Below are 351,864 nucleotides of genomic sequence, written 5' to 3' on the forward strand. Positions count from 1 at the left end.
CAGGCAGGTTACCCACGTGTTACTCACCCGTCCGCCGCTAATCATCAGGGAGCAAGCTCCCATCTGATTCGCTCGACTTGCATGTATTAGGCACGCCGCCAGCGTTCGTCCTGAGCCAGGATCAAACTCTCCAAAAAAGTGTTTGATTAGCTCATAAAAAATTTAAAACATTGACGTTTTGTTCTGTTTAGTTTTCAAAGATCAATTGTTTTTAACGACTCTAATATAATACCATGTGTTAAATGTTTTGTCAACCACTTTTATTATAATAAAGACTATATTTACATTGATTAGTTAAATCATTTTTAAACCAACGAGTATTATTCTACTAAAATTTCTAAACGAATGCAATACTTTTTTATAAGGTAATATTTAAATCCAAGCTAATATTTTCCCTTCCTATAAAAGCATCGAAAGGAGATGTCTAAATAATCTCCTTGATACTTAAGTCTCTAGCTTTTTCTAAATCTACAATTTCACCATTATCCACAATTTTTACTAATGGTCTAGTTAATGCTGATTGTTTCGTAAACATTATTTCTGCTATTTCATTATTAGATAATTTTATTTTAGTTCCTATGACTAAATTAGTTGAAATCATATTAAGTAAAATATTGATCACAGATATATCAAATTGACCAAAACAGTCCGAGTTTAAAATTTCAATTGCTTGAAAAGCAGAAACCTTTTTATGGTAAGGACGGTCGCTTATCAATGCATGAAATACATCAGCAACCGAAACTATTCTTGAAAGAGGGTAGATTTTGTCCCCTTTCAACTTCATCGGATAGCCGGAACCATCCAACCGCTCATGATGTTGGAAAATTGCTAGCTTTGTTTCAGGCTTGAGCAGCGAGATATTTTGAATCATTTTAAGACTTTGGCCAACATGTTCTTGGACTTCGTTCATTTCCCCTAAAACGAGGCTTCCTTCTTTTTTTATTATGTTCGGAGACACCTTTGACATCCCTACGTTCGCTAAACATCCTGCCAATGCTGCCTGTAAATATTGTCCCTTGGAATAATTCATTTTTTTAGCTATCAAGCTACTTAAAAGACCTACTGCAATTGAATGGTGATATATGTATTCATCTTTATTGGAATAGTTATGAATAGAAAGAAGCTGCTTACTACCGTCTTCTATACTCTCGAGTAACGGGTATAAATAATCTCTAACACTCGCAATATTGATCATTGCTCCCGATTGCCAATTTTTAAAATCTGATTTATACCTTTGAACTGCATTGTTATATTGCTTTTCAAATGATGAGGTCTCCAATTTATTATCAACTTTTACTTCCTTCGGTATATTTTGCTCATTGCCTTCTACCTTTAAGAAGCTTCCATCCGCCATTTTATTTTCAATACTAACTTCGTCTATATTAAAAGCTTTTAAAACTTTAATATAACTTTTATCAATAATAGTGTTTTTAGGAATAATAGGAGAGCCTGTCATTCCCATAACATCATCTTCTAAAATACAACCCTCTTTAAGATTTCCCACCCTAATTTTCATACCTTCACCCCAGTGTAAGTGTCAAAGCAGTTTCCTTTTTATATATTTTACCAAAAAAAAGACATCAAAACGATGTCTCTTTAAAATTATTCATTAATATTTTCATCCTGATCTTCTTCAAGATCAACTGTTTCTTCCTCGGAATCCTTTTCTACTTTTGCAACCGTCGCAACATACTCATCTTCTGCAAGTTTTATTAACTTAACACCTTGTGTATTTCTGCCGAGTAGTGAAATATCGCTCACAGCCATTCTAATTAATACTCCACCGCCAGTGATTAACATTAAGTCCTCTTCACCAGTCACTGTTTTAACAGCAATTAGGGATCCATTTTTCTCTGTAATATTACATGTTTTAATCCCTTTTCCGCCACGGCTTTGAAGACGATATTCTGCAGCAGGAGTGCGTTTTCCATAGCCATTGATAGTTACTATTAAAACTTCATTGTTCTCATCAAGTATTTCCATTCCAACTACATCATCATTATTTGAAAGGGTAATCCCTTTTACACCAGTTGCTGTTCTTCCCATTGATCTTACATCTGTTTCAGGAAAACGTATAAGCATACCATTTTTTGTTCCAATGATGATATCCTTATTCCCATCTGTAAGCTTAACAGAAATCAATTCGTCTTCTTCTCTTAAATGAATAGAAATTAGCCCGTTTGTCCTAATATTAGCGAATTCAGATAGTGGTGTACGCTTTGATATTCCCTTTTTCGTTGTAAAGAACAAGAAAGAGTCTTCTACGAATTCTTCCACTCGGATAATGGTATTAATCCATTCATCTTTTTCAATTCCTAATAAGTTTATAATTGGCAGGCCTTTCGCAGTACGGCTATATTCAGGTATTTCATAACCCTTTGCCCTATATACTTTCCCCTTGTTGGTAAAGAATAATATAGTATCATGCGTGGAAGTGGTTAAAAGATGCTCTACAAAATCATCTTCATTTGTTCCCATTCCTTGGACTCCTCGTCCCCCACGTTTTTGGCTGCGATAAGTTGAAATTGGCAGGCGCTTAATGTATCCATTATGAGTCAAGGTTACCACGATATTTTCTTGTGGAATTAAATCTTCATCCTCAATATGTTCAAGTCCACCTGAAACAATTTCTGTTCTTCGGGTATCGTTAAAGCGTTCTTTAATTTCTAGCAATTCCTCGCGAATGATATGCAGAACCTTTTCTTCATCCGCTAAAATTGCCTTTAATTCAGCAATTAATTTAATTAATTCTTGATACTCTTCTTCAATTTTTTCTCTTTCCAAACCTGTTAATCTTTGAAGACGCATATCAAGAATAGCCTGAGCTTGCTTCTCAGATAAAGAAAATTGTTCCATCAAGCCAGTTCTAGCAATATCCGTTGTTTGAGATGAGCGAATTAAGCTAATAATTGCATCTATATGATCTAATGCAATTCTTAATCCCTCCAAAATATGGGCACGAGCTTCCGCTTTTCTTAATTCGAACTCCGTTCTGCGGCGAATAATAACTTTTTGATGCTCTAAGTAATGGTATAAGCATTGCTTTAGATTTAATACCTTTGGTTGTCCATTTACTAGGGCTAAGATATTAATACCAAAAGTAGTTTGTAAAGCAGTATGCTTATATAAATTATTAAGCAGTACATTTGCGTTTGCATCTCTGCGAACTTCGATGACAACCCTCATACCAGTGCGGTCAGATTCATCGCGTAAGTCTGTAATCCCGTCAATCTTTTTATCTCTTACTAACTCAGCAATTCTTTCTACTAACTTCGCTTTATTTACTTGATAAGGAATTTCCTTAATAATAATCATTTCTTTTCCATTTGCCTTTTGCTCAATTTCCACACGAGCTCTTAAGGTAATGGAACCTTTTCCTGTTTCATAGGCTCTACGTATTCCACTTCTTCCGACAATTAATCCCGCGGTAGGAAAATCTGGACCTGGAATATACTCCATTAATTCTTGAAGTGTTATGTCTGGTTCCTTACTTAAAGCAAGAACTCCATCAATTACTTCACCGAGTTGATGTGGGGGAATATTCGTTGCCATCCCGACCGCGATTCCCGAGGTACCATTTACTAATAAATTAGGAAATCTCGATGGTAAAACTACAGGTTCTTTTTCAGAACCATCATAGTTATCTTGATAATCTATCGTATCTTTATTTATATCACGAAGCATTTCCATCGATATTTTTGACATACGTGCTTCCGTATAACGCATAGCAGCTGCAGAATCTCCATCCACAGAACCAAAGTTTCCATGTCCATCTACAAGCATATAGCGATAGCTAAAATCCTGTGCCATACGTACCATTGTTTCATAGACAGCTGAATCTCCATGGGGGTGATACTTACCGATTACCTCCCCAACGATACGGGCGGACTTTTTATATGCTTTATCCGAAGTCATTCCCAAATCGTTCATTGCATAAAGTATTCTACGGTGAACAGGCTTTAAACCATCCCGTACGTCTGGTAGTGCACGAGAAACGATAACACTCATTGCATAATCAAGGAAGGAAGTACGCATTTCCTTGCTTAAATTTACTTCTTTAATACTTTGATTCGGCGTTTCAGCCATTCTGACAACCTCCTTTTAAGAGAAGCAAGCAACCAGCGATAACTGATTGCTTTTGAAATCACATTAAATATCTAGATTCTTAACATAAACAGCATTTTCTTCAATGAAATTACGACGTGGTTCTACTTTATCGCCCATAAGCATTTCAAATGTTTCATCCGCTTCGATTGCATCATCTAGATTTACTTGAAGCAATGTACGATTAGCAGGATCCATTGTTGTCTCCCAAAGCTGTTCCGGATTCATTTCTCCGAGACCTTTATATCGTTGAATCCCTGGTTTTGGCTGCTGTGGCATATTGTTTAGAGCTTCCTCTAATTCGCGATCGCTGTATACATAGTCAACCTTTTTCCCTTGTGAAATTTTATAAAGAGGTGGTTGGGCAATATATACATATCCAGCTTCAACAATTTGTCTCATATAACGGTAAAAGAAGGTAAGCAGCAATGTTCTAATATGTGCCCCATCTACATCGGCATCCGTCATAATAACAACTTTATGATAACGAGCTTTTGAAATTTCAAAATCATCGCTGATTCCTGTACCAAGCGCTGTTATAATAGTTCGAATTTCATTATTGGTGAGTATTTTATCCAAGCGAGCCTTTTCAACATTAAGAATTTTACCCCTAAGTGGCAAAATTGCTTGAAAATGTCTGTCCCTGCCTTGTTTTGCAGATCCACCTGCAGAATCTCCCTCTACAATAAATAATTCACTTATTTGAGGATCTTTAGATGAACAATCTGCTAATTTACCAGGTAGACTGGAAACCTCTAACGCACTTTTACGGCGTGTAAGTTCACGAGCTTTCTTAGCTGCCAAGCGAGCACGGGCAGCCATTAATCCTTTTTCAACAATTTTCTTTGCGACTGCAGGATTTTCCAACATGAATTTCTCAAAGTGCTCCGAGAAAACAGCATCTGTAATTGTTCTCGCCTCGGAATTACCTAGCTTAGTTTTCGTTTGACCTTCAAATTGCGGGTCCGGATGTTTGATAGAAACAATTGCGGTTAGCCCTTCACGGACATCTTCCCCAGAAAGATTGGAATCGTTGTCTTTAATTAATCCGTTCTTTCTAGCATAATCATTAATTACCCGTGTTAAAGCGGTCTTAAATCCGAATTCATGAGTACCGCCCTCATAGGTATGAATATTATTGGTGAAGGAGTATATATTGCTCGTAAATCCATCATTGTATTGCAAGGAAACTTCTACTACAATTCCTTCTTTTTCACCATCAACATAAATTGGCTCTTCGTGTAAAACTTCTTTCGTGCGGTTTAAATGCTCAACGTAAGATTTAATTCCGCCTTCGTAATGATATTCATTTTTTTTAGGCTCTTCCCGTTGATCTTCAATGGTAATTTTGATTCCTCGATTTAAAAAGGCAAGTTCCCGAATCCGAGTTGCCAATATATCATATTCATATACGGTGGTTTCCGTAAAAATTTCAGAATCTGGTTTAAAACGAGTTGTTGTACCTGTTTTATCGGTGTCTCCAATCACTTTCAAATCGAAACACGGTACACCTCGTTCGTATTTTTGATAATGAATTTTGCCATCACGATGGACGAATACCTCAAACTCACTAGAAAGAGCATTAACTACTGATGCCCCTACCCCATGTAATCCTCCGGAAACCTTATATCCACCACCGCCAAATTTACCGCCCGCATGGAGAACAGTATGGATAACCTCTACTGCTGGACGGCCCATTTTTTCATGAATCCCAACAGGAATACCGCGTCCGTTATCTATAACTTTGATGCTATTATCTTTTTCAATAATGACATCTATTTGATCGCAAAAGCCTGCCAAGGCCTCATCAATACTGTTATCTACAATTTCCCAAACAAGATGATGAAGTCCTCTTGAACTTGTAGAGCCAATATACATTCCCGGGCGTTTTCTAACCGCCTCAAGTCCTTCAAGAACCTGAATCTGATTTTCATCATATGACTGATTTTGTAATTGTTCTTGTTCCATTGGCAATGAAATTCACCTACACTTCCTAATAAATAAATTCTTGAAAGCATGAATAAAAAAATCGAATCCGTACAAGGTATAAAAAGGCTGTTTTCGCATAGCGATAAGGACGTTTATAAAGATTCAATTAATTTTAGTAACATGGTTAAGAAAAGTGACTTTAAGAATAATACAATTATTTAAAAGAAATCTGCTGACTTCCGTATTTTGTTCTTTTATTAAGCGTATTTGAGGCTAATGGTGAGAGATAAACTTGATGTTTGGTAATGATTATTGATTTATATTCTCCCTTTGATAAATTGATTATCTCATGGTTTCTTATCTGGAAAAATTCCAGCATAATTGGTGAATCGTGAACGGATCCTTTGTCGAGAATTGCAATAATATCATTACTTTGTACCAATACATCTTCACCTACATGAACATACACGTTTCCACCTCATTTTCCGCGGGAAATGCATCCTCCTGAAACAATAAAGGTGGATGCTTCTTTTAACGTTTGGTGATCAATTCCTTCGATACTAGTCGTTGTAACAAATGTCTGAACCTTACCTTGAATTGTGTTTAACAAATGGGACTGACGATAATCATCTAATTCTGACAAAACATCATCTAGAAGCAGAATGGGATACTCACCAATTTCAGAATGAATTAGCTCTATTTCAGCCAATTTCAAAGATAAGGCAGTAGTGCGTTGCTGACCTTGTGAGCCAAAAGTTTGAACATCACGGTCATTTACATTGAAAGCCATATCATCCCTGTGAGGCCCTACCAAAGTTACACCACGTTCGATTTCCCTGTTTCGAATGGAGGCAAATTTCTCCTCATATATCTTTATCATGTTTGACGAATCCAGTTCTTCTGATACATCTAACGAGGGTTTATATACTATTTTTAAGGATTCAAGCCCTCTTGATATTCCTTTATGGATAGGACTTGCCCATTCTTGCAGCATTTTAATAAAATCAAATCTTTTCATATTGATTTTTACTGCACTTTGAATGAATTGATCTGTCAAAACATCTAAAATAGTTTCATCCTTTTGTTTCTTAACTTGAAGCTGCTTCAAATAATGATTCCGTTGCTGCAAGATTTTTTGATATTGACCAATATCATGTAAATAAACAGGGGAAACTTGCCCTAACTCCATATCAATAAAACGTCGCCTTACTTGTGGACTCCCTTTAACGAGATTTAAGTCTTCGGGAGCAAACATGACGACATTCATATTTCCTATATATTGGCTTAGCTTTCGTTGTTCAATATGATTAAATTTAGCCTTTTTTCCTTTTTTAGATATTATTAATTCTAAGGGGAAAGAACCGCTTCCTTTTTTTATCCTCCCATTTATTTTAGCATATTCTTTATCCCAACGTATCAAATCTTTATCATTTGTTGTACGGTGAGACTTTGCCATTGCTAAAACATAGAGGGATTCCATCACATTTGTTTTACCCTGTGCATTTTCCCCAAGAATAACATTCACTTTATTTTCAAATGAAATGGATAGCTTTTCATAGTTGCGGTAATTAATTAAATCCAGCTCTTCAATATACATTTCGTTACATCCTTTACTCCAAGACAGACCTAAATTACTCCAGTAGTTAATTAGTTACAACAAACTGGCCAATTCCAGGTATATCTACTTTGTCACCCGCAACAAGCTTTTTCCCTCTTCTTTGGTCAAGTGCCCCATTTATATAGACCTCATATTCACTCAAAAACCACTTTGCCATGCCACCGCTCTGAATAACATCAGCCAATTTTAGAAATTGACCTAAAGTAATATACTCGGTTTCAATCTTTACATTTTTATCCAATATCTTCAGCATCCTCTTTTTTTTGTATCTAATATATAATTTTACTAAATATTTTCAATGAATACAAAGTATCTTTCAAAGAAGAGGGGACTCTTATGTTTTTAACGCTATTCGTTATCCACATGTTAATAACTTTTTTAGCTTAGGACTTTTCCTATTACCTGCAGACAATTTTTTGGTAAAAAAATAAATCGGTGTATTAAATAAACACCGATTTATCTATTTTCTTAATACGTTCTTACTGGCAAGATAAGTTGAATAATCGATTCATCATTCATTGGATGAATAATAAATGGTCTCATTGCACCAGTAAAATTAATTTTAATTTCTAGACCTTCTAGTGCTTTAAGAGCATCCATCATATATTTTGCACTAAAAGAAATTTTTAGATCCTCACCCTCAACAGAATGGCTTTGCACCTGCTCAATTACTTTCCCAACCTCTGGAGTATTGGATGATATTTCAATAACACCGGAAGATAGTGTGGAAAGTTTAACTACATTTGGATTACGTCCCTCTTTGGCCAGTAATGATGCACGGTCGATTGCCTGTAAAAAGTCCTTTGTATTAATAATGAGCTCTGTTTTGCTTTCATTAGGAATAAGGCGAGAAGTATCTGGATAATTTCCTTCTAATAATCTGGAAAAGAATAAAAGATGCTTTGCTTTAAATAATATTTGATTCTGAGTAATGACTATTTCCACTGGTTCATTTGTATCATCTAATATTTTACTTAATTCATTTAAGCTTTTCCCAGGTATTACGATATTGTATTGAGAATCACCAGTGATTTCAATTTCTGCAGTTCTTTTTGCCAATCGATGACTATCTGTAGCAATACATGATAATTTGTTCATTTCCAGCTGCCAGTTTACACCTGTTAAAATTGGTCGTGTTTCGGAAGCGGACACTGCAAAGACTGTTTGTCTTATAACATTTTTTAATATATCCGTAGGGATTCTAATAATGTTTTCTTCTGAGATCTGCGGTAAATGTGGATATTCTTCTGGATCCAAACCATTTAAGTTAAATTCTGCCTTACCTGATCTAATTACTGTTTGAAATTGGTTAATTACTTCAATTTCAACGGTATCCATCGGTAACTTTTTAACAATTTCTCCAAAAAACTTTGCTTGTAGCACAATTCCACCAGTAGAATGGATCTCTACTAGTTCATCACCATCTTCTTCCTTAGGAATGAAGGATTCAATGGATACATCTGAATCACTTCCTGTTAATGTTACACCTTCGCTTGATGCAACCATTTTTATTCCTGTCAGAATAGGTATGGTAGTTCTTGTACTAATTGCTTTCATTACATCTTGAACGCTTTGAATTAAACGTTCACGCTGAATGGAAAATTTCATGATTTAGCCCCCGGTTAATATTAATATTTCTTTTAAAAAATCGTAGTAATAGTAATAGGCGTTGTGAATTTGTGGATAACTCAAAATAGTAAAGGAAATACAGTCTATCCACATGTGGATAGACTGTGTATAGGTATAAGCATGTTATTCACAATATCCCCTAATAAAAATATTTAGCTTTTAAGGATACTCCGAATTTCCTCAATTTTTTTCTGTAATTGTGCATCACTTTGAATCATTTTTGATATTTTTTCATGTGCATGGATTACAGTTGTATGGTCACGACCACCAAATTCCTCTCCTATTTTAGGAAGAGAAAAATCAGTTAGCTCCCTGGCAAGAAACATTGCAATTTGTCGTGGAAATGCTACAGATTGCGTACGTTTTTTCGCCTTGAAATCCTCAAGCTTCACATTGTATTGCTCGCCAACCTTCTTTTGAATATCTAGAATGGTAATAACTTTTGGCTTGGAGCTTGGAATAATGTCCTTTAACGCCTCTGCCGCTAAATCTGCATTAATATCCTTATTAATTAATGAGGAGTAAGCAACAACTCGAATTAATGCCCCCTCCAACTCGCGAATGTTGGAATCAATTTGATTTGCAATATATAACATTACTTCATTTGGGATATCCAGTCCATCAGCCTTAGCTTTTTTGCGAAGAATGGCAATTCTTGTTTCTAAATCAGGCGGAGTTATATCTGTTATTAATCCCCACTCGAACCGTGAGCGCAGGCGATCCTCTAATGTAGGAATTTCCTTCGGTGGTCTATCACTGGAAATTACAATTTGCTTGCTTTCTTCATGTAATGCATTAAATGTATGGAAAAATTCCTCTTGAGTTGATTCTTTTCCTGCTAGGAATTGAATATCATCTATTAGAAGAATGTCGACATTTCGATATTTATTTCGAAAATATTCGGCTTTATTATCCCGGATAGAGTTAATAAATTCATTTGTGAATTTTTCCGATGAAAGATATACAACCTTTGCTGTTGGATTATGTTCAATTACATAATGACCAATTGCATGCATTAAGTGGGTCTTTCCTAATCCTACTCCTCCATAAATAAAGAATGGATTATATGCTTTTGCCGGTGCTTCAGCTACAGCTAATGAAGCCGCGTGAGCAAAGCGATTTCCAGAGCCAATAACAAAGGTATCGAATGTATATTTTGGATTCAGCATATTTTGATTCAGTTCAGCAGGCTCATCATTATTTAACTTTTTTTGCTTAGAAACAGGTATTTGTAAATCCTGATCCTCCTGGTTTTGTGGAATGATAAATTTCACAGAAAGCTCTTCGCCTGTGATGTCATAAAGGACACCTGAAATAAGCTGAACATATCTTCCTTCAAGCCAGTCTCTTGCAAAGTCATTTGGTACGGAGACGATAAATGTATCGCCTTTTAATGAATGAGCTTTAGTTGACTTTAGCCACGTTTCAAAGCTGGGCTTACTGATCTTTTTTTCTATTATAGATAGGGCTTTGTTCCAAAGATCAGTTATATTTTCCAATACCATACCCTCCTTTAACCATTATTTGTGCAATTACAAAGCTTGAAAAGTTTGTCAGAGCAGTAAATCTATTTTTCTTTATATCCTTGTGTAACATTGTTATGCAAAAAAATAATAGATTAATAAATATACATTAGTATTCATGTGGAAAAACATATAATAAGGAAAGAAAAGCAGATTTCGACATTATTCACTGTTTGTGGACAATTTTATTCAAGCGTTGTATATAAACTATCCACAAGTTATTCACATCTGTGGATAAATACATTATGAAAATAGATATATTCAGAGTGAAAACACATTTATCATATCAAATAATGATTGAAGGCGCAATGATATTTGTAAATTATCCACAAGACTAAGTCTATGTGGAAAAAAGTAATTAACAAGTAAATAATTTGTTCAAAACTTGTCAATAAATGTTGTGGATAATGGAAAATGTCGAAAAATTTATCCACATTATTTATTTTGCGCAGCTTTAAGATAAATTTTGGTAAGTATATTCTCGAGTTGACAAGTTCTCTAGTTCATCTTTATAATTGAAAGGACTGTCTTTTACTTAGGCTGTTTTTATAAAAGTTGTTGCTTTTCGTCATTTGTTTTAAAATCTAATACAGACATAGTTCGGGCATCTTTTCATAGAGAAAAATTATTATTACCTATATACGATGTCTATAAGATTTTCGTTTACAAAAGCAACAAAGTTTAAGAAAAGAGCCTTAACTGAAATAATTGTTATCCTCGAAGGAGGTGTCATAGAAATGAAAAGAACTTATCAACCAAACACACGTAAAAGAAGCAAAGTTCACGGATTCCGTGCACGAATGAGCTCAAAGAATGGACGTAAAGTCTTAGCTAGCCGTCGTCGTAAAGGAAGAAAAGTATTATCAGCTTAAGACCACTGAAACGTCTCAGTGGTTTTTTTTTAAATAAAATTAGAAAAGCGGAAGTGCCTTGTTCATCGACGATGTCCTATTGAAATTTGAAGTGCCAATTTCACTTATAAAGAGCATTCCCGAAAGGGCACTAGTCGATGGCCACTTTTGCTAGACAAGACGAATCAGTCAATTTGCTTTGAAAAGCAGGTGATCATAATGAATAAAGCGCATCGTATTAAGAAAAATACCGAATTTCAAAATGTGTTTAATAATGGAAAATCTTATGCGAATAGACAATTTGTTGTTTATTTATTAAAGAAGGAAAACCAGAAAAACTTTCGAATTGGTTTATCTGTTAGTAAAAAAATTGGGAAGGCAGTAAAAAGAAACGAAATTAAACGATACATTCGCCAGGCATTTCATGAAATGTATTCCTATATTGATAGGGAATATGACTATGTAATCATCGCTAGGAAACCAGCGGCCGAAATGAATTTCCATCAAGTAAAAAAGAGCTTGGAGCATGTACTAAAAATAGCAAAAATTCTAAAGAAGGATTATTTTAAGGGAAATAGGGAGGAAATATTGGATTGAAGAAAAAAATAGGCCTAGTAGTTTTACTCATTGTATTGATTTCTGTATTAGCCGGGTGCACAGAATTTAATAAGGATATTACACCGGAAAGCAAAGGGGTTTGGAATGAATTTATTGTTTATCCATTATCCTTATTAATTATTAAAGTTGCACAAATCTTTGGAAATAGCTTTGGAATATCCATCATCGTTGTTACTATTCTAATTCGCCTTGTTATCTTGCCTCTAATGATTAAACAAACAAAAAGCACGAAAGCAATGCAAATTCTTCAGCCGGAAATGTTGGAATTACGAAAGAAGTACAGCTCGAAGGATGCTAAAACACAGCAACAGCTGCAGCAGGAAATGATGAAGTTATATCAAAAATACAATATTAATCCTCTTGCAGGATGTTTGCCTTTAGTCATACAAATGCCTATTCTATATGGATTTTATCATGCGATTAATCGAACACCGGATATAAGGGATTCTTCATTTTTATGGTTTGATTTAGGCTCACATGATTATATTTTAGCTATTGTTGCCGGCATTACTACCTTTATTCAACAAAAGATTATGATGTCCGGTCCACAAGGTCAAAATCCGCAAATGGCGATTATGCTATGGGTAATGCCAATAATGATTATCGTAGTAGCTTGGAATCTTCCAGCAGCATTACCGTTGTATTGGATTGTCGGAAATATATTTATGATAATTCAAACATATTTTATTAAAGGTCCTGAAATGAAAAAGGAAATAGCTATTACAGGGAAATCGGGGGGAGCTAAAAGGTGAAAGAAGTAACTGCTAAAGGACAAAGTGTCGAAGAAGCAGTCGAGTCAGCTCTTAGAAATTTAAACACAACAAAGGATCGCATAAATGTCCGCGTTATTGATGAAGGGAAAAAAGGATTGTTCGGATTATTTGGTTCAAGGCCGGCCGTTGTTCATGTGCAAGTTAAACCAGATCCAATTGAAGAGGCAAAAAAATATTTGGTAGACGTTACAAAAGAACTCGGAATTGAATTGGAAATAGAAATTGTACAAAATGGCAGATTAGTTGAATTCAAACTTTCTGGTGAAAAAATGGCGTTACTTATTGGAAAAAGGGGACAAACCTTAAATGCACTCCAGTATCTAACCCAGCTTGTATCTAATCGATACACAAATCATTATTTTACGATCACGTTAAATGTTGAGGATTATCGTGAAAGGCGGGAACAGGCATTAATACAATTAGCGGATAGACTTTCAGACAAAGCACTGCGAACGAAAAGCCTGGTTAAATTAGAACCGATGCCGTCTTTTGAAAGAAAAATAATTCATAGTCACTTAGCAAATAATAATCGGATTGAAACCCATTCAGAAGGTATTGAACCTAATCGTTATTTGGTTATCACTCCAAAATAATAAAACTCTTTGCTGCATGTCAGCTTAGAGTTTTTTCTATGTCTTCAAAATGGTTCTTTTTCATTGGGAAGTATCAATTTTTAAACTACCGGCCACGGTTGGTTTTATTTCAGGAGCAGTCAACGGAGGTGAAATTTGTATTCCTAATTTTTACGTATCCGTAGTCCGATAAGCAAGTCTCTTTCGCTTTTCCTAATTTATTGTTATTCACATGTGGATAAGTTAAAATAGAAATCATTGAATTCTTTAAATGTGGATAAAAGTGAGTTATTACTCTTTCTTTTTATTATAGATAATAATTTTTGTGAAATGAGGTGAAGCTAGATGGAGTTTGATACAATTGCTGCTATATCAACTCCTATGGGAGAAGGCGCGATTGCCATAGTTCGTTTAAGTGGTGATGATGCAATCACCATTGCAGATAAAGTATTTAGAGGTGTTCATGGAAAAAGGCTAAAGGATGTCTCTTCTCATACGATTCATTACGGCCATATATTTGATTCAGAAAAAAATGAAATTATCGAAGAAGTAATGGTTAGTGTAATGCGGGCGCCTAAAACCTTTACTAGGGAAAATATAGTCGAGATTAATTGTCATGGTGGACTAGTTTCAGTAAATAGGGTACTACAATTAATATTAAATTCTGGTGCAAGGCTTGCGGAACCAGGTGAATTTACAAAAAGAGCGTTTTTAAATGGCCGTATAGATTTATCGCAGGCAGAGGCGGTTATTGATTTAATTAGAGCAAAAACGGATCGAGCAATGAATGTCGCGATTGGCCAAATGGAAGGAAGATTATCACGGTTAATCAAAAAGCTTCGTCAAGAAATTTTAGAGGTAGTTGCACATGTTGAGGTCAATATCGATTATCCGGAGTATGATGATGTAGAAGAAATGACCCATAGATTATTAAAGGAAAAGGCAATCTATATACGAACGGAGCTGACAAAGCTTCTAGAAACTTCCCATCAGGGCAAAATATTGCGTGAAGGTATTTCTACTGTTATCATTGGTAGGCCAAACGTGGGAAAGTCATCCTTATTAAATAGTTTTGTTCAAGAAAATAAGGCTATTGTCACAGATATTCCAGGCACTACACGTGACGTAATTGAAGAATACGTAAATGTGCGCGGTGTCCCATTGCGTCTTATTGATACGGCTGGTATTCGTGAAACAGAAGATATTGTAGAAAGAATTGGTGTAGAGCGATCCAGAAAGGTATTAAAAGAAGCAGATTTAATTTTGCTTGTACTAAATTATGCCGATGAGCTGACAAAAGAAGATGAGCAATTATTTGAAGCTATTAAGGGAATGGATGTAATAGTTATTATTAATAAGACGGACTTACCGAAAAAAATAAATATGGATAGGGTTAAAGAGCTTGCAAAGGATCATAACATTGTCACCACTTCATTGTTGGAAGATAAGGGTGTGGACCAATTAGAGGAAGCAATTGCTTCTCTTTATTTTCAAGGTTCGATAGAAGCACAGGATATAACCTATTTATCTAACAGTCGTCATATTGCTTTAATAAGTCAGGCATTACAAGCAATTAAAGAAGTAATAAATGGAATTGAGATGGGAACGCCAATCGATATTATCCAAATTGATTTAACTCGTACATGGGAATTGCTTGGAGAAGTAATTGGAGATAGTGTTCAGGAAGGTTTAATTAATCAATTGTTTTCACAATTTTGTCTAGGGAAATAGAAGTAAATTTGTAAGGAGGCAAATCATTATGCCATATGAAGCAGGACAATTCGATGTAATTGTCGTTGGCGCTGGACATGCTGGTTGCGAGGCTGGATTAGCAGCTGCTAGAATGGGTGCCAAAACATTAATGATTACCATTAATCTTGATATGATTGCATATATGCCATGTAATCCATCAATTGGCGGCCCTGCAAAAGGGGTTGTAGTAAGGGAAATTGATGCACTTGGCGGAGAAATGGGTAGAAATATCGATAAAACCTATATTCAAATGAGAATGTTGAATACAGGAAAAGGGCCAGCAGTTCAAGCATTACGGGCTCAGGCAGATAAACATCAATACCAACAGGAAATGAAGAAGACTCTGGAAAATGAGCCTAATTTAACATTGATGCAAGGAATGGTAGAAGAATTAGTAGTAGAAAAGGGCGATTGCAAAGGAGTTATCACGCAAACAGGTGCAATATATCGTTCTAATACTGTCGTGCTAACTACAGGAACATTCCTCCGTGGTGAGATTATTATCGGTGATCTGAAATATTCTAGTGGTCCAAACAACCAACAGCCATCAATTAAATTATCGGAAAATCTAGAAAAGCTAGGATTTGACCTTGTTCGTTTTAAGACAGGTACACCTCCAAGAGTGAATAGTCATACGATTGATTATAGTAAAACAGAGATTCAGCCTGGTGACGATGAGCCTCGTGCTTTCAGTTATGAAACGACGAAATATATAACTGATCAATTACCATGCTGGCTAACCTATACAAATGAGCATACACATCAAATTATTGATGCGAATCTTCATCGCTCACCAATGTTTTCAGGAATGGTGAAAGGTACTGGTGCACGCTATTGTCCATCCATCGAAGATAAGGTTGTTCGTTTTAGTGATAAACCAAGACATCAAATATTCTTAGAACCGGAAGGACGTAATACAGAAGAAGTATACGTTCAGGGTTTGTCAACCAGTTTACCGGAGGAAGTTCAACATAAAATCTTAGGAACTGTTCCAGGGCTTGAAAATGCACAAATGATGAGAGCGGGATATGCCATTGAGTATGATGCAGTTGTGCCATCACAATTATGGCCGACATTAGAAACAAAGGCTGTTCCTAACCTTTTTACTGCTGGCCAGATTAATGGTACTTCAGGGTATGAGGAAGCAGCTGGTCAAGGAATAATGGCTGGTATTAATGCTGCAAGAAAGGCATTAGGAAAAGAAGGTATTATTTTAAGCAGGTCAGATGCCTATATCGGAGTGTTATTAGATGATTTAGTGACAAAAGGTACGAATGAACCGTATCGTTTATTAACATCGCGAGCAGAATATCGGTTATTGCTTCGCCATGATAATGCCGATTTGCGTCTAACTCAGATTGGCTATGAAATTGGCCTCATTTCAGAAGAAAGATATAATAAATTTATAGCGAAAAAAGAGGCAATTGAAGAAGAAAAAGAACGTCTTCGCTCTATTATTATTAAACCAAATGAACAAACACAAAGCATTATTCGTGAGGTAGGCGGCAGTGAATTAAAAGACGGAATACGTGCATCTGATCTATTAAAACGCCCAGAAATGAATTACCAGCATATAAAAATACTAGTTCCTTCAGAAAAAGAGTTAATGAAAGAAGTTGAGGAACAAGTAGAAATTCAAATAAAATATGAAGGTTATATTGATAAGTCGTTGCAGCAAGTAGATAGATTAAAGAAATTAGAGGATAAGAAAATACCTGAGAACATTGATTATGACGATATTAATGGTATTGCTACCGAAGCACGTCAAAAACTAAATAAGATTCGCCCAATATCCATCGCACAAGCATCCAGAATATCTGGGGTAAATCCATCTGATATATCCATTTTGTTGGTTTATATTGAACAAGGGCGAATTGCCAAGGTATCTGGAGATAACGGATAAGGAATGATATATAGATGAAAGTAGAGCAATTTGTTCAGTTATTAGAGGAGAAGGGTATTGCCCTTTCCTCAAATCAAATTCAACAATTTGAACGTTATTTTGAGCTATTAGTTGAATGGAATGAAAAAATGAATTTGACAGCTATAACGCAAAAAGAGGATGTATATTTAAAGCATTTTTTTGATTCCATCTCAGCTTCTTTTTTTGTGGATTTCAATCAGCAGCTTCATATTTGTGATGTTGGAGCGGGAGCGGGATTTCCAAGTATTCCTTTGAAAATTTGCTTTCCGGAAATAAAAATATCGATAGTTGATTCTCTTCAAAAGCGTATTTCCTTTTTAGAGCATCTTGCAAAAGAGCTAAAGCTGGACCAAGCCTATTTTTATCATGATCGTGCTGAAACCTTTGCGAAAAATAAAGAGCACAGAGAAAAATATGATATAGTAACTGCTAGAGCTGTTGCAAGAATGTCTGTTCTTAATGAATTATGCCTTCCCTTAGTCAAAATAGGAGGGGCATTTGTTGCGATGAAAGCAGCTAATGCTAAAGAGGAATTAGAAGCTGCTCAAAAAGGCATAAAAATTCTTGGTGGTAAAATACAAGAGGTATACTCGTTCACTTTGCCATTTGAAGAGAGTGAACGAAATATTATCGTCATAAAAAAAGATAAATCGACACCTGCAAAATATCCGCGAAAACCAGGGACACCAAATAAAATGCCTTTGGAATAGGTCTATAGCCTATTAGAAAATTCGCTTTATGTAGGAAAAACTCGAAAAATATCCCACGAAAATGCAGGAACTTGTCTTATAATAGAGAATATGTAGCTAGGGAGTTTCTAAAAGGTGGTGGAGGAAAATGAAGCATCCTTTTTCTCGTTTTTTTGGTGTGGGCGAAAAGGAAGAAGATTTAGAAATAGAAATCGAGACGGATATCGATAAAGAGGAAATTCGTAAAATTCCTATCTCTAATATTGTTCCTAATCGATTCCAGCCAAGGACGATTTTTAACGAGGAAAAAATTCAAGAATTGGCACGTACTATTCATACACATGGAATTATTCAACCAATAGTAGTACGTGAATATCAGCCGGATCAATTTGAAATTATCGCGGGCGAACGAAGATTTAGAGCGGTACAATTGCTTGAATGGGACACTGTTCCAGCAATCATAAAAAATTTAAATGATACCGAAACCGCTTCCGTTGCTTTAATTGAAAATTTACAACGTGAGGAACTTTCTCCGATAGAAGAGGCAATAGCATATGGAAAGCTATTGGATCTTCATAATTTAACACAAGAGGCATTGGCACAAAGGCTTGGCAAAGGTCAATCTACCGTTGCGAATAAGCTACGTCTGCTTAAGCTTCCGCAGGAAATTCAAGATGCATTATTACAAAAGTTAATTACAGAAAGACACGCAAGAGCACTTATTCCATTAAAGGATCCGGAAACGCAAATTCGGATATTAAATGATATTATAGCTAGAAATCTTAATGTGAAACAAACCGAGGAATTAGTAGTCAGGTTAATGAATAAAACGGAGAAAAAACCAAAGCCTCGCAGACAAGCCTTCAGTAAGGATATGAGAATTGCTGTGAATACAATCCGTCAATCACTAACTATGGTTACGGATAATGGAATAAATTTAGATTCCGAAGAAGAAGACTTCGATGATTTTTATCAAATTACGATACGAATTCCGAAAGGTAATAAATAGTTTGGTAGAAGCTTAGGTAATAAGCTTCTTTTTTCTTTTTTTTTTGGATTTTTTTCGGAAAAAAAACTATAAAATAAAAAAATATTAATTTGGAAATATATTTTTTTCGTGAAAAACGAACTATTAGAGGAAATTTTGTTAAAATAGATAATATGATTGCAATTTAATAGGAGAAGTTGAAGGTAGGTGACAACCGTTGGGCAAAATTATTTCCATTGCCAACCAAAAAGGTGGTGTTGGTAAGACGACTACCTCTGTCAACCTAGGAGCCTGCTTAGCACATATCGGAAAAAAAGTATTACTTGTAGATACAGATCCGCAAGGTAATGCAACGAGTGGTGCAGGTATCGATAAGGGTGATGTCCAGCAATGTATTTATGATGTTCTTGTAGATGATGTTGATATAAAAGAAGTAGTAAAGCCAACTGCGGTGGAAGGGCTTTTTTCTGTTCCTGCCACCATTCAATTAGCTGGTGCAGAAATTGAATTGGTTCCTACTATTTCAAGAGAAGTACGTTTAAAACGAGCATTGGCAGAGATAAAAGATGAGTATGACTTCATAATAATTGATTGCCCTCCGTCTCTTGGGCTATTAACAATTAATGCTTTAACAGCTTCGGACACTGTTTTAATTCCTGTCCAATGCGAATATTATGCATTGGAAGGTTTAAGCCAACTATTAAGCACTATCCGTCTAGTACAAAAACATTTAAATAATGACCTCATGATTGAGGGGGTGCTTCTGACGATGCTAGATGCCAGAACCAATTTAGGACTTCAAGTCATTGAAGAAGTCAAAAAGTATTTTCAAGATAAGGTTTATCGTACAATTGTCCCGCGCAATGTTCGATTAAGTGAAGCACCAAGCCATGGTGAACCAATTATTGTGTATGACCCTAAATCAAGGGGAGCGGAAGTCTACTTAGATTTGGCAAAGGAAGTGGCGATGAATGGCTAAAGGACTTGGAAAGGGAATTAATGCATTATTTGCGAATGTCAATGTGGAAAATGATGATGCAGTCCAAGAGGTTAAACTGAAAGAGCTTAGGCCGAATCCTTATCAGCCCCGAAAAATTTTTCAAGCAGAAGCCATTGAAGAATTGAAGGAATCTATTCTTCAACATGGAATTTTACAGCCAATCATTGTGCGTAAAAGCATAAAGGGGTATGAAATTGTAGTAGGTGAAAGGCGTTACCGTGCTGCTAAAGAGGCGAAACTTGAGAAGGTTCCAGTTGTTGTACGAGAGCTGGATGAACAGCAAATGATGGAGCTTGCTGTTTTGGAGAATTTGCAGCGTGAGGACTTAACTCCGATCGAAGAAGCAAATGCCTATCAAACACTTATGGAGCGTTTAAATTTAACACAGGAGCAACTAGCAAAACGTCTCGGTAAAAGCAGGCCGCATATAGCTAATCATTTAAGACTGTTAGTTCTTCCAAAAAAGATACAAGAACTTATATCTAATGGTGATATTTCAATGGGTCATGGCCGTGCTCTTTTGGGATTAAAGAAAAAGGACAAGCTCATGGCTGTAGTTGAAGAAGTAATGAAAAATGGACTAAATGTCCGGCAGTTGGAAAAATTAGTGCAACAAATGAACGAAAATGTTTCACGTGAAACAAAGAAACCGAAAGTGGAAAAAAATATTTTTATTCGGGAGCAAGAAACTGTTTTGCGAGAAAAATTTGGAACAACTGTGACGATTAAACAATCGAAGAAAAAGGGAAAAATCGAAATAGAATTCTTTTCACCAGAAGATTTGCAAAGAATTCTGGAGTTACTGGAAAGCTCAAATGAGAGGGAAACCATCTAAGGATGGTTTCTTTCTGTATAAGAGAGGTGTGTAGTATTTGGTTTTGTTAGGGACAATTGTTAATGGTGTTTGCATAATTATCGGCTCAATACTGGGGAAATTATTAAATAGAATCCCTGAAAAATTAAAGGGCACCGTGATGCATGCAATAGGTTTGGCAGTAATGGTATTAGGATTGCAAATGGGATTTAAGAGTAATAACTTTCTAATTGTTATTCTAAGCCTTGTATTTGGTGCGGTTATAGGTGAGTTATTGGCCCTAGAGGATAAATTAAATCTTTTGGGAAATTGGCTAGAAAAGAAGATAGGTTCAAGTAATCAAGGAAGCATTGCAGAGGGATTTGTATCAGCAACCTTAATATTTGTTATTGGTGCAATGGCAATTATTGGTGCGCTGGACAGTGGAATACGTGGAGACCATAATGTTTTATATACTAAGGCGGTTATCGATGGCTTCACTGCTCTTATACTAACAACGACATTAGGAATAGGAGTTATTTTTTCCGTTTTTCCAGTTGTTATATATGAAGGAATCATTGCTCTTTTTGCAACTCAAATAGATCACTTTGTTCCGAAGGAAATAATGGATTCATTTATTACCGAAATGACTGCAGCTGGTGGAATAATGATTTGTGCAATCGGATTAAATATAACAGGGATTACCAAAATTCGTGTAGCAAACTTATTGCCTGGGATTGTTGTGACTGCAATTATTGTAACTATTATTCATTTCATTCATTAATTTATTAAAGGGGAGATTGTATCTCCCCTTTAGTTTAATTCTAGATTTCAATTTATTATGACTGTGATATTTTAGGAAATAGTATTTTCCTGATTTTCTCTCCAATTTAAATTTAGTAAGGAATGTTGATATTTATAAGAAAGACCAGCCCGATAAATACCGTCTGCAATCGTTTTAGCCATGTTTAAGACTAAGTGTAAACGGGTATTTTGTAGTACAAAAAACTCCATAAAACCACTTACATTCACAATGCCGGTTATATGCATATTTCCGACAAATGGCAATTCCTTTTTGACACCTGCTCCGGGTTTAACGGGACCATCACCAATCTGAATCATGCCAACACTTTTTAGTTTTCCTAAACAGGCATCAATCCCAATAATAAAAGGGTGATCATATGTATTTTGAATAGCTTGTAGCTTTTCTTCAAGATTAACGGCATGAATAGGATCTTCAAGGGTTCCATATATATGAAAAGGGGATTTTCCTTTTTCTTTAAGAAAGGTTCCAATAAGGGGTCCTAATGAATCACCTGTTGAACGATCTGTTCCGATGCAAACGATAATAATAGGAATATTCGTATCATCGGGCAACATGGTTAAGAGATGCCTGGAAACTGCTCCCTTAGCGGAGATATCATCAAATGGAATTTTTAATTCTTCGTCTTTGCGATCAAATATACCTTTGCCAATCTTCATACTGTCCACCCCTTATTAATGGTATTAACAGTATACGGAGGAAAGTATTTTTCTATACATAGAGTAGGGAAAATTTAGAAAAATAATATATTTATCGAAATATATACTTACATACAAAAACGTATGGAATGCTGATAAAATAGATACTACTTTATGTGTGACGGGAGGTTAGTGATTACTTGAATTATATAGAGAAAATATTAAATAGAGTTGCTAATAAATGGTTAAATGAGGAAACTTGGATTCACATTGGGGAAACCGTTCTGAAAATAATTATGGTATTTGTAGTAGCGTCCATAGTGATTAAAGTTGGCAAAGCAGCGATACGAAATATTTTTAAGGTACGTTCAAAATCACTACTTCGTATTTCCGAAAGACGTGAAAATACATTATTAAAATTACTAGAAAACATCCTGACATATGTTGTTTATTTCGTAGCATTAATTACCATTCTCTCATTACTATCCATTGACGTAAAAGGTCTTCTTGCTGGAGCAGGTATCGTTGGACTTGCAGTAGGGTTTGGGGCACAAAGTCTTGTTCGTGATGTAATTTCTGGATTTTTTATTATTTTTGAAGATCAATTTTCTGTAGGGGATTATGTTGGTATAGGTAATTATATTGGAACTGTCGAGGAAATTGGGCTTCGAATAACGAAGATTAAAAGTTGGACTGGTGAGTTACATATCTTTCCGAATGGTAGGATAACAGAGGTGACTAACTACTCCATACATAATAGTATCGCAGTAGTTGATATAAATATCCCTTATGATGGAAATATTGTAAAGGCTGAGAAAGTTATAGAGGAATTATTGCCGAGAGTGTCAAATAAATATGAAGAAATTGTTAATCATCCCGAATTGCTAGGAGTTCAGCAATTAGGAACTTCTGATGTAACTTTAAGAGTCATTGCAGAAACAAAGCCGATGAGTCATTGGCATATTGCCCGTTGTTTACGGAAGGAAATAAAAATGGTATTAGACGATAATGGAATAAAAGCACCGTTTCCGAAACTTGTTATGTATTCTCGAAATGAAGAAGCGGACTTTCATAATCATCATATTCGTAGGGGGGAGTAGAAAATGGAACCAAAAGAATTTGCACTAAATGATATTGTTGAAATGAAGAAACAACACCCATGTGGAACGAACCGTTGGAAAATAATACGGATGGGAATGGATATCCGAATCAAATGTGAGGGATGCGGTCATAGCGTAATGATACCTCGCAAGGAATTTGCAAGGAAAATGAAGAAGGTTTTAGTGAAGCATGAAGAATAACATTCATGCTTCATTTTATGCAACATAACTAATTAGACTATAGAACAGTTGCTGAAAGTACCATGAATTTTTTATTGGAATTTAAATCTAATAAATAATTGAAGCGCTTGCGCTTTTCTGTGATAATCCATATAATTGTGAAAGGTTTAAATTTAGAAAGCAAGTAGATTAATTATATAAATAGTTTTTTAGGGGAGTGACCAATTATGGCGCTTACAGCCGGTATTGTAGGGTTGCCGAATGTAGGTAAATCTACATTATTTAATGCTATAACAAAAGCTGGTGCAGAATCAGCAAACTATCCATTTTGTACAATTGATCCAAACGTTGGAATCGTGGAAGTTCCAGATGAACGTTTAAATAAATTAACAGAACTTGTACAGCCTAAGAAAACAGTACCCACTGCATTTGAGTTCACTGATATTGCCGGTATTGTCAAAGGTGCAAGCAAAGGGGAAGGCTTGGGAAATAAATTTCTTTCTCATATTCGCCAAGTCGATGCCATTTGCCATGTAGTACGTTGTTTTGCCGATGGAAATATTACTCATGTTTCAGGAAAAGTTGACCCAATCGATGATATTACAACCATTAATCTTGAATTGATTCTAGCAGATCTTGAATCAGTAGAGAAACGAATTGGCCGTGTAGAAAAGCTTGCAAAGCAAAAAGATAAGGATGCTGTAGCAGAATATGAAGTATTAGCAAAACTTAAAGAGGCATTTGAGGCCGATAAGCCGGCACGATCTGTAGAATTTACCGAAGAACAATTAAAGCTTGTGAAAGGATTGCATCTACTAACCAGTAAGCCAGTTTTATATGTGGCTAATGTTGGAGAAGATGAGGTTGCTGATCCATCCGATAATGAATATGTCCAAAGGGTACGTGAATTTGCTAAGAATGAGGATGCAGAAGTAATTGTTATTTGTGCAAAGATTGAAGAAGAAATTGCTGAGCTGGAAGATGACGAGAAGGTAATGTTTTTGGCAGAACTGGGCATTAAAGAATCTGGTCTTGATCAACTAATTAAAGCTGCTTATAGTTTACTTGGACTAGCTACTTATTTTACTGCAGGCGTACAAGAAGTTCGCGCATGGACATTTAGAAAAGGAATGAAAGCTCCTCAATGTGCAGGTATCATTCATTCAGACTTTGAAAAAGGATTTATCCGTGCGGAGACTGTTTCGTATAATGATTTAATGACTGCCGGCTCTATGAACGCAGCCAAAGAAGCGGGCAAGGTTCGTCTTGAAGGAAAGGAATATCTTGTTCAAGATGGAGACGTAATGCATTTTAGATTTAATGTTTGACGCAAAGTACTTTGTATACTAAATAGAGACTGGCAGTGCATAGCACTGTCTTTTTCATTTCATGATTGTTGGGATTTATCTCAAAACAACTTTACAAGAACAAATGTTTGTACTATTATGAAAATAAGCTTGTAAAATTATTAAGGATGCAATAAGTGTAACAGCAACAAGCATTGCAATTAGATGATTGTTGTGTTATACTTTGTACTTGTGAGTAATGAGCGTATATATACATTGCTCCTTGCCCTTATTAAAGGGCCGTATAGTCCATAAGGAGGTGACAGAAAGATGAGAAAGTACGAAATTATGTACATTATCCGTCCAAATATTGAGGATGAAGCTAAAAAAGCATTAGTTGAGCGTTTTGATAACGTATTAACAACTCAAGGTGCGGAAATCATCGAATCTAAAGACTGGGGCAAGCGTCGTCTTGCGTATGAAATTGAGGACTTCCGTGACGGTTATTACCGTTTAGTGAAAGTTTCTTCAAACCCAGAAGCGGTTCAAGAATTTGACCGTCTTGCAAAGATTAGCGGAGACATTATCCGTCACATTGTCGTTAAAGAAGAAGAATAATATTATAGATATTTTTTGTGTTTCACGTGAAACATAAGCTAAGGGAAGGGGTTGATTCTGATGATGAACCGTGTTGTTTTAGTTGGTCGATTAACGAAAGACCCGGAATTGCGTTATACTCCGAGCGGGGTAGCGGTTGCTACATTTACACTTGCTGTAAATCGTACTTATACGAATCAGCAAGGGGAAAGAGAAGCTGACTTTATTAATTGTGTAATATGGCGAAAACCAGCAGAAAACGTAGCTAATTTCCTGAAAAAGGGAAGCTTAGCTGGTGTTGATGGTCGTTTGCAAACTCGTAATTATGAGGGACAAGATGGTAGACGTGTGTATGTTACAGAAGTTGTGGCAGAAAGTGTTCAATTCTTAGAGCCTAGAAGTTCAGCTCCTGATCGAAATAACAGCAATGATTTTCATGGCGGTGGTCAGAGAAATCAAAACAATCCATTCAGTCAAAATCAGAATCAACAACGAAACCAAGGCTATACTCGTGTAGATGAAGATCCATTTTCTAATGATGGTCAACCGATTGACATATCTGATGATGATCTTCCGTTTTAATACAAATTTTGAATAGAAGGAGGGAAACAAAATGGCAGCAGGTGGACGTAGAGGCGGACGTAAACGCCGTAAAGTGTGTTTTTTCACAGCAAACGGAATTACACACATCGATTATAAAGATGTAGATTTACTTAAAAAATTCATCTCTGAGCGCGGGAAAATCCTTCCTCGCCGTGTAACAGGTACAAGCGCAAAATACCAACGTAAATTAACGATTGCTATTAAGCGTGCTCGTACAATGGCATTACTACCATATGTTTCTGGTGAATAATATAAAAAAGCTATTGGTCAATGGCCAATAGCTTTTTATATATGTTTTTTATTTTACATATAGTCCATAAGTGTGTCATACCATCCTCCTGCACTCTTTTCATCAATACTATATCTTATGGTAAAATATAGCTAGGATTATTTGTTTATGGGTATTTAGAAAGGGGTAAGTGGTGAAATAGTGAAAAGTGTGAAAGTAATTACTGAAGGGGCATTGTTGCTTACCATTTATATTGTTTTATTATTAGCTTTTTTATATATTCCGGTCATCTATGTAATAGCAGCGATGTTTCTTGTTCTTCCATTTCTTCTATATAGTGCAAAGCATCCTTTAAAATATTCTTTTGTTTTTTTCGTTACCAGTATACTTATTTCCGCTTTGCTGGGAACAGTGCTATCTATTCCAGCTACATTCATTTTTGGAACTACAGGAATGGTAATGGGATATTGCGTACAAATGAAGAAATCGAAAGCTACTATTTTCGTTGCTTCCAGCTTAACCTTTTTAATTGATTTGGTCCTCGGATATGTTATTGCGGCAAGGTTTTTCCATTTTAATATTTTGCAGCAAATGGTCAAATATCTTCGGACATCTTTCGAACAAACTGCCGAAATATTAAAGGCGATAGGGCAGGAACAAAATAATCAAGCATTAGAGCGGTTAAACGAAATCATTACCATAATTCAAACCTTATTCCCAGCTTTATTAGTAATCATGTCTTTTATGTTTGTTTGGCTATTTATTGTTATTAATTTCCCTATTGCCAAACGTCTGCGAGTTCAAGTACCAAAATGGCAGCCTTTTCATAAATTACAGCTGCCGAAAAGTTTATTGTGGTATTATTTAATTACAATGTTATTAACCTTTTTTATTCATCCAAAAACAGGAAGCTTTTTAGCAGCTGCATTATTAAATCTATCATCTTTATTGCAAATCTTAATGCTTCTTCAAGGCTTTTCTTTAATAGCTTATTTTGGAAACATCAAAAAGTGGCCAAAAAGTCTTTTTATATTAATCATTTGTGTAGCTTTCTTATTTCCTCCATCGATGTTTATTATTTTGATGTTAGGTATAATGGATGTAGGTATGGATATACGAAAAAAACTAATGGGAAAATAATTTTTTTGATTAAACTTTTCACTTAAAGGAGCTGAAAAAATGCCTTCTTATTTTAGTAAGCGGATGGTTCGATATCCGTTGTATGGTTTGATCGCGGTTTCGTTAGCCCTTTTAGGTGTTGTTGCGATTTTTTATTGGTGGATTTCTGCAATTGCAATTATTTTATTAGGAGTCTTATTTTATTTCGCATTTGTATTTGAAAAAAAAGAACATTTAGAGGTAGAGGAATATATTTCTACCCTTTCCTACCGTGTTAAACGTGTCGGAGAAGAGGCATTAATGGAAATGCCAATTGGGATAATGCTGATTAATGATGATTATTTTATTGAATGGACAAATCAATTTATGGCCTCCTGTTTTGATGAGGATACCCTAGTAGGAAGATCATTGTATGATGTTGCAGAAAATTTGGTGCCAATGATTAAGCAGGAAATAGATTCCGAGACAGTAACAATAAATAGTCGTAATTATCGGGTGATATTGAAATCGGAGGAACGCCTTCTCTACTTTTTTGATGTCACAGAACAAATGGAAATTGAAAAACTCTATTTAGAAGAACGCCCTGTTATTTCTATTATCTTTTTAGATAATTATGATGAACTGACCCAAGGAATGGAAGACCAGACGCGAAGCAGCCTCAATAATTTAGTTACATCCATCCTTAATAAATGGGCAACTGAATATGGGATTTTTATGAAGAGAATATCTTCCGAACGTTTTTTAACCATTTTTAATGAAAAAATATTATGGGATCTCGAAAAAGATAAGTTCTCTATTCTAGATGAAGTAAGGGAAACGACGGCAAAGCAAAATGTGCCATTAACTTTAAGTATTGGAGTTGGTGCAGGGATATCTGCATTACCTGATCTTGGTTCTCTTGCGCAATCTAGCTTGGATATTGCACTCGGTCGCGGTGGAGACCAAGTTGCTATGAAACAGTTAAACGGAAAAGTAAAATTTTATGGCGGTAAAACGAATCCTGTTGAAAAAAGAACACGGGTAAGAGCCCGAGTTATTTCACATGCATTAAGAGAATTAATGCTTGAAAGTGATAAAGTTATCGTAATGGGCCATAAGTATCCGGATATGGATGCGATTGGTGCGGCAATAGGAATTCGTAAAGTAGCGCAAATGAATCAAAAGGAAGCTTATATTGTAATTAATACTTCAGAAATTGATACGGGGGTAACTCGATTAATAGAAGAAGTAAAGCAGCAGCATCCTGAAATGCATGCTCGCTTTATTTCGCCAGATGATGCCTTAGAAATGGCAACTGAGGATTCACTATTGGTCATTGTAGATACTCATAAGCCATCCTTTGTCATAGAGGAAAGACTTATTAAAAAAATTGATAATGTAGTGGTAATTGATCATCATCGCAGAAGTGAGGATTTTATAAAAAACCCTCTTTTGGTCTATATGGAGCCATATGCATCTTCAACCTCCGAACTAGTCACGGAATTACTTGAATATCAACCGAAAAATGAAAAAATAAACATGCTGGAAGCAACAGCTTTATTGGCTGGGATTATAGTTGATACAAAAAGCTTTACATTAAGAACCGGTTCTAGAACTTTCGATGCAGCATCCTACTTACGAACTCTCGGTGCAGATACGATCTTAGTCCAAAAGTTCTTAAAAGAGGATATTAATACCTATGTAAATAGAGCAAAGCTTATCGAGGGAGTACGTATTTATGCAAATGGTATTGCGATTGCAAAGGGCGATGATGAAAGGAAAACCGATCCTGTAGTTACAGCACAGGCAGCAGACACATTATTGACAATGGATGGTATTAACGCATCCTTTGTGATAACCAAACGATCCGAAAACGAAATAGGAATCAGTGCACGTTCCTTGGGAAAAGTAAATGTTCAAGTTATAATGGAAGCATTAGGAGGAGGCGGGCATTTATCAAATGCAGCAGCCCAATTAAAAGATGTGACTATAAATCAAGCTGAACAAAAACTAATACAGGCAATTGATGAATATTTGGAAGGGAGCACGAAATCATGAAAGTGATCTTTTTGAAAGATGTAAAAGGGAAAGGAAAAAAAGGAGAAACAAAAAATGTAGCTGATGGTTATGCTCATAATTTCCTTTTAAAACAAGGATTAGCAGTAGAAGCAACCCAAGCTAATTTAAAAGGTCTAGAAGCGCAAAAGAAAAAAGAGCAGCAGCTAGCCCAAGAAGAATTGGAAGACGCAAAAAAATTAAAGGAAGTCATTGAAAAGATTACGGTTGAGCTTAAAGCAAAATCCGGAAATGGTGGAAGATTATTTGGCTCCATTACTAGTAAGCAAATATCTGAGGAGCTTAAGAAAAAGCATAATATTCAAATTGATAAACGTAAAATGGAGTTAAATGACGCGATACGTTCTTTAGGCTATACAAAAGTTCCTGTAAAATTACATTCTGATGTAACAGCAACTTTGAATGTGCATGTAACAGAAGAAAGTTAAAATTGCCAGCTTCATAAACGATTAGAACGTGTTAAAATGTTATAGTAGAATGATTGATTGGATGTTTATTCTACATCCAAAATATTAATGTGGTCTTTCCTTTGATCACATTTTTTTGTTTAAAGTGTAGTAAAAATGATAATGTTACTATGAATACCACGTTTGGTGGGTCATTCTTATTAATATTGGTTCGAAATGAACGAGTCATACATTAGAGTATTTTATTATTTACATTAACCACTTTTTCACGAGGTTGATTAGGGGGTATGGATAAATGAGTGATTTATTTGCAGATCGTATGCCTCCGCAAAACATTGAGGCAGAGCAAGCTGTATTAGGGGCCGTATTCCTTGAACCTTCTTCCCTAATTACGGCATCCGAGGTTCTGATTCCGGAGGATTTCTATCGAAACTCACATCAGTTGATTTTTCGTGTATTTTTGAAGCTAAATGACAGCGGAAAAGCTGTTGATTTAGTCACCGTAGCAGAGGAATTAGCAGCTTCAAAGCAGCTCGAGGATGTAGGAGGCATTAGTTATTTAAGTGAACTGGCAGGTTCCGTTCCAACAGCTGCAAATATTGAATATTATGCTAGAATCGTTGAGGAGAAGTCTTTACTTAGAAGACTGATTCGTACAGCTACGACCATTGCAACAGACGGTTATTCGAGAGAAGATGAGGTTGATGAACTTCTTAGTGAAGCTGAAAGAAGTATTATGGAGGTTGCAAATCGCAAAAATGCCGGGGCATTCCATGATATTAAGGATGTTCTTGTACGTACCTATGATAATATTGAGCTGCTTCACAATCGAGTAGGGGACATAACAGGTATTCCGACTGGTTTTGCCGAGCTTGATAGAATGACAGCAGGCTTTCAACGGAATGACTTGATTATTGTAGCAGCCCGTCCATCGGTAGGGAAAACAGCCTTTGCGCTAAATATTGCTCAAAACGTAGGAACTAAGGCCGGAGAAAATGTAGCTATTTTTAGTCTTGAGATGGGTGCGGAACAGCTCGTTATGCGTATGCTTTGTGCGGAAGGTAATATTAATGCGCAAAATTTAAGGACTGGTTCCTTAACTGATGAGGATTGGAGAAAACTAACCATGGCAATGGGGAGTTTATCAAACTCAGGTATTTTTATTGATGATACACCAGGTATTCGAATTAATGAAATTCGTTCCAAATGCCGAAGATTGAAGCAAGAACATGGACTTGGCATGATTTTAATAGATTATTTGCAATTGATTCAGGGTAGCGGCAGATCAAACGAAAACCGTCAGCAAGAGGTTTCAGAAATATCTCGTTCGTTAAAAGCATTAGCTCGTGAGCTACAGGTTCCAGTTATTGCTTTATCACAGTTATCCCGTGGGGTAGAACAGCGCCAGGATAAACGACCAATGATGTCGGATATCCGTGAATCAGGAAGTATTGAGCAGGATGCGGATATTGTTGCCTTCTTATATCGTGATGATTATTATGACAAGGAAACAGAGAATAAAAATATCATCGAAATTATTATCGCAAAACAACGTAATGGCCCAGTTGGAACTGTGTCTTTAGCCTTTGTAAAGGAATATAATAAGTTTGTGAATTTGGAAAGAAGATTTGACGAATCCGGAATCCCAGCCGGAGCATAGATGAAAAGAGAAATTGGTATTAAGCCAGTTTCTCTTTTTTTTGGTTCTTCTAAAACTATGTTGTTATTAGAAGGTGAATCTTTTTAATAGATAGAAATAAATTAATTACGAATAAATATATAATAATAATCTTATAATGTTCGTGTTTTGGTTGACTTTTTCATTGTAATTGGTAAAATAGGTATGTTGAAAAACGAAGACCGTGAATAATTAAAAATCTCGGAGGTGCTTTAAATTGTCTTCAGTAGTTGTAGTTGGAAGTCAATGGGGAGATGAAGGAAAAGGAAAGATTACAGATTTTCTTTCTGAAAATGCAGAAGTAATTGCCCGCTATCAAGGTGGAAATAATGCCGGACATACAATTCGCTTTGATGGTGAAACATATAAACTTCATCTGATTCCGTCCGGAATTTTTTATAAAGATAAAATAAGTGTTATTGGAAATGGGATGGTTGTTGATCCAAAGGCACTTGTCGAAGAGTTAAAGTACCTTCATGATAAGGGTGTTAAAACGGATAATCTCCGTATAAGTAATCGCGCACATGTCATTCTTCCTTATCATTTAAAAATAGATGAGGTTGAAGAAGAGAGAAAAGGCGCAAATAAAATTGGTACAACGAAAAAAGGGATTGGCCCAGCTTATATGGATAAGGCTGCGCGAATTGGTATCCGTATTGCTGATTTATTAGACCGCGAAGTATTTGAAGAAAAGCTGGCTCGTAATTTAGAAGAAAAGAATCGATTACTAGAGCGAATCTATGAAACAGAGGGCTTTAAATTAGAGGATATTTTGGATGAATATTATGAGTATGGCCAACAATTCAAACATTATGTTTGTGATACCTCTGTAGTGTTAAATGATGCGCTGGATGAGGCGAAAAGAGTTTTATTTGAAGGTGCTCAAGGTGTAATGTTAGATATTGATCAAGGGACATATCCTTTTGTTACCTCATCTAATCCAATTGCAGGAGGCGTAACGATTGGATCTGGTGTTGGACCAACCAAGATTAATCATGTTGTTGGGGTTGCAAAGGCTTATACATCACGAGTAGGCGACGGACCATTTCCTACTGAATTGAAGGATGAGATCGGTGATCGAATCCGTGAAGTTGGCCGTGAATATGGAACTACAACTGGAAGACCTCGCCGCGTAGGCTGGTTTGATAGCGTTGTTGTCCGTCATGCTAGAAGAGTAAGCGGCCTAACAGATTTGTCACTGAACTCCATCGATGTTTTAACAGGAATTGATACAGTAAAGATTTGTGTAGCATATAAGTATAATGGGCAGATTATCGAAGAATTCCCTGCAAGCTTAAAGATTTTAGAACAATGTGAGCCAGTATATGAGGAACTTCCTGGCTGGAAAGAAGATATTACAGGATGTAAATCATTAGATGAACTCCCTGCAAACGCACGCCATTATTTAGAACGTGTTTCTCAGCTAACAGGAATTCCACTTTCTATTTTTTCTGTTGGTCCAGATCGTTCACAAACGAATGTTATATACAGTGTTTGGAGATAGCAATAACAAGCTGATTTCATGCATGAAATCAGCTTGTTTATTTTTTTTGTAGAAAATTGCTGAAATATGTTGCCAAATTCAAAAATAGTATGCTAATATAGAACATGTTGTTGCGATAAAAGAAAACGATCCATTAGCTCAGTTGGTAGAGCACGATGACTACGCTTCAAAGGGATACATCCAGCGTACAGCTTGAACTGCTGCTTGATTAAGCTTACTAAAAGCTGGACGTCGTAGATGCAAACAATGTAAAAAAGTCAGCAACAATAGTATTACTTAAAATTATATTTCGAGCCATTAGCTCAGTCGGTAGAGCATCTGACTTTTAATCAGAGGGTCGAAGGTTCGAGTCCTTCATGGCTCACCATTTTAATTGTTTACAAAACAGACTTGAAAAAATTTGGTCCGGTAGTTCAGCTGGTTAGAATGCCTGCCTGTCACGCAGGAGGTCGCGGGTTCGAGTCCCGTCCGGACCGCCATTTTTATTTAAGAGACCATTACATATGACACGGTAGCTCAGTCGGTAGAGCACGATTGAATACGCTGCGAAGCAAGGCATCAGCGTACCAGTCGAACTGCTGCTTGAATAGTTCTTCTGAGACTGGGACGAAGGTAATAATAATCAAATTTTAGGAACTATATACTAATATGGCTCGGTAGCTCAGTCGGTAGAGCACGATCGAATACGCTGCAAAGCAAAGGGCATCAGCGTACCAGTCGAACTGCTGCTTGAATAGTCTTTTGAAGACTGGGACGAAGGTAACAATAATCAAATTTTAGGAACTATATACTTAATATGGCTCGGTAGCTCAGTCGGTAGAGCAAAGGACTGAAAATCCTTGTGTCGGCGGTTCGATTCCGTCCCGAGCCATCTCCAAAAAGCACTGCGATGACCAAGACTCTCGCAGTGCTTTTTTATAAATCATTATTTTGTAATGTGTCTGTAATATTTTGGGTAAATATTACCATTTCTAACCCAAATAATAAGAACAGACTTACAGTAGAAAAATCCTTTTTTTCTTTGATATTTATGGATTCTTTCGACAAAAATGGTTATAACACTGTATTTCTCGAAAAATAAAAAGGCTAATTTTGTAACTATTTATACAATTATGTTACATTACCATAAAATCCCCCTATTGAACTATAATTTTATGTTATCGTATAAAAGTGTAAAATTATTTGAATATTTATACCTAGTATAAAAGAACTGAATGGTATTAGGGGGATTTATAATGAATTGGAAAAGGATAAATCTGAGATTTGCTTCCAATTTCCAAAAACTTAATAACACAAAGACTATGAATTTATTAAAGGTAACTGCGATTGCAACTCTAGTTTTCTCAACCCTAACCTTCACTAACATTTCTACTAATGCAGAAACAGGAATTAAAACTGTTTATCATGTCTATATAAATCAACAATATATTGGTACCGTTTCGGATAAAGAAATAATTGAAAAGCTGGCTAATGAAAAAATAAATAATGCTCAAAATCAATTTGAAAATGATCAAATTAACATAGAAAATGAAATTACATATATACCAGAACAAGTCTTCCGTCCACAAACAAATGATGATGAAGCAGTGCAAAAAGCTTCTGAGCTGTTTACGGTAAAATCAGATGCAACAGCTATTGTCATTGATGGCAAGCCGACCGCGTATGTCCGAGATGAACAAGAGGCAAACGAGGTTATAGAAAATATAAAGCTACATTATGTATCAAAAAAAGACCTTGCTGCCATTCAAGAGCAAAAGGAACTACAGCAACCTTTACCGCCATTGAAAAAGAAACAGTCTCGTATATTAGACGTTAATCTTGATGAAAAAGTTTCAATTCAAAAGGATGAAGTTGCTCCTAATCAAATTTTATCGGTGGATCAAGCGGTTGACTATTTGTTAAAGGGAACCTTAAAGGAAAAAAAATATACCGTTAAAGATGGTGATGTTTTAGGGCAGATCGCTATAGACCATCATTTGAAGCAAAAGCAGATCTTAGAAATGAATCCTGGCATTAAAGAGGATTCACTAAAAATTGGACAGGAACTAAAAGTTACTGCATATGTGCCTTTAGTTCATGTAATAGTACAGAGAGAAACATACAAAGTAGAGAAGGTACCATATAAAAAGGAAATCATCGAAGATAAAACAATGTTTAAAGGTGATTCAAAAGTAAGACAAAAGGGTCAAAATGGAAAAAGTGAGATTACGTATATTGTGACAGAGGAAAATGGAACGGTCACAAAGAAAGATATACAAAAGGAAAAGGTTATTAAAAAGCCTGTAAAATATATAGTAGTACAAGGAACAAAGGTTATTCCTTCAAGGGGATCTGGTTCATTATCATGGCCAACAAATGGCGGATACGTTTCTAGCAGAATGGGGTACCGTTGGGGAAAACTTCATAAAGGAATTGATATTGCAAGGCCAAGTGACCGGACGATCAAAGCAGCCGATAATGGAGTTGTTGTCGAAGCAGGATGGGATAGCGGCGGTTATGGAAATATGATAAAAATTGACCATCGAAATGGATACGTTACAATTTATGGTCATTTAAGCTCGATTAATGTATCTGTTGGACAAACGGTTTCTAAAGGTTCCAGCATTGGCATTATGGGAGATACAGGAGATTCGACAGGAATTCATCTTCACTTTGAACTTCATGTAAATGGTAGTCTGAAAAACCCTCTTGATTATTTACGATAAATGTTTCAATGAATACCTCTAGGTTAGCTAGAGGTATTTAATTTTGTATTTTACCAATGGTGAAGGTACAGGTTGCATACCTTATCCAAGTGATGGGTTAATTGGAAAGAGCATTTACCGCAAAATAGATGAATTAAAGATGATAAAATGATACATTAAAATAGAGGAATTGTAGCAAAAATATAGAAAGAATATTGTTAATGTTAGTAGGTACAGTTTGCTTCCTCTAAAGATATAGACCACAAGGTGTTATACCGCATAAATATAGATTAGATTTATTATTTTATTTCGAGGAGAGTACGAAAATGGATAAGAAAATTTTAGTTGTAGATGATGAAAAGCCAATTGCAGATATACTCCAATTTAATCTTCAAAAGGAAGGTTATACGGTTTATTGTGCTTATGACGGTGAAGAAGCTCTAAAGATGGTAGAAGAAGTCCAACCAGACCTTTTAATACTAGATATTATGATTCCAAAACGTGATGGTATGGAAGTTTGCCGAGAAGTTAGAAAGAAATATGAAATGCCGATTATTATGTTAACGGCGAAGGATTCTGAAATTGATAAAGTTTTGGGACTAGAGCTCGGTGCTGATGATTATGTAACAAAACCTTTCAGTACGCGTGAACTAATTGCACGTGCCAAAGCAAATTTAAGACGCCACCAAGCTGTTGCTACATCCGAGGAAGAGGAAGAAAACAGCGAAATCACCATTGGATCGCTTGTTATTCATCCCGATGCCTATGTAGTATCCAAGCGTGGCGAAACAATTGAATTGACTCATCGTGAATTTGAACTTCTTTACTATTTAGCGAAGCATATTGGACAGGTAATGACACGTGAACACTTGCTACAAACTGTTTGGGGCTATGATTATTATGGCGATGTAAGAACAGTGGATGTAACGGTTAGACGTCTTCGAGAGAAAGTAGAGGATAATCCAAGCCATCCAGCGTGGATCGTAACAAGAAGGGGAGTAGGTTACTACTTGCGGAATCCTGAACAGGAGTAATGTAATGAAAAAAGTTGGTTTTTTGCAATCTATTCATTTGAAGTTTGTATTAATTTATATTTTATTAATCTTGTTTGCCATGGAGATCATTGGTGTTTACTTTGTAAATAAGCTAGAGGATAAGCTTGTAAAAAACTTTAAAGACTCCATTGAACTGCGAGCAGATACAATGAAATACAGCCTTTCGGAGGTATTGAAGGATAAGGAAGATCAAGATTCTTCCACCAAGATTAAAAAGATATTATCCGGAAATATTGGCTCCGATATTGCAGAAGTAAGAGTGATAAATAATCGAAGTGTAATTTTAGGTACTTCTGATTCCGATAATCAAGGATTGGTTGGGCAGAAGACGACGGACACTTTAGTCAAATTAGCTATAAGCACAGAAGAGAAACAGGATAAAATTTATTTTGACAGTTCCTCTAGAAAAAGGATTTGGGTACTGACATCTCCTATTACATCTAACGGGAAAATATACGGATATATATATTTAGTGACAAAAATTGAATCTGTATATAATCAGTTAGATGAAATCAACAACATTTTTACAACAGGTACTGCGATTGCAGTTGTGTTAACAGCTATTTTAGGGATTGTATTAGCTCAAACCATCACAAGACCGATAGCCGATATGAGAAGGCAAGCAATGGCGATGGCAAAAGGGAACTTCTCCCGGAAGGTTAAGATATACGGGAATGATGAAATAGGACAGCTCGCCTCTTCCTTTAACCACATGACCAAAAAGCTTCAAGAGGCTCAAGCAACAACAGAGGGTGAACGAAGGAAATTAACTTCTGTATTATCTTATATGACAGATGGTGTGATAGCCACAGATCGCAGAGGGAGAGTTATCCTTATTAATGATGCTGCAACTGAAATGATAGATGTTTCACGTGAAACAGTTCTTTCTCAAAACTTAGTTGATGTACTGGGAATAAAAGATGATCACAATTTTGAGGATTTGCTGCATGAACAAGAGTCTATTATTTTGGACTTTAGCACAGAAGAAGAACCATATATTTTAAGAGGAAATATTTCTGTTATACAAAGCGAAACAGGCTTTGTAAGTGGTCTTATCATTGTGCTTCATGATATTACGGAGCAAGAAAAAATTGATATGGAACGCAGGGAATTCGTAGCAAATGTATCCCATGAATTGCGGACACCGTTAACAACAATGAGAAGCTATTTGGAAGCATTAGCGGATGGTGTATGGCAGGACAAGGAAATAGCTCCGCGCTTTTTAAGCGTCACACAAAATGAAACAGAGCGTATGATTCGTATGGTAAATGATTTATTTAAGCTATCCAAGATGGATAGAGAGGATGATCCATTAAATAAAGATTGGATAAACTTTATCGAATTCTTTCATCATATCATTGACCGTTTTGAAATGACCAAACCGGAACATATTACTCTTAAACGAAAGCTTCCGAATGAAGCATTATTTGTAGAGTTAGATGAAGATAAAATGACACAGATTCTAGATAATATCATTTCGAATGCGATTAAATACTCACCAGAAGGTGGGCAAATAACGTTTAGAGTAAAGGCACAGGAAGAAACTATCGATATAAGTATTTCTGATCAAGGTTTAGGGATACCAAAGGATAAGCTTAAGAAAATTTTTGAACGGTTTTATCGTGTGGACAAGGCACGTACACGTCAAATGGGCGGAACTGGCCTGGGACTCGCCATTGCCAAGGAAATGGTGGAAGCACATGGTGGTACGATTTCTGCAAAAAGTGTTGAAGGAAAAGGGACAACTATCACGATATCCCTTCCATTCGACCGTTCATTAGAGGATGATTGGTCATGAAATTTGAAACAGTAAAAACCATTATTTTGTCCTTATTGGTTGCTGGAAGCATATATTTAACTTGGTCTATTTGGACATACAAGCCAGGTTATGATCCGATTAGTAAGGATGTTATCAATACCCCGATTTCAGATGTAAAAAAAATTCAGGATATCATTAAACCTAATAAAATTTTGCTGCATCAAAATCATACTCATCTAGGTACGGTAGATGATACGGAAATAGAGCGTGTTATTAAGGAGCTTCAGAAGTGGCATTTCTTTGATATTGGAAATCAAAAAACATTCAGTGAAACGGAGCTTCGTTATTTTATTCAAGAGGATAATCATATGGAAATTGACTTTCCAAATCGTATCCCGTTTGAAGTCTATAAGGCAATTCTTCAAATTAATAAAAAACAAACATCCAATGTATATTTTGACCGCATTGTTATCGATTTTGAAAAGGGCACTCAAAAAGAACGGAATGTTTATTTTATCGATACGGAAAACCGGAAAATTGCAAGCTCATCCATTAGTATTAATGAGATTCAATCGTTTTGGAATAAAACAAAACAGAAACAAAGCGAATATCAGCCATATGAATCGATTGAGCTTGGAAGAAATCACTATACATTTGTGCCGAAGTCCCAGACACAAATGTGGAGCTATAAATTTTCGGTGAAGGATAAGGATGAACTAGAAAGCTTTAAGAAAAGATTATTTAGCGACCCTAATTCTGTTCAAAAAAGTGAGTCAACAGATAAAATAGAATATATTAATAGCACTAGCTTGATGAAAGCCGATTTGAAAAATAATATGCTATACTTTGTAAATCCTTCATCGGAGAATCTTTCCTATACATCTGATCCAAGAATTCTTTTAAAACAAAGCATCGACTTTGTTAATGATCATGGCGGTTGGACAGATGAATACCGATATTTTGATTTAGATAATAGTAATCATGAGGTTATTTTCCGATTGTATATGGACGGGTATCCTGTTTTCAATTCGGAGGATATGGCGGAGATTCAGCAATTTTGGGGAGATAACGATATTTTTCAGTATCAGCGACCATATGTATCTCTTCTTGACGTTCCGGTAAATACTCCGTCTAAAAAGTATCTTGAATCCGGGAAGACAGTTTTAAAGGATCTATTAGCTAATTCAAATGTCCGGAAAGATGACATTCAGGATCTTGCTATAGGCTATCAATTACAGAAGGATCCAAAAACATCAGATGTCCTTTCCTTTGAACCAAAGTGGTATTGCCTTTATCAAGGTACTTGGTCCCCAGCCTCTGAGATAGGGAGGGTTCAAAATGGAATGGAGTAAAACAAAAACAATGTTTATTATTGTTTTCTTAATACTTGATCTCTTTTTGGCAACCCAGTTGTTTAATAAGTATTCAAAAAGTCAATACGATGTCATTCAAAACGCTTCGGATGAAGATCGATTAAAAGCGGATGAAATAACATATGATAGACTTCCAACAGACAAGATAAGAAGCCAATATTTAAGGGCTAAATCAAAAATATTTACGAGTAAAGATATCAAAAGGCTCGTAAATCAATCCGCCTTAATTACAAAGGATGGAACAGATATTACTTCATATTTTAATAAACCTATTGCCATTTCCGGAAAAATAGATAAGACTTCGATAGACAAGGTCTTGAAGGATAAGAATATCTTATATAATGACCAGTATACCTTTTGGAAATATGATAAAGACATGAAGCAAATAAATTACATTCAAACTTATAAGGACATGCCAATTTTTAAAAATATAAGTGGTCATATCATTTTTTATCTGAACGATAAAAATGAAATTGTTTCTTATGAGCAAACATTGTTGAACATAGAGGATGAGGTAAAGGAAGGGGATGTTTGGGCAGCCATTAAAGCCATTGATACCCTCCATAATAAAGGGATGCTAAAACGGAAAAGCAAGATTCTAGAGCCTGAATTAGGTTACTATACGCGGATACAATCATCAGAGCTACAATTACTAGTTCCTACATGGTATTTTGCGGTAGTAAATGACGGCAAAACAGAGGACTTTTTCGTTGATGCATTTGAAGGACAAGTCTTCGAAATGAATGATAACGGTAATTTAGATGATCCGAATTCTAATGATGGTACACAGTTAAAGGAGAAGCCAAATATAAAAGGCGACCTTAAGGCTAAACAAAATGAACCAGGAGATTATTAATACAGGAGTGAAATAGATGAGCCTGCATTTTAGTGTGCTTGCCAGTGGAAGCACAGGAAATGCGACATATGTTGAAACAAATGAACACGCTTTTTTGGTTGATGCCGGCTTCAGCGGGAAGCAAATGGAAGCTTTGTTTCAAAAAATTGATCGCAAACTTGAGAATCTGAACGGAATACTTGTTACACATGAACATAGTGACCATATTAAAGGCGTGGGCGTTCTAGCCAGGAAATATAAGCTGCCAGTGTATGCAAATCAGAAAACATGGGCTGCAATGGATGGATTAATAGGCGATATTCCAGTAGATCAAAAATTTACATTTGATATGGAGGATGTAAAATCATTTGGTGGCTTAAGTATAGAATCATTTGGTGTTTCACACGATGCTGCGGAACCGATGTTTTACATCTTTCATGAAGGAGATAAAAAAATAGTATTAATTACGGATACTGGCTATGTAAGCGACCGAATGAAAGGCATTATCTCCAATGCAAATGTCTATATATTTGAAAGTAATCACGATGTTCAAATGCTCCGGATGGGAAAATATCCTTGGAATATAAAAAGGCGTATTTTAAGTGATGTTGGCCATGTTTCGAATGAGGATGCAGCTATTGCCATGAGCGATGTTATTGGAGATAAAACGAGGCGCATATATTTATCCCATTTGAGCTTGGACAATAATCTAAAAGATTTAGCAAGAATGAGTGTAACACAAACATTGCAATCAAGGGGCCTGATTGTGGGGGAATCCTTCGATCTATTTGATACAGATCCAAAAATTCCAACCCCATTAACAGCGGTTTAAATAATTTTTCATAGATAAATAGTTTTGGGACTTAAACAATGTTGCTCTTGTGAAAAACAATCCGATGCTTTTGTTGAGTATAAATAAAAGATCCTCCGAATCTAAGGCTATATTAGAATTAATACATTATACGAAAACAGCTATTGGAAATGATAAGGTGGAGAGGTTAATCCGTTTGGTTTGCTCTCCGCCTTTTTTATTTATTTCTAAAAATATAAATTGGTAATTCTTAAGCTGTTTTAATTAATTTTTAATAAATGCTGATTATAATATTAGCATATATAGGTAAAATAATATGAGCCGATCTTTGGAGAAAGGAATGATTGATATGGGTTATTATGATCAGGACGACCACGGACAAAGCCGTTATAGAAACGAAAAAGGCAATAAAGGCGGATACTTAATTTCCAGCTTAATTGGAGTTATTATAGGTGCCCTTATTGTACTGCTTGTTTTCCCTAATTTCGGTGGAAAGACCAATCAAAACACTCAAGAGGAGTCAACAACCGCTTTTACCAACAAAAATAATGTTCAAGGGAAGAATGTATCTCTTAATGTTACAACCGATATTACAAAAGCTGTCGGCATAGCAGAAAAGGCTGTAGTTGGAATCTCTAATATTCAATCACAGGGCTTTTGGAGTCAAGACAACGGAATGAGTGGTGGCAAAAAGTCTACCCAACAAGAGGCAGGTTCCGGATCAGGTGTGATTTATAAAAAAGCAAATGGAAAAGCCTACATCGTAACAAATAACCACGTTGTAGAAGGGGCTGATCAGCTTGAAGTGACACTATCGGATGGAACAAAGCTACCTGCAAAGTTATTAGGTAGTGATGTTTGGACAGACTTAGCTGTAGTCGAAGTAGATGGTTCAAAAGTATCTACAATCGCTCAATTTGGAGATTCTGATAAATTAAAGCTTGGGGAGCCGGTTATTGCTATTGGTAACCCACTAGGGGAACAATTTGCGGGATCCGTTACACAAGGAATTGTTTCCGGTATTAATCGTACAGTGCCGGTGGATATTAATAATGATGGTGTTGAGGATTGGTCGTCAGAAGTTATTCAAACAGATGCTGCTATCAACCCGGGAAATAGCGGTGGAGCACTCATTAATGTTGCAGGCCAAGTAGTTGGAATTAACTCAATGAAAATCGCGCAGGAAGCGGTGGAAGGTATCGGATTCTCTATACCAATTAATTATGCCGAGCCAATCATTACAAAGCTTGAGAGGTTTGGAAAGATCACTAGACCTTCTATTGGAGTACAGTTACAGGATGTCAGTGATATTCCGGCTTATCACCAACAAGAAACATTGCATCTACCAAAGAATGTTACCGATGGAATTATGATTGAATCAGTTGTCCCTCATTCTCCTGCTGCTGCTGCAGGTTTAAGAGAACTCGACGTAATTACGGAATTAGATGGTCATAAAGTACGTAATACTCTAGAGTTAAGAAAATATTTATACGATAAAAAGCAACCAGGAGATACAATGATTATTAAGTTCTATAGAAGCGGAAAATTACAAGAAGTAACCGTTAAATTATCAAATGAATCAAGAATGTAATCGGTTGTGGATAAATACAGGAGATAATATCTCCTGTATTTTTTTTGTGGATGAATCATTTGTGTTATTATTGGTGTGATATTAAGGGAAAATTTCATTTTTAGGTAAAAAGGGTGAGATTTTGTCCAAAATTCAATAAATATTAAAGTGAAACTGGGACTATATTACTTATCCACAGCTGTGTATAGGTTAATATATATTGTGGAGAACAAATATTCCTACACAAAATGTGGATAGAAATTGTGGATATGTGGATAAGTTCTGTGGATATCTTGTTTGTAATCTGTTTGTAAAGTGGGGATTAATTGTGAATATCTCAATAATTGCAGTTGGAAAACTGAAAGAAAAGTATTTAAAACAAGGAATTGATGAATATTTAAAAAGATTAACAGCATATGCAAAAGTGGAAATTATCGAGGTTCCAGACGAAAAAGCGCCCGAAGTCTTAAGCGAAATCGAAATGGAGCAAGTGAAACAAAAAGAAGGAGAGCGAATCCTGTCCAAAATTACCCAAGATACTTATGTAATTGCCTTGGCGATACAGGGGAAAATGAAAAGTTCCGAGGAATTGGCTGACGATTTGGACAAGCTCGCAACATATGGGAAGAGCAAAATAGCATTTGTGATTGGTGGATCACTAGGACTAAGTTCGGAGGTCTTGTCACGGTCTAATGAGCGTTTATCTTTTTCGAAGATGACACTTCCACACCAGCTGATGCGGTTGGTGCTGGTGGAGCAAGTGTATCGGGCGTTTCGGATTAATAGGGGGGAACCGTATCATAAATAGAGGCAAAAAAATTGGAAGATAAGGCGGCAGTTTTTCCTTTGAATCAAAATTTGAAGAGGAATTTACTTCTGAACAAAAAACAAAGCAAAAAGTAATTGTAGATTTAGAAGATTATGGTGAAGAAGATTACTTTTAGGTCCGCAAATAGTACAAATTGACGGTGTACCTATTTGCCTTGGTGCCAATTTCCGCATCCATATTTATCACCTTTACACAGTCTGCTCTTATCGCTTTAGGGAAGAATCATGCAACATACTTATTGAAACATAGAGTTTTGATTAGTTGTAGGAATCGATTGTCTGTTAAGAATTGTCTTTTATTTAACTATTTATGGAAACAGGAAATTCGATAATCAAGATAATATTATGAACAACAATAGATCTAAATCCTTTGTAGTTATTTCTTTGGTTCTTAATATTCACTGACGGAAAGAAAAAGAGCGATCATTAAATGAAAATTAAAGCTATGACAGACAAGTAGAGGTAACCTGAATTAAAATAGAAATTACTTAAAATGAACACATGTATAGATAACAGTGTGTTCATTTTTTGTGTTATTTAAAAATGGAAAGCTTTATAAAATTATTTTTAAAACTTTAAAACTATTTCATTTGAAAAATCGTTAATGTATGCAGAGAGGTGAAAATATGATGACAGATCAAGAACTAGTTGATGACATTATAAATGGATCCCAATCGGCTATGGAGGTACTAGTAAAACGACACTATTCTCTTGTTTATGCTTATATGTATCGAAAGACGAATAATAAAGATACGGCTTATGATTTAACTCAAGAGATTTTCATTAAAATGTTATCTAAAATCAAGTTGTATTCGAGCTCAGGCGAGTTTGCGCACTGGCTTTTAAAAATCGCGACAAATCATTTCCGTGACTATATAAAAAGCCGTTCCTTCGTTTCCTCCCAAATGGAAAGTGAATATGAGGATACACATACCAATCACCAAACCAATGTTACCTATCTATATGAAAAGAACCAGGAACGGGAGGAAATTAGCCAAGCCTTAAACCAACTGTCGGTAGTTCAAAAAGAGGCAATATTACTCAAGTACTTTCACGATTTAAAAATCAAAGAAATTGCTGAGATAACCTCTGCAAATGAATCAACCGTAAAATCACGGTTGAAGCAGGGGCTTCAAAAATTAAGCATCCTACTAAGGAGGGAACAGAATGAAACGAATTCCAAACGATTATGAAATGGATGATCATGAGATTTCAGATCTCTTAAAAAACTTCACGATTGAAACTCCAACAGAACATGAAATATCTAAAACGATTGAAGAATTGCGTTTTTATGTTCCAAAAAGAAGAAAAACAATTCAATCCTACTTATCGCAAACGTGGAATATGCTTTTTTACAGCTTCAATCCCGTTTTTATTTTTCTTTCACTAGTTGTTTATATAATTGGAATTGGTGTCAACTTAAATTCGAATTATAGCCCTTATTTTACGTTATTGGTGATTTCACCCACACCGTTTCTATTTGGCTTATTTGAGCTAGTGAAAGGAAGGGAACTAAAAATGTGGGAACTGGAACAAGCTTGTAAATATTCTGCTAAACAGCTTTTGTTAGCAAAGCTAACCTTGATCAGCGGGGTAAATATTGGGTTTAATATTCTTTTTTGCATACTGGCAGAGGTCACATCGGCTAACCTCGTCTTTTGGAAATTAACCGTTTTTTGGATTATTCCACTTTGTTTCGTTTCATCCATTTCATTGTTGTTATCGCTTAAATTCAGAGGGTGGAGTTCACTAGTGGTTCTTCCGGTTCTTTGGTTCGGAATTTCTTTTATGTTACAACAAATTCCTGGGGTTATGACTTTCTTTGAATCGGTGCATTGGACAGTTTATGCCTGTTTAATCCTATTCTCTGTTAGCATTTTTAATTGGCAAATAAGATTAATCAAAAGGGGAATTCACATTGAAGCTAACTATTCATAATTTATCAAAGGTATTTGGGGAAAAAATAGCTGTAAATCAAATCAATACAGAATTAACACCAGGAGTTTATGGTATTTTGGGTGCAAATGGTTGCGGAAAAACAACATTGATGAGGATGCTTGCTGGTATTTTACGTCCATCTTCGGGGGAAATATTATTTAACGGAACAAATATTCAGGTATTAGATGAACGATACCGTGACATTTTAGGCTACCACCCTCAGCATATAGGCTATTATCAAAATATTTCCGCCGAAAAACTATTGCTTTATATAGCAGCTCTTAAAGGTTTAGAGAAAACACAGGCGAAGAAGAAAGTGGAGGAACTATTAGGCTTGGTCAATTTACTGGAGCATCGTAATGTGAAAGTTGGGAAATTCTCTGGTGGTATGAAGCAACGTGTAGGTATCGCCCAGGCACTATTAAATGATCCCAAGGTATTAATTGTAGACGAGCCAACGGCGGGTTTAGATCCAAAAGAGCGAATTCGCTTCCGCAATTTATTATCACAAATTGCCTATGACCGAATTGTTCTCTTGTCAACACATATTGTTTCAGATATTGAATATATCGCTAAAGAGGTTTTGATATTGAAAAATGGCGAACTTATTCAAAAAAGTACTCCGCAAATGCTTTTGGCGGGGTTACGAGGAAAAGTTTGGAATGTTCAAAGCGAAGAAAGCAAAGTGCTTCATTTTCAAGAACATTACAAAGTAGGGAATATGGTTAAAAACATGGATGGTGTATCACTCAGAATTATTTCAGATGAGAAACCGTCTGCGAACGCGACTAAGGAAGTGCCAAATTTAGAAGATTTATATTTATATTATTTTGATGAAGAGGTAACCCGCTATGGAGTTAGTTAAATTTGAACTATATAAATTGTGTAAGCAAAAAATGAATTGGGTGGGTTTATTGCTTCTTTTCATTTTTCTGGGATTATCTATTTATTTAAATACAAATGGGGAAGCAGCCAAGGATTATGCCCTATATAAGGGTTACGAGGGAAAAATTAACCCACAGCTTGTTACAAAAAAACAACAGGAATTAACAGAAATGTTGAACGAAAATACAGATGGAATTTCAAAAAATGATTTGCAGAAAATACATGTTTTATCCGATTTTACACAAGCAGGGAACATGTTAGCAAACTATCATGAAGAAAAAAGCAACTTGGAAAAACAAATGAAAACTCTCAGTAAATCAAGCTATGAATATAGGGAAGCAAAATATAATTTAGAAAACCTAATTAAAATGGGAGAACCGCAGTTCTATTACATGAAGGCATGGGAGAATGTCACAAGTTATACCGACTTTATTGGAACATTGATCATATCAGTCATGATTCTGATTGGAATTTCCTCTATTTTTTCAAAGGAATACTCTACTGGAATGTATCAGTTTATATTAAGTTCTAAAAATGGTAGGAAAAAGATTGTAACAGCTAAACTAGTGGTTTCGTTTCTATATGTCATTATATTGACCTCTCTGTTTTTCTTAGCTTGTATAGTGATGAATCTATTGTTCTATGGGGACTATGGATATAACCATGCCATACGCAACCTTTCTGGATTTAATGGAACTTTATTAACGCTTAAAGTTTGGCAATACATTTTAATCGAATACTTCATTTATTTGTTTGGAGCTTTAGCTTTTTCCACCTTAGTCATGTTTATATCGTCCAAAAGCAAAAGTTCATTGTCAGGAATCATTTGGGGTGCAGCCATATTAGGATTACCTAATATACTAATACAGGTAACTTACGGTCAGTTTCATTGGCTCATGAACGCTTTGAACTTTTCCTACTCAGCGTTAATGTCGGTCATAACACTATTTTATACAGGTAATTTATATAATGTATTTGGACATCCCGTTCCTCTTGTCTACTTATCTGTACCGTTATTTGCCGTACTATCCATTCTCTTTATATACGGGACGTTCCATACCATTAGGAAAAAACAATTTATTTAATGAAGAGTGACAGGAAGAAAATTTTCTTTTGAAAGCAATTTAGAGCTGAAAATCTTTTGATTTCAGCTTTTTTTATCGAAAAAATACAGCGGGAAAATAACCACTAAAGGAATATATCTGCATTACAAAGAACCAAATTTTGAATACGTATATTCTTTGGAATTACTGCGCTAATAGAGTGTAAATGTTCTTTTTTTGTACACTGGAAATTATACTTTTCTGTTTAAAAAATCGAAAGCTTTATTTACTTTATGGTCAAAAACCGAAAGTTTAAACGTTATTGAAAAATTTTCGCTTATGTTCGCCATTCAAAAAAGACCCGCTTATCATAAGGAGTAAGGAGGAATTTAACATGTATAATGTCCTATCAAAACCTAGAAAACGCAGAGCAGTTGGATATTTGAGGGTAGATCTAAGGAACCAATCTTATCCGAAAAATCATCAGATAAGTTTAGTCAAACTATGATGAATAATTGAATGCAACTTTAAAACAATTTTTAGAATCTAAATATAATTATCAAAGTCTTTCGAATGTTCATCGCGTTATTAAGGAAGAGATTAAAAACAATAATAGATAGTAATAGGTAAGCTGGGAAATGAACAAACTTAACTCAACTTTAGCTCAATATTAAACGTTAAGTATGGAGGCTGTAATAGCTCAGGAGATAAAATGTAGATTATTGAAGAGATAATATTATAATGAGTAGCAAATGGATCGTGTTTTATATACTTTTATTGCCTAACGATTTTTCTTACTCATTAGAAACTCTTTACTGATATCAAAATATGGGTGTACCTCAGTTAAATTATTTTTTTAAATGGTATAAAAGTTGCGTAGTTTTTTGTATAATCATAATGAAATTTGAAGGATGCTAATGCATTTTCCTTTTACCATAAGTGGTTTTTTAGCCTAGAATGCAAAGTTCAAATATTTATATAAAGTGGGGTGCAAATTAAATGTCAGAAGTAATCAATAAATTAAAAACTGTTGTGTTAAACCAGGTTTCATCGGAAATCATAGAAAGCAATCCGCCATTTGTTGAACCAATTGTTTCTTCCGTTGTCTATATATTAACTGCACCTTTTGATCTTAAAGATGCGTATGAACATGCTACATATGATTATACTAATGATGAATTTGAAGTGGAAACCGTCCAGGTTATGAATGAAAGATTGCAGCAGATCATGGATACGCTGGAGACTACTCCCAGCAGTAAACTCGGAAAGTTTATTATTAAGCTTTACTTGAATAGTTTAAGTGAACTTGCAAGCATATCTGAAAGTTGGAAACATCTTTATAACGAAGTTACAAAGTGTTTGCAAGTTTAGAAAATAAGTCATGAAAAGTAGCAGGTGCCCCTTGAGGCACCTTTTTAAACCTCACATAGATACATTACCGAGAATCGTATCATAAGTAAATGAAGTTTCTAGTGGAGATATTGAATTGCTATGTAATCGATGCTTTAGAACTTGAAAATGCTACCGCCAATTTAAAAAATTAAATTTTTGTTTTTAACATAAAGATGTTAGTAAATATCTCAATTATCGGAGTTTGATTGACTCGGCCCAATAATGATAAACAATGGCCAGTATTAAAGAATTACAAAGATAAAAAATAGGGCCGCTAATGCAATTCGGTAATAAGCAAAAATGCTTAAACCAACCTTTGCTAGTATTTTAAGGAACAATACCACTACTAACATGGCTACAACAAATGCAGTTATAAAACCGATAGCGAACAAAGGAATGTCGCTTGTATGTAAAAAATGAAAGCTTTTAATAAAATCCAAGCCTGTAGCACCTACCATAATAGGAAGTGCAACCAAAAAGGAAAACTCTGCAGCTGTTTTGTGATTTGCCCCAACTAGTAACCCTCCTGATATGGTAGATCCAGCGCGAGAAAAACCAGGGATTACTGCTAAGCATTGGAATAGTCCTATGGTGAAAGCTTGTTTATAACTCAATTCATCAACTGTGTTAGAGGTGAACTTTCTATGTTTTTTTTCGGCAAATAACATCAATATTGCTCCCGCTATAAGGCTAAATACTACAACATTAGGGGAAAAAAGTTGGTTTTTAATGAAGTCATGTAGCAATAGCCCTGCTATTGCAGCAGGAATGACTCCTAATATGATGTGAATGGCATCTAATTTCTTTTCTGGTTTTCCAATTGAGCTGAAATTTAAGAGGGAAAGGTATCTTTTCCAATATAAAACTAAAATAGCTAGCATAGAACCAAGTTGAATAATTACTTCAAAAGTATTTGCCTTATCCCCCTTGAACCCTAATAGACTACCTACTAAAATCAAATGACCAGTAGATGATACTGGCAAAAATTCAGTGAACCCTTCTACGATGCCTAATATAAAAGCTATGAAATGTTCATGCATGTTTTCCTCAATCCTCTCATTTGTTGTTACTTAATGTATGTGAAGTAGATATATAGATTTTGTTGATTCCAGCTTTTTTGTCAGAGCATAGTCCATTGCGTCACTCTATATATTTCGGTGGAATGTATCTTTGAAAAATGCAATTTTCATATGAATCCACTCCTATGAAATAATGGTTCCAACAATCAATATCATCTAAAACGTTAAGGTATTCCCCATCCAAACCCTACAAATAGTAAATTCTCTTTTATTGTATTAAGAAATCTGTTGTTTCTGCTTAAGCTAAGGTAAAGGATTTGTAAAGATTATGTAATTTTAAAGCACTAAGGAAAATTGAAAGTGCGAATTCCTATTCTTTGTTGAATAATGTAAGGTCCAGGTTCTAATGTAATAATCATTCCGGCCTCAAGCTTCATATAAAAACTGACAGAATCATGTGGATTATGAGATTATAATAATTGGAAAACGTTTCAACTATGGGAAATGTGTAGATTTTTGTATATTATTAGGTATAATGTACATGTAATTATTAATTATTATTTTTGTAGGTTTATCATATTATTAACAAAAAGGATTCCAAATAATGTAATTTTCTTTTGTTAACAAGAAATTTTTGAAAAGGAGGTTAAAGAAATATGGATATACAAAAAAACAATAATGAAAATCAGCAAAATACTACAAGTGGTAGTTCTATTACAGCTCTAGTATTAGGTATATTATCTTTGGTTATTCCGTATGTAGGGTTAATTTTGGGTATTGTGGGAATAGTTTTTTCCAAAAAAGCCTTTAGAGAAATAGAACAATACAAATACAACGGAAAAGGTATGGCCGTAGCTGGTTTGGTTACTAGTATTGTTGGATGTGCAATATATGGCATTATCATATTAATCTTAATAATAATAGGTATCTTTGCTGGGGTATCTTCAAATTTCTAAGAACTATTAAAAGAATAATATATAAGTATTAGATATTGAAACTAAAACCTCCTTTTGATGTATTAAGGTTCACCGTAATACATCAAAAGGAGGTATTTATTTTTTAACGCAGAAATATCATTCCTAAAATTTATCTTCAAATATATTAATTTTAACTTATCCTATAATCCTTTACAGAGAGCCGACTGTACTAAAAAACGGAAATTAGTGCTTGTTATGACTCGCATTTTGTTGAATAAATCGACATTATCGGGGATGAACAGGCTTTTTCATTTCCATAATTGCCCCTAATAACCAAATTTTAAAGGAACAATAATATACAATTACAAAAAATTAATATTATATTAACAATTATTAGGTTTAATGGAATTAGAATTTGCAAATCTACTAGGAGGGATTATTAGATGATTAATAGGAAACTTGTGAAAAAAGGAGTTACCTTTGCCCTTGCTTTAGCTATTACTGTTCCAGCATTAACACCGGTAAAAGCGGCTACTCAGAAAAATATTAAAATCGAATCTGTTCAATTTAATGGAATGAAAGCCCCAGCTACAATTGATGAAATGGTAAAGACTTATACAAATGCAACCGTTGAAGTGAAATATAACAATGGAAAAGTAAAAACATTTCCACTGTCTTACAAATACCTATTTAAATCGGAAGATAAGGTAGCAACAGTAAAAGGGGGGAAAATCCCTGCAGGAACACCAATTGATGTAAAAGGAAATCCAATTAAGGATCCTAGCAGCACAACCGGAGGATACTTTGTCTCCGATGCTCCAGATTCAAACAGCTTATTGATGCCTATTAACGGCAAACTGTATATGATTACACATTATGAATATCAAACTATTGATGCTGCTAGTAAATCAGCATACGGTTTAGTTCCAGCATCTATGTCTTTAACTGAGATGAAACAGGACAAAAAAACAGGAGAGCTTACTCCTGCAAAAGTCGAAAAAATTGATTTTTCAGCAGTAAATGGACTTTGGATTCCTTGTAACGGATCATTATCTCCATGGAATACACACTTAGGTTCTGAAGAGTACGAACCAGATGCACGTTTATTCTTAGACTCAACTTCAAAGGTAAGAAGTCAAGTTGAGACATTTGCTAAATTCTATTTTGGAGATGAAGCAAAGGCAAATCCGTATTTCTATGGCTTCACTCCTGAAATTAAAGTAGATAAGAACGGAAAAGCATCAGTTGTAAAACATTACAGTACAGGACGATTCTCTCATGAGTTAGCGAAAGTAATGCCTGATAACAAAACTGTTTTTTACGGGGATGATGGTGGCAATACAGGAATGTTTATGTATGTAGCCGACAAAGAAAAAGATCTATCATCTGGCACATTATATGCAGCTACATTTAAACAAACAGGTACTGAAAACGGTGGTTCAGGAGATTTACAATGGATTAATTTAGGGCATGCAACGGATAAAGAAGTGAAAGATATTATTGATAGTGGGATTACATTCAATGATATTTTTGAAACCTCAGATGTTCCTAAAGAAGGTTTCACGGCTATAAAAACATACTCAAATGAAGGGAAAATAGAGTACCTAAAACTTAAACCTGGCAAAGAAAAAGCAGCAGCCTTCCTTGAATCCCGCCGTTATGCTGCTATGCTAGGTGCGACTACAGAATTTAACAAAATGGAAGGTGTTACACTAAACGAAAAGGATAAGAAAGTATATATTGCCATTTCTGATCAAAGTAAGTCTATGGAAAAGGATTCAACAGGAAAAGATCCAGCAGATCATATTCAATTACCAAAAATCAAAGCTGGTGTTACTTATCAATTAGATTTGCAAGGCAGTCAAAAGGATAGTGAAGGGCGGGCTATTAATAGCTCTTATGTAGGATTGTCGATGTCTGGATTAGTTGTTGGTGAAGATTTGAAAGAAGCTGATTCATTTGGAAATACTGCGAATGTAGATAAAGTAGCTAATCCAGATAACTTAAGTTACTCTGAAGCAATGAGAACACTATTTATTGGGGAGGATAGTGGTGCCCATACAAATAACTATGTTTGGGCTTATAACGTAGATACGAAAAAATTAGATCGTATTTTATCTGTCCCTGCAGGAGCGGAAGCAACTGGATTATTTGCTGCAGACGACCGTAATGGATTCTCATACATTTTCAGTAATTTCCAACATCCTGGAGATGAAGTAGATGGCAAGTCCATTACAGCTGTAGATAAACAAGAGCTACTTAAAGCTATCGACAAGCAAATTGGTATTAACAAAACAGGTGGTATTGGTTATATCTCTGGTCTGCCATCTTTAACAAAAATGCCAGATTTCACTGCACCAGGTGCTCCATCCATTAACAAGGTAAATGATGCTGCAAGATCAATCACTGGTAAAGCAGAAGCTAATTCAGTAGTGAAATTGTATGTGAATGGAAAATATAAGCAAGTGAAATTTGAAATGCAATTTCACCAGCAGACAACAGCTGATAAAAATGGAAACTATAAATTTAAAATAGCAAAGCTAAGTGCAGGTACAAAAATTAAGGTGACAGCTACTGATGAAGCAGGCAATGTAAGTGTTGCAAGTACGACTACTGTAATCGATAAAACCGCTCCAAATGCTCCAAAAGTAAATAAAGTAACAATAAAATCTAAATCAGTAACGGGTACAACTGAAAAAGATGCTATTGTACAAGTTTACAATAAGAAAAAATTATTGGGGGAAGCAAAAGCAAACTCAAAAGGAAAATTTAACGTGAAAATTAAAGCCCAAAAAACAGGCACAAGCCTAACCATTGTGGCTAAAGACAAAGCCGGAAACAAAAGTAAATCTAAAGTAATAAAAATTGCTTCAAAATAATAAATAAATTCTTTTATTGTATCAATTAAACGGAAAAGGGCAGTCGTAAAGGATTCAAAAATATCTTTTATGGCAGCCCTTCTTCGTTTCAGGTGGGTTTGAATCTGGACCACTAAATCACTCTCTTTAACACTGGATTGACTTTTTATAAGTCTGTTTCAAATCTAAATTAATTATCGAGCCTACACTTTATTTCTTTCTATAAAGCTTAGAATTTCACAAAGGGATTGATTGTGTTTCTCTGTTGTTAGCGGTTTAAACAAATCTCCCTTTTCGTCTACCCTTCTTTTTATATTTAAAATTGTAAATTCTGTAGGTTGTATACCTCCTTCTAGTTCAGACCAGGTCAGCGGGGTCGCAACAGTTGCACATCGTTTGGCTCGAGGCGAATATACGACTGGCATGGTTCTCCCTCTCCATAGCTGCAAGTAATCAAAATACAGTTTGTTTCCTCTTTTTGAAACTACCCTTTCAAGAGTAATCTGATTCGGCATTTGTTCCTGAAAATAATTTGCGATAAAAGTAGTTATTCTTCTTGTTTGTTCGAATGTATAGATAGGCTCAATTGGTATAAATACTTGAAGCCCTGATGAACCAGATGTTCTTGGTACAGATAGAAGACCGAGGGATTGAAGAAGTTCCCCCAGTTTCAACGACACCTCTATTACCAAATGAAAGCTTGTATCATCTGGAGGATCTAAATCAAATACCATTTCCATAGGGAAATCAGGCTTATCATAGCGATCAAATGGAACGTGAAATTCAATCGCACCGTAGTTTGCTGCCCAAACGAGTGTAGCAGTGTCATTTAATAGGATTCTCTCCTTGTTTTTATAGAAAGTACGGCTGATCCATTCTGGTGCGGACTCAGGAACTGACCTTTTTTCGATTTTCTTGCCAGCTATTCCATGGGGATAAAGCCACACCATTAATAGTCTGTCTTTTGCATGTTCGATCAGATAGTGCGACATATTTATTAAATAGTGTAGATAGTCGATCTTTGTTATCCTTTGCGGCTCCCATATGATATTGTCAGGGTGTGTAATTTCAATTCTTTTGCCATCCACTACAATTTCCTCCACCAGATAACCTCCTGTTTTTTCTCTATATTTTCAATCGACTTTGTTAAAACTATGTATTATCTAAAGGCTCTTTTCTTAAACTTTGTTGCTTATGGTGACGAAAACCTAATATCCATCTTTACTATGGTGAAAAATCCATAATCATCTTAAGAAAAGACGCCACGAAACCAAGTCTATATTAGGATGGAGAGCCATATACGAAAAGCAACAATATGTGTGAAAACAGCTTATCTTAAAATTGGAGTGATAAATCTGGAGCCTATTTTACCGATGGAGCCGGTTCCTAGTGTTACCATCCCAACTGGAGAAGAATGGATTGCACAAGTGAAATGGGATGGCGTGCGGGTTCTTACATATGCAGATAGTAGTGAAGTACGGCTTTATAATCGCAAAAGGAATGAACGGACTATGCACTATCCGGAGATTACAACCATTAGTGAATATTGCAGCTGCAGATCCATGATATTAGATGGTGAGGTAATTTCTTTAGGTGAAAATGGTAAGCCTTCTTTTCGACAAGTCATGAGGAGAGATGGTTTAAGAAATATTGATCGTGTAAGAAGCGCAGCAGAGTCTGTACCGATTATTTATATGATTTTCGACATTGTCTACTTGAATGGAGTTTGGATCAATGACAAGCCATTTCATGAAAGAAACGAACTGCTGTCTAATATCATCATACCTAATAAACATATACAGCTGGTTCCGTCTGTCAGCCAGACCCAAGAATTATTTGAAGCGGTTAAGGAACAAGAGATGGAGGGCATTGTGCTAAAAAAGATAAATTCCCCCTATGTATTTGGGAAGAAAAGGGACGATTGGCTGAAGGTGAAAAACTTCCAGGATATCATCGCAGTCATTGGGGGTTTTACTTTAAGACATAATACCGTTAATTCCATTTTGCTTGGGTTATACGATTCTAAAGGAAGACTGTATTATGTGGGTCACACCGGAACGGGAAAAATGACAATGAATGACTGGAAGGAGCTAACGAAAGATTTACAAGAAATAGTAACCGACCATCTCCCTTTCGATAGAATGCCGCAACGCCATACGGATGCCATCTGGGTACGGCCGAAAAAGACAGTAAAGATTAAATTTGCCGAGTGGACAGAAGGTGGAGCACTGAGGCAGCCAAGTATTGAGGGGTTCATTGATTTTCCACCAGAAGAGTGTTTACTTGAATGAATCCAATTAGGAACGATCAATGAAAAAGAATATCCTAATCGAAAAAGAAGAAAATAAAAATGGAAAGGAGGAGACACAGATGAAGAGCCAACGAATTCCGGAACATAAACTTAATACTACAACTACCGCAGGACAGGTTATTGAGGATTCATCTAACTCATTACTATGATAATTTAGAAGCCATACATCCCCAACGCCAAAACTATCAGCCTTGCCATCACCCTTACCAGGAACCAAATAATACCCTTCACCTGTTAATTTATTCGAAATTAGCCATTTTCTATTATGAAAAGTGTCACGCGTTCTTTTGATTTCATAATTCATTGTTCGAAAAATAGATGTTCCAGTACTAATTTGGTCGTTAATCTCTTGTATAAAGTTATTATTCGCTTCTCGAATATCAAAATCAAATCTCCAATATACATGGTGAAAATGTGGATTGCATGTACAAGAATTGGCTACTGCACTAAAACCAAAACGAGGACGGATAGTACCATCGTTGTGGAAACGCCATTCACTGATATATCGATACCATCCAGCTTCCAATTCACTTACTAATACCAATTCTTCTCCTTCTGTATAGATTCCTACACCAAGAAAGTTCCCGGCATCAGTTCCATTATCAAGGATGGTTCGTGCCGGGGTGGAGCACATGCGAAATCCGGGAGCAATATCTGTTCCAATTGCTTCAATCCGCCCTTCCTGCCACTGCCAATCACGGTAAGGACCACAAATATCATTCACATAACGAACATTCAATATTGGTACATGAGCACGGGACAATACTTTTTTCCCTCGATACAGCACATCTCGAAGTTCAATCCCTGAACCAACTATACCGGAAGATGCAGCCGGTCTCACTGCAAGGAAATTCCAAACTTCCTTACCACCTTGCGACACTGTTATTTTGGCCTGACCAGCTGTTCCTCTTCTTACTGTAGGTTGGTTCGCATCAGGCGGTGGTTTACAAATATGAAGACTTGCAATGGAAGATGGCGGAGCACCCTTTGCATAAATAATTACTTCGCGTCTGATCATATTAACTCCGACAATCTGATGTAAGAGCCCCCTGTTCCCTTCTTGAATATCTTTAATAGGGAGAAGTCCAACCGCAAGAGTCCTTTCAATGCGACCATTTCGAGCCTCTGTATCGATAATAGCTGGCATTGCTCTGTAAGGACGTATAAGATTTTCTTGAATGAAGCGGCCAAGCTCAGGATGCTCTCGAACAATATTGACCGCCAACTCGAATTCCTCCGCACTAGGCAAAGGCTGCGCATCTAATTGAGAGGCTTCGAGTAGTTCTGGACAATGAATTGGTCCAGTGGCTATTACTGTTCGATTGTTAGTATAGTCATAGTATGTGGCTTGAAAATTACTGGGGGGTCTAAGTTGAGGATCTTTCGAACTACTTATTAATGGATTCCCGGGAATATCCTCAGGATCAAGCAATTCCAATGCTAGCAGCAGATGTCTTGTTCCCTGTAATAAAGATTGGACTGAAGGATGTTTGTAACAGATACTTTTTATTTTATTCATAGTTTCTTGGTCGGGACCAAATGGAACTACATCTACAATAAGTTCTGGACTAAATCCCATTGAATCACTCTCCAATTATACTTTTTGAGAGCTAATTAAAACTCCTCTAGCATCATATGTGAAGGAGTCGCCAAAAGAAACAGTTTGTTTACCTATTTTTAATAGCTTCTAAAAAGCTGCCACTTACCACAGTATTTATGTCGAAATCAAAGATCAAGGAGTGACTAAACCCTGTTTTGTAGTAACTTTTTAGTTTCTCTATTTTTGTGAATAAACTGCCGGTGAAACAGGTGCGGTGAGTTGTATTTTTCTATAAAAATAGTAAGTGGGATAAAATTGAAAACATTAGAATACGATATTTTGAAGTGGGACAATCCTAATCATTTTATTAAAAGTAATAATCTATTTAGATAGAAGAGGCTAAACTAGTTTTTAGTTCAGCCTCTATGGGTTGCATTGAATAGCAGCAGTATTATAAACAACAACGACAAATTACAAGTTGGCAGCCAATTTCGTAAAAAAATCAATATGTCTTCTTAGGATTAAAATGCCCAATGCCCTTTAATTCATAATCAAAAAACTCAAGAATTAATTCATTTTCGGTTTCAATACAATAATATGGATCGATGTTGGCTTTTCCACCTTGCAGCATATTTGCCAGTATTGGTGAGAAAAGCGGTAAATCAGTCAAGCTTAAATGTTTTGCCCCTTTAATATGAGTAGTGTATGCTCCTTCGAACTCTTTATTGTTGAGTTTGTTCGCTACATAAATAGGAGTGCTATCTAGTTGTCCCCAAACATCGTCCGAATAAATGTTAAAAAGTGGGGCTGTGTAGGCTTTGCTGCTTGCCACAAAATTATCATTTGCTTTGTAATAAACAAGTTCACTAAAGAATGGGGCATCAATATTTACTACAGCACTAATATCATCGCGCTCTCTGCCAAGCCAAACACTTGCGGCACCTCCCATTGAGTGCCCGAATACCCCAATCTTCTTTGTATCGATATGTTGATAAAAAGCGTTATTGCTACTGTTAGCTTTTTTAAGGATTGTATCTATTACAAAATTCATATCGTCTGTTCGCAGTTTCATCCATTTTTGAATGAGTTTATACAGTTCTTCATTCGAGTAGACGCCTGTATTCATATTCTCGATTTCTCTGCTATAATCGGAATTGATCATTGCAACAGTTCCATCCTCTGAACGAGTAATAAAGGAATGATAAGAATGATCGATGGAAACGACTATATAACCATGGCTTGCAAGTTCAGTATAGGTAGAGCTATTGCTACCCTTAATACCGTATGCTCCATGTGAGAATATCAAAAGTGGGTATTTTCCATCAGCATTTTTCGGATACCAAAATTCCACATTCACCATTCTGTGTTGCCCCTTATCTGTAAATTCCTCTATACGGTTTTTGTCCGTATATGTGTAAGTAGCGGTTGCAACTTTATATTCACCTGTCACTTTTGGTGATTTATGCTGAGGAAACACAATTGCAGGCGTTATTGCAAATATTGTTACAAGTATCATTACAATGGATTTCCATACAATTTTAGAAGTTTTATATTTTTTTGTATTTCTCTTGTTACGGATAAGAGAAATTGTCCCCTTTACCGCTAATAGGAAAAGCAATATACCAAGCACTACCCAGCGGAAGCTCCACTCAATGACAGTGGAAAGTGTAAGTATTACAAATACAATAAATGCAGCAATCCTAATATAATTTTTTATTTTTCTATGGTCTTCCTTAGTTACCATACAGTAAATTGAAAAAGCAATTTCGAAAGTTAAAGCGATAATTAATAATAAAGTTCCCATGTTTGTTACTCCTTCTTTTTCGAATCCATTTTTATGAACTCATCATAATAAACAGCCGAAAAGAAGTATATAGAAAAACGGTAAGTTGCTTCTACAGGCAAATAAGTTGCAAAAAAAAGCGGTAAACTAGAAAGTTTACCGGAAATATAAGTTGCTTTATGATTTGCGTGGCTACTCATTAGCGTCTTTCTTAAATGCCATTAGTTTTTCGTTAATTTTTTTGGCTTCTTTAATATCACTTTTCCATGACAACAGACGAACTATAATATAGACGACAGCAATTTGCATTGCAAAAATAATAATATCTGATGCACTATTCACAATACCAAAAATTCTTCCCAGGGTAATCAATAGAATCTCCAAGGAGAAAAAATGAATAGCTATTTTTATACGCATTTTCTTCTCACTTATTTCATTAGGAGAATATAAAATAAACCCGGTTAGTGCACTTAAAAATGAAAAAGCAATAATGATATAAATGGACTTTAAATCAAAGGCCATATTGGGATAATATATTTGTCTTAAAATAGTAATAATTATGATGATGGATGCGAAGATAATTAAGAAATCCCTAATGATATTTTGTATAAATTCGGAAAGCTTCATATTATCCCACCTTTTACAATCCAAGCATTTTTTTTAGGATAGGCACATATTGTCTTGATATAACAGCACGTTCCCCATTATCAAGCATTGCCTCGAATCGGCTACTAAAGGAAGGGTGAACGGACGAAATTTTAGCTATGTTTAGAATAGTTGATTTGGATGCACGAAAAAAGTTCTTATCTTTGCATAATTCCTCTAACTCATAAAGCTTATGTTTTACTTCAAAAACATTATCCTTGCAGTAAAGAAAAACCTTTCCGTCAACTGCCTCAAAATAATAAATATCTCTAAGATTTATACGGTGAACTATATCATTTTGATATCCGAGTATAGTATGGGTTTCTGTCTTTAGCTTGCTTACGATTTCATGTATTTCTTCATCTACTTCATGACACCTAATAAGGATTTCTTCTACCAGTTCTTTGCTTATTTCTTCTATTGAAATTTTCATATTATCACCTACGAAAATTCAAATTATCTTAGGTCAGATAATTCTACCTGTACAATTGGATCTCGATATTACAACCTTCAGACCACATCATTATAACACATTGACATTAATCCTTATTCTTATTTTAATAAAACCTTATTTAGTATGGAGTACATATATTTCAGAAGAAAGAATTGTAATAGATAATTTTATATTGTTTTTAGAATGATCACGTCCCCGTTATTTAATAGTTGCTTTAAAGGTTTTGTATAATTGAGCTGCCTGTTTTAATATTAATCTATGATTCTAAGTTTTATATAAATTTTAGAAATAGGATGACGTTTGCCATGTTTATCTCATTAGATACATATATAAACAAGTACAAATATAAATATTTAGCATTGTACCACTATTTTAGAGATTTAATTTTGGACGGGCAATTACAAAAAGGATCACGTTTGCCTTCCACCAGAGAAGTAGCCATTGATTATGGTTTAAATCGAAATACAGTGTCCCTCGCTTATGACATGCTTCTTTCTGAAGGATATACGGAAGCCATTAAGGGCAGCGGTACTTTTGTTTCGTTCTCTTTTGTTGATCAGTCGGTTAAAGAGGAAAGCAATGAAAGGGAAGTAAGGCTTTCTGATTGGGGGAAGATGTTACCACGACAAGGAGAAAATGTCCGTTCTAACCAAAAGAAAATAATCGATTTTGGAAGCGGGTTTGATCCAGATTTAGAAAACTTTCCTTCACTGGATTGGAAGAAGGCTGTAAACCATTCTATAAAGGAATCAGATTATTTATTAAGCCTTAAAACCTTACCTGTAGAAGGGATTGGGCCATTAAGGGAGTCAATATCTTCATATTTATTGAGAGCAAAGGGCCTTAAAGCCAGTGCAGACGATATTATCATTCTCAATGGATCGATGCACGGAATCTCTATATTATTGCATTTACTTGTAAAGCCAGGAGATAAGGTTGTTATTGAAGACCCTGGTTTTAAAAGGATAAAGGATGTTATCCATACTACAGGTGGTATTCCTCTTCCCGTTTCCGTTCTGGATGAGTCATTTATGAATGCAAGTTGGGATAGTCATTTGGCTTATGTTACACCAAGTTATCAATATCCGACTGGAAAAATCATGCCGATGGAACAACGAATAAAGCTACTCCAATGGGCTTCAGAAAAAGGAGCCATCATTATAGAGGATGACTATGATAGTGATTTTCGGAGAAAGGGAAGGGCAATCGAGCCGTTAAAGGTATTGGATACGGGGCAACGGGTCGTCTATTTAGGAACATTCACCAAGACCATTATGCCTTCACTTAGAATTGGTTTTGCAGTGGTTCCACCTTATTTAAAACATGTTTTTTTGGAGGCGAAGCATCTATTTGAACCGTATACAACCTCTGTGCTTGAGCAGTTGGCCATTTCATCCTTCATAAAAAGCGGTGCATACGAAAGGCATATCCGTCGTATGAACAGAATATATACTCAGAAATATCATGTATTCAAACGCCTAATGGAAGAGCACTTACGTGATTTATTTACATGGGAAGAATCACAAGCAGGATTTCACTTGTTTGCCTGGTGGAAAAGATCCGCCGAAGAATATTTGTTATTTGTCCAAAATTGCCAGGAAGAAGGTCTTTATTGGCCAACCATTCAAAGGGGATTTGTTAATGAGCCCGCCCGTAAAGCAGTGATTTTTGGTTATTCTCACTTAAGTACAGAGCAAATGGAAAACGCCATTCAAATTATGGCAAAACACGGGAGGCAGGGTTTGAAATAAACCCTGCCAGTCCCTTTGTACAAAGGTGTACTATTTACTATTTTTCATAAAATTATATAAAGAGTCCAAACCTTTATCACTAATGATATTCAGCTGCTTTGTTACCTCAATGGAAAACTCAACATAACCATTACCCTTTGCGGTAATAATGTTGCCATCCACGACTACATCCTCATCTATGAAATGAGCATCTGTAAAAAGAGTGTACTCCTTTTCATCTGGCGTACAATTGCTAGTATATCTCTTTTCCTTCAGGATACCAGCTTCAGCAAGTAAAACTGGACCATGGCAGATAGAACCTATTAATACGTTTCTTTCATTTAATTGTTGAAGGAGTGTTGGAAGCTGTTGATTACCTAATTGAGCAACCACCTCGCCTCCTGGTATTAAAAATACGTCTACCTCCTCTGGATTTACGTCTTTTAATAAATAATCTGTTAAAATAGTAAATCCATCTTCTCCTCGTACTATTTGGTTCTCTAAAGAAACGGTTTTAAAATTTATGTTTTCTCTTCCATTAAGCATCCAGCCAATGAATGTTACTTCAAATTGGGCAAAACGATCATAAACTAGTGTATAAATATTCATTTAAAAGGCACCCTCTACTCTATTCATTTTATATATAAAATTTTATAGGATATTCATGATAAAAAAAGGTCCAATTTTAGTAGTTTATACCGGTCCACTTTTTTCCGATAAAGTGGACGGTTAATTTTTCTCAAAAATGGTCCTTTTATTTGGATTCACTAATTTCTATAGTAAGGAGGCATTAAGAAAAGAGGAGGAAGTAAATATGAAAGCAGTTATATATAGTAAGGAATCAAAGTCTGTCGTGGTCAGAAATAAAGATATCCCCCAAATAGGATCAGGTGAAGTTCTCGTACGTTTAAAAGCAGCAGCATTAAACCATCGTGAATTAAAAATAATTTCATATTTTAATAAACAGATAAATACAAATCCTCCATTTGAGGAGCCAAAATACATTTTTGGTTCAGATGGTGCAGGTGTAATAGTACAGATTGGAGAAAATGCAAGCTCATGGAAGGTAAATGATGAGGTACTGATTGATTCAACAATTACTTGTGGAGTATGTATAGGCTGCAAGGACAAAGGAATATGTGAATCACTTTCTGTTGTAGGTAGTAAAGAACAGGAGGGGACTTTTTCGGAATATATTAAAGTCCCTATTAAAAGTCTGATAAAAAAGCCTTCCTATATGAATTTTGAGGAAGCCGCTGCATTATCTATGGGATTAGGTACAGCATGGAGATCAATAGTTACGAAAGGAAACATCCAAAAAGGTGAGAGCGTTCTTATTCATGGAATTGGAGGTGGAGTGGCTCTTTTTGCCCTTCAGATTGCTAAAAGGAAAGGTGCAAATATTATTGTCACCTCCAGTTCGGATGAAAAACTTGCCGAGGCAAATAAGCTAGGCGCTTCGAAAACCATCAATTATACATCAGAAAATGTCGCGGAGGAAGTACGTTACTTTACAAATGGTAGGGGTGTTGATGTTATTATAGACGGCATTGGGGCTAGTACTTTTAAAATGAATATAGAAGCCGCTGCAAAAGATGCTCGTGTTGTAAATTACGGTTTTACAAATTCCAATGTGCCTTGTCTAGATATGGATGCTATGAATCAGATTTATGAGAAGGAAATGAAATTTTTAGAAGGGTCAGTTCACCTTAATAAGGATGAGATAGAAAAGGCTATTTCTTTTTGGGCTGAACATCAGCTTTATCCTAAAATTTCACATTCATTTAAATTAGATAAAATTGCAAAAGCCTATGAAACTCTAAAAAGGGGAAAGCAATTAGGGAAAATTGTTATTACAATGTAATGAAGCTATAGTTTTGTTGGTAGCGTGGAAACCTTATTTAGAAGCAATGGGTCCACTTGAGATTGACAGTAAACTTTATTATGGTGCATAGCTTCTTGTTTATGTCTGGTAATATAGGAATTAGCTTGAATTGGAAGTCTCTAAAAAATCCCTCCAATTCAAGCATGTAACTCTATAAGCTTAAGATTCCACGAATGGTGATGGTTGCGGCTCCTGCTACTTTGATGATCGGTTCTTTTTTATCTGGGATGACTGTCACGTAAAGCGTACCAGGTCTTCCTATTGCATTCCCTTGAGCAATTTTCAGATGTGTCGTTTCACTTTGAGGAAGTATTCCTTCTAAGTAGAGGAACCCGGCTAGGGCACCATTTGCTGCTCCAGTTACAGGGTCTTCAGGAATGCCAACTCCTGGTGCAAAATCTCTTGTATATAAATCGTAATCGTTCGTGGTATTAAAGGTAAATAGATGAGTTGTGCTTATATTATTATCTTTATTATGTTTACCTAGCTTTACTAAGTCTGGTGTAGCTTTGTCTATATCTTCCTGATTTTTCATTGGAATCAGTAAATGCCAATTTCCTGTATTCGCTAGTTTGATAGGGTAATGTAAGTCAATACTTTCAATATCGACCCCGATTAGTTGACTAAGCTCTTCAAGATCCATTGTGAGATCGTGTGTTTTTGGTGTGACTTGAGTCATTTCCACATGAATGACTTTTCCGTTGTCCTTGTGCCATACGACTGGTACTTTACCGATATTCGTTTCTAGCACAATTCCGTCTTTTTTCTCCGCTAGGCCAAACTCTGTTGCTAATAGCCAAGTAACACCTACTGTAGCATGGCCGCAAAAGTTGATTTCTTCCGTAGGAGTAAAAAATTTCACTTTATAGTCGACATCATCCTTATTGGAAGGCAGTAAAAAAACGGATTCTGGTAAATTTAGTTCCTTAGCGATATTTTGCATTTCTTTTTCCGTTAATTTTTCAGCATCCAATACTACACCTGCAGTATTGCCTCCGAATTTCTCTTCCGTAAATGCATCCACATGGTAAACCCTGATCTCCCTCATATTTAAGCTCCTTTCAAACACTTGATATTATCTTAATACTATGTCTTAACACAGTAAAATAAAATCTTTTAGGCGATGAATGTATAAAAAGTCCAATTTCCAATGAAAAATGATCGGAAATTGGACTTTTTTACAAAAGGAGACCGGATCTCTACATGTATTTAAAAAAGGTTTTTTAAATATGAAACACCCACACGACAATAGGTCCCAGAAAGGAGCAGATGATTGCACATAATGCCATTGTCACAGAACTCATTGAAAAGGTTAGTTCACTATATTCGGCTGCCTTAGAGGTCCCTATGGCATGTGATGCACTGCCAAGAGCGATCCCTCTGCCAATGGGGCTATGAACTCGCAGCAATTTAAAGATAGTAGGAGCGGCTATTACACCAAAGATCCCAGCAATCATAACACCGACAATTGCCATTGAGGGATTTCCCCCCAATCCTCTCGCTACTTCTATTGCAACAGGAGTAGTAAGGGATTTAGGGATAATGGAAAGACTTAATGTCTGATTGACCCCGAGGATTTTAGCCAGAAGGGCAACACTGACCATTCCAGAAATGGCACCAACTAAAACCCCTCCTAATATGGGAAACAAGTGATTTATTAAAAAATGACGTTGTTTATACAATGGGTAAGCAAGTGCTACAACGGATGGACCTAAAAGGGAACTAATCCATTGCCCGCCAGCCATATAGCTTTTATAAGGAATGTGCAATACTAAAAGGATAATGATAATTAGAGTAGTTGCAGTTAATACGGGAATGAAAAATGGGTAAGAATACCGTTTGTAAATTTTAGTCATCACAAAATAAGCGAATACAGTTAATAATATCATGCTGAATGCGAGGAGAACTTGCTGCATTTTTTATCATCCTTTCCTTTTTGTGACTTTTTCTCAAAAAATTGACCTGTCTTTCCTGCAATAGCGATGGAAATGATAGTGCTTAATAGAACAGCTAAAATGAGCAAGGCACCCTGAACAGAGAGTAAAGAAGGATAGTTCATAATACCAACTGTTGTGGGAATAAAAAATAACATTAATATACTTAGCAAAAAACCTGCTCCATTTTCAATCCACATTACTGGAACAATTTTCAAACATAAACAAATAAAAAGTAGGATGAGTCCTATGATACTACCCGGAATAATCAAGTGGAAATAGTTGTGAATCACAGTCCCAATGAAGGAAAAGATATACAAAATACAAATTTGCAAAAAAATGATGAGAATTTTCATGTTGTGTTGTTCCCCCCTTTGGAAACAACTTCCCTTCTTTCTTATAAAAATGAATATTATCGTCCCTCGGATAAAAGGTGAGATGGGCTAATTTTTACCTATTCACCCTTTCCATTCACTGCTTAAGATTCGATATGATAGTGTTATATGTGTTATCAATATGTGTTATAACAGCATCCTTTGTTTGGCGTAAATCCTTCGCCTTTAGCCCTTCAATAATTAGTTTATGTTCGTTATAAACATTATCTAGGCTTAATCCAGCCTTCAATGCAGCGAATCCATACCAATTAAAATGGTCGGTGAGGTTTTGGATCAATTGATATAGTCGAAGATTTTGACTTAACTCCGCTAGGAATAAGTGAAAGGAAGCATCGTAGTACACAAATTTTAAAGGATCCCTCTTGAAGTCGGATAGTTGTTTATCCACCTTCTCAATCTTATGGATGGTTTCCTTATCAAGAAGAGGAATTAGTAATTCGATGACCAATACTTCATTAGCCTTTCGCAGTTGAAATACGTCATCAACATCTTGACGGTTAATGGTTTTGACGAAAATTCCCTTTCTTGGTACGGATTGAAGCCACCCTTCTAATTCTAGCTGTTGCAAAGCTAATTTTAATGGAGTACGGCTAATGCCAAGACTTTCACTAAGTGAACGTTCATTTAACAAGGATCCAGGTTCGATCTCGTGTTGAATAATTCCTTTCTTAATTTCTTTGTATGCATGATCCTTAAATAATTGGGGTTGTTCTACCTTTAAGAAATTCATCCGTTTTCATCCTTTATCATCATAGTAAGAGAGGTCCTTTATCTAAGAAAAGAGAAAAGAAATGTGGCATCTGGTATACCAGATGCCAATAGAAATAGTATATCAATTCTTTCGACTTTTAACAACCTGTGATATAGGCAAGGAGATTATGGGGTGAGGGAACATTAAACTGATAGCCTTATTTATATACGTTATCGTGAACCGTATCATAAGTAAGCAAGGTTTTAAAATAACTTCTGAAACTTGTTTTTAAAAAATTCAATTATTTGCGATATAAATCGTTTGAAACCAATGTGCAATTCTCGTGGATTAGATTGTAAACTGTAAATGAAATTATAAAGCTGACACAGAGAAAAAAGGTGTCAGCTTTTAGTCCAGAATTTAAAAATTTTATGTTGGTAGTGTTTATCAGAGCTAAAACAATGAGCAAATGAATCATTAGGACATTCATTAACAAAGGATTCACACGGGTTAAAGTTCGGATTTTCAAGAACTTCATACATTCTCATCATCTCGTGATCTTCGTGCTCTAGAATGTGGCAGTGCCATGGGTAAATTCCTGTAAATGGTCCAAAACGCACAATGATACGGGTAACTTCCCCAGGATTGGCACGAACAGTATCTTTCCACCCCATCTCACTCGAATCTGGTGGTCGTGGTGGACCGACTGAAAGATTAGGGCCATTTGGATTTCCGGTAAATGGTGCACGATTCAAAATTTGAAAATTAACAAGATGCAGGTGAATAGGGTGGGTGTCTGGAGTGGTATTGTAAAGCTCCCAAATCTCTATGGTTCCATTTAATGGGGTTTCTGTAAGGTGAGGTTGATCCCACATCATGTTATTTAATAATAATTTGGGACGCCCAAAATCATCGGTTGCTTCAACCAAGGTGTTTTTTCGTACCATTACAGCATCTTTCGGGTTCAGTTGTTCCAAACAACTCAGCTTTGTTGGAATTTTACTTTTGTCTGGTTTTGATAGTTTTCGTTTGACACGGAATTGCATGATCTGTCTGAGTTCAACGGAAGGCTTTTGACCATTAGGAAATGGGGTTTCTGCGTCATTTGTTAAGATGATATGTTGACCTTTATGGTTAGAAAAGTCGATAATAACATCGATACGTTCAGCTGGTGCAAGGATGATCTGGGATAAAGTAATTGGTTTTTCGAGTAGTCCTCCATCTGTGCCAATTTGGATAAAATCTAAACTGGAATTTAGACGTATACGATAAAAACGAGAATTCGATCCATTAAGGATGCGGAACCGATACTTTCGTGGTTGAACCTCCAGATAGGGCCACACTTTTCCATTGACTAAGATGGTGTTGCCAAAAAACTCTGGTACAACGGATGGGTTTGGTAACTTAGAATCTAATGGTTGGTGTGGCTGTAGTTTTAGAGGTGGCTCATGACCAGGCTGAGTTGGATAGAATAGTTCACCATTAGGATAAAACGAACGGTCTTGGATGACCAGCGGAATTTCAAATTTTCCCTTTGGAAGGTTCAATTCTTCCTCTTCTTTATCTCTGAGGAGGTAAAAGCCCGCCAGACCTGCATAAACATTCAAACGGGTGATTCCAACCGCGTGATCATGATACCATAGCGTTGCAGGGCGTTGGCAATTTGGATAATAGTAGACTTCGCGTACAAATTTAGGTCCAACATTTTCAAAATTCTTTGTAAACCATGCGTCTGGAAATCCGTCACTTTCTGAACGGATCCTACCTTCATGCAAATGGACAACTGTCCTTACAGTGGGTTTATCTGATTCTGCTCCGTGAACGGTTCGATCAACAGGCAGTAAATGTTCAAAAGGCAATTTATTTTTCCACTTAACTTTAATAGGTCGATTTCTTCGTGTTTCGAATGTCGGACCAGGATATATACCGTTGTAACCCCAAACGGTGGTTGGTGGCAAATCTCGATGTAACTTTTGTTTGATTTGCTTCATCGTTACCTCATAGTATGGGATCCCATTACGCTTTCTTTTTGCCTTTATGACAGGAGGAATGGGTAAGGGGTCTACAAATTTCTTTAATAACATATGTTGCCTCCTTAAAAAGGGAATATAGCTTTCTTGCTAAATCGGAGAGTGACAGTGGATTCGTCAACTTTGACAGCTGTTCTCTTAATCAGATTATCCCTCCCTTATTTGCTCTTTATATTCCTTAAGTACATAATAATCCTGCTATTCAGTGTATATGACATCTGCTAAAAGGGCAGTGGGTAAAAAATCTAGAAAATCTCAAAAACTCGATGTTAAAGCATCCTCTATTATTAGTAAATGAGAATTGTGAAATAAACAGGAAAACCTCATTTTGATCGGTTAAGGGCAACCTTATCATTGAGTTAATCATGTTTTTACAAAAAAGAAACAGCACTCTCTATTTTGATGAAGAGGTGCTGTTTTGTTAGTTGAATACCTAGATGAACATTCCTTGAATGAATGGTTGTTGTTGCTCTTGCAGTCAACTAATATTCTCCTTTAATTACAAAATACGAACCCCGAATAGTTCCGGCTAGTTTAGACCTCTGTCTAGCAAACTTAAACTTTCCTTCTAACTCCTTTGGTACCTCCATTCCCTCAGAAAGCTTAAAACCAACGGCCCGCTTCTTAGGGTCATCCACCGTATACATAACGTTGACCGAAAGACCATCCTCATAAAAGACGTAGGCTATTTTGATATTTTCCACTTGAAAACGCGACGTTTCTAAAGGTTTGGCAGCAAACTCAATATCACGCTCTTCTTTCAAAATTCGGTTCACATAATCAAGTGTATCGCGGGACTCGCTGGCAGGTACAACCGTAAATTCATGCTTGTATTTGTTCATAAAGTAACGGGCCTCATTAGCGCGTAAACCAGCAAGTGTTCCTGCTACAGGTGATGATTCTAAACCAACTGTAGACACATCTTTAAAATCAACGATATAGGACAATTTCATCCCTCCTACTACTTCATTATTTTTTAACAACAGGAATCCACATTTCACCAAATACTAAGCCGTTTCGCTGCCCCATCTCCACCGTAGTATTTGGCCCGCCAACATAGGCAAAATCCTTTACCTCAGGCAGTACTTGACCAAAGGCAACGCCAGCAAGCGTATTGCTCAACTCATCGGATGTTTTTGCTTCCCCTTTCACAACTAGGTATTCTCCTTTAGGAAATTGAATGACTCTCGTTGCTTCTGGTACCGACTCCTCGGTCATGACGCCAGCATAATGCATCATCTTGTTATTTACTGCTTCGTTCACGGCAAAAATGTAATCATTTGTAGCTATGGCTTTTAAAGTATCCAGCGTTCCATCTTGTTTGACAGCCGACCAAAAGTCTGCCTTTTCCTTGTTGATGCCAGCGAAGTCTGTGTAATGGCTCTTAAGCTCTGTTCCGATACCTAAAACAGTAAAGCTGTCTTTTTCTTCTAGGGTATAATTGGTCATATTTAAAACCTTCCTTTTTTAGAAAATTAATCAAATGATTTGTTTTTTCACTTGATGAGTTTATAATAGCTTTAAATCGTGTCAAAAAATGATACTGTTTAGGAGGTCCCGATGAAAAAAGTTGAGCGAATTAATATAATCATGCGGTATATCAATAACCGCGCCCACTTTACAATATCTGAAATCATGCAGGAATTTAACATTTCTCGTTCAACAGCTATTAGAGATATCCGAGAAATTGAAGCCATGGGGATGCCACTTGTCGCTGAAGTGGGAAGGGATGGGGGGTATTTTGTCATGAACAACTCTGTCCTGCCCACTGTTCGCTTTACCGATAATGAGATTAAAGCTCTTTTTATTGCTTTCATGGCGACAAGAAATCAACAACTACCTTATTTAAAAAGTCGTCAGTCGTTAGCTGAAAAATTACTTGGCCTCATATCAGAAAACCAGCAAGATGACCTTGTTTTGTTAAATCAAATCTTGCTTTTTGAAGGTACAAACCCCAATAATCCCGACTTACTTGAACTGTCGGACCTACCTCATCCTATTCTAGAAAAACTCATCCAAATCCTTCTTTTGGATAGCTATTTATTGATTACGATCCAAGAAGGGAATGTAATAAATTCTTATCCAATTTATCTCTTGCACCTTTATCGTGAAAAAGGCCTTTGGATGATTGATGGCTTTGACCTAAAGGAAGAAAAGAGAAAGGTTTTTCCTGTCGACAATCTCACGGATGTAGAGCGTTACCCTACGAAAAAGGTTTTAAGCAAGAAAAAGATTTTAGAAAAACTAAGTAAACAGGAGGAAGTAATGAACCTTGTGCTTGAACTTGGCCCAAAGGCGATTGCCCAGTTCAGAAAATATCATCCTTTAAAAGTATCAATATCTTATACGAATCCTTATCAAACAACTGCCATTCTCAAGACCTTTATCAATGTCCATAATCCTGAAGAATTGATTGAAATAACAAACTGGCTACTTTTCTTAGGTGAGGACATTACGGTTAGGGAATTGCCAGAAGAAGTCTTAGAAGGTTTACGAGAGAGATTAGGCTTATTTTGCCCATAAGCAGTGCTAGTTAAAACCCAAACAATTGTGAGCTTGTCCGGCTGTCCATTATCACTTATTTTTCGCCAACGTGAAAGATGGGTTCTGAAGTTGAAAATATTTTAAAAGAAAAATAGCATGTATATTAACACTGTTCTTTAGTGAATTTCCATTTCATTTATTTTAGTGAAAGGTTAAACCTAAATTTGAAGCATTTCTCGAACTGTATTATAAATAGTAATGGTTTTTGGAATAATTCCCCTTAGGTTAATGGACTAAAAATTTTACGAAAGAAGGAAGAAACATAATGCACTCGATTAAAAAAATAGGTAAGAGTTTTTGGTATATCACTCCAATTTCGGAGACGGATAGGCCCATTCTTGGGATGGTAGTTGGAAATAATAAGACATTGATGATTGATTCAGGTAACTCAGAAAGCCATGCTCATTATTTTCTGAAGGAGCTTTCAAAAATGGAGGTTCCAAACCCTGATATGGTTGTTCTTACACATTGGCATTGGGATCATATCTTTGGTCTTTCCGCTTTATCAAATACAGTTTCTATCGCTTCCAAAGATACGAAAAATGAAATGGAGAAATTAATTCCGCTTTCGTGGTCAGACGAGGCAATAGATGCGCGAGTAAAAGAAGGAACAGAAATTGAATTTTGTGCAAAAGCAATGAAGAACGAATTCAAGGATCACCGAGATATTAAGATTGTCTTGCCGGATGTAACCTTTACAAAACAAATTGAAATGGACCTCGGTGGGGTAACCTGTATTGTACGACACGTTGGCGGTGATCACGCTGCAGACTCCGTAATTGTATATATTAAAGAGGAAAAGATTCTGTTTCTTGGAGACTGTATTTATCCTGATATTTTTTCTAAAAAAGAAAACTATACTATCAGCGAAACACTTCGGCTGTTAAATGAATTAGAAACATTTGATGCGGATATATATATCCCTTCGCATCAACAGCCGATATCAAAAGAGGAATTCAATCAGGAAGTTGCTATGCTTAGAACCATAGCAAAATATACGGATATTTGTGGTGGTGATAAGCAGAAGATCATAGAGGAATATGAAAAATACGTAAATAGGGAGCTTACAGAAGACGAAATGGAAACAATCACTGACTTTGTAAATGGATATTAAATTACCTAAGCAGTCAAGATATTACGATCTCGGCCGTAAAGGCTATTACGTAAACAAGCACCCTTTTGTTAAAAGTATTTTGGAGAAATCTTTTAACGAAATGACTATTGAAATGACTATTTTAGCGTCAAAGAATAGACTTTGACGCTATTTCTTACGTTATTTTTTGTAATCAAAAACCCGACACTTATCTAAGTTGTTACCTTATTCTTTATTTTTAACGATTACATCACCTAACGTTGTGGAGTATAGATATGCTAATCTTTTCGCCATTTCTTGCGGGGAGCTTTTAAAGCCCTCTTTAATCCAGTAAATAAAAAAGCCTAATAAGGCGTATGTTTCATAGGAATTAATTGCTTCTACATCAAACCATATTTCCTCTTTCAACATTAGATCGCTTCGACTTATATTGGAAATGGTTTCACAAAAAATATTTTGTGAGCCCGGAATTACTTCGCCCATTAGCATTAGCGAAAACACAAATTGATTTTTAAACACAAATTCAAAAATTGGAATAAGATGGGAAGGGTCGGATAAAGAAAACATCTTTTTCCCTTTAAAGCTTTCTCTATAATATTGCGCAAGCTCATCTAGATAATCTTGAAAAATATCTGCCAATAGCTGTGTACTATCCTCATAATGGGAATAAAAAGTAACTCTATTACAGCGGGCAACTTTTGCAATTTGTGTAATAGAAATCTCCTTAAATTCTTTTTCCTTTAATAACTCCAACATTGCTTTTTTCAAATTGTTACGTGTTCTTAAGATTCGTCGATCTTCTTTAGCCACTTGAAATGTCACCTAGCCTTGCAACATACATTCTTCTTAAAAGTATAACATGAAAAATGCGGGTACGTTTCTCAAAATATTCCATTGAATGCTTCATTCAATTATTTAGTAAGCGTCTTTTTTGACACACATATAAAATTCTGTTATTTTACACTTGTAGTTTAAATGATATATCGCCTGTTTCAGTTTCAGGAAGATTTAGTTTTTTATTTGAAAGGGAGGAGTTCTTTAATGGCTCGTTTAAAAGGAAAAATAGCAATTATTACAGGCGCTGCTCAAGGTATGGGAGCATCTCACGCAAGACGCTTTGTCGCAGAGGGTGCAAAAGTTATATTAACAGATTTAAATGAAGAAAAAGGTACAGCATTAGCAAGCGAATTGGGCGGAAATGCTTTATTTGTAAAACATAATGTAACAAACGCAGAAGAGTGGGCAGATGTTGTTGCTAAAGCTGAAGAAAAGTTCGGACCAGTCAACGTATTAGTAAACAATGCCGGTATTACAATGGCGAAGTCAATTCTTGAAACTACAGAACAAGAATACCGCCGCATTGTGGATATTAATCAGGTATCTGTATTTTTAGGATTAAAAACAGTTATTCCATCCATGCAAAAAGCAGGTGGCGGCTCGATTATTAACATTTCTTCAATAAATGGTCTTGTTGGTGGAGCAGTTGGTTATACGGATACAAAATTTGCTGTTCGCGGTATGACAAAAGCAGCTGCGATGGAATGTTCACACTATGGTATCCGTGTTAACTCTGTACATCCAGGAGTTATCGCGACTCCAATGGTAGTGCAAGAAGATACAAAGGCCGCTGTAGAGGAATTTGCCAAGCACATTCCTTTAAAGAGAGTTGCACAACCGGAAGAAGTAACAAATATTGTTTTATACTTAGCTTCTGATGAATCAAGCTACTCTACAGGCTCTGAATTTATTGTTGATGGTGGATTAACTGCGATGTAGAAACAAATGGCACTCCTTATGGGTGCCATTTTTATACATTGAGGCTGTTCTCAATTTATCTAATAAGAACACTGGCACTCCCTAAGTTTTAAACTAAATAGAAAGCGAAGTTTCCTTTTTAAGTTCTAGCTTTCTATATACAAGTGCAAGAATCATCGATGGAATAGTGCAAACAATCATTCCGATGAAAGCATATCTTGGTTCAATTTCGTATAAATAGCCGCCGAACATCGTAAAGACGGCAGTGCTCCAACTAAGAGCCAGTGCGGAGTACATCCCTTGAGCTTTAGGAATTTGAGACGGAGAAATGTTCTTTATTAAGTATTTCATAAAGGCGTAATGCCCCATAGCGAATGAACATGCGTGTAAAATTTGCGAAACAGAGAAAACAAATACATTAGGAAAGGCAAATACTAATATCCAGCGTAAAGAGGAACCTAATGCTGCCATTGCAAGTAGGGAGCCTACGGAAAAGTTTTGAAATCTCCTATCTGCGATGGAAAAAAAGATAATTTCTGCAACCACGGCAATATTTATAATTACACCTATCAAATATTTGGGTGCATGGATTTCCTGTAAAAAGAGATAACCATAATTGTAATAAGAAGCATGTGCTGCTTGAAGTAAGATCACGATAATTAGTACCAAACTAAAGTGTTTGATATCGAATAATTTTAACAGCCCCATCTTTTGTGTTTTGTCTGCATGTGGCTTTTTAGATAGTATAACTGGTGCACGCATGAAGCCAAGACATACTACAAACACTGTACCAAATATAAACGCCCATAAAATCACTCGATCTCCAAGCATCCCTGTAAATACAGATAGAATCATTCCTGCCAAGATGAATCCAATAGATCCCCACTGACGGCTTTTCCCATAATGCTTTAATTGGTTATTTTGTACGAGGATACTCGCAGCGCTATCTAAAGCGGGCATTAATGCAGGGTAGAAAAAATGGAATATTAATGTGACTATAAGTAAGCTAGTAAAGGTATTTGCTGGAATATAACACAGAATAGAAATCAGAGTACCGATTTTCGCTCCATTTAATAAGATTTTACTACTCAATTTTCCTGATAAATAAGGAAAAGCAAATAATGTAGAAAGGCCTCTTGCGACCAAGCCTAAGCTCATAATCAAACTAGCTTGAGGAACCGTAATCCCTTTTGCATGAATCATCCATCCTGTCCAAAAGGGCAGAAAAATTCCCCATGTCATAAAAAAACTAAAAAACTGTAAACTCATCCAACGATGTGTATTCATTCTATATACCTCCATTGTTTGCATGTTATCATGGAAGTATATTAATAAATAGGAGATATCTCATATTATGAGGTGAATGATGGAAATCTACAAAGGTAAAAAAAAGCAATTGTATTTGGAAAAGAACTCTATTGCAAATTTGTTTTCTTTTCCGGCGGAAGAGTTTATGGAAGTGCACGAATACCAACGTGATGAGTGGATCATTCAAGAGGGGATGAGACCCAATTTTTTATTTTATGTTATGGAGGGAAAAGCAAAAATATATATAACTCATCAAAATGGCAAAGTTTCCTTAATTAATTTTATTAACCGAAAAGATTACATTGGCGAAATGGAATTATTAAACGATGTCTACTATACAAAAGGAATTCAAGCCTCAACGAAGACCATTTGTTTTGCTCTTTCCATTCATCACTGTCGTACACAATTAATGGAAGATGCCAAATTTTTACGTGAATTAACGAAGTTTTTAAGTATAAAGGCAACACATATGGCGTCTAAGTATTCACAGAGCCTTGCTTTTCCCCTAGAAAATCGGCTTGCGGATTTCATCTTGCAACTAGCTGATGAAGGCGTTTATAAAGAAAAACATGTAACTGTTTGTGATTATTTAGGTGTATCCTACCGACACTTACTACATGTGCTTACACAATTTTGCGATAAAGGATATCTACAAAAAGATGGGAGATATTATCATATTAAACAATACCATTCCTTATTGGAACTTGCGGAAATGTTGAAGAATTAGCAGCTATTTAGGATGAAGAATATAAACTGAACCTAATGTTAGGAAGACAAAAACTATTGGTATTACTTAGTGGAGGGAGTCCTGTTGAAATTAATGTCAAAAAAGAATAAGCTAATTATTTCACTAATAATAATATTAATTATATGTATTGCTGGTCTATTGGATATTAAATATAAAGGGTTTTTCTATCGATTATTACCTAGTTCGATTCAATCATATTTAGCTAATATTTCTTAAATATATGAACTTGTCTTTGCAGGAAAAGTAAAAAGAGGTTGAAAGTAAAGTATTTCAACCTCTTTTTATATTATATTTAATTATTCTGCATCCATAAATGGATATGCAATATCTGTAGTTGGTGCAAAGTTTTCTTTGATAACACGAGGACTAGTCCAACGAATCATGTTAAATACTGAACCTGCTTTATCGTTTGTACCAGAACCACGAGAACCACCGAATGGTTGTTGATTAATCATAGCACCAGTTGGTTTGTCATTGATATAGAAGTTTCCTGCTGCACCTGATAAGCGATTTTCTAAATGCTGAATGGCTTGACGATCTTGTGCAAAAATAGAACCAGTTAGTGCATACATAGAAGCTGTGTCAACTGCCACTAATGTTTCTTCTAATTTTTCGTTTTCGTATACATAGATCGTTAGTACTGGGCCAAAGATTTCTTCCACCATCGTTTTGAAGTTTGGATTTGTTGTTACAATGATCGTTGGTTGAACGAAGTATCCAACAGAATCATCATACGTACCACCAGCAATAATTTCCGCTTCTTCTGAAGCTTTTGCATATTCAATATAGCTTGTAATAGAATCAAATGCTGGTTTATCAATAACAGCACCCATAAAGTTACGGAAGTCACGAACATCTCCAACTTTAAGCTTAGCTGTTTCTTCTACTAAACCTGCTTTAACTTCTTCCCACATGCTAGCAGGGATGTATGCACGAGAAGCTGCTGAACATTTTTGACCTTGGTATTCGAATGCGCCACGAACTAGGCTTGCGACTACTTTGTCCGCTTGTGCAGATTCATGAGCAAATACAAAGTCTTTTCCACCAGTTTCCCCAATTAAACGAGGATATGAGTGATAGTTAGCAATGTTTTCTCCTACTGTTTTCCAAATGGTTTGGAATGTAGCTGTAGATCCAGTAAAGTGGAATCCAGACATGCGAGGGTCTGTTAACACTATTTCGGATACTTGTGAGCCACGAGAAGGCACAAAGTTAATAACACCTTTTGGTAGACCAGCTTCTTCTAAAATACGCATAAAGTAGTAGTTTGCTAGCATAGAAGTTGTTGCAGGCTTCCAAACTACAACGTTCCCCATCATTGCAGGAGCTGCAGGTAAGTTTCCGCCAATTGCTGTGAAGTTGAATGGAGAAATAGCTAATACGAAACCATCTAAAGGACGGTAATCTGTACGGTTCCAAATATTTTTCATACTGGACGGTTGAATTTGATACACTTGATTAGCATAGTCTACGCCGAAACGTAAGAAATCTACTAATTCTTGAGCTGAATCAATTTCCGCTTGAACAACTGTTTTGGATTGTCCTAACATTGTAGCAGCATTCATTACATCACGGTATGGACCAGAGATTAAATCCGCAGCTTTTAGGAAAATAGCTGCACGGTGCTCCCATGGCATATTTGCCCATGCTTCTTTCGCAGCCATTGCTGACTCGATAGCATCACGTAATTCTTTTTCTCCGGCTTGAGAATAGTTAGCTAATATATGTTGATGATCGTGAGGCATAATCACTTGCTTCACTGTATCTGTTTTAATATTTTCCCCATTAATAATGACAGGGATATCGACTACGATGCCAGATTGGCGTTTTAATTCTGCTTTTAATGTTTCACGTTCTTTAGTACCTGGAGCGTATGAATTACCAGGCTCATTTGTAGGTGTTGGGATTTTGAAAATTCCGTTACTCATTCTTTCACATTCCTTTCTATTTATATATTCTGTTGCTTTTCATACAAATCTCTTGTTTCGACAATATTATAACATACTTTTTCTATTCTTGAGATTTGTATTATTTCTTATGGTTAGGAATTTACATCCAACTCATGGTTATCGTCAAATTTATGAAAATTTGAAGGTACTCCATTAAATTTCCCCATCTGGTCATTGTTTTAGGTACATCACTTTTTAGGAAAGGTTTCTGTTTACCACATATAAAGGTTATTAATATGGTTTTAGCTTAAAAAAGCAATAAAGTTAACGATTTCTAGAATTTAAATACCTTCTTTTATTCGCTTCCTTCATCGGTAATTGCTGAACCGGAAATCTTATGAATGAGTAGTCCGATACCGCCGCCAATGATTGCTGGTGCCACCCAGCCAAGGTCAACAGAAGTAAGCGGAAGACTTCTCATCACTGATTCCACAACACCCCAATCGACTCCGAACATTTTTAGCCCGTCATGCAAGCTTACAAGTCCAGTCAAAATCATTGCTCCAGTGTAAACCTTTCGGGATCCGTTAAAATAACGATGGAAGAATGAAAGGGCAACGACAACAATCGTTAACGGATAAGCCATAACTAAGAATGGAACGGAAATCGTGATAATTTGATTTAAACCTAAATTTGCTATTAAGAAGCTGACAAGAGTAACAAGTGTGACAAACATTTTATAACTAATCTTTGGTGCAATTGTGTTGAAAAATTGTCCGCATGCAATCGTGAGACCGACACAGGTAGTAAAGCAGGCTAGTGTAAAGATCATACCAAGTAAGACTTTCCCGCTATTGCCTAGTAAAATTGTAGATGCACTTGATAATATAGCTGTCCCGTTATCAAAGTTTCCATATGAAGCCATTCTCGCGCCTAAGTAACCAATTGCCAAATAAACAAGTGCAAGTGCGGCACCAGCAACCAATCCCGCTTTTACTGTATAAACCGTTAATTGCTTGTGGTCATTGAGACCCTTTTGCTTAAATGTTGTTAAAATAACAATCCCGAAAGCAAGAGCTGCCAGAGCGTCCATTGTGGAATAGCCGTCGATAAAGCCCTTAAGTAAAGAAGCACTTTGATAAGTCTCTGTTGGTGCTTTTAAAGGATGATTAAGTTTGAAAAGTCCAGTGACACAAAGAACGACAATGGATACTAATAATATTGGGGTAATCCAGCGCCCCATATAATCAACGACCTTAGAAGGATTTAAGCTTAATAAATAGACAAGTAAAAAGAAAATAGCGGTAAAGCTTAGTAGGAGAATGGAATTGTTAATAGAAACGTCTCCTAGAAAAGGCTTGAAGCCCATTTCGAAAGCAACATTGGCATTCCGCGGTATTCCAAAGAATGGTCCGATGGATAAATAGACAACAATGGTGAATATTGCTCCAAACCATGGATGAACACGATTCCCAAGTGTATTCACGCCGTCTTTTCCAAGGGCGGTGGCAATTATCACTACTAGTGGAAGCCCTACGGCTGTAATGATAAATCCAATAATCGCTGGCCAGAAGGAAGTTCCGGCCCCCATTCCTAGAAATGGTGGGAAAATCAGGTTACCAGCCCCAAAGAACATAGAAAATAACATTAATCCTACAAAAAACGTGTCTTTTTTTTTCACTTTTCTCTCTCCTTATCTTTTTTAGACAAATAAAAAAAGCCCGTCCCCTTGGATAGGGACGAGCTAGCTCGCGTTACCACCCTACTTCCGCAAAAAAATAAATTGCGGCTCTCGTCAACGTACTATCATACGCGTCCCATTTTAACGGCGGGAAGGTCCGGCAAAGGTCTACTAACGATTCGACCTTGCATCTCGGAGATGATTTTCACCCGTATCTTGACACCGACTTTCACCAACCGCCGGCTCTCTTAAGTGCAAGAATTACAAGCTACTCTTCTCGTCATTGATTTTTTTATTGTCTGAATAATATTAATAGAGTAATTATAGTAGCTAACAAAAATTTTGCAACCCCATTATTTCTAATAAGAAGGATAGAAAGCGTTTACGATGTTAATATGATAATGGGGAAAATATTTTAGCTATATTTTTCCCACCAACTATGCCCACTGTTAGAAATCGTTTGAACAGCACAAAAGTAATATCCCCAAGAATAGGAAAATATTTAGGTATCCGAATTATGGATAGATAAAGAATTGTTATATTGTAAGAATACTAAAAGGAGGCTTTACAGGTAGTGTAATCCATTCAATCAATCTTAAAAATATCGACTAGAAAAAAATTTGAAAGAGCTGCGAGAATTTTGTCTTTTTATGAAGGAATTTCCGGAATTTTGTAGTAAAATTAAATTAGAAGAAAATCACCATAAAGGATGGTTACTTCTAGCACAGAAAGATTGCAATTATTGGGTATAAATTTATTAATTGATTCTATTAAAAATAGGGGAATGCTTATGTATTGTAAAAAATGTGGAACACAATGCAGTAATGAGGACAAATTTTGTCATAAATGTGGAGAAGTATTACATCATGAAGTAGAGGGACTAAATACCTCTGTACAATTTCCAAACCAAAGTGCCAAGACTCAAGATGCTACCGTTTTTATCGTCCTTGGATGGATCTTTTTTGCAATATCCTTGCTATTTATTCCAATCCTTTTTGGTGCAGGTAGTGTCATTATGGGTTACTTAGTGAGAAAAAGAGGCAAGGAAACACATGGTACCGTCATGATGATTCTTGGGGTAGCAGGAGGCCTTCTTGGAGTATTAATAGGAATGGCAGTTGCTGGTTTTTAAATTCATCCAAGTGAAATTAATTAAATAATTCATATTTGAAGGGATGCTAAGAGTATAGGAGCATCCCTTTTACTTTTTTAGATAAATATATTAGCAACACCTTTAGTAGAAATAGAGAATTAAAAAAATAAATAGTGACAAATTTGTAAGGATTGGGGATAAATTGTAAGGATAAATTATGGTTGCGTCCCTATGTTTCTTTTATAGTGAAAATATAAGAAAAAATTTAAGGGGTGATAATATGGACAACCAACTCGTATTAGAGGCTACAAATATAAAAAAAGTATTTGGATCAAAAGGGAATCTTCATACAGCATTGGATGACATTGAACTGGAGGTATATAAGGGAGAATTTGTCGGTATAATGGGCCCTTCTGGTGCAGGAAAAACAACGCTTTTGAATGTATTATCTACTATCGATGTACCGGCTTCAGGTGCCATAACAATTGATGGAGATAATATCCTCGAGTTTAACGAAGAGGATCTAGCGGATTTCAGAAGAGAAAAATTAGGATTTATTTTTCAGGATTACAATTTAATTGACACGTTAACGGTTAAGGAAAATATCATTCTTCCTTTAAGTTTATCGAATGTTTCTCCCTATGAAATTGAAAAAAGGGTGGAAAAAATAGCAGTGGAGCTTGGAATAAAAGGTATTTTAAATTCCTATCCTTACAAGATTTCGGGTGGTCAGCAGCAAAGAACGGCAGTGGCAAGAGCGATTATTTCGAATCCAAGCCTTATATTCGCAGATGAACCGACAGGAGCGCTCGATTCAAAATCTGCCTTTATGCTGTTAGAAACCATGGCCAATTTAAATAAACAACAGCAGGCAACCATCTTAATGGTAACGCACGATGCCTATGCTGCAAGTTTCACCAACCGTGTTCTATTTATCCAAGATGGTTCCATTTTTACAGAAATAAGGAAGGGGGATCGGACCCGAAAACAATTTTTTGGTCAAATCATTGATATCCTTGCAACCATTGGAGGAGGTGGGCATATTGACACTATTTAGCTTGGCAAGGAGAAATTTGAAGACGAATACAAAACAGTATTTATTGTACTTTTATCCAATGGTGCTAAGTATTGTTATCTATTTTACCTTTGTATCGCTTCAATATAACAATCAAATTATCCAAACTGCGACCGCCCTTGGAAAGGTACAGCCTGCCTTTATGGCATCATCTGTTTTGCTGTTTTTGTTTTCAGCCACTTTTATCTGGTACTCCAATTCTTTTTTTACAAGAAAACGAAAGAAAGAGATAGCATTATACTCCTTATTTGGTATATGCAAGAAACAGATAGCAAGACTTCTTTTTTATGAAAATTTGATTACAGGTTTCATTGCTCTTGGAGTTGGAATCGCAATAGGGGCCATATTATCGAAGCTATTTGCTATGCTTTTAATAAAATTAATGGGGTTTTCATTTATTGCAACATTCTATATATCTTCTAAAGCTATAATCCAAACACTAGTTGTGTTTACAGGGATTATCGGCGTAACCGCAATACATAATTACCGGATAATATATCGCTATACATTGATAGAGCTGCTAAAAGCCGATAAACAAGGGCCTGTGGAGAAAAAGGCATCGAAGATTACCGCACTATTATCATTATTAATCCTTGGAGTAGGCTATTATATTTTACTGCTTCCTGGAGATTCCGCTTTTTATAAGAGATATGGTTTTACAGCTGTCATGTTTTCTTTGTTATTCATGTTGATTGGGACCTTTCTTTTCAATCGGTCGGTTTTCCATGTATTCTTAGAGAAGCTTGAAACGGTACGAGGAATTTATTTTAAAGGGACTAATTTAATTAGTGTTTCTCACCTTCGTTTTCGGATGAAAGGCAATGTAGTTATTTTGTCCATGATAGCATCATTAACCACTATTACATTATTTACGTTGGGGGCTATTTTCGGATTTCACCATAACTTGCTATCTGAAACATCCAAAAACTACCCATTAAGTATTATGTATACATCCCAAAGCAAGGAAATCGATTATCAGGTGGAACGGTTAATTAAGGAAGACAGGAAGCACTCGATTGTATTCTCCAAAAAACTAGAGTATTTGCAGTTGGAGGGGGATCTTTCTTCGACAGGAAGATGGTCGAATCAACAACCAATATTGCTAATTTCAGAAACAGAGTATCAAAAGCTGGCTACAAAAATGGGATTGAAGTATGTGAAAAATATCGGAAAAGATAGAGCCGTTGTTTTTCATGACGGGAATTTAAATCAAAATAAGGATCCATACACAGGCAAAACGGTGCAATTGTCGGATCAAAGCAAACTTACCATCCAAAAATATGAAAAAGGGCATTTGTTAAATCAAAGCTATTATTCCTTTCCGATGGTAATTAATAATAGTCAATATCAGCAACTAAAAAAGCATAACGATATACGATATATGCAAATTTATAAACTAGAGAATGAAAAATCAATGGGGGAACTTTCAAAGGAAATAGAGGATAAGGTCTATAAAACTAGTTCCTTTGATGAAGCCCTTCAATATTCCTCCTTTCACCAGGAATATGAAAGAGGAGTTCAAACTTATGGGCTGTTAATCTTCATTGGGGCCTTTTTAGGAATTGTATTTTTACTCGCCACCGGCAGTATGTTGTATTATAAACAGCTTACAGAAGCAACAGCAGACAAGGAACGCTATAAAATACTACGAAAGATTGGCATGAACAGAAAGCAAATGAAGGGGACCATTGCAAAACAGATTTTACCAGTCTTTGTGCTTCCGTTAGTCATGGCAATTCCAAATAGTTCTGTTATCCTATCAACATTGGCGAGATTTGCTAACATCAATATGCTGCAGCCGTATCTAATCACGATTGCTATTTATATTGGAATCTATTTTGGTTATTATTTGCTAACAGTAAGGAAATACACTTCTATTATAAATTATTAAATAAAGATGGTTATAAAGTTTGAATTTACAAAAGCAACATAGCTTAAGAAAAGAACCTTAAAAGGAAAAGGCGTGATGGCAGCATCACGTCTTTTCTAATGATTGAAAGGATGAAATTCCTCTTTTAGCAGCTCAACGTTTTTGGAAAACTGGATAGACAATTCAGTATAAGAACCTTCAATGGAATGTACTGTCAACTGATGCCCCAGTTTACTGGCTATTTTCTTGGCAAGATATAGACCCATGCCAGTGGAAGCAGCGAATTGCCTGCCGTTATTTCCTGTAAAACCTTTCTCGAAAATTCTGGGTATATCCTCCGCGGGAATGCCGATTCCATTGTCCCTAATAATGATCCTTCTTTCATCTTTAGGAATTTCGATCAGTATCTTTCCTCCAGAGGGGGTATATTTTAATGAATTTGAGAGAATTTGGTCCATGATGAATCGGAGCCCTTTTTTGTCTGAGAGGACTTCCATGGCAGAAAGATGTAATTCGAGCTTTATCTTTTTGGATAAAAACACCTTACGATTATCCTTTATTGCTTCTTTTATTATTTGCTCGACATTTATTTCCTGAATTAAATAGTCCTTGTTAAAATCGCTTGCTCTGGCATAATAAAGGGATTGGTCAACCAGATGCTCTATTTTCCACATTTCTTCTTCCAAGCTTTCTGAAATGGTTTCCGTTTCAAATATCATTTTGCTAACGGAAATAGGTGTTTTAATTTCATGAACCCAAGTAGCGATATATTCGTTCCATTCCTTCTGCTCTTTTTTTAGCCGTTCTAATTCTTTTTCATATTGCTGTTTTTGGTTCGTTAATAGTTGAGTAATTAGCTTTTCTTCATAATAATTGGTGTTGAATAGTTCTAAAATAGAAGAGGTTTCTATTTGATCAGCTAATTCCCGGTAGAAGGCTTTTTTTCTACGGTAATCAAAAAATATGTAAATTAGAAATAGCAAGCTGATAAGTAGCAATAAATATAGAAGATTACTAATGTGAATTTTTAGTTCAGGGTCCAATAGGATGATGATAGACGTTAGTAATAGAACTATAAAATAAGTGATTAAGAGATATCGGTTATCCTTAAGATAATGCTGCCATTTCATTGCAAAAGATATCCCTGTCTTTTCTTCGTCATGATTACCTCTTTCAGGCCGATTTCCTCAAGCTTCCTCCGCAGACGAGCAATATTTACAGTAAGTGTATTGTCATCGATAAAATGCTCATCTTCCCATAAAGCCCTCATTATTTCGTCGCGAGAGATTATATGCCCCGCTTTTTTCATTAGAATGTATAAAATCTGAAATTCGTTTCGTGTAAGTGAAACCTCTTTCCCATGATGGGAAGCAAAAGAGTTTTGAATACTAAGAGTAAGCTTTCCAACCGTAAGCTGGTCATTTTCCTTGTCTTGAATGAAAGTAGAACGTCTAAGGACCGCATTCATTTTTGCCACCAATACTTCGAGCGAAAATGGTTTTTGTATATAGTCGTCTGCACCCATGTTCATTGCCATTACTATATCCATGCTTTGAGAGCGGGAGGAAATAATAATGATAGGTATACCGGACAGCTGGCGAAGCTTGCTACACCAATAAAATCCATCGTGCACAGGTAAATTAATGTCCAGTAGGATTAGATGGGGCTCCTCTTGCAACATTTGCTTATCAATATCTTTGAAATTTTCTATTATCGCAGGCTGGAAATTCCACTTTGCTAAGTAATTTGCTATTAAGGTTCTTATCTTAAGATCATCTTCAGCAATTAAGACCTTGTACATATATATCACCCATTTAATTATAACAAAGGTGAAACAAATTTTTACAAAAGAAGACACGTTTCACGTGAAACATTTCTTTAAGATCTAAGCAACCTGTTTGGAAGAAGGTTAGTTTTGTAAGGTAGGGTGAAAAGTATCACTATTAGTAAGAATAAATTTTAGACAAAGGTTATAAGAAACTAATAGAACAGGAAGGATACCGCTCCTATCATTAGAACGGTATCCTCTTACTTTCATTAAACTTGTACTTCATTCATCAATGCGTGTGTATTTCCTTCTGTATCCTTAAAAAATGCCATCCATGTTTCTGTTTGCCCGATTTTGGCAACAACATGTGGTTCATCTATAAATGTAACACCTTTAGTAACTAAGTTTTCATAGGTATCTTTAATATGATCTACTTGAAAATAGATGACCGAACTGGAATAAGCGAATTCCTCTTTTTCCGGAAGTGTAAGCATGAGCCGCAGCCCGTTGCATTCAAAGAAGGCCAAGCTATCCGTGTTAAATAATAGAGAGAGACCCAGTTTCTCTTTATAAAAATCTTGTGCTCTATTTATATCTTGTACAGGCACTCCAATTTGTCCGACTTTTTGAATCATCTTCGTTTCCAAAGAACATTTCTCCCTTCTAATCTCCTATCATTATAAAAATAAATCATTTTACTTAAGATTTCTTATCCAAAATCACCTTTTTACGATATTCTAAAGGAGAAATTCCGACATATTGCTTGAACATTTTGCTGAAAGATACAGGATTTTGAAATCCTAGTTTAAATGTTATCTCCGTCATATTATCTTCAAGATTGGATAATAGCTTTTTTGCTTTTTGTATTCTTAATTCTGAAATATGCTGATGAGGTGTTTTGCCGTATATTTGTGAGTATGTTCTTAGTAAGTGGTTTGTAGATAAGAAAGCAATCTGTGCAATTTCATCTAACTTAATTGGTTTGTCATAATAGCATCTTATATAATCATTGGCAATACTGACTCTCCTATATAACTCTTCACGTGTGGAATGACGGATTGCACTTAATGATTCCACCTCTTTCCAAGTATTGGTATGTTCTATTAAAATAGTTTGCATTAACTTATAAAATTGTTCTTCATAACCATTAGGGTCATGTTGAAGAGCAGATAAGTTCTGTTTGAAAGTTTTTATTTGAGAAGAAAGAGTATCACTTGTAGGATAGGTTTTTTCAAAGAATCCAATTGAACTTGTGACCTTAAAAGGGTCACTTAGAAGTTTATCGTTTGACTCAATTAATGATTTCGCTACTTCCGCTGCAAATCCTTCTTTAAAGAAAACACAAAAGGATTCCACTTCCTTCTTCTCCTCTATTGAAATGGTATAAGCTCCTTCGTTAAGAAGTAAGTATCGGCTTTCTTCAACAGCAAAAAATCCTTTACTAGTTTTATAATAAGCATTACCATTCGAAAATGTTTTAATAGAAAGTTGGCCAATCCCCTCCCAATAGAACTGGTCACTTTTTGCATGTAAGACGAAATTGGAGGAGCTCTTTCTAGTCATAATACCTATCTCCCTAATATTGAAGCTTTATAGTATATACCTTAATTAAACAAATTTCGCTCTGCAAAACATGAAAAACTCGTCGAACAATGACGAGCTTTTCATGTTTCTACATCGCAATAGAATGTAAAGTTAGCGATTGTTTACAGCGTTTAAAGTACTAAGTATCTGGAAAATTTGCCCCCTATGGTGGGATTCATGTTCGATAAGATGGTAGATTACCCACTCGGGTGTCACATCGTAGTGGGCTAGACTTCTCGGTGTTTTCCAATCCTTCAAGTCCATGGAACGAAAATGAAAAAGCAATTCATCACGTACCGATTTCAAACGGTGTAAATGTTCTTCTATTTTCTGGCCATCAATATGTGTTAAAGTCTTATCGATATTACGATCTTCCAAAGGAAATAACGAACGAATTATTGGGTTCCATTTTCCACCAAGAACCTCTTCGTACAGCCAGTCAGCCTCAATCAGTGCAATATGGTATAACAGTGATCCGACGGAGTGACCGCCATTTAGTTTTGTATCAAGTAATTCTTGGTTCAATCCGGATACTCTTTTTAAAATCAAGCGTCTAACATCCTCTAAGCACCAAATCCATCGCCCTATCTCTGGTTCAAAATCCGGTAACGGCACTACTACTAATTGATCTTTCTTCAAAGGTTTATCCCCCAAATATTTGGGCTCACGCAGTTTATAGGGGTAATGATACGTTTACCCTATATGAAATACACCCCATTAGATGTCTTTATCTTCCTCATAAAAACAACGCCTCCCTCGATTTAATTAAGGAGAGTATAACACAAAAAACAAATTGACGTAATATTTGTTCAATTCACTGTATTGTACTTTGCTATTTAAATTCGAATAAAATGATTATGAGGGATTGGTCTTCGGCAATGCTGTAAATATTTATTTTTATACATGAAAAAAGGATGTTAAAAGATTGCTTTGATAACTATCAGCAATAGTAAATATTTTAATCCGGTTACAATAGTGATATAATGTAAACAGATAAAAATCGATTCGGAAAAGGTGTAGACTTAGTCGGCCTTGGTTTTCCTTTATAGCTTAATGGGCCTCACACATCCTTTCCGTATATCATAGGGAATAGGGACGATAAGAATGAGTAGCAAACAAACTAATACAGAAGTAATTTTAATTGGTGCCGGAATTATGAGTGCAACTTTGGGGACAATCCTTAAGGAATTAGCGCCGGACTGGAACATTAAAGTGTTTGAAAAGCTCGAAACCCCAGGTGAGGAAAGCTCTAATGAATGGAATAATGCTGGAACAGGGCATTCTGCGCTGTGTGAGCTTAACTACACCGTCGAAAAGTCGGACGGTTCTATAGATATTAGCAAAGCTATCAATATTAATGAACAATTCCAGGTCTCCAGACAATTTTGGTCATACCTTGTTAAGAGCAATCTGATAAGAAATCCGGAGAAATTCATCATGCCATTGCCACATATGAGTTTAGTGCAAGGCGAAAAAAATGTGACATTCTTGAAAAAACGATTTGAAGCGTTAACAAACAATCCTTTGTTTCAAGGAATGGAATTTTCTGAAGACCCTGAAACACTGAAAGAATGGATTCCGCTCATCATGGATGGCCGTGCATCGAATGATCCAATTGCGGCAACCAAAATTGACTCAGGAACGGATGTTAACTTTGGTGCTTTAACTAGAATGTTGTTTGACCATTTAAAGAGTAAAAACGTTGATGTCAAATACAAACATCAAGTGGACGATATTAAACGTACAGATGACGGATTATGGAAATTGAAAGTCTGGAATATGGAAACTGGAGCTATCGAACGCCATACTGCAAATTTCGTATTTATTGGAGCTGGTGGTGCTAGCTTGCCATTACTACAAAAAACAGGTATTCCTGAAAGTAAGCATGTTGGAGGATTCCCGGTAAGCGGGCTATTCCTAGTATGTAATAATGAAGAGGTTGTGAACCAGCATCATGCTAAAGTATATGGTAAAGCAGCAGTTGGAGCTCCTCCAATGTCCGTTCCACATCTTGATACTAGATATATTGACAACAAAAAATCATTGCTGTTTGGACCGTTTGCCGGCTTTTCTCCAAAGTTCTTAAAAACGGGTTCCAATATGGATTTATTTAGTTCTATCAAGCCAAATAATATCCTGACTATGATAGCGGCAGGTTTAAAAAATATTCCACTAACAAAATATTTAATCGGCCAACTATTGTTATCAAAAGAACAACGGATTAAAGAGTTACGTGAATTTATTCCTAACGCTAAAAGCGAGGATTGGGATATCGTTGTAGCAGGTCAACGTGTACAAGTTATTAAAGATACAGAGGCAGGCGGTAAAGGAACTCTTCAATTTGGTACGGAAGTTATTACCGGAGCAAATGGCTCCATTGCGGCATTATTAGGTGCATCTCCAGGTGCTTCTACTGCCGTTCAAGTCATGCTTAATGTCATCAAAAGATGCTTCCCGCAAAATATGGAAGAGTGGGAACCGAAAATAAAAGAAATGATTCCTTCTTATGGTGTGTCGCTATCGGAAAACGAAGAGCTTTTCCGTGAACTTCATGCTTCAACCGCTCAGTCGCTTGGTCTTAGCGATAGCATGCCAGTACAGATAGGCTAAATAATAGTATAAATTAGAGGTGCCTGCCCCCCATTGTGTTAAAACTTTAACGCAATGGGGGGCAGGCATCTCTTTTTTGCTTAGAAATTTATAAAATTCAACCTTATGAATAACTTTTGTAAAAATGATCTACATTTAGTTCCAAGTGAAATTTGAAGTTCTAATTTCACTAAGTGAAGTTGGAACTTCAAACTTCACTTATCCATACGCCAATGTTCAAGGCGCTCCGCGCATTTGTTCCTGCACATTTGATTCGCATAACATTGGAAATATATAGGCAGGATAAAAGAGTAGATCAATTGGTCATAGAAATATTTAGCTTTAAATATAGTCATTTTCCGAATGGTAAAGGGGGAAATCAATCAGCAATCTTTAGGAGGACCTTTAATGAAACATATCATGAATATTTTTTTCAGGGATATGAAGAATATAGCTACTAATCTGGCAGCTGCAATTATGGTTTTGGCTCTAATTTTGTTACCTTCCCTTTACGCATGGTTTAATATCAAAGCATCATGGGATCCATACGGGAACACATATCAAATACCTGTTGCAATAGTCAATGAAGATAAAGGGACAAGGGTAAGAGATAAAAATATTCATGCAGGAAATGATCTGATTGAAAGCTTAAAGAAAAATCATTCATTTGAATGGCATTTTGTGGATCGTGAAACAGCGATGAAGAAAGTAAAATATGGTGACTATTACGCAACTATCCTCATTCCTAAGGATTTTTCCGAAAAGCTAGGAACAGGCATAAGTGATAATCCGACAAAAGCCACTGTTGAGTATTATGTGAATGAAAAAATTAATGCAATTGCTCCCAAGATTACGGAAAAGGGAGCGAGTGTTCTTACGGAACAAATTAGCAGCAGTTTTATTTCAACGGTTGATGGGGCTATTTTCAATATTTTTAATACTCTTGGTATAGAAATACAAAAGAATCTGCCTGATATAGAAAGGTTCCAACAATATTTATTCCTGTTGGAAGAAAAATTGCCAGTTATTAAAACCAGTCTCAATGAAAGCTCCGGCGATATAAATAGCGCCTTGGCAATCGTGAAGAGTGCCCAACAATTAATTCCGAATGTAAAGGATGCAACAACCAAAGGATTAAAAACAATTAATGACACAACTGCTTTTTTAAATAAAGCGGAAACTCGCTTTAATGAAATATCGCCAAAAGTGAAGGAAGACATGGAAAAGGTTCAAAAAGCAACACATATGGTGGAGTCGTTTATCAATAGCCGTCAGCCAATTAGCCAAGATTGGGGAGAAGTGAATAATATTCAGCTGGAAACCAATGATGCCATCAAGCATATTAGCGATTTGCAAAATCTGCTTGTAAAATGGAAAAAAGAAAATCGCACGACAGACAATAAGGCAGTAAGGGATAAAATAGCAGAACTTCAAGGAATATTGGGAAGTCCATCAGCTCAAGGAAATAAAAATTCAGAGCAGCTAAAAGGGAAGTTACAGCAACTGGACGATTTAGAAGCTTCTCTTTCTCAAAATAGTGATAGGAGACTTGATAATTCTATTAGTACTCTGGATTCTGTGAAGCAAAGCCTACAGGAAGTACAAAGTAATACGGATAAATTAAAAGCCTTTATATCTAGTATGCCTAATTTTGAAGGTGTACAGAACCTAACGAAAACTACAAGCCGGCAGGTAGATGATTTTATTAAAAGCTATAACAATGAATTGGAGCCAATGATCCGTACTCGATTAAAGGATGCGAAAGATACTTTAAAAGAGGCACGAGATATCTTGGTAAAAATACAACACACAATACCACAGGTTGAGTCCATTCTTTCCAATACAAAAGAACAGCTAGAAAAAGGCAAAAAAGTTCTTGATTACGCAAATGGAGAATATCCATATGTAAATTATAAAGTACGAAAATTAGCAGACAAAGTGAGGAGCTTAAATAAACAGGCGAATATTACGGACCTTATTCAATTATTAAAAAATGATCCCAATGCAGAGCGTGGGTTCTTTGCGGAACCGGTTAAATTGCATACCAATACCATTTTCCCGATTGCAAATTATGGAACAGGAATGTCTCCGTTTTATACCGTATTAGCTTTATGGGTTGGAGGGTTATTAATGGTTTCCCTGATGACCACAGATGTAAATGATATGGAGAATTATACAGGAAGACAAATATACTTCGGAAAGGGACTTACGTTTTTGACAATTGGTGTTTTACAGGCGTTCGTTGTAACAGCAGGAGACATTTGGTTGTTAGGGGTAGACGTAAAAGAACCTTTTTGGTTTATCCTATTTGGATTCCTAAGTAGCTTAGTATTTATCCTAATTATATATTCACTCGTTTCTATATTCGGGAATGTCGGAAAGGCGCTTTCGATTGTTTTACTTGTTTTACAAATCTCCAGTTCAGGAGGAACCTTTCCAGTAGTTTTACTCCCAAAGTTCTTTCAACAAATTAATCCGTTTTTACCGTTTACTTATGCTGTAGGGCTAATGAGAGAAGCAGTAGGGGGTATTCTTTGGGGGAAGGTATTACGTGATCTTCCTTTCCTTCTCCTATTTGGCTTAATTGTCATTATCTTGGTGGTTTTGTTAAAAGACCCTATCAACAGGGCTAGCAATAAATTAATGGAAAAAGCAAAACAGTCCGGATTGTTTCATTAAATAAGGATCTTTTCTTAAAGTTTGTTGCTTTTAGTCATAAAAAACCTTATATCAATCTTTAGTTACGTTAAGAATCCATAATCATCTTAAGAAAAGATGCCTCGAAACCAATAGTATATTGGGATGGAGAACAATATACGAAAAGTAAAAGTATATGTGAAAGCATTATGTCAAAACAAATATTATGGAAAAGGGAGAGCATGAATGAAATCAGCTCTCCTTTTTCAACAGGTTTTTTATATCCAACAAGTAGGATCATTTAGTTTCGAATTAAAAAATCGAATGCCCCTAATGCTGCAGTGGCACCGGATCCCATGGAAATGATGATTTGCTTATATGCGTTATCCGTACAGTCGCCTGCAGCAAATACTCCAGGAATGCTGGTTGATCCATGCTTATCTACAATGATTTCACCTATGCGAGTACGTTCAAGGGTTCCCTCTAACCAATCAGTATTAGGAACAAGACCAATTTGAATAAATATACCCTGCAATTCAATATGGCGTTCTTCTTCTGTTTCACGGTCCATGTAAGTAATACCGTTTACTTTATCCGTTCCGGTAATTTCCTTCGTTTGAGCGTTCTTGATTACCGTTACATTTGGAAGACTGTAGAGACGTTCCTGCAGAACAGAATCAGCTTTTAACTCTGCAGAGAACTCAAGAACGGTTACATGCTTCACAATTCCTGCAAGGTCAATTGCTGCTTCAATACCAGAATTACCACCACCAATTACGGCAACGTCTTTTCCTGCAAATAATGGTCCATCGCAGTGAGGGCAATAAGCAACACCCTTATTTTTAAATTCAGCTTCCCCTGGTACACCTATATTGCGCCAACGAGCACCTGTTGAAAGGATAACGCTCTTGCTTTTTAGTACTGCACCGTTTTCTAGTTTAATCTCGATTAAATCATTCTTTTCTAATCGTATAGCACGTTGTAACTTCATCACATCAATATCATATTCTTTCACATGCTCCTCTAGACTTGCAGCAAGCTTAGGACCTTCGGTGTATTTCTCGCTAATAAAGTTTTCGATACCAAGTGTGTCCATGATTTGACCGCCAAATCGTTCCGCAACAATACCGGTACGAATTCCTTTTCGTGCTGCATAGATTGCGGCACTTGCACCAGCTGGTCCGCCACCAACAACAAGGACATCAAATGGATCTTTATCAGCAAATTCAGATGCATCAGGAGCCGAGCTTATCTTAGCAAGAATCTCCTCTAATGACATACGGCCGCTTCCGAATGATTCTCCATTTAAGAATACCGTTGGTACTGCCATGATGTTTTTGCTTTCTGCTTCGTCTTTAAAGGCTGCGCCATCAATCATTGTGTGTGTAATGCCAGGGTTTAGAATGCTCATCAAATTCAAAGCTTGTACAACATCAGGACAATTATGGCAGCTTAAACTGATGTAAGATTCAAAGTGGTATTCGCCTTTAATAGCTTTTATTTGATCGATTACCTTTTCCTCCACTTTAGGAGCTCTTCCACTTACTTGCAAAAGAGCCAAAACTAACGAAGTGAATTCATGGCCAAGCGGGATACCTGCAAATGTTACGCCAGTGTCTTCGCCAATCCGGTTCACACCAAAGCTTGGTGTTCGCTGTAATGATGTATTCTCTACTTTAATTCTTGGAGACATGGTAGCTAATTCATCGACAAGTGCCAGCGTATCTCTAGAAACGTTATCGGCTCCTGCGCTAACTTTAAGCAGCACATCGCCCTCCATCATTTGGAGATATTGCGATAATTGTGCTTTTATATCTGCATCCAGTATCATTTGAAAAACCCCTTAAATTTTTCCTACAAGGTCAAGGCTTGGCTTAAGTGTTGCCGCACCTTCTTGCCATTTTGCCGGGCAAACCTCACCAGGATTGTTGCGAACATATTGTGCTGCTTTAATTTTGTTAATTAGTGTGCTTGCATCACGACCAATACCATCTGCATTAATTTCAATCGCTTGGATGACACCATCTGGGTCGATGATGAATGTTCCACGGTCAGCTTGTCCTAATTCTTCGATATATACATCAAAATTTCGAGAAAGTGTATGTGTAGGATCACCAATCATTGTATAAGTAATTTTACCAATCGCTTCTGAAGAATCATGCCATGCTTTATGTGTGAAATGAGAATCTCTTGAAGCTGAGAATACCTCTACACCAAGTTCTTGAAGAGTAGGGTATTGTTCTTGAAGATCTTCAAGTTCTGTTGGACAAACAAATGTAAAGTCTGCTGGATAGAAGCAAAGTACAGTCCAATGACCTTTAAAATCCTGTTCTGTAACTTCTAAAAACTCGCCATTTTTGTATGCTTGTGCTTTAAATGGTTGTACTTCTTTTCCGATTAGAGACATAATAAAAAATTCCTCCTATTTTATAGTTAATAACGAAATAAACAATAATGCTTTTTTATTATAATTCGTTATTTAAAATAATTTTAATTACATAACTATTATTATATACATTTTGCTTGGTTGTCAAGGAATTTGATAGGGATTTGTTATCTCATTGTATATTACTGTCGAAAGTAACGATAGTGTTGGGATGGTTTTTTACCTTTTATACTGACAGTTGAAAATGATTTATTGAGTATAAAATCAAATTTTCAATTAAAAACGTTATTTCTCAATTGATAGATTGATTAAAGAAGGTTAAACCTATTTTTGGAATTTATTTAACATTCAGCAAAACGTTTGTTATAATTAAATCGTAAGTAGTAAGTGATTGGTAAAAAATCCTAACGGGGTAAGGGGAATCGTAATGCGCGAATTTAGCTTAGCGGAGAATTTTGCCATAATTGCACTGAACGCTCAGGAAAGTACTCGTTTAACTAACTCAAAAAAAGTGTCGTTGCGTTGCTTAGCTGCAGCAGCAATTTTAGAAATATTTTTGGATAACCGTCTTACTAATAAGGAAGATTCGCTTATTTTTAAAAAGGAAGATCTGAATTCGCTTAATTTCCATCAGCAATCTGTGCTAAAAGCCTTGTTTGGTAAAAATGAAACTTTAAGTGAAGCCCTTCCTATATTCCTTGCAAAGGTTGTTAAATTATCCAAAAGGGCATTAGAAGCCGTCGAGGAAGCTTATGCATTTACATTAATCCGAGAAGGTGCGATGGAAGAGATTCCTGCACTTATTAACTGTGATTTGGAATTTATAACGTCAGGTATTTCAGTAAAAGAATACCGTAGTAATGGTGAGATTTTTACAAGATTAACGGAAGGTCTTCGTGCTGAGATTTTGGAAGAAGGCCCCTTAACAGATGAAACTATTAGTATGCTATGGTTATTAAGGGAAAGCGGGAGTCTATATGACCTTTTCACAAAAGAGGAATTGAAGCATGTTGCAACGAGGGTATATGAATTATTGACAAACAGTTCATTGGGGAAATTAATTTTGCCAATTGATATTCATAAAACAGTAGAAACAGCTGTTAAGAATTTTTTAAAGATAAAAAAGGAAATGATGTCCACACCATCGGGTACAGGACTAGGCTATGTGTTTCCTATTATAGAACGATCACAGTTTATCTTTATTGATACGGAAGAGTACTTTCCTAATAACAAACAGCGTCTACACAACGTGATAGATAGATTAAAAAAGAATGGTCATAATGTGACGGTAATACGTGAGGGGAATATTCCGCTGATTAAAATTGATAATATTCTTTATCAAGCAATGCCACATGCTAAAAATTATAGAATTCCCGTTCATGGGGTGCGTTTATTAAAATATCCATTATCTTTATAACAAGGGGGAAAGGATTTGTCCCGTCAACGTTCCATGGAAAAAATTCTTGCATCGGAATACGTATCTATTGGGGAATTGGTTCGTATAACTGGATCTCGATACAGTACTTTAAAATTTTATACAGAGGAAGGGATGCTTCCTTTTGAGCAAGAAGAAGAAAAGATGACTAGAAGATTTCCAAGAGAAAAAGCCATTACCAGAATAAATGAGATAAAAGAATTAAAAAGGCAGGGGCTAAGTATTCCGGAAATAAAAGAAAAAATCACTGGAAAATGATAATATGTAAAATTATATATAACAAAAGACAGGAAATGGAATCCTGTCTTTTGTTCAAACGAGAGAAGTAAAAACAAAGAGATTGATCTTTCTGTTTTTAATCATAATGATGATTAGTATACTTTATCTCCATTAAAAATAGAATTTTTGACCACAACATAATCTACATTACGAATAGCATCGAGCTTATTGCCGCCTGCATAAGAAACCGATGATTGAAGATCCTGCTCCATTTCGATTAGAGTATCAATCAAACGACCTTTATGCTCAACAAGCATTTTCTTTCCTTCTACGTTTTTTCTTTCTCCTTTTTGAAACTCTGAAGCAGAACCGAAGTATTCTTTGTATAGCTTGCCGTCCTTTTCTACTGTTTCACCAGGTGATTCCTCATGTCCTGCAAAAAGAGAACCAATCATGACCATGGATGCACCAAATCGAATAGATTTTGCAATATCCCCGTGGGTACGAATGCCACCATCGGCAATAATTGGCTTGCTTGCTGCCTTAGCACACCAGCGCAATGCTGCCAGTTGCCAGCCTCCAGTTCCAAATCCTGTTTTAATCTTGGTGATGCATACCTTTCCAGGTCCAATGCCGACCTTTGTTGCATCTGCCCCAGCATTTTCTAGTTCTCTTACAGCTTCAGGAGTTCCAACATTTCCTGCAATAACGAAGCTTTCTGGAAGATGCTTTTTAATATGCTGAATCATTTTGATAACGGCATTAGAATGCCCGTGGGCAATATCAATTGTAATGAATTCCGGCACAAGCTTTTCCGCTGCTAATTGTTCAATGAAAGAATATTCCTCTTCTTTTACTCCGACACTAATAGAAGCGATTAACCCTCTAGACTTCATGTCCTTTATAAAAGCATGTCTCTTTTCTGGCTCAAACCGGTGCATTATATAGAAGTATCCGTTTTCCGCTAAGAATAGGGATATTTTCTCATCGATAATCGTCTGCATATTTGCGGGAACAACTGGTAATTTAAAAATATGTCCGCCTAAAGTAACGGTTGTATCACATTCAGAACGGCTATTAACAATACATTTGTTTGGAATCAACTGAATATCTTCGTAATCAAATACATTTTCCATGGATTTCACCTCTAAACACGAATATTAATCGTGTGTTATATATAAACGTTCGTATATTTTAAATGTACATTATTTTAGTCAGTATGTCAAAGTTTTTAAAAAATAAAAGAACGCTATATCTCAGATCCATGTATATAGTGTAGTCCTCTTGGGAGGTCTTGCAGCTTTTTGCCCAAAATTCAATACACACAAAATTTAATTGATTCATTTCCAAAAGATAAGACGAAAGGGCATTATTGGATTGAGGAGAAACATCTAAGCTGTATGATACCGAAAATATAACGGATCGTGATACAAAAGTTATTGGTTCCTGCACTAACTGCAGTACTCGGGTGCTTTGCTTTTTGGCGGGGAAACTGTGGAATAAGATCGAAATGGAAAGTTGGAATACAGGTGTAGGTGTAAATGGTTAATTGTAATGGTAAATATTCACTTTCCTCTTTAATAACGGAACGGGTAGGAGAAAGACTCCTACCCGATATATTATTATATTCTTCATTAATTGACGCCAACCTGGCTCCAAGCAGTAGCAACTGAATTGGCAGTTGCCGAACCATACAAGTCCTGGGCAGCTTGAACTAATGCCTGACGGGCACTGGAAAAACTGCTGTTTGGAGTTAAGTAGACAGTAAGAGCGCGATAATAGATTTGCTCCGCTTTCGTAATTCCAATGCTTGTTATTGTATTATACGCAGCCTTATTTGGAATACCACTGTTAGTATGAACACCGCCCCAGTCGCCTGCTTGAGTAATCGGCAGATTTTGATAGTTTCTCATATGATCAGGCTGGCCATATTGGGTTGGATTGGATAAGCTTCTAAGTGCATCGCCTGGAATTCCTGGTGTATATACATCTTCGCCTATTAACCAATCATTTGGATCTAAGAAATACCCAAATACATCGGAAAACGATTCATTTAATGCGCCTGGTTGAGCTTGATAGGCTAAATTAGCAGTAGTTTGTGTAACGGCATGGGTTAATTCGTGTGCCACAACATCTAATGCACCAGATAATTGGGTAAATGTTCTGCCGTCACCGTCACCATATATCATTTGGTTCCCGATCCAGGCAGCATTGTTATAATTTGATCCATAATGTACAGTGGAGATAATGTCTGCTCCTCTATTATCATAGCTAAGTCTTTTAAACTTACTATAATAATAGTCAAATACCTTCCCGGCATAATAATGGGCATCCACTGCTGCTCTCTGTTTTGTGGTAGTAAACTTATTTGTTGAAGAAGTTACATAATAACCAGGTAGACTATAGTCCCCGCCATTATTATTATCCAAGGTCTCGATTACGCCATTCATTGGTTTGGAAGTATCTATTAAATAATAAGTATTATTATAGAAATAGGTATTTAAGGATTTTGTATCTCCTAGGACACCTGTACCAGACCCTACTGCTTCATAGACTTGATTCACTGCTTTCAGAACCTCGCCAGTTTCTGCATTCACCCAAATTTGCCAATTAGCTGGATATGGTTCAGAGAACTGTAATTGAACATGATAAGCAAGCGTGTAGACATCATTTTCATTCAAAACAACCAGGTCAGACGTTTCTGTTAAAGCACTTTTATCACCATGCATCGACTTGATTGTTTTAGCGGCATCTTTCCGGTCTATTTTAATATGCTTCCAAGCTATATCTAGTGCATCTTTTTTGGATAGTTTTTTCATTTGCTTTACATTCTTTGGTGCATCAGCATTAAATTCCCCGTTTACTGCAGTAATATTACCGTCTTTATCTGTATGAACGATCACCTTTGATTGGTCAATCGGGATGTTTTGGATGCTAGGTTGAAAAACATAATGGTTCATTCCTAGTTCATCTGTGTTCTTCTCCACAAAAACTAGATTAATAGAGCTATTTTCGCCAAAAATATCGGGATTATTTTTTAGGAGATTTTTTGCATCCTTTTCTGAATTTACTTTTTCTGATACGATTTTCCCTCGAATAAAGGAGGATCTTTCCTGTTTTAGCTGACTCTTTACCTCTGGCTTTACTCTCCAGGTTGAGTCCATGGTTTGTGCTGACACTGCCCCACTAGTCCCCACCAGTGTCATGCTTAAGGTTAAAGCTCCAATCACCGTTTTCCAATTTCTTTTCTTCAAAAATACTCCTCCTTAACCTGTTGTTTTCAACTGCTTTTTTATCTTAATATGGTTTTTCCTTGAAGAAAAGATAAAAATTTATAATATTGTGAAAATGATGATTTTTTACCATGAAATCCACAAATGGCTAGTTTAATGGTGGTAAAAAGGGTGGGAGATGATAAGAAAATATGAGGATTCATGGCTATTTTTTTGTATGGGAATAGGAAAATTTCTGGGGCTGTAAAAAGTAGTGGTTGGTAGAGCTTTTTATATATAGAAAAATGCCCCAAGTTGGTCTTGGGACACTTCATCAGGTAATTTTTATTTTGTTATAAACTAAATTATTCTATCTTTACTTGTACACGGTCAATGGCATTATAGCCGTATCCTTTTCGATTCCAAAAGGGCTCCATTGGCTGGGTGCGGTTATAAGTATCAGTCGCCTTTGATAGGATCGTGTATTCTCCTTTTTCCGATACGGTCCATTTATAGGACCATGAAACCCATTCATACAAAGAGGGATTCCTAGTTTCAATGATTGCATCCTTCCATGTTAGCCCATTATCTGTGCTAATTTCGATCCTTGCGATAGAACCCTTTCCTGTCCAGGCTATACCCTTAACTAAATGATTGCTTGTATTAAGAACCTGCATATCGTATGGTTTTTGAATAGTGGAATTTACATTTAAGCTCGTAACAGGGTAAGAATCTGCATCGCTATCCTTATGAGGATAGTAAACGTAGTCTATAGATTGAAATGGTCCTTTAAATTCCCGGTCTATCACAGTAATTTGTTTGATCCATTTGACAGAAGCCATTGAATACCAATCTGGAACAATTAATCTTAGCGGAAAACCGTGCTTAAAGGGAATTGGCCGATGATTATATTCATAAGCAATGATGGTGTTGGGATGTAGTGCCTTTTCCAGAGGGATGCTTCGAGCATAACTATATATGGAATCAAGATCTTTTCTTTCTCCGTAGTCAAATCCTTCTACTATAACTTCCTTTGCATTATTATTTAACTCCACAAGCTCAAGAAGAGTTTGTAATGAAACACCTTTCCAATAACCTTGACTGATACCGCCTTTTTCCCATTGTTCTCCAAATACCTTAGGTCTAAAAAGACTCCGTTTGTCTCCGGAGCATTCGAGTACTACTTTCATGGTTTTGGCAGGAAAATGAATGATATCATGCATGGAAAAAAGTATAGGTTTTTTAACAGCCCCATTTATAGGCAATATGTAATTTTGTGAAAGTGTTGGATAAGGAAAATGGTTCCGTCTATAAAAATATGGTGAGCTTACAGTGTTTTTCTTTAAAAACTCAATAGGAGTTTCTTGATTTTCTGGAATCAGACTATGAGTCTTTAAAAAAGGTCGTACAAAGGAATGTGGCTTATAACTCATAACTTCCTCCTTACTAAAATAGTTAATAAATATGTATGTTTGCCAAATTGGAAATAGAAATATTGTTGAAAGTATATTTGTATAGTATTGTATATTTATAAGTTAAACTATATATTTATTAATTTTTGTATTTCAAATTAGGAGGAATAGGGATGAAAGACCTTTTAAAAGCACAAATAGAAAATTTGCAGGAAAAGCTATGGGAGATGAGTGATTATTTGTATTATCATCCTGAACTGGGAGACCAGGAGTATAACTCTATGCAGCTGCTTGTCAATTTTCTGGAGGAACATCAATTTTCCGTTGAAACAGGTATTGTCGGTCGTACAACAGCGTTTAAGGCAGTATACGATAGTAAAAAGAGCGGACCAACTATTGCATATTTATCCGAGTATGATGCATTACCAGGGATTGGCCATGGGTGCGGACATAATATGATCGGCACGATGAGTGCAGGAGCAGGAGTGCTTTTAAGTAAAGTAATCGATCAAATTGGGGGACGTGTAGTGGTACTTGGAACGCCAGCGGAGGAAACGAATGGTGCCAAGGTTCCAATGGCAGAGCAGGGAATCTTTGATGATATCGACGCTGCCATGATATTGCATCCATCCGATGAATCCTATGAAAGCGGTGAATCGTTAGCAATGGACGCGATTCAGTTTGATTACCGCGGCCAATCAAGCCACGCTGCGGCAGCACCTGAACAAGGCATTAATGCACTGGATGCGGTCATTCAATTATTCAATGGGGTTAATGCACTTCGCCAACACGTAACTTCCGATGTTAGAATTCATGGAATAATTAAAGAAGGGGGTCTTGCTGCTAATATTGTACCTGACAAGGCAGTGGCCCAATTTTATGTTCGTGCAAAAGACCGTGGTAATTTGAATGAAGTAGTGGAAAAGGTAAAGAATATTGCAAATGGAGCAGCTTTAATGACTGGGGCTAAGCTTACTATCGAAAATTATGAATTAAGCTATGATAATATGATAACCAATCAAACATTATCACAGTTATTTACAAAGAATCTACTAAGCTTAGGTACCGCGGAGGTCAAGAAGGCAAAGGATTCATATGGTTCCATTGACATGGGGAATGTAAGCCAGGTTGTTCCTGCAATTCATCCATATATTGGTCTGGATTCCCCGGGGCTTTGTGCACATACACAGGAATTTGCGGATAAAACAATTACAGATAACTCTCATAAAATCTTGTCAAAAGGAGCTGTAGCTCTTGCGTTAACAGGCTATGATTTACTTTCGAATAAGGAAGAATTGGAAAAAGTCCAAAAAGAATTTCGAAAAGCGGTAAATGTATAATTTGTTAAGGGAGTGCCTCTTATGGAGGTGCTCTTTTTTATTCTTATGGATGCATATATATTAAGATGTTAGAAAATTTAAATTTATATTTATACGCTTTTCAAGTATGAAAATGTATGTTAATATTCATTATGTTGCATAAAAATACATTTATATTAATAAAAATAAATACTGAAAAATAGGGAGGACACTATTTATGAAAAAGCTTTTATTATTGTTATCTATAATACTTTCTGTCTCATTATTAGGAGCATGTGGTCAAAGTAAGAGTACTGGAGCAAATGGTGATAACAATAAAAAGGTATTAATAATGGGAACATCGGCTGACTTTCCGCCTTTTGAAACGCGAGATATAAATGGGAATATTGTCGGGTTTGATGTGGATCTTGGTAAATACATCGCAAAAAAACTAGGGTACAAATTGGAAGTTAGAGATATGAAGTTTGATGGTTTAATAGGAGCTTTACAAGCAAAACGTGTAGATATGGTGATATCTGGGATGTCCGCGACAGATGATCGCAAAAAAAATGTAGATTTCTCCGATGAATATCATCATTCTGGTGAAATGTTCGTTACCAAGAAAGATTCTTCTATTAATTCAGTGAATGATTTGAAAGGAAAAACGGTAGGCTTCCAATTAGGGTCGATTCAAGAAGAAGGGGCCAAAAATCTGCAAAAAACGGTGAAATTTAATACAAAGGCATTAGATGATGCTACTGCAATCATTCAAGAATTATTATCTAACCGTATTCAAGTAGCTTATTTAGATAAGTCTGTTGCGGAAGGTTATATTAAAAAACAAGGATTAGCTGGCTTTAATGATCCCACTTCGAGCTCACCTGGAATGGGAATTGCTTTTCCAAAAGACAGCAATCTAGTTAACGATGTAAATAAGATACTAAAAGAAATGCAAGATAACGGAAAAATGGATGAGTTAAAGGCAAAATGGATAAAGAATAATTAATGCATTTTTATTCATATTGTGCACTTAAAGGAATATGGAAAAGAGGTGTAAGGCATGAATTTAGACTTTAGTCAAATTGTGCCTTATATTCCTTTTATCTTAAAAGGAATATGGGCAACGATAAAACTTGTTATTATTGCAATTATATTTGGTTTTGTTTTTGGAACAATATTAGCATTATGTAAGATTACTAGAATAAAGATTCTGCAATGGCTGGCAGATGCTTATACATCTGTATTTCGGGGAACTCCGTTAATTTTGCAATTAATGATTATTTATTTTGCTATTCCGCAATTAACCGGCTATGATATTTCTGCCTTTTTGTCCGCCATTCTAGCCTTTGGTTTAAATTCCTCTGCTTATGTTTCGGAGATTATAAGAGCGGGAATTCAAGCAGTGGATAAAGGACAAACAGAAGCAGCCATGGCTCTTGGTATACCATATCGGTTAATGATGAAGGATTTAATTATGCCACAGGCATTGAAAAATATCTTGCCTGCTTTAATGAATGAGTTTATTTCCTTAACGAAGGAATCAGCGATTGTTTCCACTATTAGTTATTTGGATCTTATGCGTCGGGCACAGGTGGTTGGTGCAAAATTATACCGAAACTTTGAACCATTAATTTTCGTAGGTTTAATCTATTGGGTGCTCGTTCTAATTTTAACGCTGCTAGGTAAATGGGTAGAAAGGAGAATGAAGTATAGTGATTAAAGTAGAAAACCTTTCTAAAAAGTTTGGGAAAAACGAGGTTTTAAAAAATATTTCTACGAGCATAAATAGTGGGGAAGTAGTCTCCATCATAGGTCCTTCTGGGTCCGGTAAATCTACTTTACTGCGTTGCTTGAATCTTCTTGAGAAGCCTAGTGAAGGAACCGTAATGGTATATAATCAAGACATTACCAATCCGAAAACAAATATTAATAAAATTCGTCAGCAAATCGGGATGGTTTTTCAGCATTTTCATTTATTCCCGCATATGACTGTTTTGGAAAATTTAACTTATGCCCCAATGAAGGTAAAAGGAGAATCTCGTCAGGTTGCTGAAACGAAGGCACGGGAATTATTATCTAGAGTAGGTTTAACGGAAAAAGAGAATGCCTATCCTAATAATCTTTCCGGCGGACAGAAGCAACGTGTTGCTATCGCGCGTGCTCTTGCAATGGAACCTAAACTAATGCTATTTGATGAACCGACGTCCGCATTAGATCCGGAAATGGTAAAGGAAGTGCTTAATGTAATGAAGGACCTGGCCCAATCGGGAATGACAATGGCCATCGTAACTCATGAAATGGGCTTTGCAAAAGAAGTGGCGGATCGGGTGTTATTCTTAGATAATGGGGTCCTTCTGGAAGAAGGTAAACCAGAGGATTTTTTCAACTCCCCTCAGACAACGAGAGCGAAAGAGTTTCTGGAAAAAGTTTTATAGAGAAAGAATAAAAATAAGAGTGTTCATTGGAACACTCTATTTTTATTATCTTTGAGATTCTTTAAATGTCAGATAGTGCTCGATCCCGTCCAGTATTCTTTCAAGACCAAAATCGAAATCATCTCCAACTGTATTTTCTTCAACATATTCATCGGTATATGCCCCAGACATTAGAACAGGGTAAAGATCTGGATAGCGTTCTTTAGTAATTAATTTTTTTAGTGCAGCACTATAGTCACGGCCACTTATTTCGCTCGGGCTTTTCCCCGCTTGAATAGCCATGCTCATGTCTTTCATTATGATACCGCACCAACGTGAATATCCACTCAAAAGAAGAACAATAGACATTTTTTCATAATCATTGAGGGGGAGACCTCTAGTAGTACGGAGCGCTACGTCCACTATTTTAAGCTGGTTGGGTGTGATGGGAACGCTTGTAATAGGAATGTCACCAAACCAAGGATGGTCTTGAAAGACTTTGATACAAATCTTCACATACCGTCGCATTCTTTCCCGCCAATCTAATCCTTGTTCCTCTTCGGGATATGGTATATCAGAAACCTTATCTTGCATTAATAAAAGTAAATCATCCTTACTAGGAACATATCGGTAGAGTGACATTGCTGTGAAGCCTAAAGATGAAGCTACCCGGTTCATGGATAGAGCAGAGAGTCCTTCCTTATCAGCAATTTCAATAGCAGCTTGAACAATTTGTTTAATACTAAGTTCTCTTTTGGGTCCTCTTTGTGGTTGTTTGCCCAATCCCCAGCTTATCGCAATGCCAGATGGCAAGCTCTCTAACTCGTGATCAATTTTGTCCTTATCTTTCATGTTCATTTCACCTCAGGTTTGCATCATTTACTCTAATTTCCTATCTCCATCTGTTAAGAAATGAATAAGTACATTTTTTAAATTTTTTGGTTGCACATTAATTGTATATGTAATATACTGTGTATGCAATAAACTGTTTATATAATAAACGTAAGTGTTTTCAGATATCAAAGGAGGAATACACGGATGGGCGAAATATCTATTGAAGTTAAAAATCTTCAAAAGAAATTCGGGCAACAGTTGGTTTTAGACGGTATCGATCTAACTGTTTCAAAAGGGGAAATATTTGCGCTGTTGGGTCCAAACGGTGCGGGAAAGACGACAATTATAAATATTTTATCGACATTAGTAGCACCAGATGGTGGTTCCGCATATGTAGCAGGCTATGATGTAGTTCGAAACAAGGAAGAAGTACAAAATGCCATTAGTTTAACAGGTCAGTTTGCAGCTGTAGATGAAATGTTAACTGCCGAGGAAAATTTAAAAATGATGGGGAGACTTTCCGGCCTTTCGCGAGTAGAATCACAACTGCGTACAAAAGAGCTATTAGAATATTTTGATTTAATAAAGGTAGCTCGGAATCGGGTGAAAACTTATTCTGGAGGAATGCGCAGACGTTTGGATCTTGCTGTCAGCTTAGTAGTACACAAACCGATTATTTTTTTAGATGAGCCAACAACCGGTCTTGATACTCGCAGTAGAAGAGCACTTTGGGATACTATATTGCAATTGGCGTCAGAAGGAGTAACGGTATTTCTTACAACACAATATTTAGAAGAAGCAGATCAGTTGGCGGATACGATTGCCGTTATTTCAAAGGGTAAAATTGTAGCGCATGGAACACCGGAGGAAATGAAAGCTCGGATAGGAAATGAAACCATTGAATTACGAAATGAGCAGGATGAAATTATTCATGAGATCCCTACCAAAGGTAATGTCTTGGAGGTTAAACAAATTCTTGAGGAACTGACAAGTAGCATTCCACAAGGAACACGAGTAAGTATTCGCAAACCTAGCTTAGATGATGTGTTTATATCATTAACTTCGGAAAAGGAGAGAGTTTAATGACAAATTTCATCGCGCAGAAGAAAAAACCTTCGTTATGGACGACAAGTTCTGTGTTCATTGGCAGAAGTATGCTTCATAGCTTACGCAACATAGAGGCTTTAATGATGGCTATTGTACTTCCGATTATGCTTATGCTACTGTTCACCTATGTGTTTGGAGGTGCTCTCGACCCAAGCGGACAATATGTAAATTATGTAGTGCCGGGAATTATTTTGTTATGTGCCGGATTTGGATCCTCTCACACTGCTGTAGATGTATCCACTGATATGACAAATGGTATTATTGACCGATTTAGAGTAATGCCCATTCGTAGCATAAATGTTATTACGGGCCATGTTGTGGCAAGCTTAGCTCGTAATCTTCTTGCATCAGGTGTAGTAATATTAATAGCCTTGCTTGTCGGATTTCGGCCAACAGCAAGTGTTTGGGAGTGGTTTGCAGCAATAGGGGTAATTGCTTTATTTATTCTGGCTTTCACATGGCTTTTCGCAAGTATCGGTATTGTTGCCAGCACACCTGCAGCAGCTAGTGGATATGGGTTTATTCTATTGTTTCTTCCTTATCTCTCGAGTGCGTTTGTGCCAACTAGTACAATGCCAAAATGGCTTCAGGGAGTAGCGGAAAATCAGCCTATTACACCTGTGATTGAAACGATTCGAGGATTACTTACCGGTGGAGATATAGGTAACTATGTTTGGTGGGCAATTGGATGGTGTCTGTTTATCCTTTTTCTAGCTATTCTGTGGGCAGCCTGGTCCTTTAATAGAAAGGCAGGTCGACGTTAGAAAAAATTAATAGCGGCTTGGAATATTCAAGCCGCTATTATTTATCCTATTTCTATTTGTCGTTGAATCTCATTTAATATACTTTCTAATGAATAGACTACACCTTTGTCATCCTTATACATAATATTTTTAGGGGAAAAGTGAACAGGTGATTCCAGTCCTGCAGCTGCTGAAATTCGAAATAATCCTTTTCGTAATGTAATTAAATAATTTGCGACGCGGTGTTTCTTTTCATCGATGACAAGTGCCTTCTGCAAATCTGGATCCGTAGTGGCGACACCGACAGGGCAAGTATTAGATTGACATTTTAATGTTTGAATACATCCGACTGAGATCATAAATCCCCTAGCAATATTGATTAAATCTGCGCCCATAGCCAAAGCAATAGCTACCCGATCCGGTGTGAACAGTTTTCCAGAAGCAATGATTTTGACACGGTCGCGGACTCCATATTTTTTTAAAGTGGAAACAAGGATAGGAAGTCCCGAACGAATAGGCAATCCAACACTATCCATTAATTCCTGATAGGAGGCACCAGTTCCACCTTCACCTCCATCTACTGTAATAAAATCTGGACCCATTCCGGTTTCTTTCATATATTTAGCCAATTCCTCGGCGCTGTCGTTTCCTCCGATTACCATTTTTAGGCCGACTGGCTTTCCGGTGGTCTCCCGAATTTTATCTATAAACTTCAACATCGTTGGAATATCGCTGAATTGTCGGAAACGATTTGGACTATCGACTGATTTATATGGCTCTACTTTACGAATTTCTGCAATCTCCGGAGTAACCTTTTCTGCGTCAATATGCCCCCCGCGCGCTTTTGCCCCCTGTGCAAGCTTAATTTCAAATGCTTTTATTTGAGGAATTTCACTTTTCCTTTTTAGCTCTTCCCAATTGACATCCCCCTCCTTATTGCGAATTCCAAAAAGGGCAGGACCGATTTGCATAATAATATCCACTCCACCTTCCAAATGGTAAGGTGACAATCCGCCTTCTCCTGTGTTCATCCACGTTCCTTTTGCAATCGCCAATCCTTTTGATAATGCAGTTATAGCATTTTTTCCCAAGGCACCATAACTCATGGCAGACATGCCAATTAACCCTTTAAGAACAAAAGGATGCCTTGTATTAGGTCCAATCACAACTGCATCATCATCGTGAAGCAAGTAGGCAGATGATAGATCTTCCTCCAGCTTTTCCTCACGCTGTGAAAATAGAGGATCCTTAATAAGCAGATATCTATGTGTTAATGCCATTGTTTCTTGATCTACCTTTAACTCTTCTGTTAGCTTTGGAAACATATCATTTCGAACATAATAACCTTCGCCCTCAAAATCGCGCTTCGATCCGAAGCCAATAACGTCACGCTTGTATTTTGCACTTCTTACAATATGTTCATAATCATCCCTTGAAAAAGGCTTTCCTTCCGTGTCACTATTGAACCAATACTGCCGCATCTCCGGTCCGATTTTTTCAAAAAAATAGCGAACCCTTCCAAGTGCCGGATAATTTCTCAAAATTGAATGCATTTTTTGATTGCGGTCAAACACCATAAAATAAATAAGAAAAATCACAAGTGATAACACGAAAAGTATTATAAAAATAAATCCAATAATGATTATGATATTTGCAGCTAAATTCATGATTGTCCTCCTGTAGGTTAAAATTCCCTATGGATTAATATGAACGGACATAAATTATTTATACAAATGCTAGATAAAACAACCGATTTATACATAAATTCCTCTTTCATCGAAAGACTTTGTCAAATGCATAAATACTCCAATCAAGTGTTAAGAAATTTTAGGGGGGCTTACTTCCTGAAGGAATCTGATTAAATTGTTAAATGTTTGAAAATGAAGAAGTAGAGTATACATTTTGGAATATAACTATATGGAGTAGGAATTGGTTAGGCCTTTAGAAGGAATTTTCATTTTGTATGTCTGTTTCATTATCTTTTCGGACCTTCTAAGCATTTTTATACAGTTAACAGGATATTATAGAGAGGAAATATCATTCCATTGACGAAATATATAATGTGAAACTTTCACATGTTTCCAAACGTAAGGTATAGGTATAAATCCAAAAGGGGGAAGAAGATGAAACGAACAGCTGAGATTACATTATCCATTATTGGGGTTGTTATCAGTGCATTTGTTGGAGGAGCAGTTGCATTAATAGGAGCTTTATTTAAAAATGAGTCTTTTCAGGAGCAAATTAAAAATGAAATGGAAAATGATCCGGATTTAGGTGCCGTTGACCCTTCCAGTGTATTAAATGCAGTTGGTAATGGTAGCTGGTGGATTGTTATAGCTTCATTAGTTGGAATTATTTTAGGTATTTTAGCTGCTGTGTATCTTAAAGGAAATAAAAAACCGAAACTGGCAGGAATATTGCTAATAATTGCTGCGGTTATATCTGTAATAATGACTGTAGGAGTAAATTGGCTGCCAGGAATATTGTTTCTGATTGCAGGAATCTTAAGCCTAGCAAGAAAGCCAAAAAAAGTAATAGAGGAATAAAAGACTTGTCTTATCGGCAAGTCTTTTTAATCTTTATTGGCAAATGCTTGATTAAATTTGTTTAACAGCTTGCCAAATTGCTGGCGTTCTTCATCAGACCAGCCATTTATTAGCCCTTTTAATTTTTCTACCCGTTCCTGTTTATATTTTTCTAACTCCACCTTACCACTCTCCGTTATTTGATAAAAATAGGCTCTTTTATCTAATGGATCCGGAACTTTATAAACATACCCCTTCGATTCTAAAGCTGCTGCCTGTCTGCTTACAGTGGATATATCTAAGTGGTATTCCTTTGCTAATGTCTTAACACCTGCGGAGCCGCAAAATGAGATATTATGCAATAAAAGGTATCCAGATCGATCGAGGTCGCTGTTTCTTTTATCAGGGGTAACAGACGTAATGTATCGAACTAAGGTTGCTAGTTCAAATTGAATCGTTTCTAAAGAATGTTCCTGCAAACTTACCACCTCACTGATAATACTGCTCTATGAATAGGATAACTTCTCCACTGTATTTGTCAAATTGCGTGGTGTCTGAAGATATCGTGGTGGAATGAAAGGAAGGAAAAATGGAGTATTGACATTTAGGAAAATAATTGTATTATACAATCATAAGGTTGTATGATACAATCACTTTAAGAGGGGGAATTTTATTAGACCATAGGGGGAATACGTATGCAGGCACATGAAATAATGATTACTCATGTTTATAAGGTGAAGGAAACGGATACTGTTCGTTCTGTTATCGAAAAGTTTATTGAGCATGGTATCAGCGGACTACCAGTGGTTAATGACAGAAACGAAATCGTCGGGTATATCAGTGATGGTGATATCATGCGTTATATCGGCAAGAATACGGATATCGTTATTGACTCCTTTTATTATATAAATGTAATAAAAGGGGAGGAATTTGAAGAAAGGGCCAGGAAAATACTGGACCTTAATGTAATGGAAATATCCAAAACAAGAGTAATAAAAGTTGCTTGGAATGAAGAAATTGATAAAATCGCAGCTATTTTAGGAAAAAGAAAAATCAAAAAGCTTCCGGTAGAACGTAATGGCGTATTGGTTGGAATTATTAGTCGTGGAGATGTTATCCGGAATACATTTAAATCTATTCTATAGTTTTATTTTTGCAATTATACCGTACCGTTTTTCTTTAGGTGAAACCATCTAATCCAAAACAATATATTAACAAACAAGGAGTTTTGCTTACATGTCATCTGTCTCACATAAGGCAATAAAAGCAGGAAACGAGTCCCTGCATTCAGAGCCGAGTTTACTAAAACAGCCTAAAGCAGTTTGGGCCGTATTTTTTGCGTGTATTATAGCATTCATGGGGCTAGGTCTTGTCGACCCGATTCTGCCGGCTATTGCTAAAAATATGAATGCAACACCAAGTCAAGTCACCTTACTTTTTACAAGCTATAATGCAGTTATGGCTATTGCGATGCTTATTACTGGGGCCATTTCTTCAAGACTTGGCATCAAGTGGACATTGCTTGTAGGGATTGTTATTATTGCTATCTTTTCATTATTAGGAGGTCTATCGAATAATATATGGGCTCTTGTAGGCTTACGTGGGGGCTGGGGTCTTGGAAATGCGTTATTTGTTGCGACTGCCTTAGCTGCAATCGTATCTCTTTCTAATAGCGGTACAGCAAAAGCAATTATTTTATACGAGGCAGCGATTGGTCTTGGGATTTCCGTTGGTCCATTACTCGGAGGTTGGTTGGGCGGCATGTCATGGAGAGGACCATTCTTAGGGGTTGCATCCTTGATGGTTGTTGCTTTTATTGGATTAATTTCATTAATGCCAAAGCAACAAACTACAAACAATCAACCAGCAGCTAAATCGAAAACATCCTTATTAGATCCATTTCGTGCTCTTAAGCATCGTTCTCTTTTAGTGTTTGGTATTGCCGCAGCACTATATAACTTCGGCTTTTTTACATTATTAGCTTATGCTCCATTTGTTATGAATCTAGATGAGCATGGCTTAGGATTTGTATTCTTAGGCTGGGGTATTTTACTTGCTATTACATCTGTTTTTATGGCTCCAAAATTACAACAGGCCTTTGGAACAGTGAAATCTATGTGCATAATGCTATTCCTATTTGCTGTCGTTTTATTAGCAATGGGAATATGGACATCCACGCAATGGGTGATTATTGCCGCAGTAATTTTTGCAGGTGCACTATTAGGGAATAATAATACATTAATTACCACAGCGGTAATGAATGCAACGAATGTGGAACGGTCAACCGCTTCTGCTGCGTATAGTTTTTTACGTTTCTTAGGTGGGGCAATCGCACCTTATTTAGCGGGTAAATTAGGTGAGATTAATTCACACATACCATTTTATGTTGGAGCAGGATTTGTTCTCGTTTCCGTATTATTTATTTTAGCAAATGCCTCTCATGTAAAACATGTGGACCATGTAAGTGGCCACTGATAATGCAGAAGGACTTCCTTTATGGAGGTCCTTTTTGTTAATAAAGAACCTTGAATTTTTTAAATCCCTTTGAATCGTCTGTTATTTCTACTCGAAGGTCATCTATTTTTATAAAAGGGTTCAATCCTTTTTTCATGGAGTTAATCAAAATATTTAATTCATCCTTCGTTCCTTCAGCTACTATTTCAACTGTGCCATCCGCAAGATTTTTAACCCAGCCGGTAATTCCCAATGAAATTGCTTTTTGTTGAATGGTAAAACGAAATCCTACACCCTGTACCTTTCCTATAGCAATAATATGGGCAATCATTTATATCCTCCTTTTTTAAAAAGGCTCTTTTCTTATTCCTGGTTGCTTTTTCAGACAAAAATCTAAGTAATGATCTAGCTTGTGGTAATGGAAGTTTATAGCCTTTGTAAGAAAAGATGCCCTGAGCAAAGAAATATTACGATTTATAACAATATACGCAAAACCAATACGAAAACATAATAAAGAATTAATAGAGGTCTATATGGATAGCTCCATCATATAACAAAACAATATGTTATACTATTCTGAAAAGGGGAGGGATATAAGTGGAAGAATTAGTGAAAAAAGCGATCCAGGATGATTATCCTGATGATTTTGCATGGTGTTATGGCTGCGGAAGATTAAATGAGGATGGTCACCATTTTCGTACTGGATGGCAAGGGGAGAATACTCAAACTATCTACATACCTCGCGAGGAACATACTGCACTTCCGGGGTTTGTGTATGGTGGGTTAATTGCTTCATTAATTGATTGTCATGGAACAGGGTCTGCAGCATTGGCATTACATCGAAAAAATGGACATGAACCCGGTGATGGTTCTGAGCCGCCTCGATTTGTAACAGCGTCCTTAAAGGTAGATTTCATCAAGCCTACTCCACATGGTGTTCCATTAAAAGCGGTTGGAAAAGTGGAAGAAATCCATCCAAAGAAATGGAAGGTAAACGCAGAAGTATATGCTAATAATACACTTTGTGCCCGTGGAGAAGTTGTTGCAGTTGTAATGCCAAGTACTTTTTTAAAAAAAGAATAGACAGTTAAAAAGGATACCTTTTATCATGAAGGTATCCTTTTTTCCTTATTTTATCAAGTCTACAACCTTGCTCTTAATCGTGTTTGTTGTTTGGCAACTTCATGTCAGGGTGGCCCTTGCCTTGCTTCTTTTTATTTTCCTTATCCTTTTTTTGTGTATCATGAAGCTTTTCAACAAATTGATGTGTATTTTCCAAACTTTTTCCTCCTTGAAATTGGACTTCGATTGTTACTTTTTCCATCCAATATCAAAATAATACGCAAAAAACGGGATCCAAGCAGCTGAGTGTGGTCTTACACTGCTTCTTGGTTTGCTGGCAACTCCTTCTTGTCACTTGGCACCTTCATAAGAATGATGGCACCTATGATAAATAACAGAATAAGACTAAATACTCCACTGTTTGTTTTACCAGTTATTTGCGCGGTAACAGCTACTAATAGAGGCCCCATGATGGAAGCAAAGTTGCCAAAAATATTATAGAAGCCAAAAAACTCATTCGCATTTTTCTTAGGAACAAGCTTCGCGAAATAGGACCTGCTTAATGCTTGAATTCCCCCTTGTGAAGAGGCTACGAGCATGGCTAATATCCAAAAGTCCAATGTCGTTTTTAAAAAGTAAGCATACGTACACACAATCATATAGACAATAATGCCAACAAATAGCATTTTTTTACCTGAGAATCTCTCTGCTAATTTTCCGTATAAAATTGCAAATGGAGCTGCAACTACTTGTGTTACAAACAAAATAACCAACAAATTATTAGAATCGATGCCTAAATCCGTACCGTACGCAGTTGACATAGTGATGACCGTTCCAACACCATCAATATAGAAAAAATAGGCGAGGAGGAAAAGAAACAACGAACGGTATTTTCGAATTTCTTTCATGGTCTTGCCAAGTCGCTTAAAGCTATTCACAACAGGGTTTGGTTCTCGTTCAATATAATAGCGCTGGAAGACATTACGGAACATTGGAATAGAAAAAACCGCCCACCAAACAGCAGTAATCAGAAAAGCAATTTTGCTCGCAGCTGTAACGGTAATAGGCAAAATATTAGATTGAGCTAAAATGATTATCGCGATACTGATAATAAACGGAATCGTACTGCCGATATATCCGAAGCCAAAGCCGCGTGCGGATACTTGGTTCATCCGTTCTTCTGTCGTTATATCGACAATAAAAGCATCATAAAATACATTGGCACCAGAAGCACCTACAGCAGCTATTGTATAGGCGATTAATAAAAGCAGCCACTGGTCACTAGGAATAAACGCAAGAAGTGCGGTAAAGGAAACACCTAAAATAAAAAAGAATGTAAAAAAACGTTTTTTATACCCTTGATAGTCTGCAATTGTTCCTAAAATAGGTCCCAGCATCGCTAAAATAAATGTAGCAATCGCAACGGTATATCCTAAGTAGGCAGTAGAGTCTGCACCACTAATTCCAGCTTTTGTGGCTGCGGCTTTGTAAAAAAGCGGAAAGACTGCCGTTGAAATAATAATAGAGTAGGCAGAATTAGCCCAATCATAAAAGACCCAACTGTTTTCTTCCTTTGTAAAACGTTTCATCCCCATAGCCCCCTTTGGGTAATTGAATTGATTTTATAAAGTTAAAATTTCATGTAGAATTGTTCCATCTGTTTTTCCAAGATCAAGGCCAAGTAATCTTGCAAATGTCGGGCCTTCATCCACAAGATGCATGGATGGGATAATGGTATTTGTACGTATTCCTCTTCCAGAGGCGATGAAAACCGTCGTATAATCTTGCTTTTCCGGAGAGTAGCCATGAGATGCAATCGTGTATTTTTTCATCCTTACATCCTCTTCAGAAATATCATCAATATATGCCCCCTCTAATCCTTCCGTAAAGTAGAACCCCTTAATGGCCTCCAGCATTAGAAATGCTTGATGATCAGCCCCTTTTGTTAGTATTTCTTCTTTATTAATGACCTTTTCGATGCCGTGTTGTGTGTCTTGTACCAGGTTGACGAAGAGCTGTTGTACACTGGCCTTTGTACCTTCATCCTTCTCATCTTTGATGTAAATATAGGCGGAGCCATCACAGCTCTTGCAGTATGCTTTCCAATCGGTGACTTTTCCGCGCTTATTTATGTGAATCAGCCCATGCTTACGTAGCAATACGTTTATCTTCACAGCTTTAGACTCATCTAAAGCACTATGGTCACCAAGTACAATAATAGTGGACTTTTCATAAATTTCACTGCTCTTTAATGCTTGCACTATGCGCCCCAGCCTGTTATCATGCCGCCGTAATGCTTCTTGAGCTTCCTCCGAGGAAAACCCATGATAATGGCGCTGTGTATCCAAGTCCGTAAAATGAACGAGCATTAGATTGGGCTTTTTTGCTTGAATGGTTTGGACAGTGGATTCTAGTACAAAATCATCCAGTTCAGGCTGGCTTAAACCTTTACGAATGTGCCCGAAACGGCGATTCATGTCCAATTGGTAAAGCGGACTGCCACTGGATAATGAGATGGTAATTTGATTCTGCCACCGACGATTTGCAAAAATCTCCGGCATATTGTAGTCAATATTCGCTTTTGCTGTTACTGGCCATAACAATGCTGCAGTGGTCATCTTTGCTTTTTTTGCTTCATCATATAAAGTAGTTCCTTTTACATAACGGCGGTACCAATACCAATCCGGTGAAGAATTTCCAGGCTGTAATAATGTATTATTAATAACACCATGCTTATTGGGGAATTTTCCGGTTACAATAGTTGCGTGGCATGGGTATGTAACAGAAGGATAGATTGTTTCTACATTCTTGCAAAAGGTATTATGTTTTAAAAGCTCTTGAAAATGCGGAAGCTCCTGAATAGCAGGAAAATCTAATGAAGATAAACAGTCAAATGATATGACAATTAAGTGGTCTGTTAGGCGTTGCATAACGGCCTCCCTAGAATATGCTATATATTTAAATATAATGGAAAATTTACAATTTAGGAACACCTTTTTGGTGCCTAAAAAGAAGAATATAAACAAAAAAGACAGATGTGAAATACATCTGTCCATTATATTAATGCTGACTTCGAAGAAACTTCTGAATATCACGATGTCCGATAAATTTCTTTGACTTTTCATCCCAAAGTTTAAAAGTAAGGGATTTTAAACTTGTCCATAGCGTTAAGGTTGGAACCTCTTGAAGACGCTTATCACTTCTATGTGCTTTTTCGAGTTGATAATTTGGAACATTAGAATTCAGGTGATGGACATGATGAAAGCCGATATTACCAGAAAACCATTGTAAAACCTTGGGAAGCTTATAGAAAGAGCTCCCTTTTAAGGCCGCCTCCACATAGTTCCAGTTATCTCCGTTTTCAAAATATCCGTCTTCAAATTGATGTTGGACATAAAATAACCAAACCCCTGAAAACGCTGCGATATAAAAGAGCGGCAATTCTACTAAAATAAATGCCTTCCATCCAAGGGTAAAACCTAGTAACAAAACGATTGTAGCTAAAATGATATTAGTCATCCAGACATTTCTTTTCTCTTTTTTGGAAGCATTTTTTCGATTAAAACGATAGGAAATAAGAAAAAGATACAATGGTCCAAATATAAACATTACAATCGGATTTCGATATGTGCGATACAATAATCGCTTGAGCCAAGGAGCTTGTGCATATTCCTGTAGCGTGAGTGTCCAAATATCACCGTCGCCACGTTTTTCTAAATGACCATTAGTAGCATGGTGCAAATTATGGCTATTCCTCCATTGTTCATATGAACAGAAAGTAAGGATCCCTGTTATCGTACCGACAATTTTATTTGCTTTCCTGTTTTTGAAAAAGGAATGGTGGGTACAATCATGAAAAATAATAAAGGTTCTGACTAAAAATCCTGCTGCTGGAATTACACATAAAAGTGTTAACCAAAATGATATTTGGAGGCTAAGATAAGCCAACACCCATAAGATAATAAATGGTCCGATAGAATTAATAATCTGCCTTATACTTGCCGATATACGTGGTTTTTCATATATTTCTAGTTTGTTTTTCCACTCACGAAGGCTATTCTTCGTCTGTTTTTCCATAATACCTTCACCCCGTTTAATTTTTATTCGATGAATTCTTTTTTCTTAAAAAAGTAATAGTACATACTTAATGGCCACCATAAAACTGTAAATATTGGATATACCGCCCAAACTTCTTGAGGGGAAGATACTATATTTACAATAATAAAGAAGATGCTAATCAGGAGACTGCTGTAAATTGAAAATTGAAAAAATTTTTTTTGCTTGGTATGATATATTGCTAAAGGCCACCAGATAACAACAAAAGCTGGATAGATGGCCCAAGGATATTGAGGTGATAGTCCTGCGTTCAAAATGGTATAGTAGCCTATCGTAGCAAAGCTTCCCAATAATCCCATCTTAACAGTCTTTCTTTTTTCCTTTGCCATCATTAAAATGGGCCACCAAATGATAGGGAATACCGCATATAGAAACCAAGGATGGCTTGCGTAGTATAGATAATTGATAATGACGAGATATAAAATTATCAGTATACTAGTATAAATGGAATGAATAATGTACCTGCCTTTTTTTATATGATATAAGCTTATGGGCCATAACAACAGAAAAAAAGCAGGGTAGATAAACCAAATATGAGCAGGGCTAGTTAAATAGTTAACTACAATAAAGAAAAGAATGCTTATAAAACTTCCTACTGACGCAAAAATGAAATCATGTTTATGCATACTCATGCCTCCTTCATTTTTGACGTAAACGCAACCATCTATAGAACATGCTTAGTGGCCACCACAAAACAGCAAACGTTGGATATACAAACCAAATAATGTTTGGAGTATAGTAAAAATTAACAAAGACTACTAATGCTATAATTAAGGCGCTGCCCCATATAGAAAAGCCTAGGTCAATTTTGGACATATTTTTCTTAGCGGGTAGTTTTACCCCCAGCTCATTTTCTATTTCATCAATATCACCAAAATCCACAATGGCTTTATTGATTGCATCCTCTTCTTCTTTCCCTTGTGCCATTAAGTCAAAAACTTTTTCCTCTAGATTTTCTACAATTTCTTGTTTTATCATTTCTTTTTGTTCACTATCTGGTACGTTTTTAAATAAGTCATCAACATGGTTTTTAATTTTTTTCACGTTAATTCCTCCATAAATAGGTCAATTATTTCTTTTGTTTCGCGCCATTCTTTTATGGTTTCTTTTAAATATGCTTTTCCTAAAGTAGTAATTCTGTAATATTTTCTTTTACCACCATGTGAAATATCCCCGAAATAAGATTCAATTAATTCTTTTTTCTCCAGTCTCTGAAAGACGGCATAAAGTGTAGCTTCTTTAATTTGAAACCGATTGTCTGTCCGTAAGCTGATTTGCTTCGATATTTCATATCCATATTGATCTTTTTCCAGGATTAAGTGCAGAATAATCGAATCTAAATGCCCGCGGATAATATCACTTCTAATCATGGATTCACCTTCCATAATGATTATTCTATCTGATAGAGTAATCTTAACGTAAATTACTCTATCTGTCAAAGTAATTTTTCTCGATTGTCTGAATTATTCTGCAGAGTGATTGAATTACTCTCCAAAGTGCCTGAATTATATGGAAAAATACCTGAATTAATTTGAGAAGTGCCTGTATTATTTTTGAAAGAGGGAATATTTGAAGTGTATAGCTAAGAAGATACCCAAAAAAATGAAAAACGAACCCGAATGAACTCGGATTCGTTACTTTGAGAATAATTATGCTTGTTCCTCGAACAATTTCACAATTTCAATAATAACATTTGTCGCTTTCACCATGTTATCAACGGAAATATATTCGAATTTACCATGGAAGTTTTCTCCGCCGGTAAAAATATTTGGTGTTGGAAGTCCCATGTAGGAAAGCTGAGATCCATCTGTTCCGCCACGTATTGGGGATATTTTCGGCTCAATATCTAGATTTTTCATTGCTTGATAAGCGATGTCGACAATTTCTTTCACAGGCTCAATTTTTTCTCCCATGTTGTAATATTGATCGTTCATCTCGAGAATAATGTTGTCCTTACCGTACTTATCTTGTAATTGATGAACAATGTTTTCTAGATTAGCCTTTTTGGCATTGAATTTTTCTCTGTCATGATCTCTAATGATGTAAGCAAGCTTTGTAAGCTCTACATCCCCGTTCATGGAGAGAAGATGATAGAAGCCTTCATAACCTTCTGTGTATTCAGGAGCTTCATTCTCTGGAAGTTTCCCTTGTAATTCCATTGCGATTTTCAAGGAATTCACCATCTTGCCTTTGGCTGATCCAGGATGGATATTGTTTCCCTTAATAGTGATTTTTGCACCAGCAGCATTAAAGCTTTCATACTCCAATTCACCTAATGGACCGCCGTCTACTGTATAAGCAAATTTTGCATTGAAGGCAGGAACATCAAATTTGTGAGGTCCTCTTCCGATTTCTTCGTCAGGAGTAAAGGCAACTCTTATCTTGCCATGCTTAATTTCCGGGTGCTTAATCAAATATGCCATTGCTGTCATGATTTCAGTGATTCCAGCTTTGTTATCGGCACCAAGAAGTGTAGTTCCATCTGTTGTCACCAATGTATGTCCTTTGTATTGTTCCAGACTAGGGAAGTCCTTTGGTGACAACACAATATGTAGGGCTTCATTCAAGACAATATTATTTCCATCATAATTTTCCACAATTTGCGGTTTTACATCTTTCCCTGTAAAATCAGTTGCTGTATCTACGTGAGCTAAAAATCCAATGGTTGGCACATCCTTATCCGTATTAGAAGGAAGCGTTGCCATCACATAGCCATTTTCATCGATTGTTACTTCTTCCATCCCAATAGATTTTAATTCATCTACAAGCATATGTAGAAGTGTTAATTGACCAGGTGTGGATGGGCATGTAGTGCTTTCTTCGTTGGACTGTGTGTCTACCTTTACGTAGGATGTAAATCTTTCGATAATTTCATTTTTCATTTTATCTTCAGCTCCTTTTTATTCGGATAGGTTTATCATACCATCAAAAAACGCCTCTCACACGTTTTAAGAGGGGGAGTCCCCAAAATATTCTTCACTTAATCTAACATAACAAAGTCAACCTTATTGGTGGTTGGTTGATTTAATATAAAAAAAGGGAGCCTTATATCGCCCCCAATAATTAATCAATCCACCTCATAAAATTTAAGAGTAAAGCAGGTTCCTTTTTGCTCCTCGCTCTGTATTTCATATTTTCCGTTCATTCTTTTTATAATATCGAAGGAAATTAGCAAGCCAAGACCGGTCCCTTTTGTTTTAGTTGAATAATAGGGTTGGCCAAGTTGGTTAAGTTGTTGTTTGGACATCCCAATACCTTTATCTTTAATAGTTATGGTAACCATATTGTCAATGGAAGAGGCGTTTATAGTTAATTTTCCTCCGGAAGGCATAGCCTCAATTCCATTCTTTATAAGATTAATAACTAATTGTTTAAATTCATTTTGGTTTCCGCTAATGTGTAACGATCCATCTATTTGATTTGTGATTTCCACATTGGACATCACGGCAAAAGGAATCATAAAATCAATCACATCAAACAAATTCTTTGAGACATCAATACATCCTACCTCGCTAGTCATTGGCTTTGCCAAGGATAGAAAATCATTAATAATATTTTGTGTACGATCGAGTTCCGATAGTGAAATTGTAACGAAGGATGTCTGGGGAAGGGTAAGATTTCTTTCATCCTTCATTAATTGCAAAAATCCGCGTATGGTTGTCATAGGATTTCGTATCTCATGTGCCACAGAGGCGGCAAGCTGACTAATAGCATTTAACTTATCTGCATTTTGTAATTTTTCCATCATGGACACATGAATGGAATTCATTTCAATAATGTAGATAATAGATGCTAGCGCTAACCATGAGACAACAATAGAAAGTAATAGATGCAGGATGAAATGAGAATCACCTATTTTAATAAAATAAATAATGCGGGTGCTCATAATAAGTAAATATATTAATAGGGTAATACTTATCTTTTGTTTCATTGTAAATCTCTTATAAAATCTATTGGTACTATAAAAAATAAGAGACATAATGATGTAATTAATAAAATAGGAAAACACTTGGCTTGGTTCTGTAAACGCTTTAAATGCAATGATTTCAAGTATTGATAGGAAACCAGCAATTGGAGATAGGTAGAAATATGCGACAAAAACCGGAATAAATTTCATATCAAATTGAACATTATTTGGTAGATTAATAGGGAAGATGAGTGTCAGAAATAGTGCAGATAAAATGACAACGGTCATGATGATTTTTCTGTGAAGGGTTTTCTTATGTCTAAAAAGAATGTTATTAAAGAGGGGAATTACCATTAGTATAAAAAAGTGTAAAAATAAACTTTCTAAGAAATGTCTCATGGCTGATCCCCCCAAAAAAATAACTTTTGATAGAGGAATTATACCAAAATAGCCCAGTGATACCAATTGTTTTTTTAAATGTCATAATCAAGGCTTTTTCTTCAACGTTATTGCATTTGTAAAAGAAAATCTTATTAACTTCTTCAACGTTTTAAGAATAGGTATTCTTTTTAAGAAAAGATACCTTGAAACAAGGTTATATAAGTGAAATCTAATATAAACCAACCATTATCAATAAAATAAGCCCAAAGTTAAGGAGAAGGCAGGTTTGGAAAGTTAACTTTGGGTTTAATATAATAAATATTTTTTATGGCTGATAAAATAAAACATACTTTCCCGGACCAATCATAGCTACACTTATTGTGACAGCAATAAGGACGAAGCAATATTCAAATCCATTTTTGTCTATCCAATATCCATTTTTAATATGGACGGAAAAAATAGCATCGATCATAATAATCACGATTAATGCAGCACCAATGGGAGTTAGAAAACCAGCGCCGAAAAGTAAACCTCCGGCAAATTCAAATAATCCAGCTAGAATTGCCCATATTTTCCCGCCAGGATGCAATCCAATGGATTCCAACCATTCCCCAGTTTTGGTTGGGCCAGCTCCGCCAAACCATCCAAATAATTTTTGCGAACCATGACCAATGAATGTAAGCCCAATCACTACCCGGATGATCAGAAGCCCAATATCTGCCAGCATATATATCCCTACCTTCAAAAATGGAGTAGTTAATAAAACATACATAAATCATTATAAGCGTAGGCAAATATTTTATACCCATAGTGGTTGTTGATTTTACATAAGGCTGTTTTCGTATAGATTGTTAAAATCCAAATACCGATTTTAACCTGTTGTTTTTCGTATATTGTTATAAATCCTAAAATATCTTAGCTTGGGGCATCTTTTCTTCAATTGATTATTCATTCTTAGCGAATGTAAGGATTTTTATAGGTTTTCTTCACCAAAAGCAACAAAGTTTATGAAAAGATCCTTACATACTAAGCGTTTCTGGTATTTTTGATGCTGCTGATCTTCCGGTTAAAGCGACTAGCACCTCTAAGATAAAGAGCATAATGACAATATAAGGTCCGGCAAGAAGGATCATATTTTGAAAATCATTGATGAGTATCAGCTTTCCTTGAACATGATAGTGCATGAAAAAGGCAAGGAGCATTCCGAATGTAAAATTTCGTGCCCATTGACTAGTATCGTACACCCACAGCCCATCTTTCCATCCCAATTTTTTTATTCTTTGAACAGATCTTACTATTTCGATGCCCTCAACGAGGATAAATGCTGCTATAACCCATATCCACACCCAAAATAGAACAGAAGGTGGGACAACCCCTGTTGTTTCACCGACAAGACCGCTGATGGACATCGCCCCATGGATGATGCAATTTGTATTCATCCAATTTAGTGAAAGGTCACGGTTATCTGAACGAAAGTATCGATTAAGAACAAATATTAGACCTAGTACATATAAGGAACATCCCAGCCACCAAAGCCATGTCCCAAAAGTGTTAACAAAAGAATTTCCGTATAATGAATGACCAGCAGCAAGAACAGACTGGACAGCAACACAAGCAAGCAAAAGGATGCCATGTACCTTTTTCCGCATTGCTGTTTCCTTTGCATTACACAAGTATATATAATTTCGAATAATTAACAGTAAAAAACCAATCATCCATATAATATTGAAGGAAAAGAGTGCGAGTGCAATTGGCTTTAGAGAGGTATCGCCGCTCATCATAACCAAAATAGTTACGGATGTTCCTGCTATCCAAGTGCCTGCCCCAAAGCTTTGAATTGGATTGCAAAGATGATGCTGCCACATAACACCTCGTACCAAATCGCGTATAAGTGCTAAATAGAGAATAGTTAATAATAAGAGTACAAGAAAAGTAGAAAGGACAGCAAAATAATGATAATGAGAAACTACCTTTTGCATTGCCCCTAAAAGCAAAATGCCGGCAGCCATTACAATAGCTCCAGCTGAAGTAGGAATATGTTGGTTTAAGAATCTAGTAAGCATGAGAATCCCTTCTTTAATACATTCTTTCCATTATCCGAGTATAAGACCAAATAAGTATGGAAGTAAACTATCAGATATTGCCTTCTATATTCAAAGTATAGGATATTTATTTTTCAAAATAATATTGCAATTCCCTTGATAAAAATATTCATAAACCATATAATCCTAGTATATTTTTTCTATAAGGAGTTTCTTATGATTCGACGTTTTTTTTCTTATTATGCGCCACATAAAAGGCTATTTATGATGGACTTCAGCAGTGCAGTTGTGGTGGCTATTTTGGAGTTAGCCTTTCCAATCGCTGTTCAATGGTTTATCGATGACCTATTGCCAAGTAAGAATTGGTCTTCTATTGTGACGGTAAGCATCGGCTTGCTTTTGCTGTATATACTCAGTACATTTTTACAATATATTGTAAATTACTGGGGTCACAAGCTTGGGATAAATATCGAAACGGATATGCGTCAGCAGTTATTCCAACATGTGCAGAAGCAGTCATTTCGATTTTTTGATAATACCAAAACCGGCCATATTATGAGCCGTATCACAAATGATTTATTTGATATTGGTGAACTTGCCCATCACGGACCGGAGGACATGTTTATTTCTGTCATGACATTTTTCGGAGCATTTTTTATTATGCTGTCAGTAAATGTGAAGCTGGCTCTTCTCGCCATTGTAATTGTTCCATTTTTAATTTGGCTTATCGTTGTTTGTAATTTGAAAATGAATCGTGCTTGGAAGCAAATGTACAGCAACATTGCTGATGTAAATGCACGGGTAGAGGATAGTGTGTCCGGTGTGCGAGTCGTTCAATCTTTTACCAATGAAGAATTTGAGATGAAAAGATTTACAACGAATAATCGGAAATTCCGTACTGCAAAGCTTGGCGGTTATAAGGTTATGTCATGGAGTAATTCAGGAATTTATATGATGACTCGTTTTATCACCCTTGCGGTCCTAATTTATGGAGCCTGGCTATGCTTTAATAATCAGCTTACAAATGGGGAGCTGGTTGGGTTCGTGCTTTATATTAATGTTCTGTTTAAGCCAATCGATAAAATAAGTGCCTTGATGGAGCTATATCCAAAGGGAATGGCCGGCTTCAAACGATTCACAGAGCTAATTGATACTGCACCGGATGTCGTGGATGCTGAGGATGCAATAGAGATGCCATATCTTAAAGGAAATATTCAATTTCAAAATGTAACCTTTAGTTATGACGAGCATAAGTCTGTATTAAATGGAGTCAACTTGAACATTAATGCGGGTGAAACAATTGCCTTTGTAGGCCCATCAGGTGCAGGAAAGACTACGATTTGTTCCTTGATTCCAAGGTTTTATGATGTAAATAGCGGCTCGATTAAAATTGACGGCATTGATATCCGGCAGATGACAAAGAGGTCGCTCCGATCACAAATCGGGATTGTACAGCAGGATGTCTTTCTTTTTACAGGAACATTAAAGGAAAATATAGCATATGGCAATCTCCAAGCTTCAGAAGAAGAGATTAAGGAAGCTGCTCGCCGTGCCCATCTGGAGGATTTCATTGAATCACTCCCATTTGGTTATGAGACACAAATCGGGGAAAGAGGATTAAAGCTTTCCGGTGGACAAAAGCAAAGGATTGCTATTGCTAGGATGTTCTTAAAGAATCCGCCGATCTTGATTTTGGATGAAGCCACTTCTGCACTGGATACGGAAACAGAAATGATCATTCAAAAGGCGCTTAATGAGCTTGCAAAAGACCGGACAACTCTAATCATTGCGCATCGTTTAGCAACCATTCGCAATGCTGACCGTATTGTCGTAGTGGACGAGACAGGTATAGCAGAGGAAGGCAGGCATGAGGAATTATTGGAGAAGGATGGAATTTTTGCAAAACTGCATCGAGTCCAATATCAAAGATAAGAAAAAGGGACTGACGTTTGGAGTAAGTAGTTCGGATAATGTGGATAAAATCTAAATCGCAGCCCAAATAACAAACATTTTCAAAGCATAAATAACAATAAAATTTGCACACGAAAAGCTTGGGGAATATCCTAAGCTTTTTCCTTAAAGCATTGTTCCTATTTCCTTAAAGCCTCCTTTTCTTTAACAAGAAAAAGGCGTTTCTCTTTTTTTTGAAGAAACGCCAACAGCTGGAACAAAACCAAGTTCAACAAAAATATTACGAACTCCTTTTATGACTATAGTCAATAATATTTTGAAAACCGTAAAGAACTAGTGCCCTTATAAATGTACTTATAGAGTATTGCAGTCTTGAAATTTTAACAAATTTAAATATTTTAAATTTCTCCGCCAATCTTACTCCTCCAAAGAAAGTAAAAATGGTTTGCATAAAAAGATTTGAAACTAAATATAAGGGGAACTTTCCATAAGTCGCTTTTAACATCCAATAGCTGCTGACGGCATATGGTCCAAGCATAAAAAAGTCCATACTCTTAAGAAAAGATATACCATCATAAAATTTCCACCATTTTTTCTGTTCACCAATTTTATCTAAAGTCACGGTAATTAATGTAATAAAAATCACAGATGGAAGGTATTTCCTAAGTTCTTGTTTTCCAATCAAAGGGATAGTTAACCAAGGAGTAATTAATATTGCCAATAGTAACAATCTATGTTTTTTCATATTCCACCTCCGAATTTTAGTATTTGAATTCTCACAGAAGTTACTCTAAAAAAAACAATCTACCTATCTCTTTACGGCATAAAAAATAGGGCAAAATCTCCTTCTTAAAGTATCTCCCATTGTAGGTTCTACTAACCTGTCCATTAGTTGAGGATTTTGTTTTCAAAATATTCAAATATATGATGCCGTATAGTGGTATAAATACTAAATAACAAGTAAAATAGCACCCTAATTTACACGATGACAATTTCCAATGTCAAAATGTATTTTGAGTGCCATTTGCTTTGCCATTTTAGGTTTATATTCTTCTAAAACTTAAGTAAACCAATGCAATAGGTATGATATTTTCTATGATAAAAGGGATGCCATTTCATATGCTATTTACAATGTTTCTCCACAGAAACGGAATTGCTTACGTTTGGAGTTAGTCCTTTTTTTGGATGCGAAATTTTTTTAATTCTTATATTCTCTTTTCAACATCGAGTAGACCACTGTATCAATAAATCCTTCTCCATCGAAATCGGTTTGCCGAAGAATGCCGTCTTTATGGAATCCAAACTTCTCCATCAGTTTTTTCGAGCCTTGATTAGTGGAAAAAATATCTCCGACTATTCGATTCAGCCCTAGTGAATTAAATCCATAATCCAACATTATCGGTAGAATTTCCGTCATGACCCCCTTTTGCTGAAAGTCCTTATGAATGACGACGCCCATTTCCGTTTTTTGATGCCAAGTATGCAGTTTATGGAATCGGAACATTCCAATGACTTGGTCGCTTTGTTTACGAACAATAGTCCATGGAATTTCTTTGTTTTCTTTAAAGCTATCTAAGCTTTTTTTAATATTGTTTTCTAATTCCTGAACCGTTTTAACTGGATGATGGGTAATATATTTCATCGTGTCACGGTCACTCATAAAAGAAAACAGGGAGGAGGCGTCATCCCTTTCGATCCCCCGCAAATAATAATTGTCTGTTTCCAAAACAGGAATAGCCGAAAGCTCTATTTTTGTGTGCATAATATTTCACCTCTATAAAGCTTATTCGTGCCTATTGTCACGAAGTCCTTTAGGTATTATTTAGGAATGCGAAAAAAATTAGTGACTATTTTGAAAATGGATAGTATCTTTGAAATAGTAGATTCGTTTTACGAAAGAATATTTTCGCATAATTGTTGTTCTTCGTATATCGTTCTAAATCTTAATGTAGTTATAGCTCGAGGCATCTTTCCGTAAGAACATTTGCGAAAATTGCCTAGAAACTTAGGATTTGACCGTTATTAATGTACTATCGCAACAAAGTTTACGAAAAGAGCCTTACGAAATAAATGCTTCTTTTAAGGGTGGAAAATAAGATGAGCTTCTTAAAAAAATATGCAAAAAAATATTGGCTGCCTTTTTCCATTGCAGTTATCTTTTTAACCTTTGAAGCAATATGCGACCTCCTGCAGCCAACCATCATGTCTAAAATTGTAGATGTCGGGGTGGCTAATAAAGATTTGAGCTATGTCCTCCAAAAGGGTGGATTAATGCTTCTTATTACGGCAATAGGAGCAATATCTGCTTCAACCAGAAATATTATGTCATGTATTGTTTCACAAAACTTTGGTGCAGAGCTTAGATCCGATTTGTTTAAAAAAATTCAAAGTCTCACCTTTGAAAAAATTGATAAATTTGACCGGGCTTCCTTAGTAACGAGATTAACCAACGATGTGACCCAAGTACAGGTGTTTGTAAATGGCCTAATGAGGATATTTGTAAAAGCTCCTTTACTTTGCATTGGCGGGTTGATTATGGCTACCCGTTTAAATCTACACCTAGCAGTTGTTTTAGCAGTAGTTGTCCCGATGGTGGCGATTTTAATCGTGATCAACATGAGACTAGGCTACCCGTTATTTATGAAGGTACAAAAAGCTCTGGACCGTGTAAATGGTGTAATGCGGGAGTATTTATCCGGCGTGAGGGTAGTAAAGGCTTTTAATCGCTTTGATTATGAAGTGACAAAATTTAATACTGCCAATGAGGAATTTCAAGCAAAATCTATTTCCGCTACAAGACTAATGTCAGTCTTCAGCCCAGCAATTATGCTGACCGTTAATTTTGGCATTATTGCAGTGCTTTGGCTAGGCGGGAATGGTGTCGAATCTGGCCATATTCAGGTCGGCCATGTCATCGCTTTTATCAATTATATGACGCAAATTCTTTTTTCCTTAATGACTATTTCCATGGTGTTCAATATGTTTGTAAGAGCTCGTGCGTCAGCAGGAAGAATAGGCGAAGTTTTTGTGGAGGATAATCAAGTTACATGGAAAGAGGGTGCCTCCGGAAACCCTGATATGAAAGGGAGAATTGATTTCGAGAATGTTTCCTTTTCCTATAAAGGTGCTTCCGGAGAACCAGTTTTGAAGAATATCAATTTTACTTGCTTACCTGGAGAAACTGTTGGAATTATTGGATCGACGGGTTCTGGAAAAAGCACTCTTGTTGGCCTGATCCCACGCTTTTATGAGGTAACCTCCGGCAGTATCAAGGTCGATGGAGAAGATATTCGAAATATGGATCCGAAGCAGCTAAGGGAGAAAATTGCAATGGTACCGCAAAAAACTACTCTGTTTACCGGAACCGTTGTAGAAAATATCCGTTGGGGAAAAGAAACTGCCACGATTGAAGAGATAGAAAAATCGGCAACGATGGCGGGAGCCCATGACTTTATCTCTTCATCACCTGAGGGGTACTTTACCCGTCTTGGTCAAGGCGGTGTTAATTTTTCGGGTGGGCAGAAGCAACGCGTTTCGATCGCCAGAGCATTAGTGAAAAACCCGCAAATCCTGATTTTAGATGATAGTACAAGTGCAGTAGATGTTGCTACAGAGGCAAGAATTAAGGAATCGCTGAAGAAATATGCGAAAGGGCTGACTTGTCTTTTAATAGCGCAGAGAATTACATCCATTATGGATGCGGATAAAATTATTGTTATAGACGATGGAGAAATTGCTGGTATCGGCAAGCATGAGGAATTAATGAAAACATGCTCTGTTTATCAGGAGATCTTCCAATCTCAGGTAGGCAAGGAGGTGCGTTAAATTGTCTCAGGGAAGAAATGAAAATAGAGGACAACAAGCTGCACCGCCGCTTAGACCGGGTGGGAATTTTCGACATGGACGGGGAGCCCCAGTTGTAAAGCCAAAGAATTTTAAAGGAACTCTTAAAAGATTATGGTTTTACATCGGAAAGGAAAGAAAGCTGTTATCGATCATCTTTTTATTTATTGTTATTGATTCTGTTCTGACTCTTTCCGCACCATATTTGCTTGGGAAATCCATTGATGCAATGTCTCTCAATGGAAGTAAGGTTAATTTTAAATTGTTGGAGATAATGATCTTTATTCTGTTTCTAACTTATATTGCTGACGGATTTCTAACTTTTCTACAAAGCTGGTTAATGGCTGGTGTATCACAGCGCATCGTAAAGGGATTAAGAAGATCCTTGTTCGAAAAGCTGCAGAAGCTTCCAGTATCATTTTTTGATTCTCGTACGCATGGGGAGCTAATGAGCAGACTATCTAACGATATTGATAACGTCAGTAATACGATTTCACAATCAACTACACAGTTAATGTCTGGATTAATTGTTATTTCCGGATCGCTCATTATGATGATCATATTAAGCCCGATTTTAACATTAGCGAGCCTGATCACCGTTCCTTTAGTATATTTATTGACGAGATCCATTGCGAAAAGAACGAGTGTATTATTTAAAAACCAGCAGGTTCAGCTAGGTAAGCTAAATGGTCACATTGAAGAGACCATCTCCGGGATCCAAGTGGTAAAAGCCTTTAATCATGAACAAAAAGCAATTGAAGAGTTTGAAGAGGTCAATACTGAACTTCGCAAGGTTGGCTTAAAGGCACAGATTTTTTCAGGATTTTTAATGCCCATTATGAATGTTATCAATAATATTGGTTTTGCTGCTGTCGCCATCGTTGGCGGAATTTTAGCCGCAAAAAGTCTAATAACGGTAGGAGTGATAGCAAGCTTCTTGAGCTATTCCCGTCAATTTGTCAGACCGCTTAATGATCTTGCCAATATCTTTAATGTTTTGCAGTCTGGTGTTGCCGGAGCAGAGCGGGTTTTTGAAATCTTAGATGAACAGGAAGAGCCGAAAGATTTGCCAAATGCAGTAGAACTCACAAATCCTAAAGGGCATGTTGTATTTAAGGATGTCAGCTTCGGGTACCGGGCAGACGTTCCAATCTTAAAAAATATAACGTTTGAGTCTAACGTGGGCACTAGCACCGCACTAGTTGGACCGACAGGAGCGGGCAAAACGACAATCGTCAATCTGTTAACGCGATTTTATGATGTAACAAGCGGAACTATTTATATCGACGGTCGTGATATACGAGAGTACACAAGAGATAGCTTACGAAAATGCTTCGGAATTGTTCTTCAGGATACATATTTATTTTCTGGAACTATTAAAGAAAATATTAAATATGGAAGACCGGATGCAACCGATGAGGAAGTAGAGAAAGCTGCTGCAATGGCGAACGCGGATGTATTTATTAACCGACTGCCGTTGAAGTATGATACGATGCTTGCAGAAAATGGCGGAAACCTAAGCCAAGGTCAAAGGCAATTATTAGCAATAGCAAGAGTGATTTTATCCAAACCATCACTTCTTATTTTGGATGAGGCAACAAGCAGTATTGATACCCGAACAGAGCTTCATATTCAAGATGCCCTGCTAAATATTATGCAAGGCCGAACAAGCTTCATTATTGCTCATCGGTTGAACACAATTCGGGATGCGGATACGATAATGGTCGTCGAACATGGCGAAATTGTTGAAAAGGGCAGTCATGATGAGTTAATGGATCAAAAAGGAAGATACTATAGTATGTTTTTTAATCAATTTAAAAATGTCGAGAATGCGATAGAATCATAAATAAATAATGAAGTATCCATGCCTCCACCCTTGTGTGGAGGTTTATTTTTTAAGAAAAGAATAAATAACCCAGCACTTTGAAAACATATTTACGGATGGAATAAAAGGAGGGAAAAAGCAATGAACAAACAGCGTGCACAAGAAATTGCCAGCTCACCTGTTATGGCTCATGTTACGCATAATGGAACAACTGTCTATATCCAAAACGTCGATGATACAAGAGAAACGGCTAGAATATACCCTATTGATCAGCCCGAAAAGGAACAAGAGGTTTCAGTAAATGAATTAATCGAGCATTAAGGCAAAGCGGATCAGCTCTTATAGGAGCTGATCTTTTTTCTTTCGTTAAATAGTTACGATTACGTGCTAATATATAGTTGTGAATTAAAATGCTCTTTTCTTTAGCTTTGTTGCTTTTAATGACGAACACCTCTTACTTTGGTTCTTAAGAAAAGATCACCGAAACCAAGTCTATTTTACGATGGTGAACTACATATGAAAAGCAATAATATAAGGAAAACTGCCTTAATAAAAATAAAGAAGACATCATATCGTAGAAAGTAGCATAATTACATTTGGAAGGAAGAAGAGAATGGCAAAACGAATTTTGTTGTTTTTAGGAATGATAGGTTTGCTTATTATCGGTGGATGCAGCAGCAATAATGGGCAGATTGGCAAGGGGAAAAAGGTAGAATTAACGATATCAGCTGCTGCAAGTTTGCAGGACGCGTTAGCTGATATAAAAAAGGAATTTGAAAGCAAACATAAAAATCTTACTTTGACCTTCAATTTCGGAGCATCCGGCGCTTTGCAGCAGCAAATTTCCCAAGGTGCACCAGTTGACCTCTTTTTCTCTGCTGCAGAGGATAAATTTCAACAGCTTATAAAGGATGGATCCATTGCTGAAAAGGATAGAAGGAACATCGTTGGAAATGAGATCGTCCTTATTGTGCCGAAAGATTCCTCTAACAATATAGCTTCCTTTCAGGACTTAACAAAGGCAAATAAAATATCCATTGGAACACCATCCTCAGTACCAGCTGGAATGTATGGGAAAGAAACATTAGAGAAGCTGCAGATATGGAAGGATGTAGAAAACAAGATTGTCTTCGGTAAAGATGTTAGACAGGTATTGAATTATGTAGAAACGGGCAATGTCGATGCGGGGATTGTTTACAAAACAGATGCACTTTTATCAGAAAAGGTAAGAATTATTGCGATAGCAGAGGATAGCACACATTCGCCTATCATTTACCCAGCGGGAATTGTGAAAAATTCAAAGCATTACCAACAAGCGAAAGCCTTCTTTGATTATCTTCAAGGAAATCAAGCAATGGACATTTTGAAAAAGTACGGTTTTAAGGGATTGTAAGCAATGGTTAATGATTTTTGGTCACCTGTTAAATTATCGATTGAAGTAGCAATTCTATCTGGTATTCTTGTTCTTATTTTTGGAGTTTGCATTGGAGCTATGTTGGCCAATAAAAAATTTAAGGGGAAGAACCTACTAGAAACATTGTTTTTGCTTCCGCTTGTTCTACCTCCGTCCGTTGTGGGATTTTTATTAATTGTTGCTTTTGGGAAAAATAGTCCTATTGGCAAGCTATATGGTTGGTTTTTTCATCAATCCATTATCTTTACGTTTGGAGCGGCTGTGATTGCCGCAGCTATTGTCGCGTTTCCACTTATGTATCAATCCGCCAAGACTGGATTTGAGGCAATTGATTTGGATATTGTGGGTGCTGCGAAAGTAGACGGGGCAAATGGAAGAGTCATTTTTTTGTTTATTTTGCTTCCACTTGCAAGTAAATCCATTATTTCTGGAGCAATTCTTAGCTTTGCTCGCGCACTAGGCGAGTTCGGCGCTACCTTAATGTTTGCCGGTAATATCCCCGGTAAAACCCAAACACTTCCAACAGCAGTTTATCTTGCCATTGATGCGGGGAATATGAAGCTTGCTTGGGCATGGGTTGGGTGTATTATCGTGATTTCCTTTTTTATGTTAATGATTGTGAATTTAAATAGGAAATCGGAAAAATAATGTCGTAGATTGGACGGTTTATATGAATAAAGAAGTTAGTGTACAAGTAAAAGCAAAATATGTAAGTCAATATAAGAAAGGATATCCCCTGATTTTGAAAGAGTCGTTATCCAATATTGACCGGCTAAAAGAGGAAGGAGTCATTATAAAACTGTTAGATGAACGAAATCAGTTTATCGCAAAAGGGTATTTTGGGAAACAAAACAAAGGGTACGGTTGGGTACTAAGTAAAAAAGAGAACGAGGAAATGAACGAAAGCTTTTTTGAAAAGAAACTAGATGCCGCTTTTCAAAAAAGAAGTAAATTTTTTGGGGATTCCGATACAACCGCATTCAGGGTCTTTAATGGTGAGGGTGATGGAATCGGCGGTCTAATAATTGATTATTATGATGGCTATTATGTGATTAATTGGTATAGTAAGGGAATCTATCATTTTAAACCATTCGTTTTGAAGGCATTGCAGAATCTCGTTCAATTTAAAGGTGTTTATGAGAAGAAGCGTTTTGACACAAAAGGCCAATACATAGAAGATGATGATTTTATCATGGGAGAACGCGGTAATTTTCCGATTTTGGTAAAAGAAAACGGAGTTCACTTTGCAGTTTATTTGAACGAAGGTGCCATGGTTGGTGTATTTTTGGATCAGCGTGAGGTTCGGAAAACCATACGTGACCAATATGCTATGAACAAGACGGTTCTCAATCTCTTTTCCTATACAGGAGCATTTTCCGTATTTGCTGCTGTTGGCGGTGCTTCAAAAACGACAAGTGTCGATGTCGCAAATCGAAGTAAGGCAAAAACCACTGAGCAGTTTATAATTAACGGAATAGATGCGGAAAAACAAGATATTATTGTGGAAGACGTTTTTCAGTATTTTAAGTATGCGGTAAGGAAAGGATTGCAATTTGATATCGTAATCCTCGACCCTCCAAGCTTTGCTAAATCAAAGAAGCATACATTTAGTGCAGCAAAGGATTATAAAAACCTTTTGAAAGATGCGATTGCTATTACAGAAAACGGAGGAATCATTGTAGCATCTACGAACTGCAGTTCATTTGATATGAAAAAATTTAAAGGATTTATTGATGCTGCCTTTAAGGAATCGAGTGTAGCGTATAAATTAAAGCAAGAATTTTCCTTACCGGAAGATTTTCGGACAATCCCTGAGTTTAAAGAGGGGAACTATTTGAAGGTTGTCTTTATCAAAGTAGAGAAAACGCCCAATTAAGGGCGTTTTTTATATAGGTAATTAGTCACAATTCGCGAGATTAGAGGGCAATTTCGCGAGAATACTGTACCATTTTGCAAGAAAAGGCAATAAATTCACGAGATTATCAGCTGTTTTCGCTAGAATAGATCCATCAATTATGAAAAGAATCCTTGATTGGTATGTTACACGCGTTTAAATCCCTCTTCATGTAGGTATTCGGCTGCCTCACCATAAGAATTAAACGTCCCGTCAAGGTTCAATCCTGCATAGGCATTCCACATATCATCCTCATGAACGAGAATTAATGTATGTCCTTCATCATTCTTCCACTTTTCGTCAGGATGATCTTCCACAATCGCAGCTTCCTCCAGTGTTCTGGATAAAGATACAATAGATTTTTCAATAATAGTTCGCAGCTCATCTTCAGAAAAGTCTCGAATATTGACCATTCCTCGCTCGTCCGTATCGTATTCGCTTAATAGTTCACCATAAACAAATCCATTTCCGTTTGGATGGAGATGATAAACTACATTTTTTTTATCGTAAACACTTTCTTCATAATGAAAGTTCACACGTCCTAAGGAAACATTTTTTCTTTGCAGTTCTGGAAAAGATTCGGCAATCGCTAGTTTTTCTTCGAAAGTTAACATATATCCTCCATATTTTTAGGCAATTTTGTAGAATACATTGTATCATATAATCAATGAAGAATTCATTTCGTTTATGGTAAGGAGACTTAAAATGGATACTTATTCAAAATATGATGGATTAGGATTAGCAAATTTAATAAAAACAAAGCAAGTTTCTCCGCAGGAATTAATAGATGCAGCTTTCAAGCGTTTGGAAGAAGTAAACCCGACATTAAACGGTGTCATTCGGACGAGAAGAGAAAAGGTATTGAAAGAAGCAGAAAATGTTTCGATTGACGATCAGCCATTTGCCGGGGTGCCGATTGTACTCAAGGATATCTCCCAGGCCATAGAAGGCGAACCGCTAACAGCAGGAGCCAAACTATTAATGAATAATATAGCCAGACGAGATTCTAATTTGGTCGCGCGCCTTCGAAAAGCAGGCTTCTTATTTATTGGCCAAACAAATACACCGGAATATGGTCTCAAAAACATTACGGAACCGGCGGTGTACGGACCTACAAGAAATCCTTGGAATAAGGATTACTCAGCAGGTGGCTCGAGCGGCGGCTCGGCAGCAAGTGTTGCTTCAGGGATTGTCCCAATTGCAGGAGCAAGTGATGGTGGTGGTTCTATTCGTATCCCCGCATCATTTACAAGCCTATTCGGTCTGAAGCCTACACGTGGCAGAACCCCGGTAGGACCTGGCGTAGGCCGTCAATGGCAAGGGGCTTCCATTGATTTTTGCTTAACGAGAACAGTGAGGGATAGCGCAGCCATGCTGGATCTTTTACAAACTATTCAACCGGAAGCTGCATTCCAAGTACCATTGTTCGAAGGTAGCTACTTAGAGGAAATACAAAAAAATTCAAATCGTAAATTTAAGATTGCATTTACGACAGAATCTCCTGTCGGAACACCAGTGAGTGCCGAGGCGAAACAGGCTGTACATAATGTAGCAAAATGGTTGGAAGAGCAAGGACACGAGGTGGTGGAGCAAGCCAATTCAGTGGATGGGATTCGCTTAATAGAAAACTATTACTTAATGAATAACGGTGAAATTTCCGCCATGATTATTGAGATGGAACAGGCTCTTGGCAGACCGATTACTGCAGATGATATGGAAATTGTTGCGTGGGTTATTAATGTTGCTGGTAAATCTGTCAGCGCTGCGGAATTTACAAATAGTTTAGCAGAATGGGATATTGCAGCCGCCCAAATGGCACAATTCCATGAAACATATGACTTCTATGTTACCCCAGCTACGGCGTTTCCTGCTCCGAAAGTAGGCGAGCTCACGCAAACCCAGAAGGAAGTAGAAGAGCTGATGAAAGTAACAGAGCTTATCAAATCAGAACAACAGAAGTTTGTATATGACATGTTTTTACCAAGCTTAACTTATACTCCGTTCACACAGCTAGCTAATTTAACAGGCGCACCAGCAATCAGTGTCCCAACGCATCTTACAGCCGAAGGGCTGCCACTTGGAGTACAATTTATGGCACCAAAGGGAAAAGAGGACTGGTTATTATGGATTGCTGCCCAGGTTGAACAATCTTCATTATGGGTTGGAATGAAGGGGAATCCGATGTTTAAATAGACCGTTCTTCTTAGTATTTGCAATGCGAATATTGTTATTTGTCCTGTTACGGAACATCTTTTTTCGAATAGATTATTGATTTCTGAAAAAAATAGTATGTTAATAGTTTAGGTTTACCAATGGTACATGGATTAAGAAAAGAGTATTAAGTAAAAAAAGAATGAGCTATGAGAAGCTTCTCATAGCTCATTTTTATGCTTTTCTACACATAAAATTTTTTTGCAAGTAAATTACTAAATGAGTTTGTCTATGTCTAGCTACAAGTGAAATTGGCACATCAAATTTCACCAGCGGTCATCTCCGCTTTTTTATGCCCTGGAAAGTAAGGCATTCTTTAGCCAATTTTTCCCCTCTACCATTCTTGTTACCAGCATCGCACAAACTGTATTACCAGTAGAGTTTAATAGGGTTGCAGGAGCATCAATAATGGTGCTTATGACGGCAATGATAGGAAGCACCTCTGCTGGGAAGCCAAACACGCTTAAAATCAGCATTTCTCCAATCATACCTCCACCAGGAATGGCACCCATTACAGCGCCAACTAAAAACGATACAGCAAGAATACTTAAGATACTCGTAATACTTGTCATATCTTTTCCAAACAGACTGAATAAAAATACAATCTTCAGTACCCCACCAAAAACGGAGCCATCTTTATGCGTATTAGCACCTAATGGGACGATTGTTTCTGCAATATCAGTAGGAACCCCCATTTTTTTTACAGCATCAAGATTCACCGGAATACAAGCCGCACTGGAGCAGGTTGCAATTGCTGTAACAGAAGGAGTTATGGCATTTTTCCAAAAAACTTTTATTCCCGTTTTCCCTCCTGCAATAAAAGCATAAAGGGTGAAGAATCCAAAAAAGTAGACTATAGCAAGGACTAAGTAAAGTACAAATGCCCTCGCATAACCTTCCAAAATTTGCGGACCAAGTGCACCGATAACGGAGGCGAAATAACATCCAAGACCTATCGGTGCATAATACATTATAATCTTCACGATTTTCATCATGACGAGAGAGCCTGCTGATAGAAACGCTGCGACAGGCTTTGCTTTTTCTCCAACTAGTGCGGTTGCAAGTCCGAAAATAACGGAAAAGACAATTAGCTGTAGCATATTAGTTCTTGAAAATAATAACGAAAAATCAGAAACAGAAAAGGTGTTTACTAATTGCGAAAGAATCGGCGTCTTCTCATTATCCTTAGTATGATCTGCGGTAGCCATAATATGTTTAATAGAGGAAAGATCGGCATGCTTTAAAGGATTAGCAATCGAAGTTCCCAAGAATCCAAGGATAGCCGCAATGGCTGCCGTTATTAAAAAGACGACAACAATGGAACCCATAATTTTCCCTAATCTTTTCATTCCGTTCATACTTGAGATTGCAGAAGCAATACTGAAAAAGACTAAAGGAACAATGATGGTAAACATTAAATTTAAAAATAAATCACCGAAGGGCTGCACAACGGCTGTTTTAGGACCATAAATAAGACCTGCTGCTCCGCCGATGATAAGGGAGCAAAGAAGGATAATGGTAGACCTATAGTTTTTTAGAAAAATTCCCATAGTTTCACTGCCTTTCATAATATCACAGGAATAATTATCTTATGGTTAATAGGTTTTGGCAATAATAATTTGATTTGAGCAATTTTTACGTGAATATGAAATATAACGAAGAAAATCAAGATTCCGTTTATATTTAAAGGGTCAAAAAATTACCTTGTCGTTGATGAAATGAATATTGCTTATATTTACTTTGGTCCAATTCAATATGTCCTTTAAAGAGGCAAACCAAAAACTAGGCAATCTTCACAAGGTAAAATAGTCACGAGATTTTTGCATTATCCTGCAGGGAAATATGATGTTCAAGTTGAGTACCCTTCCAAGAACAAGTGTGGTTAAGCCTGCGAAACAAAAAAAGAGAAAACCGCTTCTAATGGCAATACCATTTAGAAACGGTTTTTTAAATTGTTTTGGGCAACTAGATCCTATTATAAAGTCTTAGTGGTAATCATTTGGGCAGTCAGCTAATACTCTTTAATAAAATAGGATAAAGAATTAGCATATAAATACCTTTCTGGAGGGAAATACAATGGAAAACCTCAAGATAATGGATATTATAACACCTACTAATAAGGGATATAATGTTAAAAAGGTAATAAGTAGAGGTGCTTCTATGGATCGTGATAAACATTACAGTAAGTTTAACAATGTATTTCCTGATGGAGTATTTGATGCACTTAACAGAAAAACAGAACCGGAAGTCCATGATTGCATCATTGTTGGCGGAGGAATTGCTGGACTGCAAGCGGCTATTCAATTAGGAAGGTATTGTCATAATGTGCTTGTGATTGATTCCAATTATGGACGTTCAAATTTATGTCATGCCTATCACAATATTATAGGCTGGCCAGACGGTGTAAGCGGACCATTTCTTAGAGAAACAGGAAAGTCGCAGGCGGAACAATTAGGAGTTAAATTCATCGAGGATGAAGCGGTACAGATAGTAAAACAGGGCGGGCAATTTATTCTTCACTCCAAAACCAACTCAACCTTTTATGCAAAAAGGATTTTAATCGCAACTGGGGTAATGGATAGACTGCCGAAATTTCCTAATCTCTATCCTTGTCTTGGAATCAGTGTCTATGTATGCCCGGATTGTGATGGTTATGAAGTGAAGGATAAGCGTGCGCTCGTCCTCGGTTCGGGAAATGTAGGGGCAAACATGGCATTAACGCTAACCTATTGGACGGATGACCTTATTTATATTAATCATGAAAAGGGAGCAATAGATGCAACTATACGGAAACAATTAAAGGATAAGAAAATTAAACTATATCAAGAAGCAATAAAAGAAATCATAGCAGATGGTTCTACCATACAAGGAGTTCACTTAGAAAACGGACAGAAAATAGCGGCAAATCGGGCGTTTGTTGCGTTCGGAGGCAATGAGGTACATTCTTCTATTGTTAGAGAGTTAGGTGTGAAGCTTCACCAAAACAAGCATATTCTCGTCGACCCAAGAACCAAAATGACGAATATTGAATATGTATGGGCGGCAGGTGACGTTGTTGCCCATTCGGAACAAGTAACGATAGCAATGGGTGAAGGCCTGCAAGCAGCGATTTGGATACATAAGAGTCTAATTTGAAAATGTTTAACAAGACAATGGATGTGAACGTCATAATGGCATCTGAGTATAGAGAACACCAGATCCGTTATCTGTGACAAAAGGGGTTATTTCTAAGAGTTTGCGGACACTCGTTCCTTTATTTAGTATAAAAGCAGTGATTTCCATTTGTTATTTTTGAAATAACGTACCCTGTGTCTTATTACTACTTAAATTTGCCTCATTTAATAAAAATAACGGATTCTCTGTTCGCATTGGAAGTATTATTTGTTCATACATGCTTTTTTTACCGTAATCTATTGTTGTAGATAATTCCCCGCATTATTGGAACCCTTATGCACCCTTTTTGTACCCCAAAAACAAAACGAAAACTTAATAATATGTAAATACTTCCTTAATATAGTTCGTTTTAAATAGACTTTAATAGTTCTAAAGACACATTTGACGAGAGAGTGAACAGAGATGAGAAAACTAAGGGGTTTCGATTGGAAGAATATGAAACTGCGCTCCATTTTAATTTTTCCAATTATTGCAGTCATTATTATGTCTTCCTCTGTAATTGCAATCATCAGCTATGAAAAAAACAAACAGTTAAAACAACAGGCTGTCGAACAGCAATTAACTTCATCTGCTGAAGTCATGACAGAAAAAATAACCATGTTAAAAGCAACAGTACCAAAGGAAGAATTTAATCGGAAGCTTTCTTATGCTTTAACATTGACACGAAATAATTATAAAAATAGCAATTTAGCACCAATCCAATTCAAACTTACTAACACAGGGAAAATGGAAAATTTCAATGGTTTCAAATACAATCCTCCTAATTTGCCGGAAACGGTAAAGAAACAAATACATAAGCTTGGAAAAGGAGTATATCATTATAAAGGACTAACGTTTGCTTTTGCGAATCAAGTAGAATTGGGTGATGAAATATATATCATTGCTTTAAAAGATAAAGAGTACCTACAACCGGTTATTCAGTATCGAAATTTGTTGCTTGTTATCACAATCATAACCATTTTTCTCGCTTGCGGGGTTGGTTTTTTTACCATTCAAAATGTGGTCAATCCCATTACTAGATTAAAAGAAACAATGGAACAGGTATCGAAGGGGAATTTATATACTAGGTTAGAAAAAACACCTATAAGCAAAGAATTGCAGGACCTTACAGAAGGGTTTAATCAAATGATTAACAGCGTGAATACATTAATTGAGCATATTGAAGGGAGCGCAAAGCATATTACCCATTCTTCTGAAAAATTAAGTGTAACATCCTTATCGACTAAAGAAATATCAGAACAAATAACGTTAGCAATTAGTCAGGTGGCGAGCGGAACGGATATACAGGTCGAGGCAGCTTCTCAGGCATCTAATCTTGTCTTAAGGATATCGGAAGGCATGGAATTGGTAGGGAAATCCATTGAAAAAGTGGAGGAATCTTTGGACAGAGCTAAGGAAAAAGCTAAGACAGGAAATGAACTGGTAGAGAAAACAGTGGAACAAATGGGTTTGGTTAAGAAAACAATTGGAGATTCTTCTGAAAAAATTAATGCATTAGACCAAAATTCTATACATATCGACCAAATTGTGAATATGATTAGTGAAATCGCTAATCAAACCAATCTACTCTCCTTAAACGCTACAATAGAGGCTGCCCGGGCTGGAGAACATGGAAAAGGGTTTGCTGTTGTGGCTGGCGAGATTAGAAAATTAGCGGACCAGTCGGGAAACGCAGCAATGAAAATTAAGGAACTTACGGACGAGATTCGGAAAGTAATTATTCAAGCAGTGGATTCTATGACTAGTGGAGGAATTGTATTAGAGGAAGGGATTAAAAGGGTTCAAGGAACGGAGAATGCGTTTGCAGAAATTGTTTCCGCCATTTCAGATGTATATAATGAGTCAAAAGGAGTTTCGGACATTGCCCTTCAAGTAAATGAACAGATGAAAATAATGATTGAAGACATGAATCAAATTTCCAATACGTCCGAACAATTTGCGGGTAGTATGCAGTACATTAAAGCAGCAACGGAACAGCAGAAAGATTCCATGGATGATGTAGCGGTAGAGGCAGAAGCATTTCATCAATTGGCGATGGAACTTGTGAAGGTCATGAAAATGGTAAAAGTATAAAAATAGATGTAAAAAGAAGCTTATCAAAACATAAGCTTCTTTTTTATAATTCATTTAGCAGACCATAACAGCAAGAATGAGGACGAAATGAATGTAGATTCCTTGTTAAAATGGGGTACAACAAATAACGAGGAGGCATTAACATGAATAAAATTCAACAATTCAATAAGCTGCATACATCAGAGGATATTCTATTTTTAGGAAATGCTTGGGATCTACTTTCTGCATTAACCCTTGAAAAAGTAGGATTTAATGCGATTGGTACGACAAGTTGGGGAATTGCAAACTCACTAGGATATGCAGATGGAGAATTAATTGATTTTGACAGACACTTGGGGATTATTAAATCGATAGCTGAAAATGTAAGCATACCTGTATCAGCAGACATTGAGGCAGGGTATGGAGAGAACCTAAATACGATTGTAGAAAATGTTTTAAAAACGGCAGATGTAGGCGTAGCGGGCATTAATATGGAGGATTCTTTGATAAATCAAAAGGGTCTTCGAGATATCTCAGATCACTGTAAGATTTTATCAAAGATGAGATCCGCATTAGATGAACATGGTTTTAAGGATTTTTATATAAATGCGAGAACAGATACTTATTTTCAAGGGGAAAATCCGCTTATAGAGACCATTGATAGAGCAAAAGCGTATGTGGAAAGCGGTGCAAGCGGGATATTTGTTCCTGGCCTAACTCGTGAGGAAGAAATAAAGGAAATTGTGTCCAATATTAATGCTCCTTTAAACGTATTATCTTTACCTGGACTTACAAATTGTAATAAGCTTAAAGCATTAGGAGTGAAGCGGTTTAGCTTTGGAAATGCATTATCAGACAAGGTTATTGCCTTTTTGGAAAAAAACGCCGCACAATTGCTGGATTTAAAGGATTCCGCCATCTTATATGAGGAATAGCTTTAGAAAGGATGGGATGTTAAATGAAGGATCGTATCAATCTTTCTTTTGATGAGATGTGGGAAAAAATCATGGCATGCGACTGTAAATATGATGGATTGTTTTACACGGCTGTTAAAACAACCAGAATATACTGCCGTCCATCCTGTCGGTCAAGGAAACCGAAAAAAGTGAATGTAGAATTTTATCAAAGCATCGAGGAAGTAGAGAACGCTGGATTCCGGGCTTGCAAGCGATGTCAGCCGGAGGTAGAGCATTCCCCGCATATCGACCTTGTCAGAAATGTCATTTCTTTTTTAATTAATCACTATAAGCAAAGAATTGTATTACAGGATGTTGTCGATTATGTCGGAGTCAGTCCCTTTTATTTAGAGAGACTTTTTAAACAGGAAACAAAGGAAACGCCGCGAACCTACCTGGATAAGATTCGAGTAGATAAAGCAAGCTATCTTCTAAAAAACACCACTTTAACGAATCTAGAAATTTGCTATGAAGTTGGATTTCAAAGCCCATCCAATTTTTATAAAGTATTTCGCAATGTGAAAGATTGCTCTCCAAGTGAGTATCGAAGTAAGGAGCAACATTATGAAATGGGCTGATCAAGAAACATACTTAGATATTTTTCCGCCTAAGGAATTTAATTTTGAAGAGTGCCTCGTGTATTTAGGAAGATCCGAACAAGAAGCATTACATCAGATAAAAAATCAAGAGGTTTATAAACTGTTAAAAATAAATCATCAGTTGATTTTATTTAAAATCAGGAAATCAATTCACTCTTTACGAATTGAATTTCCTAATGGAGCTCCGTCCGAAAATATTCGTCGACAAGTTGCCGACTATGTTTGGGAATGGTTTGATTTAGATACAGACTTAACAAACTTTTATATAATGTCTCAGTCAGATAAAATTCTAGAACCGATTGTTCAAAAGTATAGTGGGTTACGTATCATGGGCATACCAGACCTCTTTGAAGCATTAGTTTGGGCCATTATCGGTCAGCAAATCAATCTAACCTTTGCCTATACATTAAAGAAACGGTTTGTGGAGCAGTTTGGTGAAAGCCTTTCCTTTGAAGGAGAAATCTACTGGGTTCATCCGACTTTTCAAAAAATCGCTTCCTTAGAAGTAGAGGATCTTAGAGGGCTTCAATTTACTATGAGAAAGGCAGAGTATGTAATTGGTATTGCCGAAGCGATGACTAGTGGAGAATTAAGTAAGGAGGCCTTACTTAAAAACCAAGATTTTCAGGCAATGCACAAATCCTTGACAGCGATTCGTGGAGTTGGGGCATGGACTGCAGACTACGTATTAATGAAATGTCTGCATCATCCGGCGGCCTTTCCAATAGCTGATGTCGGTCTCCATAATGCATTAAGGCTACAATTAAGACTAAATCGGAAACCTTCTATTGAGGAGATAAGAGAAATAGCAATAAACTGGGAAGGTTGGCAAGCATATGCTACTTTCTATTTATGGAGGTCTTTATATGAACAACAAGCTATATAAACTAGATTATTCCTCACCTCTCGGAGTTATCGAGATCGCAGGGACGGCAGAAGCTGTATATTCCATCTTATTTAAGGATGAAAATTCGATTGAACGTAAATTACGGGATGATACTCCAGAGGTATTGAAGAATTGCTACACACAGCTGGATGAATATTTCAAAGGAACTCGGCAAGATTTCAATCTTCCTTATATCCTAGAAGGAACGGATTTTCAAAAGACAGTCTGGAATGCGTTAACGCAAATCCCTTTTGCAAAAACAGGCTCTTATAAGGATATTGCTGTTTCAATAGGGAATGAAAAAGCGGTCCGGGCTGTGGGAAGTGCAAACGGAAAGAATAAGCTAAGCATTATCGTTCCTTGCCATCGGATTGTCGGATCGAATGGAACATTGACCGGTTATGCAGGCGGACTGTGGCGAAAGGAATGGCTCTTAGAGCATGAAAAAGCTTTTGCAAAAAAATAATGGAACAAAAGACCGTTTTTTAGATAAAATGGTCTTTTATTATGTAAATTTAATGCTTAGTTAAAAGAAACAGCCTGATTTTCATATGTAATGTCACAAATTGATAGGCTATCAGCCCGAAACATCATTAAAACGGCACGAAAAAACCTACAAATAACCTGAATTATGTATAATTACCTATAAAGACTGGTATAAAACGCTAACTAAGACCGAACCACAAGTGTCACTTTTTTCTCATCATCCTTTAATCATCCTATGTTAAAATTTTTACCATAGTGGTTTCCAAAAGTCTCTTTTCCTAGACTGTGTTGCTTTTATCTTATAAACCATTTTTTTGGGGCAAAGAATCAATAACCTATATAAGAAAAAATACCCCAATGCGAAAAAAACCAATCTACTCGATAATAGCTTTCCAAAAATAAAAGGAACTTCCGAACAGCAAAACGAATTTAATAGGAAGGGATTGCATACCCTTACGACAAGACAGAATTTACCTAGAAAGGAACGAACCATGAATAAATTCCTTAGAAGAAAATCAACCTTTGCGATTTTTATCATAGGGGCAGTACTTATTATTGGCCTTTTTATTCCTACTCCTTATTATTTAGAACAGCCTGGCTCTGTTGAAGCCCTGTCACCACGGGTAACCGTTGAAAATGGTCATAAGGATGAAAAAGGGAATTTGTATTTAACAACGGTGCTTTCCACAAAAGCAACGAATGTATATCTTTATTTGTACGGTTTAGTAGCTCCGCATACGCAAATGGAGAAAGCCGTAGATGTAAAAGGTGATATGAGCGATGAAGAGTATAATCGACTACTAGAGCATATGATGAGTTCCTCTCAGCAAAATGCGATTGTTTCCGGTTTAAAAGCTGCCGGGGAACAGGTAACCATCCGGAATAATGGAGTATTTGTGTATTCTGTGCTTCCGGATTCAAAAGCAAAAGGCACCATAATGGTTGGAGATGTTATTCATTCCGTTGATGGGCATCCGGTTAAAAAGTCTATGGATTTCATCAACTACCTGTATAAGAAAAAAGCTGGGGATAAAGTTACTATCGGTTGGACCCATGATGGTCAGAACTTAAAGAAATCTATTGAGTTAGTTACACTTGATAAAAAAACAAATCGAGCTGGCATCGGAATTGTTCCGGAGGATGAAGTTACCATCCAGCCTTCGCGAAAAATTAATATCAATGCCTCCGACATTGGCGGTCCTTCTGCCGGTCTTATGTTCTCGTTAGAAATATATAATCAATTAGTTTCAGGTGATTTAACGAGAGGTTACCAAATTGCAGGAACGGGAACCATCGATCAAAATGGGAATGTAGGACAAATTGGCGGAATTCGTGACAAAATTGTTGCTGCCCATAAAGCAGGTATAGATATTTTCTTCTGTCCAGCTGATATCCAAAAGGGCGATACTAATGAAAAGGACATTAAGGATGAGGCACGTAAGCTTGGATATAAAATAAAGATTGTTCCAGTTAAAACAATGACGGATGCTGTTCATTACTTGGAAAAACTGCAGCCGAAGAAGTAAAGTAAGCAAAGTCTCTTTTCTAAAATTATCATCCTAATTTAAGTAAGGAATCAAAAAGTTTCATAAGAAAAGATGCCTCGAAACTAAGGCACTTTAGCATTTAAACGAAAAGCTAAAATTAATTTAAAAAAAATTAGCAATTACGGGCCTTGAAAAAAGGGCCCGTTTTGAATTTCGTTCATATTCAGTTCATATAACAGTTATATATTTATTGCATATTAAAGCAAATGATAAAAAGTAATGAATAGATGAAAAGGGGAAAAGAAATGACCAAAGTAATGGTAGTAGATGACGACCCACATATTCGTGAACTAGTAGCATTATTTTTAAAAAAAGAGGGCTTGAAAATATATGAGGCTTCAGATGGTGTGCAAGCCCTTCAAATTTTAGAAGTTGTAAAAATAGAATTAGTTGTTCTGGATATTATGATGCCTAACATGGATGGCTGGGAATTATGTAAAGAGCTCCGAGAATATTATGATATTCCTATTTTAATGTTAACAGCGAAAGGGGAAACGACTCAAAAGATAAAGGGCTTTGAACTCGGGGCGGACGATTATTTAGTGAAGCCGTTTGAGCCGTTAGAATTAGTGGCAAGGGTGAAGGTATTATTAAAACGCTACCAAATTACAATTTCCCAAACAATCGAGATTGGCGGGCTGAAGCTCAATAGAAAAACATACGAAGTTTCCTTTGGGGAAAAAAGCTTAACATTGCCTCTAAAGGAATTTGAGCTTCTCTTTAAATTGGCAAGCTATCCAGGTAAGACTTTCTCCAGGGAACAGTTAATTGAGGAAATTTGGGGATATGACTATGAGGGGGATGAGCGTACTGTTGATGTTCATATCAAGAGGCTGCGCGAAAAGTTTTCGGAGGATCAGCATGCATTAAAAATAAGAACCATCAGAGGTCTTGGGTATAGATTAGAGGTGCACTCATGAGACAGCCACGTGCTTGGGAGGTCATTTTATTTATCCTTGGTATGCTTTTCCTAGTATTGTTGATGAACTCTGCTGCATATTTTATTTGCATATATTTCTTCCGTATGCAGCATTGGTATTCATCTGGTTATCTATTTCAGATTATAACTACTATATTTGGTATCATCCTATTTGGCATTACGGTATATATCATTTCTAATTCCACTAGAAAAAGGCATCTTGCACTTTGGGAAGCAATTATTGATGCACTTAGAAAAATAGCTAGAGGTGATTTTAATATTCAATTGAATTTTCAAAGAAGAGATCATCAATTTTTAAGCCTTGTAGAGAACATTAATCATATGGCGAGGCAGCTTCAGCAAATGGAGGAGATGCGTCAGGAGTTTATTTCGAATGTTTCCCACGAAATTCAATCCCCGCTTACTTCCATTAGAGGCTTTGCACGTGCATTGCAGCATGAAGGCATTGATAAAGAAGAAAGTCGGCATTATTTAGAGGTAATTGAGTCAGAAAGTAACCGTCTTTCAAAAATAAGTGATAATTTATTGAAGCTTACCTCTTTAGAATCACATAATCACCCTTTTGAAAGAAAGCATTACCGATTGGATAAGCAAATTAGAAATATTGTACTTACTTGTGAACCGCATTGGGTGGAAAAAAATCTCGAAATGGAAGTTTCTTTAGAAGAAGCCTTTGTATTTGCAGATGAAGATTTATTAAGCCAAGTATGGATTAATTTAATTCATAATAGCATTAAGTTTACTCCTCCTGACGGTCAGATCCATATCTGTCTGCAAAAAGGACCAACCGAAGTATCTGTTAGCATATCTGATTCTGGGATCGGGATTTCTCATGAGGAACAAATGCATATTTTTGAGCGGTTCTATAAGGCAGATAAGTCAAGAACACGAACAATAGGCGGCAGTGGTCTTGGACTTTCTATTGTCAAAAAAATAGTGGAGATGCATGAAGGGGAAATATCCGTCCATAGCCAAGTTGGGAAAGGGACCTCATTTACTGTGTCTTTACCCAATTGGAAAGATAAAAAATGAGTGTCCTTGAAAGTAATCGAAGTTATATCTTACCTGACTGTTTGGTTAGTCTTAAAATAACTGCAATAGAAGTAGCAAGAGCAGATGTCCATGAAAAAGGAGCATGATGATTGATAGAGCTCCTTTTTACCTCCTATTGTATATTCCTTAATACATCTAACATCCCCAATAGATTATTCACTATTACATCTGCATCAGAAGGTTTACTAATTCCGTGAGGGTCAATCAAAAGAGTTTTGCACCCTAAAGCTTTAGCGGGGAATATATCATTGATTGCATTATCCCCTATACTCAGTATATTTTCATAGTGTACAGTGTATTTTTCCTGAATGCACTGGATATGCTGTTTGGTTTTGATGGGTTTTTGACCATTAAATACTTTATCTGTAAATATAGATGAAAATCCTAATTTATCTAGAATGACTTCGCTGTCCTGTCTAGGGGAATTAGTGATTAAAACTAGTTTCTTAGATTGAGAAAGTCTGATCAGTATCTCCTTGAATCCATTCATTCGCGTTAATATATAACTTGGTGACATCATATAATTCCGCGTTTCCATAAAGGATTGCTCTGCTAGCTCCTTTGTCAATCCATAATGCCTTGCAATGGCAGCTGGCACCCACCAAAGATCTCCGATATGGAAAAGAGAGTGGAAGTTAAACTGAATTGGTTCCTTGTATCGTTCAGCAATCTCAACATTAGCAACCTTTTTCCCATCCCATCGATAGGCTTCTAAGATGTGCCCATCTCGATAGTTTAATATTAAATCATTTTCAGCATCATAGCTCATTCCCATTTTTAACGGATGTCTTCCTTCTAATACTGCTTTGTAATCAGCATTAAAGGCATCTTTATTGGTTGGTTCTAACTTCTCACAGAGAGCTTTTGCATAAAAATCAAAATGATGTGTATCGTCATATAGTGTACCATCGAGGTCAAAAATAACTACTTTTATATCCTTAAACAATGTAAAAAATCCCTTTCGTTCTATATTTTAAAGGCTGCTTTCGTATGGATTGTTGCTTTTTATTAAAGCTTTCTCTTTATACATTTCCCTATCAGCATAATCTATTATTTCTTGAAGAGAAATGTTTTCAGTAGAATCATAATAGAAAAGTCCATGACTGACGGATATAGTATAAGGCTTCCATTTTTTTGCGTTTTCTTCCTTTAATAACTCAACTATTTCCGTCCAAATTTTTTCTGCATGGTTCGTATGTTTGTCCATAAATGCAATAATAAATTCATCCCCACCGTAGCGAAAAATAATATCCTGGATGTCTAATCTAGACTTAATAATAGTACAAACCGTTTTAACAAGATAATCTCCTTCCGGGTGTCCATAATGATCATTTACTTGTTTAAGGTTATTAATATCGATAAATAATAATACAAATTGAGCTTTCTCTATCTTAGATTTCAGGATAATATTATGTAAAATCTCCATTCCCTTTCGTCTATTTAAAACTCCGGTTAGCATATCGGTAGTTGCGTACATTTCCAGCTCCGCTTCTATTTTTTTGAGATCCGTAATGTCTGTTACTCCCATTAGTACGCATTCACTATGCATATAATCTATCAATTTATAATTAACTAATACCCACTTTTTGGATCCGACAGCCGTTTTTTGTTCTACTAAATAGTTATCTAAAAATCCTTCCGTTTTCAATTGTTTCATAATGGAGGCTCTTTCTTCCTCGCTAGAATAGAGAAGAACAGCGTCAAAGGAATCTAATTCTTCCTTTTTAACAGAATAAAAATCAAGAGCCTTGTCGTTTGCTAATATAATTTTTCCATCTTCCAAACTAATAAGAATAAGTGGATACGGATTTACATTAAAAAGATGGTGCAAATTTTGCTCCCCGTTTTGTATGACCAGTTGATTATGGAAGTCTTTTTTTCGGTAAATATAAAGTGCTGAATTAATAATAAAGGCAATAACAGCTGTTCCTGTTGAGTTAATTTGTTTTGAAATGAAATCATATTCTGCGTTATCATTAAAATGAGATATACCGATTAAAAAAATAATGTGGGTACATAAAAGAATAAAAAAGAAATGCTTTGGGCGAATTGGAAAAAAGGCAGCTACACCTATCAGAATAATAATATATGCATAGATATTCCCATTTAGCTGTTGGCTATTAATAGAAGCTAATGCACCACCCATTATATATGAAAAAATATAGATATATATGGTTATCGTTATCCAGATGGAATGTTGAACCTTCTCACTTCTGAAAATGTTATGTATAAATAGAAAAACAATGGAGAGTATAAAGCCATTTAAATGAATGCCTGCTAATATAAATGGAAAATTGTTTTCCGGGACATCTTTAAATAATAAAAGGTCAGAGTAAAAAAAATAAACGAATAAAAAAGGCAGAATAATGGAAGTGTATTTGATTCTGGATAACAAAAGAATATTATTGGAAATAGTAAATGCCGTATTACCTCTAATATCCTCATCAACATGATTGCGTTTGATTTTTGAAGTGAATGAACATTTTGATGATAAATTCCTCAAAGAAGTACCGTCCTTTAATTTTACAATTGTACTTATTCCACTGAATAGTATATGAAACGAACATTAAAATAGCAATTGACAAAAAAAGTATTTTCAAAGTAGTATAAAATGCTGAGTTCCTTATTCGTGAAAATGTATATTCTGTGACAAACAAACTATTTTAGATAAAAAAACTTAAATTAGTCTTAAAATAATTGAACTTTTTTAATGATTTTTTCATCCTTTTTTCATGAAACTATTTTAAGATGAAATACGTCTATTAGATATTGTAAAAAAACTGTAAACAAAAAACAGTTTCTGACAAAAATATCTAATTAATAAATGGTTACCCTAATGAATGATGTCTCTATAACAAGGACTATATAAGGGAATTAAGCTTGAAAGGGTGCTTTTCTATGAAGAAGCCAAAAAAGAAGCCAGAAAACATTGGTTTGTGGTGGAGTCTTCGCACATTGTATTATTTGCTCATTCTGATTTTACTTGTGTTGATTTATGGATTTCATGATATGAGTGCAGGCCCATTTATATATAGCGAATTTTAATGACCAGGAGGAGAAACGATGAACATAATTAAATCAGTGCAACAATTGGCTGTTATGTATCCTGATCGATCTGCATTTATAAATCGAGATGATTCTGTCACGTATGGGGAATTGTGGGATCAGTCCAACCGATTAGCAACCTATATTAAGAAGCATGCAGAACAGCAGCGCTCTCCAATTATTGTATATGGTCATATGGCACCTGAAATGGTGATTTCCTTTCTAGGAAGTGTAAAAGCTGGACATCCATATATTCCAGTGGACGTTTCGATACCGATAGATCGAGTAAAGCGAATATTAGAAAGCTCCAAAGCGGAATTTTTCTTAGTTACGGAGGAAATAGAGAGCTCTTATTTTGAAAGCTATCCAATCAAAATGATTCAAAGTGAGGAGCTCCACCATATCTTAAGCAGGCATACAGATGAGGCATCGGAAGAGAACTGGGTAAAAGAAGAGGATACTTTTTATATTATCTATACATCTGGAAGTACAGGAAATCCAAAGGGTGTGCAAATTACAACGAATAATTTACACAGTTATGTGAAGTGGATGTTGGAGGATTTCCCCATCGAGGAACATAGGGTTTTCTTAAATCAAGCGCCATTTTCCTTTGATTTATCAGTAATGGATCTTTATCCATCCCTTTGTACTGGAGGTACACTTTTGGCGATTACAAAGGATATGATTGCAAACCCAAAACTGCTTTTCGAGGAGTTAAAACGATCTAATATCCATGTTTGGACATCTACTCCGTCTTTCGCCCAAATGTGCTTGATGGAACCTTCCTTTACGAACGAAATGCTTCCAAACCTTGAAGTGTTTTTGTTTTGTGGTGAGGTTCTCTCCGCAGAGGTTGCGCGCCAATTAAAGGAAAGATTTCCTCGTGCGAGAGTCTTTAACTTATATGGCCCAACGGAAGCCACTGTTGCCATAACAATGGTCGAGGTAACGGATAAATTATTAGCGGAACACTCCATTCTTCCAATTGGATTTTGTAAGAGAGATACAAGACTATTAATTGTGGATGAAGACGGTAAGCAGCTTCCAGAGGGAGAAAAAGGCGAGATGATAATTGTTGGACCAAGTGTAAGTATTGGCTACTTGGGAGAAAAAGAGCTGACAAATAAATCTTTCTTTATCAAGGATGGAGAGAGAGCTTATAAAACAGGCGATGCTGGGTTTGAAAAAAATGGATTGTTCTATTATCAAGGAAGACTTGATTTTCAAGTCAAAGTGCATGGATACCGTATGGAGTTAGAAGAAATTGAGTATAACATTGCGAAATCCCAATTTGTTGAGGCTTGTGTAGTGGTGCCAGTTTACAAGGATGGTAAAGTGGATTATTTATCAGCAATGATTGTTCCCGGGAAGCATTCTTTCGAAAAAGAGTACCAATTAACAGGTGCGATTAAGAAAGAACTTTCTAAGCTTTTACCAGCCTATATGGTACCTAGAAAATTTTCTTATACACATAGTTTGCCAATGACACCAAACGGTAAGGTAGATCGCAAGAAACTATCTGCAGAGGTAATGGCATGATTCCGTACGAAAAATTTGTCTTTTTCTTGATTATAGCAATCCTTTTATTACCAACGATTATTATGGGCCTTAAGGGTAAACAATCCAGATCCTATAATATGGTAATCACGGTTATCATGTTAGCAATTATTTTTGCTAACAGCTTAATGGGGATTGTTTCTTTAATTGTATACACCATATGGCAGGTTTTATTGGTCAAAGGTTATGCAACATACCGGCAAAAGGAAAATAAAACATCTATCTTTGTTTGGGCAGTGGTAGGATCCATCTTGCCATTAGCCCTAGTTAAGATTTTCCCCTTTCTGGGAATTAATCATCTGATTGGTTTCTTAGGGATTTCTTATCTAACCTTTAAAGCTGTGCAAATGATTATGGAGATTAGAGATGGTCTTATAAAAAATGATATACCTTTAAAAGATTTTCTATATTTTCTTTTGTTTTTTCCAACCATTTCATCAGGTCCCATTGATCGCTGGCGAAGATTTCAGAAAGATAATGTAGCTGTACCAACAAAGGAACAATATTATGAGCTCTTATATTTAGGAATTAACAAGATATTTAAAGGATTTTTATATAAATTTATTATCGCTTATTTGCTTCATCATTATTTGATTAGTTATTTGCCAAGTAATCCTTATGTGCCTTTATCGCCATTACTAGGAAATATAATGTATATGTACTCATATAGTTTATATTTATTCTTTGATTTTGCAGGATACAGTGCTTTTGCAATTGGAGTCAGTTATTTAATGGGAATAAAGACTCCGGAAAACTTTAATGCCCCATTTATCAGCAGGAATATAAAGGATTTCTGGAATAGATGGCATATGACATTGTCATTCTGGTTCCGGGATTATGTATATATGCGATTTGTACTTTGGATGACAAAGAAAAAATGGATCCGTGATCGCTATACTACTTCAAATATAGGCTACACTTTATTATTTTTAATTATGGGCTTTTGGCATGGGATTGCCGTCCAATATATTGTTTACGGACTCTATATGGCTGCTCTAATGATTGGCTTTGACTATTTCGACAGATGGAACAGAAAGCATAAATTTTGGCCGAAAAATAAAGTTACGCATGTAATTTCCGTCATTATCACATTTCACTTTGTTTGTTTCGGTTTATATATCTTTTCAGGACAATTATTTCGTTAAAGGAGATTAAGTATTATGGAAAAACAAGATATCATCAATTTATTAGCGGAGATTTGCCAAGATGACGTTGTAAAGGAAGACCCGAATATTGATCTTTTTGAGACAGGACTATTGGATTCCTTTGGCACCATTAATCTTTTAGTGGAGATTGACGAGCGTTTCGGTATTAATATACCGATAACAGAATTTAATCGCGAGGAGTGGAATACTCCGAACAATATAGCTGAGAAATTAGCTGAACACCAATGAGAAAATATGCTTTTGGCCCACTTATAATAGCTATTGTGCTATTTTTAGGGTTATTATTTGTACCAAACGCTTGGATCGGACATTTAATTTCGAACAAAAAGGTTGAAAAGGATGCAACGACCCTAAGCCCATTAATGTTTCAAGGCGACTATGTACAAAGCAGGATGCTGAAGGATGATAAATACTTTCCGATATATGGGTCATCTGAATTGTCAAGGTTTGATCCATTTCATCCTTCCAATTATTTTGAAGCAAATCCGCAGGGATTTACACCTTTTCTTGTTGGCCGTGGCGGTACGCAATCATTAGTGCAATTTATGAATTTTGCCGCCCATGCGGATCAAATAAAGGGAAAGAAATTGGTTTTTATCATTTCTCCGCAGTGGTTTCATAAAGGTGGGATTGATAGTGTGCATTTTGATCCAAACTATTCGATGCTGCAGGCATATGATCTAGCCTTTAATAAAGATATTGATCCTAGGTTGAAGAGAGAGGCTATAAGAAGGCTGCTTAAATTCGATGTTGTAAAAAGAGATTATATGCTTTCGGCCATGTACCGTTCGGAAATCAGCCATCCTACAGGACCGACAAAATGGAAAGATAATGCTATTAAACCTCTTGCATATATGAATTGGAAGCTTCTTGAAAAGAAGGATTTGTATTATTCTCTCTACGGTGGATATAAGCATAAACTTTATAAAGACCCTAAGCTTGTAAAAGGTAAATCATGGGGTGAGTTGAAACAGCTGGCAACCCAATATGGTGAGAAAAGAGCTAAGGGAAATCCTTTTGATGTAACAGATAGTTTTTATAAAAAGAAAGTCCTTCCTATTCAACATAGGATGAGAAATCATAATAGGCATGCGACATATGCTAATTCAATTGAATATAAAGATTTTCAAATGATCCTAGATCTCTTAAAGGAAAAGGGAGCAGAACCGATATTTGTCACGATTCCAGTGAATGGAAAATGGTATGATTATACAGGATTTCCTAAGGAAGGTCGGGATGTATTTTATAAAAAGATTAAAAAGCAAGTAGAGGCAGAAGGATTTCCAATTGTTGATTTATCAGGACATGAGTACGACCCATACTTTTTAAAAGATACGATGCATATATCATGGAAAGGCTGGGTATATGTAGATAAAGCAATGGAACAGCATTGGAAGACTAAAAACCCACGAGTCGATTGACTTGTGGGCTTTTTCTGTCTATTGGCTATAATAACGATGACTAAAATTACCATCTATATTTTATTATATTAGCACTTTACCATGATAGAGAATTGAAGTATACTAAATCCATAAACTTATAAAAAGATATAGTAGAAAACATCTCAGAAGGGTGATATAGAATGGAAACAAAAAAATGGGGGTTATGGATTTTAACCACATTTGTAGTTGGTAATATGGTAGGAGGCGGTATTTTTATGCTTCCTGCAAATCTAGCACAAGTATCGAGTCCGACTGGAGCAACTCTTGCATGGCTTGCTACGGGATTTGGAGTTTTTATGATTGCATTAGTATTTGGCAATCTGGCAACTAGAAGACCAGAATTAAAAGCAGGTCCACAAAGCTATGCTCAAGAATTATTCCGCTCCAAAAAAGCGGGAAGAGCAGCAGGATTTAGTATGGCCTGGGGATATTGGGCAGCAAATTGGTCCGCAACAGCGTCCGTTATTATTTCCTTTGCGGGCTATTTAACAACGTTCTTCCCTATTATGCAAAGTAAAAAAACATTGTTTTCTATAGGGAGCTTCCAGCTTGAATATGGAAAATGTCTTACTTTTATTATATGTACTATCATGCTGTGGGGAATTCAATTTATTCTTTCCAAAAGCTTCAACAGTGCCGGAAAATTGAATCTTACAGCGACAATTACAAAAGTGATTGGTTTTCTGCTCTTTGTAATAGCTACTATTTTTGTGTTCGATGCAGCAAATTTAGGGAATGCGAAAGCATTTATGGATGTGTCAGGAAATAAGGTTGGTCTTGGCGGCCAGATGAATGCAGGGGCTATTGCAACACTGTGGGCATTTATTGGGATTGAATCAGCAGTGATGCTTTCTAACCGTGCCAAGTCTCAAAAGGATGTAAAAAAGGCAACTATTATAGGTCTATTCATCTCATTACTTATTTATATTGGAATTACCTTATTAACGATGGGGGCACTGCCTCAGGATCAATTAAGGGAATCGCAGAAGCCTTTAGTAGATGCCTTAGGTATGGTAGTTGGGCATAGTGGAACATATATTATGGCGATATTGGCTCTTATCTCGCTATTTGGGTCGACGGTAGGCTGGATTGTTGTAAGCTCAGAAGTACCTTATCAAGCTGCGAAGTCTGGTATATTTCCAACCTTCTTTGCAAAAGCAAATAAATCAGGTAGCCCGATTAAATCATTGACCATAACAAATATTATGACACAGGTATTCCTATTTGCTACGATTTCAGGGACTGTTACAGAGGCTTATAATTTTGCAATAGTCGTAGCAACTTTGGCTTATTTAATTCCATATTTAGTTTCCGCGGTTTATCAGCTAAAGCTGGTTGTTACAGGGGAAACATATGATACGCTGCATGGATCAAGAAAGTTGGATGGAATTATTACTGTTATAGCGATTCTATATTCCTTCTGGGTTATTAAGACAGGGACGGCTGATATGAAAACCTTCTTGCTAGGAATTGGACTATTTGCAGTAGGTTTCGTATTTTATCCTTTTTTGATGAAAGAGCCTATACAAAAACAAAAAGAGGCTGAAGCAATCAGCACCGTTGCTCAAAAGAACCAAGTTTAGTGCTTGGTTCTTTTTTTTGTATTTTTTAAGCTTTTTATTGAACCTTAGAAGCGAATCAGACGTCTATTATTTATAATAAAAAATAATATGCTCGGAAGTTTCTTAAGGAGAAAGAAAATGGAAAATAATCCAAAACACGATAAAAATCATAGACGAAAAGGTCCTTTTAGAATAGTAATTATTTCTTCTTTCGTTTTCATATTAATAATAGTTGTTTTCTATGTTTCTCATCGCTCCAACAGCGGTCTTAATAATTTTAGAGATGTGACAGACGTAAAATATTTAATAACCTCGGGGAAGAGATACAATCCGCCTAAAAAGGTTATTAGTAAAGGGAATTCCAAAAATAAAAAGCTGGATCAGTATTTCAAAAAAATTCATTTCAATGGATCAGTGCTTATTGTGAAGAACGGGAGGATTATTATTAATAAGGGATATGGATATGCAGATGAAGCGAAGAAAATCCCAAACAATCCGGAAACGGCCTACTATATTGGCTCTATAACTAAATCCTTTGTAGCAACAGCTTTTTTACAGCTGCAGCAGGAAGGGAAGGTTAATATAAACGAGCCATTGTCTAATTATCTTCCTAATTTTCCGCATGCAAGAGAAATTACACTGTATCAATTATTAACCCATACCTCAGGCCTTCCTGTTCGTAATGAGTTTGGTGGGAAGGTATCTAAAGAAGAATTAATTCGAGACATTGGTAAGACTGCGCTACATCTAAAAGCAAAACCAGGAACAAGATGGGGATACTCTGATGCAAATTATTCCATCCTTGGCTATATAATTGAAAAAGCAAGTGGGGTGTCCTTACATCAATATATTCAAGAGCATATTTTTAATGTGGCAGGTATGACCCAATCAGGGTTTGGAAAAAACCTGCAAAAAGAAAAATATCATTCTGTTGGATACCGCGTGAGGATGGGAATGATTTACAGGCCAGAATTACAGGATTTTTCACAAGTTTTTGGCTGTGGGGACATTTACTCCACTCCATATGATTTATACAAATTTGATCATGCACTACAATCCGGAAAGTTAATATCAAAAAAAAGCTACAGGCAAATGTTCACCACCCACACTATAGCAAGGTATGGATACGGGTGGTATATTAACCGAAAAAAATGGACAGTGCCACCAGGCAATTACTCGAGTCACGGTGTATTGCCGGGATGGAATGGAATGAATAGCTTTTCAAAGGGTACAAATACTTATGTAGTGTTAATTTCAAACATCCAAAACAGCGTAAAAAACTATGCTCCTATTAGTAGAAAAATTTATACGCAATTGGCGAAGGTTCATCCATAGCTGAAATCTCAGGTAATTGCCTGAGATTTTTTTAATGGTTAACTTTTTTCCGTAGTCAACAACAGGCAACAATCTAGTCAAAAAAGTATTCCTGCTTACATGATAATTCATATTCCGTTCATAAAAGACTGTTATCATCTAACTGGAAGTTATATTTATGATTGACGGGAATCGTCAGGAAAAATATAATTAGTTTACTTAACTATTTAGTTACTTAACTATTAGGAGGTGGCATAGTGGAAGAAAGTAATGATATCGCTAGACAGCTATTACATTCCTTGATGCAATTTCGAAGTCATTTTCGGCCGAAAGCATATAAAGGTTTAAAACCAAGTGAATATAAACTGCTGTTTACGATAAAATCAGCGAAGAAGCATCATGGAGTTGATTTAACGGTTTCTTCTCTAAGCAAGTATCTTCAAGTTACTGCTCCCTCTGTTACACAGCTAATAAACCGTTTGGAAACAGATGGGCTGGTGGAGCGGCGTATGGATACGAATGATAGAAGATCAGTTAAAGTGATGCTTACGGAGGAAGGCGAAAAAGTTACCAAAATGGTTATTCAAGCTTATTTAGAAAGGCTGCAAGGATTTATTGACTTTTTTGGAGAAGAAAAAAGCCGGCAACTCGCAGATTCGCTTTCCGAGATGATGGAGTATTTTGCACAAAATGATTTTAGTTCTAATTGGGATGAATGGAGATGATGTGAAAAATGACGCGTTTGTTTAAACAATTAAAACCATACCGTTTATTGATAGGTATCGTCATTATTTTAGTGTTTCTTCGCTCTCTTTCAGATTTATATTTGCCATCCTTAATGGGGGATATCGTTGATAAAGGAGTTGTTCATGGGGATCAGCCGTATATTTTAAGGATTGGCGGATGGATGCTGTTAATTGCAGGGTTAGGAGCAATTTGTTCGATTGCTTCAAGCTATTATTCTGCAAAGGTTGCTTCAGGCTTTGGTAAAAATCTAAGGACAAAGGTTTTTACCCATGTGGAAAGCTTTTCCCTTGGTGAATTTGATCAAGTGGGAACAGCCTCCCTTATAACAAGAACAACGAATGATATTAATCAAGTACAGCAAGTGTTGATTATGATGCTTCGCATGATGGTGATGGCGCCATTAATGTGTATTGGCGGGATTATTATGGCTGTTTCTAGGGATGCAAAGCTGTCATTAGTGCTGGTTGTATCTTTACCGGTTCTATTTATAGCGATTCTGATTGTGCAGAGAAAGGGAATTCCTTTGTTTAAAGCAATGCAGAAAAAACTCGATAGATTAAACCTTGTATTGCGAGAAAATTTAACAGGGATCCGTGTAGTCCGTTCATTTAATCGCATCGAATATGAAAAGAAACGTTTCGATGATGCGAATACTGATTTAACTCAAACGGCCATCAAGGTGAATAAAATTATGGCAACCTTAATGCCAATCATGATGCTTGTGATGAACTTTTCCTCCATTGCTATTATATGGTTTGGAGGAATACGAATCAGTAATGGAGATATGCAGGTTGGAGATCTGATGGCTTTCATTCAATATGCGATGCAAATTATGTTCTCCCTCATTATGCTGTCGATGATGTTTATAATGATTCCGCGAGCTTCTGTTTCTGCTGTTCGTATTAATGAGGTACTCGATATTCATCCGACTATTAAGGATGCAGAGCACGTTCAAAAGGCAGGCAATAAAAAAGGATATATTGAATTTCAAAATGTAACATTTCGTTATCCGGGAGCGGAAAATCCAGCTATTTCGAATATATCTTTTACCGCTGAACCTGGGAAGGTAACAGCGATAATTGGTGGAACAGGATCTGGAAAATCAACTCTCCTTAACTTAATTCCAAGGTTCTATGATGTAAATAACGGAAAAGTGTTGGTGGATGATATAGATGTTCGCAGTATGTCTCAAGAGGAGCTTAGAGAAAAAATCGGACTTGTTCCACAAAAAGCTGTTTTATTTACTGGTACTATTTCCGAAAACATTCGTTATGGAAATGAATATGCAACGGAGGATAAAATTCGCCATGCTGCAGAGGTAGCACAAGCTGCTGATTTTATCTCAGAATTAAAGGATGGATTTGATTTTGTTATGGCACAAGGTGGAACGAATGTTTCCGGAGGTCAAAAGCAGCGGCTTTCCATTGCCAGAGCACTTGTTAGGAGTCCGGAGATTTACTTGTTTGACGATAGCTTTTCAGCGCTCGATTTTAAAACAGATGCAAAATTGCGTGCCGAGCTAAGGAAGGAAACTGGTGAGGCAACAGTAGTGATTGTTGCCCAAAGAGTAAGTACGGTCATGGATGCCGATCAAATTATTGTTTTAGATCAAGGGAAAATGGCTGGAATTGGTACACATAAAGAATTAATGGAATCATGTAAAGTATACAGTGAAATTGTGTCCTCACAATTGTCAGAGGAGGAGAGTGCATGAGTGAACAGAGCAACCGTAATTCTCCGCAAATGAGAAAGGGATTTGGACCTGGGCGCGGGCCAGGGCATGGGCATGGCTTCGGGATGCCTGTTCAAAAGGCAAAGGATTTTAAAGGTACCTTTAAAAGACTAATAGCTTATTTAAAGCCTCATCGCGCAAGACTAGTATCCGTATTTTTAATGGCTATTTTAAGTACTGTTTTTATGATAATTGGTCCAAAATTAATGGGAAACGCCACCACAAAGCTTTTTGAAGGAATGATGATGAAGATAAAGGGCGTTCCGGGAGCAAAGGTAGACTTTGATTATATTTTGCATATTCTCCTTGTTTTGGCCGGATTATATATTTTTAGCTCTATTTTCAGTTATGTGCAGCAATATGTCATGGCTGGAGTTGCCCAGAAAACAGTTTATGATCTTCGGAAGGAAGTAAATGGGAAGCTATCTAAGCTACCGCTGAAATTTTTTGATTCTAAGACACACGGGGAAATACTAAGCCGTGTTGTTAATGATATGGATAATATTAGCAACACCTTGCAACAGAGTTTAACACAGCTTATTACTTCCATTGTTACTCTAATTGGCGTAATCGTTATGATGCTTACCATAAGTCCGTTGATGACTTTGATCGTCATCATAACCTTGCCGCTTAGTATTTTTGCAACGGCCGGTATTGCTAAGCGCTCGCAGAAGTTTTTTAAGGGTCAGCAAAAAGCACTTGGAGAGTTAAATGGACATGTAGAAGAAATGTATACAGGGCATCAAATTGTAAAGGCATTTGGTAAAGAAGAAAAGTCTATTAAAGATTTTAATACGATTAATGATCGTCTCTATGAATCAGGTATGAAAGCACAATTTATTTCTGGAATGATTATGCCATTGATGGCATTCATTAATAACATTGGCTATGTTCTTGTTTCTGTAGTCGGTGGGATACTTGTTACAAAAAGGGCGATTAAGATTGGAGATATACAAGCATTCATTCAATATGCAAGACAATTTTCTCAACCGATAACACAAACTGCCCAGATAGCAAATATCATACAATCAACTATAGCATCTGCTGAACGTGTTTTTGAGCTTTTAGATGAGGAAGAGGAAGTACCGGAGGCAAAGGATGCAAAAATAATCGAGTTCCCTAAAGGGGATGTAGCGTTTGAAAATGTAGTCTTTGGATATAAAGAAAACGAAGCGGTTATTAAAGGAATGAACATCGATGTTAAGAAAGGTCAAACCATTGCTATCGTTGGTCCTACCGGTGCTGGAAAAACAACCTTAATAAATTTATTAATGAGATTTTATGAGATTAATAAAGGTAAGATTACGATTGATGGTGTTGATATTACAAAGCTAAAAAGAGGGAATTTACGCAGCATGTTCGGAATGGTGTTACAGGATACATGGCTATTTAATGGTACGATCAAAGAAAATATTGCCTATGGGCGCGAAAACGCTACAGAGGAAGAAATATTTCGTGCGGCAAAGGCGGCTCGTGCTGATCACTTTATTCGAACGTTACCGGATGGATATGACACCATATTAAACGAAGAGGCTTCGAATATTTCGCAGGGTCAAAAGCAATTGCTTACGATTGCGAGGGCTATTTTGGCTGATCCGGCGATACTTATTCTAGACGAAGCAACCAGCAGCGTTGATACGAGAACAGAGGTCCTTATACAGCAAGCGATGAATGATTTAATGCAGGATAGAACTAGCTTCGTTATAGCTCATCGCCTTTCCACCATTCGAGATGCGGATCTGATACTAGTTATGAACCATGGTGATGTAGTAGAAAAAGGCAATCATGAGGAGCTTCTTGCAAGAGGCGGTTTCTATGCAGACCTTTATAATAGTCAATTTTCTCAAAAAGAAGTAATGTAACGCGAGGCTCTTATGGCCTCGTTTTTTTCTTGTAGGACTCTTCTCTTTTGTGTGGACATCTTATAAACTGCCACATAGCATTTAGTTAAGCTGGTTGATGAACTAATACGATAAACAAGAATTAATGCGAAAATAGCCTTTTTATATAAAAATGCTATTATATGATTTAAAGAAATGGACAAAAAACAATCTTGATTATCAGCCTGTCTTTGCTTTAATATGATAAAGGACTTTTAAATGGCATTATTATATAGGAGAGAAAAATGGAACAACAATTAAGTCAAACGTATAAAATTGTAGATCTGTGCTTACTTGCTGGTAAAATCATGCTTCAAAGTGGCGGAGAAACGTATCGGGTAGAAGATACAATGACTAGAATTGCAAATGCATTCGGTATTTATGGTTCTCATTGCTTCGTTACCCCAACAGGAATAATTTTTTCCATAGATGGAGTGGAACCGACAAAGCTAGTGAGGATTGTGGAGCGCTCTACAGATTTGAAAAAAGTTACGGTTGTTAATAGTATTTCAAGGAAAATAGCGACTGGTGAATTACAGTTGGATGAAGCATATGAAAAACTAAAAGAGGCGGAGAAAGCGGATTATAAATTTTCAATATGGATTCAAATTGCCGCAGCTTCCTTGGCGAGCAGCTGCTTTTTGATAATGTTTCAAGGGCAGTGGAAGGATTTTATTCCAGCACTCATAACTGGCGGAATTGGCTATACCAGTCTTCTATACTTAGACAGACTCGTACAAATTCGCTTTTTTGCTGAGTTTTTATCTGCTTTTATTATGGGCTTAGTTGCAGCCTTATTTGTCAGATTAGGAATTGGAACACAGCTGGATAAAATTATTATTGGGTCTGTTATGCCGTTGGTGCCCGGGCTTTTAATAACCAATGCTATAAGGGATTTAATGGCTGGCCATCTTGTTGCAGGAATATCAAAGGGTGCGGAAGCCTTTTTAACTGCTTTTGCAATCGGTGCTGGAATTGCAGTAGTCCTCTCATTCAAGCTATTCGTATAGGCTTTTGTTCTATCTTGGGGATTATTCGAAATAAAGTTTTTTAAAAGAGGAGTGCACATCGCTTTATGGTATTGTTAGGGCAGCTAATAACCAGTTTCATTGCAACAGCAGGGTTCGGAGTTTTGTTTAATGTTCCGCGAAGTAAGCTTCTATTATGCGGGCTTGTTGGAATGCTCGGTTGGATTGTTTATTTTGCGTTTTCTAGTAATTTTCATACAGATTCTGTTATAGCTTCCTTTATTGCTGCGTTTTTGGTAGGAATTATTAGTCAGACATTTGCTCGGATTTATAAGGAACCAATTATTATTTTTAGTGTATCGGGTATTATACCTCTTGTGCCAGGGGGATTAGCATACGATGCAATGAGGCACTTTGTAGAAAATGATTATAATTCAGCCATCCAGCTGGCAGCGAAAGCTTTTATGCTGTCAGGTGCAATTGCCATTGGCATTGTTTTTTCTGAGGTTGTGAAGCAATTAATTCGAAAACCAAAGTCCTCATAATAGGAGACACTCAATGTTTGGGTTGGGTGTTTTTTTTGAGGTGAAGTTGTAGGTAATAATACCTAAATCAGGCTGTTAAATTATAAATTTGGGCCATTCTTTCCAGATTTCGTGCCGTTTAAGCAAAAATTCAGGCTGTTTATTGTATGTTTCATGCCGTTATTAACATGTACTTTCTAAAATTATCATTTTGATAAAGGACAACTTTCTATCTGGGCAATCGCACATATGATAAGTATGCTTTTCTAAAGCTGAGGAAGGATGGTTCTATATGTGCGGCATTACTGGATGGATAGATTACAAAAGGGATTTGAGGAATAAAAATGAAATCTTGCTAAAAATGACGGAAACATTAGCCAAACGTGGTCCCGATGACACAAATATATGGGCAACGCCTCACGCAGCCTTCGGACATAAAAGATTAGTGGTTGTAGATCCTGAAGGGGGCAAGCAGCCGATGACCCGTAGCAAAGGAGAGCACACCTATACGATTTGCTATAATGGGGAGCTTTATAACACAGAGGATATTAGAGAAGAATTATTAAAAAAGGGATATAAATTTCAAGGACATTCTGATACAGAGGTGCTGCTTACATCCTATATAGAATGGAAAGAGGATTGTGTCCAATACTTAAATGGGATTTATGCTTTTGGTATATGGGATGGAGAGAGACAGCAGCTATTTATGGCACGCGACCGGATGGGTGTTAAGCCATTATTTTATACTGAACAAAATAGTTGCTTTCTTTTTGGGTCGGAAATAAAGGCCATTATGCAGCACCCGGATATAAAAGCGGAGATAGGAATGGACGGATTGGCGGAGGTGCTGGGGCTTGGACCATCCAGAACCCCTGGGCATGGAATCTTCATTGGGATTAAGGAATTAAGGCCAGCTCATGCCTTAGTCTTTTCAAAAGCTGGACTGAAAATCTGGAGATACTGGAATGTAACGAGTGATTATCATACGGATAATGTAGAGGAAACGGCTGAAAAAGTACGTACATTATTCACTGATGCAGTAACAAGACAATTAGTTTCAGATGTGCCGGTTTGTACTTTTCTATCCGGCGGAGTTGATTCCAGTGCAATTACGGCTATAGCATCTAAAGCATTCCAAACTGACGGAAAGGGTTCACTGCACACCTATTCTATCGACTACGATGGCAATGAACAATATTTCCAATCCGATGCCTTTCAGCCGAATGCAGATGGCTATTGGATTAATCTTATGTCTAAAGCGTTTGATACTGTACACCATCACTGTGTCATAAGCCAGGAGGATCTCGCTGAATATTTAAAGGAGGCAGTACTGGTTAGAGACACTCCCGGAATGGCCGATGTGGATTCCTCTTTATTATGGTTTTGTAAGGAAATAAAAAATGATTTTGTAGTCAGTTTATCAGGTGAATGTGCAGATGAAATATTTGGCGGCTATCCTTGGTTTCATCGGAAAGATGATTTGGAGCGTGAAGGATTTCCGTGGATGCGCTCGTTGGATGAAAGAGTTGAATTATTGAAGGATAACTGGAATCAGAGGATACATCTAAAGGATTACGTAATGACACAATATGAAAGAACGGTACAAGAAACACCTATGTTAGAAGGAGAAAATTTAATTGAAGCAAAAAGACGCCAATTATTTTATTTAAATTTAACATGGTTTATGACAACCTTATTAGATCGCAAGGACAGAATGAGTATGGGGGCTAGCTTAGAGGTGCGTGTCCCATTTGCCGATCACCGTCTCGTTGAATATGTATGGAATATTCCGTGGGAGATAAAAATGCATGGAAATCGGGAAAAAGGCATTTTACGAAAGGCGTTGGAAGGATTGCTTCCTAATGAGGTTTTATATAGAAAGAAAAGCCCATATCCTAAAACACATCACCCTTTATACACAAAAGTCGTGAAAAATTGGCTGAATGAAATCCTAGAAGATAAAAGCTCTATTCTATATGAGCTATTTAAAGCCGAAAAGTTGCATGAGATTGTCGAGTCGGAGGGAAAGGCCTTTCAAGTGCCTTGGTTTGGCCAGCTTATGACTGGACCTCAGTTACTCGCTTATCTTGCTCAAATTCACTATTGGTTTGAACAATACGGAATTAATATTAAAGCATAGATGAATAAAAGGTAACTTCCAAAATGAAGTTACCTTTTATATTTTACGCTTTAATTTATTGGAAATGATATGATAAGGATATCACTAAAAATGTTGGTATTGTATTTTAAATTATGACTCTTTTCTAAATCTATGTTGCAAACTTAAAAGTAAATCCTTATACAGGTTAAAGCAAACCTTTTTTGAAAAAAGCATATAACGAAACCAGACTTATTGGTATGTTTATAAAAATTACCTTTAATAAGGACTTAAAATAAACTAAAGGTGTGAATCATTTGTCAGATTTTACAAAACTCGGCATTAGCCCAAAACTAAATAAAGTGCTTCGTTCTCTGGGGATTATGGAACCAACTCCTATTCAAGAAGAAGCGATCCCCCCGCTCCTTGAAGGAAATGACATCATTGCACAAGCACAGACTGGTACAGGAAAGACGTTCGCATTTATTTTACCTATACTTGAAAGAGTCAAGGTGGAAAATCCAAATGTACAAGCTTTGATTGTATCACCTACAAGGGAATTGGCGATTCAAATTACAGATGAATTAAAAAAGATAATAAACGCCCAGACAAATATTCATGTATTACCGGTATACGGTGGACAAGATGTCGAGCAGCAAATGAGAAGGTTAAAAGGAGCAATCCATATTGTTATTGCAACCCCTGGAAGACTACTTGATCATATGCGCAGAGGGACGATTGATCTATCAAATGTCACTATGTTAGTGCTCGATGAAGCAGATCAAATGCTCCATATGGGATTTTTACCAGAAGTACAAGATATTATGGAGGCATTATCAGCGGATAGACAAACGATGTTATTTTCCGCAACCATGCCAAAGCAAATTAGGACGATAGCAAAGCAATATATGAAGAGTCCAATCGAAATCAAAGTTAAGAGTCAGAGAATTACGGTTGATGATATAAAGCAAGTTGTGATAGAAACTACAGATCGAGCAAAGCAAAATACACTTTGTCAGTTAATTGATGATTATCGCCCGTTTCTTGCGATTATTTTTTGCCGAACAAAAAGAAGGGCCAGTACATTGAATGATGCACTAAAGGGACGTGGATATCTTTCTGAAGAGCTTCATGGGGATCTTTCGCAAGCAAAGAGGGAAAAAGTTATGAAGCTTTTTAGAGACGCGAAAATTCAATTATTGGTAGCGACAGATGTGGCGGCACGCGGAATTGATGTAGAAGGAGTTACTCATGTATTTAATTACGATATTCCGGAAGAGGTTGAAAGCTATATCCATCGAATTGGTCGAACAGGTAGAGCTGGCGGAACAGGACTTGCTGTTACACTTGTTGCACCAAAGGACCGCCAATTTCTTGCGATGATTGAAAAAGGAATTGGGATTAACATAGAGAGAAAAGTGTTCGCCGAAACCCCCAGAAAAACTCTCTCATCTCGGAATGACAAACAGGTGAAAAAAAGGCCAGAGGACACTTTCCAAAAGAGGAATCGAAACAATAAGAAAAAAAACCAAAAACAAAGATTGAAAAGTCCCCATAAAAGTTAACTCCCTTGCATAATAATTTGTTTTTTCATCAAACTACAAAATGTAGTTGATGAAAAAGGGGTGAAGGTCGTGGGAAGAACGAAACATGGAAATGCCAATGCACAAAGAAATAATAATGTTAAGACTCAAAATGTAATGAGTGATGAATTGGTAGAATTTAATACTCATAAAAGAATTCAAAAGGGAAATGAAAAAGGCAAAGAATAATGGGTAAGCTTATGCTTGCCCTTTCTTTATTCTTAGTGACATTAACAATCCTTACCATGTCCCATTTTTGTATATTTGTTATATAATAATCTTGGAAATAATATTTTTACAATTACAATAAAATGAAAATCTAGCTTGAGTTTAATAGAAAACTTTAGTAAATTTAATGTTGTAATTTGTTGTTTTTTGTATTTTTCTATTCAAATCGATATATAAATAGTAAAAGCTGGGATAGTCCCCCACTCTGGCATGTTGCGAAGTGGGGGTTTACTGCCGATTACGGTTGGATCAAATTTTCTGAAGAGAAGGGGAAATGAAAAAGAAATGATCGAATTTAAAAATGTGTCCAAGGTGTATCCAAATGGAACCAAAGGTCTGAAAAATGTAAACGTTAAGATTAATAAAGGAGATTTTGTTGTTATTGTAGGGCTTTCTGGAGCTGGTAAGTCAACTTTTCTTCGATCAATCAATAGACTTCATGAAATTTCAGAAGGAGAAATAATCATTAATGGAAAATCGATAACGGCGGCCAAAGGGAAATCATTACGCCATATTCGTCGAGATATTGGTATGATATTTCAAAATTTCAATCTTGTTAAACGCTCAAGTGTTATTCGTAACGTTTTGTCTGGAAGGGTTGCATACCACTCTACAATCCGTACTTTACTTGGCCTCTTTCCAAAACAGGATGTGGAATTGGCATTAAATGCACTTGATCGTGTTAATATTCAAGAGAAAGCGTATTCACGTGCAGATGAATTGTCTGGTGGACAACAACAACGTGTATCGATTGCCCGTGCTTTGGCACAAGAGGCGAAAATCATCCTTGCCGATGAGCCTGTAGCATCACTTGATCCATTTACGACAAGACAAGTAATGGATGATTTAAAGAGAATTAATCAAGAATTGGGGATCACAACCATTGTAAATCTTCACTTTGTCGACTTAGCTAGACAATATGCTACTAGAATTATTGGAATACGCGCTGGTGAAATTGTATATGACGGTCCAGTTGAAGAAGCAACAGATGAAGTGTTCTCCGAAATTTACGGTCGCGAAATTAAGAAAGATGAGTTGTTAGGAGAGACGGAATAATGGAAACATTGAAGCCAAAGAAGACGAAATTAAAACCTCTCTTAACTGTTATTATAATTATTGCTATTATTTGGGGAAGCGTTATTAATACACAAATTTCATTTTCAACTTTAATTCAAGGCTTCCCAAATATCATCGATTTAATTAAAGAAATGTTCCCGCCAGATTGGAGTTATTTCAGTTCTATTACCGATCAAATGCTTGAAACTATTAGAATGGCTGTAATAGGAACAACATTTGGAGGAATTGTTGCGATTCCATTTGCACTTCTATCCTCCAGTAACGTGGTTAAGATACCGGTTATTTACCAAATTTTCAGGTTTATAATGAATTTAATTCGTACGATTCCAGAACTTTTATTAGCTGCTCTTTTTGTACCAGTGTTCGGAATTGGGGAGGTTCCAGGTATTCTGGCAATTGCTGTTTTCTCATTTGGAATTATTGCAAAGCTTTTCTATGAAGCAATTGAAGCCATCGACCCTGGCCCTCTTGAAGCGATGACAGCAGTAGGGGCAAATAAAATTCAATGGATTTTCTTTGGAGTTATTCCACAAGTTATTGCTCACTACATGTCGTTTTTCTTATATAGCTTTGAAATCAATATTCGGGCAGCGGCTATTTTAGGATATGTAGGTGCTGGTGGTGTTGGTCTAGTCCTTAATACTGCACTAGGTTTTTTCCAATACGATCGCGTTCTTACAATTATCATATATACTTTAATTGTCGTTGTTATTGTGGATGCTATTAGTAATAAGTTACGGGAGAAATTGCTATGAACCAAATATCGATAAAAAAGCCATTAAGAAAACGTGTGATGAAATGGGTCATTCTTGCGATAGTTATCGCCATTTATGTGTGGGCGTTTTGGGGAGCGCCACATATGGAAATAAAGGAGTCTGCAAAACAAGCAATTAAAGGAATCCTAAGTGGTTTTGCACATCCGGATTGGGATTATGTCTATGACCCAGAGGGTGAGGATTTATTAAGATCCCTGCTTGAAACATTAGCAATTGCTGTTCTAGGAACGTTCATATCTGCTGTTTTATGTGTACCATTTGCATTCTGGGGTGCACGTAATATGAGCAAAAATCGTTCTATTTCAAGTGTTGGTAAATTTGTTCTAAGTTGTATTCGTGTGTTTCCAGAGCTAATTATGGCATTAATCTTTATTAAAGCGGTTGGACTAGGACCATTTGCTGGGATTCTTGCTCTCGGATTTCACTCGATTGGTATGTTAGGGAAACTCTTTGGAGAATCTATTGAAAATACAGAGTTTAGTGCTAGAGAAGCGTTGATTGCTTCTGGGGCAAATAAAATTCAAACATTATGGTTTGCTATTTTACCTGAAGTAATGCCGGCATTTTTGTCCTATACCCTTTATCGATTTGAAATCAGCGTCCGTTCTGCGACTATTCTTGGTATCGTAGGTGCTGGGGGAATTGGTGCTCCGTTGGTCTTCGCATTAAATGGACATTCCTGGAGCCGTGTAGGAATCATTTTATACGGAATTATTATCATGGTAACAATCATTGATGTTATTTCCGCACAAATTCGTAAACGAATTGTTTAAAAAAGAGAGGAATGGAGAATCTAATAAATTCTCCATTCCTCTTTTATTTTCACACAGTGGATAACTATTTGTTATCGTAAGCAACCATCATCTAGCGGTTTCTACGACTCTTTCATATAAAAAGCGGGCATCAAGTGAAATTTGAGAATCAAATTTCAATAAGTGAAATTTGAGAATCAAATTTCAATAAGTGAAATTTGGCTCCCTAATTTCACTTATCCATACACTAAGGCTAAAGCGCAAAGCATTCTTTTGTTTGCTGTATAAAAAATAAAAGCACCGCTGTTTTGCGGTGCTTTCTAAAAGAGTAATTATTTACCGATTTTATCTACTTGTTCTTGATATTTACGAACTGTATCGAAGTTTGAATCCTTAGATTTTACATAACCTTCATGTGTGTAGATAGATTCAATGATCTTTTTACCTTCTGGATCTTTACCGATTTTAATGAAGGCATCAGCAATTTTATCTGCCCATTCTTTTGAAATATCAGGACGGATACTGATTGTATCATTAGGAATTTTTTCAGTTAAGAATAGGTAATGTGTATCTTTATAAATGTTAGGATATTCTTTTGCAACGATATTACGAGCATCTACGAATACTGCTGCAGCATCGATGCTTTTATCCATAACACCCATAACACCTTTGTCATGTCCTTGAAGTGTAACAGAAGTAACATCTTTAAGTGCATCAATTCCATGGTCTTTTAAGTAAACTGCAGGCCATACAAAACCAGCTGAAGAAGTAGGTGCTTGATAGCCAATTTTCTTACCTTTTAAATCTTCTACGGATTTAATACCTGAATCATTTCTTACAAGAAGTCCTGAATAGTAATAATCAACTAGATCACTTGTTTGTTGACCAGTTTCAGGATCAACACCATAACGTTGTGCTTGAAGTAATACATTTGCAGCTTTTTGTTTATGAGCAAGTACATAATCTGTTGGTGGTAAGAAACCGATTTCTAGTTGTTTAGATTTCATCGCTTCCACAACAGCGTTGTAGTCAGTAGTAACGGTTACTTTAACTTTAATACCAAGTTCTTTTTTTAGAAGACCTTCTAGAGGCTTCGCTCTTGCTTCCAATGTTTCAGCATTTTGAGACGGTACGAAACCGATACGTAATTCTTTTAAATCTCCATCTTTTGCTTTATCGGAGCTACTTCCACAACCTGCTAATGCAACAGCTGCAAGAGAGAGAGCTAGCAATAATACAGCAAACTTTTTAAACATAAATTTACCCCCGTGTTGTTAATTTTTTGACACGAATTAAGCATATAATATTTTTCGGGTAAAATAAACAAAAAATTTGCATTCTCGTGAAATTTTTTGAAGGAATTTGTCAGTTGTTAAGATAGTATGAAATGTTGATTAAAATCGTTTTGAGGGATAGTAAAGAAAGTATAAATATCCCTATATTGGAATTATATTTAGTTACTTTTTTATAATAGAGACTTATTAAATATTTAATGGTAGTTTTCAATTGATTTGGTGTAAAATGAATAACAAAATAGTTATTAGAAAGGATTTTTTATAATGGATAAAATGGAACTGGTTATCCTTGAAACGAGCGATGTTCATGGAAATATATTTCCTATTAATTATGGAAATAATCAACCATCTGATGTCGGTTTAGGTAAGGTAGCCACCTTGATAAAGAAAGAACGAGCAAAGAATTCACATGTCATATTAGTTGAAAATGGTGATCTTATACAAGGGACACCTCTTACATATCACTATGCAAGAATTAATTCAGGACGTTCTAATCCAATGATTGTTTTAGCGAATGAATTGAATTATGATGCTGCTGTGTTCGGTAATCATGAATTTAATTATGGAAAGGAAATATTGGCTTCTGCTATTGAAGAATCCAAGTTCCCTTGGCTGTCAGCAAATATCTTAAATAAGGAGACTGGTGAACCATATTACGGTAAGCCTTATATAGTAAAGGAATTTGAAACAGGACTTAAGGTTGGGATATTGGGATTAACTACACCGTATATCCCAAATTGGGAGCAGCCTCAACATATAGAGGGAATGGATTTTGCAGATGCCGTAGAGACAGCGAAAAAGTGGGTACATTTATTAAAAAATGATGAAAAGGTCGATCTTGTCGTAGTTGCCTACCATGGCGGATTTGAATGCGATTTGGAAACCGGTGAGCCTACGGAAACCTTGACGGGTGAAAATCAAGGCTACCAGCTATGCATGGAAGTGGAAGGAATAGATGTTCTTTTAACGGGCCATCAGCATCGTCAAATAGAAGGAAATATGATTAATGGCGTAATAGTTATCCAGCCTGGTAATAATGGAATTGCATTAGGAAAAGTAACTTTGCAAGTAGAGAAGGAAGATAATGGTTGGAGATGTGTGCATAAGACATCGGAATTGCTATCAGTTACAGATGTGGAAGCAGATCAAGGCTTACTAGAGAAAGTAAGTGCATATGAATCAGATACACAGGAATGGTTAGATCAGCCGATCGGTAAGATTGAAGGAGATATGCTCGTAAGGAATCCAATGGAAATTAGAACACAGGATAATGCTTTAATTGAATTTATCAACCGTGTGCAAATGGAAGTTGCTGGAGTGGATATATCTAATACGGCACTATTTGATAATATATCACCTGGATTTCCAGAGAATGTTACGATGAGAGATGTTGTTTCCAATTATATATATCCCAATACCTTAAAGGTAATAAGGATAACAGGCAAAGATATGAAGGATGCTCTCGAGCGATCGGCCTCTTACTTCAAACAGTATGATGGAGGCGAAATTGAGGTGAACCCAGCCTTCTCTACTCCAAAACCACAACATTATAATTATGATATGTGGGAAGGTATTGATTATTTAATTGATATTTCAAAGCCAATCGGCGAACGAATAGTTAAGCTGGAGTACAAAGGGAATCCTGTTGAATTAGAAAAGGAATATGATGTTGTAATGAATAACTACCGTGCTGGCGGTGGCGGAGATTATATAATGTACAAGAACAAACCAGTTATTAAGGATATTCCAACAGATGTGTCGGAATTCATTGCTAACTATATTTTGGAAAATAAAGTAGTCAAGGCAAAGGTAAATCATAATTGGAAAGTGATTTACTAATATCCAAGAAATCAGTCCACCAGGCTGATTTCTTTTTTTATTTCCGGTGTTATATATTAAATGGTTCCTGCATAAGATTAAATCATTAATCCGACTTGACTGATTGGATTAATTGTATTATAGTATGGTCTTGTATTTTGAAATTTTACATAAGGGAGAGACACAATGAATTCATTGCTTATTATTATTAATATTATCGTTTTACTTTTACTCATTGTTGGGCTTGGCTTCATGCAGAAAAAGCATGTGTCCTTTTCCAAACGCGTCTTTACCGCACTTGGATTAGGAATAGTGTTCGGGCTTCTCATTCATTTAATTTATGGAACTACATCATCTGTTACGACAAATACTATAGACTGGTTTAGTATTGTCGGCAGCGGATATGTAAAGCTGTTGCAAATGATTGTAATGCCTTTAGTATTTATTTCAATTGTAGGGGCATTTACGAAATTAAATCTGACTAAAAACATAGGAAAAATTAGTTTCTTAGTTATAGGTATTCTCTTAGGAACAACGGCTGTAGCTGCAGCGATAGGGATTGGATCTGCATTAAGCTTCCACTTAGATGGAGTCCATTTGGTTCAAGGGGATATGGAAAAAGCAAGAAATGCGGAATTAGCTCAGGCTGTCGGATCAGTGAAAGATGCAACGATACCGCAACAAATATTACAGCTTTTCCCAAGTAATCCGTTTCAGGATTTAACAGGCGCAAGACCGACATCAACCATAGCTGTTGTTATTTTTTCAGCAATAATTGGAATCGCATATTTAGGTGTCAAACGTAAAAATGCGGAGCAAGCAGAACTTTTTGCAAAAATTGTAGATACTTTCTATACCATTATTATGAGAGTGGTTTCTCTTGTTCTGCGTTTAACTCCATATGGAATTTTAGCGTTAATTACGAAAGTTACTGCTACTAGTGATTATGGTGCAATTGCAAAACTTGGAAAATTCGTTATTGCTTCTTATGTAGCATTAATTATCATGTTTATTATTCATTTAATCCTGTTATCTTTAGCAAAACTAAGTCCTGTTCAGTATGTTCGAAAGGCATTTCCAACCTTATCCTTTGCCTTTACATCAAGAACAAGCGCAGGTACTTTACCATTAAATATTAAAACGCAAACGAAAGATTTTGGTGTATCAGAAGGGATTGCTAACTTTGCGGCATCCTTTGGATTATCCATCGGCCAAAATGGCTGTGCAGGAATTTATCCGGCTATGCTAGCCGTTATGGTTGCACCAACAGCTGGTGTCGATCCGACTACACCTTCGTTTATCATTACACTTATTTTACTGGTTGCAATCAGCTCATTTGGGGTTGCGGGAGTAGGTGGAGGTGCGACATTCGCAGCGTTGATCGTATTATCTACTTTAAATCTTCCTATTGCCATCGTTGGTTTGCTTATTTCTGTTGAACCTTTAATTGATATGGGACGTACAGCATTAAATGTGAGCGGAAGTATGACAGCGGGAATATTAACAAGTAAAATAACCGGTGAAATTGATACATCTGTTTACCATGAACCAAAACAACAAATTATAGAATCTTGACAGAATAAACAGCTTATCTCTTATGAGATAGGCTGTTTTTTTCTTATGTTTTTGGGGTTAAATGCTATAATTTTACTATATAGTCAGGGGATAAGGGGATAAGAGATGAAAATCAGAATTGGAACAATAGAAGATATAAAAGGGTTGGCAATAGTTCATTACGAGAGCTGGAAAACAACATATAAAGGGATATTTTCCGAAGAAACAATAACAAACCGAACATATGAAAAGGTGTTAAACAACTGGAGACCTCGTCTTCAGAATAAGGCGGATAAGTACGAATGTTTCTTAGCAGAAACGGAAGAAGGGGAAATTGTTGCATTTGCTGAATGCGGTGTGGAACGAACAAATAAGTTCCAAATGGAAGGGGAACTATACACTCTTTATATTTTGGAATCGTTTCAAAGAAAAGGAATTGGTACAATACTTTTTAAAAAAGTAATAGAGCATCTATTAAGTCATAATTTCGCTTCAGTAATGGCATGGGTCATTAAAGATAATCAATCTAGAAATTTTTATGAGCGTCATGGCGGCAAGGTTATTGGAGAGCAATTGATAGGAGATACTGGTATACTAGAAATTGCATATGCGTGGAAAAATTTAAAGGATTTTATTTGAGGTGTAAAAGATGAATCGAAAAGAGATTGAATATAAAATAGAAGATTTAAAAGCAGACTATGTAAGGCTTCAGCATGATTTAGAAAAGCTGGAGTTTGTGAAAGGAAACTTATCTCCATTAGAAAAGCAGCTGGGAGAAATTGAAAAGGAATTAAGCAAGCTGAATAAACAATTAGATGAACTAGAATAGAAAAAATAAGCGGGGATTTACCTCCGCTTATTTTTTTTGAAGTATTAGGATATTAAATAAGTCTTTAAATACTGTTATGTTACAAAGTTTAGTGTAAATGATGAAGCTTAACAGCTAAAAAAACTAGCTGATATAAGAACTTTGCAGGCGAATTAATCATTTTTTCTGAAAATACTTGACGTAAAAGCAAAATGCATATATGGTTAATTACATAACTAACTAACCAAATAACTAACTAGGTGGTGAGGGAATGAAATCTTTAATCGATGATAATCGACCGATTTTTATGCAAATTGCAGAGAAAATTGAGGATGACATCATTAATGGAGGGTTGTTGGAGGAATCCCAAGTACCATCCACTAATCAATTTGCTTCCTTTTACCAGATCAATCCGGCAACTGCAGCAAAAGGTGTGAATTTGTTAGTCGAGCAAGGAATATTGTACAAAAAACGCGGCATTGGGATGTTTGTCGTGAAGGGGGCGCGTGAGAAGCTAATGGCAAAAAGAAAAGATCAGTTTTTTGAGGAGTATGTAAGCAAAATGATCCGAGAGGCAAAAAAGCTAGGGATAACTTCAGAAGAGCTGATGGAAATGATTAAAAGGGGGAAAGGTGATAATGAGTAATGTTGTGGACGCTAATCAACTAACAAAAAAGTACGGAAATATCGTGGCTGTAGACGGTGTAACGTTTACAATCGAGAAGAACAAAATTTATGGACTGTTGGGGAGAAATGGAGCAGGAAAAACGACTATTATGCATATGTTTACTGCACAGTTATTTCAAACTAGGGGAGAAATAAAGGTTTTTGGAGAAAATCCATATGAAAATAAGCATGTGTTAAGTAAAATATGTTTCATTAAAGAAAGCCAAAAGTATCCATCCGGATTTACCATTAAAAATGTGTTGGATGTAGCTGCGTTCCTTTTTCCAAATTGGGATCAGCAGTATGCTGAGTCACTGATAGAGGATTTTCGACTTCCTGCAAAACGAAGAATTAAGGGACTATCAAGAGGGATGTTATCTTCGGTCGGAATCATAATTGGCCTTGCCAGTCGCGCACCACTTACGATATTTGATGAGCCTTATTTAGGGCTTGATGCTGTTTCGAGAAGTTTGTTTTATAATCGCTTAATTGAAGATTACGCAGAACATCCACGTACGATTATTTTGTCAACACACTTAATCGATGAAGTAAACAAAATGTTAGAGCATGTATTAGTAATTGACAATGGAAAGCTGCTTATTAATGAGGATGCCGATGTACTGCGAGGAAATGCTGTTACTGTTACAGGGTTAGCAACAAAGGTGGAAGCTTTTATAGCAGGGAAAAAGGTTATTGATAAAACCCCTTTTGGTGGATTCCATTCAGCTACTGTGTTGGGAAGGCTTGGGGCAGAGGAGATAAAACAAGCAGAGGCACTAGAACTGGAACTTAGTCCAGTTTCGTTGCAACAGCTGATTGTTCATCTAACTGGTGGAAAATCAAAAGATAAGGTGGTGGGATTCTCATGAATAGTATCGTGCCTGTCATGAAAATGCATACAAAGGAAAAATGGGGATGGTTTTATCTCTCATGGATTATATTACTTTTCAGTTTCTCTATAAATCTTATTATAGGAATTGTTACAAGCGGTACGGAGCCAATCTATACGGGTGGTATGGCCTCAATCTTTATTTACATGTTAGCTGCAGGTATTGGAACGTTGCAAATGTTCCAGTTTGCCATTGGGTTGAGTGTGAGGAGAAAAGATTTCTATTTCGGAACTACAGGAATGTTTATTTCTGTAAGTGCTGCAAATTCGATTGTATTACTAATTCTTTCTATTGTAGAAAAAGTATCAGACTCTTGGGGTGTTAGTCTTCATTTTTTTCACTTGCCGTATCTAAACGAGGGTTCCTTGATTGAACAGTTTATTATTTACTTTATTTTAATGATGAATATGTTATTTTTAGGATTTGTCATTGCAAGTATATTTTTACGATTTGGCCGAAACGGATTACTCGTGTTTTTCGGAGCGGTATTTGTAATTATTACCGCTGTATCATTTGTTCTTACCTATTTTGAGAAATGGGGTATTTTCTTCCATTGGATTGCAGGGCATTCTGCTTTCGAATTATCACTATGGATGATACCTGTAGTATTACTATATATGATTGTTTCATATCTGCTTTTCAAAAGAGCAACAGTATAAAAGTTATTATAAATTAAGGCACTTCTCATAAACTTTGTTGCTTATGACAAGAAAACTCAGGTAATACTTGTGAGAAAAGGTACCCGGATAATGATAAAAAACACACGTTATAGAGGACGGAGTATGATGTTTTTTAGACGAAAAGACCGGGCAATATTAATTTTCGCCCGGTTTTCTTAATATCCCCACAAAAACTCTCCAATGTATTGATCTACCATCTTGTGTTCGTGTAATCCACTATGTGTTGCATGTGGATCATAAATAATTTTACTTTCAAAACGCTGCTTTGGTGCAATATCTTTAAGTCCAAGTGCACTATCTAAAGAGACAACACCATCTCCATCCTCCTCATTCTTTGCTACCCCAGCAATCGATAAAACCTTAATGGAAGGACTAAATTCATTTCTGTGCTTTATTAGAGATGTTAAAAACGGCGAATTTGTTTTCAAATCAAAGATAGCTGGACCAGTATTACGTATATTTTGATAATAGGCTTCCTTTTGGATGCCTTTAAATGGACTCCCAATGGTAATAAACTTTTCAATCCTCGGGTACTGTCCATCATTAGATTGTTCGATAAAATTTGTTAAAACAAGTCCACCCATGGAATGTCCCACTGCATTAACTTCCTCTACATGGTATTGTCGTGATAATACTCTCATGACCTTTTTTAGCCAATTGGTTGTATCTTGTATGCTGGCTCGATTATTTTCAAAAATGATTTGGATCAAGGGATTTTTCTGATTCCTTGGTATTGATCCGTACATATGAAGTTCTCCATTTTTATTGACCGTAAAAACCATAGTCTTTTTGCCCCAATGGTACTGATTCTGAAAACGCTCAAGCATAAACTGAAAGGACCTGGGACCGCCTTTAAAGCCATGAACAAAGATGGTTGGAACAGATTTGGGTGCATCTTTTGATTTTGTTTTATCAGGTGTAATGAGCAAAAAGACGAACAGCCCAAAGACAATAAAAATAGCGGATAAAAGGAAAATTTTTTTGTTTCTGTGATTCAATTTTTTACTTCCCCCTATAAACTGACATTAATAGTATAGGCTAATAATCTTTGTACTATCAAGGGCTCTTTTCGTAAATGTTGTAGCTTGTGGATCTTCATAAGGGTCAAATACTTAAGATTCTAGGCAATTTTCGCAATTGTACTTACGAAAAGATGCCGCGAAGCCTTTGTTATACGAGAGGATGAACTTATGCGAAAGCAACAGGTTAAAATCGGCTTTTGGATTTTAAACAAACTATGCGAAAAATAGCGTATTATCAATGGTTCATCGTACCGAATTAGGCAAAGTAACCAATTTGCCGCTAGTGCATAGGCTAATGTGTAGTTATTTTTCTTTAGAATCGACTGTTGCTAATCTTTTATAAATTTGTCCACGTCTAGCTACAAGTGAAATTGGAACTTCTAATTTCACCAGAGCCTATCGGCTAGCGGATTTCTAAGTCTTCTCCCTACGATAAGTCAACATCAGGTGAAATACGAAGAGCTAATTTCAATAGCTCGTGAACTACCTCGCTGCCTTTATCTCAGTCGAAGACTCCAAAATCCGTCGCCGATGGGCAAGGCGCTTACGCATTTGTTCTTAAATCCGACTGTAAGAGGAGTGTAAAAGGCATGACAGATCAGGTGTTAAATTATTATGCAGGCGGAAACACCGGAAGAGGATTTTATAATTTATTTGATTCTAATTTAGAGGGACTGGATCGACTGTATATATTAAAGGGCGGTCCTGGAACGGGAAAATCAAGCTTAATGAAAAGAATTGCGTCTGAATGGGGAAAAAAAGGTTATTCTATAGAGCTAATCCATTGTTCATCTGACAATGATTCGATTGATGGTGTCATTATTCCTCAGCTTAAGGTTGGAGTTGTTGATGGAACAGCTCCACATGTAATTGAACCAATGGCACCAGGTGCTATTGAAGAATACGTTAATTTAGGCAAGGCATGGGATAGCGAGTATCTTAAACAGCATAAAAAGGAAATAATAGAAATTCAATCGAAAATCAGTGCCGCTTTCGAAGCTGCATATCAATCATTTTCAGAAGGATTAAGAGAACATGATATATTAGAAGAAATTTATATAAAAGAAATGGATTTTGAAAAAGCAAATCAGGTAACGGTGGAAATGGTAAATAAAATCTTTGCTGATAAAAGGACCAACAAACAGGCTATTGTCCGCCACCGCTTTCTAGGAGCAGCCACACCAAAAGGAGCAGTCGATTTTGTAGGGAATCTTACCGAAGATCTTAATAAGCGATACTTCATTAAAGGCCGTGCTGGAACGGGAAAATCCACTTTATTAAAGAAAATCGCCTCTGTTTCCGAAGAAAGAGGCTTTAATACAGAAATATATCATTGCGGTTTTGATCCTCAAAGCTTAGATATGGTAATCATAAGGGAATTAGGAATTGCAATTTTTGATAGTACAGATCCTCATGAGTATTTTCCTGACCGTGAAGGGGATGAAATTGTTGATTTATATCTAGCAGCGGTAACCCCGGGTACAGATGAGAAGTATGCTATCGAAATAAAGGATGTCCACAAACGATATAAAGATAAAATGAAAGAAGGTACTTCCCATTTAGCACAAGCGAAAGCATTTCACGATAAACTTGAAAAATATTATATTGAGGCAATGGACTTTTCGATTGTTGAAGAAATATATGAAAAAATTGATGCAGGAATTCAAAGGCTGGAAAAATAATCAGAAGAAGAGTGATTTTTTCACTCTTCTTCTAATTTATGATACATATCCATTTATAAGAGGTTTCAAAACTCACACAACTGTATTAAAGTAGATGTAGTGAACAAATAGAACAGGGGGACCTAAGTGTGAATTGGAATGATTGCATCGAGAGAACAAATACACATTCAGTAAAATGGTCGATGGCCGATGATGAAGTCATCCCGATGTGTATTGCAGACATGGATTTTCAGGTGGCTCCGGAAATTATCGAGGCTATGGAAAAGAAGGCAAAGCACGGCATTTACGGATACACTACTTTTTGTGACAACTATTATGCATCTATCATTGGATGGTGGAAAAAGCGTTTCAAGCTGAAAATTGAGAGAGAATGGATTTGTTTTAGCCCGGGCATTATTCCAGGTATTAATTTATTAATTCAATTAATAACAAAACCAGGGGATAAAGTAATTGTTCAAGAACCTGTATACTATCCTTTCTATAGCACCATTGAAAATCATCAGTGTAAAATAGTGACAAATTCTCTTCTTTATATGAATGGCCACTATGAAATAGATTTTGATGATTTGGAAGAAAAAGCTCGTGATCCAAAAGCAAAAGCACTGATTTTGTGCAGTCCCCACAATCCAGTTGGACGAGTATGGTCAGAGGAAGAGTTGAAGAGGATTGCTGAAATATGCTTAAAACACGATGTCTGGATTATTTCAGATGAAATGCACGGAGATCTAGTCTACAAAGGAAATCGTCACTTGCCGTTATTTAGCATCCACCCAGACATACCAAATAAAAGCATCCTTTGTGCAGCGCCAAGCAAAACCTTTAATATCGCCGGACTACAAACATCTATCATTATGATTCCTAATGATGAATTAAGGGAACGATATCAGAAAAAACTTTTCCAATACGGAATGATGAGACCTAATGTTTTTGGCGTAGAAGCCACAGTTGCTGCTTATACATCCAGTGAATATTGGCTGGAAGACTTATTAAGATATTTAGAAGGAAATCTACAATTTGTTCTGGATTATTTCCAAACCAATATTCCAGAAATATCATTAATTCATCCTGAAGCGACTCACCTCATTTGGATGGATTGTTCTAAATTAGGTTTTGAAGGGGAGCAATTGTTCCAATACTTTTTACAGAATGCCAAAGTCAAATTCGATGAGGGCTATAAATTTGGAAAAAGCGGCGAGGCATTTTTGCGCATGAACATAGCTTGTCCGCGTGATCGTTTGAAGGCAGCGGTGGAACGGATTGATGATGCAGTGCAGGGGTTGAAAAAGTAGAATTAAAATGGCGGAATAAAATTTAAAATTCAATAATCGTAATAAAATTATTCTTTCGTATAGAGAGGATAATTTTTTGCTTTAAATAGATATCGATGCAAATGTAGGAAATAATAGTACAGATACAGAATGACAAAATATTGTCCTTCACATATAAACAAAAATAATCTTTTATGATAAAATCCATATATAAAGCATTAAGTTACAACTTGTTGTCCATCCACAGAGGACAATTGTGTATAAAGCGCTTACATTTTTTATTAGGAGGGTAAATATGTCCAGCAAAACATTAGATCAATTTTTAACAGAAAATCTAAAGGATTTACGGGGAAAGGGTCTTTATAATGAGATTGACATTGTTGAAGGCGCAAACGGCCCGATTATAAAAGTAAAAGGCAAAGAGCTGATTAATCTCTCCTCCAATAATTATTTAGGATTAGCAACAGATGAACGTTTAAAGGAAGTAGCAACGAATGCTATTGAAAAATATGGAGTAGGAGCAGGAGCTGTTCGAACTATTAATGGTACCCTTGATCTTCATATTAAATTAGAGGAAACCTTAGCAAAATTTAAAGGAACAGAAGCTGCAATTGCTTATCAATCGGGCTTCAATTGTAATATGGCGGCTATTTCCGCTGTTATGGATAAAAATGATGCCATTCTTTCCGATGAATTGAATCATGCTTCCATAATTGATGGCTGCCGTCTCTCAAAAGCAAAAATTATTCGTTTTAATCACTCGGATATGGATGATTTGCGTAAGAAAGCGAAAGAGGCAAAGGAATCTGGCATGTACAATAAAATCATGGTGATTACCGATGGTGTATTCTCTATGGATGGAGATATTGCTAACTTGCCGGGAATCATTGAAATTGCCGAGGAATTCGATTTAATTACGTATGTAGATGATGCGCACGGTTCTGGAGTAACAGGAAAAGGAGCGGGAACGGTCAAACATTTCGGACTTGCAGACAAAGTTGACTTCCAAATTGGAACCCTCTCAAAAGCGATCGGTGTAGTAGGGGGATATGTAGCAGGGAAAAAGGACCTCATTGATTGGTTGAAGGTTCGTTCTCGTCCGTTTTTATTCTCTACAGCATTAACACCTGCAGACGTAGTAGCAGCTACTAAAGCGGTGGAGATATTAATGAGCAGTACAGAGCTTAATGACCGTCTTTGGGAAAATGGGAATTACTTGAAGAAAGGTTTAAAAGACCTGGGCTTTGACATTGGTGATAGCGAAACACCTATCACACCATGTATTATCGGGGAAGAAAAAACGACACAGGCCTTCAGTAAAAGACTATATGAAGAAGGTGTCTATGCAAAATCCATTGTTTTTCCAACTGTTCCACAAGGGACTGGCCGTGTAAGAAATATGCCTACAGCAGCACATACGAAAGAAATGCTGGATAAGGCAATTTCCATTTACGAAAAAGTAGGAAAAGAAATGGGCCTAATTTAACAGCCTAAAATTCAGGGAAAAACAGCCTATAAAAATATACATTTGAAAAACAACTAGATAAGCAATCGATACAGGGGGATTCCATAGTGAAAAAGATTCTTGTGACCGGTTCATTAGGTCAAATTGGTACAGAATTAATAACGAAAATGCGTGGTATTTACGGATCAGATAATATAATTGCTACAGATATTCGTGATAATGGCAGCGATGTCGTAAAGAGTGGCCCATTCGAGATTTTGGATGTTACGGATGCAGGGAAAATGCATGAGATTGCGAAAAAATATAAAGTGGATACGATTATCCATCTTGCCGCATTATTATCGGCTACTGCAGAAAAAAATCCATTATTAGCTTGGAACTTAAATATGGGCGGTCTTGTAAATGCTCTAGAAACGGCAAAAGAATTAAATTGCCAGTTTTTCACTCCAAGCTCTATAGGTGCCTTCGGTCCATCTACTCCAAAGGACAATACACCGCAGGATACTATTCAACGCCCAACTACCATGTATGGAGTTAATAAAGTATCCGGTGAATTACTATGTGACTACTATTTCTATAAATTCGGTGTAGATACAAGAGGAGTTCGTTTCCCAGGCTTGATTTCTTACGTAGCACAGCCTGGCGGCGGGACGACGGACTATGCGGTTGAAATTTATTATGAAGCAATCAAAAGTGGCCGTTATACATCATACATTGGAGAAGGAACAAAAATGGATATGATGTATATGCCAGATGCGTTGAACGCAATCATTGATTTAATGGAAGCAGATTCTTCTAAATTAAAACATCGTAATGCTTTTAATATTACTGCGATGAGCTTTGCTCCAGAGGAAATAGCAGCTGAAATTAAAAAGCATATCCCGCAATTTGAAATGAGTTATGAGGTAGATCCAACAAGACAAGCAATTGCAGACAGCTGGCCAAATTCTATTGACCCAACTGCGGCGAAGGATGAATGGGGCTTTAAAGCTGAGTACGATTTAAGTAAAATGACCGTCGATATGCTCGATAAATTAAAATTGAAGCTAAAATAAAGACTCTTTAATTTATCAAGAACAGCCTAAAATAAAACCGTAAAATGACGTTCCAACATGGGACGTCATTTTAAAATAGAATAAAACGTATTTTCTGTTCCTATCGGTATGATAAAATATATGGAAAGGGTATTTTAAAGAAGGATAGGAAAATAGAATGAGAAATCACCGTATATCAAAAATATTTTGGGGAGTTTTTTTCTTTATCTTATTATTAGACATAGGTTTGCTTTTATATAACGCTTTTCAGCAAAAAACAGGCTGGTATATAGGCAATACCATTTTTTTATTATGTCTTCTCAGTGGAATGATAATTTATTTAATAAATCGCTTCTTTTTCCTTTATAAAAATTATCTTGCACTAGAAGAGGAAGAAGAAAAGTGGTCTCTCTTAATGCAATCAACTCCCGATTTTATGTGTTTTAAAGATGGAAAGTCTAGATGGAAAAAGGTTAATCAGTTTGGCCGCAAGCTATTTCAGCTGGACAATATCGATTACTATGGAAAAACGGATCTTGAGCTGGCGGAATTAGTTCCGTTTTTTAAGGAAGGGCTTAATACCTGCTATTTATCGGATGAAGTGGTTTGGAAAAACGGAAAAATCACAAGAGCGGAAGAATCTTTTGTTGTGCCATCTGGTGAACTGAAAAGCTTTGACGTTATTAAAATTCCGCTTTTTCATGAAAATGGCACACGAAAAGGTCTTCTTACCATCGGTAGGGATATTACTCAACAGAAGGTAGCCGAGTCTATTCTTATAAAGAGAGAGAAGCTTTCAGTCGTCGGAGAACTTGCTGCAGGGATTGCTCATGAAATTCGTAATCCATTAACAAGCATTAAAGGGTTAATGCAATTAATGCATGAGGCTGGAAATGTTTCTGATCAATATGCAAAGGTTATGATTTCAGAAATTGACCGTATTAATCAAATTGCTGGCGGCTTGCTAGCACTTTCAAAACCCCAAAGCAAGGAAATTAATATGGTTCTTTTAAATGAAATTCTTCAATACGTTATCAATATTTTGCAGCCAGAAGCGTTATTAAAGGATGTACAATTCAATCTGAATGCTGATTCCCAGTGCAAAATAGAAGCAGATCGCAACGGGCTAATTCAAGTATTTATAAATATAATAAAAAACGCAATGGATGCCATGCCAACCGGGGGAATTATCACTGTTCAGTGCAAAAAGGTAATGGACAAGGTTCATGTAATAGTTTCGGACCAAGGCAGGGGAATTCCGCCTGAAAGATTAAAAAAGATTGCTGAACCTTTTTTTACGTTGAAGGAAAAAGGCATGGGACTTGGACTTACGATCAGTCAAAAAATCATTCAGGATCATAAGGGTTCCTTTGAGTTTTATAGTCAAGAGGGTCGCGGAACAGATGTAATTATTAAACTACCTTGCGGGGCTTCATAATAAGGGTGGCATAGTCACTCTTATTTTTTTGAGGCGTTTTCGTAAATGGTTGTAAAAGAGGCATTATGAAAGATGTAAATTTCTTAATGTGACCTAGTAATTAGCAAAGATATTGTATATAATTTGATTGAATCATCGTAATTTTCCATCAATTCCCCCTCCCGCTTTTCCTCACTTTTTCCCTAATTAAAAAATTCCTTCGAAAGGAGACATGATTTTGTTATCAAACGCTAAAGAAATTCTTCGAGCCTACTTTGGTTATGATGAATTTAGAAAAGGTCAGGAAGCAATCATTGACCAGATTATGCATGGTAAGGATACCGTCGCGATAATGCCTACCGGTGGCGGGAAATCTATTTGTTATCAAATTCCTGCATTAATGCTTCCGGGTATCACAATTGTTATTTCTCCGCTTATTTCCTTAATGAAAGACCAAGTCGATGCCCTAATAAATACAGGAATCTCCGCAACCTTCATTAATAGCTCCATTACCGCTAATGAATTGGATGAACGCCTAAAAGGGATAGAAGCTGGACAATACAAATTAATATATATTGCTCCAGAAAGACTTGAAGCCCCGTCCTTTTTAGACTTGCTGTATAAGGTGAACGTTTCTTTATTGGCTATAGATGAAGCCCATTGTATTTCACAGTGGGGACATGATTTTCGCCCAAGCTATTTACTAATAAAAAAGCTTATTCAACACATCCAACCGAAGCCAATTATTTTGGCTTTAACTGCAACAGCAACTCCAGGTGTAAAGGATGATATTTGTGATTTATTAAATATTCCCACAAGGGATGTTATTCTTACGGGGTTTGGTAGAGATAACTTAAGTTTTCAAGTGGTAAAAGGCCAGGACCGAGATCTTTTTGTAAAAGAATATGTTCATAAAAATATGGATCAATCCGGAATTGTGTATGCCGCGACACGTAAAGAAGTAGAACGCATCTATCAGCAATTAAAAAGTCTCGGAATTCTGGTTGGAAAATATCATGCAGGAATGTCGGAACATGAAAGGAATCGGAACCAAGAGGAATTTTTGTATGATGATATAACCGTAATGGTTGCAACCAGCGCATTTGGCATGGGTATCAATAAATCGAATGTACGGTATGTAATTCACTATCATATTCCGAAAAATATGGAGTCGTATTATCAGGAAGCAGGACGCGCTGGAAGAGATGGGCTGGAAAGTGAATGTATTCTTTTGTTTGCCCCTCAAGATGTCCATATCCAAAAATTTTTCATCGATCAGTCTGATATGAACATGGAGCGCAAGGAATACGAATATTCCAAGCTGAGGAAGATGATTTCCTATTGTCATACTGAAACCTGTTTTCTACAATATATTTTACGATATTTTGGCGAGAAAGACCCTGAAAATTGCGGGAAGTGCGGCAATTGCACAGATGACCGTCAGCAAGTAGATGTAACAAAGGAAGCACAAATGGTTCTCTCTTGTATTAAGCGAATGAATGAAAGGTTTGGGAAAACATTCATTACGAAGGTGTTAACAGGTTCAAATGACAGGAAAATTAATAGCTTCGGATTCCACCAGATATCTACTTACGGAATTATGAAAGGAAAAACTCAAAGAGAGGTAAATGATTTCATTGATTATTTGACCGCTGAAGGCTATTTACGTCCAACAGACGGTGCCTACCCAGTGTTGATTGTGACAAATAAAGGTATTAACGTTTTAATGGGAGAGGAGAAAGTATTTAGGAAGGAAAAGGTTCAAGTCAAGCAGCTAGTGGAGGATAATGAATTATTTGAGGAATTGAGACGATTAAGAAGAGAAATTGCGGCAGTGGAAAAAATCCCACCTTACATTATTTTTTCGGATCAGACATTACAAGAAATGAGTGTAAGAATGCCTACCACAAGCAGTGAATTCCTCCAGTTAAAAGGAGTTGGAGAAAGAAAGCTCGAACAATATGGAAGTACGTTTCTTGCCGTAATCCTTTCGTATCGGGAACAGCATGGTACAGAAGAGAAACTTCTTCTGAATGTGGAAACAGAAAAGAGTGAAGAGGAAAACAAACAGAGTACAAAGGAGAAGAGCCAACATATCACATATAAGATGCTGCAGGAAGGGCTGAGCCTCGAAGAGATTGCGGACAAGCGTGACATGTCATTGAGAACCATTGAAACCCATCTTATTAAGTGTTCAGAAGAAGGTTTTTCTATAGACTGGGATCAATTTATTCCTTCAGAATTTGTTCCGCTTATTGCAGCTGCAGTTGAAGAGGCGGATACAGACCGATTAACTCTCATTAAGGAGCTTTTGCCTGATGAAATCAGCTTTTTTATGATTCAAGCTTTTTTGCAAAGGCTCATTTCCTAAACTTAGTTACTTTTGGACCATAATAACAGGCATTTACCAGCTTCTAGGCAATTTTTGCATATTTATTTTATGAATAGATGCCACGTAGTTGTATTGGTTGATGAACTTATACGAAAATCAACAGGTTAAAATTGGCTTTTGGATTTTAAACAATCTATACGAAAATACCCTTGCAAAACAACAAATAAATAAGATCAATGAAATGGGTGAACAGCATATTTTATAAGCTGTTTCACCCATTTTCGTTATTAGTTATTCTTGATATCTCTAGAGCGCTTATTTCCCTAAAATCGTTTATATAACTAGTTTGAATGGACAAGTAATATTTATTCCTTCGTATTTCATGTGGTGTTATTTTCCTCCTGTGTATAAAGAACTACAAAAATTTTCATTTTATCGACATTTTTTCAAAAATACTATATATTTGAATAATAAAATGGAAGATGGAATAAATTATGAATTATTTTGGAGGGAATCTATGAATAAAATAGTAGACCTAGTAATACGATTTGCATTGTCTTGTATTGGAATTATATTGGTTGGTGGGTTGCCCAGCCTTTTAATAGGATTGAATAGTGGAACATTAGATTGGGGGAGCTACCTCCTGTCATTGAAGGAAATTTTTAATGGTATATTGCATCTACAACAGTTAACCTATTTCCACAATGGGAATTTATTACCGTTATTTCCTAACATTATTAGCCCAATGGTTTATTCCTTGATTGTTTTATTTTGTGCATTTATTGCAGCTAGCCTTATCTCACTTCTGTTATCTGTTTGCACTGTCCTCCTGCCGTATCGATTACGCCAAAAGGTTAAATTTTTCTTTTTCATGCTAGAATCAGTGCCGGATTTATTTGTCATTACCCTATGTCAACTACTTGTTATTTTAATAGTAAAAAAGACAGGGTTTCTAATTGCTGATATTGCAGCGATGGATCAGGAAAAAATATACTTGTTTCCGATTTTCTGCCTAGCAATCTTACCGACTATTCAATTATTTAGGATTTCTATGATTATATTAGAAGAGGAAATAGGGAAGGACTATGTACTGCTTGCTAGATCTATTGGTTTAAGAAAATCCTTCATCGTACTCATCTATGTGTTACGAAATGCTTGGATTAGTCTGTTCTTTCAATCGAAAAAGACAATATGGTTTATGTTATCCAATTTATTTGTTTTAGAGTACCTATTTAATATGCAAGGGATAACCATATTTATGGGTAATCATATGGATCCAAAAATCTTTACATTAGCACTTTTATCGCTATTTATCCCGATATTTATATTATATTCCCTTGGGGAATGGATCCTTCAGAAAAAAATAACAGGGGGTGAATCCATTTCATGAAAAGTCCATGGAAAAATCCTTTATTTTTAATTGGTTTTATTTTTATAGCGAGTTTGTTAATTGCGAGCATCCTTTATTCGGAGATCACTCATAATCATGTACGCCAATTTCGAATTTTATATGATAATCATGGAAAAATGATTGAGGTATCCCCGATCTCACCTAAGTGGAATATTCCATTTGGTACAGACCGCTTAGGGTTTGACATGTTTACAAAGGTACTGATTGGTGCAAAATATACAATTTTGGGTGCAATAGCGGTAGCAGCAATAAGAATGTTTCTAGCTATTCCAATTGGGTTATTTCTAGGAACTTATTTACGAAAACAAAAAAAATATTTTAGCGGTTTAGTGGATTCCTTCCATTTCATTCCATTAACAGTACTGGCAGTATATATTTTAACCCCGATATTATATGAGCCACTAGAAGGTTTTCACAATACAATGACGCAAAGAGTGGTTATTGAGATAATTTTACTCGCATTATTAACGGTTCCAGTGATTGCTGTATTAATTAGCAATGAGGCCAGCAAAGCATATCAAGAGGAATTTGTCACCTGTTCCAAAACCTTGGGGGCAAGTAAATTGCGATTGATTCGAAAGCATATATTTCCTGCCATGCGGGAGAAAATATTCGTGATTTTCGGACAGCAAATAATGCAAGCTCTTATTATCTTTGCACATCTTGGACTCTTTCAACTGTTTTTTGGCGGTACCCATAATAAATCTGATGGCTTATTCAGAGATCCGCCTGTCTCGGTTTCTAACGAGTGGTCTGGGCTTATTGGGGACTCCTTTCGATATTTGAATCTAGCAAGCTGGATTCCTTTAACACCTATCATTTGTTTTGCCATTACAATGCTGGCGCTTTCCTTTATGATTGAAGGATATGTTCAAGCAACTACCGGACATTCCCATTACTTTAAGAGGAAGAAACGAAATCATAATGTTAAATCATTGGAAAGAACGCCTCTTAAAATTGAGCTGGAAAAATTCGAAAAAATATCTTGATTGTCGGTCCCTAATATAGGGATCTTTTTTTAAAAAAGGTAAGGAGAGTAAATTTTTATTCCCATACATTTACAACATCAAGTCTAATCTTGACCAGCGCAAGCATCCTCGCGCTTTCCTTAGTTTGTGTCACAACCTTATTAAATGGTACAATATTGAAGTTAATAGGGAACGTGCAACTAGAAAGGATGATGCTAAAATGATACGATGTATTGCATCAGATATGGATGGCACATTATTGAATGCCAGACAGGAAATTAGCGAATTAAACCGAAAAGCACTTCTTTATGCGAAGGAGCAGGGAGTAGAAGTCGTAATCGCTACTGGACGTTCATTTGATGAGGCGCATTTTATTTTACAGGATGCAGGAATTAGCTGCCCGCTTATTGCTGTGAATGGTGCTGAAATTCGAAACGAATCTGGAGAAATTGTCAGTTCCATAGGATTAAGCGGAAAGCAGGCTACTGCTATCGCAAACATATTAAATGAGATCGGAGTTTATTTTGAGGTTTACACAAATAAAGGGAAGTTTACCGAGGATTATAATAAAAGTATAAGCGTCATTGTAGATATATATAAAACTGCCAACCCCGAGCGACCAACCGAAGAAATCCGCAGCATGGTAGAAGAGCGATTTACCAAGGGCTTCATTCAAACCATTGATGATTATGAAGTGATTTTTAATGACCCGTTATACATCTTTTATAAGTTTATTGTATTCTCAAGAGAAGAGGAGCCTCTGAAAAAGGCAAGCAAGGCGTTACATGAATTAGATGGCCTCAAGATTACCTCCTCAGGTCATGATAACCTAGAGATAAACCATATTGATGCACAGAAAGGAATTGCGCTGGAGACATTCGTGAAAGAAAGAGGCATTGATCTAAAGGATACAATGGCCATTGGCGATAACTTTAATGACCTTTCTATGTTACTAAAAGTAGGCTATCCTTTTGCCATGGGTAATGCAGAACAGGAGATTAAAGAGCTCTGTAAATATCAAGCAGATTTGAATGTGAATGATGGTGTGGGTAAGGCGATTGCACAAATGCTGAACGCAAATTTATAAAGTGGTTAATGGACGATGTGGAAAAAGGATTTCCCATCGTTTTTTTTAAGGAAAAAGTAACCACTCGGGCCATTTTACTTTGATTTCGTGCCTTTAAATAGGAATTTCGTGCTAATCAAAGGAATTGATGGGACGTTTAATTACAAAATTGTGCTGTTCTAATTCTTATGCGAAACATCATAAAAAAGCTATCATCAATGATAACTCGAAATAAATTACATTGTATCGATTTGAAAGTAAGTAATCACTCTCAACATTTTCCAGCTGTCAATTTCAGAATTTTCATTTAAATTATGGTATACTTTTGGGAAGATTCTATTTTTACAGAATGCCGAAAATAAAAAATCTATGCAATAGCTACCTTGGAAAATGGGATGGAGGTGAAGTCACTTGGAACCGAAAAGGGTTAATGAAATAAAGCCCAATATTGCCTCTTATAAACTAAGAATATTTTCTATTCTAATCGATTATTTAATAATTTGTGGGTATGGGGTCATTTTACTTTTTTCTCTCCATTTTATTACGTCCTCTTTTGTTGTTACTGTTTTCAAAAGGCCCATTCGTTGCTGAGGTAACAGGCTTCTGTCTTATAACCTTACCTGTCGTATTTTATTTTAGTCTCATGGAGGCATCTAGCAGGGGAGGCACACTAGGAAAAAGAAAATGGAACATTAGAGTAGTGAAAAAGGATGGCGAACCGATTGGAGTGGGAAGAGCCATTTTTCGGTCTGTCATTAAATTTATACCATGGGAAATGTCTCATTTTGCAATTTGGAATATACTGAGGCCATCCTCCCTCCCTGATAGTTTAATAACTTTTATTTTATTCACAGCAAATATCTTGGCTATTTTATATATTTTCTTTCCTTTAGTAAATAAGCAAAGGAAAAATATTTATGACTGGATTGCAGGAACTAGTGTTATTCATAATCAAAATGAAGAAGTTCCACTATGAATGAGTTGGTGCTTTTCTCCGATTGCTTTATAGATGCTAAAGAGCTCCTTCAAAGAAATGGGAAATTACCATACCTATGAAAGGGTTAACAGTGACATTCATAACATAAAAAAAATAAGTCCGATATCTCGAACTTATTCCACGCGATCATTATCCCATGGGTATGACCAGAATCTTTCCGTTTGAAGCCAAGCTAATATTTCCGGGTCTTTTTCAGCTAATTTCTTCTCTCTTTCTTCCATCATCCAACCGGTTTGGGATATATGTGCTTTCATAGCCCCCATTTTTTGGTCGATAACGTCACGGACATCATTTTCGATATCCGGTCTGCCAATTTCCTCTTCATGTCCTTTTGAAAAGGCTAGGCAATGAACCTTTGGTCGCTTCTCTAATGGTAGCTTTCTCACTGCTCGAATTACCGCTCTTCCGGTTGCGTCATGATCGGGGTGAACTGCATATCCCGGATAAAATGTAATAATAAGGGAGGGGTTTAATTCTTGTATTAAATCGGAAATCATCTTAGCCATTTTCTCGTCATCTTCAAATTCAATGGTTTTATCGCGAAGTCCCATCATTCGAAGGTCTTGGATGCCCATTACTTCCGCCGCTTTTTGCAATTCCTTTCTGCGAATATTCGGAAGGGATTCTCTTGTCGCAAAAGGGGGATTTCCTAAGTTTCTACCCATCTGACCCAAAGTGAGACACGCATAGGTAACAGGAGTTCCATTTTTTACATGAGAGGAGATGGTGCCTGATACACTGAATGCTTCATCATCTGGATGTGGAAATACGACTAACACTTGACGTTCTTTTTCCATATATAAAACTCCTTTCTGCCAAAAATTATATATCAAACGGTGTTTTGCTTATTTCTAGAGCAACTGCCAGTTTACCATCATAACCATGGCCGGCAAGCAACAGGCGGTTATGTTCATCCACCTCAAAATGTGTGATTCCTTCTGCGTAAATCCAGCCTATCTCCATTTTTATACCAACTCGGAAAGGACCATCTCCAGTAATTTTTCCATGCTCATATTTTACCTTTGCATTGCGGATATAAGCGCCTGCGGAAAAAAAGGACTCATTAAAGTGGGATGCATACGCTCCATTCGTCGTTTCCAAATGTATGTATACCTCTTGATTAGCAAATTCATTTATTTTTTCTTGCACTTTTACTGTATTAATTGGTTCCATAGGAATTCCCCTCCTCTGCTAAATGGGTGAACGATCTTTATTGATTTTGATTCTTATCAGAATGCGATAAATGTGATAATACATAAATAAAGTATGTGAACATTTTACTAAAAATAGTAGCTGAATGCGAAAAATTAGCTCTAATTAGCGTTCTTTTTATAAACTGAGTTGATTTTCCCGTAAAAATCTAAGCATCGGTTTTTAGGTAAAATCCATACACTTATGCAGAAGAGATGCTCTGAAATAACCCTTCTTTCGGATTAATCCCAATGTACGAATTATGTAAACGAGTAATGCCCAAATTGAAAAAGCGGGTGATTGTCACCCGCCGGAGTAAAATATTTATTTTGATGCAACAAAGCGAGTATACGCTCCGTGCATAACTGGACCAACATATTGGTTTAATTTAAAGCCATGTTCAATAGCAGCTGTTACAAATTCTTTTGCAGTGTGAACAGCATCCTTCACAGCTGCACCTTTGGCAAGCTCTGCAGTGATAGCAGCTGCAAATGTACAGCCTGCACCATGATTGTAGGTTGTATCTAATTTTTCCTTTTCCAATAATATAAATTCGCTTCCATCATAGAAAAGGTCTAGGGCCTTTTCATGTTGCAATTGTTTTCCACCTTTAATTACAACATTTTTAGCGCCTAATTCATGAATTTTAACCGCAGCTTCCTTCATATCATCAATGGTCTTGATTGGACCTGTTTTTGCCAATTGCCATGCTTCAAATAGGTTAGGAGTTACTACAGTTGCGCGTGGTATTAAAAGCTCACGCATTGCGTCTGTATTTTCCGGCTGCAATACCTCATCTTCCCCTTTACAAACCATAACGGGGTCAATAACCACTTTATCAAGCTTGTGCTCATCTATTTTGTTGGCTGCCAGCTCGATAATTTCAACTGATCCGAGCATTCCTGTTTTCATAGCGTCAATTCCTACTGACAAAATAGTTTCCAGTTGTGGTTCAACCGTTTTCACATCAATAGGGAACACATTATGATGCCAATTATTTTTAGGATCCATTGTAACGATGGATGTAATGGCAGTCATCCCATACACACCTAATTCTTGAAATGTCTTTAAGTCGGCCTGAAGTCCTGCTCCACCGCTTGTATCAGATCCAGCAAGCGTAAAGGTCTTTTTTAATGTCATTTTTGCTTCCTCCTCCATTACCAATGATGGATGTTCAAATAGATTTGAATGATTTATGTACTTCCTACATTAGAATAAACCAAACATTTGGGAAAAACAATGGATACATGCTGTTATAAAAATGGCAAAAAAATAAGGATGGTCTTTTGTTAAGACCATCCTACAAGAGGGGGGTTTCATCGTCTATCATCATTATGGACAGGGATTTAGCAAACTATACATCTAGTAATTAATTATTTTTATTTTTTTGAAAATAGCTTTACTTTATAATGTAAAACGTATACAATATGTTTGTTAAACAAATCAGACATTTTCCAAAGGAGGTATGTATTATGAAAGCAAATGTATATATGACTAATCAAAATAATTTCATAATGCAGTCCATGGAAAATAAAGAAGTAGATTTATTAGCATTAACAAACTAATTTGATCATGTTCATCATACCATGGGCTGCAATTCACAGGCTCATGGTTTTTATATTTTAGGGTGTTTTCTACCCTTTTTCAACAAAACCGTGCTAGCACGGTTATCTTTTTACCCTAAATGAGGGTAGTATTTATCGTTAATTTAGAGCCTCATGTGTGTATGTGAATAGGTTTATTCGAATGAAAAACCTATTGAACATATGCACAAGAGGTATTTTTTTTACCAAAATATTAATCCAAAAAACGGAGGAATTCTAATTGAATTTAAAAGCTTTAGGTTGGAATGAATTTTTTGAAGAAGAGTTTTCACAGTATAAGGAACAGGGATATGAGGTTGGAAGAGTCGCACTAGAACATAAAAAAATTTATCGAGTGTTATCCGAGTATGGTGAACTTTTAGGTGAAGTATCGGGAAAGATGCGTTTTAATGCACTAGACCGTGGAGATTATCCGGCTGTTGGTGATTGGGTGGTAATATCTGCAAGACCAGAGGAGCAAAAGGCTACGATTCATGCTGTTTTACCTCGGAAAAGCAAATTTTCCAGAAAGGCTGCCGGTTTAACAACAGAAGAACAGATTGTCGCTTCTAATGTTGATACTATCTTTCTTGTAAATGCCTTAAACGCTGATTTTAATGTAAGGCGTATTGAGCGTTATATTTTGTCTGCGTGGGAAAGTGGTGCAAATCCTGTAATTATTTTAAGCAAATCTGATTTATGTGAGGAAATAGAGGAGAAAATAGCCGAGGTAGAAACGGTAGCCTTTGGAATTCCTATTATTCCTATTAGTGCTGAAAAAAATATAGGCTTAGATCAGCTAGCCCCTTATCTTGATGAAGGGCAGACTATTGCATTGCTCGGATCATCGGGTGTTGGAAAATCTACGTTGACGAATACATTAATTGGGCACCAAAAACAACAAGTAAAAGAGGTTCGTGATGGCGACGATCGCGGACGTCATACAACAACCCATAGAGAAATGATCGTTCTCGAGCAGGGAGGTATTTTAATTGATACCCCTGGAATGAGAGAGCTGCAGCTATGGGAAGCAGATGAGGGATTAAGTCACAGCTTTTCCGATGTAGAATCCTTTGCAGAGCAATGCAAATTTAGAGATTGCAAGCATCAGAAGGAACCGGGATGTGCGATCCAACAAGCAATTTCTGATGGATCATTGGATATAGACCGTTATAACAGCTATGTAAAACTGCAAAAAGAGCTTGCTTATTTAGAGAGAAAAGAGAACCAACGTGCAGCATTAGCAGAAAAAGCAAAATGGAAGCAAATCTCTAATAATCAGAAGAAGGTAAAGTATTGAAGAAGGTATTAAAAAGCTTGGCAGAATGCTAAGCTTTTTTTAACGAAGTTTTTGTCTGATGGAAGTTCTAACTTTGAATTAGTAAATGTTTTCTGACAGGAAGGTACGTTTCCTATAGCTGTAGAAGTAATTATTATGAAAGGCTCTTTTCGTAAACTTTGTTGCGATTGGACCTTAATAATGGTCAAATACTTAAGTTTCTAGGCAATTTTCACATATGTACTTACGACAAGATGCCACCAAGCATTTAGTTATACGGCAAGATGAACTTCTACGAAAACAATAATATATGCGAAAATAGCCTTATTAAAATATAAAGGGGAATATAATATGCTTCACCACATCGAAATATATGTCTCGGATCTTGAGCAAACTACGAAATTTTGGGATTGGTTTTTAACAAAACTAGGCTATCAGGTTTATCAAAAGTGGGACAAGGGGATCAGCTGGAAACATGAATCCACTTATATCGTATTTGTTCAAGCCGATAAAAAATACTTAGATATCCCATATCACCGCTGCAGAGTAGGGTTAAATCATCTAGCATTCCGGGCAAAATCAAGACAGCAAGTAGATGATATTACATTGGAGCTTAAGGAGAAAGGGATAAAAATTCTTTATTCAGACCGGCATCCATTTGCTGGTGGTCCATCCTATTATGCCGTTTATTTTGAAGATCCCGATCGTATTAAAGTGGAATTGGTTGCTCCGGGAGAGGGAGAAGAACAAAGATGAAAACGGTGATTTTGGCTGGTGGGAAATCAAGACGAATGGGCCAAAATAAAGCGCTGCTTCCTCTAGGAGAAAAAAGCATTATCCAACGATTAGTAGAAGATTTCACCACTATTTCAGAAGAGATTATTATTATTGCGAATATACCTGAAATATATAGTAACCTTGGGATACGAATATTTTCGGATGCGGAGAAATTCAAAGGGGATGGACCCTTAGCAGGAATTTATACCGGGTTAGACGTAGCAAATACTGCATGCTTATTTATTGCTTGTGATATGCCTTTTGCATCTCCTGCATTAGGAGAATTTATGAAAGAGGTATTAGAAAATAGCAAAGTGGATGTGGTAATTCCATCATATAAAGGAAGAATCCATCCCCTATTCGGTGTCTATCATCATAGAATTAAGTCCCACATTAACGAGCTTCTTTTAAATGATAAAAGAAAAATGTCACAGCTTATAAATGAAGTGAATGCTAAAATAATAGAAAAACAAGATATTCCGATTGATTTACAGGATAAGTGGGAATATTGCCTTTGGAACATGAATACAATGGAAGATTATCAGAAGGCTTTAGAATTTTATAAAAATAAAAACAGGCTTTAGAGGTGACAAAAGTGAATTTCCAAATTACAAGGGATCCGATTGATATAGAGAAAGTAGTTCAAAGAGTTGTTCAAAGAGAGGCGGGTGCTATTACTACTTTCATAGGAACAGTAAGGGAGCTCACTTATGGAAGGAGAACATTGTATCTGGAATATGAAGCATATGAATCAATGGCTCTCAAGAAGCTTGAACAAATAGGAATGGAAATTACGGAAAAATGGCCACTTTCCAAAACAGCTATTACTCATCGTATCGGCAGATTAGAAATTACAGACATCGCTGTGGTCATTGCTATCTCCACTCCGCACCGGGCAGAAAGCTATGAAGCCAACCGCTATGCAATCGAACGGATAAAAGAAGTGGTCCCTATCTGGAAAAAAGAGCATTGGGAGGATGGAGAAGAGTGGATTGGCAATCAATTAGGTACAAAAAAATATATAGAAGGAAAGCCGGGAGAGGATGAGCTTCATGAATAAAATATTGTTATTTGCCCAGTTGCGTGATCAGGTAGGAAAACAAGAATTATATTTGGATTTCAAAGGTAAAACCGTTAAGGAATTAAAGAAAATAATGCAAGAATCCTATTCTTTTAATGATTTAGATAGTGTGATGATAGCAATTAATGAAGAATTCGTCAGCGAGGAAGAAATTATTCAAGAAGGAGATACTATTGCCTTTATACCGCCTGTCAGCGGGGGATGATCATGTTGGAAGGAAGAGTATAGATGGATAGATATTCACGGCAAACATTGTTTGCACCAATCGGACTAGAAGGACAAAGAAAAATAAGAGAGAAGCATGTTTTAATCATAGGTACGGGCGCATTAGGCTCCAATATTGCGGAAATGCTTACAAGAGCTGGGGTTGGGAAATTAACGATCATTGACCGTGATTATGTGGAAGAAAGTAATTTGCAACGTCAGCTTTTATATACTGAAGACGACGCCAAGCATAGGATGCCAAAAGCCGAAGCAGCGAAAATAAGGCTGAACGAGATTAATAGCGAAGTGGTTGTATATTCTATTGTAGCGGAAGCAGATGCACAGCTACTAGAAAAGATAGCTCCGGAAATAGATTTAATCATGGATGGCACCGATAATTTTGATACACGCTTTATACTAAATGATATCGCACATAAATTTCATATCCCGTGGATATTTGGGTCATGTGTCGGCAGCTATGGTTCCACTTTTACTATAATTCCAGGGAATACTCCATGCTTTCAATGCTTGTTGAAGAAACTGCCGATGAAGGGTCAGACCTGTGACACAACGGGAATAATTGCTCCAACAGTTCAAATGGTCACCGCTTTTCAAACAACAGAGGCATTGAAGCTATTATCCGATAATGTAGATGCATTAAGGAATACGTATGTAACCTTTGATTTATGGCAGAATCAAACCTTATCTATTAAGGCAAACACAATGAAAAATCCTAATTGCCCTACTTGCGGACATCATCCATCGTATCCATATCTTGATTATGAGAAAAGTACCAAAACAGCAGTTCTTTGCGGGAGAAATACGATTCAAATTAGACCGGGGAGCTCCGCTAATATATCTTTAGGAGATCTCTTCAATCAATGGAAGAAAGCAGGATACGAAGTAAGTGCAAACCCTTATCTCATATCGGTAAGGAAGGAAGAGCATCGCATGGTTCTGTTCAAGGATGGAAGAGCATTAATTCATGGAACAAATGATGTGGTTGTGGCAAAAAGGCTGTATCACTCTTTAATGGGTTAATAGATGTTAATTCTTATAGGCTATAGCTTTTCGTATATCGTTACAATTTTTTATTATGCGTAGTTTCGGGGCATCTTTTCTAAAAAAGCTAATGGTTTCCTAACCTAGATATGGATGGTTATAACGCTTCCGTCTACAAAGGAAACAAAGTATAAGCAAATATCCTTTAGAAAAAGCGGTCCGTTTATTAGGACCGCTAATCTTATTTATACAATGGTATATGGAGGTTCATCCATCCGTATTTCAGAAGCAATGACAACTAATTTCCCCTCATCCAGCACTTCTTCATATTTTTCTGCCTCCATTTTACTTAAGCCGAGAGCTTTCATCTTTGAACGGAGCTCATCACCGCGTTTTTTAAACACATTTCCAAAGGAATCTAGTATTCCTTGTTCTTCAATACCTACACTACCAGTGTTGGTAGCATCGGTTAAGTCCTTTGAACGCCCTTTTTGGTGGGCAAAAATATACACATTTTCTTTTCGGTAACCTTCATTTTGCAATTCACTCACTAGGTTGGATGCGTCAAGTCCATTTTCTGCAACTTTTACTGTATACATTATATCTCCTCCTTGGTGAGGTGCCTGCCACCTCGAATTAGTATGTATATAACCTGTTTGCACAACTATTAAACATCTTTTTTAGGTGTCTTCATATAGAGTGTAGCTTTTCGTATATGGTTTAACATACTAACTGTTAGGCTTGGTTCCTTGGTATCTTATCTTAAAAAAATTATGGATGCTTAACTTAATTACAGATGTTCATAAAGTTTTCATCTATATAAGCAACGATGTTTAAGAAAAGAGCTTTTAAAATTCGACAATTTCCTACAAGTTCCACGTGAAACATGTCGAATTTATGGTGTTAGAAAAATTATGTTAAAATGAGAGTAATATAAAATAAGGAGTTAATCGAAGTGTCTATCTCATCACACTCTCTTTTGAAAAAAATTGAAGAAGAAGTTATGAAAGCCAAGCAACTGCAAGAGCTTAATAAGCAAAAGCAACATGTATATACAATTAAGACATTGTGTGAGCTAATGTTGGACCAGGAGACGTCTAGTACAATAGAGAATCCACGGTTAGTAGGCTCTGCGCTAGATCCAACTCCAACATCTACTGTTCTAAGATATGAAAAATCACAGCCATTAAAAACGGATGATGGGGCAAATGGGGATTCCATTTTTGATTTTTAAAGCCATTTTTCTTAAAATGATGGGAGAAATAAAAGAGAACTGAAGGAGTGTAATTATGAAAGCCTTTGTTATAATTGGTGCCATTAATGCTTTCTTGGCAGTCGCATTAGGTGCGTTCGGTGCACATGGATTGGAAGGGAAAATACCAGAGAAGTATTTGGAGGTTTGGAAAACGGGTGTAACGTATCAAATGTTCCATGCACTTGGGTTGATTGTAATTGGTATTATCGCAAAACATATTCAATCATCTTCACTTCTGTCTTGGTCCGGTTGGTTAATGTTTATCGGAATTATCTTATTTTCAGGTAGTCTATACATATTAAGTGTGACAAGAATAAGTGTGTTAGGAGCAATCACTCCCTTCGGCGGTGTAGCATTCCTTGTTTCATGGGTATTGTTAACAATTGCTGCAGTAAAATATTTCTAAGAAGCAACAGCCCTTTCATCTGAAAGGGCTGTTTGGTTATATCGTTATCTGGTAGGATACGTCGCCATTTGCTGAGTAGAACCAAATGGATACTCATACTCCACTTCTTCTGTAAACGTAATATAATCTACATAAACCATTGGGATTAGGTTTCGTTCCCCAGTTTGAGGATTACTAATAATTACATGATCTCGGCCGGCCGCTTCTATTATCCCAGTAAACTGCTTTTCTCTCTTATTTTCGAAGGTAGCGTACAAATGGATCAGTTTCCCTTTGTTTAAACGTAAAATATTCTCAATATAAGACTGTTCTGAAGGCAGCATTCCTGGTATGTTGGGTCCTTGTGTTGTCGGACCAGCCGATGTTAATGGCGGTGTACCGAATTGTGGCGCGTTTCCTCCATAGAAAGGTGGTGAACCGGCAGTTTGACGATACGGATAACCATAAGCGTTTGGATTAACATATGAATTTGACAATATTCTCCCTCCTTGAACTCCCCAGTTAGAAATAAAATATGCTTAATGACTATAGGACTTTCATCTGAAAATAAGAATTTAATAATTTTAAATTAAATTCATTTGAAACAATGTACTATACAACAGGCATCCTGTCTTTCGATTATTCTTTTCTGTCAGCTTTACACCTCTCTTTAGGAAGCCAGACTTGTATGGATGGTGAAAGGATTTATTTGTTATTTTCACTATTTCATATGTATGTAAAGGATGAAGGGGATATGCAAGGAAATTTTAAGAGGATTGCTATGGAATAAAAAAACCCCTAAAAATATTTAGGGGTAATTGAATCTACACATGTAAAAACTTTGCAATTTTATCTTCTTCAAGCAAATTTCCTACAAAGAAGGAACCAAATTCACCGAAGCGTGCGCTAACTTCGTCAAAACGCATTTCATAAACAAGCTTTTTGAATTGCAATACGTCATCCGAAAAGAGGGTCACGCCCCATTCATAATCATCAAAGCCGACTGATCCAGTAATAATTTGTTTTACTTTTCCAGCGTATTTACGGCCGATCATACCATGGCTGCGCATCATTTCACGGCGTTCTTCCATGGATAGCATATACCAGTTATCATTGCCTTCACGGCGCTTGTCCATAGGGTAGAAGCAAATATATTTTGATTTTGGTAGCTCTGGGTAAAGACGTGATTTTACATATGGATTTTGATATGGATCTTCGTCAGAATTTCCTCCAACATAATTACTTAATTCAACCACAGATACATAAGAGTATGTAGGAATTGTATATTCAGCTATGGTAAGCTTATTGAATTCATTTTCTAGCTCATTAAGCTCTTCCATTGTTGGGCGAAGCATCCAAAGAATGAAATCTGCCTTTTGACCAACAATTGTATATAAAGCATGGCTACCTTGTTTTGCATTTTGAGTTTGATTTAATTTATTTAAAAACTGTTGAAATTCATAAATTGCCGTTTGGCGTTCATCACTTGAAAGAGCCTTCCATGCCGGCCAATTCATTGCTCTTAAATCATGTAAGGAGTACCAGCCATCTAATGTTTGAGCTGCTTCACTCATTTTTATCACCTCAAGTTATTTTAATTCATCATAACTATAGCATAGTTTTTCCAATCAGATGAAATACAACACACAAATGTTTAAAAACAGTCAAGAAAAGGAAACATTAAATTCACAAAATATAAACATTTGCCCTTATAGGGAAAAGCATTCATTCTTCTTAAAAAAGTTTGTTATAGTTTGGATAGAATATGTAATGAAGGAGGTAATAAAAATGACGGATTTATTCTCAGTAATTAAAGACAAAGTTTCCGATAAAGAGTTGAAAATTGTTTTTCCAGAAGGCTTAGATGAGCGAGTTTTAGCTGCAGCGGGCAGGCTGGCAACAGAAAGAATCTTAACACCCATTATCATCGGGGATAAAGAATCCATTGAAGCAAAGGCAAATGAACTGCAATTGAAGCTTGACGGTGCGGTTCTATACGACCCTTCTCAATATGAAGGATTCTCCGCAATGGTTGATGCTTTTGTAGAAAGAAGAAATGGGAAGGTGACAAAGGAAGAGGCAGAGAAAATCCTTTTAGATGAAAATTATTTTGGTACGATGCTTGTATATATGAATCATGCCGATGGTCTAGTCAGTGGTGCGGCTCATTCAACAGCTGATACTGTTCGGCCAGCCTTGCAAATTATTAAAACAAAACAAGGTGTTAAGAAAACATCCGGAGTTTTTATCATGGTGCGGGGGGAAGAGAAATACGTGTTTGCCGATTGCGCGATTAATATTGCTCCGGATAGCCAGGATTTAGCAGAAATTGCGATTGAAAGTGCCAAAACGGCGAAAATGTTTGACCTTGAGCCGAGAGTGGCAATGTTAAGCTTTTCGACAAAGGGGTCTGCTGTGTCACCCGAAACAGAAAGAGTAACAGAAGCTGTTCGGATTTCAAAGGAACGAGCCCCAGAACTTGTGCTAGATGGAGAATTTCAATTTGATGCTGCCTTTGTTCCTTCTGTCGCGAAGAAAAAAGCTCCAGAGTCCGTTTTGAAAGGCGATGCAAATGTATTTATATTTCCAAGTCTTGAAGCAGGAAATATTGGCTACAAAATCGCCCAAAGACTAGGGAATTTTGAAGCAGTCGGACCTATTCTGCAAGGACTAAATGCACCAGTAAATGACCTATCACGTGGGTGTAATGAAGAAGATGTATATAAATTAGCTCTTATCACAGCCGCACAAGCATTGTAATATAGTTATAGTTGATAGAAAGGCTGTTTTCGAATAAATTGTTAAGATCCAAAAGCCGATTTTAACCTGTTGCTTTTTGTCATTTTTTAAAAGAATCTAACCTAGATTTAGCTTCGGAGCATCTTTTATTTAGATGATTGTTGATTTCAACTGGAGTAAGGATTAAGGTTTTCGTCACCAAAAGCAACAAAGTTTAAGAAGAGAGCCAGCAGAAAAGTGAGATGAGACACTGGTGGAAAAAAGTCTATCATTATTGGTACAAGATAAATGGAGAATTATTGATCAATCAAGCTTAGGGCCGATGTTTGATGCCAAACAATCCTTCGCTATGGACGATACTTTGTGTACCTCTGTCGGAGCAAGGGTTTCCCCTCCAACTGCTAGATCTTGGGTACATCATCATACGGTTGTGCTGGGTATTCAAGATACGAGGCTCCCTTTTTTAGAGGAGGGTATGGTCTATTTAAAAGAACAGGGATACCGTGTTATCGTTCGAAATTCCGGAGGGTTAGCGGTTGTTCTGGATAGCGGAGTATTAAACTTGTCTCTCATTTTCCCGGATACGGAAAAGGGAATTGATATTAATCGTGGTTATGATGCAATGTGGGCACTGATTAAGGAAATGTTCTCGGATTTTAATGCTGAGATTGAGGCGAGAGAAATCGAGGGATCTTATTGTCCTGGAAGCTATGATTTAAGTATTAACGGGAAAAAGTTCGCAGGGATTTCCCAGCGTAGAATTCGCAAGGGTGTTGCCGTTCAGATTTATTTATGTGTATCCGGCAGCGGCCAAAATCGAGCTAAGCATATTCAGCAATTTTATACATTGGCTAAAAGGGATCAGGAAACCAAATTTATCTATCCAACTATTCATCCGGAAGTAATGGCATCCTTATCTGAGCTGCTTCATACAGAATTCACAATACAAGATGTCATGCTCCGATTTTTGAATGTATTAAAAGAGATGAGCGGAGAAATATATGGTGAACCATTATCTGGCCAGGAATTGGAATGGTATGAAGTAAACTATCAAAGGATAATGGAGCGAAATGAAAAAATAAAATAGAATGAATGCATTAGGCTCTTTCCTTAGACCATGTTGATTTTATACGAATATCCTAGTAATGACCTGGCTTTTGCTATGAGAACTATGTCCTTCATAAGAAAATAAAAAAACAATGAATACGAAAACAGCCATGTATATAATCAAGGTGACTACCTTGATTTTTTTCTTAAATTAATTAAATTTTGAATTGACATATAATTTCGAGGATGATATTCTATCTAAGAATCTAAAATTACCAAAAAAAGCAAAGGAGGTTATCGTGATGAAAGTAAATATTCTTTTAAACAAAAACACAAGCAATCATAATTTCATATTTCACGTAACCTGTCCTTATGCATTATTGAGTGTGTAAAAGCATATAAAAAGTTCGAATCAAGCACAGGGTACGTTTCGGTGAAATTGGAATTGCTAATTTCACACGTTTCCTGTGCTTTTTTTGTGGGCAGCTGCCACTTGCGCAGTCTGCCCTTTTTTGTGCCCAGATTCAAGAACAATGCAATTTTCTATCTATGTTTCGACAAAATAAGGGGGTGGATCACCTATGCTTTGGAAATTAAGGTGGTTTTTTAAGGAAAATTGGAAGCGTTATGTAGTTGCGGTATTATTTCTAATTATTGTTGGAATTTTGGATGTTATACCGCCAAAATTAGTTGGAATGGCAATCGATGATATCCAGCTTGGCAGCCTAACATGGTCAGGTATTTATCGATATCTTTTATATCTAATCGTAATCGGGGTTATTTCATACGGCATTACATATGTTTGGATGTACCAATTATTTGGAGGTGCCTTTGTCTTAGAAAGAAAGCTTCGTTCTCGGTTAATGGGGCATTTTTTCAAAATGACTCCGGCATTCTATGAACGAAATCGCACTGGTGACCTAATGGCCAGGGCGACAAATGATTTAAAAGCGATATCTGTAACAGCAGGCTTCGGTATTCTTACATTGACTGATTCTACAGTTTTTATGTCTACTATTCTATTAACGATGGGTATATTCGTAAGTTGGAAATTAACGATTGCAGCGATTTTGCCATTTCCAATAATGGCTGTCTTAATAACCGTGTATGGTAAGAAAATTCATGAGCGTTTTATTAAGGCTCAGGACTCTTTCGGGGATTTAAATGATCGTGTATTGGAATCTGTAGCAGGTGTCCGCGTTATTCGCGCATATGTACAGGAAAGAGCAGATGAGAAGCTCTTCAGTGACATGACGGAAGATGTTTTTAAAAAGAATATGGCTGTTGTAAAAATAGATTCTCTATTTGACCCGACCATAAAAATATTAACAGGTGTCAGTTATTTGATTGGTTTGGGGTATGGTGCTTACCTTGTGTTTCACCAGCAAATTACCTTGGGAGATTTGGTTTCCTTTAATGTGTATTTGGGAATGATGATTTGGCCGATGTTTGCCATTGGGGAATTAATGAATTTAATGAAACGCGGAAGCGCCTCCCTTGATCGAGTGGAGGAGACATTAAATCAAAAGGAAGATGTGGTAAATCCAAAGACTCCAACCTTATTAGATTTACCGGAAAACTTTCAATTTCAGGATTATACATTTCAATATCCTTCCTCGAATACTCCTAACCTCTCCAAGCTCCAATTGTCCTTAAAAAGAGGGCAAACGCTTGGAATTGTCGGAAAGACAGGAAGCGGGAAGACAACCTTTGTAAAGCAGCTATTACGTGAGTACAAAGAAGGTACAGGTGACTTTTCTATTTCAAACGTGGATATTTCTAAGCAAACGAAGGAGCAGGTTCGTAATTGGATTGGTTATGTACCGCAGGATCATGTTCTTTTTTCTAGAAGTATAAAGGAAAATATTCTGTTTGGTCATCCGGATGCAACGGAAGAGGATATTGAAAAAGCAATAGATCTGGCATCCTTCCGTAAAGACTTGGAGTTATTGCCGGAAGGATTGCAAACACTCGTTGGGGAAAAAGGAGTGTCATTATCCGGTGGACAAAAGCAAAGGATATCCATTGCCCGGGCTTTAATCAAAAACCCGGAAATTCTTATCTTGGACGATTCCTTATCTGCCGTAGATGCAAAAACGGAAACTAGAATTATTGAAAATATCCAAAGAGAAAGAAGCGGAAAAACAACTATTATTACAACTCATCGATTATCGGCTGTAGAGCATGCCGATTGGATTATTGTGTTTGATGATGGAGCAATAGTGGAGGAAGGTACCCACGAGCAATTAATTCAGCACCAAGGCTGGTACCGTGAACAGTTTGTAAGACAGCAATTAGAGGAAGAAGAGGGAGCGGAGGTGACGTTATGACAGCAGGAAAGCAATTGTTCCGATACGCTCTAGCGTTCAAAAAGATTATTATTATTGCATTATTGATGCTTGGACTTTCGGTTGGGGCAGAGTTAACGGGTCCTTTTATCGCTAAAAAGATGATTGATTCTCATATACTTGGAATTGAATCCTCCTGGTTTGAGGCGAAAAAGGGAAAGGACGCAGTTCCATTTGATGGCCATTACTATAAGCGTGATTCCTACTTCGGCAAAGAAGAGCCAAAGGGCAAGGAAATTAGAATTATCCAAATTCGCAAGAGCTTTTATTTTATTGGCGAACGGCTGCCGTTTGATGGAAAAAGATCCTATCATAACGGGGTAGTCACTATTACAAAGGGTAATCAATCCCATACCTTTCCGGCAAAAAAAATAACAGGAGATCAGTTGCTCCGATTTTATCAGCCGGAGATTCCTAGAATGATGAAGCTCATAATCTTTTATTTTAGCTTACTGCTTGGAGCATCTATCTTTCAATATGGACAGCATTTTTATCTGCAAAAGGCATCCAATCGAATTATCCAAAAAATGCGCAATGATATTTTTCAGCATATCCAAAGATTGCCGATTCGCTATTTTGATAATTTGCCTGCAGGTAAGGTGGTTGCAAGAATTACGAACGATACAGAGGCAATTCGGGACCTTTATGTCGCTGTATTAGCCAATTTTTTTACCAGTACAATCTATATAACGGGAATTTTTATTTCCTTATTTATATTAAATGCGAAGCTCGCAGCTATTTGTTTGCTGCTTCTTCCAATCCTGTATGCATGGATGATAATATACCGAAAATTTGCTTCGAAATATAATCAGGTAATTCGAACAAAAATTAGTGAAATAAATGCTTCTATTAATGAATCCATTCAAGGTATGAATATTATTCAAGCCTTCAGACGTGAGGACCAAATGAAGGATGAGTTCGAGCAACTGAATGAAACACATTTTAAATACCAAAATAAGCAGCTTAACTTAAATGCATTAACCTCACATAATTTGGTGGGTATATTGAGAACCATTACGTTTGTTGCTTTCATATGGTATTTTGGTGGGGGCTCTGTCGGTGTAGGCTCTTTCGTCTCGCTGGGTGTATTGTATGCCTTCGTTGATTATATTAACCGGTTATTCCAGCCTGTAACAGGTATTGTGAATCAATTTGCTAATCTAGAGCAAGCTCGCGTAGCGGGTGAAAGGGTATTTGAATTATTAGCGGAAAGCGGTACTCCGGTTGACGACAGTAAAATGGAGCGTTATCAAGGAAATGTTACGTTTGATAGGGTGACCTTCGGATATAAGGAAGACCACGATGTATTGAAGGATATTTCGTTTGATGCAAAAATGGGTGAAACAATTGCATTGGTGGGTCATACTGGATCTGGGAAAAGCTCCATTATGAATCTTTTATTCCGTTTTTATGATTGCACAAAAGGCGCCATAAAGATTGATGGAAAGAATATTAATGAAATACCTGTGCAAGCATTACGTGAGCATATGGCTATTGTTCTTCAGGATCCATATTTATTTACAGGGACGATTGCCTCCAATGTTAGTTTGAACGATCCAGGCATCACGAGAGAAATGGTAGAAAAAGCATTGATGGATGTTGGAGCGGATAAGGTACTGAAAAACCTAGAGAAGGGCATTGATGAAGCGGTAATTGAAAAGGGAAGCACCCTTTCATCCGGCCAACGACAACTAATCTCCTTTGCCAGAGCACTAGCCTTTAATCCTGCGATCTTAATATTGGATGAGGCTACATCAAATATAGATACCGAGACGGAATCTATTATTCAAGATGCGATGGAAGTATTGAAAAAAGGAAGAACGACCTTTATTATTGCACACCGGCTTTCAACTATTCGAAATGCTGATCAAATTTTGGTCTTAGATAAAGGCAGAATCGTTGAAAAAGGAAATCATGAAGAGTTATTGGCGCTCGGGGGTAAGTATTTTCAGATGTATCAATTGCAGCAGATTAAGAGTGCTGGATAATAACGTCCTTTTTTATAGAAAGGCACGAAAAACTTCTAAAACAGCCCGAATGAAAGTTGAAATAGCCCGAAAATGTATAGAAACGGCATAAAATAATAATGAAATGGCCCGATTTGAGTCTATGGACCTATGATTTCAACATAAAAGAGACTGTCTCGTAAGGTGTTAGGCACCATACGAGACAGTCTCTTTTCATTATTCAGCCAGCTTCTCCAAATTCCCATTTCGGTCCATTTTAAAAGTAGAAGTGGATGGCTCGTCTTCATCAAATAATACAAGCTTCCTTGCACGGTTCATGATTTTCATCAATGTTTCATAATCTTCCTGCATGGTGACAGAGTTTTTCTCCAATTCATTAATCCGCTTTTGCAATTCTTCGTTTTTCTTCCTCATATCGGATAGCTCGTGCTTTAATCTTGCATTCTCACTTTTTAAGATGGTCGATTGAAATTGAGTATTATTTAAGTATTGTAAATATCCAATGACTTTTGATAAACTCATTTCTTCATTACCTTTATTTAATACAGGTACAGGCAAAGAAGGTGTATTTGTTGATGTAACCGGTGTTAACTCCTCTGCCATTTCCTCCTGCTCCAAAATGACGGTTTGTAATGGCAACTCTATTTCCTCTACATCTTCTAACGTAGGAGTAGGCGGTTGATAGAGTAGTTTTTTCTTGCCGCCTTGATCTTTACCTAGTAGACGCTGTCTTTGTTTTCTTTGTTTCTTTGCTAGTTGAAGAGCTTGTTCATAATTATGGCGAACGACCGCATTCCAGCGAAAACCGCAGGCAGCTGAAGTTCTATTCAATCTATCTCCTACCTCTTCAAAAGCGTTCAGTTGGGTACTGCCCTCCCGAACATGACGCAATACCGTTTCAGCTAATATCAAATCATTTTCATCTGTCCAAGCATCTTGGCGAGATTTCATTATTCTCAACTCCCATTTGAAAAAATTAAACTTTCCTTGTTAATCCAATTTGTTTTAGTACATTGTTGCATTTCGTAAATGGCTATAAACCCTAATGTAGACTTAGTTTCGGGGCATCTTTTCTTAATGAGGCTATTCATTCTTAACCTAGATATGGATGTTTATAAGACTTTAGTCTACAAAAGATACATAGTTTTTTAAGAAATGAGCCTTTAATCAAAGCATGGACAATTTCCCGAACTTTTATACCAATATTGTAAAAAAGATGATAGTTTCGCAATTTTCCAACCCATGGTCCCGAATCTTTCATTATGAAAACAAACTGGTTATAATAAAAATATGATAGACAGGGAGGGTTGAAAGTGGAATATTCCAAACTAAAATTAAGCGAGGAAAAAGTATTTAAAGACCCTGTTCATCGATATGTTCATGTCAGTGATCAAGTCATATGGGACTTAATTGGAACAAAAGAATTTCAACGATTACGGAGAATTCGTCAATTAGGAACAACCTATTTTACTTTTCACGGTGCAGAACATAGCCGCTTTAATCATTCCTTAGGTGTCTATGAAATTGTTCGAAGAATTATTGATGATGTATTTGACGGACGCCCGGAGTGGAATGGTGATGAACGTCTGCTTTCTTTATGCGCCGCATTATTGCATGATTTGGGACATGGCCCGTTTTCCCACTCATTTGAAAAGGTATTTGCCTTAGACCATGAGGAATTTACTCAGCAAATCGTTACCGGGGAGACGGAGGTCAATGCCGTTTTACGCAAAGTTGACCAAGATTTTCCGAAAAAGGTAGCCGAAGTAATTGCGAAAACATATGAGAATAAGCTTGTGGTAAGTTTAATCTCGAGTCAGCTTGATGCAGATAGAATGGATTATTTACTTCGCGATGCCTATTTTACCGGGGTAAGCTACGGACATTTTGATATGGAAAGGCTTTTGAGGGTAATGAGGCCGCGTGAAGACCAGGTGGTATTTAAATATAGCGGGATGCATGCGGTTGAGGACTATATTATGAGCCGCTACCAGATGTATTGGCAAGTATATTTCCATCCGGTCACCAGAAGCTCTGAGGTTATTCTGACAAAGATTTTGCATCGAGCTAAATCATTACATGAAGAATATTATTCATTTAAGCATCATCCAATTCATTTTTATTCCCTTTTTGAGGATGAAATGACATTAGAAGACTATTTAAAATTAGACGAATCTGTCATATTATATTATTTTCAGATGTGGCAGGAAGAAGACGATCCTATTTTAAAAGATTTATGTACAAGATTTATGAATCGGAATTTATTTAAGTATGTCGAGTTCGATCCGGCAAAGCAATTTAAAGTGCATAGTCAATTAGAAAAATTGTTTGCGCGAGCAGGAATTGATCCGAATTATTATTTGGTTGTCGATTCATCATCTGATCTCCCTTATGATTTTTATCGTCCTGGTGAAGAAGAGGAGCGTCTGCCGATTCATTTATTAATGCCTAACGGAGAACTCCGAGAGCTGTCGAGGGAATCTGATATTGTCGATGCCATCTCTGGCAAGCGCCGTACAGATCATAAATTATATTATCCAAAAGATTTTATCTACGATGATTCAAACAATAAAGAAGTGAAGCAAGAAATTCGTTCTATTTTAGAGAGATTGAAATAGTTATTGGAAGCAGGAGATGAAGTTCTTTGTTAAAGGATCATGTAAGAATAATGAGTGCACTTTCAGCTTCAGGGGAAATTATTGGCCGTAAAAAGCTGCAAAAAATGATTTACATAGCCAAAAAGCTGAGCTTTCCTTTTCAGGAAAAATTCCAATTTCATTTCTATGGACCATACTCCGAGGAATTAACATTAAGGGTAGAAGAGCTTTATAATTTGGGATTTATTGAAGAGGTCAAGGAGAAAAAAGGCGGCTACTTTCAATATCGGTACACAATTACAGAAAATGGCCGTGAGTTTCTTCATTTATATGAAACGGAAATGCCTTGCTTAAAAGAATGTTTAACTAGCATGAATGAACAAAATTCCCGTTACTTAGAGCTTGTTTCGACCGTTTTATACTTTGACAATTTGTCTAAAGAGGAAGTTGTTGAAAAAATAAATAAAGTAAAGGCGAAGCAGCGATATACGGAGGAAGAAATCAATCAAGCATTTGATTATATTGAAGAACTAAAAAAAATAGCCAATCCGAGCTAATTGGCTGAAGTGCCCCCAAAATATAGAGACAGTCTAAAATTTGGGGGCACTTCATAATTGGATATTTTTATAACACAAATATTATTTGTCGCTTAAGCGCTTTCCACCCACTGCATAATGATTTTTCGACATTTCTTCGATAAATACAACGATATTTTCCTTCGGGGCATTCGCTGTTTCACTAACAGCTTGCGTTACCTTTTCCACTAACGCTTTTTTTTGTTCTTCTGTGCGTCCCTCTAGCATTTTTACCGTTATGTATGGCATAATGACAACTTCCTTTCTTTGTATAAAAATTATTTGAAAGTATAAACTTTGCGGATTTCTACGTCTCCTACCTACGATAAGTCAACATCAGGTGAAATTTGAAGAGCTAATTTCAATAGCTCGTGAACTACCTCAGCACGGTTTACTTTATCTCAGTCGAAGACTCCAAAGGTGAAATTATATAACAAATTTCACTCATCCATACGCCGATGAGCAAGGCGCATATACTTTTCTATATAAAAGTGTATGATTTTTGCAAAACGATAGCAAGCGGATTATATTAATATAAAGGCAAACAAAGTATACTTATATGTAGATAAGAATAGAATGAAAAAAATAAAGGGGATTGATCGTGGACTTTCTAAACAATATATTAAGATATCCATTACAAGAGATACCGTTTGTTGTCATTACACTGCTGATTGCATTTACTGTGCATGAATTTGCTCATGCCTATACAGCTTATAAGCTTGGCGATCCAACCGCACAAAAGCAAGGCAGATTAACATTAAATCCTATACACCATCTTGATCCACTTGGAACGATCTTAATTCTAATTGCGGGATTTGGTTGGGCGCGTCCGGTACCGGTGAACAGAAACTACTTTAAAAACCCAAGAGCAGCAGGTGTATTAGTATCCATTATGGGGCCATTAAGTAATTTAGTCATGGCTTTTATTGGATATGGTTTATGGTACTTTTTAGTTTTTAAAAATGGTGGATCCGGAGTCCCGTCTTTTGTTATGGATTTCCTACGTTATTTTACTGGCATAAATTTAGTATTAATGATTTTCAATTTAATCCCGCTGCCCCCTTTAGATGGATATAGGATCATTGAAGACCTTGTTAGTCCATCATTAAGGGCAAAATTAACTCAATATGAGCAATATAGTATTATTTTATTTCTTCTCATTCTGGTAACACCATTGGATCAATATACTATTTCACCTCTTATTGATCATGTTTCGCAATTCTTTTTTATGCGTTTTTCTGATATTTTCTCGGTGTTCTCATAGTTGTAAGGAGGCTTTTAATCATGGAATCAGGAAAAAATAAGCTTGAATTTAATATTATCAAAAAGGATCCCAGAGATGAGCATAAAGGCTTTGGTATGGGTTCATTAAGCTTAGATAATGTTTCTCCAGTCATTATTGATATTGAAGCAGGAGAGGCTGTTGTTGATATTGGTGCGATGCACGGCAAAAGTGCAGTTGAAAAGCGTGTCAAATTTCTGCCTAATAAGGAGGAGGTTCCTGCAGGCGCAAAATCTTACTGGCTTGTTTGGGTGACTATTGCACGCAAAGAAGATGGATTATATTATGCCGGTGCAACAGCATGTGAAATGACAGTGAACAAAGAGGCAAGACGAGGTTACAAGTCCTTGCCGGAGCATGTGAATCGCTTAGATAAATCACTCAAGCGGCAAATTATCGTCGATCATATGGATGAAAAATCGAAAAGGGTATTAGCTGACTTTTTGAAAAATCATGATGAAAACATGTGGAACCGTTCTAGTGAACAGTTGAAAAAAGATTTAGGAGTTTCCCAATAATTTACGAAAATGTGAACAAAATTTGACAGTTGCGCAAACCTAAATAAGTGGCTTGCTGATTCCTCAAAATATCAGTAAACTTAAAACTATGGTTTGCACATACAAATCTAGGACAAAAAAAACTCGGGCCGCACACCCGAGTTTTTTTATTGGCAATTTTTCTTTAACTTTGTTGTTTTTGTAGATGGAAACTTTAATAACATCATTATTTCAGTATAATACAATAACCCTTTACGAGGATTCTTAATAAAATACGAAAAGCAACACGTTAGAATCAGCTTTTGAATTTTTTATATACATATGAAACCAGCCTTTTATAACCATTTAAACAGCTTATGCAGCCAACCATCCTGCTTTTCCTTATGCTTTGGTATTGGTGTTTTTCCTTTTCCAGGATGTAGATTGCAGTAGTCAGTGGGTTCTGTGCCTGCAACAAAATACATATCCCTGGAAATGGGGCAGTCCTTGGTTGCGATTTTCCCACTCTGCGGGTCAATTGGAATTGAAATGACGCCTTTAGGAGCCTTAAAGGTTTTTACAGGCTCACCTTTCAGAGATTTTTCCATAAACCGAGTCCAAATTGTTTTTGCATATCGCTTGTCTTCGGCTAATGTAATTTCATCTCCTTTATCATATCCGGTCCATACACCCGCCGTTAGCTGCGGGGAGAATCCAATCATCCAGCTGTCCGTATTTGTCGAGCCTGATTTCCCGGCATATTGCCGCGTTAATTGATTAATAATGGTAGAGCCAGTAACAGAGGAGTAGCCATTAAGCTTTTTATCAAACATTCCGGTCATCATTTGTGTCATGACATAAGCAAGCTCTGGCTTTAACACTTGTTCTGACTGTTGCTTATATTCATATAGCACATTCCCTTGATAATCCTCTACTCTTGTAATAAAAATAGGATGAAGCTTTTTCCCGCCATTTGCAAGCATACTGTAGGCGTTCACCATGTCAATAACGTGGACGCCAGAGGTCCCAAGTGCAAGAGACGGGACCTTAGCCATTTTGGTTGTAATGCCAAAATCCTTTGCTGTTTTTATCAGTGCATTTTCTCCTAAAAATAGGTGTGTTTTAACAGCGTACACATTATCGGATAGAGCAAGTGCTTGCGCCATAGTAATGTCCCCGTTAGCATATTGGTCGTTGAAATTATGGGGAGTATACTCCGAATTTCCATTATCGAATTTAAAGGTCGTCTGTTCACTCCGCATCATTGTTGTTGGGGTAAAACCTTTCTCTAAAGCCGCATAATATAATAACGGTTTGATTGTAGAGCCGGGCTGTCTGCTTGCTTGAACGGCCCGATCGTATGGACTTTCATTATAATCCTTTCCGCCAACAAGCGCGGTAACAAATCCGTTTTTAGGATTCATCGCTGTAAAACCAACTTGAATATTGGAGTTCTTCGAAATGGTTTCTTTGATTACACCATCTGCAATTTCCTGCTGCTTTGTATCTAATGTTGTGTAAACTCGTAATCCTCCTAAGTCAATAGTGCGGTCATTTAATCCAAGTGCAGTTTTTAACTGATGTTTTACAATGTCCTGAAAATAAGGTGCTATTTCAGAGCGATGGTAAGTATGCATTCCTACGATTTTTAGCTTTTCATTTGCAGCGGATTTTGCCTCCTGATGTGTAATATATCCGTTTTGCTCCATGGAGTGTAAAATTAGAAGCTGTCTACTTTTTGCTTTCTTCATTGAAAAGAGGGGTGAATAAATGCTGGGTCCCTTTGGAATGCCTACAAGCATAGTGGCTTCAGCTAAACTTAATTGACTGGAATTTTTGCCAAAATAAAATTGACTTGCTGCTTGAATTCCGTATGCACCATGCCCATAATTGATCGTATTTAAGTATCCCTCCAGAATTTGCTTCTTTGTGTAGTTCATCTCGAGACGAATAGTATATAGAGCTTCGGAAATTTTCCTTGTCCATGTTTTGTCCATGGTTAGGAATAAATTTTTTGCATACTGCTGTGTAATGGTACTTGCACCTTGGACCTTATGCATAGCTATTACATCTGCCAGAATAGCGCCGCCAATACGTTTAACATCAAATCCATGGTGATGGTAGAAATTTTTATCCTCAATCGAAATGGTCGCATCTATAACATCTTGAGAAATATCATGTAATGGGACCCAGTACCGTTTTTGTCCGCTATTACTTTCTCCGATTATAGTCCCGTCATTTGAATAGTACAGGCTTGATTGCGGAACAGCTAAAGGCGGTGGTCCTAAAATTTTTGCATATATATATATCGCCAATATAAAAATGGACAAACCAATGGCGATAAAGAAAAGGGCAAATAATAGAAAGCGAAAGTACTTTTTGCTTTTTTGCATTCTAGGATTCGTGATTGTTTCCATTACTATCGCCTCACTTAAAGTAATACATTTTAAAATCTATTAGTCATTATGAAATAACGAAGCAGGTTTTAAACATTGAAATTGGAGAAAATTAAATGCAAGAAAAAAGAGAGGAATAATAATAAATATTTTTCTTGCATTTTCAAAAGAATTCTCTATACTTTTTCTCATGTTTGTATTTATTTTGTTAAAGGGAATAGTATAAGAGAATCTACTTTCAGAAAGGAAGAATAGAATGGCTGGACTTTGGTTTACTGAAAAGCAAACAGAAAATTACGGAATTACAATGAAAATTAATCAAACTTTACATACGGAACAAACAGAATTTCAACAATTAGATATGGTGGAAACGGCTGAATGGGGAAATATGCTCCTTTTAGACGGTATGGTCATGACAACGGAAAAGGATGAATTTGTGTATCACGAAATGGTTGCACATGTTCCATTGTTTACACATCCAAACCCTGAAACTGTACTTGTTGTAGGCGGAGGGGATGGCGGAGTAATCCGTGAAATCCTAAAACACCCAAGTGTAAAAAAGGCGACATTGGTTGATATCGACGGAAAGGTTATTGAGTATTCTAAAAAGTACTTACCAAGCATTGCCGGCGAATTGGACAATCCTCGTGTAGATGTACGTGTTGATGACGGATTCATGCATATTGCAAAAAGCGAAAATGAATATGATGTTATTATGGTAGACTCTACTGAACCGGTAGGTCCTGCTGTGAATTTATTTACAAAAGGTTTTTATGCCGGCATTGCAAAAGCACTGAAGGAAGATGGAATCTTTGTTGCCCAAACAGACAACCCATGGTTTAAAGCGGATTTAATCCGCGAGGTTCAAAAGGATGTAAAGGAAATTTTTCCAATTACTCGTCTTTATATTGCTAACGTTCCAACGTATCCAAGCGGAATGTGGACATTCACATTAGGCTCTAAGAAACATGATCCATTAGAAGTGAGTGAAGACCGTTTCCACGATATCGAAACAAAATACTATACGAAAGAGCTTCATAAAGCTGCTTTTGTTCTGCCAAAGTTTGTACAAGATCTAACTCGCTAAGGAGGGGTAACAATGCGCTTTGATGAAGCATATTCAGGAAATGTATTTATTCGCAGCCATCAAAATTACGAGGAGAGCCAGGCAGTTATCTATGGAATGCCAATGGATTGGACAGTAAGCTACCGACCGGGCTCCCGTTTTGGACCATCTCGTATTCGTGAAGTGTCTATCGGCTTAGAGGAATACAGTCCATATTTAGATCGTGAGCTGGAAGAGGTAAAATATTTTGATGCTGGGGATATTCCACTACCATTTGGAAATCCGCAAAGAAGTATTGAAATCATTGAAGATTATATTGATTCTCTTTTAAAGGATAGTAAATTCCCTATAGGAATGGGTGGAGAGCATTTAGTTTCTTGGCCGGTTATTAAAGCGATGTACAAAAAATATCCGGATTTAGCCGTTATCCATATGGATGCTCATACGGACCTACGCTCCGAATATGAAGGAGAGCCACTCTCTCATTCAACTCCAATCAGGAAAGCTGCAGAATTAATGGGTGGAGAAAATATCTTTTCATTTGGTATTCGTTCCGGAATGAAGGAAGAGTTCCAATGGGCGAAAGAGAATGGAATGTACATTGCAAAATTTGAAGTGCTGGAACCGTTGAAGGAAATTCTGCCTAAGCTAGCAGGACGCCCAGTATATGTAACAATTGATATCGATGTTCTCGACCCCGCACACGCTCCTGGAACAGGAACCGTAGACTGCGGAGGAATTACATCTAAAGAGCTCCTTGCCTCTATTCATGAAATTGCTCGTTCAAATGTAAAAGTTGTCGGCTGTGATTTAGTAGAGGTTGCACCGATTTATGACCCATCGGAGCAGACAGCGAATACTGCCAGCAAGCTAATTCGTGAGATGATACTTGGTTGGGTGAAATAAAATCAACCAAGTCGATTTTGATTTTAAAGGGTTCACTTTAGAAGTGGAGACAAGCATATAGAAAAGCAAGCACACTGGGTTTTACATTTGAATTTCCAGTGTGTTTTTTATTGTTATTTCAAGGATTGATATGGTTTTCCTACTTTTTCACATCCGAAAATTATGTAGTGATTCTTCTATACAATGTAGCCAAAACCATTCATTAATTCCCGAAAATGCGCTTGTACTACCATTTCGGTCACCAAAATCCAAGATTGATTCCCGAAAATGCGCTTGCACTACCATTTCGGTCACCAAAATCCAAGATTGATTCCCGAAAATGCGCTTGCACTACCATTTCGGTCACCAAAATCCAAGATTAATTCCCGAAAATGCGCTTGCACTACCATTTCGGTCACCAAAATGCAAGATTGATTCCCGAAAATGTACTTGCACTACCATTTCGGTCACCAAAATCCAAGATTGATTCCCGAAAATGGGCTTGTACTACCATTTCGGTCACCAAAATCCAAGATTGATTCCCGAAAATGGGCTTGTACTACCATTTCGGTCACCAAAATGCAAGATTGATTCCCGAAAATGGGCTTGTACTACCATTTCGGTCACCAAAATGCAAGATTGATTCCCGAAAATACGCTTGTGCTTCCATTCGGTCACCAAAACGCAAGATTGATTCCCGAAAATGCGTTTATACGACCATTTTGGTCATTAAATCCCACGTTTGATTACCTAGAATGTTCGATAAATTAAATTCAGCCATCAAATCATATGTGATTTGTTTTGGGAATTTAGTGGTAAAACACCTTGCGGATCAGTCCGTAATTTCCTCTGGTTTGTTTACTCCTTGAAGTCTCATTTACCAGCATGTTTTTATATTCAACATTATCGACTCCTCACTCCAAAAAACGGCCAACTTCGTTTATACTAATAAAATGAAAAACTATTTTTGGAAGTGACACCATTGGCTATTATTTTAACAATGTTTGCTTTAGGAGCCATCTTAGGCTTTATTGGGGCAGGAGGATCAGGATTCATCATTGCCATATTGACATTGGTATTTAATATTCCCATTCATACAGCATTAGGAACATCATTAACTGCTATGGCATTTACCAGTCTTTCTGGTGCATTTAGTCATTATCGAGAAGGAAATATTGCGGTAAAGGCAGGAATTGTTGTTGGACTATTTGGAGCAGGAGGATCTTTTGTTGGATCCAAAATAGCTGCTCTCATCCCAACAGACTATATGCACCTTTTTACAGCAGGCATGCTTTTTCTGTCAGCACTATTGCTTGTTGTTAGGTTATTTTTATTGAAGGAAAAAGCCTCTACAGATACAGTTGGACGGATAAATGCCGTTTTCGTGCTAAAGGCAGCCATATTAGGAATTGTAGTTGGAATTCTTTCAGGAACATTCGGAATCGGCTCAACGCCATTTATTCAATTGGGCTTGCTAACATTTTTAGGACTTACACTGCGCCAATCAGTTGGTACTACGATGCTTGTCATTGTCCCGATTGCGATAGGGGGCGGAATTGGTTTTACTTCAGAGGGATATTTAGACATTGTCTTGCTATTCCAAGTTTTAATCGGAACAATGCTAGGTGCCTATATAGGAGCAAAATTTACTAACCTTGTTCCAAAAGCAGTGTTAAAAACGGCGATGATTTTAACTCCTGCAGTATCAGCACTTATTCTTACGTTATAAAGGAGATGCTTATTTGATAAGTATCTTTTTTTTATGAAGGATAGAAGGAATTTATTCTAATCCAAGAAGTCCTGAATATTTTTAAATTGATTTTCCAACCAATTATTTTTATACTAAAAAGGTTATACTGATGAAAATGAAAAGGATGTGAATCGTTTGACAGTTGAAACAAGAAAGAGTGTGCCTGTCAAAATTCACTTGAAGACTACAATTGACCATGGCGGGGAAGCGGAAAACTACGAGCTGACCTTATTTGGAGAATATTATCAAAAAGAGCAAGCAGCTTTTTTAAAATATGAAGAACTCTTACAAGAAGGCTCCATTCAAACCATAGTGAAGTTCAAGGAACAGGAAGCATTAATTTTAAGGAGTGGCTCCATTAAAATGCGGCTTGCCTTTGATATTAATGATGAAAAAGGTGGTTCTTATGAGGGAGAATACGGTACATTATTGTTAACCACAACAACTAAGAGCCTAGAGAATAGGAAAAATGATTCCGAATTATTATCAGGACAGTTTATTTTAAAATATGACTTGAAAATGCAAGGATCTATCGTTGGTACATATGAAATGGTTTTAGAGTATAAGGAGGTTTCTGGCAAATGAATATAGCCGAACAAATTCAGGTGAATTTAAAAAGCGCGATAAAAGATGCAATAATAAAAGCAGGCTTAGCCGTAGAGGAGCAAATTCCCGAAATTATCTTGGAAACACCGAAAGATAAAGCTCACGGTGATTACGCGACGAATGCAGCAATGCAATTAGCTCGTGTTGCCAAAAAGGCACCGAAAATGATTGCGGAGGAAATTATTAACCATTTCGATCGTTCAAAGGCTTCTATTGAAAAAATAGAGCTTGCCGGACCGGGATTTATTAATTTCTATATGAATAACAGCTATTTAACCGATCTAATTCCATCTATATTATCAGAAGGAAGCGAATATGGCCGCTCTAATGCGGGAAAAGGCCAAAAGGTTCAAATAGAGTTTGTTTCGGCTAATCCTACTGGGGATTTGCATCTTGGACATGCCCGCGGTGCAGCTGTTGGGGATTCTCTATGCAATGTTTTAGATAAAGCAGGATATGAAGTAAGCCGTGAATATTATATTAATGATGCTGGTAACCAAATTCATAACTTGGCTTTATCTGTCGAAGCACGTTATTTTCAAGCGCTAGGACAAGATAAAGAAATGCCGGAAGATGGTTATCATGGCCAGGATATCGTGGGGATTGGCAAAAAATTAGCGGAGCAATATGGTGATAAATATGCTCAAGCGGATGAGAAGGAACGCTATGAGTTTTTCCGTCAATATGGTCTTGATTATGAAATGGCAAAATTAAAAACAGATCTTGAGAACTTCCGGGTTCCATTTGATGTATGGTACTCTGAAACATCCCTATATAAAAATGGGAAAATCGATGAAACATTGAAAGAGCTTCGCGAAAGAGGTCATGTCTACGATGAAGACGGTGCAACTTGGTTCCGATCTACAGATTTTGGTGACGATAAAAATCGTGTATTAATCAAAAACGATGGTTCTTATACGTATTTAACTCCGGATATCGCTTATCACAAGGACAAATTTGACCGCGGATTTGAAAAGCTGATTAATATTTGGGGTGCGGACCATCACGGTTATATCCCTCGTATGAAAGCAGCGATGGAAGCATTGGGATATAATCCTAACAATTTAGAGGTTGAAGTGATTCAGCTCGTTCATTTATATAAAAACGGCGAGAAAATGAAAATGAGCAAGCGCACCGGTAAAGCCGTTACAATGCGTGACTTGATTGAAGAGGTAGGCTTAGATGCTGTTCGTTATTTCTTTGCAATGAGAAGTGCGGATACACATATGGACTTTGACCTTGACTTAGCTGTTTCTCAATCAAATGAAAACCCTGTATATTATGCGCAATATGCTCATGCTCGGATTTGCAGTATTTTACGACAAGGGGAAGAGCAAGGCTTCTCTGTAAATGAAAATGCAAACGTAAAGCTGATTGAAGCAGAGAAGGAAATTGATTTATTAAAGAAAATGGGAGACTTCCCTTCAGCTATTGCGGAAGCAGCAGAAAAACGCATTCCACACCGAATTACTAATTATATATATGACCTAGCACAAGCATTTCATAGCTTTTATAATGCAGAAAAGGTATTGGATAAAGAAAATGAAGAGCTTACCAATGCTCGTCTAGCTTTAATTAAATCCGTTCAAATTACAATGAAAAATGCATTGGCTTTAATTGGAGTTTCCGCCCCGGAAAAAATGTAATATAGAGGACAGGTACCAAATTGGTACCTGTTTTTTTTCTGTCGAAATTTGAGGATTGAAATATTTCTTTAATATATTTAATGTAATAGTAATATTTGGTAAACTCATATTGTAAAAAAATTGAAAGGTGGATTGTATGAAAATCATACCTCGGCTTTTTATTGCAGTTATATGTATGAGTTTGTTCATAACCGGATGTAGGCAAACTACAAATAAAAAAAGCACGTCGAAAGAACATGCAGTTATACATCAAATTAAAAAGCAAAATATTTCTTCAGAAACTACAAATCCAAAAACATCCTCCAATGATTCTACAAATAGTAAAGCTCCAAAGCTTCAATTTTTTCAACTGTTTATGGTTAATAATACAACTGGATGGGCCTCAACTGGACAAAGAATATTTACCAAAAATCAAGATAAGTGGGTGGAAGTTACCCCTCACAAAGCTTCCAAGGAACAAAATGAATTTTTAACACTATATGCATTTAATGAGAAATTAGTTTGGACAGCGGATAGAGCAAATTTATATAAATCAACAGATGGCGGAAAAACATGGAATTCATCCCTAGTCCCAAAATTAAGAAAGGATGGTAAGGCAGATATCTCTAGTTTTTCCTTCATAAATCCCATAAAAGGTTGGATGTTAGTAAATCGTGGATATGGCTTAGGTCACAGCCCTTTTGATATATATCAAACAAGTAATCAAGGAACTTCATGGAATTTAGTCTATCATGTAGGTGATGATACGACGAAAGGTATTCGGGATACAAAAGATCCAAAATCTATCACATTCATTGACGGAAAACACGGATTTTTAACGGGTGATGGAAATGACCCTCATGAAGTCATTTTTTATAAAACGAATGATGGTGGCTGGACATGGCATCAATTAAATATTCCATTACCTAAATTGGAGGTCGATGATTTAATAAGTTATCGTCCACCACAATTTATGGACCAATTGAATGGATTTCTTACCGTTACGATAGAGGGAATGAAAAAGTACACAACACTCATTTACTCTAGCCCGGATCAAGGTAACCATTGGAAGCTGTTATCTAAGCTAGACGGAATAGGTGAAGAAAAGTTTTTAAATAACAAAATTGGTTGGGCAAATGTAAAGCATTCGATTAATAATGACGCCTCCATTCTTTACCAAACAAAAGATGGCGGAAAAACGTGGAATAAAATAGCTTCATTAACATACACCTTGCACAACCTGAAATTTACATCCGTACAAATTGGCTGGGGAATAAATGAGAAATCAGCACAAATCATGAAGTCAAATGACGGAGGAAGAACTTGGTACGTATTTAGTGAAATATCCAAAAAACGAAAAAATGAGCCTGCATTACTTCAGCTTTCCGACGCAAAAGGTGGTAAATTTTCCGTTCCTATTAAGTCGGTTCCAATATATGAAAAATATTTAGCTGATCAATCTGATAAAAAGCTCGAAATCTACAGGAGCTCAGCTAGTTACCTAAATCTTAAGAGTTCAGATGTTAGTTTTTACAACATTTTAGAGTATAACTGTGGAAATAAGTTATGCTCAAGCCTCCTTATTAAGATATCAAAGGATAAAAAAATTATATCTAGTATAGAACTGGGGAATGGAATCTTAATCGATAGGAAGCAGTCTCCGAATCTAGAAAATGTGGTTTTTCGTTATGGTGTTAACGAGGGCAACCTTGTAATAAGAAATAACATTATTCCTATTAATTTGAAAGACATGAAGTTATTACAGCCGAAAAGGAAAGTCTTATCTAGGGAGTTCATAAAAAAAGCTACTTGGCCAATTACTGAATATAAGTGGGTAAATAATAATACAGTTTCAATGCAATCCGCAGATATTCAAAAAACAGATTATGATTCACTGTTGAACTGGTATAAAAGTTCAAAAACTACAAAGAACATTACCCTCCATTTTAGAGAATATTAAATTATTGTTAATAAAGGGGTATTAATTCAATCAGGTAATGATTTATTTACTATTTCGGTCTCATATGCTGTTTTACATTAACAGCTTGTACTAATACAGGAAATCCAATCACCAAGAACGTAAGAAAGTGACTGCTGCTCAAAAAATTTCAAAAAAACCTTTTCCATTCAAAAAGACCAAAATGTATATCATTTTCAATATGATTCTGAGCTTGAAAAGAATAAAATTGTTGTTACTATGACTGCACAAGGTAATGTATGGGTTCCTGGCCCTAAGATGCTTTAATAAACGCTTGAAAACAAGCGTTATTCTAAATTAATCAATCATTTTTAGCAATAATTCAGGCATAACTCAAATTAATTCCGCCAAATAATGCAATAATCCCGCGAAACATAACAATAATCCCGCCAAACTCAAATGTCCCAACTGCACATTCAGCAATTGGGACATTCCTATAATAAATCAGCAACCACCTTAGCACAAAGTTCTTTTAACTTCGTACCAAACGTCGTATGTTCTAACTCCTCTATCGTAAGACGATGGGAGTCGGATATATCTTTTTCCATAACGGCGACCATCTTCTGTATAAAATCCTTATCATAAATATAACAATTAATTTCGAGGTTTAAGTAAATGCTTCTCCGGTCAAAATTAGCAGTCCCAATTTGACAAATTTCTTCATCCACGATAATAACCTTAGCGTGATAGAAACCATTTAGATATTGATAAACTTCGGCTCCGTGGCCAATTAAAGTACGAAAATAGGTGAAGGATGCCTCCTTGACTAAGAAATGATCGGCTTTTTTCGGGACAATAATTCTTATTTTTACACCACGTTTTAAAGCTTCCATCAATTTCTCTAAAATAATGATAGAAGGAATAAAATAAGGTGTTCCAATACAAATGGATGTTTTAGCGGAATCAAGCAGTTCGCAGATAGTATGTTCTAAGCGCAAGCCCTGAGTAGGAAAAAATTGATGTTGCATATCTCCTGTCGGAAGTGCAGAAAAAAAATATTTGTTTTCTTTTTCAATTATGTTATTGGAAGAGCGATTCCAATCTACCATGAACTCATCTTGCAAATCGCATACGCCTTCACCGAGAATGCGTAGATGGTAATCCCTCCATGGGGATAAAACGGAATCCTCGTCGATATATTCCTTCCCGACATTGTACCCGCCCACATATCCAATATTACCGTCAATGACCGAAATTTTACGATGGTTCCGCTGCTGTAGAGAAAAGAAAGGAAATGGAAATTTTAAACGGTTGCTATAAGCAACATGGCCCCCAGCATTCCTTATTTCTTTAATCAAGGATTTGGGAGTATTATGGCTCCCAAGCCAATCTAGTAAAAGACGAACCTCAACTCCTTCCTCCGCTTTTTGGATTAACAGCTGCAAAAATTCCTTACTGAAGAGGTCATCCTTTACGATATAAAATAAAATATGAATGCTTGAACGAGCATCTTTTATATCAGATAGAAATAAAGAAAAAAGATCCTTCCCGTGTGTAATAAGATGAATATCTCCTTTGCGCCGAGAATAGTTTCTAGAAAGGCTGTTCTGGTGAAAACTTTTCTTCCCCATTTTAAAATCAATAATGCAATAAGCTATAACTACTAAAATGAATAGGATAGGTAACAAAATCCATTTCATTATACCCTCTCCTCAAACTTCGTAAAGTCTTACTATTATAGCCAAAATGTGTCATAATCATGAGATGATTGTAAAATAGCCCAATTTGTACAATTCCCAAAAGATAGAGAGGTCATATTATTTTACCAATAATAATTTTTCAAAAAATCCTAACAAATGTGTTGACTGAATGCTCATTCATAATATAATGGAAGTAAGCAACATTCAGAAAATTTAGGTGTTTTTATTGGGGATTTCACCTTAGAGGGGAGTGTTTCACAAATATGAGTTGGTTATTATGGGTTAATTGGATTGCCTTCCTTTTTGTAACCGTTTACGCAATTTCCTTGTTTGTGTATGTTGTCAAAACGAGGGTTCAATATATCAAACTGGGGAAAAAAGTAGAGTTTGATAAGCGTATGAAGGAACGGCTGCAAAAGATTTGGGTCAACGTATTTGGACAAAAAAAGCTATTAAAAGATAAAAAGAGCGGTGCCATCCATGTGATGTTCTTCTATGGATTTATTTTAGTACAATTTGGTGCCATCGATTTTATATGGAGAGGGCTGGCGCCTGATTCACATCTGCCGCTTGGACCATTATATCCGGGCTTTACGTTTTTTCAGGAAATCGTTACGCTAGTAATTTTAGTTGCAACTTTTTGGGCTTTCTATCGCCGTTATATAGAAAAACTGGTCCGCTTGAAGCGTGGATTTAAATCAGGACTAGTATTGTTGTTTATCGGCGGATTAATGATTTCAGTTTTAATTGGAAGCGGAATGGGAATCATTTGGCACGGGGAAGAGCTGTCATGGACAGAGCCGATTGCATCCTGCATAGCTTTAGCATTAGGATGGATCGGCAAAACAGCTGCTGTTGTCATTTTCTATGTAGCCTGGTGGATTCATTTAATTTTCTTATTATCCTTCTTAGTATATGTTCCACAATCCAAACACGCACATTTAATCGCAGGTCCTGCGAATGTGTTTTTGAATCGTTTGGATGGAGTAGGAAAGCTAAGTCCTATAAATTTCGAAGATGAATCTCAGGAATCATTTGGTGTTGGGAAAATTGAGGATTTTAAACAACATCAATTAGTAGATTTATATGCATGTGTGGAATGTGGTCGATGTACGAATATGTGTCCTGCAACTGGAACAGGAAAAATGCTGTCTCCAATGGATTTAATTGTGAAATTAAGAGATCATTTAACCAATTATGGTGCTGCTGTAACTTCAAAACAACCTTGGGTGCCAACCTTTGCATTTTCAAATACAAAAGGAAATCAAATAGCATTAGCTAGCGCAGGACAAGGAGCTGAAGAATCAGCTGCTGCATTAAGCTACAGTCCAAGCCTGATTGGCGATATTATAACAGAAGAAGAAATCTGGGCTTGTACAACATGCCGCAACTGTGAAGATCAATGCCCGGTTATGAATGAGCATGTGGATAAAATTATCGACCTTCGCCGTTATCTTGTTTTAACAGAAGGAAAAATGAACCCTGATGCACAAAGAGCGATGCAAAATATCGAACGCCAAGGAAATCCATGGGGATTAAATCGCAAGGAGCGCGAAAATTGGCGCGATGCAAGAGAGGATGTTCAAGTTCCAACTGTGAAGGAAATGAAAAAAGCAGGAGAGGAATTTGAATATTTATTCTGGGTCGGCTCTATGGGATCGTTTGATAACCGAAGCCAAAAAATTGCTTTATCCTTTGCAAAACTTATGAATGAAGCAGGAGTGAAGTTTGCTATTCTAGGAAACAAAGAAAAGAATTCAGGAGATACAGCTCGCCGTTTAGGAAATGAATTTTTATTCCAAGAGCTTGCACAGCAAAACATTGATGAGTTCCAGAAAAATGATGTGAAGAAAATTGTTACGATTGACCCACATGCCTACAACATTTTCAAAAAGGAATATCCAGACTTTGGACTTGAAGCAGAGGTGTACCATCATACAGAGATTCTTCATAAGTTGTTGCTGGAAGGACGTCTTGTTCCAAAGTATGACGTGAAGGAAACGATTACCTTCCATGATTCATGTTATTTAGGACGTTACAATGACGTGTATGACCCACCACGTGAAATCTTGAAAGCATTACCAGGTGTTAAGCTTGTAGAAATGGAACGTAACCGTGATACAGGGATGTGCTGTGGTGCAGGTGGCGGATTAATGTGGATGGAAGAAGATACCGGCCATCGCATCAATGTGACACGTACGGAGCAAGCATTAGCGGTGAATCCATCTGTTATTAGTTCTGGATGTCCGTATTGCTTGACGATGTTGTCGGATGGTACAAAAGCGAAGGAAGTGGAGGACACGGTCAAAACATATGACGTGGCGGAACTTCTTGAAAAAGCTGTATGCGGCGAACCGGAACAGACAATTGTTGCATCATAGAAATTTTTTATTTGCGAATTTTTTATAAAATATTTCAATTCGAACTATTGATGATGTAAAATAAAGTTATAAAAATTAGAAGGGACTTCATATGTCCCTTTTCTATTATTTCATTGTCGAGCGAGCGTTCAGTCAATTTGGGGTTTGTAATAGTTCTTTATGAAAGCGGTTACCAATCGAATCGTTTTAGGAGGAGATCAAAATGGCAAAAACAGTAATACTAAGCGGCGCCAGAACACCATTTGGCAAATTTGGTGGCGGATTGAGTTCCTTAACAGCTTCACAACTGGGGGGGATAGTTGTAAAAGAAGCACTACATCGAGCTAATATCCAGCCTGAAGATGTCCAAGAGGTTATTTTAGGTACTGTATTGCAAGGTGGGCAAGGACAGATTCCTTCGAGACAGGCTGCGAGAGAAGCGGGAATTCCGTGGGAAGTGAAGACGGAGACTATTAATAAAGTTTGTGCTTCAGGGATGAGAAGTGTTACGTTGGCAGACCAAATCATTCGTGCAGGCGACGAAGAACTTATTATTGCCGGTGGAATGGAATCTATGTCTAATGCCCCTTATATCCTTCCAAAAGCAAGATGGGGATTAAGAATGGGTGATGCATCGCTTAAGGATTTAATGCTTCATGATGGATTAACCTGTTGTTTTACCGGTGTTCATATGGGAACTTACGGAAATAGCACTGCAGAGGAATTTCATATTACAAGAGAAGAGCAGGATGAGTGGGCTTACCGCAGTCATCAACGAGCTGTTCAAGCGATTGAAAAAGGATTGTTTGCGGAAGAAATAGTTCCAATTACCATTCCACAGCGAAAAGGAGAGCCAATTGTTATTCAAAGCGATGAGGCTCCCAGAAAAGATACCTCGATTGAGAAATTAGCGAAATTGTCTTCAGCATTTGATGAGACAGGAACGATTACGGCTGGCAATGCACCGGGTGTTAATGATGGTGCAGCTGCATTAGTTTTAATGAGTGAAGAAAGAGCGCAAAAGGAAGGAAGAGAGCCTTTAGCATATATTTTGGCTCATACCGCTATTGCAACGGAAGCGAAGGATTTTCCACAAACACCAGGATTAGTTATAAATGCACTCTTAAAGAAAACAGGTAAAACAGTTGATGATATAGATTTATTTGAAATTAATGAGGCTTTTGCCGCAGTTTCATTAGCAAGCAGCAAAATTGCGGGCCTTAATCCGGAAAAAGTCAATGTTAATGGTGGGGCTGTTGCACTGGGCCATCCAATTGGAGCAAGTGGTGCAAGAATCATCCTAACGCTTGCCTATGAATTAAAAAGACGCGGCGGCGGAATTGGAATTGCCGCCATATGTTCGGGTGGCGGCCAAGGTGACGCTATTATGATTGAGGTTAAATAAGAAAAGCGCAAACGAATTGCTCTTTGGCTAGCTGATAGGTGTTGGAGCAAGACTGAGTCAATACTCAGAAAATAATTATGGAGATAAATACTTATACTGTCTTATCTCTTAATAAAAGGGGGAAGGTATCATGAATATCAAAACAGTTATGGTTATTGGCGCTGGACAAATGGGGTCAGGCATCGCTCAAGTATGTGCGCAGGCTGGTTATAAAGTGATATTAAATGATTTGAAGGATGAATTTGTAGAAAAGGGCCTTGTTGTAATTTCAAAAAATCTTTCCCGACAAGTGCAAAAAGAAAGAATGACGGAAGATGATAAAAATAATATTCTGGCTAATTTAGTAAAATCTACGAATCTGGAAGATGCGAAAACGGCAGATATTGTAATTGAAGCTGCTGTTGAAAATATGGAGATAAAAACAAAGATTTTTGCAGATTTAGATAAAATTGCACCGGCGAATACCATTCTTGCTTCTAACACTTCATCATTGCCGATTACAGAAATCGCTGCTGCTACGAAGAGACCGGAAAAAGTCATTGGAATGCATTTTATGAATCCAGTGCCGGTGATGAAACTAGTGGAAATCATTCGTGGGCTTGCAACTGCAGACGAAGTTTATCAAGTCATTGAAGATATGACCAAATCATTAAACAAAGTGCCGGTAGAAGTAAATGACTTTCCAGGCTTTGTGTCTAATCGAATTTTAATGCCAATGATCAATGAAGCAATTTATACCCTATATGAAGGGGTAGCAACGAAAGAAGCAATTGATGAAGTAATGAAACTTGGGATGAATCACCCAATGGGGCCACTTACTCTTGCAGACTTTATCGGACTGGATACTTGCCTTTATATTATGGAGACCTTGCACGAAGGCTTCGGGGATGATAAATATCGCCCTTGTCCACTATTGAGAAAATACGTTAAAGCAGGATGGCTCGGAAAGAAATCGGGACGCGGTTTTTATAGCTATGAATAAAATAATAATAGATTAATAGTAATACAGCACAAAGGGGAGACGGGGATGAATTTACATTATACAGAAGAGCAAATCATGATGAGAAACATGGTTCGTGACTTTGCAAAAGACGAAATAGTCCCTTTTATAGACAGAATGGAAAATGGTGAATTTCCAAGAGAGATCCTTCGTAAAATGGGTGAACTAGGTTTGATGGGGATTATTGCTCCGCCAGAATATGGTGGAGCGGGAATGGATTTCACCTCTTATATAATTGCAATCCATGAATTATCTAAAGTGAGTGCAACAATTGGGGTAATTCTCTCCGTACACACATCTGTGGGCACAAGCCCAATCCTTTATTTTGGTACGGAGGAACAAAAGCAAAAGTATATTCCAAAACTTGCTTCCGGTGAATACTTAGGAGCATTCTGTTTAACGGAAGCAAGTGCAGGTTCGGATGCAAGAAGTCTAAGGACAAAAGCGGTCAAACAAGGGGATCAATATATATTAAACGGTTCGAAAATGTTTATTACCAATGGCGGTGAAGCAGATATCTATATTGTTTTTGCCAGAACGGATGAAGATGAAATTACTTCCTTTATTGTGGAAAAGGACACACCGGGGTTAATCATTGGTAAAGATGAGCATAAAATGGGGCTACACGGCTCAAGAACAGTTCAGCTTACCTTTGAAGATATGAAAATTCCTGAAAGTAATCGTTTAGGGGAAGAAGGACAGGGCTACAAAATTGCTATGGCCAATCTAGACAGTGGTCGTATAGGAATTGCTACACAGGCCCTCGGAATTGCAGAAGCTGCATATGAAAAGGCTGTTGAATATGCGAAAGAGAGAAAGCAATTCGGAAAGCCAATCGCTTCCCAGCAAGGAGTGGGCTTTAAGCTGGCAGATATGGCGACAAGTGTTGAAGCTGCGAAGCTTCTTGTATATCGGGCAGCTAATATGCGCACGGAAGGTAAGGAATGCGGAAAAGAAGCTTCCATCGCAAAACTGTTTGCTTCCCGCACTGCTGTAGAGGTATCGACGGAAGCAATCCAAGTGTTTGGAGGTTATGGATATACAAAGGATTACCCGGTGGAGCGTTATTTCCGCGATGCAAAAATAACGGAAATATATGAGGGAACAAGTGAAATTCAACGACTGGTTATCAGCAAACACTTACTCTAGGAGGACATAACAATGAATTTTAAACTATCTGAAGAACATGAAATGATTCGAAAAATGGTCCGTGACTTTGCGGAAAATGAAGTAGCTCCCACAGCAGCGGAACGCGATGAGGAGGAACGATTTGACCGTGAAATATTCGATAAAATGGCTGAACTGGGGCTAACAGGCATACCTTGGCCGGAAGAATACGGCGGTATTGGAAGCGACTATCTAGCTTATTGTATTGCTGTGGAAGAGCTGTCAAGGGTTTGTGCTTCAACTGGGGTTACTTTATCCGCCCATACATCATTGGCTGGTTGGCCAATTTATAAGTTTGGCTCGGAGGAACAAAAGCAAAAATATTTACGCCCAATGGCAGAAGGAAAGAAAATTGGTGGTTATGGGTTAACAGAACCAGGATCAGGTTCAGATGCAGGCGGTATGAGAACAACAGCGAGGTTGGAAGGCGACCACTATGTATTGAACGGTTCAAAAATATTCATAACAAACGGTGGAGTGGCAGATATCTATGTTGTGTTTGCCTTAACCGATCCGTCATCTAAGCATAAAGGAACTAGTGCATTTATTATCGAATCTGACTTCCCGGGATTCTCTGTGGGTAAGAAGGAGAAAAAGCTGGGTATCCGTTCATCTCCAACAACCGAGATTATTTTTGAAGATTGTATCGTTCCAAAAGAAAACCTTCTTGGTGAAGAGGGAGATGGATTTAAGGTTGCAATGATGACCTTAGATGGAGGACGTAATGGAATTGCAGCCCAAGCAGTCGGTATTGCCCAAGGGGCACTTGATGCAGCAGTTGCATATGCGAAAGAACGTCAACAATTCGGCAAACCAATTGTTGCAAACCAAGGAATCTCCTTTAAATTAGCGGATATGGCGACCAATGTGGAAGCATCTCGTCTATTAACCTATCAAGCGGCATGGTTAGAATCGAATGGGCTTCCTTATGGAAAAGAGTCTGCTATGTCAAAGCTTTTTGCTGGAGACACTGCGATGAAGGTAACAACAGAGGCAGTTCAAGTATTTGGCGGTTATGGGTATACAAAAGATTATCCGGTCGAAAGATTTATGCGCGATGCAAAGATTACGCAAATCTATGAAGGAACACAGGAGATTCAAAGATTAGTAATTTCACGAATGCTAACAAAGTAATGGGATAAAACGGTTAACAAGGGGATTTTTATAAATTACACGATTTCTTAAGGAGGCGATTGAGGAAGTGAATATAAAACGCCAAGTCCATGCCTCTGTTAAAGATGAAAGATTAGTGAAGATGCGGAGAAACCAAATGATCCGGGGAGCAGTAGCCCTTTTTAAACAAAAGGGCTTTCATCGTACCACTACACGGGAAATAGCCCAAGCAGCAGGATTCAGCATCGGAACATTATACGAATATATACGGACAAAAGAGGATGTTTTGTATTTAGTGTGTGACAGCATCTATGATCAGGTACGCGAACGGCTTCAAGGTATGGATGTAGATAAGGGAACGTTAGATAGCTTAAAACTCGGAATCGCTCATTATTTTAAAATTATGGATGAAATGCAGGATGAAGTTCTTGTCATGTATCAGGAAGCGAAATCATTATCGAAGGATGCCCTCCCATATGTTTTGAAAAAGGAATTAGAAATGGTTGGGATGTTTGAAACAATTATTAGGCGTTGTATAGATAATGGTGAGCTTGTTATGAATGAGGAGCATATTGATTTATTATCCCATAATATATTTGTTCAAGGTCAAATGTGGGGATTTCGCAGATGGGCTTTAGGAAAAAGCTATACAATTGACGATTACATTAAAGTACAAACCGATTTACTTTTTACAGGAATTGAACAATACCAAACAAAACTGTGAACAGGGGGATGAAAATGAGCACAGTCGAAATATATCGGCCAAAACATGCGGTTCGTTTTGTTACTGCATCAAGTCTTTTTGATGGTCACGATGCATCCATCAATATTATGCGTAGAATTTTGCAATCAAGCGGGGCCGAGGTAATCCATCTTGGTCATAACCGTTCAGTGGAAGAGGTTGTAAACGCCGCCATCCAAGAGGATGTTCAAGGAATAGCCATTTCATCATACCAAGGTGGTCATGTCGAATACTTTAAGTATATGTATGATTTATTGAAGGAAAGAGGCGCTTCACATATCCGAATTTATGGTGGAGGCGGAGGGGTAATTATCCCACGTGAAATTAAAGAGTTGCACGATTACGGAATTGCACGTATCTTTTCTCCGGACGACGGCAGGGAACATGGTCTTCAAGGGATGATCAATATTATGCTGCAGGAATGCGATCATCCGACTTTTAATGGCTCTTTGCAGGAAGAGATAGAAAAGCTGCAATCAGGGAATATCAATGCAGTTGCTAAACTCATTACTATTGCGGAAAATCAGTTACAGTTAAAGGATGAAGCGGCAGCAGCTATTGAAAATGCCCTTCAAGAATTAAAAACAATTGCTGCAAAAACTCCAGTGATTGGCATAACTGGCACAGGCGGAGCAGGAAAAAGCTCCTTAACAGATGAATTAATACGCCGTTTTTTGAATGAAATTCCGGATAAAAGGATCGCGATTCTTTCCGTTGATCCAACTAAACAAAAAACTGGCGGTGCGTTGTTAGGTGATAGAATTCGCATGAACGCCATTTTTAATTCAAGGGTGTATATGAGAAGCTTAGCAACTCGCGGTTCCAGAACTGAGCTGTCCCTTGCCATTAAAGACGCTATTAATGTCGTGAAAGCTGCTGGATTCGATTTAATTATGGTGGAAACAAGCGGCATTGGACAGGGTGACGCAGAAATTACGGAGATTTGTGATATCTCTATGTATGTGATGACAAGTGAATTTGGTGCTCCATCTCAACTGGAAAAAATCGATATGATTGATTATGCTGATCTTATTGTCATCAATAAATTTGAACGTCAAGGCTCAGAGGATGCTAGAAGCCAAGTTAGAAAGCAGTATCAGCGCAGCCATTTGCTATTTAATCAAGATTTGAAAAATATGCCTGTATATGGCACTATCGCAAGTCAATTTAATGATCCGGGAACAAATGCACTGTTTGCGGCTTTGATTGAAAAAGTGAATGAAAAAGCAAAATTAGATTGGAAAGTACCTTTTTCAAAGGATGCAAAAGTGGAAAAGCAAAATGTCATTATTCCAAATAGTCGAAGATATTATTTGCGGGAAATTTCCGACACTGTTAGAAGCTATCACAAGAAAGCAGAAGAACAGGTTCGTTATGCGAGGAAGCTTTTTCAGCTAGAAGGTGCCATCAGTGCTGCAAAAGAGACTGGATTAAATGATGAAGTAATTTCACAACTGGAAGGATTGAAAAAAGAAACAGAGGAAAAGCTTACCTCCGAATCTAAAAAAATATTAAGCAGCTGGAAAGAACAAAAAGCAAAATATGCAGGCGATCGATTTATTACCAAAATACGAGATAAAGAAATTATAACCGAATTAAAGACTACGAGTTTATCAGGTTTAAAAATTCCTAAAGTTGCACTTCCTAAATATGAGGATTATGGTGAAATTCTAGGTTGGGTCTACAGAGAAAATGTTCCTGGATCCTTTCCATTTACGGCAGGAGTATTCCCGTTTAAACGGGAAGGGGAAGATCCGAAGCGCCAATTCGCCGGGGAAGGTACTCCGGAAAGAACGAATCGCAGGTTTCACTACTTATCAAAGGATGACAATGCAAAACGTCTAAGTACGGCATTCGACTCTGTTACTTTATACGGGGAGGACCCGGATTATCGTCCAGATATTTACGGGAAGGTAGGAGAATCCGGAGTTAGTATTTGTACGCTTGATGATATGAAAAAACTATATGATGGCTTTGACTTATGCCATCCATCTACTTCTGTTTCAATGACGATTAATGGGCCAGCGCCAATTATTTTAGCAATGTTTATGAACACAGCTATCGACCAGCAGGTTCAGATGAAAGAAGCAGAGCTTGGCAGAATGCTAACAGTAGAAGAATTTACAGAGGTAAAAGCAGCAACTCTGCAAGTTGTTCGAGGTACGGTTCAGGCTGATATTTTAAAAGAAGATCAAGGTCAGAATACTTGTATTTTTTCCACTGAATTTGCCTTAAGAATGATGGGAGATATTCAGCAATATTTTATCGATCATAAAGTACGGAATTATTACTCTGTATCCATTTCCGGCTACCATATTGCAGAAGCAGGTGCAAATCCGATATCACAGCTTGCGTTCACATTAGCAAATGGATTTACCTATGTTGAATATTATTTAAGCCGTGGCATGAATATTAATGATTTCGCACCAAACCTATCCTTCTTCTTCTCTAACGGACTAGATCCAGAGTATTCTGTCATTGGGAGGGTTGCAAGAAGAATATGGGCAACGGTAATGAGAGATAAATATGGTGCAAATGAAAGAAGCCAGAAATTAAAGTACCATATACAAACATCAGGACGTTCCCTGCATGCACAGGAAATTGATTTTAATGACATTCGTACAACCTTACAAGCATTAATGGCTCTGCATGATAACTGTAATTCTCTTCATACAAATGCATATGATGAGGCGATTACAACTCCTACAGAGGAATCTGTAAGACGAGCAATGGCAATTCAAATGATTATTACAAAGGAACATGGTTTAACCAAAAATGAAAATCCATTACAAGGTTCCTTTATCATTGAGGAATTAACAGATCTTGTAGAAGAGGCAGTTCTTACAGAATTTGAACGTATTAATGACCGTGGTGGTGTACTTGGAGCGATGGAAACCCAATATCAACGCGGAAAAATTCAGGAAGAATCCATGTATTATGAAATGAAGAAGCATACAGGTGAATTACCGATTATTGGGGTTAATACGTATTTAAATCCAAATCCTCCATCAGAGGAAGAAATGAATAATATTGAATTAGCACGTGCTACAACAGAAGAAAAAGAAACACAAATCCGCAACCTACAATCATTTAAGGATCGCAATATGGACAAAGTAGAGGAAGCGCTAAGTAGATTAAAACAAACCGCTATGGATAACGGCAATATCTTTGAAGAAATGATGGAAACCGTTAAAGTGGCTAGCCTTGGACAGATTACTCAAGCTTTATATGAGGTAGGCGGACAATATAGAAGAAATATGTAAAGGACTCAAAATAGCTCTGATGAAATAAACAGAGCTATTTTGTTTTCAAGAATATTGCATATGAATAAAAAAAAGGTAAAATGAATAGTGAATTAATAGATACAAAAATTAATAAAATGAATAATTACGTACATCAAATACTCTAAAGGGAAAAAGAGAGTAAGAAGGACATACAAAATAGGGTATCCATGCTAGCATAATTGTTATAAATTTGTTTATAATGGTAAATATGTATTTTGCCCATACTATGTTTTTCTGCCTTTTTTCACTCTAATGAGTGTGGAAATAGAGAAAGGAAGTGCGAATTTGAGTTTACAGCAATTATCTAAGGAAGATTTAAATGAAATGTCCCTCATTGAACTTGCTTATCAAGTAATGGAGGAGAAAAAGCAACCATATGCATTTTCGGATTTAGTCAATGAATTAGCGGGAATGCTGGGGTTATCGAAAGATGAGATTCGTTCTCGGATGGTTCAATTTTATACTGATTTAAATGTTGACGGCCGTTTCATCAGTTTAGGAGAAAATCGTTGGGGACTAAGAACTTGGTATCCGTATGATCAAATTGATGAAGAGATAGCTCCAACAGTTAAAACTAAAAAGAAAAAGGCTAAGAAGGCATATGAGGAAGAAGATGAGGATCTAGATTTAATGGATGAAGATCTAGACTATGATGATTTGGATGACTTTGAAGACGAAGATCTCCTCGATGAGGAAGAAGAGGAAGAAGAGGAAGCAGAAGACTTCGTTGATTTAGACGAAGATGACGATGCTTTCGATGAAGATGATGAATTAATCGATGAAGATGAATATGATCTAGATGTCGATGATGAAGACGAGGAAGAAGAGGAAGAAGAAGAGTTTGATGAGGACGAAGAAGACAAATAATCCTCTTGACTTCTTTCATGTAGACAGGTAGTATGTTATTTGGGCTCCTTAGAAAAGGAACTGACAATATAAATTAGCGCTCCCCTTGCATTTTATGCGAGAGGGGGCTTTTTTGTTTTTCAATTATATTGGAAAAGATCAAGTATCAAAATCAATACGTGAGGAACAATAAATTTGACTAAAAGGGGGAACAGTTGTGACAAAATATATTTTTGTAACGGGCGGTGTCGTCTCTTCGTTAGGAAAAGGAATTACTGCCGCATCATTAGGTAGACTGCTTAAAAATCGAGGGTTAAGCGTAACAATACAAAAATTCGACCCTTATATTAACGTCGATCCCGGAACTATGAGCCCTTATCAGCATGGAGAGGTCTTTGTTACAGATGACGGTGCTGAAACGGATTTGGACCTAGGACATTATGAACGTTTTATCGATATTAATGTAACGAAATATAGCAGTGTAACAACAGGGAAAGTATATTCTGAAGTTTTAAGAAAAGAACGACGAGGAGAATATCTAGGCGGAACGGTACAGGTTATCCCCCATATTACAAATGAAATTAAAAGCCGTGTTTTCCGAGCTGGTGAAGCAACTAATGCGGATGTCGTTATAACTGAAATTGGTGGAACAGTTGGGGATATTGAATCTCTGCCTTTCCTTGAAGCAATTCGTCAAATAAAAAGTGATATTGGCCGTGATAATGTGATGTACATTCATTGTACATTAGTCCCATTTATTAAAGCTGCCGGCGAAATGAAGACAAAGCCGACTCAACATAGTGTGAAGGAGCTGCGCAGTTTAGGTATCCAGCCAAATATTATTGTAGTCAGAACTGAAATGCCAATTTCTCAAGATATGAAGGACAAAATTGCATTGTTCTGTGACATTGATCAAAAGGCAGTAATTGAATGCCGTGACGCGGATACATTATATTCCATTCCACTTGCCCTTCAAGAGCAAAATCTTGATCAAATTGTTTGCGATCATTTGAAAATCCAATGCAATGATGCAGATATGACAGAATGGATTCAGCTTGTAGATAGAGTAAGAAATCTTAAGAAAACTACCAAAATTGCACTTGTCGGAAAATATGTGGAGCTTCAAGATGCCTATCTTTCAGTTGTAGAAGCTTTAAAGCATGCGGGCTATACATTCGATGCAGATGTTGAAATTGATTGGATTAATGCGGAGCATGTAGCCGAGGGAAATGTAAAAGAATTATTAAAAGATGCGGATGGAATATTAGTGCCAGGTGGTTTTGGAGACCGTGGTGTAGAAGGTAAAATACTTGCTATTCAATATGCTCGTGAAAATAAGGTTCCTTTCTTAGGAATTTGTTTAGGTATGCAGCTTGCATCGATTGAATTCGCGAGAAATGTACTCGGCCTTAATGGCGCACACTCCTCTGAAATTGATCCAACTACAAAATATCCGATTATCGATTTATTACCGGAGCAAAAAGAAATCGAGGATTTAGGTGGTACATTAAGATTAGGTCTTTATCCATGTAAGGTAGAAAAGGATACAAAAGCATTTGCTGTGTATGATAAGGAAATTATTTACGAGAGACACCGTCATCGATATGAATTCAATAATCACTATCGTCAACAAATGGAAGAGGAAGGTTTTGTTTTCTCGGGAACTAGCCCAGATGGCCGATTAATTGAAATTATTGAAATTAAAGATCATCCGTGGTTTGTCGCTTCCCAATTTCATCCGGAATTTACATCGAGACCAACTAGACCTCAACCGTTATTCCGTGGATTTATAGAAGCTGCAATAAATAAAAAATAAAAAATAAATCAAAAGGATAGGTGAAGCTATATTAGCTGTGCCTATCCTTTTTTCTTTAGGAAATTATCCGAATTTAACCTTGTGGATGGTTTCATAATAAACTGTCTAAGTTAGCTTCAAGTGAAATTACATTTCAAACTTCACCCACACTAATTAGCTAGGGGATTTCTCCGTTCCTTTGTGGGCGAGGATATGAGTGAAATAAGAATTACCAATTTCACTCATCCGTACGGCGATGTGCAAGATACCTCGCGCAATTGTTCTTTATATCTCCTCAAAATACTCCGATATGATTTCGTCAAGCTGAAATTTCAAACAATGATAAATATAAAGCCCTATCAAAGCAGATGGAAATCCAACTCTTTCTCCAGTTTCTGAAGGAAGCATTGGTTTAATGAGCCTAGTATCTATATGAACATCTGCAAGATTCGCTAAATCTTCCTCTTCCTCACCAACTTTACCTGCTAAAGATGCGAAGGGAATACCTTTGTCTTTTAATTGATTTGCAAGTAACAAAGCTTCTTTATCTGTAGAAAAGCGTGTTGCGATGAGAACACGATCTGTTTCTGTAAGAAGGTCTATATTATTTAATGGCACAGCATACTTTAGGGGTTCAGCACCATAAATGGCATCGGAACAAATCGCATTCATTTCTTGAAATCCTTTTATATAAATTTTTCCTTCCCCAACCGCAGCTTGAGCTAAGAGTCTTGCTGCATCTTCAAGAGCTTCCTCTTCTTTTTCAAATATTCGCTGCTGTAAACCATTCAATTGAGTTAAAAACATTTTTAGCAAGGTTTAACATTCCTTTCTCATGGGTATATTCAATTGTTTCCTTGTCCAGGCAAGATGAGCCATAATATTTTATTATTATAAAGAATTTGAAAGCCTTTTATATTTAGCAGGAGAAATATATACTTAAATAGAACTATATTAGAAGAATAATACATTTAATATCATAAAACAAAATTAAATACTTTTTAGAGCGGAGGTAGAGTTGCCCACAATTATCTATTTATGGAAAACAAATCCTGAAGTAATAAGCTCAAAAGTACTGTTGTTGGACAAAGGTAAAGACTAATCAAGTAGGTAGTACATATATTAACAGGAATAATAGGGGGGTAAAAAGATGGGTGAAGAGAAAGAAAAAATACTGATTGTGGATGATCAGTTTGGTATTCGTATCTTACTGAATGAAGTCCTGCAAAAGGAAGGGTATCGTACATTTCAAGCTGCCAATGGCGTACAAGCATTAGATATTACGGAAAAACATTCTCCCGATCTTGTGCTTTTGGATATGAAAATCCCCGGCATGGATGGAATTGAAATCTTAAAACGAATGAGGAAAATAGACCCGGACATTCGAGTAATTATCATGACTGCATATGGAGAGCTAGATATGATTCAGGAGGCAAAAGACCTTGGTGCACTAACCCATTTTGCCAAACCATTTGATATCGACGATATTCGTTCTGCAGTAAGAAACTATTTACCGTTAAAACAGTAATATTGCAAGTATAGTTATTTTATCCTGGACAGATATATAATATTTTTGTGGTTTCTCAGGCTTTTTTATACAAAAAGAAAAATTTCAAATATTACTTCTTCGAAATATGGGTCTTACCTATTGGTAAAAAAAGCATCAGTTTGATATGATGAAAATGCCATAATAACCTGTATGAAGTCAAAATGTTTGTGAATCATAATGATGAGGATAAGTGCTTAACATTTTGACAATGATTGAAGGAGGAAATTAGCATGCCATTGGTTTCAATGAAAGAGATGCTTAATAAAGCAAGAGATGGCCATTATGCGGTAGGTCAATTTAACATTAATAATCTTGAGTTTACTCAAGCTATTCTACTAGCTGCTCAAGAAGAAAATTCACCAGTAATCCTAGGTGTTTCTGAAGGAGCTGGCAAATATATCGGTGGTTTTAAAACAGTAGTAAAAATGGTCGAAGGATTAATGGAGGACTATAAAATTACTGTACCTGTTGCTATCCATCTCGATCACGGTTCAAGCTTTGAAAAATGTAAGGAAGCTATCGATGCTGGTTTTACATCTGTAATGATAGACGCTTCTCATCACCCATTTGAAGAGAATGTTGAAATTACTTCAAAAGTAGTGGAATACGCTCACTCAAAAGGTGTTTCCGTTGAAGCTGAGCTAGGTACTGTCGGCGGACAAGAGGATGATGTTGTAGCGGATGGAATCATTTATGCAGATCCAAAGGAATGCCAAGAGTTGGTGAAACGGACTGGTATTGATACGCTAGCCCCTGCATTAGGTTCTGTACATGGCCCATATAAGGGAGAACCTAAACTAGGTTATAAGGAAATGGAAGAAATAGGTAATGCTACCGGGCTTCCACTAGTTCTTCACGGAGGAACAGGAATTCCAACTAAGGATATTCAAAAAGCCATTTCTTTAGGAACAGCTAAGATTAATGTAAATACTGAAAATCAAATTGCGTCTGCAAAGCGTGTTCGTGAGGTTCTTGCAGCTGATGCTGATATGTATGACCCACGTAAATATTTGGGACCTGCACGAGATGCTATTAAAGAAACAGTTATCGGTAAAATTCGTGAATTTGGTTCTTCCAATAAAGCATAAATGAATTTGGCATAATCTATACAACCGTAGAATAAACATCAATGAGAAACCGCCTTTTTAAAAAGGCGGTTTCCGTGTATTATTAATAGAAAAGCGAAAGTGCCTTGCTCATCGACGTATGGATGAGTGAAATTTGAAGTGCAATTTCACATTTGTAGTCTTCGATTGAGATAAAGGAAACACGGCGAGGAACGAGCCGATGTTGACTTATCGAGGAGAGGAGACGGAGAAATCCACTAGCCGATAGGCGCTATAGCTAGACAAAAAAAGCGAAAGTGCCTTGCTCATCGGCGTATGGATGAGTGAAATTTGAGGTGCCAATTTTACTTCGTGAAATTTGAAGTGCCAATTTCACTTGGTGAAATTTGAAGTGCCAATTTCACTTGGTGAAATTTGAAAAGCCAATTTCACTTGGTGAAATTTGAAAAGCCAATTTCACTTGGTGAAATTTGAAAAGCCAATTTCACTTGGTGAAATTTGAAAAGCCAATTTCACTTGGTGAAATTTGAAAAGCCAATTTCACTTGTAGCTAGACAATAATAAAAGATAAACCAAATGTCATCAATGGGATTATTAGAAACGGAGTGGGAAAAATGAAGTTTTTTATTGATACAGCAAATATTAAGGAAATAGAAATGGCCTATGAATTGGGAGTGATTGCAGGAGTTACAACTAATCCTTCTCTGGTAGCAAAAGAAAATATTTCTTTTGAAGAACGATTAAAAGAGATCACACAATTAGTCCCTGGATCGGTAAGTGCGGAAGTAATCGCTTTAGATGCAGAAGGGATGATCAGAGAAGGAAGGGAATTGGCGAAAATTGCCCCAAATATAACAATCAAAGTTCCGATGACTCCGGAAGGTTTGAAGGCAGTACACGTATTTTCAAAAGAAGGTATAAAAACAAATGTAACGTTGATCTTCAGTGCTAATCAGGCATTAATGGCAGCAAGGGCAGGTGCTTCATATGTTTCACCATTTGTTGGACGTTTAGATGACATTGGTCAAGAAGGAATGGAACTAGTAAGAACCATCGCGGAAATTTTTGCAATTCACGAGATTGATACAGAAATTATTGCAGCCTCTATTCGCCATCCTCAGCATGTTACAGAAGCAGCTTTAGCGGGAGCACATATTGCTACTATACCATACAAAGTAATTATGCAGTTATTTCAGCATCCGTTAACGGATAAAGGTATTGAGGCATTTTTAAACGATTGGAATAATAGAAAGTAAGAAATAGAAATTATTATTTCTTGATATATAATAAGTAATAATATAGAAATAAAATACACAAATGTTCTTTACATGTATTTTGATATTTTAGTTTATACTAAATACGATACTGTCTTTTTATTTTATTAAAAATTGGTAATTTAACCCATTTATTTATAAAGCCGTGGAAGGGAGTTTAAAATGGAAAAGCTTAAAATTGCAGGAGGATATCCACTCAAAGGTACAATAAAAGTAAGTGGCGCTAAAAACAGTGCAGTTGCTTTAATACCTGCTACCATCTTAGCAGAATCCCCTGTAACAATTGAAGGACTACCTGATATTTCTGATGTACAAATTTTAAAGTCATTATTAGAAGAAATAGGTGGAAAGGTTACATTTGAAAATGGCGACATGATGGTAGATCCGCGTTCAATGGTTTCCATGCCGCTTCCAAATGGTAAGGTAAAGAAACTACGTGCCTCCTATTATTTAATGGGAGCCATGCTTGGCAGATTTAAAAAAGCTGTTATTGGATTACCAGGAGGATGCCATCTGGGACCACGTCCAATTGATCAACATATTAAGGGATTTGAAGCGCTTGGAGCTAAAATTACAAATGAGCAAGGTGCCATTTATTTACGTGCTGATGAACTAATTGGTGCACGTATTTATCTTGATGTAGTAAGTGTTGGGGCAACCATCAATATAATGCTAGCGGCTGTAAGAGCTAAAGGAAAAACAATTATCGAAAATGCGGCAAAAGAACCGGAAATTATTGATGTTGCAACGCTTTTAACCAATATGGGAGCAAAAATTAAGGGTGCGGGAACAGATGTTATTCGTATTGAAGGGGTAGAAAATCTTTCAGGCTGCAGACATACAATTATCCCCGACCGGATTGAAGCTGGAACCTATATGATATTAGGAGCAGCTGCCGGAGAAGGTGTCCTTATTGATAATGTCATTCCACATCACATGGAATCATTAATTGCTAAATTAAGAGAAATGGGAGTACCGATAGAAACTGGTGATGAGCAAATTTATATCGGAAAAGGGGATAATTTAAAGGCTGTCGATATTAAGACTTTAGTCTATCCTGGATTTCCAACTGATTTGCAACAGCCATTTACATCGCTGTTAACAAGAGCGGAAGGTTCAGCTGTTGTTACGGATACTATATATTCCGCAAGATTTAAGCATATTGATGAACTAAGAAGAATGAATGCAAATATAAAGGTTGAGGGAAGAGCAGCGATTGTGAATGGCCCTGTAACTTTACAAGGAGCGAAAGTGAAAGCAAGTGATCTTCGTGCTGGAGCTGCTCTCGTCATAGCTGGGCTTATGGCGGAAGGAATTACGGAAGTAACAGGTCTGGAACATATTGACAGAGGTTATAGCAATTTAGTTGAAAAACTAAATGGATTAGGTGCTACCATCTGGCGCGAACAAATGACAGAAGAAGAAATTGAACAACTTAAAAATTAATGTGTATTATTCCCTACTATTAACTAATTGGTGTAACACATTGTATTGCAAATGTGCTATAATAAATATGTGAATGTGATATACCAATTAATGTATTTGAAGAAATTCGTTTAACAATAGTAGGGGGAAATATTAATGGAAAGAAGTTTATCAATGGAGCTTGTTCGTGTTACAGAAGCAGCTGCTCTTGCCTCTGCAAGGTGGATGGGACTAGGCAAAAAGGATGAAGCAGACGGGGCGGCAACTTCTGCGATGCGCGACGTGTTTGATACGATTCCAATGAAGGGCACGGTTGTCATTGGGGAAGGTGAAATGGACGAGGCTCCAATGCTCTATATTGGCGAAAAGCTCGGTACCGGTTACGGTCCTCGCGTGGATGTAGCGGTGGATCCGTTAGAAGGGACGAATATTGTTGCTTCCGGAGGGTGGAATGCACTTGCGGTTTTAGCAATTGCGGATCACGGAAACCTTCTTCATGCACCAGATATGTACATGGAAAAAATAGCTGTAGGACCAGAAGCTGTTGGTCAAATAGATATTAATGCTCCTATTATTGATAACTTAAAAGCAGTAGCTAAGGCGAAAAATAAAGACGTTGAAGACGTAGTAGCAACCGTCTTAAATCGTCCGCGACATGAGCATATTATCGCCCAGCTTCGTGAGGCTGGCGCCAGGATTAAGTTGATAAACGATGGTGATGTAGCAGGTGCTATCAATACTGCATTCGATCATACGGGAGTAGATATCTTATTTGGTTCAGGCGGTGCACCCGAGGGAGTTATTGCAGCAGTTGCGTTGAAATGTCTTGGTGGTGAGATACAAGGCAGACTTATACCGCAAAACGATGCAGAGATAGAACGCTGCAAGGGCATGGGACTAGATATTCAAAAAGTTTTAAGAATGAATGACTTAGTTCGCGGGGATGATGCCATTTTTTCTGCGACAGGTGTAACTGACGGAGAATTATTGCGCGGTGTACAATTTAAGGGCTCCCATGGGTCTACACATTCCATTGTTATGCGTGCTAAATCTGGGACTGTTCGCTTTATTGAAGGTCAACATAGTTTGAAGAAGAAGCCTAATCTCGTAATAAAACCATAATTAAGGGAAAATCCCAAGGTGGTTGACTAAAAAACAGCCACCTAATATTACAACTCATTTCCCCTTATGATTTTACCACTTTTCTAGCTTCAAATAATTGAGAAAGAGGATTAGTATTTACTCTCTTCCTTTCATTTTCCTTCAATTCCTCCTTTTCATATTGATTCTTTTCTATAAATATGGTTAAAATATATATTGTTTTATAAAGACTATCTTCATATAGTTTGTTGCTTTTTGTAATTGATTATAAATGTCCTAATATAGTCCTTACTTCGGTGTATATCTTCTTAAAAAGGCTATAGTATTTGCAAAAAAAGGATGTTAAAAAGGTATTTATCTACAAAAGCATTCAAGTATAAGGATAGTGCGCTTTGTAAAAGTTGTCTTTATGCAGGTTTTGTTTTGCTTACTTTGTTAAGAATACTATTGAGGCTTCATTTTTGGCATCTTTTCTCCCATGAAAGAATTCATTTCAAGGCTAATGGAATAAATAAATAGATTTCCTTCTCAAGAAGTTATAAAGTATAAGAAAAGAGCTTTTTTAAATGAAATAGTAGGAATGTAAATTATGCACTTCGTAAACTTCGCAATCTTCAGTCTTTTCAAATAATCTGACAAAAATTATTTTCCAGCCAATTTAAAAACCAAAAAACTAAAAGTGTGGTGTATGTATGGAAGGTTTAACAATTACAAATCTAGAGAATATGACCTTAAAAGAGCTATATTCATTAGCTCGTGAATATAAAATTTCTTATTATAGTAAATTGACAAAGAAGGAACTTATTTTTGCTATTTTAAAAGCTAGGGCAGAACAAGAAGGTTATTTTTTTATGGAAGGTGTTCTGGAAATTATTCAGTCAGAGGGTTTTGGATTCCTAAGACCGATTAATTACTCACCTAGCTCTGAGGACATTTACATTTCAGCATCGCAAATCCGCAGGTTTGATTTACGAAATGGAGATAAAGTATCTGGTAAAGTTCGCCCTCCAAAAGAAAATGAACGATACTACGGTTTATTGCATGTAGAAGCGGTAAATGGAGATAATCCTGAGTCTGCAAAAGAACGCGTTCATTTCCCTGCCTTGACGCCGCTATACCCTGATCGTCAAATAAACTTAGAAACAACTTCTTCCAAGCTATCTACGAGGATTATGGATTTAATTGCACCGGTTGGTTTTGGACAGCGTGGATTAATTGTTGCACCTCCGAAAGCGGGAAAAACGATTCTTTTAAAAGAAATTGCCAACTCAATAACAGAGAATCATCCAGAAGCGGAATTAATCGTATTGTTAATTGATGAACGTCCTGAGGAAGTAACGGATATCGAACGTTCCGTTGCTGCGGAAGTAGTCAGTTCAACGTTTGATGAGGTTCCTGAAAATCATATAAAAGTAGCGGAATTAGTGCTGGAAAGAGCTATGAGGCTAGTTGAACATAAGAGAGATGTTATTATTCTTATGGATAGTATTACGCGTTTAGCGCGTGCCTACAACTTAGTTATTCCTCCAAGTGGACGAACTTTATCAGGTGGTATCGACCCAGCAGCGTTCCATAGACCAAAGCGATTTTTCGGGGCAGCCCGTAATATTGAAGAGGGCGGTAGTTTAACCATTCTTGCAACTGCACTAGTGGACACTGGTTCAAGAATGGATGATGTAATTTACGAAGAGTTTAAAGGTACAGGTAATATGGAGCTTCATTTAGATCGAGGATTAGCAGAAAAACGGATATTCCCTGCTATTGATATTCGTCGATCTGGTACACGTAAGGAAGAGCTCCTAATTCCGAAAGAACATTTAGACAAGCTATGGGCAATACGGAAATCTATGACTGATACGCCGGATTTTGCCGAAAAACTTTTGCGTAGGCTTAGACAGACAAAATCCAATCAAGAATTTTTTGATGTGTTGACAGTGGAGATGAAGAAAACTTCCTCTAGTCCTGGAAGAAGAACTGTTTAGATAAATGGTAGTATTGTTATACCTTTAATCTTTTACTAACGGTATCAATATAATAAATGGAAAAGATTTATTGATGATGCATAGTTGCATTTCAATAGAGTGCTTGCTATAATTAATTCATGTGTTTATGAATAATTCTTGCGGGTTCACCGCTGGAGGAATATATAACTCTGTCTCGCAATGATTCAGGGCAAAGGAGATGAAAAGAATGAAAGCAGGAATTCATCCTGATTACAAAAAAGCTCTAGTTAAATGTGCTTGTGGTAATGAATTTGAAAGTGGTTCAGTAAAAAATGAGATTCGCGTAGAGGTATGCTCTGAATGCCATCCATTCTATACTGGTCGTCAAAAATTTGCTTCTGCAGATGGACGTGTTGACCGCTTCAATAAAAAATACGGTCTTAAATAAGTTGAACTTCAAAGCAGCGTGCTAGAAGTTTGATACCTGAGAAAACAGGCAAGATTGCTTGCCTGTTTTTTATTTCGCATTTTTATAAGGATATGAATGTTTTAGAGGAAAAACCAGGGGGGCGAACGGAAAAAATGTATATTTTAAATCATCATTCTGGCTGGATTGAGGTCATTTGCGGAAGTATGTTTTCTGGAAAATCAGAGGAATTAATCAGACGTATTCGCCGTGCGCAATTTGCCAAACAAGAAATATTAGTTTTTAAGCCTCAGATTGATAACCGTTATAGTGAGGAATCGGTGGTATCTCATAATGGAACGTCAGTTATTGCTCATCCAATTGAAACGGCAAGAGATATTTTTAACTTTGTTCATGATAAAATTGATGTAATTGCTGTAGATGAGGCTCAGTTTTTTGATTGTGAAATTGTAGAGGTTGTCCAATCGCTTGCCAATAAAGGCTTTCGAGTAATACTAGCTGGATTGGATCAGGATTTTCGCGGAGAGCCTTTCGGGCCAATGCCTCAATTAATGTCTATTGCTGAACAAGTGACGAAATTACAGGCGGTATGTACTGTTTGCGGCTCCCCTGCAAGTAGAACACAGAGGCTAATAAATGGGAATCCGGCATGCTATGAGGATCCGGTTATCTTGGTAGGAGCATCCGAAGCATATGAAGCGCGTTGTCGCCATCATCATGAAGTTCCAACCGGTAAAAGCATACAAGCGGACCAAATGATTGAATCAAAATAAACCTTCCAAGATGGAGGTTTATTTTTTTATTTTTTTTCGAAAAATATGTAGCTGAAAATAGATTTTGTCTCGATTTAGCATGGTGTTCTTGGGGCTGCAGAGATCGAGGGGTTACAGAAGGGTAAAGAGGGTTTTGGAAGCTTTTGATTTTGCTTCGTTCAGTCCGGGATAATTTATCTTTAAATTTCCATAATAAGCATATGGAGGTGTTTTTCATGTGGAAAACGTTCGTATGTTTTATATTATCAATCCTAATAGTTGCAGGTTGCAGCTTCCACAATAAGAATAATAGTGCTGAGAACACTAGAGGAGGAACGGAACGGCTTAAATATCAGCGTCTAAGCTCAGAACCTGATAATCAGGGTAAGAAACAAGTGGAATTATCAGGACAAACACAGACGTTAGGAAAAGAAATAAATACGGCAAAAAAGATAATGAAATCTTATAAGGGGTATAAACTTGTCTCCGTATCGATAAATGGCAATAATATGTGGGTAACAGCCCATACTAGAAATAGTATGTCAGCACAGGAAAGGATGAAAAGAGAAGCTCAGGTTCATAAAAAGCTGGAACAGGCACTTCCACAGTACAATATCAATGTCAAACTGGAAGAAAAATAACTGGTGCAGGTAGTCGCTTTACGGTAATACACGAGTATTATATAATAATACCGTTATGGAAAAAATGTACGTAAAGCAAAAGTCCCGAAAGAGGGGCTAAATGATAGAGGTGAAGTGCCATGTTTGATCGATTACAAGCAGTTGAAGATCGTTATGAAAAGCTGAATGAGCTATTAAGTGACCCAGCGGTTATAAACGATACAAAAAAGTTAAGAGAATATTCAAAGGAACAATCGGATATTCAGGAAACTGTTCAAGCATATAGAGAGTACAAAGAAGTAAGTCAACAATATAAAGATGCCAAAGCGATGCTTGAGGAAAAGCTGGATCCCGAAATGCGGGAAATGGTAAAAGATGAAATAAGTGAATTAGAGGGTCAAATTGAGAATCTGGAAGAGCGCATGAAAATTTTACTCATTCCGAAGGATCCTAATGATGACAAAAACGTAATTATGGAGATTCGCGGAGCTGCAGGTGGGGATGAAGCAGCATTATTTGCAGGGGACTTATTCCGTATGTACAGCCGCTACGCTGAATCGCAACGCTGGAAAATTGAAGTAATTGAAGCAAGTACAACAGGGGTCGGTGGATATAAAGAAATTATTTTTATGATTAACGGCCACGGTGCCTATTCAAAATTAAAATTTGAAAATGGTGCTCACCGCGTTCAAAGGGTTCCTGAAACTGAATCTGGCGGCAGAATTCATACATCAACTTCAACAGTAGCAGTTCTTCCAGAAGCAGAAGAGGTGGAAGTAGAAATACATGAAAAGGATATCCGCGTTGATACCTTTGCTTCCAGTGGTCCTGGTGGCCAAAGTGTTAACACAACGATGTCGGCCGTCCGGTTGACACACTTACCTACTGGAATCGTTGTTTCGTGTCAGGATGAAAAATCGCAAATTAAAAATAAGGAAAAAGCGATGAAGGTGTTAAGAGCGCGTGTTTATGATAAGTTCCAGCAGGAAGCACAAGCAGAATATGATGCCAATCGTAAATCTGCCGTTGGAACGGGGGATCGTTCTGAACGAATTCGCACCTATAATTTTCCGCAAAATCGTGTAACGGACCATCGTATTGGTTTAACGATTCAAAAGCTCGATCAGATTCTTCAAGGTAAAATAGATGAAATCATCGATGCACTTATTTTAGAAGATCAATCCAGCAAATTAGAAAGCGTGGACGAATAATGGTCGGGCACTTTAAAGTGTATGAAGCCCTAAAGTGGGCTTCTTCTTTTTTACAAGAAAACAATCGTGATGCGAATAGCGGAGAGTTGTTATTGTGTTCTTTTTTAAATACAACAAGATCTCATTTATACGCTTCTATGAGAGATGAATTGCCTGAAGAAATTTGGCTTCCTTTTGAACAGGCCGTAAAGGATCATGCAACTGGTGTACCAATTCAACACATCATCGGCTATGAAGAATTTTACGGTAGGAAATTTCAAGTAAACGAGCAAGTTTTAATTCCAAGGCCGGAAACAGAAGAACTTGTACTTGGGACTATTCAACGAATAAAAGAACATTTTGGCTTGCAGCCTGACATAAAATTAGCCGATATTGGAACGGGTAGTGGAGCAATAGCGATTACAATGAAGCTGGAATGCCCGTTTCTATCTGTTACAGCTACTGATATATCCTCAGCCGCATTACAGGTTGCGATAGGAAATGCCAAGCTAAACCATGCGGAAGTAAACTTTAAGCGGGGGGACTTGCTCCAACCTATTTTTGAATCTAATGAGAAGGTAGATATTGTATTATCTAATCCCCCATATATTCCAAATCGTGATAAAGACTTTCTTTCAACCGTTGTGAAGGATCATGAACCACATTTAGCCTTATTCGGAGGGGAAGAAGGACTGGACTACTATATCCGTTTTATGGAGGAGCTTCCCTTCGTAATAACTAATAGGGCATTAATCGGTTTTGAAATTGGAGCTGGGCAAGGGGAAAAGGTGGCTACATTATTAAGGGAAACATTTAAAGATAGCTGCATAGAAATTGTAAATGATATAAATGGAAAAGATCGAATGGTTTTTTGTAGGATACCGGGTTAAAAATAACCCGGTTTTTTTATGCTTTCATTTACTCTACAAAATATTTTTAAGTTTACTAGTTTAAGATTTCAAAATATTGTCCACACTGTTTCTAAGAAGGATGGTGTGGGATAATGAACAATAAATCATTGGCATGGATTTATATCATCGTTTTATCATTAAGTACAATTTTAAGTTTATATATACCAAAACAAGAAGCAGCTGCGAAGGATACAATTGTTATTCCTAAGGAAGCAATTCGGCTGCGGATTTTGGCTAATAGCGATACACCAGGAGACCAAGCATTAAAAAGAAAGGTAAGAGATGAGGTTAATAAAAATATAACAAACTGGGTGCAGAATATTGATTCTATTAATAAAGCCCGGAAAGTAATTAAATCTCATTTATCCGATATAAAGCAAATTGCCTTAAAAGTAGTGACAGAGGAAAATAGCAATCAAACTGTAAAAGTAGAGTTTAGCCATGTACAGTTTCCAACTAAATTATATGGCCAATACTTATATCCTGCTGGAGAATATGAGGCTATCTTAATTACTCTTGGCAAAGGGGAAGGAGCTAATTGGTGGTGTGTTCTATATCCACCGCTTTGTTTCTTGGATTTTTCCAATGGGGTTGCAGTTAGTCCAGGTATTGATGAGGAGAAGCATAAAAAGGTGAACTCCGAGGCGAAAAATAAAAAAGAGAAAGAAACGAAGCAGGAAATAGAGGATACCAATAAAAAAGGTTCTTCCACATCGGAAAACAATAATAGGGCAGAAGAAAAAGATTCGGAAAGTCCGGTTTATGCAGCAGATAAAGATGATGAAGTGCAAGTTAAATTTTTCATAGTAGAACTGTTTAAAAAACTATTTTAAAAAGTGGGGAAGTCTTTATACAAGACTTCTCTATTTTTGAGCAGATGTTGTAATTCGTATATTGTTAAAAATCGCCATGTAGTCTTAGCGCGGGACATCTTTACTTAAAAAAGTTATTCATTCATAACTAAAGGTTAGGTCCTTATGGAGATTTTCGTATAAGTAAGCAATAAAGTTTAATAAATGACTCTTTGTGAACAAATTAATGTCCCTAAGGGTTCTATTTTTTTCTTCTAAACATATGGTTCAAATATAGGAGTTTACTAGATTCCATTACAAGATTAAGAGAGGATGGAGGAAGTGGCAGGAATTATTCGAAATGCGAAACCGTCTGATGTAAAAGAAGTAATGAACTTTTTAGCTGATGCAAGGGTAAGTAATGAAGGTATAGAGGAGCTAATAGATTTTTTTGTTATAGGTGAAGATACCCAAGGAAACATATCCTCTGTTTTAGGGTTTGAACCCCTCCAAAGTATTGGGATCCTCCGTTCTCTAGTTGTCCATGCTTCTGTTAAAGAGGAGGAGCTGATGATGCTTTTTCAACATGTGTATAACTTAGCTAAAAGTAAAAAGCTGTCCACACTTATGCTAATAACAAATAAGGAAGTGTTTATTCCATTGCTTGAGTTAATGGGCTTTGAGCAAATTTCTGGTGATTCTATTCCGAAAGAGCTGGAGAATTCTTCACATGTGAAGCATGTTGGGATATTAAATGATGTCTTTTATATGAAAAGAGCGATATAAACATAGAAAGTTATACACATTATCCACAATAGTTATCCACTGTTATATTGATTTTATTCACATAATGTGGATAATACTTGTTCATTGTTATTGGGTTCAGTATAATTTTTACAATAACGGTTTAGACAATTCGACAAATATCTACTTTTTATTCTAAAATGAACTCAATGTGTTATAAATAGAAAAGGTGAAAATAAATGAAAACAATAAAATGGAATGTGGATAATAATGTGGGTAATTTAGAAAATAATCCACAGATTGTGGATGCTGCCTCTTTTTTAAAGCATGATGAGGTTATTGCTTTTCCGACTGAAACCGTGTATGGCTTAGGGGCAAATGCTACCTCTGATGCTGCAATCTCAAAAGTTTATGAAGCAAAAGGACGACCGAGCGATAATCCTCTAATTGTTCATATAGCGGAATTTTCCCAATTAGATCAACTGGTATTGGACGTCCCGGAAAACGCAAGAAAACTAATGGAAAACTTTTGGCCAGGTCCTTTAACCATCATTTTTAAAGCACGTCCAAATGTACTTTCTCAGAAGGTGACAGCTGGATTAGATACCGTTGGCATTAGAATGCCTGACCACCCCCTTGCGATATCTTTAATAAAGTGTGCGGGATTGCCAATTGCTGCTCCAAGTGCAAATCAATCTGGTAAACCAAGCCCTACAACTGCAAGACATGTTTTAGAGGATCTTGATGGTAGTATAGCGGGTGTACTAGATGGTGGCGAAACAGGAATAGGGGTTGAATCTACGGTTGTTGATTGTACGGAGGAAGTCCCTGTTATTCTGCGACCAGGTGGAGTTACAAAGGAAGCAATGGAAGAGATAATTGGAAATTTAAAGTTGGATCCAGCTCTTCATGAAAATGTTACATCGAAACCGAAAGCGCCTGGAATGAAATATACCCATTATGCACCAAATGCACCAGTCTATTTAGTGGACGGTACACAAGCATTTATTCAACAATTAATTAACCAGAAACAAAATGAGGGGATGACAGTTGGCGTCATCGCAACGGAGGAAACCGAAAAGCTTTATAATGCTGATTTTGTACTTGCTTGTGGGAGCCGTAATGATTTGTTGACGGTAGCAAATAAGTTATATGATACATTACGTGCCTTTAATAGCAAAAATGTTGATATCATTTATTCTGAGATTTTCCCACCTTCTGGAGTGGGATTTGCTATTATGAATAGATTGGAAAAGGCAGCTGGACATAAGTGGATTTATGAAAATAAATAGTGCTGATCTTGTCTGTAAAAGCAACAAAATATAAGAAATCGCCATTTTGATCGAATTTTACACAGAATTTGTCCCATTCGCTTCTAAACCACCTTTGGTATGCATAAGTATTACTTAGGCATGTCCGAAGGGGGAAAGATAATGATGGGAGTCATCGCAGAATTATTCACATTAATGTTGATGGCCTTTGCACTAGGAATGGATGCATTTTCAGTCGGAGTTGGAATGGGAATGTTTCAGCTCCGCTACAGACAAATATTTTTTATAGGAATTACAATCGGCTTTTTTCATGTCTGGATGCCTCTAATTGGGATGCTTGCCGGACATTTTTTATCCGATACATTCGGAACAATCACAAAATATATCGGTGGCATTTTAATAATTGTGTTAGGCTTGCAAATGATTATTTCCAGCTTTCAAAAAGAGGAAAGAAATTTGATAAAACCGGAAGGCTGGGGGCTGTTGCTTTTTGCATTCAGCGTAAGTTTGGACAGTTTTTCCGTCGGTTTATCACTTGGAATATTTGGGGCACGTACGGCTGCAGTGCTTATCTGTTTTGGAATCGCTGCCACCATCCTTACTTGGGCTGGCCTCATCATCGGGCGCAAAGTTCAAGGTCTTCTTGGTACATATAGTGAAGTATTAGGGGGAAGTATCCTCTTTGCATTTGGAATTAAGCTACTTTTACCATAGATCCTTTTCTTAAACTATACTGCTTTTAAAGATGAAAACCTTATAGACACTCTTAAATTGCCTTGAGAATAAAAAACCATTTAAGAAAAGATGTACCGAAACCAAATGCACATTAGAATTAATATCGATGTCCGAATAGCAACAGGTTAAAATTGATTTTTGGCTTTTAAACAATATTTAGGAAGACATCCTAACCTTGAACACACTTCGGTGTGTTTTTTTACATTTATCTATTTTCACAAAATCTTTTAAATTTTTCCGGGATATTGGCTATGGAAACTAGGACTTCTCCACTATAATAGAAATACAACAATATCTTCAAAATATTGGAGGGATTAACAATTTGAACATTTTATTTATTTGTACGGGTAATACTTGTAGAAGTCCGATGGCAGAAGCCATTTTAAAAAATAAAAAATTGGACGATATAAAGGTTAGATCGGCAGGGATTTTTGCTTCAAATGGCAGTAATGCAGCAGAAAATGCGTTAAAGGTACTTCAGGAAAATAATATTCATCACCAGCATACCTCCAAAATGCTGACCCAAGAGGATATTATTTGGGCCGATTATATATTTACCATGACTGAAGGACATAAAGAGTTAATTGTAGATCAACACCCATTTATAGCAGACAAAACCTTTACTTTAAAGGAATTTGTTTATAATTCTAAGATTGATACGGATGTTAGTGATCCATATGGCGGGAATGTTGATGTATACAGAGAAACGTATAAAGAGTTGGAAGAGCTTATTAAGGAAATGTTGAAAAAAATATGAAAGAGGTATTTCAATGGAAAAAAAGAGATATAAATTCAGTTTACGAAAAAAGCTCGTCTTATTTGTTACTATTCTAGCCATTATTACTTACTCAACCAGTATGTTTTGTCTTGATTTTGTATACAGTCATTTTGCCGCCAAAGTGAATGAATCACTATTTACGATTATTACATTATTATTAGGTATTATTTGGACGGGTATATTAGCATTTCTAGTGGCGGGATTTATTACTAGGCCATTGCAGCGTTTAGAAAAAGCAGCAATAAACGCTAGTCAGGGTGATATTCATACAGATGTTATCCTCCCGAAAACAGATGATGAAATTCGTTCTTTGGGAGTTGCGTTTAATGCTATGCTCACAAATTTAAGGGAAATGGTACATAGTATCGAGGATAATTTTCATCAAACAAATGAAAATGTTATCGCAATATCTGAAAAAGCTTCAAGTGCTAATACACAAGCTGAAGGAATTGCTCGCACTATTAGTGAAATTGCTTCGGGTGCGGAAAGCTCAGCGGTTGCTATACAATCTACCGCAGAATCGGTAGAAGACATGATTCAAATTGCCGGACAAGTTCAAGAAGATGCAAGATCATCAGAAAAAGTATCAACTGAAATGCTTGAAGAACTCAAAGAAAGTCAAGAAGTAGTATTTTCACTAGTAAACGGAATTGAACGACTCGCAAAAGAAAACCATGAATCTTTACAAGCAGTTATGAGATTAGAGGACAATGCTAAGGAAGTAGAACAAATCATTTTACTTGTTGGAGATATTGCTGCTCAAACAAACCTTCTAGCGCTAAATGCTTCGATTGAAGCTGCACGTGCAGGGGAGCACGGTAAAGGGTTTGCGGTAGTTGCTGAAGAGGTTCGCAAATTGGCGGATGAGAGTGCAACAGCGGTACAGGGGATAACGGAATTAATTCACCGAATCCAGCAAGAGGTTGAAAGTGTAGTAAAACATATTTCCAGTCAAGTGGAGTCTGCAAATCAAGAAGCTGCAAAAGGAACAAAGACAAATCAAGTTATAGAAAAGATGACGGAGATAATTCATGAGGTAGCGGATAAAGTAAAGGGCATTTCCGGCTTGGTAGATCGCCAAATGGAAAGTATTCAGCTTACCTCTCATCAATCACAAGAGGTAGCAGCAATTGCGGAGGAAACATCCGCTGGTGCAGAGGAAGTAACAGAAGCAACGAAAGAACAGGCTAACGTAATGGAAACAATCGACCAATTAGTACTTGATTTAAAGGAACATGCGGAAAAATTGAAAGGAACCATCGCACGCTTCCGATTATAAATTAAAAGCCAAGACTTAAGTCTTGGCTTTTGTATTTTTAACCTACGAGCCAGATACTTTATTATTTATATTTTCGTTTGTTTATGTAAAAATTAAGGAAGAAAAAAGAAACGGGGGGTAATGATATGAAAGTAGCTTTAGCATCAGATCATGGTGGTATCCATATTCGAGAGGAAATTAAAGGTTTATTAGAAGAAATGGGATTAGAATATGAAGACTTTGGGTGTAATTGCGAAGAATCGGTGGATTATCCAGATTATGCTTTGCCTGTAGCAGAAAAAGTTGCAAATGGAGAGTTTGATAGAGGTATTTTAATATGTGGCACCGGAATTGGCATGAGCATTTCCGCAAATAAAGTGAAGGGTATTCGTTGTGCATTGGTGCATGATGTCTTTAGTGCAAAGGCTACTCGTCAGCATAATGACAGCAATATGCTGGCAATGGGAGAAAGGGTAATTGGCCCTGGCCTTGCAAGAGAGATTGCGAAGGTGTGGCTAACAACAGAATTTGAAGGCGGCCGTCATTCACGCCGTATTGAAAAATTAACTAATTATGAAGAAAAACATCTGTAAGGTAGGCGGAATCAACTTTTCTTCTGATAGCCTATGGTTTTTGCGCTAAATAGTGAGATCCACTTTTTTTACATCAGGATAAGGGAGGTTTCCCATTTTGGCAATTGACTTAGACAAAATGGAGCAGCAGTTACTAACAATCTTGAATGATTTTTCCTCACAAGTTACTTTTAAAAACGGTCAAGTTATGGTAATCGGCTGCTCTACATCTGAAGTAATTGGAGAAAGAATAGGTACTTCTGGAACTATGGAGGTTGCCTCTTTGATTTATGATAATCTCTATTCCTTCGCAAATAAATATAGGATTCATCTTGCTTTTCAATGCTGTGAGCATTTAAATCGTGCACTTATTGTAGATAGACAAGTAGCGGAGAATAAGGGTTGGGAAGAGGTAGCTGTCATACCAGTTCGAAAAGCAGGTGGAGCAATGGCTACATATGCATATCAACATCTAGAAGACCCTGTGGTAGTTGAATTCATACAGGCGGATATAGGAATCGATATAGGAGACACCTTTATAGGAATGCATCTGAAGCATGTTGCGGTTCCTGTTAGAGCTACGATTCATCAGCTTGGATCTGCACATGTAACACTAGCTAAAACGAGACCAAAACTAATTGGCGGTGCTCGAGCAATATATGAATAATCAAAATAGGAGGTTTTGCAAATATGCAGAATTTCCTTTTTTTATGTAAAAGGATGAATGGATCTACCTAAATACATATTTTGTAAATTAACTGGATAATCTAGTGAATAAATTCAGTAATTTCGAGAAAATGGTTTTTTTCTCCATTTTTTCTAGTCAAGATGCCCATTGTCAAGAGAGCGATATTTACTGAAATTTGAAAGATTCCAAAATCATCCCCATCTTTCAAAAGATTATGATAGAATAGAAAAGGATTTCATACTGATATTTGCACAAGGGGGATTAACATGAGTAACATTGCCCAGCAGGATAAAGAAGTTTATCAAGCTATTTCTGACGAGCTTGGTCGTCAACGGTCAAAAATTGAATTAATAGCTTCTGAAAACTTTGTAAGTGAAGCTGTTATGGAAGCGCAAGGATCGGTTTTAACAAATAAATATGCTGAAGGCTATCCTGGACGTCGTTATTACGGCGGCTGTGAATATGTAGATGTAGTGGAAGATCTTGCTCGTGATCGCGCGAAGCAAATTTTCGGTGCAGAGCATGTCAATGTGCAGCCTCATTCCGGTGCACAAGCAAATATGGCAGTTTATTTTACCGTACTGGAACAAGGAGATACCGTTCTAGGAATGAATTTGTCACATGGTGGCCATCTAACACATGGAAGTCCTGTAAACTTTAGTGGTATTCAATATAACTTTGTTGAATACGGAGTAGACGAACAAACTCATTATATTAACTATGATGATGTTTTGGAAAAAGCACGTACTCACAAGCCAAAATTAATTGTTGCGGGTGCAAGTGCTTATCCTCGTGAAATAGATTTTAAGAAATTCCGTGAAATTGCCGATGAAGTTGGAGCATATCTAATGGTCGACATGGCGCATATTGCAGGACTTGTTGCAGCAGGAATTCACCCAAGCCCAGTACCTTATGCTGACTTTGTTACAACCACAACTCATAAAACATTACGCGGTCCTCGCGGTGGAATGATTTTGTGTAAAGAAGAATATGCCAAAAAAATTGATAAATCCATCTTCCCAGGAATCCAAGGCGGGCCATTGATGCATGTCATTGCTGCAAAAGCAGTTGCATTTGGTGAAGCACTTCAAGACAGCTTTAAAGAGTATGCAGGGAAAGTGGTAGATAATGCAAAACGATTAGCAGAATCTTTAAAGAGTGAAGGCCTGAATCTTGTATCAGGTGGAACAGATAATCACCTTCTATTGGTGGATGTTCGTTCTTTAAATATTACAGGTAAAGTTGCGGAAAAGGTATTAGATGAGATTGGGGTAACCGTTAACAAAAACACCATTCCATTTGATACAGAAAGTCCATTTGTAACAAGTGGAATACGTATCGGAACAGCGGCTGTTACTTCAAGAGGATTTGGATTTGAAGAAATGGATGAAATCGCGTCGCTTATCGCATTTACATTAAAAAATCATGATAATGAGGAAAAATTGGAACAAGCACGCGTTCGTGTTGCTGAGCTTACAAGTAAGTTTTCTCTATATCCAAATAAATAATATAATCATTTTGGAGTTAGATCATTAGGTCAAACCTTGAGGTCTAACTCCTTTTTCGTGTAAAATAAAATGAAATGTTTAAACGACCAATTGTATTAAAGAATAATACTGTAAAGATTGCAATGGTAATACATAAAAAGGAGAATCAATCATGAGTAATGTGTATGTTATTGACCACCCTCTTATTCAACACAAACTGACTATCATTCGTGACAAAAATACTGGAACGAAAGAATTCCGCGAGCTAGTAGACGAAGTTGCTACCCTTATGGCATTCGAAATTACGAGAGATATGCCTCTTGAGGAAATTGAAATTGAGACACCGGTATGTAAAGCGAAGGCAAAAACCCTTTCTGGTAAAAAAATAGGGATTGTTCCGATTTTGCGAGCAGGACTTGGAATGGTTGATGGAGTTCTGAAGCTTATCCCTGCTGCAAAAGTTGGACATGTAGGACTTTACCGTGATCCGGAAACGTTAAAGCCAGTTGAATATTATGTGAAGCTGCCTAATGATGTGGAAGAACGTGATTTTATTCTGGTAGACCCGATGCTGGCTACAGGCGGTTCTGCAGTCGAGGCAATAAATTCCTTGAAAAAACGCGGTGCCAAAAGTATTAAATTTATGTGTTTAATAGCTGCTCCTGAAGGAGTGAAAGCAATTCAAGATGCTCACCAGGATGTAGATATTTATATTGCGGGCTTGGATGAAAAATTAAATGATCATGGCTATATTGTCCCTGGCTTAGGTGATGCAGGTGATCGTCTATTTGGAACAAAATAATGGCAGAAATAATGCAAGATGCCATTTCGGTAAACAGAGAAAAATAGGAAAAAGGAACCTTTTATAGGGAGATCTTATTTTATGAGTAAACAAATTAAGGTAATGACAATATTTGGTACAAGGCCGGAAGCGATCAAAATGGCTCCGTTAGTTCTGGAATTGCAAAAATATCCGGAAGAATTTAAATCCATAGTAACGGTAACAGCTCAGCATCGGGAAATGCTAGATCAGGTGCTATCGATTTTTCGAATCACGCCTGATTATGACCTCAATATTATGAAGGACCGTCAATCACTAATTGATATTACTACTCGAGCCTTAGAAGGTTTGGACAAAGTGATGAGGGAAGTAGAACCGGACATCGTACTAGTACACGGGGACACCACTACTACGTTTGTTGCAAGTTTGGCGGCATACTATAATAAAATTGTTGTGGGACATGTTGAAGCTGGACTTCGTACATGGAATAAATATTCCCCATATCCGGAAGAGATGAACAGGCAACTAACAGGAATTCTTGCGGATCTTCAATTTGCGCCAACGGAAATGTCCGCGCAGAACCTACTTTTGGAAAATAAAAGGAAAGAAAGCATATATGTAACAGGCAATACAGCAATTGATGCATTGAAAACAACTGTAAAAGCGGATTATACTCATGAAATTCTGGAAAAGGTGGGGGATGACCGTCTTATTCTGCTTACTGCCCATCGCCGTGAGAATCTAGGAGAGCCGATGAGGAATATGTTCCGTGCTATTAAAAGAATTGTTCAGGAACAGCCAGATGTTCAAGTGGTTTATCCCGTACACCTTAATCCGGCTGTCCGGGAAATAGCTGCTGAAATCTTAGGTAATAATCCGCGGATTCATTTAATTGAACCACTAGACGTAATAGATTTTCATAATTTTGCAAATCGTGCCTATTTGATATTAACGGATTCCGGTGGGGTGCAGGAAGAAGCACCATCTTTAGGTGTTCCAGTTTTAGTTCTACGTGACACGACAGAACGTCCGGAAGGAATCGAAGCTGGTACACTAAAGCTTGCGGGTATTGAGGAGGAAACCATATATCAATTAGCGACAGAATTGCTTACTAAAACAGAAGAGCATGATAAAATGGCTAAAGCATCCAATCCGTATGGTGATGGACAGGCCTCTCGTCGGATTGTGGATATAATTAGAAACTATTTCAAATAGGGTACCAAATTGTGGTACCCTATTTTTTTGAAATTATCTTATTCTAATTTTCTGTCCTGGATAGATGACATCTGATTTTAGGTTATTTAAGGATTTTAGTTTTTTTACAGTTGTTTTATTTGTCTTTGCAATATCCCATAATGTATCACCTTTAACAATTTTGTGATACTTGGTTTTTTTAGCAGCTGTACTTTTACTTGGAATAATTATCTTTTGACCTGAGCGTATGAAATTAACATTCTTAATTTTGTTAACAGACTTCAATGTGGAGACAGTTGTATGGAACCTTTTGGCTACTCCGCTTAATGTGTCCCCTTTTTTTATTGTATATTTAGTTTGGACGGAGTGTTTAGTCGTGAGCTTGCTATTATTAATATTAATTTTAGAAGGTTTAATACCTGATTTCAGTTTGGCGAGCAGGGCAAGATTTTGAGCTGCTGTACCGTTATAATCGACGATACCGTATTTAATGGCTAGTTTTTTTCGGGCATTAAAGGAGGAATCCATCTTTTTAGATTTTAAGTAGTTTACTAGAGAAATAGGCTTAATGGTGCCTACATGTTGGATAACCTTTTGGGTAGGCTTCGTTTTTGTACTATATTTTCCTGCATAATCCTCAGAAACATCGAAATCCCCGTAGCTGTTCATACCGATAAAACGATAATCATCTGCCCATTGCCATGCGCCTTTTCCATTCGAAAAAGCTGCTGTTGGTTTTCCTTTTTGGGGGATCGCAGGATAGGAAGCAAGCCATGGCCTATCAACAGTTAAATTTTTCGGAATTAAGTTGTGATTATAAAAGTATGAACCAGTATACAGATCGATGCGTGTATATCCAAGTCTTTTCATTTCGGAGATAAAAGAATTTGTATATTGTGTTAATCTGCTAGCGCTGTTGGAGAGATCTACGGCTTCTACATCGACCACAACATATCCGTCTTTCATTTTGTCGAATCCGACAAGTTGTAGCTTCTTTACGAACCATTGTGCCTCTAATTTTGCATTTTCATTACTAGTGAAACGTGCGAAATGATACGCGTTTACGATTAATCCTGCTTGTTTCGCATTGGCAATATTCACACTTGCAGCGGGGTCTACAAAATACTCACCTTCTGAAACCTTCACAACAACTCCCTTCACTCCACCCATCTTAATCGTTTGATAGAATCCGAGTGGTAATCCTAATTCGCGGTTATGATGGGATACATCAATAAAATCAACATCTGGTTCATCTGCGAATGAACTTATCCCGAAAGCAAAAATTAAAGTTATCGAAAGGATAAGTGAACTAATCCATTTTGCCAATATATTTGCACCGCCTTTCATGTAAATATTTTGAGCTGCATAATTTACATAACTATAGTCCGACGAAGTTAAATGAACAAAAAATAATGTGTTAATTATCGAGTTATTACTTTCCTATAACCGTTCAGGAGCTTATTCTAAACTGATCAAAATGCCTATTTTTATGGGAAGCATCTTGTTTTTGTATAATCCTCTCTTTGCGTGAAATGCTAATTGAAAAAGGAAAGATTGCATGAAAAAAATAGTATTATTCATCTTAACAGCATATTTGTTAACCATTTCATTTCACTCCATTCAAGCACAAACATGGCATATCCCCCCTTTACCAAAGACATCTTCTGAGTATACAATAATGATTTTTTCTACAACTGATCCCCCAAATGAACAAGAGATTAATGAATTAATCTCGAGCTATCAAACATTAAAAATCAGATATCTGTTTTCGGAAGCATTTACGGGTTTTTCCCTCGAAGGAAAGAAGGCAGAATTAGAGCAATTTGCGAATGGCTTTAAAAAGGTTGTCACCACTTTTGAATCTAATGTCTATACAGCGGATTTTGTAAAAACAGATAACAATACTTTAATAGGAGCCAAAAAAGTAAGGGGAATTTTTGATCAAAATGGGAATCGGTTAACAGGGAGAGGTATAAAGATTGGAGTTATTGATACAGGTATAGATTACAATCACCCCGATTTGTCTTCAGTTTATAAAGGCGGCTTCGATTTTGTTGATGGTGACCGTAATCCTATGGAGGCGATGGGGGATAAAGGAATGACAATACATGGAACTCATGTGGCTGGTATCATTGCGGCAAATGGAAAGAAGCGAGGAGTTGCACCTGAGGCTGAATTATATGGATATCGTGTATTGGGGCCGGGAGGGAAAGGGACTACAGATCAAGTTTTAGCTGCAATTGATCAAAGTATAAAAGATAGAATGGATATCATTAATCTCTCCTTAGGAACTAATATTAACGGACCTGATTTACCGGTAAGTCAGGCATTGGATAAAGCGGTTGCAAAAGGAGTTATAGCAGTTACCTCTAACGGGAATGCCGGGCCGAATATGTGGACGGTTGGTTCACCGGGTACTTCTGCCAGTGCGATTTCAGTTGGAGCATCTACACCAGTATTAATAACTCCGTTTTTGTCCGTATGGCATGTGAAAGAAAATATACCTCTCACTCCTTTACAGGGGAGCAAGAAATGGAGCTTGGATCGAACATACCAAGTAGTTGATGGAGGAGTTGGCAAAAAAGGTGAAATCACGAATGCAGCAGGGAAAATTGTATTGGTTAAAAGAGGAGGTATTACCTTTACAGATAAGGTGATGAATGCAGCAGAAGCAGGGGCAGTAGGAGTAATAATTTATAATAATACAGATGGAGAGTTTGCGGGAATTATAGATAAAAAATGCCCTATTCCAGCAGTTTCGATATCTAAGCAAGTAGGTGAGGTGATTGGCTTGAAAGCGAGGAAGAAACCGCTAATGGCATCGGCTATCTATAAAAGGGAAAGTGATTTATTGGCGGATTTCAGCTCCCGTGGACCGGTAACTGTGAACTGGTCTGTAAAGCCTGATGTAACTGCACCCGGAGTCGCAATAGAAAGCACTATTCCACGTGGAGGCTATACAGTGCTCCAGGGTACAAGCATGGCGGCACCATTTGTAACAGGTGCAGTTGCTCTTATCAAACAAGCACATCCAACCTGGAACCCTGAAGAAATAAAATCCGCCTTAATGAATACGGCAATGCATCTTAAAGACCAGAGTGATAAATCATATAAAGTATTTGAACAAGGAGCAGGCAGGATTCAAATGGAAGAGGCTGTTAAAACAAAATCACTAGTAATACCGGGTAGTCTTTCATTTGGGATTCTGAGCGAAGACAGAAATTATGGCACAAAATATATTAAAGTAAAAAACACATCCGATTCAGCGCAAGATTATCGGTTCATTTATAAAGGATATGATCCGAATGTAAGATGGGAATTGCCTCCGTCATTTTCTCTTAATCCGCAAGAGGAGAAGCGCTTGCCAATAAGGGCTGTTTTAACACGTCCGTTTAACGGCAAAAAGGAATGGATTGACGGGAGAATATTTTTAGAAGCTGGAACACAGAGGATTGGGATTCCTTATTTATTTGCGGTAAAGGAACCGAGTTACCCGCGTATTATGGGGTTTTCCATCGTTCCGGGTGATAAAAAAGGCAGCATTAGATATGAAGCATATTTACCATTGGGGGCGGAGGAATTTGGAATAGCGCTTTTTGACTCAGATACATTATCTTTTATAGATTTCTTGGATGTTAAAAAAAATGTAGGAGCTGGGTTGGTGAATAATCAATTAATGCTGCCGCAAAAAAAATATATAAAAAGAGTGACAGCTGTTGCGTTTGCAAAAAACGAGGGAGAAGAGGATTATGAACAGCTATCTATGCCATTAAAAAATTTAGAAAACAACTAATTAAGAGTATATGTATTGGTAAAAATATAGCATAGATTAATATGAAATTTTCTCCTAAAATGGATTGAGAGTAAAAGATTTCTATTAAAAATGTCATACTATTTTTCAAAATTTGATGATTTTGTGACAATTCTATTTCTGTATATGCAGACTGCTCCGTTTTTCACAGAAACACGTTGACATTGAGAAAGCCCTATTGTATGCTAATTGAGGGTGTAAAATGATAGGGTTTTCACATGATTTCGAAGGTGTAGAATTTATGTTTCTATCGTTTGCAGATGAGAATATTTTTTGAAATATTCTTGATGAGTGGAGATGTAATGATGGGTAAAAAGGATAAAAATCCTTACCATGCTATGACCATATATGCCACAATACTTTCACAATTAGTAGGTTCTATATTAGTTGGTATTTTTGGAGGTAAGTGGTTGGATGGTTATTTTCATACAGAGCCGCTATTTTTAATAATCGGACTACTCCTTGGCCTTGCAACTGGAATATGGGCCATGCTTCACACAGTCCGACATTTCTTTTAGGAGATTAGAAAGACATGCCGGAACTCCAACAATTATTTAACAGGCATCGCAAGATTATGCTGTTTCTGTTATCCCTCCTCGTTTTAGGCTGGGGCTTTACCCCCTATCATTCCATATTTTTAGGTTTGATTCTCGGAACATCTGTTAGTCTGTATAATCATTGGCTAACCATGAGGAAAACAAAACGTTTCAGCGATGCAGTAGTAAGTGAAAAGCGCCCTGCTAAGTCTTTAGGGACTTTAGTTAGAATGGGAACCTCGGTCATCAGTGTGTTAATTGCTTTGCGTTATCCGGATATTTTTAATGTTTTTAGTGTTATTTTGGGATTAATGACCTCTCATGTCGTCATTATGATAGATTTTATTTTCCTAACTATTCAATCACATAAAAGCGGAAAGTGAGGTGAGTTCAGTTGGAACATAAAGCACCTGTGGTAGAGTTTTTGGGACTTTCCTTTAACCTAGCAAACGTCCTAATGATTACAATCGCCTCTTTAATTGTCTTTCTCATAGCTGTTGCTTCCACTCGGAAATTAGCTATGAAGCCCACCGGAATGCAAAACTTCATGGAATGGGTAATGGACTTTGTTAAGAATATTATTAAAAGCAATATGGATTGGAAAACAGGCGGATCCTTTCATATTTTAGGAATCACACTTATCATGTATATCTTTGTTTCTAACATGTTAGGTCTTCCATTTAATATCGTTATTGACGGTACTCTTTGGTGGAAATCACCGACAGCTGATCCGGTTATAACCTTAACGTTAGCTGTTATGATCGTAGGTTTAACACATTATTATGGTGTCAAGCGAAATGGAATATCAGGTTATCTTAAAGGATTCTTTTCACCGATTCCGTTTCTATTCCCGTTAAAAATTATCGAAGAATTTGCAAATACATTAACATTAGGTCTGCGTCTTTACGGTAATATTTATGCGGGTGAAATTCTATTGGGTCTTCTATCGGCGGGTCTTGCATCTACTGTGGGAGGAACAATTGGAGCTATTATCCCTACGCTTGCATGGCAAGGCTTTTCCATTTTCGTAGGTTCGATTCAAGCATTTATCTTCACCATGTTAACAATGGTTTATATGGCTCACAAAGTCAGCCATGACCATTAATATATACCTGTGAATAACAGGGAAATAATATTAAATCAAATAATTTTTTATACATTTAAAGGAGGAACTTTATAATGAGTTTGGGTGTACTTGCAGCAGCAGTTGCTATCGGTTTAGCGGCTATCGGTGCCGGCATTGGTAACGGTCTTATCGTAGGTCGTACAGTAGAGGGGATTGCACGTCAACCAGAAGCACGTGGAATGCTTCAAACAACTATGTTCATCGGGATTGCGTTAGTTGAGGCGATTCCTATCATCGCGGTTGTTATCGGATTCATGGTTGTTAATAGATAGTATTTACATTTTTAAAATGGCGAAGATTACTTGAAGAATCCTTCGCCATTCCTTTATGTAGAGTAAAAATATAAGGGTTTTACAAATTAAAGTAAAAAGATATCATATATTGTTTTTCTGCTATTAAAGCAGAATTGGGAACTACTACTCTGGAAGGAGTGAATCATACGTGTCAACAAGTAGCTTTGTACTTGGATTAGCTGCACACGGGAAGTTAAATACCGGCGATATTTTATTCCAGCTAATCATGTTTATTATTTTGTTAGTGTTACTTAAGATCTTTGCTTGGAAGCCGCTAATGGGCATTATGAAACAACGTGAAGATCATATCTCGAATGAAATTGAAGCGGCTGAAAAGAGTCGTATCGAAGCAAATAAATTAGTAGAAGAACAACGTTCTATGTTGAAAGAAGCTCGTCAGGAAGCTCAAACATTGATTGAAAATGCGAAGAAGCAAGGCGATATTCAACGCGATGAAATCATTGCGATTGCCCGTCAAGAGTCTGAGCGTATTAAAGAAGCTGCGAAATTGGAAATTGAACAGCAAAAGGAAAAAGCTGTCGCAGCCTTAAGAGAGCAAGTTGCATCCTTATCTGTTTTAATTGCTTCTAAGGTAATTGAGAAAGAATTAAGTGCACAAGATCAAGAGAAGCTTATCAATGATTATATTCAAGAGGCAGGAGAAATCCGATGAGTGCAGTAGCAAAACGTTATGCATTGGCGCTTTTCCAATTGGCTAAAGAAAATAATCAACTTGAGCAATATGAAAAAGAACTTCGCGAAGTAAAGAAAGCACTTGCAGACAACGCGGATTTTAAAAATCTTTTAAAATTGCCAAAGCTTTCTTCTGAAAAAAAGAAAGAAATTTTAACTGAAGTTTTCTCCAAAGCTTCGACTTATGTGTTAAATACATTAATGCTGCTTTGTGATACTCATCGTGAAGAGGAAATGGAAGCAGTAGCAGAAAGCTTTATTGAATTAGTAAATAATGAGCGTGGAATTGCAGAAGCTGTCGTGTACTCGACTCGCCCACTTTCAGCAAGTGAAAGTGAAGCAATTTCATCTGTATTTTCTAAAAAAGTTGGAAAAACGTCGTTAAATATTGAGAATATTATTGATTCAAATATACTTGGCGGTGTTAAGGTCCGTATAGGCAATCGTATCTTTGACGGAAGCTTACAAGGAAAACTTAACCGTCTAAAACGTGAGTTAATTAGTTAAGAAATGAGGGGTGACATTCATGAGCATTAAGGCTGAAGAAATCAGCGCGCTGATAAGAAAACAAATTGAAAATTATCAGTCTGAAATGAAAGTTAGCGATGTTGGTACCGTAATATCTGTTGGGGACGGTATTGCTCGTGCTCATGGTCTCGATAATGCCATGGCTGGAGAGCTATTAGAGTTTTCAAACGGTGTTATGGGTCTTGCCCAAAACCTAGAAGAAAACAATGTCGGTATCGTAATTTTAGGACCATTCCGCGATATTAAAGAAGGTGACGAGGTTCGCCGTACTGGACGTATCATGGAGGTTCCTGTAGGTGAGGAATTAATCGGACGTGTAGTAAACCCACTTGGACAACCGGTGGATGGTCTTGGACCAATCAATACTACAAAAACAAGACCGATTGAAAGTAAAGCTCCTGGTGTAATGGACCGTAAATCTGTACATGAGCCATTACAAACAGGTATTAAAGCGATAGATGCTCTTGTGCCTATCGGACGTGGTCAGCGTGAGTTAATCATTGGGGACCGTCAAACAGGTAAAACAACCGTTGCCATCGATACAATCTTAAACCAAGCAGATCAAAATATGATTTGTATATACGTTGCGATTGGACAAAAGGAATCTACTGTACGTGGTGCAGTTGAAACTCTTCGTAAGCATGGTGCATTAGATTATACAATCGTAGTAACAGCGTCTGCTGCGCAACCAGCTCCATTACTATACCTTGCTCCATATGCAGGTGTAACAATGGGAGAAGAATTTATGTATAATGGTAAGCATGTATTAGTTGTTTATGATGATTTATCTAAACAAGCTGCAGCTTATCGTGAGCTTTCTCTATTATTACGTCGTCCTCCAGGTCGTGAGGCATTCCCTGGGGATGTATTCTATCTACATTCACGCTTATTGGAACGTGCAGCTAAGCTTAGCGACGCACTTGGTGGAGGTTCAATTACGGCATTGCCATTTGTTGAAACTCAAGCAGGAGATATCTCCGCATACATTCCAACAAACGTAATTTCCATCACAGATGGACAAATTTTCTTACAATCTGACTTATTCTTCTCTGGTGTACGCCCAGCGATCAATGCGGGTCTTTCCGTATCTCGTGTAGGGGGATCTGCCCAAATTAATGCAATGAGAAAAGTTGCGGGAACACTTCGTCTTGATCTTGCGTCTTTCCGTGAACTTGAATCATTTGCTCAATTTGGTTCCGATCTTGATAAAGCGACACAAGCGAAATTAGCACGTGGTGCTCGTACAGTAGAAGTATTGAAGCAGGATTTAAATAAACCAATTAAAGTAGAAAAGCAAGTTATGATACTTTATGCCTTAACAAAAGGCTTCCTTGATGATATTCCTGTTCAAGACATCGTTCGTTTTGAAGGAGAATTCTATTCTTGGTTAGATCATAATCGTGCTGCGTTGTTAGAACAAATTAGAACAACAGGTAAGTTAGCTGAAGATGAAGATATGACTTCTGCTATTAATGACTTTAAAAAGACTTTTGCTAAGTCTGAGTAAGTAATAGAAAATTAGGATTGTCCCAATGTAGGAGTTGACACCACACTACGCAAAAAATGGATCTTATTTTTTGCTCGACTCAAGTGGTGTCAGACACTTATGGGACCTCTTTACTTAAAATGAGGGTGGTGAGACTTAGTGGCATCCTTACGCGATTTAAAATCTCGTATTAATTCAACGAAAAAAACCAGCCAAATTACAAAGGCAATGCAAATGGTTTCTGCTTCTGCCTTAAGCAGAGCAGAAATGAATGCGAAATCATTTGTTCCATATATGGAAAAAATCCAAGATGTTGTAGCAAATGTTGCGCTTGGAAGTAATATTGCTCATCCAATGTTAGTAACTAGATCTGTTAAGAAAACAGGATATTTAGTTATTACATCTGATAGAGGATTAGCTGGAGCATATAACAGTAGTGTTTTACGTTTAGTGTCTAATACTATTAAAGAGCGTCATAAATCAAAAGATGAGTATGCGATAATTGCAATTGGTAGAGTTGGCTACGAATTTTTCAAGAAACGCGATGAAAATATTGTGTTAAATATCGTAGGATTACCGGATCAACCATCATTTGCAGACATTATGAAGATATCTAGTAAAACTGTTCAAATGTTTGCCGACCAAACATTTGATGAATTGTATATGTATTACAATCATTTTGTTAATGCAATCCAACAAGATGTTACGGAGAAAAAGCTTCTTCCTTTAACGGATATTGGTGCTTCCGGCAAGAAGCTTACTTCCTATGAATTTGAGCCATCTCCTGAAGAAATTTTAGAGGTACTTCTTCCACAATATGCTGAAAGTTTAATTTATGGTGCTCTATTAGATGGTAAGGCTAGTGAACATGCCGCGCGTATGACGGCAATGAAGAATGCAACTGATAACGCGAAAGAGCTTATTGATTCATATACACTACAATTTAACCGTGCACGACAAGCAGCAATTACGCAAGAAATTACTGAAATTGTCGGTGGTGCAGCTGCTTTAGAATAGAATATTCCATTTTAGTAAGAAAAAACACAGGTGGGTTTTAATTCGCCTTAATGCAAGATAGGAGGTAAAATGGATGAACAAAGGACACGTTCTACAAGTAATGGGTCCAGTTGTTGACGTTAAGTTTGAAAATGGTCAACTACCTGATATATATAATGCGTTAAAAGTTCAATATAAAGCGCAATCAGCTACTGAAGTCGACATTGATTTAACTTTGGAAGTTGCTCTTCACTTAGGTGATGACTCTGTACGTACGATTGCAATGGCTTCTACAGATGGTGTTCAACGTGGTATGGATGCACTTGATCTTGGTGAGCCAATTTCAGTTCCTGTTGGTGATGTAACATTAGGTCGTGTATTTAATGTACTTGGTGATGCGATTGACTTAGACGAAGAACTTCCTGAAGGAATTCGCCGTGATCCAATCCATCGTACTGCACCAACTTTTGAACAACTATCTACAGAAGTAGAGATTCTTGAAACTGGTATTAAGGTTGTTGACTTGCTTGCCCCTTATATTAAAGGTGGTAAAATCGGCTTGTTCGGTGGTGCCGGTGTTGGTAAAACAGTACTAATTCAAGAATTGATTAATAATATCGCACAAGAGCATGGTGGTATATCTGTATTCGCGGGTGTAGGAGAACGTACTCGTGAAGGAAACGACCTTTACCATGAAATGAAAGATTCCGGCGTTATTAAGAAAACTGCCATGGTATTCGGACAAATGAACGAGCCACCAGGTGCACGTATGCGTGTAGCCTTAACAGGTTTGACTATGGCTGAATATTTCCGTGATGAACAAGGACAGGACGTATTGTTCTTTATCGATAATATTTTCCGTTTCACTCAAGCAGGTTCTGAGGTATCAGCCCTTCTTGGACGTATGCCATCAGCCGTTGGTTATCAACCAACACTTGCTACTGAAATGGGTCAGTTACAAGAGCGTATCACTTCAACAAACGTAGGTTCAGTTACATCTATCCAAGCGATTTATGTACCAGCCGATGACTATACTGACCCTGCCCCTGCAACAACATTTGCGCACTTAGATGCAACAACAAACCTAGAGCGTAAACTTTCTGAGATGGGTATTTATCCAGCAGTGGATCCACTTGCTTCAACATCTCGTGCCCTATCTCCAGAGATTGTTGGGGAAGAGCATTACAATGTAGCACGTAAAGTACAACAAACGTTACAACGCTACAGAGAATTACAAGATATTATTGCCATTCTAGGTATGGACGAACTTAGCGATGATGATAAATTAGTCGTTGCTCGTGCACGTCGTATTCAATTCTTCTTATCACAAAACTTCCACGTGGCTGAGCAGTTTACTGGTCAAAAGGGTTCATATGTACCAGTAAAAGAAACAGTTAAAGGATTCAAGGAAGTATTAGAAGGTAAGTATGACCATCTACCGGAAGATGCATTCCGTCTTGTAGGTCCGATTGAGGATGTACTGAAACAAGCTAAAGAGATGGGCGTAGAGGTATAATAAGGGACCAGGAGGATCAAAGATGAAGACATTGAAAGTCAGTATTGTCACTCCAGACGGCCCAGTGTATAGTTCAGATGTGGAAATGGTGATTACAAAGGCGCAAAGCGGTGAACTAGGTATTTTACCTGGACACATTCCTACCGTAGCTCCACTTCAAATTGGCGCTGTTCGGTTAAAAAAAGACGGCGGCACTGAGCTCGTAGCAGTAAGTGGCGGTTTTCTAGAAGTGCGACCTGAACAAGTAACCATTTTAGCTCAAACAGCTGAAAAATCAGAAAGCATTGATATCGAACGTGCTAAACAAGCAAGAGTTCGTGCCGAAGAGAGAATAGAAGCTAAAACAGACGATATTGATCTTATTCGTGCAGAACTAGCTCTTAAACGTGCGATGAATAGAATAAATGTTGCAGAACACCGCTTCTAAATATAAAGAACACCTTCTGTTTTAACAGAGGGTGTTTTTTAGCAATGAAAGGAAGGAGTGTAGAAAAATGATTGCTGATTTCGGGCAGCAAGCTTTAGTAAGCATTATTGTTCATATTTTTTTCTTTGGAATTACTTTTTGGTCATTGCAAGCACTACAGTTTGAAAAGCTGTTAAAACCAAATCGTGTATTTCAAGCGAGACTACTCATGATTATTTTGACTATTGCCATCGGATCATCCATAAGTAATTTTTTTCTTAATTATCTTCTATGGTCACAACAACTTCCTCTTATTTTTCAGTAAAAAGCTTATTTCCTGATTAGGATTTTTGTGAAAGAAATGAAAATGTCATTATTTTGTTAAAAATAGTACTTATTGCATGTTTATAAATTAAGTATAATTCAGTATGATGTTATAGTAATTTAATTTTAGTGTAAAATATTTGTAACATAATTAACAGTTCATCCGTCTAATTTATTGGTGTATTACGAAGTGAAAAATGAATGAGTTAAATGAGTTAAATTACTGTCAAAAGATGACGACTTTTCCCAAGTATGTGTTGGCCTTATGTGGTAAACACTTTAACTAAGGGGAGAGGATACCAATTGAAAAGCAAAATGATTTTTTTAATATTTGTATTCAGCGCTTGTTTTATGCTCGTAAATTATGGGAATAAAACCAGTGCAGAGTCCTTTATCACTGATATAAACAAAATTGCTGAAATGGTAAAGGGGCAAAAGGGAAGTATTGATGAATGGTCTTTATATGCAAGAGAATCCATTGATATTCATTCAATGACTGGTTGGGAAAAGGAAATAAAAACCCTAAAAAAGCAATTTCCTTTAATGGAGTGGTTTATCGACCAAAAATCCGGCATCGCGACTGGTATTGTGGAGCACAAAGATTATGTCGAAACAATAAAATTAATGTCGACCCCTAGAAAAAACTCCACCATCTCGTACTTATTATATGAGATCAAAGGACATAGCTGGAATTCATCTTTTGCAAAAAAAATCGATCAAATCCTACCGGAAAAATTGGATGTTCTTTACAGGGAAAAACCAACAATTTTCTCTTGTATCAAAGGCGAATTCAATGATAAAATTGAAAATGTTTTATTGAAGGAAAAAGAGCAATTATTACACGAGTTTCAAGCAAAAGAAATAGAAGCATTAAAGGAAAAAGACTTTTACTCAGTTTCAGCGTTTTCGCCTTTATTTACCGAGTCCATTCCTACAAAAAACAAAAAAATGAATTTGCAAATTGGACTGAGAAAAAATGGTTTGGGCGCTAAAACGACCTTCGTTATTGGCACACCTATCATAACGATTGAATATTAATATAGAGAAAATGGACGCGGAGGGGAATACTCTTGGAAAAAATCATCGTCCGCGGCGGAAAAAGGTTAAATGGTACGGTTCAAGTAGAAGGTGCTAAAAATGCCGTATTGCCTGTTATCGCTGCATCATTGTTAGCTAGTGAAGGAAAAAGTGTTATTCGTGATGTACCAACACTCTCCGATGTATATACAATTAGTGAAGTGTTACGTCATTTAAATGCAGATGTAACCTTTCAAAATAATGAAATCACTGTAGATGCATCAAGAGAGTTATTAATTGAAGCTCCATTTGAATATGTGAGAAAAATGCGTGCTTCTGTAGTTGTAATGGGACCATTATTAGCCCGTGTGGGTAAAGCCCGTGTCGCTCTTCCAGGAGGATGTGCAATAGGTTCACGCCCTATCGATTTACATCTTAAAGGCTTCGAAGCAATGGGAGCAAAAATAAAAGTTGGAAATGGATTTATTGAGGCTGAAGCAGTAGGACGCTTAAAGGGCTCAAAAATTTATTTAGATTTCCCAAGTGTTGGCGCAACGCAAAATATTATGATGGCTGCAACTTTAGCAGAAGGAACGACTATAATTGAAAACTGCGCGAAAGAACCTGAAATTGTTGATCTCGCTAATTTCTTAAACAAAATGGGTGCAATCGTTAAAGGCGCAGGTACTGGAACCATTCGAATTGAAGGTGTAGAGAGTATGTTTGCCACTGAACATACGATTATTCCTGACCGAATTGAAGCTGGAACCTTTATGATTGCTGCTGCAATTACCGGTGGTGATGTCCTTGTGAAGGGAGCAGTTCCGGAACATTTAACATCACTGGTTGCAAAGCTAGAAGAAATGGGTGTTCTTATTATTGAAGAGGCTCAAGGCTTGAGGGTTATTGGTCCAGAAAAGCTTAGAGCAGTAGATATTAAGACAATGCCACATCCTGGTTTTCCGACAGATATGCAGTCGCAAATGATGGCACTTCTCGTCTGTGCGGAAGGTTCAGGAGTCATAACGGAAACAGTATTTGAAAATCGCTTTATGCACGTAGAGGAGTTCCGCAGAATGAATGCGGATATTAAAATAGAAGGCAGATCAGTGATTGTAAATGGCCCAAGTAATCTTCAAGGGGCAGAAGTCGCTGCAACTGATTTAAGGGCTGCCGCAGCATTAATTATTGCAGGCTTAAAAGCTGATGGCTATACACGTGTTACTGAATTAAAGCATTTGGATCGCGGGTATGTTAATTTCCATCACAAATTAGCAAGTCTCGGTGCAGATATTGAACGAATTAATGATGAAGTAGAAGTTGTAACAGAGATAAATGAATATATATCAGATGTAAATGTATAAAATGAACAGAAGACCCGTACAATATGATTTGTAGGGGTTTTTTTTTTGCAAAAAAGCACTCAATGGTTAAAAAACTATAGTTAAATTTACTAGAATGAAGTTTTTTACTAGACTTATTCATAAAAACATGCTGTCAGCCATATTTATGAAAGAGATGGATTTATGAAACTCTATCAAAATAAATAATGGAGGCATCAAGCATGAAACAAATAAAACCAGTCCTACTAATCATCTCTCTATTGATCATCGTTTCTTTTCTCGTACCGACCTTACTCGTTCTTCCTTTTTCTTCAGAAAAAGTGAGTGGAAAGCTTGATGAACAAATACAAAAGCCAAAGACGAAGGAACCAACTGTCGAAGTTGCAGTATATCGCACAAAAACAAAGCAAATTGAAAAGCCGGACCTTGAAAATTATGTGGTAGGAGTGGTTGCTTCTGAAATGCCTGCTTCATTTGAAAAAGAGGCGTTAAAAGCTCAGGCATTGACCGCGAGAACCTACATAGTAAAACAGTTAATGTACGGGGGGAATAGTAGTGTTCCTAAAGGTGCTGTGGTGGAGGACACCCAGAACTTCCAAGTCTATCAAAATATGGATGAGTTAAAAAAAGAATGGGGAAATAAATATAACCGTAATATCAAAAAAATACGCAAGGCAGTAGAAGAAACAGCAGGTCAAATATTGACTTATAACGGAAGTCCGATTACGGCGGCTTTTTTCTCCACTAGTAATGGTTTTACGGAGAATTCGGAGGATTATTGGGGAAATCCAGTTCCCTATTTAAAAAGCGTAAAGAGTCCATGGGATAAAACGTCTCCGAAATTTAGCTATAAAGAGGCTATTCCAGTCTCCGTTTTTGAAAATAAACTTAACGTCCAATTATCCAATACTGGCAGCATTGGAACAGTAACATCCCGTACACATGGAAATCGGGTAGGGACTATAACTATAGACGGGAAGAAGTTTACTGGCAGGGATATTAGAGATAGGCTTGGCTTACGATCATCCGATTTTGACTGGGTTCGCAAGGGAGATAACATTATTATCACTACAAAAGGCTATGGGCATGGAATCGGCATGAGTCAATATGGGGCAAATGGAATGGCCAAAGAAGGAAAAAACTATCAGGATATTGTCAAATACTATTATAAGGGGATAAAAATTACGAGCACCAATCAATTTTTAAATAAAGTAACCGCTAGAAAATAGGCTTCTCTTTATAAGAGAAGTTTATTTTTTGAAATTGTCAATTTATTAAGATAAAAAAATCATTAAAAAATAATACATAATATCTGCAAAAATGGCAAATTATAAGAATTTAAAAATTTTTTTAAGATAGATGTATATATTTCCCTGTATCTGTTCAAAATGGATGCAGAGGTGATGAAAATGAGAGAGGAAGAAAAGAAATTATCTTCTCAAAAAAAACGCGGAAAAAGCATGTTAAAAAAACGTTGGGTATACCCAGCAGTTTATCTAGTATGTGCTGCATTACTTATCACGGGAATTTTTTGGTATCAGTCTAGAAGCAATGAATCTGCAAAAGATAACTTTAGCTATCGTGGGGATGGGTATGTAGGAAAGAAGGAATATAAAAATCCTGCAACCGAGGTTACAAAGACACTGGAAAATTTCAAGTGGCCAGTAAAGGATGCAAGTTCAGCGAAAGTTGTTAAGGACTTCTATGATTCAAAAGCTTCAAAAGAAAAGCAAGAAGCAGCTATCTTAGTATATAACGGAAATCAGTATCAACCAAATCGCGGAATTGATCTTGCGATGAAGGATGGAAAAGATTTTGATGTTGTAGCAGCCATGAGCGGAACTGTTACAAAAGTAAATGAAAGTGATCCATTATTGGGAAATGTGATTGAAATTGAACATGAAAAAGGCGTTATTACAGTATATCAATCCGTAAAGAACATTCAAGTGAAGGTCGGAGATATTGTAGAGCAAGGAAAAACCATTGCGAAAGCTGGGACAAGCCAATTAAATGAAAAGGCTGGTACACATGTTCACTTTGAAATTCGCAAGGATAATGCTTACCTAAATCCAAACTCCTATATTAATAAAACATTATCTGCTCTTGATAATGTGAATACGGGAAGCAAATCATCTGCTGATGATCAAATGAAAAGTGATGATCAATCTAACAATTCAAAGGATGACAAAGCAGCAGAAACCAATGATGGTAGCGACAGCTCCAGTGATAACAATGACTCACAAAATACAGATGACTCACAAGGATAATGATATTTATGTAAAAAGAGTGGAGTTTTATAAGTCCACTCTTTTTATTTTTACCCCATTGTACTAAAATTAATAATAGTAAAAAAATTGTACTTGGGGGGAGTTTCATGAAAAAGCTTTTATTAACCGGATTTGAGCCATTTTTGGGTTTTCCCATTAATCCGACGGAAGCAATTGTTAAATCATTGGATAAGAAGTGTATTGGCCAGTATGAAATAGAAAGTCTCCTTCTTCCGGTTGATTTTCTGGAAAGTGCAAAAATTCTAATAGAACGTTTAAAGATGTTAAATCCAGATGCTGTAGTATCATTAGGTCTTGCTGCTGGAAGAAATTCTATTACACCGGAAAGAGTAGCTATTAACTGTCAAGATGGTGAGCCTGACAATAATGGCGTAATAAGAGAGGATGCCCTTATTTGCGAAGATGGACCAGATGCCTACTTTTCCACGCTGCCGATAAGAAAAATGGTGCAAACCTTAAATCAAAGGGGTTACCCTGCAAGTATTTCTAACAGTGCGGGAACATATTTATGCAATAATATCATGTATTCCCTGTTACATGAATTAAAACAATCGGGAAGAAATATTCCTGCTGGATTTATACATATACCTGCCTCACATGAGCTTGTAACACAAAGTAAAAAAAGAATCCCTAGTTGGTCACAGAATGATTTAGAAAAAGCAATTTCCATTATTATTGAAGAAACGATATAAAATGGGGAAAGTTATCCCCTTTTTTTGTGCTTTTATATAAATTTATGAATTTTCGGAAAAATAAAACTCGGTAGCCTTGTCCTTATTATGCTTTTTGTGCATATATTTTTACCCAAGCTAATAAAATGTTATCAAACCTGACAAAAAACAAAGAGAGTGTTTGAGGTGAGTTATCGTTAACATTTATAATATATAGTTATAGACTTGAATAATTTCTAGATATATGAGAGCAGCAATCAAACTCTCAGCGCATAAAAGAAGGAAAAGCAGTTGAAGAAAAACTGTGCTTAAATATGCGAAGATACAGCATACTCCGTTGAAGGGAAAGCGAGTCTCATTTCACACTTCTCTCATCCAATTTGGGGAGGGCGAGCGGTGTGCACGATTACATCAAAGAGAGAACTATCAAGATTGGAAAGTATATCGTGGAGACGAGAAAAACAGTTCGTGTGATTGCGAAGGAGTTCGGCGTGTCCAAAAGTACTGTCCACAAAGATTTAACGGAAAGGTTACCTGAAATTAATCCTGAACTTGCAAATGAAGTGAAAGAAATATTAGATTATCATAAATCCATTCGACATCTTCGTGGTGGAGAAGCGACTAAGCAAAAGTACAAAAAAGAAGAGTTTCAAAATAATTAAGGAAAAAAAGAAGCAATTGCATTCAGATTGCTTCTTTTTGCATTCATTACGGTTTAGCGAAGGCGGCAATTTGGCACTTGAATATCTAGAGATCTTCTCCATGCTGTTTGTTTAGGACTCGTCGCATCCCTTTTTGTTTCTTAAACCTTGCTTCGAGAGAAATTACACATCTGATTGTACTAAACTCTACAAGGAGCTCCCAGTACTACTTCATTCAATGATTTCCCATCTTTTCTTAAATTTTTCAAAAGATTTTTTGACAATGAATACCTAATCTCGACAAAAGTATGATAAAATATAAAATTAGGGAAATAGGGACTTTTGACATAACCTACATTTACATAGATTGCCCTTGTTAACGAAAAGTAGTTCGCTCAATATGAAAGGAGTATAGTGCATGTTTGCAAAAGATATTGGTATAGACTTAGGAACAGCAAATGTATTAATTCATGTAAAGGGACAAGGAATTGTTTTGAATGAGCCATCAGTAGTGGCAATTGATAAAAATGCTAATAAAGTGTTAGCTGTTGGTGAGGAAGCCCGTCGAATGGTAGGTAGAACACCTGGAAACATTGTAGCAATTCGTCCATTAAAGGATGGAGTAATTGCTGATTTCGATGTAACAGAAACAATGCTCAAGCATTTTATAAATAAATTGAATGTGAAAGGATTTTTATCAAAGCCAAGAATCCTTATCTGTTGTCCAACCAATATTACGAGTGTGGAACAAAAAGCAATCCGAGAAGCAGCTGAAAAAAGCGGCGGAAAAAAGGTTTACCTAGAAGAGGAACCTAAGGTTGCAGCAATCGGTGCAGGAATGGATATCTTCCAACCAAGCGGAAATATGGTAGTGGATATCGGTGGCGGAACAACGGATATTGCAGTTCTTTCTATGGGGGATATTGTAACATCTGCTTCTATTAAAATGGCAGGGGATAAATTCGATAATGAAATCCTTCAATATATTAAGAAAGAATATAAACTGTTAATTGGTGAACGTACTGCAGAAAGCATCAAAATAAACATTGGAACAGTATTTCCTGGTGCTCGTAAAGAGGAAATGGAAATTCGCGGCCGCGATATGGTTACGGGACTTCCTAGAACGATTCTGGTAAATTCCAAAGAAGTAGAGCAAGCACTTAAAGAATCCGTTTCTGTCATTGTACAAGCAGCGAAAAATGTTCTTGAAAAAACTCCTCCTGAATTATCTGCGGACATCATTGACCGTGGTGTTATTTTAACAGGTGGCGGGGCATTACTCCACGGAATCGATCAGTTACTTGCTGATGAATTAAAAGTACCAGTACTAGTTGCTGAAAACCCAATGGATTCTGTCGCAATTGGTACCGGCATTATGCTTGAAAACATGGACAAAATTGCTAATCGCAGATTAGTATAAATTTTTACACTTGGGGGAATAAAAGATGCTTAGAGGATTCTACACAGCAGCATCCGGAATGATTGCGCAGCAGCGAAAAACAGATCTTTTAACCAATAATATGGCTAATTCGAATACCCCTGGATTTAAAGTGGATCAATCATCGATGAGGGCTTTCCCTGAGCTTCTCCTTCAGCGCATGAATAAGCAGACAGTTCCGGTTGATAACACCTTTACCATACCTTCATCTTCAAGAGTAGGTGCTATCAATACAGGTGTATACATGCAGGAGGTTTTGCCTAAGTTCCTGCAAGGAGATTTGCAGGCAACTCAAAATAAAACGGATTTGGCACTTCAGGATATTAATCCAGATTCCGCAAGCACTGTATTTTTTTCCGTACAAGATAAGGATGGGAAGGTAAAATATACGCGTAACGGAAACTTTACGTTAGATGGCGAAGGCTATTTAACGACTGCAAATGGACTGTATGTTTTGGGGCGAAATGGAAATCGAATTCATCTAAATAGTGCAGACTTTTCTGTAGATTCAAGCGGCAGGGTTAGTGAAAATGGAACCCAAGCTGGAACACTTGGTATTGCCTATGCAGCAAATCCGAATACATTAATAAAAGAGGGCGATGGTTTATTCCGTGTAGACAATAATACCGTTTTGCCCACGGCACCAAATACGCTTTTTCAAGTAAAACAAGGTTATTTAGAGCGTTCAAATGTAGATGTTTCGCAGACAATGACGGAAATGTTATCAGCTTACAGGAGCTTTGAAGCAAATCAAAAGGTTTTGCAGGCATATGATCACAGTATGGATAAAGCGGTTAACGAAGTTGGACGAGTAAATGGCTAGAAAGGTGAGGGGGTTTTCCAATGAATAGATCTATGATTGTTGCATCGAATACTTTGAATCAGCTGCAAAAACAACTCGATATTATCAGCAATAATATGGCTAATGTGGAAACAAACGGTTATAAGAAACGAGAAGTCACCTTTACAGACCTATTATTCCAACAATTCAACAACCAGCTCAATCCAAATAATGAAATAGGAAGAAACACTGCACTTGGAATCCGTTTAGGTGCTGGTGCAAAGATGGCCCAATCTCAAATGCTGTTAACTCAAGGCAGTCTTAAAGAAACAAAGCGTCCTTTAGATGTTGCTTTTACTAAAGAAAATCAATTTTTAAAGGTATTAACAAGTGATAACGGACAAAATGAGGTCCGTTATACAAGGGATGGGAACCTATCCGTTTCGCCTGTTGGAAAAAATGAGGTTATGCTTGTTAACAGCTCAGGTTATCCAGTTTTGGATGAGAATAATAAAATGATTACCTTTCCTGCAAATGCGGAAAGCTATACAATAACAAGTGATGGCAGACTTCTAGTAAAACAAAATAACGGTCAAACGAATGCTTATAACCTTGGTGTTATTGCAGTCAATAAACCTCAGTTTTTGGAGCAATACGGTGATAATTTAATTGGTTTGCCGAAAAATGGTGTTGCAGGTACAAATGTTCTTACCAATTTGGTTGGGGCTGGGAGAAATAATATCTCCATTCAACAGGGTGCTTTAGAAGGCTCCAATGTTGACTTAGGCCAAGAGATGACAGAACTGATTAATGTTCAACGCGAATATCAATTTCAATCAAGGACAATAACCATTTCAGATCAAATGATGGGATTAGTAAACGGTCTTCGTTAAAGGGGAAATGGGAATGACAGAAAAGGAAATCCAGCCTAAAACAGAAACACGTTCACAATTTAAGAAGAGAAAAAAATCGGAGGAACGGAAAACTGAAAATAGAGAAAAGATCCGAATTCGGCTTATCCCTATTTGGTTAAGAATTATTCTGGTCCTTTGTGCGATTGTGATAAGTGTTTTATCCGGGATTATTGTTGGATATGGTGTTATCGGTGATGGAAAACCTATGGATGCATTATCCAAATCCACTTGGACCCATATTGTCGACCTAGTGAATAAAAAATAAGAGGAAGGATATCCTTCCTTTTTTCATGGAGGTAATACATATGTTAGATATTCAGCAAATCAAGGAAATCATCCCGCATCGTTATCCCTTTTTATTAGTCGATAAGATTTTAGAGGTGGAAGATGGTAAAAGAGCAGTAGGGATGAAAAATGTGTCTGGAAATGAGGAGTTTTTCAATGGTCATTTTCCGGACTTTCCAGTAATGCCGGGTGTATTAATAGTAGAAGCACTCGCACAAGTTGGAGCGGTTGCAATGCTTAAATTGGAGGAAAACCGTGGCCGACTTGCTTTTTTTGCAGGCATTGATAATTGCCGTTTTAAGCGTCAAGTAAGACCGGGTGATCAATTAATGCTGGAAGTAGAAATATTGCGTTTAAAAGGCCCTGTAGGGAAAGGAAAAGGTATTGCTAAAGTTGAAGGTGAAATCGTTTGTGAAACGGAGCTAATGTTTGCCCTAGGTAAATAAATGATAGTGGAAATTACCTCTGCCACTTTTGAAGGAATAAGAATTTTACAGTATGTTTTCAATAATAAGGGGAAAGTTATCCATAGAGCAAACATGAAAGGAGAAGTCTTCATGGCTAGAAAGATGCTTAATTGGATATTAAGTTTTTCCCTTATTCTTATTGTTTTGGCAGGATGTAATACGAAGAAACAAGAACCGCCACCGCCAAGTTTAAATAACGGTGTGAATGAAAATAGGAATATGAATGATGTTGATAAAGATAAATTTAATAAAAGCAATAATAATCAAATGGACCGGGATAAAGATTTTAACCAAAATACAAATGATATAAATGAAAATGACAATGAATATAATAAAGACCTTAAAAATGAAGATTATAAAAAGAATAAAAATAAATAAGCAGGAGTGAAACCTGCTTATTTGTCGTTACAAATGGCTTTTTTCGTAAATCTTGTTGTATTTGATCCTTAATAAGGGTCAAATACTTAAGTTTCTAGGTAATTGTCGCATAACTTCCTACGAAAAGATGCCACGAAGCATTGAGTTATACAGGTTGATGAATAAATACGAAAAACAACAATCTATACGAAAATAGCTTTACAAATTTATTAAAATGTAACAATTATATTACTGAAATAACAGTAGCGTAGTGAAAGAAAACAGCCATAGTTGAAGTTTCTTAGATTATAGAGTACAATTCAAAAATACGGTATTATGAATTTTGATGTATCTAAATAGCTACATATTTAGGGGGTTCTTTAAATAGATGTTTAATGAGCTATCACCAGGAATAAAGATAAGTATTAGTCGTTCTATTTCAACTGTATTCGAGCAATACATGGAAAAAATACAATGGGACGAAAATAAATATAGTCTAGAGGATTTTATTCATGAGTGGAAAGAATATATAAATAACCATGCATCTTGGTTTGATCAGGTAAGTGATGAAATAAAGGAAGATCCAAGCTTTCATGAAGACCTCGCTCTGAAGATTAATGAAACCATTGAAAAGATTTTATCGGAGGAGCCAACTCCAGATCAACTAGAGCAAATAGAACAACTGCAAAAGGAGTTAAAGACAGATTATTCATACTCCTGTAAAGCAGAGGCGAAATTTCTAATTCAATACTTATCAAAGCAATAAAAATAAGCTCCTGTTTTCTCAGGAGCTTTTGATTTAGTTTCCTTCATTCTTGATATTTTTTGGAAGAAACATATTTAGTTATTTTCTTCATCCTGCTTTTGAATTCTTGAATAAGCTCTTCCCCTGTAAAGCCTTCTTGTACAATGTCACTAAGAAGAAGCTCGGCATAATTGCTTCTTTGTATCCTTATATACCCCTCTAATAATACACTGATGTAATTTTTAAATTGTTTAATGCCTCGAATATGAGTTTTTAAAGGGGCAGGATCATTCGCTTCATTTGTAATTACGACCTGAACATCTAACTCATCTGGGCTTTCTTGTGCGGCACGAAAAAAGTCATAATATTCCTTACTGATATAAGCCTCTATTAACCAATTCTTTTTCCCGTCTTCTTTATTAATAATTAAACCGTCCTCTAAGGGAATATCTTTAATATTCCCATTGACAATAACCTGCAGTGAGACAATTTTAAATGTTTTCATATTTAATCCTCCATTAATTTTTCCGATCATCTGGAGCAAGACACTTTGTTAGTACAAATTATAGCATACAACTGTGGAAATATTATCTATGGCACATGGGCAACCCTTTAATAAGAAATACCAAAAAAGGTATTTTTTTATTATAAGAAGTTTTTCAGCAAAAAAGGAAGTTGAAAAAGAGTTTTTATCTGTAGGAAAGCTTGAATATTAGAGAAAAATACCGAAGGAATCATAAATTTCCTTATTTTACTATTTAGTGATGATTTAATATGATGTAGTTACTTTAACATAGAAAGGAGGGTTTGAATGTTTTGATTAATCAAGTTATGCTTGTTGGCAGATTAACTAAGGACCCAGAGCTTAGACAAACGATGGATGGAAAGTCTGTTTTGAATGTAACTATAGCATTAAATAGACATTTTCGAAATAGTTTTGGAGAAATTGAAGCGGATTTTGTTCAATGTACATTATGGAGCAAAACAGCGGAAAATACTGCAAAATATTGCTCTAAAGGGTCCGTTATTGGCGTCGTTGGCCGTATCCAAACAAGGAATTATGAAAATCAAGAAGGGAAAAAGGTGTATGTTACGGAAGTGGTTGCGGAAACGGTAAGGTTTTTAGGTGGGAAACCATCGGAAGACCGTGAACTGCAATCAACAAAATAAATTGCAAAGGAGAAGTGAATGGAAAATTACTCTGCAAGAATAGAAGCATTGGAAAAATTGTTAGAAGACCTCATATTACAGCTAGGAAGAACAAATAATCGAATCTATATGCTCACCCAACGCGTAAGCTTCCTCGAGCAAGAGCAGCATAAAGCTGTACACTATAATTCCAAAGTGGTTTCACTATAATTCATTTTATCCTCTAGTCTCCTCATCAGATAAATTTTAGCAACAGCAGCCTCATACATCCTCAAAAAGTAGACCAGCTTAATTGGTATAAGCTGGTCATTTTTTATGGGAAAAGAAAGTATTAGTTTTTTGTTAAAGGCTCTTTTCTTAAAATTTATTGCTTTTTTAGACAAAAATCCTAAAAACGACCTGCTTTTTGATTATGAATGGATGATTTTCTTAAGAAGGCGCTCCGAACTAAGACTACATTAGGATTGATAACAATTGACGAAAAACAGCAGTCTATACGAAAACCCCTTATTTAATAAATTTATTAATGAGTTTAATCTTTGTCTAGTTTCAAGTGAAATTTGAAGTATCAATTTCACTAATGGCTATAGGCTAGGAATTTCTTATGATAACATTATCAAGTCACGTAATTCTTGATTCGAAAGTTCTGTAATCCAGTTTTCATTATTAATAATCTCTTCATTTAATGCTTGCTTCTTCTCAAGCATGGCATCAATTTTTTCCTCCAGAGTGCCGGTTGCGATCAGCTTATGGACATGAACAAAACGATTTTGCCCGATACGATAGGCTCTATCTGTTGCTTGGTTTTCCACAGCCGGGTTCCACCAACGGTCATAATGAACGACATGATTGGCAGCTGTCAAATTTAATCCTGTTCCCCCAGCTTTTAGAGATAAGAGGAAAATAGGGAATTCTCCATTTTGGAACTGGCTGACATATTCATCTCTTTTGGACTTGGCCATACTCCCATTTAAAAAAGGAACAGTCAATCCGAAACGGTTATATAGCACCTTTTGGATCATTTCACCCATCCCAATATATTGAGTGAATATAAGGCATGCTTCTTTCGCATCTAGGATGGACTCTATCAGCTCAGTAAGTTTCTCCATCTTATGGGACCGATTTTCTAATCCTTTTGGAGCTTCCTCTTTCAGGTACAAAGCAGGATGATTGCATAATTGCTTCAGTCTATTTAGCATTTGCAAAATTAGGCCCTTCCGCTCAAAGGTTGTTAGCTCCTCTATTTGATTAAAGGTTTCCCGAATAAGCTGTTCATATAAAGTGGCCTGTTCGGTCGTCAATGGGCAATATTCCTTTTGTTCAAGCTTATCGGGAAGATTTAGCTCAACATCAGGATCCTTTTTTGTTCTGCGCAGTAAAAATGGGCGGATAAGCGATTGAAGTTCACTGATTTTTGGTTGTTCTTCTTCCTTTTCAATCGGCAAAATAAAACGTTTTTGAAATTGTGCAAAGGTGCCTAAATAACCGTGATTGGTAAAGTCAAAAATAGACCACAGCTCAGATAAGCGATTCTCCATCGGAGTACCGGTGAGAGCAATATGATGGCGTCCTTTTAATTTCCGTATAGCTCTGGATTGCTTTGTTTGGGCGTTTTTGATATTTTGTGCTTCATCTAGGGCAATCGTTCCCCAATGTACCGATGCAAGCTCATCAAAATCTAAATGGGATAAGCCATAGCTTGTTAATACGATGTCTATTTCCTTGATATTCTTCTCAAATTCAGCCCCTTTGCTGCGATGTGGTCCATAGTGAAGATAAACAGACATAGTGGGGGCGAAGCGCTCCAGTTCCTTTTGCCAATTGCCTAGAACGGAGGTAGGACAAATAATCAATGCAGGAGCAGCTTGTTCCTCTGAATTCTTAACCTGCAATAAATAGGTAATAAGCTGAATGGTTTTTCCTAAGCCCATATCATCAGCTAACACTGCGCCAAAATGAAATTGGCGTAGGAATGTAAGCCAGTTATAGCCTTGCTGCTGATAAGGTCGTAATGTTCCCTCAAACTGTTTTGGAATTGGAGCAGAAGGAATATTGGAAGTGTCCTTAAGCGCATGGACCAGCTTAGTTAAGGAACGATTCAGTTCAATTTTAATATTTGCAAAGCTGCGTGGATCAAATTCCTCTTCTACATCTGTATCTGTATCTTCCTTAGGAATTAACTCCTGTTCCATAATGTCCTGAAGACGTAGACCTTCCTTTTTAGCTCGCTTCATTAATTCTTGTATTTGCTGGATCATCTTAGGATCCAATTTTATCCATTGCCCATCAATTTTTATAAGCCGGCGATGATTGTCCACAAGCTGATAAAATTCCTCCTCTGTAAAATCAGCGCCATTCATGGATAACCGCCAATCAAAGTCGAGCATAGCATTTAACCCGACGAAGGACGGTCGGTAGGTAGTATTAGTTTGTTTTAGTCTGGCTTTTACAGTAAGCTGAGCATCACGCATTGCTACCCACCAGGAAGGAAGTAGTATTTCAATTCCGAGCATGAGCAGTTTTTCGCTTGCAATTGTTAAAAAGTCCCATGCTAAAATCTCATCTAATTCCTTTTTTAGCCCTTTTGAATCACTAAGCCATGGAAACAGTTTTCCCCATCGCACCTGTTCTTCTGTTATTTCTTGAATATACGGTTTCCATTTGACAGGAAATCGTTTGTGATCTGCGGAAATTAGTTTGTCTGGGTTGTTCTTATCCCTTAATACTGTTTCAAGAAGCCAAGGCTCCTCGTCCTCCGTCGGTTCTGAAATTCGAAGTCCAATGGTAAAAGGACGCTCATCTTCAGCCCCAATCCAATCACGAAAACGCTTCTCATCAAAATAAGAAGTTAATTCTTCTGCAGTAAGGGAAGTCTTTCCTAAGTTTTTTATTTTATCAATTATTCCGGGTCTACTTTGAAGGAAGGAAGTCATCGCTTGATGATACCACTCTTCTAATAACTCTTTTGCAGTAGCATCGCCAATTGGCTGTTCCCAAAAGTGAGCTTCAAATTCATCTAATACAAGCTGAGGAAGTCTCCAAATAAGCGGATGCTCCTCGCTTTCTGTAAAGAGTGGCAGCGCAATTCCTTTTACGACTGCCTCATGCATAATGGGGGCACTTGATAGCAATAGCTGTCCAATTACGTCCCATTCCCAATTCACTAACGAGCTGAAGCTTTCGTTTGCAAAAAGGGCTAATAATAACCAGCCATCAATAGTGATGCCCAATCTACCTTTATGCCTTGAAGTGGAAAGGGAGGATCCGTAGAAGCTTTCCTCATGCCAAATAAACAGTTGGCGTTTCCAAACAGAAGGGTTTATTTCTTGTCCATTTGGATCCTCTGCATAAACAAAAAAAGCTCCTTTTTCCAAATACTCTATTTGAATCTTTAATACTGTTGTTTTAAGCATCGATTAGCTTTCCCCTTCTACATTCCTCGTGAAATGCACGAAGCCTTTTAGTCTTAAGAAGCAAATCATCAAAATAGATGTCCCAAGCATTTAATTTTTTTTGCTTTTTATATAGAGCACGCAATTTTTTTAAATACCTAACCGACCTTTTATAAGCATCACGAGTACGGCTTTCCAATAAATGCTCAACTGCCGCATGATACAGCGGCATTACAAGCTGCGGTTCTGTCTTGGCAACAGTTTCTAGCTTATATTTATCAACCAACTCAATATCTCTTCCTGTTAAATGCTGCAGCTCTACCCATGTACGAAATTTTTGCTTCACAATTAAGTATTCATTGTATTGAGTATAGCTGAACGGCAAAAATTCAATATAGATCCTTTCTAAAAGGAGAGGGTGATGGTCTGCTAACATGTTTTCATCTATTGTTCTAAAAAACATTCTCATAAACGCATAACTGTCAAAATCATTTTTTAGTTTGGACAAATAATCTGATATGAAAGGAATCATAGCATGAATATATTTTATAAGCCGGCTATATGCCTTTTGTGTTTTTAAATATTGAAACCAGTATTGAGAGAAATAAATAATGTTTTTATCCAAAGTTTTCATAGCGGATAAGGCAATTTCATCTTTTCCGCACAATATGGATAGATATATCTTGGCAAGAATCATTCTTTCGTTTTGTATAGTTTCTGATTGCAACCTCTCTAATTCCAGCTTACGCCAAATTGTTTGTTTAAATAAAGAGGTCCAGAGAAGCATATAAAGCTCTGCCAATTCAGACGAATGAAAGGTTTTAGTGTTCAGTAGTGTCGTGCAATCTTCCCGCAAATAAGCAATATAAGAATCGAAAGCAAAAGGTAGAACAGAAATAGAGAGCTTTTTTAATGCGTCGTCTGCTTCTTCCAGCATAAAAGAAAAGAAGGCCTCATGTGTCTGAAAATGATTTCTAACACATATCTCATTTGCTTCTTTTAGGGTATGATAAGCTGCAAACAGATGGTATAACGGTCTCCATTCTCTTTCAACAGGAGCATATTCAATTAGTCGATTGTAAGTAACTCTAAGTTTTTCCTCTAGCACATATTCATTTTGTATATCGAGATTGTTGAATGCTTTATGAAAGCGATGTATCCATGCCTCATGGCCAGATAGTGGGACAGGTGTTTGTTCTGAAACCAAATCACTTCCACGCCTCATGTTCTTTAAAATCGCGAATGAAGAATCGTGCTTTTTCCATTCTTGTACCCAATCAAACACACTGCCAATTTGATTATAAACGGAAAAAAATAAGGCCATTTGATGACGGCAGATGCCCTCCTGCGGACATGAACAGGAACTGTTCTCGGGATTCTCCAAATCTAATGAAACCTGAACAGGTGTAACGTCCTGAACCTTAGCAGAGATAATATTTTGGGATATATTCTTTTTTGAAACTAATTGTTGGCGATAAAGAAGCAAGCCTTTTTGAACAAGCTTTTGGTGAGTATCACTTGCGGGATCTAAATAGGATTGAAGTTTTTCTGCAAATGCTTGAAGCTCTTCCTTCATAAGTTCGTATCACCTCCTGATCTTAAAAAAAGGCACCACTTCTATTTTAAAGGAATTATTGCTATTAGAAAAGTTTGAGAAAGGAGAAATAGATTGAAGAAAGTGAGGCTAAGAGAAACCTCACTCCTTTTACTTATCTGAGCTTATCCAAAATTCCCGATTAGCAAATATATTTACCCCCTTAAGAACAACCTTTTTACCATTTTCAATTCTATAGTTCTTGTTGACAGGATATATGATTTTCGTTCCTTTCTTTTCTGCAATAAACAAAGGATTATATGAATTGCGGAAATCTATTTTTACTTTATAGCCTTTTTTCGCATAGTAATCCTTTGCCTTAATAAAATAAGATTGATTTATATCCTTTAAAGAAGGTATACGCAAAAATTTAGATATATAGGTAGGGAAATCAGTGTTATTAATTAATCCTGAGGGTTTCCCAGGACCATAGGCATATAAGAAAACATCCTCTCCGGAATGCCCTTGTGTGGTAAAGCCTAAATTTGCACGATTAGCCATTTGCTTAGCCAATTCTAGTTCTACGTTATCTGCAGTTTTTAAACGAATTAATTCACTCTCTTTCAATGGTTCTAATCCATAATATTTGGCAATCTCCTTTAAGTTGGATCGGTCTTTTTTAAGTAAGGATACGGCTCCAGCAGCGGTTAGCTTTGCCTTTTTTAATGGATCGATAAAGTCATGGACAGGTGTTGTCGAATAGGATTTATTCGTATTATGATTCCCCATAGTCAGCCCGCTATTTCCATGATCTGTAACAGCAATCAGTAATGTATTTGAGTTACTTTCTGCAAATTGCACCGCCTCTTGGACAGCAGCATCAAAAGAAAGTATTTCGCTTATCATTCCAACCGGATCATTTTTATGGGCTGCCCAATCAATCTTGCTTCCTTCTACAAAGAGAAAAAAGCCCTTTTCATTTTTGCTAAGTAGATGGATTGCCTTTTTCGTCATTTCCGCTAATGATGGTTGATTTGGAGCTAATTTCATACGGTCGAATTCGAATGCGATATCTATATCGGCAAAGCTACCCCAAACCTGTAGGTGCTTTACTTTTTTAAGCTCCGACTTTGTTTCTACAAAGGAATATCCGCTTTTTTTTATATTTTGCAATAAATTTTCTCCATCTTTTCGGTAGGTGGGCATATTGGAACCCACTCCTGTTGGACCTTGCTTTTGCTGCCCCTTGTCATTAACTATTAAGGAAACCTTTCCTCCACCGAGCACCACATTCATACCTTGGTATACCTGCTGCTCTGCAATATCATCGTAGCCGTCACGGTTTAAAGTATGAGCAGTAAATGAAGCAGGAGTGGCATGTTGAACAGGTGAAGTGGATACAATTCCTGTAGATAGCCCATGCATTTTTGCTGCCTCTAAAATAGTAATTGCAGGGCGAGCAGAATAAACTTTTCCGTCTTTCACTTCCGGAACGAAGCCAATCATGTTGGCTGTTGCTTTAAGTCCGGTTGCCATTGCAGTCCCGGCTGCTGCAGAATCTGTAATACCTGATTGCAAAGAGTATGTTTTAACTCCTCCGACCAGTATTCTATCAAGTGCAAGTTCTGTACCTTTATACCAGCGGGTTAAAGTTAAAGCATCTGAATTAGTGCCATCCATAACCATGAAAATAACATTTCTTTGCAGCTTTGATGGTTTGGCAGCATGGACCGAATGGAAAGGGGTAAGGAATAGAATAAATAGGACTAAATATCTCATAATTATCACCTCATTTTCTTAGCTTTGGGAAAAAGGTTAAAACTATACAATAATTAACATATTTCGGATTCCTAAAAAAATCGACAATTTGTCTTTCCTATTAAATATATGCTGAGATTTTGTCGTAATTTTAGTTCGAAATTTGAAGAAATCTGTCGGCTTCTGTGGAAGTTTCAGACTATTAAGACTATTTTCCTATGACTAAAGAATCTAGTTTATATGTCTACGGCTATGCTAATTTATTAATGTCTGAATTTTTAGGCTTCGTTAAATTGCGAGTCTATTTTTGAGGGGAGGTTTATCTTTAATCTATTAATCTTTTAAAAACTATGTTAGGGGGATAGGTAATGCTAAAAAGAAGCTTTGCAATTTTACTCATATTATTATTAGCTTTAAGCAGTGCAGCATTTGGCGCAGGAAGCTCTCATGCAGTAGGGCTGGACAAACCAAACAAGGGTAAGCCTGAGAAGGTACAGTCGAATATGGATCCAAACAAAGATGTGCGCGTCTTTGTTGAGATGACAGGTGAACCGGGTATTGAATATGCGAAACAAAAAGGTGTTAAATACAATAAACTTAGTAAACAAGAAAGAAAAAGCATAGAAAATAAAGCGCTTGCTGAACAAAGTACAGTTAAGGGCAAAATGAAGGACAAGAAAATTAAGTCCAAATATATCAATGATGTAACAACTGTCGTGAATGGTTTCAGTGCTGATATTAAGTATGGCGATATAGACCAAATAAAGTCGATTGACGGCGTAAAATCTGTTCAAGTTGTAAATGAATACAAGAGACCAGAAGAAAAGCCTGATATGATTTATAGCAAGGAACTTGTACAGGCTCAAGAAGCTTGGAGAAATTATGGCTATAAAGGTGAGGGAATGGTTGTCGGTATTATTGATACCGGTATTGATTATGATCACAAGGATATGAAGCTTAGTGATCCAGCAAAAGAAAAGCTTACCCAATCAAAAGTGAATGACCTTGTTGCAGACAATGGTCTGCCAGGTAAATTTTACACAGATAAGGTTCCTTACGGATACAACTATTTTGATAAAAATGATGTTGTAAAGGATTTGGGTGCTGGAGCATCTATGCACGGCATGCACGTGTCTGGAACAGTTGCAGCTAATGGGGATGAAAATAATGGTGGAATTAAAGGGATTGCTCCTGAAGCACAGTTACTAGCACTTAAAGTCTTCAGTAATGACCAATCAATTAAATCAACCTATGGCGATATTTATGTAAAAGCAATTGATGATGCAATTAAGCTTGGAGCAGATGTAATAAACATGAGCTTAGGATCTCCATCCGGATTTGTGGATGCAAATTCACCTGAGCAACAAGCAGTAAAACGCGCTACAGATAATGGAGTAGTCTTATCTATTTCTGCAGGAAATTCCTCGTTATTTGGTGATGGATACTACTATCCGCTTACATCTAATCCTGATTATGGGGTAGTAGGATCTCCAAGTGTATCCAATGAATCGATTTCTGTTGCTTCGTTTGAAAATACGAATATCCAGGTCGATGGATTAAAATATTCTATTGCAGGTGAAGCAGGCAGTGCACCATTTTTATCTGCAGGACAAACACATCCAAATAATGTCGAGCAAAAAACATTTGAAGTGCTAGCTGCAGGGTTAGGCGGACCAAATGACTTTGCGGGAAAAGACTTTTCTGGAAAATATGCCCTTGTCCAAAGAGGAACATATAATTTTGTTGATAAAGCAATTAATGCTCAAAAAGCAGGAGCTGCCGGTGTTATTATTTATAATAACCAAGACGGTCTTGTAAATATGGCGTCAGATCCATCCATCACAATTCCGCAATTATTTATGCTGAAAAATGATGGAGACAAGCTAAGAGCATCATTAGATAGCGGTAAAGCGGTAACTATTACATTCGATGGCGGAAAGACAAGCATGCAAAATCCTGATGCAGGAAAAATGAGCTCATTCTCTTCATGGGGTATTGCACCAAATTTAGATTTTAAACCAGAAATTACAGCTCCAGGAGGGCAAATTTATTCCACTCTTAATGATAATAAGTATGGATTAATGAGCGGTACATCGATGGCAGCGCCTCATGTATCAGGCGGCTCTGCGTTAGTATTAGAGCGTGTGGACAAAGACTTTGGCTTAAAAGACAGTGATCGCGTTCAATTAGCTAAAAATTTACTAATGAATACTGCAAAACCGGTTGTATTTGATGGTAATTTTGTTTCTCCTCGCCGACAAGGTGCAGGCTTAATGCAAATTAATTCTGCCTTAACGACTCCGGTAATTGTTACAGATTCTAAGACAAATGTAGCAAAGGTTGCTTTGAAGGAAATAAAAAATGGTAAGGTAACCTTCCAATTATCAGCAAAGAACTTAACAAATAAACCGGCTACTTATGATTTAACAATTAATGCGCAAACAGACAAACCGTTGCAAAATGGCAGTGATTTAATTAATGCTCCTAATCTGGTTGGTGCTTTAGATTTAGGCAGCTATGTAGACTTCAAAGTTAATGGAAAAGCCAAGGATCAAGTTGTTGTACCTGCCAATAAGGAAGTAAAAATTAATATTACAATGGATGCAAAAGCTGCAGAAAAATACGTAGCTTCCGCGTATCCAAATGGCTTCTGGTTAGAAGGATTTATTCAATTAACCGATCCAACTGACACGAATCCAACATTAACGGTTCCATATGTAGGTTTTGACGGAAGTTGGGATCAAGCTCCGATTTTTGATAGACCAATGTGGGATGAAAATACTTACTATGGCTACACTGGTGTATTAACATCTCTTGGCGGCGGCGATTATGGTTTCCTAGGGGAAGATGTAAAAACTGGAGACATAGATCCAGCGAAAATTGCTATTTCACCGAATGGCGATGGTGTTCAAGATAATGCATTACCACTTCTCTCCTTTATGCGTAACGCAAAAAATGTAACAGTCTATGTACTAGATAGCAAGAAACATAGAGTGGCTACCGTTGGAACAGAGAGCGACATGCGGAAGGACTCTTATGATAACGGAAATGGTTCCAGATACACATTAGATCCTGTATTCCTATGGGATGGTAAGATTAAAGGCAAAACAGCTTCAGAAGGTCAATATTATCTTCAGGTAGAAGGAGTTATTGATTATTCGAAGGCAAAGCCGCAAACACTTGAACTACCAGTAAAAGTGGATGTAACAAAGCCAAGTCTTAATGTTAAATATGATGCAGCATCTAAGAACCTTACTGTTAATGCTTCCGATGAGAAGAATGGCAGCGGACTTTCTTATTGGGATGTATTGGTGGATGGAAAATCCGTGACGAAAAATGCATATTTCTCTGAGTCAGATCATCAATTTAATGTTGGAGAAATAAAAGGACACCAAGTAACTGTTGTTGCATATGACAATGCTGGCAATAGTACGGTTGTACCAGTAAAATAATAATGCAAAAAAAGCTATTGCAGGTCTTGCAATAGCTTTTTTTTGGGAATTAATTCTAATTAATATGATAAAATAAGTGCTATCATCATTATTAAAAAACTAGGTTAATAGAATGGTAGGTGGCTTATTTGTTTAAAAATGATATTACCCAATTTTTAAATATCAAATATCCTATTATCCAGGCACCAATGGCTGGAGGAATTACTACTTCTGCACTAGTAGCTGCAGTGTCTAATGCAGGAGGTCTTGGAATGATTGGTGCAGGCTATATGAATCCTGACCAAATTAGAGAACAAATAAAAGAGGTAAAAGGGATGACGGAAAACCCCTTTGGCATTAACTTATTTGTTCCTGAGGATACAGGTGAAGATGCATCGATATTAGCAAGTGCCTACCAGGCATTGCAACCGTTTCGGGACAGACTGAAAATAAAATCATCCTTACCATCTGTTTCATATAAAAGCTCCTTCGAGGATCAATTTATGGTGATACTAGAGGAGAAAGTCCCCGTATGCTCCTTTACATTCGGTTTACCAACGGCTAATCAAATAGAGTCTTTGAAAGCAAAAGGGATCGTAGTGATAGGAACAGCGACAACGGTGGAGGAAGCCATTCTAGTTGAAAAAGCGGGAATGGATGCGGTTGTTGTACAAGGAAGTGAAGCGGGTGGACATCGCGGTACATTTGCTGGGGAGATGGCTGACAGTTTGATTGGATTAATGTCTCTTGTCCCACAAGTTGCTGACAGTGTAAATATTCCTGTCATCGCAGCTGGAGGTATTATGGATGAAAGAGGCATTCTAGCTTCTATTTGTTTAGGGGCTAATGGGGTTCAAATGGGTACTGCTTTTTTAACCTGTATGGAAAGCGGTGCACACGAACAACATAAAAAGGCTATCCTGGAAGCAAGGGAGAATGAAACTACATTAACAAATGCTTTTTCCGGTAAATATGCAAGAGGGATCAAAAATAACTTCATATCTGGAATGGAGGAAAGAAAGTCAATAATAGCTCCATACCCAATTCAAAACTCTCTTACGCAGGAAATTAGAAAAGTGGCAGCACGGCAAGGATTACCAGATTTTATGTCGCTTTGGTCTGGGCAAAGTCCAAGATTAAGTCGGAGTGAAACAGTGCAGGAATTGATAGACCGAATTGTAAAAGGCTGTAGATTTCCGTCCTAAATAGAACAATGTAATGAAACAATGTAACAGCATAAGCGAATATGCTGTTATTTTTTATGTCTTAAAACCTTTAGAAATAAGGATTTGAAAAAATTTATAAAATGGTCTTTACTAATGTAACAGTGTTATGTTACATTGTTTTCAAGGAAAGAGCTATTATGAAAGGAGACGTAATGTATGAGCGAAGAGTTAATTTCTAAAAAGGATCTTTTGGAACTTACTAATATTTCTTACGGGCAACTATATAGATGGAAACGAAAAAACCTAATTCCAGAGGAATGGTTTATTAGAAAATCAACCTTTACTGGACAGGAGACTTTTTTTCCAAAGGAAAAGATATTAGAAAGAATCGAAAAAATTCAAACAATGAAGGAAAATTTATCCTTGGATGAACTAGCGAATGTATTCTCTCCAAATTTGGCTGAGCTTAGCCTAGAGGAAGATGAAATCATTAGAAAGGGGATTGCTTCACAAGCTGTTTTAAATATATTTCTCGAAATTAATCAGGGAATAAAAAAATTTACGTTTGAGTATATTCTTTCTGTTTATATTCTTGAAAAGCTTTTAGTCTCAGGTGAAATCAATTTGGATGAAGGAAAGATGGTTTTGCAAGTACTGAATGATCATTATCGCAGTATGAAAAGTGGTGAGCTATTTTTTATCCGAAAGTTGGGAATGTCCTCTTGCTTTATCGTTTCCGGTGTGGAGGATATTAATTTCGAAAAATCCACAAAAGTAGTGACTCGAGTATCGTTAACAAGCTGTATGGAAGAATTAACAACAAAATTATTGTAAGGGAGAGAGTAATGATGAATAAAAGTCGTGATTTAATCATAAATGGTTTTGGCAGTTCAAATGGGGGAGAATTTGACCTTGCTTCAATAAACGGCAAAGGAAAAGTTCTTGGGGATCTCAGTTGTAAGCATTATGATTGTAATGGTTTTGGAACGGTTGACGGCAATATAAATGCGGAAACAATAAAGATCAATGGGAATTCAAAGGTAATTGGGAATGTTGAAGCTGAAAATATTACAATTGATGGGCATTCTTCTATGAGTGGGGAAGTTAATACAGATTCGATAAGAATATCTGGAAGTGGCACCATAGGAGGTTCATTAAGAGGAGAGCATATCAAAATTAATGGGAAAGCCTCAATTGGTGGAGATTGCGAAGCGGAAGAATTTGTTTCAGAAGGTATTTTCACAATCGGAGGTTTGCTGAATGCAGAAACGATCGATATTCTCCTATATGGCGATTGCAAAGCAAAGGAGATTGGCGGGCAAGACATACGTATTAAACAAAGAAATCAAGGCTTTATGAAGATTATTAAATCAATCTATCCAACAAGATTGGTTACAGATGTTATCGAAGGTGATGATATTTATATAGAAGGGGTAAAAGCAAAAATCGTCAGAGGTAACAATGTTACGATAGGACAGAACTGTGATATTGATCTTCTTGAATACAAGGAGAAAATAGAGGTTGATAAAAGCTCTAAAGTGCGGAATTCAAATAAAATATAAGTTTAAAGGGGAGAACAAAAGATGAGTAAAAGGGATTTAAAGATTTTTGGTTCTGGAAACTCAGGCGGCGGGGAGTTCGACAAGGCCACCATACGCGGAGAAGGAACTGTTACAGATGACGTAAGATGTCAAAGCTTTAAAGTGTATGGAACAAGTGTTGCAATGGGAAGTGTGGAAACAAACTCCTTTGATATTTACGGGACAGTGGAAGTTCATAAAAATATTCATTCCGATACTATTAAAATTTTTGGAACCATGAATGCGAGTGGGGATGTAGAATACAACAATATGAAGATTCGCGGGACCGCAGACATAGGTGGAAATGTAACAGGGGAAGACATCAATGTGAAAGGGAGTATTTCGGTAAAGGGTGATTGCGAGGCGGAAACCTTTTTGGTGGATGGATCCTTTGATATCAGCGGATTATTAAATGCAGGTAAGATTGATATTGAATTGAAATATGGAAGGAGTACAGTGAAGGAAATCGGCGGCGAGGAGATACAGATAAAAAGAAAGTCCTCCTTCCTTGGTTTTAATAAACAAAATGGCAACCTTGGAGTAAATACAATGGAAGGAGACCAGATTTATGTGGAATATACAAAAGCATCTGTTATTAGAGGAAAAAAAGTGGAGATTGGTCCAGGGTGCGAAATTGACTTGGTGGAATATAATGAACAGTTCAGCTGTGCGCAGAATTCTAGTGTAAAAAAACAAATAAAAATATAAATAGTAGGGTTAGGGAGTTGAATGTATGGTCGCGAAAAATAGTAGAATAGGTTTTGTTGTAGCGGGTTTATTACTAGGAATCTTAATGGCATCAATGGATAATACCATTGTCGTTACAGCCATGGGAACGATTGTGGCAGATTTAGGTGGTATTGATAGCTTTGTTTGGGTTGTGTCTGCTTATATGGTGGCGGAAATGGCAGGGATGCCGATCTTCGGGAAGCTATCTGATATGTTTGGACGGAAACGATTTTTTATATTTGGTTTACTGTTGTTTATGATAGGTTCAATTCTTTGTGGGACAGCGGAAACGATTACTCAGCTAAGCATATACCGTGCAATTCAGGGAATTGGTGGAGGAGCGCTTATTCCAATTGCCTTTACGATAGTATTTGATATTTTTCCTCCTGAAAAGCGAGGGAAAATGGGTGGACTGTTTGGAGCCGTTTTTGGTTTATCCAGTATTTTTGGACCACTGTTAGGGGCATATATTACAGACAATATTAGCTGGCATTGGGTGTTTTATATTAATTTGCCGCTAGGAATACTTGCTTTCCTATTTATCACTCTTTTTTATCACGAATCTCGTAAACATGAAAAACAAAAAATTGACTGGTTTGGTGCAATTACACTAGTCGGGGCAGTGGTATGCTTAATGTTTGCTCTAGAGCTTGGTGGAGCAAAGTTTGCATGGGATTCCAGCGTTATCATAGGGTTGTTTGCTGGATTTGCCGTGCTATTTATTCTTTTTATTTTAATTGAAAGAGTAGTTTCGGAACCTATTATTTCTTTTTCTATGTTTAAAGAGAGGTTATTTGCGGGTAGTACTATCGTATCACTATTTTATGGAGCGGCTTTTACAGGAGCTACTGTATATATTCCAATTTTTGTGCAAGGAGTATATGGAGGAACGGCAACTAATTCGGGACTTATACTGTTGCCGATGATGCTCGGTTCCGTTGTATCTGCACAGATAGGGGGATTTTTAACAACAAAGCTAAGCTATCGGAACATCATGTTCATATCTGGTATTATTACGATTTTAGGAATCTATCTATTAACCACGATTAATCCTGATACTCCCCGATATTTATTAACAATCTATATGATTATTACCGGTTTTGGGGTTGGATTTTCCTTTTCGGTACTTGGGATGGCGACAATTCATAAATTTGGGATGGAACAGAGGGGGTCTGCAAGCTCGACAAGTAACTTTGTTCGGTCACTAGGAATGACAATAGGAATAACGGTGTTTGGTATGATACAAAAGAATGTTTTCTCTGATCAATTAAAAAAGGTATTTGCGGGAATGGGTCCAATGCCACAAAATGGTTCGTTTAACCCTAATACAGTACTCAAAGAAACAGCTCGCTCACAAATACCAGCACAAATTCTTCATAAAATCACAGAGGCATTATCCACATCCATTGCCCATACATTTCTATGGGGATTAGTGCCAGCAGGATTAGCTTTTCTATTTGTCTTCATGTTGAGTAATGATAAAATGGTGATGAAAAAAGCACAGGAATAATTGTGAAATGAATGTTAAAAATTTTCAAAATCGATATACACACCCTGGAAAGTAGGGTAAAATAATAGGGAGTCGTAAAATTAAAGAGGTGATCTATCTTGAGAAGAAAAGATCATGATCAACTAAAAAAAGTAATGGCTAACTTAGCGGGTATTGGGGTAAAGATAACTAAAACAAAATCTCGCCGAGAGCTTTTCAAAGTTCTAGAGGATGTAAAGTTAATCCCTAAGTATCCTAAATTACATCATTAGCAGCATAATAAGTCAGATGTATTGTTCATACATCTGGCTTATTTTTTTGTTTGCTTTACTGAAACCTTACGTGATAGTTTTCGTCTGTTTTCATAATAAAACCATAAATTATGGGGAGGATGTGAATCGGATGAAGAGAATCATTGCAATTATATTAATCTGTACCCTAGTGGTCTCTATACTTATTATAGGTCCGAAGGGAACCTTGGCATGCAGTTGTGCTATGAAGAATCAACCACAGGAGAAATGGAAGAAGTCAATTGCTGTTTTTCAAGGTAAAGTAATAAAGAAAAAAACGAAAAGCACCTCTTTCTTTACCTCTAGCAGTGACGATCCTGTATATGTTACATTTCAAGTCCAAAAGGTTTGGAAAGGAGTAAATTCTAGAACAGTTACGATTAAAACAGCTATTTCCGGTGCATCATGCGGATACGACTTTCGTAAAAATATAGAGTATGTCGTATATGCAAAAGAAGAGAACGACAAACTTGTGGTCAATTTATGCAGTCGGACAGAGGAATTATCGAAAGCATCAGAGGACATTAATTATTTGGGAAAACCTAAAAAGGAGGGGAAAGATCTTGTGTTGATACCAGAAAAAACATTGCAAACTTCTGCTTTCATTATTCCGGGTGTATTAGTAATTTTCTTATTGCTCACGGCTATAATTTTTATTAAAAGGCGAAGAAAGCAATAAATGATAAGCTCTCAACAATGGATAGGTTAAAAGTCCAAAACTATATCCGTCTAGAGATGGAAAACTTTTGAAGTATCAATATGTATAATAAAGATAGAAAATTCTGATTAGGGGTGTGGAGATGGACTATATCATAGATATACAAGGGATCAAGAAAAGCTATAAAAAAAGAAAATCGAAAGAAATAATTGAAGCAGTTAAAGGTATCTCCTTTCAGGTGAAGAGCGGGGAAGTAGTGGGACTTCTGGGACCAAATGGCGCCGGGAAAACTACTACAATAAAAATGATGTGCGGATTATTGCTACCAAATGAAGGTACGATAAAAATTAATGGTATCGACATTGGGAAGCATCGCTTAAAGGCGCTTCGACATATAAGTACGGTTTTAGAGGGAAATCGCAACCTATATTGGAGATTAACGGTCCGAGAAAACTTAGAGTATTTCTCGGGAAATCGAGGATTGTCGAGAAAGGCAGTTTCCGCTCAAATTGATGAATTGCTTGAGCGACTTAATCTGACACATAAAGCAAATGAGATGGTTAATTCCCTCTCACGCGGTATGCAGCAGAAGGTTTCTATTGCAGTTGCATTATTATCTAATACAGAGATTATTTTTCTTGATGAACCAACATTAGGATTAGATATCGAAACAAGCTATGAAGTTCGTAAGCTATTAAAGGATATTGCGAGGGAGTATAATAAAACAATTTTACTTAGCTCTCATGATATGCCAGTCGTACAAGAGATTTGCGAGCGGGTGATTATTATTAACGAGGGCAGAATTGTTACAGACGAACGAGTAAATGACCTTCTTGAACTTTTTGACACGAAGGCATATTCTTTTACAATCAATTCAGTTCTTACGGAAAAGGAAATACAAGTGATCCAAAAGCATTTTATGGTGGAATTAAAGCTTCACGATGGAATGCAAACTGTTGTTACAGTGACAATTGGTCATAGTGATGATTTTTATAAGGTAATTGAAATGTTTAAAGAAATGAAAATTGATATTGATAAAGTGGATCGTTCCATTATTGACTTCGAACAAGTATTTTTGAAGATTGTAAAGGGGGAAACGAAGCGTGAAGTTGCTGCAACTGTTTAAGGCAAATTTTCGAAGGGAGTTCATCTTATTGAAAAGATATCTTCCTAACACGATTAGTGAACTAATCACCTTCTTTTGTATATTTTTAACCATGTTTTTTGGGATTAAAGTGGTTGGAGATCCGAACACAATGGAATCAAATGTCCAATATACGATTGTCAGTTATGTATTTTGGTTCTTGTCTTTAGGTGCAATGCAAGGAATAGGCTGGAGCATTATGACTGATGCGCAGCTCGGAACTCTAGAGCAACTATATATGTCACCAATGGGTGCATGGAGAATTTTATTGTCAAGAATCGTTTCGACGACCTTGCAGCAGCTTATCATACTAATCGTTTTACTATACTTAACCATGTTGGTAACAAATACATGGCTAAATATTGATATCGTATCTATCTTGCCAATATTGATTTTTACAGTGATAAGTATGTTTGGGGTTAGCTTCATGATCGCTGGGATGGCTATCATTATAAAGCAGGTTAATGCCTTTTTACAAGTCTTGCAGTTTATACTAATGGCTTTAACGTTCTTTCCTATGTCTCTCTCGCCATACCTGGCTCTCTTACCTGTTGTTAAGGGTGTAGATATGACTCGTGCTATTATGATTCAAAATAAAACACTCCTTGATTTTGATTTGTCTGATTATATAAGTCTAATAGTCAATGCTGCTATTTATTTGGTTTTGGGTATACTGGTATTTAAGCGCTGTGAAAAAACAGCAATGACAAAAGGTGTATTAGGACAATATTAAAAAGATTTTTCTGAAAAAAGTTATTGCCTTTTTAGAAAGTGTCTGTATAATACTTAATAATAATAAAGGCTCTTTTCTTAATTTCTGTTGCTTTTCTAAACAGAAATATTATAAACATCCTTCTAACGGTTAAGAAAGAATGGAGTTTTAAGAAAAGATGCCCCGAAGCAAGTGACGTCAGGACTTGTAACCATGTACGAAAAATAAAAAATCTATTCGAAAAGCCATAATAAAACTCGAGGATGAAGAGAGTAGTCTAAAGGGGAATGATAGAGAGCTGGGGGATGGTGGAAGCCTGGCAGGATCTTATAGATGAAGCGCACTTCGGAGAGGTGAATCTGAAACTTAGTAGGATGAATCGGGAACACCCGTTACAAGGAAAAGTGGTTGTATTGTGAACAATTAGAGTGGTACCGCGGGCTAGCTCGTCTCTTAAATAATAGAGGCGGGCTTTTTTTATTATTTTTTTGGAGGGAACCCAAATGGATTTAAAAGTAATTTTCGCTAAGAAATTGAATGATTCCAATACTGAGTTAGGGACAATAGAAAGCATCTATAATCTTATCGAAGTGCCAAAAAATCCTACACATGGAGATTTAGCGTTTCCGTGTTTTCAATTGGCTAAGAATCTAAGAAAGTCGCCGGCCGAAATTGCTGCAGAGCTTTCTCGAAAATTAGAGAAGGACACCGGCTTTTCTAAGGTTAACCCGATTGGACCTTATATAAATGTGTTCTTTTCTTCGGAAAAAATCGGCAAAGTAGTGGTTGGGCAAGTATTAAAAGCGGGTCATGACTACGGAGATAGTTCCATAGGGGAAAACAAAACCGTTGTATTGGATATGTCATCCCCAAATATAGCAAGACCTTTTTCAATGGGACATTTACGTTCAACCGTTATTGGAAATGCACTAGCAAATCTTGCTGAAAAAACTGGTTACCAAACGGTAAAGATTAATCATGTAGGGGATTGGGGAACCCAATTTGGAAAATTAATCACCGCCTATAAAAAATGGGGAGATCAACAGACGGTAAAGGAAAACCCGATTAAAGAGCTTTCAAAATTATATGTCCAATTTCATGAGGAAGCCAAAGTTAATCCCGTTCTGGAAGCAGAAGCAAGAGCAGCTTTTAAAAGCTTAGAGGATGGGGATGAAGAAAACCTTCAATTATGGAAATGGTTCCGTGCTGAATCACTGAAAGCATTTATGAAGATATATGATTTGATAGGAATTACGTTTGATTCCTATAACGGCGAAGCGTTTTATAACGATAAAATGGAAGAAGTGGTCGATTTACTAAAGGATAGAAATTTATTGGAGCATTCGGATGGAGCAGAGGTTGTAACACTGGATAAAAGTCAACTACCACCATGTTTAATCAAAAAATCAGATGGAGCAACGCTTTATGCAACCAGAGACCTAGCTGCAGCCATCTATCGTCAAAGAACTTATCAGTTTGATACGGCGTTATATGTAGTCGGGCAAGAGCAAACGGTACATTTCAAGCAAGTTAAAGGAGTGTTGGAAAAGTTGGGATTCACTTGGGCTACCAACATGCATCATATTCCGTTTGGGTTGTATTTGAAGGATGGAAAGAGAATGTCGACCCGAAAAGGAAGAGTGATTCTTTTAGAGGAGGTGCTAAGAGAGGCTATACTACTTGCTGAAAAAAATATTTCGGATAAAAATCCATCCTTGGTAAATGCAGCTGATGTAGCAGAAGCAGTGGGAGTTGGGGCAATCGTTTTTCACGATTTAAAGAATGATAGAATGAATAATATTGAATTTTCCTTAAAGGATATGCTGACATTTGAAGGGGAAACAGGTCCATATGTACAATATACGTATGCTCGGGCAACATCCATTTTACGCAAGGCTGCCATAGATCAATACGAATTCGCAGCTTTGCAAGATCAGGAAAGCTGGGAAATTATCAAGCTTTTAAATCAATTTCCGGAAACGATTGAAAGTGCATACGCTAGGTTTGCACCGTCTGTTTTGGCAAAGTATTTAATCCATCTTAGTCAAGCCTTTAATAAATATTACGCTAAAGTGCGGATTATCCAAAAGGACACAGAGTTGTTATCGAGACTTTCATTAGTAAAAGCTGTGACCATTGTTTTGAAGGAAGGGCTAAGAATTCTCGGTATCAAAGCACCGGAAGAGATGTAAGGGACAATAAAAGAAGCACTGGCGTATGCCAGTGCTTTATATAAGTATTGGACAAGCAATTTAACTCGGTGAAAATGCACATAATATCACTAATCCATACCCCGATGAGCAGGGCATTTACGCCTTTCTAAATTGCCTCCGAATTTGTTAATGGAATATTATGCTTCACTTTCACTTCTTGAGCGTTTTTTTTCTTAACCTCAATATATTTAACGTGAAGGTCTTCCATTTCTTTGATCATAAACTCAAAATCTTCAAATTCGATAATATCGCCTTGCTTAGCTTCATAGTTTTCAGTTAATACCCAACCGCCAAGCGTATCGATGTCTTCGTCCTGAATATCAATTCCCAAAAGGTCATTTACTTCGGTCAAAAGAACCTTAGAATCAATAATGAAATGATTATCCTTTATTTTACGTATTAACGGAACCTCATCCATATCAAATTCGTCGCGGATTTCGCCGACAATTTCCTCTAATATATCCTCAACCGTTACAAGACCAGATGTACCTCCGTATTCATCAATTAATACAGCCATATGAATCCTTTCCTTTTGCATCATAACTAATAAATCATGAATCGGAATGGAATCAATAACACGGATAATCGGACGGATATAATCTTGTAAGGAAAGCTCTTCAATCCCTTTTTCATTAATCATGTCTGTGAGTATTTCCTTCACATTCACAATTCCCATGATATGGTCCTTATCCCCGTCAATAACGGGATAACGGGTAAAACGTTCTTCCTTTGCAACATCCAAAAATGTTTGCAGGTTATCCTCTTTTGATAAGGAAATAATCTCCGTGCGTGGTACCATAATTTCCTTTGCAATTCGATTATCAAAATCAAAGATATTATTAACATATTTAAACTCTGATTGATTGATCTCGCCGCTTTTAAGACTCTCCGATAAAATAATACGTAATTCCTCTTCCGAATGAGCAATGTCATTTTCACTGGTCGGCTTAAGACCAAAAATTTTAGTCACAAGACGGGCAGAGTTGTTTAATACCCAAATAAACGGGAACATTAAACGATAGAAGAAAATTAATGGTTTAGCATGCAACAAGCTAAGAAATTCTGCTTTTTGAATAGCTAATGTTTTCGGTGCCAATTCCCCAACAACTACATGAATAAAAGTAATTGCAGCAAAAGAGAGAGCTAAAGAAATAACATTCGTAATAGAGCCCGGTATATGGAGTAATTCAAACAACGGATGCAGTAATTTCGATACCACTGACTCTCCAATCCATCCTAAAACCAATGATGCAATAGTGATTCCTAGCTGACAGGCAGATAAATATTCATCCAAGTTGGTAATAATTTTTTTCACAGCCAGCGCATTTTTACTTCCCTCTTCAATGAGCTGGTCAATTCGTGAACTCCGCACCCTTATAATTGCAAATTCTGATGCAACAAAAAATGCGGAAAGTGCTATTAGAAAAAAAACAAGCACTAGTTTAAATATGTCCAAATAAGTTTTCCTATCCCGTAATAGACGGGATAGGAGTCACCTCCTATTTTGTTAAGAAATGTAGCGACTGTACCAACAGTGCGCTCTCTATCGTAAGCCTTTTGTAAATAGTCTCTTTTTGCTGAGAATTAAGCCCTTCTATGACAGGAGCCAAATCGGAAAGCTCCATTTCTAGCTGCTTCATGTGCTTGGAAACAGCTTCAATATGCTGTTGTACGATTGTTTCATTCATTTCCTGGCATTTCTTCATTTCCATTTTCTTTCGGATAGTGCTAAGTGATGCTCCGAGCTCTTTGTATCTTTCAATAAATTTTAGATCCTCTAAAGCTTCTGAAGCATATATACGATAATTCGATTTAGAACGATTAGCCTGCAAGAGACCCAAACTTGTATAGTAATCTATCGTTCTCTTTGATACATTGGCTAAGGTTGCTAACTCTCCAATACGGTATACGACCCCATCCTATCACCACCTTTAAAGAAAGAATGCTGTACTCTTTCCAAAGTCCAGCTTTTATAACGAAAAATATTAATAATATTATAGAAAAAACAAACCGTACAGTCAAACGTGATACTTATTTATGTGTATATTTTACAATATGGAAATTTATTGTCCAGTATTCATTATTAGCTTTTGTTTTTCATTGCGAACGATTAATCTTTTACAGGTAAAACTTATCTGTTGAAGATGAAAACATATACTCCTTATGATGAAAGCGAATGCTGAAAATGACCCCCAATGCGAGCATATTTCCCATTAAGGAGCTTCCGCCGTAACTGATGAATGGCAAGGGAATCCCTGTAATCGGGAGTACTTGAATAGTCATGCCGATATTTTGAAAGACATGAAAGGTAATCATGGCTATTACACCCGCACATATATAGGTATTAAATCGTTCCTTTGTTATAATTGCGGTCTTCGTTAAGTGGTAGATAAGAACAAAAAATAAGCAAATAACTAAGCTTGACCCGATAAATCCATATTCTTCTCCAATTACGCTAAAAATAAAATCGGTATGTCGCTCTGGTAGATACACCTGCTGTCCCATAAATCCCTTTCCAAAAACCTCACCGGAACCAATGGACATAATGGAGCTTCGTAATTGCCTTCCTTCATCAGGGTAACTATAAGGGTCGATCCAGGTATAGATACGGTCAAATTGATAAGCTTGTGCCTTTAAGTACTTATTTACTAATTCAGGTGCTGATATTACTAAATATAATACAGTTCCACCTAAAGTGATTAGTGCACCGTATAGCGGGACAAGGATCTTCCAGGTGATACCTGATACTAAAATAAGTCCTGATACAATGACTAAAATAACCAGGCTAGTTCCCAAGTCTGGTTGTAGCATGATCAATCCAAGCGGAATGGCAGCTGTCACACCAATTTTTAGCAGAAGTTGAACATCAGTTTTAAAGGTTTTGATCCGAACCTTTTCATGATGCCCTGCAATAACCTTGCTAATAGCTAAAATAATGAAGGTTTTCATGAATTCGGAAGGCTGTATGGCTCCCACTCCAGGTAGGATATACCAGCTTATTGCACCATTTCTCTTAGGGACTAAGCATCCTTTCTCTGGGCAATGAGGAGCGATGATAAGGCCAATGAGCATTACAATGCCGATTCCGTATAGATAGAATGCTAGTTTATTATATTGACTTGGTTCAAAGAACAAGGAGCATGCAATAATAATGAAACCTAGTATGTACCAAAATCCCTGCAGCATCACAAAATTCTTCCCATATTGATTAGAGGTTTGCGCACTATATATGGAGATACAGCTAACTAGGAAAAAAAGAAATAGTAGCAATACTAATGTCCAGTCAATTTTATCGATGAATCTATTTTGTTTTTCCATTATTTTCACCTAATTCCTCAATTTATCCATATTATTAAGACGAAAGAAATAAGGAAAAGTTTCCAATATATATACATAAGATGATTTTGTTCAAAAAATGTATAATATTTTACTGCGGTTAAGAGAACTAATGTCCTCTAAAAAATAAGACCAAATCTACATGTGATTTGGTCTGCCAATTACAAATTCTCTGTGGCTTGTTCCGCAATAATTTTTTTTACTTCAACGTAAAGAACATGAGATTCTTCCATTTCAGATACAATGAATAGGAATGGAGCTGCTTCAATCTTGTCATCCTGTTGCAAATCATATTTTTGTGTTAATAGCCAGCCTCCGATTGTATCAACCTCTTCATCCGATATGTCTGTTCCCAATAAATCATTCACATTTTCAATTAATACTTTTCCGTCGAATATAAAATGGTTTTCTGCTATTTTTCGAACGAGCGGTACTTCATCCGCATCAAATTCGTCGCGGATTTCCCCCACAATTTCCTCGAGAATATCCTCCACTGTAACCAATCCAGCTGTTCCGCCATATTCATCTAAAAGGATGGCCATATGTGTCCTTTCCTTTTGCATTTTAGCTAAAAGATCCTGTATAGGTACAGTTTCAATAAAACGAAGAATTGGATTAATATATTTTTCTACAGGATCATCCTCGAGACATTCGTTGTAAATACAGTCTGTTAAAAGCTCTTTAATATTTATTAGTCCGATAATACTATCTTTATCTCCATTTGTGACAGGGTATCGAGTATATCTTTCTGTCCGAACAATCTTCATTATCTCTTCAATGGTAGAGTCTTTGTCTATACTGACAATTTCCGTTCTCGGGACCATAATTTCTTTTGCGATTCGATTATCAAATTCGAAAATATTGTTGACATATTTATATTCCGATTGGTTTATTTCTCCACTTTTAAGACTTTCAGAAAGGATTATTCTTAGTTCCTCCTCGGAATGTGCGATCTCATGATCAGGGATGGGCTCGAAGCCAAAAATTTTTGTAACAAGGCGGGATGATCGGTTTAACAACCATATAAATGGAAACATTATACGGCTGAACCATATAAGTGGTGTTGCATACAACAATGTGATGGTTTCCGCTTTTTGAATCGCAATGGTTTTCGGCGCTAATTCACCAAGCACAACATTCAAAAACGTAATAATGGCAAAGGAAAGAATAAAAGATAAAATATCTTCAACGGAAGATGAAGTGTGTATGACATGAAAAACTGGCTTTAACAACTGCTTCATTGTAGGCTCACCTAGCCAGCCAAGTATTAAGGAAACAACGGTTATTCCTAATTGGATTGCTGATAGATATCCATCCAATTTTGAAAGTATTTTTTTTACTATTGCAGCTTTTTTGTTGCCTTCCGCAATTAATTGATCAATTCTGGAAGAGCGGACTCGAACAAATGCAAATTCAGCTGAGACAAAAAAAGCAGTGAGGGCAATTAATATTATGATTAGAAAGAGTTTTAAAACAGGCATTGTTTTGTCCTTTTAAATTGAATTTGTACTTAGTCATCTTAAAAGGACAAGCACCTCCTAACATTTTGCACATATATTGATACTTTACCCAAAATGAAAGTAAATAGTGCAAGGTAGAATGAGTCAAATATAAATTTTATCAAAAAATAAAATTTGGCAAAAATAATGGAGGATTTTTAATTTAAATTTGGTAAAATAAATTGTAACTTTGATTTGATTAGATACAGTTTCTATTAAGAAGCTTTTTTTTAGGTATGGTATTATTCGGAGGGACTTTAATTGAAAAATCATACACGGAATCGTGATGTTATCTATATACATGTGAATTTCCCAGATCACTATGTAATATCTTCGGGAATAGATTTCAAGGAATTCGCAATAGCAAATCCTGAGATTTCCAACCTTTTACTTCTTCGCCATCAATATGAGGAGGTAAATTACAATTTACATACTTTATTTGATTATGTAGACAATGAAACGATTTCGAAGCTTGCCAACGAGGATGTAAATAATTACGGAGACTTTTGTTGGATTGATTTTGATAATGAAGAAGCATTGAACCTATTAGAGGGACAAGAAATTGCCGAGCTATTATATTTAAGTCACTCCAAAAATCATCTTCGACTCCCTTTTTATCGGAAGTTAGATAATCATTTTGCTTACCTTGCGCATGAAGACGGGTTATTTAATAAAACATATTATCGTTCATTTGATAACTTTTATCGGGTCCTAGGCTGCTCCATTATGAACAAAATAAGTGAAAAGGCTGAAAAGCCGATGTTTGGTCTAAGGCGCAGAAGAGAGTTTTCGAATGTACCAGTAGAAATTCTCTACCCTTTCATCGAGAATATGAAAGAGGGAATGGTGATTTCTTTAGAAAGGGCAAAATACTCCCGTTCTCAAATAGAAATTCCGATATGGGTAATCGGTGACTTCTATTATATGGATGAAATGCAGGAGGAATACGACAATCTCGGCAATCGACCGGTAGATGGCAAGATAGTGTATGATCGAAAACTAAAGGAATGGAAATGCTTTATAAAATAAGAAAAGCACAAACGCCTTGCCCATCGGTGTATGGATGAGTGAAAATAACTCTTCAATTTTCACTTTCCGATTACAGATAAAGGAAACATGGCGAGGGACGAGTCGATGTTGATTGATCATTGGGAGAAGGGGTAGAAATCCAATGGTCGATAGGCGCTCGAGCTAGACAGTAATAAAAATCCGCATAACATATGCGGATTTTTATTTTGAAAACTTTTTTTGCGCCCAAGCATCTAATTTTTTTACTTCTTTTTTTCCGAATGTAAATCCATATACAATCAATAAGACAATAATAAGGGTGAATATGTCTAATTTCCTCGTATGAATAAAGTTAACAACACCAATAATAACCTGTGGAATTACACCTGTGATGGCAAATAAAATACTAGCTACTCTGAACCAAAATTTAGATTTCATCCCATACCGAGAATAGAATAGAAAAAAAGTAGATGCCCAAGCTAAAACCTCTAGACACACCAATATTATCCATTTATATTCCAAAATATAATTCATTTATTATCCTCCTTTGAAAAAGCCTGGGAAATATACCGTTTATTATAAAAACGATATATCTCCCAGGCTTTTCCCCTTCCGTGTTACACAGTTCATCTGTGCGTTTTCCCTTGGACCAGTCTAGCAGGATGCTACGGAACCCTAGAAAACATATATGCAATTAAATAGATATTAACAAAAGATCAGCAAAAAATCCAGAAATGAAACGAAAGTACGAATTTATGAAATGAGGGATGAATTGTCACTGTATATAGGTTAATATTAATAGCGAAATCTTTTGTTGATTTTCACCGTTATGAATTTTTTACATATGATATTTCTAGGCAAATGTCATGAATATAGAAACATATTCTACGAGAGAGTAACTGGAGGATCATTATGAAAACAAAGCTTTGTTTATTATATGGAGGAAAATCCGCTGAACATCAAGTTTCTTTGCAAACTGCAAAGGCAGTTATTCAAGCACTTAATAAAGAAAAATTCGAAATTCATCCCATATTTATTACAACTGAAGGTCAGTGGATAAAAGGCCGGCAAATAACTGAACCAGTTGAAAATGTTTCTGATTTGGAATTTAAGGAAGATAATTCGGTTTTATCAAATGCCATTACATCATTAATGGATGAAACAGGAAAACCTGGATATGATGTTGTTTTTCCTCTCCTACACGGACCAAATGGCGAGGATGGAACGGTTCAAGGGTTGCTGGAACTTTTAAATCTTCCGTATGTAGGAAATGGTGTCCTTGCATCTGCAGCCGGAATGGATAAAGTAATTATGAAAAATATATTTTCGCAAAGCTCACTTCCGCAAGTAAAATATGTGTGGTCTTTAAGAAGTGCGTGGCAAGTTAACCCTGAAGCTGCATATTCGTATGTGGAAGAGGAAATCGGCTATCCATGTTTTGTGAAACCAGCAAATCTTGGTTCCAGTGTAGGAATCAGTAAATGTACAAACCGTGAAGAATTAGCTGCAGCTTATAAAGAAGCATTCCAATTTGACCGGAAAATAATTGTTGAAGAGGGTGTTATTGCCCGTGAAATTGAGATTGGTGTTCTAGGGAATGATTATCCTGAATGTTCTATCGCAGGTGAAATTCTTCCCAAAACAGCCTTTTATGACTACAAAGCAAAATATGAAGATGGAGATACATCCCTAATTATTCCGGCAGATATTCCTGAAGCATTATATGCAAATCTATCTGATTTGGCAAAAAAAGCATTTAAATCATTGGATTGCTCCGGACTAGTTCGTGCTGATTTTTTTGTAACAACGAATGGGAATGTATTCATTAATGAAGTGAATACGATGCCCGGATTTACACCTGTCAGTATGTTCCCACTTCTATGGAAGCATAGCGGTATGGAATACCCGGAATTAATCGAACGTTTGATTCAATTAGCATTGGAGCGCTATGAAGAAAAGCAGCAAATTAAATATTCGTTTTAATGGAAGGAATCACGATTAGTGATTCCAATTCACTTTACAAGAGAATTGGATTAATGGAGGCGCAAGATAAATGATGAAGCGTACGATTAAACAAATTTCAAAAATGATCAGAATAGAAAACGATATAACAAGTTTCGAGGATACTTTAATTAACGGCGCATGTATCGATACAAGGGTGATTGAGGAAGGGAATTTATATGTACCTTTAAAAGGGCGGTTTTCAGATGGACATCTATTTGTAGAGACAGCTATTCAAAATGGTGCAGCTGCAGCTTTCTGGCAAATGGATGTGCCCAACCCGCCGGAGGACCTGCCGATATTAATTGTAGAGGATGTTTTAACAGCATTGCAAGAGCTGGCTAAAGCTTACTTAAATGAATTGGATGTAAAAGTCGTCGGAATTACAGGCAGTAACGGAAAGACCACTACCAAAGATATGGTAGCAAGTGTATTAAGCCAAAAATATAAAGTGCAAAAAACAATAGGCAATTTTAATGGAAAACAAGGACTCCCGTTAACTGTTTTGTCATTAAATGAAGACACAGAGATTGCTGTTTTGGAAATGGGAATGAGTGCAAAAGGAGAGATAGAGTTTTTAACAAAGCTGGCTCGACCTGATGTGACAATTATTACGAATATTGGCGAGGCGCATTTGCAAGATCTAGGCTCCCGGGGTGCGATAGCCGATGCAAAAATGGAAATTGTTCAAGGCTTATCGCCCGATGGATTATTCATTTATATGGGAGACGAGCCACTGCTGAAAGAAAGGATTCAAGCTTATCCTAATATTCGCAGGAAAACATTTGGCGCAAGCAATGAAAATGATATTTACCCAATGAATGTAAAACAAGAAGAATTTGGTAGTGCATATTCCACTAATATTGCACCAGAACTTTCTCTATTTATCCCAGTGTTAGGGGAGTATAATGTATTAAATTCCCTTGCCGCCATCATGACAGGCTTGGAGTTCGGTTTATCTTTAAATGAAATAAAAGAAGGCCTTTCCTCCATGCAGCTTACTGCAATGAGAATGGAAATGCTGTCAGGAATGAAGGGAGTAAAAATTCTTAACGATGCTTACAATGCCAGCCCTACTTCCATGAAGGCAGCATTAAATTTAGTAATGGATTTGGAACAAACGAAATCAAAAATTGTTGTTCTTGGAGATATGCTGGAGCTAGGCAAGGATGAAATAGAATTCCACCGGGAAATTGGACGTTTTCTTCAACCATCCAAAATCCAATATGTTTATACTTATGGTGAACTTGGGTATTACATTGCTGAAGAAGCAACCAAGCAATTTGGGTCCGAGCGGGTATTTTCGTATTTAGATAAACAGAAATTGACGAATGCTTTATTATCCGTTATAAGGGGTAATGAACTTATTCTTGTAAAAGCATCCAGAGGAATGAAATTGGAAGATGTGGTTGATTCATTAATGGAAAAATAAGAAAAATATAATCAAGTTCCATTTCCTACTTTTAAGGTATATAGGAGGGACATTATTGTTAAACTAGAAATGCCCCCTAAACCATGTGGAAATGTGGATAGAAAAGGTAAAATAATCAGTCATTTTAGATGGTAAAGTAAGTGGACCTATACGTATTTTATGGATTCCATTTACATTGAAATCTCTATCTATTAATGATACCATATACAGTATCGTTTACACTTTTTGCCGTAAAACATAAGAGGTAGAAATGTCTTTTTTGAAATAGAATCGAGTATAACCCAAGGGGGTTAATATGGCCCTGTTAAGTGTCTAGAAGGAGAATGAGAAGCATTGACGAAGTTTTCAGAATTAGAATTAAGCCCATCCCTAATAAAATCTGTTAAAAGAATGGGTTTCGAAGAAGCAACACCGATCCAAGCTAAGACAATTCCACTTAGCTTAAAAGGTGTCGATATTATCGGGCAAGCACAAACTGGTACCGGTAAAACAGCAGCATTTGGAATTCCATTAATTGAAAAAATTGATACAAAAAATCCAAATATTCAAGGAATTATTATTGCGCCAACTCGTGAGCTTGCTATCCAGGTGTCAGAGGAATTATATAAAATTGGTTATGATTCTAGAACTCGAGTTTTAGCCGTATATGGGGGCCAAGATATCGGAAGGCAGATAAAAGCCTTGAAAAAAGGTCCGCAAATAATTGTTGGAACACCAGGAAGAATCCTAGATCATATTAACCGCCGTACTTTGAAGTTGGATCAGGTTCACACTTTAATTTTGGACGAAGCCGATGAAATGTTAAATATGGGATTCATTGATGATATTGAAGCAATTCTATCCAGTGTTCCCGGAGACAGGCAAACACTTCTTTTCTCCGCTACAATGCCAGATCCAATTCGCAGAATAGCTGAGAGATTTATGAAAAATCCAGAATTAATTAAAGTGAAGACAAAGGAAATGACTGTTCCGCTTATTGAACAATATTTTGTTAAGGTTTATGAACGAGAAAAATTTGATATCCTTTCACGTTTAATAGATGTTCAGTCCCCTGAGCTGGCAATTGTTTTTGGACGTACGAAGAGACGTGTGGATGAATTGGCAAATGCCTTGAATCTACGTGGTTACACTGCAGAGGGAATCCATGGAGATCTTAGTCAAGCGAAACGTCTTTCTGTTCTAAGAAAGTTTAAAGAAGGCAAGATAGATGTGCTTGTAGCAACCGATGTAGCAGCAAGAGGTCTTGATATCTCAGGCGTTACACATGTATATAACTATGATATTCCACAAGATCCGGAATCCTATGTACATCGTATTGGCCGAACAGGTCGTGCTGGAAAAGAAGGTATGGCAATTACATTTGTTAGCCCTCGTGAAATGGGATACTTAAAAACAGTGGAACAAACTACGAAAAAACGCATGATGCCTATGCGTCCACCTTCCCTTGATGAGGCGTTTGAAGGTCAACAACGTGTCTCAATGGATCGTATTAATGAAATTTTAAGGGAAGGTAATCTAGAGCAATATTATACTGTAGCTAAAGAGCTTCTGGCAGGCAATGATCCGCTCATGGTTACAGCTGCGGCCTTAAAGGTAATGACGAAAGAACCTGATAATACACCAGTTCATATTACAGAAGAGCGTCCATTACCGGTGAAACGAGAATCGCAAAAATCCTCTGTTCGTAGAGGGAAACAATCTTCTTCTTCCTATGCGAATAAAAACCGAAAACCAAAAAGAGCGGGAAGAAGACCGTAATCAAATCAAACTAAAATAACCAGAACGGGGCCAATAAAAGAGTAAGCGATGAGACAAGGCCGACTTTAGTGAGCTAGAATGAACACTCCTTATCAAAGATAAGGAGTGTTTTTATTTTCTTCATTTCCTCCTTTAATCGACAAATACACCCATCCAATTCAAACTATTCAAAATTTTACTTGTATAATAATTAGTAATAAAATTAAAATAATTATATTATTACAGATTATTTTGATAAAATAAATTATTCTCATTATTGTTTTCTAAATTGGCTATTTAGAGCCAATTTTAATCAAAGAGGGAAATTTATAAATTATATAAATAAAATAATTGTATTGACTATTCAAATATATCAATCTATAATTTGAAATATAAACTTAATGAAATATTAACGAAATTCAACAAATTTCGACATATAGGTTTCTTTGTTAGGGGGACTCACGTTGGGTAATCAACCACTTTTGCAATTACAAGACTTACGTACCTCATTTCGAATACAAGATAATTTCTATGCTGCTGTAGATGGAGTTTCATTAACGGTTAATGAAAATGAAGTAGTAGCTATTGTAGGAGAATCTGGATGCGGTAAGAGTGCTCTTGCTCTTTCCATAATGGGATTACATCCAGAGGGGAGAACGAAATTAGAAGGCAATGTTAATTTCCAAAACCGTAATTTGCTTTCACTATCTACTTCAGAAATGAACAAGATTCGCGGAAAAGATGTGGGGATGATATTCCAGGATCCGCTAACTGCACTTAACCCGCTTATGACTTGCGGAAAGCAAATTGAGGAAAGTATGAATTACCATACAAAATTATCCGCGTCTGAAATTAAAGCAAAGGCGTTAGAATTGCTGAAAAAAGTTGGGATTCCGAATCCTGAACGGACTTACAAGCAATATCCTCATGAATTATCCGGCGGTATGCGTCAGCGCGTGGTCATTGCAATCGCGATTGCATGTGATCCTTCACTAGTTATTGCTGATGAACCAACTACCGCTTTGGATGTGACAATCCAAGCTCAAATTATGGACTTATTGAAAGATCTTCAAAAGCAAATGAAAACAGGCATTATTTTAATAACACACGATCTTGGTGTTGTAGCCGAAATGGCAGATCGCGTGGCAGTCATGTATGCTGGAGAAATTGTGGAGCTGGCAGATGTGAATACACTATTCAAAAATCCGCTTCATCCATATACACGCTCCTTGCTAAATTCTATTCCCTCTACCACATCGGGAAATGACAGATTACATGTTATAAAAGGTATTGTACCATCCTTACAAAAGCTTCCTAGACAAGGCTGCCGATTTAAAGATCGTATCGACTGGATGGACGCCAATGAACATGAAGAAAATCCGATTTTGCGGGAAGTTGAACCAAATCACTATGTACGTTGTACATGCTATAAGAATTTTGATTTTCCGCAAAACGACATAGGGGACATGAACGATGACATTTCTTAAAGTGAACAATCTTAAAGTTTATTATCCAATTCGTGGCGGTTTTTTCAGAAGAGTCGTTGACCATGTAAAGGCGGTAGACGATATCAGCTTTGAATTAAAGCAAGGAGAAACTTACGGACTCGTTGGAGAATCAGGATGTGGAAAAACGACAACAGGCCGAACACTAATCGGTCTTAATAAGGCAACATCTGGAGAGATTCTGTTTGAAGGTCAAGACTTAGCGAAAATGAGCCGAAAGGAATTTCATCATATTCGCCGAGATGTTCAAATGATTTTTCAAGATCCTTATTCTTCATTAAATCCAAGAAAACGTGTACTGGATATAATTGCCGAGCCAATGCGGAATTTTGAAAAGCTATCTAAATCAGAAGAAAAAGATAAAGTCGCATACTACATTGAAAAAGTAGGGTTGAACGCCGAATCCATTTTTAAATATCCTCATGAGTTTTCAGGCGGACAGCGGCAAAGGATTGGGATTGCAAGAGCCTTGACGCTAAAGCCAAAGCTGATTATTGCGGATGAGCCGGTTTCGGCATTGGACGTTTCCGTACAAGCGCAAGTACTGAATTTCATGCAGGATATTCAAAAGGAATTTAATTTAACCTATTTATTTATAAGCCATGACCTAGGAATTATCCAACATATGTGTGATCGGATCGGAATTATGTATCGTGGTCAATTTGTAGAAGAAGGTACAAGTGATGATATTTATAATAATCCGCAGCACATCTATACGAAACGATTAATATCGGCTATTCCAGATGTTAATCCTGAAAATAGAGGGAAACAAACGGATATTCGCCAAGAGGTAAACGCAGAGTATAAGAATTCATACGATAAATACTTTAATGCTGAGGGCAAGGTACACAAACTAAAATCCATTTCTGATACACACTCAGTTGCACTACCATAGAGAGAGGGGAATGTAGAAAATGTTGAAGTTTATTTTGCGAAGAGTTTTGATCATGATCCCTCAGCTATTTATTCTAAGTATTCTCATCTTTGCACTGGCAAAAGCAATGCCTGGGGATGCATTAACAGGACAGCTGGCAAGCAATCCGAAAATGGACCCGCAAACATTGCATGAACTAAAAGAGAAGTTAGGGATGTTTGACCCGCCATATGTGCAATACGCACATTGGATTAAAGGATTAGTACATGGGGATCTCGGAATGTCTGTTATCCACCAAATACCTGTAACACAACTGCTAGAAGGAAGACTGTGGAATACTATACTTTTATCTGCTGCGATTTTGGTCTTGTCCTATATTATCTCTATCCCACTTGGGATTGTAAGTGGAAGATGGACAGATTCATGGGCAGATAAGACCATTGTTGGTTACAATTATTTAACTTATGCAACACCGCTATTCATTTTTGCTTTATTAGTACTATTCATTTTTGGATTTGTCCTCGGATGGTTCCCGACTAGTGGAAGTGTAGACATTCGAGCAGAAAATGGGACATTTGCTTACTATTTAAGCAAGTTAAATCATCTTATATTACCAGCTTTTTCAGGGGCAATTATCAGCACTACCTATACTATTCAAATGCTACGTAATGAAATTATTGATACAAAGATTAAAGACTTTGTTAAAACAGCCAGAGCAAAAGGGGTTAATGAATCAAGAGTATATACTCGCCATATTTTAAGAAACTCCTTATTACCGATTGCGGCATTTTTAGGGTATGAGATAACAGGATTAATAGGTGGATCTGTATTCTTGGAATCTATCTATGGTTACCCTGGACTTGGTCAGTTGTTTGTCGATTCCATCTCACAACGTGATTTCAGCGTCGTCACAGCTCTCGTTATGATTTCTGGTTTTGCAACTCTAGTCGGTACATTATTATCGGATATCATTCTAAGTGCTGTAGATCCGCGTATCAGAATTGAATAACAAGTGGGAGAGGAGGACAATCGTACATGAAAGCTGAAGTGGTTAATCCGACAGAAATGAAGGAGAAGAAGCCAAAAAATCATGGTGCATTCTCCATAATGCTAAGAGAAATTGTAAAAGATAAATTAGCGCTTTGCTCATTCATTTTGCTGGCCATTATTTTAATCATCGTATATGGAGCAGCACTTATACTAGATCAAGAGAAGATTGTAACAGTAGATTTGTTATCTATTTATGCTCCTCCATCCGCAGAGCATCTGCTAGGAACAGATTACGGTGGAAGGGATATATTAGGACAACTAATAATAGGAGCCAAAAACTCCTTTACTATAGGTTTTTGCATCACCGTTTTAACGGGGGCTATCGGCCTTTGCGTAGGACTTTGTGCAGGTTACTTCGGCGGTAAAGTAGACAATATTATCATGCGTATTATTGATTTCATTATTATATTGCCAACGTTAATGCTTATTATCGTCTTCGTAACAATTGCACCAAAGTACAATGTGTATACATTCATTTTAATATTGACAGCTTTTTATTGGACGGGAAAAGCAAGGTTAATCCGTTCCAAAACTTTAGCGGAGAGAGAGCTTGATTATGTACAGGCCTCCAAAACATTAGGAACACCACACTGGAAGATCATTTTTCGTGAAATATTGCCAAATTTAAGCTCCATAATCATTGTTAACTTAACGTTAAACCTAGCCGGTAATATTGGGATCGAGTCTGGTTTAACCTATCTTGGATTCGGTTTGCCGGAAAGTACACCAAGCTTGGGTACTCTCGTAAGCTATGCATCCAATCCGGATGTGCTTCAAAATAAATGGTGGATTTGGTTACCCGCATCATTGCTAATTCTAGTTATGATGCTGTGTATAAATTTTATCGGTCAAGCGTTAAAACGCGCAGCCGATGCAAGACAAAGATTAGGTTAAAAAGGGAGGAAAATAAAGGATGAAGAAGAATCATCTACTTAAGATTTTAAGTCTCATCGTTGTCCTGGGACTACTGTTGTCTGCATGTAGCAGCTCGACAGGCGGAAATGGCAGCAAGAAGAAAAGTGAGCCTGGTAAACCAGCTGTAGATACCAGCAAGTTCCCAATGCAAGTAAAAAATGATAAAACAGAAGTACAAGATGGAACTTTAACTTATGCATTACTTTCCAATACTCCATTTGAAGGTACTTTGGACTATGCGTTCTATACTGGACAGCCAGATTCTGAAGTATTACAGTTCTTCTCAGAGCCGTTATTCTGGAGTAATTCAGATTATGAATTCACAAACGATGGCCCTGCAAGCTATACATTATCAGATGATAATAAAACGTTTACTGTAAAAATCAAGGATAATGTTAATTGGTCAGATGGCAAACCAGTAACAGCGGAAGATTATAAGTATTCTTTCCAAGTAATTGGTAGCCCAGATTACACTGGAGTTCGTTATGGTGATGACCTTATCCAAAGCATCGTAGGGATGAAAGAATACCATGCAGGAAAGGCAAAAGATATCTCTGGTATTAAGATTATTGATGAAAAAACTATTTCTTTCACATTTACAAAGCCAAGCCCAGCATTAATAACTGGTTTCTGGCCATATGCAATGCCTAAGCACTACCTAGGTGATATACCTATTAAAGATCTTGCAAAATCTGACAAAATTCACAAGACTCCAATTGGTTTTGGACCTTTCAAGATTAAAAAGATTGTTCCTGGAGAATCGGTTGAATATGTACGCAACGACGATTATTATGCAGGGAAGCCAAAATTAAAATCAATTATTTTAAAAGTTGTTAATCCTAAAGTAGTTTTACAATCACTTAAAAAAGGTGAAGTGGATATAGCTTCATTCCCAGCAGACCAATACCCTGCTGCTAAAAATGCAAAAGCATTTCAATTCGTAGGTAAAACAGCATTATCTTATAGCTATATTGGCTTCAAATTAGGCCATTGGGATGCGAAAAAAGGCGAAAACGTAATGGATAATCCGAAATTCGCAGATAAGAAATTACGTCAAGCTATGGCATATGCTATAGATTTTAAATCTATTGGTGAAAAAATTTATAATGGATTGAAATTCCCGGCAACTGGATTAATTCCACCATCCTTCGCTACTTGGTATGACAAGGATTCAAATCCTGCAACTTTTGATCCTGAAAAAGCGAAGAAATTATTGGATGAAGCTGGCTACAAGGATAAAGATGGAGATGGACTTCGTGAAGATCCAAAAGGTAATAAGTTCCACATTAACTTCCTAGCGATGAGTGGATCTGAAACGGCTGAGCCGCTTGCAAAATTCTATATTCAGTCTTGGAAAAATGTTGGTTTAGATGTTTCTCTAGTGGATGGACGTTTAGCAGAATTCAACTCCTTCTATAAGATGGTTGAAGAGGATGATCCAAAGGTTGATATTTTCGCTGCTGGTTGGAATACTGGAACAGACGTTGACCCTTATGGACTATACGGCAAAAATGTACCATTTAATTATGTTCACTTTGTAAGCGATAAGAACGATCAATTATTAGAAGACGGACATTCTGAAGCGGCGTTTGATAAAGAATACCGCAAGAAAGTATATAATGAATGGCAAACATATATGAATGATGAAATGCCTCTAATTCCTGGATTATTTAGCTACTCTTTAACAGCGGTTAATAACCGAGTAAAAGATTACTCACTTGATCCGGTAAAAGGAAATACTATCTGGAGAGACGTAACTGTAACAAGCGATACACCAGATGCTGAATAATGATAAAAAAGAGAAGATCCTATTGGGTCTTCTTTTTTTTTGTCTTCCAACAACAATCATTACGTTCATATAGTACAAAATGAAAAACTCAAATTATATAAGTATACGGATTAGTTGGCACCGCAGAAAACTATATCTCTATCAACCATTAATAATCATATGTGATAAAGGAATATTCAGTATAGATGTTTATTTTAGAATTATATAAATAAAAAAACTATATTGACTATTCGAATATATCAATCTATAATTTGGTTAATGATTTAATGAAATTTTAATAAAATTTTAAATATTGACATCGAGGTTTTTTTGGTTAAGGGGGATTTATTTTGGAGAATCAACCACTTTTACAATTACAGAACCTACGTACTTCCTTTCGTATCCAAGATGATTATTATGCAGCAGTAGATGACGTTAGCTTAACGGTCAATGAGAACGAAGTGGTTGCTATAGTAGGGGAATCCGGATGTGGAAAGAGTGCATTAGCACTATCCGTCATGGGTTTACATCCAGCAGAAAGAACAAAATTAGAAGGAAATATCAATTTCAACGGTCGCAACCTTCTCTCATTATCCATCGGGGAATTGAATAAGATCCGTGGAAAGGATATGGGAATGATCTTTCAGGATCCATTAACAGCGTTGAATCCACTGATGACTTGCGGCAAGCAAATTGAAGAAAGCATGAACTATCATACGAAGCTTTCAGGATCTGAAATTAAATCAAGAGCAATTGACCTATTGAAAAAGGTAGGTATCCCAAATCCGGAAAGGACCTACAAGCAGTATCCTCATGAATTATCGGGCGGGATGCGCCAGCGTGTCGTTATTGCAATCGCGATTGCGTGTGAACCTTCATTGGTTATTGCTGACGAGCCCACTACTGCATTGGATGTGACCATTCAAGCACAGATCATGGACTTATTGAAGGATCTTCAAAGCCAAATGAAAACGGGCATTATACTTATTACACATGACCTTGGGGTTGTTGCAGAAATGGCAGACCGGGTTGCAGTTATGTATGCAGGAGAAATTGTGGAGCTTGCAGACGTAACAACATTGTTCAAGAATCCATTGCACCCATATACGAGATCATTATTAAATTCCATTCCATCAACAACTACCGCTAAGGGAAGGTTGCATGTGATTCAAGGAATTGTGCCATCTCTGCAAAAATTACCGAGACAAGGATGCCGCTTTAAAGAGCGGATTAAGTGGATGGATGAACATGAACATGAAGAAAATCCAGTTTTACGCGAAGTAGAGCCAAACCACTATGTTCGCTGTACTTGTTATAAAAATTTTGACTTTCCGAAAAACGCCATAGGAGATTTAAACTATGACATTTCTTAAAATTAATAATCTAAAAGTCTATTATCCAATTCGCGGAGGTTTTTTCAGAAGAGTTGTTGACCATGTGAAAGCTGTGGACGATGTTAGCTTTGAATTAAAACAAGGGGAAACATATGGCTTGGTGGGAGAATCAGGCTGTGGAAAAACAACTACAGGTCGTACGATTATAGGATTAAATAAGGCTACCTCTGGAGAAATCATCTTCAATGGCCAGGATTTAACAAAGCTTAGCCGGAATCAATATTATCAATATCGCCGTGATATTCAAATGATCTTTCAGGATCCTTATTCTTCCTTAAACCCTCGGAAGCGTGTACTCGATATAATTGCGGAACCATTAAGGAATTTTGAGAGATTATCACCTGCAGAAGAAAAGGAAAAGGTTCAATATTATATTGAAAAAGTCGGGTTAAATCCCGAATCCATTTATAAATATCCGCATGAATTTTCCGGTGGACAAAGACAACGGATTGGTATTGCTCGCGCTTTAACATTAAAGCCAAAGCTAATTATCGCGGACGAACCGGTTTCAGCTTTGGATGTATCCGTTCAGGCACAGGTCCTTAACTTTATGCAGGATATTCAGAAAGAGTTTAATTTAACCTATTTATTTATCAGTCATGATTTAGGCATTATTCAGCATATGTGTGATCGGATTGGAATTATGTACCGTGGTCAATTTGTAGAGGAAGGCACAAGCGATGAAATTTATACCAACCCGCAGCATATTTATACAAAACGATTAATTTCCGCTATTCCTGATATCAATCCGGAAAACAGAGAAAAACAAGTGGAGCTACGCAAGGAAGTAAGTGCGGAATATAAAAATTCATATGATAAATATTTTAATACCGAGGGTAAAGTTCACAAGCTAAAAGCAATATCCGATACCCACTCGGTGGCACTACCATAGAGAGGGGACTATAAAACATGTTGAAGTTTATATTTCGTAGATTCCTAATCATGATCCCTCAGTTGTTCATATTGAGTATTCTCATATTTGCACTGGCGAAAGCAATGCCGGGAGATGCATTAACGGGACAATTAGCAAGCAACCCAAAGATGGACCCTCAGACATTGCATGAACTAAAAGAGAAATTAGGGATGTTTGATCCTCCATATGTACAATATGCAAGATGGATAAAAGGATTAGTGCATGGTGACCTTGGAATGTCTGTTATCCATCAAGTACCAGTCACCCAACTATTGGAAGGGAGACTTTGGAATACTATTCTCTTATCTGCGGCGGTCTTAATATTATCCTATATTATTGCCATACCGCTTGGGATTGTAAGTGGTAGATGGACGGATTCATGGGCAGATAAAATGATCGTTGGCTACAATTATTTAACCTATGCTACACCACTGTTCATCTTTGCCTTATTAGTACTATTCATCTTTGGATTTGTCCTCGGATGGTTTCCAACAAGCGGTAGTGTGGATATACGAGCGGAAAATGGTACATTTGCTTATTTTATGAGCAAGCTTAATCATCTCATTTTACCAGCTTTTTCAGGAGCGGTAATAAGTACTACCTATTCTATTCAAATGTTGCGTAATGAAATTATTGATACAAAAATAAAAGACTTTGTTAAAACAGCAAGAGCAAAGGGTGTTAATGAATCAAAAGTTTATACCAGCCATATTCTAAGAAACTCCTTATTGCCGATTGCAGCCTTTCTAGGATATGAAATTACAGGATTAATAAGTGGATCGGTATTCTTGGAATCTATTTTTGGATATCCAGGAATGGGACAGTTATTCATTTCCTCTATCTCACAACGTGATTTTAGTGTCGTTACGGCTCTCGTTATGCTATCTGGTTTTGCTACCTTAGTAGGTACATTATTATCAGATATCATCTTAAGCGCTGTAGATCCGCGAATCAGAATTGAGTAAACAAGGGATGGAGGGGACAAACTTGAAAGCAGAAATTGCAAATCCAGAGTTGAAAGCTGGGAAACCGAAGAATGTCGGAGCATTATCCGTCATGTGGCGCGAGCTCGTGAAAGATAAATTGGCATTAATATCTTTAATCTTACTTGGGGTACTCTTGATCATTGTATATGGGGCTTCTCTTATACTAGATCAAGAGAAAATAATCACAGTTGATTTATTATCCATTTATGCTCCTCCATCGGCCGAGCATTTGCTGGGAACTGATTACGGTGGCAGGGATATACTAGGACAATTAATAATAGGAGCCAAAAACTCCTTTACTATAGGTTTTTGTATTACCTTATTAACGGGAATCATCGGACTTTGTGTAGGTCTTTGTGCAGGTTACTTCGGCGGTCAAGTGGATAATGTAATAATGCGTATTATTGATTTCATCATTATTCTACCGACATTAATGCTAATTATCGTATTTGTAACTATTGCACCTAAGTACAATGTGTATACTTTCATATTAATATTAACTGCATTCTATTGGACAGGAAAAGCCAGGCTCATTCGTTCCAAAACACTAGCTGAACGCGAGCTTGATTATGTTCAAGCATCCAAAACATTAGGAACACCGCATTGGAAGATCATTTTTCGTGAAATATTGCCAAATTTAAGCTCCATAATCATTGTTAACTTAACGTTAAACCTAGCCGGTAATATTGGGATCGAGTCTGGTTTAACCTATCTAGGATTTGGATTGCCGGAAAGCTCTCCGAGCTTGGGGACTCTCGTAAGCTATGCATCCAATCCGGATGTTCTCCAAAATAAATGGTGGATTTGGTTACCTGCATCATTGCTTATTCTAGTTATGATGTTGTGTATAAATTTTATCGGTCAAGCGTTAAAACGCGCAGCCGATGCAAGACAAAGATTAGGATAATAAAAAAAGGGGGAAAAGTAAGGATGAAGAAAAAGCATCTATTTAAGTTTTTTAGTCTCATCGTCGTCCTGGGACTACTGTTGTCAGCTTGTAGCAGCTCGACAGGAACAAATAGCAAACCGGGGAAGAAGACTGAGCCTGGTAAACCAGCTGTAGATACCAGCAAGTTTCCACTTGAAGTAAAAAATGATAAAGCAGCAGTGCAAGATGGCTCTTTAACCTATGCATTAGTTTCCAATACTCCATTTGAAGGTACATTGGACTATGCATTCTATACAGGGCAGCCAGATTCTGAAGTATTACAGTTCTTCTCAGAACCTTTATTCTGGACGAATGGAGACTATGAATTCACAAACGACGGCCCTGCTAGTTATACTTTATCAGATGATAAAAAGACATTTACTGTAAAAATAAAGGATAATGTTAATTGGACAGATGGTAAGCCGGTTACAGCGGAAGATTATAAATATTCTTTCCTAGTAATTGGTAGCCCTGATTACACTGGTGTACGTTATGGTGACGATCTAATCCAAAGTATTGTTGGGATGGATGATTATCATAAAGGAAAAGCAAAAGATATTTCTGGTATTAAAATCATTGATGAAAAAACACTTTCATTCACATTTACTAAGGCAAGCCCGGCATTATTAACTGGTTTCTGGCCATATGCAATGCCTAAGCACTACATCGGCGATATTCCTATTAAAAATCTTGCGAAGTCTGATAAAATTCACAAGACACCACTTGGTTTCGGTGCATTCAAGATTAAAAAGATTGTTCCAGGAGAATCAGTTGAATATGAGCGCAATGACAATTATTTTGCGGGTGCGCCAAAACTTAAAACAATTATTTTAAAGGTTGTTAGCCCTAAAGTAATTTTACAAGCACTTAAAAAAGGTGAAGTGGATGTTGCAACACTTCCAGCAGACCAATACCCTGCTGCTAAAAATGCAAAAGCATTTCAGTTCGTAGGCAAGACAGCGTTATCCTACAACTATATTGGCTTTAAATTAGGTCATTGGGATGCGAAAAAAGGCGAAAACATAATGGATAATCCAAAATTAGCGGATAAGCGTTTACGTCAAGCGATGGCAGCTGCGATAGACTTTAAATCAGTTGGGGAAAAAATCTTCTATGGTTTGAAATTCCCGGCGACTGGACTAATTCCGCCATCCTTCCCGACTTGGTATAATAAGGATTCTAATCCAGTAACATTCGATCCTGAAAAGGCGAAGAAATTATTGGATGAAGCAGGTTATAAGGATAAAGATGGAGATGGACTTCGTGAAGATCCACAAGGTAATAAGTTCCATATCAACTTCTTAGCGATGAGCGGATCTGATACTGCTGAACCGCTTGCGAAATTCTATATTCAGTCTTGGAAGAATGTTGGTTTAGATGTTTCTTTAGTAGATGGACGTCTAGCAGAATTCAACTCCTTCTATAAGATGGTTGAAGAGGATGATCCAAAAGTTGATGTATATGCAGGTGGTTGGGGAACAGGTACGGACGTAGACCCTTACGGATTATACGGACGAAATGTACCATTCAACTATCCTCACTTTGTAAGTGACAAGAACGATCAATTGTTAGAAGATGGACATTCAGAGAAAGCATTTGACACTGAATACCGTAAGAAAGTGTATGATGAGTGGCAAACATATATGAACGATGAACTACCTGTTATTCCTGCATTATTTAGTTATTCTCTTTATGCGATTAATAACCGTGTAAAAGATTACTCACTTGATGCAGTAAAACAAAATTCTATTTGGAAAGACGTAAGTGTAACAAGCGATACTCCAGATGTAGAATAATAATAGAAGGGATGGTCCAATATATGGATCATCCCTTTTTACATTACCATTACAAAAACTGAAACAAAGTGGAAGATACGACCGTAATATTATTGAATTAGATTACTAAAAATAAAGAAACTGGAGGTGGAAAAATGAAAATTCCCGTACCTCAAAATAGAATTTCTAAAAGAGCATTAGCTGTTTGGAGAATATCAGGTTTAATATCTTTTATCATTGTCGGTATCATTATTGCAGGAATCTTATTTTCTTTGGACTTCTTTCTTCCTCTCTCAAGATGGTGGTATGTATTAGGAGTTATCATTTTAATACTTTATTTCATTTTAAAAGTTGCTGTTATTCCAAGTATAAGATGGAAAGTATGGAGATATGAGGTAAGAGACAAGGAAGTAGAACTGCAACATGGAGTTTTTGTAATTAGTCGAACATTAATTCCGATGGTAAGAGTACAGCATGTTGATACGGTACAAGGTCCATTGCTAAGGAAATATCGTTTAGCAACCTTATTAATATCAACTGCTGCAACTGTTCATCATATTCCTGCCATTGATATAGACGAAGCAGATCAATTGAGACATTCTATTTCTTCTTTAGCAAAGGTGGATGAGGATGATGTCTGAACGGAAAAAATTGCATCCCATTACTTGCATTTTAAACTCCTTAAAACAATTAAAAAGTATGATAATACCCCTAATTGGATTAGTAGCAATTGGCCATAAAGGTGATTCATCAGGGGATTGGTTATCGCTTATTACTACTGGAATTGCTTTGATTATTGTCTTAGCTGCTGGAATCGTAAAATGGCTGAGATTTTCATATAGAGTAGAAGAAGGGGAATTACGTATTGAATATGGCCTTTTTATAAAGAAGAAAAGGTATATACCACTGGAGAGAATCCAATCCTTAAGCTTTTCGGAAGGAATTTTGCAAAGACCTTTTGGTTTAGTAAAAGTAGTAGTCGAGACAGCTGGATCCAATTTACATGAAGCGGAAGCGGAACTAACGGCAATAGGAAAATCAGAAGCAGCAAATCTGGAGAAAAAAATAAATGAATGGAAAAGTGTTAAGAAACTTACAGATGATGTATTGATAGATAAGAGAGAGCTTCTACATTATAAAATCTCAACAAAAGATTTACTAACAATGTCTGCAACTTCGGGAGGGGTAGGAGTAATATTATCAGCTATACTTGCATTATTAACACAAATAGATAATTTCCTCCCGTATAAGAGACTTTTTAATGAAGCTAGTTCAATATTCCAAGGCAGTATATTTTTTCTAATTAGCTTAATTATCCTTGGCCTAATTGCTGCTTGGTTGCTTTCTGTTCTTTTCACTTTCTTAAAATACAGCAATTTTACATTGTCTGAAATTAATAATGATTTAATTATTACACGTGGAATGCTGGAAAAGAGGAAGGTAACTATTCCGTTAAATCGTATTCAAGCCATACGTGTATCTGAAAATCCGATACGCGGACTTTTTGGATATACTTCCGTATTCATTGAAAGTGCTGGTGGAAACATAGAGGACCAAGAGAGTAGAAATATTTTATTGCTACCAATGGTAAAAAGAGAAGCATTTCCCAATATACTACATACTTTTTTAAAGGATTATCATTTTCAGATTGAATTAAGGAAACCCCCATCGAGGGCAAGGGTAAATTATTTGGCGAGAGAAATAATTAAGATGCTTCCGATGATAGTAATTCTTCTTCTTATTTTTAGAACATATGGATTGTTTAGTCTTTGCCTGTTAGTATATCCATTTATGATTAGTCATTTTCGTTATCATGCAGCAGGCTGGAGTATACAACACCAGCAATTAACATTAAGATATCGACGCTTTCTAAAACATACGGTTTATATGAAGAAAAATAGAATCCAATCCATTGAAGCATCTTCCACTTGGTTTCAAAAAAGAAAAAGGCTAGCTTCTATTCATTCCACGGTAAAATCAACTGGTTTAGCCACGGAAACCAATGTACGATATCTATCTGATACAGATATAGAGACCATATATAAATGGTATTTGCCAAATTAGTTAAGTTAGAACAGAAAGTTCTTATTAATCGATTCATTCTTTGAAAAAATCCAACCGAATAAAATCCCGGCTGTAAATCCAGCAATATGGGCAGTGATATTTACATTTTCTTCAAAATTGGTCATAAAAACCGTTATGATCATTATTAAAAACAGTATCGCCCGATTTTGTTTGGATAGAAAAAGTTTATTTTGCAAAGTGAAAAGTAAAAAACAGCCTAACAGTCCAAAAATTGAACCGCTGGAACCAGTATGAGTGTAGGATAATGGAAGTAATAAGAAAGTAGCAGTATTTCCTGCAAATCCAGAGCAAATATACAATAAAACAAGTTTCCATTTTCCTAAAAAACTTTCAATAAAACAACCCATGACTGCCAGTGATAGTGTGTTATAGAAAAAATGGGCAAAATGAAGATGAATGAACATAGGAGTGAATAGTCTCCACCACTCCCCCTCCGAAATATTTAAGTTTATCCCTATTAGTGTTTTTAAAAAGGGTTGATGAGGGACGAATGGAATTTGCAAGTAGAGATAGAAAGAAAAATGGATTAAAATGATGGAAAAGGTTATTGGATGCAATTTTATAAAAAATGAGAGGCTATTATGTCGCTTAAGCATAAGTTTACTCCTTTCGTAAGGGTTGTACCCTATCTTTATGCGACAGTATCGGACGATAGAAGGGATAGAATATGATAAAAGGAATCGGGCTAGACATTATTGAAATAGAGCGAGTGCAAAAAGTTTGCGAGAGACAGAAAAAGTTTCCTGAAAGGGTTCTAGTTGGCAGTGAGCTTCAAACATATGAAGCATTAGCGCTGAAACGAAGATTTGAATTTTTGGCAGGTCGATTTGCTGCAAAGGAGGCTTTTGCAAAAGCGCAAGGTACTGGATTTGGAAAAGAGCTATCCTTTACTGATATTGAGATTTTGGTTGATGTAAACGGAAAGCCATATATTAATAAACCTATAAAAGAAGGAGTTCATCTCTCTATTACACATAGTGAACAATACGCTGCTGCACAAGTAATTATCGAAGAAACCTAGATGTAATGGATATTAATATATTTAAGAAGAAATTATAGAAAAGGAAAGAGAGTTGCAACATCCCTTGCATATTCCCGGAGGTTGTCTCATATATTCATAGTGCGATAGGAGAGACAAGGCTTAAGGCGAAATAGCTTTAAAGTTCACTTCAAGCAGAACTTTTGGTTATCGATCAGTTATAATGGCCTTTCTCTTCACCAACGAATAAATGAGAGATGAAGGGGTTGAAGGGATGAAGAAAAAGTTTTGGATACTTGCAGTGGTACTGGCAGCAATTCTTGCATTGTCAGCTTGTGGATCCAAGTCGCAAGAGGATGTTGTGGACGATTTAAATGGAAAGCTGGAAAAACTATCGGGTTATAAGGCAACTGCAGAAATGACATTGAAAATGGGGAATGAACCGCAAACCTATAACATTGAAATTTGGCATAATAAACCAGACTATTACCGGGTTGAATTAAAAAATTCGAAAAAGGATCAAAGCCAGATGATCCTCAGGAACAAAGATGGTGTCTACGTATTAACTCCTACATTAAACAAAAGCTATAAATTCCAAAGTGAATGGCCGAAAAATAGTAGCCAAGCATATTTATATGAATCATTAGTAAAAGATATTTTACAAGATAAAAGCGCAAAATTTAAGACAACAAAAAATACTTATGTATTCGAAACGAAAACTCGTTATCAGAATAATAAGATGCTCCCTGTTCAAGAGATTTCATTTGATAAGAGAACATTGACACCGAAAAGCGTAAAAGTGATGGATACGAATAAAAACACTTTAGTTTCTGTGAAATTCACAAAAGTTCAGCTTAATGCAAAGTTTGATAAAAATGCATTCGATACGAAAAAGAATTTAACGGGTGCTACTATTGGTAAGAATTCTAAGGATGTCAATGTAAATGGTAGCGAATTCACCGTAAAATATCCTGAAGCAAAAATTGGCGAGTTATATGATGAAAAAGAAATAACTACTGAAAATGGAAAACGGGTTATTTTAACGTATAACGGCAACAAACCATTTACGATGATTCAAGAGAAAGCAACTGTATCGCCTGCTTCTGTGATGGAAGTTACTGCAATGAATGGCGATATGGTAGATTTGGGTTTTGTTGTTGGTGAAATGACAAAGAACTCTTTAACTTGGACACAAGATGGAGTCAAGTATATGATTGCTTCTAAGAAATTATCGAAAAATGAAATGATTGAGATTGCTGAATCTGTTCAAGGTCAGCCAGTAAAATAAATGGATGGGGCAGGTTACAATAGTAGCCTGCTTTTTTCGTGCTCTGAACAACTCATTCTTTAGTTAAACTGCACTTGAGTATTATTTGTTCTCAACCCCTTCTATTACAGCTTATTTCACATATATATATGCATTGTGGAAATCCTATTAAAATATTTTTGAAATAATAGTAACTTTATTGTAACGTTTTTGTAACAATGATCGTCTATGTATATGTAATCAAAAAATTGGGGAGGAACCAAAATGAAAAAATTATTATCTGCATTACTTGCTTTAACTGCTTTATTTACTTTTAGCATTGGAGCATCCGCACAAACCACAAGTAAGCAAACTTTAACAAACACACAGGCTTTAAAATTAGCAGTAGATGCCCGTACTCATTTCTGGAGCGTTATGTCAGGTAGCGATTCTAAGATTAAGCACAAGAGTGGGGTAGTAAAAACATTTACTTATAAAGGAATGGAGTACCGTTACTTCAGTAAAGAATTTGATTCAAAGCCAAAATTAGTTAAGTACATGAATGAAGCTTACACGTTAAATGCAATTGAAAAAGGATTTAAAAAATATCATTTCATTACGTATAAAGGAAAGCTTGCGCAACCAAATGCTGATTTTGGAAGCTTATTGGAATGGGATAAGGCAAAAGTAAAATTATTGTATCAACGAAAAGATGTACGTCTATATGAATTTATTGTACCTTATGGTAAAAATCAGAATTCGAAGCAAAGAGTAACTTTTGTAAAAGTGGGGAATAAATGGCAAATCAACGACTTTGATGCTGTTCATTAATTCACTATTCAGCACCAAGCCGTAAATACTTGGCTTGGTGCTTTTATGAGAAAAAATTTATATTTTGAGAGTACCGATTCAAGAGAATAGAGCGGGAATTTGGGGGAAGGCAATATGTCAGCGACAGATAGAAGTGCAAAACGCTATATGCCGGGATTAGATGGGTTAAGAGCAATAGCTGTTTTAGCTGTTATTTTTTATCATTTAAACTTTCAGTGGGCTGGTGGTGGTTTTTTAGGAGTTGTAGTGTTTTTTGTTCTTTCAGGATATCTTATTACAGATCTTTTATTGAAGGAATGGAGACAGACTAATCAAATAAATTTAAAGAAATTCTGGATTCGGCGAATAAAGAGATTACTTCCGGGACTTTTATTTATGTTGATCGTAGTCATGGCATGGATAACAATTATCGATCCTTCGTTGGTGGAAAAATCTCGTTCGGTTTTTTTTGCATCTATTTTTTATGTAAGTAATTGGTGGTTTATTATTCATAAGGTTTCTTATTTTGAAAGCTTCGGTCCGCCATCTCCTTTTAATCACTTATGGTCGCTGGCGGTGGAAGAACAATTTTATATCATTTGGCCATTTGTAGTGTTATTGGTGCTATCCATATTTAGAAAGAAAATGGTATTGGTGTGGGTTACTCTTATTGCAGGAGCAGTTTCTGTACTTCTAATGGTAATGCTTTTTCATCCTGGAACAGATCCAAGCAGAGTATATTATGGAACTGATACTCGTATTTTTTCCCTTTTACTTGGAGCATGTCTTGCGATATTATGGCCAAGTCAAAATCTGTCTAGTCGGTTGCCAAAGCTTCATCGTTTTGTTTTGGACATATGCGGAACAGGAGCGTTTGTTTTACTTATCTGGCTGATTGTTAATACAAGCCAATATTCAACTTTTGTATATCAAGGCGGTATGCTTCTCACTTCTGTTGTAAGTATTGTAGTCATCATGTCTTTATCCCATCCGGCAAGCTTCATTGGGAAATTAGCTGGGCATAAAGTCCTTCGCTGGATAGGAGTGCGCTCTTATGGGATTTATTTATGGCAGTTTCCGATTATTACTTTAACTACCCCGAATACTAGTGACGGTTTTGAACTTATTCGCTCCTTCTTACAAATTGCCGCCATAATCATTATTGCTAATTTTTCATGGATTTATATAGAAAAGCCTATTCTCAATGGAGCATTAAAAAATATAAAAATAAATATGTCTTTTGGAAAACGGACCTTTATCACCACTCCTTTTTTCTATAGACTACTTATAGGTTTAATCGTGTTAATGACAGGTATTTCCTGCTTTGGTCTAACATCAAAAGCGTATTTGCAGAAGTCAGGGCCGGAAAAAAATGAGTTATATACTTGGATACCGGATAGTGAATTAAATAATCAGATACAAACTCCAATCTCAGTGGAGCCTACTGAAAATTCCGATTCAATAAATTCAACGCAACCCAAACCTACAAATCCGTTGGATGCTAATAACCTTTCTCAAAACCAGGCAAATCATCCTACCTCAACTTCTAAAAAGAATGGTTTGAAACAAGCACGTTCAATCGTTACAGTTATCGGTGATTCTGTCATGGTGGATGTTGGCCCAATTCTAAAAAACCAATTACCGAATGCGAATATTAATGCGAAAATCGGTAGACAAATGTCTGAAGGTATTTCCATTATCCATAGCTTAAAAATAAAAGGTGCCTTAGGAAATATCGTGGTCATTGAATTAGGTACAAATGGAGCCTTTTCCCAAAAACAACTTCAGTCCTTAATCAGAGAAATCGGAAAATCGAGAAAGATATTATTAATAAATACTAGAGTACCACGTCCTTGGGAAAAAGAGGTTAATTCTACCTTACAGAAGGCATCAGCTTCTTATTCCAATGTCCACCTGGTGAATTGGTATGATAAAAGTAAAGGAAGAAAAGATTATTTTTACCCTGATGGCGTTCATCCTAACCATAAAGGATCAGAAGCTTATGCAAATATGATTTTAAAGGCGATAAAAAACTAGTAACCTAATAAAATGATTTAATTCAACCTCTTTTCAATTGGAAAGGGGTTGAATCATGTTATCGGTACTTTAATTTAATATTACTTAGCAAAATGGTTGACTTTACAAAGGGAGAGATAAATAATCATAACAATTACTAATTTTTATTATTAGGGAAGTGTTTTTGAAATATGATTTCACCATTCTACCGTGATACCTGGGCGGAAATCGAATTAGATTATTTAAAGGAAAATGTTAAGTCTGTAAGAAAGCATTTGCCAAGTGAAATTAACATTTTTGCAGTAGTAAAGGCAAATGGGTATGGTCATGGAGATGTCCAAGTTGCTAAGACAGCAATCGAGGCAGGTGCCCACGGCTTGACAGTGGCATTCTTGGATGAAGCTTTAGTATTGAGAAGAAATGGCATTCATGTACCGATAATCGTTTTAGGTGCAGCGAGGCCAGAGGATGCACCTATTGCGGCAATATATAATATTTCTTTAACTGTTTTTCAAAAAGAGTGGTTGGAGAAGGCTTTATTATTCTTGAATAAAGATGAAACTCTCTCCATACATGTGAAATGTGACACAGGTATGGGGAGATTAGGAATAAGAGATATCGATGAGTTAAAGGATATTGTAACTGTTATTAATAAGAATACTAATATTGCATTTGACGGGATATTTACCCATTTTGCAACGGCTGATGAGCTCAATACGGAATACTATGAAATACAATTGCATCGATTTATAGAAATGGTGAATGCTTTAGAGGAAAAGCCCCGTTATATTCATTGTGCAAATAGTGCATCGGCATTGCGCTTTAAACAATCAGGTTTTAATGCTGTAAGATTGGGCATTGCAATGTATGGTTTGACACCTTCCGAAGAAATGGAAAGCCTCATCCCTTTCCCGCTAAAAGAGGTTTTCTCACTTCATACAAAAATTGTGTATGTAAAGAAGCTGCCACCAGGTGAGAGTATTAGTTATGGTGCGACCTACAAGACACAAACAGAGGAATGGATAGCAACAATCCCAATCGGGTATGCTGATGGATGGATTCGCAAATTGCAAGGACAAGTCGTACTAGTGGATGGTAAAGAAGTGCCTATTGTAGGAAGAATATGCATGGATCAATGTATGATTAAGCTTCCCTACTATTTGCCGGTCGGCACAGAAGTAACCTTAATTGGAAAACAAGGAGAACGTTTCATATCGGTTAACGACATTGCGCGCAAATTGGACACCATAAATTATGAAATTCCTTGTATCATTTCAAAAAGAGTTCCCCGTATTTATATTAAGAATGGAGAAGTAACGGAAATAAGAAACGGATTATTAGATTGTTGAAAGGTTATGTTGAATTTTGTAAACTACACAGAAATTGCCATTTTAATTGAAATACCGCAATACTACAGTATTTTGTGAGTAAATATCGTTTTTATATTTCATTTCTCTATTATTATGCATAAATGGTTGATTTTTTTGCCGATAATAGTGAGGAATGACTAAATAGTCTTTGCATATAGTTAATTTGGTGGTATTATTAAATTGGTATTTAAGAATCGGTGTGTAGTGATTGGTGGAGGTGTAGTTTGTGTCTGAATCCAGCGCAACAACAGAAATATTAATTAGATTACCGCAACAACTATTATCTGAACTTGATGGATTTGCTGAACAAGAGAATGTGAATCGTAATGAATTCATTTATCGCGCTACAAAAATGTATCTTCGGGAAAGAAGAAAACGTCAAATTCGTGAATCCATGAGACGAGGATATATGGAAATGGCTAAAATTAATTTAGCGATAGCATCAGAAGCGATTCAGGCAGAATACGAAGCAGAACATACAGTAGAACGCTTGGTTAGCGGAGGTTAGTCCTTTGATTGTTAAGCGTGGTGACGTGTACTTTGCTGACCTTTCCCCGGTGGTTGGATCGGAGCAAGGCGGGGTTCGACCGGTATTGGTCATACAAAATGACATTGGGAATAGGTTTAGTCCGACTGTAATTGTTGCTGCTATTACAGCGCAAATCCAAAAAGCAAAACTGCCTACACATGTTGAAATTGATGCAAAGCGTTACGGCTTTGAACGCGATTCTGTTATTTTGCTCGAACAAATTCGCACAATTGACAAACAACGCTTAACGGACAAAATCACGCATCTGGACGAAGAGATGATGGAAAAAGTAGAGGATGCTCTGCAAATTAGTTTAGGACTCATAGAATTTTGACAAACGCTCAATATAGAGCGTTTTTATTTTTTTATAATTTGACAGAATATTAAATCAAATAAATAGGAAATAAGTAGTATTTGTCTTAGAATACGAGTAAATTAATTTTTCTAATATTAAAAATTTGTTAATCTTAATATAGATACATAGATAAAACCTTTGAATATATCCAATACAGAAATGGAGAGGTAGTATGCATAACTTTTTAAAAGACTATATTTCCAACAATAAAGAAGCCATTTTAGCAGAATGGATAAAAAGGATGAAGGAAGAAGGGGATGAAAGGGTAACAAGGACCGTATCTGAACAAGTATATCAAAATCTTAGTTCGGAGTTTGTGGATGTGATTTTTGCCCGGGTGAAAAAGTCAAATCAGGAATACACGGAAAAACTCGAGGAATTCTCAGAAAGAATTGTCCGCTTAGGTTGGCCGTTGACATATGTATCCTTAGGATTAACGACACTTGGGCGAATTATTTATTCTGAGGTTTTTAACAGAGGTTTAATTCCGACGGATAGAGTAATGGAATTTGCGATTGTATATGATAAATGGATGACTCCGATGTTTCATGAGATTATTCAGGCATACACTGCGTCATGGGAACGAACCGTCTCTTTGCAAAAAATTGCATTACAAGAGCTGTCGGCTCCTTTAATCCCTGTATTTGAAAAAATTTCGGTAATGCCATTGGTAGGTACGATTGATACAGAACGGGCGAAATTAATTATGGAAAATCTCTTAAGCGGGGTAGTAAAACATCGGTCTGAGGTTGTTTTAATCGATATTACAGGTGTTCCTGTAGTGGATACAATGGTCGCGCATCATATCATTCAGGCTGCAGATGCCGTTAGACTAGTAGGAGCTAAGTGTATGTTAGTGGGTATTAGACCAGAAATTGCACAAACAATCGTCAATCTAGGCATAAACTTAAATCAGGTTATTACCACTAGTACACTGCGTATCGGGATTGAGAAAGCTTTAGAAATGACAAATAGGAAAATTGTAAAATTGGAGGCTTAAGCAGTGAGAATACCAATATTGAAATTACGTGATTGTCTACTGGTATCTATTCAATGGGAACTGGATGATCAAACTGCCCTTCAATTTCAAGAGGATTTATTACATAAGATACATGAAACAAGTGCCAGAGGTGTTGTTATTGATCTAACATCCATTGATTTTATCGATTCTTTTATCGCGAAGGTTCTTGGCGATGTAATCAATATGTCAAGGCTGATGGGGGCAAAGGTTGTTGTGACAGGCATTCGTCCGGCTGTTGCGATTACTCTGATTGAACTCGGAATTCGATTAGAGGATGTGTCAACTGCACTTGATTTAGAAAATGGCTTGGAGAAATTACAACAGGAACTGGGGGATTGACTTTATGGAGTTCCAATCCAGCGTTAAGATTTTAAACGAATGGGACATCGTTGCAGTCCGCCAGTTAGGAAGAAATATTGCAAAAGAACTAAACTTTGGAACCGTTGATCAGGCAAGAATTACAACAGCTATTAGCGAACTGGCAAGGAATATTTTTTTATATGCAAAACAAGGACAAATAAGCATTGAAAAAGTCTTTGACGATGGGAAATGGGGCTTACGAATAATTGCCGAAGATGAGGGACCGGGAATACAAGATATAAGAAAAGCGATGGAAGACGGATATACAACCTCAGGCGGTTTGGGAGCGGGATTACCAGGCGTAAAGCGATTGATGGATACATTCGATATTGATTCAAAACCGAATCAGGGCACGACAATTATAGCTACAAAATGGCTCCGGTAAGGGGGAGTAATCGATGACCTTTAAAAACAGAATGGAAACAAAATATCGGAAAATTTTAATGAACTATTTAGACAATCAAAGCGAACAGGTTTTATATCAAGGGCAGAAATTTAGCAGAAAATTAATTGAGCATCAAATAACACCGGAAGAAATGATTAGTCTGCACCGTTCCATTTTGTTAGAGATTGAACCTGATTTGAAGGAAAGTATTCTGCACTCCTTTGACGTTCTTTTAGAAATCATGATGGGTTACGGTTTAGCCTACAGAGAACATCAAAGTCTTCGTGATCAGCAAATTGAATTGAAGAACGAGATGGAAGTAGCGGCAAATATGCAGAGAACATTACTTGGAACAAAGATTCCGAGCAAAGAACATTTAGATATTGGAGCAATAAGTGTTCCTGCTAAAAAAATGAACGGTGACTATTTCCATTTTATTGAGGATGAGGAAAATCGTCTAGGGGTGGCTATTGCGGATATCATTGGAAAAGGAATCCCGGCAGCCCTTTGTATGTCCATGATTAAATATGCAATGGATAGTTTAACGGATATTCACCATCAACCAAGCCAATTGCTGGAGGATTTAAATAGAGTGGTGGAACAAAATGTTGACCCGAGTATGTTTATTACCATGTTTTATGGAATGTATGATCCAAATGAGCATCAGTTTCATTATGCTTCTGCCGGACACGAGCCTGGATTTTTTTACGATGCCGATTTAAATAAATTTTTAGACCTGGAAGCAAAGGGGCTGCTCCTTGGTGTGAATAAAAAAACTAAATACCAAGGATATTCCAAAAAGTTGAATATAGGTGATATGATTATCCTCTTATCGGATGGTGTTACAGAATGCAGAACAGATGAGGGGTTTATTGAAAGAGAAGCAATTATTTCATACATACGGAAAAACATTCATTTGTCAGCCAAGGATATTGTGAATAACGTATATAAAGACTTAGAACGGCTGCAAGCTTTCCAACTGCGGGATGACTTTACATTAATTATTATAAAAAGAGTAAAATAAAAGGTTTTAACTTCAAAAAAACGGGTAAATAGAAAAAAAGGGCGATATGGGAAGAGGGGTGGACGTGATGAATTTGACTGTAAAGATAAAAAAAATCGATGGGCAGGTATTAGTAAAATTAAATGGTGAGATAGATGCCTATACAGCACCACAGCTAAAAAAATCATTTCAACCGTTCGAAGAGGAAAAAAAACCTCTTCATATGAAGGTAGATTTATCTGACGTTTCTTATATGGATAGTACAGGCCTTGGAGTATTTGTTGGACTATTTAAGTTTATAAGAGGAAATGAAGGCAGTTTAAAATTAACCGGATTATCACCGCGCCTTAAACGATTATTTCAAATTACCGGTTTGGCGGAGATCATGGAGATTAATACCGAGGTAGAGGGTGTGTAATAATGGGGGCATTTGATTACATTGAGATGAAAATTCCTGCGAAACCGGATTACGTTGGTGTGATAAGACTAACGCTTTCTGGTATTGCAAGTCGAATGGGTTTTGATTATGAAATTATTGAGGATTTAAAAATCGCTGTAAGTGAAGCAATTACAAACGCAGTTCAGCACGGCTATAAAAATAACCCGGATGGTCAAATTGGGATTAGCTTCGGAATATTTACGGATAAGCTGGAAGTCATCGTCGTCGATTCGGGAAAAAGCTTTGATTTTAATAAAGTAAGAGGAGCCATTGGGCCTTACCATGAAAGGAACCAAAACAATATGCTGCATGAAGGGGGATTGGGTCTTTACTTAATTGAGAGCCTCATGGATGAAGTGGAAATACTTCAAAATGAAGGGGTAACTGTCATCATGACAAAGTACCTTGAAGGAGAGCAGGTGGAGACCAGTGGAAAAATTGTCTCAACCTAATCATAGTGATACGAAGAATATAGTGGAATTAATTAGATCCTTTCAAAGAAATGGAAATGAAGAGATTCAAGAGAAGCTTGTCATGCATTTTGAAAAGCTTGTAGATTCCATCGCTAGAAAATATTCAAAAGGGAATCATTATCATGAGGATATTTTTCAAGTAGGGATAATCGGCTTACTTGGAGCGATAAGAAGGTATGATGATTCATTCGGGAAAGGCTTTGAAGCATTCGCGATTCCTACCATTGTGGGTGAAATCAAACGTTTTTTACGGGATAAAACATGGAGTGTCCATGTCCCGAGGAGAATTAAAGAGCTAGGTCCGAAAATCAAAAAAGCGGCCGAAGAATTAACCGTTGAATTGCAGAGATCACCTAGAATTGAAGAGATTGCATTAAGAATTGATGTCTCTGTGGAAGAAGTTCTAGAAGCAATGGAGATGGGAAAAAGCTACCAATCCTTATCTGTTGATCATTCCATAGAATCGGATTCCGACGGAAGTACAGTCACGTTATTAGATATAGTAGGAAATGTAGATAATGGATACGAAAAGGTGGATCAACGCCTGGTGGTAGATAAGGCTTTGCATGTGCTAAGCGAACAGGAGCGGCTCATTATCCAATACACATATTTAGAGAATATGAGTCAAAAAGCAGCTGGGGTAAAGCTTGGGATCTCTCAAATGCATGTGTCTAGGCTGCAACGTCGTGCTATAAAAAAATTACGTGAAGCCATATTTGAAGAAGAATTAGCAGATTCGGGGAAGTATAATGACAAAAATTGAGCATTCTTTCATAGAGGCAGTGGCATTTCAAACGGCGAAGGAAGGAAAAGAGTATTGTGGTGACAGCTTCTATATGACTGTCTATAAAGATACATTTCTATGCGCTTTAGCCGATGGATTAGGCAGTGGTAAGGCTGCTTTCGAGGCATCTTCATCAGTTGTCGATTATGTAAAGGAGAACGTAGAACTAGATGTGGAAACCCTCATGCAGGATTGTAATAGATTACTGGTGGATAAACGTGGTGCCGCAGTTTCGCTTTTGAAAATTAACTTGCGGCAGCGCGAGTTTATATATAGCTGCGTTGGTAATATTCGTTGCTATTTATATATGCCTTCCGGAAAAACTGCCTTTCCTCTACCGGTAACAGGGTATTTATCAGGCAGGCCGCAAAACTATCGGACTCAAACATTTACTTACGAGGCTAATTCAAAGTTTTTTATACATTCGGATGGATTAAAGCTTACCAGTTCCAAATCATTAATGAAAAGTGGCCTGCCGCTTATTGCCATTGCGGCAGAAGTAGAAAGAAGCCATATGTTGAAAACAGATGACTCAACGTTTATCCTTGGAAGCTTGCTTTAGAAGTGCAGGCTTTTTTCACTTTGTACAGTAACATGGTAAAATAAAAAAAGAAGTGTAAAAAGGCACTAAATGAGGAAATGGGTGGAATCGATGGTTGAACAAACAGCGATATCAAGAGACGAGCAATTAAAAAAGCAGTTAGCTAAGGAATTAAATTTTTCTCCAAAGCAAATTAGTACCATTATCACTCTTGTTGATGAAGGCAATACCGTTCCGTTCATAGCAAGATATCGAAAAGAGATGACGGGTGCGTTAGATGAGGTTCAGATTAGAAGTATTATGGATAGATGGACGTATGTTCAAAATCTGGAGCAAAGAAAAGAAGAGGTTATTCGTTTAATAGGTGAACAAGGAAAATTAACGGATGAACTACAGCAAAAAATTATTGCTGCCGATAAGCTTCAAACAATAGAGGATTTGTACCGGCCATATAAGCAAAAACGACGCACAAAAGCGACGATTGCCAAGGAAAAGGGTTTGGAGCCACTTGCAGACTGGATGATGACATTTCCTACTACAGGCGATGTTCTGGAAAAAGCTGCCCAATTTATCTCGGAGGAAAAGGAAGTACATACCGCGGAAGATGCTTTATCAGGAGCAAAGGATATTATAGCAGAAATAGTGTCGGATGAAGCAACCCATAGAGAATGGATTCGACAAGATACATATAAAACGGGGATTATTTCCTCTACTGTTAAGAAGGAAGAAAACGATGAGAAAAAGGTTTTTGAAATGTATTATGAATATCAGGAACCTGTAAGGAAAATAGTCCCGCATCGAATTTTAGCATTAAATCGTGGTGAGAAGGAAGACGTTCTACGCGTTTCCATACATCCTGATACAGAAAGAATTATTTCTCAACTTTCAAAAAGGGTTATAAAGCAGCCTAACTCTATTGCAGCCGTTTATATTCAGGAAGCCGTTGAAGATGCGTATAAGCGTTTGATCCAGCCTGCAATTGAAAGAGAAATCCGTAATGAACTGACTGAGAAAGGGGAAGATCAGGCAATCCATATCTTTTCCGAGAATCTACGCAACCTATTATTGCAACCCCCATTAAGAGGAAAGATGGTTTTAGGAGTAGATCCTGCATACAGAACAGGATGTAAGCTAGCTGTTGTTAATGAAACAGGGAAAGTTTTATATATAGGAGTTATATATCCGCATCCTCCAAAAGCAAAACCGGTGGAAGCAAAAGAAACATTCATGAAAATCCTGAAGGATTTCGGTGTTGAGATAATTGCAATTGGAAATGGGACGGCTTCTCAAGAAACAGAACAATTTGTTGCCGGTATATTGAAGGAAGTAAAAAATGATCTTTCCTATATTATTGTCAATGAAGCGGGTGCAAGTGTTTACTCTGCATCTGATTTAGCGCGTGAAGAATTTCCGAACCTGCAGGTAGAGGAAAGAAGCGCCGTTTCTATTGCGAGGCGTCTACAAGATCCGCTTGCAGAACTGGTGAAAATTGACCCGAAATCAGTCGGAGTCGGACAATATCAGCACGATGTTTCCCAAAAGAAATTAAACGATTCATTATCATTTGTTGTAGAAACAGCTGTAAACCAAGTAGGAGTAAACGTAAATACCGCTTCCTCCTCCTTGTTGCAATATGTGGCAGGCTTAAGTAAAACGGTTGCGAACAATATTGTGAAAGTTAGAAATGAGAGCGGCAAATTTGTTAATAGGAAACAATTAAAGGATATCCCTAGATTAGGAGCGAAAACGTATGAACAATGTATCGGTTTCTTACGTGTATTAGACGGAGATGAGCCTCTTGATAAAACTCCTATTCATCCTGAAAGATATGAAGAAGTAAAATCACTATTAAAAAAATTGAATTTTGCCACCTCCGATATAGGTTCTGAAAGTCTGAAAAATGCCATCGAAGCTCGTTCCATTTCGGAGATTTCCGCTGAATTAGGAATAGGGGAACTAACCTTGCGGGATATTATCGATGCATTGAACAGACCGGGACGCGATCCACGTGACGAGCTTCCTAAACCAATATTAAAAAAGGACATTCTAAAATTAGAAGATCTAAAACCTGGAATGGAGATGCAAGGTACCGTAAGAAATGTTGTTGATTTCGGTGCGTTTGTAGATGTCGGGGTAAAAGAGGATGGTCTGGTTCACATTTCAAAACTTAGCAACCAATATGTAAAGCATCCATTAGATGTTGTTTCTGTAGGCGATATTGTTATTGTCTGGGTTGAGAATGTAGATACACATAAAGGCAGATTATCACTTACGATGTTAAAGAAATAATATATATAGAAAAACTGCTACCAAGTAGCAGTTTTTTTATGAAGAAAATCTCAACTCGATTTTTCGTTTTGTTGATTAGTATAAAAAAACCAGCATTGATTTAGTAGTTTTATTTGATACCGGTTTTTTTCATTAAAAGCCCTTCGCATTTGATTTTGAAACCAAATTGGCATATTCAAACCTCCTTGAACGAAAAGTAGGTTAATACCTAATATATGTTATAATAGGTTGTCTTGTTCATTCTTGTTCTATAAAAGGGGAGTATAGGTTGGATAATTCTAAGCTTCAGAATCTTGTTGAGGATATATCACAAACTTATTTCGGTAAGCCTTTTAATCATATAGCAGTATTTAACCCAAAATTACGCACTACCGGGGGCCGTTATTTGTTAAAAAGCCATAATATCGAGCTCAACTATAAATATTTTGAAGAACATGGGATGACGGAACTGATTGCGATCATTAAGCACGAGCTTTGTCATTATCATCTTCATATAGATGGTAAAGGCTATCAACATAAAGACCGCGATTTTAAATTTCTCCTTCAGAAGGTAGGAGGCTCGAGATATTGCACACCTCTTAAAAAAAATGTACCAAGGCAAAATTCAACCATTAAGCTATATGAATGTACCGAATGTAAAGCAATATATAAAAGAAAGAGAAAAGTGGATGTTGCTCGCTACGTATGTGGGAAATGCAAAGGTAAACTAAAACAGCTTAAATAAGATTCCTTTTTTACTTTGTTATTTTTCAAGAGGTAGGCTGAATAAGGATTTAAATGCGGGAAAGAAAATCTATTCGAAAATACCTTAAGTAATATCTGAATAAAGATTTTTTCAAAATTGGGTTGACACATAACGTGTTCCTCATTATAATTTTAAGAGTCGAGATTGAAAAAATATTCCGCAGTAGCTCAGTGGTAGAGCTATCGGCTGTTAACCGATCGGTCGTAGGTTCGAGTCCTACCTGCGGAGCCATTATGGAGAAGTACTCAAGTGGCTGAAGAGGCGCCCCTGCTAAGGGTGTAGGTCGGGTAACCGGCGCGAGGGTTCAAATCCCTCCTTCTCCGCCATAGCAATATGGCCCGTTGGTCAAGCGGTTAAGACACCGCCCTTTCACGGCGGTAACACGGGTTCGAATCCCGTACGGGTCATTGTAATATAAAACGGTCTGGTAGTTCAGCTGGTTAGAATGCCTGCCTGTCACGCAGGAGGTCGCGGGTTCGAGTCCCGTCCAGACCGCCATTTTTATTTGAATATATGTAATGCATATGTTATGATGATTATCCTGTACTTTAAAAATAAATATTGGGCTATAGCCAAGTGGTAAGGCAACGGACTTTGACTCCGTCACTCGCTGGTTCGAATCCAGCTAGCCCAGCCATTTTTTTATTTTTAGGATAAATTTATATACGAGCCATTAGCTCAGTCGGTAGAGCACGACCGAGTAATCTTCGGAGCAATACTTCAGCGTACAGCTTGAGCTGCTGCTTGAATAAGCTTACTGAAAGCTGGACGTCGTAGATGCACTTTTGGTAGAAAGTATTATGACGTATATTGATAAATTTATATACGAGCCATTAGCTCAGTCGGTAGAGCATCTGACTTTTAATCAGAGGGTCGAAGGTTCGAGTCCTTCATGGCTCACCATTTCTAATATGATTATTAATTATCAAAACGCGGGTGTGGCGGAATTGGCAGACGCACCAGACTTAGGATCTGGCGCCGCAAGGCGTGGGGGTTCGACTCCCTTCACCCGCACCAAAAAAAGCATTGACTTTTAACTAGCAGTTTGTTATAATATTTTTTGTCACTTTTGAAAATGCGGTCGTGGCGGAATGGCAGACGCGCTAGGTTGAGGGCCTAGTGGGGGCAACCCCGTGGAGGTTCAAGTCCTCTCGGCCGCACCAAAATTTTTTGCGCAAGCAAAATAATTTTCCTTAATGCGCAAGCAAAAATTTTTCCTCAATGCGCAAGCAAAAAATTTTCATTTAAATAATGCGCCCGTAGCTCAATTGGATAGAGCGTTTGACTACGGATCAAAAGGTTAGGGGTTCGACTCCTCTCGGGCGCGCCATAATAACTAATCAAGCCGAAAAGTATATTTATTATACTAACTTCAAACGGGAAGTAGCTCAGCTTGGTAGAGCACATGGTTTGGGACCATGGGGTCGCAGGTTCGAATCCTGTCTTCCCGACCATTTAAAATTAAAATACGCGGGTGTAGTTTAGTGGTAAAACTACAGCCTTCCAAGCTGTTGTCGTGGGTTCGATTCCCATCACCCGCTCCAAAAAAAGTTATTGACATATGAGTTGGAAGTTGATATACTTTAAAGGTTGCTGTTCGAAGCAACAAAGAATTGATCTTTGAAAACTAAACAGAACAAAACGTCAATGTTTTAAAATTTTTATGAGCTATATCAAATATCTTTTTGGAGAGTTTGATCCTGGCTCAGGACGAACGCTGGCGGCGTGCCTAATACATGCAAGTCGAGCGAATCAGATGGGAGCTTGCTCCCTGATGATTAGCGGCGGACGGGTGAGTAACACGTGGGTAACCTGCCTGTAAGACTGGGATAACTTCGGGAAACCGGAGCTAATACCGGATAACTTCTTTTCTCGCATGAGAGAAGATTGAAAGATGGCTTCGGCTATCACTTACAGATGGACCCGCGGCGCATTAGCTAGTTGGTGAGGTAACGGCTCACCAAGGCGACGATGCGTAGCCGACCTGAGAGGGTGATCGGCCACACTGGGACTGAGACACGGCCCAGACTCCTACGGGAGGCAGCAGTAGGGAATCTTCCGCAATGGACGAAAGTCTGACGGAGCAACGCCGCGTGAGTGATGAAGGTTTTCGGATCGTAAAACTCTGTTGTTAGGGAAGAACAAGTATCGTTCGAATAGGGCGGTACCTTGACGGTACCTAACCAGAAAGCCACGGCTAACTACGTGCCAGCAGCCGCGGTAATACGTAGGTGGCAAGCGTTGTCCGGAATTATTGGGCGTAAAGCGCGCGCAGGCGGTTTCTTAAGTCTGATGTGAAAGCCCACGGCTCAACCGTGGAGGGTCATTGGAAACTGGGAGACTTGAGTGCAGAAGAGGAGAGTGGAATTCCACGTGTAGCGGTGAAATGCGTAGAGATGTGGAGGAACACCAGTGGCGAAGGCGACTCTCTGGTCTGTAACTGACGCTGAGGCGCGAAAGCGTGGGGAGCGAACAGGATTAGATACCCTGGTAGTCCACGCCGTAAACGATGAGTGCTAAGTGTTAGAGGGTTTCCGCCCTTTAGTGCTGCAGCTAACGCATTAAGCACTCCGCCTGGGGAGTACGGCCGCAAGGCTGAAACTCAAAGGAATTGACGGGGGCCCGCACAAGCGGTGGAGCATGTGGTTTAATTCGAAGCAACGCGAAGAACCTTACCAGGTCTTGACATCCTCTGACAACCCTAGAGATAGGGCGTTCCCCTTCGGGGGACAGAGTGACAGGTGGTGCATGGTTGTCGTCAGCTCGTGTCGTGAGATGTTGGGTTAAGTCCCGCAACGAGCGCAACCCTTGACCTTAGTTGCCAGCATTCAGTTGGGCACTCTAAGGTGACTGCCGGTGACAAACCGGAGGAAGGTGGGGATGACGTCAAATCATCATGCCCCTTATGACCTGGGCTACACACGTGCTACAATGGATGGTACAAAGGGCTGCGAGACCGCGAGGTTTAGCCAATCCCATAAAACCATTCTCAGTTCGGATTGCAGGCTGCAACTCGCCTGCATGAAGCCGGAATCGCTAGTAATCGCGGATCAGCATGCCGCGGTGAATACGTTCCCGGGCCTTGTACACACCGCCCGTCACACCACGAGAGTTTGTAACACCCGAAGTCGGTGAGGTAACCTTTTGGAGCCAGCCGCCGAAGGTGGGACAGATGATTGGGGTGAAGTCGTAACAAGGTAGCCGTATCGGAAGGTGCGGCTGGATCACCTCCTTTCTAAGGATAATGGAAGACCACTTA

At 36.9% G+C, this 351,864-nt stretch carries 321 protein-coding genes, 14 tRNA genes, 1 rRNA gene, 2 pseudogenes, 1 riboswitch and 2 other annotated features; of the genes and pseudogenes, 254 read left to right on the top strand and 84 right to left on the bottom strand.

The features are described 5' to 3' along the window. Nucleotides 1-424: 424 nt before the first annotated feature. The 8 genes from KHA87_RS18130 to dnaA form a co-directional block, all read right to left on the bottom strand. Nucleotides 425-1,516, bottom strand: coding sequence for an HD-GYP domain-containing protein (locus KHA87_RS18130; protein ID WP_213095601.1), 1,092 nt, complete (start codon nt 1,514-1,516; stop codon nt 425-427). Between the two features lie 86 nt (nt 1,517-1,602). Continuing rightward, entirely contained in the window at nt 1,603-4,086 is a 2,484-nt protein-coding gene (gene gyrA / locus KHA87_RS18135; protein WP_213095602.1) for a DNA gyrase subunit A, read from the bottom strand. A gap of 63 nt (nt 4,087-4,149) precedes the next feature. Continuing rightward, a complete protein-coding gene (gene gyrB, locus KHA87_RS18140; RefSeq protein ID WP_213095900.1) occupies nt 4,150-6,072 on the bottom strand; it encodes a DNA topoisomerase (ATP-hydrolyzing) subunit B in 1,923 nt (640 codons plus the stop codon). A 175-nt stretch (nt 6,073-6,247) separates the two neighbouring features. Then, complete coding sequence (remB, locus tag KHA87_RS18145) at nt 6,248-6,502, bottom strand: extracellular matrix regulator RemB (RefSeq protein WP_213095603.1); 255 nt, start codon at nt 6,500-6,502, stop codon at nt 6,248-6,250. 9 nt (nt 6,503-6,511) lie between these two features. After that, nucleotides 6,512-7,630: a DNA replication/repair protein RecF gene (gene recF / locus KHA87_RS18150; RefSeq protein WP_213095604.1), complete on the bottom strand. Its 1,119-nt coding sequence runs from the start codon at nt 7,628-7,630 to the stop codon at nt 6,512-6,514. A gap of 46 nt (nt 7,631-7,676) precedes the next feature. Beyond that, a complete protein-coding gene (gene yaaA, locus KHA87_RS18155) occupies nt 7,677-7,892 on the bottom strand; it encodes a S4 domain-containing protein YaaA (protein WP_213095605.1) in 216 nt (71 codons plus the stop codon). A 227-nt stretch (nt 7,893-8,119) separates the two neighbouring features. Next, a complete protein-coding gene (gene dnaN / locus KHA87_RS18160; protein WP_213095606.1) occupies nt 8,120-9,259 on the bottom strand; it encodes a DNA polymerase III subunit beta in 1,140 nt (379 codons plus the stop codon). Nucleotides 9,260-9,432: 173 nt separating this feature from the next. Continuing rightward, the gene (gene dnaA, locus KHA87_RS18165) at nt 9,433-10,779 is read right to left on the bottom strand and encodes a chromosomal replication initiator protein DnaA (protein ID WP_213095607.1); all 1,347 of its coding nucleotides are present in this window, start codon (nt 10,777-10,779) and stop codon (nt 9,433-9,435) included. 761 nt (nt 10,780-11,540) lie between these two features. Between dnaA and rpmH the strand changes: the two genes are divergently transcribed. From rpmH to KHA87_RS18220, 11 genes are all read left to right on the top strand, one after another. Continuing rightward, a complete protein-coding gene (gene rpmH, locus KHA87_RS18170; protein ID WP_213095608.1) occupies nt 11,541-11,675 on the top strand; it encodes a 50S ribosomal protein L34 in 135 nt (44 codons plus the stop codon). A gap of 198 nt (nt 11,676-11,873) precedes the next feature. Further along, the gene (rnpA, locus tag KHA87_RS18175; protein ID WP_213095609.1) at nt 11,874-12,251 is read left to right on the top strand and encodes a ribonuclease P protein component; all 378 of its coding nucleotides are present in this window, start codon (nt 11,874-11,876) and stop codon (nt 12,249-12,251) included. Further along, nucleotides 12,248-13,024, top strand: a complete 777-nt coding sequence (gene spoIIIJ / locus KHA87_RS18180; RefSeq protein WP_213095610.1) for a YidC family membrane integrase SpoIIIJ — start codon at nt 12,248-12,250, stop codon at nt 13,022-13,024. The genes rnpA and spoIIIJ overlap by 4 nt, the downstream gene beginning before the upstream one ends. Continuing rightward, nucleotides 13,021-13,638, top strand: a complete 618-nt coding sequence (gene jag / locus KHA87_RS18185; protein ID WP_213095611.1) for an RNA-binding cell elongation regulator Jag/EloR — start codon at nt 13,021-13,023, stop codon at nt 13,636-13,638. Before spoIIIJ ends, jag begins: the two co-directional genes overlap by 4 nt. Nucleotides 13,639-13,962: 324 nt before the next feature. Further along, nucleotides 13,963-15,348, top strand: coding sequence for a tRNA uridine-5-carboxymethylaminomethyl(34) synthesis GTPase MnmE (mnmE, locus tag KHA87_RS18190; RefSeq protein ID WP_213095612.1), 1,386 nt, complete (start codon nt 13,963-13,965; stop codon nt 15,346-15,348). Between the two features lie 28 nt (nt 15,349-15,376). Then, entirely contained in the window at nt 15,377-17,272 is a 1,896-nt protein-coding gene (mnmG, locus tag KHA87_RS18195; protein ID WP_213095613.1) for a tRNA uridine-5-carboxymethylaminomethyl(34) synthesis enzyme MnmG, read from the top strand. Between the two features lie 14 nt (nt 17,273-17,286). Beyond that, on the top strand, nt 17,287-18,003 hold the full coding sequence (rsmG, locus tag KHA87_RS18200) for a 16S rRNA (guanine(527)-N(7))-methyltransferase RsmG (RefSeq protein WP_213095614.1): 717 nt from the start codon (nt 17,287-17,289) through the stop codon (nt 18,001-18,003). Between the two features lie 127 nt (nt 18,004-18,130). Further along, a complete protein-coding gene (noc, locus tag KHA87_RS18205; protein ID WP_213095615.1) occupies nt 18,131-18,991 on the top strand; it encodes a nucleoid occlusion protein in 861 nt (286 codons plus the stop codon). Between the two features lie 196 nt (nt 18,992-19,187). Continuing rightward, nucleotides 19,188-19,949, top strand: a complete 762-nt coding sequence (locus KHA87_RS18210) for a ParA family protein (RefSeq protein WP_213095616.1) — start codon at nt 19,188-19,190, stop codon at nt 19,947-19,949. Beyond that, nucleotides 19,942-20,805 carry a ParB/RepB/Spo0J family partition protein gene (locus tag KHA87_RS18215; protein ID WP_213095617.1) on the top strand — a complete coding sequence of 288 codons (864 nt, stop codon included), beginning with the start codon at nt 19,942-19,944 and terminating at the stop codon, nt 20,803-20,805. Before KHA87_RS18210 ends, KHA87_RS18215 begins: the two co-directional genes overlap by 8 nt. A gap of 37 nt (nt 20,806-20,842) precedes the next feature. Further along, complete coding sequence (locus KHA87_RS18220; protein WP_213095618.1) at nt 20,843-21,547, top strand: DUF554 domain-containing protein; 705 nt, start codon at nt 20,843-20,845, stop codon at nt 21,545-21,547. A gap of 71 nt (nt 21,548-21,618) precedes the next feature. On the opposite strand, the gene yyaC is transcribed toward KHA87_RS18220, so the two are convergent. After that, nucleotides 21,619-22,245 (bottom strand): spore protease YyaC, encoded by a 627-nt coding sequence (yyaC, locus tag KHA87_RS18225; protein ID WP_213095619.1) that lies wholly within the window; start codon nt 22,243-22,245, stop codon nt 21,619-21,621. Between the two features lie 179 nt (nt 22,246-22,424). Between yyaC and KHA87_RS18230 the strand changes: the two genes are divergently transcribed. The 27 genes from KHA87_RS18230 (at nt 22,425) to KHA87_RS18360 (ending at nt 49,134) form a co-directional block, all read left to right on the top strand. Then, nucleotides 22,425-23,324, top strand: coding sequence for a mechanosensitive ion channel family protein (locus KHA87_RS18230; protein WP_249310605.1), 900 nt, complete (start codon nt 22,425-22,427; stop codon nt 23,322-23,324). A gap of 3 nt (nt 23,325-23,327) precedes the next feature. Continuing rightward, a complete protein-coding gene (locus KHA87_RS18235; RefSeq protein WP_213095620.1) occupies nt 23,328-23,525 on the top strand; it encodes a DUF951 domain-containing protein in 198 nt (65 codons plus the stop codon). A 206-nt stretch (nt 23,526-23,731) separates the two neighbouring features. Then, nucleotides 23,732-24,832, top strand: coding sequence for a redox-regulated ATPase YchF (gene ychF / locus KHA87_RS18240; RefSeq protein WP_213095621.1), 1,101 nt, complete (start codon nt 23,732-23,734; stop codon nt 24,830-24,832). A 288-nt stretch (nt 24,833-25,120) separates the two neighbouring features. Then, a complete protein-coding gene (gene rpsF / locus KHA87_RS18245) occupies nt 25,121-25,408 on the top strand; it encodes a 30S ribosomal protein S6 (protein ID WP_213095622.1) in 288 nt (95 codons plus the stop codon). A 60-nt stretch (nt 25,409-25,468) separates the two neighbouring features. After that, nucleotides 25,469-25,969 carry a single-stranded DNA-binding protein gene (gene ssb / locus KHA87_RS18250; protein WP_213095623.1) on the top strand — a complete coding sequence of 167 codons (501 nt, stop codon included), beginning with the start codon at nt 25,469-25,471 and terminating at the stop codon, nt 25,967-25,969. A 31-nt stretch (nt 25,970-26,000) separates the two neighbouring features. Continuing rightward, nucleotides 26,001-26,240, top strand: coding sequence for a 30S ribosomal protein S18 (rpsR, locus tag KHA87_RS18255; protein ID WP_213095624.1), 240 nt, complete (start codon nt 26,001-26,003; stop codon nt 26,238-26,240). Nucleotides 26,241-26,420: 180 nt separating this feature from the next. Further along, nucleotides 26,421-27,359 (top strand): YybS family protein, encoded by a 939-nt coding sequence (locus tag KHA87_RS18260; RefSeq protein ID WP_213095625.1) that lies wholly within the window; start codon nt 26,421-26,423, stop codon nt 27,357-27,359. Between the two features lie 39 nt (nt 27,360-27,398). After that, nucleotides 27,399-29,375, top strand: a complete 1,977-nt coding sequence (locus KHA87_RS18265; protein ID WP_213095626.1) for a DHH family phosphoesterase — start codon at nt 27,399-27,401, stop codon at nt 29,373-29,375. Further along, on the top strand, nt 29,372-29,821 hold the full coding sequence (gene rplI / locus KHA87_RS18270) for a 50S ribosomal protein L9 (RefSeq protein WP_213095627.1): 450 nt from the start codon (nt 29,372-29,374) through the stop codon (nt 29,819-29,821). The genes KHA87_RS18265 and rplI overlap by 4 nt, the downstream gene beginning before the upstream one ends. A 274-nt stretch (nt 29,822-30,095) precedes the next feature. Then, complete coding sequence (gene dnaB / locus KHA87_RS18275) at nt 30,096-31,460, top strand: replicative DNA helicase (protein ID WP_213095628.1); 1,365 nt, start codon at nt 30,096-30,098, stop codon at nt 31,458-31,460. 235 nt (nt 31,461-31,695) lie between these two features. After that, nucleotides 31,696-32,982, top strand: coding sequence for an adenylosuccinate synthase (locus KHA87_RS18280; protein ID WP_213095629.1), 1,287 nt, complete (start codon nt 31,696-31,698; stop codon nt 32,980-32,982). Nucleotides 32,983-33,273: 291 nt separating this feature from the next. After that, nucleotides 33,274-33,349 (top strand) — tRNA-Lys (locus KHA87_RS18285). Nucleotides 33,350-33,384: 35 nt separating this feature from the next. Then, nucleotides 33,385-33,461 (top strand) — tRNA-Asp (locus KHA87_RS18290). A 319-nt stretch (nt 33,462-33,780) separates the two neighbouring features. Then, nucleotides 33,781-33,853 (top strand) — tRNA-Phe (locus KHA87_RS18295). 364 nt (nt 33,854-34,217) lie between these two features. Then, on the top strand, nt 34,218-35,687 hold the full coding sequence (locus tag KHA87_RS18300) for a M23 family metallopeptidase (protein ID WP_213095630.1): 1,470 nt from the start codon (nt 34,218-34,220) through the stop codon (nt 35,685-35,687). A 305-nt stretch (nt 35,688-35,992) separates the two neighbouring features. Continuing rightward, on the top strand, nt 35,993-36,700 hold the full coding sequence (yycF, locus tag KHA87_RS18305; RefSeq protein WP_213095631.1) for a response regulator YycF: 708 nt from the start codon (nt 35,993-35,995) through the stop codon (nt 36,698-36,700). Nucleotides 36,701-36,704: 4 nt separating this feature from the next. Beyond that, nucleotides 36,705-38,519: a cell wall metabolism sensor histidine kinase WalK gene (walK, locus tag KHA87_RS18310; RefSeq protein WP_213095632.1), complete on the top strand. Its 1,815-nt coding sequence runs from the start codon at nt 36,705-36,707 to the stop codon at nt 38,517-38,519. Further along, nucleotides 38,516-39,832: a YycH family regulatory protein gene (locus KHA87_RS18315; RefSeq protein WP_213095633.1), complete on the top strand. Its 1,317-nt coding sequence runs from the start codon at nt 38,516-38,518 to the stop codon at nt 39,830-39,832. The genes walK and KHA87_RS18315 overlap by 4 nt, the downstream gene beginning before the upstream one ends. Beyond that, nucleotides 39,819-40,709, top strand: a complete 891-nt coding sequence (locus KHA87_RS18320; RefSeq protein WP_213095634.1) for a two-component system regulatory protein YycI — start codon at nt 39,819-39,821, stop codon at nt 40,707-40,709. Before KHA87_RS18315 ends, KHA87_RS18320 begins: the two co-directional genes overlap by 14 nt. Before the next feature lie 16 nt (nt 40,710-40,725). Then, nucleotides 40,726-41,520, top strand: a complete 795-nt coding sequence (locus tag KHA87_RS18325; protein ID WP_213095635.1) for an MBL fold metallo-hydrolase — start codon at nt 40,726-40,728, stop codon at nt 41,518-41,520. A gap of 328 nt (nt 41,521-41,848) precedes the next feature. Continuing rightward, a complete protein-coding gene (locus KHA87_RS18330) occupies nt 41,849-43,090 on the top strand; it encodes a S1C family serine protease (RefSeq protein WP_283249470.1) in 1,242 nt (413 codons plus the stop codon). A gap of 307 nt (nt 43,091-43,397) precedes the next feature. Then, nucleotides 43,398-43,877 carry a 23S rRNA (pseudouridine(1915)-N(3))-methyltransferase RlmH gene (gene rlmH / locus KHA87_RS18335; protein WP_213095637.1) on the top strand — a complete coding sequence of 160 codons (480 nt, stop codon included), beginning with the start codon at nt 43,398-43,400 and terminating at the stop codon, nt 43,875-43,877. Nucleotides 43,878-44,523: 646 nt separating this feature from the next. After that, entirely contained in the window at nt 44,524-45,090 is a 567-nt protein-coding gene (locus KHA87_RS18340; protein WP_213095638.1) for an RNA polymerase sigma factor, read from the top strand. Continuing rightward, nucleotides 45,065-45,835, top strand: a complete 771-nt coding sequence (locus tag KHA87_RS18345) for a hypothetical protein (protein WP_213095639.1) — start codon at nt 45,065-45,067, stop codon at nt 45,833-45,835. The genes KHA87_RS18340 and KHA87_RS18345 overlap by 26 nt, the downstream gene beginning before the upstream one ends. After that, nucleotides 45,816-46,700: an ABC transporter ATP-binding protein gene (locus tag KHA87_RS18350; RefSeq protein WP_213095640.1), complete on the top strand. Its 885-nt coding sequence runs from the start codon at nt 45,816-45,818 to the stop codon at nt 46,698-46,700. The genes KHA87_RS18345 and KHA87_RS18350 overlap by 20 nt, the downstream gene beginning before the upstream one ends. Next, on the top strand, nt 46,687-47,805 hold the full coding sequence (locus KHA87_RS18355; RefSeq protein WP_213095641.1) for an ABC transporter permease: 1,119 nt from the start codon (nt 46,687-46,689) through the stop codon (nt 47,803-47,805). The genes KHA87_RS18350 and KHA87_RS18355 overlap by 14 nt, the downstream gene beginning before the upstream one ends. Nucleotides 47,806-48,762: 957 nt before the next feature. Beyond that, nucleotides 48,763-49,134, top strand: a complete 372-nt coding sequence (locus KHA87_RS18360) for a hypothetical protein (protein ID WP_213095642.1) — start codon at nt 48,763-48,765, stop codon at nt 49,132-49,134. Nucleotides 49,135-49,397: 263 nt separating this feature from the next. Here KHA87_RS18360 and bacA read toward each other — a convergent pair whose 3' ends face one another. Continuing rightward, entirely contained in the window at nt 49,398-50,195 is a 798-nt protein-coding gene (gene bacA / locus KHA87_RS18365) for an undecaprenyl-diphosphate phosphatase (protein WP_213095643.1), read from the bottom strand. Between the two features lie 635 nt (nt 50,196-50,830). On the opposite strand from bacA, the gene KHA87_RS18370 reads away from it, so the two are divergent. Together KHA87_RS18370 and KHA87_RS18375 are read left to right on the top strand one after the other, a co-directional pair. Then, a complete protein-coding gene (locus tag KHA87_RS18370; RefSeq protein WP_213095644.1) occupies nt 50,831-51,130 on the top strand; it encodes a DUF4190 domain-containing protein in 300 nt (99 codons plus the stop codon). Nucleotides 51,131-51,534: 404 nt separating this feature from the next. Continuing rightward, nucleotides 51,535-53,970, top strand: a complete 2,436-nt coding sequence (locus tag KHA87_RS18375) for an Ig-like domain-containing protein (protein ID WP_213095645.1) — start codon at nt 51,535-51,537, stop codon at nt 53,968-53,970. 182 nt (nt 53,971-54,152) lie between these two features. On the opposite strand, the gene ligD (KHA87_RS18380) is transcribed toward KHA87_RS18375, so the two are convergent. Then, a complete protein-coding gene (gene ligD, locus KHA87_RS18380) occupies nt 54,153-55,052 on the bottom strand; it encodes a non-homologous end-joining DNA ligase (protein WP_349305599.1) in 900 nt (299 codons plus the stop codon). Nucleotides 55,053-55,268: 216 nt separating this feature from the next. Between ligD (KHA87_RS18380) and ligD (KHA87_RS18385) the strand changes: the two genes are divergently transcribed. Then, the gene (gene ligD / locus KHA87_RS18385) at nt 55,269-56,240 is read left to right on the top strand and encodes a non-homologous end-joining DNA ligase (protein ID WP_349305600.1); all 972 of its coding nucleotides are present in this window, start codon (nt 55,269-55,271) and stop codon (nt 56,238-56,240) included. A 6-nt stretch (nt 56,241-56,246) separates the two neighbouring features. Here ligD (KHA87_RS18385) and KHA87_RS18390 read toward each other — a convergent pair whose 3' ends face one another. The 4 genes from KHA87_RS18390 to KHA87_RS18405 all read right to left on the bottom strand — a co-directional run bounded on the left by KHA87_RS18390 (nt 56,247) and on the right by KHA87_RS18405 (nt 60,661). After that, nucleotides 56,247-57,839: a hypothetical protein gene (locus tag KHA87_RS18390; RefSeq protein ID WP_213095646.1), complete on the bottom strand. Its 1,593-nt coding sequence runs from the start codon at nt 57,837-57,839 to the stop codon at nt 56,247-56,249. A 463-nt stretch (nt 57,840-58,302) separates the two neighbouring features. Further along, nucleotides 58,303-59,604: an alpha/beta hydrolase family protein gene (locus KHA87_RS18395; RefSeq protein WP_213095647.1), complete on the bottom strand. Its 1,302-nt coding sequence runs from the start codon at nt 59,602-59,604 to the stop codon at nt 58,303-58,305. Nucleotides 59,605-59,775: 171 nt separating this feature from the next. After that, complete coding sequence (locus tag KHA87_RS18400) at nt 59,776-60,210, bottom strand: DUF3021 family protein (protein ID WP_213095648.1); 435 nt, start codon at nt 60,208-60,210, stop codon at nt 59,776-59,778. Nucleotides 60,211-60,223: 13 nt separating this feature from the next. Beyond that, nucleotides 60,224-60,661, bottom strand: a complete 438-nt coding sequence (locus KHA87_RS18405; protein ID WP_213095649.1) for a LytTR family DNA-binding domain-containing protein — start codon at nt 60,659-60,661, stop codon at nt 60,224-60,226. A 326-nt stretch (nt 60,662-60,987) separates the two neighbouring features. Between KHA87_RS18405 and pdxR the strand changes: the two genes are divergently transcribed. Next, nucleotides 60,988-62,433, top strand: coding sequence for a MocR-like pyridoxine biosynthesis transcription factor PdxR (pdxR, locus tag KHA87_RS18410; protein WP_213095650.1), 1,446 nt, complete (start codon nt 60,988-60,990; stop codon nt 62,431-62,433). 30 nt (nt 62,434-62,463) lie between these two features. Here pdxR and KHA87_RS18415 read toward each other — a convergent pair whose 3' ends face one another. Next, nucleotides 62,464-63,021 (bottom strand): DJ-1/PfpI family protein, encoded by a 558-nt coding sequence (locus KHA87_RS18415; protein ID WP_213095651.1) that lies wholly within the window; start codon nt 63,019-63,021, stop codon nt 62,464-62,466. Nucleotides 63,022-63,226: 205 nt separating this feature from the next. Between KHA87_RS18415 and KHA87_RS18420 the strand changes: the two genes are divergently transcribed. Next, nucleotides 63,227-64,276, top strand: coding sequence for a zinc-binding dehydrogenase (locus KHA87_RS18420; protein WP_213095652.1), 1,050 nt, complete (start codon nt 63,227-63,229; stop codon nt 64,274-64,276). A 172-nt stretch (nt 64,277-64,448) separates the two neighbouring features. On the opposite strand, the gene KHA87_RS18425 is transcribed toward KHA87_RS18420, so the two are convergent. From KHA87_RS18425 to KHA87_RS18455, 7 genes are all read right to left on the bottom strand, one after another. After that, nucleotides 64,449-65,345 carry a PhzF family phenazine biosynthesis protein gene (locus KHA87_RS18425; RefSeq protein WP_213095653.1) on the bottom strand — a complete coding sequence of 299 codons (897 nt, stop codon included), beginning with the start codon at nt 65,343-65,345 and terminating at the stop codon, nt 64,449-64,451. Nucleotides 65,346-65,520: 175 nt separating this feature from the next. Beyond that, a complete protein-coding gene (locus tag KHA87_RS18430; RefSeq protein WP_213095654.1) occupies nt 65,521-66,213 on the bottom strand; it encodes an LrgB family protein in 693 nt (230 codons plus the stop codon). Beyond that, nucleotides 66,183-66,587 (bottom strand): CidA/LrgA family protein, encoded by a 405-nt coding sequence (locus KHA87_RS18435; protein WP_213095655.1) that lies wholly within the window; start codon nt 66,585-66,587, stop codon nt 66,183-66,185. Before KHA87_RS18435 ends, KHA87_RS18430 begins: the two co-directional genes overlap by 31 nt. A gap of 115 nt (nt 66,588-66,702) precedes the next feature. Further along, complete coding sequence (locus KHA87_RS18440; protein ID WP_213095656.1) at nt 66,703-67,356, bottom strand: GntR family transcriptional regulator; 654 nt, start codon at nt 67,354-67,356, stop codon at nt 66,703-66,705. 362 nt (nt 67,357-67,718) lie between these two features. After that, on the bottom strand, nt 67,719-69,401 hold the full coding sequence (locus KHA87_RS18445) for a multicopper oxidase family protein (protein ID WP_213095657.1): 1,683 nt from the start codon (nt 69,399-69,401) through the stop codon (nt 67,719-67,721). A gap of 428 nt (nt 69,402-69,829) precedes the next feature. Further along, complete coding sequence (locus tag KHA87_RS18450; RefSeq protein WP_213095658.1) at nt 69,830-70,294, bottom strand: phage tail protein; 465 nt, start codon at nt 70,292-70,294, stop codon at nt 69,830-69,832. Between the two features lie 22 nt (nt 70,295-70,316). Next, the gene (locus KHA87_RS18455; RefSeq protein WP_213095659.1) at nt 70,317-70,796 is read right to left on the bottom strand and encodes a GyrI-like domain-containing protein; all 480 of its coding nucleotides are present in this window, start codon (nt 70,794-70,796) and stop codon (nt 70,317-70,319) included. A gap of 111 nt (nt 70,797-70,907) precedes the next feature. On the opposite strand from KHA87_RS18455, the gene KHA87_RS18460 reads away from it, so the two are divergent. Together KHA87_RS18460 and KHA87_RS18465 are read left to right on the top strand one after the other, a co-directional pair. Beyond that, the gene (locus KHA87_RS18460) at nt 70,908-71,870 is read left to right on the top strand and encodes a helix-turn-helix transcriptional regulator (RefSeq protein ID WP_213095660.1); all 963 of its coding nucleotides are present in this window, start codon (nt 70,908-70,910) and stop codon (nt 71,868-71,870) included. Between the two features lie 286 nt (nt 71,871-72,156). Beyond that, nucleotides 72,157-73,005 carry an MBL fold metallo-hydrolase gene (locus KHA87_RS18465; protein ID WP_213095661.1) on the top strand — a complete coding sequence of 283 codons (849 nt, stop codon included), beginning with the start codon at nt 72,157-72,159 and terminating at the stop codon, nt 73,003-73,005. Nucleotides 73,006-73,209: 204 nt separating this feature from the next. On the opposite strand, the gene KHA87_RS18470 is transcribed toward KHA87_RS18465, so the two are convergent. Then, the gene (locus KHA87_RS18470; protein WP_349305601.1) at nt 73,210-73,794 is read right to left on the bottom strand and encodes a TetR/AcrR family transcriptional regulator; all 585 of its coding nucleotides are present in this window, start codon (nt 73,792-73,794) and stop codon (nt 73,210-73,212) included. A gap of 231 nt (nt 73,795-74,025) precedes the next feature. Between KHA87_RS18470 and KHA87_RS18475 the strand changes: the two genes are divergently transcribed. Then, nucleotides 74,026-74,760 (top strand): glucose 1-dehydrogenase, encoded by a 735-nt coding sequence (locus KHA87_RS18475; protein WP_213095662.1) that lies wholly within the window; start codon nt 74,026-74,028, stop codon nt 74,758-74,760. A 93-nt stretch (nt 74,761-74,853) separates the two neighbouring features. Here KHA87_RS18475 and KHA87_RS18480 read toward each other — a convergent pair whose 3' ends face one another. Then, nucleotides 74,854-76,026 carry an MFS transporter gene (locus tag KHA87_RS18480; protein ID WP_213095663.1) on the bottom strand — a complete coding sequence of 391 codons (1,173 nt, stop codon included), beginning with the start codon at nt 76,024-76,026 and terminating at the stop codon, nt 74,854-74,856. Between the two features lie 79 nt (nt 76,027-76,105). Here KHA87_RS18480 and yeiL point away from each other — a divergent pair, with 79 nt between their 5' ends. Beyond that, on the top strand, nt 76,106-76,774 hold the full coding sequence (gene yeiL / locus KHA87_RS18485) for a transcriptional regulator YeiL (RefSeq protein WP_213095664.1): 669 nt from the start codon (nt 76,106-76,108) through the stop codon (nt 76,772-76,774). Nucleotides 76,775-77,091: 317 nt separating this feature from the next. Here the strand turns inward: yeiL and pruA are convergent, their stop codons facing one another. Both pruA and brnQ read right to left on the bottom strand, forming a co-directional pair. Next, nucleotides 77,092-78,723 (bottom strand): L-glutamate gamma-semialdehyde dehydrogenase, encoded by a 1,632-nt coding sequence (gene pruA / locus KHA87_RS18490; protein WP_213095665.1) that lies wholly within the window; start codon nt 78,721-78,723, stop codon nt 77,092-77,094. A 316-nt stretch (nt 78,724-79,039) separates the two neighbouring features. Beyond that, the gene (gene brnQ, locus KHA87_RS18495) at nt 79,040-80,365 is read right to left on the bottom strand and encodes a branched-chain amino acid transport system II carrier protein (protein WP_213095666.1); all 1,326 of its coding nucleotides are present in this window, start codon (nt 80,363-80,365) and stop codon (nt 79,040-79,042) included. Between the two features lie 51 nt (nt 80,366-80,416). After that, nucleotides 80,417-80,658 (bottom strand) — a binding site (T-box leader). Nucleotides 80,659-81,155: 497 nt separating this feature from the next. On the opposite strand from brnQ, the gene KHA87_RS22290 reads away from it, so the two are divergent. The 3 genes from KHA87_RS22290 (at nt 81,156) to KHA87_RS18510 (ending at nt 84,424) form a co-directional block, all read left to right on the top strand. Further along, complete coding sequence (locus tag KHA87_RS22290) at nt 81,156-81,497, top strand: zinc ribbon domain-containing protein (protein WP_249310607.1); 342 nt, start codon at nt 81,156-81,158, stop codon at nt 81,495-81,497. A gap of 241 nt (nt 81,498-81,738) precedes the next feature. Further along, the gene (locus KHA87_RS18505; protein WP_213095667.1) at nt 81,739-82,515 is read left to right on the top strand and encodes an ABC transporter ATP-binding protein; all 777 of its coding nucleotides are present in this window, start codon (nt 81,739-81,741) and stop codon (nt 82,513-82,515) included. Beyond that, nucleotides 82,502-84,424, top strand: coding sequence for an FtsX-like permease family protein (locus tag KHA87_RS18510; protein ID WP_213095668.1), 1,923 nt, complete (start codon nt 82,502-82,504; stop codon nt 84,422-84,424). Before KHA87_RS18505 ends, KHA87_RS18510 begins: the two co-directional genes overlap by 14 nt. 95 nt (nt 84,425-84,519) lie before the next feature. Here KHA87_RS18510 and KHA87_RS18515 read toward each other — a convergent pair whose 3' ends face one another. The 5 genes from KHA87_RS18515 to KHA87_RS18535 all read right to left on the bottom strand — a co-directional run bounded on the left by KHA87_RS18515 (nt 84,520) and on the right by KHA87_RS18535 (nt 88,394). Beyond that, complete coding sequence (locus tag KHA87_RS18515; protein WP_213095669.1) at nt 84,520-85,533, bottom strand: sensor histidine kinase; 1,014 nt, start codon at nt 85,531-85,533, stop codon at nt 84,520-84,522. Next, nucleotides 85,530-86,204: a response regulator transcription factor gene (locus KHA87_RS18520; protein WP_213095670.1), complete on the bottom strand. Its 675-nt coding sequence runs from the start codon at nt 86,202-86,204 to the stop codon at nt 85,530-85,532. Before KHA87_RS18520 ends, KHA87_RS18515 begins: the two co-directional genes overlap by 4 nt. A 236-nt stretch (nt 86,205-86,440) precedes the next feature. Then, nucleotides 86,441-86,818 (bottom strand): VOC family protein, encoded by a 378-nt coding sequence (locus tag KHA87_RS18525; protein ID WP_213095671.1) that lies wholly within the window; start codon nt 86,816-86,818, stop codon nt 86,441-86,443. 52 nt (nt 86,819-86,870) lie between these two features. After that, nucleotides 86,871-87,734: a helix-turn-helix domain-containing protein gene (locus KHA87_RS18530; protein ID WP_213095672.1), complete on the bottom strand. Its 864-nt coding sequence runs from the start codon at nt 87,732-87,734 to the stop codon at nt 86,871-86,873. 132 nt (nt 87,735-87,866) lie between these two features. Further along, nucleotides 87,867-88,394 carry a DinB family protein gene (locus KHA87_RS18535; RefSeq protein WP_213095673.1) on the bottom strand — a complete coding sequence of 176 codons (528 nt, stop codon included), beginning with the start codon at nt 88,392-88,394 and terminating at the stop codon, nt 87,867-87,869. A gap of 465 nt (nt 88,395-88,859) precedes the next feature. On the opposite strand from KHA87_RS18535, the gene KHA87_RS18540 reads away from it, so the two are divergent. Both KHA87_RS18540 and KHA87_RS18545 read left to right on the top strand, forming a co-directional pair. Then, complete coding sequence (locus KHA87_RS18540; protein WP_213095674.1) at nt 88,860-90,365, top strand: malate:quinone oxidoreductase; 1,506 nt, start codon at nt 88,860-88,862, stop codon at nt 90,363-90,365. A 387-nt stretch (nt 90,366-90,752) separates the two neighbouring features. Further along, entirely contained in the window at nt 90,753-93,023 is a 2,271-nt protein-coding gene (locus tag KHA87_RS18545; protein ID WP_213095675.1) for a YhgE/Pip domain-containing protein, read from the top strand. 259 nt (nt 93,024-93,282) lie between these two features. Here KHA87_RS18545 and ahpF read toward each other — a convergent pair whose 3' ends face one another. Together ahpF and ahpC are read right to left on the bottom strand one after the other, a co-directional pair. Then, nucleotides 93,283-94,812 (bottom strand): alkyl hydroperoxide reductase subunit F, encoded by a 1,530-nt coding sequence (gene ahpF, locus KHA87_RS18550; protein ID WP_213095676.1) that lies wholly within the window; start codon nt 94,810-94,812, stop codon nt 93,283-93,285. Nucleotides 94,813-94,824: 12 nt separating this feature from the next. After that, nucleotides 94,825-95,388 (bottom strand): alkyl hydroperoxide reductase subunit C, encoded by a 564-nt coding sequence (gene ahpC, locus KHA87_RS18555; RefSeq protein ID WP_213095677.1) that lies wholly within the window; start codon nt 95,386-95,388, stop codon nt 94,825-94,827. 406 nt (nt 95,389-95,794) lie between these two features. Here ahpC and KHA87_RS18560 point away from each other — a divergent pair, with 406 nt between their 5' ends. Beyond that, the gene (locus KHA87_RS18560; RefSeq protein WP_213095678.1) at nt 95,795-96,784 is read left to right on the top strand and encodes a hypothetical protein; all 990 of its coding nucleotides are present in this window, start codon (nt 95,795-95,797) and stop codon (nt 96,782-96,784) included. Nucleotides 96,785-96,799: 15 nt separating this feature from the next. Then, nucleotides 96,800-97,060, top strand: a complete 261-nt coding sequence (locus KHA87_RS18565) for a helix-turn-helix domain-containing protein (RefSeq protein ID WP_213095679.1) — start codon at nt 96,800-96,802, stop codon at nt 97,058-97,060. A 113-nt stretch (nt 97,061-97,173) separates the two neighbouring features. Here KHA87_RS18565 and guaC read toward each other — a convergent pair whose 3' ends face one another. The 3 genes from guaC to KHA87_RS18580 all read right to left on the bottom strand — a co-directional run bounded on the left by guaC (nt 97,174) and on the right by KHA87_RS18580 (nt 101,666). Further along, entirely contained in the window at nt 97,174-98,157 is a 984-nt protein-coding gene (gene guaC / locus KHA87_RS18570; RefSeq protein ID WP_213095680.1) for a GMP reductase, read from the bottom strand. A 498-nt stretch (nt 98,158-98,655) separates the two neighbouring features. Next, on the bottom strand, nt 98,656-100,227 hold the full coding sequence (locus KHA87_RS18575) for a M4 family metallopeptidase (protein WP_213095906.1): 1,572 nt from the start codon (nt 100,225-100,227) through the stop codon (nt 98,656-98,658). Nucleotides 100,228-100,598: 371 nt separating this feature from the next. After that, complete coding sequence (locus KHA87_RS18580; protein ID WP_213095681.1) at nt 100,599-101,666, bottom strand: sulfite oxidase; 1,068 nt, start codon at nt 101,664-101,666, stop codon at nt 100,599-100,601. Between the two features lie 152 nt (nt 101,667-101,818). Between KHA87_RS18580 and KHA87_RS18585 the strand changes: the two genes are divergently transcribed. The 4 genes from KHA87_RS18585 (at nt 101,819) to KHA87_RS18600 (ending at nt 105,378) form a co-directional block, all read left to right on the top strand. Then, nucleotides 101,819-102,985 (top strand): M20 family metallopeptidase, encoded by a 1,167-nt coding sequence (locus KHA87_RS18585; RefSeq protein ID WP_213095682.1) that lies wholly within the window; start codon nt 101,819-101,821, stop codon nt 102,983-102,985. Between the two features lie 196 nt (nt 102,986-103,181). Then, on the top strand, nt 103,182-103,949 hold the full coding sequence (locus tag KHA87_RS18590; RefSeq protein WP_213095683.1) for a transporter substrate-binding domain-containing protein: 768 nt from the start codon (nt 103,182-103,184) through the stop codon (nt 103,947-103,949). 54 nt (nt 103,950-104,003) lie between these two features. Continuing rightward, complete coding sequence (locus KHA87_RS18595; protein WP_213095684.1) at nt 104,004-104,663, top strand: amino acid ABC transporter permease; 660 nt, start codon at nt 104,004-104,006, stop codon at nt 104,661-104,663. Then, a complete protein-coding gene (locus KHA87_RS18600) occupies nt 104,656-105,378 on the top strand; it encodes an amino acid ABC transporter ATP-binding protein (protein ID WP_213095685.1) in 723 nt (240 codons plus the stop codon). Before KHA87_RS18595 ends, KHA87_RS18600 begins: the two co-directional genes overlap by 8 nt. Before the next feature lie 45 nt (nt 105,379-105,423). Here KHA87_RS18600 and KHA87_RS18605 read toward each other — a convergent pair whose 3' ends face one another. After that, nucleotides 105,424-106,209, bottom strand: coding sequence for a TetR/AcrR family transcriptional regulator (locus tag KHA87_RS18605; protein ID WP_213095686.1), 786 nt, complete (start codon nt 106,207-106,209; stop codon nt 105,424-105,426). A 186-nt stretch (nt 106,210-106,395) separates the two neighbouring features. Between KHA87_RS18605 and KHA87_RS18610 the strand changes: the two genes are divergently transcribed. Both KHA87_RS18610 and KHA87_RS18615 read left to right on the top strand, forming a co-directional pair. After that, nucleotides 106,396-107,274 (top strand): ATP-binding cassette domain-containing protein, encoded by an 879-nt coding sequence (locus KHA87_RS18610; protein WP_213095687.1) that lies wholly within the window; start codon nt 106,396-106,398, stop codon nt 107,272-107,274. Continuing rightward, entirely contained in the window at nt 107,274-108,062 is a 789-nt protein-coding gene (locus KHA87_RS18615; protein WP_213095688.1) for an ABC transporter permease, read from the top strand. The genes KHA87_RS18610 and KHA87_RS18615 overlap by 1 nt, the downstream gene beginning before the upstream one ends. Nucleotides 108,063-108,103: 41 nt before the next feature. Here the strand turns inward: KHA87_RS18615 and KHA87_RS18620 are convergent, their stop codons facing one another. Then, entirely contained in the window at nt 108,104-109,708 is a 1,605-nt protein-coding gene (locus tag KHA87_RS18620) for an FMN-binding glutamate synthase family protein (protein ID WP_213095689.1), read from the bottom strand. Nucleotides 109,709-110,164: 456 nt separating this feature from the next. On the opposite strand from KHA87_RS18620, the gene KHA87_RS18625 reads away from it, so the two are divergent. After that, the gene (locus KHA87_RS18625) at nt 110,165-110,587 is read left to right on the top strand and encodes a DUF4064 domain-containing protein (RefSeq protein ID WP_213095690.1); all 423 of its coding nucleotides are present in this window, start codon (nt 110,165-110,167) and stop codon (nt 110,585-110,587) included. Nucleotides 110,588-110,613: 26 nt separating this feature from the next. Here KHA87_RS18625 and KHA87_RS18630 read toward each other — a convergent pair whose 3' ends face one another. Further along, on the bottom strand, nt 110,614-111,054 hold the full coding sequence (locus KHA87_RS18630) for a MarR family winged helix-turn-helix transcriptional regulator (RefSeq protein WP_481748381.1): 441 nt from the start codon (nt 111,052-111,054) through the stop codon (nt 110,614-110,616). A gap of 207 nt (nt 111,055-111,261) precedes the next feature. Between KHA87_RS18630 and KHA87_RS18635 the strand changes: the two genes are divergently transcribed. Together KHA87_RS18635 and KHA87_RS18640 are read left to right on the top strand one after the other, a co-directional pair. Further along, entirely contained in the window at nt 111,262-111,711 is a 450-nt protein-coding gene (locus tag KHA87_RS18635) for a CBS domain-containing protein (RefSeq protein WP_213095692.1), read from the top strand. A gap of 91 nt (nt 111,712-111,802) precedes the next feature. Beyond that, nucleotides 111,803-113,041, top strand: a complete 1,239-nt coding sequence (locus tag KHA87_RS18640; RefSeq protein ID WP_213095693.1) for an MFS transporter — start codon at nt 111,803-111,805, stop codon at nt 113,039-113,041. 37 nt (nt 113,042-113,078) lie between these two features. Here KHA87_RS18640 and KHA87_RS18645 read toward each other — a convergent pair whose 3' ends face one another. Further along, a complete protein-coding gene (locus KHA87_RS18645; RefSeq protein ID WP_213095694.1) occupies nt 113,079-113,351 on the bottom strand; it encodes an acylphosphatase in 273 nt (90 codons plus the stop codon). A gap of 266 nt (nt 113,352-113,617) precedes the next feature. Here KHA87_RS18645 and KHA87_RS18650 point away from each other — a divergent pair, with 266 nt between their 5' ends. After that, nucleotides 113,618-114,103, top strand: a complete 486-nt coding sequence (locus KHA87_RS18650; RefSeq protein WP_213095695.1) for a PaaI family thioesterase — start codon at nt 113,618-113,620, stop codon at nt 114,101-114,103. 73 nt (nt 114,104-114,176) lie between these two features. On the opposite strand, the gene KHA87_RS18655 is transcribed toward KHA87_RS18650, so the two are convergent. The 11 genes from KHA87_RS18655 to KHA87_RS18705 form a co-directional block, all read right to left on the bottom strand. Beyond that, nucleotides 114,177-114,299 (bottom strand): DUF4023 domain-containing protein, encoded by a 123-nt coding sequence (locus KHA87_RS18655; RefSeq protein ID WP_213095696.1) that lies wholly within the window; start codon nt 114,297-114,299, stop codon nt 114,177-114,179. 97 nt (nt 114,300-114,396) lie between these two features. Next, nucleotides 114,397-115,671, bottom strand: a complete 1,275-nt coding sequence (locus KHA87_RS18660) for an MFS transporter (RefSeq protein WP_213095697.1) — start codon at nt 115,669-115,671, stop codon at nt 114,397-114,399. A gap of 33 nt (nt 115,672-115,704) precedes the next feature. Next, nucleotides 115,705-117,012, bottom strand: coding sequence for an alkaline phosphatase family protein (locus KHA87_RS18665; RefSeq protein WP_213095698.1), 1,308 nt, complete (start codon nt 117,010-117,012; stop codon nt 115,705-115,707). 130 nt (nt 117,013-117,142) lie between these two features. After that, nucleotides 117,143-118,159: a Delta(5) desaturase DesA gene (desA, locus tag KHA87_RS18670; protein WP_213095699.1), complete on the bottom strand. Its 1,017-nt coding sequence runs from the start codon at nt 118,157-118,159 to the stop codon at nt 117,143-117,145. A gap of 23 nt (nt 118,160-118,182) precedes the next feature. Further along, nucleotides 118,183-118,530 (bottom strand): hypothetical protein, encoded by a 348-nt coding sequence (locus KHA87_RS22295; RefSeq protein WP_249310611.1) that lies wholly within the window; start codon nt 118,528-118,530, stop codon nt 118,183-118,185. Nucleotides 118,531-118,837: 307 nt separating this feature from the next. Then, entirely contained in the window at nt 118,838-119,242 is a 405-nt protein-coding gene (locus tag KHA87_RS18680; protein WP_213095701.1) for a permease prefix domain 1-containing protein, read from the bottom strand. Further along, a complete protein-coding gene (locus KHA87_RS18685; RefSeq protein WP_213095702.1) occupies nt 119,239-119,568 on the bottom strand; it encodes a PadR family transcriptional regulator in 330 nt (109 codons plus the stop codon). The genes KHA87_RS18680 and KHA87_RS18685 overlap by 4 nt, the downstream gene beginning before the upstream one ends. A gap of 279 nt (nt 119,569-119,847) precedes the next feature. Continuing rightward, the gene (pepT, locus tag KHA87_RS18690) at nt 119,848-121,080 is read right to left on the bottom strand and encodes a peptidase T (RefSeq protein WP_213095703.1); all 1,233 of its coding nucleotides are present in this window, start codon (nt 121,078-121,080) and stop codon (nt 119,848-119,850) included. Between the two features lie 185 nt (nt 121,081-121,265). Continuing rightward, nucleotides 121,266-122,504 carry a sensor histidine kinase gene (locus KHA87_RS18695; RefSeq protein WP_213095704.1) on the bottom strand — a complete coding sequence of 413 codons (1,239 nt, stop codon included), beginning with the start codon at nt 122,502-122,504 and terminating at the stop codon, nt 121,266-121,268. Nucleotides 122,505-122,811: 307 nt separating this feature from the next. Beyond that, nucleotides 122,812-123,210 (bottom strand): DoxX family protein, encoded by a 399-nt coding sequence (locus KHA87_RS18700; RefSeq protein ID WP_249310638.1) that lies wholly within the window; start codon nt 123,208-123,210, stop codon nt 122,812-122,814. Between the two features lie 295 nt (nt 123,211-123,505). Continuing rightward, nucleotides 123,506-124,549 (bottom strand): TDT family transporter, encoded by a 1,044-nt coding sequence (locus tag KHA87_RS18705; RefSeq protein ID WP_213095706.1) that lies wholly within the window; start codon nt 124,547-124,549, stop codon nt 123,506-123,508. A 195-nt stretch (nt 124,550-124,744) separates the two neighbouring features. On the opposite strand from KHA87_RS18705, the gene KHA87_RS18710 reads away from it, so the two are divergent. Then, nucleotides 124,745-126,460: an ABC transporter ATP-binding protein gene (locus KHA87_RS18710; protein WP_213095707.1), complete on the top strand. Its 1,716-nt coding sequence runs from the start codon at nt 124,745-124,747 to the stop codon at nt 126,458-126,460. A gap of 259 nt (nt 126,461-126,719) precedes the next feature. Here KHA87_RS18710 and KHA87_RS18715 read toward each other — a convergent pair whose 3' ends face one another. Continuing rightward, nucleotides 126,720-127,184, bottom strand: coding sequence for a hypothetical protein (locus KHA87_RS18715; protein WP_213095708.1), 465 nt, complete (start codon nt 127,182-127,184; stop codon nt 126,720-126,722). Nucleotides 127,185-127,637: 453 nt separating this feature from the next. Continuing rightward, nucleotides 127,638-128,201, bottom strand: coding sequence for a GNAT family N-acetyltransferase (locus KHA87_RS18720; RefSeq protein ID WP_213095709.1), 564 nt, complete (start codon nt 128,199-128,201; stop codon nt 127,638-127,640). Between the two features lie 335 nt (nt 128,202-128,536). Here KHA87_RS18720 and KHA87_RS18725 point away from each other — a divergent pair, with 335 nt between their 5' ends. The 6 genes from KHA87_RS18725 to KHA87_RS18750 all read left to right on the top strand — a co-directional run bounded on the left by KHA87_RS18725 (nt 128,537) and on the right by KHA87_RS18750 (nt 135,397). Then, nucleotides 128,537-130,264 carry an ABC transporter ATP-binding protein gene (locus KHA87_RS18725; RefSeq protein WP_213095710.1) on the top strand — a complete coding sequence of 576 codons (1,728 nt, stop codon included), beginning with the start codon at nt 128,537-128,539 and terminating at the stop codon, nt 130,262-130,264. Between the two features lies 1 nt (nt 130,265). Next, nucleotides 130,266-132,128: an ABC transporter ATP-binding protein gene (locus tag KHA87_RS18730; protein WP_213095711.1), complete on the top strand. Its 1,863-nt coding sequence runs from the start codon at nt 130,266-130,268 to the stop codon at nt 132,126-132,128. Between the two features lie 120 nt (nt 132,129-132,248). Beyond that, entirely contained in the window at nt 132,249-132,428 is a 180-nt protein-coding gene (locus KHA87_RS18735) for an H-type small acid-soluble spore protein (protein WP_213095712.1), read from the top strand. Between the two features lie 292 nt (nt 132,429-132,720). Further along, entirely contained in the window at nt 132,721-133,500 is a 780-nt protein-coding gene (gene modA, locus KHA87_RS18740; RefSeq protein ID WP_213095713.1) for a molybdate ABC transporter substrate-binding protein, read from the top strand. Between the two features lie 3 nt (nt 133,501-133,503). Continuing rightward, nucleotides 133,504-134,169: a molybdate ABC transporter permease subunit gene (gene modB, locus KHA87_RS18745; protein WP_213095714.1), complete on the top strand. Its 666-nt coding sequence runs from the start codon at nt 133,504-133,506 to the stop codon at nt 134,167-134,169. A gap of 22 nt (nt 134,170-134,191) precedes the next feature. Next, complete coding sequence (locus KHA87_RS18750) at nt 134,192-135,397, top strand: class I SAM-dependent rRNA methyltransferase (RefSeq protein ID WP_213095715.1); 1,206 nt, start codon at nt 134,192-134,194, stop codon at nt 135,395-135,397. A 164-nt stretch (nt 135,398-135,561) separates the two neighbouring features. Here KHA87_RS18750 and KHA87_RS18755 read toward each other — a convergent pair whose 3' ends face one another. Further along, a complete protein-coding gene (locus KHA87_RS18755) occupies nt 135,562-136,029 on the bottom strand; it encodes a hypothetical protein (RefSeq protein WP_213095716.1) in 468 nt (155 codons plus the stop codon). A 91-nt stretch (nt 136,030-136,120) separates the two neighbouring features. On the opposite strand from KHA87_RS18755, the gene KHA87_RS18760 reads away from it, so the two are divergent. Next, a complete protein-coding gene (locus tag KHA87_RS18760; protein ID WP_249310613.1) occupies nt 136,121-137,608 on the top strand; it encodes an amidase in 1,488 nt (495 codons plus the stop codon). 308 nt (nt 137,609-137,916) lie between these two features. Here the strand turns inward: KHA87_RS18760 and KHA87_RS18765 are convergent, their stop codons facing one another. Then, nucleotides 137,917-139,176, bottom strand: a complete 1,260-nt coding sequence (locus KHA87_RS18765) for a dicarboxylate/amino acid:cation symporter (protein ID WP_213095717.1) — start codon at nt 139,174-139,176, stop codon at nt 137,917-137,919. 526 nt (nt 139,177-139,702) lie between these two features. On the opposite strand from KHA87_RS18765, the gene KHA87_RS18770 reads away from it, so the two are divergent. The 10 genes and pseudogenes from KHA87_RS18770 to KHA87_RS18810 all read left to right on the top strand — a co-directional run bounded on the left by KHA87_RS18770 (nt 139,703) and on the right by KHA87_RS18810 (nt 149,298). Next, complete coding sequence (locus KHA87_RS18770) at nt 139,703-140,761, top strand: NAD(P)/FAD-dependent oxidoreductase (RefSeq protein WP_249310614.1); 1,059 nt, start codon at nt 139,703-139,705, stop codon at nt 140,759-140,761. A 765-nt stretch (nt 140,762-141,526) separates the two neighbouring features. Beyond that, a pseudogene (locus KHA87_RS22710) lies at nt 141,527-141,928 on the top strand (HAMP domain-containing protein); the annotation flags it as partial. Next, nucleotides 141,926-142,873, top strand: a complete 948-nt coding sequence (locus KHA87_RS22715) for a methyl-accepting chemotaxis protein (protein WP_481748384.1) — start codon at nt 141,926-141,928, stop codon at nt 142,871-142,873. The pseudogene KHA87_RS22710 and the gene KHA87_RS22715, both read left to right, overlap by 3 nt. Before the next feature lie 143 nt (nt 142,874-143,016). Then, a complete protein-coding gene (locus tag KHA87_RS18780) occupies nt 143,017-143,787 on the top strand; it encodes an isocitrate lyase/PEP mutase family protein (RefSeq protein ID WP_213095719.1) in 771 nt (256 codons plus the stop codon). A gap of 23 nt (nt 143,788-143,810) precedes the next feature. Continuing rightward, nucleotides 143,811-144,386 carry a bifunctional transcriptional activator/DNA repair enzyme AdaA gene (locus KHA87_RS18785; protein WP_213095720.1) on the top strand — a complete coding sequence of 192 codons (576 nt, stop codon included), beginning with the start codon at nt 143,811-143,813 and terminating at the stop codon, nt 144,384-144,386. Then, the gene (locus tag KHA87_RS18790; RefSeq protein WP_213095721.1) at nt 144,373-145,293 is read left to right on the top strand and encodes a DNA-3-methyladenine glycosylase family protein; all 921 of its coding nucleotides are present in this window, start codon (nt 144,373-144,375) and stop codon (nt 145,291-145,293) included. The genes KHA87_RS18785 and KHA87_RS18790 overlap by 14 nt, the downstream gene beginning before the upstream one ends. Next, nucleotides 145,274-145,759, top strand: a complete 486-nt coding sequence (locus KHA87_RS18795) for a methylated-DNA--[protein]-cysteine S-methyltransferase (protein WP_213095722.1) — start codon at nt 145,274-145,276, stop codon at nt 145,757-145,759. Before KHA87_RS18790 ends, KHA87_RS18795 begins: the two co-directional genes overlap by 20 nt. A 511-nt stretch (nt 145,760-146,270) precedes the next feature. Next, on the top strand, nt 146,271-147,305 hold the full coding sequence (locus KHA87_RS18800; protein WP_213095723.1) for a SepM family pheromone-processing serine protease: 1,035 nt from the start codon (nt 146,271-146,273) through the stop codon (nt 147,303-147,305). 266 nt (nt 147,306-147,571) lie between these two features. Beyond that, nucleotides 147,572-148,246, top strand: a complete 675-nt coding sequence (locus KHA87_RS18805; RefSeq protein ID WP_213095724.1) for a response regulator transcription factor — start codon at nt 147,572-147,574, stop codon at nt 148,244-148,246. Beyond that, complete coding sequence (locus KHA87_RS18810; protein ID WP_213095725.1) at nt 148,243-149,298, top strand: sensor histidine kinase; 1,056 nt, start codon at nt 148,243-148,245, stop codon at nt 149,296-149,298. Before KHA87_RS18805 ends, KHA87_RS18810 begins: the two co-directional genes overlap by 4 nt. Before the next feature lie 133 nt (nt 149,299-149,431). On the opposite strand, the gene KHA87_RS18815 is transcribed toward KHA87_RS18810, so the two are convergent. After that, a complete protein-coding gene (locus KHA87_RS18815; protein WP_213095726.1) occupies nt 149,432-150,265 on the bottom strand; it encodes an HAD family hydrolase in 834 nt (277 codons plus the stop codon). 27 nt (nt 150,266-150,292) lie between these two features. Further along, nucleotides 150,293-151,822, bottom strand: coding sequence for a sensor domain-containing diguanylate cyclase (locus tag KHA87_RS18820; RefSeq protein WP_213095727.1), 1,530 nt, complete (start codon nt 151,820-151,822; stop codon nt 150,293-150,295). A 395-nt stretch (nt 151,823-152,217) separates the two neighbouring features. Here KHA87_RS18820 and dltX point away from each other — a divergent pair, with 395 nt between their 5' ends. The 18 genes from dltX to phnE (KHA87_RS18910) all read left to right on the top strand — a co-directional run bounded on the left by dltX (nt 152,218) and on the right by phnE (KHA87_RS18910) (nt 171,791). After that, the gene (gene dltX, locus KHA87_RS18825; RefSeq protein ID WP_213095728.1) at nt 152,218-152,364 is read left to right on the top strand and encodes a teichoic acid D-Ala incorporation-associated protein DltX; all 147 of its coding nucleotides are present in this window, start codon (nt 152,218-152,220) and stop codon (nt 152,362-152,364) included. An 18-nt stretch (nt 152,365-152,382) separates the two neighbouring features. After that, entirely contained in the window at nt 152,383-153,903 is a 1,521-nt protein-coding gene (dltA, locus tag KHA87_RS18830; protein WP_213095729.1) for a D-alanine--poly(phosphoribitol) ligase subunit DltA, read from the top strand. After that, nucleotides 153,900-155,066, top strand: a complete 1,167-nt coding sequence (gene dltB / locus KHA87_RS18835; RefSeq protein ID WP_213095730.1) for a D-alanyl-lipoteichoic acid biosynthesis protein DltB — start codon at nt 153,900-153,902, stop codon at nt 155,064-155,066. The genes dltA and dltB overlap by 4 nt, the downstream gene beginning before the upstream one ends. Before the next feature lie 15 nt (nt 155,067-155,081). Beyond that, on the top strand, nt 155,082-155,315 hold the full coding sequence (dltC, locus tag KHA87_RS18840; RefSeq protein ID WP_213095731.1) for a D-alanine--poly(phosphoribitol) ligase subunit 2: 234 nt from the start codon (nt 155,082-155,084) through the stop codon (nt 155,313-155,315). Next, the gene (dltD, locus tag KHA87_RS18845) at nt 155,312-156,508 is read left to right on the top strand and encodes a D-alanyl-lipoteichoic acid biosynthesis protein DltD (RefSeq protein WP_213095732.1); all 1,197 of its coding nucleotides are present in this window, start codon (nt 155,312-155,314) and stop codon (nt 156,506-156,508) included. Before dltC ends, dltD begins: the two co-directional genes overlap by 4 nt. Before the next feature lie 161 nt (nt 156,509-156,669). Next, a complete protein-coding gene (locus KHA87_RS18850; protein WP_213095733.1) occupies nt 156,670-158,112 on the top strand; it encodes an amino acid permease in 1,443 nt (480 codons plus the stop codon). Nucleotides 158,113-158,229: 117 nt separating this feature from the next. After that, on the top strand, nt 158,230-159,426 hold the full coding sequence (locus KHA87_RS18855) for a serine hydrolase domain-containing protein (protein ID WP_213095734.1): 1,197 nt from the start codon (nt 158,230-158,232) through the stop codon (nt 159,424-159,426). Nucleotides 159,427-159,662: 236 nt separating this feature from the next. Further along, a complete protein-coding gene (locus KHA87_RS18860) occupies nt 159,663-160,130 on the top strand; it encodes a MarR family winged helix-turn-helix transcriptional regulator (protein ID WP_213095735.1) in 468 nt (155 codons plus the stop codon). A gap of 8 nt (nt 160,131-160,138) precedes the next feature. Beyond that, nucleotides 160,139-161,866 (top strand): ABC transporter ATP-binding protein, encoded by a 1,728-nt coding sequence (locus KHA87_RS18865; protein WP_213095736.1) that lies wholly within the window; start codon nt 160,139-160,141, stop codon nt 161,864-161,866. Next, nucleotides 161,863-163,746: an ABC transporter ATP-binding protein gene (locus KHA87_RS18870; RefSeq protein ID WP_213095737.1), complete on the top strand. Its 1,884-nt coding sequence runs from the start codon at nt 161,863-161,865 to the stop codon at nt 163,744-163,746. Before KHA87_RS18865 ends, KHA87_RS18870 begins: the two co-directional genes overlap by 4 nt. Before the next feature lie 263 nt (nt 163,747-164,009). Continuing rightward, entirely contained in the window at nt 164,010-164,774 is a 765-nt protein-coding gene (locus tag KHA87_RS18875; protein WP_213095738.1) for a threonine/serine exporter family protein, read from the top strand. Between the two features lie 65 nt (nt 164,775-164,839). After that, nucleotides 164,840-165,277 (top strand): threonine/serine exporter family protein, encoded by a 438-nt coding sequence (locus KHA87_RS18880; protein WP_213095739.1) that lies wholly within the window; start codon nt 164,840-164,842, stop codon nt 165,275-165,277. 271 nt (nt 165,278-165,548) lie between these two features. Next, nucleotides 165,549-167,396 carry an asparagine synthase (glutamine-hydrolyzing) gene (gene asnB / locus KHA87_RS18885; protein WP_213095740.1) on the top strand — a complete coding sequence of 616 codons (1,848 nt, stop codon included), beginning with the start codon at nt 165,549-165,551 and terminating at the stop codon, nt 167,394-167,396. A gap of 275 nt (nt 167,397-167,671) precedes the next feature. Further along, entirely contained in the window at nt 167,672-168,919 is a 1,248-nt protein-coding gene (locus KHA87_RS18890) for a DEAD/DEAH box helicase (RefSeq protein WP_249310616.1), read from the top strand. Between the two features lie 69 nt (nt 168,920-168,988). Continuing rightward, entirely contained in the window at nt 168,989-169,126 is a 138-nt protein-coding gene (locus KHA87_RS18895; protein WP_213095741.1) for a hypothetical protein, read from the top strand. 324 nt (nt 169,127-169,450) lie between these two features. Beyond that, on the top strand, nt 169,451-170,221 hold the full coding sequence (gene phnC, locus KHA87_RS18900) for a phosphonate ABC transporter ATP-binding protein (protein WP_213095742.1): 771 nt from the start codon (nt 169,451-169,453) through the stop codon (nt 170,219-170,221). Continuing rightward, the gene (gene phnE / locus KHA87_RS18905; protein ID WP_213095743.1) at nt 170,221-170,997 is read left to right on the top strand and encodes a phosphonate ABC transporter, permease protein PhnE; all 777 of its coding nucleotides are present in this window, start codon (nt 170,221-170,223) and stop codon (nt 170,995-170,997) included. The genes phnC and phnE (KHA87_RS18905) overlap by 1 nt, the downstream gene beginning before the upstream one ends. Beyond that, nucleotides 170,994-171,791: a phosphonate ABC transporter, permease protein PhnE gene (phnE, locus tag KHA87_RS18910; RefSeq protein ID WP_213095744.1), complete on the top strand. Its 798-nt coding sequence runs from the start codon at nt 170,994-170,996 to the stop codon at nt 171,789-171,791. Before phnE (KHA87_RS18905) ends, phnE (KHA87_RS18910) begins: the two co-directional genes overlap by 4 nt. 311 nt (nt 171,792-172,102) lie before the next feature. On the opposite strand, the gene KHA87_RS18915 is transcribed toward phnE (KHA87_RS18910), so the two are convergent. Continuing rightward, a complete protein-coding gene (locus KHA87_RS18915; RefSeq protein WP_213095745.1) occupies nt 172,103-173,026 on the bottom strand; it encodes a phosphate/phosphite/phosphonate ABC transporter substrate-binding protein in 924 nt (307 codons plus the stop codon). A 303-nt stretch (nt 173,027-173,329) separates the two neighbouring features. Here KHA87_RS18915 and KHA87_RS18920 point away from each other — a divergent pair, with 303 nt between their 5' ends. From KHA87_RS18920 to KHA87_RS18950, 7 genes are all read left to right on the top strand, one after another. Next, nucleotides 173,330-174,904: a bifunctional metallophosphatase/5'-nucleotidase gene (locus tag KHA87_RS18920; RefSeq protein WP_213095746.1), complete on the top strand. Its 1,575-nt coding sequence runs from the start codon at nt 173,330-173,332 to the stop codon at nt 174,902-174,904. Nucleotides 174,905-175,069: 165 nt separating this feature from the next. After that, nucleotides 175,070-176,458 (top strand): L-cystine transporter, encoded by a 1,389-nt coding sequence (locus tag KHA87_RS18925; RefSeq protein ID WP_213095747.1) that lies wholly within the window; start codon nt 175,070-175,072, stop codon nt 176,456-176,458. 105 nt (nt 176,459-176,563) lie between these two features. Continuing rightward, nucleotides 176,564-177,076: a GNAT family N-acetyltransferase gene (locus KHA87_RS18930; protein ID WP_213095748.1), complete on the top strand. Its 513-nt coding sequence runs from the start codon at nt 176,564-176,566 to the stop codon at nt 177,074-177,076. A gap of 10 nt (nt 177,077-177,086) precedes the next feature. After that, on the top strand, nt 177,087-177,266 hold the full coding sequence (locus tag KHA87_RS18935) for an SE1832 family protein (protein ID WP_213095749.1): 180 nt from the start codon (nt 177,087-177,089) through the stop codon (nt 177,264-177,266). 250 nt (nt 177,267-177,516) lie between these two features. Continuing rightward, entirely contained in the window at nt 177,517-177,891 is a 375-nt protein-coding gene (locus KHA87_RS18940; RefSeq protein ID WP_213095750.1) for a GntR family transcriptional regulator, read from the top strand. Next, complete coding sequence (locus KHA87_RS18945; RefSeq protein ID WP_213095751.1) at nt 177,884-178,780, top strand: ABC transporter ATP-binding protein; 897 nt, start codon at nt 177,884-177,886, stop codon at nt 178,778-178,780. The genes KHA87_RS18940 and KHA87_RS18945 overlap by 8 nt, the downstream gene beginning before the upstream one ends. Further along, a complete protein-coding gene (locus tag KHA87_RS18950) occupies nt 178,777-179,460 on the top strand; it encodes a hypothetical protein (RefSeq protein WP_213095752.1) in 684 nt (227 codons plus the stop codon). Before KHA87_RS18945 ends, KHA87_RS18950 begins: the two co-directional genes overlap by 4 nt. 176 nt (nt 179,461-179,636) lie before the next feature. Here KHA87_RS18950 and KHA87_RS18955 read toward each other — a convergent pair whose 3' ends face one another. Further along, nucleotides 179,637-180,479 (bottom strand): alpha/beta hydrolase, encoded by an 843-nt coding sequence (locus KHA87_RS18955; protein WP_213095753.1) that lies wholly within the window; start codon nt 180,477-180,479, stop codon nt 179,637-179,639. 614 nt (nt 180,480-181,093) lie between these two features. On the opposite strand from KHA87_RS18955, the gene KHA87_RS18960 reads away from it, so the two are divergent. From KHA87_RS18960 to KHA87_RS19005, 10 genes are all read left to right on the top strand, one after another. Beyond that, nucleotides 181,094-182,185, top strand: a complete 1,092-nt coding sequence (locus KHA87_RS18960) for a PRK06851 family protein (protein ID WP_213095754.1) — start codon at nt 181,094-181,096, stop codon at nt 182,183-182,185. 128 nt (nt 182,186-182,313) lie between these two features. Continuing rightward, on the top strand, nt 182,314-183,474 hold the full coding sequence (locus tag KHA87_RS18965; RefSeq protein ID WP_213095755.1) for a MalY/PatB family protein: 1,161 nt from the start codon (nt 182,314-182,316) through the stop codon (nt 183,472-183,474). A gap of 274 nt (nt 183,475-183,748) precedes the next feature. Then, nucleotides 183,749-184,939: a glycine C-acetyltransferase gene (locus KHA87_RS18970; RefSeq protein ID WP_213095756.1), complete on the top strand. Its 1,191-nt coding sequence runs from the start codon at nt 183,749-183,751 to the stop codon at nt 184,937-184,939. A gap of 86 nt (nt 184,940-185,025) precedes the next feature. Continuing rightward, entirely contained in the window at nt 185,026-185,973 is a 948-nt protein-coding gene (locus KHA87_RS18975; protein WP_213095757.1) for an L-threonine 3-dehydrogenase, read from the top strand. A gap of 157 nt (nt 185,974-186,130) precedes the next feature. Then, the gene (locus KHA87_RS18980) at nt 186,131-187,390 is read left to right on the top strand and encodes an ATP-binding protein (protein ID WP_213095758.1); all 1,260 of its coding nucleotides are present in this window, start codon (nt 186,131-186,133) and stop codon (nt 187,388-187,390) included. A 211-nt stretch (nt 187,391-187,601) separates the two neighbouring features. Further along, nucleotides 187,602-189,740, top strand: a complete 2,139-nt coding sequence (gene recQ / locus KHA87_RS18985; protein WP_213095759.1) for a DNA helicase RecQ — start codon at nt 187,602-187,604, stop codon at nt 189,738-189,740. A 478-nt stretch (nt 189,741-190,218) separates the two neighbouring features. Then, on the top strand, nt 190,219-191,091 hold the full coding sequence (locus KHA87_RS18990) for an ABC transporter permease family protein (RefSeq protein WP_213095760.1): 873 nt from the start codon (nt 190,219-190,221) through the stop codon (nt 191,089-191,091). After that, the gene (locus tag KHA87_RS18995; protein ID WP_213095761.1) at nt 191,088-192,101 is read left to right on the top strand and encodes an ABC transporter permease; all 1,014 of its coding nucleotides are present in this window, start codon (nt 191,088-191,090) and stop codon (nt 192,099-192,101) included. The genes KHA87_RS18990 and KHA87_RS18995 overlap by 4 nt, the downstream gene beginning before the upstream one ends. Nucleotides 192,102-192,300: 199 nt before the next feature. Further along, on the top strand, nt 192,301-193,167 hold the full coding sequence (locus tag KHA87_RS19000; RefSeq protein WP_213095762.1) for a Cof-type HAD-IIB family hydrolase: 867 nt from the start codon (nt 192,301-192,303) through the stop codon (nt 193,165-193,167). A 487-nt stretch (nt 193,168-193,654) separates the two neighbouring features. Next, entirely contained in the window at nt 193,655-194,122 is a 468-nt protein-coding gene (locus tag KHA87_RS19005) for an RDD family protein (protein ID WP_213095763.1), read from the top strand. Nucleotides 194,123-194,256: 134 nt separating this feature from the next. Here KHA87_RS19005 and bshB2 read toward each other — a convergent pair whose 3' ends face one another. From bshB2 to pdxK, 3 genes are all read right to left on the bottom strand, one after another. Then, nucleotides 194,257-194,940 carry a bacillithiol biosynthesis deacetylase BshB2 gene (gene bshB2, locus KHA87_RS19010; RefSeq protein ID WP_213095764.1) on the bottom strand — a complete coding sequence of 228 codons (684 nt, stop codon included), beginning with the start codon at nt 194,938-194,940 and terminating at the stop codon, nt 194,257-194,259. Between the two features lie 25 nt (nt 194,941-194,965). Next, nucleotides 194,966-195,316: a YojF family protein gene (locus tag KHA87_RS19015; protein ID WP_213095765.1), complete on the bottom strand. Its 351-nt coding sequence runs from the start codon at nt 195,314-195,316 to the stop codon at nt 194,966-194,968. A gap of 342 nt (nt 195,317-195,658) precedes the next feature. Continuing rightward, nucleotides 195,659-196,474 carry a pyridoxine/pyridoxal/pyridoxamine kinase gene (pdxK, locus tag KHA87_RS19020; protein WP_213095766.1) on the bottom strand — a complete coding sequence of 272 codons (816 nt, stop codon included), beginning with the start codon at nt 196,472-196,474 and terminating at the stop codon, nt 195,659-195,661. A gap of 684 nt (nt 196,475-197,158) precedes the next feature. Between pdxK and rsgA the strand changes: the two genes are divergently transcribed. The 6 genes from rsgA to KHA87_RS19050 all read left to right on the top strand — a co-directional run bounded on the left by rsgA (nt 197,159) and on the right by KHA87_RS19050 (nt 201,299). After that, nucleotides 197,159-198,217: a ribosome small subunit-dependent GTPase A gene (rsgA, locus tag KHA87_RS19025; RefSeq protein ID WP_213095767.1), complete on the top strand. Its 1,059-nt coding sequence runs from the start codon at nt 197,159-197,161 to the stop codon at nt 198,215-198,217. 330 nt (nt 198,218-198,547) lie between these two features. Beyond that, nucleotides 198,548-198,952, top strand: coding sequence for a VOC family protein (locus tag KHA87_RS19030; protein ID WP_213095768.1), 405 nt, complete (start codon nt 198,548-198,550; stop codon nt 198,950-198,952). Continuing rightward, the gene (locus KHA87_RS19035) at nt 198,949-199,557 is read left to right on the top strand and encodes a molybdenum cofactor guanylyltransferase (RefSeq protein ID WP_213095769.1); all 609 of its coding nucleotides are present in this window, start codon (nt 198,949-198,951) and stop codon (nt 199,555-199,557) included. The genes KHA87_RS19030 and KHA87_RS19035 overlap by 4 nt, the downstream gene beginning before the upstream one ends. An 11-nt stretch (nt 199,558-199,568) precedes the next feature. Next, the gene (locus KHA87_RS19040) at nt 199,569-200,033 is read left to right on the top strand and encodes a molybdenum cofactor biosynthesis protein MoaE (protein ID WP_349305602.1); all 465 of its coding nucleotides are present in this window, start codon (nt 199,569-199,571) and stop codon (nt 200,031-200,033) included. After that, nucleotides 200,026-200,259 carry a molybdopterin converting factor subunit 1 gene (gene moaD / locus KHA87_RS19045; protein WP_213095771.1) on the top strand — a complete coding sequence of 78 codons (234 nt, stop codon included), beginning with the start codon at nt 200,026-200,028 and terminating at the stop codon, nt 200,257-200,259. Before KHA87_RS19040 ends, moaD begins: the two co-directional genes overlap by 8 nt. Before the next feature lie 23 nt (nt 200,260-200,282). After that, nucleotides 200,283-201,299: a ThiF family adenylyltransferase gene (locus tag KHA87_RS19050; RefSeq protein ID WP_213095772.1), complete on the top strand. Its 1,017-nt coding sequence runs from the start codon at nt 200,283-200,285 to the stop codon at nt 201,297-201,299. A 206-nt stretch (nt 201,300-201,505) separates the two neighbouring features. Here KHA87_RS19050 and KHA87_RS19055 read toward each other — a convergent pair whose 3' ends face one another. Further along, nucleotides 201,506-201,859 carry a YflT domain-containing protein gene (locus KHA87_RS19055; protein ID WP_213095773.1) on the bottom strand — a complete coding sequence of 118 codons (354 nt, stop codon included), beginning with the start codon at nt 201,857-201,859 and terminating at the stop codon, nt 201,506-201,508. A 356-nt stretch (nt 201,860-202,215) separates the two neighbouring features. On the opposite strand from KHA87_RS19055, the gene KHA87_RS19060 reads away from it, so the two are divergent. Together KHA87_RS19060 and KHA87_RS19065 are read left to right on the top strand one after the other, a co-directional pair. Beyond that, nucleotides 202,216-202,494, top strand: a complete 279-nt coding sequence (locus tag KHA87_RS19060) for a YwdI family protein (protein ID WP_213095774.1) — start codon at nt 202,216-202,218, stop codon at nt 202,492-202,494. A 55-nt stretch (nt 202,495-202,549) separates the two neighbouring features. After that, complete coding sequence (locus KHA87_RS19065; RefSeq protein ID WP_213095775.1) at nt 202,550-202,921, top strand: DUF423 domain-containing protein; 372 nt, start codon at nt 202,550-202,552, stop codon at nt 202,919-202,921. A gap of 44 nt (nt 202,922-202,965) precedes the next feature. Here KHA87_RS19065 and gerQ read toward each other — a convergent pair whose 3' ends face one another. Further along, a complete protein-coding gene (gene gerQ / locus KHA87_RS22300) occupies nt 202,966-203,397 on the bottom strand; it encodes a spore coat protein GerQ (RefSeq protein ID WP_249310618.1) in 432 nt (143 codons plus the stop codon). 327 nt (nt 203,398-203,724) lie between these two features. Further along, nucleotides 203,725-204,474, bottom strand: a complete 750-nt coding sequence (gene hemQ, locus KHA87_RS19075; RefSeq protein ID WP_213095776.1) for a hydrogen peroxide-dependent heme synthase — start codon at nt 204,472-204,474, stop codon at nt 203,725-203,727. A 214-nt stretch (nt 204,475-204,688) separates the two neighbouring features. Here hemQ and pta point away from each other — a divergent pair, with 214 nt between their 5' ends. From pta to KHA87_RS19095, 4 genes are all read left to right on the top strand, one after another. Continuing rightward, nucleotides 204,689-205,660: a phosphate acetyltransferase gene (pta, locus tag KHA87_RS19080; RefSeq protein ID WP_213095777.1), complete on the top strand. Its 972-nt coding sequence runs from the start codon at nt 204,689-204,691 to the stop codon at nt 205,658-205,660. Between the two features lie 232 nt (nt 205,661-205,892). Beyond that, complete coding sequence (lipL, locus tag KHA87_RS19085; protein ID WP_349305603.1) at nt 205,893-206,726, top strand: octanoyl-[GcvH]:protein N-octanoyltransferase; 834 nt, start codon at nt 205,893-205,895, stop codon at nt 206,724-206,726. A gap of 541 nt (nt 206,727-207,267) precedes the next feature. Beyond that, a complete protein-coding gene (locus tag KHA87_RS19090) occupies nt 207,268-209,016 on the top strand; it encodes an ABC transporter ATP-binding protein (protein ID WP_213095778.1) in 1,749 nt (582 codons plus the stop codon). Continuing rightward, on the top strand, nt 209,013-211,022 hold the full coding sequence (locus tag KHA87_RS19095; RefSeq protein WP_213095779.1) for an ABC transporter ATP-binding protein: 2,010 nt from the start codon (nt 209,013-209,015) through the stop codon (nt 211,020-211,022). The genes KHA87_RS19090 and KHA87_RS19095 overlap by 4 nt, the downstream gene beginning before the upstream one ends. A gap of 195 nt (nt 211,023-211,217) precedes the next feature. On the opposite strand, the gene KHA87_RS19100 is transcribed toward KHA87_RS19095, so the two are convergent. Beyond that, nucleotides 211,218-211,952, bottom strand: a complete 735-nt coding sequence (locus tag KHA87_RS19100) for an RsfA family transcriptional regulator (RefSeq protein ID WP_249310620.1) — start codon at nt 211,950-211,952, stop codon at nt 211,218-211,220. A gap of 362 nt (nt 211,953-212,314) precedes the next feature. Here KHA87_RS19100 and KHA87_RS19105 point away from each other — a divergent pair, with 362 nt between their 5' ends. Together KHA87_RS19105 and KHA87_RS19110 are read left to right on the top strand one after the other, a co-directional pair. Next, a complete protein-coding gene (locus tag KHA87_RS19105; RefSeq protein ID WP_213095780.1) occupies nt 212,315-213,619 on the top strand; it encodes an HD domain-containing protein in 1,305 nt (434 codons plus the stop codon). A 26-nt stretch (nt 213,620-213,645) separates the two neighbouring features. Then, nucleotides 213,646-214,155 (top strand): YwgA family protein, encoded by a 510-nt coding sequence (locus tag KHA87_RS19110; protein ID WP_213095781.1) that lies wholly within the window; start codon nt 213,646-213,648, stop codon nt 214,153-214,155. Nucleotides 214,156-214,236: 81 nt separating this feature from the next. On the opposite strand, the gene KHA87_RS19115 is transcribed toward KHA87_RS19110, so the two are convergent. After that, a complete protein-coding gene (locus KHA87_RS19115; RefSeq protein ID WP_481748385.1) occupies nt 214,237-214,500 on the bottom strand; it encodes a 2-hydroxymuconate tautomerase in 264 nt (87 codons plus the stop codon). A 274-nt stretch (nt 214,501-214,774) separates the two neighbouring features. On the opposite strand from KHA87_RS19115, the gene KHA87_RS19120 reads away from it, so the two are divergent. Continuing rightward, nucleotides 214,775-215,437: a site-2 protease family protein gene (locus tag KHA87_RS19120; RefSeq protein WP_213095783.1), complete on the top strand. Its 663-nt coding sequence runs from the start codon at nt 214,775-214,777 to the stop codon at nt 215,435-215,437. Nucleotides 215,438-215,457: 20 nt separating this feature from the next. Then, nucleotides 215,458-215,973: a YwhD family protein gene (locus KHA87_RS19125; protein WP_213095784.1), complete on the top strand. Its 516-nt coding sequence runs from the start codon at nt 215,458-215,460 to the stop codon at nt 215,971-215,973. Between the two features lie 314 nt (nt 215,974-216,287). Here KHA87_RS19125 and KHA87_RS19130 read toward each other — a convergent pair whose 3' ends face one another. Then, nucleotides 216,288-218,348, bottom strand: a complete 2,061-nt coding sequence (locus tag KHA87_RS19130; protein WP_213095785.1) for a transglycosylase domain-containing protein — start codon at nt 218,346-218,348, stop codon at nt 216,288-216,290. A 235-nt stretch (nt 218,349-218,583) separates the two neighbouring features. Here KHA87_RS19130 and speE point away from each other — a divergent pair, with 235 nt between their 5' ends. The 6 genes from speE to KHA87_RS19160 all read left to right on the top strand — a co-directional run bounded on the left by speE (nt 218,584) and on the right by KHA87_RS19160 (nt 226,219). After that, entirely contained in the window at nt 218,584-219,414 is an 831-nt protein-coding gene (gene speE, locus KHA87_RS19135; protein ID WP_213095786.1) for a spermidine synthase, read from the top strand. 12 nt (nt 219,415-219,426) lie between these two features. Then, nucleotides 219,427-220,299 (top strand): agmatinase, encoded by an 873-nt coding sequence (gene speB / locus KHA87_RS19140; RefSeq protein WP_213095787.1) that lies wholly within the window; start codon nt 219,427-219,429, stop codon nt 220,297-220,299. A gap of 961 nt (nt 220,300-221,260) precedes the next feature. Continuing rightward, nucleotides 221,261-222,007 carry a sulfite exporter TauE/SafE family protein gene (locus KHA87_RS19145; RefSeq protein WP_213095788.1) on the top strand — a complete coding sequence of 249 codons (747 nt, stop codon included), beginning with the start codon at nt 221,261-221,263 and terminating at the stop codon, nt 222,005-222,007. A 156-nt stretch (nt 222,008-222,163) separates the two neighbouring features. After that, complete coding sequence (locus KHA87_RS19150) at nt 222,164-222,613, top strand: YwiB family protein (protein WP_249310624.1); 450 nt, start codon at nt 222,164-222,166, stop codon at nt 222,611-222,613. Next, nucleotides 222,610-224,280, top strand: coding sequence for an arginine--tRNA ligase (argS, locus tag KHA87_RS19155; protein WP_213095790.1), 1,671 nt, complete (start codon nt 222,610-222,612; stop codon nt 224,278-224,280). Before KHA87_RS19150 ends, argS (KHA87_RS19155) begins: the two co-directional genes overlap by 4 nt. Before the next feature lie 136 nt (nt 224,281-224,416). Further along, nucleotides 224,417-226,219 carry a beta propeller repeat protein gene (locus KHA87_RS19160; RefSeq protein ID WP_213095791.1) on the top strand — a complete coding sequence of 601 codons (1,803 nt, stop codon included), beginning with the start codon at nt 224,417-224,419 and terminating at the stop codon, nt 226,217-226,219. Nucleotides 226,220-226,559: 340 nt separating this feature from the next. Here the strand turns inward: KHA87_RS19160 and KHA87_RS22470 are convergent, their stop codons facing one another. Together KHA87_RS22470 and cls are read right to left on the bottom strand one after the other, a co-directional pair. Then, nucleotides 226,560-226,688 (bottom strand): hypothetical protein, encoded by a 129-nt coding sequence (locus KHA87_RS22470; RefSeq protein ID WP_283249467.1) that lies wholly within the window; start codon nt 226,686-226,688, stop codon nt 226,560-226,562. Then, a complete protein-coding gene (cls, locus tag KHA87_RS19165) occupies nt 226,672-227,877 on the bottom strand; it encodes a cardiolipin synthase (RefSeq protein WP_213095792.1) in 1,206 nt (401 codons plus the stop codon). Before cls ends, KHA87_RS22470 begins: the two co-directional genes overlap by 17 nt. A 263-nt stretch (nt 227,878-228,140) precedes the next feature. On the opposite strand from cls, the gene KHA87_RS19170 reads away from it, so the two are divergent. The 9 genes from KHA87_RS19170 to KHA87_RS19210 all read left to right on the top strand — a co-directional run bounded on the left by KHA87_RS19170 (nt 228,141) and on the right by KHA87_RS19210 (nt 241,610). After that, nucleotides 228,141-230,258, top strand: a complete 2,118-nt coding sequence (locus KHA87_RS19170; RefSeq protein ID WP_213095793.1) for a 4Fe-4S dicluster domain-containing protein — start codon at nt 228,141-228,143, stop codon at nt 230,256-230,258. Nucleotides 230,259-230,460: 202 nt separating this feature from the next. Next, a complete protein-coding gene (locus KHA87_RS19175; protein WP_213095794.1) occupies nt 230,461-231,642 on the top strand; it encodes an acetyl-CoA C-acetyltransferase in 1,182 nt (393 codons plus the stop codon). 130 nt (nt 231,643-231,772) lie between these two features. After that, nucleotides 231,773-232,624, top strand: coding sequence for a 3-hydroxybutyryl-CoA dehydrogenase (locus tag KHA87_RS19180; RefSeq protein WP_213095795.1), 852 nt, complete (start codon nt 231,773-231,775; stop codon nt 232,622-232,624). Nucleotides 232,625-232,669: 45 nt separating this feature from the next. After that, nucleotides 232,670-233,791 carry an acyl-CoA dehydrogenase gene (locus tag KHA87_RS19185; protein WP_213095796.1) on the top strand — a complete coding sequence of 374 codons (1,122 nt, stop codon included), beginning with the start codon at nt 232,670-232,672 and terminating at the stop codon, nt 233,789-233,791. Nucleotides 233,792-233,803: 12 nt separating this feature from the next. Further along, the gene (locus KHA87_RS19190) at nt 233,804-234,943 is read left to right on the top strand and encodes an acyl-CoA dehydrogenase (RefSeq protein WP_213095797.1); all 1,140 of its coding nucleotides are present in this window, start codon (nt 233,804-233,806) and stop codon (nt 234,941-234,943) included. Between the two features lie 121 nt (nt 234,944-235,064). After that, nucleotides 235,065-235,646 (top strand): TetR/AcrR family transcriptional regulator, encoded by a 582-nt coding sequence (locus tag KHA87_RS19195; protein ID WP_249310664.1) that lies wholly within the window; start codon nt 235,065-235,067, stop codon nt 235,644-235,646. A 14-nt stretch (nt 235,647-235,660) separates the two neighbouring features. Beyond that, nucleotides 235,661-238,927, top strand: a complete 3,267-nt coding sequence (icmF, locus tag KHA87_RS19200) for a fused isobutyryl-CoA mutase/GTPase IcmF (RefSeq protein ID WP_213095799.1) — start codon at nt 235,661-235,663, stop codon at nt 238,925-238,927. A 306-nt stretch (nt 238,928-239,233) separates the two neighbouring features. After that, nucleotides 239,234-239,815, top strand: coding sequence for a DNA-directed RNA polymerase subunit delta (rpoE, locus tag KHA87_RS19205; RefSeq protein ID WP_213095800.1), 582 nt, complete (start codon nt 239,234-239,236; stop codon nt 239,813-239,815). A gap of 196 nt (nt 239,816-240,011) precedes the next feature. Then, nucleotides 240,012-241,610 (top strand): CTP synthase, encoded by a 1,599-nt coding sequence (locus KHA87_RS19210; RefSeq protein ID WP_213095801.1) that lies wholly within the window; start codon nt 240,012-240,014, stop codon nt 241,608-241,610. A 264-nt stretch (nt 241,611-241,874) separates the two neighbouring features. Here KHA87_RS19210 and KHA87_RS19215 read toward each other — a convergent pair whose 3' ends face one another. After that, on the bottom strand, nt 241,875-242,396 hold the full coding sequence (locus KHA87_RS19215; RefSeq protein WP_349305604.1) for a DUF2529 family protein: 522 nt from the start codon (nt 242,394-242,396) through the stop codon (nt 241,875-241,877). A 343-nt stretch (nt 242,397-242,739) separates the two neighbouring features. On the opposite strand from KHA87_RS19215, the gene KHA87_RS19220 reads away from it, so the two are divergent. From KHA87_RS19220 to wecB, 23 genes and pseudogenes are all read left to right on the top strand, one after another. Then, nucleotides 242,740-243,117, top strand: coding sequence for a response regulator (locus KHA87_RS19220; RefSeq protein ID WP_213095803.1), 378 nt, complete (start codon nt 242,740-242,742; stop codon nt 243,115-243,117). A gap of 251 nt (nt 243,118-243,368) precedes the next feature. Further along, nucleotides 243,369-244,226: a class II fructose-bisphosphate aldolase gene (locus KHA87_RS19225; protein WP_213095804.1), complete on the top strand. Its 858-nt coding sequence runs from the start codon at nt 243,369-243,371 to the stop codon at nt 244,224-244,226. 593 nt (nt 244,227-244,819) lie between these two features. After that, on the top strand, nt 244,820-245,461 hold the full coding sequence (gene fsa, locus KHA87_RS19230; RefSeq protein ID WP_213095805.1) for a fructose-6-phosphate aldolase: 642 nt from the start codon (nt 244,820-244,822) through the stop codon (nt 245,459-245,461). Nucleotides 245,462-245,641: 180 nt separating this feature from the next. Beyond that, nucleotides 245,642-246,925, top strand: a complete 1,284-nt coding sequence (locus tag KHA87_RS19235; protein ID WP_213095806.1) for a UDP-N-acetylglucosamine 1-carboxyvinyltransferase — start codon at nt 245,642-245,644, stop codon at nt 246,923-246,925. 135 nt (nt 246,926-247,060) lie between these two features. After that, nucleotides 247,061-248,026 carry a class II fructose-bisphosphatase gene (gene glpX, locus KHA87_RS19240; protein ID WP_213095807.1) on the top strand — a complete coding sequence of 322 codons (966 nt, stop codon included), beginning with the start codon at nt 247,061-247,063 and terminating at the stop codon, nt 248,024-248,026. Between the two features lie 671 nt (nt 248,027-248,697). Then, a complete protein-coding gene (rho, locus tag KHA87_RS19245; RefSeq protein ID WP_213095808.1) occupies nt 248,698-249,987 on the top strand; it encodes a transcription termination factor Rho in 1,290 nt (429 codons plus the stop codon). A 208-nt stretch (nt 249,988-250,195) separates the two neighbouring features. Beyond that, on the top strand, nt 250,196-250,396 hold the full coding sequence (gene rpmE / locus KHA87_RS19250; RefSeq protein ID WP_213095809.1) for a 50S ribosomal protein L31: 201 nt from the start codon (nt 250,196-250,198) through the stop codon (nt 250,394-250,396). A gap of 134 nt (nt 250,397-250,530) precedes the next feature. Continuing rightward, nucleotides 250,531-251,148 (top strand): thymidine kinase, encoded by a 618-nt coding sequence (locus tag KHA87_RS19255; RefSeq protein ID WP_213095810.1) that lies wholly within the window; start codon nt 250,531-250,533, stop codon nt 251,146-251,148. A gap of 215 nt (nt 251,149-251,363) precedes the next feature. Further along, a complete protein-coding gene (locus tag KHA87_RS19260) occupies nt 251,364-251,768 on the top strand; it encodes a hypothetical protein (protein ID WP_213095811.1) in 405 nt (134 codons plus the stop codon). 119 nt (nt 251,769-251,887) lie between these two features. Then, nucleotides 251,888-252,958, top strand: coding sequence for a peptide chain release factor 1 (prfA, locus tag KHA87_RS19265; protein WP_213095812.1), 1,071 nt, complete (start codon nt 251,888-251,890; stop codon nt 252,956-252,958). Next, on the top strand, nt 252,958-253,827 hold the full coding sequence (prmC, locus tag KHA87_RS19270) for a peptide chain release factor N(5)-glutamine methyltransferase (protein WP_213095813.1): 870 nt from the start codon (nt 252,958-252,960) through the stop codon (nt 253,825-253,827). The genes prfA and prmC overlap by 1 nt, the downstream gene beginning before the upstream one ends. 113 nt (nt 253,828-253,940) lie before the next feature. Further along, a complete protein-coding gene (gene spoIIR / locus KHA87_RS19275; protein WP_213095814.1) occupies nt 253,941-254,681 on the top strand; it encodes a stage II sporulation protein R in 741 nt (246 codons plus the stop codon). Nucleotides 254,682-254,981: 300 nt separating this feature from the next. Then, nucleotides 254,982-255,425, top strand: coding sequence for a GNAT family N-acetyltransferase (locus KHA87_RS19280; protein ID WP_213095815.1), 444 nt, complete (start codon nt 254,982-254,984; stop codon nt 255,423-255,425). 197 nt (nt 255,426-255,622) lie between these two features. Then, entirely contained in the window at nt 255,623-256,675 is a 1,053-nt protein-coding gene (locus KHA87_RS19285; protein WP_213095816.1) for an L-threonylcarbamoyladenylate synthase, read from the top strand. 141 nt (nt 256,676-256,816) lie between these two features. After that, a complete protein-coding gene (locus tag KHA87_RS19290) occupies nt 256,817-257,368 on the top strand; it encodes a manganese efflux pump MntP (protein WP_213095817.1) in 552 nt (183 codons plus the stop codon). Nucleotides 257,369-257,711: 343 nt separating this feature from the next. Then, nucleotides 257,712-258,146, top strand: a complete 435-nt coding sequence (locus KHA87_RS19295; RefSeq protein WP_213095818.1) for a low molecular weight protein arginine phosphatase — start codon at nt 257,712-257,714, stop codon at nt 258,144-258,146. 100 nt (nt 258,147-258,246) lie between these two features. Then, a pseudogene (locus KHA87_RS22720) lies at nt 258,247-258,507 on the top strand (HAMP domain-containing protein); the annotation flags it as partial. A 12-nt stretch (nt 258,508-258,519) separates the two neighbouring features. After that, a complete protein-coding gene (locus KHA87_RS19300) occupies nt 258,520-259,446 on the top strand; it encodes a methyl-accepting chemotaxis protein (RefSeq protein WP_481748386.1) in 927 nt (308 codons plus the stop codon). A 125-nt stretch (nt 259,447-259,571) separates the two neighbouring features. Continuing rightward, the gene (gene rpiB, locus KHA87_RS19305) at nt 259,572-260,018 is read left to right on the top strand and encodes a ribose 5-phosphate isomerase B (RefSeq protein WP_213095820.1); all 447 of its coding nucleotides are present in this window, start codon (nt 259,572-259,574) and stop codon (nt 260,016-260,018) included. A gap of 97 nt (nt 260,019-260,115) precedes the next feature. Beyond that, on the top strand, nt 260,116-260,664 hold the full coding sequence (locus tag KHA87_RS19310) for a TIGR01440 family protein (RefSeq protein ID WP_481748382.1): 549 nt from the start codon (nt 260,116-260,118) through the stop codon (nt 260,662-260,664). Nucleotides 260,665-260,951: 287 nt separating this feature from the next. Next, entirely contained in the window at nt 260,952-262,193 is a 1,242-nt protein-coding gene (glyA, locus tag KHA87_RS19315; RefSeq protein WP_213095821.1) for a serine hydroxymethyltransferase, read from the top strand. A 151-nt stretch (nt 262,194-262,344) separates the two neighbouring features. After that, the gene (gene upp, locus KHA87_RS19320) at nt 262,345-262,974 is read left to right on the top strand and encodes a uracil phosphoribosyltransferase (protein WP_213095822.1); all 630 of its coding nucleotides are present in this window, start codon (nt 262,345-262,347) and stop codon (nt 262,972-262,974) included. A gap of 81 nt (nt 262,975-263,055) precedes the next feature. Continuing rightward, on the top strand, nt 263,056-264,168 hold the full coding sequence (gene wecB / locus KHA87_RS19325; RefSeq protein ID WP_213095823.1) for a non-hydrolyzing UDP-N-acetylglucosamine 2-epimerase: 1,113 nt from the start codon (nt 263,056-263,058) through the stop codon (nt 264,166-264,168). Between the two features lie 33 nt (nt 264,169-264,201). Here the strand turns inward: wecB and KHA87_RS19330 are convergent, their stop codons facing one another. Further along, nucleotides 264,202-265,473, bottom strand: coding sequence for a GH25 family lysozyme (locus tag KHA87_RS19330; RefSeq protein ID WP_213095824.1), 1,272 nt, complete (start codon nt 265,471-265,473; stop codon nt 264,202-264,204). Between the two features lie 232 nt (nt 265,474-265,705). On the opposite strand from KHA87_RS19330, the gene KHA87_RS19335 reads away from it, so the two are divergent. The 25 genes from KHA87_RS19335 to KHA87_RS19455 all read left to right on the top strand — a co-directional run bounded on the left by KHA87_RS19335 (nt 265,706) and on the right by KHA87_RS19455 (nt 286,830). After that, nucleotides 265,706-267,940 (top strand): S8 family serine peptidase, encoded by a 2,235-nt coding sequence (locus tag KHA87_RS19335; RefSeq protein WP_213095825.1) that lies wholly within the window; start codon nt 265,706-265,708, stop codon nt 267,938-267,940. A 323-nt stretch (nt 267,941-268,263) separates the two neighbouring features. Continuing rightward, nucleotides 268,264-268,476, top strand: coding sequence for an AtpZ/AtpI family protein (locus KHA87_RS19340; RefSeq protein ID WP_213095826.1), 213 nt, complete (start codon nt 268,264-268,266; stop codon nt 268,474-268,476). Between the two features lie 14 nt (nt 268,477-268,490). After that, on the top strand, nt 268,491-268,877 hold the full coding sequence (locus KHA87_RS19345) for an ATP synthase subunit I (protein ID WP_213095827.1): 387 nt from the start codon (nt 268,491-268,493) through the stop codon (nt 268,875-268,877). Nucleotides 268,878-268,888: 11 nt separating this feature from the next. Beyond that, nucleotides 268,889-269,599 (top strand): F0F1 ATP synthase subunit A, encoded by a 711-nt coding sequence (gene atpB / locus KHA87_RS19350; protein ID WP_213095828.1) that lies wholly within the window; start codon nt 268,889-268,891, stop codon nt 269,597-269,599. Between the two features lie 80 nt (nt 269,600-269,679). Continuing rightward, a complete protein-coding gene (atpE, locus tag KHA87_RS19355) occupies nt 269,680-269,892 on the top strand; it encodes a F0F1 ATP synthase subunit C (protein ID WP_055741871.1) in 213 nt (70 codons plus the stop codon). A gap of 169 nt (nt 269,893-270,061) precedes the next feature. Continuing rightward, a complete protein-coding gene (atpF, locus tag KHA87_RS19360; protein ID WP_213095829.1) occupies nt 270,062-270,586 on the top strand; it encodes a F0F1 ATP synthase subunit B in 525 nt (174 codons plus the stop codon). Then, nucleotides 270,583-271,113, top strand: coding sequence for a F0F1 ATP synthase subunit delta (locus KHA87_RS19365; protein ID WP_213095830.1), 531 nt, complete (start codon nt 270,583-270,585; stop codon nt 271,111-271,113). The genes atpF and KHA87_RS19365 overlap by 4 nt, the downstream gene beginning before the upstream one ends. A 19-nt stretch (nt 271,114-271,132) precedes the next feature. Beyond that, nucleotides 271,133-272,641, top strand: a complete 1,509-nt coding sequence (gene atpA, locus KHA87_RS19370) for a F0F1 ATP synthase subunit alpha (protein WP_213095831.1) — start codon at nt 271,133-271,135, stop codon at nt 272,639-272,641. Between the two features lie 138 nt (nt 272,642-272,779). Further along, the gene (atpG, locus tag KHA87_RS19375; RefSeq protein ID WP_213095832.1) at nt 272,780-273,637 is read left to right on the top strand and encodes an ATP synthase F1 subunit gamma; all 858 of its coding nucleotides are present in this window, start codon (nt 272,780-272,782) and stop codon (nt 273,635-273,637) included. Nucleotides 273,638-273,710: 73 nt separating this feature from the next. Beyond that, the gene (gene atpD, locus KHA87_RS19380; protein WP_213095833.1) at nt 273,711-275,132 is read left to right on the top strand and encodes a F0F1 ATP synthase subunit beta; all 1,422 of its coding nucleotides are present in this window, start codon (nt 273,711-273,713) and stop codon (nt 275,130-275,132) included. Between the two features lie 22 nt (nt 275,133-275,154). Then, complete coding sequence (locus KHA87_RS19385; RefSeq protein WP_213095834.1) at nt 275,155-275,559, top strand: F0F1 ATP synthase subunit epsilon; 405 nt, start codon at nt 275,155-275,157, stop codon at nt 275,557-275,559. Nucleotides 275,560-275,626: 67 nt separating this feature from the next. Next, the gene (locus tag KHA87_RS19390; RefSeq protein WP_213095835.1) at nt 275,627-275,863 is read left to right on the top strand and encodes a DUF1146 family protein; all 237 of its coding nucleotides are present in this window, start codon (nt 275,627-275,629) and stop codon (nt 275,861-275,863) included. A 302-nt stretch (nt 275,864-276,165) separates the two neighbouring features. Then, nucleotides 276,166-276,900 carry a YwmB family TATA-box binding protein gene (locus KHA87_RS19395; protein WP_213095836.1) on the top strand — a complete coding sequence of 245 codons (735 nt, stop codon included), beginning with the start codon at nt 276,166-276,168 and terminating at the stop codon, nt 276,898-276,900. Nucleotides 276,901-276,932: 32 nt separating this feature from the next. After that, complete coding sequence (gene murA / locus KHA87_RS19400; RefSeq protein WP_213095837.1) at nt 276,933-278,243, top strand: UDP-N-acetylglucosamine 1-carboxyvinyltransferase; 1,311 nt, start codon at nt 276,933-276,935, stop codon at nt 278,241-278,243. A gap of 200 nt (nt 278,244-278,443) precedes the next feature. Then, entirely contained in the window at nt 278,444-279,451 is a 1,008-nt protein-coding gene (spoIID, locus tag KHA87_RS19405; protein WP_213095838.1) for a stage II sporulation protein D, read from the top strand. 174 nt (nt 279,452-279,625) lie between these two features. Further along, on the top strand, nt 279,626-280,489 hold the full coding sequence (gene spoIIQ / locus KHA87_RS19410; RefSeq protein WP_249310626.1) for a stage II sporulation protein SpoIIQ: 864 nt from the start codon (nt 279,626-279,628) through the stop codon (nt 280,487-280,489). A 107-nt stretch (nt 280,490-280,596) separates the two neighbouring features. Continuing rightward, a complete protein-coding gene (locus KHA87_RS19415) occupies nt 280,597-281,202 on the top strand; it encodes a pyroglutamyl-peptidase I (protein ID WP_213095839.1) in 606 nt (201 codons plus the stop codon). A 377-nt stretch (nt 281,203-281,579) separates the two neighbouring features. Then, complete coding sequence (spoIIID, locus tag KHA87_RS19420; RefSeq protein ID WP_055741870.1) at nt 281,580-281,843, top strand: sporulation transcriptional regulator SpoIIID; 264 nt, start codon at nt 281,580-281,582, stop codon at nt 281,841-281,843. A 397-nt stretch (nt 281,844-282,240) separates the two neighbouring features. Next, on the top strand, nt 282,241-283,242 hold the full coding sequence (mreB, locus tag KHA87_RS19425) for a rod shape-determining protein (RefSeq protein WP_213095840.1): 1,002 nt from the start codon (nt 282,241-282,243) through the stop codon (nt 283,240-283,242). Between the two features lie 25 nt (nt 283,243-283,267). Next, complete coding sequence (locus tag KHA87_RS19430) at nt 283,268-284,083, top strand: flagellar hook-basal body protein (RefSeq protein ID WP_213095841.1); 816 nt, start codon at nt 283,268-283,270, stop codon at nt 284,081-284,083. 20 nt (nt 284,084-284,103) lie between these two features. Further along, a complete protein-coding gene (locus tag KHA87_RS19435; RefSeq protein ID WP_213095842.1) occupies nt 284,104-284,934 on the top strand; it encodes a flagellar hook-basal body protein in 831 nt (276 codons plus the stop codon). A gap of 13 nt (nt 284,935-284,947) precedes the next feature. Beyond that, nucleotides 284,948-285,220, top strand: coding sequence for a DNA-directed RNA polymerase subunit beta (locus tag KHA87_RS19440; protein ID WP_213095843.1), 273 nt, complete (start codon nt 284,948-284,950; stop codon nt 285,218-285,220). Nucleotides 285,221-285,260: 40 nt separating this feature from the next. Further along, nucleotides 285,261-285,686, top strand: coding sequence for a 3-hydroxyacyl-ACP dehydratase FabZ (fabZ, locus tag KHA87_RS19445; protein WP_213095844.1), 426 nt, complete (start codon nt 285,261-285,263; stop codon nt 285,684-285,686). Between the two features lie 111 nt (nt 285,687-285,797). Further along, nucleotides 285,798-286,085, top strand: a complete 288-nt coding sequence (locus tag KHA87_RS19450) for a hypothetical protein (RefSeq protein ID WP_213095845.1) — start codon at nt 285,798-285,800, stop codon at nt 286,083-286,085. A 367-nt stretch (nt 286,086-286,452) separates the two neighbouring features. Beyond that, entirely contained in the window at nt 286,453-286,830 is a 378-nt protein-coding gene (locus tag KHA87_RS19455; RefSeq protein WP_213095846.1) for a hypothetical protein, read from the top strand. A 43-nt stretch (nt 286,831-286,873) separates the two neighbouring features. Here the strand turns inward: KHA87_RS19455 and KHA87_RS19460 are convergent, their stop codons facing one another. Beyond that, complete coding sequence (locus tag KHA87_RS19460; RefSeq protein WP_213095847.1) at nt 286,874-287,314, bottom strand: YwpF-like family protein; 441 nt, start codon at nt 287,312-287,314, stop codon at nt 286,874-286,876. Nucleotides 287,315-287,625: 311 nt separating this feature from the next. Between KHA87_RS19460 and KHA87_RS19465 the strand changes: the two genes are divergently transcribed. Together KHA87_RS19465 and KHA87_RS19470 are read left to right on the top strand one after the other, a co-directional pair. Beyond that, nucleotides 287,626-287,979 carry a single-stranded DNA-binding protein gene (locus KHA87_RS19465; RefSeq protein WP_213095848.1) on the top strand — a complete coding sequence of 118 codons (354 nt, stop codon included), beginning with the start codon at nt 287,626-287,628 and terminating at the stop codon, nt 287,977-287,979. An 18-nt stretch (nt 287,980-287,997) separates the two neighbouring features. After that, nucleotides 287,998-288,168, top strand: coding sequence for a hypothetical protein (locus tag KHA87_RS19470; protein ID WP_213095849.1), 171 nt, complete (start codon nt 287,998-288,000; stop codon nt 288,166-288,168). 392 nt (nt 288,169-288,560) lie between these two features. Here the strand turns inward: KHA87_RS19470 and KHA87_RS19475 are convergent, their stop codons facing one another. The 3 genes from KHA87_RS19475 to KHA87_RS19485 form a co-directional block, all read right to left on the bottom strand. Further along, the gene (locus tag KHA87_RS19475) at nt 288,561-291,371 is read right to left on the bottom strand and encodes a DEAD/DEAH box helicase (RefSeq protein WP_213095850.1); all 2,811 of its coding nucleotides are present in this window, start codon (nt 291,369-291,371) and stop codon (nt 288,561-288,563) included. Further along, nucleotides 291,364-292,926 carry an SWIM zinc finger family protein gene (locus KHA87_RS19480; RefSeq protein ID WP_213095851.1) on the bottom strand — a complete coding sequence of 521 codons (1,563 nt, stop codon included), beginning with the start codon at nt 292,924-292,926 and terminating at the stop codon, nt 291,364-291,366. Before KHA87_RS19480 ends, KHA87_RS19475 begins: the two co-directional genes overlap by 8 nt. 129 nt (nt 292,927-293,055) lie before the next feature. Further along, entirely contained in the window at nt 293,056-294,663 is a 1,608-nt protein-coding gene (locus KHA87_RS19485) for an alkaline phosphatase (RefSeq protein ID WP_213095852.1), read from the bottom strand. Nucleotides 294,664-295,010: 347 nt separating this feature from the next. Between KHA87_RS19485 and KHA87_RS22475 the strand changes: the two genes are divergently transcribed. The 11 genes from KHA87_RS22475 to argS (KHA87_RS19540) all read left to right on the top strand — a co-directional run bounded on the left by KHA87_RS22475 (nt 295,011) and on the right by argS (KHA87_RS19540) (nt 308,033). Further along, nucleotides 295,011-298,094, top strand: a complete 3,084-nt coding sequence (locus KHA87_RS22475; RefSeq protein WP_213095853.1) for a S8 family serine peptidase — start codon at nt 295,011-295,013, stop codon at nt 298,092-298,094. A gap of 128 nt (nt 298,095-298,222) precedes the next feature. After that, a complete protein-coding gene (locus KHA87_RS19495) occupies nt 298,223-299,278 on the top strand; it encodes an NAD(P)H-dependent flavin oxidoreductase (protein ID WP_213095854.1) in 1,056 nt (351 codons plus the stop codon). A gap of 177 nt (nt 299,279-299,455) precedes the next feature. Next, complete coding sequence (locus KHA87_RS19500) at nt 299,456-300,073, top strand: YhbD family protein (protein WP_213095855.1); 618 nt, start codon at nt 299,456-299,458, stop codon at nt 300,071-300,073. A gap of 11 nt (nt 300,074-300,084) precedes the next feature. Next, entirely contained in the window at nt 300,085-300,801 is a 717-nt protein-coding gene (locus tag KHA87_RS19505; RefSeq protein ID WP_213095856.1) for a polymer-forming cytoskeletal protein, read from the top strand. A 21-nt stretch (nt 300,802-300,822) separates the two neighbouring features. Continuing rightward, entirely contained in the window at nt 300,823-301,527 is a 705-nt protein-coding gene (locus KHA87_RS19510) for a polymer-forming cytoskeletal protein (protein ID WP_213095857.1), read from the top strand. A gap of 25 nt (nt 301,528-301,552) precedes the next feature. Beyond that, nucleotides 301,553-303,058 carry an MDR family MFS transporter gene (locus KHA87_RS19515; RefSeq protein WP_213095858.1) on the top strand — a complete coding sequence of 502 codons (1,506 nt, stop codon included), beginning with the start codon at nt 301,553-301,555 and terminating at the stop codon, nt 303,056-303,058. Nucleotides 303,059-303,156: 98 nt separating this feature from the next. Next, entirely contained in the window at nt 303,157-303,309 is a 153-nt protein-coding gene (locus tag KHA87_RS19520; protein WP_213095917.1) for an Lmo0850 family protein, read from the top strand. Nucleotides 303,310-303,439: 130 nt separating this feature from the next. After that, entirely contained in the window at nt 303,440-304,006 is a 567-nt protein-coding gene (locus KHA87_RS19525) for a hypothetical protein (protein WP_213095859.1), read from the top strand. Nucleotides 304,007-304,127: 121 nt separating this feature from the next. Beyond that, complete coding sequence (locus KHA87_RS19530) at nt 304,128-305,111, top strand: ABC transporter ATP-binding protein (protein ID WP_213095860.1); 984 nt, start codon at nt 304,128-304,130, stop codon at nt 305,109-305,111. Continuing rightward, complete coding sequence (locus KHA87_RS19535; RefSeq protein WP_213095861.1) at nt 305,089-305,862, top strand: ABC transporter permease; 774 nt, start codon at nt 305,089-305,091, stop codon at nt 305,860-305,862. Before KHA87_RS19530 ends, KHA87_RS19535 begins: the two co-directional genes overlap by 23 nt. Nucleotides 305,863-306,092: 230 nt before the next feature. Then, nucleotides 306,093-306,298 (top strand) — a binding site (T-box leader). 46 nt (nt 306,299-306,344) lie between these two features. After that, complete coding sequence (gene argS / locus KHA87_RS19540) at nt 306,345-308,033, top strand: arginine--tRNA ligase (protein ID WP_213095862.1); 1,689 nt, start codon at nt 306,345-306,347, stop codon at nt 308,031-308,033. Nucleotides 308,034-308,160: 127 nt separating this feature from the next. On the opposite strand, the gene KHA87_RS19545 is transcribed toward argS (KHA87_RS19540), so the two are convergent. From KHA87_RS19545 to KHA87_RS19560, 4 genes are all read right to left on the bottom strand, one after another. After that, nucleotides 308,161-309,510: a hemolysin family protein gene (locus KHA87_RS19545; RefSeq protein WP_213095863.1), complete on the bottom strand. Its 1,350-nt coding sequence runs from the start codon at nt 309,508-309,510 to the stop codon at nt 308,161-308,163. A gap of 43 nt (nt 309,511-309,553) precedes the next feature. Next, the gene (locus KHA87_RS19550; RefSeq protein WP_213095915.1) at nt 309,554-309,955 is read right to left on the bottom strand and encodes a MerR family transcriptional regulator; all 402 of its coding nucleotides are present in this window, start codon (nt 309,953-309,955) and stop codon (nt 309,554-309,556) included. Between the two features lie 217 nt (nt 309,956-310,172). Next, the gene (locus KHA87_RS19555) at nt 310,173-311,372 is read right to left on the bottom strand and encodes an FtsW/RodA/SpoVE family cell cycle protein (protein ID WP_213095864.1); all 1,200 of its coding nucleotides are present in this window, start codon (nt 311,370-311,372) and stop codon (nt 310,173-310,175) included. Between the two features lie 179 nt (nt 311,373-311,551). Then, the gene (locus KHA87_RS19560) at nt 311,552-312,871 is read right to left on the bottom strand and encodes a hemolysin family protein (RefSeq protein WP_213095865.1); all 1,320 of its coding nucleotides are present in this window, start codon (nt 312,869-312,871) and stop codon (nt 311,552-311,554) included. Between the two features lie 279 nt (nt 312,872-313,150). Here KHA87_RS19560 and KHA87_RS19565 point away from each other — a divergent pair, with 279 nt between their 5' ends. Then, complete coding sequence (locus KHA87_RS19565) at nt 313,151-313,918, top strand: hypothetical protein (protein ID WP_213095866.1); 768 nt, start codon at nt 313,151-313,153, stop codon at nt 313,916-313,918. A 201-nt stretch (nt 313,919-314,119) separates the two neighbouring features. Here the strand turns inward: KHA87_RS19565 and KHA87_RS19570 are convergent, their stop codons facing one another. Then, the gene (locus tag KHA87_RS19570; RefSeq protein WP_213095867.1) at nt 314,120-314,431 is read right to left on the bottom strand and encodes a hypothetical protein; all 312 of its coding nucleotides are present in this window, start codon (nt 314,429-314,431) and stop codon (nt 314,120-314,122) included. Nucleotides 314,432-314,488: 57 nt separating this feature from the next. Beyond that, a riboswitch (guanidine-I (ykkC/yxkD leader) is annotated at nt 314,489-314,587 on the bottom strand. Between the two features lie 222 nt (nt 314,588-314,809). Here KHA87_RS19570 and KHA87_RS19575 point away from each other — a divergent pair. From KHA87_RS19575 to KHA87_RS19645, 15 genes are all read left to right on the top strand, one after another. Further along, a complete protein-coding gene (locus tag KHA87_RS19575; protein WP_213095868.1) occupies nt 314,810-315,880 on the top strand; it encodes a D-alanine--D-alanine ligase in 1,071 nt (356 codons plus the stop codon). 70 nt (nt 315,881-315,950) lie between these two features. Beyond that, nucleotides 315,951-317,330, top strand: a complete 1,380-nt coding sequence (locus KHA87_RS19580; protein WP_213095869.1) for a UDP-N-acetylmuramoyl-tripeptide--D-alanyl-D-alanine ligase — start codon at nt 315,951-315,953, stop codon at nt 317,328-317,330. Between the two features lie 333 nt (nt 317,331-317,663). Next, nucleotides 317,664-319,088 carry a degradosome RNA helicase CshA gene (cshA, locus tag KHA87_RS19585; RefSeq protein ID WP_213095870.1) on the top strand — a complete coding sequence of 475 codons (1,425 nt, stop codon included), beginning with the start codon at nt 317,664-317,666 and terminating at the stop codon, nt 319,086-319,088. A 443-nt stretch (nt 319,089-319,531) separates the two neighbouring features. Beyond that, nucleotides 319,532-320,554, top strand: a complete 1,023-nt coding sequence (locus tag KHA87_RS19590) for an ABC transporter ATP-binding protein (RefSeq protein WP_213095871.1) — start codon at nt 319,532-319,534, stop codon at nt 320,552-320,554. Then, on the top strand, nt 320,541-321,467 hold the full coding sequence (locus tag KHA87_RS19595; protein ID WP_213095872.1) for an ABC transporter ATP-binding protein: 927 nt from the start codon (nt 320,541-320,543) through the stop codon (nt 321,465-321,467). Before KHA87_RS19590 ends, KHA87_RS19595 begins: the two co-directional genes overlap by 14 nt. A gap of 19 nt (nt 321,468-321,486) precedes the next feature. After that, nucleotides 321,487-322,455: an oligopeptide ABC transporter permease gene (gene opp4B / locus KHA87_RS19600; protein WP_213095873.1), complete on the top strand. Its 969-nt coding sequence runs from the start codon at nt 321,487-321,489 to the stop codon at nt 322,453-322,455. Between the two features lie 26 nt (nt 322,456-322,481). After that, complete coding sequence (locus tag KHA87_RS19605) at nt 322,482-323,390, top strand: ABC transporter permease (RefSeq protein ID WP_481748383.1); 909 nt, start codon at nt 322,482-322,484, stop codon at nt 323,388-323,390. Between the two features lie 19 nt (nt 323,391-323,409). Next, the gene (opp4A, locus tag KHA87_RS19610; protein ID WP_213095874.1) at nt 323,410-325,200 is read left to right on the top strand and encodes an oligopeptide ABC transporter substrate-binding protein; all 1,791 of its coding nucleotides are present in this window, start codon (nt 323,410-323,412) and stop codon (nt 325,198-325,200) included. 329 nt (nt 325,201-325,529) lie between these two features. After that, on the top strand, nt 325,530-326,552 hold the full coding sequence (locus tag KHA87_RS19615; protein WP_213095875.1) for an ABC transporter ATP-binding protein: 1,023 nt from the start codon (nt 325,530-325,532) through the stop codon (nt 326,550-326,552). Then, on the top strand, nt 326,539-327,465 hold the full coding sequence (locus KHA87_RS19620) for an ABC transporter ATP-binding protein (protein WP_213095876.1): 927 nt from the start codon (nt 326,539-326,541) through the stop codon (nt 327,463-327,465). The genes KHA87_RS19615 and KHA87_RS19620 overlap by 14 nt, the downstream gene beginning before the upstream one ends. Nucleotides 327,466-327,482: 17 nt before the next feature. Next, entirely contained in the window at nt 327,483-328,451 is a 969-nt protein-coding gene (opp4B, locus tag KHA87_RS19625; protein ID WP_213095877.1) for an oligopeptide ABC transporter permease, read from the top strand. 7 nt (nt 328,452-328,458) lie between these two features. After that, entirely contained in the window at nt 328,459-329,379 is a 921-nt protein-coding gene (locus KHA87_RS19630; protein ID WP_213095878.1) for an ABC transporter permease, read from the top strand. A 23-nt stretch (nt 329,380-329,402) separates the two neighbouring features. Then, nucleotides 329,403-331,196 carry an oligopeptide ABC transporter substrate-binding protein gene (gene opp4A, locus KHA87_RS19635; RefSeq protein ID WP_213095879.1) on the top strand — a complete coding sequence of 598 codons (1,794 nt, stop codon included), beginning with the start codon at nt 329,403-329,405 and terminating at the stop codon, nt 331,194-331,196. A 134-nt stretch (nt 331,197-331,330) separates the two neighbouring features. Further along, nucleotides 331,331-331,816 carry a PH domain-containing protein gene (locus KHA87_RS19640; protein ID WP_213095880.1) on the top strand — a complete coding sequence of 162 codons (486 nt, stop codon included), beginning with the start codon at nt 331,331-331,333 and terminating at the stop codon, nt 331,814-331,816. After that, nucleotides 331,806-333,239 carry a PH domain-containing protein gene (locus tag KHA87_RS19645; RefSeq protein ID WP_213095881.1) on the top strand — a complete coding sequence of 478 codons (1,434 nt, stop codon included), beginning with the start codon at nt 331,806-331,808 and terminating at the stop codon, nt 333,237-333,239. Before KHA87_RS19640 ends, KHA87_RS19645 begins: the two co-directional genes overlap by 11 nt. 5 nt (nt 333,240-333,244) lie before the next feature. Here the strand turns inward: KHA87_RS19645 and KHA87_RS19650 are convergent, their stop codons facing one another. Next, nucleotides 333,245-333,856 (bottom strand): rhomboid family intramembrane serine protease, encoded by a 612-nt coding sequence (locus tag KHA87_RS19650; protein WP_213095882.1) that lies wholly within the window; start codon nt 333,854-333,856, stop codon nt 333,245-333,247. 71 nt (nt 333,857-333,927) lie between these two features. On the opposite strand from KHA87_RS19650, the gene acpS reads away from it, so the two are divergent. From acpS to KHA87_RS19730, 16 genes are all read left to right on the top strand, one after another. Next, nucleotides 333,928-334,281: a holo-ACP synthase gene (gene acpS / locus KHA87_RS19655; RefSeq protein WP_213095883.1), complete on the top strand. Its 354-nt coding sequence runs from the start codon at nt 333,928-333,930 to the stop codon at nt 334,279-334,281. Between the two features lie 232 nt (nt 334,282-334,513). Then, on the top strand, nt 334,514-335,527 hold the full coding sequence (locus KHA87_RS19660) for a LolA family protein (protein ID WP_213095884.1): 1,014 nt from the start codon (nt 334,514-334,516) through the stop codon (nt 335,525-335,527). A gap of 243 nt (nt 335,528-335,770) precedes the next feature. Then, the gene (locus KHA87_RS19665; RefSeq protein WP_213095885.1) at nt 335,771-336,316 is read left to right on the top strand and encodes an IseA DL-endopeptidase inhibitor family protein; all 546 of its coding nucleotides are present in this window, start codon (nt 335,771-335,773) and stop codon (nt 336,314-336,316) included. 114 nt (nt 336,317-336,430) lie between these two features. Further along, entirely contained in the window at nt 336,431-338,332 is a 1,902-nt protein-coding gene (locus KHA87_RS19670; protein ID WP_213095886.1) for an acyltransferase family protein, read from the top strand. A gap of 170 nt (nt 338,333-338,502) precedes the next feature. Next, complete coding sequence (gene alr / locus KHA87_RS19675; protein WP_213095887.1) at nt 338,503-339,660, top strand: alanine racemase; 1,158 nt, start codon at nt 338,503-338,505, stop codon at nt 339,658-339,660. 247 nt (nt 339,661-339,907) lie between these two features. Further along, nucleotides 339,908-340,189: a CopG family ribbon-helix-helix protein gene (locus KHA87_RS19680; protein WP_055741346.1), complete on the top strand. Its 282-nt coding sequence runs from the start codon at nt 339,908-339,910 to the stop codon at nt 340,187-340,189. A 4-nt stretch (nt 340,190-340,193) separates the two neighbouring features. After that, nucleotides 340,194-340,544, top strand: coding sequence for a type II toxin-antitoxin system PemK/MazF family toxin (locus KHA87_RS19685; protein ID WP_213095888.1), 351 nt, complete (start codon nt 340,194-340,196; stop codon nt 340,542-340,544). A 193-nt stretch (nt 340,545-340,737) separates the two neighbouring features. Then, nucleotides 340,738-341,565 (top strand): RsbT co-antagonist protein RsbRA, encoded by an 828-nt coding sequence (locus KHA87_RS19690; protein ID WP_213095889.1) that lies wholly within the window; start codon nt 340,738-340,740, stop codon nt 341,563-341,565. A 3-nt stretch (nt 341,566-341,568) separates the two neighbouring features. After that, nucleotides 341,569-341,925, top strand: coding sequence for an STAS domain-containing protein (locus KHA87_RS19695; RefSeq protein WP_213095890.1), 357 nt, complete (start codon nt 341,569-341,571; stop codon nt 341,923-341,925). A 4-nt stretch (nt 341,926-341,929) separates the two neighbouring features. Then, nucleotides 341,930-342,331, top strand: a complete 402-nt coding sequence (locus tag KHA87_RS19700) for an anti-sigma regulatory factor (RefSeq protein ID WP_213095891.1) — start codon at nt 341,930-341,932, stop codon at nt 342,329-342,331. Between the two features lie 13 nt (nt 342,332-342,344). Then, nucleotides 342,345-343,355 (top strand): PP2C family protein-serine/threonine phosphatase, encoded by a 1,011-nt coding sequence (locus tag KHA87_RS19705; protein WP_213095892.1) that lies wholly within the window; start codon nt 342,345-342,347, stop codon nt 343,353-343,355. A 67-nt stretch (nt 343,356-343,422) separates the two neighbouring features. Next, nucleotides 343,423-343,752: an anti-sigma factor antagonist gene (locus KHA87_RS19710; protein ID WP_213095893.1), complete on the top strand. Its 330-nt coding sequence runs from the start codon at nt 343,423-343,425 to the stop codon at nt 343,750-343,752. A gap of 2 nt (nt 343,753-343,754) precedes the next feature. Continuing rightward, nucleotides 343,755-344,225 carry an anti-sigma B factor RsbW gene (gene rsbW, locus KHA87_RS19715; RefSeq protein WP_213095894.1) on the top strand — a complete coding sequence of 157 codons (471 nt, stop codon included), beginning with the start codon at nt 343,755-343,757 and terminating at the stop codon, nt 344,223-344,225. Further along, nucleotides 344,203-345,009 (top strand): RNA polymerase sigma factor SigB, encoded by an 807-nt coding sequence (sigB, locus tag KHA87_RS19720; RefSeq protein WP_213095895.1) that lies wholly within the window; start codon nt 344,203-344,205, stop codon nt 345,007-345,009. Before rsbW ends, sigB begins: the two co-directional genes overlap by 23 nt. Continuing rightward, entirely contained in the window at nt 344,996-345,592 is a 597-nt protein-coding gene (locus KHA87_RS19725) for a PP2C family serine/threonine-protein phosphatase (RefSeq protein WP_213095896.1), read from the top strand. Before sigB ends, KHA87_RS19725 begins: the two co-directional genes overlap by 14 nt. Nucleotides 345,593-345,682: 90 nt before the next feature. Next, a complete protein-coding gene (locus KHA87_RS19730; protein WP_213095897.1) occupies nt 345,683-347,860 on the top strand; it encodes a Tex family protein in 2,178 nt (725 codons plus the stop codon). A 50-nt stretch (nt 347,861-347,910) separates the two neighbouring features. On the opposite strand, the gene cmpA is transcribed toward KHA87_RS19730, so the two are convergent. Next, nucleotides 347,911-348,033: a cortex morphogenetic protein CmpA gene (gene cmpA, locus KHA87_RS19735; protein WP_213095898.1), complete on the bottom strand. Its 123-nt coding sequence runs from the start codon at nt 348,031-348,033 to the stop codon at nt 347,911-347,913. Between the two features lie 95 nt (nt 348,034-348,128). Here cmpA and KHA87_RS19740 point away from each other — a divergent pair, with 95 nt between their 5' ends. The 13 genes from KHA87_RS19740 (at nt 348,129) to KHA87_RS19800 (ending at nt 351,840) form a co-directional block, all read left to right on the top strand. After that, nucleotides 348,129-348,584: a SprT family protein gene (locus tag KHA87_RS19740; RefSeq protein WP_213095899.1), complete on the top strand. Its 456-nt coding sequence runs from the start codon at nt 348,129-348,131 to the stop codon at nt 348,582-348,584. A 177-nt stretch (nt 348,585-348,761) separates the two neighbouring features. Next, nucleotides 348,762-348,836, top strand: a tRNA-Asn gene (locus KHA87_RS19745). Between the two features lie 4 nt (nt 348,837-348,840). Next, nucleotides 348,841-348,931: transfer RNA gene (locus tag KHA87_RS19750), tRNA-Ser, on the top strand. A 9-nt stretch (nt 348,932-348,940) separates the two neighbouring features. Further along, nucleotides 348,941-349,012: transfer RNA gene (locus KHA87_RS19755), tRNA-Glu, on the top strand. Between the two features lie 14 nt (nt 349,013-349,026). Continuing rightward, a tRNA-Asp gene (locus KHA87_RS19760) sits at nt 349,027-349,103 on the top strand. Nucleotides 349,104-349,167: 64 nt separating this feature from the next. Then, a tRNA-Gln gene (locus KHA87_RS19765) sits at nt 349,168-349,242 on the top strand. A 190-nt stretch (nt 349,243-349,432) separates the two neighbouring features. Next, nucleotides 349,433-349,508 (top strand) — tRNA-Lys (locus KHA87_RS19770). A 29-nt stretch (nt 349,509-349,537) separates the two neighbouring features. Continuing rightward, nucleotides 349,538-349,622 (top strand) — tRNA-Leu (locus KHA87_RS19775). A gap of 60 nt (nt 349,623-349,682) precedes the next feature. After that, nucleotides 349,683-349,768: transfer RNA gene (locus tag KHA87_RS19780), tRNA-Leu, on the top strand. A 90-nt stretch (nt 349,769-349,858) separates the two neighbouring features. Then, nucleotides 349,859-349,935: transfer RNA gene (locus KHA87_RS19785), tRNA-Arg, on the top strand. Between the two features lie 47 nt (nt 349,936-349,982). After that, nucleotides 349,983-350,059: transfer RNA gene (locus KHA87_RS19790), tRNA-Pro, on the top strand. A 16-nt stretch (nt 350,060-350,075) separates the two neighbouring features. Beyond that, nucleotides 350,076-350,149 (top strand) — tRNA-Gly (locus KHA87_RS19795). Between the two features lie 138 nt (nt 350,150-350,287). Further along, a 16S ribosomal RNA gene (locus KHA87_RS19800) occupies nt 350,288-351,840 on the top strand. Nucleotides 351,841-351,864 lie beyond the last annotated feature (24 nt).

Source organism: Bacillus sp. FJAT-49736, assembly GCF_018343615.1.
Taxonomy (GTDB): Bacteria; Bacillota; Bacilli; order Bacillales; family Bacillaceae_C; genus Margalitia.

Bases quoted from the DNA above. Each gene is read 5' to 3' on its own strand.
- recQ (WP_213095759.1), top strand. From the start codon at position 187,602: ATGATTTTGTTATCAAACGCTAAAGAAATTCTTCGAGCCTACTTTGGT.
- KHA87_RS18415 (WP_213095651.1), bottom strand. From the start codon at position 63,021: ATGAATATTTATACACTAGTTTATGATCGTTTTGCCCAATTTGAAGTA.
- KHA87_RS18480 (WP_213095663.1), bottom strand. From the start codon at position 76,026: ATGAATACACATCGTTGGATGAGTTTACAGTTTTTTAGTTTTTTTATG.
- argS (WP_213095790.1), top strand. From the start codon at position 222,610: ATGAATATAGCCGAACAAATTCAGGTGAATTTAAAAAGCGCGATAAAA.
- KHA87_RS18765 (WP_213095717.1), bottom strand. From the start codon at position 139,176: ATGGGAATTTTTCTAAAAAACTATAGGTCTACCATTATCCTTCTTTGC.
- rpmE (WP_213095809.1), top strand. From the start codon at position 250,196: ATGAAAGCAGGAATTCATCCTGATTACAAAAAAGCTCTAGTTAAATGT.
- KHA87_RS19650 (WP_213095882.1), bottom strand. From the start codon at position 333,856: ATGCTTAAGCGACATAATAGCCTCTCATTTTTTATAAAATTGCATCCA.
- KHA87_RS18540 (WP_213095674.1), top strand. From the start codon at position 88,860: ATGAGTAGCAAACAAACTAATACAGAAGTAATTTTAATTGGTGCCGGA.
- KHA87_RS19515 (WP_213095858.1), top strand. From the start codon at position 301,553: ATGGTCGCGAAAAATAGTAGAATAGGTTTTGTTGTAGCGGGTTTATTA.
- ychF (WP_213095621.1), top strand. From the start codon at position 23,732: ATGGCGCTTACAGCCGGTATTGTAGGGTTGCCGAATGTAGGTAAATCT.
- KHA87_RS19700 (WP_213095891.1), top strand. From the start codon at position 341,930: ATGGAGTTCCAATCCAGCGTTAAGATTTTAAACGAATGGGACATCGTT.
- KHA87_RS18420 (WP_213095652.1), top strand. From the start codon at position 63,227: ATGAAAGCAGTTATATATAGTAAGGAATCAAAGTCTGTCGTGGTCAGA.
- KHA87_RS18445 (WP_213095657.1), bottom strand. From the start codon at position 69,401: ATGTTATTAAAGAAATTTGTAGACCCCTTACCCATTCCTCCTGTCATA.
- KHA87_RS18530 (WP_213095672.1), bottom strand. From the start codon at position 87,734: ATGACTAGAAAGAGCTCCTCCAATTTCGTCTTACATGCAAAAAGTGAC.
- KHA87_RS19500 (WP_213095855.1), top strand. From the start codon at position 299,456: ATGAGCGAAGAGTTAATTTCTAAAAAGGATCTTTTGGAACTTACTAAT.
- phnE (WP_213095743.1), top strand. From the start codon at position 170,221: ATGGAAACATTGAAGCCAAAGAAGACGAAATTAAAACCTCTCTTAACT.
- KHA87_RS19480 (WP_213095851.1), bottom strand. From the start codon at position 292,926: ATGAAGGAAGAGCTTCAAGCATTTGCAGAAAAACTTCAATCCTATTTA.
- KHA87_RS18760 (WP_249310613.1), top strand. From the start codon at position 136,121: ATGGATACTTATTCAAAATATGATGGATTAGGATTAGCAAATTTAATA.
- KHA87_RS19065 (WP_213095775.1), top strand. From the start codon at position 202,550: ATGAAAGCCTTTGTTATAATTGGTGCCATTAATGCTTTCTTGGCAGTC.
- yycF (WP_213095631.1), top strand. From the start codon at position 35,993: ATGGATAAGAAAATTTTAGTTGTAGATGATGAAAAGCCAATTGCAGAT.
- KHA87_RS19235 (WP_213095806.1), top strand. From the start codon at position 245,642: ATGGAAAAGCTTAAAATTGCAGGAGGATATCCACTCAAAGGTACAATA.
- KHA87_RS19705 (WP_213095892.1), top strand. From the start codon at position 342,345: ATGACCTTTAAAAACAGAATGGAAACAAAATATCGGAAAATTTTAATG.
- rpsF (WP_213095622.1), top strand. From the start codon at position 25,121: ATGAGAAAGTACGAAATTATGTACATTATCCGTCCAAATATTGAGGAT.
- KHA87_RS19000 (WP_213095762.1), top strand. From the start codon at position 192,301: ATGATACGATGTATTGCATCAGATATGGATGGCACATTATTGAATGCC.
- KHA87_RS19690 (WP_213095889.1), top strand. From the start codon at position 340,738: ATGCATAACTTTTTAAAAGACTATATTTCCAACAATAAAGAAGCCATT.
- KHA87_RS18440 (WP_213095656.1), bottom strand. From the start codon at position 67,356: ATGAATTTCTTAAAGGTAGAACAACCCCAATTATTTAAGGATCATGCA.
- KHA87_RS19170 (WP_213095793.1), top strand. From the start codon at position 228,141: ATGAGTTGGTTATTATGGGTTAATTGGATTGCCTTCCTTTTTGTAACC.
- KHA87_RS19095 (WP_213095779.1), top strand. From the start codon at position 209,013: ATGACAGCAGGAAAGCAATTGTTCCGATACGCTCTAGCGTTCAAAAAG.
- KHA87_RS18705 (WP_213095706.1), bottom strand. From the start codon at position 124,549: ATGCTTACTAGATTCTTAAACCAACATATTCCTACTTCAGCTGGAGCT.
- prfA (WP_213095812.1), top strand. From the start codon at position 251,888: ATGTTTGATCGATTACAAGCAGTTGAAGATCGTTATGAAAAGCTGAAT.
- KHA87_RS19015 (WP_213095765.1), bottom strand. From the start codon at position 195,316: ATGGAACCAATTAATACAGTAAAAGTGCAAGAAAAAATAAATGAATTT.
- modA (WP_213095713.1), top strand. From the start codon at position 132,721: ATGGCAAAACGAATTTTGTTGTTTTTAGGAATGATAGGTTTGCTTATT.
- KHA87_RS18990 (WP_213095760.1), top strand. From the start codon at position 190,219: ATGAATAAAATAGTAGACCTAGTAATACGATTTGCATTGTCTTGTATT.
- KHA87_RS19130 (WP_213095785.1), bottom strand. From the start codon at position 218,348: ATGGAAACAATCACGAATCCTAGAATGCAAAAAAGCAAAAAGTACTTT.
- KHA87_RS19125 (WP_213095784.1), top strand. From the start codon at position 215,458: ATGGAATCAGGAAAAAATAAGCTTGAATTTAATATTATCAAAAAGGAT.
- KHA87_RS19435 (WP_213095842.1), top strand. From the start codon at position 284,104: ATGAATAGATCTATGATTGTTGCATCGAATACTTTGAATCAGCTGCAA.
- KHA87_RS18360 (WP_213095642.1), top strand. From the start codon at position 48,763: ATGTCAGAAGTAATCAATAAATTAAAAACTGTTGTGTTAAACCAGGTT.
- KHA87_RS19180 (WP_213095795.1), top strand. From the start codon at position 231,773: ATGAATATCAAAACAGTTATGGTTATTGGCGCTGGACAAATGGGGTCA.
- KHA87_RS19670 (WP_213095886.1), top strand. From the start codon at position 336,431: ATGTCAGCGACAGATAGAAGTGCAAAACGCTATATGCCGGGATTAGAT.
- KHA87_RS19195 (WP_249310664.1), top strand. From the start codon at position 235,065: ATGCGGAGAAACCAAATGATCCGGGGAGCAGTAGCCCTTTTTAAACAA.
- dltA (WP_213095729.1), top strand. From the start codon at position 152,383: ATGAACATAATTAAATCAGTGCAACAATTGGCTGTTATGTATCCTGAT.
- KHA87_RS18325 (WP_213095635.1), top strand. From the start codon at position 40,726: ATGAGCCTGCATTTTAGTGTGCTTGCCAGTGGAAGCACAGGAAATGCG.
- KHA87_RS18130 (WP_213095601.1), bottom strand. From the start codon at position 1,516: ATGAAAATTAGGGTGGGAAATCTTAAAGAGGGTTGTATTTTAGAAGAT.
- icmF (WP_213095799.1), top strand. From the start codon at position 235,661: ATGAGCACAGTCGAAATATATCGGCCAAAACATGCGGTTCGTTTTGTT.
- KHA87_RS18915 (WP_213095745.1), bottom strand. From the start codon at position 173,026: ATGTTTAAAAAGTTTGCTGTATTATTGCTAGCTCTCTCTCTTGCAGCT.
- KHA87_RS19055 (WP_213095773.1), bottom strand. From the start codon at position 201,859: ATGTATACAGTAAAAGTTGCAGAAAATGGACTTGACGCATCCAACCTA.
- opp4B (WP_213095873.1), top strand. From the start codon at position 321,487: ATGTTGAAGTTTATTTTGCGAAGAGTTTTGATCATGATCCCTCAGCTA.
- KHA87_RS18520 (WP_213095670.1), bottom strand. From the start codon at position 86,204: ATGTACAAGGTCTTAATTGCTGAAGATGATCTTAAGATAAGAACCTTA.
- KHA87_RS18575 (WP_213095906.1), bottom strand. From the start codon at position 100,227: ATGACACTGGTGGGGACTAGTGGGGCAGTGTCAGCACAAACCATGGAC.
- KHA87_RS19510 (WP_213095857.1), top strand. From the start codon at position 300,823: ATGAGTAAAAGGGATTTAAAGATTTTTGGTTCTGGAAACTCAGGCGGC.
- KHA87_RS19575 (WP_213095868.1), top strand. From the start codon at position 314,810: ATGAAAACAAAGCTTTGTTTATTATATGGAGGAAAATCCGCTGAACAT.
- gyrB (WP_213095900.1), bottom strand. From the start codon at position 6,072: ATGGAACAAGAACAATTACAAAATCAGTCATATGATGAAAATCAGATT.
- spoIIQ (WP_249310626.1), top strand. From the start codon at position 279,626: ATGAAAATGAGAGAGGAAGAAAAGAAATTATCTTCTCAAAAAAAACGC.
- KHA87_RS18455 (WP_213095659.1), bottom strand. From the start codon at position 70,796: ATGACCAATTATACCCTAGAAGAAAAAGACAGCTTTACTGTTTTAGGT.
- KHA87_RS18370 (WP_213095644.1), top strand. From the start codon at position 50,831: ATGGATATACAAAAAAACAATAATGAAAATCAGCAAAATACTACAAGT.
- rplI (WP_213095627.1), top strand. From the start codon at position 29,372: ATGAAAGTGATCTTTTTGAAAGATGTAAAAGGGAAAGGAAAAAAAGGA.
- opp4A (WP_213095874.1), top strand. From the start codon at position 323,410: ATGAAGAAGAATCATCTACTTAAGATTTTAAGTCTCATCGTTGTCCTG.
- KHA87_RS19505 (WP_213095856.1), top strand. From the start codon at position 300,085: ATGATGAATAAAAGTCGTGATTTAATCATAAATGGTTTTGGCAGTTCA.
- KHA87_RS18805 (WP_213095724.1), top strand. From the start codon at position 147,572: ATGACCAAAGTAATGGTAGTAGATGACGACCCACATATTCGTGAACTA.
- KHA87_RS18660 (WP_213095697.1), bottom strand. From the start codon at position 115,671: ATGAAACGTTTTACAAAGGAAGAAAACAGTTGGGTCTTTTATGATTGG.
- ahpF (WP_213095676.1), bottom strand. From the start codon at position 94,812: ATGATACTGGATGCAGATATAAAAGCACAATTATCGCAATATCTCCAA.
- acpS (WP_213095883.1), top strand. From the start codon at position 333,928: ATGATAAAAGGAATCGGGCTAGACATTATTGAAATAGAGCGAGTGCAA.
- KHA87_RS18330 (WP_283249470.1), top strand. From the start codon at position 41,849: ATGGGTTATTATGATCAGGACGACCACGGACAAAGCCGTTATAGAAAC.
- glpX (WP_213095807.1), top strand. From the start codon at position 247,061: ATGGAAAGAAGTTTATCAATGGAGCTTGTTCGTGTTACAGAAGCAGCT.
- KHA87_RS18560 (WP_213095678.1), top strand. From the start codon at position 95,795: ATGCGCGAATTTAGCTTAGCGGAGAATTTTGCCATAATTGCACTGAAC.
- KHA87_RS18405 (WP_213095649.1), bottom strand. From the start codon at position 60,661: ATGAAAATTTCAATAGAAGAAATAAGCAAAGAACTGGTAGAAGAAATC.
- KHA87_RS18755 (WP_213095716.1), bottom strand. From the start codon at position 136,029: ATGTTAACTTTCGAAGAAAAACTAGCGATTGCCGAATCTTTTCCAGAA.
- KHA87_RS18940 (WP_213095750.1), top strand. From the start codon at position 177,517: ATGAAATCTTTAATCGATGATAATCGACCGATTTTTATGCAAATTGCA.
- KHA87_RS18605 (WP_213095686.1), bottom strand. From the start codon at position 106,209: ATGAAAGATAAGGACAAAATTGATCACGAGTTAGAGAGCTTGCCATCT.
- dltD (WP_213095732.1), top strand. From the start codon at position 155,312: ATGAGAAAATATGCTTTTGGCCCACTTATAATAGCTATTGTGCTATTT.
- cls (WP_213095792.1), bottom strand. From the start codon at position 227,877: ATGAAATGGATTTTGTTACCTATCCTATTCATTTTAGTAGTTATAGCT.
- KHA87_RS18435 (WP_213095655.1), bottom strand. From the start codon at position 66,587: ATGAAAATTCTCATCATTTTTTTGCAAATTTGTATTTTGTATATCTTT.
- guaC (WP_213095680.1), bottom strand. From the start codon at position 98,157: ATGGAAAATGTATTTGATTACGAAGATATTCAGTTGATTCCAAACAAA.
- KHA87_RS19450 (WP_213095845.1), top strand. From the start codon at position 285,798: ATGGCTAGAAAGATGCTTAATTGGATATTAAGTTTTTCCCTTATTCTT.
- KHA87_RS19290 (WP_213095817.1), top strand. From the start codon at position 256,817: ATGATGGGAGTCATCGCAGAATTATTCACATTAATGTTGATGGCCTTT.
- KHA87_RS18475 (WP_213095662.1), top strand. From the start codon at position 74,026: ATGGCTCGTTTAAAAGGAAAAATAGCAATTATTACAGGCGCTGCTCAA.
- KHA87_RS18375 (WP_213095645.1), top strand. From the start codon at position 51,535: ATGATTAATAGGAAACTTGTGAAAAAAGGAGTTACCTTTGCCCTTGCT.
- KHA87_RS19555 (WP_213095864.1), bottom strand. From the start codon at position 311,372: ATGGAAAAACAAAATAGATTCATCGATAAAATTGACTGGACATTAGTA.
- KHA87_RS18865 (WP_213095736.1), top strand. From the start codon at position 160,139: ATGACGCGTTTGTTTAAACAATTAAAACCATACCGTTTATTGATAGGT.
- KHA87_RS18625 (WP_213095690.1), top strand. From the start codon at position 110,165: ATGAAACGAACAGCTGAGATTACATTATCCATTATTGGGGTTGTTATC.
- opp4A (WP_213095879.1), top strand. From the start codon at position 329,403: ATGAAGAAAAAGCATCTATTTAAGTTTTTTAGTCTCATCGTCGTCCTG.
- KHA87_RS18800 (WP_213095723.1), top strand. From the start codon at position 146,271: ATGAATAAATTCCTTAGAAGAAAATCAACCTTTGCGATTTTTATCATA.
- KHA87_RS19430 (WP_213095841.1), top strand. From the start codon at position 283,268: ATGCTTAGAGGATTCTACACAGCAGCATCCGGAATGATTGCGCAGCAG.
- KHA87_RS18750 (WP_213095715.1), top strand. From the start codon at position 134,192: ATGAATAAAGAAGTTAGTGTACAAGTAAAAGCAAAATATGTAAGTCAA.
- KHA87_RS19470 (WP_213095849.1), top strand. From the start codon at position 287,998: ATGGAAAATTACTCTGCAAGAATAGAAGCATTGGAAAAATTGTTAGAA.
- KHA87_RS19630 (WP_213095878.1), top strand. From the start codon at position 328,459: ATGGAGGGGACAAACTTGAAAGCAGAAATTGCAAATCCAGAGTTGAAA.
- mnmG (WP_213095613.1), top strand. From the start codon at position 15,377: ATGCCATATGAAGCAGGACAATTCGATGTAATTGTCGTTGGCGCTGGA.
- KHA87_RS19185 (WP_213095796.1), top strand. From the start codon at position 232,670: ATGAATTTACATTATACAGAAGAGCAAATCATGATGAGAAACATGGTT.
- rpsR (WP_213095624.1), top strand. From the start codon at position 26,001: ATGGCAGCAGGTGGACGTAGAGGCGGACGTAAACGCCGTAAAGTGTGT.
- rsmG (WP_213095614.1), top strand. From the start codon at position 17,287: ATGAAAGTAGAGCAATTTGTTCAGTTATTAGAGGAGAAGGGTATTGCC.
- KHA87_RS19730 (WP_213095897.1), top strand. From the start codon at position 345,683: ATGGTTGAACAAACAGCGATATCAAGAGACGAGCAATTAAAAAAGCAG.
- KHA87_RS19300 (WP_481748386.1), top strand. From the start codon at position 258,520: ATGGTACATAGTATCGAGGATAATTTTCATCAAACAAATGAAAATGTT.
- KHA87_RS18585 (WP_213095682.1), top strand. From the start codon at position 101,819: ATGAAAGACCTTTTAAAAGCACAAATAGAAAATTTGCAGGAAAAGCTA.
- fsa (WP_213095805.1), top strand. From the start codon at position 244,820: ATGAAGTTTTTTATTGATACAGCAAATATTAAGGAAATAGAAATGGCC.
- KHA87_RS18595 (WP_213095684.1), top strand. From the start codon at position 104,004: ATGAATTTAGACTTTAGTCAAATTGTGCCTTATATTCCTTTTATCTTA.
- KHA87_RS18265 (WP_213095626.1), top strand. From the start codon at position 27,399: ATGCCTTCTTATTTTAGTAAGCGGATGGTTCGATATCCGTTGTATGGT.
- KHA87_RS18950 (WP_213095752.1), top strand. From the start codon at position 178,777: ATGAATAGTATCGTGCCTGTCATGAAAATGCATACAAAGGAAAAATGG.
- dnaB (WP_213095628.1), top strand. From the start codon at position 30,096: ATGAGTGATTTATTTGCAGATCGTATGCCTCCGCAAAACATTGAGGCA.
- phnC (WP_213095742.1), top strand. From the start codon at position 169,451: ATGATCGAATTTAAAAATGTGTCCAAGGTGTATCCAAATGGAACCAAA.
- KHA87_RS18545 (WP_213095675.1), top strand. From the start codon at position 90,753: ATGAAACATATCATGAATATTTTTTTCAGGGATATGAAGAATATAGCT.
- dltB (WP_213095730.1), top strand. From the start codon at position 153,900: ATGATTCCGTACGAAAAATTTGTCTTTTTCTTGATTATAGCAATCCTT.
- hemQ (WP_213095776.1), bottom strand. From the start codon at position 204,474: ATGAGTGAAGCAGCTCAAACATTAGATGGCTGGTACTCCTTACATGAT.
- KHA87_RS18580 (WP_213095681.1), bottom strand. From the start codon at position 101,666: ATGAGTTATAAGCCACATTCCTTTGTACGACCTTTTTTAAAGACTCAT.
- KHA87_RS19475 (WP_213095850.1), bottom strand. From the start codon at position 291,371: ATGCTTAAAACAACAGTATTAAAGATTCAAATAGAGTATTTGGAAAAA.
- KHA87_RS19005 (WP_213095763.1), top strand. From the start codon at position 193,655: ATGGGGTCATTTTACTTTTTTCTCTCCATTTTATTACGTCCTCTTTTG.
- KHA87_RS19100 (WP_249310620.1), bottom strand. From the start codon at position 211,952: ATGAAATCTCGCCAAGATGCTTGGACAGATGAAAATGATTTGATATTA.
- KHA87_RS19090 (WP_213095778.1), top strand. From the start codon at position 207,268: ATGCTTTGGAAATTAAGGTGGTTTTTTAAGGAAAATTGGAAGCGTTAT.
- pdxR (WP_213095650.1), top strand. From the start codon at position 60,988: ATGTTTATCTCATTAGATACATATATAAACAAGTACAAATATAAATAT.
- KHA87_RS22290 (WP_249310607.1), top strand. From the start codon at position 81,156: ATGTATTGTAAAAAATGTGGAACACAATGCAGTAATGAGGACAAATTT.
- KHA87_RS19645 (WP_213095881.1), top strand. From the start codon at position 331,806: ATGATGTCTGAACGGAAAAAATTGCATCCCATTACTTGCATTTTAAAC.
- spoIID (WP_213095838.1), top strand. From the start codon at position 278,444: ATGAAACAAATAAAACCAGTCCTACTAATCATCTCTCTATTGATCATC.
- KHA87_RS18460 (WP_213095660.1), top strand. From the start codon at position 70,908: ATGAAAAAAGTTGAGCGAATTAATATAATCATGCGGTATATCAATAAC.
- KHA87_RS19035 (WP_213095769.1), top strand. From the start codon at position 198,949: ATGAAAACGGTGATTTTGGCTGGTGGGAAATCAAGACGAATGGGCCAA.
- KHA87_RS18785 (WP_213095720.1), top strand. From the start codon at position 143,811: ATGAAGGATCGTATCAATCTTTCTTTTGATGAGATGTGGGAAAAAATC.
- moaD (WP_213095771.1), top strand. From the start codon at position 200,026: ATGAATAAAATATTGTTATTTGCCCAGTTGCGTGATCAGGTAGGAAAA.
- KHA87_RS19030 (WP_213095768.1), top strand. From the start codon at position 198,548: ATGCTTCACCACATCGAAATATATGTCTCGGATCTTGAGCAAACTACG.
- KHA87_RS18875 (WP_213095738.1), top strand. From the start codon at position 164,010: ATGGAACAACAATTAAGTCAAACGTATAAAATTGTAGATCTGTGCTTA.
- KHA87_RS19665 (WP_213095885.1), top strand. From the start codon at position 335,771: ATGAAAAAATTATTATCTGCATTACTTGCTTTAACTGCTTTATTTACT.
- ahpC (WP_213095677.1), bottom strand. From the start codon at position 95,388: ATGTCTCTAATCGGAAAAGAAGTACAACCATTTAAAGCACAAGCATAC.
- KHA87_RS18515 (WP_213095669.1), bottom strand. From the start codon at position 85,533: ATGAAATGGCAGCATTATCTTAAGGATAACCGATATCTCTTAATCACT.
- recF (WP_213095604.1), bottom strand. From the start codon at position 7,630: ATGTATATTGAAGAGCTGGATTTAATTAATTACCGCAACTATGAAAAG.
- atpA (WP_213095831.1), top strand. From the start codon at position 271,133: ATGAGCATTAAGGCTGAAGAAATCAGCGCGCTGATAAGAAAACAAATT.
- ssb (WP_213095623.1), top strand. From the start codon at position 25,469: ATGATGAACCGTGTTGTTTTAGTTGGTCGATTAACGAAAGACCCGGAA.
- KHA87_RS18635 (WP_213095692.1), top strand. From the start codon at position 111,262: ATGCAGGCACATGAAATAATGATTACTCATGTTTATAAGGTGAAGGAA.
- KHA87_RS18850 (WP_213095733.1), top strand. From the start codon at position 156,670: ATGGAAACAAAAAAATGGGGGTTATGGATTTTAACCACATTTGTAGTT.
- KHA87_RS18880 (WP_213095739.1), top strand. From the start codon at position 164,840: ATGGTATTGTTAGGGCAGCTAATAACCAGTTTCATTGCAACAGCAGGG.
- KHA87_RS19725 (WP_213095896.1), top strand. From the start codon at position 344,996: ATGACAAAAATTGAGCATTCTTTCATAGAGGCAGTGGCATTTCAAACG.
- fabZ (WP_213095844.1), top strand. From the start codon at position 285,261: ATGTTAGATATTCAGCAAATCAAGGAAATCATCCCGCATCGTTATCCC.
- KHA87_RS19660 (WP_213095884.1), top strand. From the start codon at position 334,514: ATGAAGAAAAAGTTTTGGATACTTGCAGTGGTACTGGCAGCAATTCTT.
- KHA87_RS19605 (WP_481748383.1), top strand. From the start codon at position 322,482: ATGAAAGCTGAAGTGGTTAATCCGACAGAAATGAAGGAGAAGAAGCCA.
- KHA87_RS18960 (WP_213095754.1), top strand. From the start codon at position 181,094: ATGACAGATCAGGTGTTAAATTATTATGCAGGCGGAAACACCGGAAGA.
- KHA87_RS18770 (WP_249310614.1), top strand. From the start codon at position 139,703: ATGGAAAACCTCAAGATAATGGATATTATAACACCTACTAATAAGGGA.
- rnpA (WP_213095609.1), top strand. From the start codon at position 11,874: ATGAATAAAGCGCATCGTATTAAGAAAAATACCGAATTTCAAAATGTG.
- KHA87_RS18395 (WP_213095647.1), bottom strand. From the start codon at position 59,604: ATGGGAACTTTATTATTAATTATCGCTTTAACTTTCGAAATTGCTTTT.
- atpD (WP_213095833.1), top strand. From the start codon at position 273,711: ATGAACAAAGGACACGTTCTACAAGTAATGGGTCCAGTTGTTGACGTT.
- KHA87_RS19580 (WP_213095869.1), top strand. From the start codon at position 315,951: ATGATGAAGCGTACGATTAAACAAATTTCAAAAATGATCAGAATAGAA.
- KHA87_RS18610 (WP_213095687.1), top strand. From the start codon at position 106,396: ATGGGCGAAATATCTATTGAAGTTAAAAATCTTCAAAAGAAATTCGGG.
- KHA87_RS18925 (WP_213095747.1), top strand. From the start codon at position 175,070: ATGAATTCATTGCTTATTATTATTAATATTATCGTTTTACTTTTACTC.
- KHA87_RS18315 (WP_213095633.1), top strand. From the start codon at position 38,516: ATGAAATTTGAAACAGTAAAAACCATTATTTTGTCCTTATTGGTTGCT.
- KHA87_RS19175 (WP_213095794.1), top strand. From the start codon at position 230,461: ATGGCAAAAACAGTAATACTAAGCGGCGCCAGAACACCATTTGGCAAA.
- asnB (WP_213095740.1), top strand. From the start codon at position 165,549: ATGTGCGGCATTACTGGATGGATAGATTACAAAAGGGATTTGAGGAAT.
- KHA87_RS19640 (WP_213095880.1), top strand. From the start codon at position 331,331: ATGAAAATTCCCGTACCTCAAAATAGAATTTCTAAAAGAGCATTAGCT.
- KHA87_RS19335 (WP_213095825.1), top strand. From the start codon at position 265,706: ATGAAAAAAATAGTATTATTCATCTTAACAGCATATTTGTTAACCATT.
- KHA87_RS18710 (WP_213095707.1), top strand. From the start codon at position 124,745: ATGATTCGACGTTTTTTTTCTTATTATGCGCCACATAAAAGGCTATTT.
- KHA87_RS19455 (WP_213095846.1), top strand. From the start codon at position 286,453: ATGTTTAATGAGCTATCACCAGGAATAAAGATAAGTATTAGTCGTTCT.
- gyrA (WP_213095602.1), bottom strand. From the start codon at position 4,086: ATGGCTGAAACGCCGAATCAAAGTATTAAAGAAGTAAATTTAAGCAAG.
- KHA87_RS18665 (WP_213095698.1), bottom strand. From the start codon at position 117,012: ATGCAACGCCTAACAGACCACTTAATTGTCATATCATTTGACTGTTTA.
- KHA87_RS19340 (WP_213095826.1), top strand. From the start codon at position 268,264: ATGGGTAAAAAGGATAAAAATCCTTACCATGCTATGACCATATATGCC.
- KHA87_RS19255 (WP_213095810.1), top strand. From the start codon at position 250,531: ATGTATATTTTAAATCATCATTCTGGCTGGATTGAGGTCATTTGCGGA.
- rho (WP_213095808.1), top strand. From the start codon at position 248,698: ATGGAAGGTTTAACAATTACAAATCTAGAGAATATGACCTTAAAAGAG.
- KHA87_RS18400 (WP_213095648.1), bottom strand. From the start codon at position 60,210: ATGAAGCTTTCCGAATTTATACAAAATATCATTAGGGATTTCTTAATT.
- KHA87_RS18345 (WP_213095639.1), top strand. From the start codon at position 45,065: ATGAAACGAATTCCAAACGATTATGAAATGGATGATCATGAGATTTCA.
- KHA87_RS18465 (WP_213095661.1), top strand. From the start codon at position 72,157: ATGCACTCGATTAAAAAAATAGGTAAGAGTTTTTGGTATATCACTCCA.
- mreB (WP_213095840.1), top strand. From the start codon at position 282,241: ATGTTTGCAAAAGATATTGGTATAGACTTAGGAACAGCAAATGTATTA.
- KHA87_RS19285 (WP_213095816.1), top strand. From the start codon at position 255,623: ATGAAAACAATAAAATGGAATGTGGATAATAATGTGGGTAATTTAGAA.
- KHA87_RS19710 (WP_213095893.1), top strand. From the start codon at position 343,423: ATGAATTTGACTGTAAAGATAAAAAAAATCGATGGGCAGGTATTAGTA.
- KHA87_RS19530 (WP_213095860.1), top strand. From the start codon at position 304,128: ATGGACTATATCATAGATATACAAGGGATCAAGAAAAGCTATAAAAAA.
- KHA87_RS19415 (WP_213095839.1), top strand. From the start codon at position 280,597: ATGAAAAAGCTTTTATTAACCGGATTTGAGCCATTTTTGGGTTTTCCC.
- cmpA (WP_213095898.1), bottom strand. From the start codon at position 348,033: ATGCCAATTTGGTTTCAAAATCAAATGCGAAGGGCTTTTAATGAAAAA.
- KHA87_RS18790 (WP_213095721.1), top strand. From the start codon at position 144,373: ATGAAATGGGCTGATCAAGAAACATACTTAGATATTTTTCCGCCTAAG.
- KHA87_RS18970 (WP_213095756.1), top strand. From the start codon at position 183,749: ATGTCCAGCAAAACATTAGATCAATTTTTAACAGAAAATCTAAAGGAT.
- pepT (WP_213095703.1), bottom strand. From the start codon at position 121,080: ATGAAAAATGAAATTATCGAAAGATTTACATCCTACGTAAAGGTAGAC.
- KHA87_RS19440 (WP_213095843.1), top strand. From the start codon at position 284,948: ATGACAGAAAAGGAAATCCAGCCTAAAACAGAAACACGTTCACAATTT.
- modB (WP_213095714.1), top strand. From the start codon at position 133,504: ATGGTTAATGATTTTTGGTCACCTGTTAAATTATCGATTGAAGTAGCA.
- spoIIR (WP_213095814.1), top strand. From the start codon at position 253,941: ATGAACAATAAATCATTGGCATGGATTTATATCATCGTTTTATCATTA.
- KHA87_RS19365 (WP_213095830.1), top strand. From the start codon at position 270,583: ATGAGTGCAGTAGCAAAACGTTATGCATTGGCGCTTTTCCAATTGGCT.
- KHA87_RS18235 (WP_213095620.1), top strand. From the start codon at position 23,328: ATGGAACCAAAAGAATTTGCACTAAATGATATTGTTGAAATGAAGAAA.
- noc (WP_213095615.1), top strand. From the start codon at position 18,131: ATGAAGCATCCTTTTTCTCGTTTTTTTGGTGTGGGCGAAAAGGAAGAA.
- KHA87_RS18390 (WP_213095646.1), bottom strand. From the start codon at position 57,839: ATGGGATTTAGTCCAGAACTTATTGTAGATGTAGTTCCATTTGGTCCC.
- pdxK (WP_213095766.1), bottom strand. From the start codon at position 196,474: ATGACATTAAAAAAGACCTTTACGCTTGCTGGATCTGATACAAGCGGT.
- phnE (WP_213095744.1), top strand. From the start codon at position 170,994: ATGAACCAAATATCGATAAAAAAGCCATTAAGAAAACGTGTGATGAAA.
- KHA87_RS18430 (WP_213095654.1), bottom strand. From the start codon at position 66,213: ATGCAGCAAGTTCTCCTCGCATTCAGCATGATATTATTAACTGTATTC.
- dnaN (WP_213095606.1), bottom strand. From the start codon at position 9,259: ATGAAATTTTCCATTCAGCGTGAACGTTTAATTCAAAGCGTTCAAGAT.
- dltC (WP_213095731.1), top strand. From the start codon at position 155,082: ATGGAAAAACAAGATATCATCAATTTATTAGCGGAGATTTGCCAAGAT.
- alr (WP_213095887.1), top strand. From the start codon at position 338,503: ATGATTTCACCATTCTACCGTGATACCTGGGCGGAAATCGAATTAGAT.
- bshB2 (WP_213095764.1), bottom strand. From the start codon at position 194,940: ATGGAAAAAGAACGTCAAGTGTTAGTCGTATTTCCACATCCAGATGAT.
- speE (WP_213095786.1), top strand. From the start codon at position 218,584: ATGGCTGGACTTTGGTTTACTGAAAAGCAAACAGAAAATTACGGAATT.
- KHA87_RS18780 (WP_213095719.1), top strand. From the start codon at position 143,017: ATGAATAAAATTCAACAATTCAATAAGCTGCATACATCAGAGGATATT.
- KHA87_RS18715 (WP_213095708.1), bottom strand. From the start codon at position 127,184: ATGAAAAAACATAGATTGTTACTATTGGCAATATTAATTACTCCTTGG.
- yeiL (WP_213095664.1), top strand. From the start codon at position 76,106: ATGGAAATCTACAAAGGTAAAAAAAAGCAATTGTATTTGGAAAAGAAC.
- KHA87_RS22295 (WP_249310611.1), bottom strand. From the start codon at position 118,530: ATGATGGCAAAGGAAAAAAGAAAGACTGTTAAGATGGGATTATTGGGA.
- prmC (WP_213095813.1), top strand. From the start codon at position 252,958: ATGGTCGGGCACTTTAAAGTGTATGAAGCCCTAAAGTGGGCTTCTTCT.
- KHA87_RS19595 (WP_213095872.1), top strand. From the start codon at position 320,541: ATGACATTTCTTAAAGTGAACAATCTTAAAGTTTATTATCCAATTCGT.
- KHA87_RS19050 (WP_213095772.1), top strand. From the start codon at position 200,283: ATGGATAGATATTCACGGCAAACATTGTTTGCACCAATCGGACTAGAA.
- glyA (WP_213095821.1), top strand. From the start codon at position 260,952: ATGAGTAACATTGCCCAGCAGGATAAAGAAGTTTATCAAGCTATTTCT.
- KHA87_RS19620 (WP_213095876.1), top strand. From the start codon at position 326,539: ATGACATTTCTTAAAATTAATAATCTAAAAGTCTATTATCCAATTCGC.
- rpmH (WP_213095608.1), top strand. From the start codon at position 11,541: ATGAAAAGAACTTATCAACCAAACACACGTAAAAGAAGCAAAGTTCAC.
- KHA87_RS18320 (WP_213095634.1), top strand. From the start codon at position 39,819: ATGGAATGGAGTAAAACAAAAACAATGTTTATTATTGTTTTCTTAATA.
- KHA87_RS19220 (WP_213095803.1), top strand. From the start codon at position 242,740: ATGGGTGAAGAGAAAGAAAAAATACTGATTGTGGATGATCAGTTTGGT.
- pruA (WP_213095665.1), bottom strand. From the start codon at position 78,723: ATGAGTAACGGAATTTTCAAAATCCCAACACCTACAAATGAGCCTGGT.
- KHA87_RS19215 (WP_349305604.1), bottom strand. From the start codon at position 242,396: ATGTTTTTAACTCAATTGAATGGTTTACAGCAGCGAATATTTGAAAAA.
- KHA87_RS18980 (WP_213095758.1), top strand. From the start codon at position 186,131: ATGAGAAATCACCGTATATCAAAAATATTTTGGGGAGTTTTTTTCTTT.
- KHA87_RS18640 (WP_213095693.1), top strand. From the start codon at position 111,803: ATGTCATCTGTCTCACATAAGGCAATAAAAGCAGGAAACGAGTCCCTG.
- KHA87_RS19260 (WP_213095811.1), top strand. From the start codon at position 251,364: ATGTGGAAAACGTTCGTATGTTTTATATTATCAATCCTAATAGTTGCA.
- KHA87_RS18505 (WP_213095667.1), top strand. From the start codon at position 81,739: ATGGACAACCAACTCGTATTAGAGGCTACAAATATAAAAAAAGTATTT.
- KHA87_RS19190 (WP_213095797.1), top strand. From the start codon at position 233,804: ATGAATTTTAAACTATCTGAAGAACATGAAATGATTCGAAAAATGGTC.
- rpiB (WP_213095820.1), top strand. From the start codon at position 259,572: ATGAAAGTAGCTTTAGCATCAGATCATGGTGGTATCCATATTCGAGAG.
- wecB (WP_213095823.1), top strand. From the start codon at position 263,056: ATGAGTAAACAAATTAAGGTAATGACAATATTTGGTACAAGGCCGGAA.
- KHA87_RS18645 (WP_213095694.1), bottom strand. From the start codon at position 113,351: ATGATTGCCCATATTATTGCTATAGGAAAGGTACAGGGTGTAGGATTT.
- KHA87_RS18995 (WP_213095761.1), top strand. From the start codon at position 191,088: ATGAAAAGTCCATGGAAAAATCCTTTATTTTTAATTGGTTTTATTTTT.
- KHA87_RS19385 (WP_213095834.1), top strand. From the start codon at position 275,155: ATGAAGACATTGAAAGTCAGTATTGTCACTCCAGACGGCCCAGTGTAT.
- KHA87_RS18615 (WP_213095688.1), top strand. From the start codon at position 107,274: ATGACAAATTTCATCGCGCAGAAGAAAAAACCTTCGTTATGGACGACA.
- KHA87_RS18935 (WP_213095749.1), top strand. From the start codon at position 177,087: ATGAATCGAAAAGAGATTGAATATAAAATAGAAGATTTAAAAGCAGAC.
- KHA87_RS18735 (WP_213095712.1), top strand. From the start codon at position 132,249: ATGAACAAACAGCGTGCACAAGAAATTGCCAGCTCACCTGTTATGGCT.
- KHA87_RS19345 (WP_213095827.1), top strand. From the start codon at position 268,491: ATGCCGGAACTCCAACAATTATTTAACAGGCATCGCAAGATTATGCTG.
- KHA87_RS18725 (WP_213095710.1), top strand. From the start codon at position 128,537: ATGAGCTTCTTAAAAAAATATGCAAAAAAATATTGGCTGCCTTTTTCC.
- KHA87_RS19485 (WP_213095852.1), bottom strand. From the start codon at position 294,663: ATGAGATATTTAGTCCTATTTATTCTATTCCTTACCCCTTTCCATTCG.
- KHA87_RS18340 (WP_213095638.1), top strand. From the start codon at position 44,524: ATGATGACAGATCAAGAACTAGTTGATGACATTATAAATGGATCCCAA.
- KHA87_RS18855 (WP_213095734.1), top strand. From the start codon at position 158,230: ATGGAAAATAATCCAAAACACGATAAAAATCATAGACGAAAAGGTCCT.
- KHA87_RS18870 (WP_213095737.1), top strand. From the start codon at position 161,863: ATGAGTGAACAGAGCAACCGTAATTCTCCGCAAATGAGAAAGGGATTT.
- pta (WP_213095777.1), top strand. From the start codon at position 204,689: ATGACGGATTTATTCTCAGTAATTAAAGACAAAGTTTCCGATAAAGAG.
- upp (WP_213095822.1), top strand. From the start codon at position 262,345: ATGAGTAATGTGTATGTTATTGACCACCCTCTTATTCAACACAAACTG.
- KHA87_RS18620 (WP_213095689.1), bottom strand. From the start codon at position 109,708: ATGAATTTAGCTGCAAATATCATAATCATTATTGGATTTATTTTTATA.
- desA (WP_213095699.1), bottom strand. From the start codon at position 118,159: ATGGAAAAACAGACGAAGAATAGCCTTCGTGAGTGGAAAAACAAACTA.
- bacA (WP_213095643.1), bottom strand. From the start codon at position 50,195: ATGCATGAACATTTCATAGCTTTTATATTAGGCATCGTAGAAGGGTTC.
- KHA87_RS18810 (WP_213095725.1), top strand. From the start codon at position 148,243: ATGAGACAGCCACGTGCTTGGGAGGTCATTTTATTTATCCTTGGTATG.
- KHA87_RS18930 (WP_213095748.1), top strand. From the start codon at position 176,564: ATGAAAATCAGAATTGGAACAATAGAAGATATAAAAGGGTTGGCAATA.
- KHA87_RS18215 (WP_213095617.1), top strand. From the start codon at position 19,942: ATGGCTAAAGGACTTGGAAAGGGAATTAATGCATTATTTGCGAATGTC.
- KHA87_RS19560 (WP_213095865.1), bottom strand. From the start codon at position 312,871: ATGCCTGTTTTAAAACTCTTTCTAATCATAATATTAATTGCCCTCACT.
- yyaC (WP_213095619.1), bottom strand. From the start codon at position 22,245: ATGAAGATTGGCAAAGGTATATTTGATCGCAAAGACGAAGAATTAAAA.
- KHA87_RS18425 (WP_213095653.1), bottom strand. From the start codon at position 65,345: ATGAGGGAGATCAGGGTTTACCATGTGGATGCATTTACGGAAGAGAAA.
- KHA87_RS18685 (WP_213095702.1), bottom strand. From the start codon at position 119,568: ATGATTAGAAGTGATATTATCCGCGGGCATTTAGATTCGATTATTCTG.
- KHA87_RS19460 (WP_213095847.1), bottom strand. From the start codon at position 287,314: ATGAAAACATTTAAAATTGTCTCACTGCAGGTTATTGTCAATGGGAAT.
- opp4B (WP_213095877.1), top strand. From the start codon at position 327,483: ATGTTGAAGTTTATATTTCGTAGATTCCTAATCATGATCCCTCAGTTG.
- KHA87_RS18300 (WP_213095630.1), top strand. From the start codon at position 34,218: ATGAATTGGAAAAGGATAAATCTGAGATTTGCTTCCAATTTCCAAAAA.
- KHA87_RS18720 (WP_213095709.1), bottom strand. From the start codon at position 128,201: ATGCACACAAAAATAGAGCTTTCGGCTATTCCTGTTTTGGAAACAGAC.
- KHA87_RS18355 (WP_213095641.1), top strand. From the start codon at position 46,687: ATGGAGTTAGTTAAATTTGAACTATATAAATTGTGTAAGCAAAAAATG.
- argS (WP_213095862.1), top strand. From the start codon at position 306,345: ATGGATTTAAAAGTAATTTTCGCTAAGAAATTGAATGATTCCAATACT.
- KHA87_RS18920 (WP_213095746.1), top strand. From the start codon at position 173,330: ATGGATAAAATGGAACTGGTTATCCTTGAAACGAGCGATGTTCATGGA.
- KHA87_RS19225 (WP_213095804.1), top strand. From the start codon at position 243,369: ATGCCATTGGTTTCAATGAAAGAGATGCTTAATAAAGCAAGAGATGGC.
- KHA87_RS18945 (WP_213095751.1), top strand. From the start codon at position 177,884: ATGAGTAATGTTGTGGACGCTAATCAACTAACAAAAAAGTACGGAAAT.
- KHA87_RS19390 (WP_213095835.1), top strand. From the start codon at position 275,627: ATGATTGCTGATTTCGGGCAGCAAGCTTTAGTAAGCATTATTGTTCAT.
- KHA87_RS19570 (WP_213095867.1), bottom strand. From the start codon at position 314,431: ATGAATTATATTTTGGAATATAAATGGATAATATTGGTGTGTCTAGAG.
- KHA87_RS19525 (WP_213095859.1), top strand. From the start codon at position 303,440: ATGAAGAGAATCATTGCAATTATATTAATCTGTACCCTAGTGGTCTCT.
- KHA87_RS22715 (WP_481748384.1), top strand. From the start codon at position 141,926: ATGATTAACAGCGTGAATACATTAATTGAGCATATTGAAGGGAGCGCA.
- KHA87_RS18795 (WP_213095722.1), top strand. From the start codon at position 145,274: ATGAACAACAAGCTATATAAACTAGATTATTCCTCACCTCTCGGAGTT.
- walK (WP_213095632.1), top strand. From the start codon at position 36,705: ATGAAAAAAGTTGGTTTTTTGCAATCTATTCATTTGAAGTTTGTATTA.
- KHA87_RS18590 (WP_213095683.1), top strand. From the start codon at position 103,182: ATGAAAAAGCTTTTATTATTGTTATCTATAATACTTTCTGTCTCATTA.
- KHA87_RS19160 (WP_213095791.1), top strand. From the start codon at position 224,417: ATGAAAATCATACCTCGGCTTTTTATTGCAGTTATATGTATGAGTTTG.
- speB (WP_213095787.1), top strand. From the start codon at position 219,427: ATGCGCTTTGATGAAGCATATTCAGGAAATGTATTTATTCGCAGCCAT.
- KHA87_RS22475 (WP_213095853.1), top strand. From the start codon at position 295,011: ATGCTAAAAAGAAGCTTTGCAATTTTACTCATATTATTATTAGCTTTA.
- rsbW (WP_213095894.1), top strand. From the start codon at position 343,755: ATGGGGGCATTTGATTACATTGAGATGAAAATTCCTGCGAAACCGGAT.
- KHA87_RS18695 (WP_213095704.1), bottom strand. From the start codon at position 122,504: ATGAGACATTTCTTAGAAAGTTTATTTTTACACTTTTTTATACTAATG.
- dltX (WP_213095728.1), top strand. From the start codon at position 152,218: ATGAAGAAGCCAAAAAAGAAGCCAGAAAACATTGGTTTGTGGTGGAGT.
- mnmE (WP_213095612.1), top strand. From the start codon at position 13,963: ATGGAGTTTGATACAATTGCTGCTATATCAACTCCTATGGGAGAAGGC.